Here is a 461,373-nt window from a genome sequence, read left to right as displayed (position 1 = left end):
GCACACTACTGGATTCGCTTTCTAGCCTCTCTGTTGCACTGCTTTCGAGCATTTGCCCTACACACAAGTTCATCAGAGGTGCCCTTCTAAGGCGCAGACGGTACTCCCATCCGCGGGGCGTTTCAAGCTCACGCCGATGGTCGCCTGACGTCTTTACATCGCAAATCACCGGGAGTTATAAGAACAGGCAAAACAGCAACACAATGGAAGGATCGAGCCCATGAGCCAAACCGATCGTGACTACAGTGAAAAGCGCGATTACATCCGCATGCGGGTTGATGCGGATGTCACGTTGATCCACGCCGGCGATTTGATTCCAGCCGTCTGCATCGACCTTTCCAGCAGCGGCATGCAGGTCCGGGCCACCCGCTCCTTCCAGGTCGGCGACCGCCTCAGTGTCCGCATCGACTCCGAGCATGCGGCCCTCAAAGGGCTGGAAGCCGAGACAGAAGTGGTCTGGATCAATCAGCAAAACGGTGGCGAGCAGAAACTTGGGCTTACAATCCTGAAGATGAATTGAGGATAAACAGAAACCAAGAAGGCGGCCCACGGGCCGCCTTCTTGTTATGCCGGTAACGATTTAAAAATCGTCTTCGACCTTGCCATCCTTGACCTTGAACTCGCGGTTTTGCAGGTAAGCATTGCGAATGAAGGTGTATTTGTCGCCGGTGATCAGCTTCTCGCTCGACAACAGGCTGGCACGGGTGTCGATCACGTCCATGCCGATGGCCATGTTGCGTGCCGGAATGTCGTTCATGTAACGGTAGGGTTCAGCATAGCTGTCGACGTACTTGGACGGCGCATCACGCACTGTGCTCGGGCCGAAGAACGGCAACATCACGTAAGGACCACTCGGCATGCCCCAATACCCCAGGGTCTGGCCAAAGTCTTCGTCGTTGCGTTGCAGGCCCATTTTGGTGCCCACATCAAAGAAACCCGCCACGCCGAGGGTGGTGTTCATCAGCAGGCGCGCAGTGTCTACGCCAGCCGCACGAGGCTTGGCCTGCAGAATGTCGTTGGCCAGGTTGCCGACATCACCGATGTTGCGGAACATGTTGTGGATGCCGTCTGAAAGAAACGTCGGCGTGATGAACTGATAGCCCTGCGCAAGGGGTTTCAAGGCGTAGGTGTCCAGCACGTCGTTGAACTTGTAGATTGGGCGATTGACGCTCTCCCAAGGGTCTTCTTCCGAAGCCGCCTGAGCCGCAAACGGAACCAGCAGTACGCTGGCACACATACATAGTCGAGCTAGACGATTGCTCCAGCGCATTGCACAAACTCCTTGGGTTGTACTGGCACGGGCTTCGGGGCCCGAGTGATTAGACCGCTAGTATAAGACGGATAAGCAATTTTAGGCAGCATCCCCGGAAACGCCCTACAACAAATCAGCCGCGCACGCAGTGGTTCACTCAACTGTCATCAGCAAGCCCTAGTCTGCTTGACTATTTCAGGGACGTTGAAATGCCCCAGGCCCAAGCGCTACGCGACACCCTGCCCGCACCGACCGCCGTACTCTTCGGCCTGAGTGGCTGCCTGGTGGATTTCGGCGCCCGCACCCGCCACAACAGTCACGAACCCGCTGAACACGCCCACCTGACACCGGGTGCTCTTGAGGCTCTCCATCAGCTACGGCATCAGGACATTCCCTGTGCCTGGCTGGACGAGCTACCTCACGCGCAAAGCCTGGCACTGGCGGCGTCACTGCCGGGCTGGATCACCGCCGCGCCCAACTCACTCGGCACCGAGCACTGGCCCTCGCCCCACGCTTGCTGGCAGGCGTTGATAGCGCTGAAGGTCAATCGCCTGGACGGTTGTGTACTGGTCAGCGGCGAACCACGACTGCTGCAATCGGGCCTTAACGCCGGGCTCTGGACCATTGGCCTGGCGTCTTGCGGCTCGCTGTGCGGACTGCCCCCCGCCGAGTGGCTGGCCCTGAGCCAACAGGAACGAGAGCACAAACGTGGCAAGGCAACCGTGCAACTGTTCAGCCTTGGCGTGCATTCTGTGATCGATCACCTGGGCGAATTGACGACGTGCCTGGCCGATATCGACCTGCGACGGCGCAAGGGCGAAAAGCCCTGATCGAGATCATGCACAGTGCCCGAGAGTGGATTAATCTAAAGGCCAGTCGTAGACCTTTGGTGCACCGCTGCGGTCTATGCCAGTGCCTCTTGATAAAAGGAAGAACGCCATGCCTGCCCGCGAACTGCAAGAACAGCTCAACACCCTGCGCGAGCAACTGGAGCAGAACCCACCGCTCTCGCAGGAAGAACGTGACCACCTGCAAGAACTGATGCAAAAGATTGACGCGCAAATCAAACTGGAAACCGCGACCCAGAACACCAGCCTCGCCGACGGTGTGAACCTGGCCGTGGAGCGCTTTGAAGTAGAACACCCTGCCCTGGCCGGAACATTGCGCAATATTGTGCAGACCCTGGGCAACATCGGGATCTGACCCCAAAATGCAAAAAGCCCTGCTAGCGGGGCTTTTTCGTTTTTTCAGCCTGAAATACGATTCCTTGTGGGAGCGGGCTTGCTCGCGAAGGCGGACTGACATTCAGTATCAATGTTGAATGTGATGGCCCCTTCGCGAGCAAGCCCGCTCCCACATTAGAGGTTTACTGGCGCACCAACCGATGGTTCGGCAACTGCACCGCTTCGGTGCTGCGATACGGGTTGATGTCCAGCCCGCCACGGCGCACGTAACGTGCATACACCGTCAGTTTTTCCGGCTTCAGCAAGCGTTGCAGGTCGAGGAAGATCCGCTCTACGCACTGCTCATGAAAATCGGAGTGCTGACGGAAGCTCACCAGATACGCCAGCAGGCTGGCGTGATCCAGCGCCGCGCCACGGTACTCGACTGCGACACTGCCCCAATCCGGCTGGCTGGTGACCGGGCAGTTGGATTTGAGCAAATGACTGTGCACGCTCTCTTCAACGATTCGCGAGTCGTCGCAACGCAGCAGTTCCGGGCGCGGATGCTCGTAGTTGCTGACGCTGATGTCCAGGTCATCAATACACACGCCGGGCAACGCCACCACACCTTCGGCCTGAACCTCGCTCAAACTGCGAATACGCACGCCCACCGGTTTGCCCGCAGCGGCCGACAGGTCTTTCACCAGTGTGGCTTCCAGGGTTTGGGTGTCGGCAAACGGCGTCTGGTTCAGCGAGTTCAGGTACAGCTTGAACGACTTCGATTCGATGATGTTCGGCGAATCTGCCGGAATGCTGAACTCACCGATGGCCACCACCGGCTTGCCCGACGGCAGCAACCAGGACAGTTCGAAGCAGTTCCAGAAGTCCACGCCCGTGTACGGCAGGGTGTCGGCCGTCAGGCCTAACTCGGCCCATTTTGCGGTGCGCGGAATCGGGAACAGCAAGGAGGGTGTGTACGTGGCGATGTATTCGCTGGATTTGCCCAGCGGCGAATGTTCGGCTGCGGGATGCATGGCGGAAACCTGACTGAAGAATCAGCGGATTCTATCAGCCTTTGCTCCCGCCTTTGAGTGCTTACTGACTGACTGTCAGTTTGCCGACCATCCCTGCCTGATAGTGGCCCGGGATGTTGCAGGCAAACTCCAGGTTGCTGGCCTTTTTGAAGGTCCAGGTCAGTTCGGCAGTTTTACCCGGCTCCACCAACACGCTGTTCGGATCATCGTGCTTCATGCTTGCGCCGTGATCCATGCCCGCCATCGGGCCGTGCCCCATGGCTGCATGATCCATAGGCGCTGCGCCGGTTTTCATGGCGGTCGGCGTCAACATGCCGCTCTCTTGCATCTTGAGCATTTCCTGCTGGTGCTCGGCGTGCATTTTCGCGTCACCCAGGTTGAACTCATGCAGCAACTGGCCTTTATTGATCAGGATAAAACGCACGGTCTCGCCCGCCTTGATCTCCAGTGCCTTGGGCGTGAACGACATATCGCCCATCACAATCTCGACCGTGCGCGTCGCCTTGGCCGCCGGCGCGGGTTGACCGAAAGCGTAGGTCTGCGCAGGGGACGCCCACACGGGAAAGCTCAACGCCAATAAACAGCCAGCAAGCGCCAGTCGATTACGCAAAAACATGATCACACTCCAACAAGATGAGGTTCAGCCTGTGGGAAACTCTAGTGCTGCGCCGCTGCCAGCGAGCTGACGGCCAGATTACAACTTTGTAAGGTTGAGCTGCATCACCGCCAGCCACGGTATAACGCATCTGTTCCACTAACCTCGAGTTGACCATGAAACTGCTGATCGTCGAAGACCAACCGAAAACCGGCCACTATCTGCGCCAGGGCCTGACCGAGGCTGGCTTCAATGCCGAGTTGGTGGCCGACGGCAGCACCGGCCAGCATCTGGCGCTGACGGGCGATTATGCGTTGCTGATTCTCGACGTGATGCTCCCCGGTCGCGACGGCTGGCAAATCCTGCAAGCCGTGCGTGGCGCCGGCCTGGATATCCCGGTGCTGTTTCTCACGGCCCGCGATGCCGTTGAAGACAGGGTCCACGGCCTGGAACTGGGCGCCGACGATTATCTGGTCAAACCTTTCGCCTTCTCCGAACTCCTCGCCCGCGTGCGCAGCCTGTTGCGACGCGGCAGCGCGACACCGCAGGAGACCAGCCTGCAACTGGCTGACTTGCGCCTGGACCTGATCCGCCGCCGGGTCGAGCGCAGCGGCCAGCGCATCGACCTGACCGCCAAGGAATTCGCCCTGCTGGAAATGCTCCTGCGCCGCCAGGGTGAAGTGTTGCCTAAATCGCTGATCGCGTCGCAAGTCTGGGACATGAATTTCGACAGTGACACCAATGTCATTGAAGTGGCGATCCGCCGTTTGCGGCTGAAGATTGACGATGACTTTCCCAACAAACTGATTCACACCGTGCGCGGCATGGGTTACGTGCTCGAAGAGCGTGCCGCCTGATGCGCCGAATATCCCTGAGCAGCCGCCTGGCTTTGCTGTTCGCCGCTTGCACCGCGGTAGTTTCATTGTTCGCCGGGGTGCTGTTCAGTCGAGCCAGCGAAGCGCATTTCATCGAACTCGACCAACAATTGCTCGACAGCAAACTGATCGCCTTGCGCAGTGCGTTGGCCGGGGCCGACAACCCGCAGTTGTTCGCGGAACGCAAAGCGCGGTTGCAGGATGAAATGAGTCATCAACCGGATTTGGCATTGCGGGTACGCGGCGCCGACGCTCGCGTCTGGTTCGACAGTGCAGCGAACCTGCCCCCCGACTTGCCCACCCTGCCCGGTCTCTATAGCGTGCAAAACGAGGGCATCGCGTATCGGGTCTACAGCGCCAGGCTTGAGCCCGCCAAAATAGACTCCGCGCAATTGGTGCTGATGCTCGACATCACTCACCATCAGCACTTCTTACAGCGCATGCAGCATTTGATCTGGTTGACGGTCGGCTTATCGGCGCTGGCCACCGCACTACTTGGGGCGTGGGCGGCACGCAGCGGTTTGCGGCCGCTACGGCGCATGAGCGAGGTCGCCGCCGGGGTGTCAGCCAACTCCCTGACGCAACGCTTGCCCGAAGATCAAATGCCCGCCGAACTCACCGAACTGGCCCACACCTTCAACGCCATGCTCGGACGCCTGGACGACTCGTTTCAACGGCTTTCAGCGTTTTCCGCCGACATCGCCCACGAGTTGCGCACCCCGCTGTCCAACCTGCTGACGCACACTCAGGTCACCCTCACCCGCCCACGCGACCTGGAGGATTACCGCGAGGCATTGCACAGCAACCTGGAGGAACTGCAATGGATGGCGCAGTTGGTGAACGACATGCTCTACCTGGCCAAGGCCGACCACGGATTGCTGGTCCCGAAGCGCGAGCCTTTGAAACTGTCGGATGAGGCGGATCTGCTGCTGGAGTTTTTCGCGCCACTGGCCGAAGACGCTCAGGTCAAACTGAGCCGGGAAGGCAGCGCCAACCTCTGCGGCGACCGCAGCATGTTGCGCCGCGCCCTTTCCAATCTGCTGGACAACGCCCTTCGATTTACCCCGCCCGATGGCGAAGTTTGCGTGCAGATTGTCGATCAGGCCAGCCGTGTGATCCTGGCGATAGAAAACACCGGCGAAGGGATCGATCAGGCGCTATTGCCACGCTTGTTCGACCGCTTCTACCGGGCCGATCCGGCACGCCGCGAAGGCAGCAGCGAACATGCCGGGCTGGGCCTGGCCATTACCCAATCGATCATCCGCGCCCATGGCGGGCAGATTCGCTGCGAGTCAGGCCCGACGCGGACACGCTTTGTGATCGAACTACCGGTGACAACGTAAACACCTTACGTGTTGAGAGAACAGAAAACATAACACCTGTGCACATAAGAACAGACTGCCTCCGACATGGATAAACATCGCGACTTACGCCTAGCCTATCAACTAACTTAAATACACCATTACAACTTCCCCGACTGAAATAAGACCACCCTTTCCCGATCCCTGATAATTTTGCGAACTCCTTCTCACACTAAATTGGTAATTATCATGGATGATAATACTCGGCAGGCCCCTATCGCATTCTCCCTGGATGAGGATGTATTCAACGCCAATCTTGGCGCACGTGGCACATTCGCCGATGACCGACCGCGCCTCTTTTTGAACGCAGGCAAAGAGCTGTTGCTGACCGCCACTCAAAACAATACGCAGGCACCCCACTCCCAGCAGTTCTACTTCAACCTTATCCCCAACATCGAAAGCGGCACACACCAGATCCCCGGCCCCACGATCAAAGGCGTCATCTATCAAGAGCGCCACAGAGGGGCCGCACAGGGAAAAGAGTGGGTGGTGTTCTCCGTGAGCGGCCAACTCACACTGGCCTGGGATCGTAAAAGAAAGCGCTTTAAAGCCACCTGCGCATTCATTGCCCACAACACCGAGAACGTGTCATTCCGCGGAACGGCCGCCATCGATGTTTTTTACAGCCACTGACCCACGATCAAACTTCCCTTGTGACTTTCTGACGCGCAAAAAAAGGACTTGTTTTCAACAAGTCCTTTTTTATATCGCCCAGTAACAAGCGTCTGTCAGGAGTAACGCAACGCGTGTGCCGGTTCGATCTTCGCGGCACGCCAGGCCGGGTAAACGGTGGCCAGGAAGCTCAGGACAAACCCTGCCGAGCAGATCAACAGCACGTCACCGCTTTGCAGCTCGGACGGCAAGTTGCTGACGAAGTAGACATCGGAGCTGAAGATGTGTTGCCCGCTGATGCGCTCCAGCCATCCCACCAGCTCACTCACGTTGAGCGCCGCGATCACGCCGAGGACACCACCGATCAGCGTGCCGACGATGCCGATCACCGTCCCCTGAACCATGAAGATCGCCATGATCTGTCGAGGCGAGGCACCGATGGTGCGCAGGATCGCGATGTCCGCGCCCTTGTCGTTCACCACCATGATCAGGGTCGCGATGATGTTGAACGCCGCTACTGCCACGATCATCAGCAGCAAAAGGCCGATCATGGTTTTTTCCATCTTCATCGCGCTGAACAGACTGCCCTGGGTATGGGTCCAGTCATCCGCCTTGAAGTCGGCACCGAGGCCGGTGGCGATGTCGTTCGACACCTTTGGCGCGGCGTAAAGATCCTTCACTGCCAGACGCACGCTTTGCACCTGGTTCGGTTCCCAGTGCTGCATGGCCGCCGCGTCGCCGACGTGAATCAGCGCCATGGAGCCGTCGAGTTCGGCGCCAACCTTAAACACACCGACCACGTTCAAGCGCTGCATCCGTGGCGTGATACCGCCCGGCGCGGTGCTGACTTCCGGCACGATGAGGGTGAGTTTGTCACCCACATTCAAGCGGAAGCGTCGCGCCGTGATCTCGCCGATCACCACGCCGAACTCACCCGGTTTCAGGTCATCCAGACGCCCCTGCACGATGTGCTGGGCGACGATGGAGACTTTGCCTTCCTGCGCCGGATCAACGCCGCTGATCTGGATCGGTTGCATCAGCCCCTTGTAGGAGAGCATGCCTTCCATTTCGGTGAACGGCACGGCCGCCGTCACTTCAGGATTTTTCATGGCCGCTGCCGCCACGGGCTGCCAATCGTCAATCGGCTTGACGCCAACGATGGTCGCGTGGGGCACCATGCCAAGGATGCGCGAGCTCATTTCGCGCTGAAAGCCGTTCATCACCGACAACACTACAATCATCGCCAGCACGCCCAGGGCGAGGCCGATCATCGAGGTCATCGAGATAAAGGAAACAAAGCGATTGCGGCGTTTGGCGCGGGTATAGCGCGTGCCGATAAAGATCGATAACGGTCTGAACATTCGCTGGGGCACCGTATAAAAATAAAAGACCCGGCAACCTCTTCAGGCACCGGGTTTCAACCCATCAGATGGGCGTCAGGTAACCTTCCTGCAAGTGCAGGACGCGGTCCATCTGCCGGGCCAGGTTCATGTCGTGGGTCACCACCAGGAACGCGGTGCGCATCGAGGTGCTGAGTTCCAGCATCAGGTCTTGAATGCCTTGGGCGGTGTGGGAGTCGAGATTGCCGGTCGGCTCATCGAGCATCACCAGGCCTGGCTTGTTGACCAGAGCACGGGCGATGGCCACACGCTGACGCTCACCGCCGGACAACTCGGCAGGCTTGTGTTCCAGGCGATGCCCCAGACCCACTCGCTCCAGCAATGCCGTGGCGCGCTGACGGGCTTCCGGGATCGCGGTGCGGCCAATCAGCAGTGGCATGCAGACGTTTTCCAGCGCAGTGAACTCAGGCAGCAAATGGTGGAACTGGTACACAAAACCCAGCGAACGATTGCGCAACTGGCCACGGGCCTTTTCGTTGAGCGCCGACAATTGCTCACCTGCCAGCCAGACGCTGCCCTTGGTCGGCGTGTCGAGACCGCCCAGCAGGTTGAGCAAGGTACTTTTGCCCGAACCCGAAGTGCCGACAATCGCCACCCGCTCACCCGGGTGCAACTCGAGTTGCAGACCGGCCAATACTTCCACCGACTCCGGGCCTTCCTCGTAGGATTTGCCCAGGTCACGGCAACTCAGGATTGCTTTATCACTCATGCCCAACTCACTCATAACGTAGCGCCTCCGCAGGCTGGGTGCGCGCGGCACGCCAGGCTGGATACAGGGTGGCGAGGAAACTCAGGACCAACGCGGCGCCGCAGACCATCAACACATCCCGGGCCTGCAACTGCGAGGGCAGGTAGTCGATGAAGTACACGTCGGCGTTAAGAAATTTGTGCCCGATCAGGCCTTCGAGGGCGGAAATCGCGGCACTGACATTCAGCGCGGCGAACATCCCGACCACCGCGCCAATCGCCGTGCCCACGACACCGATCACCGTACCCTGGACCATGAAGGTCGCCATGATGGTCCCCGGCGTGGCGCCAAGGGTGCGCAGGATCGCGATGTCGCCCTTCTTGTCGTTCACCACCATCACCAGCGTGGAAATGATGTTGAACGCGGCCACCGCAACAATCAGCAGCAACAACAGACCAATCATGGCTTTTTCCATGCGGATCGCCTGATACAGGTTGCCGTGGGTGCGGGTCCAGTCGCGAGCGTAGTAATGGTCTTCGCCAAGTTGCTGGGCGATGTTCCACGCGGTGCGCGGTGCCTGGAACAGGTCATCGAACTTGAGCCGCAGGCCTTGAACCTGATCCGGTTTCCAGCGATGCAGTTTCGCCAGATCCTGCAAGTTGGTCACGCCCAGGTAGCCGTCCAGTTCACCCGCGCCGACATGGAAAATCCCGACCACGGTAAAGCGCTTCATGCGCGGGAACATGCCGGCCGGCGTCACGGTGACTTCCGGGGCCACGAAGGTCAGCTTGTCGCCAACCCCCACGCCGAGCTTGGTGGCGGCCTTGTCACCGATCACGATGCCGAAGCTGCCGGGCGACAAGTCGTCCAGTTTGCCCTGCGTCATGAAGTTGTCGATGATCGAGACCTGCCGCTCCTGGGCCGGGTCGATGGCGTTGAGCAGGACTTTCTGCACCTGACCGTTATTGGTCAACAACCCCTGCATCTGGGTAAATGGCGCAACGGCCACCACCTGCGGGTTCTGCTTGACCTTGGCGGCGAGGCTTTGCCAGTCGCTGATGGCTTCACCGGACTCGATGGTCGCGTGGGGCACCATGCCCAGCACGCGGGTGCGCATCTCATGATCGAAGCCGTTCATGACCGACAGCACCACGATCATCACGACCACGCCAAGGGCGAGCCCGATCATCGAGGTCAGGGAAATGAATGACACAAAATGATTGCGACGCTTTGCACGGGTATAACGCGTGCCGATAAATACGAAGAGAGGTCTGAACATGTCGGGGCTTGTTCGGAGGGAAAAGGAACGTCCTTGTGGCGGGGGTCGATAACCAGCTTTACACTCAGACCACCGCCGCTACCATGGGTTCGCCATGTCGACATTAGATGAAGAAGATCGCCGCGAATACTACCGTATCGAGGACACGATCGCACTGGAAATTAGGCCCCTGTCTGCCCCCGAAGCCGCAGGCCAGGATGTGTTACAGGATGCTTCGCCGCTGTTCAATCTGCTCAGCGAACTGCACCTGAGCGAATTCGAGTCGCAGCACTTGCTGCGTCAGATCAGTGAGCGCGACCGAAACACGGCCGCCTACCTGAAAGTACTCAACAAACGCATCGACCTGCTCAGCCAGGTCGTCGCCCTGACCGTGCTCGGCCAGATCGGCGAGCCACAACCGGTGATTCTGTCCGAGGGCGGGATCGACTTCCAGCATCCGGCCCCCATCGCAGCCGGCGCTCACCTGTCGGTCAAACTCGTGCTGATGCCACAGGCGCTTGGCCTGTTGTTGCGGGCTCGCGTGACCCATTGCGACCGCAAGGGGGACGGCTACGACGTCGGCACCGAGTTCGAACACCTGGCCGATGCCCAACGGCAATTGCTGGCCCGCTACATCTTGCAGAAACAGGCACAAGAACGACGCCTGGCCCGCGAGCAAAACGAATCAGGCAATTAACTAAGGAAGAACCGTGACCCTCATCTACGGCCATCGCGGCGCCAAAGGCGAAGCACCGGAAAACACCCTGGCCAGTTTCCAGCAATGCCTCAAGCATGGGGTGCGCCGCTGTGAACTGGACCTGCACCTGTCCATGGACGGCGAGTTGATGGTCATCCATGACCCGACGCTCAAGCGCACCACCGAGCGTCGCGGCAAAGTGGTCGAACACTCGGCAGCGGACCTCGTCACCTATGATGCCCGCAAGGGCGGCCCGGGCTGGATCACGCCCTGCCCAATTCCACGCCTGGAAGAATTGTTCGAGAAGTGCGATTTCGATCACTGGCAGCTTGAGGTCAAGAGCGCCTCACGGGTGCGGGCAGCGACAACCGTGCTGGCGATCAGGGAAATGGCCCAACGCTTTGGCATGCTGGACAAGGTCACCATCACCTCAAGCTCAAGGGAAGTCCTGAAAGCCGCCCTGGACCTGGTGCCCGACGTGTCCCGCGGGCTGGTAGCCGAATACGCCTGGCTCGACCCGCTAAAGGTCGCGCAAAGTTATGGCTGTGGGATGCTCGCGCTGAACTGGACCCTGTGTACGCCGGAACGCCTGCAGAAGGCGCAGCGTCAAGGGCTGCATGTGTCGGTGTGGACAGTCAACGAACCTGCGCTGATGCGCAGGCTCGCTGATTTCGGCGTTGACAGCCTGATTACAGACTTTCCCGGTTTGGCCACTGCCACCCTCGAGAATTGCTGAAATCGGTCTCCCCGGCCGGCTCAGGCCACCGGCCGGAGCCGCTCAAAAAAGCCGGTTGAGACCGTCGTAGGCCGCGACCCGATAGGCTTCGGCCATGGTCGGGTAGTTGAACGTGGTGTTGACGAAGTACTTCAACGTGTTCAGCTCACCCGGCTGGTTCATGATGGCCTGGCCAATGTGAACGATCTCCGACGCCTGATAGCCGAAGCAATGCACGCCCAGGACTGCCAGCGTTTCGCGGTGGAACAGGATCTTCAGCATGCCTTGCGGCTCACCGGCAATCTGCGCTCGCGCCATGCTCTTGAAAAACGCCTTGCCGACTTCATACGGCACTTTGGCCTGGGTCAGCTCTTGCTCGTTCTTGCCGATCGAACTGATCTCCGGAATGGTGTAGATCCCGGTCGGTACGTCGTTGACGAAGCGCCAGCTGCCATTATCGACAATGCTGCCAGCGGCCGAACGGCCCTGGTCATGGGCGGCACTGGCCAGGCTCGGCCAACCAATCACGTCACCGGCACCGTAGATGTTCGGTACGCAAGTGCGGTAGTTCTCGTCGACTTCGATCTGGCCACGGCTGTTGACCTTCACGCCGATGTTTTCCAGACCCAGCGCGTCGGTATTACCGGTACGGCCGTTGCACCAGAGCAAGGCATCGGCCTTGATCTTCTTGCCGGACTTGAGGTGCAGGATCACGCCGTTGTCCACGCCTTCAACCCGATCGTAATCTTCGTTGTGGCGCACAGTGATGTTGTTGTTGCTGAAGTGATAGCTCAGCGCCTGGGAGATTTCCGAATCGAGGAAGCTCAGCAACTGACCGCGGTTGTCCACCAGCTCCACCAGCACACCCAGACCACTGAAGATCGAGGCGTACTCGCAACCGATCACGCCAGCGCCGTAAACAATCAGTTTGCGCGGGGTGTGGCCGAGGCTGAGGATGGTGTCGCTATCGTAGATACGCGGGTGGTGGAAATCGATATCAGCCGGACGATACGGACGCGAGCCGGTGGCGATGATGATGTGCTTGGCTACCAGTTTTTCGACTACGCCGTTGGCGCAGACCACTTCGACGGTTTGCTCGTCTGCAAAGCTGCCGGTGCCGAAGAACACGTCAACGCGGTTGCGGGCATAGTAGCCAGTGCGCGACGCAACTTGTTTGGAAATGACTTTTTCTGCGCTTTTCAGCACGTCCGGGAACGAGAACCAGCGCGGTTCACCAATGGCCCGGAACATCGGGTTGGTGTTGAACTGCATGATCTGCCGGACCGAGTGACGCAAGGCCTTGGACGGGATAGTGCCCAGGTGGGTGCAGTTGCCGCCGACCTGACGACGACTATCGACCATCGCCACCTTGCGCCCTGCTTTGGCGGCATTCATTGCCGCGCCCTCTCCCGCCGGGCCTGAACCCAATACCACCACGTCGTAGTTGTAGACAGCCATGCGTACTCCTCAGAACAGGCCACGGCACCCCGTTGGCACCTGCGGCTAAATCATGCCGGCCTTGCGGCATGAAGGAACAATTTTGGGGTCAGTCGAAAACCCAGGAACAGTCTATAGAAGCGTCAACGCCGCGCACATTAACCCTTGGTCGCGTCGTAGGCTAGTTTTGCCTGCACTACAGCGCCAGCAATCTGTGCCAACAACCCCGTACTCACTCGGTTTTTCCGGCGCTCAAACGCTCAAAAACCGGGGTGGTCCGTGTGACGAAACCTGTGTCGGTGCGAATCACGAAAAACGCACCGACACCGTGTTTCTCTGCATAGTCCCAGCCGCGCTCCGGGCCAAGAATCAGCAACAGCGTCGATAAGCCATCGGCCATCAGCGTCGAAGGATGAATCACCGTCACCGACGCCAGGTTATGAGTGATTGGTGCACCAGCCCCGGCATCGAAGGTGTGGGAGTAACGCCGCCCGTCCTGCTCGAAATAGTTGCGATAATCCCCCGAGGTCGAAACGCCGTAGCCATCCACCGCGATCACCCGCTCGATGACCTGCTGATCGTCGCGCGGTTCCTCCAGCGCAATCTTCCAGGGCGAGCCGTCGAGTTTTTTGCCGACGGCCTTGAGTTCGCCCGTGGCCTCGGCCAGGAAGCTGTCGATGCCCATCGCCTGTAACTTCGCGGCAATCTGGTCAACCGTATACCCGGCGGCGATGCTGTCGAAGTCGACCTCGACCGGCGCATCCTTGCACAGTTGATCGCCTTCGATCCGCAAATGAGCATGGCCCACTCGCTGCCGAACCTGAGCCAATGCCTCGGCGCTCGGGACTTTTTCAGCACGACCTTGCGGCCCGAAGCCCCAGAGATTCATCAGCGGCTCCACGGTCAGATCGTAGGAGCCGTCGCTTTGTACTGAGAGTTGCTCGCCAACCCGGATCAATTCGAGGACCGGCGCGGGCATTGCCTGACACCGGTTGGCGGGTAAATTGTTGAAGCGCTCAATGTCCGAGTCACTGCGATAAGTGGACATCTGCCGGTCGACATCCGCGAGGATCTTTTCGACCTGGACGCGGACATCGGCGGGCGCGGGAAGACCGGCATGACGCACGTATTTGATCGAATAGCTGCTGCCCATCGTCGGGCCACCGAAGCTTTCCATAGAGTCGCCGTTGCCGCAGCCGCAGAGGCTGCCTATCAATACAACAAGACTCCACAGCTGCCACTTCAACAAATCCCGCACCCTCTGAACAATCCCCTGACACAACGCCAAGGCCAGCCATTATGCGATAGAACGGTGGGCGCGGCGTTGCCCACACGCTTTTAGTGCTCTCTAGCCAAAATTGCTGCCGCGTAATAGAAAAAACGTTTAAGAAGCATCCTATCAAGTTGTTGCCTATCGATCTTCATACACATATTGTTACAACCACGTTTGCCGAGGGAGCCTGCCCTCATGGGCGGCGAGGACGCGTCTAAATCATGGATTTCCAACAAGACAGCCAAAGTGAGTACGTTCAAATGTCCTCAAGCACGGGCAAAGGCAAGGCGATCTTTCGCGTTGTCAGCGGTAACTTTCTGGAGATGTTCGACTTCATGGTCTACGGCTTCTACGCCACGGCCATCGCCAAAACCTTCTTTCCTGCCGACAGTGCATTCGCTTCCCTGATGCTAGCGCTGGCCACCTTCGGTGCCGGCTTCCTGATGCGCCCGCTGGGCGCAATCTTCCTCGGCGCCTACATCGACCGCCACGGTCGCCGTAAAGGCCTGATTATCACCCTCGCCCTGATGGCGGCCGGCACCGTGCTGATTGCCTGCGTGCCGGGCTATGCAACCCTGGGCGTTGCGGCGCCGCTGATCGTGCTGTTCGGCCGCTTGCTGCAAGGCTTCTCTGCTGGCGTGGAACTGGGCGGCGTTTCGGTTTACCTGGCCGAAATCGCAACACCGGGCCGCAAGGGTTTCTTCGTCAGTTGGCAGTCTGCAAGCCAGCAAGCCGCCGTGGTGTTTGCCGGTTTGCTCGGCGTGGGTCTCAACCATTGGCTCAGCCCTGAACAAATGGGCGAATGGGGCTGGCGCGTACCGTTCCTGATCGGCTGCATGATCGTGCCGGTGATTTTCGTGATTCGGCGTTCACTGGAAGAAACCCCTGAATTCCAGGCCCGCAAACATCGCCCAAGCTTGCGGGACATTGTCCGTTCGATCACTCAGAACTTCGGTATCGTCCTGGCCGGCATGGCGCTGGTGGTGATGACCACCGTGTCGTTCTACCTGATCACGGCCTACACCCCGACCTTTGGCAAAGCCGAACTGCACCTGTCGGACTTCGACGCGCTGTTGGTGACGGTATGCATTGGCCTGTCGAACTTCTTCTGGCTGCCGGTGATGGGGTCGCTGTCCGACAAAATCGGCCGTAAACCGCTGCTGCTGACAGCGACTGTCCTGGCGATCCTGACGGCTTATCCGGCGCTGTCGTGGCTGGTGGCCAACCCGAGTTTCAGCCATCTGCTGATCGTCGAGTTGTGGCTGTCGTTCCTCTACGGCTCGTACAACGGCGCGATGGTCGTGGCCCTGACCGAAATCATGCCGATTGAAGTGCGCACCACCGGTTTCTCCCTCGCCTACAGCCTGGCGACTGCGACCTTCGGCGGCTTTACGCCAGCAGCGTGCACGTACCTGATCCATGTGCTGGACAACAAGGCTGCTCCGGGGATCTGGCTCAGCGGTGCGGCGGTGCTGGGGCTGATTGCGACGCTGGTGCTGTTCCGTGGCAACAAGCATGAGCTGCGCACTGCGCAGGCAGCTGTAGTCGGCGGCGCCTGATAGATCGCCTTCGCGAGCAAGCCCGCTCCCACATTGGATTTGTGAACGCCACAGATCAAATGTGGGAGCGGGCTTGCTCGCGAAGAGGAAGGCGCAAACAACACATCTGGAAACTGACAAATCGCACAAACAAAAACGCCCCGATCATTGATCGGGGCGTTTTCATTTACCGCTAAGGCTTAGCGCGGGAATGCTGGCGGGTTTACACCGGCCATGTCTTCCATCACGCGAACAACCTGGCAGCTGTAACCGAATTCGTTGTCGTACCAGACGTACAGAACAACGCGGTTGTCTTGGCAGATGGTCGCTTCAGCATCCACGACGCCTGCGTGACGCGAGCCAACGAAGTCGGTGGACACCACTTCCTGCGAGTTGACGAAGTCGATTTGCTTATGCAGATCGGAGTGCAGCGCCATGTAGCGCAGGTACTCGTTCATCTCTTCACGGGTAGCGGCTTTCTCAAGGTTCAGATTGAGAATGGCCATCGACACGTTAGGCGTCGGAACGCGGATCGCGTTACCGGTCAGCTTGCCGGCCAGCTCAGGCAGGGCCTTGGCAGCAGCGGTGGCAGCACCGGTCTCGGTGATAACCATGTTCAGTGCGGCGCTACGGCCACGGCGATCGCCCTTGTGGAAGTTGTCGATCAGGTTCTGGTCGTTGGTGTACGAGTGAACCGTTTCAACGTGACCGTTGACGATACCGAACTTGTCATTGACAGCCTTGAGCACCGGCACGATGGCGTTGGTGGTGCAAGAGGCCGCGGACACGATCTTGTCGTCAGCCGTGATTTCGCCGTGGTTGATGCCGTGAACGATGTTCTTCAGCTTGCCTTTGCCAGGCGCGGTCAGAACAACGCGGTCGATACCCGGGCAGGCCAGGTGCTGGCCCAGGCCGTCGGCGTCACGCCATACACCGGTGTTGTCCACCAGCAGTGCGTTTTTGATGCCGTACTGGGTGTAGTCCACCTCTGTCGGGTTCTTCGCGTAGATCACCTGGATCAGGTTACCGTTGGCGGTGATGGTGTTGTTTTCTTCGTCGATGGTGATGGTGCCGTTGAACGAACCATGCACCGAATCGCGACGCAGCAGGCTGGCGCGTTTGGTCAGGTCGTTGTCGGCGCCTTTGCGCACCACGATGGCACGCAGACGCAGGCCGTCGCCACCACCGGTTTTTTCGATCAGGATGCGCGCCAGCAGACGGCCGATGCGACCGAAGCCGTACAGCACAACGTCGGTGCCTTTACGCGCTGAAGCGTTTTGCTGGCCAACCACGTCAGCCATTTCTTCACGGACGAACTGCTCTGCAGTGCGGCCATTGCTTTCGACGCGGAATTTGAACGCCAACTTGCCCAAGTCTACCGAAGCCGCGCCGAGCTTGAGCTCGCTCATGGCTTTAAGCAGAGGGAATGTTTCGTGGACGGAGAGTTCGCTATCGTCGCAAGAACGATGGCGAGCAAAGCGGTGCGCTTTGAGAATCGCGATGACAGACTGGTTGATCAGGCTGCGGCCATAGATCGAGCTCACCACGTTGTTATTGCGGTAGAGCTGACCGATAAGCGGAATCATCGCTTCTGCGAGTGCTTCACGGTCGATCCATTCACCAAGACACTGGTCGGGCTTCTGAGTCACGGGAACCTTCCACATGTAGGGGCAGAAAAAAGGGGCTACATTATGCCGCCGAGTGCCTCCCGTAGCAATGCGCGCCTGTCGTACGGACCGTAACAAAATTCTGTTTAAAAAAAACACGCCGCTCTAAAGCCCAATAAAACCGGGGCCTCCAGCGCAGTCGATTTTTCGGACCTGACACCGACTTGTCCGTAACCATCCGTAACACCCACCCATTCTGGCACTACATATTCAGCAAAAAACCCCAAAAAACCACCTGTTTTTGTCTTTACCACTACATTTCGCCAAACCCGTGTATTAGACACAGTCTGCAACTGACAGCCGGCACCCGGGGCCGTTACAATCACCGACTTTGTCGCAACGCTTGGAGCTCAACCTTCCGTGCCCGTTCTGCGTCTACCGCTTCTCCCTGCCGCGGCAGGTAAACAGCACTGGGGCAACCTGCCCGGTGCCGCCCTGAGCCTGGCCATTGCCGAGGCCGCCAGCGCTGCCAAGCGCTTTACCCTACTGCTGACCGCCGACAGCCAAAGCGCCGAACGGCTGGAACAGGAGCTGAGTTTCTTCGCCCCGGATTTGCCCGTGCTGCATTTCCCGGACTGGGAAACCCTGCCCTACGACCTGTTTTCGCCGCACCAGGACATCATTTCCCAGCGCATCGCCAGCCTCTACCGGCTGCCAGAGCTGAGCCATGGCGTTTTGGTCGTGCCGATCACCACCGCCCTGCATCGCCTGGCGCCGACCAGGTTCCTGCTCGGCAGCAGCCTGGTGCTGGACATCGGCCAGAAGCTCGATGTCGAGCAAATGCGCACGCGGCTGGAGGCCAGCGGCTATCGTTGCGTCGACACGGTTTATGAGCACGGCGAATTTGCGGTGCGCGGTGCGCTGATCGACCTGTTCCCGATGGGCAGCAAACTGCCCTACCGCATCGACCTGTTCGATGACGAAATCGAGACCCTGCGCACCTTCGACCCGGAAAACCAGCGCTCGATCGACAAAGTCGAGTCGGTTCGACTGTTGCCCGCCAAAGAATTCCCGCTGCAAAAAGAAGCCGTCACCCGCTTCAAGGCGCGTTTTCGCGAGCGCTTCGATGTCGATTTCCGACGCTGCCCGATCTTCCAGGACCTGAGCAGCGGCATTACCCCGGCCGGTATCGAGTACTACCTGCCGCTGTTTTTCGAAGAAACCTCCACGCTGTTCGACTACCTGCCCCAGGACACCCAAGTGTTCTCTTTGCCGGGCATCGAGCAAGCGGCGGAAAACTTCTGGAACGATGTGCGCAACCGTTATGAAGAGCGGCGCATCGACCCGTCGCGGCCGTTGCTGCCACCGGCAGAACTGTTCCTCCCGGTAGAAGACTGCTTTGCGCGCCTCAAGAGCTGGCCGCGTGTGGTTGCCAGCCAACAGGACGTCGAAACCGGCGTCGGCCGTGAACGCTTTCCGGCCAAGCCTCTGCCAAACCTGGCCATCGAAGCCAAGGCCACCGCGCCACTGGCCGCCTTGTCGGGCTTCCTTGACGAATTCCCCGGCCGCGTACTGTTCACCGCCGAATCGGCCGGTCGCCGCGAGGTGCTGCTGGAACTGCTGGAACGCCTGAAGCTGCGGCCGAAAACCGTCGACAGCTGGCCAGACTTCGTCGCCAGCAAAGAACGCCTGGCAATCACCATTGCACCGCTGGACGAAGGCCTGGTACTCGACGATCCCGCGCTGGCGCTGATCGCCGAAAGCCCGCTGTTCGGTCAGCGCGTGATGCAGCGTCGTCGCCGCGAGAAACGCGCCGATGCCAACAACGACGCCGTCATCAAGAACCTCACCGAACTGCGCGAAGGCGCGCCGGTGGTGCACATCGATCATGGTGTCGGCCGTTATCTGGGCCTCGCCACGCTGGAAATCGACAACCAGGCCGCCGAGTTCCTGACCCTCGAATACGCCGAGGGTGCCAAGCTTTATGTGCCCGTGGCCAACCTGCACTTGATCGCCCGCTATACCGGCAGCGACGATGCGCTCGCGCCGCTGCACCGCCTCGGCTCCGAGACCTGGCAGAAAGCCAAGCGCAAAGCCGCCGAGCAGGTACGGGACGTCGCCGCCGAACTGCTCGACATCTATGCCCGCCGCGCCGCCCGCGAAGGTTACGCCTTCGCCGACCCGAAGGCCGATTACGCCACCTTCAGCGCCGGCTTCCCGTTCGAAGAAACCCCGGACCAGCAAACCACCATCGAAGCGGTGCGCGAGGACATGCTCGCCCCCAAACCGATGGACCGATTGGTGTGCGGCGACGTGGGTTTCGGCAAGACCGAAGTGGCGATGCGCGCGGCATTCATTGCCGTGCACGGCGGACGTCAGGTAGCGATCCTGGTGCCGACCACCCTGCTCGCCCAACAGCACTACAACAGCTTCCGCGACCGCTTCGCCGACTGGCCGGTGACCGTGGAAGTGATGAGCCGCTTCAAGTCGACCAAGGAAGTGAATGCCGCCGTGGCGGACCTGGCCGAAGGCAAGATCGACATCGTCATCGGCACCCACAAACTGCTGCAAGACGACGTAAAAATCAAAAACCTGGGGCTGGTGATCATCGACGAAGAACACCGCTTTGGTGTCCGTCAGAAAGAACAGCTCAAGGCGTTGCGCAGTGAAGTCGACATCCTGACCCTGACCGCTACGCCGATTCCGCGCACGCTGAACATGGCCGTGTCGGGCATGCGCGACCTGTCGATCATTGCCACGCCGCCGGCGCGTCGCTTGTCGGTGCGCACCTTCGTCATGGAGCAGAACAAAAGCACCGTCAAGGAAGCCCTGCTGCGTGAGCTGCTGCGCGGGGGCCAGGTCTACTACCTGCACAACGACGTAAAAACCATCGAGAAATGCGCCGCCGACCTCGCCGAACTGGTCCCGGAAGCACGGATCGGCATCGGCCACGGGCAGATGCGCGAACGTGAACTCGAACAGGTGATGAGCGACTTCTACCACAAGCGCTTCAACGTGCTGATCGCCTCGACCATCATCGAGACCGGCATCGACGTGCCGAGCGCCAACACCATCATCATCGAGCGTGCCGACAAGTTCGGCCTCGCGCAGTTGCACCAGTTACGCGGCCGCGTGGGTCGCAGCCACCACCAGGCGTACGCTTACCTGCTGACACCACCGCGCCAGCAAATCACCCCGGACGCAGAAAAGCGCCTGGAAGCCATCGCCAACACCCAGGACCTGGGCGCCGGTTTCGTGCTGGCCACCAACGATCTGGAAATCCGTGGCGCCGGCGAATTGCTGGGCGACGGTCAGAGCGGGCAGATTCAGGCCGTCGGCTTCACGCTGTACATGGAAATGCTCGAACGCGCGGTGAAGTCGATCCGCAAGGGCGAACAACCAAACCTCGACCAACCGCTGGGCGGTGGCCCGGAAATCGACCTGCGCTTGCCCGCGTTGATTCCGGAAGACTACTTGCCGGACGTCCATGCGCGGTTGATCCTCTACAAACGCATCGCCTCGGCCACCGACGAGGACGGCCTCAAAGACCTGCAAGTGGAGATGATCGACCGCTTCGGCCTGTTGCCGGAACCGACCAAGAACCTGGTGCGCATGACCCTGCTGAAATTGCAGGCCGAGCAACTGGGCATCAAGAAGGTCGACGGGGGCCCACAAGGCGGTCGCGTAGAGTTCGGCGCGCAAACACCGGTCGACCCACTGGTGCTGATCAAACTGATTCAGGGCCAGCCCAACCGCTACAAATTCGAAGGTGCCACGGTGTTCAAGTTCATGGTGCCGATGGAGCGCCCGGAAGAACGCTTTAATACTGTTGAGGCGCTGTTTGAACGCCTCACCCCAAAAACTGCTTGAAGGACGCCGAATGCGCCTGTTTCGCTCACTGACCTTGCTCCTGACCCTGGTCGCCCCAACGGCATTTGCCGACAGCCTGTATCAGGTTGAAATGATTCTGGTCCGGCAAAATGCCGTGCCCGCCATCATCAGCCGCGCCGCGCCGGAAGACTGGGCCGCAGGTGCACGCCCGGTCACCGCCGACAGCCTGCGCACGCCAAGCCTCAACGCCGAAGCGGAGAAACTGCGCGCCAACCCCGATTACACGGTATTGCTGCACAAGGCCTGGCAGCAGAACCTGGGGGAAGACGCCAGCAAAGTGTCGATCAGTGACGGCCAGGAGCAATTCGGCCAGTTCCCGATCGAGGGTACGCTGAACCTGAAACTGGGTCGCTTCACCGACGTCGACGCCGACTTCTGGGTCAATCAGATCAACAGCAACGGCTTGGTCACGGCCAGCGAACGCCTGAAACAGGAAAGCCACACCAAGAACGGTCAGTTGAACTTCCTCGACAACGGCCACCTGGGCCTGCTGATCAAGATCACATCATTGACTGCCCCCGCGCCGCGCCAAGCTCCTGATGTCATACCGGACTGAATGAAGTCCCTATGCCCTCTCGTTTAAGCAAACCCCTGGCACCTTCCTGGGTCAGCCGATTCAAGGAACAGAGCCTGGAGCGTGGCCGTCGCTACGCACTGGAAAACCGCGTCAGGATCGCCGAAGCCGGCGACAACACCATAACCGCCAGTTGCGAAGGCTCTGGCGGGAATGTTTACCGTCAGACCCTTCACTTGCGCGAGTCCGCCAAAGGCACCCTGCTGCTGGTCGACGCCACGTGCAGTTGCCCGGTGCGCAGCAATTGCAAACACTGCGCCGCCGTGTTGCTGCGCATTCAGGAAACCCTCGAGTTCCCGGCTGCCGCGAAAGACGCCGAACTCCTGGAAAAACTGCAAGCCGTGCTGGAAAGCCGTCGCCCTGCCCCATTGCCGCAATTGCTGGTAGACAACGTGCAACCTGTGCCACGCCTGTGGCTGGCCAGCATTGAGTTCAGCGCCTTCGAACCGCGCAACGGCAAGATGCAACGCTACATTCAGCACCGCGCCGCACTGTCCTTCAGCTACATGGACGAGTACGTCAGTGGACAGAAAAACGCCGACATCCTGATTCGCCAGGAAACACAGACCCTGCGGATCAAACGACAGCTGGAAGTCGAAAAGTCCTACCGCGAGCAGTTGCGAATTCTCGGTTTCAAGATTGCCACCCGCCAGAGCAAGGCCCTGCCGGAAAGCGCTGGCGAGCTGTTTGAGATGGTCAACGACAGCGCCTGGCTGACCTTCACCCTCAATGAGCTGCCCACGCTGCGCACCCAGGGCTGGGAACTGCAAATCGACGAGGACTTCGGCTTCGACCTATCGACCGTCGATGACTGGTACGCCACGGTCGAAGAAGCACCCGAGCGCGACTGGTTCGACCTGGAACTGGGGATTATCGTCAACGGCGAGCGCCTCAGCCTGCTGCCGATCCTGCTGAACCTGATGCGTTCGCACACAGAACTCCTCAACCCGGAACGCCTGGCCAAACGTCGCGACGACGAGCTGATCCTGGTGAATATCCCGAACCGCCCGAACTCCGAACACGGCCCGTTGCAAGTCGCGCTGCCATTCGGCCGCCTGAAACCCGTACTGGCAACCCTGGGAGAGTTCTACCTGCAAGAGCCCGGTGAAACCACGCTGCGCTTGAGCAAGGCCGATGCCACACGCCTGAATCCGCTGGAAGGCTTCCCGTTGCTGTGGGAGGGCGGCGAGCAGATCCGCACCTTCGCCCAGCGCCTGCGCGACATCAAGGACTACACCGCCAAGCCCCCCGAAGGCCTGAATGCAACGCTGCGCCCCTATCAACTTGAAGGCCTGAGCTGGATGCAATCGCTGCGGCAACTGGAAGTCGGCGGCATTCTCGCGGACGACATGGGACTGGGTAAAACCCTACAGACCCTGGCCCATGTGCTGACCGAGAAAAATGCCGGACGCCTCGACCGCCCGAGCATGGTGGTGATGCCCACCAGCCTGATTCCTAATTGGCTCGACGAGGCCGCGCACTTTGCCCCACAGCTCAAAGTGCTGGCGCTGTATGGCGCCGGGCGCAAGAAACACTTCGAGCACCTGGCCGACTACGACCTGATTCTGACCACCTACGCATTGCTGCCCAAGGATGTCGAACGCTTAGCAGCGCAGCCATTGCACGTACTGGTCCTCGACGAAGCGCAATACATCAAGAACCCCACCAGCAAGGCTGCCCAGGCAGCGCGCGAGCTTAACGCCCGCCAGCGCCTGTGCCTGAGCGGCACGCCGCTGGAAAATCACTTGGGTGAGCTGTGGTCGCTGTTTCACTTCCTGCTGCCCGGCTGGCTCGGCGATGTAAAAAGCTTCAACCGCGACTACCGCGTGCCCATCGAAAAACGCGCCAGCGAAGTCCGATTGCAACACCTGAACGGTCGGATAAAACCCTTCCTGTTGCGCCGAACCAAGGAACAGGTCGCCACTGAGCTGCCGCCCAAGACCGAAATCATCCACTGGGTCGACCTTAACGAGGCCCAGCGCGACGTGTATGAAACCATGCGCCTGGCGATGGACAAGAAAGTCCGCGACGAGATCACCCGCAAAGGCGTGGCGCGCAGCCAGATCATCATTCTGGAGGCACTGCTCAAGCTGCGTCAGGTGTGCTGCGATTTGCGGCTGGTCAACGAAGCAACCCTGCCCACGCGCGGCAGTACGTCCGGCAAGCTCGACAGCCTGATGGAAATGCTTGAGGAATTGTTTGAGGAAGGCCGGAAAATCCTGCTGTTTTCACAATTCACCTCGATGCTGGCGCTGATCGAAGACGAACTGAACAAACGCGGTGTCGCCTACTCACTGCTAACCGGGCAAACCCGGGATCGGCGGACGCCGGTGAAAGACTTCCAGAGCGGCAAACGGCAGATATTTCTGATCAGCCTGAAGGCTGGTGGCGTAGGCCTGAACCTGACAGAGGCCGATACCGTGATTCACTACGACCCCTGGTGGAACCCGGCAACCGAAAACCAGGCCACTGACCGCGCTTATCGGATCGGCCAGGACAAACCGGTGTTCGTCTACAAGATGATCGCCCGCGGAACAGTTGAAGAGAAAATCCAGCATTTGCAGAAGGAAAAATCCGACCTGGCGGCGGGCGTGCTGGATGGGCGCAAGGCTGGAGACTGGAAGCTGCAGAGCGACGACATTGAAGCGCTGTTTGCGCCCCTGCCGGATAAATCGAAGATTTAGCGGCGCCTGACAGGTCGCCATCGCCGGATCGCCGCCCGGAGCAAGCTCCCACACTGGATCTATGGTTGCCCGCCATGATGGGACAACATAAAACTACTGTGCGAGCCTGCTCGCGATGGGGTCAACCCGGTGTATAGAGCCTGGTTCAGCCTTCAAGCACCCGCGCCAAGGTCGACTTCACCTTGCCCATCCCGTCATGCAGCGCCTGCTCGATCTCGGCCATGGTAATCACCGTCGTTGACTTGCCCGCCGCCGGGTTCACCACCAGCGCCAGGCAGGCGTAATCGAGCTCCAACTCTCGGGCCAGCGCGGCTTCCGGCATACCGGTCATACCAACAATGTCGCAGCCGTCACGCTCCAGACGGGCGATTTCCGCCACGGTTTCCAGACGCGGCCCCTGCGTGCAGGCATATACCCCGTGGCTGCTGTAAGCACAGCCCTCGGCAGCCAGCGCGGCAATCAACTGTTCGCGCAACGGCTCGCTGTACGGATAGCTGAAGTCGATGTGGGTGACGTGCTCCAGATCATCGGCAAAATAGGTGTGCTGGCGACCGCTGGTGTAATCAATCAATTGATGAGGCACACAAAAATGCCCAGTGCCCATGGCGGCATGGATCCCGCCGACCGCATTGACCGCCAGAATTGCTTCGGCGCCCGCCTGCTTCAAGGCCCACAGGTTGGCCCGATAGTTCACCTGATGCGGTGGAAAACGGTGCGGATGACCGTGACGCGCCAGGAACAGCACTTCACGCCCCGCGTACTCGCCGACCTGAATCTCGGCCGACGGCGCGCCGTACGGCGTGTCCAGCGTCAACGACTGGCGAATGCTCAAGCCTTCGAGCTGGGTCAGGCCGGTGCCACCGATAATCGCGTAAACCGTCATTGCAAAAAGTCCTTAATCAATCAGTTGGGCATCTTTGAGCGCGCCGAGGGCGGTGAGCCAGCGCGGGTCCTGGCGGTACTCGGTGCTGGCAAATGCCTGGCCACGCATCCGCGCAATACGCGACGACGGCTTGACCTTCAAGCGCTGGGCCGCACTCAGGGCCAGTTCGGCCGCCGCCCGGTCGTTGCACACCAGGCCCATGTCACAACCGGCTGACAGCGCCGCCTCGATTCGACTGGCCGCATCGCCGACCACATGAGCCCCGGCCATCGACAAGTCATCGCTGAAGATCACGCCATCGAACTGCAACTCGCCACGCAAAATGTCTTGCAACCAGCGACGCGAAAAACCGGCCGGTTGGGAATCGACCTGAGGATAAATCACGTGGGCCGGCATGACGGCCGCCAACTGCTTGCTCAAACGGGCGAACGGCACCAGATCCTTGGCGCGGATCTCGTCGAGGCTACGCTCGTCATTGGGTATCGCGACGTGGGAGTCTGCCTCCGCCCAGCCGTGGCCAGGAAAATGCTTGCCTGTGGCCGCCATGCCGGCGCTGTTCATGCCACGGATAAAGGCCCCCGCCAGCAGCGCGGCGCGCTCGGGGTCACCTTCAAAGGCACGACTGCCCACCACAGCACTGCGCTGATAGTCGAGGTCCAGTACCGGGGCGAAGCTCAGGTCCAGGCCAACCGCCAGCACTTCGGTCGCCATGATCCAGCCACACTGCTCGGCCAGGTACTCGGCGTTCGGGTTATCGGCGATTGCACGCATTGCCGGCAAACGCACGAAGCCCTGACGCAGGCGCTGAACGCGACCGCCCTCCTGGTCTACCGCCAGTAGCAGATTCGGGCGAACAGCACGGATCGACGCACTCAATTCCCGTACCTGACGCGGATGCTCAATGTTGCGGGCAAAGATGATCAAGCCGCCCACTTCGGGCTGGCGCAACAATTGGCGATCTTCGGCCGTCAGCCAGGTACCGGCGACGTCCACCATCAACGAGCCTTGCAGGCCAGCAGTCATAGAGATTCCTTGATAACGAAAAGCGCGCGCGGCGCATCTTTGAATAACCCGGCCCGACGCAGACGCACGACTTCGCCACCAAGGGCAAGGCCTGGCGGAACGTGGTCTGCAAAAGGAAAATGGAGCGGATCTGAAACGAGAGTCGGCATGGGCGGCTAGCTTAGCGGATGTAAGCTGCCGCGCCCACCCGTGTGCGGCTAAACCTTGGCGGCCACCGGTGCCGACTTGCTGCGAGGGCGCAACTGGGCGGCGGCCATGGCGTCATCAGTGACGCCGGTTTCGGCGCGCATGCCAGCCGCCAGAAACGGCACCATCAGGCGCATCACCTGCTCAATGGAAGTGTTGACACCAAAATCAGTCTCGGCAATAGCACGCAAGGCCTTGATCCCCGACATGCTGAACGCAGCCGCGCCGAGCATGAAATGCACGCGCCAGAACAGTTCGATAGGCGGAATACGCGGTGCGGCGTCGTTGACCAGCAGCATGTAACGACGGAAAACCTTGCCGTACATGTCTTCCAGATAACGGCGCAAATGGCCTTGGCTCTGACTGAACGCCAGCCCCAGCAAACGCATGAATATGGAAAGATCGTTGCCGCTGCGGGGCTGCACGACCAGCGCTTGCTCCACGAGGATTTCCAGCAGGTCTTCCAGAGAAGGCTTGTTGTCAGGCTTGGCCTGACGACGCTCCAGTTCACGATCGAGGCTGATACAGAACGGCCCGAGAAAGCGCGAAAACACCGCTTGGATCAGCGCTTTTTTCGAGCCGAAGTGATAGTTCACTGCCGCCAGGTTGACACCCGCCTTGCTGGTGATCAGCCGCAATGAAGTTTCAGCAAACCCTTTTTCCGCGAACAACTGCTCGGCAGCATCAAGAATGCGTTCTACGGTTTCCGACTGGGCCATGGCTACTCCGCCTGACAAACACTTGTTTGAAACATACGTTTCAGCTTGTGTCTTGTCAAGGCTGGCAGTTCGTTTTGCGAATGGTCGGTCAGCTATTTAACCATACCTGCCGAAAGCTGTAGCCAGTCCTACAGACGTTGGGCCGATGATCTGCGGGACGACCGTCCAGCGGACGGTAAAAAATCGAGGATTGCCAAGAATGCTTCACTGTATATAATCCCAGTCACTGTATAAAAAGACAGAGCGATCGACATGCTAAAACTGACGCCCCGCCAAGCTGAGATTCTGGCTTTTATCAAACGCTGCCTCGAAGACAACGGCTATCCGCCCACCCGCGCGGAAATCGCCTTGGAACTGGGTTTCAAATCGCCCAACGCGGCGGAAGAACACCTAAAGGCACTGGCCCGCAAGGGCGCTATCGAAATGACACCCGGTGCTTCACGCGGCATTCGCATTCCAGGCTTTGAAGCCAAGGCCGACGAGTCCACCCTGCCGATCATTGGCCGGGTTGCTGCAGGTGCGCCGATTCTGGCCCAGCAACACATCGAAGAATCCTGCAACATCAATCCTGCCTTCTTCCATCCTCGCGCCGACTATTTGTTGCGTGTACACGGCATGAGCATGAAGGACGTCGGCATCTTTGATGGCGACTTGCTGGCAGTCCATACCACCCGTGAAGCCCGCAATGGCCAGATCGTTGTGGCACGGATCGGCGATGAAGTGACGGTAAAACGCTTCAAGCGCGACGGCAGCAAAGTTTGGCTGATTGCCGAAAACCCTGAATTCGCGCCTATCGAGGTGAATCTGAAAGATCAGGATCTGGTGATCGAAGGCTTGAGCGTCGGCGTCATACGCCGCTAAAGGAGGCTTTATGCAGTTCCCACATCTACCACAGCAGGCACAACTGACCTTGTTCGAAGCCTTCATGGTTCAGCCATTGGCGCCAACCCTGAAAGAGACAGTGCAGTCGCCCTGGATCGCCGAACCCGAAGTGTTCAGCGAACTGTCTTTGCGTGGCGCCGCCGGGAACTGCCTGAGCCTGCTTGCACCCATCCTGAGAGAACTGAGCCAGGAGCAGGACGCTCGCTGGCTGACACTGATTGCGCCACCGGCGAGCCTGACTCAAACCTGGCTTCGTGACGCCGGCCTGAACCGCGAGCGCATTCTGCTTTTACAACCGCGCGGCACACAAAGTGCCCTGCAACTGACCTGCGAAGCGTTACGCCTGGGGCGCAGCCACACCGTCGTCAGCTGGTTGAACCCACTGAATAGCGCCTCCCGGCAACAGTTGAGCAGCGCCGCCCGCATTGGAGAGGCACAAAGCCTGAATATTCGACTCGGTTAAGTGTCACGCAATGTGCACTTGAAGACGCAGGGCTTCTCCAGGACAGAGAAGCCGATCAGTAAAAATCGAGCAGCGATAATTTCTTACCAAAAACCGACAAACGGAATCAGTGAAGAACCCGCGACCCTTCTTCTTTGTCGAACTCACCTTCAACCAGGCGTCCCGCCATCTGCACACCGACGCTCAACATCGCCTTGGCGACTTCAACGTGCTGGCCCTGCAAGAAAGCCTTGGCATCCTCGGAGAAATCCAAAGTAACCAGAGAACCCTCGTCCTCGGCCCTGCGCAGCTCAATACGGCCGTCTGGTAACTCGACAATTTCTAGAAAGGACGTTGGCATAAAGGTCTGTTCTCCACGAAAGGCCGGGATTATATAGGCATCGGCCAGGCTTCGCTCGGGATCTTGAGGAACGGTCATCAGCCAACCATTCCGAAAAACTTCTTGCGGTCGGCCATTCCCCCTGATCGCCCCTCCCCTAATGCCCCCTCCTTCAAAAATTCGGCTTGTACTCAAAAGCCGCTGAAGCCTGGGAATCAGAAAATGGCACGATCACCGACTTTTTGTTAAGAAAGCCATTAACAAGGGAGCCGGGGAACATCTGGATCGAATTGTTGAAAACCTCTACCGCGCTGTTGAAGAGGGTAATCGCCGCACCGATATTTTCTTGCTGTTCGGTGATTTCCCGCATGAAGCTGTTAAACAATTCATTGGCCTTGAGTTCTGGATAAGCCTCAAATGCCACGTTCAATCCTGCCAACAATTCCCGCGTTCCCTGTTGCACGGGCAGTAGAGCCCCACCATTGGCCTCCTGGGGCAACCTGCCGATAGCCGAGCGCAACCCCGTGATCTTTTCCAACAGCGCACCTTCGTACTCCTTGAAACTCACAACCTGCTGTTCAAGCAAATCAAGCACCCTGGTTTTCTGCCGCTCATACACCAGGACATCCGCCCAGGCGCGCTGCGCACGGTTATGCCGGCCAATGATTCGGTTGGAACAGGTCCAGAAGGTAATCCCGACCACGACCGCAATAATCAATAACAAACCCATCGTCTAATACTCCATGTTTTTTACGGTTTTCGCGGAAGGCGCAAAATTGTCGTCGTGTAACTCGGCCAATCGATGAACCCACAACAGCAGCAAGTCCAGACGAGGGAATCGGATGCCCGTCTCGATAAGCCGATTAAAGCCCTGCAAATTCTTCAGACCCTGTGATGCCTCTGCCTCAAGCACACCCGTATCGCTGAAACTCAGACACAGCCGACCCTGCCCCGAAAACTCCAGGTTGACGTCGCTCAACTGCTCAATGAGCTGCATCATGTGCAATACCGTGGCTGGCTTGGCAAAGAGGGCACAGGCCATCTGCGTTTCGCCTGTCAGGTGAAACGCACGGTTGAATTCACTGGACGTTGTATCCAGTGTTTCTTCAAGGTCCAGCGCCCCGAACCGATCACCGCGCACACGTACGCTCGCGATCCATGGAAAGCTCAGTACCAGGCTATGCCGTGCATACTTGCTATCTATCGTCTTGGTTTCAACCTTGGTCCCGCCCGCACCATCTGGCACCTTGGTTTCGCGAGTTTCGCGATCTACATACTGAAAGTGCTGGTAAGTGAAGGGCAGTTCATGAAGCGCGCCGAGGTAAGTACCCTGAACCGTTTTCATTAATTGGCGACTGTAGGAGCCTCGATGAAACTCCTTGAACTCTGCGCGCAGACTCTCGAGAACGCTTACATCGGGATTGAACTCTTCATTCAACCCATGGGTAAACATCGCCGATTTTTGAGCGATTTTTTTGGAAAGCGCATCCACCAAGCCTGACCTGTTATCCATCACCAGCCAACTGCCAAGCAAGAATCCAAGCCCGAACAGTAGCAACGGTATGAAAAACACAGTGGCCGCGATCAGTGCGAAACCAATGTTGCGAAACAACTTGGGCGTGGCGTTATCAAACTCTAATGGCCCACCAAACGCCTCGATCCGCCTGGTTACATCAAGCAAATCCGAGGGACTGGTGGCAGCTTCGACGTCCGCATTCGATTGTTCGAAGAGCTGACGCAGTTTTTTGTTATGCAATACGCGAGACATGCTTCATCCCTGAAGGGACCAACGGCACACGGTGCCCGGCCCGGTTATGTGCCTAGCACTCGTTCAGACCTTCGCGAAAGCGGATCGCCAACCCTTTCAGGTTCTGACGCCAGCTCTCAAGCTCCTCGCGACTCAACTCCGGCGCCTGCTCCTCGTCAAGATTGACCGCCACAATCAATGGCTGCGTCACATCGCCCTTGGGTTTGTGGGGCGCACGCGGCGGTTGGAACATCGCTGCGTGGGCCGCGAGCAGTTTCGCCAGCCAGGTTTCGGGGTTGTGTGCCAACTCAACCATCTCAGCCATCTCGGGGATGGCAATGGTTTCGAGGATCTCATGCGTCAGCAGCATCTCTGCCCGTGGAGCATTGGCCTGCGGCAAACGGTAGAAACCGGCGATTTCATGGCACAGCCCCAGCAACGCACCGTACAGGTGAAACAGCGTAGATTCGCGACCCGCCTGAATCAGTGCCAGGGAATTCATCTCCCGCCCTTCTTCAGCCCGGGCCAGCGCCTCAAGCGATAGACCGGCAAAGTAAATTTTCTGATTGGTACGGGTATAGAGCTCAAAAGCCATGACGGCAGTCTCCACAACGAGATTAGATGCGTGATGCAGATCAGACAGTGTCGTGGATCATCCGATCTGACCGCAAGCCCAAAACAAAAGGCCGCATGAAAACCCGAGGATTTTCATGCGGCCTTTTGTGTGCAGCGTCTTTTACGCTTTCGCGGCTGGACGCTTGTCTTCAACTGTCCACTTGCCGCCGTCGTAGTACGCTTTCCAGCCAGTCGGCTTACCCTCGACTTCAGTTTGCACGTACTGCTCTTTGGTCTTGCGGCTGTAACGGATCACTGAAGGCAGGCCATCCGGATCCTTCTTCGGCGCGTCGCAGAGGAAGTGGTACTTCGGATCGATCTCATCCTTGTGCGGCACGATCTCGATCACCAGCGGAGCACGGGTCTCGCGGTTTTTCGGGAACTGACTGGCCGCCAGGAACAGGCCGGAAGCACCGTCACGCAGAATGTAGGTGTCGTTGACCTTCTCACACTTGAGTTCAGGCATCTTCACCGGGTCCATCTTCGGCGGCGCCGCGTCACCGCTTTTCAGCAGTTTTCGGGTGTTTTTGCAGGTTGCATTGGTGCACCCGAAGAACTTGCCGAAACGGCCCGTCTTGAGCTGCATCTCGCTGCCGCACTTGTCGCACTCCAGGCTCGGACCTTCGTAGCCCTTGATGCGATAGCTGCCCTCTTCAATCTCGTAGCCCGAGCAATCCGGGTTGTTACCGCAGATGTGCAGCTTGCGCTTCTCATCCAACAGGTAAGCATCCATTGCAGTGCTGCAGATCGGGCAGCGGTGCTTGCCACGCAGCACCAGCGACTCCGACTCACCCTCATCGTCCGCCGCGATTTCGTCGCCCGGCACGAGGTTGACGGTGGCCTTGCAGCGTTCTTTCGGTGGCAGGCTGTAGCCTGAGCAACCGAGGAACACGCCGGTCGATGCGGTACGAATCTGCATCGGACGACCGCAGGTCACACACGGAATATCAGTCATGACCGGCTGATTGGCGCGCATGCCGTTTTCCGGGCTCTCGGCGACTTCAAGTTTTTTCTTGAAGTCACCGTAGAACTCGTCGAGCACGCTTTTCCAGTCACGTTCGCCCTGGGCGACGTCATCGAGGTTCTCTTCCATGCCGGCGGTGAAGCCGTAGTCCATCAGGTTGGAGAAGCTCTCGGACAAGCGCTCGGTAACGATGTCACCCATCTTCTCCGAGTAGAAACGACGGTTATGCAGCGCAACGTAACCGCGGTCCTGAATGGTCGAAATGATCGCAGCGTAGGTTGAAGGACGACCGATACCACGCTTTTCCATCTCTTTAACCAGGCTCGCTTCCGAAAAACGCGCCGGCGGCTTGGTGAAGTGCTGGGTCGGATCAAGCTTGATCAGCTTCATCGCATCGCCCTGGGCCATGTCTGGCAGCACATCATCGTCGCCCGGCTTGGCGATTTGCGGCATAACGCGGGTGTAACCGTCGAACTTCAGGATGCGGCCCTTGGCGCGCAACTCGAAGTCACCGGCACCCACGGTGACGGTGGTCGACAGGTATTGGGCCGGCAGCATCTGGCAAGCCAGGAACTGGCGCCAGATCAGCTCGTAGAGCCGCTCTGCATCACGCTCCATGCCCGACAACTTGCTTGGCTCGGTGTTGGCGTCAGATGGACGAATCGCTTCGTGAGCCTCTTGTGCGCCTTCCTTGCTGCTGTAGACGTTCGGGTTTTCCGGCAGGTACTTCTTGCCGAACTCGCTTTCAATATAAGTACGCGCCATCGCCACGGCATCAGCCGAGAGGTTGGTGGAGTCGGTACGCATATACGTGATGTAGCCGGCTTCGTACAAGCGCTGGGCCATCATCATGGTTTTCTTCACACCGAAGCCCAGACGGTTGCTCGCGGCCTGCTGCAGGGTCGATGTGATGAACGGTGCCGATGGCTTGCTGCTGGTCGGCTTGTCTTCGCGCTTGACGATGCTGTAGCTGGAGGCCTTGAGCTTCTCCAGCGCAGCCATGGCCTGAGCTTCATTCAGCGGCTTGAAGGCCTCGCCTTTCTCGCGGGCCACGTCAAAGCGCACAGTGGCACCCTTGGCGGTACCGAGGTCGGCGTGTACTTCCCAGTATTCTTCCGGGTTGAACGCGCGAATTTCACGCTCACGCTCCACCACCAGCTTCACGGCAACCGATTGCACACGGCCTGCGGACAGGCCACGCGCGATCTTCGCCCACAGCAGTGGCGAAACCATGTAACCCACCACGCGATCGAGGAACCGGCGCGCCTGTTGAGCGTTAACCCGATCAATGTCCAGCTCGCCCGGCTGGGAGAAGGCTTCCTGAATCGCCTTCTTGGTGATTTCGTTGAACACCACGCGCTTGTAGCGGCTGTCGTCGCCACCGATGGCTTCGCGCAGGTGCCAGGCAATGGCTTCCCCCTCGCGATCCAAGTCCGTTGCGAGATAGATGGTGTCAGCATCCTTGGCGAGCCGGCGCAGCTCTTCGATGACTTTTTCCTTGCCCGGGAGGATCTCGTACTTGGCTTTCCAGCCATGGTCCGGATCGACACCCATGCGCGAGACCAGCTGCTTGCGCGCCTTCTCTTTCGGCGACAGCGCCGGCGCTTCACCTGCAGCGGCCTTGCCGCGCTTGGCGGCAGGCTCTTTGCTGGCGCTAGCCGAACCGCTGGTGGGCAGGTCTCGGATATGGCCGATACTCGACTTCACCACGTATTGGTTACCCAGATACTTGTTGATGGTCTTGGCCTTAGCCGGGGATTCCACAATGACCAGCGATTTGCCCATGGATCAGAAAATTCCTGAATTCTAGAAGTGAAAGGCGGTTGGCGCCTGACGCGGCACCGCTATATATAGTGGCAACAAGGTGAGGTCAAGCGCAGGGTTCTGCGCGCTCTCAGCTTATGGCCTTGAAAAAAGGCTCGGTTCAGCCTGCACCAAAGCAAAGCGCGGGACCTGTTCGCCGTCAACTTCGACTGACTCCAGGAACATGCTCAAGGGGCGCACCCAAAAGCCGTAATCACCATACAGTGCTTGGTAAAACACCACTTCTTCTTCGGTCTCGGAATGCCGCGCAACGCTGAAAACGCGGTACTGCGGCCCCTTGTAATGCTGATAGAGCCCGGGTTCGACTTTCATGCTTTGGCCCTCTCACAACGCTCATAAAAATAAAGACAAAAAATCTTCGGAAAAACAAAAACCGGGGCACTTGGCCCCGGCTTCCCTCAACGAGACGCTTAAACGCGTTCGAAGACGGTGGCAATGCCCTGGCCGAGGCCAATGCACATGGTCGACACACCGAAAGTGCCGCCATTTTGCTTCATCACATTGAGCAAGGTGCCGGAGATACGCGCACCGGAACAACCGAATGGGTGGCCCAGGGCGATCGCGCCGCCGTGCAGGTTAACCTTCTCGTTCATCTTGTCGAGTACTTTCAAATCTTTCAGCACTGGCAGGGCCTGTGCAGCGAAAGCTTCGTTGAGCTCGAAGAAGTCGATATCGGTGATGCTCAGACCCGCGCGCTTCAGTGCTTTTTGTGTAGCCGGTACTGGACCATAGCCCATGATCGCCGGATCCACACCCGCCACTGCCATCGAACGGATCACCGCCATCGGCGCAATGCCCAGGTCCTGGGCGCGCTGCGCCGACATCACGATCATGCACGAGGCACCATCGGTGATCTGCGACGATGTACCCGCCGTCACGGTGCCGCCCTTTGGATTGAAGGCCGGCTTCAACGCCGCCAGGCTTTCCAGGGTGGTTTCCGGACGAATGGTTTCGTCGTAGTCGAACAGTTTCAGGAAACCGTTCTCGTCATAGCCCTGCATCGGGATGATTTCGTCTTTGAACTTGCCTTCCAGGGTCGCTTTATGGGCGAGCTGGTGGGAGCGCACGCCGAAGGCATCCTGCTGCTCACGGGTGATGCCGTGCATTTTGCCGAGCATTTCTGCGGTCAAACCCATCATGCCCGAGGCTTTTGCCGCGTACAGCGACATGTGTGGGTTCGGATCGACACCGTGCATCATGCTCACATGACCCATATGCTCGACGCCGCCCACCACGAAAACGTCACCGTTACCTGTCATGATCGCTTGCGCAGCCGTGTGCAGGGCACTCATGGACGAGCCGCACAGGCGGCTGACGGTCTGACCGGCAGCCGTGTGCGGGATCTGAGTCATCAGGGACGCCATGCGGGCGATGTTCCAGCCCTGCTCCAGGGTCTGGTTCACGCAGCCCCAGATCACGTCTTCGACTTCACTCGGATCGACCTTGACGTTACGTTCCAGCAGTTTGCTGATCAGGTGCGCCGACATGTCTTCGGCGCGGGTGTTGCGGTGCATGCCGCCCTTGGAGCGGCCCATCGGAGTACGACCGAAGTCGACAATCACGACGTCTCTTGGATTCAAGCTCATAAATATTCTCGCTCTAGTCGATTGGGCGCTTAACCGAAGAAGCTCTGGCCGTTTTGGGCCATCTCGCGCAGCTTCGCAGTCGGGTGGTACAGCGCGCCCAAATCAGCGTACTGGTCAGCCAGGGCAACGAACGCTGCCACACCGATCGAATCGATGTAGCGCAGTGCGCCACCACGGAATGGAGGGAAACCAATACCGTAGACCAGGCCCATGTCGGCTTCGGCGGCGGTTTCGACAATGCCATCTTCCAGGCAACGCACGGTTTCCATGCACAGCGGGATCATCATCCAGTTGATGATGTCTTCGTCAGACACTTCACGCTGTTCAAAGACGATTGGCTTGAGCACTTCGAGTACCGACGGGTCGGCGACTTTCTTCTGCTTGCCCTTCTTGTCGGTCTCGTAGGCGTAGAAGCCCTTGCCATTCTTCTGACCCAGGCGCTTGGCTTCGTAGAGCACGTCGATGGCCGAACGACGGTCGTCCTTCATGCGATCCGGGAAGCCTTCAGCCATCACGTCACGACCGTGGTGGCCGGTGTCGATGCCGACCACGTCCATCAGGTATGCCGGGCCCATTGGCCAGCCGAATTTCTCCATGATCTTGTCGATACGGACGAAGTCCACACCGGCGCTGACCAGCTTGGCGAAACCGCCGAAGTACGGGAACAGCACGCGGTTGACCAGGAAGCCCGGGCAATCGTTGACGACGATCGGGTTCTTGCCCATTTTCTTGGCGTAGGCAACGGTGGTGGCAACAGCCAGCTCGCTGGACTTCTCGCCACGGATAACCTCAACCAGCGGCATCATGTGCACCGGGTTGAAGAAGTGCATGCCGACGAAGTTTTCCGGACGCTTGAGGGCCTTGGCCAGCAAGGTGATGGAAATGGTCGAGGTGTTGGACGCTAGGATGGTGTCCTCTTTGACCTTGTCTTCGACTTCGGCCAGAACGGCTTGCTTGACCTTAGGGTTCTCAACGACCGCTTCAACCACCAGATCCACGTGACCGAAGTCGCCGTAGGACAGGGTCGGACGAATGCCGTTCAGTACTTCAGCCATTTTCGCCGGGGTCATGCGACCTTTATCAACGCGGCCGACCAGCAGCTTGGCGGCTTCAGCCAGACCCTGCTCGATACCGTGCTCATTGATGTCCTTCATCAGGATCGGCGTGCCTTTGGAGGCCGACTGATAAGCGATACCGCCACCCATGATGCCAGCGCCGAGTACGGCAGCCTGCTTCACGTCTTTGGCGATTTCGTCGTAGGCCTTGGCTTTTTTCTTCAGCTCCTGATCGTTCAGGAACAGACCGATCAAGCTCTGCGCAGCAGAGGTCTTGGCCAGTTTGACGAAACCTGTGGCTTCAACTTCCAGCGCTTTGTCGCGACCGAAGTTCGCGGCTTTCTGAATGGTCTTGATCGCTTCAACCGGCGCCGGGTAGTTCGGGCCCGCTTGGCCGGCCACGAAACCTTTGGCGGTTTCGAAAGCCATCATTTGCTCAATGGCGTTCAGCTTGAGCTTTTCCAGCTTCGGCTGACGCTTGGCCTTGAAGTCGAACTCGCCTGCGATGGCACGTTTGATCAGTTCCAGAGCCGCTTCCTGCAGTTTCTCTGGAGCAACCACAGCGTCGACTGCACCGACTTTCAGCGCGTCTTCAGGGCGGTTTTCCTTACCGGCGGCAATCCACTCGATGGCGTTGTCGGCACCGATAATGCGCGGCAGGCGAACAGTGCCGCCGAAGCCTGGGTAGATGCCCAGCTTGACTTCCGGCAGACCGATCTTGGCCTTGGTGGACATGACGCGGTAGTCCGCCGCCAGGCACATTTCCAGACCGCCGCCCAAAGCGATGCCGTTGATCGCGGCTACGGTCGGGACATTGAGGTCTTCGAAATCGCTGAAAATCCTGTTGGCTTCGAGGTTGCCTGCAACAAGCTCTGCATCAGGCAGCTTGAAGTTCTCGACAAATTCGGTGATGTCGGCGCCGACGATGAACACGTCCTTGCCACTGCTGACGATCACACCCTTGATCGAAGCATCTGCCTTGATGGTGTCTACGGCCTGACGCAGTTCGTTCAGGGTTAGACGGTTGAACTTGTTGACGGACTCACCCTTGAGGTCGAATTTCAATTCGACGATGCCACTTTCAAGAGCCTTAACCGTGATGGCTTTACCTTCGTAAATCATCAACTGATCTCCACGATATGGAAGCTGAACAGTACACGTCGGACGCTGACGTTCTGGCTCGGCATGGACGTTACCGTCGATGCTAACGCCATTCCACCAGGCACACCCGCCAACGCGATAGTCGGGATTCTGTAGGAGCTATCTGTAATACAAACGCTCAATTCATACGCCCGTTTGATTTGGGTACGCCACCTTCACGGAATTTCCGACAATTGTCAATCGCCCAAAATGCGGGTTTAAACACGACTTTACGGTCACTTCCGTACCACGAAGATCTGCAACATGCGGGTGCATGTGCAGCCATTCATAGAATCAATTGTTAGAAACGTCGCCCTAATTCTCGGCAGAGCCGATTTTCACCGGCTAGGCTTGAGGCATCTTGAAAGAAAAAACAGGAGCGCCATCAGCGAACGCTTGACGCAAATGCAACACCACGCCTCGGCGGACGCGATGGTTTGAACAGCTTACCGGCCTGCCTGGCCAATCTCAGCCCGATGATGATGTCGGGTTTTTTATGCCCGACCCAAAAACCACTGTCACTCCAGTGCGCAAGCGCTCAAGCGAGGGCTTTGAGCACACTGGCAATGTCCTGCAAAACACTCGCCTCGCCCCTCTCCCCCCAATACAGGGCAATCATTTGCTTGTCTGCTTCAATCTTGTAGACATTAGCCGGCAATTTCCCGAAATGAATCAGCAAGGACTCATCCTGACAAACTTCTCGCCATTGATTGACCCACACACCCGGCGCCGTCTGCCAGTAGCTCCAGCAATCGGGCTGGGTGCCACGACGCGGCCGATGGTATTGCGCGCACGGGTTCGGCGCCTCCTGGTCGAACCAGTGCGGCCACTCCTGCGGCGCCAACTGCATGGCCAGGCCGATGCGACGGGCCTCCATGCGCAGGTTCATGCGCCCGCTCTGGCCACGGGACGGGCGCAGCCACGCCAAAGGGCTGAGGACCACCGCCAGGATTGACACCACTATCCAGACCGTCATATCTGTACTCCCGATTCTTGATGGGCGCATTGATCCACGTCGGAACCAATCCGCTTGAAACCAGCCATACTTACCGTTATCGCAATCCTCAGGAGGAGCACCTCATGCCCTACCACCACATTCTGGTCGCCGTAGATCTAACCGAAGAGTGCGATCCTGTGATTCACCGCGCCCGCGAATTATCGGTCAGCAACGGCGCCAAACTGTCCCTGGTTCACATTGTCGAACCGATGGCCATGGCCTTTGGTGGTGACGTGCCGATGGACCTGTCGCAATTGCAGCAGCAACAGTTCGATCAGGCCAAGGAGCGACTTCATCGATTGATCCTCAAGTACCCTGAACTGTCCCAGGAATACAGCCACCTGACCTACGGTCAGCCCCGACAGGAAATCCATCACCTGGCCAAGGAGCAGGCGTGCGACCTGATCGTCGTCGGCAGTCACGGCCGCCACGGTTTGGCGCTGCTGCTGGGCTCCACCGCCAATGACGTGCTGCACGGTGCCCCCTGCGATGTGCTGGCCGTTCGCCTGATCAAAAGCTGACAACACCTCCCACATCAGGGCTCGCGTCGCCTCTCACTCGCATTCCATATGAAAAGCCCGGCGTTCATTACTGAGCGCCGGGCTTTTTTATTGCGGGGTCAGTCAGGCATCCAACTCGGCCCAACGCTCCACCAATACATCCAGCTCAGCCTGCAATTGCTCGACCTGAGCGATCACTTTGGCAGTCTCCGCGGCCGGGCGCTGATAGAAGCCGGCATCGGCCATTTCGGCTTGCACCGCAGCAATCTGCTGTTCCTTGGCGTCGATATCACCCGGCAATGCTTCCAGCTCGCGCTGCAGCTTGTAGCTGAGCTTCTTCTTGGCCACCGGCGCGTCTACTGCCGCTACGGGCGCAGGTGCGGCAGCGACCACTGCAGAGTTCAGCTCGGCCTTGCCGGATTTGTTCTCGGTCACGCCCAGCAGGCGCGGCGAGCCACCCTGACGCAGCCAGTCCTGGTAACCACCGACGTACTCGCGAACCTTGCCTTCACCTTCGAAGACCAGGGTGCTGGTAACCACGTTATCGAGGAATGCCCGGTCGTGGCTGACCATCAGCACAGTGCCGTTGAAGGTCAGCAAGACCTCTTCCAGCAGCTCGAGGGTTTCCACATCAAGGTCGTTGGTCGGTTCGTCGAGGACCAGCAAGTTAGCCGGCTTGCTGAACAGCTTGGCCAGCAACAGACGGGCACGCTCGCCACCCGACAGCGCCTTGACCGGCGTGCGGGCACGCTGCGGACTGAACAGGAAATCACCGAGGTAGCTCAACACGTGGCGGCTCTGACCGTCGATGTCGATGAAGTCACGACCTTCAGCGACGTTGTCGATCACAGTCTTTTCCAGGTCCAACTGATGGCGCAACTGGTCGAAATAGGCCACGTCGATCCGGGTGCCCTCTTCAACCGTGCCGCTGGTTGGCTGCAAACCGCTGAGCATCAGCTTCAGCAACGTGGTTTTGCCAGTACCGTTGGCGCCCAGCAGACCGATACGGTCGCCGCGCTGCAAGACCATGGAGAAATCCTTGATCAGGAACGGGCCACCCGGGTGAGCGAAACTCACGTTCTCGAGGACCATTACCTGCTTGCCGGACTTGTCAGCGGTATCCAGCTGAATGTTGGCCTTGCCGGTGCGCTCACGACGCTCGCTACGCTCGACGCGCAACGCCTTGAGGGCGCGAACGCGACCTTCGTTACGGGTGCGACGAGCCTTGATGCCCTGGCGGATCCAGACTTCTTCCTGGGCCAGTTTCTTGTCGAACAACGCGTTGGCGGTCTCTTCAGCCGCCAGCGTGGCTTCCTTGTGAACGAGGAAGCTGGCGTAGTCGTCGTTCCAGTCGATCAGGCCGCCGCGATCCAGTTCCAGGATGCGGGTGGCAAGGTTTTGCAGGAACGAACGGTCGTGCGTGATGAACAGCACGGCGCCCTGAAAATCTTTCAACGCCTCTTCCAGCCAGGCAATGGCACCGATGTCCAGGTGGTTGGTCGGTTCGTCGAGCAGCAACAGGTCCGGTTCGGAAACCAGGGCCTGGGCCAGCAGGACGCGACGACGCCAGCCGCCGGACAATTCGGCGAGGGTCTTGTCGGCCGGCAATTGCAGACGGCTCAACGTGCTGTCGACCAATTGCTGCAAACGCCAGCCGTCACGGGCTTCGAGGTCATGCTGGACGTGCATCAGCTTGTCCAGGTCGGCGTCGGTGACGATGTTCTGGCTCAGGTGGTGATACTGCGCGAGCAGCTCGCCCACACCGTCCAGACCTTCGGCCACCACGTCAAACACGGTCCGCTCGTCGGCCACCGGCAGTTCTTGCGGCAATTCGCCGATCTTGAGGCCTGGTGCGCGCCAAACAGAGCCGTCATCAGGCTTCTGATCGCCTTTGACGAGCTTCATCATGCTGGATTTGCCAGTGCCGTTGCGGCCGATGATGCACACCCGCTCACCACGGGCGATCTGCCAGGACACCTTGTCCAACAACGGCATAGCGCCGAAAGCAAGGGACACATCGCTGAATTTGAGCAGGGTCATGAGCTTCTCCAAAAACCGGGCGCGCATTCTACCTGACTTGGGGCTTCAGAAGGCCGGCATTTTCATCTTCGAAGCACTCTGCACCACAATTGTTGCGAACTTGTGCCGACAGGCCGGCAAAGCTTTCGCCGGTTGCTGGCAAAAGGCTAAGCTACAGGCAATCAGTGCTGGCACCTGCTGGCACTTGTCATGATTTCTCTGCCCGGATGTCTCATGCGCAGTCGCCTTTTCAGCTTTTTATCTTGTCTGCTTCTCTCGGCCACTGCCGTTCAGTCTGCCCAGGCCGTAGACCTGTCCACCCAGCGCCAGTATTACGATGAGGCCAAGCGTGCCTTGGCCAAGGGTGATACCGGCCCGTATTTTCGCTATAGCCAGGCCCTCAGCGATTACCCGCTGGAGCCGTACCTGGCCTATGACGAACTGACCGCGCGCCTGAAGACCGCGAACAACGCCGAAATCGAGAAATTCCTCGCCGAGCATGGCGACCTGCCCCAGGCCAACTGGATGAAACTTCGCTGGTTGCGCTGGCTGGCAGATCGCGGTGAATGGGCGACCTTCGTCAAGTATTACGACCCCAAGCTCAACTTTACCGAGCTGGATTGCCTCAATGCCCAGTACCAGATCAGCCACAATCTCAAGTCCGAAGGCTACGCCAACACCGAAAAACTCTGGCTGACCGGCAAGTCCCAGCCAGCCGCGTGTGATGCGCTATTCGTGCAATGGGCCGCCGAAGGCCAACTGACCGAGAAAAAACGCTGGGAACGGGTCAAGCTGGCGGCTCAGGCACGCAACTATGCACTGGCCAGCAGCCTGACCAATGGCCTGAGCACCCTCGCACCACGCGGCCGCCTGCTGATCGATGTCGCGCAGAAACCCGAACTGCTCAGCCAACCTTCGCGCTTCACCCCGGCCGACGAGGCGATGTCTGATGTGGTCAGCCTTGGTCTGCGGCGCCTGGCGCGCCAGGACCCGGACAGGGCGATGGACCTGCTCGACAGCTATGCCAGCAGCATGCACTTCTCGCGCGACGAAAAAGTCGCCATCGCTCGGGAAATCGGCCTTACCCTGGCGCGACGTTTCGACAGTCGCGCCCTCGACGTGATGACCAAGTACGACCCGGAGCTGCGCGACAACACTGTGTCCGAATGGCGCCTGCGCCTGCTGCTGCGCCTGGCGCGCTGGGACGATGCGTACCAACTGACCCGTCGCTTGCCGCAAGACCTCGCCACCACCAACCGCTGGCGCTACTGGCAGGCCCGCAGCCTCGAACTGGCCCAGCCGCAAAACCCGGAAGCGCAAACTCTGTACAAAAACCTCGCTCGCGAGCGTGATTTCTACGGGTTCCTGGCCGCTGACCGCTCCAAATCGGCCTACTCGCTGACCAACAAACCGCTGGTGCTGAGCCAGACGCTGATCAACAAGGTCCGCAATACGCCGGGCGTGCGCCGCGCGCTGGAGTTCCACGCTCGCGGGCAGATCGTCGATGGCCGTCGCGAGTGGTATCACGTCAGCCGCCACTTCAGCCGTGACGAAATGGTCGCCCAGGCCAAATTGGCCTACGACCTGAAATGGTACTTCCCGGCCATCCGCACCATCAGCCAGGCACAGTACTGGGACGATCTGGACATCCGCTTCCCGATGGCCCACCGCGACACACTGGTGCGCGAAGCCAAGGTCCGCGGCCTGCATTCGAGCTGGGTGTTCGCCATCACCCGTCAGGAAAGCGCCTTCATGGACGACGCCCGCTCCGGCGTCGGTGCCAGCGGCCTGATGCAACTGATGCCTGGCACCGCCAAGGAAACCGCGCGCAAGTTCAGCATTCCCCTGGCCTCGCCGCAGCAAGTGCTGGACCCGGACAAAAACATCCAGCTCGGCGCCGCTTACCTGAGCCAGGTTCACAGCCAGTTCAATGGCAACCGCGTGCTCGCTTCCGCGGCCTACAACGCCGGCCCCGGCCGCGTGCGCCAATGGTTGCGTGGCGCCGACCACTTGAGCTTCGACGTCTGGGTGGAAAGCATCCCGTTCGACGAAACCCGCCAGTACGTGCAGAACGTGCTGTCCTACTCGGTGATCTACGGCCAGAAGCTCAACTCGCCACAGCCGCTGGTGGACTGGCATGAACGGTACTTTGATGATCAGTAACAGCGGCAAGCTTTAAGCTGCAAGCGGTTCTTCCGAGACCGCAAAAAAATGCCCGCATCGTTCGATGCGGGCATTTTTCATAGCGATCGCGCCTGGCGCCTACAAGTCCGATATTTTCCAGGACCTACCGGGGCGGCTTCCTAATGGGTGAGCGGGTCGGTCGAGACGTCTCGCCCGTCGCTGAACTGCAACGCTGCCAGCCGTGCATACAGGGCATTGCTGGCGATCAGCTCCTGATGGGTGCCCACCGCGACCAGCTTGCCTTGGTCCATCACTGCGATCCGGTCGGCATTCTTTACCGTGGCCAGGCGATGAGCGATGACCAGCGTGGTGCGGTTTTTCATCAGGCTCGGCAAGGCTTGCTGGATCAAATGCTCGCTCTGGGCATCAAGGGCGCTGGTGGCTTCGTCCAGCAGCAGAATCGGCGCATCCACCAGCAAGGCGCGAGCAATGGCCAGGCGCTGCCGCTGACCACCCGAAAGACCGAGGCCACCATCGCCGAGGTGAGTCTGGTAACCGTTGGGCATTTTCTCGATGAAGTCGTGGGCGTAGGCAATCTTCGCTGCATCCTTGACCTGCTCCAGCGTCGCGGTCGGGTTGCCGTAGCGGATGTTCTCTTCGACACTGCCAAAAAATAACGCGGGGCTTTGCGAAACCAAGGCAAAACAACGGCGCAGGTCCAGCGGATCGAGCTGGGTCAACGGCACGCCATCAAGCAGGATTTTGCCCTCGACCGGATCATAGAAGCGCAGCAACAGGTCATAGACCGTCGACTTGCCCGCCCCCGAAGGCCCGACCAGTGCCAGGGTTTCACCGGCGTTAATGTTCAGGCTCAAACCGTCGACGGCATAGCTTTCAGGACGCGAGGGATAGGAAAACCGCACAGCCTGCAACTGCAACTCACCGCGCACCCGCTCAGGCAAGGTCACAAGACCGGTTGCTGGCGGCTGAATGATGTTTTCCGAACGCAGCAGTTCGGCAATCCGTTCGGCCGCGCCGGCCGCTCGCTGCAACTCACCGATCACTTCGCTCAGGGTTCCGAAGGCACCGCCAACGATCAGGCTGTAGAAGACGAACGCCGCCAGTTCACCACCGGAGATGCGCCCGGCGATCACGTCCATGCCGCCAACCCAGAGCATCACCCCGACCGCACCGAGGACCAGCATGATCACCAGCGTAATCAGCCACGCACGCTGGACGATGCGCTTGCGTGCAGTGTTGAACGCCTCCTCTACCGTGACGGCGAAGCGCTGTTCATCCTGCACCTGATGGTTGTAGGCCTGCACTGTCTTGATCTGGCCAAGGGTTTCAGAGACGTAGCTGCCAACATCGGCAATCCGGTCCTGACTCAAGCGCGACAAGCCGCGCACCCGTCGGCCGAAAATCAGAATCGGCGCCAGCACCAACGGCAACGCCACCACCACAATGCTGGTGAGTTTGGGGTTGGTGATGAACAGCAGGACAATCCCGCCGATCACCATCAGGGCGTTGCGCAAGAACAGCGACAGCGAGGAGCCGATGACCGATTGCAGCAACGTGGTGTCGGCGGTCAGGCGCGACTGGATCTCGGAGCTGCGGTTGTTCTCGTAAAACCCCGGATGCAGGTAAATCAGATGATTGAACACTTGGCGACGGATGTCCGCCACGCAACGCTCACCGATCCAGGACACCAGATAGAACCGTGCAAATGTGCCGACGGCCAGGCCCAGCACCAGCAGCATGAACAGGCCAATAGACTGGTTCAGCAGGTGCGGTGACCGGGTCATGAAACCCTGGTCTACCAGCAGGCGAATGCCCTGCCCCATGGACAAGGTGATACCGGCCGTGACGACCAGGGCCAGCAAGGCACCCAGCGCCTGCCAACGGTAGGGCGCAATGAAATGGCTGGCCAGGCGTATGGCGCGGCGGTGACGAGCAGAAAGCATCGGGATCATCCGGTTGAACACTCTAAAAGAATAAAACGTGATCAAGCCTGCATCGCTCAACCCGCGGTGAATCACAATGAGTCAGGTTAAATATGACCACTGACACTAGAGCCTAGATGTTAATGGTCTAAAGTCCGACTGGCAGGACACCAGGATTTCTGGTGGACTGAAGAAGACGTCATGGAGCAGGCCCGCAACTGTCACAGCCCGTTCATGTGGCGCATTTAAAGTAACAGCACCCCCTGATGAGGAGACAGGCCATGTCCTTGCAACACCGCAGCGATGACAAGATTCAAGTGATCCGCACACAGCCACACCAGTCTCTGGGGTGCGCCATTATCGACGCTCAAGGGCGCGAAGTACCGATCACTGAAGACATGATCCAGAGCGCGTGCCGCGAACTGGAACAGCGATTGGTCAAGCCTGCCAAACAAAAGTGATATAGCCACCGTCTTCTTGACCCGGCCCTGGTTGGCCGGGTTTTTTATGGGTGTTGATCCAGAAACTGCGGTGTGACCATCGCCGGATCGCTCCCACAGTAAATCTCCAGTCGATACAGCCTCTATATACGACTGAGTTCAAATGTGGGAGCGAGCCTGCTCGCAAATGGCCCAACTCGTTCTCTAGACAGCCGTTGCACCCAAAGCCGCCACGATCTGCCGCAACTCAGGTGAATGCCCCTCGATTCGCACCTTCAGCCCGTCAAGCTCGCGGCGCTCAGGGTAGTGTTTGCGCAACAGGTCGAAGGCCTTGCGCTGCTCGGCACCGCTCACCACCAGGCTACGGCGGAAGTCTGCATCGTCGCGGCGCGGGTCGTACACCGCACGGCACATCATGGCCAGCGCCCAGGCCGGGTCGCTGCTGGCGTTCAAATGAACCTGAGCCAGCCAGGGCGCCGGCAACAAAGCATCAAGGCTGACTTGAGGTGCCTGACCGAGGAACTGGCAAAACGCCTGATAGATCTGCGCCGTACCGCGCTGCTTGCCATCGAGGCTGTACCCGGCGATGTGCGGCGTGGCGATCACACAGAGTTCAGCCAGGCCGATATCGACACTCGGCTCACCTTCCCAGACGTCCAGCACCGCTTGCAGGTCTTCGCGTTCCAGCAGCACTTCACGCAGGGCGGTATTGTCCACCACCGGACCGCGACTGGCGTTGATCAGCCACGCACCCGGCTTGAGCTGGTTCAAACGCGCCTTGTCGAACAGGTGCCAGGTTGGCGAGTCGCCGGTTTTGCTCAACGGCGTGTGCAGGCTGATGACGTCGCACTGCTCGATGATCTGTTGCAGGCTGACGTAGCCGTCGTTTTCCGCACACTGACGTGGCGGATCGCAGACCAGCACATTCCAGCCCAGGCCTCGCAAGACCTTGACCAGCCGCCCACCGACTTCACCGGCGCCGATCACGCCGTAGGTGCGCTGGGGCAATTCGACACCTTCGATTTCCGCCAGCGTCAGCAGGCTGCCCAGAACGTAGTCGACCACGCCTCGCGCATTGCAACCCGGTGCGCTGGACCAGGTGATGCCAGCCTGCTGGAAGTAATCCAGGTCCAGGTGATCGGTACCGATGGTGCAGGTGCCGACAAAACGCACCTTGCTGCCTTCAAGCAACGTGCAGTCGACGTTCGTCACCGAACGCACCAGCAGTACGTCGGCCTGCTCGACCGTCGCACGGTCAATGGAACGCCCCGGCACGCGGCGGATTTCGCCGAAACCTTCGAAGAAGGCATCGAGCAACGGAATATTTTCGTCGGCAACAATCAGCATGGCAGGCTCCTTTCGCGGAGCCGCAGTGTAGGCGTTGTGCAACGTAATGGGCCAGCGATGCGTCATTGCGTCGCTTACAAATCCCCAACACGGGAATTCTCCTGACCACTGCGTCGACGCGTAGAATGCGCCGCCCCGCGCATCACCTTTCCCTGGACGCTCTGCTTGTGAATTCTGTAACTCAATGCCCCGCCGACCTCCCCCTCACCCGCCCGGACAGGATTCGCCTGGAGCTCAAGGGCCTGCTCAACCTGGCCTTTCCCATCATGATTGCGCAACTGGCCACTACGGCCATGGGCTTCGTCGATGCGGTGATGGCCGGTCGGGTCAGCCCGAGGGACCTGGCCGCCGTGGCGCTGGGTAATTCGATTTGGATTCCGATCTACCTGCTGATGTCCGGCATCCTGCTGGGGACCACCCCCAAGATCGCCCAACGCTTTGGCGGTGACAAACACACAGAAATCGGGCCGCTAGTACGCCAGGCATTGTGGCTGGCGCTCTGTGTCGGATTGATCGCCAGCGGCCTGCTGCTCAGCGCCGAGCCCATCCTGCACTGGATGAAAGTCGATCCGCAGTTGATCGAACCCAGCATGGGCTATCTGCAAGGTATCGCCTTGGGCTTCCCGGGCATTGCCTTCTACTACGTGTTTCGTTGCTACAGCGATGGCATGGGCCGCACGCGTCCGAGCATGGTCATTGGCCTGTGCGGCCTGCTGCTCAATATCCCGCTGAACTATGCGCTGATCTATGGCCATTTCGGCCTGCCGGCACTCGGCGGCGTCGGTTGCGGCTGGGCCAGCGGCATCGTCATGTGGTTCATGGCACTGAGCATGGCCGGCTGGACCCGTTGGGCGCCCTTCTATGCCCGCACCCGCGTGCTGGTGCGTTTCGATCGCCCGCAGTGGGCCGTGATCAAACGCCTGGTCAGCATTGGCCTGCCAATCGGCATCGCGGTGTTCGCCGAGTCCAGCATCTTCGCCGTCATTGCCCTGCTGATCGGCAGCCTTGGGTCGACCATCGTGGCCGGGCATCAGATCGCCCTGAACATCAGCTCGCTGCTGTTCATGATTCCGTATTCCCTGGGGATGGCGGTTACCGTACGGGTCGGCCAGGCGCTGGGGGCCGGCAACCCTTATCAGGCGCGCTTTGCGGCGAAGGTCGGGCTGGGCGCGGCGCTGGTGTTTGCCGCGTTCTCGGCAAGCCTGATTCTGCTTCTGCGTGAACCGATCGCCTCGATCTACACCGCCGACAAGACGGTGATCCAGATCGCCTCGATGTTGATTGTGTATGCCGCGCTGTACCAGTTCTCCGATGCTATCCAGGTGATCTGCGCCGGCGCCTTGCGCGGCTATCAGGACACGCGGGTGACGATGATCCTGACGCTATTCGCTTACTGGGGGATTGGTTTGCCGGTGGGTTACGTGCTGGGGCTGACCGACTGGTTCGGCCCGGCCAGCGGCCCGAGCGGGCTGTGGGAAGGTTTGATTGCGGGCTTGAGCTGCGCGGCGCTGATGCTGTCGATTCGACTGACACGCAGTGCGCGCAAGCGCATCCGCCTCAGTCAGCGGACGCGTTAATCGACCGTAAAAAAGGCCTGCATATGCAGGCCTTCTTTTTGAGGTCCATTAATTGGACTTCTTGCGAATCCAGTACAGGTAGATGCCGGACTCTTCAAGTTGCTCGACCAGTTCATGGTCCAGGAACACGCAAAACTTGGGGATGTCGCGACGGGTCGAAGGGTCCGTGGCAATCACCTTGAGCAGACCGCCGGGCGGCAGGTCGCGGATGTGCTGGTGCAGCATCATCACCGGCTCCGGGCAATGGAGCCCGGTGGCGTCGAGGGTGCCGTCAACCGGCGCGTCGATCAGTTCACTCATGATTCACTCCTGAAACTAGCCGGCATTGTCGCGCAAAGCCGGCTCTCTTAACAGATCGTACAGCCCGCAACTGTGGCGAGGGAGCTTGTTCCCGCTCGGCGGCGAAGCCGTCGCAAAACCTGTGCACGCAGTGTGCGTGCCTGCTGATACTGAGTCGCTGGTATAAGGGTTGCTTCGCAGCCCAGCGGGAGCAAGCTCCCTCGCCACAAAGGCCAACGCCTACACCATGGTTCAGCGCTTTTTAGGCTTACTCACATCATGCCGACGCAAGTGGCAGGTCACTTCTTCGCGGTCGTGGTACAGCTGCTTGCAGCCGATGTCGACCTTGATGCCGCGCTCCTTGAAACCGTCGGCGATGCGTTCCAGCAGGCGCTTCACTTCAGCGTAGCGCTGCTTCATCGGCAACTTCAGGTTGACCACCGCCTCGCGGCAATGACCTTCACCGATCCACTCTTCCAGCATCGCCGCGTTGCGCGCTGGCTTCTCGACGATGTCGCAGACCATCCAGTCCACCGGCTGCCTGGGCTTGAAGGTAAAGCCGTCAGCCATCAAGTGCTGCACCAACCCTGTGTCCATCAGGCTCTCGGCCATCGGGCCGTTGTCGATGGCGGTCACCAACATACCTCGGTTGACCAGTTGCCAGGTCCAGCCACCGGGGGCTGCGCCCAGGTCAACGCCGGTCATGTCGCTGTGCAGGCGCTCGTCCCACTGCTCGCGTGGGATGAAGTGGTGCCACGCCTCCTCCAGCTTGAGGGTCGAACGGCTAGGCGCTTCGCGGGGGAACTTCAGACGTGGAATGCCCATCGGCCACATCGCCGAGTTGTTGGCCTCGGCCAGGCCCATGAACACCTCGCGGCCGCTTTTGAAGGTCAGCAGCAAACGCGGCTTGCTGGCGTCTTCCACCAGTTTGCCGGCCGCCATCAGCGCCTTGCGCAGGTGAACTTCGAACTTTTTGCAGAAGTTCGACAGCTCTTTGCCATCGTTGGTATCGACCATTTCCAGCCACAGGCTGCCGCAGGTCGGGAAGTCTGCCATGTGAGCCAGGATCACGCTGATGCGATCGGTTTCCGGCAGGTCGATGAACATGCCCCGCGCCCATTGTCGCGGGAAGATCAGTTCGGCAAAGCGCTGGCCGCGCATCAGGCGTTCGGCGCCGTCTTCTTCGGTGCAGACAAACTCAGCGCAGGCGCTGCTGGTCTTGGCCTTGGCATAACCGGCCACATTCAACCGCGCGGCGTGCTCGGAAATTTCCGAGCAGACTTCGCCTTCGAAGCCGGGCCGGCAATGCATAAATAGGATGTTCATTCTTACTCCTGGGCAGATGGCGAGACATTCAGCCACTGCGCGATGCCCAGGCTTGCGTTGAAGCAAAGCCTGTCACGAAAACCGGCGCATGATAGCCGAGTTCGCAACCTTGAACGTGTCTATAGAGTCCAGTTATTAGCCAGCTACTTAAAACAGGGCTAGGTTTAAAGCTCTGCCCGCCCCGTCAGTCCGTAGCCGTGCGGACTTAAAGGAGTCATTTCAATGCCGTCCCTCGATAGCCTGAAAACCCTTAAAACCTTACAAGTCGACGACAAGACCTACCACTATTTCAGCCTGCCGGAAGCCGCCAAAAGCCTGGGCGATCTGGACACGCTGCCGATGTCGCTCAAAGTCCTGCTGGAAAACCTGCTGCGCTGGGAAGACGAGAAAACCGTCACCGGCGCCGACCTCAAGGCCCTCGCCGCCTGGCTCAAGGAGCGCCGCAGCGACCGCGAGATCCAATACCGCCCGGCGCGGGTACTGATGCAGGATTTCACCGGCGTACCCGCCGTGGTCGACCTCGCGGCCATGCGCGCCGCCATGGCCAAGGCCGGTGGCGATCCGCAGCGTATCAATCCGTTGTCCCCGGTGGACCTGGTGATCGACCACTCGGTGATGGTCGACAAATTCGCCAGCAGCACCGCTTTCACCCAGAACGTCGACATCGAAATGCAGCGCAACGGCGAACGCTACGCCTTCCTGCGCTGGGGCCAGAGCGCCTTCGACAACTTCAGCGTCGTGCCACCGGGCACCGGCATCTGTCATCAGGTCAACCTGGAATACCTGGGCCGCACGGTCTGGACCAAGGATGAAGACGGCCGCACCTATGCCTTCCCGGACACCCTGGTGGGCACCGATTCCCACACCACCATGATCAACGGCCTCGGCGTGCTCGGCTGGGGCGTGGGCGGCATCGAGGCGGAAGCGGCGATGCTTGGCCAACCAGTGTCGATGCTGATCCCGGAAGTGATCGGCTTCAAACTCACCGGCAAGCTCAAGGAAGGCATCACCGCCACCGACCTGGTCCTGACCGTCACCCAGATGTTGCGCAAGAAAGGCGTGGTCGGCAAATTCGTCGAATTCTACGGTGACGGCCTCGCCGAACTGCCGCTGGCGGACCGCGCGACCATCGCCAACATGGCCCCGGAATATGGCGCCACCTGCGGCTTCTTTCCGGTGGACGACGTCACGCTGGAGTACCTGCGCTTGTCCGGCCGCCCCGCCGCGACCGTGAAACTGGTCGAGGCCTACAGCAAGGTCCAGGGCCTGTGGCGCCTGCCGGGCAAAGAACCGGTGTTCACCGACAGTCTGGCGCTGGACATGGGCAGCGTCGAAGCCAGCCTTGCCGGACCGAAGCGCCCACAGGACCGGGTGTCGCTGCCGAATGTCGCTCAGGCGTTCACTGACTTCCTCGGCCTGCAAGTCAAGCCCACCCGCCCCACCAGCAAGGAAGAAGGCCGTCTTGAAAGCGAAGGAGGTGGCGGGGTTGCCGTTGGCAATGCCGACCTCATCGGCGAAACGGACTATGAGTATGAAGGCCAGACCTATCGCCTGAAAAACGGCGCCGTGGTGATTGCTGCCATCACCTCTTGCACCAACACCTCCAACCCGAGCGTGATGATGGCGGCCGGGCTGGTGGCGAAAAAAGCCGTGGAGAAAGGCCTCAAACGCAAACCTTGGGTGAAGAGTTCTCTGGCGCCTGGCTCCAAAGTGGTCACCGACTACTACAAGGCCGCCGGCCTGACCCAGTATCTGGACCAACTGGGGTTTTCCTTGGTCGGCTATGGCTGCACCACCTGCATCGGTAACTCCGGGCCGTTGCTGGAACCCATTGAGAAGGCCATTCAAAGCTGCGACCTGGCCGTCGCCTCGGTGTTGTCCGGCAACCGCAACTTCGAAGGCCGCGTGCATCCACTGGTGAAAACCAATTGGCTCGCGTCCCCGCCGCTGGTCGTTGCCTATGCGCTGGCCGGCAGCGTGCGACTGGACATCAGCAGCGAACCCCTCGGCACCGGCAAGGACGGCAACCCCGTCTATTTGCGCGATATCTGGCCCAGCAGCAAGGAGATCGCCGACGCGGTGGCGCAAGTCGACACCGCCATGTTCCACAAGGAATACGCTGAAGTGTTTGCCGGTGACGCACAGTGGCAAGCGATTGAAGTGCCGCAAGCGGCGACATACGTGTGGCAGAAGGACTCCACCTACATCCAGCATCCGCCGTTTTTCGACGACATCGCTGGCCCGCCACCGGTGATCAAGGACGTGAGCGGTGCGCGGATACTGGCCCTGCTGGGCGACTCGGTGACCACCGACCACATCTCCCCTGCCGGCAACATCAAGGCTGACAGCCCGGCCGGGCGTTACCTGCGCGAACAGGGTGTGGAGCCGCGCGACTTCAACTCCTACGGCTCACGCCGTGGCAACCACGAAGTGATGATGCGCGGTACCTTTGCCAACATCCGTATTCGTAACGAAATGCTCGGTGGCGAAGAAGGTGGCAACACGGTCTACATTCCGACCGGCGAGAAGCTGCCGATCTACGACGCAGCCATGCGTTATCAGGCATCGGGCACGCCGCTGGTGGTGATCGCCGGCCAGGAATATGGCACCGGCTCCAGCCGCGACTGGGCCGCCAAGGGCACCAACCTGCTGGGCGTCAAAGCGGTGATCGCCGAGAGCTTCGAACGGATTCACCGCTCCAACCTGGTGGGCATGGGCGTGTTGCCGTTGCAGTTCAAACTCGACCAAAACCGCAAAAGCCTGAACCTGACCGGCAAGGAAACCCTGAGCATTCAGGGCCTGACCGGCGTCGAGTTGACGCCGCGCATGAACCTGCCGCTGGTGATCACCCGAGAGGACGGTAGCAGCGAGAAAATCGAGGTGCTGTGCCGGATCGATACGCTAAACGAAGTCGAATACTTCAAGGCCGGAGGGATCCTGCATTACGTACTGCGACAGTTGATTGCATCCTGACGTTGCACAGGCAAAAGCACTGCCTTCGGGCGTAATGCCAGTCAGTCAAGGTACGTAACCGGTGGGAGCGGGCTTGCTCGCGAAGAGGGCATTGCATTCAGCATCAATGTTGACTGTGACGCCGCTTTCGCGAGCAAGCCCGCTCCCACAGGTTGTACGCCTTAACTGACAGGTATTACTTCAGGCAGTGTTTTCTTGTTGGGCTGTCCTACAAGACACATGCCGTTATAATCACGCCCCGCGAATCGCCTCGACGGCGATGCTTTCCCTGCTTTCACGCAAAACCCCGCACCACAAGGATTCTCGAATGCCCGCACTGCCATGGACCTATCTGGCACTCCTCTGCACCGGCTACGGCTGGGCGCTCATCTACGGGCAACTGGGCTGGCTGGCGGCGATACCCGTCGCACTGCTGGTGGGTTCCGGCATTGCCGTACGCCAGCAGCAACACCGTTACGCCCGCTATTTCGGTCACGCGCTGTTCGTGGTCCTGGCGCTTGCACTGGCCATGCACTGGCTGCCCGGTTTCTACAACGGTCGCGCCATTGCCCCACAACGCTTCACCGACGATGCCGTGCCGTTCTCCCTGTACCTGAATCAGGACAAACCCCTGATTGGCTTTTGGCTGTTGCTGGCCTGCCCATGGATTGTCGGCCGCCGCTCCCTGCGCCTGTCATTGTCTGCCACCGCCGTGGCGCTGCCCCTGAGCGTCATTGCCGCCCTGGGTGGCGCGATGCTGCTGGGCATGATCGGCTGGGCGCCCAAATGGCCCGACCAGGCCTGGCTCTGGGTACTCAATAACATGTTGCTGGTAACGCTGGTCGAGGAAGCGCTGTTTCGCGGTTACATCCAGGGCGGCCTGAGCCGCCAGTGGAAACACCTGCGCCATGGCGAACACATGGCCCTGCTGTGCGCCGCCCTGCTATTCGGCCTCGTTCACGCGGGCGCTGGCTGGCAATGGGTGCTCTTGGCAAGCATTGCCGGGGTCGGCTATGGTCTGGCGTACCGCTTTGGCGGCCTGAGTGCAGCCATCGCCACCCACTTCGGCTTGAACCTGCTGCACTTCGGTCTGTTTACCTACCCGATGCTGGCCCGATAATTTTTCAATACCCTGGCGCTGAAGGCCTCACGGTCGAGATCAGCGCCGTCACCGTTCAGGATGAACACCGTGCCCCTCTCAAGCCAGACTTACCCTTCGCCATCTACGTCAAACACTGCCCGACGCCAAGCGCGCCAGTGAGACACCGTACTCAAATATTGAAATTTTATTTCAATATATTCATGTCGCCGCCGACAACCTTTCAAAGCCTTGCGGATTGAAAAAGCCATGCGTAATAACCAGCCCATAACACAACGCGAACGGACCTTCCCGGCTCAGCAACGGTTGATCTCGACAACCGACGCAAAAGGCGTGATCACCTACTGCAACGACGCTTTCGTCGAAATCAGCGGGTTTTCTCGTGAGGACCTGATCCGTGCGCCGCACAACCTGGTTCGTCACCCCGACGTCCCGGCTGCGGTCTTCGCGCACATGTGGGGCACACTGAAACAAGGCTTGCCATGGATGGGCATTGTCAAGAATCGCTGCAAGACCGGTGACCACTACTGGGTTAACGCCTACGTGACACCGGTGTTCGACGGCAATCAGGTGATCGGTTACGAGTCGGTGCGGGTCAAGCCTACCGCCGAGCAGATCCGCCGCGCCGAAGCACTCTACCAACGCATCAACCAGGGCAAGTCCGCTATTCCAAAAACCGATAAATGGCTGCCCGTGCTGCAGGACTGGCTGCCGTTTATTCTGGTCAGCCAACTGAGCTTCATGATCGGCGCATCCCTGAATTCTCATTGGGGCTTTGTCCTGGCTGCCGGCCTCTCCGTTCCACTGGGCCTGATGGGCCTGAGCTGGCAACAACGCGGCCTCAAGCGCCTGCTGCGCCTGGCCGAGCAGACCACCTCCGACCCGCTGATTGCGCAGATGTACACCGACAGCCGTGGCGCGCAGGCGCGCCTGGAAATGTCCATCCTCAGCCAGGAGGCACGCCTGAAAACCTGCCTGACCCGCCTGCAGGACACGGCCGAACACCTGACCGAGCAAGCGAAACAGTCCGACACCCTGGCGCACAACAGCTCCAGCGGCCTGGAACGCCAGCGCGTCGAGACCGAGCAAGTGGCCACCGCCGTCAACCAGATGGCCGCCACCACCCAGGAAGTCGCCAGCCACGTGCAGCGCACCGCTGACGCCACCCAGGAAGCCAATCGCCTGACCGGTCGCGGCCGCGACATTGCCGGTGAAACCCGCGAAGCCATTCAGCGCCTCTCGGAAGTAGTCGGCGAAACCGGCCTGACCGTGACCCAACTGGCCAAGGACAGCGACGAAATCGGCGGCGTGGTCGATGTGATCAAAGGCATTGCCGACCAGACCAACCTGCTGGCCCTAAACGCCGCTATCGAAGCGGCCCGCGCCGGTGAAATGGGCCGGGGGTTTGCAGTGGTGGCCGACGAGGTTCGTCAACTGGCGCAACGTACCAGCGAATCCACCGGGCAGATTCACACCCTGATCGCCAAGCTCCAGCAAACCGCCAGTTCCGCGGTGCAAACCATGGAAGCCGGCCATCGTCAGGCCGAAGAAGGCGTGGCGCGCGTGCTTGAAGCGGACCAGGCGCTGGTGGGAATCAGCGAAGCGGTGGCCAACATCACCGACATGACCACCCAGATCGCCGCCGCGACCGAAGAGCAAAGCTCGGTAGCCGAGGAGATCAGCCGCAACATCAGCACCATCGCCGCCCTCGCCGACCAGACCTCGGAACAAGCCCAACACTCGGCAAAACTGAGTGAAGAGCTGACCCGCACGGCTCACACGCAGTACTCGTTGGTGGAGCGCTTTAACCGCTAACCCTTATTGATCGAGCAAGAGGCGGGGTTGCCCCGCCGCCCCCTCACCACCGTACGTACGGTTCCGTAGAGGATTTTTACCTCCAAGTCAGTAGCGTGACCACCACAGCCAAACTGGTTGCGCTTACGCGCCATACCTGGCACACCCATAACAAAAAACCCGAAAGGTTAAACTTTCGGGTTTTTCATTTCTGGCCTATCGCAAATCAGTGCCGCCCCACCCTCTAATAATCACCAGCAAGTCAACCAGCATACTTATCGCCCGGTGAATAGCTGTCAGAGTTGACAGTAGACCGTCAACTTTCACAGGAGTATCTATTAGCCGAATGGCCAACACACCCGTTGGTCACTGGTGCACGGTTTAAACTTCAGGGAGCGTCTTAAAAATGCAAGTACATGAACACTTCATTCCGAAAGATGGCGAAAGCCAACCGCCTGACAACGATTTCCGTTGGACCCAAGGCCAAGGCGAAGATCAAATTATTGGTGAGTTTGCAAGATTCGCGAAAATTACACTCTACGGCCACCCAGAGTGGCCGGCCGATATAGGAATGGGCAAAAAATACTGGCGAATTAACGGAGCCAATTACAATTATTTGGTTGATCAGCCGAATTATCTCGGTTTTATATTTCTAGTGCCTTACCTCGACGAAGAACTGATGGTGGAGACCTACGAGTATGAGGGCACGTTCGGGAAAGGCCTAGACGCTGCAATTGTATACACAATCGACAATGGACCAATACTCGTTAATTCCGCCCCTGATGTTGCCGAACTCACCATTAAGCTCGACCCACGGACGGGTAAGCTTCAAGGAGAGTTCCGAGTCCGATACCTCGACCTTCATAAGCATTTAGACGCAGCAGGCACATTCAACATGACACTGTAGTGGGTGAACCCTCCGCCGCTCATCCCAGAGCGCAAGTAATACTGACTGTCAGGCCTCGTTCGCGATCTTTCTCGCGAATGCGACCTTGACGGCCACTACAACGGTCACAGCAGAAATTCGACCACCTTCCCCGCCGCAGCTGTCAAATGCTGCTCATGGGTAAACCCCGAGGCCTTCAGTGGCTTCAAATCATGGTCTCCCGCCGCCAGCCAGAACACCTCGATGCTCGGTGACAATACGTAACCTTCTACTGCCTGGCGGTTACCCAGCGCATCACGCTCACCCTGCACAATCAACGTCGGCGTTTTCAACCCGGCCAGATGCTCGACCCGAGGTTTCTCCGGCTTGCCCACCGCATAAAATGGATAACCCAAACACACCAGCCTGTCGGCGCCCAGCTCATCCACCAGCAAACTGGCCATGCGCCCGCCCATGGACTTGCCGCCGATGGCCAGGCGCCCAGTGACATGGCGTCGCACCTGGGCGTACACCTCACGCCAGCACTCGAGCAGTTTCGGGGCCGGATTGGGTGGGCGCTTGCTGCCATCCAGACGCCGTTGCGCCATGTACGGAAACTCGAAACGCAGCACGTTGACGCCTTGTGTGGCAAGGCGTGCAGCGATGTCGGCCATGAAGCTGCTGTCCATCGGCGCGCCCGCGCCATGGGCAAGGATCAAGGTCACCGGTGCGCCCGACACCGCCGATGAGGCGCTATCCCACAGCCAACCGTGATCCTGCACGCACTGCGCCCATTGATCCCCGTCAATACTGGCATTGTGCTCTTTGTCCATGCTTGCCTCGCTTTTTAGTCTGCCTATAACTCCAGGCGAAGGAAGCGTCTTGCCTCGCGCAAGCGCGCATTGATTTCGCCTGAACCGTGGATGGGGAACCATGAACACTTCTGTAAGTACCGCCTATAACTACAAGGTGGTCCGCCAATTCGCCATTATGACGGTGGTGTGGGGCATCGTCGGCATGGGGCTCGGGGTTTTTCTCGCAGCTCAATTGGTCTGGCCCGAACTCAACTTCAACCTGCCGTGGACCAGCTTCGGTCGCCTGCGCCCGCTGCACACCAACGCGGTGATCTTCGCCTTCGGTGGTTGCGCACTGTTCGCCTGCTCCTTCTACTCGGTGCAACGCACCTGCCAGGCCCAACTGTTCGCGCCGAAAATCGCCGCGTTCACGTTCTGGGGCTGGCAACTGGTGATCCTGCTGGCGGCCATCAGCCTGCCACTGGGCTACACCAGCACCAAGGAGTACGCCGAGCTGGAATGGCCGATCGACATCCTGATCACCATCGTCTGGGTCGCTTACGCCATCGTGTTCTTCGGCACGCTGATGAAGCGCAAGACCAAGCACATCTACGTGGGCAACTGGTTCTTCGGCGCGTTCATCATCACCGTGGCGATTCTGCACATCGTCAACAACCTGGAACTGCCGGTCAGCCTGACCAAGTCCTACTCGGTGTACGCCGGTGCAACCGACGCCATGGTTCAGTGGTGGTACGGCCATAACGCCGTAGGCTTCTTCCTCACTGCCGGTTTCCTGGGGATGATGTACTACTTCGTGCCGAAACAGGCCGAGCGTCCGGTGTACTCCTATCGCTTGTCGATCGTGCACTTCTGGGCACTGATCACCCTCTACATCTGGGCCGGCCCGCACCACCTGCACTACACCGCGCTGCCGGACTGGGCTCAGTCGCTGGGCATGGTGATGTCGCTGGTACTGCTGGCACCGAGCTGGGGCGGCATGATCAACGGCATGATGACGCTCTCGGGCGCTTGGCATAAGTTGCGCAGCGACCCGATCCTGCGCTTCCTGGTCGTGTCCCTGGCGTTCTACGGCATGTCGACCTTCGAAGGCCCGATGATGGCCATCAAGACCGTCAACGCCCTGTCCCACTATACCGACTGGACCATCGGCCACGTACACGCTGGCGCCTTGGGCTGGGTTGCGATGATTTCGATCGGTGCGCTGTACCACATGATCCCGAAAATCTTCGGTCGCCCGCAGATGCACAGCATCGGCCTGATCAACGCGCACTTCTGGCTCGCGACCATCGGCACCGTGCTCTACATCGCGTCGATGTGGGTCAACGGCATCGCCCAAGGCCTGATGTGGCGCGCAGTCAACGAAGACGGCACCCTGACCTACTCCTTCGTCGAAACCCTGGTGGCCAGCCACCCAGGCTTCGTCGTGCGGCTGATGGGCGGTGCGATCTTCCTCACCGGCATGTTGCTGATGGCCTACAACGTCTGGCGCACCGTGCGGTCCGCCGAGCCCGCTGAAGTCGCCGCCGCTGCGCAGATGGCCTGAGGAGTCCCGCCATGAGACACGAAACAATTGAAAAAAACGTCGGCCTGCTGATGCTGCTGATGGTCTTCGCCGTCAGCATCGGCGGTTTGACCCAGATCGTTCCACTGTTCTTCCAGGACGTCACCAACAAGCCGGTCGAGGGCATGAAGCCCTACACCGCCTTGCAACTGGAAGGCCGTGACATCTACATCCGCGAAGGTTGCGTGGGTTGCCATACCCAGATGATCCGCCCGTTCCGCGCCGAAACCGAACGCTACGGCCACTACTCGGTCGCCGGCGAAAGCGTCTGGGACCACCCGCACCTGTGGGGTTCCAAGCGTACCGGTCCAGACCTGGCCCGCGTAGGCGCGCGCTACTCGGACGACTGGCACCGCGCTCACCTGTTCAACCCGCGCAACGTTGTGCCCGAGTCGAAAATGCCCGCCTACCCATGGCTGGTCACCCGACCACTGGACAGCAGCCTGACCGAAACCAAGATCCGGGCCATGCGCACCCTGGGCGTGCCGTACACCGACGCCGATATCGAGGGCGCCACGGCCTCGCTCAAGGGCAAGACCGAAATGGACGCACTGGTCGCCTACCTGCAAGTGCTCGGCACCGTTATCAAGAGCAAGAGGTGAGCCATGGGTTTTGAACTCAGTACTGGAATGATCCGTGGCCTGGGCACGCTGGTGGTGATGATCGCCTTCATCGGCCTGTCGATATGGGTCTTCAATGCCAAACGCAACCCGGAGTTCGCCCAGGCACGGCTGCTGCCGTTCGCCGACGAACCGTTGCCCGGCGCCGCCGGGACTCAACCTGATGACTCGCAACCCCAAGAGCCTGCAACAAGGAGCATTCGGCCATGACCACCTTCTGGAGTACGTGGATCTGCGTACTGACCATTGGCAGCCTGATCGGTCTGACCTGGCTGCTGGTCGGCACCCGCAAGGGCGAGACCAAGGGCAGCGTCGACCAGACCATGGGCCACAGCTTCGACGGCATCGAGGAGTACGACAACCCATTGCCACAATGGTGGTTCATGCTGTTCGCCGGCACGCTGGTGTTTTCCGTCGGTTACCTGATCCTTTATCCGGGCCTGGGTAACTGGAAAGGCATCCTGCCCGGCTATGAAAACGGCTGGACCGGCGTGCATGAATGGGAAAAGGAAATGGCCAAGGCCGACGCCAAGTTTGGGCCGATCTTCGCCAAATTCTCAGCCATGTCCGTAGAAGAAGTCGCTAAAGACCCGCAAGCGTTGAAAATGGGCGGCCGCCTGTTTGCATCCAACTGCTCGGTCTGCCACGGCTCGGATGCCAAGGGCGCGTTCGGCTTCCCGAACCTGGCCGACAGCAGCTGGCGCTGGGGCGGCAGTGCCGACACCATCAAGGCCACCATCATGGGCGGGCGCGTTGCGGCGATGCCGGCCTGGGGTGATGCGCTGGGTGAGGCAGGCGTGAAAAACGTCGCGGCCTATGTTCGTCACGGCCTGGCCGGCCTGCCGCTGCCAGCCGACAACGACGCAGACCTGCAAGCCGGGCAACAGACGTTCAGCACCACCTGCGCGGCCTGTCACGGCCCAACTGGCCAGGGCCTGGAAATCATGGGCGCACCCAACCTGACCAAACCGGCAGCTTTCATCTACGGCACCAGCCTGGCGCAGCTACAACAGACCATCCGCCATGGTCGCCAGGGCCACATGCCGGCGCAGGCCGAACTGCTCGGCGCTGACAAAGTGCAACTGTTGGCCGCTTACGTGTACAGCCTGTCGCAAGGCGCTTCCGCCGAATCTGCACAGGCTCAAGCCAAAAGCGAGTAAATCCTCACTGCTTCACTGCCGCATCCGCTCGGATGCGGCAGTTCCCTGCCTCTGCGCGACCAAGTGTCGCACCCTCCGATGGTCCGCCTTTCAACTCTCAAGTTTCGGGTCTAAGCTTGCCCGGAAGCGGACTGGCAACAGCCGGTCACAGGCCACGCGTATCCGAAGCGTTCGACGATTGTGCAGGGTGACAGGCCGCAAAGGCTGGTAGATACCGGCTGTCGCGCAAATTGCCATCCGTCACCTGCCCTCCTCGTTTGAACACACCCAGTTACAACTGACCCGACCCCCTCGCCTTTTTCGTCCGCCGGGACATTTTGCCACAGGGCAATTTTGTCCCTACGCGGCGCATGGAAAGGCCGCAGAATCAGCTTTTGAAAGCATTGACCCAGGTCATGGCGCGTTGCAATGACCCCCCGCTTTCTCCATACTTGCGGCCGATTTTTATCCCTAATAAAACACCCAAACCGTGGAACCTTAGAATGAGCACAGCAATCAGTCCGACTGCTTATAACTATAAGGTAGTCCGCCAGTTCGCCATCATGACGGTGGTCTGGGGGATCCTTGGCATGGGGCTCGGTGTCTTCATCGCCTCGCAACTGGTCTGGCCGGAATTGAATTTCGGCCTGCCATGGACGAGCTTTGGACGCCTGCGCCCACTGCACACCAACCTGGTGATTTTCGCCTTCGGTGGTTGTGCATTGTTTGCCACTTCTTACTACGTCGTGCAGCGAACCTGCCAAACGCGACTGATTTCCGACAGCCTCGCGGCCTTCACCTTCTGGGGATGGCAAGCGGTGATCGTCGGCGCGATCATTACCTTGCCGTTGGGTTACACCACCACCAAGGAATACGCGGAACTGGAATGGCCCTTGGCTATCCTGCTGGCTATCGTCTGGGTCACCTACGGTCTGGTGTTCTTCGGCACCATCACCAAGCGCAAGACCAAGCACATTTACGTGGGCAACTGGTTCTACGGTGCCTTCATCGTCGTGACGGCGATGCTGCACATCGTCAACCACGCCTCGCTGCCGGTCACGTTCTTCAAGTCCTACTCGGCCTACGCCGGTGCGACGGATGCCATGATCCAGTGGTGGTACGGCCATAACGCGGTAGGTTTCTTCCTGACCACCGGCTTCCTGGGGATGATGTACTACTTCGTTCCGAAACAGGCCGAACGTCCGATCTACTCGTATCGCCTGTCGATCGTGCACTTCTGGGCACTGATCACCCTGTACATCTGGGCCGGCCCGCACCACCTGCACTACACCGCGCTGCCGGACTGGGCTCAGTCGCTGGGCATGGCGATGTCGATCATCCTGCTGGCACCGAGCTGGGGCGGCATGATCAACGGCATGATGACCCTGTCGGGCGCCTGGCATAAGCTGCGTACCGACCCGATCCTGCGTTTCCTGGTCGTGTCCCTGGCGTTCTACGGCATGTCGACCTTCGAAGGCCCGATGATGGCCATCAAGACCGTCAACTCGCTGTCGCACTACACCGACTGGACCATCGGCCACGTACACGCCGGTGCCTTGGGCTGGGTTGCGATGATTTCGATCGGCGCGCTGTACCACATGATCCCGAAAATCTTCGGTCGCCCGCAGATGCACAGCATCGGCCTGATCAACACCCACTTCTGGCTCGCGACCATCGGTACCGTGCTCTACATCGCGTCGATGTGGGTCAACGGCATCACCCAGGGCCTGATGTGGCGTGCAATCAACGACGATGGCACCCTGACCTACTCGTTCGTTGAAGCGCTGCAAGCCAGCCACCCTGGTTTCATCGTTCGCGCCCTGGGCGGTGCGTTCTTCGCCAGCGGCATGCTGTTCATGGCCTACAACGTGTTCCGTACCGTTCGCGCCTCGAACCCGGCTGAAGCCGAAGCCGCCGCCAAGATTGCTGTAGTTGGAGCTCACTGATGAAGCATGAAGCAGTCGAGAAGAATATTGGCCTGCTGGCCTTCTTCATGGTCATCGCCGTCAGCGTCGGCGGCCTGACCCAGATCGTTCCGCTGTTTTTCCAGGACGTCACCAACAAGCCGGTCGAAGGCATGAAGCCTCGCACCGCCCTTGAACTGGAAGGCCGCGACATTTACATCGCCAATGGTTGTGTCGGCTGCCACTCGCAGATGATCCGTCCGTTCCGCGCTGAAACCGAACGTTACGGCCACTACTCGGTCGCCGGTGAAAGCGTCTGGGACCACCCGTTCCTGTGGGGTTCCAAGCGTACCGGTCCGGACCTGGCCCGTGTTGGCGGTCGTTACTCCGATGACTGGCAGCGTGCGCACTTGTACAACCCGCGCAACGTCGTGCCTGAGTCGAAAATGCCGGCGTACCCGTTCCTCGTGGAAAACAAGCTCGACGGCAAGGACACCGCGAAGAAAATGGAAGTCTTGCGCACGCTCGGCGTTCCCTACACCGACGAAGATATCGCCGGTGCCAAGGATGCCGTGAAGGGCAAAACCGAAATGGACGCGCTGGTGGCCTATCTGCAAGGCCTGGGCACCATCATCAAAAGCAAACGGTGATTTAGATGGATATCGGGATGATTCGTGGCCTGGGCACCGTCGTCGTGATGGTGGCCTTTATCGGTCTGGCGTTGTGGGTATTCAGCCCCAAGCGCAAGTCGGAGTTTGAAGACGCGACCTTGCTGCCTTTCGCGGATGATCCCGAAGCCATCAAGCACGTCGAGCAAGCTTCTAGGAGTAACAAAGAATGACTACGTTCTGGAGTCTGTACGTCACAGTCCTCAGTCTGGGTACCATCTTCGCCCTGACCTGGCTGCTGCTGTCGACCCGCAAGGGCCAGCGCGCCGAACAGACGGACGAGACGGTTGGCCACTCCTTCGACGGGATCGAGGAGTACGACAACCCACTGCCGAAATGGTGGTTCATGCTGTTCGTCGGCACCATCGTGTTCGCCCTCGGCTACCTGGTGCTCTACCCGGGCCTGGGCAACTGGAAAGGCCTGCTGCCGGGTTATGCCTACCTGGATAACGACAAGAAGGTCGAGTTTGCCAACAAGGAATCCGGCTGGACAGGCGTTCACGAGTGGGAAAAGGAAATGGCCAAGTCGGACGCCAAGTTCGGCCCGATCTTCGCCAAATTCGCTTCCATGCCGATTGAAGAAGTCGCCAAGGACCCGCAAGCCCTGAAGATGGGTGGCCGCCTGTTCGCCTCCAACTGCTCGGTTTGCCACGGCTCCGACGCCAAGGGCGCTTATGGCTTCCCTAACCTGACCGACGCCGACTGGCGCTGGGGCGGCGAACCGGAAACCATCAAGGCCACCATCCTGGGCGGTCGTCACGCCATCATGCCGGCATGGCTCGACATCCTGAAGGAACAAGGCGTCAGCGACGTAGCCGCTTACGTACTGAGCAACCTTGATGGCCGTAAACTGCCAGAAGGCGCGAAAGCCGACCCGGTCAATGGCCAGAAGCTGTTCGCCGCCAACTGCGCGGTCTGCCACGGCCCGGAAGGCAAAGGCACCCCAGCGATGGGCGCACCTAACCTGACGCACCCGGCAGCGTTCATCTACGGTTCGAGCTTCGCTCAACTGCAGCAGACCATCCGTTACGGCCGTCAGGGCCAGATGCCTGCGCAAGAACAGATGCAAGGCAACGACAAGGTTCACCTGCTGGCCGCTTACGTCTACAGCCTCTCCCACGGTGAGAAAGCTGCCGACGCCGAGTAAGGCAGACGCCTGACGCAACACCCGAACGGCCCCGCCAGTGATACTGGCGGGGCCGTTTTTATTGGGGCTTGTCAGCGGGTCACTTCACTGCAATAACATCGACTTCTCGAGGATTACGCCAGTCATTGCCATCAACAACACTGATCGCCAGTGTCTTTCGGTCATCAGAGAAACTGGCAAACAACCAGGTCTGCTGGGAAGCCGCGCCACTCAAAAATACCGGCACATCGCCGTAAATCTCTTCCCTGCCCCACCACCCGCGCCGCCCGGCGTGCTGATGCTCATGCCCTGCGAACACCGCAGTCACCCCATAGTCTTCGATCATTGTCCTGAACCTTGAAATCTGCTCGCTGCTGCCTTGCCATCTGGCGGGCTTATGCAGATTCAAGAGAATAATCTTTCCCTGAGCACGTGCCCGCTTCAGATCACGCTCCAGCCAATCGAGAGCCGGAGTGATTTCATAGACTGTAGAGCCAAGAAATACCCCGGAGGAAAATGTCACCTCGTAGGTAGGTTCGTTATGTAACTGAACAAGATGCACATCGCCGAAATTCTTTGAGTAGGCAAGGCTGCCGTAATAGATGGTGCTCGGCCAGGAAGACCTCGCGGCCAGATCCATATTCTCGACTTCCCCCCAATAACGGCTCTTCAGGTCGTCAATACTTCCTGCCGCACAATTATTCAGATAACAATCATTAACATTGTTCTGATAGTCATGATTGCCCAATCCATAATCATACAGTCCGTGAAGTTTCGCATCCAGAATCGACTTGATATACGTACGCTCGCCACCATGGCCGAAAGCCGTCAAGTCACCATTGATCATCACCGGCACCGCAGAGGCTCCACCCGCATTACGCCTGAACTCTGCAATGCTTTCATATTGTGTTTCAATCAGCCATTGAGAACGCTTCTGCGCTTGCGAACTGGACTCCGGCTCTCTGGCATCGGTCTTATCCGTCCAGGGGTATTGCGGATCAGACGCAAAGACCATGTGCCTAGGTAACGACTCGGCGACCGCCGAACTTACGACCGAAACCATCGCCAACAAGAGTGGCCAAACACTCATACTGCACTTATTCAACAAACTCATAGACGTCCATTTCCTCTAGCATTTAATGCTCACCGCACAACAGCGGCAGCCTGTCATGCAAACTAGCCACAGACACAATAAAACAACACTAAAAAACCAATAAAACATATGTCACTTCACCACTGGAAACATACTTTATCAACACAGGAGAATACTAATTAGCATAAACAAAGACACTCACATACAGTCGCCAGCACCAACTGGCTCCACACCAAACAAACACACTTCACAAAACGGAAATGGACTTCCATGAACCTTTCAAACCGCTGCAAACTCCTGACACTCCTGATCGCGGCTTACTTACCGGCCACGCACTCAATGGCCGCTGATCTTCAGCCACAGCACTTGGTATTCGCTTCGGACCCGAAATTTCCCTCAAGCGAGAAGTCCGACAGCAGAGAGCCCGAACCCATCGCAGACAAAGAAGCCCGATCGCGGTGGCTGATTGACGCCCAGTACAGCAGCATCGCCGACTTCAGAAGCCAGTCCGGCGGGGCCGCCGCCGTCCCGGTGATGATCAACGGCAACCTGACCGCCTCCGGAAGCAACAGCGAACGCTCTTACATCCACTCGGTGCTGCAGAACAAACTCAACAACTTCTATGACTACGGCCTGGGCAATCACGACTACGACTTCAATGTCGCGGGTTGCCCCGATTGCGCCGCGGGAAGCGTCAATGACCTCAAGGATCGTTACTGGGGGAAAGTCGAGAATATGGACCTCGCCGCCCGCGCTTCAGGCTTGACGAAAACCTGGTATGGGAGCCTGGCTTACTCTAAAGACGTGGGTGATGTTCATCTTGTTCAACTGCATAACGAGCCTACCTACGCAGTGAACTTTTCCACCGGGTCCATTTTCAGTACAACGGCCTATGAGATCACCTCATCCCTCGACTGGCTGGAGCGCGATCTGCAGCGGGCAAAGGCCCAAGGGAAAATCATCCTGCTGAACGTGCATCAGCCATTTAACTGGCCGGTCAAGGAAACCGAAATCATGCGGTTTACCAAGATGATTGAAGACTATGGCGTGACGGCCGTGTTCTCCGCCAACGCGCACACGCAAAGCGGAAAGTACCCGTCCAGCAATTACATCTACGGCGACATTCCCTTGTTTATGAGTGGCTCTGCGACCCGGCAAACCTGGCTGTATGCCAGCGTCTCCCCCGACAGAAAGCAACTGACGGTCAACACCATCGCCGGCAACGACTGGCGCAATCCCGTCGCCACATACACCACCCCGGTCAAGTAGAGAGCAGGACGACGCCAGCGGGCGATCCCGCTGGCATCGATGGCCAACAGCCAGGCAGCTATACTCAACAAGTCAATTGACCTGCATCATGATTTGTTACATTTGCTACACCATCCACGATTTTTCCCCAACGCGACCAAAGGTCGCACCCTTGCCCTAGAGCGACAGGCGTATCATTGCGCCACTGCAACACCCCTTTTTGACCGCGGTCGGCACGTACTGACCGAGGCATTTTTCCACTGCCGTGGGATGCAATAGATGAACAACCAGATTCCGGTACACGACGTCACCCCCCCCTCCAAGAACGCGAACAACAGCGTCGACCTTTACGCCTCTCGGGAAAAAATCTACACCCGCGCCTTCACCGGCCTGTTTCGCAACCTGCGGATGATGGGCGGCGCCGGGCTGTTCCTGCTGTATTTCGGTACGGTCTGGCTTAACTGGGGTGGCCATCAGGCCGTCTGGTGGAACCTGCCGGAGCGCAAATTCTTCATTTTCGGCGCCACCTTCTGGCCACAGGATTTCATCCTGCTCTCGGGCCTGCTGATCATCAGCGCTTTCGGCCTGTTCTTCATTACGGTGTATGCCGGACGCGTCTGGTGCGGCTATACCTGCCCGCAGAGTGTCTGGACCTGGATTTTCATGTGGTGCGAAAAGGTCACCGAAGGCGACCGCAACCAGCGCATCAAGCTCGACAAGGCGCCCATGAGCGCCAACAAATTCCTGCGCAAGTTCAGCAAACACAGCTTGTGGCTGCTGATCGGTTTCGTCACCGGCATGACCTTTGTCGGCTACTTCTCGCCAATTCGCGAACTGGTGATCGACTTCTTCACCGGGCAAGCCGATGGCTGGTCGTACTTCTGGGTCGGCTTCTTCACTTTCGCCACCTACGGCAACGCCGGTTGGCTGCGTGAACAAGTCTGCATCTACATGTGCCCTTATGCGCGCTTCCAGAGCGTGATGTTCGACAAAGACACCCTGATCGTCTCCTACGACCCGCGTCGCGGCGAAAGCCGTGGCCCGCGCAAGAAAGGCGCCGACTACAAGGCCCAGGGCCTGGGCGACTGCATCGACTGCACCATGTGCGTCCAGGTGTGCCCGACCGGCATCGACATCCGCGACGGCCTGCAAATCGAGTGCATCGGCTGCGCCGCGTGCATCGACGCCTGCGACAGCATCATGGACAAAATGGAATACCCGCGCGGGCTCATCAGCTACACCACCGAACACAACCTGTCCGGGCAGAAAACCCATAAGCTGCGCCCGCGCCTGGTGGGCTACGCCCTGGTGCTGCTGGCGATGATCAGCTTGTTGATTACCGCGTTCTTCATGCGCTCGCTGGTCGGTTTCGACGTCAGCAAGGACCGCGTGCTGTACCGCGAGAACGCCGAAGGCCGGATCGAAAACGTCTACAGCCTCAAAGTCATGAACAAAGACCAGCACGACCACACTTACTTGCTCGAAGCCTCCGGCCTGCCGGACCTCAAGCTGCAAGGCAAGCGAGAAATCAAAGTCGCCGCCGGGGAGATTTTCAGCATGCCGGTCGAGTTGTCGAGCGCGCCGGAACAACTGCCGTCGAGTACCAACGAGGTGAAGTTCATCCTCAAGGATGCCGATGACGACAGCGTCCACGTTGAAGCCAAGAGCCGATTCATCGGCCCACAAATCCGTTGAGAGAGATCATCATGCCCGCAGCAACTGCCACCAGCCCTTGGTACAAGCACCTTTGGCCCTGGATCATCATCGGGATCCTGGCCTGCTCGGTGACCCTGACCTTGTCCATGGTGACGATCGCCGTGAACAACCCGGACAACCTGGTCAACGACAACTACTACGAAGCCGGCAAAGGCATCAACCGCTCGCTGGACCGTGAACTGCTGGCCCAGACCCTGCAATTGCGTGCCAAGGTCCACCTGGACGAACTCACCGGCGAAGTCGAACTGCACCTGACCGGCAACAGCATGCCTGCGACCCTGGAGCTGAACCTGATCTCGCCAACCCAGCCGGAGAAGGATCGCAAGATCATCCTGACCCTCAGCGGCACCGAACAGGGCCGCTACGTGGGCCAACTGGGCGACAAGGTCGAAGGCCGTCGTTTCGTCGAGCTGCTGGGCAGCCAGGACGAGCACGTGTGGCGCATGTTCGAAGAGGAGCAGGTCAGCCACGACAAGAACCTGCTGCTCGGTGACGAACCGCTGCAGGGTGCGGAAGACCTGAAAAAGTAATCACCTTCAGAAGCCCCCTCACCCTAACCCTCTCCCCCAGGAGAGGGGACTGATCTCGAGCGCTTGCATGCTTTGTGTATGGCAGTGACGATATCGGCGACTGAACCTGTTTTTCCGGCTCACATCAATCAGCTCCCTCTCCCTCCGGGAGAGGGCTGGGGTGAGGGCAAGCGGACAACCCAAATGCAAGGGCTCACCCCCTCAACGATGCCATGACCACGCCAACGCCCTGCTACCACTGCGCCCTGCCCGTCCCTGCCGGCAGCCGGTTCACCGCCGTCGTGCTCGGCGAAACCCGCGAGCTCTGCTGCCCGGGCTGCCAGGCCGTGGCCGAAGCCATTGTCGCGGGCGGGCTTGAGCACTATTACAGCCACCGCAGCGAAGCCTCGGCCAACCCCGAAGCCTTGCCGGTGCAACTGATGGACGAGTTGGCGCTGTACGACCGCGCCGATGTCCAGCAACCCTTTGTCCGCCACGACGGCGACCTCGCCGAAGCCACGCTGCTGATGGAAGGCATCAGTTGCGCCGCCTGCGGCTGGCTGATCGAGAAACACCTGCGCAGCCTGCCGGCCGTGGCCGAGGCGCGATTGAACCTGTCCAACCATCGCCTGCATGTGCGCTGGGCCGACAGCCAGTTGCAACTGAGCCAGGTGCTCAACGAACTGCGCCACATCGGCTACGCCGCCCACCCTTATCAAGCCGACCGCGCCAGTGAACAACTGGCCAGCGAAAACCGCCTGGCCCTGCGCCAACTCGGCCTTGCCGGGTTGCTGTGGTTTCAGGCGATGATGGCGACCATGGCCACCTGGCCTGAATTCAACATCGACCTCAGCCCCGAGCTGCACACCATCCTGCGCTGGGTCGCGCTGTTCCTCACCACCCCCATCGTGTTCTACAGCTGCGCGCCGTTTTTCAAAGGCGCCATGCGCGACCTGCGCACCCGCCACCTGACCATGGACGTGTCGGTCTCACTGGCGATTGGCGGCGCTTATCTCGCCGGTATCTGGACGTCGATCACCGGAGTCGGCGAGCTGTATTTCGACGCCGTGGGCATGTTCGCCCTGTTCCTGCTGGCCGGTCGGTATCTGGAACGCCGTGCCCGCGAGCGCACCGCTGCCGCCACCGCGCAGCTTGTAAATCTATTGCCCGCGTCATGCCTGCGCCTGAGCGCGGACGGCCAGAGCGAGCGGATCCTGCTCAGCGAATTGCGCCTGGGTGACCACGTGCTGGTCCATCCCGGCGCCATCCTCCCGGCCGACGGCAAGATTCTCGATGGACAATCGAGCATCGACGAATCCCTGCTGACCGGCGAATACCTGCCACAACCTCGGGCCGTGGGCGATGCGGTCACCGCCGGCACCCTGAACGTCGAAGGCGCGCTGACCGTCGAAGTGCTGGCGCTGGGTCAGGACACTCGTCTGTCAGCCATCGTCCGGCTGCTGGACCGCGCCCAAGCCGAGAAGCCGCGCCTGGCCGAAATCGCCGACCGCGCCGCGCAATGGTTTTTACTGCTGTCGCTCATAGCCGCAGCGGCCATTGGTTTGCTGTGGTGGGAGCTGGACTCGTCCCGAGCGTTCTGGATTGTCCTCGCGATGCTGGTTGCGACCTGCCCTTGCGCCCTGTCGCTGGCGACACCGACCGCGCTGACCGCCGCTACCGGCACCCTGCACAAACTCGGCTTGCTGCTGACCCGCGGCCACGTACTCGAAGGCTTGAACCAGATCGACACGGTGATTTTCGACAAGACCGGCACCCTCACCGAAGGTCGCCTGGCCCTGCGCTTGATCCGCCCGTTAGGCGCGCTCGACAGCGATCAGTGCCTGGGGCTGGCCGCCGCACTCGAAAACCGCTCCGAACACCCGATTGCCCGCGCCTTTGGCCGGGCGCCCGTGGCGGCCGAAGAAGTGCTCAGCACACCGGGACTGGGCCTCGAAGGCCTGGTCAGCGACCAGCGCCTGCGCATTGGTCAGCCATCGTTTGTCTGCGCACTCAGTGGCTGTGCCGTGCCGCCGATGCCGGATGAGGCCGGTCAATGGCTGCTGTTGGGCGACAGCAGCGGCGCACTGGCGTGGTTCGTGCTCGATGACCGCCTGCGTGCCGACGCCCCCGCCCTGCTGGCGGCGTGCAAGGCACGCGGTTGGCGCACGCTGTTGTTGTCCGGCGACAGCTCGCCGATGGTGGCCAGCGTTGCCCTTGAGCTGGGCATCGATGAGGCCCGTGGCGGCTTGCGACCGGACGACAAGTTGCAGGTCTTGCAGCAGCTGCACAAGGAAGGTCGCAAGGTGTTGATGCTCGGCGACGGAGTCAACGACGTGCCGGTCCTGGCCGCCGCCGACATCAGCGTCGCCATGGGCTCGGCCACCGACCTTGCGAAAACCAGCGCCGACGCCGTCCTGCTGTCCAATCGCCTCGACGCCCTGGTGCAAGCCTTCAGCCTGGCACGGCGTACACGCCGAGTCATCATCGAGAACCTGCTCTGGGCGGGGCTGTACAATGGCCTCATGTTGCCGTTCGCCGCCCTCGGCTGGATCACTCCGGTGTGGGCCGCAATCGGTATGTCCATCAGTTCGTTGACCGTGGTGCTGAATGCCCTGCGCCTGACTCGCCAGATCACGTGAAAACTACTGCGCTCGGAAATACTGCGTTAAAAACAGGCTCGGAATGCTCATTTACAACCCGTAAACTCCGCTTCCTCGCCTGTTTTTGCCTTGCCTTTCCTTCGCTCGCTACGTTTTCACGCGACCTGGAAACAGACGATTGATAGGAAAGCAAAATCAACGTCCGCTACCGGTTTGATCCGGTCGGGCATGGAGTCCAGATGCCAGCTCTTTACGTGATGATCCCGGCCGCACTGCTGATCGTGGCCATCGCCATTTACATCTTCTTCTGGGCGGTCGACAGCGGTCAGTACGACGACCTCGACGGCCCGGCCCATAGCATTTTGTTCGACGATCAGGATCCTCAGCACCAGGCTGCCGTCGACGAAGCAACCGGCAAACCGCCAACCGATCCGACCCCGCCCACCGACAAGGCCCCACCCCATGTTTGAACTGGCGCCACTGCTGGTCTCCGCTGTCATCCTCGGCCTGCTGGGCGGTGGCCATTGCCTGGGCATGTGTGGCGGCTTGATGGGCGCGCTGACCCTGGCGATCCCCAAGGAGCAGCGCAGTCGGCGGTTCCGGCTGCTGCTGGCGTACAACCTGGGACGGATTCTCAGCTACGCCACGGCGGGCCTGCTGATCGGTCTCGCCGGTTGGGCGGTAGCCAACAGTCCGATGGCATTGTTCATGCGGATTCTGGCCGGGCTGCTGCTGATCTCCATGGGCTTGTACCTGGCCGGTTGGTGGAGCGGGCTGACCCGCATCGAAAGCCTGGGCCGCGGCCTGTGGCGGCACGTGCAGCCGGTTGCCACCCGTTTGCTGCCGGTCTCCAGCCTGCCGCGCGCGTTGCTGCTGGGCGCGCTCTGGGGCTGGCTGCCATGCGGCCTGGTTTACAGTACGCTGCTGTGGTCGGCGAGCCAGGGCAACGCCGTCGATAGCGCGCTGCTGATGCTCGCTTTCGGCCTCGGTACCTGGCCAGTGCTGCTCGCCACCGGCCTGGCCGCCGAACGGGTCACCGCCCTGCTGCGCAAACGCAGCGTGCGCATGACCGGCGGGATTCTGGTGATGCTGTTCGGCATCTGGACCCTGCCGGGGCCGCATCAGCATTGGCTGATGGGGCACTAACCCTGTGGCGAGGGAGTTTGCCCCCTCGCCACAAAAGCCAAACACAGCCATCAACCACCGTTGATGCAAATCAAGATGCCCTAACGCCGCACCCCCTAGACTCGCTCACACTGCAAGCCTATCCGGGGGAATGCCCGCATGCTCGACGCCATTCGTTGGGACACAGATCTGATCCGCCGCTATGACTTGGCGGGACCTCGCTACACCTCCTACCCGACCGCGGTGCAATTCAACAGCCAGGTCGGCACCTTCGATTTGCTGCACGCCCTGCGCGACAGCCGCAAGGCCCTCAGGCCGTTGTCGCTGTACGTGCATGTGCCGTTCTGCGCGAACATTTGCTACTACTGCGCCTGCAACAAGGTCATCACCAAGGACCGTGGTCGCGCCCTGCCCTATTTGCAGCGCCTGGAGCAGGAAATCCAGCTGATCGCCTGCCACCTCGACCCGAACCAGAAAGTCGAGCAACTGCACTTTGGCGGCGGCACCCCGACCTTTCTCAGCCACGATGAACTGCGCCAGTTGATGGCCCAGTTGCGCAAGCACTTCAACTTGCTGGACGACGATTCGGGTGACTACGGCATCGAGATCGACCCGCGTGAAGCCGACTGGTCGACCATGGGCCTGTTGCGCGAGCTGGGCTTCAATCGGGTGAGCATCGGCCTGCAAGACCTCGACCCGGCCGTACAGCGCGCGGTCAACCGCCTGCAAAGCCTGGAAGAAACCCGCGCGGTGATTGAAGCCGCCCGTACCTTGCAGTTTCGTTCGATCAACATCGACCTGATCTATGGCCTGCCCAAGCAGACGCCGGAAAACTTCGCCCGCACCGTGGACGAAGTCATCAGCCTGCAACCGGACCGGCTCTCGGTGTTCAACTACGCGCACTTGCCGGAACGCTTCATGCCGCAACGGCGCATCAACGGCAACGAACTGCCAGCGCCTGCCGACAAACTGAAGATGCTCCAGAACACCATCGAGCAACTGACCGCGGCCGGGTATCGCTACATCGGCATGGACCACTTCGCCCTGCCCGACGACGAACTCGCCATCGCCCAGGAAGAGTCGACGTTGCAGCGCAATTTCCAGGGGTACACCACCCATGGCCATTGCGACCTGATCGGGCTGGGCGTGTCGGCCATCAGCCAGATTGGCGACCTGTACTGCCAGAACAGCAGCGACCTCAACCAGTACCAGAACGCCCTGGCCAGCGCGCAATTGGGCACCAGCCGGGGCCTGGTGTGCAATCAGGACGACCGCCTGCGCCGGGAGGTGATTCAACAGCTGATTTGCAACTTCAGCCTTGAGTTCGCCGTGATCGAGAAAGCGTTCAACATCGATTTTCGCGGTTACTTCGGCGAGCTTTGGCCGCAGTTGCAGGCCATGGCGGATGACGGCCTGATCGAACTCGACAGCGAGAAAATCACTGTGCTGCCCGCTGGCCGGTTGCTGGTGCGCTCGGTGTGCATGGTGTTCGATGCGTACCTGGAACAGCAGAACCGCCAGCGTTTCTCTCGGGTAATTTAAGGCTTCATCAACAAAGAGGCTGCCTTCATCACCTGATCAGCGCTCAAACCCGCCTGCTTCATGGCTTTGGCCAATGAAGCATTGGCGGTAATCAAGCCGCTGCTGATCCCGGCGATGGCCGATTGCAAGGCGCTCACCTTGGCACGCATCTGCTCCGGCGTCAGGCTCTTGTCCGTCATCACCGCTTGCAGCTCGGTCATTTTCTCGGTGAATTGGCGCTGCAACTTACGAATCATTTTCAGGATTTGCTGAATGTTGTCCGGCAACCCGCTTTCTTCAATATCGCTGTCGGCGCCCTTGGCACCGGACGATTTGTTCAAACCGGTACCAGACAACGAAACTTTAATTCCCTCGGCCAAGGCCGGCGCTTCAAACAGCGGCGGTGGGGCGACTTCATCGTCAGCACCGTTTTTCAGCAGTTCGGTCAACGGCTGCAAGCCGCTGTTGCCGCTGGTGGGGCCACCAATGGAGGACATGAGCACGGTTCCTTGTGGGTATCGAATAACAGGCTATCGGCCGGTGCGACGGGAGCTTTATGGCTCTGTGCCATTACGGCACAGGCTGGCCTCAAGGTCCTTGGGTGGGTTACCCTTACGGCTTATGTGTGATTTCCCACAAGGATTTAAGAAATGTCCGAGCCAGTAAAACTGCGCGCTCATAACCAGGCCCATTGCAAGGATTGCAGCCTGGCCCCTCTCTGCCTGCCACTTTCGCTGAATCTGGAAGACATGGAAGCGCTGGACGAAATCGTCAAACGTGGTCGCCCGCTGAAAAAGGGCGAGTTTCTGTTTCGCCAGGGTGACCAGTTCGATTCCGTCTTTGCAGTACGCTCCGGCGCCTTGAAAACCTTCAGCCTGAGCGACAGCGGCGAAGAGCAGATCACCGGTTTCCACCTGCCGAGCGAACTCGTCGGGTTGTCGGGCATGGACACCGAAAGCCATCCGGTGTCGGCCCAGGCGCTGGAAACCACCTCGGTCTGTGAAATCCCTTTCGAGCGCCTTGACGAACTGGCCCTGCAATTGCCGCAGTTGCGTCGTCAGTTGATGCGGGTAATGAGCCGCGAGATTCGCGACGATCAGCAAATGATGCTGCTGCTTTCCAAGAAAACCGCCGATGAGCGCATCGCAACCTTCCTGGTCAACCTCTCTGCCCGTTTCCGCGCTCGCGGTTTCTCGGCCAATCAGTTCCGCCTGAGCATGTCGCGCAACGAAATCGGCAATTACCTGGGGCTGGCGGTGGAAACCGTGTCCCGAGTCTTTACGCGCTTCCAGCAAAACGAGCTGATCGCCGCCGAAGGCAAGGAAGTGCACATTCTGGACCCGATCCAGCTCTGCGCGCTGGCTGGCGGCTCGGTCGAAGGCTGACCGTACGAAGGCGGCTGAGCGAACCTGCCCAGCCGCCGTTATACTGCGGCGTTTGCAGCCCGCCAGGACACTTCGACGATGCTCATCGACGCCTTCGACATCAAATCCCTGATCCGCCCCGTGATCGATTTCCCCAAGCCGGGCGTGATCTTTCGCGACATCACGCCGCTGTTTCAGTCGCCCAAGGCCCTGCGCCTGGTGATGGACAGCTTTGCCCACCGCTATGTCGAGGCTGACTTCACCCACATCGGCGCGATGGATGCCCGTGGCTTTCTGATTGGCTCCGTTCTCGCCTATCAACTCAACAAGCCGCTGGTGCTGTTCCGCAAGCAAGGCAAACTGCCGGCCGACGTGCTGGCCGAGGGTTACCAGACCGAATACGGCGAAGCCTTTCTGGAAGTCCATGCCGACAGTCTGTGCGAAGGCGACTCGGTGCTGATGTTCGATGACCTGATCGCCACGGGCGGGACGCTGATTGCTGCGGCCAACCTGGCTCGACGTATGGGTGCACGGATTTTCGAAGCCGCGGCGATTATCGACCTGCCGGAACTGGGCGGCTCCCAACGCCTGGAAGACATGGGCATCCCGACGTTCTGCCTGACGCAGTTTGCGCTGACCGACAAATAACCCGGCACCTGGGCTAACGCCATCGCGAGCAGACTCACTCCCACACCGAACCGTATCTACCTTGCGGACGCAGTCAACTGTGGGAGCGGGCTTGCTCGCGAAGGCGTCAGTCGCAACGCCACACATATCTACCCCTGCTAAAGCCCCATCTGCTTGGCGATGATTTCATTCATCACCTCACGCGTACCGCCGCCAATCGACAAAATCCGGTTGTCGCGGTACAGCCGCTCCACCAGGCTTTCACGCATATAGCCCAGGCCGCCCAAAATCTGCACCGCGTCGCTGGTGATGCGATCGGCGGTATCGGTGGCAAAATTCTTGGCCATGGATATCTCCTTGATCACACTCTGCCCGGCAGCCATTTTCGCGGCCTGCCGATAAGTGAACTCCCTGGAGACTTCCAGCGCCGTGGCCATTTCCGCCAACCGATGCTTGAGTACCTGGAACTTGCCTATCGGCTTGCCGAACGCTTCACGCTGCCGCGCCCATTTCAGGCTTTCTTCCAGCGCCAGTTGCGCCGTCATGTTGGCCATGAGCGCCAGCGCCAGGCGTTCGCCCTGGAAGTTGCCCATGATGCAGGCGAACCCCATGTTTTCGGCACCAATCAGACTGCTGGCCGGCACACGGCAATCGTCAAAGAACAACTCGGCCGTGTCTGACGCCCACCAGCCCATTTTCTTCAACTGACGTCCTACCGTGAAACCCGGCGTGCCTTTCTCGATCATCAACAAGCTGATACCACCAAAACCCGGCGCACCGGTACGCACCGCGACGGTGTAGAAATCCGCACGTACGCCGCTGGTGATATAAGTTTTGCTGCCACTGACGCGATAACAGCCGCCGTCTCGCACGGCACGGGTTTGCAGGTTGGCCACGTCCGAACCACCGCTGGGCTCGGTGATCGCCAGGGCGCTGATTTTTTCGCCACGGAGCACCTGAGGCACCACCCGCTCACGAACCTCGGGCGAGGCCCACTTGAGGATCGGTGGCAGGCCGATGTCCAGCGAACCCAACCCCGCGACCAGCCCACCAGACCCACAGCGCATCAGCTCTTCGCTGGCGGCAATCTTGGCGAACAGGTCGCCTTCGTGGCTGCCGCCCAGCGCCTCGGGGTAGCCGATGCCCAGAATGCCCGCAGCACCGGCCTTGAGGTACAGCTCACGGGGAAAGCTCTCGGCTTCTTCCCACCGGTCAATGTCCGGCAAGATCTCGCGCTCGACGAAACGCCTGACGCTGTCGCGGACCATTTGATGGCTGGGGTCGAAGTATTCCTGACAAGCGGGCATCGGCGATCTCCACTGAAGGTTCAGTGAAGCTACCGAGCGCTTGCTTGGTTTTCAACAGGAATCTGTGAATCAGATAGACCGGGCTGCCTGCATCGCGAGCAGGCTCCCACAGGGATTTAGTGAACGCCGAAAGCCCAATGCCGGAGCGAGCCTGCTCGCGATGGCGTGAGTGCAGGCACTACAAGGCAATCGGCTTACGCCCGGCAAACGAATGCGCCAGCGTGCCGCCATCCACCAGTTCCAACTCCCCCCCCAACGGCACGCCGTGGGCAATGCGCGAGGTGATCAGGCCTTTGTTGCTGAGCAACTGCGCGATGTAATGGGCCGTGGCTTCGCCTTCAACCGTCGGGTTGGTGGCCAGAATGATCTCGGTGAAACTACCCTGCGCTTCGATCCGTGCCAGCAACTGCGGGATGCCGATGGCTTCAGGCCCCAAGCCATCGAGCGGCGACAAATGGCCTTTGAGCACGAAGTAGCGGCCACGGAAACCGGTCTGCTCCACGGCGTAAACATCCATCGGGCCTTCCACCACGCAGAGCAACGTGTCATCGCGGCGGGTGTCCGAACATTGCGGGCACAAATCATCTTCAGTCAGCGTACGGCACAGCCGGCAATGCCCCACCCCTTCCATGGCCTGGCTCAACGCCTGGGCCAGTCGCAAACCACCGCTGCGATCACGCTCAAGCAGTTGCAGCGCCATGCGCTGGGCGGTTTTCTGACCCACGCCGGGCAAAGTGCGCAGGGCGTCGATCAGTTGGCGAATCAGGGGGCTGAAGCTCATGGGGAAAGGTCCGACAAATCAACGAGACGCGGTTTATACCCGCGCCTCTCACTAGCGTCAAATGCTCAGGGAAGGTGGCCTGACAGACAACACCTTTGCAGCGGACAAAAAAATGCCAGGCGCAATGCCTGGCATTTTTAGTCCCTCCAACCCGCTTCAGCGAATCAGAATGGCAGCTTCATGCCCGGCGGCAGTTGCATGCCCGCGGTCATGCCGGACATTTTGTCCTGGCTGTTGGCTTCGATCTTGCGCACGGCGTCGTTGACGGCAGCGGCGAACAAGGCTTCCAGCATTTCCTTGTCGTCTTCGCTCAGGCCTTCAACCAGGCTTGGGTCAACGGTCACGCGCTTGACGTCATGACGACCGGTCATCACCACAGTGACCATATCGCCACCCGCCTTGCCGGTGACTTCGGCGTTGGCCAGTTCTTCCTGCATCTTGGCCATTTTTTCCTGCATCTGCTGCGCCTGCTTCATCAGGCCGGCCATGCCACCTTTCATCATGGGAATCACCTCAAAGTACTTGGATAAAAACAGCGCCCGGCCACACAGGCCAAGCGCCTTCAGTTATTAGCCCTGGCTGACCAGAGCCTCGACAGGTTCAATAGTATCGTTACGGATCACCGCGCCGAACTGTTGGATCATTTGCTGGATGAGCGGATCGCCGTGGATCGAGTCTTCCGCTTCACGCTGGCGGTCGGCACGACGGCGCGACGCTGCCTGGGCCGGGGTTTCCTGCTCGGGCTTGATCAGCTCGATGCTCACCGTCAGGGTGTGCTGGTGATACTGGTTCAGGGCATCGTTCAGGCGACGCTGCTGGGTCGCGTTGAACAACGCACTGTGGGCCGGGTCCAGGTGCAGCGACCAGTGGTCGCCCTCGACCGAAATCAGCGTGCAGTTGGCGGCGATGCTGCCGGTCATGCCGGAAATCGACAGCTTCGGGAACAGTTCCAGCCATTGCAGCGCCAGGCCGGTGGCCGGCATCGCGGCCGGCTCAGGCTCGGGTTCCGGCGCAGGCTCAGCGGTATGTTCGCTGGCCAGATCGTCCAGGTAACTGTAGGCCGAATCCATGTCCGGTTCGATGTAGTCTTCGTCCAGAGGCGGTTCGTCGTCCAGGTCCATGCCCGGCGTCGCCGCATCAACATCGGCCACTGACGGCTCGGGAATCGGCGCAGCGGCCCATTCCGGAGCCTCGGGCACCACGCTGTCCGGCACAGGCGCGGGCATCGGCGTCAGGTCAGGCTGCTCGGCAACCGTCTCCAGCACCGGCTCGACGGCTGGTTGCTGAACAGCCTCGGGTTCAACCGGATCGTTCCAGGGCAGGTCGATGACTTCTTCAACGACCGCCACCGGCTCAATCACTGGCTCGGGCACGACCATCGGCGCAACCGGCTCAGGGGTCGGCACAGGCGCAGGTGCGACCACCTCGGCCACCGGTTGCACCGGCGCCGCCACTGGCTCGGTAACAACGGCTGCGGGAGCGACTACCGGCGCAGTACGAGGCGCGGCAGCCACGGCGTTTGCGGAATCAACTGTGGCCTGGCTGATCCCCACTGGCTTTAGCGGCTGCCTCGGCGCGTCTGTGGTGTCCGCCGGTCGGAACGCGAGCATGCGCAGCAACACCATTTCGAAACCGCCACGCGGGTCGGGCGCCAGTGGCAAATCGCGGCGGCCAATCAGGCCCATCTGGTAATAGAACTGCACGTCTTCGGCAGGCAGGGCCTGGGCGAGTGCCAACACCCGGTCGCGGTCGCCGTGGCCATTGTCGACGCCTTCCGGCAGGGCCTGGGCGATGGCGACACGGTGCAGCACGTTGAGAATTTCAGACAGCACGCCATTCCAGTCCGGGCCTTGCTCAGCCAGGTGCCGCACTGCTTCGAGCAACGCTTTGGCGTCACCCTCGATCAAGGAGTGCAGCACGTCGTAGACCTGGCCATGGTCGAGCGTGCCGAGCATGGCACGCACATCGGCCGCCATGACTTTGCCTTCACCGAAAGCAATGGCCTGGTCAGTGAGGCTCATGGCGTCACGCATGGAGCCGTCGGCAGCACGGCCCAACAGCCACAGCGCGTCGTCTTCGAACGGTACGTTCTCGACTCCCAGCACGTGGGTCAAATGCTCGACCACACGCTCCGGCGTCATGTTTTTCAGCGAGAACTGCAGGCACCGCGACAGAATCGTTGCAGGAAGTTTCTGCGGGTCGGTGGTCGCCAGGATGAACTTGACGTAGGGCGGCGGCTCTTCAAGGGTTTTCAACAGCGCATTGAAGGAATGGCTGGAAAGCATGTGCACTTCGTCGATCAGGTAGACCTTGAAGCGCCCACGGCTTGGCGCGTACTGCACGTTGTCGAGCAGCTCGCGGGTGTCCTCGACCTTGGTCCGGCTCGCGGCGTCGATCTCGATCAGGTCGACAAAGCGCCCCTCATCGATTTCGCGGCACACCGAGCACTCGCCACACGGCGTCGAAGTGATACCTGTTTCACAGTTCAGGCATTTGGCAATGATCCGCGCAATGGTGGTCTTGCCCACCCCGCGCGTGCCGGTAAATAAATAGGCATGGTGCAGCCGCTGGCTGTCCAAGGCATTGATCAGAGCCTTGAGCACATGGGTCTGGCCGACCATTTCGCGGAACGAGCGCGGACGCCATTTACGTGCAAGAACCTGATAACTCATCGAAAACCGTCGCGACTGGGAAGCGGAAGCCGGTAATGCTAGCGGAGCAAGGACGAAATTGCATCCGGTGTCCTCCTCTAATCTGGCTAAGCTGCCTCATGCAGACCGTGTGAAAACTACTGCGCTCGACAATCCTGCGTTAAAAATAGGCTCGGAATGCTTATTTACAACACGCAAACTCCTCTTCCTCGCCTGTTTTTGCCGTGTCTTGCCTTCGCTCGTTACATTTGCACACGGCCTGCATGGGCGGCTTTTTCTCGACCTTGCAGTGTTCTCACCGGAGCGTCTATGCGTTCAACCCTGGGGGCTTTGCTGTTGATCTGCGCCAATGGCGTTGCCAGCGAGGCGCCCTTGCGTTTCTCGGTGGCCGACAGCTGGGCCATGCCCATGGTGCAAATTGATCGCGGTCGTCCGGTCCAGGGCATCTTGCACGACGTGATGCTCAGCCTGGCCACCCAGGTGGGTCGCCCCGCCGAGTTCCATGTGCTGGCCCGCGCGCGGGTGCAAAGCGCGATGGAACACGGTGAAATTGATATTCGCTGTTACACCGCACAATCCTGGCTGCCAAATCAGCCCGGCGACTACCTCTGGAGCGTCCCGCTGTGGTTTCAGCGTGACCTGCTGATCAGCAGCGATCCCGCGCCGGTGACCCTCGCCAACCTGACCACGCAACCGGTCGGCACCGTGCTCAGCTACAGCTACCCGACCCTGCAACCGTTGTTCGACAACGGCCGATTGCAACGCGACGATGCACGCAGCCAGGATCAGGTGCTGCAAAAGCTCCTGGCCGGCCGCTATCGTTATGCCGTCAGCAATCAATGGACACTGGACTGGCTCAACCATCAACTGCTGCCCGAACGGCAACTGCATGGCGTTGCGGTGTTGCAGGAACAAAGCGTCGGCTGCTACGTACGCAATGACCCCACACTGCCCGTGCAACTGATTTTGCAGACCCTGCTGAAGATGAAAATGTCAGGCGAGATCGACGACATCATCAAACTCTATACCGGCACCGACGAAGCCTCGCTCACCGCACCAACGCCCTGAACAGCCTGCGCCAGCCACTGGGCAGGCGCCACAAACGCTGCGACCCAGCCAGGTACCTCGCTGGCCGGCATCGGCCGGGCAATGAAGTAACCCTGCGCCACCTCACAGCCCAGGCGCAGCAGCAGTTGGCCGTGCTCAAGACTTTCCAGGCCCTCGGCAATCACTTCCCGGCCAAACGCCCGGGCTAGTCCGATCACTGCCGTGGTCAGGGCCAGGTCGTCACGGTCATGCAGAATGTCGCGCACAAATGATTTGTCGATCTTGATGGTTTGCGTGCGCAGCCGTTTCAAGTAGCTGAGCGAGGAATACCCCGTACCGAAGTCCCCCAGTGAAAATTTCACCCCCAGCGCCTGACACGCCTGCAAACAGGTGCTGACGTGCTGGATGTTCTCCACCGCCACCGACTCGACAATCTCCAGGTCAAGCAACTGCGGCGCAACATGCGGGTGACGTTCAAGCACCCCCTTGAGACGCTCGACAAAATCGGTTCGCTGAAAATGCCGAGCCGCGATGTTCACACTGACCGGCCAGCTCTGCCCCGCCGCCTGCCAGCGCTCAAGCAACACCATGACCTGCTCCATCACCCACTCGCCGATATCGACAATCAGGTCCGTCTCTTCCACCAGCGGCAGAAATTCCTTGGGGGGCACCACGCCATTGTGCGGGTGTTCCCAGCGCAGCAACGCCTCGAACCCCACCACCTCGCCGCAGCGCATATTGACCTTGGGCTGAAAGTGCAGGCACAGCTCGCCACCGGCCAGCGCCTGCCGCACGCGCTCGACGGTTTGATGAGTCGCCTTGACCTCGCGGTCGCGCAGCACATCGAACAAATGAAAACGGTTGCGCCCGCCCTGCTTCGCCACATACATGGCCTGGTCCGCATGACGCAGCAAGGTCTGCGCGTCTTCGTTATCCAGCGGAAACAAGGTGACGCCAATGCTGGCAAACACATTGATGTCCTTGCCCAGGATCGAGTACGGCGTGGAAATCACCCCCAGCACCCGATGCAGTGCCGCGCGCAGTTCGGGGAGGTCACGCACATAGCGCAGGATCAGCACGAACTCGTCACCGGCCAACCGCGCCACCACGTCTTCGCCCCGCACGATGCCGCGCAAGCGCTTGGCCACTTCCACCAGCAACATATCGCCGCTGGCGTGGCCATAACCGTCATTCACAGCCTTGAAACCGTCGAGGTCGAGCATGCACACGGCCAGCGGGATATTCTCCTTGCGGGAGAACTCCAGGGCCTGGTCGAGCAACTCGGAGAGAAACGCCCGATTGGGCAGGCCGGTCAGCACGTCATGGCCGACCCGCCATTGAAGAGACTGCAGCACACGGCGCTTTTCGCTGATGTCAAAGCGAATCGACAGGTAGCGTGTCACCCGCCCGGTCATCTCATCAAGGATCGGCACCATGGTGCTGTCGACCCAATACAGGCTTCCATCCTTGGCGCGGTTGCAGATTTCACCCTTCCAGACCTTGCCCAGGGCGATGGTGCGCCACATGGTTGCGAAGAAGTCCGCGGCATGCAGGCCGGAATTGAGGATTCGGTGATTGGCGCCCAACAACTCTTCACGGCTGTAGCCCGAGACCGTGCAAAACAGGTCGTTGGCGTAGGTGATCCGGCCGGCCAGGTCGGTTTCGGAAAAGATGGCGGCGGCATCCACGGCCCTACGGTACTTCTCATCCATGAGTCAGGCTCACTGTGGCTAGCGGGTACACCGCTCGACCAGGGCATGACGCCCGGAAGAGATGTACGGAACGGCTTCGCAACGACAAAGATCAACTAGGATCAAATAAGGCATCAGGTCACACTGAAAGACGCAGCGTTGGCGTCGATAAATGCATCGATGGCACCACGGCCAATCTTCGGCCTGTATCAGTGTGCAAAACGCAATGAATTCCTGTTTCGCAGACCCCGGCTTCTGAAACCAGGTCACCAAATGCCCGTCCGAAGCGCCGATTCTACGAAATACATCACATTTTGCAAAGCAAGGTGATGGATCATGCAGTTGTCTAATGCAAAAATCTATCGTTAAGTTCTTGATTCTAAATGGGAATTGAGCGATGCAAATTTCAAGTTTGGGTGCAGCCATCAGACGCTATCGCAAGGTAGCGGGGCTTACTCAGGCTGAACTCGGTGAAAAAACCGGTTTTGACCCCAAAACCATCAGCCGCTTCGAAACCGGCACCTATACCCCCAGCGTTGAAGCCCTGTTCCTGTTTGCCGATGCACTGGGGGTAAAGCTGAAAGCCTTCTTCGCGGATCTGGGCGACGAAGATGAACAGCGGGCTTATTTGTTCGGTGTCATACACAAAGCGACCCCGAAGGATCTGGGAAAGCTGATCGCAGCGGTAGACCAGGCCTTGTCCAAGCCTTAGAGCCCAGTAATACATAAAGAGAAGGCAGGCTTATCGATATCGATAACCTGCCTTCTCTTTTGCAAACGACTCCTGACAGGAACTGACAGTCGCACGGCCTATGCTTGCGCCCACTGCACAGACATCCCACAAGGGCAACGGAGTCGCCATGATTACAAACACCTACATCCTGCTCTACGTCGACAGCCCCGCCACCAGCGCCAACTTCTACAGCCGCCTGCTGGACAAACCACCGGTCGAGCTCTCGCCGACATTTGCGCTGTTCATTCTTGATTCCGGGTTGAAACTGGGGCTCTGGTCCCGGCACACGGTTGAGCCGGCAGCTCAAATGACCGGCGGCGGGGGCGAAGTCGGGTTTGCCGTGGAGAGCCCGCACGCCGTCGACACCCTGCACGAGCGCTGGCGCGAATCAGGCCTGACCATCGCCCAGGCACCGGTCAGCCTGGACTTTGGCTACACCTTCGTTGCGCTGGACCCGGATGGGCATCGCCTCAGAGTCTTCGCCCTGACCGTCGAGTAAGCCCACCGCTGAAGGGCCGCGCCCTAGCCTTTGGGCGCGACCAGTCCAGCGTACTGGTCCTTGTTGATCCAGCCCGTAAACGTACGCCCCTGGTCATTAATGAACTCGACCTGCGCCCAGCCATCCTTGAAGCTCAACACACCCACAACGTCATGTTTGACAATGTAGGCACGGTGGGCGGCTTTCACATCCGGGGTTTTCTGCAGGTTGGCCTTGCCAGTGGTCACGGTCACCAAGGCAATCCATTTTTTGCTGCTGATCCGCTCCAGCTCCAGCCCGGTAGCAATCTCCGGCATCATCACGCTGACACACCCGGAATGCTCACGGCCATGCTCAATGGTCAGGGTCACGCCCCCAGCGGTGACATCGAGGGTTCCGGGGAAGCTCTCGTCGGACCAGGTGGTCAATGGCACTTTCTTCGAACCACCCAGCCTGCCTTGCAGATAGAACGCACAGGTTCGGGTGACGCCCTCGCCCATTTGCTCGGAATAGTAGCCCTCGACCTGATGATCGGGGGTGACGGCAAGCATCAGCGCTTCGTATTTCCCCGAGACGAGGGAAGCGTCGCCAGCGAATGCAGGCACGCTCATGCACAGCGAGCAAACGGAGGCAGCCAGGGCCAGAGAAAGGGAGGGTCTGATCGGCACGTTACTTTTCCTTAAGTGCTTGTTGGCGGTTCCAATGCCCATACAACAATCGCCCCCGGTCATTGCTGACTGACATCAGAGGTGCGCGGAAGCTAGCAAGGGGCTTTCAGGTTGTCTAGCGGGCGATTTTCGAAGCGTGAAGTGGTGTTTAACACCGAGCAATCAACGGTTTCTACAGACGAACAGGCAGTGTTCTGAGCGGCAAAAGCAGCCGTAGAAAAAATGAGGAGAATTGAATGGTACGAGGAGAAATAACGCAGGACGCGTTATGGAGGCAACCCCACCAGCCACACCCCGGCACACAATGTTCCCGCTGTGGCTGCTGCCTTCCGGCTCTGACCAGGTTCACGGGTAATCGTTGCGGGGGGACCGATGGGGTCACCATAACGACGCTCACCTGTCGGTGAGCCGCGCCATTGTACCTATCTGAGAAGAACTTACAACCGTTGGTTCAGGATTAAAAAAATGAAGGGGGTCAAGCACTTGCTACTGTGCATGGACAACCTCGTCCGCCCACCCCTTCAAGTCTGAACATACAAGCCTGGCTTGTCCGAGATCGACTGCGCAGCAGTCGCAAAACGCCTGCCTACACCGCTATGCCATGCCCAACCAGAAACGCCACGAACGCTTCTTCGTCCAACACCTTCAACCCCAGCTCATTAGCCTTGGCCAACTTGGAGCCTGCACCGGGACCGGCCACCACACAGTGGGTTTTCGCCGAAACAGAACCGGCAACCTTGGCACCCAGGCTTTCGAGCTTGTCCTTGGCCACGTCGCGACTCATCAATTCCAGCGAGCCCGTCAGGACCCACGTCTGACCGGCCAGCGGCAGACCTTCAACGACCTTCTTCTCGCTGTGCCAATGCATACCGAAGTCACGCAATTGCTGCTCGGCCGCCAGCGCCAGCTGACGGTTCTGCTCGACGGCGAAGAACTCCCGAACCGCATTGGCCTGCTTTTCTGGCAGCGCCTGACGCATGTCCAGCCAATCGGCATCGATGACCGCCTGCAGCGAGCCGAACTTGTCCGCGAGCTTCTGTGCCCCGCCCGGCCCGACCGACGGAATGTGCAGTTTGTCGATCATCCCGCCCAGCGTGGTGCTGGCCGCAAACTCGGCGCCCAGCTCGCCCTGATCCTGAATCGCCAGGCCATGCGTGAGCAGCTCTTCAATCACCTGTTGGTTATGCGCATCCGTAAAGAAGCTGTGAATCTCGTAGGCGACTTCCAGCCCGACATCCGGCAAGTACGTCAACACTTCGGGCAACGCCTGCTGAACCCGCCCCAGCGACGCCAACGAGCGCGCCAGGACCTTGGCCGTCTCCTCGCCGACATCCGGAATGCCCAGGGCGTAGATGAACCGTGCCAGGCTCGGCTTTTTACTGTCGGCAATGGCACTGAGCAGGTTCTTGCTCGACAGCTCGGCAAAACCTTCCAGGTCGACGATTTGCTCGAAGGTCAAGGCGTACAGGTCAGCCGGTGAGTTCACCAGGCCTTCATCGACCAGTTGCTCGACGATCTTCTCCCCCAGGCCTTCAATGTCCAATGCCCGACGCGAAACGAAATGAATGATCGCCTGCTTGAGCTGCGCGCCACAGGCCAGACGCCCGACGCAGCGATACACCGCGCCCTCGCTGACGGTTTCGCGACCCTTGCTGCGCTTGACCAGTTGCGTGCGCTCGACATGGGAACCACAGACCGGGCAGCTCTCGGGAATCTGCACCGCGCGGGCATTTTCCGGGCGGCGCTCGGTGACCACCTGCACCACTTGCGGAATCACGTCACCGGCGCGACGGATGATCACCGTGTCGCCAATCATCAAGCCCAGACGCGCCACTTCGTCCATATTGTGCAAGGTGGCATTGGACACGGTGACACCCGCGACCTTGACCGGTTTCAACCGCGCAACCGGCGTTACCGCCCCCGTGCGGCCGACCTGGAATTCCACATCGAGCAGCTCGGTGAGTTCCTCCATCGCCGGGAATTTATGGGCAATCGCCCAGCGCGGCTCACGTGCGCGAAAGCCCAGCTCACGCTGCGAAGCAATGCTGTTGACCTTGAACACCACGCCGTCGATTTCATAGGCGAGCCCATTGCGGCGCTCGCCGATGTCACGGTAGTAGTCCAGGCATTCGTCGATGCCGTGGGCCAGTTTCAGCTCACGGCTGACCGGCATCCCCCACATCTTGAGTTGCTGCAAATTACCGATGTGAGTGTCGGCAATGTCTGCCGAGACCTGACCAATGCCGTAGCAGCAGAACTCCAGCGGACGACTGGCGGTAATCTTCGAATCCAGTTGACGCAGACTGCCCGCTGCCGCGTTGCGCGGATTGGCAAAGGTCTTGCCGCCGACTTCCAGTTGCGTCGCATTGAGCCGCTCGAAACCGGCCTTGGACATGAACACTTCGCCACGCACTTCCAGCGTCGCCGGCCAGCCACTGCCTTGCAGCTTGAGCGGAATGTTGCGCACCGTGCGCACATTGACGCTGATGTCTTCACCGGTGGTGCCGTCGCCGCGCGTGGCACCGCGCACCAGCACGCCGTCCTGATACAACAGGCTGACCGCCAGGCCATCGAGCTTGGGCTCACAGCTGTACTCGACCGCCGCACCAGCGCCAAACAAATCGCCCGCCGGCAGGTCCAGCCCTTCGGTAACCCGACGATCGAACTCGCGCATGTCGGTTTCTTCGAACGCGTTGCCAAGGCTGAGCATCGGCACTTCGTGCCTGACCTGAGTGAACGCCGACAGCGCCGCGCTACCCACCCGCTGGGTCGGCGAATCAGAGGTGACCAGTTCGGGATGGGCCGCTTCCAGCGCCTTGAGCTCGTGGAACAACCGGTCGTACTCGGCGTCCGGGATGCTCGGCTCATCAAGAACATGGTAGCGGTAGTTGTGCTGATCCAGCTCAGCACGCAGCTCTAGGATGCGGTTTTCGGCGGCGGTCATGGGTGTTCTCTCATAAAGCAAAAGAGCAGCCGAGGCTGCTCAATTTTTTAAATACAGTCGCTTAAAGCTATGGACACTGTGGCGAGGGAGCTTGCTCGCGCTCGGCTGCGAAGCAGTCGTAAATCCTGTAATCGTGTTTTATCTGACACAACGGGTTGGCTGGCTTAGGGGCCGCTCGCAGCCCGGCGGGAGCAAGCTCCCTCGCCACAAGGGCCCGCTCAAGCTTTTGAATCAGCGCTTCTGGGTCAGGGCGCGACGTTCGAATTCGACGATACGCTGACGGTAGTGTTCGATGGTCTGGGCGGTCAGCACGCTGCGCTGATCATCCTTGAGTTCACCATTGAGCTCCTGGGACAGTTTGCGCGCAGCAGCGACCATCACGTCGAATGCCTGCTTCGGATGACGCGGGCCCGGCAAGCCCAGGAAGAAGCTCACGGCCGGGGTGCTGAAGTGATCGATGTCGTCCAGATCAAAAATACCCGGCTTGACCGCATTGGCCATGGAGAACAGTACTTCGCCATTACCCGCCATGCTTTCGTGACGATGGAAAATATCCATCTCGCCAAACCGCAGACCGCTTTCCAGAATGTTCTGCAACAGCGCCGGGCCTTTGAAACCGGCAGCGTCACGACAAATCACACTGATGACCAACACTTCTTCAGCTTGCGGCTGGTCTTTGTCCAGTGTCGGGCTCGACGCTTTGCCCTCGTCCGGGAAATCATCATCGCGGCTGCTGAAGCTCGGGCCACCGTCCAGGTCCAGGTTCAGGTTCAAATCGCCCTGAGCCGGCTCGCCGCCGCGCTTGCCACGCTTGGAACCCGACTCACGCGGCTCTCTGGCCGGCATGCTGACTGACGGTAAATCGTGCTCGTCGAGCAACGGCTCTTTATGGGTGTCCAGCACACGGGGCGGGCCCAGAAGCTCGGCGCCGGCGTCTTCGTCCGGCAGGTTCGACAGGCTTCGGTCCAGACGGAACTTGAGCTTGCCCTTGCCGCCGCGCATGCGCCGCCAGCCATCAAAAAGAATACCGGCAATAACAATAATGCCGATGACGATCAGCCACTCGCGCAGACCGATTTCCATGTAATCCCGTGCCTCTATAAAAAATGCTGATAAATAAGGGGTTTAGCAACGTGCAAACCGCTTTAAAACGTGGCGCCAACTCTATGTTCTGACTGGCGTTTTGCCACGCACACGAAAAATTGACATTAAACTAGCACGACCAAAGATAACTTTACACCGTCCGTCACAATAGCTTGGGCCAATATGTCGATTGGCCAGCATTCTTCACAGGTAAAAAGCCTTACTTCCTGCCAATACATGCCTTGTTCGCCATGAACTCAGGCGTCCACCATCGCCATCGCCTCCTCGACATCCACCGCCACCAGACGCGAACAACCCGGCTCGTGCATCGTGACACCCATCAACTGGTCAGCCATTTCCATGGCGATCTTGTTGTGAGTGATATAGATGAACTGCACCGTCTGCGACATCTCTTTAACCAACCTTGCATAACGTCCAACGTTAGCGTCATCCAGCGGCGCGTCAACTTCGTCGAGCATGCAGAATGGCGCCGGATTCAATTTGAAAATGGCAAATACCAGCGCCAACGCCGTCAGGGCTTTCTCGCCACCGGACAACAAATGGATGGTGCTGTTCTTCTTCCCGGGCGGACGCGCCATGATCGTCACCCCTGTATCGAGTAAATCTTCGCCCGTCAGTTCCAAATAAGCGCTGCCGCCACCGAAAACTTTTGGAAACAATGCCTGCAAGCCACCGTTGATCTGATCAAAGGTGTCCTTGAAGCGATTGCGGGTTTCCTTGTCGATCTTGCGGATAACGTTTTCCAGCGTATCGAGAGCCTCCACCAGGTCAGCGTCCTGCGCATCCAGATACCGCTTGCGCTCGGACTGCTGCTGATACTCGTCGATGGCCGCGAGGTTGATCGCGCCCAATCGCTGAATGCGTGCCGCAATGCGTTCGAGTTCTTCTTCGGCTTCTTTTTCATTAGCCTCGGCCACCAGCGTCGCAAGCACACCGTGCAGGTCGTAACCATCTTCGAGCAACTGGTCCTGCAAGGTTTTGCGACGCACGGTCAGGGCTTGCCACTCCATACGCTGTTGTTCGAGCTGGCCACGAATCAACTGCGACTGCTGCTCGGCCTGACTGCGACGCTTCTCGGCATCACGCAGTTCACGGTCGGCATCTTCCAGGGCTATCTGCGCGGTTCTCAGTTCCTCATCAACGCTCATGCGTTTATCGAGCAACTCTTCAAGCTTGAGCCGTAACTCTTCGAGCGGCGCTTCGCCCTCTTCCAGGTTGAGGCTCAGTTGTTCGCGTTTTTCGGTCAGCCGCTCGGACTGCAATTCCAGCCGTTCCAGTGCCTGGCGGGTGGAATCGTGTTGCGCCTTGAGCGAGCCCAACCGCACGGCCAATTGGTGTGCGTGGTCCTTGTGCTGACGAGCCTCCTGACGTACGCGGTCAAGACGCTCGCGCAAGCTGTCGCGCTGGGCCAGCAGCAACTCGCGCTGCTCGGTGTCGAGCGCCATGCTGTCGAGGGCTTCCTGCAATTGCAGGCGCGACTCGCCAACCTGTTCGTGTTCCAGCGCACGCTGCTCGCTCAACTCACCCAATTCTTCGTCGAGACGGGTGCGACGCAACGTGAGTTGTTCGGCCTTGGCTTTGCCGGCAGACAACTGGGCTTTCAATTCACCCTGCTGACGCGCTTCGTCTTGCAGCAAACGGCGCAAGTGTTCACGGCCGTTCTCTTGCTGACGTTGCTGGGCACGCAGGTTCTGCAACGTGGTTTCCAGGGTTTCGACGGTTGCCTCGCGCTCTTCGCGCTCAAGCCCCAGACGCTGGATTTCCTGCCCGCGCGCCAGCACACCGCTCTCGGCTTCACTGGCTCGGCGCACGCGTAAAAAGTGCCGGCCCACCCAATAACCGTCACGGCTGATCAGGCTTTCGCCGAACGCCAACTGACCGCGCAAGGCCAACGCCTGCTCAAGACTGTCCACCGGTTTGACCTGCCCCAGCCACGGCGACAGATCGATCTGCGCCTCGACCTTGTCGAGCAAGCTACCGGGAATCCGCACGCCGTCACTGGCCGGGCTGAGCAATCGCAGATCGCCCTGGGCAAACCCGGACAGATCGAAACCACCGAAATCATCCACCAGCACCGCTTGCAGGTCGGCGCCAAGCACGGTTTCCACCGCCAGCTCCCAACCCGCTTCAACCTTCAAGCCTTCAGCCAGACGCGGACGCTCGGCCAGGTTCTGCTCGCGCAACCACTCGGCGGTGCCGGTGCCCGGATCGAGCGCCGCTTGTTGCAAGGCTTCCAGCGAAGCCAGGCGGCCATTGAGTCGCTGCAAGTCGCCCTGGGCCTGCTGCTGGTTCTGCAAGGCCAGTTGCAGCTCTTGGCGCAATTGCTCAAGCCGTTCGACCTGGGCCTCTTCACTGGCCTGCAAGTCTTCCAGGGTTGCTTCACTGGCGGCGAGTTGTTCGCTGAGGTCCAGGATTGCCGCGTCTTCCGGGGCCGCCGAAAGCAAGTCGCGTTCCTCGGTCAAGCGACGCTGACGCTCAGCCAGACGCTCCATGCTGGTTTCCAGCTGCTGGATGCGCGACTGCTGCACCTCTGCCTGGCGACGTGGCTCGGCGGCGGTCAGGTTGAACGTGTCCCACTGCTCCTGCCAGCCGTGCATGGTGGTTTCGGATTCTTCCAGCGCGGCTGCGGCCTCTTCGGCGGCGGCACTGGTGACTTCCTGCTCGGGCGTGAGCATGTCCAGCTCTTCGCCCAAGGTCAGCAGCAAGGTGCGGTCATGGCCCAGATGGGATTCGGTTTCCAGCCGCGCCCGCTCGGCTTCTTTCAGGTCGTCCTGCAATTGGCGCAACCGCTGCTGGCCGTGCTGGATGCTCTGCTCGACCCGAGCGATGTCGCCGCCGACCGAATAGAAACGCCCTTGCACCAGGTTGAAGCGCTCGGACAAGTCGTGATGCCCGTCACGCAGCCGTTCGATGCTCGCGTCTGCGTTGCGCTGTTCAGCCACCAGCGCTTCGAAGCTGATTTCCTGGTTGCCAATGATCGCTTCGCGCTGGCCGACCTGCTCGTTCAACGCCTGCCAGCGCAATGCCGACAACTGAGCCTTGAGCTGGCGCTCTTCGGCCTTGTATTCCTGATACTTCTCGGCGGCCTGGGCCTGGCGGTGCAGACGTTCGAGCTGACGCTCCAGCTCTTCACGCAGGTCGGTCAGGCGCGCCAGGTTTTCGTGGGTGCGGCGGATGCGGTTTTCAGTCTCGCGCCGACGCTCCTTGTACTTGGAGATCCCCGCCGCTTCTTCAATGAAGTTGCGCAAGTCTTCGGGCTTGGCTTCGATCAGCTTGGAGATCATCCCCTGCTCGATGATCGAGTAGCTGCGCGGCCCCAGGCCGGTACCCAGGAAGATGTCGGTAATGTCCCGACGACGGCATTTGGTGCCGTTGAGGAAGTAGGTGTTCTGGCTGTCACGGGTAACTTTGCGACGAATGGAGATTTCCGCGTAGGCCGCGTACTCGCCGATCAGCGTGCCGTCAGAGTTATCGAACACCAGCTCGATACTCGCCTGGCTCACCGGTTTACGACTGGTGGAGCCGTTGAAGATGACGTCGGTCATCGACTCGCCGCGCAGGTTTTTTGCCGAACTCTCGCCCATCACCCAGCGTACGGCGTCGATGATGTTCGACTTGCCGCAACCATTGGGCCCGACCACCGCCGCCATGTTACTGGGGAAGTTCACCGTAGTCGGGTCGACGAAGGATTTGAACCCCGCCAGTTTGATGCACTTGAGCCGCACGCTTAGGCAGCCGGCAACGCAGACAGCACCAGATCGCAGCTGCGCTGGGCATACGCCGAGAGCACCGCACGAATCTGCGGCAGATCACGGGCAATCACGGCGGCGAGCAGTTGTTCAAACAGTTCGAGGAACTCGCTCATCTCGGCCTTGCGCTGCTCCAGGGCGAGAAAATACGCACGGCTCATGGCCGGCTGCAAGTTCTCGACGGTTTCCTGCAAGTACGGGTTGTTGGCGAACGGGTACGCGGCGCGCATCACGTTGAAGCTGTCTTCGACAAACGCGCGGATGTCCTGACGCTCATAACTGGCGCCCAGCCGCTGCTGGATGTGCAGGAACGGCGCCATGTCGGCCTGAAGCGCCCAGCCACTGGCCACCGCATTACCGAGCAGGATGTACAACTCGCTCATCAGCGTGCACAGGCTGCGCACCTTGTGCGCGGTGAGTTCGGTCACATGGGCGCCACGGCGCGGCAGGATCGCGATCAGGTGCCGACGCTCGAGGATCAGCAAGGCTTCGCGGACCGAGCCGCGGCTGACATTGAGGGCCAGCGTAACCTTCTGTTCCTGGATGCGCTCTCCCGGCTTGAGGTCGCCGCGAATGATGCGTTCGGCGAGGTGGTGAGCAATTTGCTCGGCGAGGCTGTCCGGCGCCTTGAACGTCATGGTTTTTCTTCAAACTCTTCGATCTGCACAAGCGGCGCAGTGTAGCGCACTTGCCGGGTTATGGCCGAGTGCCCACGGGGTGGTTTTTGGCACGATTCAAGCAAAAAGCGAGGTATCCCGAGAGGGTCAATAATGAAAGGAACGGTTGTTGATCGACAAAACCGATTTTCCTGACCTTTAAGTCAGAAAATCATTGACCGAAAAGTCAGACCTGATAAATTCGGCCCACGTCGCTTAACAACAATAATGAGTCTGCGAGGCCTTCCGTGATCCAGTTTTTACTTAACCAGGAACTCCGTAGCGAGCACGCCCTGGACCCGAACCTGACCGTGCTGAACTACCTGCGCGAACACGTGGGCAAGCCCGGCACCAAAGAAGGCTGCGCCAGCGGTGACTGTGGCGCCTGCACCGTGGTGGTGGGCGAATTGCAGAGCGATGAAAACGGCGGCGAACACATTCGCTATCGCAGCCTCAACTCGTGCCTGACGTTCGTTTCGTCGTTGCACGGCAAACAGCTGATCAGCGTCGAAGACCTCAAGCACCAGGGCCAACTGCACAGCGTGCAAAGAGCCATGGTCGAGTGCCATGGCTCGCAGTGCGGCTTCTGCACTCCGGGCTTCGTCATGTCGCTGTTCGCCTTGCAGAAAAACAGCGATCACCCTGACGCCCACAAAGCCCACGAAGCCCTCGCCGGCAACCTCTGCCGCTGCACCGGCTACCGGCCGATCCTCGCCGCCGCCGAACAGGCGTGCTACGGCAAACAACCCGACCAGTTCGATGCGCGGGTCGCCGACACCATCGCGCAGCTAAAAGCCATCGCCCCGACCGAAACCGGCGAGCTGAACAGTGGCGACAAGCGCTGCCTGGTGCCGCTGACCGTCGCCGACCTCGCCGACCTCTATGACGCCTATCCGCAAGCACGACTGTTGGCGGGCGGCACGGACCTGGCGCTGGAAGTCACCCAGTTCCATCGCACGCTGCCGGTGATGATCTACGTCGGCAACGTTGCCGAAATGAAGCGCATCGAGCGCTTCGACGATCGCCTGGAAATCGGCGCCGCCACTGCCCTCTCCGACTGCTATGACGCGCTCAAGGCCGAGTACCCGGACTTCGGTGAATTGCTGCAACGCTTCGCCTCCCTGCAGATCCGCAACCAGGGCACCCTGGGCGGCAACATCGGCAACGCCTCGCCGATTGGTGACTCGCCACCGCTGCTGATCGCACTCGGCGCACAGATCGTGCTGTGCAAGGGCCAAACCCGTCGCACGATGGCGCTGGAAGACTATTTCATCGACTACCGGGTCACTGCCCGCCAGGAAAGCGAGTTCATCGAAAAGATCATCGTGCCGCGTGCCAGCGCTGAACAACTGTTCCGCGCCTACAAGATTTCCAAGCGTCTGGACGATGACATCTCCGCGGTCTGCGCGGCATTCAACCTGCGCATCGAAAACGGCGTGGTTGCCGATGCCCGCGTCGCGTTCGGTGGCATGGCCGCGACACCCAAACGTGCGAAAAACTGCGAAGCCGCGCTAGTTGGCGCACCGTTCAACAACGCCACCATTGAACGCGCCTGCGCCGCCCTGGCCGAAGATTTCACGCCGCTCTCGGACTTCCGGGCAAGCAAGGAGTACCGCCTGCTGAGCGCGCAAAACCTGCTACGCAAATATTTCATCGAACTGCAAACACCGCACATCGAGACTCGGGTGACCGCTTATGTCTAACCATCACAAAGTCGAGAAGACCCAAGCCGAACTGGCCGAACTGTTTGCCAGGGACCTGACCACCGGCGTGGGCCGCAGCGTCAAGCACGACAGCGCCGACAAACACGTGTGCGGTGAAGCGCAGTACATCGATGATCGACTGGAATTCCCGAACCAACTGCACGTTTACGCCCGGCTCTCGGACCGCGCCCACGCGAAAATCATCAGCATCGACACCCAGCCCTGCTACGCCTTTGAAGGTGTGCGTATCGCCATTACCCACCAAGACATACCGGGCCTGAAAGACATCGGCCCGCTGCTGCCGGGCGATCCGCTGCTGGCCATCGACGACGTGCAGTTCGTCGGCCAACCGGTGCTCGCGGTGGCCGCAAAAGACCTGGAAACCGCACGCAAAGCGGCGATGGCGGCGATCATCGAGTACGAAGACCTGGAGCCGGTACTCGACGTGGTCGAAGCCTTGCGCAAGCGCCACTTCGTGCTCGACAGCCACACCCACAAGCGTGGTGACTCCCAGACTGCGCTGGCCACTGCCGAACACCGGATTCAGGGCACGCTGCACATCGGCGGCCAGGAACACTTCTACCTGGAAACCCAGATATCCTCGGTGATGCCGACCGAAGATGGCGGGATGATCGTCTACTGCTCGACCCAGAACCCCACCGAAGTGCAAAAACTGGTGGCCGAGGTACTAGACGTGTCGATGAACAAAATCGTCGTCGACATGCGCCGCATGGGCGGCGGTTTTGGCGGCAAGGAAACCCAGGCTGCGAGCCCGGCGTGCCTGTGTGCGGTGATCGCGCACCTGACCGGCCAGCCGACCAAAATGCGTCTGCCTCGGGTCGAAGACATGCTGATGACCGGCAAGCGTCACCCCTTCTACATTGAGTACGACGTGGGCTTCGACGACACCGGACGCCTGCACGGTATCCAGCTGGAACTGGCGGGCAACTGTGGTTGTTCACCGGACCTGTCGGCATCGATCGTCGACCGGGCGATGTTCCACTCGGACAACTCGTACTACCTGGGCGATGCGACCATCAACGGTCATCGCTGCAAGACCAACACCGCCTCGAACACCGCTTACCGTGGTTTCGGTGGCCCGCAAGGGATGGTCGCCATCGAAGAGGTGATGGACGCCATCGCCCGCCATTTAGGCCAAGACCCGCTGGCCGTGCGCAAGGCCAACTACTACGGCAAGACCGAGCGCAACGTCACCCACTACTACCAGACCGTCGAGCACAACATGCTCGAGGAAATAACCGCTGAGCTTGAAGAAAGCAGCCAGTACGCCGAGCGCCGCGAAGCGATCCGGCGCTACAACGCCAACAGCCCGATCCTGAAAAAAGGCCTGGCGCTGACCCCGGTAAAATTCGGCATTTCCTTCACTGCCAGCTTCCTCAACCAGGCAGGTGCGCTGATTCACGTCTACACCGATGGCAGCATCCACCTGAACCATGGTGGCACCGAAATGGGCCAGGGCCTGAACACCAAAGTCGCGCAAGTCGTGGCCGAAGTATTCCAGGTGGAAATGGACCGCGTGCAAATCACCGCGACCAACACCGACAAAGTGCCGAACACCTCGCCGACCGCCGCCTCCAGCGGTGCCGACCTGAACGGCAAAGCCGCGCAGAACGCGGCTGAAATCATCAAGCAACGGCTGGTGGAATTTGCTGCGCGCAAGTATGAGGTCAGCGAGGAAGACGTGGAGTTCCACAACGGCCACGTGCGCGTACGCGACCACATCCTGACCTTCGAGGCCCTGATCCAGCAGGCCTATTTCGCGCAGGTGTCGCTGTCCAGCACCGGATTCTACAAGACCCCGAAAATCTACTATGACCGCAGCCAGGCACGTGGCCGGCCGTTCTACTACTTCGCCTTTGGCGCAGCCTGCTGCGAGGTGATCGTCGATACCCTGACCGGCGAGTACAAAATGCTGCGTACCGACATCCTGCATGACGTCGGCGCCTCGCTGAACCCGGCCATCGACATGGGTCAGGTCGAAGGTGGTTTCATCCAGGGCATGGGCTGGCTGACCATGGAGGAACTGGTGTGGAACGCCAAGGGCAAACTGATGACCAACGGCCCGGCCAGCTACAAGATTCCGGCCGTCGCCGATATGCCGCTGGACCTGCGCGTGAAGCTGGTGGAAAACCGCAAGAACCCGGAAGACACGGTGTTCCATTCCAAAGCCGTGGGTGAGCCGCCGTTCATGCTCGGGATTGCCGTGTGGTGTGCAATCAAGGACGCGGTGGCGAGCTTGGGCGATTACAGGCATCAACCAAAAATCGACGCGCCAGCCACACCGGAGCGGGTGTTGTGGGGCTGTGAGCAGATGCGCCAGTTGAAGGCGGTGAAAGCTGCCGAGTCTGAGCCGGAGTTGGCTTCGCTCTAGACCGAGGCGCGGCCTTCGCGAGCAAGCCCGCTCCCACAAGGGAATGCGGTCAAATGTGGGAGTGAGCCTGCTCGCGATGAGGCCCGAACAGACAACACAGATGTGAGGTGAACATGTACAACTGGATCAGCGCCCTCGCCGACCTGCAAACCCAGGGTGAACCCTGCGTGTTGGTGACCATCATTGAAGAGCTCGGCTCGACACCGCGCAATGCCGGCTCGAAAATGGTCGTCAGCGCCGCGCAAAGTTTTGACACGATTGGTGGCGGGCATCTGGAATACAAGGCAATGCAGGTCGCCCGGGAGATGCTTGCCAGCGGCAAGCAGGACACCCACCTGGAGCGCTTCACCCTCGGTGCCAGCCTGGGCCAGTGCTGCGGCGGCGTGACCGTGTTGCTGTTCGAACCCATGGGCCAGGTCCAGGCACACATTGCCGTGTTCGGTGCCGGCCACGTCGGCCGTGCGCTGGTGCCGCTGCTGGCCAGCCTGCCCTGCCGGGTGCGCTGGATCGACTCGCGAGAAGCCGAGTTCCCCGAGCACATCCCCGACGGCGTGCGTAAAATCATCGCCGAAGAGCCGGTCGACGAAATCGATGACCTGCCCGCCGGCAGCTACTGCATCGTCATGACCCACAATCACCAGCTCGACCTCGAACTTACTGCTGCGATCCTCAAGCGTAACGACTTTGCCTACTTCGGCCTGATCGGCTCGAAGACCAAACGGGTCAAGTTCGAACATCGCCTGCGTGATCGCGGTTTCGACAGCGCCGTGCTGCAACGCATGCGCTGTCCGATGGGCCTTGGCGAAGTCAAAGGCAAATTGCCTGTGGAAATCGCCATCTCCATCGCTGGCGAAATCATCGCCACCTATAACGCGAATTTCGGCCAGCACACCGCAAAAGCCGAACCCATTGCCAAACTGCTGCCCGCGTCACGCCGCAGCCACGCTTCGAACTAAAAAGCCACACACTGAGAACACCTCATGCCTTTGACACGCAAAGCCTACCGCGCCGCCATCCTGCACAGCATCGCCGACCCGGCCGAGGTCGGGATCGAAGCCTCCTACGAGTATTTCGAGGATGGTTTGCTGGTGATCGAAAACGGCCAGATCAGCGCCCTTGGCCCAGCCTGCGAACTGCTCGCCAGCCTGCCTGCCGACATCCAGGTCACCCATTATCAGGACGCACTGATCACCCCTGGCCTGATCGACACCCACATCCACCTGCCGCAAACCGGCATGGTCGGGGCTTACGGCGAGCAACTGCTGGACTGGCTCAACACCTACACGTTCCCGTGCGAAAGCCAGTTTGCCGACAAGGCCCACGCCGAAGAAGTCGCGGATATCTTCATCAAAGAACTGCTGCGCAACGGCACCACCACCGCACTGGTGTTCGGCAGCGTGCACCCGCAGTCGGTGGACTCGTTCTTCGAAGCCGCGCAGAAGCTCGACCTGCGCATGATCGCCGGCAAGGTAATGATGGACCGCAACGCCCCGGACTACCTGACCGACACCGCCGAATCCGGCTACCTCGAAAGCAAGGCACTGATCGAGCGCTGGCACGGCAAGGGTCGCCTGCACTACGCGGTGACGCCACGTTTTGCACCGACCAGCACCCCGGAGCAACTGACCCTCGCCGGCCAGTTGCTCACCGAGTACCCCGACCTGTACATGCAGACCCACATCAGTGAAAACCTGCAGGAAATCGAATGGGTCAAGGCGTTGTTCCCGGAGCGCAAGGGCTACCTGGACGTCTACGACCACTACCAACTGCTGGGCGAGCGCTCAGTGTTCGCTCATGGCGTGCACTTGTGTGATGAGGAATGCGCGCGCCTGGCCGAAACCGGTTCGGCCATCGCGTTCTGCCCAACCTCGAACTTCTTCCTTGGCAGTGGCCTGTTCAACCTGCCAATGGCCGAGAAGCACAAAGTGAACGTCGGCCTGGGCACGGACGTCGGCGGCGGTACCAGCTTCTCGCTGCTGCAGACCTTGAACGAAGCCTACAAAGTGATGCAACTGCAAGGCGCACGCCTGAGCCCGTTCAAGTCGCTGTACCTGGCCACCCTGGGCGGCGCTCGCGCACTGCGCCTGGAAGACAGGATCGGCACCCTGCAACCGGGCACCGACGCCGACTTCCTGGTGCTGGACTACAACGCTACCCCACTGCTCAGCTATCGCCTGAAACAAGCCAACAACATTGCCGAGACGCTGTTTGTGCTGATGACACTGGGTGATGACCGCACGGTGTTGCAGACCTATGCGGCGGGGAACCTGGTGCATCAGCGCTAAGGTATTCCGGGCATAAAACAAAACACCCTGCGAAAGCGTAGCCTTCGCAGGGTGTGGGGGTGACCATCTCATTAATCCCCCGCAGCCTTGAGAAACAAGCACGGGGGATTTTTTGTGTCTTTAAGACCGCTTTCGCGAGCAAGCCCGCTCCCACATTCGATTGATGCCAAACCACAGACAGTGGATTCAGCACATAACAACTGTGGGAGCGGGCTTGCTCGCGAAAGGCGCGACTCGGTGGCGCTGACTCAACTCAGAGTTTCGCGGTTGGCCGCCCAGGCTTCCTGGTTTGCAACAGGTGCGAGAACACGGCGTGCAAATCGTCCGAGGCGCTTTCTTCGTCGAGGTTGAGCTTGCTGTCGATGTGATCCATGTGATGCATCATCAGGCTCACCGCCAGCGTCACGTCACGGGCCTCGATGGCATCGATCAGTTGGGTGTGCTCATCGTAGGAACAGTGCGAGCGGTTGCCACTTTCGTACTGGGCGATGATCAAGGATGTCTGCGACACCAGGCTGCGCTGGAAGCTGATCAGCGGCGTGTTTTTCGCCGCTTCGGCCAGTTTCAGATGGAATTCGCCCGAGAGACGGATACCAGCACCACGGTCGCCACGGGAGAAACTGTCACGCTCCTCGTTGACCATCTGCCGCAGTTCGGCCAACTGCTCAGGCGTCGCATGCTCGACGGCCAGCTCAGTGATCGCCCGCTCCACCAGACGCCGCGCCATGAACACCTGACGCGCTTCATCGACACTCGGGCTGGCAACCACGGCGCCACGGTTAGGCCGCAACAACACAACACCTTCATGGGCCAAACGCGACAACGCACGGCGAATGATCGTGCGGCTGACTCCGAAAATCTCCCCCAGCGCCTCTTCGCTCAGCTTTGTACCGGGCGCCAGGCGCTGTTCGAGGATGGCCTCGAAGATATGCGCATAAACGATATCGTCCTGGGTTCCGCTGCGGCCGGCTTTACCTGCTCGCGGTTGTTTCTTGAGGGGCTGCAACTGTTCGTTCATGGGCACTCGAGTCGGGAGAACTGCGGCGAATTGACCGTGGCTGTCAGACAGCACAGTGGGTCGCTGGCAAGTATCGCGTAAAAAACAGGGCACATTGTACACAACCGGTGGTGGCAACACGACTGTACGGCTGTTTGTCGCCTCGGCTGTATTGCAATGGTCCGTCAGGTTTGAGTTTAGGCTTGAACGCATGAATCTGTGATCATTACCGCTTTTGTGGCGAGGGAGCTTGCTCCCGTCCGGCGGCAAAGCCGTCGTAAAGGCTACGAACGCATTTTAACTGAATCACTGCTTTGCCTAAGTGGGCGGGGCCGCTTCGCAGCCCAGCGGGGCAAGCTTCCTCGCCACAAAAGCGCCTCGTCACATTTGCTCCCATAAACAAGGAACACTGTTGTCATGAACGACGCCACGCACGTCCAGTTGCGCCCCTTGGCCGACACCTCGCCCTCGGCCATCGTTGCCGGCTTCATTGCGATGATGACCGGCTACACCAGTTCACTGGTACTGATGTTCCAGGCCGGCCAGGCTGCGGGCCTGACCAGCGGGCAGATTTCGTCATGGATCTGGGCGATCTCGATCGGCATGGCCGTGTGCTCGATCGGCTTGTCGCTGCGCTATCGCACCCCCATTACCATCGCCTGGTCCACCCCCGGCGCGGCGCTGCTGATCACCAGCCTGTCGGGCGTGACCTACGGCGAAGCCATCGGCGCCTACATCACCTGCGCGGTCCTGGTAACGATTTGCGGCATGACCGGCAGCTTCGAGCGCCTGGTCAAACGCATCCCGGCGTCGCTGGCTGCTGCGTTGCTGGCGGGCATCCTGTTCAAGATCGGCAGTGAAATCTTTGTCGCCGCCCAGCACCGCACGGGCCTGGTGCTGGGGATGTTCTTTACTTACCTGATCGTCAAACGTCTTTCACCCCGCTATGCGGTGCTCTGCGCACTGCTGATCGGTACGGCGCTCTCCGGGTTCATGGGCTTGCTGGACTTCAGCGGCTTCCACCTGGAAGTCGCAACGCCTGTCTGGACCACACCGCACTTCTCGCTGGCGGCGACCATCAGTATCGGCATTCCGCTGTTCGTGGTGGCCATGACCTCGCAGAACATGCCCGGCATCGCCGTGCTGCGCGCCGACGGCTACAACGTCCCGGCCTCGCCGCTGATCACCACCACCGGGATTGCCTCGTTGCTGCTCGCGCCGTTCGGCTCCCACGGAATCAACCTGGCAGCCATTAGCGCCGCCATCTGCACCGGGCCGCACGCCCACGAAGACCGCAACAAGCGCTATACGGCCGCCGTCTGGTGCGGGGTTTTCTACGGAATCGCCGGGGTTTTCGGCGCAACGCTGGCGGCACTGTTTGCGGCACTGCCTAAAGAACTGGTGCTGTCGATTGCTGCGCTGGCGCTGTTCGGTTCGATCATCAATGGCTTGAGCATTGCCATGGCGCAAGTGCAGGAGCGTGAAGCGGCGCTGATTACCTTTATGGTCACGGCATCGGGGCTGACGCTGTTTTCCATCGGGTCGGCGTTCTGGGGGATTGTGGCGGGGGTTGTGACTTTGCTGATTCTGAACTGGCGCAAGGCCTGAGGCTCCGCAGGAGCGAGCATAAAAAAACGGCGACCCTTGGGTCGCCGTTTTTTATGACATCAGGCTACCGGATTGATTGGCTTTTCCGGGTACCAAACGTCCAGCAACGGGCTGACTTCAACGCTGGTCAGCTCGGTGCGGCCTTTCAGCCAGGCTTCTACTGCGGCGCGCTGTTCTGCGCTGACCGAGCCACGCTTTTGCAGGCAAACCAGACCGAAGTCGTCGCCGCCAACATAGCCCAGGCCGTTTGCTTCCATGGCTTCTTTCAGGAACGCATCGAGGAAAGCGTCAATGGCTTCGTCAGCCAAATCTTCTTTGAAATCCAGGTTCAGTTCGAAACCCAGCTCTTGAAATTCATCGACGCACAGTTTTTTGCGCAGACGCTGGGAACGGTTAGTCGCCATTGGAACAATCCTCATAAGTAATAACGGGCGGCACTTTAGCAGTTTAAGCCGCTGTTTGCCCGACTCTCTGGCCGCTCGCGCCTACCGCTGGTAAAAAAATAACGGATTAGCCACTGCGCCTGAAGCACAAGGCGCTATACCTTGGGCATAATGCCGACACTTTCATGACCACTGAGGGAACTTTTCAACATGCCCTCCTCTTTTTCCCCTCGGCTGTAGGGTTTTATTTCAGATGATCAAATCTTTGCGTCCATTGTTTCTGGCCAGCCTTCTTCTGCCCCTGGCCCTGCCTCTTTCTGCCGCCCCTATCAACACCGCGCTATCACCCAAGGTTCAACAAGCCCTCAAGGCCAGCAAACTGCAGGACAATGCCCTGTCGCTGGTGATGATCCCGCTCAACGGCCCCGGCACCCCGACCATTTTCAACGCGGACGTGTCGGTCAACCCAGCCTCCACGATGAAACTGGTCACCACCTACGCCGCCCTGGAAATGCTCGGCCCCAATCACCAGTGGAAAACCGAGTTCTACACCGACGGCACCCTCAGCGGCGGCATCCTGAACGGTAACCTGTACCTCAAGGGCGGCGGCGACCCCAAGCTGAACATGGAAAAACTCTGGCTGCTGATGCGTGACCTGCGGGCCAATGGCGTGCGCCAGGTCACCGGCGACCTGGTGCTGGACCGCAACTTCTTCGTGCAACCGCAACTGCCCGAGTTCAACGACGACGGCAATGACGAAAACAAACCTTTCCTGGTCAAACCCGACTCGCTGATGGTCAATCTCAAGGCCCTGCGCTTTGTGGCGCGTAACGATTCGGGTCGAGTGCTGGTGTCGGTCGAACCGCCGATCGCCAGCATCCGCATCGACAACCAGGTCAAGGCCATCAATTCCAAGCAGTGCGCCGGTGATGTTCGCTACAACCCGGTGACCCAGGCCGATGGCGGCGTGACCGTGACGGTCAACGGTCAGTTGGGAGATGGCTGCAGCTCCCAGACCTACCTGTCGCTGCTCGATCACGCCACCTACACCGCTGGCGCCGTCCGTGCGATCTGGCAGGAACTGGGAGGCAGCATCCAAGGCAAAGACCGACTGGCCAGCGTACCGAAAGACGCCAAGGTCCTGGCCCGCGCCTTTTCGCCAGACCTGGCGGAAGTCATCCGCGACATCAACAAGTACAGCAACAACACCATGGCCCAGCAGCTGTTCCTGAGCCTGGGCGCGCAGTACCGCAATGACGCCGACGGTGACGACGCCAAAGCTGCACAACGCGTGGTGCGCCAGTGGCTGGCGAAAAAAGGCATCACCTCGCCGCATCTGGTGATGGAGAACGGCTCCGGCCTGTCGCGTGCAGAACGCGTCAGCGCCCGTGAAATGGCCAGTCTGCTACAAGCTGCCTGGAGAAGCCCGTACTCGGCCGAGTTCGTCAGCTCGATGCCGATTGCCGGCATGGACGGCACCATGCGCAAGCGCCTCAAGCGCACCGCCATGGCCGGTGAAGCCCATATCAAGACCGGCACCCTGAACACCGTGCGCGCCATCGCAGGCTACAGTCGCGACAGCAACGGCAACACCTGGGCGGTAGTGGCGATCCTCAACGATCCAAAACCGTTTGGCGCGTCCTCGGTACTCGATCAGGTGCTGCTGGATCTGTACCGCCAGCCGAAGCTGACGGCTGCCGCTTCGGCGCTGTAACCCGAACCTCCACGCACCAAAGATCCAATGTGGGAGCAGGCCGCCCGGCGTGCTCCCACAAGGATCAGCGTGCAGCCCTAGCTCAGTTGCGCCTCAACCCGATCCCGGCCCGCCTGTTTCGCTGCGTACACCCCGGAATCCGCCCGTAACAACAACCCGTCCGCGCCTTCCCCGGCACGCCAGCCGGCGATCCCGAAACTGGCCGTCACGATCCCGACCTCGTCAATCGGCGCGCTGCGCAACCCCTGCCATAACTCTATCGCGAGGGTATGCGCCTGCTGTGCGTCGCTGTCCGGGCACAGCACCATAAACTCCTCCCCGCCCAGACGACAGAACACATCGGTACGCCGCAGACGATGGCCAATGCGCTCGCAAACAGCCTTGAGCACCCGGTCGCCCACCGCGTGGCCATGCTGGTCGTTGATGCGCTTGAAGTGATCGATGTCGAGCATGATCACCGCCAGTTCGCCACCTGCGCGCTCGACCCGGGCCATTTCGGAGGTCAGGCGTTCCTGGAAATAACGCCGGTTATGAATGCCGGTCAGGGCGTCGGTCACCGACAGGGCGCGCAGCTCTTCCTCGACCCGCTTCAAATCGGAAATATCGGAAATATAGCCATGCCACAACACGCCACCGCCCGGCAGTTCCTCCGGCGTTGCCTCACCCCGCACCCAGCGCAAACCGCGCTGCGGCAATTGCACGCGGTACTCCTCGCGCCAAGGGCTGAGCCTGTTCGCCGAGGTGCGAATCGAGGCGCGCACGCGGGACACATCCTGCGGGTGAATGCGGGCGAAGATCGCTTCGGCGTTCATCAGCAACACATCCGGCTCAAGTTCGTAGATTTCACGGATACCGTCGCTGGCATAAATCACGCTGAAACGACCGTCGAACTCCATCTTGCATTGATAGATCCCGCCGGGCACGTGGGCGCTGAGTTTCTTGAGTAACAGGTCGCGCGCCGCCAGCGCCTCGTGCACCCGCTTGCGCTCGGTGATGTCGATACAGATCGCCAGGTGCCCGACCCACAAGCCGTGCTCATCCAGCACCGGCGTGGTCAGCATATTCACCGCCAGATGACTGCCATCGCACCGCACCAGCGTCCATTCGCGCGCCTCATGCCCGTCCTGCTCACCTTCTTCTACCTGCATGGCCTGAGCGCTCGAAATCGGCTTGCCATAGCGTTCGCTCAACTCTCTGGCCCGCGCCTCAAGCTCTCTGGGCAGGTGCAGGTTTTCCAACCTCATGCGCCCCAGCACTTCGCCACTGCGGTAGCCCAGCATTTGCTCGGCGCCGGCGTTGAAGGTGCTGATCACGCCGCGCAGGTCCGTTGCGATGATTGCCACCTGGGTCGCTGCATCCAGCACGCTGCGTAGTTGTCCGTGGGTACCGCGCAACTCTTGTTCACGGGCGCGCAATTCCCGAGTGCGCTGCTCCACCAGCGTCAATGCTCGCTGTCGCTGATTGACCAGCACATAGAGCAACGCGCTGAGCAACAGGCTCAAGAGCGCGCCGAGCACCACCAGGCTGGCCACCGAGGAGTGGTTGGTCTGCATGAATGCGGCGCTTGGGCGGATATCCACTTGATAGTCGTGATCGCCCAAACGCAACAAACGCGTTGTCAGCAAACGGCTGGAGGCTGGCGGATTGAGCGACTCGTACAGCACTTCGTGCTGTTCCCCGGCGGACAGGTCCAGGATACGCACCGAGAGATTGTCATGACTCTGCTCAGGCAAGCCGTCGGCCACCAATTGCCGCAGGCTGATGACCGCGATGACGTAGCCATACGGCTCGGTTGTCGCCGCCTCACGCGCGGTGACCGGCGCCACCAGCAGCACGCCACGGGCGTAGGCCTGGTCGACACCGACCAGGTGCATGGGCTGCGAGACCGCGAGACCGCCGTGGGAACGCGCCCGTTCGAGCGTCGAACGGCGCAGGGGTTGGGCGAGCAGGTCGTAACCCAAAGGCGAACCGAGGTGGCTTTGCGTCTGGCTGTAGAGCACAGGGACGTACTCATCGCGCTCACCGGCCACTTGCAACTCATCGGCGACGTTCAGGTCACGAATACTGAAGCCTGCCAAACCCTGTTCCCGCACCCTCGCCTCGAATGCCGACCGCTCGGCGCGACTGACCCGAGGCGCCCAGGCATAGGCCTGAGTACGGTGCAGCAGCGGCTTGGCGTAGCCATCGAAATCCTGACGTGTGACTACACTTGAATTGACAAAGAATCGCCGCAGGCTGTCCAGGCGTTGCTCCTGGTCCTGAAAGCGTTCTTCGATGCGGCTGTAGCGTTCGCTGGCAAGCAGTTGAAAGCGTTGTCGCAACTGATGCTGGAACAGATTGAGGGTCGCCCAGGCGAGTAACCCCGTGAGAATTCCCCCGGCCAGCAATACCAACAAAGCGACCCGCCAGGCCGAAACATCTTCGCTGATAAAGCCCAGGATCTTGGGGCGGACGGCTTGCAACGACATAGGCGCAACTCATAAACGCCAGCGAGTGTAGGCCACACTCAGGCTGTGCCTGAGTTATAGCTATTAGCCATTAATTTGACCAGCGTTATGAATCCACAGAGCCTTTGAAAATCAAGGCTCTGTGGGTAATGCCGATCAGTTAGAGCACGAAACAGGTGGGAGCGAGCTTGCTCCCACAAGGATTTCACTTAACTGACTGGCATCAAGCTCTGTGGATCCATTGAGCGCTTAGCGCAGGGTGATTTTCCAGGCGCGGTGGATTTTGCCGTTGCGCACGAAGTCCGGGTCGATGGTTTGCGCGGTGATTTCTTCCACGGCATATCGCTCGGCGAGGTTTTCCTCGAGCTGGAACTTGCGGAAGTTGTTGGAGAAATACAGCACGCCGCCCGGTGCAAGGCGCGCCATCGCCAGGTCGAGCAACTGCACGTGGTCACGCTGGACGTCGAAAATCCCTTCCATGCGCTTGGAGTTGGAGAAGGTCGGCGGGTCGATGAAGATCATGTCGAACTCGTCACGACTGGCTTCCAGCCACGCCATCACATCGCCCTGCTCCAGACGGTTCTTGTCCGAGAAGCCATTGAGCGACAGGTTGCGTCGTGCCCAGTCCAGGTAGGTTTTCGACAGATCGACGCTGGTGGTGCTGCGCGCACCGCCCTTGGCCGCGTGCACGCTGGCGGTCGCGGTGTAGCAATACAGGTTGAGGAAGCGCTTGCCGGCCGCCTCTTTCTGAATCCGCAGGCGCATTGGACGGTGGTCCAGGAACAGCCCGGTGTCGAGGTAGTCGGTGAGGTTGACCAGCAACTTCACGCCGCCTTCGTTCACTTCGGTGAACTTGCCCTGGGCGCTCTGGCGCTCGTACTGCTTGGTGCCGCTCTGACGCTCGCGACGCTTGACCACCACACGGCTCTTGTCGATGTTCAAGGCCTGCGGAATGGCCGCCAGGGCATCGAACATCCGCGCCGAGGCTTTTTCCGGATCGATGGATTTTGGCGCGGCGTATTCCTGGACGTGGACCCAGTCGTGGTACAGGTCGATGGCCATGGAGTATTCCGGCATGTCGGCATCGTAGACGCGGTAGCAGTCGATGCCTTCACGCTTGACCCACTTGCCCAGCGCCTTGAGGTTTTTTTGCAGGCGGTTGGCAAACATCTGCCCGCCTTCGCTCAGACGCGCCTGCTCAACCACGGGCACCGGGGCCGGCGCTGGCTTGATCGGGTTGCCGTTCTTGTTGTACTGACGCTCTTGCGGCTCGACCGGCGCCTGATCGTAGGCCGCCTGTTCGCGTTCAGCCTGACGCTGTTCCGGGGTACGACGCTCGCCGGTGACGAACTGGTCCGGCAGGACTTTGATCAGCAGCAGCTTGCACGGCAAGGCACCGTTCCAGAACGAATACTGTTTGTGGCTGCGGATGCCCATGCGCTTGCCCAGGTCCGGTGCGCCGGTGAACACCGCCGCTTCCCAGTTCAGGCAGGCCTGACGCAGACGCTCGCCGAGGTTCTGGTAGAGGTAGAGCAAGCTCGCCTCGTCGCCCAGACGCTCGCCGTACGGAGGGTTGCAGATCACCAGGCCTTTCTGGTTCTGATCCGGACGCGGCTCGAACGTCGCGACTTCGCCCTGGTAGATCTTGATCCACTCGCTCAGACCGGCGCGCTCGACGTTGTTGCGACCTGGTTGAATCAGGCGTGGGTCAGCTTCGTAGCCACGAATCCACAGCGGTGGCTTGGCCAGGCCGGCAGCAGCGCGAGCGGTGGCCTCTTCGTGAAGTTTTTTCCACAGGGCAGGTACGTGACCCAGCCAGGCAGTGAAGCCCCACTGCTCGCGACGCAGGTTCGGCGCCATGTCGGCGGCGATCATCGCGGCCTCGACCAGGAACGTACCGACACCGCACATCGGGTCGGCCAGAGCGCCGCCTTCGGCAGCAATACGTGGCCAGCCGGAACGAATCAGAATCGCTGCCGCGAGGTTTTCCTTCAGCGGCGCCGCGCCTTGCTGCAAGCGATAGCCGCGCTGGTGCAGGCTGTGACCGGACAGGTCAAGCGACAGGATCGCTTCGCCACGGTCCAGACGCAGGTGAATGCGCAGGTCCGGGTTGAGCTTGTCGATGGATGGACGCTCGCCCGAGGGGGTACGCAGTTTGTCGACAATGGCGTCCTTCACTTTCAGGGCGCCGAAGTGCGTGTTGTCGATGCCCGAGCCGTGACCACTGAACTCGACGGCCAGGGTACCGTCGTTGAGCATGTGATCCTGCCACTCGACATCCAGCACGCCGTGGTACAGGTCTTCGGCGTCCTTCATCGGGAAGCGTTTCATGACCAGCAGCACCCGGTTCGCCAGACGCGACCACAGGCACAGGCGATAGGCCGTTTCCATGTCGGCCATGCCGCGCACGGCCGAGGTGTGCTCACGCGCTTCCTCAAGGCCAAGCCCGACGGCTTCCTCGATGAGCAGGCCTTCGAGACCTTTAGGGCAAGTGAGGAAGAGTTCGTAACGTTCCGACATGGGAATTCCAGGACCTTTAGCAATAAGTGAACGGGCAACGCATCGACCGTCCGGTTTTCAATCAAGCGCTTTTCTTGAAGAGCGCTCGCGTGGCACGAAGGTGTGCCGTTCCACCCCTGCGACTCAACACCCGAAGGTTGAAAAGAGCTTAGATGCAGGGGCAGATAAAAAATTCGTTGCAACAAAATGTCATAACTCGACCCTTCGTCGAATAGTACCCGAGTGCAACGGGTGGGCATTCTCACTAAAGCATTAACCCCATCATTTACTGGGAGCCCGATCATACCGGGCTTTGCTTATCAAACCGGTTACAAACGAGATGTTTCTTATGGCCATAGCACCTAGATGGTTACGTGCTTATGACAAAACGATCATTCCCTCGATGTGACGCTTTGGTTAGAACTCACTACAGGTTGACGTCGCAACGGCGTCAACACCTTGGCTCGCGACGCCGGCAGCGAGCCGCCAACGGCAGAGAATTTTCTGCCAGACCTCAATAGAGGTCGACGCGAAAAATACAGTCAACAAGTGAGGGAAACACCCTATGAGAAGACTTAAGCGTGATCCGTTGGAAAGAGCATTTTTGCGCGGATATCAATATGGCGTTGGTGGTAAATCCCGTGAGCTTTGCCCATTTACTCTACCGTCGGTACGCCAAGCCTGGATCAACGGCTGGCGAGAAGGACGCGGCGACAACTGGGACGGTATGACCGGCACTGCGGGAATCCATAGACTCAACGAACTTCACGCCGTCGGCTAAACGGGGCACACATTCCGACACGACAATCTGAATACGCAACACCTTAACCACGCACGTCCCATCCGGACGGCGGGCTTCGGCCCAGGGGCTCCTTCGAGGAGCCCTTTTTTATGCCTGTAAAAAATTACGGTGGGGCTTCTGTGGCGAGGGGGCTTGCTCCCGCTGGGTTGCAAAGCGGCCCAAAAACCAATCAACTCGGTGTATCAGGTAAAGCGCGATTGTATGATTTACGACTGCTTCGCAGCCGAACGGGAGCAAGCCCCCTCGCCACAAAAGCCCTTACCCATACCCAGGGTTTAGCGCAAGGCCGCTATGGCGTCGACCGATCCACGAATCAGCGCCGGACCTTTGTAGATGAAGCCTGAATACAGCTGCACCAGGCTCGCACCCGCGGCGATTTTCTCAGCCGCGTGCTTGCCTTCGGTAATCCCGCCCACCGCAATAATCGGTAAACGCCCAGCCAACTCGGCTGCCAGCACCTTCACGGTGTGGGTGCTCTTGTCACGCACGGGTGCACCCGACAAACCGCCCATCTCGTCACCGTGCTCCAGGCCTTCAACGCCGACGCGGCTCAGGGTGGTGTTGGTCGCGATGACCGCGTCCATGCCGGTTTCAACCAGCGCTTGTGCAACCTGAGCGGTTTCTTCGTCAGTCATGTCCGGGGCAATCTTGATCGCCAGTGGCACATGTTTGCCGTGGCGCAGCGCCAGCTCGGCCCGGCGTGTGGCCAGGTCCGCCAGCAGTTGCTTGAGCGAATCACCAAATTGCAGGCTGCGCAGGCCAGGGGTGTTCGGCGAACTGACGTTGACCGTCACGTAGCTAGCGTGGGTGTACACCTTGTCCAGGCAGATCAGGTAGTCGTCGACGGCACGTTCGACCGGCGTGTCGAAGTTCTTGCCGATGTTGATCCCCAGCACGCCCTTGTACTTGGCAGCGGCCACACGGGCCAGCAGATGATCGACGCCCTGGTTGTTGAAACCCATGCGATTGATGATCGCCTCGGCCTGCGGCAAGCGGAAAATCCGTGGCTTGGGGTTACCTGGCTGTGGACGTGGGGTAATGGTGCCGATTTCAACGAAGCCAAAACCCAATTGGGCAAACCCGTCGATGGCCGCACCGTTCTTGTCCAGCCCCGCCGCCAGCCCCACCGGATTGGGAAACTCCAGCCCCATGACGTTCACCGGCAACTGCGCCGGCGACTTGCACAGCAAGCCATTGAGGCCCAAACGCCCGCCTGCACCGATCAAGTCCAGGGACAGGTCGTGGGAGGTTTCCGGGGAGAGTTTGAACAGCAGTTGGCGGGCCAGGGTATACATGGGCGGGTTTGACTCGGTTGGCGGCGAAGTAAGGCGGCGATTATAGCCGGGCATGGGGCTCGCACGCGAGGCGCACGATGAAATCAGCAGCCAGTGGCATATGCCTTGCACTTGTTAGCGCATCAGCACTCATGCCAACGACGGGATGAGCCCCACAGGGCTGATGGAAAGGACAACGGCGTCGTCATCCGGCCTGATTTTCACGGCGGTCCGGGTACGGCGCTTTTTCATGCAAGGTGCTTATACGATGACTGAACCTCAAGCAGGCCCTCTGGCCTGGGTCAACGGCAGCGATGCCCCGGAAAAAACCGAGATCAACCTGGGTTTCATGGCCCTGAGCGACTGCGCCTCGGTGGTCGTTGCCGCGACCCAGGGCTTCGCTCAGCCCTATGGCCTGACGCTGAACCTCAAGCGCCAGTCGTCCTGGGCCAACCTGCGGGACAAACTGGTCAGCGGCGAACTGGATGCCGCCCATAGCCTGTACGGCTTGATCTACGCCGTACACCTGGGGATCGGCGGCGTGGCGACAACGGACATGGCGGTGCTCATGGGCCTGAACCAGAACGGCCAGAGCATCAACCTTTCCCACGGCCTGCAAGCCTTGGGCGTGACCTGTCCTGAAGCGCTGGACCTGCATGTGCACCAACGTCGCCCAAAACTCACCTTTGCCCAGACCTTCCCCACCGGCACTCACGCCATGTGGTTGTATTACTGGCTGGCGAGCCAGGGCATTCATCCATTGCGCGATGTCGACAGCGTCGTGGTCCCACCACCGCAAATGGTCGCGCACCTGCAGGCCGGGCGTATCGACGGTTTCTGCGTCGGCGAACCCTGGAGCGCCAGCGCGGTACGGCAGAACCTCGGTTTCACGTTGGCGACGAGCCAGACTATCTGGCCCGATCACCCGGAAAAAGTCCTCGGCTGCACCCGTGCCTTCGTCGAGCATTACCCGAACACCGCCCGAGCCCTGGTCATGGCGATTCTGGAAGCCAGCCGTTTCATCGAACAAAGCAGCGAAAACCGCCGCAGCACCGCACAGCTGTTGAGCGCCCCCGCCTACCTCGACGCGCCGCTGGACTGTATTGAACCGCGTCTGTCGGGCGACTACGCAGACGGCCTCGGCCATCGCTGGCAGGACCCGCACGCGCTGCGCTTTCATGCCGATGGCGAGGTGAACATTCCGTACCTGAGCGATGGCATGTGGTTCATGACCCAGTTCCGGCGCTGGGGTTTGCTGCGCGAAGACCCGGACTATCTGGGCGTGGCGCGCCAGGTCCAGCAACTGGGCGTCTACCACGACGCCGCCAGGGCGCTGGGCGTCGCAGCTTTGGGCCAGGAGATGCGCAGCAGTCAGTTGATCGACGGTAAAACCTGGGATGGCTCGGACCCGGCGGCGTACGCCCGAAGCTTCAAGCTGCACGCCATGGCCGACACTCCCGCCCTTCTCGCCCGCCGCTGACAGGAGGCCATGACCATGTTGCGTATCCTGCTGATCAACGACACCGCAAAAAAAGTCGGGCGACTCAAAGCCGCGCTGACAGAGGCAGGCTTTGAGGTGATCGACGAGTCCGGCCTGACCATCGACCTGCCCGCACGCGTCGAAACGGTGCGCCCGGATGTAATCCTGATCGATACCGAGTCACCGAGCCGCGACGTGCTGGAGCAAGTGGTGCTGGTCAGTCGCGACCAGCCACGGCCGATTGTGATGTTCACCGACGAGCACGACCCGGGAGTGATGCGCCAGGCGATCAAGTCCGGCGTCAGTGCCTACATCGTCGAAGGCATTCATGCCGCGCGCCTGCAACCGATCCTCGACGTGGCGATGGCGCGTTTCGAAAGCGATCAGGCGCTGCGCGCCCAACTCCAGGCTCGTGACCAGCAACTGGCCGAGCGCAAGCGCATCGAACTGGCCAAGGGTTTGCTGATGAACATGAAGGACTGCAATGAGGAGCAGGCCTACACCCTCATGCGCCGCCAGGCCATGAGCCGCCAGCAGAAGCTGATCCAGGTGGCGGAGCAGATCATTGCCATGAGCGAGTTGTTGGGTTGAGCCGATCGTTGTGGCGAGGGAGCTTGCTCCCGCTGGGGTGCGAAGCTCCCCAAAACCTGCCAGCGCATCGTGTCAGATAAAGCCCATCAGCCAGATCACGACTGCTTCGCAGCCGAACGGGAGCAAGCTCCCTCGCCACAAAAGCAGGCGGTTGGCACAGATCTCGCTATGTAATCGGCACAGGTAACCAACGGCGGTTGCCCCACCTACGACAAAGACGTCGCTCACCCGTTCGCCCCTCACGGCGAATCAGGTGGCGGCGTTTTTTCGTTTTGGCCCCACAGCCCGGGGCCGGTGGTGCGGCCGTTGCGGCGCCCCACCGCAACGCTCACGACTCCTATCGAGACTCTAAACCGCTGAGGTGCGCGATGAATTCAAGCTTCTGGAAATCCGGCCACACCCCGACCCTGTTCGCAGCGTTCCTGTATTTCGACCTGAGCTTCATGGTCTGGTACTTGCTCGGCCCCTTGGCGGTGCAAATCGCCGCCGACCTGCACCTGACCACCCAGCAACGCGGACTGGTGGTGGCCACGCCGATTCTGGCCGGGGCCATCCTGCGCTTCGTGATGGGCTTGCTGGCGGATCGTCTGTCACCCAAAACCGCCGGGCTGATTGGCCAGGTGATCGTGATCTGCGCGCTGTTCGGCGCCTGGAAACTCGGCATCCACAGCTACGAGCAAGCCCTGCTGCTTGGCGTATTCCTCGGCATGGCCGGCGCCTCGTTCGCCGTCGCCCTGCCCTTGGCCTCGCAGTGGTATCCGCCGCAGCATCAGGGCAAGGCCATGGGCATCGCGGGCGCGGGCAATTCGGGTACGGTGCTCGCGGCGCTGATCGCCCCGGTGCTCGCAGCAGCGTTTGGCTGGAGCAACGTCTTCGGCTTTGCCTTGATCCCGCTGATCCTGACCTTGATTGTGTTTGCCTGGCTGGCGAAAAACGCCCCTCAACGACCGAAAGCCAAAGCCATGAGCGACTATTTCAAGGCCTTGGGTGACCGCGACAGTTGGTGGTTCATGTTCTTCTACAGCGTAACCTTCGGCGGTTTCATCGGCCTGGCCAGCGCCCTGCCCGGCTACTTCAACGATCAATACGGCTTGAGCCCGGTCACCGCTGGCTACTACACCGCCGCGTGCGTATGTGGCGGCAGTTTGATGCGGCCACTCGGGGGCGCGCTGGCGGACCGTTTCGGCGGTATTCGCACCCTGTTGGCGATGTACACCTTCGCCGCTCTCTGCATCGCCGCCGTGGGCTTCAACCTTCCCAGCGCCTACGCGGCACTGGCGCTGTTCGTCTGCACCATGCTCGGTTTAGGAGCCGGCAACGGTGCGGTTTTCCAACTGGTACCGCAACGTTTTCGCCTTGAGATCGGCGTCATGACCGGACTGATCGGTATGGCCGGTGGCATCGGTGGTTTTGCCCTGGCGGCGGGCATGGGTGCGATCAAACAAAGCACCGGCAGTTACCAATTGGCGCTGTGGTTGTTCGCCAGCCTTGGCGTACTGGCGTGGTTTGGCCTGCACGGAGTCAAGCGTCGCTGGAGAACCACCTGGGGCTCGGCGGCAGTGACGGCGGCGCGGGTCTGAAGGGACGATGAGCCTGCAACTGAGCTTCGCCGAGGCCAGCGCCATCGGCCCACGGGACGAGAACCAGGACGCCCTGCGCCTGGTCACGCCGGCCGCCGAACTGGCGGCCAGCAAGGGGTTTCTGTTCGCCATCGCCGACGGCGTCAGCCAGTGCGCCGATGGCGGTCTCGCCGCCCGGACAACCCTGCAGGCATTGGCCCTGGACTATTACACCACGCCGCAAACCTGGGGCGTGGCCCAAGCGCTGGATCGCTTGCTGCTGGCACAAAATCGCTGGTTACAGGCCAACGGTGGCGGCTTGCCGTTGCTCACCACCGTCAGCGCCCTGGTGCTGCGAGGTCGACGCTTCACCCTGGCGCATGTCGGCGACTGCCGAGTGTACCGCTGGCATGCCGATCAGCTCCTGCGCATCAGCGAGGATCACGTCTGGGAGCAACCGGGCATGCAGCATGTGCTCAAGCGTGCATTGGGGCTGGACCAGCACCTGATGCTGGACTTTCTCGACGGTGAATTGCGCGCAGGCGAGAGTTTCGTCCTGCTCAGCGATGGGGTGTGGGCGACGCTGGGCGACACCACCATCGCGGCCATACTGCGCGACCAGCCCGACCTGCAAAGCGCCGCGCAAACCCTCGTCCACGCCGCACACCTGGCGGGTAGCCAGGACAACGCCAGCGCGCTGCTGGTGCGAGTCGACGCCCTTGGCGAAGCGAGCATCGGTGATGCACTGATTCATTTGCAGCAATGGCCGCTGCCGCCAGCGCTCAAACCCGGTCAGGTCTTCGAGGGCTGGCAGGTCGAGAGGCTGCTTGGGCACAGCCAGCAGTCGCTGATCTATCGCATACGCGATGGACAGCAACAGCCGTGGCTGCTGAAAACCCTGCCCTTGCCGTTGAGCAACGACACAGCGGCCGCACAGGCTCTGCTCTCCGAGGAGTGGTTTCTGAAGCGTGTTGCCGGTCGCAGCTTTCCGGAAATTCACCCGGCAGCTCAACGTCAACACCTGTATTACGTGATGCGCGAGTATCCGGGGCTGACCCTGGCCGAACTGTTCGCGCAAAACGGTCCGTTGCCGCTGCCCCAATGGCAACAACTGGCCGAGCGTCTGCTGCGGGCCGTGGGCATGCTGCATCGGCGGCAGATCTTCCATCGCGACATCAAGCCGGAAAATCTGTTGCTGGCTGACGACGGTGAGTTACGGCTGCTGGATTTCGGCCTGGCGTACTGCACCGGTTTATCCGAAGACCAATCGAATGCGCTGCCGGGCACCCCGAGCTACATTGCCCCGGAAGCGTTCAACGGGATTTCACCGACACCGCAACAGGATCTGTACTCGGTCGGCGTGACGCTCTATTACCTGGCCACCGGGCATTACCCCTACGGGGAAATCGAAGCCTTTCAGCGACCGCGCTTTGGCCTGCCCATCAACGCCAACCGTTATCGGCCGGATTTACCCGACTGGCTGGGACAAAGCCTGGAACGTGCGGTGTGCGCCGACCCGGCACAACGTTATGAGACGGCGGAGGAATGGTTGCTGGTGCTGGAGCAAGGTGAACGGCGCAGTTTGAGTGTGCGACCAAGACCGTTGCTGGAACGTGAACCGTTGAAGGTCTGGCGGACCCTGGCGCTGGTGTCGTTGCTGATCAATCTGGTGGTGTTGTATCTGGCATTTCATGGCTGAGATCCAGTCGCGCCTTTCGCGAACAAGCCCGCTCCCACAGGAGATCTTCAGCGAACACAACATCTGCATACGACGTTGATCAAATGTGGGAGCGGGCTTGCTCGCGAAAGCGGACTGATAGCCCCCTCAAATCTATCGCCCATACGCTCCATTAACGGGCGATGCGCCTTGATTCGGTGCAAAAAGCTCAAGTCAGGCACTGAATAACGAAGCAACCCCAACAAAACCAAGCCCTCCCCCGATTTGGCACAACCACTGCATTACCTGTTTCACCATACATAAAGCCCAGCCTTCAACGACGAAGGCTGAGCTTCCCTCAGAGCAGGGACCAGGACAAAGGCGTCCTCGCTAGGCAACTAGCGGGACGCCTTTTTTTGTTTGCGCAAAATATCTCGAGCCAGCCTGACCGCCCTGATGAGGCACGCCTGAGCTCCCCCGGAGAACCTGATGAAAAAACTAAAACTGGTGATGATCGGCAATGGCATGGCCGGGGTCCGGACCCTGGAAGAGCTGCTCAAACTGAGCGGCGAGCTGTACGACATCACGGTCTTCGGCGCCGAACCTCACACCAACTACAACCGCATCCTGCTGTCGCCGGTGCTGGCGGGTGAGCAGGCCTTCGAAGACATCGTACTCAACGACCTGAGCTGGTATCAGGATAACCACATCAAACTGCTGCTCAACCGCAAAGTGGTGGAGATCGACCGGGTCAAACGCCGGGTTATCGCCGAAGACGGCAGCGAAGCCGAATACGACCGCTTGCTGATCGCCACCGGCTCGACGCCATTCATCCTGCCGATCCCTGGCAACACCTTGCAAGGCGTGATCGGTTACCGCGACATCGCCGACACCCAGGCCATGATCGATACCGCCAAAACCCACAAACATGCCGTGGTGATCGGCGGCGGCCTGCTGGGCCTCGAAGCCGCCAACGGCCTGATGCTGCGCGGTATGCACGTGACCGTGGTGCACATCGGCGAGTGGCTGCTGGAACGGCAACTGGACAAAACCAGCGGCGAACTGCTGCAAGCTGCCCTGGAAGGTCGCGGCTTGCACTTTCGCCTATGCGAACAGACCCAGGCCCTGCACGACGCCGGCAATGGCCGGGTCGGCTCGGTGCAGTTCAAGAACGGCGACATCATCCCCGCCGATCTGGTGGTGATGGCGGCAGGCATTCGCCCCAACACCGAACTCGCAGAAAAGTCCGGCATCGCGTGCAACCGCGGGATTCTGGTCAACGACACCCTGCAAACCTATGACCCGCGCATCTACGCCATCGGCGAATGCGCCAGCCACCGAGGCATCGCCTACGGCTTGGTGGCGCCGCTGTTCGAACAGGCCAAGGTCTGCGCCAATCACCTCGCTCAACTGGGGTTCGCCCGTTATCAAGGCTCGGTGACCTCGACCAAGTTGAAGGTCACCGGCATTGACTTGTTCTCCGCCGGTAACTTCATGGGCGGCGAAGACACCGAGACCATTACCCTTTCCGACCCCATCGGCGGGGTCTACAAAAAACTGGTGATCAAGGATGACGTGCTGGTCGGCGCCTGTCTGTACGGCGACACCGCGGATGGCGGCTGGTATTTCCGGCAGATTCGAGAGAACCATGCCATCGGCGAGATCCGCGATCACCTGATGTTCGGCGAGCAGGCTCTGGGTGATGTAGGCCACCAGGGCCAGGACAAAGCCATGAGCATGGCTGACAACGCCGAAGTCTGCGGCTGCAATGGCGTCTGCAAGGGCACCATCGTCAAGGCGATTCAGGAACACGGGCTGTTCAGCGTCGACGAGGTCAAGAAACACACCAAAGCGGCAAGCTCCTGCGGCTCATGTGCAGGACTGGTGGAGCAGATCCTGATCAACACCGTCGGCGGCGCAGCAGACGTCAAACCGAAAAGCGAAAAAGCCATCTGCGGTTGCAGCGACCTCAACCACGGGCACATTCGCCAGGCCATCCGCGAACAGCACCTGCTGACCATCGCCGACACCATGAGCTACCTGAACTGGCGCACCCCGAATGGCTGTGCCACCTGCCGCCCGGCCCTCAACTACTACCTGATTTCCACATGGCCGGGCGAGGCCAGGGACGATCCGCAATCGCGGCTGATCAACGAACGCGCCCACGCCAACATCCAGAAAGATGGCACTTACTCGGTAGTCCCACGGATGTGGGGCGGTGTGACCAACCCTTCAGAGCTGCGGCGCATTGCCGACGTCGCCGACAAGTACAACGTGCCGATGGTCAAGGTCACCGGCGGCCAGCGTATCGACTTGCTGGGGATCAAGAAACAGGACCTGCCCGGCGTCTGGAAAGATCTGGACATGCCGTCCGGCCATGCCTACGGCAAATCGATCCGCACAGTCAAAACCTGCGTCGGCAGCGAGTTCTGCCGTTTCGGCACGCAGAACTCCACGCAACTGGGCATCGAGCTGGAACATGACCTGTTCAACATGTGGTCGCCGCACAAAGTGAAACTGGCGGTCTCCGGGTGCCCACGCAACTGCTCGGAAGCGGGCATCAAGGACGTCGGAATTATCGGCGTGGATTCGGGCTGGGAGATGTACATCGGCGGCAATGGCGGGATCAAAACCGAGGTCGCGGAGTTCTTCGTCAAACTGAAAACCGCCGAGGAAGTACGCGAATACAACGGCGCCTTCCTGCAGTTGTACCGCGAAGAGGCCTTTTACCTCGAACGCACCGTGCACTACCTGCAACGGGTCGGCATGGAGCACATCAAGAAAGCCGTGCTGCAAGACCCGGCGCGTCGCAAGGCACTCAATGATCGGCTGCAATTCTCCCTGTCATTCGAGCAGGACCCGTGGAAAGAGCGCCTCGAGCAGCCGCTGTTGAAGAAAGAATTCGATGTCATCCCCGTGAAAAACCTGGAGGTGCCAGCATGAACTGGCTGGATATCTGCGCACTGGAAGAGATCAACGCCTTGGGTTCGCGCATTGTCAGCGGACCAAAAGGTGACATTGCGATATTTCGTACCAGTGACAACGAGGTTTTCGCCCTCGATGACCGCTGCCCGCACAAGGGCGGACCGCTGTCCCAAGGCCTGATCTACGGCAAACGGGTTGCCTGCCCGTTGCACAACTGGCAAATCGACCTCGCGTCCGGCGAGGCCCAGGCGCCAGACATCGGCTGCGCCCATCACCATCCGGCGCGGGTGGAGAACGGTCGGGTCATGCTCGCCCTGCGGGAAGCAGGCTGATGAGCCGCCAGACGACCGCCTCGACCTGCTGTTATTGCGGGGTGGGCTGTGGCGTACTGATCGAGCATGACGGTGAGCAAATCCTCGGTGTCAGCGGCGACCCGACGCACCCGGCCAACTTCGGCAAACTGTGCAGCAAAGGCTCGACGCTGCACCTCACCGGCGACCTTGCGGCCCGGGCGCTTTACCCCGAACTGCGGCTGAGCAAGGATTTGGCGCGCGGGCGGACCGATTGGGATACGGCCCTCGACCACGCCGCCCATGTGTTTGCCAACACCATTGCCGATCACGGCCCGGACAGCGTGGCGTTCTATATCTCGGGCCAATTGCTGACCGAGGATTACTACGCCTTTAACAAACTGGCGCGGGCGCTGGTGGGCACCAACAACATCGACAGCAATTCGCGGCTGTGCATGTCGTCAGCCGTGGTCGGCTACAAACGCAGCCTGGGCGCCGATGCCCCGCCGTGCAGCTATGAAGACCTTGAGCTGAGCGATTGCGTGATGATCGTCGGCAGTAACATGGCCTACGCCCATCCGGTGCTGTTTCGTCGACTGGAAGAAGCCAAGTCCCGCCGACCACAGATGAAAGTCATCGTCATCGACCCGCGCCGGACTGACACCTGCGATTTGGCCGACCTGCACCTGGCGATTTTGCCGGGCACCGATGTCGCGCTGTTCCATGGGATCTTGCACCTGTTGCTGTGGGAAGACTGGGTCGACCGTGAATTCATCAAGGCTCACACCGAAGGCCTGGCCGAGCTGAAAACCCTGGTGCGCGATTACACCCCGCACATGGTTTCACAGCTCTGCGGAATCAGTGTTGAACAGTTGCAGCAATGCGCCGAATGGGTCGGTACCTCGGCTAGCTTTCTGTCGCTGTGGTGCATGGGGTTGAATCAGTCCACGGCCGGCAGCGCGAAAAACAGCGCACTGATCAACCTGCACCTGGCGACCGGACAAATCGGCAGGCCGGGCGCAGGTCCGTTCTCCCTCACGGGTCAGCCGAATGCCATGGGGGGGCGCGAAACCGGCAGTTTGTCGAACTTGCTGCCCGGACATCGTGAAGTGGCCAATGCCGGGCATCGCGCCGAAGTGGCGGCGTACTGGGGTGTCGAAAAGCTGCCCGACACCACCGGGCTGACCGCCATCGAACTGTTCGAACAGGTCCGAAGCGGCAAGATCAAGGCACTGTGGATCGCCTGCACTAACCCGGCACAATCGCTACCGGATCAACAGTCCGTACGCGCGGCGTTACAGGCCTGCCCCTTCGTGGTACTGCAAGAGGCCTTCCGCACCACAGAAACCGCGCCCTTCGCCGATCTGCTGCTGCCTGCCGCCAGTTGGGGCGAGAAGGAAGGAACGGTAACCAACTCTGAGCGGCGAATTTCCCACGTTCGTCGTGCCATTAACGCACCGGGTGAAGCGCGCCCGGACTGGGCAATCACCGTGGATTTCGCACAACGCCTGGAGCAACGTCTGCGTCCGGGACTGCCCAGCCTGTTTACCTTCGAACAACCGGCGCAAATCTTTGACGAATTCAAACACCTGACACGCGGGCGGGACCTGGACCTGTCCGGCATCAGCCACACCCTGCTCGACCGGCTCGGCCCGCAGCAATGGCCCTTTGCGGAGGGTGCCTTGAACGGCACGCCACGGCTCTACGTGGACGGGATATTCCCCACCGAAAGCGGTCGCGCGCAGTTTGTCGCCGACCCTTATCGCGCCGCCAAGGAGCAACGCGATGCACGCTTTCCACTGACCCTGATCACCGGACGCTTGCGCGACCAGTGGCACGGCATGAGCCGCACTGGCACCGCCGCGCAACTGTTCGGCCATGTCAGCGAGGCGATATTGGGCCTGCATCCTGATGAACTGCGACGGCATCGATTGCAAAGCGGTGACCTGGTCAATCTGAAAAGCCGTCGGGGCAGTTTGATCGTCTCCGTCGGCAGCGACGACAGCGTGCGCCCAGGTCAGGCGTTTCTGCCGATGCACTGGGGGGATCGCTTTCTCAAGGGCGGTGTGAATGCCATCACGCAACCAGCGTTCGACCCCCTGTCAAAACAACCCGAACTCAAACACAGCGGCGTGCGTATCGAACCGGTCACGCTGCCATGGCAGTTGTTCGCATTGGTTGAGGGCAATGTCCAACAGCATTTCGAGACCTTACGACCGCTTTGCGAGGACTTTGCCTACGTCAGCCTCAGCCTCACCGGACGGGAACGCCCTGCATTGCTGATTCGCGCAGCCAGCAGCCAGGCACCTGCCCCACAGCGACTGCATGACATTGATCAACAACTGGGGCTTAACGATGGCCCAGTCTTGGCCTACGACGACCCACGCCGAGCGATTGGTAAACGGGTGCGCATCGAAAACGGACGAATCATCGCCATTCGTCTGGCCGGCGAAACCCTTGCACAACATTGGCTGCAAAACCTGTGGCTGGAAGGTCGGGCCGACGATCAGCTACGGCGCTGGCTATTGGCTCCGCTGAGCACGCCACCCGGCAGCGCAGGCTTATCCGTCAATGCCAACAAAACCCTGTGCAACTGCAAGAACGTCAGTGAAGGCGCGGTGTGTGCCGGTATTCGCAGCGGGCTGGACTTGCAGGGCCTGAAGCAACAACTGGGATGCGGCACGCAATGCGGCTCCTGTGTCCCGCAAATCAAGCGTCTGTTGGCAGCCAGCGTGCAGCCAATCGCAATCACCTCGTGAGGAAGAAAACATGAGCGCAAAAGTCTGGTTGGTGGGTGCAGGTCCCGGCGACCCTGAATTGCTGACCCTCAAAGCCGTACGGGCGCTGAACGAAGCCGATGTGGTGCTGATCGATGACCTGGTTAACGAAGCGGTGCTGGTTCATTGCCCGAGGGCACACATCATTGCGGTGGGCAAACGCGGCGGCTGTCGCTCTACTCCGCAAGCGTTCATTCATCGCTTGATGCTGCGTTATGCCCGCCAGGGCAAGTGCGTGGTCCGGCTCAAGGGCGGTGATCCGTGCATTTTCGGTCGTGGTGGTGAAGAAGCACAGTGGTTGCGCGGACATGGAGTCGATGTCGAGCTGGTCAATGGCATTACGGCGGGCCTGGCAGGAGCCACCCAATGCGATATTTCGCTGACCCTGCGCGGTGTTGCCCGGGGAGTGACGCTGGTCACCGCCCACACTCAGGACGACAGCGAACTCAACTGGTCCGCCCTGGCGCAAAGCGGTACCACGCTGGTGATCTACATGGGCGTGGCGAAACTGGGCGACATTCGTCGACAGCTTCTTGCGGGTGGCCTCGCGGCGGATACGCCCGTGGCGATGATTGAAAATGCGTCATTGCCCCAGCAACGTGAATGTCGGAGTGACCTGACAGCCATGCAGGAAGACGCCCACGCGTTTCAACTGAAAAGCCCGGCTATCCTGGTGATCGGTGCGGTGGCAGCATGTGCAATGGATGAGACACAGACAAATGCTCTTTGGAAACGGGGCCTGAGCGCACAGGATGTCGAGCAATCTGCCTAAGGTGGGTACAAGAGAATCTTCGATCAGTTCCTTAAATCGCAGGCAAAGAAAAGCCCGGCCTAAGCCGGGCTTTTCTGAACTGCGAAGCTAATTACTTAGCTTGAGCTTCAACCTGCGCTTCTACGCGACGGTTAACAGCGCGGCCAGCTTCAGTTGCGTTGTCAGCAACTGGGCGGGATTCGCCGTAACCAACCGAGCGAACGCGGTTAGCGTCGATACCGTCTTTGACCAGAACTTGTTTCACAGCGTCAGCACGACGCTGGGACAGCTTCTGGTTGTAAGCGTCAGGACCGACGGAGTCAGTGTGACCTTCAACAACGGTGGTGGTCTGTGGGTACTGCTTCATGAAGTCAGCCAGGTTCTTCACGTCGCCGTAGCTGTTTGGCTTAACAACAGCTTTGTCGAAGTCAAACTTGACGTCCAGCTCAACACGTACCACTTCAGCAACTGGAGCTTCTGGCTCTGGCTCTGGAGCCGGCGCTGGAGCTACTGGAGCTGGAGCAGGCTTGTTGCCGCCGCCGAAGTTAACACCCAGACCGATGGTCGGAGCGTAGTCCCACTTGCCGTTGTCAAGCTTGTAGTCAGCTTCAACGCCAGCACGGGCGAAGAAGTTTTCGGCGAAGTAGTACTTAACGCCAGCGCCCGCAGTCAGGAAAGTCGACTGGTCGCGACCGGTGTGGCCAGTGGCCGCAACGTTGGTCATGCTCTTGTGAGCAACGCCACCGGAAACGTATGGACGCAGAGCATCGCCAGCGTTGTTGAAGTGGTACTGAGCGTTCAGGCCGAAGTTATCGCCCTTGATTTTCTGGTTGCCAGTGCCGTCATTCGAACGAGTGTGGTTCGTCTTGTCGTAAGTAGCGTTCAACGACAGGTCGTCGGTCAAGAAGTAACCGATGGAGGCGCCAGGGTTGAAGCCGTCTTCGACGTGGTTAACGCTGTCGTTGTACTGCTTCTTGTAGAACAGCTCGCCTTCAACTGCGCCTTGGCCTTGTGCCAGTGCGCCGAACGAAGTAGCGGCAATAAGAGAACCAATGGCCAAGCCCAAGGTGTTTTTCAGTTTCATCCGTTAAATCCCCATCTGGTGATTGTGAAGCAGTCCCGCAAACCGGGGGACAACTCGGCGGCAAGTCTATCAGAACTTGCCTACACGTAAGAGATATTTGCGCCGAACTAAGTTTCAGCAATGCCTGCAAATTTCTCACGCAATTTATCTAGAGCGCGCTTGTAGCGCATTTTTGTCGCACTCAATCCCATGTGCATTATGTCTGCGATCTCCTGAAATTCCAGTTCTGCGACAAAGCGTAGCACCAGAATCTCCCGGTCAATCGGGTTCACATACACCAACCAGCGATCAAGTCCACCCTTTTCCTCAGGTTTTGGCATCTTCTCTTCAGACGCTTCCTCGAGGGGGTCCAGACTCAATGCGTCCATCAAGCGACGCTTTCGCCGTTCCTTCCGATACTGTGTGATGCATTCGTTGTACGTGATGCTATATAGCCATGTCTTGAACTTCGATTTCCCCTCGAAGTTCTTCAGACCATAGAGCACCTTCAACATCACTTCCTGACAGACATCATCTGCGTCACGATCGTTCCCCAAATAACGTGCACACACGTTAAATAAGGTTCTCTGGTAACGCCGCATCAATTCTTCATAGGCGCGCGTGACGTGAAACAGCTCCGTGTGCGAGCGCGCGACCAACTCCTCATCAGAGAGCTCGCGGGGGTCGTAGCGCATGGATAGCGATTGGGCTTTATTCAAAACAAGTCGGGCCGACAGTCAGGTCAATGTCCGCCGCAGCCCGTGTTCTCGGACATTTTGCGGCGGCATACATTAGCAGGGTTTGCCGGGTTAGCGGCTACTTACATGCTGTTCCAGGAGGATCCGATTGGAGAGTGAGACTAGCTCACCCTCGTCGGTCAGCAATGTAGTTTTAACCGTGCCGATCTCTTCGATCTGGCCTTCGACCTCACCAACACGCACTTGTTGCCCAACCTGATACAACTCACGCACATAGATTCCAGCAAGAATCTGACCGGCAATTTCCCGGCTTCCCAACCCCATGGCCAAGGCAACAGCCAGACCAACGGTAATCAAAACGATGACAATCACATGGTTCAGCAGGTCGGTTTTGACTTCCAACTGACTGATGGCCACAGAAATACTGATGATGATCACCAGGCCCTGAGCAATACGGCCCAGACCAGCAGCGTAGTCAAGCCCTACACCTTCAGCAGCGCCACGCACCAGCCCATTGGCCAGTTGCGCCAGCAAAACCCCGACCAGCAACACCAGCGCGGCACCGAAGACCTTCGGTAAATACAGCGCTAGCATATCGAGCGTAGCCGAAACTCGCTCCAAGCCAAGGGATTCAGCAGCAGAAACCAGAAAAATCAGCAGAACGAACCAATAGACGATCTTGCCGATCAGGGTCGAGATCGGCACCTGCAAGCCTGCACGCGAGAGCAATTTGGTCAGACCGGTACCGCCCATCAGGCGATCCAGCCCCAGTTTGGCCAGCAGTTTGGAGAGCAAGGTGTCGAGCAGCTTGGCCACGACAAAACCCAACAGCAGCACCACCAGGGCGCCAAACAGGTTCGGAATGAAGTTCGCTACCTTGGTCCACAACGCGGTCATCGCAGTGACGAGGCTCTGAGTCCAGAGATCAAGTTCCATATTCAATCAGCCTTATCAGCAGTGCGAGCAGTAGGTTTAAGACGGGAAACCGGCGAGACGTGGGCCGAACCGTTATTCAAGGCGATCATCAGCGCCGGCAGCCAGCGCCCCAGCAAGCTGAACAGATCACCGGCACCGACCTGGCGGTTGGCGGTTTTCAACACGCGACCCAGGCAGGCATCGTCGTCCCGGGTGGACGGCGAGGCTTTCAGCATGTCACGCAAAGACTGTTCAAACGGATCGTGCATACGCACCTCTCGTGATGTCTGTGAAAGACGCGATCAAAATTCTCCGGGTCACATGGCTCACCACTAGACCCAGCGCAAACGTCGGTACAACCACCACTGCCCCAGCGCCACCGCCACAATCATCAGGCAGGCAATCAGGAAGCCGTAGGGGTTGGCGGAAAACGGAATTCCACCGACATTAATGCCCAACAAACCGGTGAGAAAACTCATCGGCAAAAAGATTCCGGTGATGATCCCGAAGCGGTACATGGTGCGGTTCATTCGTACGCTCAAACGCCGATCTTCGGCCTCAAGCACCAGCCCCACGCGCTCTCGGGTCAGTTCGAGCTCTTCCAGATAGCGCGTCAGGCTGTTGTTCAATTCGTTCCAGTAATCACCGTCGCCCTCGACGAACCACGGCAGTTTGATCCGTGTCAGTTGACCAAAAATATCCCGCTGCGGGGCAAGGAACCGCTTGAGCCCGGCGGCCCTGCGACGTATCTGCAAAATGGCGCCATGCTCCGGGGTATACCGTTCGTCGGTATCCAGCTTTTCTTCTTCATCATCGACCACTTCAGAGAGGTCGCTGACCAGGTCCTGCACTTTATTGGTGAGGTACTGAGCCATATAAAGGACGAGTTCGGAGGTGGTTTTCGGTCCCTTCCCCTCGGCCAGTTGCACCAGTAACTCATCTGTTGCCCGCAGAGGGCGCAACCGCAGGGAAATGACCCGCTGGGCAGACCCGAAGATGCGCACCGACACCATGTCTTCGGGTTCGGCGCCAGGGTTGAGATTGACTCCGCGCAAAAACAGCAACAGTTCGCAGTCCGGCAGCGCGAGAAGGCGCGGCCGGGTATTCTCTTCGAGCAGAAGATCACAGTTGAACTCACTCAAACCGCTGGATTTACGCAGCCAGGTCTGGGTTTGCGGATGACTTCGATCCCAATGCAGCCAAAGACTTTCATGGGCTTGCAGTTGCAAGTCATCGAGTTCAGTCCGGGCAATCGAACGCGCACCGCCTTCACCATCCAGCACCAGGGCATGTACCAGCCCCCACTGCGCGTTTTCTTCCTCGAACATCCTCACCCCTTGGTTGACTCGACTGTTTATTCAGGCATTTTCAGCGGGCTTGGCGAAATGATCACGCCATTGTTGTCGGCATAGATGTATTCACCCGGGCGCAAAGTCACGCCAGCGAAGGTCACCGCGATATTCAGCTCACCGATACCTCGCCGGGTGGACTTCTTGGGATGGCTGGCCAAGGCCTGCACCCCCAGATCGGTCTGGGCAATGATATCGACGTCGCGGATGCAGCCGTAGACCACCAGCCCTTCCCACCCGTTTTTCGCAGCTTTCTCGGCCAGCATGTCGCCCAGCAGCGCACAACGCAGCGAGCCGCCGCCATCGACCACCAGCACCTTGCCATTCCCTTTGAGTTCTACCTGCTCCTTGACCAGCGAATTGTCTTCGAAACACTTGATCGTGACGATTTCACCACCAAAGGAATCACGGCCACCGAAGTTGCTGAACATGGGCTCCAGCACTTGCACCAGTTCCGGGTAGGCGTCGCACAGATCGGGGGTAAGGTAATGGTTCATCGAGAAACTCCTGTAAGGGAAAGCACACGATTGAGAAAGGTGACCGTCGTCAAAGCCACTTTAATGAAACGAGCCCAGCGCACTGCGGTTTAACCACCGGCCCTAGATGTCGACACCAATGCGGTCACCCTCATAGGTCGGCTTCAGCAGGTTCAAGCCCGGGCAGGACGGTTGCAAGGACTGGCCACCCGGTAGCTGAAACTCGATACCGTGACGCTGACAACGCAAAACACCGTTAGTCAGCGTGCCTCTGGATAAGGGCGCCCCCTGATGCGGGCAGCGGTCCTCGATCAGCAACGGCTGATTATCCAGCACCAACAACAGCACGCTACGCCCACCGACCTGAAAAGTCTGTCGGTAACCTTCCTCCAGATTGATCAAGCGCTCTAACGGCACGAACATAATACTGACTCAGCAACCCAAAGTGACCAGAGCGACGTAATTCGTCATATCTTATCCGTAAGCCGCTGAGAGCGAAATATTCTTGTCGGCGCGCACGCTTCAACCAGCCGCTGCCATCTGCGGTTTCTCGCCCAGCAACGGTGTTTGCTGATCCTTCAACCAACGCGCCACCATCGGCCAGACTTCAGCCTGGGCGGTTTTGCTGATCAGCATTTCCACATGACCGAAGTGGTCGCTGAAACCCTGCTCGCGCCCGAGACAAACGAACTGCTTGTGCTCGGAGCCGATGTGATCAAACAGTTTCTGACAGGCCCAGGTGGGGTCCTGGTGATCACCGCTGGCACTGACCGCCAACACCGGCACGTGTACGTCGGCCAGGCCGGCCCACCAGTCTTTGTCGGCATCACCGAAGCGCCCGAACAGCCCGTACCAGCGCATGCTTTCCAGAGCCAGGCCAATCGGCTCGTCCTCCGGACCACGCTTGAGGCGCGAACCTGACAGTTGAGCGAACCGCTTGAGAATGAAGCGCCCGCTCCATTCCACCGGTGGAATCTTCAACGGCCAGTAAGTACGGCTGACCTGAGTACCGAAGAACGCCGCCGACGCGACGGCAGGCTCGCCCAGGTATTGCCCGCCCAATGCAGCCGCCAGGGTGATGCCGCCCAGGGAATGGCCCAGCCAATGCGGCACCTGGTCGCTTTGCTCGCGCACAAACGCGGCGATGGCCGGAAGGTCATAGCGGGCATAGTCGGCGACGCGGTTTTTGCGGTAGTTCTGGTTGCGCCGGGACAGGCCGTGACCGCGCATTTCCGGGATCCACACGTCATAGCCGGCACGCGCCAGATAAGCCCCAAGGCCCAGGCCTTTGGGCGAAAACCAGAAACGTCGATTGGAAAAACTGCCATGAAGCAGGATCACCGGGACGCCACGGGACTCTGGCGCATCGGCCATGCCCAAACGCGTCACCGCCAGTTCGACGCTGCTGTCAGGGCTGTTGCCCGGTTTCAAGCGATAGACATCCTCGCTCAGATCGCCGCGACGCTCGGCGCTGATCAAGGCCACAGGAAATAGATTGCTGCTGCTTTGCATAATGCTCTTGCACAAAAAAAGGGCGGCTTCCAGAGGAGCTCGCCCAGTGTGTGCCCCATGCTGGCAATGACCGTCCAGATGACGACGTCTTTACCGGCCTGGAACACGGAATCTTAAAGCCCCGGCCAGCAGTGTAGCCGACCGGAGCTTGCTTCACCGATCAGACCGCAGCCTGACCCTCTGCCAGGAAGAACCAGGTTTCCAACACGGAGTCCGGGTTCAGGGAGACGCTTTCGATGCCCTGCTCCATCAGCCACTTGGCCAGGTCCGGGTGATCCGAAGGGCCCTGACCGCAAATACCGATGTATTTGCCGGCCTTGTTACACGCCTGAATCGCGTTGGCCAACAGCTTCTTGACCGCCGGATTACGCTCATCGAACAGGTGCGCGATGATCCCGGAATCGCGGTCCAGGCCCAGAGTCAGCTGGGTCAGGTCGTTGGAGCCGATGGAGAAACCGTCGAAGAACTCCAGGAACTCTTCGGCCAGGATCGCGTTGGAAGGCAGTTCGCACATCATGATCACGCGCAGACCGTTCTCGCCGCGCTTCAAGCCGTTCTCGGCCAACAGATCCACCACTTGGCTGGCTTCGCCCAACGTACGGACGAACGGCACCATGATTTCAACGTTGGTCAGGCCCATCTCGTTGCGCACGCGTTTGAGCGCACGGCATTCGAGTTCGAAGCAATCGCGGAACGACTCGCTGATGTAACGCGACGCACCACGGAAGCCCAGCATCGGGTTTTCTTCTTCCGGCTCGTAGAGCTTGCCGCCGATCAGGTTGGCGTATTCGTTGGACTTGAAGTCCGACAGGCGCACGATGACCTTTTTCGGCCAGAACGCGGCGGCCAGGGTGCTGATGCCCTCGACCAGTTTTTCGACGTAGAAGCCGACCGGATCGTTGTAACCGGCAATGCGTTTGTCGACGCTGTCCTTGATTTCCGAGGGCAGGCCGTCGTAGTTCAGCAACGCTTTAGGGTGCACGCCGATCATGCGGTTGATAATGAACTCCAGGCGGGCCAGGCCCACACCGGCGTTCGGCAACTGCGCGAAGTCGAAGGCGCGATCCGGGTTGCCGACGTTCATCATGATTTTGAACGGCAGTTCCGGCATGGCGTCGACGGAGTTTTTCTTCACGTCGAAACCCAATTCGCCTTCGAAGATGAAACCGGTGTCGCCTTCAGCACAGGAAACGGTCACGCCCTGGCCGTCTTTCAGCAGTTGGGTAGCGTTACCGCAACCAACGACCGCCGGAATCCCCAGTTCGCGGGCAATGATCGCCGCGTGGCAGGTGCGCCCACCACGGTTAGTGACGATAGCGCTGGCGCGTTTCATGACCGGCTCCCAGTCCGGGTCGGTCATGTCGGACACCAGCACGTCGCCCGGCTGGACCTTGTCCATCTCGGAAACGTCTTTGATGATGCGCACTTTACCAGCGCCGATGCGCTGGCCAATGGCGCGGCCTTCCACCAGCACGGTGCCGGTTTCTTTCAACAGGTAACGCTCCATGACGTTGGCCTGGGTGCGGCTCTTCACTGTTTCAGGACGGGCCTGCACGATGTACAGCTTGCCGTCGTCGCCATCCTTGGCCCATTCGATGTCCATCGGGCACTTGTAGTGCTGCTCGATGATCATTGCTTGCTTGGCCAGTTCGCTGACTTCTGCGTCGGACAGGCAGAAACGTGCGCGCTCGGCCTTGTCGACGTCGACCGTCTTCACCGAACGACCGGCCTTGGCTTCGTCGCCGTAGATCATCTTGATGGCTTTGCTGCCCAGGTTGCGGCGCAGGATCGCCGGACGACCCGCTGCCAGCGTACCTTTGTGGACGTAGAACTCATCCGGGTTCACCGCGCCCTGTACGACGGTTTCGCCCAGGCCGTAGGCGCCGGTAATGAACACCACGTCACGGAAACCCGACTCGGTGTCCAGGGTGAACATCACACCGGCGGTGCCGGTTTCCGAACGCACCATGCGCTGCACGCCGGCAGACAGGGCGACCAGTTTGTGGTCGAAGCCCTGGTGCACGCGGTAGGAAATGGCACGGTCGTTGAACAGGGAAGCGAAGACTTCCTTGGCCGCGCGGATGACGTTTTCGACGCCACGGATGTTCAGGAAGGTTTCCTGCTGGCCGGCGAAAGAGGCGTCCGGCAGGTCTTCGGCGGTGGCCGAGGAACGCACGGCCACGGCCATGTCAGGGTTGCCGGCCGACAGCGCGGCGAACGCGGTGCGGATTTCGGCGTTGAGCTTCTCCGGGAACTCGGCTTCCATGATCCACTGACGAATTTGCGCGCCGGTTTTCGCCAGGGCGTTCACGTCATCGACGTCCAGTGCATCGAGCGCCGCGTGGATCTGGTCGTTCAGACCGCTTAATTCGAGAAAATCACGATAAGCCTGAGCCGTCGTGGCGAAGCCACCCGGGACCGATACACCGGCGCCCGCAAGGTTACTGATCATCTCGCCCAGGGATGCGTTCTTGCCCCCCACATGCTCTACATCATGAACGCCGAGCTTATCGAGGGAAACTACGTACTCTACCAAGGTGATCTCTCCACTAACTGTGTTGGAAAAGCTCAGGGCACCGGCGGCTCAGGGGAGCAATTTGCCGGCGTTATGGCCTGGACCTGGAAAATAAGTGAGAATGCGGGCCGTTCCAGGCCGGCAAATCGCGCCTATCATATCCAAGAATCGTTAAAAGTGTCCTGTGTCGCAAGTGCGTGCCTTTTTGGCGAGTGACTGTTGTTGCCTGACAAGGCGCCGCGACAAGTCATAGCTGGCTATGGCGAGGAGCGGCAACGTAGTATGGCGACAACAGACGCCGCCAAAAAAGTACGCGTTTGTGGCACAGGACACTCACTTAAGGCCCAAGGTGCAAATGAAACGATCTGCTTTTTTTATCTCCGACGGCACCGGCATTACCGCCGAAACCCTCGGTCAAAGCCTGCTGGCGCAGTTCGAAAACATTACCTTCAGCAAAGTCATACGGCCCTATATCGACAGCGTTGATAAAGCGCGGGCCATGGTACAACAAATCAACAAAGCCGCTGAAACCGACGGCTTTCGCCCGATCATCTTCGACACCATCGTCAACCAGGACATTCGTGAGATCCTCGCGACCTCCAATGGTTTCATGATCGACATCTTCTCCACCTTCCTCGCGCCCCTGGAACAAGAGCTGAGCGAACACTCCTCGTATTCGGTCGGCAAGTCCCACTCCATTGGCCACAACTCCAATTACATGGAGCGTATCGAGGCGGTGAACTTCGCCCTCGACAACGACGACGGTGCCCGCACGCACTATTACGACAAGGCCGACCTGATTCTGGTGGGTGTGTCACGCTGCGGCAAAACCCCGACCTGCCTGTACATGGCCATGCAATTCGGGATTCGCGCGGCCAACTACCCGCTGACCGAAGACGACATGGAGCGCCTGCAACTGCCGGCCGCCCTGCGCGCCCACCAGCACAAGCTGTTCGGCCTGACCATCGACCCGGACCGCCTCACCGCGATCCGCAATGAACGCAAGCCCAACAGCCGTTATTCGAGCTACGCCCAGTGCGAGTTCGAAGTGCGTGAAGTCGAGAACCTGTTCCGCCGCGAGAACATTGCGCACATCAATTCCACGCATTTCTCCGTGGAAGAGATTTCGGCGAAGATTCTGGTGGAGAAAGGCGTGGAGCGGCGCTTCAAGTAAGTTTTCAGCGCCTGGCATACCGCCTTCGCGAGCAAGCCCGCTCCCACACTGGACCGTATCTACCTTGAGGTCGCGGTCAACTGTGGGGGCGAGCCTGCTCGCGATGAACGATTACGCGATTTCTGCGCCCTGCTCCAATGCCTTCGCTACTGCCGCAAATCCTTCACTCAGCAACCTGTCATCCCCAGACGTATTACACACACTCACCCGAATAAACTGCGGTACCGCGGCGTGCCCGACAGCGAATGCTTCGGCAGTTGCAATCAGATAACCGTTCTGCTTGAGCTCAGCCTCGACCTGCGACGCACGCCAGGGTTCAGGCACTTCGATCCAGAAATGCGGGCTGTGGCGGTGGGTGGTGTACTCAAGGCCTTCAAGCAGACCGGCGACCAAGGCTTTGCGTCGGCTGATCTCCGTGACCTGCTGCCCCAACAGTTGCCGGGCGATACCGGTTTCGATCCATGAAGTGGCCAGTTCCATGACCAATGGCGTTGCCATCCAGCAACTCGTCCGCACGGCCGCTGATAACCGGCCGATCAACGCCAGTGGCGCATGCAGGTAACCGACCCGCAATCCGGCGGAAACAGCCTTGCTCAGGCTGCCGATCAGCACCGTACGCTCCGGTGCAAAACAGCTCAGCGGTAACGGCCGGTCCTGTGCCAACACTGCGTGAGCTTCGTCCTCGATAATCAGCAGATTGTGCTCACGACAGACCTGCGCCAATGCCGCGCGCCGCGTAGCCGACATCACTGCCGCCGTAGGATTCTGGATCGTCGGCGTGCAATACAACGCCGTTACGCGGTGGTGACGGCAGGTTTCGTCCAGCGCCGAGGGTAAAAGCCCTTCGGCGTCCATCCCCAGCCCGATGAGTTTTATGCCCAGCGTACGGGCGACGCTGATCAGCCCCGGATAGGTCAGTTGCTCAGTCACCAGCGTATCGCCAGCCTTGAGCAGCGCCATCAACGTACACAGCAACCCATGCTGACCGCCATTGACACAAATGACCTGTTCAGCCTGCGTAACAAAATCCCCGTGGCTCAGCCAAAGGGCACCCGCCGCCCGATAACGCAGTAATCCAGCCTCGGCGGTGTAACCGCTGATGCACTGCAAGGCCATTGGGTCAACGGCCAGCGCTTGCAAAGCCTGGCTCAACAGCAGCGCTTCCTGCCCGGGAATCGGCTGATTTCGGCTCATGTCAAAGCCTGGCTGTGGCTCTTCGCTGACATTGCGAAAGCCACCATCACGCGGGCGCTCCATCCCGCGCTGACGCACATAAGTGCCGTCTCCTACACGGGCGACCACCCGCCCGACGCGCTCCAGTTCGGCGTAGGCGCGGCTGATGGTGCCGACGGTGACGCCCAGGCTATCGGCCAGCAATCGATGGGGCGGCAACTTGCAACCCGGCTCGATCAAACCGTCCTGAATGCCCTGCTCGACCGCATCGGCAAGCCGCTTGTACTTCATTCCCGCACCGTCCGTGAGCGCGACGCGCAGGATTGACACCATGGCAATACTTACTTTGACAGCCATTACCTTCCCTAATAGCGTGCTGAAAACGGGTTCAATCAGGGATAGACCTTTTCACCAAAGAGGTCAATTCCGCTCACGAAAGGAGTTCGGTCATGTCTGCATCCATTGCCCTCGATGCCGCGCAAAAGACTCACAAAACCTGGCTGGCGGGCCTGATCACCAGCGCACTGTTTCTCATCGTTTGCCTGAGTTGGGGCACCACGTGGCTCGGGATCAAGATTGCAGTCGAAAGCGTGCCGCCCCTGACCGCTGCGGGCCTGCGCTTTCTGATTGCCTTCCCACTGTTCCTGACGTTCGCGAAGCTACGCCGGGAACCGCTGTTGTTTCCCAGGGAAAGCCGCTGGTTCTTCGTTTTCGTCACACTGTCGTACTTCAGCCTGCCGTACTACCTGTTGAACTACGGCGAGATGCACGTTTCGTCCGGCCTGACCGCGTTGCTGTTCAGTTGTATGCCGGTGTTCATCCTGATTTTCTCGGCGGTGTTTCTACGGGAAAAAATCTACGCCTCACAGGTGCTCGGTATCGCAATCGGCTTTGGCAGTCTGTTCATGATCATTCGTAGCCAGGGGTTGCACCTGGACCACGCAGAATTGCTCGGCGTGCTGGCGATTCTCGCCGCCGCGATCATGCATGCGCTGTGTTACGTGGTGACCAAAAAACACGGCAGCGCCATCAGTGTCATTACCTACAACACTCTGCCCATCGGTATCGCCGGGCTGATGCTGGCGGGTTCAGGGCTGGCGGTCGAAGCACCGACGTTCGACACCATCAGCCTGCGGTCCTGGGGCGCGCTGTTCTACTTGGGGCTGGTCGCGTCGGTCGGCGGGTTCATTGTGTATTTCATGCTGCTCAAACGGTTGAGCCCGATCATCCTGTCCTTTGTGTTCATCATCTTCCCGGTGTTCGCGGTGATCATCGGCGCCTGGTACGAAGGGCAAACGATATCGTCCGAGTTGATGGCCTACTCGGCGGTGCTGTTGACGGGGTTTGCCATCACCAAATTGCCGGTGGAGAAGTGGCTCAAAGGCTGACAGCCGAACCGGAAGACGTTCCGTTTGCTGGCGATGGCGACCGTGAGATCGCCATCGGGAGCAAGGCTGGCGCCGCGACGAAGAACGCTGACGCGGTCCGACTAGATCACGAAGAGGTCGACGAATCGGTTGACCGGCGTGGCTTCAAGCTTCGCCTGATCCTTGCACAAGGCGAAGATCTGCGCCGACCGTTGCGCGGTGAACCGGGTAGCCAGGTTGGCCTTGAATTTATCTTCCAGCAACGGGATACCGGCGGTGCGACGGCGACGATGGCCGATCGGGTACTCGACCACCACCTGCTCGGTGCTCGTCCCGTCCTTGAAAAACACCTGCACCGCGTTGGCAATCGAGCGCTTGTCGGCCTCCAGGTATTCGCGGGTGAAGCGCGGGTCTTCGACGATAACCATTTTCTCGCGCAGCACATCAATGACCGGGTGCGCCGCGTGAAACTCGTCTTCGTACTGTTCGGCCACCAGATTGCCGAACGCCAGCGGTACGGCGGTCATGTACTGGAGGCAGTGGTCGCGATCGGCAGCGTTGGCCAGTCGCCCGACCTTGGAGATGATACGGATCGCCGACTCATGGGTGGTGATGACGATTTTGTCGATTTCATGCAGGCGATTGCGCACCTGCGGGTGCAGCGTTACAGCGGCTTCGCAGGCAGTTTGCGCGTGGAACTCAGCCGGGAAGCTGATCTTGAACAGCACGTTCTCCATCACGTAAGTGCCGTAGGGCTGCGCAAGGCTGAAAGCACGCCTGTCGTCAGGCTTGAGGGCCAGGTCCTTGTTGGTGTGGCTGAACAGCACGTCGTAGAAACCCCACTGTGTGGCCGTCAGCACGCCGGGAATGCCCATTTCCCCGCGCATGGCGATATCCGCCAGGCGCACACCACGGCTGGACGCATCCCCCGCCGCCCAGGATTTACGCGAACCGGCGTTCGGCGCATGCCGATAGGTACGCAGTGCCTGGCCATCGACAAACCCGTGGGACAGCGCCGACAACAACTGCTCGCGGTTGGCGCCCATCAGTTTTGCGGCGACGGCGGTCGAGGCAATCTTGACCAGCAGCACATGATCCAGGCCAACCCGGTTGAAGGAGTTTTCCAGGGCAATCACGCCCTGAATCTCGTGAGCCATGATCATCGCATCCAACACCTCCCGCACGGTCAGCGGCGCCTCGCCATTGGCCACGCGTTTTTGCGACAGGTGATCGGCCACGGCGAGAATCGCGCCCAGGTTGTCAGATGGATGCCCCCACTCGGCGGCGAGCCAGGTGTCGTTGTAGTCGAGCCAGCGAACGATGCAGCCGATGTCCCATGCTGCCTTGACTGGATCGAGGCGAAAACTTGTGCCAGGAACCCGGGCTCCAAAGGGTACGACCGTGCCTTCGACAATGGGCCCAAGGTGCTTGGTGCACTCGGGGAAACGCAGGGCCAGCAGGCCGCAGCCGAGGGTGTCCATCAGGCAATGGCGGGCCGTGTCGAGGGCCTCGGGGGATTCGATCTTGAAGTTCAGGACGTAGTCGGCAATGTCTTGCAGGACGCGGTCGTAGTCAGGGCGGTTGTTCAGGTCAACGTTGGCACTCATGTTCGATTCACTCTGGCAGTGGTTCGTAAATGGGACCTCGGTTCAGGATCAATCTCAGTCGGTTACTGCTTTCTTATTGTAGGAACGGGATCAAATGTGGGAGCGGGCTTGCTCGCGAAGGCTGACTGACATCCAACATTGATGTTGACTGCCCCACCGCTTTCGCGAGCAAGCCCGCTCCCACATTAGCTTTGTGTCGGGATCAGAACACATCACCCGGCACACGCACCCAGCCTTCCATCAACACCCGCGCACTGCGGCTCATGATGGCCTTGGTCACGGTCCAGTCACCGTCGACCTGATGGGCCTCGGCACCGACGCGCAAGGTGCCCGACGGGTGCCCGAAGCGCACCGCGCTACGTGGATGGCCGCCCGCCGCCAGGTTTACCAGCGTGCCGTTAATGGCCGCCGCCGTGCCGATGGCCACGGCCGCCGTGCCCATCATCGCGTGGTGCAACTTGCCCATGGACATGGCGCGCACCAACAGGTCGATATCGTTTGCCGCCACCGGTTTACCGCTGGAGGAAACGTAATCGGCCGGCCGCGCAACGAATGCCACCTTCGGTGTGTGCTGACGCTTGGCCGCTTCATCGAGACTGGCAATCAGGCCCATGCGCAATGCACCGTGCGCCCGGATGCTTTCAAACATCGCCAGCGCTTTCGGGTCGCTGTTGATATCGCCCTGCAACTCGGTGCCGGTGTAGCCGATCGCCTGCGCGTTGACGAAAATCGTCGGGATGCCGGCGTTGATCATGGTCACCTTGAGGGCTCCAAGACCGGGCACTTCCAGGTCATCGACCAGGTTGCCGGTGGGGAACATCGAACCGCCCGCGCCCTCCTCTTCCGCCGCTGGATTGATGAATTCGAGCTGCACTTCGGCCGCCGGAAAGGTCACGCCATCGAGTTCGAAATCACCGGTTTCCTGCACCGCGCCGTCGGTGACCGGCACGTGGGCGATGATGGTCTTGCCGATGTTGGCCTGCCAGATACGCACCACGGCCACGCCGTTGTGCGGAATGCGACCGGCATCAACCAGACCGCTGCTGATGGCAAACGAGCCAACCGCCGCCGAGAGGTTGCCGCAGTTGCCGCTCCAGTCGACAAAAGGCTTGTCGATGGAGACCTGGCCGAACAGGTAATCCACATCGTGATCCGCCTTGAGGCTCTTGGACAGGATCACCGTTTTGCTGGTGCTGGACGTCGCCGCGCCCATGCCGTCGATTTGCTTTTCATACGGGTCGGGGCTGCCGATCACCCGCAACAGCAGCGCATCGCGGGCCGAGCCTGGAACCTGCGCCGTTTCAGGCAAATCCTGCAGGCTGAAAAACACGCCTTTGCTGGTGCCGCCACGCATGTAGGTGGCAGGAATCTTGATCTGGGGTATGTGGGCCATGGAGTGTCCTCATTGGCCAGCGCGGGGCTTGAAGCCCCGCGCGGCGCGTCGTGTTAAACGGCAACTGCCGATTCAAGGAAGTCCTGGGCGAAACGTTGCAACACACCGCCCGCCTCGTAAATCAAGACTTCTTCGGCGGTGTCCAGGCGGCAAGTGACCGGCACCGACAGTTGTTCGCCATTTTTGCGGGTGATAACCAGGGTCAGCGTGGTACGCGGCGTACGCTCGCCCACCACGTCAAAGGTTTCAGTGCCGTCGATGCCCAGGGTCTTGCGGTCAGTGCCCGGCTTGAACTCCAGCGGCAACACGCCCATGCCCACCAGGTTGGTGCGGTGGATACGCTCAAACCCTTCGGCAGCGATGGCCTCGACACCGGCCAGGCGTACGCCCTTGGCCGCCCAGTCACGGGACGACCCCTGACCGTAATCGGCACCGGCAATAATGATCAGCGGCTGCTTGCGCTCCATATAGGTTTCGATGGCTTCCCACATGCGTTTGACCTGGCCTTCCGGCTCCACGCGAGCGAGCGAACCCTGCTTGACCTTGCCGTTTTCCAGGACCATTTCGTTGAACAGTTTCGGGTTGGCGAAAGTCGCACGCTGCGCAGTGAGATGATCGCCCCTATGAGTCGCGTAAGAGTTGAAGTCCTCTTCCGGCAGGCCCATTTTCGCCAGGTACTCGCCTGCGGCGCTGTCGAGCATGATCGCGTTGGACGGCGACAGGTGATCGGTGGTGATGTTGTCCGGCAGCACCGCCAGCGGGCGCATGCCCTTGAGCGGACGCGCTCCGGCCAGCGCACCTTCCCAGTACGGCGGACGGCGAATGTAGGTGCTCATTTCACGCCAGTCGTACAGCGGCTCGACTTTCGGGCCGGTGTCTTCGTGGATGGCGAACATCGGGATGTAGACCTGGCGGAACTGCTCCGGCTTGACCGACGCCTTGACCACCGCGTCGATTTCCTCATCGCTTGGCCAGATGTCCTTGAGGCGGATTTCCTGGCCGTCAGCCGTCAGGCCCAGCACGTCCTTTTCGATGTCGAAACGGATGGTCCCGGCAATCGCATAAGCCACCACCAGCGGCGGCGACGCGAGGAACGCCTGCTTGGCGTACGGGTGGATACGGCCGTCGAAGTTGCGGTTACCCGACAGTACGGCCGTGGCGTACAGATCGCGGTCGATGATTTCCTGCTGGATCGCCGGGTCGAGTGCGCCAGACATGCCGTTGCACGTGGTGCACGCGAACGCCACCACGCCAAAACCCAGTTGTTCCAGCTCTTGGGTCAGGCCAGCTTCATCGAGGTACAGCGCAACGGTTTTCGAACCCGGTGCCAGCGAGGACTTGACCCACGGCTTGCGGGTCAGCCCCAGTTTGTTGGCGTTGCGCGCCATCAGGCCCGCGGCGATGACGTTGCGCGGGTTGCTGGTGTTGGTGCAACTGGTGATGGCGGCAATGATCACCGCGCCATCGGGCATTTGCCCCGGCACATCGTCCCACTGACCGGCAATGCCCTTGGCCGCGAGGTCGGTGGTCGCCACCCGTGCATGAGGGTTGCTCGGGCCTGCCATGTTGCGCACCACCGAGGACAGATCGAAGCTCAGCCCACGCTCGTATTCGGCGTTTTTCAGGCTGTCGGCCCACAGGCCGGACTGCTTGGCGTACAGCTCTACCAATTGCACTTGCTGGTCTTCACGGCCCGTGAGTTTCAGGTAGTCGATGGTCTGCCGGTCGATGTAGAACATCGCAGCGGTGGCGCCGTATTCCGGGGCCATGTTGGAAATGGTCGCGCGGTCGCCCAGCGTCAGTTTTGATGCCCCTTCACCGAAAAATTCCAGCCAGGCACCGACGACTTTCTGCTGGCGCAGGAACTCGGTCAGCGCCAGCACCATGTCGGTGGCGGTGATGCCCGGTTGCAGCTTGCCGGTCAGTTCGACGCCGACGCTTTCCGGCAGGCGCATCCAGGAGGCGCGGCCGAGCATCACGCTTTCAGCTTCGAGGCCGCCGACACCAATGGCGATCACGCCCAAGGCATCCACGTGCGGGGTGTGGCTGTCAGTGCCGACGCACGTGTCGGGGAACGCCACGCCATCGCGCACCTGAATCACCGGTGACATTTTCTCCAGGTTGATCTGGTGCATGATCCCGTTGCCCGGCGGAATCACGTCGACGTTCTTGAAGGCCTTCTTGGTCCACTCGATGAAGTGGAAACGGTCTTCGTTGCGTCGATCTTCGATGGCGCGGTTCTTGGTGAACGCATCAGGATCGAAACCGCCGCACTCCACGGCCAGGGAGTGATCGACAATCAGTTGGGTCGGCACCACCGGGTTGACTTGCGCCGGGTCGCCGCCTTGCAGGGCAATGGCGTCACGCAGGCCGGCGAGGTCCACCAGCGCGGTCTGGCCCAGAATGTCGTGGCAGACCACGCGGGCCGGGAACCACGGAAAGTCGAGATCGCGCTTGCGCTCGATCAGTTGTTTCAGGGAATCGGTCAGGGTCGCCGGATCGCAGCGACGCACCAGGTTTTCCGCCAGCACGCGCGAGGTGTACGGCAGCGTGTCGTAGGCGCCAGCCTGGATAGCATCGACCGCCTCACGGACGTCGTAATAATCCAGATGGGTACCGGGCAGCGGTTTGCGAAATTCTGTGTTCATCGTCAGGACTCGGTCACGGTAGTTTCAAAAGGTGGGGCCTGGCACTGGTCTGTGGCTGGAATGCCTTTAAATGTGGGAGCAGGCTTGCTCGCGAAAGCGGTGTGTCAGTCGACATCCATGTTGAATGTCAGTCCGTCTTCGCGAGCAAGCCCGCTCCCACAGGGTCCGATTACCACATAAAAAATCAGCGCCTTTCAGGCCCCACCATTCAGCGTTGTTCGATTGGCACGAACTTGCGCTGTTCGACGCCGATGTACTCGGCGCTCGGGCGGATGATGCGGTTGTTGGCACGCTGTTCGAACACATGCGCCGCCCAGCCGGTCAGGCGCGAGCAGACGAAAATCGGCGTGAACAGCTTGGTCGGGATGCCCATGAAGTGGTACGCCGAGGCATGGTAGAAGTCGGCGTTGGGGAACAGTTTTTTCTGTTCCCACATGGTTTTGTCGATGGCTTCCGAGACCGGGAACAACACCTTGTCGCCCACTTCGTCAGCCAGTTTTTTCGACCAGCCCTTGATCACTTCATTGCGCGGGTCGTTGTCTTTGTAGATCGCGTGACCGAAGCCCATGATCTTGTCTTTGCGCGCCAGCATGCCGAGGGTGCCCTCGATGGCGTCCTCCGGCGAGGCGAAGCGCTCGATCATTTCCATCGCCGCTTCGTTGGCGCCGCCGTGCAGCGGACCGCGCAGGGAGCCAATCGCGGCGGTCACGCAGGAAAACAGGTCGGACAAGGTCGACGCACACACGCGGGCGGTAAAGGTCGACGCATTGAACTCGTGTTCCGCGTAGAGGATCAGCGAAACGTTCATGACCTTGATGTGCAACTCGCTCGGCTTCTTGTCATGCAGCAAGTGCAGGAAATGCCCGCCGATGGACGGTTCGTCGGTCACGCAGTGGATGCGCTTGCCCTCATGGCTGAAGCGATACCAGTAGCACATGATCGCCGGGAACGCAGCCAGCAGCCGGTCGGTGGCATCGTGCTGCTCGGCGAAGCTTTTCTCCGGTTCCAGGTTGCCCAGGAACGAGCAACCGGTGCGCATCACGTCCATCGGGTGGGCGTCGGCAGGAATGCGCTCCAGCACTTCTTTCAGCGCTTGCGGCAAGTCCCGCAGTTGACCCAGTTTGTCCATGTAGTTGGCCAGTTGCGACTGATTCGGCAGCGTGCCGTACAGCAACAGGTACGCCACTTCTTCGAAACGTGCTTCGGCGGCCAGTTCGCGAACGTCATAGCCACGATACGTCAGGCCTGCGCCTTCCTGCCCCACGGTGGACAAGGCGGTTTGCCCGGCGACCTGGCCACGCAGCCCGGCGCCACTCAATACTTTTGCTTCGGCCATTGCTCTCTCCAATCTTGAATTTGTTAGGGAATCGGCAACTTCTAAACGACTGATCCGGGGTTGCCGATCAGCTCTTTTTCTGAGCAAACAACGCATCGAGCTTCTGCTCGAAGGTGTGGTAATCGATGCGGTCGTACAGCTCCATGCGAGTCTGCATGGTGTCGATGACGTTCTGTTGCGTGCCGTCGCGGCGGATCGCGGTGTAAACGTTTTCTGCGGCTTTGTTCATCGCCCGGAAGGCCGACAACGGGTACAGCACCAGCGAAACATCGGCGGCTTTCAATTGCTCGACGGTGTACAGCGGTGTCGCGCCGAACTCGGTGATGTTGGCCAGGATCGGCGCTTTGACGCGGCTGGCGAACAACTTGTACATCTCCAGCTCGGTAATGGCTTCCGGGAACACCATATCGGCGCCGGCCTCGATGCAGGCTGCGGCGCGATCCAGGGCAGACTCCAGGCCTTCCACTGCCAGGGCATCGGTACGGGCCATGATCACGAAGCTGTCATCAGTGCGCGCATCGACAGCGGCCTTGATGCGATCGACCATTTCCTGCTGGGACACGATTTCTTTGTTCGGACGGTGACCGCAGCGCTTGGCGCCAACCTGGTCTTCAATGTGAATCGCCGCCGCGCCGAACTTGATCATCGACTTGACGGTGCGCGCCACGTTGAACGCCGAGGAGCCGAAACCGGTGTCCACGTCCACCAGCAGCGGCAGGTCGCAGACGTCAGTGATGCGGCGCACGTCGGTCAACACGTCATCCAGACCGGTAATGCCCAGGTCCGGGACGCCAAGAGAACCGGCAGCGACCCCGCCACCGGACAGATAGATAGCCTTGAAACCGGCGCGCTTGGCCAGCAGCGCGTGGTTGGCGTTGATCGCGCCGACCACCTGCAAAGGTTGCTCGCTGGCAACCGCATCGCGGAAACGCTGACCTGGTGTGCTCTTGTTGGAACTCATGACTCACCTCGTGGAGTGGCTGTCTGATGGGCGCCGTCCTGATAGTGACGGGCGATATTGCGTTTTGAAGCGCCGATGTGACGACGCATCAACAACTCGGCCAATTCACCGTCACGGTCGGCGATGGCATCGAGAATCCGGTGGTGCTCGGCAAACGCCTGGCGCGGCCGATTGGGCGTGGCGGAAAACTGGATGCGGTACATGCGCACCAGTTGATAGAGCTCGCCGCAGAGCATTTGCGTCAGCGTGCGGTTGCCGCTGCCCTGGATGATCCGGTAGTGAAAGTCGAAATCGCCTTCCTGCTGGTAGTAACCGACGCCTGCCTGAAACGCGGCGTCGCGCTCATGGGTTTCGAGGACCCGGCGCAGTTCGTCGATTTCTTCGGTGGTCATGCGTTCGGCCGCCAAACGGCAGGCCATGCCTTCCAGGGATTCGCGGATTTCGTAGAGTTCCAGCAGTTCTGCGTGGCTCAGCGACACCACACGGGCACCGACATGAGGAACGCGAACCAGCAAGCGCTGGCCTTCCAGGCGATGGATCGCCTCACGCAGCGGCCCGCGACTGATACCGTAGGTGCGTGCCAGTTCCGGCTCGGAAATCTTGCTGCCCGGGGCGATCTCGCCCTTGACTATGGCCGCCTGGATGCGCCGAAAGACGTGCTCGGAGAGGGTCTCCGTGTCGTCCTGAGCCAGGACCGGGGGATCGAGTTGATCCAGCATATTGTCGACACCTTGAAAGCTAATGCCGCAAAAATTAGCCAATAGCACGCCATCAGTCAAAGGAAATATAGCTATTGTCGACAATCGTCTAATAACCGTCACAGGTAAACCCTGAGTAAAGGGCACCCCCGGCGCTGGCGCCATAAAACCACCGTGCTAGAATGCCGCCCGCATTTGCCTGAGACCTTTTATAAGGCAGGCCTACGAGGGAGCTTGCGCAGCGATGCCAGTGCCTTGAACTGAAGAACGGACGGCAACGCGCCAGGATTTATGAGACTCAAGCCCTTCCCCCTACTGCTGTGGCTACTTTGCCTCCCGGCCCTTGCGATGGCGGGCGAAAAGACCGTGTACGGCCTCAATGAGTACGCGCAACTGGCCGGCATTGACCTGGAAGTTGCCGCCAAGCTCGACACCGGGGCCAAAACCGCGTCCCTCAGCGCCCGCGACATCAAGCGTTTCAAACGCAACGGCGAATCCTGGGTGCGCTTCTATCTGGCCATCGACACCGCCCACTCGCACCCGATCGAACGCCCTTTGGCGCGAGTCAGCAAGATCAAGCGCCGCGCCGGCGACTTCGATCCCGAGGAAGGTAAAAAGTACACGGCCCGCCCGGTGATCGAACTGGAGATTTGCATGGGCACGGCGATGCGCAGCATTGAAGTGAACCTGACTGACCGAAGTGCATTCCAATACCCGTTATTGATCGGCTCCGAAGCCCTGAAACGCTTCGATGCGCTGGTCGACCCCAGTCTTAAATACGCTGCTGGCAAACCCGCCTGCGCCACCGACGCTCATACCGCAGAGTAATACCCATGCGCTCTCTTACCCTTCATCTGAAAATCCTGATCGCCATCCTGGTGGTGCTGGGTATTTCAGTCACGGCCTATCAGATTTTCGTGCTCGGCATCCCGGTCACCGAAGACGCCACCGACGACCTGTGGAACATCGACGCCAAGGTCGAGTTCGTCGCCAGTGCCAAAGACCCGGTCAAGATCCAGATGTTCGTGCCGCCGCTGAGCCGTGACTATGTCAGCCTCAACGAGAGCTTCATCTCCAACAATTACGGCGTGGCCGTAAACCGTGTCGACGGCAACCGCAAGGTCACCTGGTCGGCACGCCGGGCCAAAGGCAATCAGACGCTGTATTACCGCCTGGTGCTGACCAAGCGCTACACCGGTGAGAAATCCAAGATCAAAGGCCCGACCTTCCGCGACAGCATCGCGGTCGAAGGCCCGGAAAAAGTCGCCGCCGAAGCCCTGCTCGCGCCGATTCGCCAGCACTCGGCAGACGTTGAAACCTTCATCAGCGAAGCCATCAAGCGGGTCAACAACACCAACGACGACAACGCCAAAATGCTCCTGGCGGGCGATCCGTCGCCAGCGCACAAGGCGAAAATCGTCGAGTTGCTGCTGTCCATTGCCCATGTGCCGATGGAAAAGGTCCACACCATTCGCCTGGTGGCCGACCAGCCCCAAACCCCTGAGCTGTGGCTACGCAGCTTCAACGGCACTGACTGGCTGTACTTCAACCCGGAAACCGGCGAACAAGGCCTGCCGACCGACCGTCTGCTGTGGTGGACCGGCGATGACAACCTGATCACCGTCGATGGCGGCAAGAAAGCCAACGTCACGTTCAGCCTCAACAACAGCGAAATGAACGCCATTCGCCTGGCCAAGCTGACCGACGAAAACACCGACGCCAACTTCCTCGAATACTCGCTGTACGGCTTGCCGCTGGAAACCCAGCAAACCTTCATGATCATGGTGATGATCCCGATTGGCGTGCTGGTGATCCTGATCCTGCGCAACCTGATCGGGCTGCAGACGCTGGGTACCTTTACACCGGTGCTGATCGCCCTGGCCTTCCGCGAAACCCAACTGGGCTTCGGCATCGCGCTGTTTACGGTGATCACTGCGCTGGGGCTGTCATTACGCTCCTACCTTGAACACCTGAAATTGCAAATGCTGCCCCGCCTGTCGGTGGTGCTGACCTTCGTGGTGGTGCTGATTGCAGCCATCAGCCTGTTCAGCCACAAACTGGGCCTGGAGCGCGGCTTGTCGGTGGCGCTGTTCCCGATGGTGATTCTGACCATGACCATCGAACGCCTGTCGATCACCTGGGAAGAACGTGGCTCGGGCCACGCGCTGAAGGTCGCCATCGGCACGCTGTTCGCCGCCTCCCTGGCCCACCTGATCATGAGCGTGCCGGAACTGATCTACTTCGTGTTCACCTTCCCGGCGGTGCTGCTGATTCTGGTGGGCTTCATGCTGGCCATGGGTCGCTATCGCGGCTACCGCCTGACCGAGCTGATGCGTTTCAAAGCCTTCGTGAAGGCTGACTCGTAATGTTCGGTTTATGGAAGACATGGAAGGCCCTGGAGGCCAAGGGTGTCATGGGCATCAACCGGCGTAACGCCGACTATGTGCTCAAGTACAACAAACGCAGCCTGTACCCGATTGTCGATGACAAGATCATCACCAAGGAACGGGCGATCAAGGCCGGCATCCACGTACCGGAAATGTATGGGGTGATCTCCACCGAGAAGGAAATCGACAAACTCGACCAGATCATTGGCGGGCGCAACGACTTCGTGATCAAACCGGCCCAAGGCGCGGGCGGTGACGGCATTGTGGTGATTGCCGACCGTTTCGAAGGCCGCTATCGCACGGTGTCGGGCAAAATCCTCAGCCATGAGGAACTCGAACATCAGATTTCCAGCATCCTCACCGGCCTGTACTCGCTGGGCGGCCACCGCGACCGTGCACTGATCGAATACCGCGTGACCCCGGACCAGATCTTCAAAAGCATCAGTTACGAAGGCGTGCCGGACATCCGCATCATCGTACTGATGGGCTACCCGGTCATGGCCATGTTGCGCTTGCCGACCCGTCAGTCGAGCGGCAAGGCCAACCTGCACCAGGGTGCCATCGGCGTGGGAGTCGATCTCGCGACCGGCCTGACCCTGCGCGGCACCTGGCTGAACAACTTCATCAGCAAGCACCCCGACACCACCAACGCGGTGGACGGTGTGCAACTGCCCTATTGGGACGGTTTCATGAAGCTCGCGGCCGGCTGCTATGAACTGTGCGGCCTGGGCTACATCGGCGTGGACATGGTGCTGGACCAGGACAAGGGCCCGCTGATTCTGGAACTCAACGCCCGACCGGGGTTGAACATTCAGATCGCCAACGATTGCGGCCTGACCTTGCGCACCCACGCCGTCGAAGCCCGGCTGGCAGAGCTCAAGGCCAGAGGCATCAAGGAAACCCCGCAAGAACGCGTCGAGTTTGCCCAAGCGTTGTTCGGGCACATTCCAGCGGTCGAGGGCTGACTCAGGACGAGTCGCTACCCTCATGAACACACCTCGCCCCCACGTGATGCTTCGGCCACGCCCTCCCGGTGACGGGGTGAGGTTCGCCCGCGATGGCGCCATTTCCAGCAGTAATGCCACCAGCCTTGCCGCTAAACCGCCATTCGCCGCCGTGCCCTCTAGGAGCAAATCCTGCGGGGAACTACAATCGCCACCCCGTCTCAAGGATGATACTCACCGCTCATGTTGACTTGCTCTGTACACCCGCTGCCTTACCACGCCAATCCCGCCGAATACTTCGCGGCGATCCGTCACGCCCCGGGCGCAGTGCTGCTCGACAGCGGCCGGCCCACTGCCGACCGGGGGCGTTACGACCTGCTCAGCGCCTGGCCGCTGGCCACGCTGGCGGTGGCGCCAGAGGAAAATGGCACAGCGTTCCTGCAACGCCTGCGGGACAACCTCGCTCGACTGGGTACGGCAAGGCTGCCAGCTCCCTACGAATTACCTTTTGTCGGCGGCTTGATCGGCTACCTCAGTTACGACTTTGGCCGCCATCTGGAGGCCCTGCCCACCCAGGCCCGCGATGATCTGCACCTGCCCGACGCCCGATTTGGACTGTATGACTGGGCACTGGTCAGCGATCACCAGAATGGCACCAGCCAACTGGTGTTCCATCCGAGCGTGGCCGAGAGCGAGCGCGGGCGCCTCATCGAGGTGTTCAGCCATCCGGTATCGGTCGCGCCTGAAGCCTTCACGCTCAACGGCCCCATGCGTGCCGACCTCAGCGCCAGCGACTATCAGCGCGCGCTGGAGCGCATTCAGCAGTACATCCAGGCCGGCGACTGCTACCAGGTCAACTTCGCGCAGCGCTTTCGTGCCGAATGCGAAGGCGATCCATGGACAGCCTATTGCGCGTTGCGGGCCGCATGCCCGACACCTTTCTCCGGTTTCCAGAACCTGCCCGACGGCGGCGCAGTACTGAGCCTGTCGCCAGAGCGCTTCGTCAAGATCAGCGACGGCCACGTCGAAACCCGTCCGATCAAAGGCACCCGCCCTCGCGGCCGTGATGCGGCCGAAGACGCCGCCAACGCCGCAGAACTGTTGGCCAGCCCCAAGGATCGGGCGGAAAACCTGATGATCGTCGACTTGCTGCGCAATGACATGGGCCGCACGTGCCGGATCGGCTCAGTGAAAGTGCCCGAACTGTTCAGCCTGGAAAGCTACCCGAACGTGCACCATCTGGTGAGCAGCGTGACCGGCGAGCTGGCTGACGATAAGGATGCCCTGGACCTGATCGCCGGCAGCTTCCCCGGTGGGTCGATCACCGGCGCGCCGAAAATCCGCGCCATGCAGATCATCGACGAGCTGGAGCCGACACGTCGTGGCTTGTACTGCGGTTCGTTGCTGTACCTGGACGTGCGCGGGGAAATGGACAGCTCGATCGCCATCCGTAGCCTGCTGGTCAAGGACGGACAGGTCTGCTGCTGGGGCGGTGGCGGGATCGTCGCAGATTCTGAATGGCAGTCTGAGTATCAAGAGTCCATCACCAAGGTGAAGGTACTGCTCGAAACCCTGCAGAACCTCTAGCTTTTTGTGGCGAGGGTGCTTGCTCCCGCTGGGGTGCGAAGCGCCCCCAAAGTCTTTACGACTGCTTCGCAACCGGGCGGGAGCTTGCGCCCTCGCCACAGGATTGGGTTTACAAGCTCAAATTCCGGTTCGAAGCCTTGAGGAACTCCTGTTTCAGTTCGGCAAAGCTGTGCACAGCCGGGAACTGCGGGAACTCACGGATCACGTTGTCCGGCGCGTGGAACAGAATCCCGACATCCGCCTCGCCCAGCATGCTGGTGTCGTTGTACGAATCACCGGCCGCGATCACCCGATAGTAGAGACTCTTGAACGCCAGCACCGACTGGCGCTTGGGATCTTTCTGACGCAGTTGATAACCCGTCACCCGCCCCGCCTCGTCCGTCACCAGCCGATGGCACAACAAGGTCGGGAACCCCAACTGACGCATCAGCGGCTGGGAGAACTCATAAAACGTGTCCGATAGAATCACCACCTGAAACCGTTCACGCAGCCAGTTGACGAACTCGATGGCGCCGTCCAGCGGTTTGAGCGTGGCGATCACTTCCTGGATGTCGGCAAGCTTGAGACCCTGCTCGTCGAGAATGCGCAGGCGCTGTTTCATCAGCACGTCGTAATCGGGAATCTCGCGGGTGGTAACCCTGAGGGATTCAATCCCGGTTTTATCAGCAAAGGCGATCCAGATTTCCGGGACCAGTACCCCTTCCAGATCAAGGCAGGCAATCTCCACACGACGCTCCTATTGATATTGTTCGAATAAAGGACTGCCGAACTCTAGCGAGTCATACCGGGTAGCGCAACGCAGAGGAGCGCGCCAGCCGCCACAGGATTTTGTTACCATCTGCCATATATAGAGCGCCCAGCGCCACCGACCTGTAGGAAACCGCCCTGATGAGCCCATCGTTCGACGTCGCTGAACTCGCCGCGACCTATGCCAACAAATCCGCCCAGGACATTCTCAAACTGGCCTTTGCCGAGTTCGGCGATGACCTGTGGATTTCCTTCAGCGGCGCTGAAGACGTGGTGCTGGTGGACATGGCCTGGAAGCTCAACAAGAACGTCAAGGTCTTCAGCCTCGACACCGGCCGCCTGCACCCGGAAACCTATCGTTTCATCGAACAGGTGCGCGAGCACTACAAGATCCAGATCGAACTGGTCTCGCCGGACCAAAGCAAGCTCGAACCGTTCGTCAAGGAAAAGGGTCTGTTCAGCTTCTACAAGGATGGCCACGGCGAATGCTGTGGAATCCGCAAGATCGAACCGCTGCGCCGCAAACTCTCCACCGTCCGCGCCTGGGCGACCGGCCAGCGCCGCGACCAGAGCCCGGGCACCCGTAGCCAGGTCGCGGTACTGGAAATCGACGGTGCGTTCTCGACACCCGAGCGCCCGCTGTACAAGTTCAACCCGCTGGCACAAATGACCAGTGAAGAGATCTGGGGCTACATCCGCATGCTGGAGTTACCGTACAACAGCTTGCACGAACGCGGCTTCATCAGCATCGGTTGCGAACCCTGCACCCGCCCTGTACTGCCGAACCAGCACGAACGCGAAGGCCGCTGGTGGTGGGAAGAAGCCACGCAAAAAGAATGTGGGCTGCATGCCGGGAACATCATCAGCAAAGGCTGATGCCCCCGCTCATATCGCGCTGAAACGCCGCGCCCACTGCTGCTCGGCAAACTGCTCGATGATGAAGTCGACGAAAGCCCGGGTCTTGCCGGGCAGCAGCTTGTGCTCGGCGTAATAAATCGAAATATTGCCATCGTCGACGTACCAGTCCGCCAACACACGCTGCAACGTGCCAGCCTTCAGGTAGCTGACGGCGAACGGCATGCTCACCAGCGCGATGCCCAAGCCTTGCGCCGCCGTAGCGCAAGCGGCGTCAGAATCACTCAGGGTCATCCGCGCTTTGAGGCTCAAAGGGCTGTGCTCCTGACGTCGGCTCGTCAACTGCCAGGAACGCACGCGGCCGGTTTGCGGTGAGCGGATCAGGATGCCATCGCAGTGACGCAGGTCATCCGGCGTCAGAATCGCCTCACGCTGTGCCAGGTACTCAGCCGATGCAACGAGCACGCGATGGGCCGGCGTCAATTTGCGCGCTACCACCCCTTGGGGCAACTCGAAACCACCGCCAATCGCCGCATCGAATCCTTGGCCTATCAGGTCAACCTGACGGTTATCAAAATGCCAATCCGGGTTGATGGCCGGAAAACGCCGCAAAAACTCCCCCAGCAACGGCACCACGTACAACCGCCCGAACACCGTGCCCATGCTGACTTTCAGGGTGCCAGCAGGTTGCCCTTCGGCACTGGCCAGGTTGGCCACCGCGTTCTGGATCGTGTGCAGGCTTGCGCTGACTTCGCTCAGAAACAACTGACCGGCCTCCGTCAGGGTCAGGCTACGCGTGCTGCGCTGGAACAGTCGCACACCCAGGCGCGCTTCCAGTTTGGCGACACTTTTGCCTACCGCTGCGGGAGTCAGGCTCAAGCGGCGCGCCGCCTCGGCAAAACTGCCGACCTCGGCGCTGCGCACAAAACATTCGATACTGCTGAAGGTTTCCATCGTCGCCACTATCAACTTCTGGTTTACACAGACTATAGCAATCACCCTCTACTCAGCCGGCAACCCGAGGTCGATACTCGACTCCACCCCCAAGGCGGCCTGCCTTGCACACCTGGAGAACAGCATGACCACACAAAACCTCAGCGGCAAAGTAGCGCTCGTTCAGGGCGGCTCACGCGGTATCGGCGCCGCCATCGTCAAACGCCTGGCAGCCCAGGGCGCGGCGGTTGCCTTCACCTATGTCAGTTCCACCATCAAGGCCGAAGCACTCCAATACAGCATCACTGCCAGCGGCGGCAAGGCCCTGGCGATCAAGGCCGACAGCGCCGACGCCGTGGCCATCCGCAGCGCTGTCGCAAGCACCGTCGAAGCCTTTGGCCGGCTCGATATCCTCGTCAACAACGCCGGCGTGCTGGCCGTCGCCCCCTTGGAAGACTTCACACTGGAAGACTTCGACCAAACGCTGGCAATCAACGTTCGCAGTGTGTTCATCGCCACTCAGGAAGCGGCCAGACACATGACCGAGGGCGGTCGAATCATCAACATCGGCAGCACCAACGCCGACCGCATGCCCTTCGCCGGTGGCGGTCCATACGCCATGAGCAAAGCCGCGCTGGTGGGCCTGACCAAAGGCCTGGCCCGCGACCTCGGCCCGCGAGGCATCACCATCAACAACGTGCAACCCGGCCCGGTGGACACCGACATGAACCCCGCCGACAGCGACTTTGCCGAAACCCTGATGGGCTACATGGCGGTCGGCCGTTATGGCAAGGTCGAAGAAATCGCCAGTTTCGTGGCCTACCTCGCCGGGCCGGAAGCCGGTTACATCACCGGCGCCAGCCTGACCATCGACGGTGGCTTTGGCGCCTGATTCCCGGCCATACAAAAACGCCGGGCAACCTTTGATCAGGTTGCCCGGCGTTTTTGTGTGGGCTGGACGGGTGGCGGGTTACGCCAGCGCCAGCACCGGCAGACCGCACGCACCTGGCTGGAACGCCTTCAACGAGCGAAGTATCCGATCGGCATGTGCATATTTTTCATCCGCCATCGCCGCATCAGGCACCGCAATCGCGGTCATCCCCGCCGCTTTCGCCGCCGTGACGCCGAACGGTGAGTCCTCGAACACCAGGCAGTCCGCAGGCGCCACGCCCAGGCGTTGCGCCGCCACCAGGAAAATGTCCGGCGCCGGTTTGGCAGCACCTACTTGCGGGTCGTCGGCCGTGACGATGGTGTCGAACAGCGCAAACCACTCGCCATGCAGGGTGGTTTTCTGACCGAACGACTCGCGTGACGAACTGGTGCCCACAGCAATCGGAATGTTGTTGGCCTTGAGGTGGCGCACCAACGCCTCGGCGCCCGGCATCGCCAGCGCACGGGGAAAGCGCTCGCGCATCAAGGGCTCGCGAACCACCAGGAACTCCTCGGCGGTGATCGGCAGGTCCAGCGCTTCGACAATGTAGCGCGCCAGGTCCGCCGCGCCACGGCCGATGATGTTCTGCTTGACGCTCCAGTCGAAGGTTCGGCCATAGCGCTGGGCAATGATCGACGTGACCTCGGTGTATATGCCCTCGGTGTCGAGCAACAAACCATCCATATCGAAAATCACGGCCTTGATCGGGCCGAAGTCGAGCTGTGCATTCATCGCATCTGATCCGTTATCAACACTACATTCCGGGAAGCGGCTCAGGTACGGCCAGTGCCTTGTTCGATCACCCAGGATCAAAGAAAGGGTTCAGCAGAATAACGAGAGCGGTTCACATCCAGCAACTGTTTGCGAGCACAGCGGCTGGGTTGCAGACCTAGGGTTTGTGAGGAAGGCGCAGGGAAAGCGCCAACGAAAACTTATGATTACATAAGTTTTTATTTGCAAACCTTATGGAAGACTTATTAACATCCATGAATGAAATCTACTGGACCCGCAAAGCGGTCAAGCAATTACTCAGAGTACACGCCCTGCACCGGACTCAGATCCGCGATGCCGTGACCTGCCTGGAACGCATGCCCGACGTGATCAACGTCAAGGCATTGAGCCTCCACGATTACGGATATCGCCTACGGGTCGGTCACTACCGAGTCCTGTTCGATTGGGACGGTTCGATCCAGGTCATCAGCACTCAAGAGGTCAAAAAACGTGACGACCGTACCTACTGACGTACAAATCATCAATGGGCCGGACGGTAAACCGGCGTTCGTGGTGATTCCCTATGAGCAATATCTCGCTGAACGCGGTGACCGAGACCTGATCCCTCACGCGGTGGTCAGTCGCATGGTCGACGGTGCCACGCCGATCCGCGCCTGGCGTGAGCATTTGAACCTGACTCAGGAAGACGTGGCGAAGCGCATGGGGATTTCGCAACCGGCCTTCGCTCAGCAAGAAGCGGTCAACAAACCGCGCCGCGCGACTCGGGAGAAGATTGCACAGGCCTTCGGGATCAGGCCCGATCAGTTGGAGTTGTGATTTGCGTGTCATTGGACACACTGGATTCAGGTTCCAGCGCCGCAAGGGGTTAGAGTTTGAGTCTCTCCGTCAGCCCGCCACTCAACTAGCGCACTAGCATGGGGTGCTAGGGGTCTGTACGAAAAGTCGCCGAGTGGCGATCAGGCAAGGCAAAAACAGGCGAGGAAGCGGAGTTTACGGGTTGTAAATGAGCATTCCGAGCCTGTTTTTAACGCAGCATGATCGACACGCAGGCAGTTTTCGTACAGAGCCTGGGGTTGGGTGATCTGGAATGCAAAAGCCCGGCAGTGAGCCGGGCTTTTGTGTCATTCCGTCAGGATCAGTGACCCTTGTGCTTCTTGCCCATGCTGCTGCCTACCGCGCCGCCCGCTGCGCCGCCCAGGCCTGCGCCGATGGTGGCGCCGTTCTTGCCACCCAGCGAGTTACCAATCACAGAGCCGCCAGCCGCGCCGACGCCGCCACCGATGGCCGCTTTAGTCCGGCTGCCCTTGCGCGCCGCAACCGCACTGCCCGCCGCACCCGCAACGCCAGCACCAATCGCCGCGCCGGTGCTGCCGCCCATTTTCTGACCGACCACATTACCCAGCGCACCACCCAGGCCACCGCCCAATGCTGCGGTGCCATCACCGGCAGCCATTGCACCTTGAGCGACCAAAAGCCCCAGAACCAGAGCAGGCAGAGTTAAACGCATGACATGAACCTCAAAAAGAGTACTGAACAGTAAGAAATCGGATGCTTGAACGCGGCAAGGATAAACCAATACGTGCACCCACACCGCTGATCGCGACTGTTGGACAGCAATTACGCAAAGAGTTTAATCGCGAGCAAAAAAAAGCCCGCTGGGGAGACGGGCCAATGGAATTGCTTTCTAACGGATGAGCCGAGACTACGTCTGCACTTGTGAAAGAAGCGTGAAAAAATGCACTCCTACCGTTCAAAGGCCCGTACACCGCGCAACAAGACTCCCAGACTTTCAGCCAAACGACACGCACAAAAAACCCCGCGTTCAATGGCGGGGTTTACTCGACCTTAGGGTTACTTCCTGACAGGAGCGGCGACCTTGGGCATGAACGGCTTGGCCGTTTTTTTTGCCACCACGGGCAACCTGGCCTGGCCCGGCTTGGTCGGTGTCTCACCAAACCCTGCAACATAATCCGTCTGACCACACTGCACACAGTTGTTGACCGGATACTCCGCACCGTCATCTTCAATGTATCGGTTGTTCATCTCTTGGCCCCTTCCAGCAGGGCGGCATCGGCAAACAATGGATTACCTGGAAAATACCGCCCCTCAAGGCTTTTGAGACTAGTCGGTCATTCTCAGACCGATCATTCAAAATCAAAAGGCCCGACGAATGGCCCTACAGAATGTACGCTGCGCTCGCATCTTTCTGACAGACGCTAACCCGCTAGTCTTACTTGAGCTTCACTGCCGTTCCGGTCACAAACACCACGACCATTCCGCCTTTGCCAGAAGGCATACTGATCTCGAAATCCAGGCCCACCACAGCATCTGCCTGAAGGCCACGTGCCCGTTCCTTGATCTCATCGGTGGCCTGGGTCCGCGCCTCCTTCAATGCCCGCTCCAGGGTCTGGGAACGACCGCCAAAAAAGTCCCGCATCCCGGCGAACACATCTCGAACAACGTTGATGCCCTGCACGGATTCGGCGCTGACGATGTCCAGGTAGGCCGCGATCTGACGACCCTCGATGGCGTGGGTGGTGGTGACGATCATGAAAACATTCCTTCAGTTGCTGGGTATCGGCAGCCATGAATCCTTGGGAGTTGGCCGACGAAAAAACGCGATATTACCAGCACAACGATGGCCATGCGGCGCAGGTTGCACCGCCCGTTGACGTAATGAACGCCGCTCGGCTGGCCGAAGCTGAAGGGACGCCCATACTTAGTCATATTCCGATCCGGGTTAAGCCAGCCGCCATGGCCATGAGCGTATCCCGACAGGAGGTTTCATGACCGTCTTCTTGCTGCTTTATCTATGCACCGACGCTTCCCGTACCGACTGCCAGGTAATCCTCATCGAGCACTGGAAGGCACCTGACGCGTATGAGCAGTGCTCCTCAGCTGCGAAACAGCTGACAGTGGACCTCACCGCCAAGAACCGGCAACGCGATCACTTCGTGTGTGAAATCCAGGCCAGCAGCCAGCGCAGTCCAAATCCATCGGCAACCCCCGATCTCTCCCCCCCAATCATCACAGCGTTGACCGAAAACTGCCCCCTCTAAAAATGCCCACCTACCGCCCTGTCTCTACTGCCGCCAAAACACGCTCCAGGCCCCGAAAAGCAACTATGCTCATTCCCAATTATTCGAGTCCAGGACCGGTACTCAATGCTGACCAAAGGATCGTCGCTATTTGCTACGGAGTGGGCAGACGCCAAGCTCAAAGTAGGCCACGTCGTTCTATTCATCGCCGCCGTGTGCCTCTCGCTGATCGTTGTCAGCATCTGGGGGATTTTCACCTCCCTGGAATATCACCTGCATGACAAAGAAACCGAGATGTCAAACCTGGCCCGGACCTTGTCTTCCAACATAGAAGGCACACTGACCCAGGCCGACACGGTGCTCGTCAGCATCAAAGATCGTCTGGAAACCGAAGGTGCAGCTCCAGCCAGCCTGAAAAAACTTGAGGAACTGCTCAAAGTTCAACAAAAGCGACTGCCGCAAATACATGGTTTTTTCATCTATGACGAACAGGGACGCTGGCTTCTGAACTCCAACGGGATAATCCCCCCCGGCGCCAACAACTCGGACCGTGATTACTTTATTTATCACCGCGACCATCCCGATGCGGGACCTTACCTGGGCCCCTCAATACGCAGCCGCTCAACCAATGATTGGGTGATGACCATTTCGCGCCGAATCAATCATCCCGATGGCAGCTTTGCCGGGGTGACGATCGCGACCATTTACCTGAACTATTTCCTGGGCCTGTACAACGGCGTTGACATGGGTAGCAATGGCATCATCAACCTGATCAATACCAATGGGACAATCCTGGTACGTCGCCCCTTCCGTGACACGGATATCGGCACGAACATCGCAAAAGGCGAAGTATTTGCCCTGTTGACTCCCGACGTCGAATTCGGGACTGCGACCATCAGATCATTTATTGACGGTGTAAAACGGGTAATCGGCTTTCGTCGAATCCAGGGCTACCCACTGGTTGTGATCGCTGCTTTTGACAGAAACGAAATATTGACCGACTGGCGAAGGGAGTCGTTTGCAAGTTTTGTCATATCCGCCACGTTGCTCCTGATTCTCAGTTTTCTCGGCTATCGCCTGATCAAAGCCATGAGCCTGCAAATCCAGGTGCAACGAGAGCTACAGACCTCTCAGAAGAGCTACATCGAAGCCAATAAAAACCTTGAACTGCTGGCCTTGCAGGATGGCCTGACGGGCCTGTCCAACCGACGCCAGTTCGACTTGTTCCTGGAGGCAGAAATCGGTCGGGCAAAACGCAAGCTCGATGGCGTGGCCCTGATCATGATCGACATCGACCTGTTCAAGAGCTACAACGACCACTATGGCCATGTGAAAGGTGATAGCTGCCTCAAGGCCGTCGGTGCAATCATCCGAGAGTGCGTCAACCGATCCGGCGACCTGGCCGCTCGATACGGCGGAGAAGAGTTTGCCGTCGTGTTGACCAACACGGACTATGTCGGGGCCTTTCTGTTGGCCGAGAAAATTCGCCGCACGCTCGAAGACGCCGAGCTGGAACATAGCCTGTCGCCCCTCGGCAAGGTCACCGCAAGCTTCGGCGTGAGCGCTTCGCCGGGAGCGGATATTGATACCCCCGACAGCCTGGTCATTGCCGCTGACAAGGCGCTGTATATCGCCAAGACCAGCGGACGAAACAGAACGGTCATTTCAAACTGAGCCCTCCCGAAGATCCGTGCATTCAAGGCGCCGGGCTCAGGCACCCCATTCCCGTCAACGCCACTTCAACCGCCTCGTCCAGAGGCGTGTGCGGCTCCTGCCCCAGCACGTCGATGAGCTTCCCGTTACCCATGATCACGGGGGTGCGCCACAGGTACCGCATTTCCAGCATTTCGCGGAATGTGACAACCCACGGCGAAGCCATGCGCAACAGCCACCACGGGAACGCTGTAACACGCGGCGTCTTGCCCGTGCGCTGGAAAACCACTCGCTGGATCGCACGGCTCATCTGAGTACCGTCCGCGTCAAGATGACCGGCCATATGAAATCGGGCAAAGGCATCAAGCGTGTCGCGGCGCTCCAGCAACGCGACCAGGGTTCGCGCAACATCAGGCAAGTAGGCCCATTGATGGCCGACGCCCCGCTCACCCGGATAACTCACCGTGCCGACAGGTTTGCCTGGACGAACCAGGCCTTGGGAGAACCAGCTGTTGCCGGCCCTGGGGCCAAAAAAATCACCGGCGCGCACGATCAACGCACGAGCGCCCTTGTCAGTGGCCTCAAGCAAACGCTGCTCCATCCGGGCCCGAATAGCACCTTTGCGCGTTTGCGGGTGCTGTGGTGACTCCTCATGCAGACTCACAAAGGCATCAGGCCCGAAGTTGTAGACCGTGCCTGGCAGCACGATGGTTGCACCTTCAACCATGGCCGCCGCAATGGTGTTGTCGAGCATTGGCAGCACCTGTTCGGACCAGCGTCGATAGCCCGGCGGATTAACCGCATGAACAATCACCGAGCAGCCCTTTGCCGCCTCGACAACGTCCCGCCGATTCAACGCATCGCCACTGAGCCAGGTCACACCCATGCTTTGATCCGTGCGACGCGTCAGCGCACACACCTCCCAGCCAGCGCCCTTGAGCTGACGCGCCACCTCCCCGCCAATCCCTCCGCTCGCTCCCAGCACCAAGACCTTGTTACGGTTCATACCCTACTCCCCAGCGCTATCGATGGATCAATGCTGGGCCAACAGGCTCTATAGATAAATTGCAGAAGATCAACGTGCCGCTATACATTTATGCATGGCATCGACTATTGGCTGGGAGCTTTATCGGTCCTTCCTCGGCGTACTCCAGGAAGGCTCGCTGTCGGGCGCGGCGCGCATGCTCGACATTACACAGCCAACGGTTGGCCGGCACATCGCCGCGCTCGAAAAAGGCTTGGGCGTTGCCTTGTTCACGCGATCAAGATCGGGGCTAATCCCCACTGAGGTAGCACTGACCCTGCGCGCCCATGCCCAAACCATGGACAACACCGCCTCTGCCATGGAGCGGGCAGCTTCTAGCCAAGGCACAAGCGCACGCGGGGTAGTACGGATTTCAGCGAGCGACATCATCGGCGTCGAGGTCCTGCCGCCAATCATCGCGCAACTTCGCCAGCAACACCCGGCGCTGAAAGTAGAACTGGTGCTGAGCAGCCGTGTGCTGGACCTTCTGCAACTCGAAGCCGACATCGCAGTGCGCATGATTCGCCCACATCAGGAACAACTCGTGGCACGCCGAATCGGGCGAATCGAATTGGGGCTGCACGCTCACACCGAGTATTTGAACCAACACGGGACGCCCCATGACCTCGATGAACTGGCGACTCACTCGATCATTGGTTACGACAAGCCGAACGCCTTCATCCGCAGCCTTGGCCTGACCTTGAAAAGACTTGATCGCGCGCATTTCTCGCTCAGCAGTGACAGCGATCTTGCGCAGTTGGCGCTGATTCGCGCCGGGGCGGGTATTGGCGTCTGCCAAGTCCCGTTAGCCAACCGTAACCCAGCACTGCAACGCGTACTGGCGCAGTCGTTTTCATTGGGGCTGGAGACCTGGGTCACGATGCATGAGGACTTGCGCAACAGCCCACGGTGCCGCACGACCTTCGATGCATTGGTTGAGGGCTTGCAGCATTATGTCGATCCGGACTTGGACGATCAGTGAACTGCCCAGCCGTTGGCCGCCGGTCTAAGCACAGTGGGCAAACCCTGCTTGCGCAGGATCTGCCAACTCTGTCGTTACGTCCAGGTTCAAGCTTTGGTGTTGATGAGTTCCCCGGTAATTTGCCCGCTGCCATTCACCACGCCAGAAGCCGGTGCGCTGGACGGTGTCGCAGTGCTTGCCGCTTGATGGTGGTGTTTGTGCATCAACCGCAGGGCTTGGTGATCACCATGTCCAGCCTCTTGCGCGGTTTGCGCTGCGGTCTCGTTTGCTTCTTTCACTGCGGCCGCAACGTTACTCGCGACCGGAGTAGAAGCAACGGCTGCTGCTGCCTGATCCCCTGGTGCCTTGGGCTGACTTTGGGCTGAACTCTGCCCGTTGATCATCACCGGGGTTGAAACCGATACGGCTCCGATGGACATAGGTAACTCCTGAATGAGTGGATTACACGCGCGTTTATCGTTATCGGGATTTGCGTCAACGTTACCCTTTGGATCCTGCTTTTGCCTGAGCCACGAGGTGCTCAACCAAGGGCGCCGCAGAGCTTGGACCCGGAGTTGTAGGGCTCTCGTCGGAGAATGGTGAAAACTTCATGTTTTCCAGCAACTAAACCTCGACGGTGGCTCATTGAGGGAGCGCCTTCAGCGACCTCTGCAGTTACAATTTGATACTTGATTCCCCAAAGACCTACGTCCATGCCAGACGACTTCGAAGTGCCCAGCCCCCACGAGCAACACGTTGAACACGCCACCGAGCACGCCCACGCCCGAGGGGACAGTTTCGCCAGCAAGATAGCGGTGATGACGGCAATCATGGCCACCATCGGCGCCATGCTCAGCTACCAGGCGGGTTCCACGGAAAGTGAAGCGGCAATGAACAAAAACAACGCCGCCATCATGAAAACCGAAGCCGCCAACGAGTGGAATTACTACCAGGCCAAATCCAGCCGGCAGAACCTCTCCGAGCTGGCCATTCACATACCCGGTCTCGATGCCGCGCACTACACCGCCGAAGCGCTGCGCTACAAAACCGAGAAAGAAGAGGTGCGTAAAAAAGCCGAGGCACTGGAAGCGCAATCCCGGGAGTGGGATGAGAAGTCAGAACAGGTACTGCACCAGCATCACCGCTGGGCGCAAGCGATGACAGCCATTCAGATCGCTATTTCTTTGGCGGCAATCACCTTGTTGACGCGCAAGGAATGGCTGAAGCGGGTCGCCTACAGCGCCGCGGGTGTCAGCGTTGTGTTGGGCGCGCTGGCCTGGTTGCACATTTAAGTAAGCCAACCCGAGGTTTACAAGATGATCCGCAGCGAGTGGAGGGGCTTCTGCCCGACCTGCGGATCAAACCTTGCGGCACTCTGCTGATGCCTCATGCATGAGCTACAAACAGTCGTTCACTGACTTCTTCAGAGCACCTGTCTTGGCCCATGGCGGCCCCTGATAAAGCGAAATCCGACTGCCGTTTTTCGACTTCACGATGTCCAGAATCTCATCGGCGGTGACAATGCTCGGCGCCGTGATCCGGTACCCGTTTGTAATCGTGGTTTGAGTCGTCTTGGGAATTTCGCGCTGCCAGGCAGGCAGCACACACAAGGCATACTCCTTGGGTGCCTTGGCAGTGAGCTTGCTGACATTGGGTTCACCCGGCACCAGCGATGCCGGCAAAGAACATCCCGCCAGCATGAAAACAGCAAGCGTCCCAATCAAAATCCGCATATTTGTTCCTTGCCCTGAAAACACGAAATGTAACGCGACCTTTGGCAGACATCCAGTATCAGCGCAACGCCAAATCAGCCTAAAGCGGCCTGAATGATCAGAGGCCGTCCCCGCGAAATAGAAAGCGGACGCTCAACGGCCTGCCCTTCCCTCTCCGTTCGTCAGCCGCGCATCCAGCCCAGGCGTTTCGTCGCCTCGTCGTTGCTTGCGCCGAGGCCGCGGAGCACACTCTAAACCGCTGACGGAACCAGCGCCCCAAACAAACAGCCCACTCAACGTGGGCTTTTTGTTGCCCGCCTTTCCCGGACACACCGACACCTCTCACAGCGGTTCATAGATTAGTCGGCGCGTGCCGCCGAACTCGACTTTAATTCTATTGATGCACCCAAGAGTCTCTTCGCGACACTCACTCACGGGAGCCCGATCATGAGCACCGCTCTATTTACACTGATCGCCATGTTGTGCGCACTAACTGGATGCAGCTCAAACTCGCAGGTCTATCGGGACCAACCGCTGGTCGCAAAAGTCCAAATGGGCATGAGCCAGGACCAGGTCCAGCAAATCGGCGGCAAACCGCTAGCAATCAGTGATCGCACGGTCGAACTCGGCACCTGCTTTGACTACGTGCTCACGCAGGCAGGGCAAAAACAGACCTTTAATGTCAGCTTCGATGGCAACGGCAAAGTGGATCACAAGAGTTTTATGACCTGCGCGGAATGGAGTCGCATGCAGCAAAAGGCCAGGGAGCCTTCCAGCGGAGGGGGTGGTGGAGGGTATTAAGGTGGGAATGGGGAAGATTTTTTGGAACCAGGTCATTGGCACCCGACAACAAATCAATCCGTCCCCGCTCCCTACACAGTGATCATCAGCCTTGGTGGTCTGGACATCTCACAACCTGTCAATCAACAACCTCGGGCTGCCTCGACGTCATGACCATTGAGTCAGCCCTGTTCTTCTGCGTAATGAGAAAAGCGGCCACATCCCCGGCAACGTCATCGAATGTCTTATAGATTTTTCCATGCACCGTAATCGGCGGTGTCGCTGTTTTCAACACCGAAAACCCAAACTTACTCAATTTGCTCCAATTGTCCATCAACTGCAGGTCGGCATCGGTGAGGGGAGCCTTGGTACCCATACCCACTATATTGGCACTTATTCTAGTGCCTATAGACGGTTTAAAACGTGCCCCTTCCATAAACATCGGAACCATTGTGATCAGTGCTTTTTTGGATACCGCTTCATCACCTGGTTTCTTGACAAGTGGAACCAGCACACTCTGAAGCTCAACCCAACTGTATTTTATGGTTTTCCTCTTACTACCATCGCTATCCCCTAAAGATTGATAATCCCCTTTAAACGGCAACCGCACCAACAGTTGCGGATTATTGAACTCACTTGGAACAGGGTCACCCTGAAGCGCATAGTATCTACCCGCGACCACATAGCCAACGACGTAAAAATTTTCCGGCTTAATATAGAATTCAACAACATCATTGCCCATTTTAAATTTAAGACGGGCATAACTCGCCATACCGGACAGTGGTGAAGGGATGGTTTGCGATACACGCCCCCGCACTACAGGGTCCGCGATAATCGCCGCCCAGCTCGTGCGAATCTGATTAAGAATACTGGTGTAGGTTCCAGCCGTCGGCGCGTCATCTTTAGCCGGCACCGTCAACTCGATCGGGTTAAACGTGTGCACGACAGCGGATACTTCATTATCCTTCGCACTGACATACGTTATGTTGATAGCAGACAGCAGAGCGCCAACAGCTAATAGCGTCCTGAAGAACATGCCTGCCCTGCTGACTGCACATGATCTTACTTTGTGGGATCTCGGCATCACACTCATCACAAAGCCTCCTTGGCTTAATTGACTCAAACAGCACAACTGCTTTAGACAATCGCAGGCATCCGAACAACCCTGGCTGCTTGAGGCTTCAGGCTAGCCCAGAAAAAAGCATCACTAAGAACGCTAGCGAATAAAAAATGTGCAGCTAATCAGGTACCGTTCTAAGTAACCTCAGGTAAGTAGTCATGCTCTTTATCCGCATTCACCCGCCAGAGACGCGTTCGAGATTCGTGGTTCATATACTCGGCTTTGGCGACGTTACAACTGACGGCCTGACAACGTGTGAGGCTTGGAGTTGATCTCTGTTCATTGTCCTGATCCTTAACTGTTATCTCGATAACAATTAAACTAAAAAGTACCACGCTGGTACGTCAGATAGCTCGGGACTGGTCACCGCAGTGCAAAAAAGCCCACCAAGGTGGGCTTTGGGTAACCGCAGGCCAAGCGTGAGGCAGTCGCCAGGATGGTCAAGTAGTCTTCTGCTTACAGGGCTTGCTGTATTGCTTTACCTTGGAAACTGCAGAGTCTAGTGTTGTTGTTCTGTATTTATAGTAGCGGATTGTAACTGCCTGATCTGGTCCAACCTTACCGAAATAGTCTTCCCAAGCGTTTCTCTGAGTTAGCAAGTCAGAGAGCATGGTGCTTAAGTCGTTTTCCGTCCATTCTTTCTTGTAGCCTTTACTCCCGCTAGGGGCTGGATTGGTATGCTTGACATAGCTATCCACTATGTATTTTTTTTCGTAGGCCATAAATACCGTATACACTTTCGGATATATTGCTGTCCCCTGAGACGGCTTGTACCAAGGGATAACGACAAAGTGATGAACCGCTGGTCTCGCAGGAGGAACCGCTGATCCCGCAATATCAAAGTGCCAAACAGCTGTCTGCGAGCGATCATGATTAAATAAAATTGCCTGATCGATTTGGCGCTTCATGTTCGCATCATTTGTAATGACATCATTTCCAACGTCATCTTGCACCGCCCCGTAAACAGCGCAGCTCATTTGGGCTGGCACAGCAGGACAATTATCCAACTTCATGAGTTCTTTGTTGCTTTCTATAGCCCTAATCAGATCTTCCCCTGTCATATCTCTTGGCTCCTGCCCAGATATTTAACACGTATATGGAAATAATTAAGATCACTGCCCTTGGTGAGGATAGCTTCGATCCGCCATTTATCAAACTCATCCAGTGGGTGAAGAAAGATGTCAATGGTGATCGGTGCCATGCCATTTTTCTAAAACTAAACGCTCTTAAGAACCACAATAAAAATTTCGCACCTTTTCTGGCGTCAACACGGTACCAGCGCGCTGGGCTTGGGCGCACCCGACCGGCGTTGACCGCCCAATCTCGACTGCTCGGGGTACGACCTCGGAATCTCGATGTATTCCTTCAGGTCATCGGCGGCGCTGCGCACCCAGAACGGATCACACAGCATTCGAAGGTCCGTCCAGATCGAGTGGCACCCACACACGTCTTTGAGGACACAGATCTCCTCACACTTGTTACGCAACAATAACCTCGCTAACAGACGGTTGCCTCGTGTTCAGAGGCGAATTTTGTTGCGCCTTCGAAATAGGACTTCAGCAACAAAATACCTTTTCATACGTTAGCAACACTTCCTGCACACGGCATCAATCTAACCCCAGTCAACCTGGAATCCCCTGACGCAACATCTTCCGAAGCTGCCTTCTTTGTTTCCAACCTAGGATGTACAGCGGCCATGCGGGGATCACGGACGCGCATAACTTCTTCAACTTCCTCAAGTGACATCATTACTGCTCCTTGCGTAAATGATGGCCAATTGAAAGCAACCCGGTCAGCTGGATGGGGCTGACTTCTTAACCAGATGTTATCCACTCACTGCCGGCGGAAAACGCCCTCCAGTCCCATATCGCCCTTTTTCAGACGCCAGAAACCACAAAACCCCTGACTTCTTTCGAAATCAGGGGTTTTGTGTTCATCGAATTTGGCGGTGAAGGAGAGATTCGAACTCTCGATACAGTTTCCTGTATACACACTTTCCAGGCGTGCTCCTTAAGCCACTCGGACACTTCACCGTATCTCTTCAAACAAGTTCTGTCTGTCGAGGCGCGCTAATGTAGTCGAAAGCTTTTCTGATGGCAAACTTTTTTTTCAGAATTTTCATGCGCTTAAGCGATTCGCAGATTCTGGTACGGAGGGAGGCAGGGCAAACCGGCCAATCTTCGGCCGGGTGAATGCCTCTATATAGAGGGCAATGCGTGGTGCGTATGGCCGGCGACGCCTGGCAGGGACGAATTGGCTGACTGGCCGGTCAGTCACGGCGCTTTACCTGGCCTACGGCGGTGGGTAACGTCTGCCCCACTTCAATACAAGGAATAGCGTCATGAGTGAGTTGATTTCGTACCACCTCGAAGACGGTATCGCGACCCTGACCTTGAGCAACGGTAAGGTCAATGCCATCTCTCCGGACGTGATTGCCGCGTTTAATGCTGCACTGGATCGCGCAGTGACGGATCGTGCGGTGGTGATCATCACCGGTCAGCCGGGTATTTTGTCCGGCGGTTATGACTTGAAGGTGATGACGGCCGGCCCTAAAGAAGCGGTGAGCCTGGTGACCGCCGGCTCGACCCTCGCCCGTCGCCTGTTATCGCACCCTTTCCCGGTGATTGTGGCGTGCCCTGGGCATGCGGTGGCCAAGGGCGCGTTTATTCTGTTGTCGGCCGACTACCGGATTGGTGTCGACGGCCCGTTCAGCATTGGCCTGAACGAAGTACAGATCGGCATGACCATGCACCACGCCGGTATCGAACTGGCCCGTGATCGTCTGCGCAAGTCGGCGTTCCACCGTTCGGTCATCAACGGCGAGATGTTCGACCCGCAAAGCGCAGTGGATGCCGGTTTCCTCGACAAGGTCGTTTCTGCAGAAGAACTGCAAGGTGCCGCGCTGGCCGCAGCGCGTCAGTTGAAGAAGATCAACATGACTGCGCACAAGAACACCAAGCTCAAGGTACGCAAGGCCCTGCTGGAAACACTGGACAACGCGATCATCCAGGATCAGGAACACCTGGGTTAAGCCCAAAAACGCCGCAACGAAGAGCCCGACCCGCGAGTCGGGCTTTTTCTTACCTGATCGGTTTACAGCCCTTCAGCCGCTCTAGATCGCTTCTGACGCTATACGTCGGAAACATGCGCTTAAACATCGCCTATCTCCTACTTCTATAGCGGCAATTGCCGAAAACAGTGCACATCCGTACACTGCGCCACCTTTTGTCCCGGTGGGCCTGTAAATGCTGTATCTGTTTCGCATGTTATTGATGGGTCTGCATTTTGCGATAGCGGGCGTACTTGGTGTCCTGCTGGGCCTGTGCCGGCCATTCAATCCGGATAACAGCCGTTTGTGCGCGCGCCTTTATGCGTGGCCAGCGATGTGCATTTTGCGTTTGCGGGTGAAGAGCGATGTCGAGGCGCTGACAAACAAGACGCAAAGCTGTGTGGTGATCGCCAACCACCAGTCCAACTACGATTTGTTCGTACTCGGCAACGTCGTGCCACGACGCACCGTGTGCATCGGCAAGAAAAGCCTGAAGTGGGTGCCGTTGTTCGGGCAATTGTTCTGGCTGGCGGGCAATGTGCTGATCGACCGGGGCAACGCCCACAAGGCGCGGCAGTCGATGCTCACTACCACCAAAACCTTGCAGCACAAGGACACCTCGATCTGGGTGTTCCCGGAAGGCACGCGTAATCTGGGTGAGGAATTGCTGCCGTTCAAGAAAGGCGCGTTCCAGATGGCGATCGCTGCCGGTGTGCCAATTGTGCCGGTGTGCGTCAGCAGCTACATCAACCACATGCGCCTGAACCGCTGGCGCAGTGGCAAGATCCTGATACGCTCGCTACCGGCCATCCCCACTGCCGGCTTGACCCTGGACGACATGCCGATGCTGATCGCCCAGTGCCGCGAACAGATGCGCGAGTGCATCGAGTCGCTGGACCGGCAGTTGCAAACAGCCTGAATGAAGCCCGCCCCGTGCGGGCTTCTTTTTGTCGGCGAACTTCGTCGATTCTGCTGACTCTCAAGCCTCAGGGCAGGCTAAGCTGCACGTTGCTTGTCACTGCCATTTGCCAAGAAGAAGTGAATAAGAATTATGGGTAGAGTCGTTGCGGCTGCGGTCTACAGCGCCGGTAAGAGAATCACCAATATCACCCTTGATGAAGGCGCCGCATGGGCGGCCAAACCTGGCCACTTCGTCTGGATCGGCCTCGAAGAGCCAAGCGCCCTGGAACTGGCCAACCTCCAACGCCAGTTCAACCTGCACGAACTGGCCATTGAAGACGCCCTAGAAAAGCACAGCCGACCGAAGCTGGAAACCTTCGGCGATGCGTTGTTTATCGTCACTTACTCGCCGGTACGGCACGAAGGCAAGCTGGAGTTCATCGAAACCCACATCTTTGCCGGCAAGGGCTACATCATCACGTGCCGCAATGGCCACTCGGCGTCCTACGCCCATGTGCGCCAGCGCTGTGAGGCGCGTCCGCTATTGCTGGAGCACGGCGAAGATTTCGTACTCTACGCCCTGCTCGACTTCGTGATTGAAAACTATCAGCCAATGGGCGAAGCAATTCATGCCGAGATCGATGAGCTGGAACGTAACGTGCTGTGCAGCGCACTGAACGAACGGGACATCCAGAACCTGCACGGCTTGCGTCGCGACGTGTTGCGCCTGCGCCGTTACGCAGCGCCGATGGTGGAAATCAGCGAAGAATTGCAGAAGCTGAGCTTTCCGTTTATCGACAAGAACATGCGGCCGTACTTTCGGGATGTGCAGATCCACGTCACGCGGCAGATGGAAGACCTCTCGACCCTGCGCGATATCGCCAGCCAGACCATCGAGATCGGCGTGCTGCTGGAGGCCTCGCGGCAAAGTGTGGTGCAACGCAAATTCGCGGCCTGGGCGGCGATTCTGGCGTTCCCGACGGCAGTTGCCGGAATTTACGGGATGAACTTCCAAAACATGCCCGAGTTGAGCTGGCACTACGGCTACTTCTCGGTACTGGGGTTCATTACCGTGGGGTGTGTCGGGTTATGGGCAAGCTTCAAGCGGTCGGGATGGCTTTGAAAAGCTGTTGTGGCGAGGGGGCTTGCCCCCTCGCCAGGCTCCTCGTCGGCATGACACCTTAAGCCGATTTAGCCTGCGGCTTATGGGCGACGAAGCGCATCATCCACTCGGCCACGGTGGCACCGTGGTGTTGGTGCTCAAGGCTCGCCACACCTTTTTGGTAGACCTGCTCGCCCAAGTGCTGCTGACGGATTTCCAGCAACGCTCGCGAGTAATCGTGAATGAATTCCGGGTGGCCCTGGAAGCACAGCACCTGGTCGTTGATGTGGTACGCGGCGTAAGGGCAGAAATCGCTGGAAGCGATGACCGTGGCGTTTTCCGGCAATTCAGTGACCTGGTCCTGGTGGCTGATCAACAACGTCAGCTCTTCCATTACAGGGCTCATCCACGGCGCCTTGGCGTCCAGTTTGTAATGGTGGGTGCCGACGCCCCAACCTTGGCTGGCGCGCTCACTTTTGCCGCCCAGCAGCAGCGCCAGCAATTGATGACCGAAACATACACCGAGCAATTTGTCGCCCCGCTCATAGCGAGCCAACAGGTAAGTCTTGAGGGTTTGAATCCACGGGTCGGTGCCGAATGAGTCCGCCTTGCTGCCAGTGACGAGATACGCATCGAAGGTCAGCTCATCGCCGGGGTAGTCGCCTTGCATCACGTTGTAGACCGTGAACTCGGCAGCGATGGGTTGCTGCGAGAACAGACGCTGAAACATCTGCCCATAGCCCTGATATTGATCGACCAGTTCTGGACGCAGGATGTCGGTTTCCAGAATGCAAATGCGTAGCGACATAAAAAATACCTGACACTGTGACGGGAATAATGAACACCCCAGAGCCTGCCTTGAAACACCGGCACAAGGCAAGCCCCGGAATGCATCACCCGGCCTTTAAAACAGTTCAGCCTTCGCCGCTTTCTCCAACAACAGCGCAGGCGGCGAAAACCGTTCGCCATACTGCTCGGCCAGGTACTGGGCGCGGGCAACAAAGTCCTTCACGCCATACTGATTGATGAACTGCAACGCCCCGCCGGTCCAGGCAGCGAAACCGATGCCGAAGACCGACCCGACATTTGCATCGGCGGTCGAGGTCAACACGCCCTCCTCCACGCACCGCACGGTTTCGATCGCCTGCACGAACAGCAGGCGATCACGCACATCCTTCGGTGAAATCTGCCCGTCAGCCTGCTCGAAGCGGGTTTTCAGCCCTGGCCACAGGTGTTTCTGGCCTCCGGCCGGATAGTCATAGAAACCGCCTCCTGCGGTTTTACCGGGACGCTTGTATTCGTTGAGCAACACGTCAATCACGGCAAATGCAGGGTGCTCAATCAGCGGTTTCCCTTCGGCCTGCAAGTCTTTGGCGGTTTGCTGGCGGATGTGGCTCATAAGGCTGAGGGAAACTTCGTCAGAAATCGCCAACGGCCCAATCGGCATCCCGGCCTTGCGGGCCTCGGTTTCAATCATCGGCGCCGAAATGCCCTCGCCGAGCATGGCAATACCTTCGTTGGTGAAGGTGCCGAACACTCGGGAAGTGAAAAAGCCACGACTGTCGTTGACCACAATCGGGGTTTTCTTGATTTGCAGGACGAAATCGAAACCACGGGCCAGGGTCTCATCACTGGTCATGGCGCCCTTGATGATTTCCACCAGCGGCATTTTTTCCACCGGGCTGAAGAAGTGCAGGCCGATGAATTTCGATTGGTCCGGCACCGCCGTGGCGAGGCCACTGATGGGCAAGGTCGAGGTATTGGATGCGATCACTGCCTGCGCGCCGACGATTTGTTGTGCCGCACTAGAGACCTTGGCCTTGAGCTCGCGGTCTTCAAACACCGCCTCAATGATCAGGTCGCAGCCGGCCAGGTCGGCATCCGATTCGGTGGTCTTGATCCGCGCCAGGGTCGCCTCGCGCTGCTCGGTGCTCAACTGGCCGCGGGCGACTTTCTTGTCCAGCAACGCCGCCGAATGCGCCTTGCCCTTCTCGGCCGCCGCCTGGCTGATGTCCTTGAGCACCACATCGATACCGGCCACCGCGCTGACGTAGGCTATACCCGCGCCCATCATTCCGGCACCGAGCACCCCGACTTTGTTCGTCACCTGAGGCGCAAAGCCTGAAGGTCGCGAGCCACCGGCATTGATCTCGTTGAGCTGGAACCAGAAGGTACCAATCATGTTCTTCGCCACCTGGCCGGTGGTCAGCTCGGTGAAATAACGGGTTTCAATCAACTGCGCAGTGTCGAAATCGACCTGGGCGCCTTCCACCGCCGCGCACAGGATTTTCTCCGGTGCCGGCATGCAGCCCTGGGTTTTACTGCGCAGGATCGACGGCGCGATGGCCAACATCTGCGCAACCTTGGGGTTGGACGGCGTGCCTCCGGGAATCTGGTAACCGCTCACATCCCAGCGCTGCTTGACCGCCGGGTTGGCCACAATCCACGCGCGCGCCTTGGCCAACAGCTCATCGCGATCGGCCGCCAGCTCATCAATCAGCCCGGCTTGCAGCGCCTGCTGCGGCCGAACCCTCTTCCCCTCAAGCAAATACGGCAGCGCTTTCTCCAGCCCCAGCATGCGCACCATGCGCACCACCCCGCCGCCGCCCGGCAACAGGCCCAGAGTGACTTCCGGCAACCCGATTTGCACGGACGAATCGTCCAGCGCAACACGGTGATGGCAGGCCAGGCAGATTTCCCAACCGCCGCCCAGCGCCGCCCCATTGATGGCTGCAACCACCGGTTTTCCCAGTGTCTCCAATGTTCGAAGCTGGCCTTTGAGCAACAGCACCATGTCATAGAACAGCTTGGCTTGAGGCTTGCCAACACTGATCAACTCATTGAGGTCACCGCCGGCGAAGAAGCTTTTCTTCGCGGACGTGATGATCACCCCGGCAATCATGTCCTTGTCGGCCACCAACCGCGCAACGCAGTCAGCCATGGCGTCGCGATACACCGCGTTCATGGTGTTGGCGTTCTGGCCCGGCATGTCGACGGTCAGGACGACGATCTGGTCCGCCCCTTTTTCGTAACGAATGGCATCAGTCATGGCAGTTTTCCTTGAAGTCGGGGCTCAGAGGCGTTCGATGATGGTGGCGATACCCATGCCCCCGCCGACGCACAGCGTCGCCAGGCCATAACGCAATTGCCGTGCTTCCAGCTCATCGAGCAACGTGCCGAGGATCGCGCAACCGGTGGCGCCGAGCGGATGGCCCATGGCGATGGAGCCGCCGTTGACGTTGACCCTGGTCGGGTCGACGGCCATGTCCTTGATGAACTTGAGTACCACCGAGGCGAAGGCTTCGTTGACCTCGAACAGGTCGATGTCCTCGACCCGCAGCCCGGCCTTGGCCAACGCCTTGCGAGTCGCCGGCGCAGGGCCGGTGAGCATGATGGTAGGGTCGGTGCTGGTGACGGCAGTGGCGACAATCCGTGCTCGCGGCTGCAACCCCAGCGCCCGCCCCTTGGATTCGGAGCCGATCAGCATCAACGCCGCACCGTCGACAATCCCCGAGCTGTTGCCCGGCGTGTGAACGTGGTTGATGCGCTCGATGTGGCTGTAAACCCGCAGTGCGGTGGCGTCGAAGCCCATTTGCCCGATCATCTCGAAGCTCGGCTTGAGCTTGCCCAGGCCTTCAAGCGTTGAGTCCGCGCGAATGAACTCATCATGGTCGAGCAGCACGATGCCGTTCTGGTCCTGCACCGGTACCAGCGATTTGTTGAACGAACCATCGGCCCGCGCCCGCGCGGCTTTTTGCTGGGAGTGCAGTGCATAGGCATCGACATCCTGACGGCTGAAGCCTTCAATCGTGGCGATCAGGTCGGCCCCCACCCCTTGCGGCGTGAAATGACTGTGCAGGTTGGTCTGCGGGTCGAGCGCCCAGGCGCCGCCGTCGCTGCCCATTGGCACCCGCGACATGGACTCGACACCGCCCACCACCACCAGGTCTTCAAAACCGGAGCGCACCTTCATTGCGCCCAGGTTCACCGCCTCAAGCCCCGAGGCGCAAAAACGATTGACTTGCACACCCGCCACGCTGACGTCCCAGTCCGCGACTAGCGCAGCGGTTTTAGCGATATCGGCACCCTGATCACCAATCGGCGTTACACAACCGAGCACGATGTCGTCGACCTCACGGGTATCGAGCTGCGTGCGCTGTTGCAGGGCCATGAGCAGCCCGGCTATCAGGTTCACCGGTTTGACGCTGTGCAGGGCGCCATCCGTTTTGCCACGGCCACGGGGCGTACGCAGCGCATCGAAAATCAAAGCTTGGGTCATGACGTCCTCGAACCGTTGGGCGGGTGAGTAAAAACAGGAGTTCTCACCTTAAGCGCCGCAGCGCCGGATTCAATGACCGATGCGCTCAGTGACCTTGACGGTCACGCTCAGACGAACGGTAGTGAGCTATCGGGTTAACCGTTTCAGGTCACCAAACTGTCTAGCAAAAGGGCGGCAAAGCAGCTGGCAATAAGCCTCATGCCTTTTTAATCGCTGATAACTACCAATCGAGATTAAATGGATCTAAGCCAAGCGTTACGCGGCCCCTAAGGTGAACTTACGGAAGGGTCGTCGGGTTTTGCCGAGGCCTCCGTCATACAGGAAGTACAGCGCTTTGCCGTCATGGAGATGCAGGCAAGCATTCGACGCTCAGGAAATAACAAAAAAGGCAGTCAGCCATGTTCAAACATTCGAAAGTACGCCAAGCCGGGCTCATTTTGTTCGCCACCACGTTGCTACTGATCTTGCCGAATCTCACGAAAGTGATCGGTTAATCCGGCGTGACGGGTGATAGCGCCGTCTCAAAAATCTGACTCGTTCACTACCCGGGTCAGCGCGGGTGTGCCAACCTTTGCGGCACACCCACCTATGACGGCGATCACGTGAAAGCTTTAATCCTGTTGGGGGCTTTGCTACTCGGCACGCCCTTGTATGCCGCGCAATTGGTGCTCGATCTGGGCAGCAGCCACCGAACCTTGCAGACCGAGGCGTTGCTCAAGCATCCTCAGGCCCGGACCATCATCATTCCTGACGACGTTTCCTACAAACGGGAAATGCGTTATCGCGCCGTGCCGCTGGCGGCGTTGTTGGCGGGTGTGAATGCCGGGGATCACTTGCAAGCCGTGGCGCTGGATGGTTTTGCGGCCGAACTGGCAGCGGCACCTTTGCTCAATACATCAGGCTCACAGGCGTGGCTGGCCATCGAAGACCCGGCCCAGCCCTGGCCTGCGCTGGCGAAGGGCAAACCGAGCGCCGGACCGTTTTATCTGGTGTGGACCCACCCCCAGGCCGGCCACATCAGCCCCGAGCAATGGCCCTTTCAAGTCGCCAGCATCAAGCGTCTGGCGGCTGTTGCCGAGCGCTTCCCTGCCCTGCGGCCAGACCCGGCACTGGCAGCCGACGACCCGGTGAATAAGGGGTTTGCGCTATTCCAGAAAAACTGCCTGGCGTGTCACCGCCTCAACGGCGCGGGGGATGCGCAGTTTGGTCCGGACCTGAACATTCCCTTCAGCCCCACCGAGTATTTCGGCGCAGACTTCCTCAAGCGCTACATCCGCGACCCACAAAGCCTGCGCCAGTGGCCGCAGGCAAAAATGCCCGGGTTCTCGACGACGGTGTTACCGGATGAAGAGCTGACGATGCTGGTGGGGTATCTGAAGCACATGGCGGGACGTAAACAGCAGCCCTGACAGTTTGAGAGGGGCGGTAAGGGTGACGACCTCTTCGCGAGCAAGCCCGCTCCCACACTGGACTTTCTGAGTGTCACCAATCGTGTGTCCTCAGGAGATTTAATGTGGGAGCGGGCTTGCTCGCGAAACGGTGTCACCGATCTTACTGTTGTTGCACCGAAATCACTGGCGCCGGCATCGGAGAGACGAACACTTTGGCGTGCATCTGCTCGCACCCTCCGCCACGGCGCATGCCACGTACCGGGCAGGCATCCAGATAGTCGAGCCCCACTGCCAGTTTCAGATGACGCTCAGGCCTGGCCAGTTCATTGGTCACGTCGAAGCTGTACCACGCGTCATCCAGCCACGCTTCGGCCCAGGCGTGGCTAGCCAGATGTTCGCTGTTCTCGCTGTAGAGATAGCCCGAGACATAACGCGACGCAATGCCCAGGCTACGCGCGCAGGCGAGAAACGCGTGGGTGTGATCCTGGCAGACCCCTGCCCGCCCGGCGAAAGCTTGAGCGGCGCTGGTTTGGACTTCAGTAGAGCCCGGTGTATACGTCATATGCTGGTTGAGACCGTGCATCAAATCAATCAGCGCCGTGCGATCACGGCGTTGCCGGCACTGCTTGTCGGCAAATGTCCGCAAGGCTTCATCCGCTTCGGTCAGCCGGGTAAAACGCAAGAAGGGTAGCGCAGACTGGCTCTCATGCTCGGCCTCACGCAATTCGTCGATGTCCACCTGCCCCCGGGCACCAATGATGATCGCCGCGTGAGGCTCGTCCAGGGTCAGCACGTGCAGGATGTTGCCGAACGGATCGAGTTGCGCCCGCACCGGCCGGGGCAGGTCCAGTTGCCAGCTGAGCACGTGCTGACGCTCGCTGTCGTGGGGCGTCAGACGCAAATACTGGATGCTCGCCCGCACCTGATCTTCGTAGTGATAGGTGGTCTCGTGGCTGATGGAAAGTCTCATGCGGCCTCCAGGTAGGAACGGTGAATGGCGTTGCCCAACTGGCGCACCAGCGGGATGAATTCGGTCAGCCAGGCGTGCAGGCCTTCGTCGAGGATTTCGTTGATGGCGGTGTAACGCAGGCGTGCGTCCATTCCCGCCGCCAGGCGTTGCGCAGGCCGGCCATTGGCTCCCGGCAGGCTGGCGAGGATCTGGTCGATTTCTTCCGTGCAGGCGCGCAACGAACGCGGCACGTCGGCACGCAGCAGCAAAAGTTCGGCGACATGCCGGGCGCCGGGGGCGTCGCGATAGATCTCGGTGTACGCCTCGAACGACGACAAGGCCCGCAGCAATGCACTCCACTGGTAATAGGCGTGAGCAGTGCCATCACTGACTGCTTCGGCTTGATCGCCGGCCATTTCGTATCGGGCGTCGAGCAGGCGCAACGTGTTGTCAGCCCTTTCGATGAACGTCCCCAGACGAATGAAACGGAACGCATCGTTACGCATGATGGTGCCGTAGGACGCGCCCCGAAACAGGTGGGAACGCTCCTTGATCCACTCGCAAAAACGGCTCATGCCGTAGCGACTCAAGCCCTGTTCGGCAATCCCGCGAATCTCCAGCCAGGTCGCGTTGATGTTTTCCCACATGTCTGCGGTGATCCGCCCACGCACTGCGTGGGCACTGGCCCGCGCGGCACCGAGGCAGCTGTAGATGCTGGCCGGGTTGGCCGCATCCAGAGCGAAAAAGTGCAGCAAGCGTTCGGCGTGCAACTCACCGTGGCGCGTCAGGTAATCGTCGAGGGTGCCGGTGATCAGCAACGGCATCGCCAGTTCATGCAGGCCATCTCCGCGACCGTCCTGGGGCATCAACGACAGCGAATAACTGACGTCCAGCATCCGTGCGAGGTTTTCCGCCCGCTCCAGGTAACGCGACATCCAATACAGATCCGAGGCAGTTCTACTTAACATGGCAAGCTTCCTTCAATCCTCGACCACCCAGGTGTCCTTGGTTCCGCCCCCCTGGGACGAGTTCACCACCAGGGAGCCTTCGCGCAGGGCCACACGGGTGAGGCCACCGGGTACGACACGGGTTTCGCGGCCGGACAAGACAAACGGGCGCAAGTCGATGTGGCGCGGGGCAATGCCGTTTTCGACAAACGTCGGGCAGGTCGACAGCGACAGGGTCGGTTGTGCGATATAGGCGTGGGGCTTGGCCTTGATCCTCGCCCGGAAGGCCTCGATCTCCGCCGTACTGGCCGCTGGCCCCACCAGCATTCCGTAACCACCGGAGCCCTGGGTTTCCTTGACCACCAGCTCCGGCAGGTTCGCCAGGACGTGGGAAAGCTCTGAGGGATTTCTACACTGCCAGGTCGGCACGTTTTTCAGGATCGGCTCTTCGTCCAGATAGAAGCGGATCATGTCGGTGACAAACGGGTAAACCGACTTGTCATCCGCCACGCCGGTGCCAATGGCATTGGCCAGCACCACATTGCCCGAGCAATAGGACGACAACAGGCCGGGCACACCGAGCATCGAATCCGGGTTGAACGCCAACGGATCGAGGAAGGCGTCGTCGAGGCGACGGTAAATCACGTCGACGGCTTTCGGCCCGTCGGTGGTGCGCATGAACACCCGGTCGTCACGCACGAACAGGTCTGCACCCTCCACCAGTTCCACGCCCATTTCCCTGGCCAGAAACGCGTGCTCGAAGAACGCGCTGTTGAAACGGCCAGGGGTCAGCACCACCACGCTGGGATCATCCAGCGCACTGGAGCTTTTCAGGGTGTCGAGCAACAGGTTCGGGTAGTGATCGATGGGCGCGATGCGCTGGGCGGCGAACAACTCCGGGAACAAGCGCATCATCATCTTGCGGTCTTCCAGCATGTAGCTCACGCCGCTGGGCGTACGAAGATTGTCTTCAAGCACGTAGTACGTTCCATCGCCATCGCGCACCAGATCGACGCCGGAGATGTGCGAATAGATATCGCGGTGCAGATCCAGCCCTTGCATCGCCAACTGGTACTGCTCGTTCGCCAGCACCTGCTCGGCCGGGATAATGCCGGCCTTGATGATGCGCTGTTCGTGGTAGAGGTCGGCGAGAAACATGTTCAGTGCCTTGACCCGCTGAATGCAGCCACGTTCGACGATCCGCCATTCACTGGCGGGGATGCTACGGGGGATGGTGTCGAAGGGAATCAGACGCTCTGTCCCCTGCTCATCACCATAGAGCGTGAAAGTAATCCCGGCGCGATGAAACAACAGATCGGCCTCGCGTCGCCGTTGTGCCAAAAGCTCGTCAGGCGTTTCGGATAGCCAACGGGCGAACTCCCGATAATGCGGGCGGACCTGGCCGCCGGCATCGTACATCTCATCAAAATAGGTGCGGATCATGCCGTACTCCTTGTCACCCGGACACTGGAGCTTCGCAAGGCCCGTGCCATCGGCATAAGCGCTTTAATATCAACCGGTTGGATATTCACCCCGCGCGCACCGCACCAATCCTGTGCGACAAACGCTCCCATCTGATCACGCCCGCTTCATTGCAAAGCAACGCTATTGGCTATCGCCAACATAGACAGAGTTGATTTCACTGCCCGTCTGCGCCTGCGGATAATCCGTCCCATCGCGCAAAACGCTTCGCCCGACAGGCTCGGGTCAAGCCCATGCTTCAGGTTCATGGTGCCCACGGCGGCCCGGTCCGGTGTGTTTCGACCGGTTTCCTCTCCTTACCGGTCTTCCCTTTTGGCCACCCTCACGGGTGGCTTTTTTTGCGCTGAATTCTTGTTTCAGGGTTTTCCGTTCGCGACGTCCCCACCACCAATGAAAACGGCCAACCCGAAGGTCAGCCGTCGCTGAGTGTTGTTGCTGTTCATAGTGTTATGCGAGTGGCCCTCGTACCTCCTGCTTGACGCCCCAGCCTTCGATAATTCCACCCAGCGGCTCGACCACCGCTTCGAAATCCTGCTCGAAGTCACCAATGCCGCCGTAAGTGGCGTACATCACCTTGCTCAACTCCAGATGCCAGACACCGTCATCGCGCGCACTGACCTGAGCATTCAAACTCTCTCCACGAAATTGCCCCGCCGCTCGGCGTGCCCGCTCCTCGTCCGGAAAAATGGCGTAGAACTCGATGGGATGGAACCGGGAAAAATCAAAACCGCCTTCTTTCATGCGGCGCAGCACGCTGCTGCTGATGTCTTCTTGATAGGCTGTGCTCATGAAACGTCCTCCTCAAACCGATGGATAGACTTTCCGTACTCCCTTCGCCCGCAACCGAATGGTGAAAGCGATACGGCAATCAGATTGCCGCTGGGAAACAAGCATGTAGCTGACAAGACCAGACCTTAGCGATTCATTCGCTGATCTCGATTGCAGAGTAGCCGCAACAGGGATCCCCTGCCAAGATCTGGTTTCGGATCATCGCTGTGCTTATCAAACTGGAGTAATGCTGAGGATCTGGATGCTGTTTTGATCCTTCAGGCTTTTAACCGTCGGATCGTCGGTACGCCCTTCCAGATCATTGAGATCCAGTTCGGCCGGGACAGGGAGGAGTTTTGAACGAATCAGTTGCGCCGCGCGCTCCATCGTGGGTTCCTGCTCGCAATCGAATTGCTCCACCGTCTGGACGCCGTGATCGTCAACGAAGGTGACTGCCCACTTTTGCATCGGTGCCTCCTCGATAAACCCATGGATGGGCCTACATCCATCTCGACCTCGTACGCCCGGCAATCGTTCCCTCACCGCTTAATCACACACCACGAAAAAGGCCGCCCGATGGGCGACCTTGTTGCAACACCGCTGCGGGCTTACTTCTCGGCACGCTCTTTGAGTGCTTTCAGCGTATTGAACGGTGCGTCAACCACAAACTTGTTGGCCAACCACGACGGCACACTGCCGCCTGGCTCAGTGTGGACCTGGTAAGTCACCTCGACCTGGTCAGCGCCTTTGGGCACCAGTTTCCAGAACCCCTGGACTTGCGCTACACGCACAAAGCCTTTTTCTTCCGGAAGGTACGTCGGTACGCCTTCGAGTTTGCGGGTCAGGCTGCCATCGGCGCCCTCGACCGTAGTGACGTGCAGCACCGAATCACGCGCTGTAACCGGCCAAGGTGTATTGAATTGGGTGTAAGTCCAGGTCTGATCGCCTTCATGCTTGAGCAACTTCTGCGATTTGCATTCATGAATCCAGGCGCAAGCGCCCACTACGTCTTCCTGCAAACCGCGCAACTTGGCCATGGACGTCTTCATGACGGTCACACCCCGGTAAGCCTTGTACTGGGAGCCTGCGACCTCACTCAAGGACACCTTGATACCGTCTTCGTCCTTGGCCGTTTTCCAGTCTTCAGCCTGGGCCGTGGCGGCCAGCAGAACCGTCAACCCACACAACACAGCAACACGATGCAGCGAACCCATAGTCTTATTCCTTATTGTTGAAGTTCCGTTTGTTGAACACACTACGCCGCTGTCATTTGCTCCCACCAACCGAGCAACTTGATGGCCTCTTCACGGCTACCGCCACACACCTCGACATCCGCATGAAACGCCGAGCAAACAGGTGGCCGCTCTGGCCTGCCGAAAATGCTGCACAGATTATCGACAGACAGTTGCACACAACGTTCTCCCGCGGCCTTGCCGTTGGGCATGCCGGGAATCGGTGTCGTGATGGAAGGGGCAATGCAACAGGCGCCACAACCTTCTCGGCAGTTCATGACGTCAGCTCCTCGCGGCAAGCAGTTTGTTGAATAACGGAGCGTAGAGTAACCGCTAAAACAGCCGTTTGAAATTGGCCGTTCGGCGGTTTGTCCCTACAAATACAGGTGACTGACCAGTCTGCGACAAAGCGTCTGGCCCGGCGGGCACGAAAGATTTACTGCTTGAATTCGAAATCGAGCGCCGCACCTTCAACTTCACGGCGTTCCTCGTTGCGCAGTTGCAACCTCATTTCATTGCTCAGCAACCGGCCGTTGAGCTGAAACGGGCTATCCGCCTTGGGCCTCTCACCAAACATCGGCGGCAACAACGGTGCTCGCGTGGTTGGGGGGACACTGCCAATGGGCTGCAACTGCCTCACCATCTCAGGTGGAAGGCTCAAGTCCAGGTTAGTGGGGGTCAAACGGGTGTTCTTGACGGCTTCGCTGGCCTTTTTTGACTTCGAAGCCTTTGACGAAAGCTTCTTCGGCGGGGGTGTTTTTGTGGCCGATACGGTCTTCTTGGCCCGCGACACTGTGTTCGGTGAAGCCCCCGTGTGCGCCTGTCCAGTTACTGCACTGGACACCGGTTTGTCTGGCGCAGCCGCCGCCACGCCGCCTGAAACGAACACACTCAACAGGCAGATCGATAAACCAGCATAAAAAGTCGCTTTCATAAACACTACAACGCTAACGGCAGAGGGCCATATGCTCGCTTGTTGGACGATCCCTGACAAGCTCGCAGATCGATTCAGCCCTCTATCTGGCGCTAAAAGCCACTTGCCGTCTCGTGGCACAGCTGAGTCGCCAGCATGCCCAACGTCATCAGTGCGCGTTCGGCCTCACGGTTCCAGGGAGTGCCGCAGTTCAGGCGAATGCAGTGATTGAACTGTTCGGTATTACTGAAGATCAGCCCCGGCGCAATGCTGATGCCCTGCTGCAACGCCCGCACATGCAGCTCTTGCGTGTTGACCCGCCCCGGCAAACTGACCCAGAGGATGAAGCCGCCGGTCGGCCGGGTCATCTGCGTGCCTTCGGGGAAATACTGCTGCACCGCCAACTGGAAAGCACTGAGGTTCTTGCGGTATTCCTGCCGGATGTAGCGCAGGTGACGGTCATAACCGCCGTTCTCCAGATACGCAGCAATACCCATTTGAGTGACACTGCACGCCGAGTGCGTACTGAAGGTCTGCAAGCGCTGGATTTCCTGCTGATACTTGCCGGCGATCATCCAGCCGATGCGAACCCCGGGCGATAACGTCTTGGAAAAGCTCGAGCAGTAAATCACCCGGTCCAGCCTGTCGTAGGCCTTGAGGGACTTGGTCCGTCCTTGCTCAAACATCAACTCGCCGTAAATATCATCTTCAACCACCTGGATGTCGAAGTCCGAGGCCAGCCGCAGGAGTTGCTTCTGGCGCTCTTCGGGCATGGTCCCACCCAGTGGATTACTCAGGCGGGTGGTCAGCACCAATGCCTTGATCGACCACTGGTTGGCGGCCAGTTGCAGCGCCTCAAGGCTCATGCCGGTCGCGGGATCGCTGGGGATCTCGATGACTTTCAGGCCCAGCAGGTCTGCCAGTTGCAGCAGGCCATAGTAGGTCGGTGATTCGGCGGCAATCAGGTCGCCCGGCCGGGTCAGGACACGCAACGACATTTGCAGCGCATCGACGCAGCCGTGGGTAATGACCACCTCGGACGGATCGACCACCACACCTGCGTCGCGCATGCGAATCGCCACTTGGCGACGCAACGGCTCGAATCCGGGACTGAACATGTAACTGAACGCCCGCGGACTGTGAAACCGCGTGACCTTGGCCAATTGCTGATGCAGCGCGCGCACCGGAAGATAATCGACACTGGGCACCGCTGCGCCCAGCGGAAACACCCCTTCGCGACGCGATTCGACCAACACTTGCTGGATGATGCTGCTGCGCGTCACCAGGCCCGGCCGCTCGACCCGAGCAATATCAGGCGTGGGGGCCGTCAGGGCGGGCGTCTGGTGTACGTAATATCCGGACTGCGGACGTGCCCGGATCAGCCCCTGGTCTTCGAGGTTGGCATACGCCTGAAGCACCGTCGCGTGGCTGACGTTGAGCTGCGAACTCATCTTGCGCACCGAAGGCACACGCTCGCCGGGCTGATAAACACCCCGACGGATATCTTCAGCCAGTTGCTGAGCAATACGTTGATAGAGCAAGAGATTGGTCATGACGCAGCACTCGATTTCACGGGCATTTTATTCTTGTGTGAAACAATACCGGAACAGTTTAGAAGTGTACTGGGACAGTTGTCACAATAGTCGACCGTACAGTGCAGTGACAGCAAAAACTGTACTGTTTGCGAGCTATTTCGCAGGCATAAAAAAACCCGGCACCTCTGGGGGAGCCGGGTTTTCCAGTAACGCGCCCCTTAGCGGGACGCGCCGAGCTGGCCTTTTTCGTCGGAGAACACAATTTCCACCCGACGGTTTTGCGCACGCCCACGCTCGGAAGCGTTGACCTCGACCGGGTACTCGTCGCCATAGCCTTCGACTTGAATACGTTTATCGTCGATGCCCAGATCGATCAGCATGTCGGCAACGGCCTGCGCTCGATCGCGGGACAGCTTGAGGTTGTCCTGCTTGCCGCCAGTGCTGTCGGTGTAACCTTCGATACGCACCACTCGCTTGGGGTTGAGCTGCAGGAACTGGACGATTTTCAACACGGTGCGGTTGGCCGAGTTTTTCAGCTCCGCTTCACCGGTGTCGAACAACACGTCACCCAGGGTCATCACCAGGCCGCGGTCGGTCTGGGTCGTTGCAAGGCTGATGATCTGCTCTTCGAGCCACTTGCCTTGTTGCTGAACGCTGACCAGTTTGGCCTCACGCAAGGCCAGTTGCAGACGTTGGCGCTCCAGCTCGAGTTTCGCTGCGCGTTCCTCGTTCAAGACTTGATTGCTGTGCTCGCGAGCGATTTCGCTGTAACGCTGGCTCAAATACGCGTAGTGACGCACATCCTCACCGCTGCCCCAGTAGCTGGACAACCGGTCGGCACGCGCCAGCGACTCGCCGGCACGAATCACATCCTTGGGCGCGATACGCAGCACATTCGAATCTTCCTTGACCTTCTGGAAGTCGGTGCTGGCCTGCTGCAAAGCGGCTTCACTGCCCTGACCGGCGCAGCCGTACAGGCCGGCACACGCGGTGAGCAAAAGCGCACTCAAAACGGGAGTCTTCAGGCTCATTGGGCATCTCCCAGTTGCTTGCGCAGGCGAGCGATGCGGGTGTTGAGCACGTTCAGTTGCTCCTGGCTTTTGTGCGTCAGGACCTTGGCCACGGCCAGGCGCGCATCCAGTTCGGCTTGTTCGGCCTGCATGCGCGCATCCTTGAACGATTGGTCAGCCATGTCGGCCTTGGCCTGGGTGAGCTTGCCTTCGGCGAGTTTCAGCTCCGGCACGTCATCGGTCGTGGCACCTACGGCCTTGGCCTGCTCCAGCGCCTGCTCGGTCAGACGCAATTGTTCATTCGGCGCCGGATCGGCTGCACACCCCGCCAGAGCCATGACGGCCAGGGCAGCGAAAAGAGGTCGAATACTCACTAAAAATCCCTACTGTTTTGTGCCGACAGGTTGCTGTAATTGTGCTTTCCAACGCTCTAGATTGCGCTGCAACACGGCTTCCGTCAGACCGGACGCGGGCAATTCTGTCATCTTTTTAGCCAACTGTCCGCGTAACCATGGGTCGTTGCAGGCAGAGTTGTGGGAAACCGCGAGAAACAGCCCAGGTTTATCGATGGGCCGGGCACGGGCTACCAGATCATTGGCCATGCCCAGCGTCTGCGCCATGGCCATGCCGGTGTAACGCCCTGCCAGAACGAACTCGACTTCACCCATCAACAACTTCTGGAATGCCTGGGTCAAATTAGGTGTACGTACCAGGGTCAGTTGCTGCTCGGCAAAGGTGCCAAAGGCCACCGTCAAACGCGCTTTTTCCGACACGGCGCCTGGATGACCGTGCAGGTCTTGCGCCTCGTTGTAGATCAGTGCCGAGTCCTTGCGGGTCCAGACCAGGTAGTCGTTTTCCACCAGTGGCGGGTGGATGTAGTCCAGCGACTCCAGCTCGGTAACCGTCAGAGGCGCGTCGGCCAGCATGTCCATGCGACCGCTACGCACTTCGTCCAGGGCTTGCGAGCGTTTGCCGGCGTAAAGCAGCTCGACCTTGATACCCAACTGCCCCGCCACTTGCTGCAACAGGTCGGCGCTGGCCCCGATCAGGTGTTTCGGGTCTTGCGGGTCTTGCCACAGATACGGTGGCGCATCCGGGCTGCCCGTGACGACCAGGCGTTCGCACTTGCCTGCGGCCAACGAAAGCATGGGCAGTACCGACAGGCCCAGCAGCAATGACACGCGACGCAGATCCATGGCGCATTCCCCCAGACTCAAATCAAGAACAATAAAAAACCCGGCCAAAAGACCGGGCTCTTTATAAGTGAAGCGACTGGATTAGACCAGCTTCTCCAACTCGGGGATAGCTTCGAACAAGTCCGCAACCAGACCGTAATCGGCTACCTGGAAGATCGGTGCTTCTTCATCCTTGTTGATCGCAACGATCACCTTGGAGTCTTTCATGCCGGCCAGGTGCTGGATCGCGCCGGAGATACCGACGGCGATATACAGCTGTGGCGCAACGATTTTACCGGTCTGACCAACCTGCATGTCGTTCGGTACGAAACCTGCGTCGACTGCTGCGCGGGAAGCGCCAACGGCAGCGCCCAGCTTGTCGGCCAGTGCGTACAGGTGCTTGAAGTTGTCACCGTTCTGCATGCCACGGCCGCCGGAAACGACGATCTTGGCAGCGGTCAGTTCAGGACGATCGGACTTGGCCAGCTCTTCACCGACAAAGCTGGAAGTGCCCGCGTCGTGAGCAACTGCAACCGCTTCAACGGCAGCCGAACCACCTTCGCCAGCAACCGGGTCGAAACCGGTGGCGCGCACGGTGATGACTTTTACCGAAGCCGACGACTGCACGGTAGCAATGGCGTTACCGGCGTAGATCGGACGCTTGAAGGTGTCAGCGCTTTCAACCGAGATGATCTCGGAGATCTGGTCAACGTCCAGCTGAGCGGCAACGCGCGGCAGGATGTTTTTGCCGTTGGAAGTAGCGGCAGCCAGGATGTGGCTGTAGCTCTTGCCCAGTTCGGCGACCAGCGGAGCAACGTTTTCCGGCAACTGATGCGCGTAAGCGGCATTGTCAGCGTTCAGGACTTTGCTCACACCAGCGATTTTCGCAGCGGCTTCAGCCACGGCGCCAGCGCCTTGGCCTGCGACCAGAACGTGGATGTCGCCGCCGATTTTGGCAGCAGCAGCCACGGTGTTCAGTGTGGCCGGGGCCAGCACTTTATTGTCGTGTTCAGCGATTACCAAGATAGTCATGATCAGATTACCTTCGCTTCGTTTTTCAGTTTCTCGACCAGTTCAGCCACCGACTTGACCTTGATACCCGCGCTGCGTGCAGCCGGCGCTTCGACTTTCAGGGTCTTGTTGGTGGAGGCGGTGGAAACGCCCAAAGCGTCAGGAGTCAGCACTTCAAGCGGCTTCTTCTTGGCTTTCATGATGTTTGGCAGGGACGCATAACGCGGCTCGTTCAAACGCAGGTCGGTGGTCACGATGGCCGGCAGTTTCAGGGAAACCGTCTGCGCGCCGCCGTCGATTTCGCGAGTCACGGCAACGCTGTCGCCGCTGACTTCGACTTTCGAAGCGAAGGTGCCCTGACCGTAACCGCTCAATGCAGCCAGCATCTGGCCAGTCTGGTTGTTGTCGCTGTCGATGGCTTGTTTGCCAAGGATCACCAACGAAGGCTGTTCCTTGTCGACAACAGCTTTCAACAGTTTGGCAACGGCCAGGGAGGTCAGGTCTTCGGCGGATTCGACGAGGATGGCGCGGTCGGCACCCAGAGCCAGCGCGGTGCGCAGTTGCTCTTGAGCGGTGGACGGGCCGATGGAGACGACGACGATTTCAGTCGCAACACCTTTCTCTTTCAGGCGTACGGCTTCTTCCACTGCGATTTCGCAGAAAGGGTTCATCGACATCTTGACGTTAGCGAGATCGACGCCGGAGTTGTCCGCTTTGACGCGAACCTTGACGTTATAGTCGACCACTCGTTTGACAGCTACAAGAACCTTCATGGATTCCTCGTTACTCTCCGGTGAAAAGAAAGTCGCCTAGGCGAACCTGGCGGTTGATGCTCATCGGGTACAAGGGCACCTCTAAAAACGCCGGCGCGGACTCTTTTAACAGCAAACAGGTGTCTTGCTCACGGGAGTGATGACCGTTCGTCAGTGGTGACTAGCGAGTCATTCTTTATCGCGGCGTGTAAACTTCGCGCCTGACCCACACTGCGCGTCACCTTGTACTGCCTTCGCCCTGTCTTTAGAGGTGCTCTTGAAACCAACAGTCAGCCTACGGCGAGCGCAAAACCGCCCGTATCTTGACCGGAACGCCTATTCTGGTCAATACGCCAAAACGCCCCTGTTATCAGCCGTGCTTCTTTGATTTCTCTGGCTTCCAGCAAATTCAAACAAACGTTTGTATTGGACGCTGAGAGTGGTGTAGATATAATGCGCCCCCTAGAGAGAAAGGTGGGTCATCCATTGTCCCCTTCGGCCCTTTTGTGAAGGAAATAATGGATGCAACGCCAAACCTCCAATTAGAAAAAAAACTGTTGAGCCTTGAGTAGGAGATAGCCTGTGGAACGCGAATACATGGAATTCGACGTGGTCATCGTCGGTGCCGGCCCCGCTGGCCTGTCCGCCGCCTGCCGATTGAAGCAGAAGGCCGCCGAAGCCGGTAAGGAAATCAGCGTCTGCGTGGTCGAAAAAGGCTCCGAAGTCGGCGCTCACATTCTGTCCGGTGCCGTGTTCGAACCACGCGCCCTGAACGAACTGTTTCCTGACTGGAAAGAACTCGGCGCACCGCTGAACACGCCAGTCAAGCGCGACGACATCTTCGTCCTCAAGAACGCCGACAACGCAATCAAGATTCCTGACCTCTTTGTGCCCAAGACCATGCACAACGAAGGCAACTACATCATCTCCCTGGGCAACCTGTGTCGCTGGCTGGCTCAGCAGGCCGAGAACCTGGGCGTGGAAATCTACCCAGGCTTCGCCGCTCAGGAAGCGCTGTTCGACGAGAACGGCGTGGTTCGCGGGATCATCACCGGCGACCTGGGCGTCGACCGCGAAGGCAACCCGAAAGAAGGCCTGTACACCCCAGGCATGGAACTGCGTGGCAAATACACGCTGTTCGCCGAGGGCTGCCGTGGCCACATCGGCAAGCAACTGATCAAACGCTTCAACCTGGACAGCGACGCCGACGCCCAGCACTACGGCATCGGCCTGAAAGAAATCTGGGAAGTCGACCCGGCCAAGCATCAGCCAGGCCTGGTGGTACACACCGCCGGTTGGCCGCTGGACATCATGGGCACCGAGAACACCGGCGGCTCGTTCCTTTATCACTTGGAAAACAACCAGGTGGTCGTCGGCCTGATCGTGGACCTGTCCTACAGCAACACTTACCTGTCGCCGTTCGACGAGTTCCAGCGCCTCAAGCATCACCCGGTGCTCAAGCAGTACCTGGAAGGCGGCAAGCGCATCAGCTACGGCGCCCGCGCGATCTGCAAAGGTGGCCTGAACTCCCTGCCGAAGATGGTCTTCAAGGGCGGCGCGCTGATCGGTTGCGACCTCGGCACCCTGAACTTCGCGAAGATCAAAGGCAGCCACACCGCCATGAAGTCCGGCATGCTTGCCGCGGAAGCCGTGGCGGATGCGCTGTTTGCCGGCTCCGAAGGCGCGGACGAACTGAACAGCTACGTTGATTCGTTCAAAAAGAGCTGGCTCTACGACGAACTGTTCGCCAGCCGTAACTTCGGCCCGGCGATCCACAAGTTCGGCGCCATTGTTGGCGGCGGCTTCAACTGGGTCGACCAGAACATCTTCGGCGGCAAACTGCCGTTCACCCTGCGTGACACCAAGCCAGACTACGCCTGCCTGAAACTGGCAGCCGACTGCAAGAAGATCGACTACCCGAAACCGGACGGCAAACTCAGCTTCGACAAACTCAGCTCGGTGTTCATCTCGGGCACCAACCACGAAGAAGAACAGCCGTGCCATCTGAAACTGGCCGATGCCAGCATCCCGATCAGCAAAAACCTGCCACTGTACGATGAGCCCGCTCAGCGCTACTGCCCGGCCGGCGTGTACGAAGTCATCACCCAGGAAGACGGCGAGAAGCGCTTCCAGATCAACGCCCAGAACTGCGTACACTGCAAGACCTGCGACATCAAGGACCCTGCGCAGAACATCACGTGGGTGACACCGGAAGGCTCCGGCGGCCCGACTTACCCGAACATGTAAGTCGACCCGCTAAACATCAAGGCTCCCGAACGGGGGCCTTTTTGTTGCCCGCCATTTGCCTGCCAACCCACAGTCAATGTGGGAGCGGCAGTGGATCAAGCAACGCGTTCATCTCCAGGATTGCGCTCAAAGTAGCGTTTGTACTCACGACTGAACTGCGATGTGCTCTGATAACCCACCCGATGCGCCACCTGCGCCACGCCCAACCCTTCGGACAGCAACAACTGCTGAGCCTTGAGCAAGCGCAGGCGTTTCAAATACTGCACCGGCGACAACAACGTGCTGCGCTTGAAATGCTCGTGAAAGGTCGACGCACTCATGTTCGCGCAACTGGCCAGGGTCTCGACATTCAACGGCTCGGTGTAGTGCGCATGCAAGTGGCTCAAGGATGCGGCAACCCGGGCGAACTGCCCCTGCTGCTCCACCAGCGCCCTCAATACATCCGCCTGAGGCCCCCGCAACGCCACGAACAACAATTCACGCAGTCGCGCCTGCCCCATGACCTGGCACTCCAGCGGATCGTGCAGACAGTGCAACAAGCGCTCAACGCAACCGCGCATGGTGTCATCGAGCACCGCCGAGGTCATGGACTCTGGCGTCTGCGCCGGCGTATTACGCCCGGGCGCCAGCCCCATGGCCAACACCAGCTCACCCAGCAGTGCCCGGTCAATGCCGATGGAAACACCCAACAGAGGCGCATTCGGCATGGCGAAGGTCTCACATTCAAACGGCACTGGCAGCGCCTGAATCAGATAGTGCCCGGCGCCATACTCCAGGGTTCGCGGCCCTAGGTACGCCAACTTGCTGCCCTGAACGATGATCATCAGGCTCGGTTCATAGATCTGTGGCCCACGGGCCACATCGCAACTGGCACGCAGCACCTGAACACCCGGCAGCCGCGTCGGGATAAAACCGTCACGGGTCGCAAGCGGTTCAATCAACGCAACCAGCGCGGCATTGGCGGCGAGATGACGAGTCAACAACATGGCAAAAACTTCACGAAATTGGGGATGAAAGCATCATCGCAGGTCTGAGCACCAATGCGACCGATCCGCCCCCGATGCCGGAGAAATAGGCATGACACGCGGAGGAATCGCCATGGCCGCCCCCGAGGGCGACGCGGAAAATGGCCCACCTCACCCGTCACTGCTTTTGCGAGGTTCATCATGTACACCGCCATCGGTTACGCCGCCCAGTCGGCCGCCACTCCCCTCGCCCCCATGACTTTCGAGCGTCGCAGCCCACGCGCCGACGACGTAGCGATCGAGATCCTGTACTGCGGCGTATGCCACTCCGACATCCACCAGGCACGCAATGAGTGGGGTATCGCCGTCTACCCGCTGATGCCGGGCCATGAGATTGTCGGCAAGGTCACCGCCGTCGGCGCGAGCGTCACTGCCCACAAAGTCGGCGACCTGGTTGGCGTCGGCTGCATGGTCGACTCGTGCCGTCACTGCGAAGCCTGCCAGGCCGATCTGGAACAATATTGCCTCGAGGGTCCAACCATGACCTACGCGACCCCGGACCGGGTCGATGGCAGCAACACTATGGGCGGCTACTCCGACAGCATCGTCGTCAGCGAACACTTCGTCGTGCGCATCCCGGCAAAGCTCGACCTGGCCAGTGCCGCGCCGATTCTCTGCGCCGGCATCACCACCTACTCGCCACTCAAGCACTACGGCGTGAAGGCTGGCGACAAGGTCGGCATTCTCGGCATGGGCGGTCTCGGCCACATGGGTATCAAGTTCGCCAAGGCCATGGGTGCCGAAGTGACGCTATTCACCCGTTCGGCGAGCAAGGCTGAAGAAGGTCGTCGCCAAGGCGCGGACCATGTAATCGTGTCCACCGATGCCGAGCAGATGAAGGCCGCAGCCGGGCAATTCGATTTCCTGCTCGACACCATTCCGGTGCAGCACGACCTCAACCCCTACCTCGATACCCTGCGCTTCGACGGCGTGCATATCCTGGTCGGCCTGATCGAGCCGATCGATCCGCCCGTCCACGCCGCCAAACTGGTGCTGGGGCGTCGGGTACTGGCCGGCTCGTTGATTGGCGGCATTGCCGAAACCCAGGAAGTGCTGGATTTCTGCGCCGAACACGCCATCACTTGCGACATCGAAATGCTCGACATCCGCCAGATCAATGAAGCCTACAGCCGCATGATCGCGGGCGACGTGAAATACCGTTTCGTCATCGACATGGCGACGCTCAAAGCCTGAGTCCAGCCCTGTCGCTTAACGGCGTAAACCACCGGGCCGTGAGCTCTTCGACCCAAGAGCCCCGCCCGGTTTTTTCATGCGAGCCGGCCAAGCCACCCGGGGTCAGTATCCTTCGCTAGGCGTATAGATCTGTACTGTTTCAGGCCCATACGACCCCACTTGGTGGGTGTAACCCAAGCTGTCGCTCACCCCCTCCTCCTGACGCCCATCCTCGCGCACAATAATGTAGAGAACGCCCGGTATCGGAAAGCCGGTTTCATTGTCAACCAAGCGGTACTTGTCGTTATAGGGCGCAAACGAACTCAACAGCCCACTGAACGGCAAACTGCTGCATACACCGCCGTGGACGATGACTACACCTCCATGCCAAGTCCACTCGTTGATACACACGGGCTCGAACAGCAACCAGGAAAACGGACGATCCTCTGGTGGCAGAATCACAAAGGCGTGTGAAAGTATCTCTTTATCCACCTCGGCAATGATGCGTGACGTCGGGATATACATGATCTTTGAATAATACGGGGTGAAAAACCACGCGACATTCACGGTTTTACAGGGAATATATTCCTGGGATTTCAATAATGAGAGCAGCTTTTCTTTCCTGATCTCACGCTGAGAGGTGTGACGGTCGCTATCCTCGGCAAACCTGATCGAGGTCCGGAACTCGTAACGACGGTCGCCCTCGACAAGATGAGCATCATCTAGAAAACCATGCATCGACAAACGGATAGTATGGTCGTTCGAAAAGTTCCTATCACCGTCCAGTGAACACGTAATCCACGCATTGCCACCTGCGTTGATACCGTTGGACTTGTAGATATTTCCCAGGTCCCGATCGGACCTGAAACGTAACTCATACCGACCCACGCCTTCGTAATTGATCGAGGTAAACTCAACACGCGCGTCAGGCACGTGCAACTGCATACACGACGAACATAAAACAACCATCAACACCAACAGCAGCCGTACCATTTTCATTCCCAAGATAACGTTCCATCCCCAAAAACCGCTCAACCCACCGCGCTGCTGATTTGCTCTGTCAATGCTCGCTCTTCTGTACCTCGATCATGATCTTGCGGGCAGGGATCGTCAGCGCCTGCGAGTGGTAAGGCCAGTACCCTAACGCTACAGGGTTTGCTTTCTGCAGAGGCACCGCCAACGGACAGACGTTGCGTCAGCGGCGCACTTATCCTCAGCCGACAAACAATTTGATCGTTTCAGCCAAATGCGAACTGACGGTATGGGTGAAGCCTGCCGCATCCGTAACACCAGGCTCCTGTGAGCCGTCGCCACGCAGGATCACATAAGGGTGATTGGGAATCGGCTCACCGCTTTCCTCGTTAACCATCAGCATCTTGTCCGTGAAGTGCACCGGCATCGGCAACAACCCACTGAACGGAGCCCCGCCGCCACTTTGACCGATGATCACCGTCCCCGAGCCACCTACCACGACATTGCCGTGGCCACCAGTGCTGTCGAGCGTGGCGGCGTTGAGGCCGTTGATGAACACCGTGCCGGAGACGCCGCCAGTGATCGGGCTGCCACAAGCGCTAGGGTCGGATTTACGGGCAGCGGCCAGGCCGTCAAAGAACACGTCGGGCGAGCCGGAGGCAATCGGGTTGTTGCCATGGCCCGGCAACGGGCACGCGGTAGGATCGGTTACGCGCGCAGCGGGTTTTCCACTCAAGTTAAAGCTCCTTGCTTCTGAATCCTGGGGTCATGACGCAAATACATGACGACACTCATCGCGCCGAACAACGCGCGAGGGGCAACATGAAAGCAGCGATGATGGGGCAGATGTCCGGACGCCAAACGCAACGCGTGAAGCCAGACGTTCCAAGCGGTCCACGGACGTGGAAAGTAAGTGCCGAAGGCATTGCAAGTGTCGTCCGTGAGCGCGCAAAGGGCCAACAGGATGCCGGACTGAAGCGGTGCCGACAACTGATAAACACGGCATTACGCCATCGCCGCCATCAGAGCACCGCGTGCGCTCATTTGCCTTCGGCAAACTCACGCAGAACCTCGCCGTCCATGCGATAGCGCACCCACTCCTCCTGTGGCTGTGCACCCAGGGATTTGTAGAACTCGATAGCCGCCGTGTTCCAGTCCAGCACGCTCCATTCAAACCGGCCGCAGTCATTGGCGCAGGCGATTTTCGCCAAGTGACGCAGCAACTGTTTGCCGGCACCGCCGCCCCGCTGCTCGGGGGTGATGTAAAGGTCTTCGAGGTACAGGCAGTTGCTGCCCAGCCACGTCGAATAACTGAAAAAGAACACCGCAAAACCGATTGCCACGCCATCACGCAGACAGATCAGGCCGTGGGCCGTGGCGCCTTCGCTGAACAGGCTGCGCTGAATATCAGCAACGCTGGCGATGACCTCATGCCGCGCCCGCTCGTAGTCAGCGAGTTCGGTGATGAAGCCGAGAATCTGCGGCGCGTCGCTGGGTTGTGCGGGGCGAATTTCGAGGGACACAGGCTCGGCTCCTGAAGGCGTTAAGGACGCCATACTAAGTCGACTTCGCGTACCGCTGCACGGCAATTTTCATCACCAAACAATCAACGCTACCCTGCCCGTCACGTCGCCACCTCTTCCAGGGAATCCCATGCACCTCACTGCCTTCGCCCCACTGCAAACCCTCGCTGCCACACTGCTGCCCCACGCACTTGAACCCAGTGAAGACGGCGCCCACGACCTGTCACATTTGCAGCGGGTGTGGCACAACGTCCGGCAAATCCAGCACGAAGAAGGTGGCGACCTCGACGTATTGCTGGCGGCAGTGCTGTTACACGATTGCGTAGCGGTGGAAAAGAACTCGCCGCTGCGCTCGCAGGCCTCGCGACTGGCCGCAGACAAAGCTTCGACGCTGCTGGCCGGGCTGGGTTGGGCGACACGACGAATCGCCGATGTGGCCCACGCTATCGAAGCCCACAGTTTTTCGGCGAACATCGCTCCTGTTCACCTGGAAGCAAAAATCCTCCAGGATGCCGACCGCCTCGATTCCCTCGGCGTACTCGGCGTGGCCCGCACTTTCTACATTGCCGGACGCATGGGCAGCGCGCTCTATGACCCGCAGGACCCCACCGCCATCACGCGGGACTACGACGACAAGCGTTTTTGCCTCGACCACTTCCAAACCAAGCTTTTGCGCCTGAGCAACGGATTCCAGACACCGACCGGCAAGCGTCTGGCGCTGCTACGCCATGACCGCCTGAAACGTTTCATGGAGGACTTCATCGATGAGATCGGTTTACCACCTGACGTCGCCTGAGTTCATCACTCCGTTTTCTGCGGACGTTGAACATACTCCACGGCTGTGCTGACGCAGGGCGAAGCGATTTGTATCAACCCGCTTTGTAAACTACGGTTAGCCGCAACAGATCGAGCAGTCAATAGCATCTGTTCCACTTCAATCCGCTATGGACAGGTATAAGCATGAACATGGATGCGTCTACGCAATACCCGATTGTCTTGGTTCACGGCCTTTTCGGCTTCGATAAAATTGCTGGTTATCCGTACTTCTTCGAAATCAAGCAAGCCTTGGAACGTGCTGGCGCCCGGGTGTTTGCCGTCAACATTCCAGCCGTCAACGGTAATGAGGAGCGCGGTGAAAAACTGCTCGAACACGTCAACCGCATATTGCGCGAAACGGGAGCCGCCAAGGTCAATCTGATCGGCCATAGCCAAGGCCCCCTGGCAGCACGCTACGTAGCCGCTCTGCATCCGGAAAAGGTTGCGTCGGTCACCTCGGTCAGTTGCCCCAATCACGGCTCCGAGATCGCCGACCAATTGCATAAGGCACTCACGCCAGGAGAGTTGCCCGAAGCGTTCGTACTGGCCTTGGTAAGCGCAGTCGGCACGTTCATTTCGTTGATCAGCGGCCATCCGGAAAACCCGGTGGACCCTCAAGCGGCTTTCGAATCACTGACCAGCGCAGGCCTGGCGGCATTCAACCGCAAGTACCCGCAAGGGGTGCCCAAACACTGGGGCGGTGAAGGCAACGAAGTTGAAAACGGCGTGTATTACTACTCCTGGAGTGGGATCGTGCAGAACTTTCAGAGCCTGCAACCCCTTGATCCGAGCCACATGAATTGCATCGTGCTGTCGAAGTTGTTTTACAAAGAGAAAGACGCCAACGACGGACTGGTCGGCCAATACAGCTCGCACCTGGGGAAGGTGATTCGCTCAGACTATCCCATGGACCACTTCGACGCAGTCAACCAAATGGCCGGGATCACCAGTTGGAACGTGAACCCGGTCGGGCTCTATCTTGAACATGCCGCCCGACTCAAGAGCAAGGGCTTATAAGCTCACCGCCTCGAGGGTTGAGGCGGCGTGCAAACCGGACGCTCAAGGCGCTCGCCATCGCCACCTGCAAGCCGTAGCCGCAGGTGGCGATCTTTCAACCTGCAGGTTCAGCAGGTCGGGATATTGAAGCGGTTAACCATGTTGGAATAGTTCTGGTTGTAACTATTGGTCGCCTCCATGAGATGGGTGCGATGCTGGTAGCCGGGTATTGGACTGCGTTGAGCTGCCTCGCGCTTATAGACGCCGTCCTTGACTTCCTTGACGATCGAGCGCGACTTGCCGATGAATCGATTGATTTCCATCATCCCGCCGCTACAGCTTTTCCCGCTTTCAGCCGATTGCTCGGCTACTTTTTTGCCCCAGCCTGTAGCTACATCGGCCGCCAGTGCCAGAGACTTCTCAAATGCTTCCAGTGCCTTCGGATCATTCGGTGCCGCGAACAATACGTTGGCATCGGCGTGGTTGATCTTGCCGTAGTAGATCAGCCCAGCACGGTAGTACGCGGCCGTGTCTTTGGGCGCTTCATCAAACGCTTTCTTGACCAGCGCCTGATCACGCGCACCGAGACCGTCGAAGAACGCACTTTCGGCCTGTGCCACAGCGGCCAACGCAGTGAGGTAATTGCTACTCAACTGACGCGCCTTGTCGCCGTTGTCCGCCAGATAACCTTTGGAGGCCGCGTAGTTGTTCAGTTCGTGGCTCAGGGGCGAGAGCTTTTTGAGTGCAGCGGAAAAGTCCTTGGCCGCTGCATCGATTTCAGCGATGGGCGCATTGATGGCAAATGCCTTATCGAGCTTCGCCGTCGACTGATCGATCATAATATCGTTCTCGATGTTCAGACTGGTCAGCGGCGCCTTGCCATTGAGCAATGGCACCTGATTGTTCAGGTACCTCTCATGGACTTGCTGGAATGGCGTGGTGAGCTTGTTGGCCACATCGACGTAGAGGTTGTACTTCTGGATTTCCTGCTGCTCGCCAGCGCTTTGCACAGATTGCGCCTTGGCGGCATCCGGTTTGTCGCCACACCCGGCCAGCAAGGCAGAGCTTCCCAGCAGGGCAGCAGCCAAAATAATCCGATAGTTCATGGGTTTTCTTCCTTAAAAAAATTCCGTGATTGAAGAGTCCTGTTCAACACCCGAACCTTGGCGCAACGTGTGACAGGTATTACGTCAGAGCCTAAGGCTCAAGCCCGATGGGAAAGAACTCGCCACCGCTCCACACGCCCAACCAGCGCTGGCCGTCGATTTCGCGGCTGACGGCCAGCTCCACCAGTTGATAGAACACGTTGCGATGGATCAACGCTTCAAGATTGGTTCGTACATGCACATAAGGCGCAGGCTCCTGCGTCACAGGGTCGATCATCACGCGTAACGGATGCTCGGCACCGGCCTCGGTCTGCTCATCGACGTTGGTGGTGAAGCGCAGTAACTGAGCTTCGCCCTCGCCTTCAACCTCAAGTGCCACCGCCACGAACGGCGCGTCGTCGACCCGAATGCGGACCTTCTCGACCGGTGTGATCAGGAAATACTCATCGCCGTCGCGACGGATGATGGTGGAGAACAGCTTGACCATCGGTTTACGACCGATCGGCGTCCCCAGGTAGTACCAGGTACCATCACGGGCGATTCGCATGTCGATATCGCCGCAAAAATCAGGGTTCCAGAGGTGGACCGGCGGCAAGCCTTTGGACGCGGGGATCTGTCCTAACAGATCGTTGGCTTTGCCTGGACCACTCATGCTGTTCTCCTTGTGAATTACTGGTCGCTGAGGCCCAGCAGGCTGCGCGCGTATTCTTCAAGCGGCGGGCCTAGCAGGTCTTCTGGCTTGTTGTCGTGGAACGTCAGTAAACCGCCACGGCTTTTGATCCGCGCAGTATCAATCAAATACTGGGTGCTGGTCTCGATCAGCATGATCTGAATCACACCGCTGTCTATCCCCAGGCGATCCACGGCTTCCTGATCGAGCCACTCGTCCGAGTTGCCGATACGGTCGTCAGCCTTGGCGAAACGGGCGTAAAGCAGGTAATGCGCGCCCGCGGCACGCGCCTCGCCCATCGCCTCGTCCAGGCCTACCGGCGTGCGTGCACGGCGGACCATCGGGAAGTATTCGATAAAGCCTTTGAAGGCTTCTTCGGCCACCACGTTCGGCCGTGGATAGGCACTGCCCGGCGGCGCAAACGCACCCTGGGCGATGTAGATGAACGAGTCTGGCTGAATGCGCAGGTTGTTTACGCGACGGCTGTCGCTGTGATCGAGCAGACCCGCGTCACTCATGTGATAACGAACGCCCTCGCCCATATCGCTGACATTCATGCAGCCACCAATCGCCAAAAAGGCCAGCAGCAAAACCAGGCTACGCATCCTATCCTCCAGATAGCCGGTGACGGAAAACCGGCGAATGTCCGCAGGATGCAGCTTCCGCGCCAGCTCAATGGATTGAGGCAGGCCAGGTGCTTTTTTAGTGGAACCAAGATGGCAATCGCGGGCAGCCTCACCCCTACAGATGATTACTACACCGCAGGAGTAGTGGGAGCCGGTCAGCCGCCGATGATTTTCATCACGGTCGCGCCGCCGGAGAACGCCACTTCCTGCTTGTCGCCCAAGGCTTTCACCAGCAGACGCTGAAGGGCCGGCAAGGCCTGATGGCGGGGCTTGTCCAGCAAGTCGCCAACATAGTGACGATTGCTCGACGAAAGACAGCCGTGCAGCCATCCGGTCGACGACAAACGCAGGCGCGAGCAGGTTCGGCAGAACGGCACGCTTTCATTGGCGATCACGCCGAAATGGCCTTGCCCCGGGATTTCGTAACGCACCGCCGTGGCGTCCACCGGCGCATCAGCCTGCAAGTATTCGTAACGCTCGCCAATCAGGCCCAGCAGTTGCTGAAGGCTGACGAACTGCTGCAAGAATGCATTCGAATCGCTGGCCAGGTGGCCCATGCGCATCAGCTCGATGAATCGCAATTCATAGCCACGTTCCAGGCAGTAATCGAGCAGCGGCATCACCTGATCAAGGTTTTGCCCGCGCAACGGCACCATGTTGACCTTGATCTTCATGCCCGCCGCGCTGGCCTGCGCCATGCCATCGAGCACGGTCGCCAGGTCACCGCCACGCGCAATACCACGAAAGGCGCTGGCGTCCAGGGTGTCGAGGGAAACGTTGATTCGGCGAATACCGGCATCCACCAGCAACGGCAGCTTGCGCGCCAACAACTGGCCATTAGTGGTCAGACTGATGTCGGCAAGGCCCATCTGGCCCACCGCGCTCATGAACGCTTCGAGCTTGGGACTGACCAATGGCTCGCCACCGGTAATGCGCAAACGCTCGATGCCGGCGGCCTCGATCAAATAGGCAACGCCACGGGCCATCGCCTCGGCCGACAATTCATCCTGCGCAGCCACCAGCCGCTTGCCGTTGGGCACGCAGTAAGTACAGGCGTAGTTGCAGGCAGAAGTCAGGCTGACACGCAAATTGCGAAAACGTCTGCCTTGTCGGTCAACGATCATGGATCACTCCGGCGAAAGGATTGTAGAACGCGCCAAAACTTGACTCACAAATCAAGTTTTGGCAAGCCCTATGCCTGAGTATATTCCTGGGAGACTGCGCCATGCAGGGAAATCATGGCGCAATAAGGCAACTGAATGAATCAGCTGCTCGGGGTGTCGGTGTCGCGCTTGCGCTTGTTGCCCATGCGCACGCCGATGTCCATCAGGAACTGGAAGAAGCCTTCCTGATCTTCCAGCACATTGCTCCAGAACGGCGAGTGATACAGCGCCACCGCGCCGTGCACCAGCGCCCAGGACGCGCAGTAGTGGAAGTACGGCGGCACGTCTTCAAGCTTGCCTTCGCTGATGCGGCCCTTGATCAACAAGGTCAGGCGCTCGAAGTTGGAGGCGCGAATCTTGTGCAACTCCTCGACCATCTCCGGCACCTGATTGCCCTTGACCACCTTCTCTTCCAGGCGATCGAACAAACGGTAGCGCTGCGGGTCGCGCATGCGGAATTCGAAGTAGGCCCGGGACAGGGCTTCCTTGTCCTTATCGACATCGGCAGAGTGCAGCAACTCGTTCAAGTCCCGCTCATAATCGAGCATCAGGCGCAGGTAAATCTCCGCCTTGGACTTGAAGTGCTTGTAGATCGTGCCTTTGCCGATACCCACGGCATCAGCGATCATCTCGACGGTGACGCTGTCTTCACCTTGGTCGAGGAACAGCTTGAGCGCGGTATCGAGAATTTCTTGCTCGCGGCGACGAAACTCACGGACCTTACGAGGTTCTTTGTGCATAAGAAAAGGTCTGTAGGGGTCAAAATTCGAAGCCGCGTATTATGCCTAACTTGCGCCAAATTGCACGGATCATCCGACCATGACTACGTTTCTTGATGAATTTGTACAGGCTCCGGGCCTGCGTTATTTGAACCATGCGGCCGTCGCACCCTGGCCAAATCGCGCCGCCACGGCAGTAACGCGCTTCGCCCAGGAGAACGTTTTGCTGGGCGCGCGGGACTATTCGGACTGGATGGCGCTTGAGCAACGCCTGCGTGAACGGCTGATGCGCCTGCTCAATGCGCCGTCAACGGATGACGTGGCACTGGTCAAAAATACTTCTGAAGCCCTGTCATTTGTCGCCTTCGGACTGTCCTGGGAAAGCGGCGACCAGATCATTATCAGCGATGAAGAATTCCCGTCCAACCGAATCGTCTGGGAAGCGCTCGCCCCTCAAGGCGTTGAAGTGGTGCAGGTCAGCCTCAAGGGTGATGACCCGGAAGGCGCCCTGCTGGCCGCCTGCGGGCCGCGCACCCGATTGATGTCGGTGAGCGCGGTGCAATTTGCCAGCGGCCTGCGCCTGGACCTGCAACGCCTTGGCGCCGGGTGCAAGCAAACCAACGTGCTGTTCTGCATCGACGCCATCCAGCAACTTGGCGCCCTGCCCTTCGACGTCCAGACCTATCAGTGCGACTTTGCCATGGCCGACGGCCACAAATGGCTGCTCGGGCCAGAAGGCCTGGGGGTGTTCTATGTGCGCAGCGAATTGCGTGAACAGCTCAAACTTCACGAATTCGGCTGGCACATGCTCGAACACATGGGCGACTACAACCGCACCGGATGGGAACCCGCCAAAAGCGCCCGACGGTTTGAATGCGGCAGCCCGAACATGCTCGGCGCAATGGCGCTGGAGGCCAGCCTGTCATTACTGGAAGAAGTGGGGATGGAGCGCGTCGCCACGCTGATTGCCGAGCGCGTGCAATGGCTGCAAGACGGTTTGAACGCCATTCCCGGCGTGCGCCTGCACAGTCCGTTGAACCCGGCGCGACGTGGCGGGATTTTCTCGTTCAGTATCGACAATATCGATAACCAGACCGTTTACGAAGCACTCAAGGCGCAAAACGTGGTGTGTATTCCACGCGGTCCAGGCGTACGTTTTTCTCCGCACTTCTACACTGAAAAACGCGTAATCGACGAAACTCTGGCCATTGTTGCAGTGATTGCAAGAGGATGAGAACTCATCCGAAGCGCGCGTATTCCAAATACGTTTAAGAAATGGCCGGGGCAAACTGGACTCGGCGCCAGAGTGATCAATACTTGAACTGTCAGCGCGGCATCTCCCCCAAGTGGCGCGCTGATAAAGGTACCAACGGACCGCGTGCCTTTTGTTTTACTCCTAATGGTCTTAACCCGGATTCACCCCCCAGAACCCGGGTTTTTTTTGCGTAAAATTCAGCGTTTGACGTGTGCCAGCGGAAACAGCCGCTGGAAATTCTCCGTAGTCTGCTCGGCAAAACGCTCGTAGGACTCACCACGCAACATCGCCAGAAATTCCGCCACTTCCCGCACGTACTGTGGCAGGTTCGGCTTGCCGCGATAAGGAATCGGCGCCAGGTACGGCGAGTCGGTTTCCACCAGCAGCCGATCGGCCGGCACCTGGCGGGCCACGTCACGCAAGGCGTCGGCATTGCGGAAGGTCACAATCCCTGACAGCGAAATGTAGAAACCCAGGTCCAGCGCAGCCTTGGCCATGTCCCAGTCTTCGGTGAAGCAATGCAGCACACCGGCCTGCGGCAGCGCGGCTTCGCGCAACAGGCTCAGGGTATCGGCACGGGCGCCACGGGTGTGGACGATCACCGGTTTGCCGGTTTGCTGGGCGGCTTGCAGATGCAGGCGGAAAGACTCCTGCTGTAACTCGGCAGCTTGCGGCTCGTAGTGATAATCCAGACCGGTTTCGCCAATCGCGACCACCCGCGGATGGTTGAGCTCTTGCAGCAACCAGTCCAGCGCCGGTGCGGCACCCGGCTGAACATCGAGCGGGTGGACGCCGACCGAGCAATCGACATCGGCGTAACGCTCGGCCAGGGCCTTGACGTCGGCCGCGTTGTCGACGCTGACACCAATACACAAAAAGTGCCCTACACCGCGTTGGCGGGCCGCTTCCAGCGCGGCATCAAGGGAACCGTCGTGTGCGGCGAGGTCGAGGCGATCAAGGTGACAATGGGAATCTACGAGCATAAAGGGCTGCAACTACATCGTATGAGTGGGACGGTCGGACCTGAGGGCTCCGGCCAAATGGGTTTCGATTCGACTGCGTGCGCAGTTGTCGCCGTCGTCGAACTGCACGCCGACGCCCGCTGCCCGGTTGCCTTGCGCACCTTTAGGGGTGATCCAGGCGACCTTGCCGGCGACCGGAATTTTTTCCGGCTCATCCATCAGGCTCAGCAGCATGAACACCTCGTCGCCCAACTTGTAGCTTTTGTTGGTCGGGATGAACAGGCCACCGTTCTTGATGAAGGGCATGTAGGCCGCGTAAAGCACAGACTTGTCCTTGATACTCAAAGACAAAATGCCGTTGCGCGGCCCTGGATTGACAGGTTCGTTCATGCTGACCTCCGCGGTTGAGAGCTTGAGTCTAGGCGCAGCCAATTATCTCTGCGCGGGCAAACCCGCCCATTGCACCAGCAAAGCCTCGAGCAACAGCACGCGGTTGAGGTTGGCTTTGCACAGCACTTTCTGGCGCTGGGCGAGAATCCAGTCCTGAATATCCAGGACCTTGCCCTGAGATGTTTTCTGCGCCAGGTACTGCACGACTTTTTGCATGTCGCCCAGGCCAAGCCCCGCCTCATCCTGAGTCAACTGATAACGCAGGATCAGGCTCGACCAATCACAGAACCAGTCGAACAACAGCAGCAATGGAATCGCATTCCAGCCCTCGGCGAGTTGCGTCGGCGACTGCTGTTGCTTGAGCAGTTTCTTCACCCCGTCAACCACCAGCGCACGCTGCTCGCGCACGCCCTGAGCTTGCAGGGTGACTGCCGCCAGCGGCGAACCGGCGGCCAGGGTCAGCAGTTCGACACGCTCCTCTTCTGCGCAATCGGGCAAGGCCTTGGCCAACCACGCCAGGCTCATGGCCTCGCTCGGCAGCGGACAGGCCTGCTGCACGCAACGGCTCTTGATGGTCGGCAGCAAGCGGCTGGTCTGGTGACTGACCAGCAACAACACCGTATCGCCGGACGGTTCCTCAAGGCTTTTGAGCAAGGCGTTGGCGGCGTTGATGTTCATTGACTCGACCGGCTCGATCAACACCACTTTGCGCCCACCCAACTGGGCGGTCTGAACCACGAAGCTGACCAACTCACGGACCTGGTCGACCTTGATCGCCTTATCCGCCTCTTCCGGCTCCAGCACATAGTTATCCGGATGGCTGCCGGCCTTGAGCAACAGGCACGACTTGCACTGCCCACAAGCATCCAGGCCTTGCGGGCGCTGGCACAGCAAGCGCGCCATCAGGCGCTCGGCCAGGGCCCGCTTGCCAATGCCTGCCGGACCATGGAGCAAATAGGCATGGGCGTGCTGCGTACGGCCCGCCAGTTGCTGCCAGAGGCTGTCCTGCCACGGATAGGCCTCAGCCACGGGACACCTCCAGCCATCGCGCAACCGCATCAAGTGGTTGCGCTCGCACAAGTGCGGCTTCCAGGATCATCAGGCCAGTCACAAGCAGTCCTTAATCAGTGTCATTGCGGCTCGGTAGCGGCAGGCTCGGTCGCCTGCGGCTGCTCGGGCGCGGTTTCAGGCGAGGCCGGGGCATTTGCATCAGGCGTAACAGGCGCCGGACTTGAACGGTAGTCCGCACGCCGCTTGAGCTGAAACTCGCGCACCGCACTGTTATGAGCATCCAGGTCGTCGGAGAACACATGGCTACCGTCACCCCGGGCGACAAAATACAGGCTGTTTCCAGACACCGGGTTAAGCGCTGCGTGGATGGCTTCGCGACCGACCATGGCAATCGGCGTGGGCGGCAAACCAGCGATCACATAAGTGTTGTAAGGCGTGGCTTCCTTGAGGTGCGCCCGGGTCAGTTTTCCGGTGTAGCGCTCGCCCAGGCCATAGATCACCGTAGGGTCGGTTTGCAGCAACATGCCGATCTGCATGCGTCGCACAAACACCCCGGCAATCTGTCCGCGCTCCTGGGGCACTCCGGTTTCCTTCTCCACCAGCGAAGCCATGATCAGCGCTTGATACGGCTCGGTGTACGGTACATCGGCGGCGCGCTTGCTCCACTCTTTGGCCAGCACGTCATCGAGACGGTCATACGCCTTCGCCAGCAACTCGGCGTCGCTCATGCCTCGCACGAAACGGTAGGTGTCGGGGAAGAACCGCCCCTCCGGAAAGACCCCGGCGTGACCGAGCTTGTCCATGACCTGGCTATCGCTCAAACCTGTCAGGGTTTGCTCCAGCTTTTCATTTTTTGCCAGCGCCGCACGGACCTGGCGGAAATTCCAGCCCTCGACCAGCGTCAGGCTGTATTGCACCACTTCACCTTTCTGCCAAAGGCCGATCAAACCTTGCACATTCATGCCCGGCAGCATTCGATACTCACCGCTGTGCAGCGGCTGACCAGCGAGATTGAAACGCCAGTAGACACGCAACCAGAAAGCGTCCTGCAGGACACCGTCAGCTTCGAGGCGGTTGAAGGTACCGGATGGCGTCGAGCCGGCCGGCACATCGAGCAACTCTTCCTGAGTAATGTTGAGCGGCTGCTCCAGCGCCGAATTGATTTTCCAGGCCGAAGCGCCCAACAGCAGCCCTGCCAGAACCAGTCCGGTCTCCAGCAGCAGCAAGAATTTACGTCTCACGAATCAAGCATCCAATAGCGCGCGGGCAATGCCTTGCAGTTTACGGGTGAGCGGCCCAACCGGCCAGCTCAGCGCTGCATAGGCGCGTACCGGCCAGACGCCGTATACGCTGTTGCAGACGAAGATTTCATCAGCCTGTTGCAGTTGTTCAAGGCTGATGTCGGCGATGTGCGTGGCGATCCCCAGCTGTCGGGCCTGGAACAGCAGCTCGGCACGCATCACCCCGGCCACACCACAACGACTCAAGTCCGCAGTCAGCAGCTCGCCGTCGCGGACCAGGAACAGGTTACTGAACACGCCCTCAATCACGCGCCCCTGAAGGTCCAGCATCAGACCTTCGGCGTGCTCGGCATCCTGCCACTCGGAACGGGCCAAAACCTGCTCAAGGCGATTCAGATGCTTGAGGCCGGCCAATAGGGGTTGTTCGGACAGTCGTGTGAGGCAAGGAAACAGCCGAATGCCCTGCTGACCATGAATAGCCGGATAAGCAGCGGGAGGATTACCTTGCAAAATTCGGTGTGGTTGCGCCGCAGGATCGGGCGCATAGCCACGCAAGCTGTCGCCACGGGTGAGGATCAGCTTGAGCACCCCCTCGCCCAGAGCGGCGGCATAGGCCAGCACTTCACGGTGAATCAACGAATGATCCGCAGTGATCGCCAGCCGAGAACAGCCATCGGCCAGACGGCACAAGTGCCGTTCCAGCAACACAGGCTGCCCACCTCTGACGGCAATGGTCTCGAACAGACCATCACCGTAGGCCAGGCCGCGGTCTTTTAGTGACAGAGCGTCAGCCGGTTGACCATCGACCCAGCTCTCCATCAGTCAGCGAACCGACGGAACACCAGCGAGCCATTGGTGCCACCAAAACCGAAGGAGTTGGACAGCACCACGTCGATTTCCATGTTGCGCGCAGTGTGCGGCACAAAATCGAGGTCGCAGCCTTCATCCGGCTCATCAAGGTTGATGGTCGGCGGCGCAACCTGACTGTTGATCGCCAGCACGCTGAAAATCGCCTCGATGGCGCCCGCCGCCCCCAGCAAGTGACCGGTCATCGACTTGGTCGAGCTGACGGCCATCTTGTAGGCGTGATCGCCGAAGACGGTCTTGATGGCTTCAGCTTCCGCCAGGTCGCCGGCCGAGGTCGACGTACCGTGGGCGTTGATGTACTGCACTTGGTCGACATTCAGCCTGGCGTCACGCAGCGCGTTGGCGATGCAACGTGCGGCACCCGCGCCATCGGCCGGTGGCGAGGTCATGTGGTACGCATCGCCACTCATGCCGAAGCCAATCAGCTCGGCGTAAATGGTCGCGCCACGCGCCTTCGCGTGCTCCAGCTCTTCGAGGACCAGTGCACCGGCCCCGTCGGAGAGCACAAAGCCATCACGGCCCTTGTCCCACGGACGGCTGGCACGGGTGGGTTCGTCATTGCGGGTCGACAACGCGCGGGCAGCACCAAAGCCACCCATGCCCAGACCGCAGGCCGCCATTTCGGCGCCACCGGCAATCATCACGTCGGCTTCGCCATAGGCAATGTTGCGTGCAGCCATCCCGATGCAGTGCGTACCGGTGGTACAGGCCGTCGAGATGGCGTAGTTAGGCCCCTGCACACCCAGGTGGATGGACAGAAAACCGGAAATCATGTTGATGATCGAGCCAGGCACGAAGAACGGAGAAATCCGTCGTGGGCCGGAATCATGCAGTGTGCGGCTGGTTTCTTCGATATTGGTCAGACCGCCAATACCTGAACCCATGGCCACGCCGATGCGCTCACGGTTGGCGTCGGTGACTTCCAGGCCGCAATTGCGCATGGCCTGAAAACCGGCCGCCAGGCCGTACTGAATGAACAGATCGAGTTTGCGAGCCTCTTTGACCGACAGGTATTCCTCGACATTGAAGCCCTTTACCGAGCCGCCAAAACGGGTGGAATAGGCAGAAAGGTCGGTGTGTTCGATCAGACCAATGCCACTACGGCCAGCCAGAATGCCCTGCCAACTGCTCGGCACATCCGTGCCCAGTGGCGACAACATACCCATACCGGTGACTACGACGCGTCTACGCGACACAGCACTCTCCTTTTTTCAAATGACGACTTTGCATCAGGCCTAAAGAAAAAACCGCACGCCATGATGGCAGTGCGGTTTTTCCATGACAGCAAGCAACGATTACAAACTATTACGCCTGGTGGCTAGTAACGTAGTCGATTGCAGCTTGTACAGTAGTGATCTTCTCAGCTTCTTCGTCAGGGATTTCGGTCTCGAATTCCTCTTCCAGAGCCATCACCAGCTCAACGGTGTCAAGGGAGTCGGCACCCAGGTCTTCAACGAAGGAAGCAGTGTTCACAACTTCTTCTTCTTTAACGCCCAGTTGCTCAGCAACGATTTTCTTGACGCGCTCTTCGATGGTGCTCATACCTTGTTTTCACTCCTAATGGACAAATTCAGGCAGCTGGCCAGTGGGTAAGTGTATAGAAAGGCTTTTCAGCTTTTCAACTGAAAGCTTCACTCCTCAAACCCTTTGGCCCGCCGCCTATAAATAGATTGCAGCTTTATAACGGATTTTAGACAGCTCGTATGACATTTTTTTGAAGCAATCCGTCACATTTAACTCATGTACATCCCGCCGTTCACCGGGATTGTAGCCCCAGTAACGTAAGCCGCACCGTCCGACGCAAGAAAAGCGACCACAGACGCGATCTCTTGAGCTTGCCCCAGACGGCCCAGCGGAATTTGCACCTGCAAGGCTTCACGTTGCGCCTCTGGCAGTTCGCGGGTCATATCGGTATCGATGAACCCAGGGGCCACCGCATTGACTGTAATCGACCGCGAACCGACTTCACGCGCCAGAGCACGACTGAAACCTTCCAGGCCTGCCTTGGCGGCCGCGTAGTTTACTTGGCCTGCGTTACCCATGGCACCCACAACCGAACCAATACTGATAATTCGGCCCCAACGCGCCTTGGTCATGCCGCGCAAAACACCCTTGGTCAGGCGAAACAGACTGTTCAGGTTGGTATCGACGACATCATGCCATTCGTCATCTTTCATGCGCATCATCAGGCTATCGCGGGTGATGCCGGCGTTATTTACCAGAATCGCCGGAGCACCGAACTGCTCCTGAATGCTCGCCAGAACGGCCGCTACGGACTCGTCGCTGGTGACATTGAGTTCCAGGCCAGTGCCCTGGATACCCTGCTCCTTGAAAGTTGCAGCAATACGCTCAGCACCCGACGCAGTCGTCGCCGTGCCGATAACGGTAGCACCTTGACGCCCTAATTCCAGCGCGATGGCCTGGCCAATACCACGGCTCGCACCGGTCACCAATGCAACTTTACCTTGCAGACTCATGCAGGCTTCTCCTAATTCAGACCAACACTGCGCGGGCGGCAGCGAAGGTATCTGGTGTATTCAGGTTAGAGGTCGACACGCCATCGGCGCAGCGTTTGTTCAGACCGGCCAGGACTTTGCCAGGACCGCACTCAACCAGTTGAGTGGCGCCCTTGGCAGCCAGCACCTGGACCGACTCGACCCAGCGAACCGGCTTGTACAGCTGCTCCAGCAGATCGCGCTTGAGGGTCTCCAGATCGGCAGCCACATTAGCGCTGACGTTCTGCACAACAGGAATCTGCGGCACCTGCCAGTCGATCGCAGCGATCGATTCAGCGAAACGCTCGGCAGCCGGGCGCATCAACTCGCAGTGCGACGGCACGCTGACCGGCAGCGGCATGGCGCGCTTGGCACCACGCGCCTTGCAGCCTTCAATGGCGCGCTCGACAGCAGCCTTGGCACCCGCGATAACCACTTGGCCCGGGGAATTGAAGTTCACCGCGCTGACCACTTCACCTTGCGCGGCTTCGGCACAGGCGGCCAGCACATCAGCATCTTCCAGACCCAGGATGGCAGCCATGCCGCCCTGCCCGGCCGGAACCGCTTCCTGCATCAACTGGCCACGACGCTCGACCAGTTTGACCGCATCGCCCAGGCTCAGGCTGCCAGCCGCGACCAGCGCGCTGTACTCACCCAGACTGTGACCGGCAACGTAAGCCGGACGCGCGCCGCCCTCAGCCAGCCACAGACGCCACAGGGCGATCGAGGCGGTGAGAATGGCCGGCTGGGTTTTGTCGGTTTGATTGAGTTGCTCTTCCGGCCCCTGCTGGGTCAGTGCCCACAGGTCGTAACCCAGAGCATCGGAAGCTTCTTTGAAGGTATCGAGGATCAGTGGATGTTGCGCGCCCAACTCGGCCAGCATGCCGAGGGACTGCGAACCCTGTCCTGGAAAGACGAATGCGAGGGAAGCAGACATGTAACAAGCCCCTAATGATCTTGTCGTCGGATAATTGACGCCCCCATGCGAGGGACGCCAGAAACTGACAGTTGGATGGCCAATTGAACCGAGCGGTCACATTTAAGCATTGTCAGACGAAAATGCCTAAAGCAACAAATCCTCCAGCCGCCCGTGCAAGCGCTGCGGCAGATTCTCTTGAATCTCGATCAACGCCCGCTGTATAGCGCTTTGAAACCCCTGAACACCGGCCGATCCATGACTTTTAACGACGATACCCTGCAAGCCAAGAAAGCTTGCGCCATTGTGTCGCGCAGGCGCCAGATCCGCCTGCAAACGCTTCATCAAGGGCAACGCCAGCGCCCCCACCATCCTTGAAGCCAGGTTTTTCTTGAACAAGGCCTCGATCCGTCCGGCGATCATCGTCGCCAGACCTTCACTGGACTTGAGCAGGATGTTGCCGACAAAACCATCACATACCACCACATCAGCCTCGCCGCGATACACACCATCGCCCTCGACAAAACCGATGTAGTTCAGGCCTCGCGCATTTTGCAATAACGTCGCCGCCAGCTTGACCTGTTGATTACCCTTGATGTCTTCAGTCCCGATATTCAGCAGCGCAACCCGTGGGCGCGTGATGCCCAGGGCTTCCGCCGCAACCGACCCCATGACCGCGAACTGAAACAGGTGCTCGGCACTGCAATCGACATTGGCCCCCAGGTCAAGCAACTGGCAATAGCCACGCTGAGTCGGGATCGCCGCCACCATCGCAGGCCGGTCGATACCCGGCAACGTCTTGAGCACATAACGCGAAAGCGCCATGAGCGCCCCTGTATTACCGGCACTGACACACGCCTGGACCTTGCCATCACGCAACAACTCAAGTGCCACTCGCATCGACGAGTCAGGTTTGCCGCGCAGGGCTTGCGAAGGTTTTTCGTCCATGCCGATGACGTCGGCGGCCGGTGCAATCGTCAGGCGTGCGCGATCCACAACCGAATGGCTGGCAATCAAATCTTCTAATAAGGAGGGTTGACCGACGAGGGTCAGGTGCAGCGAGGGCGTAGCAGATAGGCAAGCAAGGCTGGCCTGAACAATGCTGCGGGGACCGAAGTCCCCGCCCATTGCGTCAATCGCGATGACTTGAGCGGACAAGTGATTACTCGTCAGCGCCCTTGTCGATCACTTTACGGCCACGGTATACGCCTTCTGGCGATACGTGGTGACGCAGGTGAACTTCACCAGTGGTTTTTTCTACAGACAGGGTGCTAGCCGAGAGAGCGTCGTGCGAACGACGCATGTCACGGGCAGAGCGGGATTTTTTGTTCTGCTGAACAGCCATAATTGATTAACTCCTAAACGTTTGGGTCACGCTTTAACTGCGCCAATACACTGAACGGGTTGGACCGCGTTACCTCGTCCTCGCTCGGTTCGGGCTCATCGAGACCCGCCGGCTGCTGGCATTCTTCCGGATGATGAGCAGGCACAATGGGCAAGGCGAGCAAAAGCTCCTCCTCGATCAGTGACTGCAGATCCAAAGGATCTTCGCCCAGTTCCAGCACGTCATAACCTTTCGGCAACGACTGGGTATTCGCACCCTCCTTCACCACAGCATAACTGCATTCGCTGTGAATCGGCAGGGTGACCAGCTCAAGACAACGCTGGCAAACCATTTTGACCTCGGTGTCGATAAAGCTGTGAATTACCACAGATTTACGTTCATCTCGTTCAAAAACGAATTTAGCCTGCACCGTACCGACAGTGTCGGAAAGCGGGTCGCAGAGTCTCTCCAAATCGGCCAGCAGCATTTCACCTTGAAGGGTGGTGCCACGATCAGCCAATTTGCGCGGGTCAACGTGAGGTGGAATCGGGTCATTCAACATAGGCGCAGCATTATAGGGATGCACCCAGCCATGTCAAAGGAAATTCAGCCCTGTGCGTCACTTGCAAGCCTCGCTAGAATTTACAACTGACTTTTGGAGAGCCGCATGCTGCCTTTATTACTCGCTTCAAGCTCGGTTTATCGCCGGCAATTGCTGGCCCGCCTGCAATTACCATTCATCTGCAGCAGCCCGGATATCGACGAACGCCATCAGCACGGCGAATCAGCAGCCGACCTGGTAAAACGCCTTGCCATGGAAAAAGCCCAGGCCCTGTCAGACAGCCACCCTGCACACCTGATCATCGGCTCGGACCAGGTCGCCGTCCTCAACGACCAAATCATCGGCAAGCCCCACACTTTCGAGAAAGCCCGCGAGCAACTCCTGGCGGCCAGCGGCACCCGGGTGACCTTCCTGACCGGCCTGGCGCTGCTCAACAGCCAGACGGGCCACTGCCAGGTCGACTGCATCCCCTTCACCGTACACATGCGCACACTGGATCAAGCAACCATCGAACGCTACCTGCATGCCGAACAGCCCTATGACTGCGCTGGCAGCTTCAAGGCCGAAGGGTTGGGCGTGAGCCTGTTTCAAAGCACCGAAGGGCCAGACGCCACCAGCCTGGTCGGCCTGCCACTGATTCGCCTGGTAGACATGCTGCTGGCCGAAGGCATACAAACCCCCTAGACCATCCGCAAACCTTCGAAACTACGCAACCCACAAAAAACCGGCCACGAGGGCCGGTTCTTTTGTACCGCGAAACACTCAACGCAACGCAGGCCCCTGAAAGCCCATCCACATGGCTAACTGTGCAGCCACGCTGGCACCGAGCTTCTTGGAGAAACGATCGAACGGCGACTCCTGAATCGTGAAGTCGACCAGTTCTTTTTCACCAATCACGTCACGCGCCACCGAACTGGCACTGCCCAGACCATCGATCAAGCCCAACGGCAACGCCTGCTCGCCCGACCAGACCAGCCCGGAGAACAGCTCTGGATGCTCCTTATCCTTCAGGCGATCACCACGCCCCTTCTTGACGCTGGCAATGAACTGCTGATGTGTCGTATCCAGCACACCCTGCCAGAACTGTGTTTCTTCAGGCTTTTGCGGCTGGAACGGATCAAGGAACGACTTGTGCTCGCCCGACGTGTAGGTCCGACGTTCGACGCCAAGCTTCTCCATGGCGCCGACAAAGCCATAACCGGCCGCTGTCACACCAATGGAGCCCACCAGGCTCGCCTTGTCGGCGTAGATCTGATCCGCCGCACTGGCGATGTAATAAGCACCCGAGGCACCTAGATCGGAAATTACCGCATAAACCTTGATATTCGGATGCAGGGCACGCAGCCGGCCGATCTCGTCATACACATAGCCCGACTGCACCGGGCTGCCACCAGGGCTGTTGATGCGCAGCACTATACCCTTGACCTTCGGATCCTCGAACGCCGTGCGCAGACTGCCGACGATATTGTCGGCACTGGCCGGTTCCTTGTCGGCAATCATGCCCGTGATCTCGATCAAGGCTGTGTAGCCCGGCCCGCGAGTCGCGCTTTTTTCAATGTCCATCAGCGGCGTGAAGAGGATCAGCGCGACGAACAGATAAACAAACGTCAGCAGCTTGAAAAAGATCCCCCAGCGTCGCGAGCGCCGCTGCTCCTGAACACCCGCCAGCAGCGTCTTCTCCAGCAGCTTCCAGCTCTTGTTGTCACCACTCTCGGCACCGGCCTTCACAGGCTCCTTCCATTCGTCGGTCATGCCATCTTCCCCAGCAAAAATCGTTTAGGCGCGCTGGCTCAGCCAAGCGTGCAATTGCGAAAAATGATCAATGGCCAGCCGCGGCTCGAACGCACGCAAGGCTTCCATCGATTGAGCACCATAGCTGACCGCCACCGAATCCATCCCGGCATTGCGCGCCATCTGCAAATCGAAGGACGAGTCCCCCACCATCAACGCCTGCTGCGCACTAACACCACAATGCGCGAGAATTTCTTCCAGCATCAGCGGGTGCGGCTTGCTCGCGGTTTCGTCGGCGGCACGGGTGATATCGAAAAAATCTTCCCAGCCATGAGACTTCAACACCCGATCCAGACCGCGACGCGCCTTGCCGGTGGCCACAGCGAGCTGATAACCCTCGGCGCGAAAGGCTTCCAGCGACTCCAGCACCCCCTCGAACAGCGGCGAAGGCACAGCCTCGGATGCGATGTAGTGATCCGCGTAATGCTGACGGAACGCCACCAGCTCGGCATCGCCAATCTGCGGATAAAGCGTACGGATCGCTTCTGGCAAGCCCAGGCCGATAATGCCTTTGACCGCCAGGTCATCGCGCAATGCAAAACCCGAGCGCTCAGAGGCGACATGCATCGCCTCGACAATCCGACCAATGGAGTCGGCCAGCGTGCCGTCCCAATCGAAAACCAGCAGCTTGTAATCAGATGGGTGCACTCAGGCGCTCCACGGTCTTGGCCCACATTTCATCCACGGGCGCCTGCAACTTCAGCTCGCCACCCTCCGGCAGCGGCACGGTCAGCATGTAGGCATGCAGGAACAGGCGCTTTCCGCCCAGATCGCGGATTTCCTTGCTGAAATCGTCATCGCCGTACTTGGTGTCGCCCGCAATGCAATGGCCGGCGTGCAGGGTGTGGACGCGAATCTGGTGAGTCCGACCGGTAATCGGCCTGGCTTCGATCATGGTGGCAAAGTCACCGAAGCGACGCAGGACCTTGAACACGGTCACAGACTCCTTGCCCTCCTCCTCGTCGACCTCGACCATGCGCTCGCCGGAGCGCAGATTGCTCTTGCCCAGCGGCGCACGGACTTGCTTGATCGATGCCGCCCAGTTACCGCGGACCAGCGCCATGTAGCGCTTGTCGACGCCGTCACCGCGCAATGCCGTATGCAAGTGACGCAGCATGCTGCGCTTTTTGGCGATCATCAGCAGGCCGGAGGTGTCACGATCGAGACGGTGAACCAGCTCAAGCTCCTTGCAATCCGGACGCAACTGACGAAAGGCTTCGATCACGCCGTAATTCAAGCCACTGCCGCCATGAACAGCAATGCCACAAGGCTTGTTGATCACGATCAGCGCCTTGTCTTCGAACACAATCGAAGCTTCGAGGCGCTGGAGCAGGCCTTGTGCCAGTGGCACCGGCTCGTCGCGCTCAGGCACACGCACCGGCGGCACGCGCACGATATCGCCCGCCTGCAGCTTGTATTCGGGCTTGATCCGACCTTTGTTCACTCGCACTTCGCCTTTACGCAAAATGCGGTAAATCAAGGTCTTGGGCACGCCTTTGAGCCGAGCGAGAAGGAAGTTATCAATACGTTGGCCGGCATATTCCGGCGAGACCTCAAGCAGTTGGACGCCTGGGGTCGAGGGGGCAGTAGTCGTCATGCCGCGAATGATAACAATTTTTTATGGAATTGAAGCACTTAATCATTGCTGCTATAGTCGCGAACGCCGCCAAAAGCGGCCCGGACAGAGGATCAACGGCAAACAGCCGGCCCTGACCAACGCAATTCATCAGGACGCGAGGCCGTCCTACGGGGCTTTCGCTACCAATGGAAGGTTCGTGATTGTAACGAGCGCAGGTGACATGAGGCCTGAAGCGAGTGCAGCAAACTGAGTTACCGCTCGTCTGTTGCGCCGATATTTACGGCCAGTTCACAAAGTGCAGTCAGTCTCGAATCAAGCCTTGAGCGAATGCTTCGGAAACAACGCCTGTTACAAGCCGGGTGATGTGCAACACCCCTCACCCGGTCTTGATTAGCCATGAGCGTGAACTCCCCTTTGGAGAACACGGTAAATGCCAACCCGCTGCGGATTCTGCGCGCGGCAGCACCCGAATTATCAGGGATACGTGTAGGGTGGAGATGCACAACCGTCGGACTGTGTAGCACTAGGCTTGTATTTAGACGCTTCATCTCGTCCACAGTCGCCGGTTGATTCCTCCTCCTGACTGAGTGCTTAAGTAGCCACAGCAAGCAGGACGCGTACGTCGCGAGTTCGCCCCCATTGGTCGAGCCTCGCTAGACACTGGAGTGGCCAACCACTTCTGACGCACCTGACACCGACCGTGAGAAGTCGTGTGTGCCGAACGCCGTTTCCGGCAGCCCGGAAACCGACGGTACTACATGAAAAGAATGCTGATTAACGCAACTCAACCCGAAGAGTTGCGTGTTGCACTGGTAGATGGCCAGCGCCTCTACGACCTGGACATCGAATCCGGTGCACGCGAGCAGAAGAAGGCCAACATCTATAAAGGCCGGATTACTCGTATCGAACCAAGCCTTGAGGCTGCCTTTGTCGATTTCGGCTCTGAGCGCCACGGCTTCCTGCCACTCAAAGAAATCTCCCGCGAATACTTCAAGAAAGCCCCTGAAGGCCGCGTCAACATCAAGGACGTCCTGAGCGAAGGCCAGGAAGTCATCGTTCAGGTCGAAAAAGAAGAACGTGGCAACAAGGGCGCCGCCCTGACCACGTTCATCAGCCTGGCCGGTCGTTACCTGGTGCTGATGCCGAACAACCCGCGTGCAGGCGGTATCTCCCGTCGTATCGAAGGTGAAGAGCGCAACGAACTGCGTGAAGCCCTGAACGGTCTGGTTGCCCCAGCCGACATGGGCCTGATCGTGCGCACTGCCGGCCTGGGCCGCAGCAGCGAAGAAATGCAGTGGGACCTCGACTACCTGCTGCAACTCTGGACCGCCATCAAAGAAGCTTCGCTGGATCGCTCTGCCCCCTTCCTGATCTACCAGGAAAGCAACGTGATCATCCGCGCGATCCGCGATTACCTGCGCCAGGACATCGGCGAAGTGCTGATCGACAGCGTTGAAGCCCAGGACGAAGCCCTGACCTTCATCCGCCAGGTGATGCCGCAGTACGCCAGCAAGATCAAGCTGTACGAAGACAGCGTGCCGCTGTTCAACCGCTTCCAGATCGAAAGCCAGATCGAGACCGCTTTCCAGCGCGTCGTTGAACTGCCTTCCGGCGGTTCCATCGTTATCGATCCGACCGAAGCCCTGGTGTCCATCGACATCAACTCGGCGCGCGCCACCAAAGGCAGCGACATCGAAGAAACCGCCCTGCAAACCAACCTTGAAGCGGCCGAAGAAATCGCCCGTCAGTTGCGCCTGCGCGACATCGGCGGCCTGATCGTCATCGACTTCATCGACATGACCCCTGCCAAGAACCAGCGCGCCGTGGAAGAGAAAGTCCGCGAATGCCTGGAAGCCGACCGCGCTCGCGTGCAGGTCGGTCGCATCTCGCGCTTCGGCCTGCTGGAAATGTCCCGTCAGCGCCTGCGTCCATCCCTGGGCGAAAGCAGCGGCATCGTCTGCCCGCGTTGCAACGGCACCGGCATCATCCGTGATGTTGAATCGCTGTCGCTGGCGATCCTGCGCCTGATCGAAGAAGAAGCCCTGAAAGACCGCACCGCCGAAGTCCGCGCCCAAGTGCCGATCCCGGTTGCCGCGTTCCTGCTCAACGAAAAACGCAACTCGATCACCAAGATCGAACTGCGCACCCGCGCCCGCATCGTCATTCTGCCGAACGATCACCTCGAAACGCCGCACTTCGAAGTTCAGCGTCTGCGCGATGACAGCCCGGAAGCCCACATCAACCAGTCCAGCTACGAAATCGCTGCTGCCGCTGCTGAAGTGGAAGAAGTCCAACCGGCCGCCGCCACTCGCACCCTGGTTCGCCAGGAAGCTGCTGTGAAAACCGCGCCCGCCCGCGCCAACGCTCCGGTCCCAACCGAAGCCGCTGCTGCTCCGGTTGCCGCGCCAGCCGTCGTGCCAGAGCCAAGCCTGTTCAAAGGCCTGGTGAAATCGCTGGTCAGCCTGTTCGCCACCAAGGAAGAGCCTGCAGCCCCGGTTGTGGTTGAAAAGCCAGCCTCCGAGCGTCCGGCACGCAATGAAGAGCGTCGCAACGGTCGCCAGCAAAGCCGCAACCGTAATGGTCGCCGCGATGAAGAGCGCAAGCCACGCGAAGAACGTGCACCTCGTGAAGAACGCGTACCACGCGAGCCTCGCGAAGAGCGTCAACCACGCGAAGCCCGTGAAGAAACCCCGGCAGTAGCTCGCGAAGAACGCGCGCCACGCCCACCACGTGAAGAACGTGCTCCACGCGCCCCTCGCGAAGATCGCAAGCCACGTGGCGAGCGTGAAGAGCGTCCGGTGCGCGAACTGCGCGAACCGCTGGATGCTGCTCCGGCCGCTGCCGCTGCTGAAGAGCGTCCGGCTCGCCAGCCACGCGAAGAACGTGCCCCACGCCCACCGCGTGAAGAGCGTCAACCACGTGCAGAGCAAGCTGTAGCGGCTGTTGCCGAAGAAGAACTGCCGAACGAAGAGCAACTGTCCGAAGACGCTCAGGACAACGCCGAAGGCGATCGTCCACGCCGCCGCTCCCGCGGTCAGCGTCGTCGCAGCAACCGTCGCGAGCGTCAACGCGATGCCAACGGCAACGTGATCGAAGGCTCGGAAGAGTCCGAAACCAGCGAAGAGCCAACGGGCGCTGAACTGGCTGCCGGCCTGGCGGTTACCGCTGCTGTTGCCAGCACCGTGATCAGTGCTCCAGCCGAAGCTCAGGCTCACCAGCAAGCCGAACGTGCCACTGCCGTGGTTCAGGACGCTGCTGCGCAAGTCGCTCAGGTTGAAGCGCCCGTCGTGGAAGCGACAACTCCGGTCGAAGCACCAGTCGCCCCTGCCGTTGAAGTGGCCCAGGTTCGCGAAGTACAGCCTGAAGCTCAAGCGGTCGTTGAGCCGGTTGTTGTCGCTCAAGAGCCGGTTGTCGTTGCAGAACCTGTGATTGAAGCGCCAGTTGCTGAAACAGCGCCTGAAGCTCGCGAAGAGCAAACTGCGTTCAACTGGGTTGCAGAGCCTGTAGCGGTTGAGGCTCCGGCACCGGTGGCTGAAGTGGTTGTTGCACCGGTGGTTGTGGCTGCCGAGCCGGCTCCAGTAGAAGCGCCTGTGGTTGCCGAAGTGGTTGCACCGGTGGTTGAAGCTGCACCTGTCAGCGCGCTGACCGAAAATGGCCGCGCGCCGAACGACCCACGTGAAGTGCGTCGCCGCAAGCGTGAAGCCGAGCGCCTGCAGAAGGAAGCCGAACTGGCTGCCGCTGCTGCCCCGGTTGCTGCCGAGCCTGCTCCGGTTGTCGCTGAAGTGATCGAGGCAGCTGCTGCCCCGGTGACTGAAGTTGCCGCCGAGCCTGCTGCCCCGACCATCGACGAGAACCTGCGTTCCGTTGACGAAGTGGCAGAGCAACACCCTGAGGCCCTGGAAAAAGAACACGAGCCTAAACCCCTCGCCTGATTCCATCAGCCACTAAAAACCCCGCCTGGTTACCCAGGCGGGGTTTTTTTATGCCTTTGAACATCACATCGATCCCCTGTGGGAGCGGGCTTGCTCCGGGTAGCGCTCCGACGAAAGCGGTTCAACATTCAACATTAATGCAAGCTGACTCACCGTCTTCGCGAGCAAGCTCACTCCCACAGGGGAACTGCGCCCGGACTACCTGAATACCAGCGCCGCTGGCACGTCCACATCCCACAACACACCTGGGTCATCCACCACCCACTCAACAACCTTCGCCGACGCAAACAACGGCTTCGCCCCGCGATCACCGGACAACGCAATCAGCTGCGCACCAAACGAACGCCCAAACCCCACCGGATGCCCAAACTCGCCGCCCAGCACGGGCACACTGATGGTATCGACGGCTATTCCCTCAACAATCCGTTCAATACTTGATGGCAAGACAAACGGCATATCCCCCAACACCACCAGCCAGCCATCAAGCTGCGAACACGCCGCAACCCCAGCCGCAATGCTGTCCCCCATGCCTGTCGATTCAATCAACACCGTCTCGCAACCATAAGCCTTCGCCATACGAATCACCTGAGGGCGATCCTCAGTGGTGACCAGCACGCGCCGTTCAAGGCTGGCCGGCAGATTCACCAGCACCTGCTCGATCACCGAACGCATGACACCGTCACGCCCCACACAGTCCGCCAACAGTTTGTCCTTCTCGACACCCGTTACCTTGCGGAACCGACTGCCCTGCCCCGCTGCCAGCACGATGACGCCGACGGGCTCGCTCACCCGCCTGCCTGCGACGGTTTTTTCTGCTGCAACTCGACGCCATTCTTGATCGCCACAATCTCGGCCATTAACGACAAGGCGATTTCCGCCGGGGTATGGCTGCCGATGTACACGCCGACAGGGCCGTGCAGCCGCTCGATGGCCTGAGCGGACAAGCCCAGCGCCGCGAGGTTTTCACGACGTTTTTGGCTGTTGGTCCGCGAACCCAGCGCCCCCACGTAAAACGCCCTGGAATCCAGCGCAGTCAGCAGTGCCATATCGTCCAGCCGTGGATCGTGGGTCAGCGCGACAATCGCCGTGCGCTCATCGGTCTGGATACTCAGCACGGCCTCATCGGGCATGCCCGGTACGAAACGCCCATGTTGCGCTTCCCAGCCATGCACAAACTCTTTGCGCGGGTCGCAGATCAGCACTTCGAAATCCAGCAACCGCGCCATCTCGGCGACATACCGCGACAACTGCCCCGCGCCGATCAATAGCAGCCGCCAGCGCGGACCGTAAATCGCACGCAAGGTACGCCCATCAAAGGTCAGGGCCTCGTTTTTGCTGGCCGCCTGCAACACCACGGCTCCAGTGTCGAGGTTCAGTTCGCGAGCGACAATCTCATGGGCCTCACAACGTGCCAGCAGTTCTGCAACCCAGGCCGGATCACCCACCCGCTCTTCGGTCAGGCGCAGAGTGCCGCCGCACGGCAAACCGAACCGAGCCGCTTCTTCGCGGGTGACGCCATACGTCATCAACTGCACCACCGGCCCTTGCGGCGCGATACGGCCGTCATGCATCCGGGCAATCAGATCGTCCTCGATGCAACCACCGGACACCGAGCCGATCACCACCCCGTCCTCACGCAACGCCAGCATCGCGCCCGCAGGCCTGGGCGCACTGCCCCAGGTCTGGACCACGCTGTAGAGCATCACGCGATGCCCGGCGCGGCGCCACTCCAGCACGCTGCGCAGAACGTTCAGGTCGACGCTGTCCATCAGGCTTTGGCCTGCTGCCAGCCTTGCAACTGATAACGCACCGGAAGGTTGCGGATACGCCTGCCGGTGGCGGCAAAAATCGCGTTGCACAGCGCTGGCGCAATAGGTGGCACACCCGGCTCACCGACGCCACCCAACGGCACATCGCCCGACGGGGTCACCAGATGCACTGCGATCTCCTTCGGTGCCAAAGACATGCGCGCCACTTCGTACATGTGGAAGTTGTCCTGCTGGACCTTGCCGTCCTTGAAACTGATTTCCCCCAGCACCGCGTTGCCCAGGCCCATCACACAGGCCCCCTCGAACTGCGAGCGGATGCGCTCCGGGTTGATCTGCGGGCCGCAATCCACGGCAATGTCCGCCTTGTGCACGACGAGCGTACCATCGCCCTTGACTTCAACTTCGATCACCGCCGCCACATAAGTCACAAAGCTGTAATGCACCGCCAACCCCAAGCCACGCCCCTTGGGCAACTCACGCCCCCAACCGGCGGCTTTGGCGGCGGTTTCCAGCACGCCTCGCAGGCGCGCGGTATCAATCGGATAACGCTGCGGCGATTCACCGTAGTTCCACTCTTCACTCAAGGTCCTCGGATCAATCTGACGATCTGGCCCGAGCAGTTTGATCTGGTACTTGAGCGGGTCCTGACCGGCCTTGTGCGCCAACTCATCGACGAAGCTCTGGATCGCAAAGCCGTGAGGAATGTTCGACACGGCGCGATACCACCCCACCCGTGTATGCGCCGCCGCTTCAGGGTTTTCCAGGCGCACATTGGGAATCGCATAAGCCATGTTGGTAAAGCCCATGCCCAGTTCGGCCGCACCCTGATTGACCACTGCGGGTGCAAACAATGCAGTCATGCTAGGCGCCACGGTACGATGCAGCCAGCTCGTCGGGAGCCCGTTACTGCCCAGGCTGGCCTTGAGGTACTGCATCGACACAGTATGAAAATAGGAGTGATGGGTATCATCTTCACGAGTCCATTGCACACGAACCGCTTTTCCCGGCATGGCCCTGGCCAGAATCGCCGCCTCAAGGACATAGTCCGGCTTGGCCTTTCGACCGAATCCACCTCCCAGCAAAGTGACATTGACCGTCACTTTCTCGGAATCTATACCCAAACGCTCTGCCACTGCGTCCCTGGCCCTTTGCGGTGACTGGCTCGGCGCCCAGACCTCACAACGCCCATTGTCAAAGCGTGCGGTAGCGACGACTGGCTCCATCGATGACTGAGCCAGATGCGGTAAATAGTAGAGGGCTTCCAACTGAACGCCAGCCTCGCTTATCGCCTTATCGACATCCCCGCTATTGCGCACGACTTTGCCTGGCCGCAAAGCAGACGCCTCCAGCTGCTGACGGTATGCAATAGAGTCATAACTGGAGTTGATGCCATCCACCCATTCGACCTTAAGCGCTTCGCGCCCCTTGATCGCTGCCCAGGTGTTCGTTGCAATCACGGCTATTCCGCCTAAAGGCTGAAAGGCAGAAGGTAACGGACGACTGTCGATCTGCATGACCTTGATCACCCCCGGGACCCTCATCGCGGCACTGGCGTCGAAGGATTTGACGGTACCTCCGTATACGCCAGGTCGCGCGACAGTGGCAAAGAGCATGCCGTCAAAATGCACATCGGCGCCGTACTCAGCAGTGCCATTGACGATATCCACACCGTCGACGGCCCAGTTCGCTTGCTTGCCGATGTAACGGAACCGGGAAGGCTCCTTCAGGCGCACGCTATCACGGGCAGGCACCCTTAACGCACCGGCAGTCGCTGCCAAGGCACCGTACCCCAACGTTCGGCCACTAGGCAGATGAACCACAGTGTGCAATTGCGCACGGCACTCGATAACCGGCACATTCCATTGCTCGGCCGCGGCGCGTTCAAGCATTGCCCGGGCCGCCGCGCCGCAACGGCGCATCGGCTCATACCAATGACGCATGCTGCGCGAGCCGTCAGTATTCTGATTACCATAGCGCACCTCATCCCCTGGGGCTTGCTCGACACTGACTTGGGCCCAGTCAGCCTCCAGCTCATCGGCAACCACCATTCCCAAGCTGGTGCGTATGCCCTGGCCCATTTCAGAACGGTTACAGATCACTGTCACATGACCGTCAGCAGCAATACTGATGTAAACCTTAGGGTCGTCGACCCATCCGTTGGGCATCCCGTCGGCACCGAACTTTCTTTCTTTTTCTTCAGCGAATGCACCCTGCCACCCCCAACTGGCTGCCAATACCAACGCCCCAGTGACGCCGACCCCTTTGAGAAATCCGCGCCGACTGAGGTTGCTCAGGGCGAAATCATTGGGCATCTGGCTCATGCCGTGGCCTCCTGCAACTGCGTGGCTGCCTGACGAATCGCTGTTTTGATACGGTTGTAGGTGCCGCAGCGGCAAATGTTGCCGACCATCGCCTCTTCGATCTGTTCGTCGCTGGGCCTGGGATTGATTTTGAGGAGCGCAGTGGCCGACATGATCTGCCCACCCTGGCAAAAACCGCACTGGGCGACAGCTGTATCCAGCCAGGCTTGCTGGACCACCTGCCCGACCGGGTCGCGATGCAGGTTTTCAATAGTGACGACGTCCTGCCCTTTCACCGAACCGACTGGTGTGATGCAACTGCGCGCCGGTGCGCCATCGACATGCAGGGTGCAGGCACCGCACAGGCCCAGCCCGCAGCCGAACTTGGTGCCGCTGTAACCGGCCACGTCGCGGATAGCCCAGAGCAGCGGCATGTCCTCGCTGACGTCGAGTTGATGGTCTTGACCATTGAGCTTCAGGGTAATCATGGGCGCGCCCGCCTTGTTATAAGAGTTATGGGGACGAGCAATCTGTCGTTTGACAGTGGCTGGAGGTACACAGATCTGCTCGGTTGATCGGCTCTTTCATAAAAGCCTTCAGACCTTACTAGGCTCAATGAACCATCTTCAGAAAAAAAGTTAACCGGGTATTAACAAAAAAGCCCTGAAACCAAAGCAGGTTCGCAGGGCTTTTAGGGCTCTAAATCAAGGCTTAAAGCGTAGATCAGTACTGATTCGGCTCCATTTCCAGCTCGACATTGAAACGTTCGGCAATGTCTTTCTGGATGCGTTGCGCCAGGTTCAACAACTGCAGCCCTGTCGCCGTGCCGTAGTTGACCAGCACCAGCGACTGCAAGCGATGCACACCTGCGTCACCGTCACGGAAACCCTTCCAGCCGGCCTGCTCGATCAACCAGCCTGCCGCCAGCTTGACCCTGCCGTCCGGCTGCGGATAGCCGATCAACCCTGGGTGGGCGAGCCTGATCTCAGCCGCCAGCACCGCCGACACCAACGGGTTCTTGAAGAAACTGCCGGCATTGCCGAGCACGGCAGGGTCCGGGAGTTTTTCGCTGCGGATGCTGCATATAGCCTGACTGACATCCGTCGCGGTCGGATGATCGATGCCTTGCTCGGTCAGGCGTTGACGCACCGGGCCATATTCCAGGTGCAAATGCTCGACGCGGTCGAGGGCAAAGCGTACCCGCAGAATCAACCAGCGCCCTACCTGCTGCTTGAACACGCTGTCGCGGTAGGCGAAGTTGCAGTCGGCCAACGTGAAGTCCCGCAGTTCGCCGGTCTGGCGGTCCAGCGCGGTCAACCCGGCAAACACATCCTTGATTTCGACCCCATAGGCGCCGATGTTCTGCATCGGTGCCGCCCCCACAGTGCCGGGAATCAGGCTGAGGTTCTCAAGGCCCGACAGGCCCTGCGCCAACGTCCACTGGACGAATGGATGCCAGGTTTCCCCGGCCTCGGCCTCGATCACCACCTGGCGGCCATCGTCACTGACTACACGAATGCCCCGCGTGGCCATGCGCAGTACCAGCGCCGCAATATCCGCGGTCAGCAGCAGGTTGCTGCCGCCGCCGATCACCAGCAACGGCACAGTGTGCGCGGCAGAGTATGCCAGCGCTTCGCGCACATCGGCATCGCTGTGGGCCTCGGCGAACAGCTGCGCACGGACATCCACACCAAAGCTGTTGAACGGCTTGAGTGAAACCTGCGAGTGCAGGTACAAAGTCATAAGCGTCCCTTCAATTCAATCACCAGCAGATCGCTGGCACGCTCGATCAGGTCCAGCACCTGCTCAAAGCCTTGATCGCCGTCGTAGTACGGGTCCGGCACTTCATCCACGACCGACTCATAACGGCGCAGGAACAAGTCCAGTTCTGCCCTGCCCTTGGCCGGCTGCAATGCCTTGAGGTTGCGCAGGTTGCTCTGGTCCATCGCCAGGATCAGGTCGTAGCTTGCGAAATCGGCGCGACTCACTTGCCGGGCACGCTGGGCCGACAGGTCGTAGCCCCGGCGCAGCGCGGCCGCCTGGCTGCGCTTGTCCGGCGCCTTGCCGACATGCCAGTCGCCAGTGCCTGCGGAAGCGACTTCGACCTGATCGGCCAGCCCCGCTTCACGCAATTTATGACGCAGCACGCCTTCGGCCGTGGGCGAACGGCAAATGTTGCCCAGGCAGACGAACAGAACCCGCATCAGGCCTCCAGCAGGCGACGGACGCGCTCAAGGTCTTCAAAGGTATCAACACCGGCGGGCGGCGCGATCACTGCGTCGGCAACGTGAATCCGCACGCCGTGCCACAGCGCACGCAGTTGCTCCAGGCACTCGGTGTTTTCCAGCCAGCATGGCCCCCAACTGACGAAGTCATGCAGGAAACCGGCACGGTAGGCGTAGATCCCGATGTGGCGGCGATACGGCACGCCGGCCGGCAATAGCTCTCGGCTCTTGGCAAAATCGTCCCGCGCCCACGGCAAGGTGGCGCGGCTGAAGGTCAGCGCCAACCCGTTCAGGTCGCTGACGACCTTGACCACATTGGGGTTGAACAGGGTTTCAACGTCTTCGATCGGCTCAGCCAAGGTGGCCATGCGCGCTTCGGCATGGGCGGCCAGGTTCGCGGCCACCTGATCGATCACCACCGGTGGAATCAACGGCTCGTCGCCTTGCACGTTGACCACGATGGCGTCCGGCGCCAGGCCCAACTGCGCGGCAACTTCGGCCAGGCGGTCAGTCCCGGAATTGTGATCAACCCGGGTCATTACCACTTGCGCACCAAACGCCTGGCAAGCCTCGACGATGCGCACATCATCGGTGGCCACGACCACACGCTCGGCGCTGCTTTTGCAGGCCTGTTCCCAGACATGCTGGATCATCGGCTTGCCGGCGATCATCTGCAGCGGTTTGCCCGGCAGGCGCGTGGAGGCAAAACGCGAGGGAATAACGACGGTGAAGGCTGTGGTCATTTATCCAGACGCTCGTCAGTGGTCAGGGTACGGGCTTCACTTTCGAGCATGACCGGGATGCCATCGCGAATCGGAAATGCCAGGCCAGCGCCTTTACTGATCAGCTCGGTTTTGTCGGCGCTGAGCTTGAGCGGGCCTTTGCAGATCGGGCAGGCGAGGATGTCGAGCAATTTGGTGTCCATGAGAATTCCCTGGATAAAAAGCGTTGTTAAGGCAAAAGCCGTGCAGGCAACAGGCGCATCAACTGCGTATCGAACCAGGCCACGAAGGCCGGCGATGGGCTCGCGTCGACCGCCAGATACCACCAGTGCGCCCTCGCGAAGGCACGGCACTTCACCGCGTCTTTCTCGGTCATCACCAATGGCAATGCCGGCGTAAAATTCAAGGCCGCCGCGCTGTACTCCGCGTGGTCGGCAAAAGCATGGGGAACAGGTCGCCAGTGTAGCGTTTCAAGGGTCGTGAAGAAACGTTGCGGGTTGCCGATCCCGGCCACTGCATGCAAGGCCTGACCGACGGGGAAGTGGTCCAGCGGACGGCGCTCGCCGGTCAGCAGATTGACCAGTGCGGTGGGTTGCAACTGAAAGGCAAACCCGTCGTCGCGATCCGCCGTGGCGCCGTTGTACAGCACCGCGTCAACGCTTTGCAGGCGCTCGACCGGCTCACGCAAGGGCCCTGCCGGCAAACAGCGCCGATTGCCCAGACCGCGCGCGGCGTCGATCAGCACCAGTTCGAGGTCCCGCGCCAAGCGGTAGTGCTGCATGCCGTCGTCGGAGAGGATCAGGTCCAGCGGCTCTGCCTCAAGCAAGGCCTGCACCGCACGGCTGCGATCCGGGTCGATCATCAATGGCACACCCGTGCGCTGGACGATCAGCAGCGGTTCGTCACCCGCCGTGTCGGCGATTTGATCCGCCTCGACTCGCCACGGCAATTGCGGCGGTTTGGCACCGTAACCCCGACTGACCACCCCGACCCGCAGGCCGCTGCGCTGGCAATGTTCGATCATCCACAGGATCAGCGGCGTCTTGCCGGTGCCGCCCACGGTGATGTTACCGACCACGATCAACGGCACCGCTGGCTGGTAAATCTCACCTTCGCCCGCCAGGAAACGCTCACGCTTGCGCGTGACCACACGCCGGTATAGCCACTCCAGCGGCTGCAACAGCTTCAATGCCGGATGACCGGCGTACCAGGCGGCGAGTAATCGATCGGACATGGCCATCAGTGTGCTGGCGCCGCCTCGACCGTGGTCATGCGCAAGTGGGTAAACCCCAGCTTGCCCGCGGCGTCCATCGCTGTGATGACCGCCTGGTGCTGGGTCTTGCCGTCGGCGCTGATGGACAATGGCAGGCTAGTGTCGCCGCTGGATTCTTTCTGCAACGCGTCGATCAGGCTGGCCAGGTCACTCTTGGGCAACAACTGGTTATTCACCGAAAACACACCTTCGGCGCTGATGGCGATGTCCAGCTGTTTGACCTGCTGGTCTTCGGCGGGCGAACCGCTGACCGCCTCCGGCAGGTCGACACGCAGTTGGGTTTCACGGGTGAAGGTGGTCGTCACGACGAAAAACAGCAGCAGGATAAACACCACGTCGATCAACGACGCGAGGTTGATATCCACGTTCTCCCGTTGCTTGCGGCGGAATTTCACGCTTTGCCCTCGGCCAGATCAACGTCACGGTCGCCCTGCACCACTTCGACCAGCTTGATCGCTTCCTGCTCCATGCCCACAACGAGTTCATCGATCCGCCGTTGCAGGAACCGATGGAAGAACACCGACGGGATACCCACCATCAGGCCCGCCGCCGTGGTGATCAGGGCTTTGGAAATACCACCGGCCAGTACGGCAGCGTTGGTGCTCATGCCCGTGCCCATGAACGCACTGAAGATATCGATCATGCCCAGTACCGTGCCCAGCAAGCCAAGCAACGGCGCCATGGCCGCAATGGTGCCCAACGCGTTGATGTAGCGCTCGAGTTCGTGGATCACCCGGGCCGCTGCCTCTTCGATGCACTCTTTCATGATCTCGCGACCATGTTTGGAGTTCGCAAGGCCCGCCGCGAGGATCTCGCCCAACGGTGAGTTGGCACGCAGTTCCTTGAGTTTGTCTTTATTGAGTTGCTTGTCCTTGATCCACACCCAGACCTGCCCGAGCAGGTGTTCCGGGGTCACGCGGCTGGCTCGCAGGGTCCAGAGACGCTCGGCGACAATCGCCATGGCCGCGATGGAACTCAGAATGATCGGCAGCATCATCCAGCCGCCGGATTTGACCAATTCCCACACAGTGACAGCCCCCTCGAAAAAGTGCGCCACTCTAACATAGGGGGTCGGCGCACCGAAGACCGTGATGTCGCATGTCGTCCGGCTTTAATAACCCTCGGTTATGGATCCACGCCGGGGCGCTCACGCCAGAACCGTGCCTGCTCACGCAGGGCTTCGGGCGTCGATGAGTAGTCGCCTAGTTGCAGGCGCAGGGCACCGTGTTCGGTGCTGTCATAAATCGCCATCCCCAAACGCCGATAACGCGCCACGACCTGCGGATGGGGATGGCCGAACGAGTTGCCGTGCCCACGAGAAATCAGCACAGCCCTGGGCGCGAGCGCCACTAGCATGGGCATCGATGACGAACTGCGACTGCCGTGATGCGGTGCCTGCAACCAGTGCGTGGTCACCGCCAATGGACTGTCGAGCAATGCCCGCTCAGCGAAAGCATCAATGTCACCGGTCAGCAGCAAGCGCTCCCCATTGGCCTCGACCTGCAAGACACAGGAACGCTGATTGCTCTCCCGGGCGTCGGGCCACTGCCACACTGCAAAACGCACCCCGTCCCACTCCCAGCGCTTGCCGCTTTCACAGCCTTGAGCGAGCAGTTCGGCAGGCAGCGCGGCCGGGTCGCCACTGAGTACCTGGCCCACCGGCAATCCGCGCATGACCGCACCGGCTCCTCCGGCGTGGTCGGCATCGGCATGGCTGAGCAGCATGAGGTCGAGCTTCTTGACCCCCAACTTGCGCAGCGACGGCAGCACCACCCGCTCACCCAGGTCGAACGTTCCGAAGCGCGGTCCCGCGTCGTAGAGCATTGTGTGATGACGCGTGCGGACGATAATCGCCAGCCCCTGACCGACATCCAGTTGCCAGATTTCCGCGCGCCCCTCCGGTACACGACTGGGCGGGGCAAACACGATTAACAGCAGCATCGGCCAACCCAGCACGCGCAACGGCACACCCTTGGGCAGCAATAATAGAAAGGCTCCCAACGCACTGATCCCCAGGACCCACAGCGGCAACACGGGTGGAATCCAGGCCGGAACATGGCCGGCCATGTACCCCAAGGCGCTGAACAACAGATCGAGCAAACCGCCAGCCACCCAGAGCAATCCCTCGCCGACATAGGGCAACGGCAGCAGTAACGTCCCCAACAACGCCAATGGCAACACCATCAGGCTGATCCAGGGCACGGCAAGCAAATTGGCGATTGGCCCGCCAGGGCTGATAGGCAACCCAAGCGCCAACAGCAACGGACACAAGCCAATCGCGATCAGCCACTGGGCGCGGGTCCAGGTCTGCCACCAGCGCCACGCGCCCAAACGACCGCTGAAGGTGAAGATCAACACCGCCACCGCCGCAAATGACAACCAGAAACCGGGTTGCAAACTGGCCAGCGGCTCCAGCAACAACACCGCATCGAGGGCCAATAACAACGGCCACCAGGCGCCCAGATGGCGAAAGCGCAAACGCCATAACAACACCAACCCGATCATCACGCAGGCCCTGCGCACCGGCACCTCGAACCCTGCCAGCAAGCCGTAACCAAGCGCCGCCGCAAAGGCCAACCCACACGCCCACGGCAGCCAGGGCCAGCGCGTCGGCCACACCCCATAACGGGCCAAACCGGCAATCAACAGATACACCAACCCGGCCAGCATGCCGACGTGCTGCCCGGAAATCACCAGCAAATGCACAGTCCCGGTGTCCTGCAGAATGCGCCAGTCTTCGGTACTCAGGCCCCCGCCATCCCCCAGCACCAATGCCGTCAGAGCGCCCGTCCGGCCCTGTGCATCGACGCCCGACAAACGCTGCCGGACGCCATCGCGCCATGCACCTTGAGCCGGGTGCAACAACTGCCCGTCCTTGACCGTCCCGGTGGCCCCGATGCGTCGCGCCAGCAGCCAGGCGTCGTAGTCAAACGCCTGAGGATTGAGCAACCCCGCGGGACGATTCAACTTCACTGCCAACCGCCAGCGTTCACCGCTATTGATGGGTGGCCCGTCACGCCAGGACAAACGCATCAGACTCGGTAACCGTGCACGCCGCGACTGTGCATCGGCCAGTTCAAAACGCACCCGCCCCTCCTCCATGTCCGGCAGCCCCACGACCCGTCCTTCGACCCAACGGGTTTGCCCGTCCAGGCCAGGCGCCAGACGATCATCCAGCGCCCACTGCGCGCTGATGCAGGCCCAACTCAAGCCCAGCAGATAAAACGCCAAGGGATAACTGCGAAACGGCAACAGCATCAAGGCCAGTACTGGCAACAGCAGTAACAGGCCGGCCGGCGGCAGCACCGGTAAAAAACGCAGGGTCAACAGACCCAATGCGAGCGCCAACATCCCTGTGCGCATAAGCCCGTCCTTGAGAGTCCCCTCTCTTGGATTAGCCGACTGAAACCTGTGCGCATTTATTAATTGTCACAAAGTCTGAATTGGCCATCGCTAGAATCCGGGCATACTTGCCGCCTGAATCGACCGAGAAGCCCTATGCCACGGCGCTTATTCAAACGTTACATGCCAGATCCAACGAGCATCCGGGAACACAAATCCTTACGCTTTCTCGGCACCCTGCTGCATGACCCGAACCTCTGGCACCTCAACCGGCACTCCGTCGCCCGCGCCATGGCAGTGGGGTTGTTTGCCGCATTCCTGCCGATTCCGCTGCAAATGCTGGTGGCCGCGATCCTCGCCATATCCGTGCGCGGCAACATTCCGATTGCGGTGAGCCTGGTCTGGCTGACCAACCCGATCACCATGCCGGTGGTGTTCTTCTGCACGTACCAGACCGGCGCCTGGCTGATGGATGTGCCCGCCCGCACCCTGCCGGACGAACTGACCTGGGAATGGATCAGCGGCGAGTTGTCGACACTGTGGAAACCGTTCTTGCTGGGTTCGGTAGTGGCAGGCCTGGTGTTTGGCGCCCTCGCCTATTGCATGACGATGACCTACTGGCGCTGGTGGGTCAGCCGGCAATGGAAGCGGCGCAAGAAAAACCGGATGTAGAAACGCAAAACGGCCTCCAAAAATTGGAGGCCGCTTTTTATGTGGCATCTGGGATGACGCCATCGCGAGCATCGGAACGCCGCCCGGTTCGCGCCCACAAGAATCGGGTTTGCCGTAGGTTATGTACGCATCCCGCGCCCGCTGACCAGCAGCCGTGCACACCCGATGTACAGCACCACGGTCGCTACCAGCATGAAGGTAATGGCGATGCTGATCTTGATGTCCGAGACGCCCAGGATGCCGTAACGGAACGCGTTGACCATGTGCAGCACCGGGTTGGCCAGCGACACGGTCTGCCAGAACGGCGGCAGCAGGCTGATGGAGTAGAACACCCCGCCCAGGTACGTCAGCGGTGTCAGCACGAAGGTCGGGATAATCGAGATATCGTCGAAGTTGCGTGCAAAAACGGCGTTGATGAACCCCAGCAGCGAGAAAATCGTTGCCGTCAGCAGCACCACCAGCAGGGTAATCCCCAAATGGTGCACTTGCAGGTCAGTGAAGAACAGCGAGAGCAGCGTCACGATCACGCCCACCGCCAGCCCACGCAGCACCCCGCCCACGGTGTAGCCGATCAGAATGGTGTGTGGCGAAACCGGTGAAACCATCAACTCCTCGATGGAGCGCTGGAATTTGCTGCCAAAGAAGCTCGATACCACGTTGCCGTAGGCGTTGGTGATCACCGACATCATGATCAACCCTGGCACGATGTACTCCATGTAGGTGAAGCCACCCATGTCGCCGATCTGCCGACCGATCAGGTTGCCGAAGATCACGAAGTACAGAACCATCGTGATCGCGGGCGGCAGCAGGGTTTGTGGCCAGATCCGGGTAAAACGCCGAACCTCGCGGTAAACGATGGTATTGAGCGCAACCAGGTTGGGCTTCAGTTCGGAACTCATACGGCCACCTTCGCCAGATTTTTCTCCACCAGAGACACGAACAGCTCCTCGAGGCGATTGGTTTTGTTGCGCAGGCTCAGCACTTCAATGTTCTGCGTCGCCAACTGAGCGAACAACGCCGTGATGCCTACTGCCTTGTCGACCTGGACTTCCAGGGTGTGCCGGTCCACCAGGCGGCTCGGATAGCCTATCAGTTGCGGCGCCACGCTCATGTCGTGTTTCAGATCCAGCAGGAACGTCTCGACATGCAACTGACCGAGCAGGTTACGCATGCTGGTATTTTCGACGATGGTGCCGTGGTCGATGATGCCGATGTTGCGGCACAGTTGCTCAGCCTCTTCCAGGTAATGCGTGGTGAGGATGATGGTGATGCCTTTCTCGTTCAGTTCGGTGAGAAAGGTCCACATCGAGCGCCGCAGTTCGATGTCCACGCCTGCCGTCGGCTCGTCGAGGATCAGCAAGCGCGGCTCATGAACCAGTGCGCGCGCAATCATCAACCGACGCTTCATGCCGCCCGACAGGGAGCGCGACGGCACATCGCGCTTGTCCCACAGCCCGAGCTGCGTCAGGTACTGCTCGGCGCGCTCCTTGGCGATTTTCGGCGGGATGCCGTAGTAACCCGCCTGGGTCACGACGATGTCGAAGGTCTTCTCGAACTGGTTGAAATTGAATTCCTGGGGCACCACGCCAATGCAACGCTTGAGCGCTGCCGGGTTACGGTCCAGGTCGTGGCCAAAGATACTCACGGTGCCGCTGGTCTTGTTCACCAGGGTCGAGAGAATGCCGATGGTGGTGGATTTGCCGGCACCGTTGGGGCCCAGCAAGGCGAAAAAATCACCTTCGGCGACGTCCAGATCGATACCACTCAGGGCCTGGAAACCGTTGCCGTAGGTTTTGGTTAGCTGCCGGATGGACAGAGCGGAACTCATATCGGATTTACGCACCAAGAAGGGAGGAAAAGAATAAATAGGGGTGGGCGGCGCCCAATGCAACCACGGCGCAGGAACGCAATGGTGCTTGGCGACGCCGCACAAGTACAGTCAAGTGTGTTGATAGTCAGTATTAAGTCAACGCAGTCATGACCGCTTTTTGATACGCCGGGCGCTGTTTCAGGCGTGCGTACCAGGCTTCCAGGTGCTCCATGCGCGGACGCTCGATGGGCATTTCGAACCAGGCATAAATAAAGCTGCCCAAGGGGATATCGCCGACGCCGATCTGCTCGCCGGACAGGTAGGGCTGCACGGACAACGCCTGGTCGACCATTTTCAGCAACTCGGTGCAGGCACTCAGCGCCGAATTGATTTTTACCCAGTCCTGCTGATCCGCCGGGGTGCGCAACACACCCCAGAATACCTGGCGAAACGGTTCGGCGAAGGTCGAGGTGGTCCAGTCCATCCACTTCTCGGCCGCCGCACGTGCCTGTACATCGGCGGCGTACCAGTGACTGTTCGCAGCGTGACGAGCCGCCAGATAACGCACGATAGTGTTGGATTCCCACAACACAAAACCTTCATCCTCGATCACCGGGATACGGCCATTGGGGTTCATCGCCCGGTACTCGGGAGTATCGACCACGCCGAAGGCACCACCCGCGTCCAGCGCTTGATAGGTCAGGCCCAGTTCCTCGGCGCACCAGAGTGCCTTCCTGACATTCGATGAATTTTTCCGACCCCAGATCTTCAGCATGACCGCTCCTCAATGGATGAATGCCGGGGCAGTCTACGCCGGATCAGGCGCGACTCAAATCGCTCTGCATGTCACCCAGGCGGGTGGGCATCGGACCGCCGAACAAGTGCGGATAGCACTTTTCCAGGTGCGCAAAAAAGAACGCCTCAGGCACATCGGGGAACTGGCCGTGGTCCACCAGGTACTCCATCGATTGCTGCCCCTGGCGGTTGAACGGGTGGAAAATACTGTCGTTCATCCCGTCGAAGTCCAATGGTGGTACATCGAACAGTTCGCAAAGTTTCTGGTTGAACGCCGGCGTGGCCTTGACCCATCGACCGTTCAGATACAGCTCGGTGTAGCCGTGCATGGCAAACACATCACTCTTGAGCAACTCGATCAGACGTGGCGTCGAGAGATGATTGCGTACATCCGCCAGCCCGATGCGCGCCGGAATCGAACAATGGCGCGCGCACCCGGCCAGCAACGTGGCCTTGGGCACGCAATAACTTTCGCCGGTCGCCAGCGCGTAACTGCCGCGCAGCGTCTGCGGGTCAAGGCTGAAGGTGTAGGGGTTGTACCGCACCGCCTCACGCACGGCGTAATAGAGGCTCACGGCCTGCTCGATCAGGTCACGACTGTGACCACGGTGCTTTTCAGCGAACTCCACCACCGCAGGGTGGTCACTATCAATGAAGCGTCCGGGACTCAAGTACTCGTGCATGAGGAAGGTCTCCTGGGGAAGTCACGAGTCTAACGACAGCCCCGGCCCAGCGATAACGACGTTTCGGCCAAATATCAGAGCTTGCCGCTCTGTCCACGGAGGAATTCAACAACCTGGAAGGGACACCCCGCACTGCATTCACCAAGATTTCCTACAGATTCAAACACATCGCTCTGACCACCCTGTTTTGCGGATGCCGTCTAAGCTCTGAAGGTGGTTTTGCCCCTGGTTTCACGGAGGATTGAATATGCTGCTGTTGTGGATACTGGTTCTGGTGGTCGGTATTGCCTACCTGGCTCATCGCCGTACCGCACCGTTGCCTGCGTTGGGCGTGGTGGCGGTCTATCTGCTGGCGATGGGCACCTTCAGTCATGCACCAGGCTGGCTGCTGCTGGTTTTCTGGATCGTACTCGCCGCCGTCGCTGCACCACTGCTGCTGCCGGACCTGCGTCGCCAATACTTCACTGCGCCCCTGTTCAACTGGTTCCAGAAAACCTTGCCACCGATGTCGCAAACCGAACGCGACGCCATCAATGCCGGCACGGTCTGGTGGGATGGCGAACTGTTCAGCGGCCGTCCGGACTGGAACAAACTGCTGGCCTACCCGAAGGCACAACTGAGCGAAGAGGAACAAGCGTTCATCGATGGCCCCACTGAAGCGCTCTGCGCCATGGTCAGCGACTGGCAGATCGGCCAGGCAATGGACCTGCCGCCCGAAGCCTGGGCCCACATCAAGGAAAACGGCTTTTTCGCCTTGATCATCCCCAAGGAATACGGTGGCAAGGGTTTCAGCGCCTACGCTCACTCCCAGGTGGCAATGAAACTGGCCACCCGCAGCGGTGACCTCGCGTCTACGGTAATGGTCCCCAACTCTCTGGGCCCTGCCGAACTGCTGCTGCACTACGGCACCGACGAACAACGTAATCACTATCTTCCGCGCCTGGCTCGCGGCGACGACATCCCCTGCTTTGCCTTGACCGGACCACTGGCCGGCTCCGACGCCGGCGCCATGCCGGACACCGGCGTCATCTGCAAAGGTGAATGGGAAGGCAAGGAAACCTTAGGTCTGCGGTTGAACTGGGAAAAACGCTACATCACCCTCGGGCCGGTCGCGACCCTGCTGGGCCTGGCGTTCAAGGCCTATGACCCGGACCACTTGCTGGGCGATGAAGAAGACCTGGGCATCAGCCTGGCGTTGATTCCCACCGACACCCCCGGCGTGGACATCGGCCGTCGCCACCTGCCCCTCGGCGCCGCGTTCATGAACGGCCCGAACTCAGGCAAGGATGTCTTTGTCCCGCTGGAGTTTCTGATCGGCGGCCAGGACATGCTCGGCAAAGGCTGGATGATGCTGATGAATTGCCTGTCGGTCGGGCGCTCGATTTCGCTGCCCGCCGTGGGTACGGGCGCAGCCAAATTCACCAGCCTGGTAACGGGCCAATACGCGCAAGTGCGCGAGCAATTCAACGTACCGCTCTCGGCATTCGAAGGGATTCAGGAAGCCATGGCACGTATCGGCGGCAATGCCTGGATGATGGACGCCGCGCGCATGCTGACCGCCAACGCGGTGGACCTCGGCGAAAAACCTTCGGTGCTCTCGGCAATCCTCAAGTATCACCTGACCGAACGTGGCCGCGAATGCATCAGCCACGCGATGGATGTGCACGGCGGCAAGGGCATCATCATGGGCCCGAACAACTACCTGGGCCGCAGTTGGCAAGGAGCGCCGATCTTCATCACCGTGGAGGGGGCAAATATTCTCTCGCGCAACCTGATGATTTTCGGCCAGGGCGCGATTCGCTGCCATCCGTTCGTGCTCAAGGAAATGGCCCTCGCGGAGCGTGAAGACAAGGACAAGGCACTGATCGAGTTCGACGGCCTGCTGCTCAAGCACTTAGGCTTTGCCGTCGGCAATGCCGCCAGCACGTTGGTGCTGAACCTCGGCTTCGGGCATTTCGAACACACACCGGGCGACAAGCTCAGCCAGGGTTACTTTCGCGCCCTCAATCGTCAGGCGGCGGCCTTCGCCATGCTCGCGGACCTGAGCATGATGCTACTGGGCGGCGAACTGAAGCGTCGCGAACGCTTGTCCGCACGCCTCGGTGACGTGCTCAGCAACCTGTATCTCGCCTCGGCCGCCCTCAAGCGTTATCACGACCTCGATTCGCCGCAACACCTGCATCCGCTGTTCAACTGGGCCATGGAAGAAAGCCTCGGCCAATCGGAGCGGGCACTGGATGAACTGTTGAGCAACTTCCCGAACCGGGTACTGGGCTGCCTGTTGCGGGTCGTGGTGTTCCCTTTCGGTCGTCGTCACAAGGGACCATCGGACGCACTCGATGCCGAAGTTGCGGCGGTTATCGGCCGCGCCAAGGGTGATCCGACCCTGGAAGAGTTGCTCGCCGGTTGCTATCGCCCACAATCAACCGACGATCCGGTCGGCGCCTTGCAACATGCCTGCAACCTGCTGAGCGAAGCCCAGCCCTTACAGAAAAAACTCCACGTGGCACTCAAAAGTGGTCAGGTCAAACCGGTTGCCGGGGAACATGCCATCGATGCCGCACTGGAGGCCGGTGTGCTGCAACCGGGCGAAGCGCAAACACTGCGCGAGGCTGAGGCGGCACGCCGTAAAGTCATCGATGTCGACGACTTCACCAAGGAGCAACTGTCGCTCGCAGAGGGCAAGACCCGCTAAGGCCGTTGCTCGTCCAGCGGCTCAAGGGTGAAAAACGGGCGTCGGAGCTATATACTCCGGCGCCCGTTTTGCTTTAGTTCCAGAGGAATCCCGTTATGCTCGACCACACTCTCGCCCTGCTCTCGCACCTGCGCAGCATCCTGGTCGCCCTCGGTGAAGCCGAACAAGTACCGGAAGAAAGCCATGAGCTGTTCCTCGAGCGCTTCGATGAACTGATGCTGCAACTGCCGGTTGATCCGATCGAAAGCCAGTACCTGGGCCAGGACATCCTTTGCCAGGTCATTTCGCGCTACCCGCAAATTGCCCACCTCGTCCCGCGCGACTTGCTGTGGTACTTCGCCGGTGACTGCCTGCATTTCATGCCAGACGATGAAATCGATCTGTATCAGGCACTGGAAGATCGTCGCTACGAAGCCGAACAGAACGACGAACCGTTCGACTGGAACCAGGAAAAACAACTGCTGGCCTTGTCGAACAAGGACAGCAAACACTGATTTCCGATCAGCATATGTAAAAGGCCCGCATGGTTGAACATGCGGGCCTTTTTTGTTCCGGAATGATCCATTGTTTGGACAACCGCTATCGCGAGCCTGCTCGCGATGGCGTCTGTCAAAGCAACCCATCACTTTCCGGCAGCTCGTACTCCAGCGCCTCATGCTCCACAGCACTGGCCCTGCCGGGCTTGCTGAGGGTCGGCTCTTTTTCCAGGCACTCCACCAGGTAATCGATGAGCACCCGCAACTTGGGTGGCAAGTAACGCGTCGGTGAATGCAGCAACCAGGCACCACCGTGATAGGACGCAAGGAAACTCCAGTCCGGCAGCACTTGCACAATCAACCCTTGCTCAAGCGCATAACGTGCGGTGAAGTACGGCAAGCTGCCAATCCCGATGTGCTGCAACACCGCCCCCAACCGCACCCCGGTGTGATTGGCTGCGTACCGGCCACGCACACCTACCGTCACCGCTTTGGTGCCCTTCTTGAACTTCCAGCGTGCGTCGCTCGGCGTCTCACCCAGATAAATGCAACTGTGGTTGAGCAAATCATGAGGATGGGCCGGGGTCCCATGTTCGGCCAGGTACTGCGGCGTGGCACACAGCAAATGGTCGATGGTCAGCAATTGGCGTCCCACAAGCCCTGCCGGGGGGCGGTCGGTGATGCGAATCGCCAGGTCGACATGGTCGTCGATCAGATCAACCTGGCGGTCTTCGAGCAGCAACTCCACATCCACTTTCGGGTAGCGGCGCAAAAATTCCGGCATGTGGGGGTGAATCACGAACCGCCCCACAGCCTTGGGGACGCTGACCCGCACCAGGCCTTCGGCTTCATGGGTGAACTGGCCGCTGATCTCCATCACGGACTTCGCAGCGCTGACCATTTCCTGACAACGCTTGAACACCTCTTCCCCGCCGTCGCTCAGACGCAACTTACGCGTGGTGCGTTGCAGCAGTCGGGTAGCCAGCGCCTTTTCCAGCCTGGAAATACTCCGGCTGACCGCCGAAGGGGAGGAACCAAGTTGGCGAGCCGCCTCCGAGAAGCTGCCGGTCTCGACAACCTTGACGAAAATCGCCATTTCGCCCAACAAGGGAAGTGGAAGATTTATGCTCACAGCGCAACAGTCCTTTGATGTTTGAGCGGATTATCACGCAATTCCAGCGTCCATATAATAAAAATAGAAATTTTAATAAGGGCATGGAATATGACGCTTCGCCTCTTTTTCCATAGTGATGACCTCAAAGCCAATGTGGAAGTCCTGGATTGCACGCCCCACGAGAACGAATTTGCCGTTGTGCTGCGTGCGACACTGTTCCACCCCCAGGGCGGTGGACAGCCCTGTGATACTGGCTGGATCGGCGAAAGCCAGGTCCTGCGAGTGATCCAAGAGCCGGACCGAATCATTCATTACGTCGACCACCCGGTAAAACTCGGCATGATCCAGATCCGGGTCGACGAACAACGCCGCCAGTTCAACACCCGCATGCATTCGGCCGGCCATCTCATCGGTCACTTTGCCGAAACCCGCGGCTGGGTACCCATCAAGGCCCACCATTGGCCCAGCGAAGGCCGGGTGACCTTCAAGCCGGGAGAAGCACCTCAGGACCTCGACGCCCAGACCATCCAGAGCGCTGTCACACAATGGATTGCCGATGATCTGCCGCGCCTGATTTCCCTACGCGAAGGTTCGCGTGAGATCGGCTTCGGTGAACTGCCCGCCTACGGCTGTGGCGGCACTCATGTAAGGCGCCTGCAGGAACTGGGCACAGTCAAGATCGCATCCCTCTCGCAGAAGAAGGGCACACTTTCAGTTCACTACGACCTGGACTGAGCAATGGGGCGATGCCTGCACGCCATCGCCTGAAAGGGAAGAGCCTGCGCTCGCAGGCTCGATGACTACCTGATAGACGGACCTAAACCATGATGCTAGATGTCGAGCGTCTCGATGAGACGTGCATAAAAAAACTGGCCAACGAAGAAGTCCTCGCCATCCGCGTCAAACGCTTTCTGCCCCCGCCGCTGGCAGTCGATATTGGTGACAAGATCCTCGCCCCGGGCTTTGAAGGTTATATCAATGCGCCGAGTATCGGTCGCATCGGCATGGCGTTTTATGAAGCCGAGAACCAGCCGCTGTTGATCGAGGACTATTTCGAACGCGCCACCAGCAACATCGCCGAACTGCGCAATCGTTGCGCCCCCTATTCCTCGCCGGTAGACACCCTGCGCTGCATGCTGGATGAGTCATGGCCTGCGGGGGCGCATCTGGAAAACCTCTACGGCCGCAAGATGTATGTCGGGCTGTCCCGCGTCGTGAAACCCGGCGTGTGCTTCCTGGCCCACCACGACATCTTCGCCAAAGACGCCCCGGACAGTTTTCAGGCGCGAAGCCTGGAGGCGCAGTTCGCCTGCAATGTTTACCTGAACATGCCCACCGAAGGCGGCGCGCTGCAAATATGGGACGACGACATTTCCCCCGACCGGTTCGACGAAATGCGCGGCGACAGTTACGGCATCGACCCCGTGCTACTCGGCCCTGCGACTCTGGAAATCCGCCCTGAACCGGGTGATTTCATCATGTTCAATTCGCGACGCATGCACTCGGTAACGCCGGGCGTGAGCGACCCGCGCCTGAGCCTTTCTTTTTTTGTCGGCTATCGCGGCAATGCCTCACCCCTGACCTTCTGGAGTTGAAATGTTTTCCAATTACCTAGGCGAGTTCCTTGCGCTGGCGACCATCCACTTTCTGGCGGTAGTCGCCCCCGGGCCCGACTTTGCCGTGACCATTCGTCAGAGTGTGCGTTTTGGTCGTTTGATCGGGATCTGTACAGCCCTGGGAATCGGCGCCGGTATTTCGGTGCACGTGCTGTACACCTTGCTCGGCGTGGGCGCGCTGATGCACACCACTCCCTGGCTTCTGACCGTCGCCAAAGTAGTGGGCGGTGCCTACATTCTTTACCTCGGGGTGAACCTGCTGCGCAGCAAGCCCAAGACCGGGCTGGAAGGCGACAAGCCCAGCGACGAACCACTGGTCGAGCAAACGCTGCTGAAGGCGTTCACCACCGGGTTTCTGACCAACGCCACCAACCCCAAGGCCACGCTGTTTTTCCTGGCGATTTTCACCACCCTCATCAGCGCCTCGACACCGCTGAAGATTCAGGCGCTGTACGGGGTCTGGATGTGTTTTGTGAACGCGTTGTGGTTCGTCATTGTGGCGCTGTTCTTTTCCAGCGCCAGGGTACGGCTGCTGTTCATGCGCATGGGGCATTGGTTCGAACGAACCATGGGGGTCATTCTGATTCTGTTTGCAGGACGCCTGATCCTGTCCATGTAAGCAGCCTGCCCAAAGACCGCCTCGCAGTGTTGAACAACCACTCAACACCACGAGGCGACGGCGATGCTTACTTCAGATTGCCACTCAAAAACTGCCGCAGGCGGTCGCTCTTCGGGTTGCCGAGCACCTCCTCCGGCGCCCCCTCTTCCTCGACTCGCCCCTGGTGCAAAAACAGCACCTGGTTCGACACCTTGCGAGCGAAGCTCATTTCGTGCGTCACCATAATCATCGTCCGGCCCTCTTCAGCAAGGCCTTGAATCACCTTCAACACTTCACCCACCAACTCTGGGTCCAGGGCCGAAGTCGGCTCATCGAACAGCATCACTTCCGGCTCCATGGCCAGGGCACGGGCGATGGCCACGCGCTGCTGCTGCCCGCCCGAAAGGAAAGCCGGATATTGATCCGCCACGCGCGCCGGCAAACCGACCTTATCCAGATAACGTCGGGCACGTTCCTCGGCGTCTTTCTTGCTGACCCCCAACACCCGGCGCGGGGCCATGGTGATGTTTTCCAGCACCGTCATGTGGCCCCACAGATTGAAGTGCTGAAACACCATCGCCAGGCGGGTGCGCAGACGCTGCAACTCGGCATCATCGGCCACGCGCATGCCATGGCGATCGTTGATCATGCGAATCGGCTTGCCGTCCAGGCTCATGGCGCCGCCATTGGGTGTTTCTAGAAAGTTGATGCAGCGCAAAAAGGTGCTTTTTCCCGAGCCGCTGGCGCCGATCAAGCTGATCACATCACCGGTATTGGCCTTCAGGGAAACGCCTTTGAGCACTTCGTGGCTACCGTAACTTTTATGCAGTTCTTCAACAGTCAATTTGTACATGTGCGCAGCATCCTCAAAGGGAAAATGGATCGCCGCTGCGTAAATGTCGCAACCGGCGAAAAACCCGCGGCCTGATGAGCGGCCGCATGGCGCTCTCAGTCCTAGTGAGCCGGGCCGAGAAAGGCCAGCCAGCGGCGTTCAGCGAGGCGGAACAGACCGACCAGCGCAAAGGTGACCATCAGGTAGATCAGCGCACTGATGCCAAACGACTGAAAAGTCAGGAAGGTCGCCGAGTTGGCGTCCCGTGCAATTTTCAGGATGTCCGGAATGGTTGCGGTAAAGGCCACGGTGGTCGAGTGCAGCATCAGGATCACTTCGTTGCTGTAGTACGGCAGCGAGCGGCGCAGGGCCGAAGGCATGATCACGTAGGCATAAAGCTTCCAGCCCGTGAGGCCGTAGGCCTTGGCGGCTTCGACTTCGCCGTGTGCCATGCTGCGGATTGCCCCGGCGAAAATCTCCGTGGTGTAGGCGCAGGTGTTCAGGGCAAAGGCCAGGATGGTGCAGTTCATCGCATCGCGAAAGAACGCATCGAGTACCGGTTGCGCGCGAACGGCCGCCAGGCTGTAGATCCCGGTGTAGCAGATCAGTAGCTGGATATACAGCGGCGTGCCGCGAAACAGGTAGGTGTAAAACTGCACCGGCCAACGCACATAAAGCTTGGGCGAAACCCGGGCAATCGACAGCGGGATCGACACCAGAAAACCGATGAAGATCGACGCCGCGAGTAACCACAAGGTCATCGCCAGGCCGGTGATGTGATAGCCGTCGCTATAAAGGAAGGGCTTCCAGTATTCCTGCATGAGCTCAATCATCGTACGGCCTCCCGGGAACCTGCTGCGTAATGCCGTTCAAGCCAGCGCAGCACAACGTTTGAAGCGCTGGTGATCACCAGATAGATCAGCGCTGCCAACACCAGAAAATAGAACAGTTGATAGGTACTTTTACCGGCGTCCTGAGCGGCTTTGACCAGGTCGGCCAGGCCGATGATCGACACCAGCGCAGTGGCCTTGAGAATCACCATCCAGTTGTTACCGATGCCCGGCAGGGCAAAGCGCATCATCTGCGGGAACACCACAAAACGAAAACGCTGGGCGCGACTCAAGCCGTAGGCGGTGGCCGCTTCCATCTGCCCACGGGGCACCGCGAGGATCGCGCCACGAAAGGTCTCGGTGAAATAGGCACCGTAGATAAAGCCCAGGGTGATGATCCCGGCAGCAAATGGGTTGATCTCAATGTATTCCCAGTCCAGCGCCACAGTGAGCCCCGTCAGCCAGGTTTGCAGGCTGTAGAAAATCAGCAGCATCAGCACCAGGTCCGGCACACCGCGAATTAATGTGGTGTAAAGCTGGGCGGGAATCCGGAACAATTTAATGCTGGAGAGTTTGGCGCTGGCGCCGATCAGACCAAGCAGAACGCTCAACAACAGCGACAGTATCGATAGCTTGACGGTCATCCAGGTGCCTTCCAGCAGCAGAGGGCCAAACCCCTGCAAGCTGAACGCGGAAAACCCAAGCGTCTGTAACAGTGCTTCGAACATAATTCAGGGACCTATAGCGATAAAAAAGTGCCCGGCGCGAGGACGGGCACGGGGCATTACTTGCCGCTGTAGAGATTCAGATCACCGAAGTGCTTTTTCTGGATCGCATCGTAGGTGCCGTTATCGTGAAGCGCCTTGATGCCTTTATCGATAAAGGCCTTGAGCTCGGTGTTGCCCTTGGCGATACCTACCGCCGTTTTGGCCGGCAGCAAAGAATCATCGACCGGTTTGCTGACTTCGAAATCAGCCCCTTGCGGCGACTTCAAAAAACCCAGTTCGGCTTGCAGCATGTCCTGGATCGAAGCGTCGAGACGACCGGAGATCAAGTCCGCATAGACCTGGTCCTGGTTGGCGTAAGCCTTGGTTTCTACCCCGGCCTTATCCAGTACCAACTTGGCATAGGCTTCCTGAATGGAGCCCTGCTCATAACCGACTTTCTTGCCTTTAAGGGCAGCCGGATCGATGCCGACAGCGGCGCCTTTTTTGTAAACCATCGCGGTCGGGCCAGAGAACAACTCGGTGGAGAAGTCGATCACCTTCTCACGGGCCGGTGTCACGGTCATGGAAGAGATCACGCCGTCGAACTTGTTGGCCTTCAAGCCCGGAATCGTGCCGTCGAAGTCACTTTCGACCCATTTGCACGTGACCTTCAACTCAGCGCAGATCGCATTACCCAGATCAATGTCGAACCCTGTGAGGCTGCCGTCGGCCGCTTTGGACTCGAACGGCGCATAAGAAGCATCGACGCCAAACCGCAGCACTTTGTATTCCTTGGCCGTGGCAACACCTGCGGCCATGCATAACGTCAACGCAGAAAGGGTCAGCAATGTTTTTTTCATTATTGTTCAATTCCTAAAACCACTATGGGCGCTTGTGGCGCATGGGGAGTGTTGCCGGCATGCCTGTGACGCTGTGAAGCCTGGGCAAAACCTCAAGCAGGTGCTTTGACGCCATCCTGTGTGTCAACGCCTCCTGGCGACTCTTACGCACATACACTTACTTGTACGTACAAGCATATGCAATCAACCAGCCAACTCTTCTGACCACGACCGAAGAAACCTGTTAAAGCCGCAAGAACGCCTCTGGCACGGGAGTTGACTTCAGCCCGTGACAGTCTCGAAGGCCACCAGGCTGTACTCAGGGTTGTTACCTGAACCGCTTTTTACTGAGCGCGGGTGCGATCGGTAACATTTTGTGAGAAAGGAAACGTGTGGGGGTGCCCCGCTACGAAACAACCTCTGCGTTCAGGCGGCTGAAATGCAAAAAGGCCCGCTCAGTCTGACTGGCGGGCCTTTTTCAATACCTGGATGCTAAACAACGCACACACAAAAACGCCGCTCATTGAGCGGCGTTTTCGTTAAATATGGAGCGGGAAACGAGACTCGAACTCGCGACCCCGACCTTGGCAAGGTCGTGCTCTACCAACTGAGCTATTCCCGCAAATGGCGTCCCCTAGGGGACTCGAACCCCTGTTACCGCCGTGAAAGGGCGGTGTCCTAGGCCACTAGACGAAGGGGACACGCTACCCGGAACACATGGTGTGTGTTCCAGTGTCCAGACCCGCATCCGAAGACTTGGTTCTGGTTTCACTCAACACTGCCCGAAAGCAATGCTGTTTAAAAATGGAGCGGGAAACGAGACTCGAACTCGCGACCCCGACCTTGGCAAGGTCGTGCTCTACCAACTGAGCTATTCCCGCATTGGCGTCCCCTAGGGGACTCGAACCCCTGTTACCGCCGTGAAAGGGCGGTGTCCTAGGCCACTAGACGAAGGGGACACACTACAACTTCACTCCCTACCGCGTTTCGCTGTTTGCTTTCCGCTGTAAGTGGCGCGCATTCTATGGATGGATTGAGGGGTCGTCAACCCCCTGAGATAAATTTATTTAAATCAATGACTTCGCCGTCCTTAAGGGGTGGTTTGCGACCTATCTCGCGTCCGGTGTTTGGCGCCTATATTCTGGCACCGGACAAGGCGCTATAGTCCACTCCCGGCAGATGGTAGCAATGTGCAATCGCCGCGCTACTCTCTATCTACTGTCTATATAGGTACGGCCACCGCTTCCATCAACTCGTCGTCCGGCCCTATGCGCCCCTATGCTTAGCCACTACACTCGCACGCGAACCCTATAAAGAGGTCTTAACGGTGACACCACTCATGATCGGCCTGCTCGTTGTAGCTGGGCTCGCCCTATTGATCGCCATTGGCTACATGAACCATGTGGTGGATAACAATAAACTGGAAAAGGCCCGCACCAAGGTCGAACTCAATGATCGCCTGCGTCGCTGCGGCGAACTCACCGAGACGTTCCCTGGCCAGTACATGACGCCAGCCCTCAAGCTGCTGTTGACCCGCCTGGAACTCAACGTCTGCCAGCGCCTGCTCCATCTTGAAAAGACAAATACAGCCGTAAAGGCGCGAATCAGTGAATTGAATGCGCTGGTGGCCCAAGGCGAATCGATCCCGGTGAACAACCCTCCGGCACCGATCCTGACCGAAGCCAAGGCCAAGGATGTGCGTTTCCTGCTTGAAGCCATGCATGGCCAAGTGACGCGCGCGGCTCAGGACGGCTTCCTGCCGACCAACGAAGCCAAGCGCTGGATCAAGGAAATTCGCCATATCCTGGTGCTGCTGCACATCGAGTTCTTCAACAACCTCGGCCAACATGCCCTGCAACAGAACCAGCCAGGGCAAGCCCGCCTGGCCTTCGAGCGTGGCGTGCAGTACCTGCGTAAACAACAGGACCCGGCGCTGTACAGCGAACAGCTTGAGTATCTGGAAAAACTCCTGGAGCGTGCCAATGCCCAGGTATTGGCCAGCACTCAACCCGTCGACGGCGAGGTCAACCAATTGACCGAAGGCCTCAAAGACGTCGAGGCCGATGCCGACTGGAAGAAGAAAGTCATTTACGACTGATCAACGACAAGCCGCACGAACCCTTCGTGCGGCTTGATTGTTATTGCCAGAACACCGGCCATCAGGCCACCCGGCACCTCACAGCCGGAAATGCCCCACCATCCCCTTCAACTCAGCCCCCAACTGCGCCAGCTCGATGCTCGACGCCGCGTTGCCCTGCATCGCCAGCGAAGATTGGTCGGCACTAGCTCGAATGCTGGTCACGCTGCGATTGATTTCTTCCGCCACCGAACTCTGCTGCTCGGCCGCCGCCGCAATTTGCTGATTCATTTGCTGAATCAACGACACTGCCGCCGCAATGCTGCCCAGGGCGCTCTCCGTTTGTAGCACATCGCTGACCGCCAGTTTTACCAACTCACCGCTGCTTTGAATCTGCTGCACCGAAGAATGCGCCGCCGAACGCAAGGCACTCACCAAACGCTCGATTTCTTCGGTCGACTGCTGCGTACGCTTGGCCAAGGCCCGTACTTCGTCGGCCACCACGGCAAAGCCCCTGCCCTGCTCGCCCGCGCGGGCCGCTTCGATGGCGGCGTTGAGGGCCAACAGGTTGGTTTGCTCGGCAACACTCTTGATGACACCGAGCACGGTGCCGATATTCTGGATTTCTGCGCTAAGGCTTTCGATGCAGTTGCTCGCCGATGTCGCCGAGTCAGCCAACTGCTCAATCCGCTGCATACTCTGACGCACCACCTGCTGGCCGCTTTCAACTTTGCCATCAGCCGTTTGGGCGGCATGCGCGGCCTCTTCGGCATTACGCGCCACATCATGCACGGTGGCGGTCATCTGGTTCATGGCGGTGGCGACTTGCTCGGTTTCCTCTTTCTGGCTGCTGACCTCAAGGTTGGTCTGTTCGGTGACTGCCGACAACGACTGGGCAGAGCTCGCCAACTGCTCTATCCCCGCCTGCAAGCCGCTGACGATAGCGCTCAGGCCGGCACCCATTTGCTGCATGGCCTCCATCAACTGGCCGATTTCATCGCGACGGGTAACCTGCACGGTGGCACTCAGGTCGCCGGCGGCAATCTGCCGGGCTACTTGAATCACACTGCGCAGCGGCGCAACGATCAAACGGGTGATCACCCACGCAGCAATCAAACCGACCAGCAGCGCCAGGGCTGACGAGCCAATGATCAACAGGGAGTTCTTGTGCAACTCAGCCTGCATCGACTGATCTTCAGCGCCATAAGCCTGGTTGACGCGTTCAACCACCTGAGCGGCGCGCTCATGCAGTTGTTGATAGACCTTCTGTTCCTGTGCCAGCAACCCGGTGTACTCGGTAAGTTTCTCGCTGAAACTGGCGATATGCCCCGCCACCTCGGTGAGCACCGTCTGATAGCCGGCGTCCTTGACGGTATTTCTCAGTGTTTCAGCCTGACTCAACGCCTGATCGGCCTGCTCGATCTTGCCTTGCCCGGCATTCTCCTCGTCCCCCTTGCGGCTCTGGTCCAGCCGCACGCGGGCCTCGTTCATGGCCTGCAACATCAAGCGCGACACCTGGCTCACCTGATTGGCCTGCTCGATGAACTGCGCGCCGTCGCTACCCTGTGACTCCTTGAGGGTATAAGCACCATCGTCGGCGAGCCCGGCCTGTAACACATCAAGGTTATTGGCCACGCTGGACACCGACCAACTGGCCATTTCCAGCGCAAGGTCCTTGGCCTGGGTCAGCTCGACAAACTCATCGAAGGCTTTGCGATAAGCCCCCAGTGACTGCTCGACATCGTTCATGACCGGGACACTGGCCGGTGACCGGCCCTTGAGCTGCGCCGCCCGCTCTACCAGCCCGTCCACCCCCTGATGCAGGGCATCCGCGGTTTTCGGGTCGCCGTGCAAGGCGTACTCCTGCTCCAGCAGGCGAACCTTGAGCAGGCCACTGTTGAGCGCGGACATCTGCTTGAGCCCCTCGAAACGCTGACTGATGGTTTGCAGCGACCAGACTCCGATCGCGGCCACCAGCGCCGTCAGCAACAAGACCAGAACAAACCCGACACCCAGTTTTTTCGCCATACCGAGGTTGGCAAAACGTCCTTGCACGGCCGAAATCATTGCGCGTAGTCCCCTTCCAATGCCCAATGGCAGCAAGGCCATTTTCAGTTAATGCAGAGTCGCAACGAGGCTACGGACACACAAGTCTCTGGCGCCTGAATAATGGCCAAAAGCTACGTCAACGTCGTTTTCAGGACGGTTGAAGCCGATCCGGCAAAGCCGTTGCCTGGAAAAACCTCAAGGCTCGCGGATCGCTGGCATAGGCAACGTTGATACGCAGCCAGTCACTGGCCTCGCCACCAGGGCTGAATGCAGTCCGGGACGACAACAGCACACCACATTGCTGCGCCAACGTACGCACCCGAGGGTAATCACACAGTTGCGATCGCCCCCAGATAAACATGCCGCCACTGGGCTTGCCGAACACCTGCCATTCGGCGTCCTCCAGGACCTGCAATGCACTGGCCATGTCACAGTTCAACCGCTGGCGCTGGCGCTGCACCAGTTTGCGATAGGCCCCATTGGCCAGCAGGCCGCACAGAACCGACTCGCAAAAGCGTGACGTCCCCATGCCACTGACCATTTTCACTTCCGCCAGGCGCGAAATGATCTCGGCGCTGGCCACCACATAACCGACCCGCAGCGAACTGCTGAGGGTTTTCGAGAAACTTGCGACGTAAATCACTGACTGATCGGCGTCCAGGGCCGCCAGGCGAGTACCGGCACTGCTTTGCAAATCCGCGTAGACATCGTCTTCGACAATCAACAGACCATGAGCCCTGGCCAGCTCCAGAATGCGTTGTGCGATGGTCGGTGCCAGGCTGCTGCCCGTAGGGTTGTGATACAGGCTGTTGATGAACAAGGCACGGGGCTGATGGCGACTCAAAAGCCTTTCAAGCGCCTCGACGTCCGGCCCTCGCGGGGTTCGCGGCACCTCAAGCAAGGTGATGCCGTGCAGGCGCAGCAAATCGAAAAGATTCGAGTAACCGGGCGTTTCAACCACCACGCAATCGCCCGGTTTGAACAGCGTGCGCACGATCAGGTCCAGCGCGTGGCTCGCACCGTAGGTGGTCATGATTCGCCCTTCATCAACGTCGATGTTGATCTGCTTCAGGCGTTTGTGAAGCTGTTGGCGCAAGGCTGGCAGCCCCAGGGGTGTGCTGTAGTTGAACAACCCGGCCATGTCAGTGCGCGCCACTTCGCGAATGGCATAGCTGAGGTCATCACTCTCACGCCAGCTCTCCGGCAACCCGCCACACCCCAGTTTCAACTCCCCTAGCGGGCTGTCGGTGAACCGCTCCCAATTGGCCTCGGCACCTTCGTACCAAGGCTTGTCGGCCGAATGGGCGACCACGATGGGTGGCTCGGCAACAACAAAGCCTGAGCCCTGGCGGGCGGCGAGAACGCCTTGGGCAATCATCCGCTCATAGGCTTCGAAGACGCTCGACTGACTGAGCAGGTTGTCCTTGGCCAGTTGGCGAACGGAAGGCAGACGTGTTCCAGGCTGTACCGCGCCCTGGCGAATCCAGCCAGCCAGCGCGTCGACGATTTGCTGCACGACGGGCACCATGGCCTGTCGATCGATTCTCAATTCCATGAGTAACCATCTCCCTAACCGGTTGTTTTTTCTGCTCGCAGTTAAGCACAGGCACCCGCGGAACGATGTGCGACAACGCCGTCAAAAAGCGCTGAGCTAACGCTTTGAAACACATCGCTCCAGGCTCGTCGTCAGGCATGCTTGAGACAAAGAAAAACCCCGCGTGATAGCGCGGGGTTTTCCTACGTGACAGGCTTTCGTTTCACCACAGAACCAGAGCTGTTTGCGCTCGATCAGATCGCCGTCACACCACCATCGACTGCCAGTGAATGGCCTGTGGTGAACGCCGCACCGTCGCTGCACAGATAGAGCACCGCGCTGGCGATTTCCTCAACCTTGCCAATACGCCCGACCGGGTGCATCGCACTGGCAAAGTCGCCCTTTTTCGGATCTGCCTCATACGCCCGGCGGAACATGTCGGTGTCGATCACCGCCGGGCATACCGCGTTGACCCGGATTTTCTTCTTCGCATACTCGATCGCCGCCGATTTGGTAAGGCCGATCACGGCATGCTTGGACGCCGCGTAGATGCTCATTTTCGGCGCAGCGCCCAGCCCTGCCACGGACGCGGTATTGACGATGGCCCCGCCGCCCTGAGCGAGCATCAAGGGCAACTGGTACTTCATGCACAGCCAGACACCTTTGACGTTGACGTCCATGATCGCGTCGAACTCCTCCACCGTGCCCTCTGCAAGTTTGCCTTTTTCGATCTCGATCCCGGCGTTATTGAAGGCGTAGTCGACACGGCCATACACATTCACGGCCTGCGCCATCAAGTTCTGGACATCGGCTTCCAGGGTGACATTGCAGCGCACGAACACGGCTTCGCCGCCAGCGGCCCGAATCAGTTGGACCGTGCCCTCGCCACCCGTCACATCGAGGTCGCAAACCACGACTTTCAAGCCTTCGGCGGCGAATGCCAGGGCCGTTGCGCGGCCGATACCGGCGGCTGCGCCTGTCACCAAAGCTACCTGGCCGGAAAACGTCATGCTCATTGATCTGTCCTCGAATCGTGCGGGGGTGGGTCGTGTTCCCGCAGTCTAGCCACAGCCGCTGACCACGCGGCAGCACTATCAAACACCCGGTGGGTCCACCATCGACGACAGTGATAAGTGCACCGGCACTATCATCACAAGACTGGATCAGGCTGCATTCGCCGGGCCTGCAAACCTTGCGACATCTGCCGCGAGGGTCTATCAATCAGACTCCATTGAATGATGAGTACTCACCATGACTGCCCAGATCAACCGTCAGTTCCTCCTCGCCAAACGCCCGGTGGGTGCGGCGACTCGCGAAACCTTCACCTATCAGCAGGTTCCGGTCGGCGAACCGGCGGCGGGCCAGATCCTGGTCAAGAACGAGTACCTGTCACTGGACCCGGCCATGCGTGGCTGGATGAACGAAGGCAAGTCGTACATCCCCCCCGTGGGCATTGGTGAAGTCATGCGGGCGCTGGGCGTGGGCCAGGTCATTGCATCGAACAACCCGGGGTTTGCGGTGGGCGACTACGTCAACGGCGCACTGGGTGTGCAGGATTACTTCCTGGGCGAGCCAAGAGGTTTCTACAAGGTCGATCCGAAACTGGCTCCGTTGCCGCGCTACCTGTCAGCGCTGGGCATGACCGGCATGACCGCCTATTTCGCCCTGCTCGATGTCGGCGCGCCGAAGGCCGGTGAAACCGTGGTGCTGTCTGGCGCCGCCGGTGCGGTAGGCAGCATCGCCGGGCAGATCGCCAAGATCAAAGGCTGCCGCGTGGTCGGCATTGCGGGCGGCGCGGACAAGTGCAGGTTTTTGATGGATGAGTTGGGCTTCGACGGTGTCATCGACTACAAGAATGAAGACGTCATTGCCGGCCTCAAACGCGAATGCCCGAAAGGGGTCGATGTGTATTTCGACAACGTCGGCGGCGATATTCTCGACGCCGTGCTCAGCCGCCTGAACATGAAGGCACGCGTGGTGATCTGCGGCGCAATCAGCCAGTACAACAACAAAGAGGCAGTCAAGGGACCGGCCAATTACCTGTCGCTACTGGTCAACCGCGCGCGAATGGAGGGTTTCGTGGTGATGGATTATGCCGCGCAGTTCGCCGCTGCCGGCCAGGAGATGGCCGGGTGGATGGCCAAGGGGCAACTCAAGAGCAAGGAAGACATCGTTGAAGGGCTTGAGACGTTCCCGGAAACGCTGATGAAACTGTTCAGCGGCGAGAACTTCGGCAAGCTGGTGTTGAAGGTTTAACCCGATTTTTCAATACACCACAAACCAATGTGGGAGCGAGCCTGCTCCCACATTTGGATCTTCAGTGTTGGGTTAAGCGATTTCGGCCACAACATCCGCCAAGGCTTTGGCCGGGTCAGCCGCCTGGCTGATCGGACGACCGATTACCAGGTAGTCGGAACCGGCATCCAGGGCCTGGCGTGGCGTCAGGATTCGGCGCTGGTCGTCCTGGGCGCTGCCCGCCGGACGAATCCCCGGGGTCACCAGTTGGAGCGACGGGTGCGCGGCTTTCAGCGCCTGGGCTTCCAGGGCCGAGCACACCAGGCCATCCATCCCGGCCTTCTGCGCCAATGCCGCGAGGCGCAGCACCTGCTCCTGCGGTTCGATGTCCAGGCCGATGCCCGCCAGATCCTCACGCTCCATGCTGGTCAGCACGGTCACGCCGATCAGCAGCGGCTTGGAGCCCGTACGCTGGTCGAGCACTTCACGGCACGCGGCCATCATGCGCAGACCACCGGAGCAGTGCACGTTGACCATCCACACGCCCATTTCCGCCGCAGCCTTGACCGCCATGGCGGTGGTGTTCGGGATGTCGTGGAACTTGAGGTCCAGGAACACCTCGAAACCCTTGTCGCGCAGGGTTCCGACGATTTCAGAAGCGCAACTGGTGAACAGTTCTTTACCGACTTTGACCCGGCACAGTTTCGGGTCCAACTGGTCGGCCAGCTTCAGTGCGGCGTCACGGGTAGGGAAATCCAGGGCGACGATGATAGGAGTCTGGCAGGCGGACATGAGTGGGCTCTCAGGCAAGTCGAAATCGGCGCGCATTGTAGCGGAACGCGAGCCCGTACGGGACCCGAAGATCGGTAATTCATCCTCAACGGCACCCACAACCCGCGCAACACACTCAATTGTGTCGACTTCGATACACATAAGACACCTCCACTACATTCGCCGGGGCTACCCTGATGCGCCACACCACGTCCTTGCAGCGCTTCCCGCCTTGCGGCCGGACGCCTATGCTGAAGTCACAACCTCGCAGCCTATCTTTTGTGGTTGGCAGCCTCCATGGCAGATGAATCCTCCATGCACAACAGTCCAGCTCCGATGAATGATGACCTGAAAACGTCCGCCCCGGCCGACGACAAACGCTGGAACACCCGCGCGCTGATCGTCGACGATGACGTGCCGATCCGCGAGCTGCTGATCGACTACCTGGCCCGCTTCAACATCCTCGCCAGTGGCGTGACCGATGGCAACGCCATGCGCCAGGCGTTGTTGGCCGAGCACTTCGACGTGGTGGTCCTCGACCTGATGCTGCCTGGCGAAGACGGTTTATCGCTGTGCCGCTGGCTGCGTAGCGAGTCGGACATTCCGATCCTGATGCTCACCGCCCGTTGTGAGCCCACCGACCGGATCATCGGCCTGGAGCTGGGTGCCGACGATTACATGGCCAAGCCGTTCGAACCACGGGAGCTGGTGGCGCGGATCCAGACCATCTTGCGCCGGGTGCGCGACGACCGCACCGAGCAGCGCGCCAATATTCGTTTCGACAACTGGCGGCTCAACAGTGTGTTGCGTCAGTTGATCGCAGACGATGGCCTGGTGGTGCCGCTGTCGAACGCCGAATTCCGCCTGCTCTGGGTGTTCATCGAACGCCCGCGCCGGGTGCTTAGCCGCGAACAGTTGCTCGACGCGGCCCGGGGTCGTTCGATCGAAGCGTTTGATCGCAGCATCGACCTGCTGGTCTCGCGCTTGCGGCAAAAACTTGGCGACGACCCCAAGGCCCCACAGCTGATCAAGACTGTACGTGGCGAGGGTTACCTGTTCGATGCCCGAGACATCGGCTGATGCGCATGCGCTTCGATACGCTGTTCGGCCGCCTGTTCGGGGTGCTGCTGGTGGCGATCGTGCTGGCGCACTTGCTGGCGTTCTTCTGGTTTCACCATTACGGCCCTCCCCCTGCGCCGCAGCGGTTTTCCGCCGAGTTTGACGGGACGCGCCCGCCCCACCCCCGCTTCGAACCGCGACCGCCACGGCCGTGGTTTGGCGGGCCGTTGGTGCCGCTGACCTTCCAGTTCATTTCCCTGATCATTGCCGCCTGGTACGGCGCCAAGTTGCTGAGCCGGCCGATCCAGCGCTTGAGCGCCGCCGCCGAACGCCTTAGCGAAAACCTCGACAGCCCGCCGCTCGATGAGTCCGGCCCGCGCGAGGCCCGGCAAGCCGCGCACACCTTCAACCTGATGCAGCAACGCATTCGTCAGCAAGTGCAGCAGCGCGGGCGCATGCTCGGCGCTGTGTCCCATGACCTGCGCACGCCGCTGTCACGCCTCAAGCTACGGCTTGAGCAGATTGACGACAACAAGTTGCAGGGGCAGATGCGCCAGGACCTCGACGACATGATCGGCATGCTCGACGCTACCCTCAGCTACCTGCACGAACAACGCACCAGCGAGGCCTGGCAGTTGATGGATGTGCAGGCACTGGTCGAATCCCTCAGCGAAAATGCTCAGGATCAGGGCGCCGACGTTCAGGCCCAAGGCCACTGCGCGCCGTTGCACGTACAGCCGATGGCCTTGCGCTCCTGCCTCAACAACCTGTTGGACAACGCCTTGCGCTACGCCGGGCACGCCTTGATCAGCCTTGAAGATAACCGCGAGCAGTTGCTGATTCGTGTCATTGATCACGGCCCGGGGATCGCGGCAGACAAACGTGAAGCGGTGTTCGAGCCGTTCTTTCGCCTGGAAGGTTCGCGCAATCGCAACTCCGGTGGCGTTGGTCTGGGCATGACCATCGCCCGGGAGGCCGCGCAACGCATGGGCGGGCAGTTGAGCCTGGAAGAAACCCCGGGAGGCGGCCTGACGGCGGTCGTTCGCCTGCCACGCACGCCTGTTTCCCTGTAGGCAGCACAACGGGTACGCCGCTGATCGGGCCCGCGTCTGAATGTCGCGATCCTACCGTGGTGGCAAGGGAACCTGCGCCCTCGCCTCCGTCAGTCAGTCAGTCAGTCAGTCAGCGTTTATCTTCAACCCGCACCTGGCTCGCGCTCCAGTCGATCAGCAGGCTGTACGCCACCGCCAGCAAGGTCGGACCGATAAACAGGCCGATGAAACCGAAGGCAATCAACCCGCCAAACACCCCCAGCAACACAATCACCAGCGGCAGGTTACCGCCACGGCTGATGAGGTAGGGTTTGAGTACGTTGTCGACACCACTGATGATGAACGTGCCCCAGATACCGAGGAACACCGCCATCCCGTACTCACCTTTCCAGGCCAGCCACGCCGTGGCGGGAATCCACACCAGCGGTGGGCCCATGGGAATCAGGCTGAGCAGGAAAGTCACGATGCCCAGCACCAGCGCACCGGGGACACCGGCGATCAGGAAACCGATCACCGCCAGGACGGCCTGAGCGGCAGCAGTGCCGATCACCCCGTTGACCACCCGCTGCACCGTACCGGCCACCAGTTCGATGTAGTAGCCGGCGCGATCACCGATCAGCCGCTCCAGCAAACGATGGACGAACATCGCCAGGCGCGGGCCGTCACGGTAGAAAAAGAACACGAATACGATACTTAAGGTCAGTTCCAGGATACCGCCGCCGATCTGCGCACTGCGCGCCAGCAACCAGTTGCCGACCTGTCCCAGATAGGGTTTGACCGCCAGCATCAGCGCCGCCCCCTGTTGATCGATGCTGTTCCAGAGTCCCACCAGCCGTTCCCCGACCAAAGGAACCGTTGCCAGCCAGACCGGCGCTTCCGGCAGGCCATCAACCTGAACATCCTTGATGAACGTCGTGGCATCGCGCACATGATCAGCCAGGTTCAACCCCAGCCAGACCATCGGCGCCGCCACCAGCACCATCCAGCCCAGGGTCAGCAACGCGGCCGCAAGCGACTCGCGCCCGTTAAGCAAACGGGTCAGCAGGCGCATCAGCGGCCAACTGGCGAACGCCAGCACCGCCCCCCAGAACAGCGCCGACCAGAACGGCGCCATCACCCAGAAACTGGCGCCAAACAACACCAGCAACAGAATCTGCACCAACAGTCGATCGTTATTGAGCATGAACAGTCTCGTGAAAGGTCAATCGACAAAGAGTAGGCGAACGGCGGGCCGCACGTTCGCCCCAGAGCGGTTTATCGCAGCAATTCGATATGCAGGCCCGGCGTGTCGACCGTGCCGGTCTCCATCCTAGCCGCCCGAACGCCCTGCCCCACCAGCGCCTGGCGCCAGGCTTCAGCCGTGGCACCGGATAAACTGACCCGCAACGTGGTGTCCAGGTTCAACCCGCGTGAAAGCAAGGTCAACCATGCGGCTTGTGGCTCGCCGCCGAGCTTGGCGAAGTCCAGGGTGCCGGTATCCTTGAGTTGACGCAGCAAGGTCGCCGAGGTCGGCAGCAGCTCACCCAGCGGCGCATTGGCGTCGAACTGCTCGACATGCAGGTAAGCCCGGCGATTGCCACGGGTGATGCTGTAGAGCGCCACCAGTGAATTGTCCTGCGGGGCCGCGAGACGCAATAGCAGGTAGGCCTGTTCGTTGTCGGAGCCATACAGCTTGGCGTTGCCGAAGACTTCGTTGGCCCAAAGGCTGCTTTCGCCGCAATCTCGGGCCTGGCACCAGAACAGCAGCTCCGCGCCCTGCTTTTGCAAGGCTTCGCGGGCGGCGGTGAAGGCCTCGGTAGACGAATGTTCCGGCGGCAACTCATACGTTACCGAAGTGGCTTGCCCCCGGGCACTGACTTGACCGTCGAAGCGCAACTGACCGCTGATCTTGCGGATCGACCCCATGGGATAGATTCGCTCAAGCGGCGCGGCGGGCCGATAGTCGACGATCTGGGCATCGGCCATACGCGGCACCAGCGGTAAATCGTGACTTGCGGGGACATCGGCGGCAAACACCAGCGAACTGAAACACCCCAACCCCAACAGACTGATTAAACGCATGCTTTTCAACCTTGAAGGCACTCTCATCGGATCAGCATGGCCTGGGCACCCTTGACGACGCTGGCGTCGTCGATGCGTTGCGGCACCAACAAACCACGCTGGACCGCCGGGCGCGCGGCCATGGCCGCCATCCAGCGCTGCAAGGCCGGCAAGCCATCCACCGACACCCCGGACCATTCATGACCACGCACCCACGGGTAGGTGGCGATGTCGGCAATACTGTACTTGTCGGCGAGAAACTCGACGACTTCCAGGCGCGTGTTCAGCACTTCATACAAGCGCCGAGTTTCATGCTGGTAGCGGTCGATGGCGCCCTGGAGTTTTTCCGGAAAGTAACGGAAAAACACGTTGGCCTGGCCCTGCATCGGGCCGATGCCGCCCATCTGAAACATCAGCCACTGGATCGCCACTGAGCGTCCTTTCGGGTCCGTGGGCAGCAGTTGCCCGCTCAGTTCGGCGAGGTAGATGAGAATCGCGCCGGATTCGAACACGGCAAAGTCGCCGTTGGCGCGGTCGACAATCGCCGGAATCCGGCCATTGGGGTTGATCTTGAGAAAGGCAGGTGCCTTTTGTTCCTTCTGGTCGAAACTCAAGGCATGCACCGTGTAGGGCAGGCCGAGCTCCTCGAGCACGATAGAGACCTTGTGGCCATTCGGGGTCGCAGCGGTGTAGAGATCTATCATGGTTGTCTCCCATTTCAACCCGCCCAGCCTCGACAGTTGCCCGCTGCAAGTCAAGGAACGGCGAAGAACCGATTGAAACAGTCTGCAACAAGGGCGGCGCCAGGCTCGTCATTGAGGTGCAAATGATGGCCGCCGGGCAGCTGTTCACGGCTAAAGGGTAGACGTTCAAGCAACTCCGAATGCTTGGCGAGCATGCCGTCAGCCGCAACCACCAATTGCGCAGGACAACTGACCCGCTGCACGAAGGACATGGCCTGTTCTTCTGACAGACGCAACGGGGACGCCAGGGTCAGGCGACTGTCGGTGCGCCAGGTGTAACCGCCCGCCACGGGCATCAAACCGCGCTGAGCCAATAACCCGGCGGCTTCCCGACTGACCGCCACCACGCCCTTCATCCGGGCCTCGATGGCCCGGTCCAGCGTGGTGTAGACCGGTTTGCGCTTTTCTTGCAGGTCCAGTTGCGCTTGCAAGGCCATGCCCATGCGCTCGGCCGCGTTATCGTGGGTCGCGGTCGGTGGAATCACCCCGTCGATCAGCGCCAGGTGGGTCACCCGTTCCGGCAAGGCACCGGCCAGCACCACCGAAACAATCGCGCCCATGGAATGGCCCAGCAGCGCAAAACGCTTCCAGCCTAACTGCTCGGCGACGCACAGCACATCGTGAGCGTAATCCCACAACGCATAACCGGCGCCCACCGGTCGATGCCCGGAATGACCGTGACCGGCCATGTCCAGCGCGACGATACGCAGCCCTTTGAGCCGGGGTGCCAGGCGAGCAAAGCTGTTGGCGTTATCCAGCCAGCCGTGCAAGGCAATTACCGGCAGCCCGTCTTCCGGGCCGAACAGGTGCGCCGCCAGCTCGATGTGCGGCAGGCTCAGGCGAACCTCTTCGACGGCCGGGCTCATGCGCAACTGCGCTCGTGGCGCCCTTGCCAACGGCTGAAAAGTTCCTTGAGCAGCGTCGCGGTGTCTTGCGGGCGCTCCAGCGGAAACATGTGGCCGCCGGGCATGGTCAGGGATTCACCGTGGGGCATGCGCCCGACCGAGCTGGCGTGATGACGCATGACCACCCGGCTCTGGCGGCCGCGCACCACCGCCAATGGCACTTTCAACTGCCGGGTACGACCGGGGCTGACATGAGGCACACCGCGATAAATGCTGATTTCCGTCGCGGGATCAAAGCGCAACCGCAACCGGTCACCGACCTGATGCAGACCGTGTTGCAGGTAGGCGTCGAAGCATTCCGGGTCAAAGCCACGGAACAGGGTTTTACCCGCGAAATAGCGGCGGGCCGTTTCCAGGTCAGTGAACTCTTCGCGACGCCCCAGCGTGCGCCCGGCCGGGGTCAGACGGTCGATGAAGCCAAAACGCTTGGCTGCGCGGATCACCCACTGGTCGGTCCGGGTCAGCACTGGCGAATCGAGCATCACCACCCCGCGATACAGCTGCGGGCAACGCAGCGCGGCATGCAGGTGCAACACACCGCCAAACGAATGGCCGACGCCCCACACCGGCTCGGGTTGTTGTTCCAGATGATGAATCAGCTCGTCCACCAGGTTGTGCCAGTTATCGTCCGCCGGGAACCGTGGGTCATGAGCGTGCTGCTGCAAGTGTGCAACCTGATACTCCGGCGCCAACGCCGCGAACAACTTGCCGTAAGTGCCCGAAGGAAAGCCGTTGGCGTGGGTAAAAAAAATCTGCTGCGACATAGCGGCGTGTCCGAAAAAACCAAAACAGGTGTTGATTGTCCGTAAGACACCGCCTGACAGCAATGACCGTAACTGCCAGGAATGATGACAGTCAGGCCGTGTGAGGGGTAACCGGGTCCTTTCGCCATACAACACGCCTCACTGTGCGCCGTTACCGCATCGGCGGCGTTTCACCCAACGGCACCACCGCCATGGTCAGGCGCGACACGCAACTGGCCTTGCCTTCGTCGCTGCTCAGGCGGATGTCCCAGACATGGGTGGTGCGGCCGATGTGGATGGCTTTTGCCACGGCACTCACCCGCCCGCTGCGCAGGCCACGCAAGTGGTTGGCGTTGATTTCCAGGCCCACGCAATAGAACTTGCTGGCGTCGATACACAGGAAACTGGCCATGGAGCCGACCGTTTCAGCCAGCACCACCGAAGCGCCGCCATGCAGCAAACCGTAAGGTTGGTGGGTGCGGTGGTCGATGACCATGCTCGCAGTCAGTGATTCGTCATCGAACGCCTCGAAACGAATATCCAGCACCTCGCCAATGGTGTTTTTCTGAATCGCGTTCAGTTGGTCGATGTTGGGAACAGTGCGCCACAGGCTCATGACTAGGTCCTTTTGTTGGTTTTATTCGCGATCAATCCTGCCACAACACGGCTTCGGAACGTGCGCTCCATTCCTCGAAACGAGCGCCATATGCGGCCTCGATGACGTTGCGCTTGATCTTCAGGGTAGGCGTCAGGAAGCCGTTTTCCACCGCCCAGTTGTCCTTGACCACCACCAACCGCCGTAGCCGCTCATGCTTGTCGAGGCCGCCGTTGACCTCATCGAGCAAGGTTTCCAGGCTCGACTGCAACCCGTTGCGCGCACTGCTGGCGGCGTCCTGCAAGCCCACCGCCGACAGCACGCACAGCCCCAGCGGCGCACTCAATCCATCACCGACCACGCACACCTGTTCGATGCGCGAATGCACCGCCAGGCGATTTTCAATCGGCGCCGGGGCAACGTATTTGCCTTTGCTGGTCTTGAAGATTTCCTTGAGCCGCCCGGTCAGGCGCAGGTTGCCTTCGGCGTCCTGCTCACCCTTGTCGCCGGTGCGCAAAAAACCGTCCTGCGTAATGGTCTCGGCGGTTTTCTGCGGCTCCTTGTAGTAGCCGAGCATCGTCGCCCCGCTCCGCACCTGGACCTCGCCGGACGCATCGATACGCACCTCGACCTCCGGGCACGGTTTGCCAATCCAGCCAGGGCGGTTCTGGCCCGGCAGGCAGATGTGGGAATAACCGCAGCTCTCGGTCATGCCGTAGACCTCCAGCACGTCCAGCCCGAGCCGTTGATACCAGCGCAGCAAAGTCTGCGGCACAGGCGCGGCCCCCGACAGCGCCACGCGCAAGGCGTCCAGCCCAAGCCCGGCCAGCACTTTGCGCCCCACCCGCTTGCCGATGATGGGCAGCCCCAACAGGAAATCCAGGCGTTTGGCCGGGACCTTGCTGTACACGCCCATCTGGAATTTGGTCCAGATACGCGGTACGCCAAACAGTGCGGTCGGCCGGGCGCGTTGCAAATCGGTGATGAAGGTTTCCAGGCTTTCGGCAAAAAACACGGTCTGCCCGGTGTAGATCGACGCCAGCTCCACAAACATCCGTTCAGCCACATGGCACAGCGGCAGGTAGGACAGAAGCCGATCCGACTCATTGAGCCCGAACAGCCCGGTGCCATGGGTGGTGGCAAAACCGAGGGTGCCAAAACTGTGCATCACGCCTTTGGGCAGGCCCGTGGTGCCGGAGGTGTAGATGATCGTCGCCAACTGCCCCGCACCGGGCGACGGTTGGTCCTGAATCGGTGAACTCGCTTGCAGGTCATCCCAGGTGAAATCGAACGCCCCTGGCGGGCACAGCGGCAGGCTGATGGTCGGCAAGTCGGGGCTGAGCCCCGGCGCCATGCCCGGCCAGTCATCGAGTTTGCCGATGAACGCCAGCGCCGCTTCGGAGTGCTCCAGTACTTGCGCCACCGAGTCGGCGGTCAGGTTTGGATAAAGGGGAACGCTGACGTGGCCCGCCATCCAGATCGCCAGGTCGGCAATGATCCAGTGCGCGCAGTTTTTCGAGATCAGGGCAATGTGGCTGCCCTGGGGCAATTCCCGGGCTCGCAGCCAATGGGCGGCGCAGCGGGCCTGGTGACCAACGTCGGCCCAGGTCAGGGTTTGCACCTGCCCACCGCCCAATGGCTGGACCAGATAACGTTGATGGGGGTGACGGGCTTCGCGCTCAAAGAACACTTGCAGCGGCAAACGAAAAGCGGCGGACATGGCAGGCGCTCCTTTTTGTTCGATGTGGCGGCAAGCGTAGTCAACCAAGCAACTGCTTGGTTGGCTATTTCACACAAAAACCAAACAACGGACGCGATCAAACTGTGGCGAGGGAGCTTGCTCCCGCTGGGCTGCGAAGCGGCCCCACTTTCTACAACTGCGTTGCGCCAGACAAACCACATCGACAATATTTGCGCCTGCTGCGCAGCCGAGCGGGAGCAAGCTCCCTCGCCACAGAAAGCTCCTTGGCTCGACCTTACGGATGTTTGACGCTATTGAGCGTCATGCCCCCCGCCAGCGGCAAATCAGCTTCAAGCTCGGCCAGGCTGGCGGTGTTCATCGGCTGCGGCGCCCGCAGGTGGCCGTGCTGCAAGAACCCGATCAGGTTGCCCACCAGCGGCTGATGGCTGACCAGCAGCAGGTTGTCTGTCGTGTCGAGCTGATCCACAGCGGCCAGCGGATTGCTGTCTGGCGTCAGCCACGGCACCGTGCGGATCTCGGGCTCGAAACCCAACGCCTCGCGCACCAGTTGTGCGGTCTGTTGCGCCCGCACGTAGGGGCTGGCGAGGATCGCCTGGATCGGCTGGCCGATCAGTTGCGCCGCGCTGCGCAAGACTTCTTCGCGGCCGTGGGCAGTCAGTTCCCGTTCGGCGTCGCTACGGGCGTGAGACTCGGCTTCACCGTGACGCAACACCCAGAGCTTCATAGCTTTGGCTCCTCATCGCGAGCCGAATGCGGCGCCGGTGGCACCGTGTGCGGGGCTTCGCCTTCGGGCTTGCGCGGGGTCGGCCAGTCGGCGAACGGCCACGGTTTCTGGTCACTGTGAAAACTGCCGAAACGGCCGATCTGCGCCAGGAACTGGCTCAGGCTGTCGCCGAAGTTCATCAGGCTCGCACTCGGCGCACCGTAGATCAGCCGATAGATGAGCTGCACCAGCACCACCGCGCCGAGGATGAACTGCGCCACTTGCCAGACCAGCACATAAATCAGCATCCACAGTACGCGCAGCAGAATGGATTCGTACTTGGCTTCTACTTTTGGATCGTTCATGTCTCGCTCCCTGCCCCTGTAAACGGGGTGCTCAGTTGAAACCGCTGGTGGAGATAAAGTCGACATCGGTTTTCGGCTCGCCACGCATCAGCAACTCGATGACCTGATTGAGCGTGCGCCCTTCAAACAGAATCGCATGTAAACCGGCGACCAGCGGCATGTAGACGCCCACTTCCTGGGCCTTGGCCTTGAGCACTTTGAGGGTGTTGACGCCCTCGGCGACTTCGCCCAGGCGTGTCACCGCATCCTCCAGGCTCAAGCCCTGACCCAGGGCGAAACCGACCTGGTAGTTACGGCTTTTGTCGGACGAGCAGGTGACGATCAGGTCACCGACCCCGGCCAGCCCCAGGAAGGTCATCGGGTTGGCACCCTGATTCACCGCAAAACGGGTCATTTCCGCCAGTGCCCGGGTAATCAGCATGCTTTTGGTGTTTTCACCCATGCCCAGCGCCACGGCCATGCCGGCGATGATCGCGTAGACGTTTTTCAGTGCACCACCCAGCTCCACGCCAAAACGGTCGGCGCTGGCGTATACCCGGAAGGTCCGGCCGTGCAAGGCCTCCTGGACCCGCTGGCAAAGCGCTTCGTCTTCGCTGGCAACCACGGTGGCGGTCAACGCGTGCTCGGCGACTTCACGGGCCAGGTTAGGCCCGGACAACACGCCGATGCGCGCCTTGGGGGCGATCTCTTCGAGGATCTGGCTCATCAGTTTGAATGTATGGGCTTCGATGCCTTTAGTCAGGCTCACCAGCAGCTTGCCGTCAAGGCAATCGGCATGGGGCGCCAGCACCGCGCGCAAGGCGCTGGACGGCAGCGCGACGAAGCACAGGTCGCAAGCGGTGAGGGTCGCCAGCAAGTCGGTGACCGGCTCCACTCCCGGATGGATCTTGATGCCCTTGAGGTAGCGTGGATTCTCGCGATTGACCCGAATGGCCTCGGCCTGTTCCGGGTCTCGCATCCACTGCCGCACCGGATGACCGTTCTCGGCCAGCAGATTGGCCACGGCGGTCCCGAAACTTCCGCCTCCCAGGACCGCAATTGGGCGCTGTTCAGTCATATGCAATCCGTTAATCCATACCAGTGGCGATGTCGGCATTATACGGAGCGGCCCACGGCGGGCCAGCCCTCATCACAATTACCTGCACTTGTAGGAAGTCGACCATCAAAACCGAGGAAAATGCCGGCATCGTGACTGGAAAACTCGACCAGCTCGGTTACCATGCGCGCCAATTATTCGCTTACCAAGGCTGTGCCGTGTCTTTTGGCCCTCCCCTCCCTCGTTCGTCATTCGTCCTGGCGCTGCTTTTCAGTGCACCCGTGCTGGGCGATGACCTGTTCCTGGACGATCAACCGCTCCCCCAGGTCCTGACCGCCACGCGCCTCAAACAATCGCCGGCGGCGGTGCCGGGCAGCATGACGGTGATCGACAGTGAACTGATCAAGGCCAGCGGTGCCCGGGACATCAGCGAATTATTGCGCCTGGTACCGGGGATGATGGTCGGCAACATCAATGGCAATCAGGCGGCGGTGAACTACCACGGCACCAGCGCCAGCGAAGCGCGGCGGATGCAGGTGCTGATCGACGGACGCTCGGTGTACCGCGCCGGCCTGGCGACAGTGGACTGGAGCGACATCCCCGTGGCCATGGAAGACATCGAGCGCATCGAAGTCTTTCGCGGTCCCAACACCGTCAGCTACGGCGCCAATGCGCTGATGGCGGTGGTCAACGTCATCACCCGCGCACCGGCCAACAGCCATGGCACGCGCATGAAGATCACCCGAGGCCAGCGCGGCATCAGCGACTGGTACGCCAGCCAGGGCACCGGTTGGGACGGTGGCGACCTGCGTTTGTCGCTGTCCGGCCAGGAAGACGACGGTTTTGACACCGACCGCACGGGCGCCGATTACCGCGACAGCCGCCGCTTGAACCGCTTCAGCCTCGCCGTCAGCCAGACGCTGAACGAGCAGCAGAGCCTGGACTGGCAACTGAACGCCAAGGACGGCAGCAATCAGCGGCCGTATACCTACCGTCCGGTGTTCTCCGGGATTACCTCAGCCGGTAACAACTCCGACGTGATTGCCAAGGACTACGCCGGCTCCGTGCGCTGGAACCTGGACATCAATGCGGATCACAGCCTCTATGTGCAGGGTTCAGCCCAGCACTGGGACCGCCAGCAGACCTGGCGCGCCTGCGACGCCGAAGTTTCGTTCAGCCCGGAACTGACCCGGCTCTGGCAGCTCAACCCCAACTACACCGAGCGCCTGGCGCGCCACATGGAACGCTTCACCGGCACCGGCGCCCCCGCCGGCACTCCGGCCGAACAGGCACTGGGCAATCAAGTGCTGGAGCAATGGCGAAACGGCGCCCGACAGACGATCTGCGGTGACATCGACCAAAGCTCCCGGGAATCGCGCTACGACCTCGAAGTGCAGGACACCTTGAGCCTGTCCGACAGCCTGCGGCTGGTCAGCGGCGTCAACTATCGTTACGACCGGGCCGACTCCGAGACGTACTTCAATGGCACCCTCGACGACACCACCTGGCGCGTGTTCGGCCAACTTGAGTGGCGGGCCAGCGAACACTGGCTGCTGCAAGGTGGCGCCATGTTCGAAAATACCCAGTTGATCGGCAGCTCGCTGACCCCGCGGGTGGCGGTCAATTACCTGATCAACCCGCGCCATGGCCTGCGGGCGGTGTATTCGGAGGCCATACGTTCGCCCGACATGTTCGAGAACAACGTCAACTGGAGCTACCGGGTAACCAACCTCAGCCCCGGCGCCTACGGGCAATCCAGCGCCCGCTACTTCGTCAAGACCCGTGGCCCCGGCGATCTCGACCAGGAACACATGCGCTCGCGGGAGCTGGGCTATAACGGCTTTTTCGTCGACCTGGGGCTGAACGTCGACGTCAAACTGTTCTACGACGAAATCACCGGAATGATCAGCGAGCCGCTGCGCAACAATCAGTTCATTGCCAGCAACAGCAACGCTGCACGCTTCAGTGGCGCAGAAACCCAGCTCGACTGGCATCTCGGCAGCAATGATCGTTTGCGCCTGACCTACGCCTACGTCGACGCCGACGCGAGCAACCCACGCGACGAACAACAGAGCGCACGCAACAGTGGCTCCGCGGGTTGGCTGCGGGACTGGGGCAACGGCTGGAACAGCGCGCTCTTCTACTATGGGGACGACGCGCTCAACGGCTACCGCTTCGAGCGGGTCGACACACGCGTGGCCAAACGCATCGCCCTGGGGCGGGCCAACCTGGAACTGGCCGCCATCCTCCAGCAGCGCCTGGACAACCAGCCGACGACCTTCGTCGACAACCGCTACGATTCGCGCCACGTGCTGTATGTCAGCGCGGAGTTAGAGTTCTGACATGCCGACGTCCACCCTTTGGCGCATAGTCTGCGTCGGGATGTTGTTGCTGAGCTGGCCAGGATTCAGTGCCCCCGCGCGGGCGGCCGATGTTTTGCTGACCGGTGCCCACGACAGCCCGGCCGTCCAGGCCTTTACCCAGGCACTGGCCAGGCAGCGGCCCAACGACAACGTGCGCTTCGCCCCGTTTGCCAGCCTGCCGGTGCCGGCCAGGCTACCGGCCAGCACCCGACTGATCCTGCTCGACCTGCCGAGCCTGGACTGGCGCCTGCAAGACACTCAGGGACCAGCGACCCTCGTGCTGCGCATCAGCCGTCTGCAAGCCAATCAGCGCTTGGGCAGCAACGTGCCGGCACGCCTGACGCTTTTGTGGAGTGATCCACCGCTGATCCGCCAACTGCGCCTGACGAAAAAACTACTGCCCCAAGCGCAGCGGGTCGGCGTGCTGTACGGCAAAGGCAGCGAGTTTTTACTCAAGGAACTGCAACAGGCTGCCCGCCCCCTGGGCCTGAAGATCATCGCCGAGCGCTGGGACAACACGCAGGACAGCCGCCCGTTGCAAACCTTGCTGCGCAACAGCGACGTGCTGTTGGGGCTGGACGACCCCGGGCTCTACAACCCGAAAACCGCCAAGAACCTGTTGCTCAGCAGCTACGGTCGACAACTCGCGCTGATCGGTCCCAATGCCGGCTTCGTCAAGGCCGGCAGCCTGGCCAGTACCTACAGCGATCAAAATGACTGGTTGCAGATGCTCGATCATCTGCTGGACCGTCCACCGGCCAGTTGGCCACGCGCGTTGTACCCGCAACCCTTCAAAGTATTGAGCAACCCGCAAGTCGCCCGCTCCCTGGGCATCGAACAGATCGACCCCGGGACCGTGGCCGCCCAGTTGGCCGAAGGAGAAAACCGTCCATGAGCTTGCGTCGCCGTTGGGACATCAGCACCCGCACCCAAATCATCAGCCTCGGCCCGGCCTTGCTGCTGACCTTGCTGCTGATCAGCTTCTTCACGTTCGTGCGGCTGCAGGATTTGCGTCAGGAGCTCAACCACACCGGTCAGTTGATCGCCAACCAACTGGCGCCCGCCACCGAGTACGGAGTGATCTCCGGCAACAACGAGGTGCTCGAAAGCCTGATGAAGGCGTCGTTGGCCACGCCCCATGTGCGCTTTCTCGAAGTCCAGGACAGCACCAACCACATCTTGGTGTACGTCGAGCAGCCGTCGGAAATCCACAACCGCTCGCAGAAGGTCGAAGTGTTCCAGGCCCCGGTTCGCTTGCAGCGGATTGCACTCAGTAACGATTTTCTTCAGAGCCCGCAGGCACCGGCCCATGCCACCGCCGAGGATTATCTGGGGCGAGTGATTGTCGGCATGTCCAACGATGCCTTCAGCCAGCGCCAGCAGGAAATCCTCCTCAAGGCTGGCGTCCTCGCCTTGTTCGCCCTGCTCTTTACCTTTCTCGTCGCCCGGCGCCTGGCGGCCGGCCTGTCGAAGCCGCTGCGCGACATCGGCAACGCGGTCAAGGCGATACAACAGGGCGATTACAAAACCCCGCTGCCGATCGTCGACGACACCGAACTCGGTGCACTGTCGCGGCACATCAATAACCTGGCCAACGGCCTGGAAGTCGCCAGCCGCGAGCAGCACCAGGCCATGGCGCAACTGATCCAGACCCGCGAAGAAGCAGAGAAAGCCAACAACGCCAAATCCGACTTCCTGGCGATGATGAGCCACGAACTGCGCACGCCGATGAATGGTGTGCTGGGCATGCTGCAACTGCTCGAAACCACCGACATGACCGAGGAACAGAGCGAGTATGCCGCGCTGGCGTCCGAATCCACCGAGCACTTGCTCAAGGTCATCAACGACATTCTCGATTTCTCGCGCATCGAGCGTTCGGCCCTGGAACTGGAACATATCCCGTTCAACCTCGCCGAGCTGATCGGCAACTCGGCCCAGTCTTTCCAGCACAGCGCCACGCAGCGCGGGCTGAGCCTGGACCTGCTGATCCCCGACGACATGCAGGCCCTGCAGGTGCTGGGCGACCCGACACGGATCCGGCAGATCCTGGTCAACCTGATCGGCAACGCCTTGAAATTCACCGAACAGGGGCGGATCTCGATCGAGGCGCAGTGGCAAGCGCTGGACCACGAAGTGTTGTGGTTCACCTGCACCGTGCGCGACAGCGGAATCGGCATTTCGGCGCAAAGCCTGGAGTCGATGTTCAATGCCTTCCAGCAGGCCGACAGCTCGATCTCCCGGCGTTACGGCGGCACCGGGCTGGGCCTGCCGATTGCCCGGACCCTCGCCGAGCGGATGGGCGGCACCCTGCGGGCCCAGAGCGAAGAAGGCCTGGGCTCGGTGTTCACCCTGGAAATTCCGCTGGCACTGTCCAGGCTCACACTGCCGGTGCTGGCGCCACGTACGCCAGCCGGCAACGGTCATGGCGAAGGCCGCAATGTGTTGCTGGTCGAAGATAATCCGGTCAATCAGACGGTCATCCAGGCAATGTTGCGCAGCCTGGGCTTCACTGTCAGTGTGGCCACCGATGGTGCGCAGGCGGTGAAGAGTGCCGAGAGCCTGATGTTCGAGGCGATCCTGATGGATTGCCGGTTGCCAGTCATCGACGGTTACGAAGCCACCCGACAGATCCGTGAACTGCCAGGCTGCGCCGATGTGCCGATCATCGCGCTGACCGCCAATGCCTTGCAGGGGGACCGCGAGGCCTGCCTGTCAGCGGGCATGAACGACTATCTGGCCAAGCCTTTCAAACGCACTGATCTGCAGCAAATTCTTCAGCGTTGGGTGCAGTAGCACAGAGCTATCGACCATCTGCGACTGGCGTGAAAGGCGAAAGTGCGGCAGTCTTAGCCTCCGAAACTGGCCTGAAATTGGGCTTGAATAATAATTTCAGTGCACAAGTGTACATTCATGTCCCTTGTGCTGTGACTTTCACCACAACGCAATAGTCTATGAGTAGGCTGCCGGTTCGAGGCATGAATGTTTCGATCGGCCGGGAAGATTCTGCCCCACCTGCCGCATGACTATTGAGGAGCTCGCATGACCAAACAAAACGCCTTTACTCGGGAAGACCTGCTGCGCTGCAGTCGCGGTGAGCTGTTCGGCCCGGGTAACGCGCAACTGCCCGCCCCTAACATGCTGATGGTGGATCGCATCACCCATATCAGCGCCGAGGGCGGCAAGTACGGCAAAGGTGAATTGGTCGCCGAGCTGGATATCACCCCGGACCTGTGGTTCTTCGCCTGCCACTTCGAAGGCGACCCTGTAATGCCGGGCTGCCTGGGCCTTGACGCCATGTGGCAACTGGTCGGTTTCTTCCTCGGCTGGCAAGACCTGCCAGGTCGTGGCCGCGCTCTGGGTTCGGGCGAAGTAAAATTCTTTGGCCAAGTGCTTCCCACCGCCAAGAAAGTGACCTACAACATTCAGATCAAACGCGTCATGCGCGGCAAACTGAACCTGGCCATCGCCGATGGTTCGGTCAGTGTCGACGGTCGCGAGATCTACACTGCCGACGCCCTTCGGGTCGGCGTATTCACCTCCACTGACAACTTCTAAGGGTTATCCGCATGCGCCGCGTCGTTATCACTGGTCTGGGCATCGTATCGTGCCTGGGCAATGACAAAGAGACCGTCTCCGCTAACCTGCGTGCAAGTCGCCCTGGCATCCGCTTCAACCCGGAATATGCCGAAATGGGTCTGCGTAGCCAGGTTTCCGGCTCCATCGACCTGCCTCTCGAAGAGTTGATCGATCGCAAGATCTATCGCTTCGTCGGCCACGCGGCGGCTTATGCCTACCTGGCCATGAAAGACGCCATCACTGACTCCGGCCTGACCGAAGAGCAAGTGTCCAACCCGCGCACCGGCCTGATCGCCGGTTCCGGTGGCGCGTCGACCCTGAACCAGATGGAAGCGCTGGACATCCTGCGCGAAAAAGGCGTCAAGCGCGTCGGCCCATACCGCGTGACGCGGACCATGAGCAGCACCGTTTCCGCTTGCCTGGCCACGCCTTTCAAGATCAAGGGCCTGAACTATTCCATCGCGTCTGCCTGCGCCACCAGTGCTCACTGCATCGGTACGGCCATGGAACAGATCCAGATGGGCAAGCAGGACATCGTGTTCGCCGGCGGCGGTGAAGAAGAACACTGGAGCCAGTCGTTCCTGTTCGACGCCATGGGCGCACTGTCCAGCCAGTACAACGAAACACCGGACAAGGCTTCCCGTGCCTACGACGCCAAGCGTGACGGTTTCGTCATCGCCGGCGGTGGCGGCATGGTCGTGGTTGAAGAGCTGGAACACGCCCTGGCCCGCGGCGCGAAGATCTACGCCGAAATCGTTGGCTACGGCGCTACATCCGACGGCTACGACATGGTCGCGCCAAGCGGTGAAGGCGCCATCCGCTGCATGCAGATGGCCATGTCCACCGTTGATACTCCGATCGACTACCTGAACACCCACGGCACTTCGACTCCGGTCGGCGACGTCGCGGAAATGAAAGGTGTGCGTGAAGTGTTCGGCACCAACGCTCCAGCCATCAGCTCCACCAAGAGCCTGTCGGGTCACTCCCTGGGCGCCGCCGGCGTTCACGAAGCGATCTACTGCATGCTGATGATGGAAGGCAACTTCATGGCGGGTTCCGCCAACATCGACGAACTGGACCCGGAAGTGGCTGACATGCCGATCCTGACCAAGACGCGCGAAGACGCCACCATCAACACCGTGATGAGCAACAGCTTCGGCTTCGGTGGCACCAACGCCACCCTGGTGCTGAAGCGCTGGCAGGGCAAGTAAGCCCCGCCGCTTCGCTGCACATGAAAACGCCCCGACTGGTTCGGGGCGTTTTTTATTGGGCACCAGCAACCCCCATCGCGAGCAGGCTCGCGATGGGGGCCGACCGGGCCTTGAACCTTACACCGAAAACCGCGCCACCATGGTGTTCAGGTCAATCGCCAGCCGCGACAGCTCCTGACTCGCCGCACTGGTCTGGTTGGCCCCCGCCGAGGTCTGCAACGCCAGGTCGCGGATGTTCATCAGGTTTCTGTCCACCTCCCGCGCCACCGCCGCCTGCTCTTCCGAAGCGCTGGCAATCACGATGTTGCGCTCGTTGATCAGTGTAAAGGCCGAAGCAATCTCCTCCAGCGCCGTCCCTGCGGCTTTCGCCACTTCGAGGGTCGAGCGTGCGCGGGTGTTGCTCTGCTGCATCGAACTGACCGCCTGATCGGTGCCCTGTTGAATGCCACTGATCATCTGCTCGATTTCCTGGGTCGACTGCTGGGTCCGATGGGCCAGCGCCCGCACCTCGTCGGCGACCACCGCAAAGCCGCGCCCCGCATCACCGGCCCGGGCGGCTTCAATGGCCGCGTTGAGCGCCAGCAGGTTAGTCTGCTCGGCAATCGAACGGATCACATCCAGCACCTTGCTGATGCTGTAAACCTTCTGCGCCAGGTCTTCGACCTGTTCGGCATTGGACGTCACATCATCGGCCAAGGATTCGATGGACAGCACCGTCTGATGCACCTGTTCACGACCATGCTGGGCGATCCGGTCAGACTCGCGAGACGCTTCGGAGGTGGCCACCGCGTTGCTCGCCACCTCCTCCACCGCGACAGTCATCTGATTCACCGCCGTCGCGGCCTGCTCGATCTCCAGGCTTTGCTGATGCAAACCCCGGGTGGCGTCTTCGGTGACGCAACTGAGCTCTTCCGAAGCGGAGGCCAGTTGGCTGGATGAGTAGGAAATTCGGCGGATCGTCTCGCGCAAGTTCTGCTGCATGCTCTTGAGCGCGTGCAACAGCCGCGCGGGCTCGTCCTTGCCGCTGATATTGATGTCAGCGGTCAAATCACCGCCCGCCACCACCTCGGCCACTTTCAGCGACTGGGACAACGGCAGGACGATACTGCGGGTCAGCAACAGCGCCAGGCCAATGGTGATCAACGCCGTCACGCCAATCATGACGCCCACCCACACCCGCGAACTGCTGAACACCGCCCGCGCCAGCTCCGTTGCCAGATTGGCATTCAAACGATTCAATTCGACCAGTTCATGCAGCGTGACCGACAACTCATCGGCCAGATGACTCATCTCGCCGTTCACCAGCGCAGTCGCATCATCGACCCGACCCTGGGCCGAGAGCGCCATCACCTGCTCCTGAAAATCCAGGTACTTTTTCTCGTTGAGCTTGAAGCGGTCGAACAGCACCCGCTCCTCGGGCAGCACGATCAGTTTGTCGTAGCGATCCTGAGCCACCGTCAGGCCTTTCTTGATGTCATTGATCTTGCTGACATTCTGCGCCAGCGCCTGGGGATCGCGGTTGATCAGCAAGCGCATGGTCAGCGCCCGCACACGCAGCAAGTCCTGATTCATTTCGCCGACCGACATCACACTGGGCAGCCAGTTATTGTCGACCTCATCAGACTGCTCGCGCATGTTGGACATCTGCATCAAGGCAAACCCGCCCAAGCAAAACACCATCAGGGCCAGCACGCCAAAACCCAGTCCTGCGCGGGGCGCAATATTGAGATTACGGAGACTCATGCTTTGGTTCCTTCCAAAAGCGCTGCATCCACCATGCAGCGGGTTGCTCTAGAAGGTATCGGCCCTGTGAAATTTTGCGTAAGACGAAAACGTGATATCAAAGCGCCCAAGAAGTCCAACGCCTGGGCTCAAACGTTTCAGTTGACGGTAAAACGCTGCTCCGTGAGCAAACGGTCACCCTGGAACACCATGAAACGCCACTCACCGGGGACGACCTCATAGCGTTCGGTGAACTCGTAGGCCATCACGTCCTGCGGGGCGCCAGGCACCAGTTTCTGGGTTACTTCCAGCTTGTCGTGACGCACGCCATCGGGGGAACGGATGCCCGGCGTGAAATACAGCAGTGTCAGCGGTTGGCCATCAGCTACCTTGCCGGTCAATTGATAGCGCAGGCCAAACTTGGTTCCCAGCTTGCCGGGGATCACTTCTGTGGTCTGAATCTGCTCGTTGCTGCGGCGCAACACCCGCTCACCCGATTCCAGCGGCGCCTTCGCCCCTCCAAACACACCGTATTCCACCGGGCCTTCAACATGAACTTCGGCACTGGCCAGGCCACTGATCATCATCAGCGCAGCCAACGCGCTTAAACGGGTGAGGTGCATAGTGCGCTCCTTGGTTGAGATGACCGCGAGGGTATGACGCAGGCGTGACAGGCTGATGACAAACCCAGGTACGGGGCAATGGCAAAAAAGTGGAACGCCTGAATCGCCGGATGCTCTATAACAGCAAGGTCTTTTTCCGACGTACGCCCTTTCCTACTGCTTAAGAGGTTTGTCATGACCATTACCGTCAACACCGAATCCAGCGAAGGTTTTCGTCACAGCATCCAGATCGACGACCATCAACTCTTCGCCGACGTCCCCAAAGCCTTTGGCGGCGAAGGCTCCGCGCCAGAACCCCACGATTACTTTGACGCAGCGCTGGGGGCCTGCAAGGCACTGACCCTCAAGCTCTACGCGCAAAAGAAAGAGATTCCGCTGACCGGCGTCACGGTCGAGGTCAAGCATGACAACAGTCAGGAACAAAAAGGCAAATACGCCTTGCACGTCAAACTGACCCTCAAAGGTGTGCTCACCGACGCCCAGCGCGAAGAACTGCACCGCGTGGCCGACCGTTGCCCGATTCACAAGCTGATGACCACCAGCGAAGTGACCATCGAGACTCACCTGTCTGAAGGCGCCTTCAGCCAATAGCGGCAAGCACAGGCTGTGCGAGTTATGCTCAGCGGCATCATTCGTACAGCCTGGAATGCACCATGAACAGTCCGCTCGTGATCCGCCCACGCACCGAAGATGTCGAAGGCCAACCGATCCTGCGCCCGCTGCCGTCGGCCCAGTGCCGCAGCGTAGGACCTTTCGTGTTTTTCGATCACATGCTCGAAACCCGCTATCCGGCAGGCCGTGGCATGAACATCCGCCAGCACCCGCACATCGGCCTGTCCACCCTCACCTACCTGTTTGAAGGCGAACTCCAGCACAAGGACAGCCTGGGTTCCGATCAGATCGTAAAACCGGGTGATGTCAGCTGGATGACCGCAGGCAGCGCGATTGCCCACGTCGAGCGCACACCGAAAGCACTGTGGGACACCGACTTCAAGATGCACGGCCTGCAAATCTGGCTGGCCTCGCCCAAGGAACATGAACAAGGCCCGAGCCATTACAGCCATCACCCGGCCGCCAGCCTGCCGGTCAGCGACAACCTGGGGGTGAAGATCAGGATGATTGCCGGCAAAGGCTTTTGCCTGGAGTCACCGGTGCCGGTGCTTTCCCCTACGTTGTACGCAGAGCTTGAGCTGAAAACGGCGACGACCTTGCTGATCCTCACCGAACATGAAGAACGTGCGCTTTACGTGCTGGACGGTGAAGCGCAACTCAATGGCGAGCCGATTGAACCGCACTCGCTGGTAGTGCTGCCTGCCGGGGAAGAAATGGACCTGTTCGCCGAAAGCGATTGCCACGCCATGCTGTTTGGCGGCGCGCCCATGGATGGGCCACGGCGAATCAACTGGAACTTCGTCGCCAGTGATCCGGCGGTGATCGATCAAGCCCGCCAGCGCTGGGCGGCCGGGGACTGGCCGACGGTGCCGGGGGAAAGTGAACGGATCGAACTGCCAGGTCTTCGGAGTGAGCCCCGACAATAGTGGGTGTTGGTGCCGCCCTCTTCGCGAGCAAGCCTGCTCCCACATTGGAACTCGGTCTAATGTGGGAGCGGGCTTGCTCGCGAAAGCGGTGTAACTCAAACCCGCTATCAGGCTTTAAAGGCCTCATCCAGCAAGTTGTACATCGACACAAAGGCCCGCTGGGCGGTTTTGGCGTCGTACATCATCTTGCCCGGCACGTTGGCGTGCGGATCGGTGAAGGAATGTACCGCGCCGCCGTAGCTCAGCAGTTGCCAGTCCACGCCCGCCGCATTCATCTCGGCTTCGAAGGTCGGCAGCTGCGCTTTGGGCACCAGTGGATCGGATGCACCGTGGAGTACCAGCACCGAGCCCTTGATGTTTTTTGCATCGTTCACGTCAGGCGTGTCCAGCGTGCCATGGAACGACACGGCCGCTTTCAAGGACGCCCCCGTGCGGGCCAGCTCCAGCGCGCAACAACCACCGAAGCAAAAACCGAATGTCGCCAGTTTCGAGGTATCGACCTTGGCTTCAGTCTGTTTTTGCAACTGCTCGAATGCTGCCTGCATACGTTTGCGCAGCAAGGCACGGTCATTCTTCAGCGGCATCATCGCCGCGCCCGCCTCGTCGCCGTTCTGCGGGCGAACCGGCTGCCCATAGAGGTCAGCGATCAGCACCACATAGCCTTTGGCGGCAACGTCCCGGGCAATCTTTTCAGCCCCGGCGCTGACGCCCATCCAGTTCGGCGCCATCAGCAACCCCGGACGCGGGCCTGTGTGGCTGGCATCGAACGCCAGACGACTTTCATAAGACTGGCCATCGACCTGATAGACCACGGAACGCACGGTGACTTGGCTCATTTCAGACTCCCAAGACTCAAGAATGAAAAAACCCGCCGAAGCGGGTTTTTTTACTACGCTGTTAAACCGACAGTTCAACCAGCAGCTTGTTCAGTCGGCGCACATAAGCAGCCGGGTCTTTCAAGCTGTCGCCGGCCGCCAGGGCCGCCTGATCGAAGAGGATGTGCGACAAGTCGCCAAACCGCTCTTCGCTCTGTTCGTTGTCGAGCTTCTCGATCAGCGGGTGGCCCGGGTTGAATTCGAAGATCGGCTTGGACTCCGGAACCTTCTGACCGCTGGCCTCCAGGATCTGACGCATTTGCATGCCCAGGTCCTGCTCGCCGATGGCCAGAATCGCCGGGGAGTCGGTCAGACGGTGAGAAACCCGCACTTCGCTGACGGTTTCGCCCAAGGCTGTCTTGATCCGCTCAACCAGACCTTCTTTGGTCTTGGCAACTTCCTCAGCGGCCTTCTTGTCTTCTTCCGAGTCCAGGTTGCCCAGGTCCAGGTCACCGCGCGCCACATCGACAAAGCTCTTGCCGTCGAAGTCGCTGAGGTAGCTCATCAGCCACTCGTCGATACGGTCGGTCAGCAGCAACACTTCGATGCCTTTCTTGCGGAAGACTTCCAAGTGCGGGCTGTCTTTCACCGATTCGTACTTCTCACCGGTCAGGTAATAGATCTTGTCCTGACCTTCCTTGGCACGTGCCAGGTATTCGGCCAGGCCTACAACCTGCTCGCCTTCGACGCTGCTGGTCGATGCAAAACGCAGCAGGCCTGCAATTTTCTCTTTGTTGGCGAAATCTTCTGCCGGGCCTTCTTTCATGACCTGACCGAAGTTTTTCCAGAAGCCTTTGTATTGCTCAGGCTCGTTCTTCGCCAGTTTTTCCAGCATGTCCAGTACACGCTTGGTCAGCGCGGACTTCATCGAGTCAATGATCGGGTCTTTTTGCAGGATCTCGCGCGACACGTTCAGCGACAGGTCGTTGGAGTCGACCACGCCTTTGATGAAGCGCAGGTACAGCGGAAGGAACGACTCAGCCTGGTCCATCACGAACACGCGCTGCACGTAGAGTTTCAGACCGCGCGGTGCTTCACGCTGGTACAGGTCGAACGGAGCACGGGCAGGCACGTATAGCAGCGAGCTGTACTCGAGCTTGCCTTCGACCTTGTTGTGGCTCCAGCTCAGCGGATTTTCGTAATCGTGAGCGACGTGCTTGTAGAACTCCTGGTACTCCTCGTCTTTGACTTCAGTGCGAGGACGGGTCCACAGCGCGCTGGCGCGGTTGACGGTTTCCCACTCAAGCGCCGGGGCTGCTTCGCCTTCGGCAGGGGTAACCTCTTTCGGCAGCTCGATCGGCAGCGCAATGTGGTCGGAGTACTTCTTGATAATGTTGCGCAAGCGCCAGCCATCGGCGAACTCGTCTTCAGCGGATTTCAAGTGCAGGACAATGCGCGTGCCGCGATCAGCCTTCTCGACGGTGGCGACTTCAAACTCGCCTTCGCCCTTGGACGACCAGTGCACGCCTTCGCTCGCGGCGAGGCCGGCACGACGGCTGAACACATCAACTTTATCGGCCACGATGAACGCGGAGTAGAAACCGACGCCAAACTGACCGATCAGGTGCGAGTCCTTTTTCTGGTCGCCCGACAGGTTTTTCATGAAGTCGGCAGTGCCGGATTTGGCGATGGTGCCCAGGTGGGTGATCACATCGTCGCGGCTCATGCCGATACCGTTGTCTTCGAGGGTGACGGTTTTCGCGTCCTTGTCGAAGCTCACACGGATTTTCAGCTCGGCGCCACCTTCCAGCAACTCAGGCTTGGACAGGGCTTCGAAGCGCAATTTGTCGACAGCGTCAGAGGCGTTCGAGATCAGTTCGCGAAGGAAAATTTCCTTGTTGGAGTACAGCGAATGGATCATGAGATGAAGCAGTTGCTTCACCTCGGTCTGGAAGCCCAGGGTTTCCTTTTGAGTTTCCACGCTCATGGTCATCAAACTCCGATTGGATGGCAGTGGCCGCGCCCTGAAGGGGTGGCGGCGGGATGTCATCAAAGTTGGGGGCTATGACGGGGATTTCAAGGGCTGGGGGTTTCTTCAATCTTGAAATGCGCACGGGCGGTGGCAATCGGCTCGGCCTGAGTGCTCTGCCACGCGGTAATCGCCACGTTGGCCACTCGCCTGCCCTGGCGACACACCTGGCATTTGGCGTAGGTGTCGCGAAACTGGCCGGCACGCAGATAGTCGAGGGAAAAGTCGATGATTTTCGGCACGCCGGGAGAGCCGGTGAAGATCAGTAAATGCAGGGCTGCGGCCAGCTCCATGAAGCCTGCAATCACGCCGCCATGAATGGCCGGCAGTAACGGATTACCGATGTTGTCTTTGTTCGCGGGCAGGCGAAACAGCAATTCATCGCCCAGACGCGAGCATTCAATCCCGATCAGTTTCGCGTAGGGAATCAAGTGCAGCAGCGAGGCGTAGTCACCTTGCTCATGGGCCTGCTGCAATTGCTCCTTGAAATTGTCAGTCATTTCACACCGCCACTGATGACTCCGCCGAAGCCCTTGGTACCTTTGACGCCCTTGCCCATGCGCATGAACGTCCCGACCACGTGGGCAATCGGTTGCTCGGGATCGTCCTGATAGGCAAAACCACGGGTGAAGATCACGTCGGTGGTCACCCGGTAGCACTGCGCAAAGCCGTGTACCTCTTTATGCGGCTCGGCCGGGTGCATGTAGTCAACGCGCAAATCCAGAGTCGGGCACACCTCGAACTGCGGCAGCACACACAACGTCGCCATGCCGCACGCGGTGTCCATCAGCGACGTGATGGCGCCCCCGTGAATTACGCCAGTTTGCGGATTACCCACGATTTGCGGGCTGTAGGGCAAGGTAATTGTCAGCCCTTCACTGCCGGCACTGTGCACGCGCAACCCCAATACCTGGCAGTGCCTGAGCGCGGATAAAAACCGTGTGGCACGCTCAAAAACCGGATTTTCGCTCATGTGATAAAGGCTCTCATTAAGGTGGAGACATAGAACTGTGAGTCCCCGTAAAAAGTTCCGCTCAGAACAAACTTATATATCTGTGGGAAACATGGAACTTAACATGTGGGACTGTGTTCGAAAGGCCAAGTAGATATTTTCCATAAGGAGAAACACCCCATGCGTAAGACTTTAGCTATTGCCTTGATGTTGACCGCTTCCCTCGGTCTCGCTGCCTGCGATAAAAAATCCGAGGACAAAGCTCAAGATGCCAACCAACATGCTGAACAAGCCCAGCAAAAAATGACCGAAGCTCAGGATAAAGTGAACGAGGCCGCGAAAGAAAACGCCGAAGCCGCCAAAGATCAGGCTGAATCGAACAAAGCAGCCGCTGAAGAAGCCGCTCCTAAAACCAACTAATCCGGTTTTAGTGCTGCAAAAAGAAAACCCGCTCTAAGGCGGGTTTTCTTTTGTCTGGTGTTTTCTGTTACAGCAACTTCATCCGACGCTATAGCAATACCGTTCTAAACGTCGGGCTGATCATCAGCAGTAACGAGCAGACCAGCCCGACAAACCACACAAGACTGCGCTGCCAAGCCAGATCAGCCCAATAGCACAGCAAGTAGACGACCCGCGCGATCACAAAGATGATTGCCAGCGCATCAATCAGCCAGCCCGCCGTCTGGGTGGTGTGCGCCATCAATACCCCGACCGCGAACAGCATAAAGGCTTCGAAGCTGTTCTGATGCGCCGCCAGGGCTCGCGCACCAAACCCTGTCAGTTGCGCCTGCTGCTGGCGCGGCAAGTGGTTGTTGTAACCGCCCTGCTCTTTCATGGCCTTGGCTACCGGCATGCGCGCGACAAAAATCAGCAACGCGCTGATAAACACACACCAGAACGGAACACTCATCAACTCACCTCTTTGCTGGCCTCAGGCAATGGTGCCTCTGTAGGGGTATAGACCATCACGTCCAGCACGTCGGAATGAAACTCCCGGCGATATAACACAAACACCACGCCAGCACTCATCAACATGAACAGCCACGGGCTGACGAACCAGGCCAGCATGGTCATGCCGAAATAATAGGAACGCAGGCCGAAGTTGAACTGGTTGGCGGCCATGGAAATAACCCGCGCCGCACGCGAGGCGAAGGCTTTGCGCTCCTGCTCGCAGACATGACGCTCACCGATCATCGGCGCCGACCCCACCAGAATCGCTGCAAAGTTGTACTGACGCATGCACCAGCTGAACGTGAAGAAGGCATAGACAAACACCAGCGCCAGGCACAGCAACTTGATCTCCGACATGCCCTGGGAAGCCTGCTGCACCATCGGAATGTCGGCCAGCAGCGACACCGCCCGCTCGGAAGCCCCGAGCACTGTGAGAATACCCGCCAGGATGATCAGCGTGCTTGAGGCAAAGAACGACGCGTTACGCTCCAGGTTACCGATCACGCTGGCATCGGCGATGCGGTTGTCGCGCAGCAGCATGCGGCGCATCCAGTCTTCGCGGTACAGATGCAACACACTGGCCAGGCACGCGGTGTCGCGGGCCTTCCAACTGGCGTAACGGGTATAGCCGCCCCAGCAAACGACAAACCAGAGCGCGGCAAGAATGTGGATCAGATTGGCGTGAACGAACGACATGCAGGTCCTTGTGACGTAGGGGCGAAATACCGAAATCCTGTGGGAGCGGGCTTGCTCGCGAAAACGGAGTGTCAGTCGACATCCATGTTGAATAATAATCCGCTTTCGCGAGCAAGCCCGCTCCCACAAAGTGCTTCGACGTTAGCGCAAGGAAAAAGACACTGCATCACGCTCATAAAAAATGCCCCGTATCGATTGATACGGGGCATTTCTGTTTAGTCTGCCGCCCACGTGTGACGGGGCGCGAAACTCTTAAGCCAGGGCTTCGGCGCGCTTGCCTTGCACGCGGTCGAAAACAAAAGCCGCCGCCAGGGTGATCACCGAAGGCACCAGCCATGCCAGGCCTTGCTCGCTCAACGGCAGATCCGCCAATTGCACAGGCATCCAGCCCGCCAGACCAGCGCCCTTGAGGGCATCGATCAGGCCGAAAATGAACGAGACCAGCATGACCGGGCCCACGATGCGCCCTTGTTCATGCCAGAAGTCCTTGCAGAAGCTCAGGGCTACCAGAACGATGCACGGTGGGTAGATAGCAGTCAGGACCGGGATCGAGAACGCAATCAGCTTGGTAAGGCCCAGGTTGGACACCAGCAAGGAGAACGCCGCCAGGATGATCACCAGTGTCTTGTAGGACAGTGGCAACACACGGCTGAAGTATTCCGCGCATGCGCACGTCAGGCCGACTGCCGTTACCAGGCAGGCCAGGGAGATCAGCACCGCCAGGAAACCACTGCCCAACGAACCGAAGGTGTGTTGCACATAAGCGTGCAGCACTGCCGCGCCGTTGGTTGCACCGACAGCCACTTCATGGCTGCCCGAGCCTAGGCGGAACAGGCTGACGTAGACCAGCGCCAGGCCCACGCCGGCAATCAACCCGGCGATAATGGCGTAACGGGTGATCAAGGCTGGTGATTCAACCCCACGGGAACGAATGGCGTTGACGATAACGATGCCGAAGACCAGCGCGCCGAGGGTGTCCATGGTCAGATAACCATTGATGAAGCCCTGGGAGAACGGCGCTGCAACGTACTCAGGTGTAGCAGTGCCAATGTCACCGGCCGGCAAGGCGAATGCGGCGATGCCGAGTACGGCCAGGGCGATGATTTTCAGCGGGGCAAGGAAACGCCCGACGGTGTCCAGCAGGCGCCCAGGATAGAGCGAAATGAAGAACACCAGCAGGAAGTACACACTGCTGTAGAGGAACAGCGCCAGCGGGCTTTCGCCAGTCAGCGGCGCCAGGCCCACTTCAAACGACACGGTCGCGGTACGCGGGGTGGCGAACAACGGACCGACCGCCAGGTAGCAAACCGCCGCCAACAGACCACCGGCGATTTTGCCGATTGGACTGCTCAGGGCATCCATCGCGCCGCCAACTTTGGCCAGGGCAACCACGGTGATGACCGGCAGACCGACTGCGGTGATCAGAAAGCCCAGCGCCGCCATCCAGACGTGTGGCCCGGACTGCAAACCGACGATAGGCGGGAAGATGATGTTGCCGGCCCCGACGAACAGGGCAAACGTCATAAAACCTAATGCCAGGATGTCCTGGCCTTTCAACACTTTCATTAAGGAAATACCACACTACTGAATCGGAATTTAGAGAGGGATTTCCCTTATGGGTGAGGGAAATGCTGTCGGTCCGTATAGGACTGACCCGTTTAGCGCGCAGCGTCCTTGTGGGCAGCAAACGCAAAATGGCGGCTAGCGTAACTAATTTGTCCGACAAACGCACTGTTAAGGGGCGAACTATCCGATATGCGACGTTTCCAATGTCGCGTTTACATATCTATTTTTCACAACCAGAACTCTGTGGCGAGGGAGCTTGCTCCCACTCGTCTACGCAGCAGACGCAAAACCATTGTTCGTGTCATGCCTGAAAAATGCAGTCGCCTGAATTGGGGCCGCTTCGCAGCCCAGCGGGAGCAAGCTCCCTCACCACAAATAGCACTGCGAGTATCTCAAACCCCGGAAACGACAAAGGCCACCCGAAGGTGGCCTTTGTTGATGGAGCGTCAGCTAAGCGCGAAGCTTACTTGACAGCCCAACCAGTCAGCTCGGCCAGGGCCTTGCCGATGTCTGCCAGCGAACGCACGGTTTTAACGCCTGCGTCTTGCAGTGCAGCGAATTTCTCGTCTGCAGTGCCTTTGCCGCCAGAGATGATTGCGCCAGCATGGCCCATGCGCTTGCCCGCAGGGGCAGTCACACCAGCGATGTAGGAAACAACCGGCTTGGTCACGTGTGCCTTGATGTAGGCAGCCGCTTCTTCTTCAGCCGAACCGCCGATCTCGCCGATCATGACGATCGCTTCGGTCTTCGGGTCTTCCTGGAACAGCTTCAGGATGTCGATGAAGTTCGAACCCGGGATCGGGTCACCACCGATGCCGACGCAAGTCGACTGACCGAAACCGGCGTCAGTAGTCTGCTTCACAGCTTCGTAGGTCAGGGTGCCGGAACGCGAAACGATACCGACCTTGCCTGGCAAGTGAATGTGACCTGGCATGATGCCGATCTTGCATTCGCCTGGAGTGATCACGCCTGGGCAGTTAGGGCCGATCAGGATCACGCCCAGCTCGTCGCACTTGACCTTGGCATCCAGCATGTCCAGGGTAGGAATGCCTTCAGTGATGCACACGATCAGCTTGATGCCACCGAAAGCAGCTTCCAGGATCGAGTCTTTGCAGAAAGGAGCCGGAACGTAGATCACGCTGGCGGTAGCGCCAGTGGCCGCTACAGCGTCTTTCACGGTGTTGAACACTGGCAGACCCAGGTGCTCGGTGCCGCCTTTGCCTGGAGTTACGCCGCCAACCATCTGGGTGCCGTACTCGATGGCTTGCTGGGTGTGGAAACTACCTTGCGAACCGGTAATACCCTGGCAGATAACTTTGGTGTCTTTATTGATCAGGACGCTCATTATTTGCCCTCCGCAGCTTTAACGACTTGTTGAGCAGCGTCGGTCAGGCTGGTAGCAGCGATGATGTTCAAACCGCTTTCTGCCAGTACTTTAGCGCCCAGCTCAGCGTTGTTGCCTTCAAGGCGAACAACAACCGGGATTTTCACGCCGACTTCTTTCACTGCACCGATGATGCCTTCGGCAATCATGTCGCAACGAACGATGCCGCCGAAGATGTTGACCAGTACTGCAGCGACGTTAGTGTCGGACAGGATGATCTTGAACGCTTCGGTCACGCGTTCTTTGGTAGCACCGCCGCCCACGTCGAGGAAGTTGGCAGGTTTGCCGCCATGCAGGTTGACGATGTCCATGGTACCCATGGCCAGGCCAGCACCGTTGACCATGCAACCGATGTTGCCTTCCAGTGCTACGTAGTTCAGTTCGAACTTGGCAGCGTGCGCTTCGCGCGGATCGTCTTGCGACGGATCGTGGAAAGTCTTCAGCTTAGGCTGACGGTACATGGCGTTGGCGTCGATGTTGATCTTCGCGTCCAGGCAATGCAGATCGCCATCAGCCTTGATCACCAGCGGGTTCACTTCCAGCAGAGCCAGGTCGTGATCCTTGAACAGCTTGGCCAGACCTACGAAGATCTTGGCGAACTGAGCAACTTGTTTGCCTTCCAGGCCCAGCTGGAATGCCAGCTCGCGACCCTGGAATGGCTGAGCGCCAACCAGTGGATCGATAGTGGCCTTGAGGATTTTTTCAGGGGTGTCGTGAGCGATTTTCTCGATGTCCACGCCACCTTCGGTGGAAGCCATGAACACGATGCGACGGCTCGAACGGTCAACGACAGCGCCCAGGTACAGCTCTTTAGCGATATCAGTGCACGATTCAACCAGGATCTTGGTGACTGGCTGACCATTGGCATCAGTCTGGTAAGTCACCAGACGCTTGCCCAACCACTGTTGAGCGAATGCTTTAGCGTCTTCTTTGCTGCGAACCAGCTTGACGCCGCCCGCTTTACCGCGACCACCGGCGTGAACCTGGGCTTTGACAACCCACTCGGTGCCGCCGATTTTGTCGCAAGCTTCTGCTGCTGCTTCCGGGGTGTCTACCGCGTAACCGGTGGATACTGGCAGGCCGTACTCAGCGAACAGCTGCTTACCCTGATACTCGTGAAGATTCATGCTTATTACCGTCTTCGTTAGGTACTGCGCATTCGGTGCTGCACTTATTGAAGTGCCGCACCACCTGTGACTGCTGCTTGCACAGTCTCGACAAGCGCCAACCCCGAACCGCATTGCTGCAGGACAGGGCAGGTATTGCTGAAACTACGCAAGACTGCGTCCGGCTCAAGTTCCGCGGAGAGTCTTGCGTACAAGGCTCACGACGGGCATTGCGCCGTGGTTTCTTATTGTCTTAACGCTTCTTGCGGTTGGCGATGTGAATGGCGCCGCCATTCACTGCCAGAGCTGCTTCGTGCAAAGCTTCGGACAGGGTCGGATGGGAGAAAACCATCATGCCCAGGTCTTCGGCGCTGGTGCCGAATTCCATGCCGATTGCGCCTTGCTGTACCAGTTCTGCAGCGCTCGGGCCAATCACGTGGACGCCCAATACGCGGTCAGTCTTGGCATCGGCGATCACTTTGACGAAACCGCCGGTATCGTTCGCGGCCATGGCACGGCCAGACGCTGCGAACGGGAAGGTGCCGACGTTAACTTCAACGCCTTCAGCTTTCAAGGCTTGCTCGGTTTTACCGACCCATGCAATTTCCGGGTGAGTATAAATAACCGAAGGGATCAAGTCATAGTTCATCTGGGCTTTATGGCCCTTGATGCGCTCGACAACCATGATGCCCTCTTCCGAGGCCTTGTGTGCCAGCATCATGCCGCGAACCACGTCGCCGATGGCGTAAACGCCCGGTACGGTGGTGGCGCAGTGATCGTCAACGTGCACGAAACCGCGCTCGTCGAGGGTCACGCCGCAATCGGCGGACAGCAGATCAGTGGTCACCGGACGGCGACCAACGGCTACGATCAGCTTGTCGAAAGTGATGTTCTGTTCGCCATTGGCATCGGTGTAGTTCACAACGACTTCGTCGCCGTTCACTTTGGAACCGGTGACGCGAGCGCCCAGCTTGATGTCCAGACCTTGTTTGGTCAGGGTTTTCAGCGCTTCCTTGGAAACAGCGGTGTCAGCCGCCATCAGGAAGGTGTCCAGCGCTTCCAGAACAGTGACTTCTGCGCCCAGACGGGACCAGACCGAACCCAGTTCCAGACCGATCACGCCAGCACCGATCACGCCCAGACGCTTAGGTACGGCCTGGAATTCCAGAGCGCCGGTCGAATCGACGATCACGTTCTGGTCAACCGGAGCCGGTGGAATGTCGATCGGACGCGAGCCTGGAGCCAGAATCACGTTCTCGGCTTCGATGATTTCTACCGAACCGTCAGGCTTGGTGACTTCAACTTTCTTGCCGGCCAGCAGCTTGCCGTGACCCTGGATGGAGGTCACACCGTTGGCTTTGAACAGGGTCGCAACGCCGGAGGTCAGGCCTTTAACGATGTTGGCCTTGCGGCCGACCATCGCTGGCACGTCCATGGTCACGCCAGCGTGGTTGATACCGTGGATCGCGAAGCCGTCTTGGGCTTCGTGGAATTTCCAGGAGCTGTCCAGCAGCGCCTTGGAAGGAATGCAGCCGACGTTCAGGCAAGTACCGCCGAGGGCCAGTTTGCCCTCCTTGTCGGTGTATTTCTCGATGCAGGCAGTGGTGAGACCAAGCTGTGCAGCTTTGATGGCAGCCACGTAGCCGCCAGGGCCCGCGCCAATCACTACCACGTCAAATTTCTGAGTCATGTGTCATTCCTTCTCGAATCAAACCGGACAACCTCTTTTGGAGGTCATCGTGGGACGAAGCTGTGTGTTTCGGCAAAAGGCCGATCATCGCTGATCGGCCAGTGCAACGAAATCAGATATCCAGCAGCAGACGAGCCGGGTCTTCCAGCAGGTTCTTGATGGTAACCAGGAAAGTCACAGCTTCTTTGCCGTCGATCAAACGGTGATCGTAAGACAGCGCCAGGTACATCATCGGGCGGATAACCACCTGACCATTGATCGCCATCGGACGCTGCAGAATGTTGTGCATGCCCAGGATTGCTGCTTGTGGCGGGTTAACGATCGGGGTCGACATCATCGAGCCGAATGTACCACCGTTGGTGATAGTGAACGTACCACCGGTCATTTCGTCCATCGACAGCTTGCCGTCGCGGGCTTTCTTGCCAAAGGTGGCGATGCCGCCTTCGATTTCAGCCAGGCTCATCAGCTCGGCGTTACGCAGAACCGGAACCACCAGGCCACGGTCGCTGGAAACAGCAACACCGACGTCGGCGTAACCGTGGTAAACGATGTCGCCACCGTCGATCGACGCGTTGACAGCCGGGAAGCGCTTCAGCGCTTCGGTGGCCGCTTTCACGAAGAACGACATGAAGCCCAGGCGTACGCCGTTGTGGGACTTCTCAAACAGGTCCTTGTACTTCGAACGCAGGGCCATGACTTCAGTCATGTCGACTTCGTTGAAGGTGGTCAGCATCGCCATGTTCGATTGAGCTTCAACCAGACGCTTGGCAACGGTGGCCCGTACGCGGGTCATCGGTACGCGCTTCTCGATGCGATCGCCAGCAGCAAACACCGGAGCGGCGGCGGCAGGAGCAGCAGCCTTGGCAGGCGCGGCAGCAGGAGCGGCTTTCTTGGCAGCAACAGCCGCGACCACGTCTTCCTTGGTCACACGACCGCCTTTGCCGGTACCGGCAACGGAGGCAATGTTGATGCCGTTTTCTTCAGCCAGCTTGCGCGCAGCAGGAGCAGCAACAGGATCGTCTTCGCCAGCAGCGGCCGGAGCAGCAGCTTGTGCAGGTGCGGCGGCAGCCGGAGCAGCGGCAGCAACACCGCCTTCCACGATGGAGCCCAGGACTTCGTCGGACAGAACGGTGTCGCCTTCGTTCTTGACGATAGCGCCCAGCACGCCGTCAGCGGTAGCCAACACTTCCAGTACGACTTTATCGGTTTCGATGTCGACGATCAGCTCGTCGCGCTTGACCGCGTCGCCCGGTTGTTTGTGCCAGGTGGCAACGGTGCCATCGGCAACCGATTCCGGGAAAGTGGGGGCTTTGATCTCGATAGCCATTGTCTGTGGTTCCTTAAATTCGGTTTCAGGTGCGCGAAGGCGTTAAACAGTAAAGGCGTCTTGCAGCAGTTTTTCTTGCTGCTCAGCGTGCATCGATGCATAACCACAAGCAGGTGCAGCAGACGCTTCACGGCCCGCGTACTCGAGTACGAGAGACTTGTTGTGACCGCTGATGATGCGACGCATGTGATGTTGGCTGCAGTACCAGGCACCCTGGTTCATCGGCTCTTCCTGACACCAAACGATGTGTTTGAGGTTGGAATAAGGAGCCAGGACTTCAATCAAGTCGTCCTCAGGGAATGGGTACAGCTGCTCAATACGCACAATGGCGATGTCATCACGACCTTCGGCACGGCGTTTTTCCAGCAGGTCGTAGTAGACCTTGCCGCTGCACAGAACAACGCGACCGACCTTTTTCGGGTCCTGGGCGTCGATTTCCGGGATAACGGTCTGGAACGAACCTTCGGCCAGATCTTCCAGCGTCGAGATGGCCAGCTTGTGGCGCAGCAGCGACTTTGGCGTCAGTACGACCAGAGGCTTGCGCAGCGGGCGAATCACCTGACGGCGCAGCAAGTGGTAGATCTGGGCAGGCGTCGTCGGCATGCACACCTGAATGTTGTGCTCGGCGCACAACTGCAGGTAACGCTCCAGGCGAGCCGAAGAGTGCTCCGGACCCTGACCTTCATAACCGTGTGGCAGCAACATGGTCAGACCGCAGAGACGGCCCCACTTGTGCTCACCGCTGGTGATGAACTGGTCGATCACCACCTGGGCACCGTTGGCGAAGTCGCCGAACTGGGCTTCCCAGATAACCAGGGCATTCGGCGTGGTGGTCGAGTAACCGTACTCGAACGCCAATACCGCTTCTTCGGACAGGAACGAGTCGTACAAGTCGAAACGCGGCTGACCTTCGTACAGGTGCTGCAGCGGAATGTAGCTGCCGGCATCTTTCTGGTTGTGCAAGACAGCGTGACGGTGCGAGAACGTACCGCGGCCGATGTCCTGACCGGTCATGCGAATCGGGTGACCTTCAAACGCCAGGGTCGCGTACGCCATGGTTTCGGCGTAACCCCAGTTGATCGGCAGGCCGCCGGCTTGCATCTTCTGGCGGTCTTCGTAGATCTTGGCAACCTGACGCTGAACCACGAAGCCTTCCGGAATTTCCAGCAGCTTGGCGGACAGTTCTTGCAGGGTTTTCAGATCGAACGTGGTGTCGTGACGCGCAGTCCAGGCGTGGCCCAGGTACGGACGCCAGTCCACAAACAACTCTTTGTTCGGCTCTTTGACCAGGCTTTTTACAACATGCAAGCCGTTGTCCAGCGCGTTACGGTATTCATCGATTTTCGCTTGAACACGCGCAGCGTCCAGAACACCGCCCTGGGTCAGACGATCGGCATACAGCTCACGGGTGGTGCGCTGTTTGGCGATCTGCTGGTACATCAGAGGCTGGGTGCCGCTAGGCTCATCAGCTTCGTTGTGGCCGCGACGACGGTAGCAGACCAGGTCGATCACCACGTCGCGCTTGTACTGCATGCGGTAGTCGATGGCCAGTTGGGTCACGAACAATACAGCTTCCGGATCATCACCATTCACATGGAGGATCGGCGCCTGGATCATTTTCGCAACGTCGGTCGCATACTCGGTAGAGCGCGAATCCAGCGGGTTGCTGATGGTGAAGCCAACCTGGTTGTTGATCACCAGGTGGATCGTGCCGCCCGTCTTGAAGCCGCGGGTCTGCGACATCTGGAAGGTTTCCATGACCACGCCCTGACCTGCGAATGCAGCATCACCGTGGATGGAAATAGGCAGAACCTTGTCACCGGTTGGGTCGTTACGACGATCCTGACGGGCACGTACCGAACCCTCGACCACTGGCGAAACGATTTCCAGGTGGGAAGGGTTGAAGGCCATGGCCAGGTGAACTTCACCGCCGGTGGTCATGACGTTGGACGAGAAGCCCTGGTGGTATTTAACGTCACCGGAACCCAGCTCGACCTTTTTCTTGCCTTCGAACTCGTCGAACAGCTCACGCGGGTTCTTGCCGAAGGTGTTGACCAATACGTTCAGACGACCACGGTGGGCCATGCCGATAACGATTTCCTTGGTGCCGTAGGACCCCGAACGCTGAATCAGTTCATCCAGCAACGGGATCAGGCTTTCACCACCTTCCAGACCGAAACGCTTGGTGCCCGGGTATTTGGTGCCCAGGTATTTTTCCAGGCCTTCAGCGGCTGTCACGCGCTCGAGCAAGTGGCTCTTGATGTCCGCGGAGTACGTCGGACGGCCACGCACGCTTTCCAGACGCTGCTGGAACCACTGGCGCTGCTCGGAATCGACGATGTGCGTAAATTCAGCGCCGATGGTGCGGCAATATGTCTGCTGCAACGCTTCGTGAATTTCGCGTAGGCTCGCTTCCTCTTTGCCGATGAACAGGTCGCCGGCACGGAAGGTCGTATCAAGATCGGCATTGGTCAAGCCGTAATGATTGATCGACAGGTCTGCAGGTGCAGGACGCTGCCACAGCCCCAGCGGGTCAAGCTGGGCTGCCTGGTGGCCACGCATACGGTAGGCCTGGATCAATCGCAGCACTTCAACTTGCTTCTTCTCGTGCTCACTGCTCACGCTGCCGGCGGAAACCGGTTGGGCGCGGCGCTGGTTCTTTGCCAGCAGCACGAAATGATCGCGAATTGTCGAGTGCGAAACATCGATGGCAGAGTTGCCGTCTGTCGGCAACTTCTGAAAGTAGGTGCGCCACTCTTCTGGCACAGCGTTAGGGTCGTGCAGGTAGAGCTCGTAGAGCTCTTCCACATAGGCAGCGTTACTACCGGATAGGTAGGCGCTGTTCCACATGCGCTGCATCACGCTTTCTTGCATGCTTGGTCACCCTCGGTTAGGGGAACACCACCGGCGAAGACACCGAGCAAACTTGCAGAAGTCCGAATGCAGCGACCAAAACAAGCCACTTAGGATCACGCTGATAGTCCGGGTACCAGCCCGGATGCCCCTGCTTGTCTCATTTCTTCAAAATAAGAGCCGCAGCGTTATCGGCTGCTGCTCTGGTTATAGCCAAGACGCGGGTTGAAGCCCGCGCCTTAGCCTCTACGGGTACAGCGGGTACTACAGCTGAATCACACGCCGCTTTGCAGAAGCATGTTACGAATGTGACCGATGGCCTTAGTCGGGTTCAGGCCTTTCGGGCATACGTTGACGCAGTTCATGATCCCGCGGCAGCGGAATACGCTGAACGGGTCATCCAGCGAAGCCAGACGCTCGGACGTCTTGGTGTCGCGGCTGTCTGCCAGGAAGCGGTACGCTTGCAGCAGAGCAGCCGGGCCCAGGAACTTGTCCGGGTTCCACCAGAAGGACGGGCAAGAGGTCGAGCAGCAAGCACACAGGATGCACTCGTACAGACCGTCAAGCTTTTCACGCTCTTCAGGGGACTGCAGACGCTCGATGGCCGGGGCCGGCGTGTCGTTCTGCAGGTAAGGCTTCACCTTCTCGTATTGCTTGTAGAAGATGCTCATATCGACAACCAGGTCACGGATAACCGGCAAACCTGGCAGTGGACGAACAACCAACTTGTTACCTTTTACAACAGCAGACAGCGGCGTGACGCAGGCCAGGCCGTTCTTGCCGTTGATGTTCATGCCGTCGGAACCGCAAACACCTTCACGGCAAGAGCGACGATAGGAGAAACCTTCGTCCTGCTCTTTGATCAGGGCCAGCACGTCCAGCACCATCAGGTCTTTACCACCGGTATCAACCTGGAACTCCTGCATGAACGGCGCGGCGTCCTGATCAGGGTTGTAACGATAAACACTGACTTTCAACATGGCGGCCACCCTTAATAAGTCCGAATCTTAGGTTCAAAAGTCGGAACAGTCTTCGGCGAGAAGTTCACAGCACGCTTGGTCACGCGCTTTTCACCCGGGAAGTACAAGGTGTGGCACAGCCAGTTTTCGTCGTCACGGTCTTCGAAGTCTTCACGGGCATGAGCGCCGCGGGACTCTTTACGTACTTCGGCAGCGATGGCGGTGGCTTCAGCCACTTCCAGCAGGTTCTGCAGTTCCAGTGCTTCGATACGCGCAGTGTTGAACGCCTGCGACTTGTCGTTGATCTTGACGTTGGCGATACGTACACGCAGGTCAGCCAACTGGGCGATACCTTTCTGCATGTATTCACCGGTACGGAACACACCGAAGTAGTTCTGCATGCAGTTTTGCAGCTCGCGACGCAGGGTTGCCACGTCTTCACCTTCGGTACGCGCGTTCAGAGCGGAGAGACGCGACAGTGCAGCTTCGATGTCGGCGTCGGTAGCGTCGTCGTATTCGATGCCGTCGGTCAGCGCCTTTTCCAGGTGCAGGCCGGCAGCGCGGCCGAATACCACCAGGTCGAGCAGTGAGTTGCCGCCCAGACGGTTGGCACCGTGAACCGATACGCAAGCCACTTCGCCCACAGCGAACAGACCATGAATGATCTCGTCCACGCCTTCAGCGTTCTGAGTGATCGCCTGGCCGTGAATGTTGGTCGGAACACCGCCCATCATATAGTGGCAAGTCGGAACAACCGGAACCGGAGCAACCACCGGATCAACGTGAGCGAACGTCTTCGACAGTTCGCAGATGCCTGGCAGACGGCTGTGCAGCACTTCCTCGCCCAGATGGTCGAGTTTGAGCATTACGTGGTCGCCGTTCGGGCCGCAACCGTTACCAGCGATGATTTCCTTAACCATCGAGCGGGCAACAACGTCACGACCGGCAAGGTCTTTGGCGTTCGGAGCATAACGCTCCATGAAACGCTCGCCGTGCTTATTGATCAGGTAACCGCCTTCACCACGGCAACCTTCAGTCACCAGAACACCGGCGCCGGCGATGCCGGTCGGGTGGAACTGCCACATTTCGATGTCTTGTACCGGCACGCCAGCACGCAGCGCCATGCCGACGCCGTCACCGGTGTTGATCAGGGCGTTGGTGGTGGACGCGTAGATACGACCTGCACCACCGGTCGCCAGAACAGTAGCCTTGGCGCGGATGTAGGTGGTTTCACCGGTTTCGATGCAGATCGCGATCACACCGACGAACGCGCCTTCCTGGTTCTTCACCAGATCGACAGCGTAGTACTCGTTCAGGAACGTGGTACCGGCTTTCAGGTTGCCCTGATAAAGAGTGTGCAGCAGCGCGTGACCAGTACGGTCGGAAGCGGCGCACGTACGGGCAGCCTGCCCGCCTTTACCGTAATCCTTCGACTGACCGCCGAACGGACGCTGGTAGATGCGGCCCTGCTCGGTACGCGAGAACGGCATGCCCATGTGGTCCAGCTCGTAAACGGCAGCCGGACCTTCCTGACACATGTATTCGATAGCGTCCTGGTCACCGATGTAGTCGGAACCCTTGACGGTATCGTACATGTGCCAGCGCCAGTCATCGTTCGGGTCGGCAGACGCGATGGCGCAGGTGATGCCACCCTGGGCCGATACAGTGTGCGAACGGGTCGGGAAAACCTTGGTGATCACGGCAGTCTTGTGACCGCCCTGTGCCAGTTGCAGCGCTGCGCGCATGCCGGCACCGCCGCCGCCAATGATGATGGCGTCGAAAGAAATCGTTGGAATGTTAGCCATGAATCAGATACCCCAGAGAATCTGCACACCCCAGACGAAGTAAGCGAACATCGCAACGCCGCATACTGCCTGGAAGAGGAAACGTACGGCGGTCGCCGACTTGCCCAGCGCCATTGGCGTCAGGTAGTCAGTCGCAATGGTCCACATGCCGACCCAGGCGTGAGCGCCCAGGGCCACCAGGGCCAGCAGACTGAAAATACGCATCCAGTTGCTTGCGAACAGTTCGTGCCATTGGGCGTAGCCAATGCCAGGGTTCGCAACGAGGTATCCGATCAGGAAGATGAAATAAGCCGCGAGAACGACCGCAGACACACGCTGTGCCATCCAGTCATAGAGGCCCGAACGCGATAGGTTCGTAACGCTGGTTACCATATCCAAACTCCCGCCAGAACGATCAGCACCGCAGACACGGCGATAATGATTTTCGAGCCCAGTCGTCCGCCTTCCAGCGTCTCACCGATGCCCATGTCCATGATCAGATGGCGTACACCGGCCACCAAGTGATACAGCAAGGCGGACAGCAGGCCCCACGCCACGAATTTGGCCAGCGGACTGGTCAAGCATGCCTTCACCTCGGCGAAACCTTCCTCGGAACCCAGGGATTTGCTCAATGCATAAAGCATGATGCCAAGGCCCAGGAAGAGGATGATGCCGGAAACACGGTGAAGAAATGACGTTACGCCGGTGATGGGGAGTTTGATGGTCCTTAGGTCTAGGTTTACAGGTCGTTGGCTATTCACGGCTTTTTTTCACACTGAAGAGCCCCTAACAATCAGGGCAAAGTTGTTGGGGAGTGCACTGGTCAGGTAACCACCACCCAGGGAGTGCGACCCCCATCAAAACGGGCCCAAAAGCCCCTGGCGGTCGGAGGCCGAGTATAGACAGTTAGGCTACTAATGACAACGCAAACACCTTCCCCTAATAGCTCATTGCGTTAGCGGAATAAAAGGCGTAAATGGCAGGTAATTTCGAGGAAAAAGTCCGGTTAAAGCCTTCTGGAGCAAGACTTTAGGCAAATTGACATTCGAATTTATCTCACTATAGTGGTGCGGGCCCTGCGTGGGGGGTCTGTCTGATGATTTCAAGCATAAATAGGAGGCCACATGGCTGACAAAAAAGCGCAGTTGATCATCGAGGGCGCAGCCCCCGTCGAGCTGCCCATTTTAACCGGCACCGTTGGTCCCGATGTAATCGACGTACGGGGCCTGACGGCCACGGGCCGTTTCACCTTTGACCCGGGTTTCATGTCGACCGCCTCTTGCGAGTCGAAGATTACCTACATCGATGGCGACAATGGCATCCTGCTGCACCGCGGCTACCCGATCGAGCAACTCGCCGAGAAGTCGGACTACCTGGAAACCTGCTACCTGCTGCTCAACGGCGAACTGCCGACCGCAGAACAGAAGGCCCAGTTCGTCAGCACCGTGAAGAACCACACCATGGTCCACGAGCAGCTGAAGACCTTCTTCAACGGCTTCCGTCGCGACGCCCACCCAATGGCCGTCATGTGCGGTGTAGTCGGTGCCCTTTCGGCCTTCTACCACGACTCCCTGGACATCAATAACCCGCAGCATCGCGAAATCTCCGCGATCCGCCTGGTTGCCAAGATGCCGACCCTGGCAGCAATGGTTTACAAGTACTCCATGGGGCAACCCATGATGTACCCGCGCAACGACCTGTCGTACGCGGAGAACTTCCTGCACATGATGTTCAACACCCCGTGCGAGATCAAACCGATCAGCCCGGTACTCGCCAAGGCCATGGACCGGATCTTCATCCTCCACGCCGACCACGAGCAGAACGCATCGACCTCCACCGTACGCCTGGCAGGCTCTTCGGGTGCCAACCCGTTTGCCTGTATCGCTGCCGGCATCGCGGCACTCTGGGGCCCGGCTCACGGCGGCGCCAACGAAGCCGTATTGACCATGCTCGACGAAATTGGCGATGTCTCGAACATCGACAAGTACATCGCCAAGGCCAAGGACAAAAACGATCCATTCAAACTGATGGGCTTCGGTCACCGGGTTTACAAAAACCGTGATCCACGCGCCACCGTCATGAAGAAGACCTGCGACGAAGTCCTGAAGGAACTGGGGATCAACAACGATCCGCAACTCGAACTGGCCATGCGCCTGGAAGAGATCGCCCTGACCGACCCGTACTTCATCGAACGCTCGCTGTACCCGAACGTCGACTTCTACTCGGGGATCATCCTCAAGGCGATCGGCATTCCAACCAGCATGTTCACCGTGATCTTCGCCCTGGCGCGGACCGTCGGCTGGATCTCCCACTGGAAAGAAATGCTCTCCAGCCCTTACAAGATTGGCCGTCCGCGCCAGCTGTACACCGGCTACGAGTCGCGTGACATCACCAAGCTGGAAGACCGCAAATAAGACCTGTCTTGCGATAATGTCTTAAGTAACACCGCAAACGGCCTCTATTAATATAGAGGCCGTTTTTATTTGTGCCGCATTTCAAGTATTGCAGTGACTGAGCCACCGCCTTCACGGGCAAGCCCGCTCCCACAGGATGTGCGGTCGCACACAAAATGTCTGGGTTGCCTCGAGCCTTGTGGGAGCGGGCTTGCCCGCGAAGGCGTCAGTACCGAGAACACAAAAGCCTGCACAAACAAAAATGCCCCGATCTCTCGACCGGGGCATTTCGTTTCAGCTCAGCTTGCAGCTTCTAGCCACTCTTAGTGCGACACCGCCCCACTCGCTCCCAAGCCTGTCTGTGAACGAACGAACTGCGGGAAGAACAGCGCCCGCTCGTTATCCGCCGCGGTCGACTTGTCGGTGATCGAGAAGAACCAGATCCCGACAAATGCAATGATCATCGAGAACAGCGCAGGGTATTCATACGGGAAAATCGCCTTCTCGTGATGCAGGATCTGCACCCAGATGGTAGGCCCCAACACCATCAAGCCCACCGCACTGACCAGACCCAGCCAGCCGCCAATCATGGCGCCACGGGTGGTCAGCTTTTTCCAGTACATGGAAAGCAGCAACACCGGGAAGTTGCAACTGGCCGCAATGGAGAACGCCAGGCCAACCATGAACGCGATGTTCTGGCTTTCGAACAGGATGCCCAGACCAATCGCCAATACGCCCAGAGCGACGGTGGTGATCTTCGAAACGCGGATTTCGTCCTTGTCGTTGGCCTTGCCCTTCTTGATCACACTGGCATACAGGTCGTGAGACACCGCCGAAGCACCGGCCAGGGTCAGACCGGCAACCACCGCCAGAATGGTCGCGAACGCTACTGCCGAGATGAAGCCCAGGAAGATACTGCCGCCCACCGCGTCAGCCAGGTGCACCGCCGCCATGTTGTTGCCACCCAACAGCGCGCCAGCCGCATCTTTGAACGCCGGATTGGTGCTGACCAGCAGGATCGCGCCAAAGCCGATGATGAAGGTCAGGATGTAGAAGTAGCCGATGAAACCCGTGGCGTACAGCACGCTCTTGCGCGCTTCTTTAGCGTCACTCACGGTAAAGAAACGCATCAGGATGTGCGGCAGGCCCGCGGTACCAAACATCAGCGCCAGCCCCAGCGAGAACGCCGAAATCGGATCTTTCACCAGGCCGCCCGGGCTCATGATCGCCTCACCTTTGGGGTGAACCTTGATCGCCTCGGAGAACAGCATGTTGAAGTCGAAGTTGACGTGTTTCATCACCATCAGCGCCATGAACGATGCGCCGGACAGCAGCAGCACAGCCTTGATGATTTGCACCCAGGTGGTCGCCAGCATGCCGCCGAACAGCACGTACAGGCACATCAGGATGCCGACCAGGATCACCGCTACGTGGTAATCGAGGCCGAACAGCAGTTGAATCAGCTTGCCGGCACCGACCATTTGCGCGATCAGGTAGAACGCCACCACCACCAGCGAACCGCAGGCCGACAGTGTGCGAATCTGGGTTTGCCCAAGGCGGTAGGACGCCACGTCGGCAAAGGTGTACTTGCCCAGGTTACGCAGGCGCTCGGCGATCAGGAACAGGATGATCGGCCAGCCTACCAGGAAGCCGATCGAGTAGATCAGGCCATCGTAGCCGGAGGTGAATACCAGCGCGGAAATCCCCAGGAAGGACGCTGCCGACATGTAGTCACCGGCAATCGCCAGACCGTTCTGGAAACCGGTGATCTTGCCGCCCGCCGCGTAGTAGTCGGCCGCCGACTTGTTGCGCTTGGACGCCCAGTAGGTGATGCACAGCGTTGCGCCGACGAAGACCACGAACATCAGGATCGCCGAAACGTTGAGCGGTTGTTTGTGCACTTCGCCGGTCAGTGCCTCGGCCGCCCAAACGGCCGGTGCGAAGGCGGCAATGCCCAGAGCTGCCAATAGACGCCGGATCATTGCTGAGCCTCCTTGAGAATCGCATTGTTCAGGTCGTCGAATTCGCCGTTGGCGCGTCGCACGTAGATAGCGGTCAGGATGAAGGCCGACACAATCAGCCCCACACCGATCGGGATACCCCAGGTAATCGATGACTCGGGGCTGATCTTGGCCCCCAGCACATGCGGCCCGTAGGCAATCAACAGGATGAAGCCCGAGTAAAGTCCGAGCATGATCGCCGAGAGTATCCAGGCGAACCGCTCTCTCTTGCTGACCAGCTCCTTGAAACGCGGGCTGTTTTGAATCGAGAGGTAAATGCTGTCGTTCATTGTTTTTATCCTCGCAGCACAGATTATTGTTGGAACGTATCCACTTTCATGCGGCTGAAGGAGAGGTTCCAGACGACCTTAGTAGTAGAACGACATGACAGAATCGCCATTTTCCAGCAGACACTGAAACCAATGTGGGAGCGGGCTTGCTCGCGAAGAGGGAGTATCAGTTGGCATCAAGTTGCCTGACACACCGCTTTCGCGAGCAAGCCCGCTCCCACAAGGGAAAGCAAAAGGCCGCTTGGCGGTTATGCCAAGCGGCCTTCAGAGGTGCTGACCAGACACGTCAGCTCAAATCATTTGATCCACTCGGCCACGCGCTCCGGGTGTTTGGCCACCCAATCCTTGGCAGCAACTTCAGGCTTGGCGCCGTCCTGGATCGCCAGCATGACTTCGCCGATTTCGTCTTTCGACGCCCACTGGAAGTTGTGCAGGAACTTCGCCACTTCCGGTGCTTTTTTCTCCAGGCCTTTGCTGCCGATGCTGTTTACGGTCTCTGCCGCGCCGTAAACGCCTTTTGGATCGTCAAGGAAACGCAGTTTCCACTTGGCGAACATCCAGTGCGGCACCCAACCGGTGACGGCGATGGATTCGTTTTTCTCTTCCGCCCGAGTCAGTTCGGCAATCATCGCCGCGCCGGAACTGGCCTGCAGTTTGTAATCGAGGCCGTAATCCTTGATCGCCTGATCGGTCTTGAGCATCACGCCTGAACCGGCGTCGATGCCGACAATTTTGCTCTTGAAGCTGGTGTCGTCCTTCAGGTCGGCAATGGACTTGGCCTTGACGTACTCCGGCACGATCAAGCCGATCTTGGCGTCCTTGAAGTTCGGGCCGTAGTCGACCACCTTGTCCTTGTTCTTGGCCCAGTATTCACCGTGTGTCACCGGCAGCCAGGCTGACAGCATGGCGTCGAGTTTGCCGGTGGCCACGCCCTGCCACATGATCCCGGTGGCAACCGCTTGCAGCTTCACGTCATAACCGAGTTTCTGCTTGATGACTTCGGCCGCCACATGAGTGGTCGCCACGCTGTCGGACCAACCGTCGACATAGCCGATGCTCAGGGTTTTACTGTCGGCGTTGGCGAATGTGGAGCCCATCGCAAGCACCAGAGCGGCACCTGCGCCTAAGAGTCGTCGCATCTTCATCGTTACTTCCCCGAAAGTGCTGCGCCCGACGGGTGCCGAGCGGCGTCAACGTATTGTTATATGGCGGCCCGCGTGGCCACCGGCGCCCCCATCACGCCTCACCGCAAACTCGCTCGAACATCAGCGGAGTACTGATGCTTGGATAATCAACCTGACGACCGCCGTGACCTGCTCTGCCAGCGACCTCGATGCACCGAGAAACGACATCAGAACGCCAGCAACCGCGACCTTGAAAAATACCCTGACAATTCCCGCCCGAACTTTGCATGTCAAAATCATGCAGCCCACCAAGCACATGGCAAATGCAGGTAAGATGCGCGGCTTTGCTCCCAGACGGCCTGACCATGCCCGCCAACACCCGCTTCCCTTTTTTTGCTTATCTGTTCGCCTGCCTGCTGGGCGTGTTCGCCCTCGGTGGTTTCTGGTACGGCCTCGGCCAACCAGTGCTGCTGCCGGACGTGGCCAGCGCTTCGCATAAGTTGCAGTGCGCCTCCTACACCCCGTTCGACAAGGACCAATCGCCGTTCGACCAGCCGTTCACGTTGCGCCCCGAACGCATGGACGCGGACCTCGCGTTGCTGTCGACCCGTTTCGAGTGCATCCGCACTTACTCCATGACCGGCCTGGAAGCCCTGCCGGACCTGGCGCGCAAGCACGGCTTGAAGCTGATGATCGGCGCCTGGGTCAACAACAACCCGGTGGACACCGCCAAGGAAGTCGAACTGCTGATCGCCTCGGCCAATGCCAACGCGGACGTGGTCACTTCGGTGATCGTCGGCAACGAAACCCTGCTGCGCAAGGAAGTCACCGGCCCGCAACTGGCCAAACTGATCCACCACGTCAAAAGCCACGTCAAACAACCGGTGACCTACGCCGATGTATGGGAGTTCTGGCTCAAGCACCCGGAAATCGCCCCGGCGGTGGATTTCCTGACCATTCACTTGCTGCCGTATTGGGAAGATGACCCCTCGAACATCGACGCCGCGCTGCACCACGTCGCCGAAGTGCGCCAGGTGTTTGGCAACCGCTTCGCCCCCAAAGACGTGATGATTGGTGAAACAGGCTGGCCGAGCGAAGGTCGCCAACGCGAAACCGCCCTGCCTAGCCGGGTCAACGAGGCCAAGTTCATTCGCGGCTTTGTCGCCATGGCCGAACAACAAGGCTGGCACTACAACCTGATCGAAGCGTTCGACCAACCGTGGAAACGCGCCAGTGAAGGTGCGGTCGGTGGGTACTGGGGGCTGTTCGATGCAGACCGCCAGGACAAAGGCATACTCGCCGGCCCTGTATCGAACCTGCCGCTCTGGCCACAATGGCTGGGCATTGGCGCGCTGATCATGCTGGGTACGCTGATCCTCGGCGGCCGCGTACGCACCACCCGTGCGGCGCTGGTGTTGCCACTGCTCGGCGCAGTGGCGGCGTGCTCTATCGGTGCCTGGGGCGAACTGGTGCGCGTTACCACGCGTTTTACCGGCGAATGGCTCTGGGCCGGCTTGTTGGTCGCACTAAACCTGTTGGTGCTGGCCCACGCCGCGCTGACCCTGAGCAGCAAAACCGGTTGGCGCGAACGCGCCTTCAATGCCCTGGAGCGTCGGGCTGGCTGGCTGCTGGCAGCCGCAGGTTTCGCGGCGGCAGTGATGATGCTTGAGTTGGTGTTCGACCCACGCTATCGCAGCTTCCCGAGCGCGGCCCTGCTGCTGCCGGCACTGGTTTACCTGTGCCGCCCGGTCAACGTGCCGCGTCGTGAAATTGCGATGCTGACGTTCATTGTCGGCGCCGGCATTGCCCCGCAGCTATACCGCGAAGGCTTGCTGAATCAACAAGCCTGGGGTTGGGCGCTGGTAAGTGTCTTGATGGTTGCCGCGATGTGGCGCAGCTTGCGGGTTCGCAAGGGCTGATCTTCAGCGCCACTGGCCTCTTCGTCGGATCGCCGCCCGGAGCAGGCTCACTCCCACACTGGATCATCTGTGTACACAAATTATGTGAACGACCGAGATCAAGTGTGGGAACGGGCTTGCTCGCGAAGGCTATTTATCAGGCGCTACGAGAAGCCCTGACCAGACGCAACGCCGCAATCACCAGCGCAAACACCGCAAACGTGGTGTTGTACAACGCCAGCGCCGGGATACCGAACACCAGCCCCAACACCGCCAACCCCCAGCCTGCACGACCCGGCAGCACAAAGCCGACCATCGCCGTCGCCAGCGCCGCCCAGCCCAACACTTTGAAGTGAATCATGAGGCCCAGGTTCGAGCGCACCTGACATTCCCAACGGCTTGCCTCATCGACGCATATGCCGACCCATTGAGCATCCTCCATAAAGCCATAACGCACGCCATAACTGGCGGCCAGCCACAGTGGCAGGAGAACGAGCAGCAACATCACAGGCAAACGGCGGGACATGGGGCACTCCGATAGACGAAAACGGCGCCCAGCTTAATCGCCCGACAGCGGTAAGCAAGCGAGTTCGGCAGATAAGTGGTCATCAAACGGCTGCAAAGTGTATCGTCCGTCTACTATTACCCTCGATTCACGCCTGTTTGGTGCCGCCGCATGGCACTTTGGCGTACGTGCGATGGTCATAGCCTGCGAACCTCACTCGGCACCTTCCTCTAAGGGATTTAGTCATGCTCCGTTCCTTGCGCTTTGCTGCCTTGATAGGCGGCCTTATCTTGAGTGCGTCCGCACTGGCGGCGGATATCGACGCCGCCAGTTATGGCTATCCCCTGACCAACCCGTTCGAGGCGACCATCGCCACCACACCGCCGGACCTGCGGCCAGACTTGCCGACCAATGACCAGATCAGTCAGTCGGACTACAGCCTGAATGTGCGCCCGGAGCGTGAATTCATTCTCCCGGACAATTTCTGGGCGGTGAAAAAACTCACCTACCGCATGGCCCGACAGGATCACGCCGCACCGCTGATTTTCCTGATTGCCGGCACTGGCGCCCGCTATGACAGCAGCCACAACGAATACCTGAAAAAGCTCTACTACAAGGCTGGCTATCATGTAGTGCAACTGTCGTCGCCCACCAGCTTCGACTTCATCAGTGCCGCGTCGCGCTTCGCCACGCCAGGCGTGACCAAGGAAGACGCCGAGGACATGTATCGGGTGATGCAGGCCGTGCGGGCGCAGCACCCGAAACTGCCAGTGACCGATTACTACCTGACGGGCTACAGCCTCGGCGCGCTGGATGCGGCATTTGTCGCCCATCTGGACGAAACCCGACGCAGCTTCAACTTCAAGAAAGTCCTGCTGCTCAACCCGCCGGTCAACCTCTACACGTCCATCACCAACCTGGACAAGCTGGTACAAACGGAAGTCAAAGGCATCAACAACAGCACCACGTTCTACGAACTGGTACTGAACAAGCTGACCCGCTACTTCCAGCAAAAAGGCTACATCGACCTCAACGATGCCCTGCTCTACGACTTCCAGCAGTCCAAACAGCACCTGACCAACGAACAGATGGCCATGCTGATCGGCACCTCGTTCCGCTTTTCAGCAGCGGACATTGCCTTTACCTCGGACCTGATCAACCGTCGCGGCCTGATCATCCCGCCCAAGTACCCGATCACCGAAGGCACCAGCATGACGCCGTTTCTCAAGCGGGCGCTGCAATGCGATTTCGACTGCTACCTGACCGAACAAGTGATCCCGATGTGGCGCGCACGCACCGACGGCGGCAGCATCTTGCAACTGATCGACCAGGCCAGCCTCTACGCACTGAAGGACTACCTGCACGGCAGCCCGAAAATCGCGGTCATGCACAACGCCGACGACGTGATCCTCGGCCCTGGCGACCTGGGTTTCCTGCGCAAGACTTTTGGTGACCGCCTGACGGTCTACCCGCACGGTGGCCATTGCGGCAACCTCAACTATCGCGTCAACAGCGACGCCATGCTGGAGTTCTTCCGTGGCTAAACATTTACTGCTGATCGCCGCGCTGCTCTGCGCAGGTTACGCCAACGCCGACAACAGCAAGGCCAACGCCCCCACAGTGACTGACCCGGACGGCTTCACCGAGCCCTTGAGCAAACTCAAGTTCAACCCTGGGCTGGACCAGCGCGAGTTCGAACGCTCGACCCTGAATGCGTTGAACGTGTATGACCCGCTGGAATCGTGGAACCGCCGGGTCTATCACTTCAACTATCGCTTCGATCAATGGGTGTTCCTGCCAGTGGTCGACGGTTATCGCTACGTTACCCCAAGCTTCCTGCGCACCGGGGTCAGCAACTTCTTCAACAACCTGGGCGACGTGCCAAACCTGGTCAACAGCCTGCTTCAGTTCAAAGGCCAGCGCTCACTGGACATCACCGCCCGCCTGCTGCTCAACACCACCCTTGGCGTTGCCGGCCTGTGGGACCCGGCGACCGCCATGGGCGTGCCCCGCCAAAGCGAAGACTTCGGCCAGACCCTGGGCTTTTACGGTGTACCGGGCGGCGCCTATCTGGTGTTGCCGATTCTCGGCCCGTCCAACCTGCGCGACACAGGCGGCCTGGTGTTCGACTACAGCGCAGAGTCAGCCATCAACTTCCTCAACGTTGCCGAAGTCAGCAGCAACCACCCGGAAATCTGGGCCCTGCGCAGTATCGACAAGCGCTACCAGATGACCTTCCGCTACGGCCAGACGAACTCACCCTTCGAGTACGAAAAGGTGCGCTACGTGTACACCGAAGCACGCAAGTTGCAGATCGCCGAGTAAGGCATTCAGCGGGCAACAAAAAAGGCCATTCGATTCGCCTCGAATGGCCTTTTTCATACACACCGCCAATCAAATGTGGGCTTGCTCCGGGCGGCGATCCGACGAAGGCGGCTTCACATTCACCGCCCCCACAGGGTTTTAACCTTTCACTGACTTCCAGACCTTGCTCGCCAGCATGACGCCGGCCAATACCACGGCACCTGCAACAATCCCCGCGACCGCGTTCAGCAGGCTCGGCACGATCCAGGAGAAACCGGCAGCGCTCTGGCTCACGCCTTCGATCCAGTGATGAACCACCGGTACGCCATGGGTGAGAATCCCGCCGCCCACCAGGAACATGGCCGCAGTACCAATCACCGAGAGGCTTTTCATCATGTAAGGCGCGGCATGCAGGATTGCGCTGCCGACCTTTTTCGCCAGTTGCCCAGGCTTCCGGGTCAACCACAGGCCCAGGTCATCGAGCTTGACGATGCCGGCCACCAATCCATAAACCCCGACGGTCATGACGATCGCGATGCCCGACAACACAATGACTTGCTGGGTCAGCGAAGCACCCGCCACGGTGCCCAGGGTGATGGCGATGATCTCAGCCGAAAGGATGAAGTCGGTACGCACCGCGCCCTTGATCTTGTCTTTTTCAAAGGCCACCAGATCGGTTGCAGGGTCAGCCACCGCCTCGACCAATTGAGCGTGTTCGGCCTGATCCTCAGCTTTACTGTGGAGGAACTTGTGCGCCAGTTTTTCGAAGCCTTCGAAACACAGATACGCGCCGCCGACCATCAACAGCGGCGTCACCAGCCACGGCACGAATGCGCTGATGGCCAACGCCGACGGCACCAGGATCAGTTTGTTGCGGAACGAGCCCTTGGCCACCGCCCAAACCACCGGAATTTCCCGCTCGGCACGCACGCCCGACACCTGCTGGGCATTAAGCGCCAGGTCGTCGCCGAGTACGCCAGCGGTCTTTTTCGCCGCCATTTTGGTCATCAGGGCCACATCGTCGAGAACGGCGGCGATATCGTCGATCAGCACCAGCAAACTGCTACCAGCCATGGATCATGGTTTCCTTCGGGTTTGAATGGTGCGCAGCATACCGCGACAGGCCGTGGCGTGGGCATTCTTGAGCCCCGCGCAAGGCCGGTGCTACCATGCGCAACCGCCAGAACAGGCAAGGAATCACCTGGTTTATGAGCACTATCCGCGAGCGCAATAAAGAACTGATCCTGCGTGCCGCCAGTGAGGAATTTGCCGACAAGGGCTTCGCTGCGACCAAAACCAGTGACATCGCGGCCAAGGCGGGGCTGCCCAAGCCCAACGTCTACTACTACTTCAAATCCAAGGAAAACCTCTACCGAGAGGTGCTGGAAAGCATCATCGAGCCGATTCTTGCGGCCTCGACGCCGTTCAACGCCGAGGGCGTGCCCAGCGAAGTCCTGAGCGCCTACATCCGCTCGAAAATCTGCATCTCGCGTGATTTGCCGTTCGCCTCCAAGGTGTTCGCCAGCGAGATCATGCACGGCGCGCCACACTTGAGCGCCGATCAGGTCGAGCAGCTCAATGCCCAGGCCAAGCACAACATCGACTGCATCCAGACCTGGATCGACCGCGGCCAGATCGCCCCCATCGACCCTAACCACCTGATGTTCAGCATCTGGGCCGCAACCCAGACCTACGCCGACTTCGACTGGCAGATCTCCGTCGTCACCGGCAAGACCAAACTGGATGAAAGCGACTACGAAGCCGCGGCGCAGACCATCATTCGCCTGGTGCTCAAGGGCTGTGAGCCGGACTGATAGACCGAGCCGCCCTCCTTCGCGAGCAAGCCCGCTCCCACATTGGATCTCCTGTGTTCACAAATCCCTTGTGGGAGCGGGCTTGCTCGCGAACGGGGCAACTCAGTGCCGGATCAAACCCAAATCGCATCCCACAACGGATAATCGCCCAGCCGCTCGACCAACCCTGCCCGCAATGGGTTAGCCACAACGTACCGGGCCACACTGAGCAAACTGTCTTCCTGGCGCAGCGCATGATCGTGAAAACTCTGCTGCCAGAGACTGCCCGCTCTGCCGGTCGCTGAGTTGATTGATCGGGTACTTAAGGATTTCGTCTGGCACATCAATTGACCCAACGATCCTTTTGGCAGTTGGACAAGCCAATGAAAATGATCAGGCATTACAACCCAGGCCAATGAGTCGATAAACCCTTCGTTCTGCGCCTGCCTGAATTGCTGTACGACCATCCTTCCAAGGGAGTAATCCCTGAACACAGGTTCCCGCTTAAGCGTGTTGACGGTCAGTAGGTAGATTCGGTTTCGCTGTGCAAAACGGCCGATACGCAGGCGATGTGAAGCTGATAGCTCGGGCATTCCTTCGCCCCTCCTCATGATTCAGTCATGAAGAAGGCTAGACCTGTGAATGCCGACTGGAGATTCAGACTTTAGCTGGATGTGTCTGAAAGATTGCCTTCGCGAGCAAGCCCGCTCCCACACTTGATCTGTGGTGTTCAGACATTTTGTGTCCACCACCGAACCATTGTGGGAGCGGGCTTGATCGCGAAGGCGGTAGATCAGGCGCTGAAGATCAGGCAGTAACACCCGCATCCGCCCGCAACCCCTGCGCTTCAATCGCGCTGATTGCGCATTGCTCGTCAATGTCCGAGGTATCGCCGCTGATGCCGATGGCCCCCAGCACCACCCCGTCCTGATCCCGAATCAACACCCCGCCCGGCGCGGGCACCACGCTGCCCTGCCCCAGGCTGTTCAACGCCGCGATAAACGCCGGACGCTGTTGCGCGTCGAGTGCCAGCAACCGCGAGCCCTTGCCCAGCGCAACCGCGCCCCAGGCCTTGCCGATGGCGATCTGAGGGCGCAACAGGCTGGCGCCGTCTTCGCGTTGCAGGCTCAACAAATGCCCGCCCGCATCCAATACCGCAACCGTCAGCGGTGCCGCAGCGATCTTGCGCCCCGCAACAATGGCCCGACCGGTCAGGCTGACTGCGACTTTCAAGGTTAAAGCGCTCATGGGTGCCGTCCTTATTGTGTGATGGGAAAGCCTTTTGGGTTTTTTCGTTGAGAAGGCCCACACGCCAAATAGAACACAATGAACTATTGTTTTGTATACAATATTTACAACAAAGCGCCTCGCGCGACGAAAAGCCACAGTGTTTCAGGCTTCCGACGAATGAAACAGCGACGCAATAAAATGGATTGACCTGCGCCATTGCGCATGAATACACTCCGCACAACAGCCACTTGTATACAATTACAAAACGTAAGAGGCACAAAATAATGAGCAAAATGAGAGCAATCGAGGCCGCCGTTCTGGTGATGCGCCGCGAAGGGGTTGATACCGCTTTTGGCATCCCTGGTGCCGCGATCAACCCGCTGTACTGCGCCCTGCAAAAGGTCGGCGGCATCGATCACGTCCTCGCTCGCCACGTTGAAGGCGCCTCGCACATGGCCGAGGGCTACACCCGCACCAAGGCCGGCAACATCGGCGTGTGCATCGGCACCTCCGGCCCGGCCGGCACCGACATGGTCACCGGGCTCTACAGCGCTTCGGCCGACTCGATCCCGATTCTCTGCATCACCGGGCAAGCACCACGGGCCCGCCTGCACAAGGAAGACTTCCAGGCTGTCGATATCACCAGCATCGTCAAACCCGTGACCAAATGGGCGACCACTGTTCTGGAGCCAGGCCAGGTGCCTTATGCGTTCCAGAAAGCCTTTTATGAAATGCGCTCGGGCCGCCCAGGCCCGGTGCTGATCGACCTGCCATTCGACGTGCAAATGGCCGAGATCGAATTTGACATCGACGCTTACGAACCGCTGCCACTGGCCAAACCTGCAGCCACCCGCAAGCAAGTTGAAAAAGCCCTGGCCCTGCTCGATCAGGCCCAGCGCCCATTGCTGGTGGCCGGTGGCGGCATCATCAATGCCAATGCCAGCGACCTGCTGGTGGAGTTTGCCGAACTGACCGGCATCCCGGTGATCCCGACCCTGATGGGCTGGGGCACGATCCCGGACGATCACCCGCTGATGGTCGGCATGGTCGGCTTGCAGACGTCGCACCGCTACGGCAACGCAACGATGCTCAAATCCGACGTAGTGTTGGGCGTCGGCAACCGTTGGGCCAACCGTCACACCGGCTCGGTCGAGGTGTACACCGAAGGCCGCAAGTTCATTCACGTCGACATCGAACCGACCCAGATCGGCCGCGTGTTCACCCCGGACCAGGGCATCGTGTCCGACGCAGGCGCGGCACTGGAAATGTTCATCGAAGTCGCCCGCGAATGGAAAGCTGCCGGCAAGCTGAAAGACCGCAGCGCCTGGCTCAAAGACTGCCAGCAGCGCAAGGCCAACCTGCACCGCAAGACTCACTTCGACAACGTGCCGGTCAAACCGCAGCGCGTGTACGAAGAGATGAACAAGGTGTTCGGCAAAGACACCTGCTACGTCAGCACCATCGGCCTGTCGCAGATTGCCGGCGCGCAGTTCCTGCACGTCTACAAACCGCGCCACTGGATCAACTGCGGTCAGGCAGGCCCTTTGGGCTGGACCATTCCGGCCGCGCTGGGCGTGGTCAAGGCTGACCCGAACCGCAAGGTCGTGGCACTCTCGGGCGACTACGACTTCCAGTTCATGATCGAAGAACTCGCGGTGGGCGCGCAGTTCAAACTGCCGTACATCCACGTCGTGGTGAACAATTCGTACCTGGGGCTGATCCGCCAGGCGCAGCGCGGTTTCGAGATGGATTACTGCGTGCAGTTGTCCTTCGACAACCTCAACGCACCAGAGCTCAACGGTTACGGGGTTGACCACGTGGCGGTTGCCGAAGGCCTGGGCTGCAAGGCCCTGCGCGTGTTCGAACCGGCTGACATCGCCCCCGCCCTGCGCAAGGCCGAAGCGCTGATTCAGGAGTTCAAGGTGCCGGTGATCGTCGAGATTATCCTGGAGCGCGTGACCAACATTTCCATGGGCACCGAGATCAACGCCGTCAACGAATTCGAAGACCTGGCGCTGGTCGGCAATGATGCGCCGACGGCAATTTCGTTGCTCGATTGATTTGGTTTTTAGCCCCCTCTCCCTCTGGGAGAGGGCTGGGGTGAGGGAGCGGTTTTGTGCCGTTCGGGGAGTTCGGGGCCAACCCTGATTCCCCCCTCACCCTAACCCTCTCCCCCAGGAGAGGGGACTGATCGCGTTGTATCAGCCAATTTGTTTTAGGAGACCACCATGCCGCGTTTCGCAGCCAACCTGTCCATGCTGTTCACCGAACAGGATTTTCTTGCCCGCTTCGAGGCGGCCGCCAAGGCCGGCTTCAGTGGTGTCGAATACCTGTTCCCCTACGATTTCAGTTCCGCCGACATCAAGGCCAAACTCGATGCCAACGGCCTGACCCAAGTGCTGTTCAACCTGCCAGCCGGTGACTGGGCCAAGGGTGAACGCGGGATCGCCTGCCACCCGGACCGGGTGGAAGAGTTCCGCGCCGGCGTGAACCTGGCCATCGCTTATGCGCATGTGCTGGGCAACACCCAGGTCAACTGCCTGGCCGGTATTCGCCCCCAAGGGGTGGACGACGCCACGCTAGAAAAAACCTTTGTCGCCAACCTCAAGTACGCCGCCGACACGCTGCAAGCGGCAGGCATCAAACTGGTGATGGAAGCCATCAACACCCGCGACATCCCGGGCTTCTACCTGAACAACACCGCTCAGGCCCTGTCGATTCGCGAGCAGGTGGGCAGCGCCAACCTGTTCCTGCAATACGACATCTACCACATGCAAATCATGGAGGGCGACCTGGCCCGGACCATGGCGACGTACCTGGGCGACATCAACCACATCCAGCTCGCCGACAACCCGGGCCGCAATGAGCCGGGCACTGGCGAAATCAACTACCGCTTCCTGTTCGAACACCTGGACCGTATCGGGTATCAGGGTTGGGTCGGCTGCGAGTACAAACCGCTGACCACCACCGAAGCAGGCCTGGGCTGGTTGAAAACCCATAACGCGATCTGACGCAGTCCCTGTGGGAGCGGGCTTGCTCGCGAAAGCGGTCCGACATTCAGAACTGATGTCGACTGATACACCGCCTTCGCGAGCAAGCCCGCTCCCACCAAAAGCCGCCCCCCCATTTGCTTGAAGCAGCAATAAAAACAAGAGGACTTTCTCATGGCTAAAATCGGATTTATCGGCACCGGCATCATGGGCCACCCAATGGCGTTGAACCTGCAGAAAGCCGGTCACAGCCTGTTCCTGTCGGCGCATCACGATGCCGCCCCGGCAGACCTGATCGCCGCGGGCGCGGTCGCGCTGACGAACCCGAAAGAAGTCGCCCAGGAAGCCGAGTTCATCATCATCATGGTGCCGGACACCCCGCAGGTCGACGATGTGCTGTTCCGCGCCGACGGCATTGCAGCCGGTGTCGGCCCGGGCAAAGTGGTGATCGACATGAGTTCGATCTCGCCCACCGCGACCAAAGCTTTTGCAGCGAAGATCAACGCCAAAGGCGCGCACTACCTCGACGCCCCGGTGTCTGGTGGTGAAGTCGGCGCCAAGGCGGCGACCCTGAGCATCATGGTCGGCGGCGACAACTCGGCCTTCGAACGCGCCCTGCCACTGTTCCAGAGCATGGGCAAGAACATCACCCTGGTTGGCGGAAACGGCGACGGTCAAACCGCGAAAGTGGCGAACCAGATCATCGTTGCCCTGAACATCCAGGCCGTGGCCGAAGCGCTGCTGTTCGCCTCGAAAAACGGTGCCGATCCGGCCAAGGTCCGTGAGGCGCTGATGGGCGGCTTCGCTTCGTCGAAGATCCTTGAGGTCCATGGCGAACGCATGATCAAAGGCACGTTCGATCCAGGCTTTCGCATCAGCCTGCACCAGAAGGACCTCAACCTGGCACTGGCCGGCGCACGCGAGCTGGGCATCAACCTGCCCAACACCGCCGGCACCCAGCAAGTGTTCAGCACCTGCGCGGCCATCGGCGGCAGCCACTGGGACCACTCGGCGCTGATCAAGGGCTTGGAACACATGGCGAATTTCTCGATTCGCGATAAATAAAACCAGCACAAAACCTGTGGGAGCGGGCTTGCTCGCGAAAGCGGTGGAACAGTCAACATAGATGTTGAATGTCAGGGCCTCTTCGCGAGCAAGCCCGCTCCCACAGGACCGAGTTGCCCTTCAAATAACAAGAATTCCGGGAGCCTGCCATGTCGGTCGATCCGCAACAATTCCTGCGCGAGCTGTTTGCTACAGCCATCGACGCCGCCCACCCGCAACACGTGCTCGAAGCCCATTTACCCAAAGACCGCAGCGGTCGTGTGATCGTCATCGGCGCCGGCAAGGCCGCTGCCGCCATGGCCCAAGTGGTCGAGCGCTGCTGGCAGGGCGAAGTGTCCGGGCTGGTCGTCACCCGCTACGGCCACGGCGCTCCCTGCGAGAAAATCGAAGTGGTCGAAGCCGCCCACCCGGTGCCTGACGCGGCAGGCCTGGCCGTGGCCAAACGGGTGCTGGAGCGGGTCAGCAACCTGACCGAAGACGACCGCGTGATCTTCCTGCTCTCGGGCGGCGGTTCAGCCCTGCTGGCATTGCCCGCCGCAGGCATTACCCTGGCCGACAAGCAGGCGATCAACAAAGCCTTGCTGCGCAGCGGCGCGACCATCGGCGAAATGAACTGTGTGCGCAAACACCTTTCAGCCATCAAGGGTGGCCGCCTCGGCAAAGCCTGCTGGCCCGCGACGGTTTACACCTATGCGATTTCCGATGTGCCGGGCGACCTCGCCACCGTGATCGCCTCCGGCCCGACCGTGGCAGACCCCAGCACGTCGGCCGAAGCCCTGGCGATCCTCAAGCGCTACGCCATCGAGACTCCCGCATCGGTGCGCGCCTGGTTGCAAAACCCCGAATCGGAAACCGTGAAACCCGGCGACCCGAGCCTGGCCCGCAATCATTTCCAACTGATTGCCCGCCCTCAGCAGTCCCTTGAAGCCGCGGCGGTGAAAGCCCGTCAGGCCGGTTTCAGCCCGCTGATCCTCGGCGACCTGGAAGGCGAGTCCCGGGAAGTGGCGAAAGTCCACGCCGGCATCGCCCGTCAGGTCGTGCTGCACGGCCAGCCACTGGCGGCGCCCTGCGTGATTCTCTCCGGCGGTGAAACCACCGTCACCTTGCGCGGCGATGGCCGTGGCGGGCGCAACGCCGAGTTCCTGCTGAGCCTGACCGACAACCTCAAGGGCCTGCCGGGCGTGTACGCCATGGCCGGTGATACCGACGGCATCGACGGCTCCGAAGACAACGCCGGCGCAATCATGACCCCAAGCAGCTACGCCCGCGCCGCCGCCCTCGGGTTGAGCGCCAGCGATGAGCTGGACAACAACAATGGCTATGGCTACTTCGCGGCGCTCGACGACTTGATCATCACCGAGCCGACGCGCACCAACGTCAACGACTTCCGTGCCATCCTGATTCTCGAGAGCCCTGACAATGACGCCTGATAAAAAGGTCAAAATCCTCGCCACCCTGGGCCCCGCCACCGACGGGATCGACGACATCCGTGAACTGGTGGAAGCCGGGGTGAACATCTTTCGCCTGAACTTCAGCCACGGCAATCACGCCGACCACGCGCAGCGCTACCAGTGGATTCGCGACGTCGAGCGTCAACTCAACTACCCGCTGGGCATTCTGATGGACCTGCAAGGCCCGAAACTACGCGTCGGCACCTTTGCCGAAGGCAAGGTACAACTGGTGCGCGGCCAGGCGTTTCGCCTGGACCTGGACAGCACGCCGGGCGATCAACACCGGGCCAACCTGCCCCACCCGCAAATCATTGCCGCGCTGACACCCGGCATGGACCTGCTGCTGGACGACGGCAAATTGCGCCTGCGGGTCATCACCAAACACAGCGATGCCATCGACACCACCGTGCTCAATGGCGGTGAGTTGTCCGACCGCAAAGGCGTGAATGTGCCGCAAGCGGTGCTCGACCTCAGCCCGCTGACGGCCAAGGATCGTCGCGACCTGAGCTTCGGTCTTGAGCTGGGTGTGGATTGGGTCGCGCTGTCGTTTGTGCAGCGCCCCGAGGACATTCACGAGGCCCGCGCACTGATCGGCGACAAGGCCTTTTTGATGGCGAAAATCGAAAAACCGTCCGCCGTCGAGCAACTGCGCGAAATCGCCGAGTTGAGTGACGCGATCATGGTCGCCCGTGGCGATCTGGGCGTGGAAGTGCCGGCCGAGAGCGTGCCGCACATCCAGAAAGACATCATCAGTACTTGCCGCCAGCTCGGCAAACCGGTGGTGGTCGCGACCCAGATGCTGGAGTCGATGCGGTTCTCCCCGACACCGACCCGCGCCGAGGTCACCGATGTCGCCAACGCCGTGGCCGAAGGCGCCGACGCGGTGATGCTGTCGGCAGAAACCGCGTCCGGCGAGTACCCGCTCGAAGCCGTGCAGATGATGAGCAAGATCATCCGCCAAGTCGAAAACGGTCCGGATTACCAGGCGCAACTGGATGTGAGCCGGCCGAAAGCCGAAGCCACTACCTCGGACGCCATCAGTTGTGCGATCCGGCGGATCAGCAACATCCTGCCGGTGGCGGTGCTGGTGAACTACAGCGAGTCCGGCAGTTCGAGCCTGCGGGCGGCACGTGAACGGCCCGCGGTGCCGATTCTCAACTTGACGCCGAACCTTTCAACCGCACGACGCCTGAGCGTGACGTGGGGCGTGCACTCGGTGGTCAATGATCGTTTGCGCCAGGTCGATGAGGTCTGCTCCACCGCCCTGGAAATAGCCCAGGCACAAGGCATGGCCAAACGCGGCGATACGCTGCTGATCACCGCGGGTGTGCCGTTCGGTCAGCCGGGGTCGACTAACTCGCTGCGAATAGAAACCTTGATCTAACGAACGCCCTCCTGTGGCGAGGGAGCTTGCTCCCGCTCGGCTGCGAAGCAGTCGTCTTTCGGCATGACGGGTTCCACAGAGAAACCGCATTCACCGGATTCGGGGCCGCTTCACGGCCCAGCGGGAGCAAGCTCCCTCGCCACAGAGTTTGTGCAAGCGCTTTGATTTCCCTCTGCCTCCAGACCCCATCATGCCGGCCAACCATTTCAACACCCACTGCCCCGACTGGGCCACGGCCCTGCTCAACGGTTTCAGTCAGATTTACCTCCAGCGTCATCCGCTGTGCGGTCTTCTGTGCCTGTTAGCCATCTTGTTTACAGCGCCAGCGTTGCTCGGCGGTGCGTTGCTGGGCGGCGTCGCCGGGTTGCTCACCGCGCAACGTCGCGGTTATGCCAAGGCAGATCGTCAGGCCGGCCTCTACAGTTACAACGGGGTCTTGCTCGGGCTGTTGATCAGCCTGCAATTCCCCTGGTCGGCCATGCTGCCACCACTGATCATCGCGTGCGCTGGCCTGAGCACGATCCTCACCGAACAATGGCTCAAGCGCGCTCGGGGCTTTCAATGCCTGCCCGCCTACACCGCGCCTTTCGTCGGGTTGGGTTGGCTCCTCTTGAGCGTCGCGACGCCCAGGCACTCATCACCTGCGCCGCTGGCCGAGCTCGATGGGCTAAACCTGCTCGCCGCTGCATTCAAAGGCCTTGGCCAGGTCGTGTTTCTCGACCATCCCCTGGCCGGCCTCCTGATCACCCTCGGCTTGTTGCTCGCCAATCGTCGCGCCGCCCTCTGGGCGCTGCTGGGTTCCGGCATCGGCCTGACCTGCGCCGTGTGGATGAACGACCTGTCTGGCGCCCTGCTTGGCCTGCACAGCTACAACCCGGCACTCGTCGCCCTCGCGCTCAGCCAGCAACGCCGACAACCGTGGCTGCCGCTGCTGGGCATCATGCTGGCCATTGTCCTCACTCCCGGCTTCGCCACCCTCGGACTCGCAACCCTGACGGCGCCGTTTATCCTCGCGTGCTGGCTGGTTCAAGCGGATACACGGGTGTTGCGTCAGGCTGCTATCAACCGTGCGCCTTGCGCTATCAAGGAGAATCCCCCTAGGCTGCGCTGATTTATGGCCAAGGCAATCTCAATGGACAGCAACAACACGTGGCGCCACCGCCTGTACGTGATGATTTTCCAGACCGACACCGTCGCCGGGCGGCGCTTCGACAGCATCCTGCTACTGATCATTCTGGCCAGTCTGGTGGTGGTGATTCTCGACAGCATCGATGACGTTCATCAGAACTACGCCAGCCTGTTGGCGTACATCGAATGGGGCTTCACGGTCATCTTTCTGGCCGAATACATCCTGCGCCTGTACTGCTCGCCCAAACCCCTGCGCTACGCCTTCAGCTTCTATGGATTGGTGGATCTGCTGGCCATCGTGCCGGGTGTCCTCGCGCTGTATTACAGCGATGCGCAGTACCTGCTGATCATTCGGATCATCCGGATGCTGCGGATCTTCCGCGTGCTCAAGCTCAGCCCCTACCTGAAGCAGGCCCATTACCTGCTCGATGCCCTGCGCGGCAGCAAACAGAAAATCCTCGTGTTCCTGCTCAGCGTCTGCACGCTGGTCATTGTGTTCGGCACCCTGATGTACGTGGTCGAAGGCCCGGAGCATGGCTTCACCAGCATTCCCAAGGGCATCTATTGGGCTATCGTCACCCTGACCACCGTCGGTTATGGCGACATCGTGCCCAAGACTGCGCTGGGGCAAGTCATCTCCTCAATGGTAATGATCACCGGTTACTCGATCATCGCGGTGCCCACCGGGATTTTCACGGCCGAGCTGGCCAGTGCCATGCGCGGCGAGCAGCTGCAACATGATTGCCCGGTGTGCAGCAAGAACAGCCATGAACACAGCGCGGCGTTTTGCTCGCGCTGCGGCAATGCGCTGTTCAAGAAAATAGAATAAGCAAAGAGCTTTTTAATCTTTAAAGAGATATGCAGCCCCGGCTATAGTCGACGGCAAATTGCCTTCACTCTCTCGAACAAAAGGAATGTGCAGTGAAAAAGATCTTTGGCGCCTCACTTCTGGCCGCTGGCCTGGCCCTGGCGAGCGTGGCTCAGGCCGCACCGACCCTGCTCAACGTGTCCTACGACGTGATGCGCGATTTCTACAAGGACTACAACACTGCCTTCCAGAAACACTGGCAAGCGCAACACAACGAAAACATCACCCTGCAAATGTCCTTCGGCGGCTCCAGCAAACAGGCGCGTTCGGTGATTGATGGCCTGCCGGCTGACGTCATTACCATGAACATGGCCACCGACATCAACGCCCTGGCCGACAACGGCAAACTGGTTCCGGACAACTGGGTGACTCGTCTGCCGAACAACAGCGCGCCCTTCACCTCCGCAACCGTGTTCATCGTGCGCAAGGGCAACCCGAAAGCCCTGAAAGACTGGCCAGACCTGCTCAAGGACGGCGTGCAAGTGATCGTGCCGAACCCGAAAACCTCGGGCAATGGCCGCTACACTTACCTCTCAGCCTGGGGCTACGTGCTGAAAAACGGCGGTGACGAGAACAAAGCCAAGGACTTCGTCGGCAAACTGTTCAAACAAGCCCCAGTACTCGACACCGGTGGCCGTGCCGCCACCACTACCTTCATGACCAACCAGATCGGCGACGTGTTGGTGACCTTCGAAAACGAAGCCGAAATGATCGCCCGCGAGTTCGGCCGCGACCAGTTCGAAGTGATCTACCCAAGCGTCTCTGCCGAAGCCGAGCCGCCGGTGAGCGTGGTCGATAAAGTCGTCGACAAGAAAGGTACCCGTGCGGCTGCCGAGGAATACCTGAAGTACCTGTGGTCGCCTGAAGGCCAGGAAATCGCCGCCGCCAACTACCTGCGTCCGCGTGACCCAGCGGTACTGGCCAAGTACACCGACCGCTTCCCGAAAGTCGATTTCCTGTCGGTGGAAAAAACCTTCGGTGACTGGCGCACCGTGCAGAAGACCCACTTCAACGATGGCGGGGTTTTCGACCAGATCTACAGCGGCCAGTAAGTACTGAGCCCATCATGAAAAAAGCGACCTTCGCAGGTCGCTTTTTTATCGCTTTGACAGTGGAGGATTAAGGCAGCACGGCCTCCACCTCGATTTCGATCAACCATTGCGGCAGTGACAGGCCGCTGACGATGATCCACGAAGAGGCCGGTGGATTGCTCGGGAAACGCTCCAGCAACACTTGAGTGATCTGCTCCTGTTGATCACGGGCCGACTCGGCAATGTAGATCCGCATCATGACCACATGGGACAGCTCCCCACCCGCCTCGGCCAGTACCTTTTCGATGTTGTCGAAGGCCTTATCCGTTTGCTCACGCAACCCCGGCGCAACGGTGTGCTCATGCTCATCGACCCCCACCTGCCCGGAGAGCAATAAACGACGCCCACCGCTCACTTCAACGGCCTGGCTGAAACCGTACTGAAGCGCGTTGAACACGCTGGGTGGATTTAAAACTGACTTCTGCATAGGAACTTCCGATTTTCCAGAACGGCCGGAAAACCTAAACCAACGCGGATCGAAGTTCCACCCAAACACCTCAACGGTAACACCGGGAAATATAACGGCCAGCCGCCCGCCCATTCGCCCAGGGTGCTCAGTGATTCAGCCTACATCGGCGGCGTCACACCATCCTTGCCAGCCGAAACCGACTGCGCTGTCAGCGTGCCATCAGCGCCCTGTGTGGCGAACAACACCACCTTGACGCCCGGTTTGAGCAGGCTGCGGTCGCCCGGTGTGAGGTTGACGATCGGCACGTCTTCGGGCACCAGAATCTTCTGCTGGCCGCCCTTGTAGTTGACGGTCAGCATCCGGCCGTTACTGACCACCAGATCCCCGACACTGCCGTTGGTCATGCTGCTGCCCTTGACCAGGTCGAAGGGGCGATGACCGTCGCCAGTGCCGGCCATTTGAGGGGGGAATACGTGAACCTCCAGCGCCTTCAGGGAACCATCCGTCTGGGGAATCGCCGCCGAGCCAATATAGCTGCCGGGCTTGATGTCTTCGATATTGGCCAGGGTTACGGCGCGGACCTGAGTGTCCGCCGTCAGATTAACGGTGACGGTTTCACCGCTATTGGCATGCACTGTCAGTGAATCGACAGAAACAGCAATGATTTCGCCACGCACGCCAACGCGCATGCCAGGAGCATCCTGCGCCAGGGCGGACACAGCCACCATCAGGCCGCCCAGTGTGACGGCGCACAAGCCACGTAACAGACGACTGACACTCACATTCATGGGATCGACTTCCGGTAAGAAACGGTTCACAGGTGCCGAGCGCGCACCACGCAACAGTGTGCACAAAGCATAGGCGCGCTATTGGATTGCGTGTACGTGAATCCGGCATCAAACACGATGAGCGGTCCCTGCACCACCCGCCTCCTTGCACCAGCGCTATTAATAGCAACCCTGGAGTTATCTTCACTCAAGTACAGAAGGTCGATGCGTGACGTATGGTTGTTTTACAGCGTGTGAAATCGATCAAGGACAAACGCCCGGCAGTGTCGATCAACGCCCATAAAAAACGGCGACCCTTGGGTCGCCGTTCGCGTTATTGACCGTACTGGCGGCCCAACCCCGATGGCACACCGTGGATGTCGGTTTCTTCCCACGGCCCATTCGGGCTGATAGAGCGGCTCCAGCCGTTGTTCCACCGGTAGTAGGTACGCTGGCGGTAGAACGTGTTGGTCTGGTTGTCGAGGACGTAGACCCCAAGCCTGGCATCCCAATGGCTGTTGCCACCCGGTGGCGGAGCGAAGCTCGCGGAGGTGCGCGGCTGTGGCTTGGCGGGTTTGTTCGGGGTCACCGGTTTACCGGGGGCGGTGGACGGCCCCGGCTTGACGCTCGGCCCGGAGGGCGGAATCGGTGGTAACTGCGGGTGATGATGGGTTGGGGGCTGGACCGCGCAGGCGCTTAACCCCAGGACAAGACTGAGCAGGGTGATGCGAGCGATGGCGGTCATAGCGGTTTTCCTGGTTATTTGTCCGGACTGTCGATGGTCAATTGTTGCGGCGCGGTGGTGCTGCTGGCCAAAGGCTCGCTGCGACCGACCCACTCGCCGGCAGTCGGTTGGCCGGCACGGGAGATGCGCGCAACCAGTTGGACTTCAGGGAAGTTCGACAGTTTCAACTGCGGCATCATCGCGTCGGCATCTCCCAGCTCAACGGTCGCTGGCAAGTCGGCAACGGTCAGGCGTTTGGCGGCCAATGGCGCCGGTGGGCCAGAAGCGGCGCGGGCAAAGATGAACACGCTGTCACCTGGCTGAACCTTGGCTTTTACTTCGGCGGCCAGGTCGACCGTCACTTTGATCAACGCCGCGGATTTTGCCGCAGTAACCGGTGCCTGGGCTACTTTAGCGCCGCCCTCTTCCAGTTTTTCGCTGGCCCGGGCAATGCCGCCCTGCAATGCGCCACGGGAGTTGTCGTCTGCCGGCAGTTGCGCCAACAGGCGGGTCCAGTAGTCGATGGCGTCCTGATAACGCTCGCTTTCAAACGCGGCGATGCCCAGCAGGCCAAGGCTGGTGACTTCCTTCGGATCGGCCTTGAGCGCCTCGTCGGTCAGGGCCTGAACCTTGTCCGACCACTTCTTGTTGTCGGCGAAGTACTGCGCCTGCGCCCATTGACCGAGCAGCTCGGGCTGACGACCGGCCAGCGCAACCGTGCGCTCGAAGATCTTCGCGGCATCTGCCGGACGATCCTGAGCCATGTAGGTGCGCCCGAGGAAGTACAGGCCTTCGGCGGAATCCGGTTGAGCGGCGACGGCACGCTCCAGACGCTGGGTCATCTCTTCCATCGACTGCGGTGCCTGGGCGAACTCACGGGTCAGTTCGACCTTGTCGCTGGCACCGAAATGCAAATACAGGCCCAGGCCCAACACCGGCACCAGGATGGCCGCCAGCAATGGCAATGGCTTGCCCAAACGCGCCACCCGGCCCGTGTCGGCGCCTTCGGTGTCGGCCAGCAATTCGCGCGCGGCTTCATCGCGGCCGGCGTTCATTTGCGTCGCATCGAGTACACCTTCGGCCTGCTGCGATTGCAACTCAGCCACGCGCTCTTGATAAAGCGCCACGTTCAGCGCGGTACGATCCTCTTCACGCTGGGCGCGACGGCCACGCAAAACCGGGATCAGCAGAAAACTCAGGGCAACCAGTAGAAGCAGACCTGCAGCAAGCCAGAAATCAATCATTCTTGGTGTTATCCAACAGGTGGTCGAGGCGCTGACGCTCCTCGGCAGAAAGCGAGTCGGTGCCGGCAATGCGCTCGGCGCGACGGCGACGAACGATCACGACAATCACGGTGAGCCCGCCCAGCAGCAACCCCGCAGGGCCAAACCACAGCAGCGCGGTCTTGCCGGTCAGGGCCGGTTTGTAGCGCACGAAATCACCGTAGCGGTCGACCATGAAGTCGATGATCTGCTGATTGTCCTTGCCCTCGCCGAGCATGCGGAAAATCTCTTTGCGCAGGTCGGCGGCAATCGGTGCGTTGGAGTCGGCGATGTCCTGATTCTGGCACTTGGGGCAACGCAGCTCTTTGGTCAGCTCGTGAAAACGCTCGCGATCGCCTTCTTTGGCAAACTCATAGGTGTCGATGGCCGCGTGGGCCACGCCCGCCATGCTCAAGCCCAATACAGCGGCGGCTATCCAGCGCTTCATGGCTTGGCCTCATCGACCAGCGCCTGATACTTGGCCGCCAGTTGTTCGCGCCAGACCTGTTCATCGATCACGCCAACGAATTTGTCGCGAATAATGCCCTTGGCATCGATGAAGAAGGTTTCCGGGGCACCATAAACGCCGAGGTTCAGGCCCAGCGAGCCCTCCTCGTCACGCATATCCAGCAGATACGGGTTGTGGAACTCGGCCAGCCACTTCACGGCGTCGGCATTGACGTCCTTATAGTTGACGCCATAAATCACCACACCCTGCTGGGCCAGTTTGTTCAGCACCGGGTGCTCGACCCGACAGGAAATACACCAGGTGCCCCACACGTTGACCAGTGCCGGTTTACCCAGCAAATCAGCCTTGGTCAGGGTCTTGTCACCTTGCACGGCCGGCAGGGAAAACTCCGGGAACGGCTTGCCGATCATCGCCGAAGGCAACTCGGCCGGGTCCAGGTACAGGCCCCGGTAAAGAAACACGGCTACCACCAGAAACAGCGCCAGTGGCAACACCATCAACCAACGTCTCATGCCGTGGCTCCCGTCATGCCCAGTGCTTCACGCACGCGGCTTTTCACCTTGACCCGATAACGCCGATCCATCGCCGCCAGCAACCCACCAAAACCTGTGAGTAAGCCGCCGAACCAGATCCAGCGCACGAACGGTTTGACGTGAACCCGCACCGCCCAGGCACCATCGCCCAGGGACTCACCCAGCGCCACATAAATGTCACGGGTGAAACCGGCGTCGATCCCGGCCTCGGTCATGACCGAGTTCTGCACGGTGTACAGGCGTTTTTCCGGGTGCAGCACCGAGACTTCCTTGCCATTGCGGATCACCCGGATCGTGCCTTTGTCGGAAGTGAAGTTCGGGCCTTCGAAGTGCTTGGCGCCTTCGAAGATGAAGTGATAACCGGCCAGGTCCATAGATTCGCCCGGTGCCAGGCGCAAGTCGCGCTCGGCGCTGTTCTGACTGGAAAGCACCACGCCCAAGGCGCACACGGCGATGCCAAAGTGCGCGATCTGCATGCCCCAATAGCTGCGGGTCAGGCTCGGCAGGCCTTTGATCAGGCCTTTGTGGCGGATTTTGTCGAGGATGTCACGCACACCGGCCAGCAACACCCAGGCGGCGAGCATGAACGTCGCCAACACCGCCCAGTTGAAGTCGCCATAAGCGATGCCAGCCACCACGGCCAATGCGGCGCTGCCCAGCAACACCGGGGTCAGCATGCCCACCAGCCATTTCACCGGGGTGTCTTTCCAGCGCACCAGCACGCCGACCGCCATCACCACCATCAACAACGCCATCAAGGGGATGAACAACGCGTTGAAGTACGGCGGGCCGACCGACAACTTGGCGCCGGTCAGGGCATCGAGCACCAGCGGATACAAGGTGCCGAGCAGAATCATCGACGCGGCCACCACCAACACAAGGTTGTTGCCCAGCAACAGGGTTTCACGCGACCAGAGGTTGAAGCCCACCTGGCTCTTGACCACCGGCGCGCGCAAGGCGAACAACGTCAGCGAACCGCCGACGACGAACAGCAGGAACATCAGGATGAACACGCCACGCTCGGGGTCCGAGGCAAACGCGTGCACCGAGGTCAGCACGCCGGAACGCACCAGGAACGTCCCCAGCAGGCTCAACGAGAAGGCTGCGATAGCCAGCAACACGGTCCAGCTTTTGAACACGCCGCGCTTTTCGGTGACCGCCAACGAGTGAATCAGCGCAGTGCCCACCAGCCAAGGCATAAACGAGGCGTTTTCCACAGGGTCCCAGAACCACCAGCCGCCCCAGCCGAGTTCGTAATAGGCCCACCAGGAGCCGAGGGTGATGCCAATACCGAGGAACGCCCAGGCAACGATGGTCCATGGTCGCGACCAGCGTGCCCATGCCGCATCCAGACGACCGCCGAGCAACGCCGCAATGGCGAAGGCAAAAGCAACCGAGAAACCGACGTAACCCATGTAGAGCATCGGCGGGTGCACGATCAGGCCGATGTCTTGCAGCAACGGGTTGAGGTCACGGCCATCCGCTGGAATCTGCGGCAGGATACGGGCGAACGGGTTCGAGGTGACGATCAGGAACAGCAGGAAACCGGTGCTGATCATGCCCATCACGGCCAGCACGCGGGCCAGCATTACCTGCGGCAACTGCCGGGAGAATACCGACACGGCAAAGGTCCAGCCGCCCAGAATCAGCGCCCATAGCAGCAAGGAACCTTCGTGGGCGCCCCACACGGCACTGAACTTGTAGTACCACGGCAACGCGCTGTTGGAGTTACCGGCCACATAGGCGACGGAGAAATCGTCAGTCATGAAGGCGTAAGTCAAGCAACCGAAGGCGAATGCCAGGAAGGCAAACTGCCCCCAGGCCGCTGGCTGGGCCAGGCCCATCCACATGCGGTCACCACGCCAGGCACCAAGCAACGGCACGATGGCCTGCACGATAGAGAAACACAGGGCGAGGATCATCGCCAGGTGGCCTAATTCGGGTATGAAGATACCTGCGGTCATGAATCAACCCTCCTTCGCGGGTGTCGGCGCGGACTGACCGCTGTCCTTGAGCGCCTTGGTGACTTCCGGCGGCATGTACTTCTCGTCGTGCTTGGCCAGCACTTCGTCGGCCACCACCACGCCCTGGGCATTGAGCTTGCCCAGCGCCACGATGCCCTGCCCTTCACGGAACAGGTCCGGGAGAATGCCGCGGTAGGTGATGGTCACGGATTTGTTGAAGTCAGTGACGACGAACTTCACGTCCAGCGAGTCGCCGGAACGCTGCAACGAACCGGCCTCGACCATGCCGCCCGCGCGAATACGCGTGTCTTGCGGGGCTTCGCCGTTGGCTATCTGGGTCGGGGTGTAAAACAGATTGATGTTCTGCTGCAAGGCACTCAGGGCCAGGCCGACGGCGGCGGCAACCCCGATCAGAATCGCGAGAATGATGATCAGACGTTTTTTACGCAGGGGATTCACTTGCTGTTCTCCCGGCGCAGACGACGCGCCTCTTGTTGCAGATAACGCTTGCGGGCCAGGATCGGCACGGCCACGTTGTAGGCCAGTACCGCCAGGCAGATGCCATAAGACGTCCAGACATAAAGGCCATGATGGCCCATGGCAAGGAAATCGCCGAACGAAGCGAAACTCATCGGGCGACCCCCAGGCTGTTTTGAACTTCGGCTTTCACCCAACTGGCGCGGGCTTCACGCTTGAGCACTTCGAGGCGCATGCGCAGCAACAGCACGGCGCCGAAGAAGCAATAGAAGCCCAGCACCGTCACTAACAACGGCAGCCACATTTCTGCGGGCATGGCCGGTTTTTCGGTGAGGGTAAAGGTCGCGCCCTGGTGCAGGGTGTTCCACCACTCCACCGAGTACTTGATGATCGGGATGTTGATCACGCCGACAATCGCCAACACCGCGCAGGCCTTGGCCGCGCTGTCGCGATTGCTGATGGCGTTACCCAGGGCAATCAGGCCGAAATACAGAAACAGCAGAATCAGCATTGAGGTCAGGCGCGCGTCCCAGACCCACCACGAGCCCCAGGTCGGCTTGCCCCAGATCGCCCCGGTGACCAGCGCCACGGCGGTCATCCAGGCACCGATAGGCGCCGCGCATTGCAGCGCGACGTCAGCCAGCTTCATTTTCCACACCAGCCCGACAATGCCGCACACAGCAAGCATCACGTAGCAGGACTGCGCCAGCATGGCGGCGGGCACATGGATGTAGATGATGCGAAAGCTGTTGCCTTGCTGGTAGTCCGGCGGCGCGAAAGCCAGGCCCCAGACTACGCCGACACTGATCAGCAGCAACGCCGCGACGCTCAGCCAGGGCAGGAGTTTACCGCTGATGCCGTAAAACCATTTAGGCGAGCCGAGCTTATGAAACCAAGTCCAGTTCATTACTGTTTCCATCACGGTTGCTTTTCGTTATCACGAAAAGCCAGGGTCTTTACTGATCAGATTTTGACCAGACCTCATTATTCGCCGACGCTAATCTTCAGGCCAGCGGCTATTGCAAAAGGTGTCAGGGTTATCGCCAGGGCGGTCAGGCTCCCAAGCCATAGCAGATAACCGGTCGCCGGCATGCCCTGCAATGCCGCCTGCAACGCGCCACTGCCGAGAATCAACACCGGGATGTACAGCGGAAGGATCAACAGCGCCAGCAGCAGACCGCCGCGCTTCAACCCCACCGTCAGCGCCGCGCCCACTGCCCCGAGCAAACTCAATACCGGTGTACCCAGCAGCAACGACAACAGCAGAACCGGCAGACACGCGGCAGGCAAACCGAGCATCAATGCCAGTAACGGCGCCAGCAACACCAGCGCCAGGCCGGAAAACGCCCAGTGTGCCAGTACCTTGGCCAAAACCAGAAGTGCCAGGGGGTGCGACGAAAGGACCCACTGTTCGAGTGAACCGTCCTCGAAATCACTGCGAAAAAGCCCGTCCAGCGAGAGCAGGACGGACAAAAGCGCCGCTACCCAGACCAGCCCCGGAGACAAGGTTTGCAACAATTGAGTCTCGGGTCCGACCGCCAAAGGGAAGAGCGCAACGACAATTGCGAAGAACACCAGCGGGTTCGCCAGCTCCGCCGGTCGGCGAAACAGCAAACGCGCCTCTCGGGCGACCAATAGTCCAAAAACACTCATACGGCCCAGCGCCCCAAATCGATGTCGCGATAACCGGCCGGCATCCGGGTCAAGGTGTGGTGCGTGGTCAACACCACCATGCCGCCGCGCTCGCAATGCCCGGCCAGGTGTTCTTCAAGCTGTGCGACGCCCTGCTTGTCGAGGGCCGTGAACGGTTCGTCGAGAATCCACAACGGCGGGCTGTCCAGGTACAAGCGGGCCAGCGCCACACGCCGTTGCTGACCGGCGGACAGGGTGTGGCAGGGAACATCTTCAAAACCGCGCAGTCCGACCGACGTCAGCGCTTGCCAGATGGCCTCGTGCGTGGCGGGCCGGTGCAAGGCACACAGCCAGCTGAGGTTCTCTTCTGGCGTTAGCAGGTCCTTGATCCCGGCGGCATGGCCGATCCACAGCAGGTTATGCGCCAGCTCCGTACGTTGCCCGGTCAAGGGCAGGCCGTTGAGCAGGACTTGCCCGGCGGTCGGCTGCATCAGCCCGGCGAGCAAGCGCAGGAGGCTGGTCTTGCCGCTGCCGTTGGGGCCGCTGATCTGCAACATCTCGCCGCCGGACAGACGCAAATCGAGGTGTTCGAAGAGCATCCGCCAGTCTCGCTCACAGGCAAGCGCTACGGCTTCTAGAAGAGGGCTGGTCAAGGGATTCACGGGCCTATACGGTTCAAGTCGGCAGTGGAGCGGCCGTTAAAGAGATGCAGAATAAATGCATTGACGACCTGTTCTAGAGAGCTGCGTCAAACATTTGCAATGTTTTCGCCACTCCCCGAAAGACGGGCGGCATTATACATGTGATGCCCTACTCTCAAGAGGGCTAATTTCCTCAGGTTGTGACCCCAGATGACAGGCGAAATGAACATCCTCCCGCTGCCCCAACCCACAACGGCCCCCTCGCGGCCAGCGGTGGTCAGCGGTGAGCTGCTCAAATTGCTGTCCCCCATGGAAGGCCTGATCAGCCCCGGCCAGACTGCCAAGGCCGAAGTGCTGTCACTCAAGCAGACCGACCAGACCTTTCAATTGCTGTTGAAAGTCACCCTCGACAGCGGCCGCCAGACTACCGTGCAAGCCACCAGCACTCAGCCTCTGCCTCAGGGCGCGCAACTGGCGATCACCCAACCGTCGGCCGGCAACCTGGCGATCACCGTGCAGCAGGCCCTCGCCGCCAATGTCGCCACCCTCACCCGCCTCGACACCTCGCAACTGCCGGTGGGTACGCTATTGCAAGGCAAAGTGCTGACCCACCAGTTGTTGCCGCAGACGCCTGGACAACCGGCGGTCTATCGCTCGCTGGTGAGCCTGCTCAATACCGCGCTGAGTGGCAGCACGCTGAGCATCGACAGCCCGCAGCCCTTGCGCATCGGCAGCCTGCTCAGTGCATTGGTGCAGGGTTCGCAAACCCTGAGCTTTGTACCGCTGGCCAGCCGTCAGGAACAACTGGCGGTGAGCCAACAACTGCTTGCCCAACAGAGCCGTCAGGGTTCATTGGACGGTTTGATCAAAGCCCTGCAAAACCTGCCGCCGTCCGACACCAACACCGCCGACCTGCGTGCCGCCGTCGACAAATTGCTGGCGGGCATGCCGGACGTGCAACAACTGAGTACCCCCAAGGGCCTGGCACAGGCCCTGGCCAACAGCGGGATGTTTCTGGAAAACAAACTGCTGGCCGGACAAAATCCAACCCTCACGCCCGACATGAAAGGCAATTTGCTGCGTTTGATCGCGCAACTGGCACCCGGCCTTCCGGCCAACAGCAGTTTCAACGCCACCATTGCCGCCAACACCCTGGCCCAGGCATTGCCGAGTTTTGTGCGCAGCGCCCTGGGCACACTCGGGCAGGTCAGCGCCAAACCGCAGCCGAGCAACTTCCCCCTGCCCTCCCGGTTGCTACAGAGCCTGGAGGGTGAAGGGGATCTGGAGCATTTGCTGCGTTTGGCTGCCGCTGCCGTTTCGCGCCTGCAAAGCCATCAGCTGTCGAGCCTGGAGCAAACCGGCATGACCGAAGACGGTCGCCTGCAAACCACCTGGCAGTTGGAAATCCCCATGCGCAACCTGCAAGACGTGGTGCCGTTGCAGGTCAAGTTCCAGCGCGAAGACGCCCCCGAGAAGCAAAAAGACGAAAAACCTGCCGAGCGCGAACCCAAAGAGCGGCTGTGGCGGGTAGAGCTGGCGTTCGATATGGAGCCGCTGGGCCCGCTGCAAGTTCAGGCTCAACTGGCTCAGGGCAAACTCAGCGGCCAACTCTGGGCCGAGCGCCCGTACACCGCCAGCCTGATCGACAGTCACTTGAACGAATTACGCGAGCAGTTGCGCACATCGGGCCTGAACGTCGGCGACCTGGACTGCCACCTCGGCACACCGCCACAAGGCCCAAAAACCCGCCTCGAACAACGCTGGGTCGACGAAACCGCATGAACAACGCCAACCCGCCACGCCAGGCCATCGCTCTCAAGTACGACGGCCAACACGCGCCGACCCTCACCGCCAAAGGCGATGACGAACTGGCCGAAGCCATCCTGAAAATCGCTCGCGAATGTGAAGTGCCGATCTATGAGAACGCCGAACTGGTGAAACTGCTGGCGCGCATGGAACTGGGGGACAGTATTCCCGAGGAGTTGTACCGCACGATTGCCGAGATCATTGCGTTTGCGTGGAAACTCAAGGGTAAGTTTCCTGAGGGGCACGATTCAGCGGCAGTGATGGTGGAGAAGGATGTGACAGAACGCGGGGATGATTACTGATCAAGCAGGTGCTGCAAACTCAATGTGGCGAGGGAGCTTGCTCCCGCTCTGCGCAGCAGTTGCAAAAATGACGGATCTATCTGGAAGAATGTAATTGTAGGTTTCAGGGCCGCTTCGCAGCCCAGCGGGAGCAAGCTCCCTCACCACAATTGTTCAACTGTCGCCAGGCTCGCGCAGTTGCTTTTAGCTCTTGTGCAGCTTGCTCATCAACTCGGCCTCGGCCTGGGTCAACCCGCAGGACTGAGTGAGTTCGTCAACACTTGCGCCCATCCCCACCAGGCGAGCCGCCTGAGCGAATGACAGGCTGGACGGGTCGCGCTGCTCCAGTTGGGCAAGCTTGTCCGGCAAGGGTCCGACGACGGCGCGCAACTCGTGCAGGTCTTCACCCATGCGCACCGTGCCGTTCTGGTAATCGTCGACGCGCTTGCCCAGGTCCTTGATGCGCTGGTCGCGCAGCACATCACCCTGAGCCTGTTGCGCAGCAATCTGCCGCTGGGCACGGATGTACGCCACGAACATCGCCAGCGTGCCCGCCCAAAAGAGGAACAGGACAATGACAGCTACCTCAAGCATCAATCAGATACTCTCCAGTTCCGACCATTCTTCTTCGCTCATCATCTTGTCCAGCTCGACCAGGATCAGCAACTCGTTGTTCTTGTTGCACACGCCCTGGATGAACTTGGCGGACTCTTCGTTACCGACGTTTGGCGCGGTTTCGATTTCCGACTGACGCAGATAAACCACTTCCGCCACGCTGTCGACCATGATCCCGACCACTTGCTTGTCGGCTTCAATGATGACGATACGGGTGTTGTCGCTGACTTCGACCGTACCCAGGCCAAAACGCTGGCGGGTGTCAATCACGGTCACCACGTTGCCGCGCAGGTTGATGATGCCCAGCACATAGCTTGGCGCACCCGGAACCGGAGCGATTTCGGTGTAACGCAGGACTTCCTGAACGCGCATCACGTTGATGCCGTAGGTTTCATTGTCCAGCTTGAAGGTTACCCATTGCAGGATCGGATCTTCGGAACCCTTTGCAGACGACGCCTTATCATTCATACCCTGACCCCTCGAAAAACCGCAGTTGGCGGTGTGTGTTCTGTTTGGCCGCACCCACGTGCGGCCCTGTATTTATGTGTTACGCAGGCTTGTGTGGCGGCTTGTTCGCACTCATGTGCCTCGCGCCACCACTGGCAATCAGTTCCGCCAGCGCGGAGACGTCGAGCAACGCACACATGTGCTCGATCACCGTACCGGCCAGCCATGGACGCTGCCCACGATGGGTGCGCCATTTGATTTCATTCGGGTCCAGGCGCAATGAACGGCTGACCTGATGCACCGCCAGCCCCCACTCATAGCCCTGAACCGAGATCACGTATTGCAAGCCCTGACGGAAATCGTCGCGGTAACGATCCGGCATGACCCAGCGTGCGGTATCCAGCACTTTCAGGTTGCCGGCCTGGCTCGGCAAAATCCCGAGGAACCATTCCGGCTGACCGAACAACGGCGTCAGCTCGTGGCCGGCCAGCGAGTAAATCGAACCCAGGCACACCAGCGGCACCGCCAGGGTCAACCCGGCCACGTCGAACAGCAGGCATTCGAACGGCTCGGCAGCCCACGACGGACGCCCGTCACTCTCCACGGGAGGCGGTGTGTTGCTCGGCGGCAAATGAACTTCAACCACCGGCGGCACGAGTGCCTGCAACAACGGCGCAACCAGCGAAGGCGCCATGACCGGTGCAGGCACCTCAAGCACGGGCACGACCACCGGTGCAGGTGCAGGCACAACCGGGGCAACAACGGCTGCCAGCTTTTGTGCGTCGCGTGCCTGCTCTTCAAGGACCGCCGCCTGGAACTCATCCAGGGTGCTTTCAGGCTCGACCACCTCGGGCAGTGCTTCAAGCGTGACCGGCAGTTCCTCGGTCGCCTCTTGCAGCAGCGAATCCAGATAGGATTGCAGCGCCAGTTGCGGCCGGGTCTTGATCTCGACAGGACGGTTCATAGGGATGCCCATGAATAAACCTCAACCCAATGGCCTACAGAGGTTATCGGCAGCATCGACGGCTGGCTTGAGTAGAGGTTCACCTCAAGCCACCTGCGGAGCAAGTTGCTGGGCCAGCAAGTGTTTGAGCAAGGCCCGATATGCCAGCACGCCGCGGCTTTTGCCGTCGAACTGTGAAGGCGTCAGACCGGCGCGGCTGGCGTCGCGCAGACGGGTATCGACCGGAATGTAGCCCTGCCAGATATCGTCGGGGAATTTGTCGCGCAGCACCCGTAACGTCCCGAGGGACGCCTGGGTCCGGCGGTCGAACAGCGTCGGCACGATGCTGAACGGCAGCGCCTGTTTGCGCGAACGGTTGATCATCGCCAGGGTGTTGACCATGCGCTCCAGGCCTTTGACGGCCAGGTGTTCGGTCTGCACCGGGATCACCAACTGCTGGCTCGCCGCCAGGGCGTTGACCATCAACACGCCGAGCAACGGCGGGCTATCGATCACGGCGTAATCGAAGTCCTGCCACAACTGCGCCAGGCTCTTGGCGATCACCAGCCCCAACCCACTCTGGCCAGGCGACTGACGCTCAAGGGTGGCCAACGCGGTGCTCGATGGCAGAAGGGAAATACGTTCGTCGCTGGTGGGCATCAACAGCTGGCCGGGCAGGCCTTGCGGCACTGTGCCCTTGTGCAGGAACAGGTCATAGCAGCTGTGTTCCAGGCTGTCAGGGTCATAGCCGAAGTAACTGGTCATGGAGCCGTGGGGGTCGAGGTCGACCACAACCACGCGCTTGCCCGCCTCGGCCAGCAACCCGGCTAAAGCGATGGAGGAAGTGGTTTTACCAACACCACCCTTTTGATTGGCAACTGCCCAGACTCTCATTCAAATTGTTCCTCTCGGTCGGGCAGGCCCGACCGAGGAATAGCTGAGTTACAAAGCGGGTGACGGAGAATTGACGGCACTCTCGCGTCCCGGCGACTTGACAGGCGTCGGTGCAGTTTGTGTGCCAGCACGCTTCAATGCCGCATCAGGCGTCGCATGGGCGGTGCCAGTGCCAGTCAGGCTGCGACGTACATCGAGGTTACGTGACACCACCAACACCACACGGCGATTGCGCGCCCGACCTTCGGCGGTGGCGTTATTGGCCACCGGCTGGAACTCGCCATACCCCACCGAGGCCAGCCGCCCAGGGTTCACACCCTGCATGGCCAGCATGCGCACGATGCTCGCCGAACGCGCCGAAGACAGCTCCCAGTTGGTCGGGTACTGCGCGGTGCGGATCGGCTGGTCGTCCGTGAAGCCTTCAACGTGGATCGGGTTATCGAACGGCTTCAGAATCGCCGCGACCTTGTCGATGATGTTGAACGCGATGTCGCTCGGCATGGCGTCGCCGCTGCCGAACAGCAGGCTGGAGTTCAATTCGATCTCGACCCACAGTTCATTGCCGCGAATGGTCATCTGGTTGGAACTGATCAGATCACCAAACGCTGCGCTGATGTCATCGGCGATGCTTTTGAGCGGGTCCTTGCTGGCCTGACTGATGCCGGCGTCGACCTGGTCGCTGTCCTTGATCAGAGGCTGCGCCGGGGTGACGGTCTTCGGTCGCTCGTCACCGATCGGAATCGGCTTGAGGGCACGGTCCGAATCGGTGAATACGCCGATCAGCGCCTCGGAAATCACCTTGTACTTGCCCTCGTTGATCGAGGAGATCGAGTACATCACCACGAAGAAGGCAAACAGCAGTGTGATGAAGTCCGCGTAGGACACCAGCCAGCGTTCGTGGTTTACGTGTTCTTCAGGTTGGCGACGACGTGCCATGAGGTTATTCCCTTAATCCATGAAGCCCTGAAGCTTCAACTCAATGGAGCGAGGGTTTTCACCTTCGGCGATCGACAAAATGCCTTCCAACAACATTTCGCGATAACGCGACTGCCGCAATGCGATTGACTTGAGCTTGGCGGCAATCGGCAACAACACCAGGTTGGCGCTGGCCACGCCGTAGATGGTCGCAACGAACGCCACGGCAATGCCGCTGCCCAGTTGCGACGGATCGGCGAGGTTGCCCATGACGTGAATCAGGCCCATCACCGCACCGATGATGCCGATGGTCGGCGCGTAGCCGCCCATGCTTTCAAAGACTTTCGCGGCTTCGATGTCACGACTCTCCTGGGTGTAGAAGTCCACCTCCAGGATGCTGCGAATCGCTTCCGGTTCGGCACCGTCCACCAACAGTTGCAGGCCTTTGCGCGAGTAGCTGTCAGGTTCGGCGTCAGCCACCCCTTCCAGCCCCAGCAAACCTTCCTTGCGGGCGGTCAGGCTCCAGTTCACCACGCGATCGATGCCACCGGCCAGATCGACGTGAGGTGGAAACAGAATCCAGCCAAGGATCTGCATGGCACGCTTGAAGGCGCTCATCGGCGACTGCAACAACGCAGCACCGATGGTCCCGCCCAGCACGATCAACGCTGCCGGGCCGTTGGCCAAGGCACCGAGATGACCACCTTCCAGGTAGTTGCCACCAATGATGGCGACGAACGCCATGATGATCCCGATAAGGCTTAACACATCCATCAGATACAAGCCTCGGCCAGGTGCTTGCCGATCTCGTCAAGGCTGTAAATCGCGTCTGCCAGATCGGCTTTGACGATCGCCATCGGCATGCCGTAGATCACGCAGCTGGCTTCATCCTGGGCCCAGACCGCACTGCCGCCCTGCTTGAGCAGGCGAGCGCCTTCACGACCGTCGGCGCCCATGCCGGTCAACACGACCGCCAGAACTTTGTCGCCGTAGGACTTGGCCGCCGAACCGAAGGTGATGTCCACGCACGGCTTGTAGTTCAGACGCTCGTCGCCCGGCAGGATTTTCACCGCGCCACGGCCATCGACCATCATTTGCTTGCCGCCAGGCGCCAATAGGGCCAGGCCCGGACGCAGGATGTCGCCATCCTCGGCTTCCTTGACGCTGATCTTGCACAGCTTGTCCAGACGCTCGGCGAAGGCCTTGGTGAAAGCTGCCGGCATGTGCTGGATCAGTACGATCGGTGCCGGGAAGTTCGCAGGCAACTGGGTCAACACCCGTTGCAGTGCAACCGGACCGCCCGTGGACGTACCGATGGCCACCAGCTTGTAGGATTTGCGCTTGGGTGCCGGCGACGAAGGGCTGGCCGCTGCCGCCCGGGTCGGCGCGGGTGCCGGTGCCGGACGCGCCGGGGCGCTGCCGCCAAACGTAACCGGCGCAGGGGCGGCGGCCGGAGCTGGAGCTGGAGCGCTGTAAGCACTGAAACGACGATTACTGCGCGAGATGCTGTGAACCTTCTCGCACAGCAGTTGCTTGACCTTCTCGGGATTGCGCGAGATGTCTTCGAAATTCTTCGGCAGGAAGTCCACCGCACCGGCATCCAGCGCGTCGAGGGTTACCCGGGCACCTTCATGCGTCAGCGAGGAGAACATCAACACCGGCGTCGGGCAGCGCTGCATGATGTGCCGCACTGCCGTGATGCCATCCATCATCGGCATCTCGTAGTCCATGGTGATCACGTCTGGCTTGAGGGCCAGGGCCTGATCAATCGCCTCTTTACCGTTGGTCGCCGTACCGACAACCTGGATGCTCGGATCCGCTGAAAGAATTTCCGAGACGCGGCGGCGGAAAAACCCCGAATCGTCCACCACCAGGACTTTGACTGCCATAAACACTCCGTTAGGCGCAGCGGGACCTCTGCGGCCCCGCCCCACCAGAATCAAATACGCCGTGCGGCGTAACGCTTGAGCATGCTCGGAACATCGAGAATCAGCGCAATGCGGCCGTCACCGGTAATGGTGGCGCCGGACATGCCCGGGGTTCCCTGGAGCATTTTGCCCAATGGCTTAATGACCACTTCTTCCTGGCCGACCAGTTGATCGACGACAAAGCCGATCCGCTGGGTGCCAACCGAAAGGATCACCACGTGGCCTTCACGCTGCTCTTCGTGAGCGGCAGAGCTGACGAGCCAACGCTTGAGGTAGAACAGTGGCAGCGCCTTGTCGCGCACGATCACCACTTCCTGGCCATCGACCACGTTGGTACGCGACAGGTCGAGGTGGAAGATCTCGTTGACGTTCACCAGTGGGAACGCGAACGCCTGGTTGCCCAGCATGACCATCAGGGTCGGCATGATCGCCAGGGTCAACGGGACCTTGATGACGATCTTCGAGCCCTGGCCCTTGGTCGAGTAGATGTTGATCGAACCGTTGAGCTGGGAAATCTTGGTTTTCACCACGTCCATGCCCACGCCACGACCGGACACGTCGGAGATCTCGGTCTTGGTCGAGAACCCTGGGGCGAAAATCAGGTTGTAGCACTCGGTGTCGCTCAGGCGGTCGGCAGCATCCTTGTCCATCACGCCGCGTTTTACCGCGATGGCGCGCAGGACGTTCGGGTCCATGCCTTTACCGTCATCGGAAATCGACAGCAGGATGTGATCACCCTCCTGCTCGGCCGCCAGGATGACCTTGCCGCCACGGGACTTGCCCGAAGCTTCGCGCTCTTCCGGCGACTCGATACCGTGGTCGACCGCGTTGCGCACCAAGTGGACCAACGGGTCGGCCAGGGCCTCGACGAGGTTCTTGTCGAGGTCGGTTTCTTCGCCGACCAGCTCCAGGTTGATCTCTTTCTTGAGCTGGCGCGCCAGGTCACGAACCAGGCGCGGGAAGCGCCCGAAGACCTTCTTGATCGGCTGCATCCGGGTCTTCATGACCGCGGTTTGCAAGTCGGCGGTGACCACGTCGAGGTTCGACACAGCCTTGGACATGGCTTCGTCACCGCTGTTGAGGCCCAGACGGACCAAGCGGTTACGCACCAGTACCAACTCGCCGACCATGTTCATGATTTCATCGAGCCGTGCGGTATCGACGCGCACGGTGGTCTCGGCTTCACTGGTCGGTTTTTCCGGTGGCGGCGTCGCAGCAGCACGAGCCGGAGCCGGCGCTGGGGCCGGAGCAGCGGCTTTCGCTGTTTCAGCCTTGGCTGGCGCAGCTTTGGCTTCTGGCGCCTTGGCCACCGGCTTTGGCGCGGCCTTGGCAACAGGTGCAGCCACTGCCGCCGTAGCCGAACCGGCCACTTCGGTGAACTTGCCTTTGCCGTGTAACTCGTCGAGCAGCGATTCGAACTCGTGATCGGAGATCAGGTCGCTGCCGGCTGCAGCCGCGGTCGGTGCCGCTTGTGCCGGAACCGAAGCAATGGCCGAGTCCAGCGCATCAACGGCAAAGGTGCCTTTGCCGTGCAACTGGTCGAGCAACGCTTCAAATTCGTCGTCGGTAATATCGGTATTGGCTGGCGTCGATGCAGGTGCCGCCGGCACTGCCGGTGCTACCACGGCATCCACCGCGAACTGACCTTTGCCATGCAGTTGGTCGAGCAAGGACTCGAACTCGGCATCGGTAATTTCATCACTGCCTGGCGCAGCAGCTTCTGCCGCAGCCGCTGGGGCTTCGGCCTGCTCCTTGACTGCATTCAGCGAGTCGAGCAGTTGTTCGAATTCGTTGTCGGTGATGTCGCCCGATTCGCTTTCAGCGACCGGTGCCTCAACCACTTCTTCGACCACGGGCGCAACCTCGGCCGAGGCCGGTTCGGCCAGGCGAGCCAATGCCGCCAGCAGCTCCGGCGTCGCTGCCGTGATCGGTGCACGCTCGCGGACTTCGCTGAACATGCTGTTCACCGCGTCGAGCGCTTCGAGAACCACGTCCATCAATTCCGAGTCGACGCGACGTTCACCCTTGCGCAGGATGTCGAACACGTTTTCGGCGATGTGACAGCACTCCACCAGCTCGTTGAGCTGGAGGAAGCCGGCGCCCCCTTTTACAGTGTGAAAACCGCGAAAAATTGCATTGAGCAAGTCCGCATCATCCGGTCGGCTTTCAAGCTCGACCAGCTGTTCGGACAGTTGCTCTAGAATTTCGCCGGCCTCAACCAGGAAATCCTGAAGGATCTCTTCATCGGCGCCGAAGCTCATTAATGGGGTGCTCCTACAGGTCTAAACCTAAAATCCAAGGCTGGAAAGCAAATCGTCCACATCGTCCTGACCGGACACAACGTCTTCACGTTTATCGGCATGAATCTGCGGACCTTCACCCTGCGTGAGATGTTTTTGTGGATCTTTTTCGGCCAACATCGCTTCGCGGTCATGTTCGATGCCTGCAAAGCGGTCGACTTGACTGGCCATCAGCACGAGTTTGAGCAGATTGCTTTCGACTTCGGTGACCAATTGGGTCACACGCTTGATGACTTGCCCGGTGAGGTCCTGGTAGTCCTGAGCCAGCAGAATGTCATTGAGGTTGTTCGACACGGTCTGAGTGTTCTCGACGCTGCGCGTCAGGAAACCGTCAACGCGCCTTGCCAGCTCACGAAATTCCTCGGCACCGACTTCACGCCGCATGAACCGGCCCCAGTCCGCACTCAAGGCCTGGGCATCAGTGCTCAGGCCATTGACCAGCGGGGTGCTGTTCTCGACCAGGTCCATGGTGCGATTGGCTGCGGCCTCGGTCAGCTTGACCACATAGGACAGGCGTTCGGTGGCATCCGTGATCTGCGACACTTCCTCGGCTTGAGGCATGTGCGGGTCAATCTGAAAATTGACGATCGCGCTGTGCAGCTCGCGAGTGAGCTTGCCAACTTCCTGGTACAGGCCGCGATCACGGGTCTGATTGAGCTCATGGATCAGTTGCACCGCGTCACCGAACTTGCCTTTTTCAAGGCTGTCGACCAGTTCGCGGGCATGTTTTTTCAGGGTCGATTCAAAATCGCCCTGTGAAGATTCGTTGTGCTCCATAGCTCCCCCGTGGCGGATGCATCAACCGATGCGTTCGAAGATTTTTTCGATCTTGTCTTTCAACGCCTGGGCCGTGAAGGGTTTGACCACATAGCCGTTAACGCCGGCCTGAGCCGCTTCGATGATCTGCTCGCGCTTGGCTTCAGCGGTCACCATCAGTACAGGCAGGTGCTTGAGCTTTTCATCGGCACGCACGTGACGCAGCAGATCGATACCGGTCATGCCAGGCATGTTCCAGTCTGTTACCAGAAAGTCGATGCTTCCGCTGTTGAGCACAGGGATGGCGGTAATGCCGTCGTCTGCCTCGACCGTGTTGGTGAACCCAAGGTCACGCAACAGGTTTTTTATGATCCGCCGCATCGTTGAGAAGTCATCAACGATGAGGATTTTCATGTTCTTGTCCAATTCGACCTCCAAGCAGTCTTAAACGCGCTCAGCACCTGAACGCGCCATTTCAATCAATCCGGCGTAACACTCAACGACTGTCTGGAGTACAACGGGCCGAGACCGGTTCAGCCTAAGCCGTACCAGCCTCGTTCGCAGCGCCCCACACGGCCTGTCAACGCGCTCGCCACTCCCCCAAACGCCCCCGCAAACGGGCCGCGCACTGGCTGTGTAACTGGCTGACCCGCGATTCGCTGACCCCCAGGACCTCACCGATTTCCTTGAGGTTCAGCTCTTCGTCGTAGTACAGCGCCAACACCAGTCGCTCACGCTCCGGCAAATTGGCAATCGCGTCCGCCAGCGCAGCCTGGAAACGTTCGTCTTCCAGGTCACGCGACGGCTCGAGATGAGCACTCGCGCCATCCTCATGCAGCCCTTCATGCTCGCCGTCCTGCAACAGATCGTCGAAGCTGAACAGCCGGCTGCCCAAGGTGTCGTTCAAAATCCCGTAATAATCATCGAGACTCAATTGGAGTTCGGCCGCAACCTCGTGATCTTTAGCGTCACGGCCGGTTTTAGCTTCAATCGAGCGAATTGCGTCGCTGACCATGCGGGTATTGCGGTGGACCGAACGCGGCGCCCAGTCCCCCTTGCGTACTTCATCGAGCATCGCCCCACGTATGCGGATACCCGCATACGTCTCGAAGCTTGCGCCTTTGCTTGCGTCGTACTTGGTCGACACTTCGAGCAAGCCGATCATCCCGGCCTGGATCAAATCCTCGACCTGGACACTGGCCGGCAGGCGAGCCAGCAGGTGATAGGCAATACGCTTGACCAGTGGCGCATAGCGCTCGATCAATTCGTACTGGGCGTCACGTGCCGACTTTTTGTAAAGGTTGTAACCGCTGGCTGTCATAGCACAGGTCCTGCCGTTTGTTGCACGAGACGCTCGACGAAAAACTCCAGGTGCCCGCGCGGGTTGGCAGGCAACGGCCAGGTATCGACCTTCTGTGCAATGGCCTTGAACGCCAGCGCGCACTTGGAACGCGGAAAGGCTTCATAGACCGCACGTTGCTTCTGCACTGCCTTGCGCACGCTCTCGTCGTAGGGAACGGCACCGACGTATTGTAAGGCGACGTCCAGGAAGCGGTCCGTGACCTTGGTCAACTTGGCGAACAGATTGCGGCCTTCTTGCGGGCTTTGCGCCATGTTGGCCAGCACGCGGAAGCGATTCATGCCGTAATCGCGGTTAAGCAGCTTGATCAGGGCATAGGCATCGGTGATCGAGGTCGGTTCATCGCAGACCACCAGCAAAACCTCTTGCGCGGCGCGGACAAAACTGACTACCGAGTCACCAATACCGGCAGCGGTGTCTATGACAAGCACGTCGAGGTTGTCGCCGATATCGCTGAAGGCCTGAATCAGGCCGGCATGCTGGGCAGGGCTCAGGTGAACCATGCTCTGGGTGCCGGAAGCTGCCGGAACGATACGAATACCGCCAGGCCCCTGCAATAACACGTCGCGCAGCTCACAACGGCCTTCGATGACGTCGGCCAAGGTATGTTTGGGTGTCAGCCCCAACAGGACGTCGACGTTCGCCAGACCCAGATCGGCATCCAGCAGCATGACGCGCCTGCCAAGCTCGGCGAGAGCCAGGGACAAGTTAACTGACACGTTAGTCTTCCCGACGCCACCTTTGCCGCCGGTCACCGCGATCACCTGTACGGGATGCATGCTGCCCATGTTCTTTCTTTACCTTGTCTTGCTTAGACGCGGGCTACATAACTGGCTGCGCGTTCACACTGGAACAATGCATGGCAGTCCGTCGATGTAGGTACAAATCTATTCATTAATACCTCAGCCAACCCGCTTGGTCGGGCTGTGGTAGAGATCAGCGAACATGTCAGCCATGGCTTCTTCGCTGGGTTCTTCCTGCATTTGCACACTGACGGCGCGGCTGACCAGTTGGTGGCGGCGCGGCAGGTGCAGGTCATCCGGGATACGCGGCCCATCCGTGAGATAGGCAACGGGCAATTCATGACTGATGGCCAGGCTCAACACTTCGCCCAGGCTTGCCGTTTCATCCAGTTTAGTCAGGATGCACCCGGCCAGCCCGCAGCGCTTGTAACTGTGATAAGCGGCGGTCAGTACCTGCTTCTGGCTGGTGGTAGCCAGAACCAGATAATTCTTCGACTTGATGCCACGCCCGTTCAGGCTTTCCAACTGCATGCGCAATGCCGGATCGCTGGCTTGCAGGCCGGCGGTATCGATCAACACCACACGCTTGCGCAGCAGCGGATCGAGGGCTTGCGCCAGGGACTGGCCCGGATCGACATGGGTCACGGAAACGTTGAGGATCCGGCCCAGGGTCTTGAGCTGTTCCTGCGCACCAATACGGTAGCTGTCCATGCTCACCAGCGCGATATTTTGCGCGCCGTACTTGAGCACATAACGGGCAGCCAGCTTGGCCAGGGTCGTGGTCTTGCCCATGCCGGCAGGGCCGACCATGGCAATCACGCCACCTTCTTCAAGCGGTTCGATTTCAGGCGTGCTGATCATCCGCGCCAGATGCGCCAGCAGCATGCGCCAGGCTTGGCGAGGCTCTTCGATTTCGGTAGTCAGCTCCAGCAAATCGCGGGACAACGGGCCGGAGAGACCAATACGTTGCAGGCGACGCCAGAGGTTGGCCTGGGCCGGACGGCTGCCTTGCAGTTGATTCCAGGCCAGGGAGCCGAGCTGGACTTCCAGCAACTCACGCAGGCCGTTTAGCTCGAAACGCATCGAGTCGAACGCGCGCGGATCAACGCCGGTGCTCGCCGCAGGGGCAGGCGCCGGACGCTTGGGTTCAGCGTAGGTCGGCTCAATCAGCGGCTCGGCCGCGGTCAGCGGCAAACCGGCGAACAACTGCCGATTGGTACTCGCGTCGCTGTCGCCACGCAGGCTCAGCTCGGCTTGAGCCGTGACAATGCGTGACTGGGTCTTGCGCAACTCGTCTTCGAGCTCGATGTTCGGCACACGCGGCGCCAGAGCCGACAGCTTGTAATCCAGGGCAGCCGTCAACTCGACACCACCGGCGATCCGGCGATTACCAATAATGGCGGCATCAGCGCCCAGCTCATCACGAACCAGTTTCATGGCCTGACGCATATCGGCGGCGAAAAAACGCTTAACTTGCATAAACCACTACCTCAGCCGTTGGGCCCTACTGTCGCAACGATGGTCACTTGCTTGTTGTCCGGGATTTCCTGGTACGCCAACACGTGCAAACCAGGAACCGCCAGACGTCCGAATCGCGAGAGCATGGCGCGAACCGGACCGGCTACCAGCAGAATCACTGGATGACCTTGCATCTCTTGTCGCTGCGCGGCTTCGATCAACGAACGCTGCAGCTTCTCTGCCATGCTTGGCTCCAGCAGAACGCCCTCTTCCGAGCCTTGTCCTGCCTTCTGCAGACTATTGAGCAATATTTGTTCCAACCTTGGCTCCAAGGTGATCACAGGCAGCTCAGACTCAGTGCCTACAATGCTTTGGACGATGGCGCGCGACACGCCGACGCGGACGGCGGCCACCAGCGCGGCGGTATCTTGACTCTTGGACGCGTTGTTCGCGATGGCTTCGGCGATGCTGCGAATGTCCCGCACCGGAACCTGTTCAGCCAACAACGCCTGCAAGACCTTGAGCAACTGCGACAGCGAGACAACTCCCGGCACCAGCTCTTCGGCGAGTTTGGGCGAGCTTTTGGCCAGCAACTGCATGAGTTGCTGGACTTCTTCGTGGCCGATCAGCTCACTGGAGTGCTTGTACAGAATCTGGTTGAGGTGGGTGGCCACCACGGTACTGGCGTCAACCACGGTATAACCGAGGGACTGGGCCTGGGCGCGTTGACTGATCTCGATCCACACCGCCTCCAGACCAAAGGCCGGATCCTTGGCGGTAATGCCGTTGAGCGTGCCGTAGACCTGGCCCGGGTTGATCGCCAGTTCGCGGTCCGGGTAAATCTCGGCCTCTGCCAGGATCACCCCCATCAAGGTCAGGCGATAAGCGCTTGGCGCAAGGTCAAGGTTGTCGCGGATGTGCACGGTCGGCATCAGGAAGCCCAGATCCTGGGAGAGCTTCTTGCGCACACCCTTGATCCGCGCCAGCAACTGGCCGCCCTGGTTACGGTCCACCAGGGGAATCAACCGGTAGCCGACCTCCAGGCCAATCATGTCGATCGGCGTGACGTCATCCCAGCCCAGCTCCTTGGTTTCCATGGCGCGGGCCGGCGAAGGCAGCAGTTCCTGCTGACGCTGAACCTCGGCCAATGCCTGAACCTTGACGGTGTTTTGTTTTTTCCAGAACAGGTACGCGGCCCCGCCAGCTACCGCCGCCATGCTCAGGAAGGAAAAGTGCGGCATGCCGGGCACCAGCCCCATGACCGCCATCAGACCGGCCGCCACCGCCAGCGCCTTGGGCGAAGCGAACATCTGCCGATTGATCTGCTTGCCCATGTCTTCCGAACCAGAAGCACGGGTCACCATGATCGCCGCAGCGGTCGACAGCAACAGTGATGGCAATTGCGCCACCAAACCGTCACCGATGGTCAGCAAGGCGTAAACCTTGCCCGCATCGCCGAAAGTCATGTTGTGCTGGAAAATACCGACCGCCATGCCGCCGATCAGGTTGATGAACAGGATCAGCAGGCCCGCGATGGCGTCACCGCGAACGAACTTGCTGGCACCGTCCATCGAACCGTAGAACTCAGCCTCCTGGGCCACTTCCATACGGCGCAGCTTGGCCTGGTTCTGATCGATCAGGCCGGCGTTCAAATCGGCGTCAATCGCCATTTGTTTGCCGGGCATCGCATCAAGGGTAAACCGCGCGCTCACTTCGGAAATTCGTCCGGCGCCCTTGGTCACCACCACGAAGTTGATGATCATCAGGATCGCGAAGACTACGATACCGACCACGTAGTTACCGCCGATCACCACCTCACCGAAGGCCTGGATCACCTTACCGGCGGCGGCGTGGCCATCCTGACCGTGGAGCATCACCACGCGGGTCGAGGCCACGTTCAGCGCCAGTCGCAACAGCGTGGCGACCAGCAGGATGGTCGGGAACACCGCGAAATCCAGCGGCCGCAAGGCATAGACGCAGACCAGCAACACAACAATCGACAGCGCGATGTTGAACGTGAAGAACACGTCGAGCAGGAACGGCGGGACCGGCAACATCATCATGGCCAGCATGACCAACAGCAACAGCGGCACACCCAGATTGCCTCGACTGAGGTCTGCCAGGTTGCTGCGGGCATTGTTGATTAACTGAGAGCGATCCACCGGCTTTCCTCGTTCCTTAAAGCAAACTTTTGACGCCCGAAGCAGGCGCAGGGCGGCTACTGCAAGAAGCCTTCCAACTTTTGCCAAGAGCGGAAATAGAGGTGCGCCTGAGAGAGTTTGATCGCCCGAACCGGAGCATCACGGGCCAACCTATCAGTTCTGCTAGTACCCATCCCTCACGATTTTCTCAATACTCAACGCCTGCACTCAGAACCGTCGAGGCGCTCATTCCATGCCAACCCAACGCGACACACTGCTCTGCCGTTATCGCTATGACCCACTGGACCGCCTGACCGGGCAGGCGCCACCCGATACCCCCGAGCGCCAGCGCTTCTATTGCAAAAGCCGGTTGGCCACTGAGATACAGGGCGCAATGGGGTATTCCATCGTCCAGCATGGCGACCAGATGCTTGCGCAGCAGCAGAGTGAGGGCGATGCACTCGACACCACGCTGCTGGCCACCGATCAGCAGCGCTCGGTGCTGCACACGCTCAAGGCCAATCACCCACGGCAACCCATCGCCTATTCGCCCTACGGCCACCGCCCCGCCGAAAACGGGTTGCTCAGCCTGCTCGGCTTCAACGGTGAACGACCGGACCCGGTGACCGGGCATTATTTGTTGGGGAATGGGTATCGGGCGTTTAATCCGGTGTTGATGCGGTTTAATAGTCCGGATAGTTTGAGTCCGTTTGGGAAGGGCGGGTTGAATTCATACACATACTGCTTAGGAGACCCAATGAATCGAAAGGATGACACCGGGCACTTTTCAACGGCCATGCTCCACAAATCTTGGGCTTGGGCAAGTCGAGTAAAGGATCTCATCAGCTCTTTATTCGTGCAAGCTCTGAACCCTTCAAATAGTTTGGAACTTCGCGCGGACCTACAGAATTTAGCAACCCCCTTAGCCAATAGAAACCTATTGAGCAATGAACAGACACTCGCCGGACACCCGCCGCGACAACCTCTCTCACTGACAGAAGCGACCCTAAAAAAAGTCCATCACAAAGACTTTAGACCTGCTTTAACAGAAGTGGAGAGGCCAATTGCCCGGAGGATAGATCAGATGAACAACTTGAAAGGTCAAGAAATTGCAGCCCGGCTGTCCGAGGGCGAGCCAAATAACAAACTATTTAAATTAGCCGCGAACCGCCAACTTGAGGGCGGGGCTGAGTGGGCTGCAAACCTGCCCGCCCAGAGTACAATCCACGATGATTTCATGAAGAACTTCAAGCTTTTTACCTTTCCCGATGCTCCTCACCGCGACACCTTTTTATCATTTAGAGTTTATAAGTACGATTTACGACGCGAACAAATTTATCGATAGCGTCATCTGAACCTTAGGGGACGCTAAAAAGTAGAGAAAGCGCCAATAACAAACGGGGGAATAAACCACAATCAACCGTTATTCATAGATGAACAGTCGATCAAGTATCCCGCCGCAAATCCGGTGGGACTGGCAAATCGTCCTTAAGCGGCTCCGGCCGCTTTTCTTTACCCGCCCGATACTGCCGAATCTGATAGACATAAGCCAACACCTGCGCCACCGTCAGATAGAGCCCCGCCGGGATTTCCTGTTCAAGTTCGGTGGAGCAATAGATCGAACGCGCCAGCGCGGACGACTCGAGCAGCACGTTGCTGGCTACGGCGATTTCACGGATTTTCAACGCCAGGCAATCAGCCCCCTTGGCCAGCAACACAGGCGCCCCCCTTCTCCGGGTCGTACTTGAGCGTCATCGCGTAGTGGGTCGGGTTGGTAATGACCACATCGGTCTCAGGAATGGCTGCCATCATCTGCCGCCGGGACATCTCGCGCAGAAGCGGGCGAATACGCTGTTTGCCCCCGCAAAACTAGCAGTTCTGCTAGTACCCATCCCTCACGACTTCCTCAATACTCAACGCCTGCACTCAGAACCGTCGAGGCGCTCATCCCATGCCAACCCAACGCGACACACTGCTCTGCCATTATCGCTATGACCCACTGGACCGCCTGACCGGACAGGCGCCACCCGATACCCCCGAGCGCCAGCGCTTCTATTGCAAAAGCCGGTTGGCCACTGAGATACAGGGCGCAATGGGGTATTCCATCGTCCAGCATGGCGACCAATTGCTGGCGCAACAGCAGAGTGAGGGCAATGCACTCGACACCACGCTGCTGGCCACCGATCAGCAGCGTTCGGTGGTGCACACGCTCAAGGCCAATCACCCACGGCAACCCATCGCCTATTCGCCCTACGGCCACCGGCCTGCCGAAAACGGGTTGCTCAGTCTGCTCGGCTTCAACGGCGAACGGCCGGACCCGGTGACCGGGCATTATTTATTGGGGAATGGGTATCGGGCGTTTAATCCGGTGTTGATGAGGTTTAATAGTCCGGATAGCTTGAGTCCGTTTGGAGAGGGAGGGGAAAACCCGTATGCATATTGTTCGGGGGACCCAATGAATTTTACGGACTCAAGCGGCCAGTTTCGCTTAAAACTTCCAAAGTGGATTAGTCGCACTTTCGCGAAAACAAATAAAAATGCCAACACCTCAAAGCACGCTAACAAATTCGCCACCCCTCTTTCTGGGCAGTACATCCATATTGGCCACCATGCATCGACAAGTAATTATCGCAAGAGCCTAGAAAACGGATTAGATCCAAAATTTATAGGGTTAAGCCGAGGCGCAGGCCATGGACCTGGATTTTATGTAACCAAGAACTTAGACATGGCCGAATCACTGGCGATAGATATGGCACAAAAAGGAAAAGATATCTCACCAATGATTTTTGATGTATTTGTGAAAGCCCCAAATCAAGCTATAGAGCCGCTTAACGGCATACTGCACAACACCAATGCTTTATTAAATGGAATAAAAGAAGCTGGCTCTGCGGAGCACCTCGTCATCAGCACCTCTCGCTATAAAGATGTTGTTTTAAAAGGTAGAGATATTAGAGTTGGCCAGCGCACCCCATAACCGCCCCCCCAGCCGGACTACTGACCAAGCAGATTCACTGGAACTTTCACACCTCACAAGAACTAAATCAGTCGCACCACTGAAAACCCATGAACTTACTAAAGAAGTAAATCAAATTCGAAACAAGGCATTCAACTAATCATCAATTTAGATGACCCCATAACATATGATCAACACATACTAATCCCGCCTTAAATCCGGTGGAATCGGCAGGTCGGCCAGTGGCTCCGGCCGCTTACCCTTGCCCGCGCGGTGCTGGCGGATCTGGTAGACGTAGGCCAGTACCTGAGCAACCGCCAGATAGAGCCCGCCCGGGATTTCTTCTTCCAGCTCGGTGGAGTAATAGATCGAACGCGCCAGCGCGGGCGACTCGAGCAGCAGCACGTTGTTGGCTACGGCGATTTCACGGATTTTCAACGCCAGGAAATCAGTACCCTTGGCCAGCAACACAGGCGCACTGCCCTTCTCCGAGTCGTACTTGAGCGCCACGGCGTAGTGAGTCGGGTTAGTGATAATCACATCAGCTTCGGGAATGGCCGCCATCATGCGGCGCTGAGACATTTCGCGCTGCAACTGACGAATCCGCTGCTTGACCTCCGGCTTACCCTCCTGATCCTTATGCTCGTCGCGCACTTCCTGCTTGGTCATCAGCAACTTTTTATGGCTCTGATACAACTGGACAGGCACGTCGACCGCTGCAATCAAAATCAAACCGCACGCCATCCACAACGTACTCCAGCCCACCAACTGCACGCTGTGAATGATCGCCTGCTCCAACGGCTCGTGAGCAATACGCAGCAAATCATCAATGTCTGAACGCAGCACCGTCAGCGCCACGAACAGGATCAACAAAAACTTCGCCAACGCCTTCAGCAGCTCGATAATCGCCGTCGAGGAGAACATTCGCTTGAGACCGTTGGCCGGGTTCATTCGACTGAATTTGGGGGCCAGGCTCTTGCCCGCAAACAGCCAGCCGCCCAGCGAAATCGGCCCAAGAAACGCCGCAAGCAACAGCATCAGCAGCACCGGCTGGACAGCGATGATCGCAATCTTGCCCGAGTGCAGCAAATACAGCCCCATGGCACCCGGACTGAGCAACACCTCGCGCGGCAGGGAGAAGTTCAGGCGCATGATTTCCAGCAAGTCCTGCGCCAGACCACCGCCATAGATCAGCAGCGCGCCCGCTCCCGCCAGCATGATCGCCAGGGTGTTGAGCTCTTTGGAACGGGCAATCTCGCCCTTGTCACGGGAATCCTTTTTGCGTTTCTCCGTGGGGTCTTCTGTCTTGTCCTGACCACTCTCGCTCTCGGCCATGGCTCAGCGCGCCTGTGCCATGTCGCGTAACAACTGCAAAGCCTCGGAGGCCAGCGGCTGATACTGATTGAGAATGTCGCCCAGCGTGACCCAGAAGATCACCATGCCCAGCACCAGGGTCAGCGGAAAACCAATGGAGAAGATGTTCAACTGCGGCGCGGCGCGGGTCATCACCCCGAAGGCGATGTTGACCACCAACAGGGCAGTAATCGCCGGCAACACCAGCAACATGGCCGCCCCCAGCACCCAGCCCATCTTGCCGGCCATCTCCCAGAAGTGATTGACCAGCATGGCGCTGCCGACCGGCAACGTGGTGAAGCTTTCAGTAAGGATTTCGAACACTACCAGGTGCCCGTTCATCGACAGAAACAACAGTGTCACCAGCATCGTCAGGAACTGCCCGATCACCGCTGCAGATACGCCATTGGTAGGGTCGACCATCGAGGCGAAACCCATACCCATCTGGATCGAAATGATTTGCCCGGCGACCACAAAAGCCTGGAAAAACAGCTGCAACGCGAACCCCATCAACGCACCGATGATCACCTGTTCGGCAATCAGCAACAGACCACCGAGGTCCAGCGCATTGACCTGCGGCATCGGCGGCAAGCCCGGCACGATGACCACCGTGATCGCGAGCGCAAAATACAAACGCACACGCTTGGGCACCAAGGTTGTGCCGAAAATCGGCATGGTCATCAACACCGCACCCACGCGAAACAGCGGCAGCATGAAGCTGCCCACCCAGGTACTGATTTGCGCGTCGGTCAGCGCCAGCAATGACATGGCTTAGCCGATCAACTGCGGAATACTGCCGTACAACTGCTGGATGTATTCCATGAAGGTCTGCACCAACCATGGGCCGGCGACAATCAGCGTCACCAGCATCACCAGCAATCGCGGCAAGAAGCTGAGGGTTTGTTCGTTGATTTGGGTAGCCGCCTGAAACATCGCCACCAGCAACCCCACCAGCAAGCTGGGGATTACCAGCACGGCAACCATCATGGTGGTCAGCCAGAGCGCCTCACGAAACAGGTCTACCGCGACTTCAGGAGTCATTACGCACTACCCGCAAACAAGGTTTAAACGCCACCGAAACTGCCCGCCAGCGTACCGATGATCAGCGCCCAGCCATCCACGAGCACAAACAGCATGATCTTGAACGGTAGCGAAATGATCAGGGGCGACAGCATCATCATACCCATGGCCATCAGCACACTGGCGACCACCAGGTCGATGATCAGGAACGGGATAAAGATCATGAAACCGATCTGGAATGCGGTTTTCAGCTCCGATGTCACGAAGGCCGGAACCAGAATGGTCAGCGGCGCCTGGTCCGGGCTTGCAATATCGGTGCGCTTGGACAGGCGCATGAACAGCTCAAGATCGCTGCTGCGAGTCTGGGCCAGCATGAAGTCCTTGATCGGCACCTGCGCCTTGGCGACAGCGTCCTGGGCGGTGAGTTTCTCCGCCAGATACGGCTGCAGGGCATCCTGGTTCACCCGATCGAACACCGGCGCCATGATGAACATGGTGAGGAACAGCGCCATGCCGGTGAGAATCTGGTTCGACGGCGTCTGCTGCAGGCCCAGGGCCTGACGCAGAATCGAGAAGACGATGATGATCCGGGTGAAACTGGTCATCAGCATGACAAACGCCGGAATGAAGCTCAGCGCCGTCATGATCAGCAGAATCTGCAGGCTGACCGAGTATTCCTGCTGCCCGTCGGCACCTGTTCCCAGGGTGATCGCCGGAATCGACAACGGATCGGCGGCAAACGCCAGCGGCGCGGCCAGCATCAGGGCCAGCGTCAACACGATGCGCAACGCACCCATTACTTCTTATCCTTCTGATCCTTGCCCAACAGTTCCATCAGGCGCTGAGCAAACTCGGGGGTCGCCTGCTCGGTGCTCGGTACTTGCACCGGCTCCTTGAGGACATGCAACGGGGTGATGGAACCGGGCGTCAGGCCGAGCAGGATCTGCTCGTTACCCACCTGCACCAGCACCAGGCGATCACGCGGCCCGAGGGCCCGCGAGCCAATCAGCTCGATCACCTGCCCTTTGCCGGCAGGACCGGCCTGCTGGACCCGACGCAATAGCCAGGCCAACAGGAAGATCAGCCCCAGCACCAGCAGCAAACCCAATACCAGTTGGGTCAACTGGCCGGCGATGCCGCTTTTGGCGACCGGCGCCACGACCTGAGCCACCGGCTCGGATGCCAAAACGCTTGCGGGCAACGCCAGCACCATGCCGAGAAACTTTTTCACTCAGCGCAACTTCTTGATGCGTTCGCTAGGACTGATCACGTCGGTCAGGCGGATGCCGAACTTCTCGTTGACCACTACCACTTCGCCGTGAGCGATCAGCGTGCCGTTGACCAGCACGTCAAGCGGCTCGCCCGCCAGACGATCGAGTTCGATCACCGAGCCCTGGTTCAGCTGCAACAGGTTGCGGATGTTGATATCGGTGCTGCCAACCTCCATGGAGATCGACACCGGGATGTCCAGGATCACGTCCAGGTTCGGACCATCAAGGCTGACCGGGTCGTTGTTCTTCGGCATGCTGCCGAATTCTTCCATTGGCAGGCGGTTGGAAACAGGCTCGTCAGCCGCCAGCAAGGCATCGATGTCATCTTGCCCGGCATCACCGGTTTCTTCCAGTGCAGCAGCCCACTCATCGGCCAGAGCCTGGTCGTCCTGGGAGTTCATATCGTGTTCGTCAGCCATCAGGGTTCCTCGACGGGCAAAAATCAGTTAACAACGCGAATGTGTACTAACGCCCTTAACGGCGCTCGATCGGCTCGATCACTTGCAACGCGAGGTTGCCTTTGTGGGAGCCCATCTTGACCTTGAAGGCCGGCACGCCGTTGGCGCGCATGATCATTTCTTCCGGCATTTCGACCGGGATCACATCCCCCGGCTGCATGTGCAGGATGTCGCGCAGACGCAGCTGGCGACGAGCAACCGTGGCACCGATAGGTACGTCGACATCCAGCACGTCCTGGCGCAAGGCGTTGACCCAGCGTTCGTCCTGATCGTCGAGGTCCGACTGGAAACCGGCGTCGAGCATTTCGCGCACCGGCTCGATCATCGAGTACGGCATGGTCACGTGCAGGTCACCGCCACCGCCATCGAGTTCGATGTGGAACGTGGAGACCACAACCGCTTCGCTCGGGCCGACGATGTTGGCCATGGCCGGGTTCACTTCGGAGTTGATGTACTCGAAGTTCACTTCCATGATCGCCTGCCAGGCTTCCTTCAAGTCGACGAAGGCCTGCTCGAGCACCATGCGCACCACCCGCAACTCGGTCGGGGTGAACTCTCGGCCTTCGATCTTGGCGTGACGACCGTCACCGCCGAAGAAGTTGTCCACCAGCTTGAACACCAGCTTGGCGTCGAGAATGAACAGTGCTGTACCGCGCAGCGGCTTGATCTTGACCAGGTTGAGACTGGTCGGAACGTAAAGCGAGTGCACGTATTCGCCGAACTTCATCACCTGCACGCCACCAACGGCAACGTCAGCCGAACGGCGCAGCATGTTGAACATGCTGATGCGGGTGTAGCGGGCAAAACGTTCGTTGATCATTTCCAGGGTCGGCATGCGCCCACGGACGATCCGGTCCTGACTGGTCAGGTCGTAACTTTTGACACTGCCGGGATCGGCAGCGTTATCGGTCTGTACCAGACCATCGTCGACACCATGCAACAGCGCATCGATCTCATCCTGGGACAGCAGGTCCTGCACGGCCATGTCGTGTTCCTACTGCAGTACGAAATTAGTGAAGAGCAATTGGTCGATCACCACTTTGCCGACCTCTTTCTGCGCCACTTCCTGCACGCTGGCAGTAGCTTTTTGACGCAACATTTCCTGACCGACCGGGGTCGCCAGGGTGTCGAAATTCTGTCCGGAGAACAGCATGACCAGGTTATTGCGAATAACCGGCATGTGGACTTTGAGCGCGTCCAGGTCCGCCTGATTGCGGGCCAGCAGGGTAATGCTCACCTGCATGTAGCGCTGACGACCGTTCTGGGTGTAGTTGGCCACAAACGCTGGCGCCATCGGCTCGTAGATCGCGGCCGGTTTGACATTGCTGTCTGCCTGCGCTGCGGCCTCGGGCTTGCTCTGGGCGCTGTGCATGAAATACCAAGTCGCCCCCACGGACGTACCGATCGCCAGCAGCAATGCCAGCACGATCACTACGATCAGCTTGAGTTTGCCTCTGTCTGCGGGGTCTTTCGCTGCTGCTTCGGTCTTCGCCATGCCAATAATCCGTCACTATTCGGGTTTTCACAGATGCACGGCAAGGCAAGAGCAAGTGTTATGCCAGAAGTGTCGGGGGAGGGGGATGGCCCTGATTGACGCGCGGCGAACACCCCCTGCGAAACGCCATGAATCCAATCTGGGAGCGGCTTGCTCCGGGCGGCGATCCGGCGAAGCAGGCACCGCGGTTTTTCTGTTAAACCGCGTTATCGTTCTTCGCGAGCAAGCCCGCTCCCACAGGGTCATGCGTGCGATCAGGCGTAGTAATCGACGGCGCTGGAACCAATGACGCTCGTTGTATTGGCGGCCACGTCGGCGACACTCGGCGCAAGCTCTTCATCCATCGAGTCGAGGCGACCACCACTGGCATTGGCACGACCACCCTGCCCTTGCCGAGCCTGATCCTGCCCTTGCCCCTGCCAGCCGCGAGACTGATCAGAGACATTGACGTCGACCTGCCCCATGCCTTGCTGGTTGAACATGTCGCGCAAGCGATGCATCTGCCCCTCCAGCGCTTCACGCACACCCGAATGGGCACTCATGAACGTCACCTGGGTCTGCTGATCCGGAATCATGTTCACGCGAATGTCCAGCCGCCCGAGCTCAGCCGGCTGAAGCTGAATGTCGGCGGCCTTGAGGTTGGCACTCGACAGGTACATGACGCGGTTGACCACCTCCTCCGTCCAACCGCTCTGATGCATGGCGATTGGCTGGTTCACCGGCAACGCATTGGCGGTTTTCGGTGTCGCGGCTTGAGTCAGCGCCGCCAGACGATTGGCGAAGTCATCGACACGGGTATCGCTGCTCGCCGATTTCAGGTCCTTGAGACCGTCATCGATCAGACCGCTGAAGGCTTTTTCGCCCCCTTGGCTGGTGCTGTCCTTGTCGGACTGAACCTGGAGCATGCTGGCCATACCGTTGGCGAAGGTTTGCGCCGACGTCAGCTCACCTTCCGCCTGGGGCGGTGCCGCTTTCGGCTGAGCCTGACTGGACGCCGACACATGGCCACCCTGCTCCATGGCCAGGCGCACGGCCGGCAGGGAGTCCAATGGGTCGGCTTCAGGATTGAAATCCGGGTCGACCACAGGCGCAGCCGCCGGGACCGGCAGCGCACTGGCCACGGCCGCGGGCGGCACTTCAACCTGGGGAGTCGGCGCAACCACGGGCGGCGCCTGCACCTCGGCAACAGGCAGTGTCGGCTGCACCACCGGCAACAAGGCAGGGTCGACGGTCGGATCAACCGGCGCACTGTCTGCTACAGACGCATCAGTTTTCACGGTGTCGTCTTTGGCTGTGCTGTCATCACTGGTCGCCGGCTTATCGGCGGGCAAGGATTTGCCGTTATCGGCAACAGCCGGCTGCGCGGCGGCAGACTTGTCGGCAGGAACGTCCGTTTTACCGGCACTGCCCGAGGTTTTGTCTGGCACCGGCTTGGTAGGCCCATCGCTTGTCACGGCGGGTTTTGCAGTGGTTTCCTGGGCAAAGACCTGGGCGAAGCTGGTGGTATTCGCCCCAGTGTCGGCGGCCGTTGGCGGCGGATTGGCAGTGGCAGCCTGAGTCTTGGCCTGCGCGGCGGCCTGAATCAGCATGTTGGGGGTAAGGGGCATAAACGGTCTCCGCTGCACTGGGATCGTAGGTACAGTTGGAAGACTTACCTGCAAGGGTCGAGCCAGATCCGCCCACCCTTGAAAAATCAGCAATGAAAGCGTTGGCGCTCTTCGCTGTAAAGACGCCGGACGATGGTGAATTCACCCTCGATTTCTTCCACCAGTTGCTCGATCCCCATGGGCGGCGAAGCCTTGGCACGCTGCTCAAGCTCGTTGCACAGCTCAGCCAGCCGCCTGGCTCCCATGTTGCTGCTACTGCCCTTGAAGCTGTGAGCCGTGCTGACGAGTTGCTGCGGGTCATCGGTCGTGTGCAGGCAACTCAAGCGCTCTTCGCAGTCATGCAGGAAAGTGTCCAACAGGGTGGGGTACTCATCCTCCATCACCTCCTGCAGCGCACTCAGTACTTCAGGGTCCAGATGAATGTCAGTCACTTGCTCGCTCCTTGATCAAGAATTCGGGAATTATGCCAGAGCCTCCCAGAAAAACTCCACGCGAGCACTGCGACCATCGTCAGACCAGCTCGCACTGCGACTCAACTGGCGGATCAGACTGACACCACGCCCCGACAGTCGGTCGCCATCGACAGGCCGAGCCATGACCCGCTGCACATCGAAACCCGCCCCACTGTCTTCAACCTGGATCTCCAGACGCCCGCCCGCCCCTTGCGGCGTCACTCGTAATTGAACCCTGACGTAGCCGTCCTCAAGCGCCTCCAGACGCTCACTGCGTTGCTGATAGTAACGGGCGAAGCCTGACGCATCGCGCTTGATGCTCGACTCCAGCCCGAGTACGCCATGCTCCAGCGCATTGGAGTAGAGCTCTGCCAGCACCCCATAAAGGGCACCGCTTTGCGTGCGCAGACCATGCACCTCCAGCAACAACTGCAACAGATAGGGCAATGGATTGAAACGCTTGAGCGTCGCGGCGCGAAACTCGAAATTGACCGACCAGTCCAGCGGGCAGGACTGCCCACTGTCGGAATACACCATCGCCGGAGGACTGAGCTGCGCGGCCTGCAACAGACTGACTTCGACCATGCTGACATCGTCACGAGCCTCACCGCGAAAGTCTCGCAGTGCCTGCTCGATTTCTTCGAACAGCAGATCAGGTTGACGATTGGTGGCAAACACCCGCTCTAGCCGCTCGATCCCAAACAGCTGCTCGCTGGCATCGCAGGTATCAATCACCCCATCGGAAAGCAGGAATACCCGGTCACCCACGGCCATTGGATAAACTTCCGTGCGGTCATCGAAAGTTTCGGGGCTCAATACCCCCAACGGCAGGTGCCGTGCCGGCAATGGCAGGCGCTCGCCACTGGCCAGGTCGTGCAGGTAGCCATCAGGCATCCCGCCATTCCAGACTTCCACCGAACGGCGCTGAAAGCTCAGCGACAACAGGGTCGCGCAACAGAACATGTCCACCGGCAGAATGCGTTTTAGCTTGGCGTTCATCTCCCGCAGGATTTCCGCCAGACCGAAGCCCTTGGCGGTCATCCCATAGAAAACCTCCGCCAGCGGCATGGCACCGACCGCAGCAGGCAGACCATGACCGGTAAAGTCGCCGAGCAGCACATGCATGTCGCCGGCCGGCGTGAAGGCAGCCAGCAAGAGATCGCCATTAAATAGCGCATAAGGCGATTGCAGGTAACGGATATTCGGTGCACTGAGGCAGCCGGAGTGCGCCACCTTGTCGAACACTGCCTTGGCCACGCGCTGCTCGTTGAGCAGGTAATCGTGGTGCCGGGCGATCTGGTCGCGCTGCTCAAGCACGGTTGCCTGCAAGCGACGCAAACGATCCATCGCCTTGATCTTGGCGGAAAGGATCACCTGGTTATAGGGTTTCGCCAGAAAGTCGTCACCGCCCGCCTCCAGGCAACGCGCCAACGCTTCACTTTCAGTCAGCGAGGTGAGAAAGATGATCGGCACCAGGGTTTCCCCGGCCAACTGTTTGATTTGCCGAACCGCCTCGAAGCCGTCCATGACCGGCATCATCGCGTCCATCAAGACCAGTTGCGGTCGCTGCTGCCGATACACCTCGACCGCCTCGGCACCATTGGCCGCCGTCAGCACCTGATGCCCCTGCCGACGGACAATACTGGAGAGCAGCAGCCGATCCGCGGCACTGTCCTCGGCAATCAACACCGTCAGTGGCTCCATAAGCGGCGCCATGGCGATCAACTGATGTCGAAAAGCTTGTCGAAATTGGAGATGGCGAGGATTTTTTTCACGTCCGAGCTGCTGTTGACCACTCGAATGTCGGAATTGTCTCCGCCAGCATGGTCACGTAGCAGCAGCAACATGCCCAGCGCCGAGCTGTCGAGATAAGTAGCGTCTTTAAGGTCAACCACCACCGAGTTTGGCATCTGGCCATCGCTGCGCTCGTAGGATTCGCGAAATTCCTGATGCTTGGCGAAATCGAACCGGCCCTTGACCGAGATCGTCAGCTTTTGCCCGTCCGGCGAGACTTCAGTAACGACTGACATGTTAGGGCTTCCTTGTCATTGGCAACGTCTACAAGGTTTAGCACCCCGCATGAACATGGGCAACCCGCACCAGACAAACGCTCTACTTAAAAAGGATTCTGGCGGGGAAGACGCTGGGAAAGCTCATCGAGCAACTTCTGCTCACGCTTGTCTTCGAGCTGGCGCGCCTCGTCAATGTAGCGCTGAACCAGCTTGCGCAAGCCTTCAACCCTGGCGAACGCCTGCTGCCAGGCCTCCCGCGCCTGATCGAGGTTGTTCTGGTGCCAGGCCAGGCTTTGACGCTGCTGATCAACGGCCGTACCCAGTTGAGCGAGAAACCCCTGATACCCCAGCAACCATTCTCCCGAGACGCCATTGCGACCTCGCTCGACCCATCGCTCCAGGTATTCAAGCCGAAACCCCTCAAGGTCCCCGAGCTTGCTTTCCGCCAGGCGGACCTGCCCCTGAAAGTACCCGAGACGCTGCACGGCGGTTTTCTCGGCCTTTTCGGCCATGTCCACCACCGGAGCCAGACGCGTAGCACGTGACTGGGCCATATCCGCTTAGCCGCCTGCCACAGGAGCGAAGACCGACTCGAGATGAGCCTGGCTTTCCCCCAGGCTGATGTTGTCATTCAGGCCCTGGCGCAGATAAACCAGCATCGATGGCTGCAGGGAAATGGCCGTGTCGGTCTCCCGATCACCGCCCGCGACATAGGCCCCCACGCTGATGAGGTCGCGACTTTGCTGATAACGCGACCAGAGCTGCTTGAAGAACTGCGCACGCTTCATGTGCTCCGGCGTCACTACCGACGGCATGACCCGGCTGATCGAGGCTTCAATATCGATTGCCGGATAGTGCCCTTCTTCAGCCAGACGCCGCGAAAGCACAATGTGCCCGTCGAGCACGCCTCGCGCCGCGTCCGCGATCGGGTCCTGCTGGTCGTCGCCTTCGGACAGCACGGTATAAAACGCAGTAATCGAACCACCGCCCGCCTCTGCATTACCGGCACGCTCCACCAGTTTCGGCAGTTTGGCGAACACCGAGGGCGGATAACCCTTGGTCGCCGGCGGCTCACCAATGGCCAGTGCGATTTCCCGCTGGGCCTGGGCGAAACGGGTCAGCGAATCCATCAGTAGCAGGACGTTCTTGCCCTTGTCGCGGAAATACTCGGCGATCCGCGTGCAGTACATCGCGGCCCGCAACCGCATCAGCGGCGCATCGTCCGCCGGGGATGCGACCACCACCGAACGCTTGAGCCCTTCTTCACCGAGAATATGCTCGATGAATTCCTTAACCTCACGGCCCCGCTCACCGATCAACCCGACCACGATAATGTCGGCCTCGGTAAACCGGGTCATCATGCCCAGCAGCACACTTTTACCGACGCCCGTACCGGCGAACAGCCCGAGCCGCTGACCGCGACCGACCGTCAACAAACCGTTGATGCTGCGAATGCCCACGTCCAACGGCTGGCTGATCGGGTCACGCTTGAGCGGGTTGATGGTGGGACCGTCCATCGGCACCCAGTCTTCGGCCTTCATCCCGCCTTTGCCGTCCAGTGCGCGACCGGCGCCATCGAGCACCCGTCCCAACATGCTCATGCCCATTGGCAAGCGGCCGGTATCGGCCAACGGCACCACGCGCGCGCCCGGCGCAATACCGGCGACGCTGCCAACCGGCATCAGGAAGACCTTGCTGCCGGCAAACCCCATGACCTCAGCTTCAACCTGTACCGGGTGGTAACTGTCGTCGTTGATGACCATGCAGCGGCTGCCCATGGCAGCGCGCAGCCCTTCAGCTTCAAGCGTGAGGCCGACCATGCGCAACAGCCGGCCTTCAAGAATCGGCTGACCGGGCAATTCAGTAGCCTCGGCGTAAGTGCTCAGGCGCTTGCCGAAACTTGTGCGTTCAAGGCGCATCGGCGATGTCCACTGGCGCTTGAGCCATCGGCGGCGCTTCAGCATCCGGCAGATCAAGGCTCAAATCAGCCGGTGCCGGGTGCAATGCCTGATCGTGCAACTGATCGAATAGCTTGGCCATGATCTGGCTGATGCGCGTCTCGATGGTTGCATCGATACGGCTATGATCGGTTTCAACCCGGCAGCCGCCCGGTAACAGCGCCTCGTCTTCAACGATGCGCCAGGTTTCTTCATGGCGCTCGCGCAGGGCTTTGACCTGCTCGAAATCCTGCGGATTGATGTACAGACGCACATTCCCGACACCCAGCGGCAACAGCTTGAGCGCCTCACGCATGACGTGTTCGATCTGGCTCGAGTCGATGGCCAGTTCGCGCTGAATCACTTGTTTGGCTATGTGCCGGACCAGCCCGACCAGCGACTTTTCGATCTGCGTGTCCTGCTCGGCAATCGGCTCGAAAAGATGCCCCATCAGTTGTTCAAGGTTGGCGATTTTCGCGGCCAGAGCCACTTCGGCTTCCTGGCGAACCTTGAGCGTGGTGCTGTGAAAGCCTTCTTTTTCGCCGGTGGCAAAGCCTTCGTTATACGCTTCCTGGCGAATGCTCTCGAGCTCTTCGAGGGTCAGTGGCTGGACTTCTTCCAGCGGCACTTCCTCCATCTCTGGTGGCTCGGGTTCCGGCTCAGGTTCCGGCTCGGGTACATGCGGGTCGAAACTGGGCAACGACCAGATGTCAAAACCACCGACGTCCTTGGCACGGATCAGGTCGGTAGGCAGCTCATCATTCTTGGACGACATAGAGGTCATGCTCATAGGTGACGCGAGTTGGAGTTTGGGGTCGCGCTTGATACGGCGCGGGATGCAGGGAATGAGTGCTTCCCTGCCAAGTCCTGCAATGCAAACGGGTACACCCGCTGCCCCCGACCCAACGGGTCGAAGGCAGGTGCGTCATTCACCGTGAGCATGACCTCAAATCATCTCTTCGCCGCCCTTCCCGCCGAGAACGATTTCTCCGGCTTCGGCCATACGGCGGGCAATGGTGAGGATTTCTTTCTGCGCGGTTTCCACGTCGCTGACGCGCACCGGGCCCTTGGCCTCGAGGTCGTCGCGCAACAGTTCGGCCGCTCGTTTGGACATGTTCTTGAAGATCTTTTCTTTGACGCCTTCGTCGGACCCCTTGAGGGCCAGAACCAGAACGTCCGAAGACACTTCGCGCAACAGCGCCTGAATCCCGCGATCATCGACATCGGACAGGTTGTTGAAGACGAACATGAGGTCTTCGATCTGACCGGACAGGTCTTCGTCGACTTCGCGAATCGAATCCATCAACTGACCTTCGATCGAGCTGTCGAGGAAGTTCATGATATCGGCAGCGCGCTTGATACCACCCAAGGTAGTGCGCGAGGCATTCGAGTTGCCGGAGAACTGCTTCTCGAGAATCTGGTTGAGTTCTTTCAGGGCCGCAGGCTGAACGGTGTTCAGCGAGGAAACCCGCAAGATGATGTCCAGGCGCACTTTGTGGTCGAAGTTGCCGAGCACTTCGCCGGCCTGATCCGGGTCCAGGTACGCCACGACAATCGCTTGAATCTGCGGGTGCTCGTAACGGATCACGTCCGCGACAGCGCGCGGCTCCATCCATTTCAGGCTGTCCAGCCCACTGGTGTTACCACCCAGCAGGATGCGGTCGATCAGGCCGTTGGCCTTGTCTTCGCCCAATGCCTGGGTCAGCATTTTACGGACATAGTCATCGGAACCGACGCCCAGGCTGGTCTGATCGCCGACGATATCGACGAACTCGCTCATCACCTGCTCGACCTGCTCGCGGTGCACATTGCCCATTTGAGCCATGGCCACGCCCACACGCTGAACCTCTTTGGGGCCCATGTGGCGCAGCACCTGCGCGGCGTCGGTAGACCCCAGGGACAGCAGCAGAATCGCGGCCTTGTCGACCCGGGTGAGTTTCGCAACAACGGCTCGGTTATCAGTCATCTGCGTTAATCCACTCTTTCACGACCTGAGCCACTCGGCCCGGGTCTTCTGCTACCAGACTCTTGATGGCGTTCAATTGTGCGTCATAGCCTTCGCTCGGGCTAGGCAGCAGAATGCTTTGCGGACCACCGAGGCTGACACGGTCATTCGACAAGTCGCCATCCAGGCTGCCCATGCCGCCAAGCTCCATGTCGTTGCCCAGACCCGCCAACTGCTTGTCCTTGCCGCCACCGGTGATGTTGTTGAGCACCGGACGCAGCACACCGAACACCAGCACCAGAATGAACAACACACCCAGCACTTGCTTCACTACATCCCAGAACCATGGCTGAGAGTAGAACGGGATGTCGGCAATCACTTCACCGCGATCCGCCGAGAACGGCACGTTGATCACACTGACGCTGTCACCACGGCTGGCGTCGAAGCCGACCGCATCCTGCACCAGACGCGTGAAGCGCGCCAATTCGTCGGCGCTCCACGGTGCACGGGTGGTTTCACCGTTGGCGGCGTTGACCTTGACCTGATCATCGACCACAACCGCAACCGACAGGCGATTCAAACGCCCCTGCTGCTGTTTGGTATGACTGATGGAGCGATCAAGCTCGAAGTTCTTGGTGGATTGTTGACGCTTGTCTGCCGGGTACGGTGCAAGCATAGGCTGGCCGGTGGCCGGGTCCATGATTTGCTGACCATTGGCATCAAGCAACGGCTGACCCGGCTGCACCATGCCGGCCGACGCTGTCGCGCCACCCGTGGTTTGCGGTGCGGAGGCAGGCGATGGCGGCTGGTTGCTCAGGGCACCCGGCACGCCTTGCGGGCCATTACTGGCGGTACGCTGTTCATTGACCGACTGCTCGCTGCGCAACGCCGGCTGATCCGGGTTGAACTGCTCGGAAGTGGATTCGACGGCACTGAAATCGACGTCGGCCGACACTTCGGCCTTGTAGCGATCATTACCCAGTACCGGTTGCAGGATATTGTGCACACGCTGGGTGAGCATGCTTTCCATGCGGCGGCTGTAATCGAATTGCTTGCCGGCCATGGTCAGTTCAGAGTGTTCCGCCTGATCGGAGAGCAGGTTGCCCTTCTGGTCGACCACGGTGATTTGCGACTTGCTCAGTTCCGGAACGCTGGTGGCCACCAGATTGACGATGGCGACGACCTGGCCCGGCTCCAGAGAACGACCGGAGTACAACTCGACCAGAACCGAAGCACTGGGTTTGCGTTCATCACGAACGAACACCGAACTTTTCGGAATCGCCAGGTGCACACGCGCACCCTTGACGTTGTTCAGGCTGGAAATGGTCCGCGCCAGTTCACCTTCAAGGCCACGACGGTAACGGGTCGCCTCCATGAACTGACTGGTGCCCAGGCCCTGGTCCTTGTCGAGAATCTCAAAACCGATGTTGCCGTCGCTGGGAGTGACACCGGCAGCGGCAAGCTTGAGCCGCGCACGCGACAGATCATCGGCCTTGACCAGCAAGGCGCCAGAATTGGGTTCTACGGTATAGGGAATGTCGGCGCCAGCCAGGGTATCCATGACCTGCTTGGCGTCCATGCCGGCAAGGCTGCCGTACAGTGGCCGATAATCGGGTTGCTGCGACCACAACACGACGGCAAATCCAATCGCCACGCTCGCAGCCAGGCCGACCAAAAGGCCTACCTGACGCAGCACGGTCATTTCGGAGAGGTTTTCCAGGAAGGACAGACCAAATAGCGGCGGTTTGCCGTCTACGGGGGTGACCTTGGCCGGAACGTTATCGGCGACTGCTTCTGCCATGACTCAATCTCGTCCTTAAACCGGCATCTGCATGATGTCTTGGTATGCCTGAACCAATTTGTTGCGTACTTGGGTCAACGCCTGAAAAGACACGCTGGCCTTCTGTGAGGAAATCATCACGTCCGTCAGGTCGACGCCGCTTTTGCCGATCTCGAAGGCACTGGCCAACTGAGTGGATGCCTGCTGGGTGTCGTTCACTTTATTGACGGCCTGACCGAGCATGTCGGAAAAGCTGCTGCCGCCCATCTCCGGGACCGCGACAGCCGATTTAGGCTGGGCCATGGCGTCCATTTGCATGGAGCGCATGTCCAACATCAATCGATTAAATTCAATACCTTGGCTCATGGTCTATTCTCTCTGACGACCCGCAATTTTTTGACACTCACTCGGCGGATAGTGAGGTGTAGCAACAAGGGTGCCAGCTCCATGGCCACGCCTAACAAAAGCCCGCCCCGGGCTTTTTCAATGAACGATTCAGGTGGCGAACAAATACGCTTCGACATCCATTCCCGCATCGCGCATCTGCGCCAACTTGTAGCGCAAGGTCCGCGGACTGATGCCCAACCGCTCGGCCGCTTCCTTGCGCCGACCGCGCTCGGCGCGCAGCGTGTCAATAATCATCTGGAACTCGCGACGACGCAGGTCATCACCCAGCGCACCGGCCGACTCGCCCTCAACCTCGACGGCGCGCACCGGCATAGATGACAGCGCCGGCAAAGGCGCACAGGCCACCGGCCCCGCCAGGCAAAAATCTTCCGGCTGAATCAAGCCACCCTGCTGCAGAATCAATGCTCGCTGAATGGCATTGTCCAACTCACGCACATTGCCCGGCCACGGATAAGCGATCAAACACGCCTGTGCCTGGGCCGACAATTTGGCGGCCGCATGCTTCATTTTATTGACGTGTTTTGCCAGTAGACGCTCGGCCAGCGGCAGGATGTCGGCGGTACGCTCGCGCAATGGCCGCCAGGCCAGCGGAAAAACCGACAGGCGATAATAGAGATCTTCGCGAAAACGCCCCGCTGCCACTTCACCCGCAAGGTCGCGGTTAGTCGTGGCCACCACGCGAATATCCAGCGTGATCGGCTTGCGCGCGCCGACGCGCTCCACCTCACGCTCCTGCAGCACTCGTAGCAGCTTGGCCTGCAAGCCCAAGGGCATCTCGGAAATTTCGTCGAGCAAAATGGTCCCGCCATCCGCCTGTTCGAATTTGCCGGCCTGAGCAGCGATGGCGCCCGTGAACGAGCCTTTCTCATGACCAAACAGAGTGGCTTCAAGCATGTTGTCGGGAATCGCCGCACAGTTGATCGCAATGAACGGCTGACTGGCGCGATGAGAATGCTGATGGATGTAGCGCGCCAACACCTCTTTACCCGTGCCGGATTCACCAGAGATCAACACAGTCGAATCACTGCGCGCCACTCTCGCTGCCAGCTCCAGCAACTGTGCGCTGGCTGGCTCAAACGCCACCGGACCGTCACCTTCCGCAACCCCCAGACAACCCAGCGCATGGCGCGCCACCAGATCAAGCAAGGCCTTGGGTTCGAACGGCTTGACCAGATAATCCGCCGCCCCCTGACGCATGGCGTCGACCGCACGTTCGACCGCACCGTGCGCGGTCATCAGCAACACCGGCAACTGCGGCTGGCGCACACGCAACAAACCCAGCAACTGATGGCCATCCATGCCCGGCATGTTCACGTCGCTGACCACCAGATTGAACGCCTCGTCGGCAACAGCATCCAGCGCCTCTTCAGCCGACCCGACAGCCTTGTAGTCATGCCCGGCCAACACCAGCGTGTCGGCCAGCGCTTCGCGTAACGCGCGGTCATCCTCGACCAGTAAAACCTTGATTGCCATGCCCTTCACTCCACTCCTTGTGCGCTGGAAAACAACGGCAGGACCACCATCGCACAGGTGCCGCGACCCGGCCGCGAGCGCAGGCGCAATTCTCCTTGATGTGCACGGGCCACCGCCTTGACCACGGTCAGCCCAAGGCCGGTGCCCGTAGTCTTGGTGGTAAAGAAGGGTTCGCCCAAGCGTGCGAGCACAGGCTCGTCGATCCCGACACCCCTGTCGCTGACGCACACACGCAGCGTATTTTCGCGGGCGTAGACATGTACCTTGAGACGAACATCACCGCCGCTGGCCTGAATCGCGTTTTCAACCAGGTTCAGCACAGCCCCCACCAGCGTGTCGCGATTGCACAGCAACTCACCGTCATGGCTGTCGCACTGCCAGCGCACCGACAAACCTTGAACATGAGTCAACGCCGCCGACTGCAGCGACTGCATCAAGGCCTTGGGCGTCACGCGATCAGTCAAGGGCAACTCGCCGCGAGCAAAGACCAGCATGTCGCGGACCTGATGCTCCAACTCATGCAAACGCTCTTTCAAGCGTCCGGCAAAACGCTGCTGAGTCGCAACCGGCAGCTCCTGCTCAGTCAAATGACTGGCGTACAGCAAGGCAGCGGACAATGGCGTGCGAATCTGATGAGCCAGCGACGCAACCATGCGCCCCAGGGAAGACAAGCGCTCGTGACGCGCGAGCTGATCTTGCAAGTGACGGGTTTCAGTCAGGTCATTGAGCAACACCAACTGCCCCGGCTCGGCATCGAGCGAGCGCGTGGCGATAGACACGCGCCGGCCATCCTTGAGGGAGATTTCATGACCGTCATCTTCACGGGGAGCAAAGCTGCGAGCGATCACCTGACGCCACAGCTCACCCTCAAGGGGCAAGCCGAGCATGTCGCAGGCGGCCGGATTGGCTTCACGCACAATGCCAAGCGCATCGATGACGATCACGCCGCCGGGCAACAGATCCAGGAGGTTTTGCAGCCGATTGGCCAGCCGCTCTTTTTCCGCCAACTCCTGCATACGCTGGGCACTGACCACTGCCAGCTCACCCTTGAGCTCAGTGACGCGCGCTTCAAGCAGGCTATAGGAGTCGGTCAGTTGGCTCGACATCTGGTTAAACAGGGAAAAAGCCTGCTCAAGACCTTGCCGACTGGCCTGCTCTACGGACGAGGCTTGCCCCGAGGCGTCTGGGACAGGAGACATCTGGGCGGCTTGGGGCATCGTGCTCTCTCGCGTGGCTGACCGTCAGTTAAACGGACCGTAGCAAGAGATGTAGCAATACCCGTGCCTAAAAAAAAACCGCCTATTTATCAGCGGCTTGAAAAACAGGCGTCAATCATCCGCCTGTTCGTCACCATCACGCCGGCTCATACCGTACTTGCGCATCTTCTCCACCAGCGTGGTACGGCGAATACGCAGACGCTCGGCAGCCCGCGCCACGATGCCATTGGCATCATCCAGCGCCTGCTGAATCAGGCCTTGTTCCAGCCCCCCGAGGTAGTCCTTGAGGTCCAGACCTTCAGGCGGCAGCATCGCATTGGCAGTGAAGTCCGGCGTATGGCCGTTGATCGCCACACGCTCTTCAAGATCACTGCGCAGGCTGTCGACCAATTGCTCGTCTTCATCGTCGACGTAGCGGAATTTCTTCGGCAATTCGACCACGCCGATCACCCCGTACGGGTGCATGATCGCCATGCGCTCCACCAGGTTGGCCAGCTCGCGGACGTTGCCCGGCCAGCCGTGGCGGCACAGCGACATGATCGCTGCCGAGTTGAAACGAATGGAGCCGCGCTTCTCATGCTCCATGCGCGAGATCAGCTCGTTCATCAGCAGCGGAATATCTTCGACGCGTTCGCGCAGGGGCGCCATTTCGATCGGAAATACGTTCAGGCGGTAGTACAGATCTTCGCGGAAGCTGCCGACCTCGATCATGCTCTCGAGGTTTTTGTGGGTCGCGGCAATGATTCGCACATCGACGCTCTGGGTCTTGTTACTCCCCACGCGTTCGAAGGTCCGCTCTTGCAATACCCGCAGCAACTTGACCTGCATCGGCAGCGGCATGTCGCCGATTTCATCGAGGAACAGCGTGCCGCCATTGGCCAGCTCAAAGCGCCCGGCGCGACTGGTGATTGCCCCGGTAAATGCGCCCTTCTCATGCCCAAACAGCTCGCTTTCGAGCAACTCGGCCGGAATGGCGCCGCAGTTGACCGGCACGAACGGCGCATCACGGCGCTTGGAGTGATAGTGCAGATTGCGCGCAACCACTTCCTTGCCCGTACCCGACTCGCCGAGGATCAACACACTGGCGTCCGTGTCGGCGACTTGCTGCATCATTTGCCGGACGTGCTGAATCGCCCGACTGGTGCCGACAAGACTACGGAAAAGATTGGGTTCGCGATGACGGCCGCGCTCGCGAGCCTGATCATACATCTCGCGATAGACCTGGGCGCGGTGCAGCGAGTCCAGCAATTTGCTGTAGCTGGGCGGCATTTCCAGGGTCGAAAGCACCCGGCGGCGCTGGTCATCCGGCAGGTCAACGGAAGAATTATCGCCCATTAACAAAACCGGAAGGAACTCATCCCAGGTCGAGAGTGTCTTTAACAGGCCCGGAAGTGCGCCAGGCGCATTTACGGTCCCGATAAGGACGCAGATGACCTCGCGACTTGATGACAAAGAGCCGACAGCTTGCTGCCAGTCGTGGCTACCGCAAGGTAAATTTTCTTCGCCAAGAAAATTTAAAATCACCGCCAAATCACGGCGGCGGACGCTATCGTCATCAATCAGCAGAATTTTGGTTTCACGCCACATGCAATAGCAACTTCCCTAGTCAACTCAATGCCCGAAATAAGGGGGCAAGCTAGACGCTTGCAGACACCTTGTGCCTGATAGACGCCTGAAATCTTGAAACAGCCACTAGTTAAGTCAAAAAACCGTGCACAGTCAAATTTATGGCGCACTACGTTTGGATTAACTGAGGATTAACCAAACAGATGGTAAACCTTTGCCGCGCTCTGTGCTTGATGGATCTGCGACATCTCGTCGACTATTGCCTGACGCTCACCTGTCGCAGCCTCCAATAGCTGCCGATAAACCGCCAGCAACTCCTCAAGATTGTCACGCAGGGCCACTTCGTCCACCGCCGCTTCACTCAAGACGTCTTCCATGCAGGAACGGCAAGCCAGGTCCAGTTGACCGATAGCTTCCCAGTTGCGCTCGGCCAAAGCACCGACCAAGGCCTCACGGGTGTGTTCGATACGCTGCAATACAAGACTCATGGTGCTCTCCTTAAAACTGCGGACCCGGCGCGGCGATAGCATCCCAGCCATCTTTGACCGTGCGAAGCAAACCGGCGACTTCGTCGAGAATCTTTGGATCTGCCTTCAGGTTAGCTTCGGTCAAACGCTTCATCATGTAGGTGTAGAGGCTATCCAGCTCACCGACCGATTCAACCGAGTTTTCCAGATCCAGGCCTTCACGCAATCCACCGATAATGCCGATGGCCTTGCCGATCAGGATGCCTCTGCCGGGAATATCCTTGCGCTCCATCGCACCCCGGGCCTGGGCAATGCGATCCAGACCACCTTCCATCAACATCTGCACAAGACGATGGGGGCTGGCTTCGGAAGTCTGGGCCTGAGCGCCAATCTTCTGGTACTGCCGAAGGGCTAACATCGGATTCATGTTGTACCTCATCAAAACTCAAGTGTTCGTATAGCCAGTGTATCGACACGGCGTCAAAAAACTTTAGATCAAAAGCAAAAAGCCCGGAACGTCATAAAACGCTGCCGGGCTTTTGGCGCTATCGGGGTGTCAGCCTTTCTTCTGCGCGTTCATCGCATCGAACATCGAGGTGATGTTGCTCGCAGTGGCTTTCAACTTGCCGACCAGGGTATCCATGTCGTTGTACTTCTTGGTCAGCATCGCCGTCAATGTCTCGACACGACGATCCAGAGCCAACTGCTGATTGCCCAGCTCGTTCTTGACCTTGGCCAGGTTGTTGGAGCGCGAATCAAGGATGCCCTCCTTACCCGTCACTGTGTAAGGGACAATCACCGCATCCATGCGCGACAGCAGCCCTTTGGCCGCTTCGCCGGTCGCAGTAGGGTCGCCCAGGAACAGCTTCTGCACCTCACCGCCCAACGCCTGGGCATTCGTCGCCTTGCCAAACTTGACGCTGTCAAAGTCCAGAGCACCGGTTTTCTGGTTGGTGGTAATCCCCAACTGGGAAAGCACGGTCAGCTTGTCACCGGCACCCGGGGTCACCAAAGGCTCACGGATTGCCGCCAGAATGCTTCGCGCTATCGGATCACCCGTCAGCGCCGCTGGAATGGTCGGCTTGCCGTCGTCGTCCATCGAAGGCTTGGTCAGGCTGGTGACGTTGGTCACAACCTGGTTATAAGCATCAACGAAGGCCTGAAGGGATTTTTTCAAACCCTCGGTGTTCGGCGAGACGACAACCGACACAGCTGCACCACCAGGAGGAGTCGCAGCCTGCAGGTTGAGCGTCAGCCCGGAAATAGCCTTGTCCACAGTATTGGTTTTGCTGGTCAGCTTCATTCCGTCAACCGTGAACTCCGCATCCTGCGCAAAGGCACCAATAGCCCCCGCCGAGGTGGCTGTTGGGGTACCCCCTAACTGCTGACCCGCCGTAATTTCAAGACCAGCGATACCGCTGAGCGTGATATCAGAGCCTGCACCCGTAGTGTTCGAACCCACCACCAAACGGGAGCCAAAGGAGTCAGTCACGATGTTGGCAGTCACGCCCTTGCCCAACATCTGGGTATTGATCGCATCGCGTACGGACTGCAGGGTCGCACCATCCGGGATGGTGACCGGGCTATCGACGCCCCCCTGAGTGATGGTCAACGTGCCCGCTGCAATCGGACTTGACGCTCCGCCCGAGAACGCAGCCGTGGCCACTTTTGAGGAGGTGGCCAACTTCTGAACCGTGACCATGTAGTTGCCGTTGACTGCATCGCCGCTGGCCGTCGCCGTGACCTGCTTGGCATCACTGGAGCTGGCGGCAAAACCGAGAAACTGCGGGTTTTGCAGATCACCGAGACCCTTCATCGTCGTCTGAAAACCCGCCAGAGCACTTTTCAGGCTGCCCATTGCGGAGATTTTCGCGGTATTGGCCGTGGTCTGACGATCGATCTGACCTTGCTTGGCCGCTTTGTCAGCGTTGACCAGGGCTTTTACGATAGCACCGGTATCAAGGCCAGAGCCTAAACCCGTGCCCGGTAGAATCGGACTTGCCATGTGGATCTCCCTTTCAGTCTGTCGCCGGTCTTTTGACCACTACAAAGCCCAAAAGAACATAGCAACAATATTCGTGCCAGCTGTCAGACTTTCGCGCTGAACAACAGGCTGCTTGCATCATTCAAACTGTTTGCCAGTTTCAGGACTTCTTCATTGGGGATTTGGCGAACCACCTCACCCGAGTCACTGGCAATCACTTTGACCACTACTTGACCAGAGGGCTCATCGATCGAGAACTCCAGGTTACGCTTGACCGACTGAACAAATTTTTCAATTTCCTGGACCGCCATTTTCAGCTTGTCCTGTTCAGTCTGTTGGCTTTTACGATCATCCTTGACAGTCGCTGCCACGGTCAGCGCAGCGTCCGCTCGAGGCTTTTCCACTGGCTTATCAGCAACAGGCGTTGCCGGCTTGGCAGCTGGATAAGACAAGTTCAGCTTCACGCTCATATCCATGTCCATCACCTCTTAATGAAAAAAAACGGAAGAGTGCGACAGGCGCACTCTTCCGCTACAGCTTAGTCAGCTATTACTGAAGCAGTTTCAGTACAGCGGACGGCAGTTGGTTGGCCTGGGCCAGAACTGCGGTGGAAGCTTGTTGCAGAGTTTGTTGCTTGGTCAGCTGTGCAGTTTCAGCAGCGAAGTCGGTATCTTGTACGCGGCTACGTGCAGCTTCAGCGTTCTGGTTGATGTTTTCCAGGTTGGAGATGGTGCTGGAGAAACGGTTTTGAGCAGCACCCAGGTCAGCGCGAGTGGCGTTGATGTTTGCCAGTGCAACGTCGATAGCCGAGACAGCGGCATCAACGTTAGTGTGGGCAGCGGCGTTACTAGTACCGGAAATGCTGGTGCCGGTCATGCCCAGGGCGCTGGCGTCGAAGCTGGTCGACAGGGTCAGAGTGATCTGGTTGTCGGCAGAGGTGTTCGAACCTACCTGGAACTGCATCGCACCAGCAGTACCGTCGATCAGAGCCTTACCGTTCAGGTTGGTCGACTGAGCGATACGAGTCAGTTCAGCGGTCGACTGAATGAACTCTTTATCCAGAGCGGTACGGTCAGCAGTACCGTTCGAATCGTTTCGCGATTGCAGTGCGATTTCACGCATACGCTGCAGGATGTTGGTCGATTCTTGCAGAGCGCCTTCAGCGGTCTGAGCGATCGAAACACCGTCGTTGGCGTTTTTGATAGCCATGGTCTGACCACGGATTTGCGAAGTCATACGAGTAGCGATCTGCAGGCCGGCAGCGTCGTCTTTAGCGCTGTTGATTTTCAGACCGGAAGACAGACGAGTCATCGAAGTCGACAGAGCGTCGGATGCGCGGTTCAGGTTCTTCTGAACACCCAGCGATGTAACGTTAGTGTTTACTGTTAAAGCCATGACGAATTCCTCGTTGGTTGGGTACTGCGGCTTCCGGCCCTGGCAACCGCCGGGTATGGCCTAGAGAACCTTCGTAATAGTTATCGTCGGCAATGCAACTTGCTTTAGGGGATTTTGAAATTTTTTTGCCATCACACTGCCACCCCCAATGAATCAAGGGCCTAACCGGTGTAAGGATTAAAAAATGATGTCATGGAAATGCCGGTAACGGGGTAGGAAGGCACGTTTGTACCGGCATTGAAAAGAAAGCCTCAGGCGTTGCGCCCGGCCTCCAGCAACTCGACCAACTCATATTCAAGATAATCGGCCAGGCCCAGCCAGTTCTGCCGCTCCTGGCAGTCGAGCATCGCCACCAGCATCGACGTCCACTGCTCGCGGCACGCTTGAGCCCCCGCACCCAACTGCAAGTCAAGCTCGCCAAACAACTCGACCATCACCAACCCGGCCTCGACATCGCGCCCGAGCCGGAACAGGCCCGCGCATTCACGCGAGCGAATGACAAACGCTTGAACATGATTCATGGCGTGAGCCCCGGATGAAAGGTCGCACCAGCAATCATGGCGCCCGCGCGACTGGTATTAAAGAAACGCACCTGCGGGTGCCCGGCGATGTAGCGCTCCAGCTCACACAGGTAACTGCGAAAGTTCAGCTGTGTCTTGACGCGCTGACCATAACCATCCAGCACCCAGTGCCTGGCCACACCCAACTGCGGCCCCAGGTCGCCATCCTGCCAACCGGCATGGGTCTTGTTCATGGGGAAGGCGAAGTCCGCACCAAACAGGGTGACCCGGTCCGCGCCCATTTTCACCGCCAGGTCGACTGCCGGGTGAATGACGCTACCGCCGACATACAACGACGACTTGGGCAGTTGTTCGCGCATGCGCACATAGATCGGGCTGGCGGAGTAGCCGACATACCGGGTGCCCTGCCAGGCCGCCAGCAATTGCGGGTCAACCAGCGGCATGTACACCAACCGAATACCTTCACTGCCTTGCGCAGGCAAATGCCGCTCACTGATGCGCTGGTCGATACTGACCACCAGATCCGGCTTGATGCCATGGTCACGCAGGGGGCGATAAGCGGTATCGACACAAATGAACAGTGGACGCGGTACCTGCCCGGCAATGACTCGCAAATTATCGAAGTGTTTTTCCAGGCTCGGCCCCGTTGCGATGACGAACACCTCCTGTCCGATCTGCGTTGCGAACAGTTGCGCCACATCGGCATCGTTGCGCACCAACTCGGTACTGGCGGCGAGACGCTCGGCAATCTCCGGCTCGTCGGGGTTGAACTCGCGATTATTGAAAGCCAGATGGGTTTCGCTGATCAACCGATCCCGAATCCTGGCATTGAAATCATCGGCCAACACCAACTCCGACGGCAGGGCAAAAAAAGGCAACTGGATTTCTGGTAGATCGGCGGCGTACAACAACTCCACCCGTGGATCGTCCAGCCAGGCAGTCTGATCAAGCAGTTGCAGCACCAGCGCGAAAACCGCGCCATTGAGAATATGGACGTAAACCCGCTCAAGCCCCGGACGCTCCAGCACAGCAACCTGCAAATCGCCCAGCCCGGCCCCATAGAGATGCACAACCGCCTCACCTGAAGGCAGACTGGCCGCCTGAAGCCGAGCCTCGCGTGTACGGTCATGGCGACTGGTGAGCTGAATGCCGTCGATGCTGAGCGTCGAACCCAAGCCCTCGACCAGTTCGGCGCGCAACGCGCTGCTGTCTTCTGCCATCAACCGCGTATACAGGGCAGGCCAGCGGCGCTGTATCACCTTCGCATTGTGTTCAATGCTGTCGCTCATGCTGCCTCGCTCATCGTTCAGGCAAAAAAATAGCGTTCAAGGTTACACCTTGAACGCTTTTTTGTGCCGCACGTAAAGGTTATGGACGATAGATAATCGCCGACCCCCACGACAGACCCACACCAAAACCGCTGAGCGCTACGCGCTTCCAACTGGTGTCGAGTACGTGTTTTTCCAGCAGCAACGGAATACTGGAAGACACCGTGTTACCGGTCTCGACCATGTCCTTGATGAACTTGTCCGGGTCACCTTCAAAACGCCGTGCCACCGCATCGACAATCGCGGCACTGCCCTGGTGAATGCAGAAGGCATCAATGTCGCTGGCTTGCAGGCCAGAGTCGCCGAGCAGCTCGTGCAAATGCGCCGGCACTTTCAACAGGGCAAAGTTGAACACCTGACGACCGTTCATGAAGAACACGCCATCGCTGACTTTCAGGTGCGGTGCACCGGAACCGTCAGTGCCGAACTTGGCCTTGCCCAACTGCCATGGTGCGTCTTCACCCATCCAGGTGGCCGTCGCCGCATCGCCGAAAAGCATGGTGGTGTTGCGGTCTTCCGGGTCAACGATCTTCGAGTACGGGTCGGCAGTGACCAGCAGGCCGTTCTTCAAACCGGCAGCTTCCATGAAACCCTTGATCGCATAGATGCCGTAAACGTAGCCGGAGCAGCCCAGGGAAATATCAAAGGCTGCCACGGTGGTTGGCAAACCGAGTTTGTCCTGAACGATTGCAGCCGTGTGCGGCAAACCTTCTTCGTCGCCGTTCTGAGTCACGACGATCAGTACGTCGATGGCTTCACGCTTGAGCTCAGGATTTTTGGCGAACAGCGCATTGGCCGCTTCGACACACAGGTCCGAGGTTTCCTGAGTGGCGTCTTTGCGCGGCAGGAAAGCGGAACCGATCTTGCCCAGGATGAACTCTTCATCCTTTTCGAATTTTGCACCTTGTGCGTAATTGTCCACGCCGGCTACAGGAACGTAGCTCGCAATGCTTTTTATGCCAATCATTACGGCTTCCCAATAATAAACAGCTGAATACCCCGCTTACACGCGTCGAGGGGCGCCGACAAACAGAGTAGTTATTCGCCCGAGAAGGGCAAAGTACGAGAAGAATAAAAGGCCATCACTGGGTCAATTAGAAGCCAGGCGCCATCTTCCCGATTTATACAATACAGTGAAGATGCGCGTTATGACTCGCAGGTCACTCTAATTTACCGAATCAGCCACACAAGCCGCTATTGGACCAGGGACCAATCCAGCGGCGTGCCGCGTTTGAGGGCCTGGCGCGCATGACGACCGAGAATCGCCTCGGCGTGTTTCGGAGCCAACCCAAGGCCAGGCCGAATGGCCCGCAGATTATCCACGGTGAAGGCATCACCGGCCGCCATGTCCTGGGTGACGTAGAGCGAACGCCGGTACATCAGGGATTTTTGTTCAGCCTGAGTGGCGCCGTAACTCACCTGCCCCATGGCCTGCCAGGCTCGTTCGGTTTCCACCACCAGGCTGGCCAGTTCCGCAGGTTCGAGGGAGAAACTGGCATCCACACCACCGGCCGCACGGTCCAAGGTGAAGTGTTTCTCCACCACCGTCGCCCCCAATGCCACCGCTGCCACGGATACCCCTACCCCCATGGAGTGATCGGACAACCCCACCTCGCAGCCGAACAATTCACGCAAATGAGGGATGGTCCGCACATTGCTGTTGGCGGGTGTTGCCGGATAAGTGCTGGTGCACTTGAGCAACACCAGGTCCTTGCAGCCAGCCTCGCGGGCGGCGCGAACGGTTTCATCCAGCTCGGCGATGCTGGCCATGCCGGTGGAAATAATCAGCGGTTTACCGGTGGCGGCCACGCGGCGGATCAGCGGTAAATCGGTGTTTTCAAAACTGGCGATCTTATAGGCCGGCACGCTCAGGCTTTCGAGGAAGTCCACCGCCGTCTCATCGAACGGCGTCGAAAAAGCCAGCATGCCCAGCTCGGCGGCCCGGGCAAAAATAGGCGCATGCCATTCCCAGGGCGTATGAGCCTTTTCATACAGCGCGTACAGCGAGGAGCCTGCCCAGAGGCTGTTCGGGTCCTTGATGAAGAAGGCACCCTCATCGAGGTCCAGGGTCATGGTGTCGGCGGTATAGGTCTGCAACTTCAAGGCGTGAGCACCAGCCTTGGCGGCGGCTTCGACGATCTGCAGCGCCACGGCCAGCGACTGGTTATGGTTGCCGCTCATTTCGGCAATGATGAACGGCGGCGCATCGGCACCGATCCGACGTGAGCCAATCATGAAGCTAGTCATTGCACGAACCCTTCAATACAGGTGTGAACTCGCAGGCGTTTTGCTGATTGCCGGCGCACTGAAAAAATAATGCCTCGGCCACCCGTTCGGCGCCGCGACCATCGACCAGTTCGCGAGAGCGGCGGGCCAGACTCTGGCGCAAGTCTTCATTGGCGATCATGAGACCCATCGCCTGACGCAGCTGTTCGATGTCCACGTCTTCATGGGCACCCAGGTAAATCTGCGCGCCCATGGCGGCCAGCAACTCGGCATTGGCCCGCTGGTTGGCGGCCACGCTAATACACAGGGTTGGCAAACCCAGCGCCGCACGCTCCCAACTGGTACCGCCACCCGCGCCGATGAATACATCAGCCTCCACCATAAGCCGGGCAAAATCGCTGACATAACGGTGCAGCCGCCAGTGCGGACGATGGGCAACCAGTGCCTGCATCTGCGCCCAGGCGGGATTATCGAGCCCCGCGACAAAGTCGACTTCCAGCCCATCGAAATCATCCAGCGCCAGCATGGCCTTGTGGATTTGCCCGGCGGCATCAAAACCGCCGAAATTCACCAACACCCTGTGAACCTTCGACCTGATTTCCAGCGGCTCGCGGTGGAACTCGTCACGCAACAACGCAAAGTGCGGACCGAGCAGGCGCTCGCACCGCTCATCGGTCAGCGCTTCATACGCCTGCTGCGTGCCCGTGAGGTTCTGGTCCAGCAGCAATTCCACGGCGTGCCGGCGGTTGGCCAGGTCATCGATGGCGGCAATCCGCCGAGCCCAGCAGCGAGCAGCGGTTTGCCATTGATGATCGAGGCCGTAATGGTCAACGATGATCCAGTCAAAATCAGCCCTGCCCTTCAGCAACCCATCCAGCGCGGCGATATCGGCCTGCCACGGCAACAGCGCCTCGATGCCCAGTTCCGATTGCTCACCTGGATAGGCTTGAGGCAGTGCGAACACCTCAAAGCCCTCAGCCTGCAAAGACTCCAGACGATTGCCAGGCAGTTGGCGGCAGGCAAATGCGACACAGGCACCCTGGCCACGCAACTGATGGGCCAGCGTCAGGCAGCGTGCGACATGCCCACTGCCGATAGTCGCGCTGGCATCGGCACGAATCAGCACTCTCACGACTCAAGTTCCCCGCCAGCCTTCAAGGCCGCGTACAGGTACTCGGCGCGGGTCCAGTCTTCTTCGCTGTCGATGTCCTGCACCAGGTGTCGCGGCAGAATCACCGGCAGGCTGCACGGCGAATACATCGCTTCGCCGCGCTGCCAGGCGGCGGTCCGCCCCCAATAAAACTGCCCGGCATCCTGATACGCCTCCGGCAGGTCCTGGGAACGGGTTTCGCGAAACTCCGGATACAGCGCACTCAGTGCGCCCTCCCCGTCAAGGGTCAAGGCGCGCTGCACCGGAAAACCAAACCCGCACACCGAAAAGGCAAACGACTTGTTCGGGTGTCGCTCCAGCAACTCCAAGCCCTGATGCAGATACCGCGTTTGCAGCAACGGCGCCGTCGCGTAAATACAGCAGGCAAAATCAAAGTGTTGACCCCGCGCCTGCAAGGCGTCCAGGGCGTGGACGATCACCGCCGCCGTCCCGGTAAAGTCATCGGCCAGGGCCGCGGGACGCATGAAGGGCACCTGAGCGCCACAGGCACGGGCCAGTTCGGCAATTTGCGGATCATCCGTGCTGACCAATACCTGATCGAACAACCCCGAGCGCAGCGCAGTGCGAATCGAACGGGCAATCATCGGCTCGCCGTCGAACAGCTTGAGGTTCTTGCGGGGGATACGCTTGCTGCCCCCGCGCGCCGGGATAATCGCCACACAGCTCATCGCGTCAACACCAGGGCACACGCGGCACTCAAGGGGCTTCGGGCACAGCTCCCGGCCAGGCAACGCTGTTGATCGTTCAACCCAGTATCCGCCTCAGGATGTCCACCACTTCGTCTTGCTGATCGTCGGTCAAGTCAGGGTACAGCGGCAAACTCAAGGCGTGAGAGAAGTAACGCTCCGCCTCTGGAAAGTCACCTTCCTTGAAGCCCAGCGCCTGGTAATAGGGCTGCAGGTGCACAGGAATGTAATGCAGGTTCACGCCCAGCCCGGCGTCCCTCAACGCGTCGAACACATCGCGTTGACTGAGCGTGATGTGCTCAAGCTGCAAGCGCACCACATACAGATGCCAAGCAGATTCGGCCCCTGGCTGGACGCTTGGCAGCGTGACGGCAAGCCCCGCCAGCAAGCGGTCATAACGGGCCGCCAGTTGCCGCCGCCGGGCGACGAAGGCCTCCAGCCTGGCCATTTGCGACAACCCCAACGCCGCGTGCAGATCAGTCATGCGGTAATTGAAACCCAGCTCCAGTTGCTGGTAGTACCACAGGCCATGGTCCGGTACGTTCATCTGCGCCGGATCACCAGTGATGCCGTGGCTGCGCAACCGTCTGAGCCGTTCGGCCAGCTCCGCCCGGTTAGTCAGCACCATGCCACCCTCGGCGGTGGTAATGATCTTGACCGGGTGAAAGCTGAAAATCGTCATGGCCGCGTACTGACCACAACCCACCGGCCGCCCCAGGTACGACGCCCCCACGGCATGGGAGGCGTCCTCGATCAGGGTGAAGTCATACTGCTCAGCCAGTTGCGCCATCATGCGCATGTCGCAACTCTGCCCCGAGAACGCCACTGCGACCACGACCTTGGGCAGTTTTCCGGTGCGCCGGGCCACTTCGAGTTTTTGTGCCAACAAACGCGCGTCAAGGTTCAGGGTGTGCGGGTCGATGTCGACGAAATCGACCTCGGCCCCGCAATACCGACCGCAATTGGCAGACGCAACAAACGTGTTGGGCGTCGTCCACAGTCGATCGCCCGCGCCCAAGCCCGCCGCGACGCAAGCAATGTGCAACGCCGCAGTGGCGTTACACACCGCCACCGCGTGTTCGGCTTCACAGTGATCGGCCAGGGCCTTTTCGAAACGCTCGATGGTCGGGCCTTGCGTCAGCCACGGCGACGTGAGCACTTGCATGACCGCATCGATGTCGGTCTGGTCAATGTTCTGTCGGCCGTAGGGAATCCGGTACGGCGTCATGACCCTGACTCGACGTGATACCCATCCACCCTGCACGCCAATGCACCCTTGAACATCAATGTGTGTTTGCACATGTCGTGAGTCCTTTTACCTGTCCGCCAGGTTTATGCAAGCAACTGCGCCCAGTTCACACCGGATGCGTCACTGAGGGTAAAGCCCTTGCCGGTCAGGGCCAGGTTCTGGTTGTAAGCGACGTCGTGTTCCATGCGTGCATGCCACTTGTCGCGCAGTGCCGCAGCGGCTTGCGGGTTGTTCGGCACAGTGCCCGGATGCGCTATCTGTGCTTGCGGCGTCCACACGGTCAGCAAACCGGCTTCGGCAACTTTCAGGCACAGGTCGACATCGGCAAAGGCCTCAGCGAAATGCTCTTCGTCCAGACCTTCCAGGGCGTCGAAAACTTCCTTGCGGATCATCAGGCAAGCGCCGGATACCGCCGAATAGTTCTGCTCGACCTTCAGGCGCTGCATGTAACCGGCGGCGTCTTTTTTCTCGCCCACGAAGGGCGAACCGACTTCACCGTTGAGCCCCAGAATCAGGCCTGCGCCGCTCACGCTGCCATCGCGCGCCAGCAGTTTGGCGCCGACCACACCGACTTCCGGACGCTGCGCCTGATTGAGCAAGACCTCGACCCAGTTGGCGTTGACCACTTCAGCGTCGGCCGCCAGGAACACCAGGTATTCGCCTTGCGCCTGGCGGCTCGCCAGGTTAAGCAATGCCGAGGTACTCAAACGCTGCTCGACCCTGATCACGCGAACGCGGTTGCGCCCGCCCTGCTCAAGGCTCTCAAGCCAGGTGAGCAATTCAGCCGACTGACTGTGATTGTCGGCAATCAGGATTTCGTTGTTCTGATAACGGGTGCGCTGCAAGACGCTGACCACGCAACGCTGCAACTCGGGCAGGTTGTCCTGGCTTGCAACGATGATCGAGACCTTCGGACGATTGGCATGGCGATAGTCGATCCGGTAGCGACCCGGCTCTTCGCAACTGACCAAGGCCTGATAACCACGGGTCGCCAGGTGACGCACCAGGGTTTGGCGCTCGTGTTCGTTGTCGACCAGCGCCGGCTCGCGGGTGATCAGCAACGGTTCGGCCAGGTGAGCCAGGCCGGCCAGGCCACCGGTTTCGATCAGGCGCAGCAACAGGTCGAATTCCAGTGCGGTGTTGAACTCGCGGGAATAGCCCCCGGCCTCCACCAGCACTTCACGGCGTACCAGCCAGTGCCGCGCAGTGAGCGCCGGCAAACTTTGCAGCAGGTCAAGGTTGAAGGCCGGGCGGAACACATCGACCAGCGAGCCGCCGTCCCGGCGCTGAATCTCATCCACCGCCACCGCACGACACCCTTCGGCGCCCTGCAACTCCAGGCTGGCGCGCAAGAAGCCTGCGGCGGTGAACTCGTCGCCCGCCTCGGCCAGCATCAGCCAGTCCGACGTCGATTGACGGACAATCTGGTTAAGCTTATCGACGTAATTGCTTTCGCTGACCTTGACGAAATGCAGGGTGTTTTGTTCTGTGGTGACCGACGGCAGGTCGCCCGTGGTGAAGACCACCACTTTGAATGCCCGGAACGCGCTGCTGAGCAGGCTATCGAACGTCACCTGCAACTTGTCCATGCTGGCGTTCAGGTCCAACAGCAAGATACCGAACTGCGGCCCACCGTCGTTGGCGGCCAGGTGTTGATTGATCTTGCGTACCGCCGTCTCGTTTGGCTGGCGGGCTTGCAGCCAATTGTACAAACGCCCCGTCGGCATGCCATCGAACAACTGGCGACGGTCATACAGAGGCACGCTGTCCAGACGCTCGACCCACGCCGTGATCACCTCGGCCTGGGTTTTTTCGCCCATTTGCGTCAGGTGCAGCGCCAGTTTCTGCAACACACGACGATCAAAGGCCCCGGCCTCTACCCCTGCCTGCAACCGGTCGTGAATGGTCTCGTCGGAATCGTTGGGATAAGTGCGCAGCAACTCTTGCTGCTTGAACAATGCGCCTTCCATTTCCTCAAGCTGCAAGCGCCCGGCGGGCATGGCATGCAGCAAGAATTCAATCTCGGTCAATTGATCAAAGAAAGTGCTGTTGTAAAACGGCATTTCGACGTACTGCCGAGGGCCGAATACACGTTGTGGTCCGGCCGCAGGGTCGGTCCAGTACGACTCGAAAATCGGCTCGATGGTCAGCGACTTCCTGCCCATCAGGCAGTCTTTCATGGCGATGAAACTTTGCAGGGCCAACTGCTGCGTCTGCTCGGCATCCAGGTCGTCGATACCGGTGGGCAGCGACGCCAGGAATCCGGCGAAATGCTCACGGTCGGCCACCGAGCGAGCATCCTGCAGGCCCAGGACGCTGAGGACTTCGGAATTGTGATCCGAGTGACCGTAGTTGACCTCTCGCACCACGTAAGGCGCAGGCAGAATCCGCGCTTTGGCACGCGCCAGCAGGTAATAGGTCTGGCCGATTTCCTGCCATTCGAAACGGGTGCCTGGCGGCAGCACTGCATACCAGTCTTTAACCAGGTTCGTGCGGGTCACGGCATAGAACGGCGGGATGTACTGGCCCATGAAGTCCAGCACACGGTCCTGGGCACGCTCGCTGGCGTAATCCTCGCAGACCTTCTTGTCGCGACGGTAATACTGCACGTAGGTGGCGTGAGCCAGGTACATCAGGCAGTAACCATGACACAGGCCATAATCGGCGTTGGCCTCAAGGAAGCCTACCGACCCGGACAGTGCACTGTGCAGCAGGAAGTCATCGTCGGAGGCGAACACCATGTAAGGCGTGGTCACTTGTTCGGCACCGAACCCCAGCTTCGCCTGGAAACCGTGATAGGAGTACTGCGGGACGTGACGATAATCAACGAGCGCCTGCCCTTCGGTAAACTCGCCCAACGGCGCGGCGGAAGAGTCCAGCACCAGAATCCTGTAAGGGTGAGCGCTGTAATACTGCAACGCCCTGCGCAAAAAGGCCGGTCGATTGTGGGAAATCAACACTATCGTGAGGCGCTCACTCAGTGGTAACGCGTGTTCAGAACCGAAATTGCCTTGCATGACTTTCCCCACAACCGACGAATTGCCCAATTGATCCAACGATGAAAATGTTGCTTAGCGAACGCGACGCAGGTAGCCATCCGGCGCGACGGTAATCAGCAGTTTGTTTTGCATCTGGTAGTCGATCTCAAAGTCGCGATTCTCTTCCAGGTATGCCCAGACCGCAGTTTTCGGATTGTCGCCAGGGCCCCATGGGCGATCCGGGAAAAACTCCGAGGGCATGTCTTCCACCACGGTGTCCATCACCACGCAGTAGCTGTCGACGGACACCAGCGGGCCGTACAGACGCAGCTCTTCGAGGACGTGGTCGTGGGTGTGGTTGGAATCCAGCACCAGGATGACTTTCTTGCCGGCCGCCGCGGCCCGGACTTGCTCGACCACCGCAGGGTCCAGGCTCGACCCTTCGATCATGCTGACGCGCTTGAACATCGGGTGGCTTTCAATGGCCTCGCGGTTGTGCGGGCGAATGTCGCGGTCGATGCCCAGCACTTCGCCGTGGCCTTGCAGCTCAAGCAAGGATGCGTAGTAAAGAATCGAACCGCCGTGGGCGATACCGCATTCGATCACCAGGTCAGGTTTGACCTGCCAGATGATTTCCTGCATGGCCATCATGTCCTGAGGCAGCTGAATGATCGGCCGGCCCATCCAGGAGAAGTGATAGGTGTACTTGTGCTTGGCCGATTCATTGAAGAAATCGCGGGCCAGGCCCTTGAGTTTTTCGTCCTGGCCCTGGGCAACGATTTCAGCCTGGCACTCGGTGTCGAAGGCTTGCATTACAGTGTTGGTCATTTTTTGTGGTCTCACTAAAAGTCAGTAGAACTCAGCGCTGTCGACGGCGTGATAGACGTAACGCCCATCGGTCATGCGCTTGATTTCTTCAAGGTAATTGGAATTCATCACAAACAGGTTGGCACCGTCAGGCAGCGCGTCCCGCGCCTCTTGCGGCGACGATACCCGGGCGCCGCTCAGGGGGAGATAACGCCCCTGCTTGGCCGGGTTGATGTCCACCACCTGATCAACCGTCACACCCGCACGTTGCAGGAACAACGAATAGATCACGCCTTTGGAAGACGCACCCCAGATGGCCGATCCCTGCTGCGGTGCGGCCTGGATGATCTGCACGGCCCGCTCGATGCTGCCCATGAAATTGGCAGGCATCTCCAGTGGCGGGACCGGCTCTGCAGGCGTCAGGCGCAAGGTCGCCAGGTCGGCAACGATGTACAGGTATTGGCCACCGAACAGGTGCCCGGCCTCATGGACCGTGCCGAACAGGCGTCGCAAGTCATCCAGGCGGAAGTAATTGACGTGTTCATAGAACACGTCGAACCAGGCGCGGTGATCGACGATCCAGTCGAAGCACGGTACTTCGATGTAAATGTTGCCGCCCTGATTGGCGTCAGCGATTTCGCGCAAAAACGCCACCGGGTCGCCAATGTGCTCCAGCACATGACGCAGCACGATGGCGTCGGCGGCCAGGCCCAATCCACGGGTGAACGGCGCCTTGATCACGTCGGTGCGCTCGCCCTCATACGCCGGGTCAATGCCGGTGATCGTATAGCCCAGACCACTGAGCATTTCGAGGAAGTAGCCCTTGCCGCAGCCGACTTCAATCAGGTTCTGCCCCTTGAAGTGCCGAGAGATGATGCCTTCGACATCACTCAAGTGCTGCTTGAACTGCACCGAATGCGCCTGCTCATTCTGGTAGTCGCTGTCGTAGCTCAATTTGTCGGCATCAAAGGCCTGATTGAAGACCAGCCCGCTGACCTCATCCTGCACCAGCACGATGTCGGCACTGGCCGACGCCTGCGCGCTGGCCGCATCGGCAAACGTGCGGTTCTGCAACACCGGCAAGTGGTTGGCTCGGTATAACTCACGCCCCATGTTCAGCTCCCAGTAGCTGTTGCAACCGTTCGGCCACGCCCCAGAACGCCATGGGTTCATGGACCGAGTAACCATAATGGCCAAGGTTGAGTTCGATCGACGCCGAGCGCTCACGCAGGCGATTTTCCACCAGCGCCCTGACGGATATCGGCTGGCCGCTGCAACAATTGATCACCGCGTTGAAGTCGCGATGCTCGATGATTCTGGCCAGGTATCCGGCGGCCGTTTCGATGGGCAGGTAATCACGCAGTTGATCGCCTGCCGACATGTTGAACGTCCGGTCACCGGCATTGATGGCCCGCTCAAGGCTGGCCAGCAGACTGTTGGGGTTCTGCCCTTCGCCATGCAGGTAAAACAGCCGGGACCATTGCAGAACGAACGGGCGCTCGCGCTGCAACGCCTCCAGGAACAGGCGCAACGTTTGCTTGGCCAAACCGTAAGGGTTGGTCGGACACGCCGGAGTCTGTTCGCTCAGCGGGCCACTTTGCAGGCCGTACTCAAAGCACGTACCGGTCACCAGCACCTGGCCGACACCGGCCTCGACCGCGTGCTTGATAAACGTGTAATCGGCAAACAGGTTGTGCTCGAAGTGAAACAACCCCTGATAGTTCGGCAGGCCGGGCCAGGCCAGATGAGCAAGCACATCCACCCCTTCGGTCAGGGCATTCACATCCAGATCGGCCGAGTGGATATCGGTCGCGACAAACTCCACGGCATCGATCCACGGCATGCGCTGCGCCGTCTCGGCACTGCGCGCTACAGCGCGCACGCGATGACCACGCGCCAGTAATGCACTGACCAGATGACGACCGACAAACCCGGTCGCCCCCGTCACCAGGACCGTCAGGCTGCTCATATGATTGTCAGCTCAGGCACCGCGATCACAAAGCGCGCGCCCCACTCGCGGACCTGGGCCAATTGCTCGCTGACTTCGTGCAACAGGTTCCACGGCAGCACCAGCACGTAATCCGGCTTCTCGACCGCCAATTGCTGCGGGGCAACCACCGGAATGCGACTGCCCGGCAGGAACTTGCCCTGCTTGTGCGGGTTGGCGTCGGCGACCCAGGCCAGCAAGTCCGGTTTGACCCCGGCGTAGTTGAGCAAGGTATTGCCCTTGGCGGCAGCGCCATAACCGACCACGCGCTTGCCGTCAGCCTTGGCCTGCAACAGAAAACGCAGCAATTCGTGCTTCACGCGCTCGGCGGCCGGAGCCAGGGTTGCGTAGTACTCGGGGGTTTTCACCCCGGCGTCCAGTTCGGCCTGCAACTGTAGCTGCACGGCGGCGGTCGTGGCCCGACGCTGCCCATCGGCACGCTGGACGAACACCCGCAGCGAACCGCCGTGGGTCGACAGTTGGCTGACGTCGAACACTTCCAGCCCGTTGCGTTCGCATAGCCGCTGCACAGCGGTCAACGACAGGTAGGAATAATGCTCGTGATACAGCGTATCGAACTGTTGCCCGGCCATCAGCGTCAACAGTTGCGGAAACTCGAAGGTTGCCACGCCTGTGGGCTTGAGCAGTGTGGCAAACCCGCAGAGGAAATCGTTGATGTCCGGCACATGCGCCAGCACGTTGTTGGCCGCCATCAGGTCAGCGGCCCAGCCATCGCCGCACAACTGCAAAGCGGTTTCACGGCCGAAGAACAGCTCGCGGATCTCCAGGCCTTTTTCCCGGGCCGCCTGCGCGGTGCTACGGGTCGGCTCGACGCCCAGGCACGGAATGCCGCGCTTGGCCACGTACTGCAACAGGTAACCGTCGTTGGCCGCGATTTCTACCACGCGGCTGTTCGTGCTCAGCTCAAAGCGGTCGGCCATGTCCGCCACATACCGCTCGGCATGGCTCAGCCAGGTGCTGGAGAACGAACTGAAATAGGCGTAATCGGCGTCGAACAGGCTGTCGGCGCGTGTGTAGTCTTCGGTCTGTACCAACCAGCACTCCTGACACACGGCCACCTTGAGCGGCACCCATTGCTCCGCTTGTTCAAGCTGATCAGCACGCAGGTAGGCGTTGGACGGCGGTGAGGTGCCCAGGTCGATCAGCGGCAAGACCAGAGGCGTTGCGCAACCACGGCAGTTCATAGACGCACTCCGGCGAAATGTTCATCGAGCAAGGGATGACTGGCATCCCGAGCCGACAGATTATTGACAGGCAACGGCCAACGGATCGCCAGCCGTGGATCATTCACCGACACACCGCCCTCATGCTCAGGCATGTAGTCGGCGCTGTGCAGGTAGAGCAACTCGGCGTCGTCGGTCAGCGTCTGGAAGCCATGGGCAAACCCGGCCGGAATCAGCAGGCCGCGACCATCGCCCGCGCGCAGGTGTTCGGCGTGCCAATGCAGGAAGGTCGCGGAATCAGGCCGAAGGTCCACTGCCACGTCCCAGACCTCACCGCGCAGGCAGGTGATCAACTTGGCTTCCGGCTGCGCCGCATTCTGATAATGCAGGCCGCGCACACTGCCGCGCTCGCGGGTGCAGGAATGGTTGATCTGACGAATGTGAAACGGCTGGCCAAAGGCACTCAGGCTGCCTTCGCAGAACAGCCGGGCGAAGTGCCCGCGCTGATCTTCAAAGCGCTTGTGCTGCACACTGAACAGACCGTCCAGGGGCAACGCTTTCAACAGGAACTCGCTCACAGCGCGCCTCGGTACAGGTTCAACTGGCCCAACGTGACGGCCCGCATGTCGTCGCCGTTTTGCCAGGCCAGGTGCCAATCGAGGGTCTGGGTCAGGCACTGCTGCAACGTCCAGCGTGGTTGCCAGGCCAACAGTTGGCGGGCACGACTGCTGTCCAGGCGCAACAGGCCTGCTTCATGCAGATCACTTGGTTCGATGCGCAATCCACGCGCTTGCGGCCAGCGACTGGCGAGCAACTCGACCACCTCGCCGACGCTGCACATGTCGGCTTCGCTCGGGCCGAAGTTCCACGCACCGGCAAACTCGGGGCCGTGCTCGTACAGGCCAGCCGCCAGTTGCAGATAACCGGCCAGCGGCTCCAGCGCGTGCTGCCACGGGCGAACCGCTTGCGGGTAGCGCAGGGTCACCGGCTCATCGGCGGACCAGGCCTTGAGCACGTCCGGGATCAAGCGATCAGGAGCAAAATCACCGCCGCCCAGCACGTTGCCGGCCCGCGCAGTGGCCATTGCCAGGCCATGCTCGGCGTAGCGCTCTGCCGGGAAAAACGATGCGGCGTATGACTGAGCCAGCAACTCGCAGCAGGCCTTGCTGCTGCTGTAAGGGTCGTGACCGCCCAGGGCCTCATTCTCGCGGTAGGGCCACAGCCATTCCTGATTGGCGTAGACCTTGTCGGTGGTGACCAACACGCACGCACGCACGCCACCCACCTGCCGAATCGCTTCAAGCAGGTTCAGGGTACCCATGACGTTGCTTGAATAGGTGCCGAGCGGGTCACGGTAGCCTTCACGCACCAAGGGTTGCGCGGCCAGGTGCAGGACAATCTCTGGCTGGGTATCGGCGATCAGTTCCAGCAACGCGCCCAGGTCTCGCAAATCACCACGCTGGTCGTTGATACCTTCGCCGACGCGCGCCAGCTCAAACAGGCTCGGCTCGGTCGAGGGGTCCAGGGAAAAACCGCTGACCTTGGCGCCCAGGCTTTGCAGCCACAGCGTCAGCCAACTGCCCTTGAAACCGGTATGACCGGTGAGCAGGACCCGTTTGCCGCGCCAGAACTCGGTGCTCAGTCCCATTGCTTCCATGGGGCCTCCCCGCTTTGCCACAGGGCTTCGAGGTGGTTTTTGTCGCGCAGGGTGTCCATCGGATGCCAGAAGCCGTCGTGCTGGAACGCCATCAATTGTTCTTCGCTGGACAATTGAGCAAGGGGCTCGGATTCCCAGGAGATTTCGTCATTGTCGATGTAGGGCAGAACCTTGGGCGACAAGACGAAAAAACCGCCATTGATCCAGCCACCGTCACCGCGTGGTTTTTCAACGAAGCCGCGCACCCGATCGCCGTCACGCTCCAGCGCGCCATACCGGCCGGGCGGCTGTACGGCGGTCACCGTGGCGAGTTTGCCGTGGGACAGGTGGAAGTCGACCAGGGCACCGATATTGAGGTCGGACACGCCATCGCCATAGGTAAAGCAGAACGCTTGTTCACCTTCGAGATAGCGGCTGGCACGGCGAAGTCGGCCACCGGTCATGGTTTCTTCACCGGTGTCGATCAGGGTCACGCGCCACGGCTCGCTGTAGTTCTGGTGAACGTCCATGCGGTTGTTGCACATGTCGAAGGTGACGTCGGAGGTGTGCAGGAAGTAGTTGGCGAAGAAGTCCTTGATCGCGTAGCCCTTGTACCCCAGGCAGATCACGAAATCGTGAATGCCGTGGGCGGAATACTGCTTCATGATGTGCCAGAGAATTGGCTTGCCGCCGATCTCGATCATCGGCTTGGGCTTGAGGTGCGACTCCTCGCTGATCCGCGTCCCCAGGCCACCCGCCAAAATAACTGCCTTCATCGTCTCCCCTCTTGTTCGTCACAGTGCCCGGCAAGCTGTATCAAGCGATTGCGCAGCTTCTGGGTAAAACCTTCAATGCCGCGCATGGCACCTGCGAAACAATCGCAAGTGCTCGTTTTATGGCGATATCGGGGGGACTTGCAGGAAACGCGCCAGCTCGGATTGCCCGAGCTGGCCAGGTTGACGCCTGGCGACGAATCAGTCAGGCAGCCAGCCGTTGATCCAATTATTCAAGTTGTCGCCACGCAGCATGTAGTCGCGCAGCACTTCCTCACGCAACGCATCGCCCATGCGATAACTGGCCTCAGGATCGGCCAGGTGCATGCGAATAGCGGCCAGCCATTCCTCGGCGCTGTTGCTGACGACCTTGGTACACGGCAGGTAGCCGCGGTACGCCTCGGTGTCGGTGCAAATCACCGGGTAGCCGCACGCGCCGTACTCCAGCAAGCGCAGGTTGCTCTTGCAGTCGTTGAAGATGTGGAACTCCAGGGGCGCCAATGCCAGGTCGAGGTTCAGGCTCGCCAGTTTGGCCGGGTAGGCTTGCAAGCCGATCGCGGGGTAGAACTCGCGAACGTAGCCGCGCAGCGACGGCGGGCACATGCCGAAGAACACCCAATCCACTTCATCGGCCAGGATGCGCACCACATCGGCAATGATCGCCAGGTCGCCATCATGGCTGGTCCCGCCACCCCAACCGACTCGCGGCTTGCGCGAGGTGCGGCGCTGGCTGGTCAGCCCGGTCCATAGGTGGGGCGCCAGCATGTTCGGCACCACACGAATGTCGTGATGCATGCCCTTGAGCGTGTCCGCCAACGGCTGGGTCGACACCACGACGCGATCGCACAAGCCAATGCCGCGACGCACGATGCCCTCGACTCCGACCACTGCCTTGCGCAGGTGAGCGTTTTTCTTCGGGACCTTGATCACGTAGTCGTCGAGCTCGAAGATCCGAAAGGCCCGGGAGCTGTTTTTTACCCGCTCCACTTCGTCCACCGCGCTCTGACTATAGCGCCCTTGCAAGATGATCACGTCAGGCGCCTGACGCTCCAATTCGATGTCCGATGGCGTGTGGAACGACAGATTCCCGAGCACCCGCCCGGCGGCTTCCAGCTCAAGGAACGGCTGGATAACACGGTAATGGCCAACAGCGGTTTCGTTGATCGGAATCGCCAAAACCCGAGGCAACATGTGCCGGGTAAACGGATTCCAGCCTGCAAGCGAACCCGGCTCCAGGTTGAAGTTGTTGGTGCCCAGGCTCAGGTTAGTGTTGTACGCCGGATCTCGGGCAATGATCGGCAACCAGCGCTGATAGAAACTCTTCCGTTCTGCCAGCAGCGATTGCGCCACCGGGCCATCGATAGCCTCGGCCGCCACCTGGACCGATTCGGCATACGGCGTCCAGACCACCAGGTAACCACTACGCCGCACCCGCAAGCACAGGTCCGGGCCATTGAGTGCCTGGGCGAACGCCTGCTCATCGAAACCCTGCAGGTCATCGAACACCTTTTTACGGATCAGCAGGCACTGCGCATCGACCGCACTGAGGTTCTGTACGGTCTGCTGGCGCTGCATGTAACCGGAGGTATTCAACGGCTCGCCACGCCACGGCACGCCCACCGGCCCGCGCATCCCCAGGATCAGCGCCGAGCCTTCAATGCGCCCCTGCGGGCTGACCAGGCGCCCGCCCACCACGCCAACCTCCGGGCGCATCCCGTGATTGAGCAGCTCATGCAGCCAGTCGCCACTGACAACCTGGCAGTGGGTGCTCAACAACACCAAATACTCACCACGCGCCTGGCCTGCTGCAAAATTCTGCGCGGCTGCCGGGTTTTCAGGGTAATCGCAACGCAGAATCCGCAGCTTGTCGCTGCCCATCTGCTCCATGGCCGCGAACCAGTCGCGGGCCTCGGCGGTGATGCTGCCATTGTCGACAATCAGCAACTCGTAGTGAGCATACGCAGTGTGTTCCAGCACCCGCTCGACACAACGCTGAAGCGCGCCGATCCGGTCCTTGGCAACAAGGATGATCGAGACCAGCGGCTGATGCTCGTGTTGATAGTCAACCCGATTGATCAGCGGCAGGTCGCCAACGCGCACTTGGTGACGAACACCGATTCGGTCCAGGTGCGCCGCCAGGACACGCGGGTTCTGCTCGATAACCTGCGGCAGGGAAAGCCATTGCGAGAGGCTGAAGGTGGACTCCACCAACACCTGGGCAATGTGCTCGATGACATGGGCGCCGCCCCCCTCGACCAAGCGCCAGATCACGTCATGGGGACTCAGCTCGGCATAGGCCGGGTCGAAACCACCAATGGCCAAAAAGCGCTGGCGCTGAATGGCCAGTGTGCGACCGATATAGGGATAGCTGCGCAGCAGGTCGAGGTTGAAGTCGGCCTTGAAAACCGGATCCACCGACAGTTCGTCACGCAAGCCACCCTCATCGGTGTAGATGCACAAGACATTGGCACTTTCGACGATGCGCTCGGCCAGCAACAGCAGAGCCAGATCATTGAGGCGATCACCGGCGCGAACGAGGTAGAACCAGTCCGCCCCCTCTAGATCCGCCAGCACGCCGTTGAGCTGGGCAAAGCCGTCTCCCTCAAGAGCAATGCTGATCACCTTGCCATCAACCGAACTCGACAGGGTGTCACTGGACAGGACCACCACCGCTTCGGCGGCGTACACCTGACGCTCGATGCTTTCCAGCGTCATGCGCAGCGCGGCACCGTCAGCCTGCGCGTCGATCACCACCGGGACGATTCTCGGCTGCAACGCCCACGAGGCCAGACGCGTGGGCAGCAAACGCTGTTGAGCCGGGTTCAGGGTCCGGCACGACAGCCACTGCCGATACACCTCGCCAAAGCTGTCACAGCCCTCGCCCACCCGCGAGCGGATCAGCGTCTGGGTAAACCCCAGAGAACGGGTCAAGGCGAGTTCTTCCCAGGCATAAGGCTCGCCCTTCGCAGCCGTAGTCAGATCGATGTAGCGCACATAGCCCGGCGCTGGTGCGGGTTCACCACTGCGCACGGCGAGCATCTGGCTCAGCCAGCCAAGCTCAGTCAACACCGCCTGCTGAACCTCTGGCTGATTACTCAGGCGTGCCTTGTGCAATCGCTCGAAGCTGAGCACCTGACTGACCACGGCAAGATTGCCCCGGCGCAGCAGGCAAATGAACAATGCCAGGTCGAGCCGAGCCACGAAGCCCGCGTCCATTTGAGTCAGTACCGGCAAATACTCCAACACCTGACGCGTACGCAACAACGCCCCGCTCAAACCGCTGAGGAAGTTCACCGCACTGCTTTCCAGGACGCCAAGCAGGTCTTCGCCCTTGAACAACGTATCGCCCGAGGCAAAACAGGCGTTATCAAAACGCTCGGGCAACAGAACGTAGTCACCGTCACAGAACTGGCGCTGCGCAATCACCAGGCTCACGTCGTCATGCCCGATGAAGCCCTGAACCTGACGTTCGATGCACTCTGGTACCAACTGGTCGTCATCACAAAGAAGCTTCAGGTACTCGCCCGTCGCCTCTTCAGCGCACGCAATCAGATTGCCCTGAAAGCCCAGGCGCTGCTTATTGCGCACGTAACGCAGCACAATGCTCTGCGGCACGGTACAAGCCTGGACGATGGCATGAATTTCATCACCCATGCTGTCGTCGCAGACAATCACTTCGAGGGGGGTATAACTCTGACTTAATGCGCTTTGCAGCGCTGCCTTGAAAAACTGCGGACTGAAAGCTGGGATGGCGATACTGATAAGCGGAGCTGGATTCACGGCGGGAACTCTCGAGCGGCGCGAGCCCACTCACTGTGAGTGGGCTGCGCGAACCGCTGAAAAAAGACGGTTTGCACTCGACGGTTGAAGCAGATGCAGCAGTTGGATCAATGCCAGACAAGCATGGGCTCAGACTTTGTTGAACAGACCCAGTTGCGAGATCTTGCTGAACGCCAGTTGCGAGGCTTGCAACATGGTCGTCTGCAAGGTCAGGCGTGTCATCACCTCGGCCGGATCGGAATCACGAATCGCCGATTGGGTCTGGGTGTTGGCCAGGCCCAGGCTTTCGTTGGTTTCGCTCTGGATAGCCAGCGCCGACCCGCGACCACCAATCGAACTGACACCTTCGCTCAACGTGTCCATGCCGCTGGCAAGGTTGCCGACACCCGAGGTGATGGCCGCGTTGAGTTTTTGCACCGCAACCGGGTTGCCATTGGTCGGTGTCGACAACGCGGTACGCAACTGGCTGACCGTATCCAGAATGTTCTGGGTCTGATGGTTGTTGACCGCAACAACGAACTGATCGCCGGCTGCCGGCACACCCGCCAGGGAAAAGTCAACACCCGCTGCGGTCGCCGTGGTACCTGCACCTGTCACCGTGCCGCTCGATACCGGCTTGCTATCAGCCGTCAACGGCGAGGCATACAGGTCGTAGGCCGTGGCGCTGGTGAACTTCAGAACCGCACCACCGTTCGGGAAAGCGGCAGTGTATGCAGCCTGATTGCTGACGCTGGCACCCGTAACCACAGCGGTCGACGGGTTGCCCGGCATACGCGAGTTAGTGAATGTGTCAGGCTTGGAAGCCAAGGTGAAATCATGACCGGCAATGACGGCATCCGGGTTGGTATCCGTCGCCTTGAGGTTCATGTTCAGGGTCAGGTCGACACCACGGAAACTCACGGTTTGCGAATTTGCCCCGACGTTGTTACTGATGACACCGTTCTTGCTCGCCTCTGCCGTGACGTCATTGCCGCCCGCATCAGTGATTTTCAGCTGAGTGCTGCTGACAAAACTGACAACGTAAGGCTCGCCACTCCGGAAATTGGCGTTGTAATTGACGCTGGAGTTGACCTGTCCGTTGGACAGCACCACACGACCGTCATCCACCGCGGGCGCGGTCATGGTGGTCTGGCTGCGGTTGGTGTTGATCGCCTGCTGGAACACATCCCAACCCGTGCTGTTGGTGGCCATGGTCATGGTGTCGCCAATCGGCAGGCTCAGCGAGGTCTGGTCACCGTTGTAGCTGTAGGTGCCATCGGAATTACGGGCAAACGGTTCGGTATCGCCCTTGGACCCCGAAAAAATGTACTTGCCGTTCTGATCCTTGGCGTTCATCAGGCTCAGCAATTGCTCTTCGATCTGGCCCAGCTCCGAGGCGTTGGCCTTGCGGTCGGCGTCGGTGTAACCGGCGTTGCCGGCCCCCAATGCCAGCTCCTTGGCGCGCTGCAGCACGTTGGTAATGCTGGTCATGACCGATTCGGCCTGGCCGAGGGTCCCCTTCAACGTCGTGGTGTTAGCCGCGTACTGGTCGAGCATCGCGCTTTGCTGGCCCAACTGCAGCAGGCGAGCAGCACCGACCGGATCGTCGGCGGCGGTGTTCACGCGAATCAGGCTGCTGGCCTCTTCGTTGCTCTTGACCACGTTGGAGAAGTTTTTCTGATAGTTCGCAGCCGAGGCTTCGTAAAACTGGGCGGTAGAAATGCGCATGGGCTACGACTCCTTAAAGACTGTTAATCAGGGTGCTGAACATTTCCTGCGCAGCCTTGATGATCTGCGAAGATGCGGTGTAATACTGCTGATACTTGACCAGGTTGCCGGTCTCTTCATCGAGGTCGACGCCGGACAGCGAGTCACGCGCGCCCTTGGCGTTGGCCAGGATCGCATTGTTCGCCGCACTGTCGAGCTTGCCCTGACTGGCCTTGGCACCGACGCCTTCCACCAGCTTGCCGTAGGCATCAACCAGGGTGATGCCCTTGCTCACGGAACCGGTATCGACGGTCTGCTTGGTCTGCAGGTTCGACAGGGCCGTGCCGTTGCGGTTGTCCTTGGAGTCGGCGCCGTTGAACTTGATGTTCAGGCCATCACCGTCTTTAGGCGAACCCGCCACCGACATTTCGACGGTAAAGGTCTTCTGCACGGGCGGTACTGCGCCATCGGTGATCGGCGCACCCGTGGCGTCGACCATCTTGATTTGCAGGCTCAGGGTATTGTTTTGCCCTGGCACGATGCTGCCGGACCCCATCAGGGTACCCTTGGCATCGTAGTACTTGAAGGACTGGCTCGGGCCTTCAGGACCGAACACCAGCTTGACCGGCACCGAGTTCTTGACCGCGGTCTGCATCTCGGCGTTGGCCGCCGGGTTGTAGATGTCCAAGGGCACCTTGACCGTCGGCTGACCGGCGATGCTCAGAGTGCCATTGGCGCCCGGCAGCAGGCTGGCGCTCAATGGCGCAGCAATGGCCAGACGCTTGGCGTCGGTCATCTCGGTCTTGATGTTAGACGCGGCATTACGGGTCGGGGTGATCTTGAAGCTGTCACCTGCGCTCAAGGCGCCACCGCCATTGAGGCTCAGACTGAAACCATCGATGACCGGTGCTGGCGTCGTCCCGGTGTTGAAAGGCCCCAGCAACGAGCCATCGGCGCGTTTGACCGAATAGTCGGTGGCGGTGCTGAACGTCACGGTGTAGTCACCCGTGCTCAGCTTGCCCGTGTCCTTGATGGTCACGTTGAGGTTGCCGGAACCTACACTGTTATTGCTGCTGGCGATGCTGCGCTGACTGATCAGGGCGGCACTGTTGATGTTGTTGAACAACGCTGCACCGAACTCGCCGTTCTTGTCCAGGCCCTGGCCAAGCTGGCTGTTCATTTGATCGGCAACGACCAGCGCCACACGACCCAGCTCGTTCATGGCCGGGTCCAGCGTTGTTTCGCGGTAACGCAGCAGGCCGCCGATTTCACCACCGGTCACAGCGCCGGTGATGTCGATGGTGCTGGAGCCACGGTTAAGCTGGATCGAGGAACGCGTCGGGTCGATCTTGCCAGCCACGACTTCCAGCGTGTTGACCGAATTGCCCATAACCAGTGGCTGACCACCCGGCAGGTAAAGATCGACATTGGAACCGCGCTCGCTCACCTGCACGCCCACGAAGGTCGACAGCTGGCGAACGGTCTCGTTGCGCATATCCAGCAGGTCGTTGGGCATACCGCCGCCGCTCGACACTTCGGAAATACGCTGATTGAGCTGAGCCACGGTGGTCGCCAGCTTGTTGACCTGATCGGCCATGGTGCCCAGGCTGCCGTTGATGTTGGCGTTCTGCTCGTTCAACTGACTGGAAACGGTGTTGAAACGATTGCTCAGCGCTTGCGCATCGCTGAGCAACAGCTGGCGCGACGCATCATCGGTCGGGTTGGCGTTCACGTTCTGCATGGACGAGAAAAACTTGGTCAGCGCGCCGGTCAGGCCAGTGCCGTTGTCCGACAGCAGCTTGTCGATCGGGGTGACCTGACCCAGGTAGGCAGCCGCATCGCTGTTGAGCGAAGTCTTGAGCTGCAATTGCTGATCGAGGTAACTGTTATAGACCCGACGTACGTCGGCCAGCGTGGTGCCGGTGCCGATGTAGAGGTTGCCGAACTGAGTCGAGTCCTTGGTACCTTGCACGGTTTGCTGGCGTGAATAACCGGCGGTGTCGGCGTTGGCAATGTTATTGCCGGTTGTCATCAATGATGACTGGCCAGCGGCCAGCCCCGACATCCCGATATTGAGCAAACTCATGATTCAGACCTTATAAATTCGTGGAAGCGCCTGCCGCAGCGTAGTTCTGGTAGCTCTTCATCTGCTTGGCAATCTGCGAAATCTTGCTTGCGTAATCCGGGTCGGTTGCATACCCGGCTTTTTGCAACTCGCGTACAAACTGTTCTGGTTTATCGGCCGACTTCAGCACTTCTTGATAGCGATTGTTGCTTTGCAACAGCGTGACCAGATCGTGGAAGCTGTCCTGATAAGAGGCATAGGAACGGAACTCGGCCGTCTCCTTGACCATCGCGCCGTTTCTGAATTCGCTGGTAATCGCTCGCGCCGAATCCCCCTGCCAACTGCGACCAGCCTTGATGCCGAACAGGTTGTGACTACTGCTGCCATCCTGCTGACGCATGACCGATTTACCCCAGCCGGTTTCCAGCGCGGCCTGGGCCACCAGGTAACGCGGGTCGATGCCAATACGCTCGGCTGCCTGCTGCGCCATCGGTAGCATGGTGGCGACAAATTCGTCGGCGGAACTGAAAGCTTTTTTCGCCGGAGCCAGCGGTGGCTGAGCCACGGCACGACCGTAGACCTGCATGCGCCCACTCGGCACTGCGTAACTTTTCGCCGCCTGCCAATCACCCTTGACCAGCGCATCGGCAGCCGCCGTGGAGCGCTGAGGCAGCGCCGATGTGTTGATTGCGGTCGTCGATGCCGAAGGCACCAGGCCGGCCAACAGGCGATCGGCGAGCTTGGGCGGCAATGCCAAACGACGCTGATTGAGCAACGCCACGTCATTGCGATGAGAGGCCTCGGCCTGCGGTGGATTGATCGCACGCGAAGCCCACAACGGACGCTGGCCATTGACCCGGGAAAGCGGACCATTGGTACCGACCGTACCAGCAGCAACCGGTGTTTCTACCGCCGCTTTCGCGGCCTGCTGATGGGCCGCCGACAGCGCAGCCGCTTCGCCCGGCGCCAGCGGTTTGTTCTTCGACATCTGGCGCATCAATACATCCGCCAGACCGATGCCGCCACCCTCGCGAGACATGGAAACAGCCAACTGCTGGTCGTACATTTCCTGGTACTGCTTGGCCGCCGGCGTATTCATCGGGTTGTCCTTGCCCAGCGCTTCGGTCGCCGAACGCATGGACTTGAGCATCTCACCGAGAAACAACGACTCGAACTCCTGCGCCACCTTGCGCATGTTCGCGTCGCTGTTCTTGTCACCCACCTTGAGCTGATTAAGCCGGTTGAGGTCCGAATAGGACCCCGAGTCGCCACTGCTGACCAGACCGCTCTTGCGAATATCCATACCCCTACCTCAAATCACGATCAGGTCGGCTTGCAACGCGCCGGCCTGCTTCAGGGCTTCGAGGATGGCCATCAAGTCACCCGGCGCAGCGCCGACCTGATTCACCGCACGGACGATCTCATCCAGCGTGGTGCCCGGGCCGAATTTGAACATCGGCTTGGCCTCTTGCTGAGCATTGACCCGCGAGCGCGGCACGACCGCCGTCTGGCCGTTGGACAGAGGGCCAGGCTGACTGACAATCGGGTCTTCGGTAATGGTCACCGTCAGGCTGCCGTGAGTCACAGCGGCCGGCGAAACCTTGACGTTCTGGCCGATCACGATGGTGCCGGTGCGCGAGTTGATGATGACTTTCGCCACCGCCTGACCCGGATCGACCTCAAGGTTTTCAAGGATCGACAGATAATCCACGCGCTGACTCGGATCGAGCGGTGCCGTGACGCGAATCGAACCACCGTCGACGGCCTGGGCAACGCCAGGGCCAAGCATGTCGTTGATCTTGTCAACGATGCGCTTGGCCGTGGTGAAGTCCGAACGATTGAGGTTCAGGGTCAGGCTGTTGCCCTGATTGAAGCCACTCGGCACCGCACGCTCAACCGATGCACCACCCGGGATGCGACCGGCCGACGGAACGTTGACGGTAATTTTCGAACCGTCGCGACCCTCGGCATCAAAACCGCCAACCACCAGGTTGCCCTGAGCCACCGCGTAGACGTTACCGTCGATACCCTTGAGCGGCGTCAGCAGCAAGGTGCCGCCACGCAGGCTCTTGGAGTTGCCGATGGACGAGACGGTAATATCGACCTGCTGACCCGGCTTCGCGAACGCCGGCAATTCTGCACTGATCGAAACTGCCGCGACGTTCTTCAACTGCACGTTGCCGGAACCGGCCGGCACCTTGATGCCGAACTGCGACAACATGTTGTTGAAGGTCTGCAGGGTGAACGGCGTTTGCGTGGTCTGGTCGCCCGTGCCGTTAAGCCCGACAACCAGGCCGTAGCCGATCAGTTGGTTGGAGCGCACGCCCGAAATACTGGCGATGTCCTTCAACCGCTCGGCCTGAACGCCAAGGGAAGTGGACAGCAACAACATGGCCGCCATCAGGTGCTTGAAGTTAAGCATGGAAATATTCATCACCTAGAAAGGGAACAGCGGGCTTAGGAAGAAACGGTCGAACCAGCCTGGCTGACTCGCATCGGCAAAGGAACCGGTGCCCGAATAAGTGATGCGCGCATCCGCGACACGGGTCGATGACACGGTGTTGTCGGTGGCGATATCGTCCGCCCGCACCAGGCCGGCAATCCGCACCAGCTCGTCACCCGTGTTGAGGGTCATCCACTTCTCGCCGCGCACGGCAATGATGCCGTTGGGCAAGACGTCGGCGACGGTCACGGTGATCGAGCCGGTCAGGCTGTTGCCCTGCCCGGCCTTGCTGTCACCCTTGGTTGCTCGGTCGCCGCTGTAGCCAGCACTGAGACTCAGGTCGCCATCGCCGAACGGGTTATTGGTGTTGGGCACCGCGCCGAACAGCGAGGTCAGGCCGACGCCCGTCTTGCTGTTCTTGGCCACTTGCGAGTTGGCGTTTTTGCTCGCCTGGGTCTTCTCGTTCAGGGTGATCGTGATGATGTCACCCACCCGGAATGCCTTACGGTCGCTGTACAGGTTCTGCTCGAAACCGGCCTGATAGATCGAGCCGTTATTCGCCGCCGCCGGCAACGGGGTACGGGGCAACACCGGCGCATAGTAAGGGTCATTGGGCTTCGGCGTCGGGGCGACGCAGCCCGCGAGCACGGCGATCCCACTCAATGCGAGAACTGATACAAAGCGTTTCATGACCCTACCTCACGGTGTTGCAGGCGGCCTCATGCCGCCCCATAGACTTGATTACAGATTCTGCGTTACGAACGAGAGCATCTGGTCGGCAGTGGAGATCACCTTGGAGTTCATCTCGTAGGCACGCTGAGTGGTGATCATGTTGACCATCTCTTCAACGGTGCTGACGTTGGACGTTTCCAGGGTGCTCTGCAGCGTGGTGCCGAAACCGTTCAGGCCCGGGGTGCCGACTTGCGGCGCGCCACTGGCAGCGGTTTCCAGGAACAGGTTGTTACCCACTGCTTGCAGACCGGCCGGGTTGATGAAGTCGGCGGTTTGCAGATTGCCGATCACCTGGGAAGCCGGGTTGCCGGCGATAGTGATCGAAACGGTGCCGTCGCGACCAACCGTGAAGGTCTGCGCGTCGTTCGGGATGACAATGGCCGGCTCCAGGGCAAAACCGCTGGCGTTCACGACCTGGCCGTTGGAGTCGAGGTGGAAAGTACCGTCACGGGTGTAGGAGGTAGTGCCATCCGGTTGCAGGATCTGGAAGAAACCACGACCGTCGACCGCCAGGTCCAACGGATTTTCGGTGGTTTGCAGGCTGCCGGCGGTGAAGTTCTTCTGGGTACCGACGATGCGCACACCCGTACCCACTTGCAGGCCCGACGGCAGTTCGCTGTCCTGGGTCGACTGAGCACCCGGCTGGCGTTTGATCTGGTACAGCAAGTCCTGGAACTCGGCACGGTCACGCTTGAAACCCGTGGTCGATACGTTCGCCAGGTTGTTGGAAATGGTAGTCAGGTTAGTGTCCTGGGCGGACAGACCTGTTTTGGCAACCCATAGAGCCGGAAGCATTCGATTCTCCTCGTGCGCCTGTTTTACGGCGCGACGTTCTGATAATTAGCTGATCTGCAAGACCCGAGCCATGGCCTGGTCGTCATCTTTGGCGGTGTTCATCATCTTGATGTGCAATTCGAACTGCTTGGCCAAAGCCAGCACCGAGGTCATTTCCTCGACGGCGTTGACGTTGCTCGACTCCAGGAAGCCCGACACCAGTTGAACGTTGGCGTCTGCCACCGCTGGCTGGCCGTCCTTGGTGTGGATCGAACCGTCCAGACCCTTGGTCATGCTCTTCAGATCGGGGTTGACCAGTTTGATGCGGTCGACCTCAGCCATCACACGCGGGCCTTCGCCCATCGCACGGATGCTGATGGTGCCGTCCTGACCGACTTCGATTTTCTGCTCGGGCGGCACGGCGATAGGACCGCCATTGCCCATCACCGGCATGCCGTTGCCGGCACGCAGCACACCCAGAGCGTCAACATTCAGGCTGCCGGTGCGCACGTAGCTTTCACCGCCACCCGGGTTTTGCACAGCGATCCAGCCATTGCCGCTGACCGCCACATCGAGGTCACGGCCGGTTTCCACCAGGGAGCCTGGCGTGAAATCGGTGGCTGGACGCTCGGACATGGCAAATGCACGCGCCGGAAAGCTGTCACCAAATACCGGCATCGAACGAGCCTGTTCCAGGTCTTTCTGGAAACCGTTGGTGGAAATGTTCGCCAGGTTGTTGGCATGGGCCTTTTGCGCCAGTGCGTTCTGGCTGGCGCCGGTCATTGCCACATAAAGGTACTTGTCCACAGTCTTTCCTCTGCATGCCGGACGTTTGCCGCCCACTGCTGTACTGCTGAGTCATAAGCAATTTGCAGACCAACTTTTCGTTGATGGCACGAAGCCCTCTAAACAAAGGACTTGAGAGGTATCAGAGGGATTTTGTTGATTGTGTCAAAGACGAAAAACCGGCGCGGATATGCCGCTTGACGGCAAGTGCCAGCCTTTGCAGCCAACACAAAACAATGCGGGATTGACGTTCTACTCCTTGCCTACTTCGTACTCACGTAGCTTGTTGGCAATGGTGGTGTGGGAAACCCCCAATCGCTTGCCCAACTGCCGACTGCTCGGATGTTCCGAGTAAAGTCGTTCCAGCACCGCCTTCTCGAAGCGCCCGACAATCTCGTCCAGCCCGCCCTCCAGGGAGAATTCGCCAAGCGGCTGGCGCACGCCGTAATCGGGCAACCGGATATGCTCGGCCTTGACCATCCCGCCATCGCACAACGAAACCGCCTGGAACAGTACGTTCTCCAACTGCCGCACGTTACCCGGCCAATGGTAATGACTGAGTCGATCCATGGCCGCCGGTGCCAACTTGGGTAATGGGCAACCGATCTGCCGACTGGCCTGATCGAGAAAATGCTCCACCAGTGGCGCCAACCCGTCGAGGCATTCACGCAGCGGCGGGATGTGCAGGGAAAGCACATTCAAGCGATGGTAAAGGTCCTGGCGAAACTCGCCGCGAGCGCACAACTCGGACAGATCAACCTGCGTCGCACAGATCACCCGCACATCCAGATAGACCTCCTCGTCACTGCCCACCCGACGGAAGCATCCATCCTGCAAGAACCTGAGCAGTTTCACCTGCAAGCGCGGACTCATTTCCCCAACCCCATCGAGAAACAACGTACCGCCCGCCGTCAGCTCCAGCAGCCCGAGCTTGCCTTCGGCCCGTGCGCCTTCGAACGCACCGGGACCGTAGCCAAACAGCTCGGTCTCAGCCATCGACTCCGGCAACCCGGCGCAGTTGAGCGCCATCAGCGGCGACTGCCCGCGAGGACTGGCCAGGTGACAGGCGCGCGCCAGCAACTCTTTGCCGGTGCCGGTTTCGCCTTCTATCAATAGCGGCGCATCCAGCGGTGCCATGCGCCGGGCTTCGCGCACCACCGCCGCCATGACCCTGGAACTCTGGAAAATACTGTCGAAGCCGCGAAGCTCCTGCTTGCGCACGTTATAGATGCGTTCACCCACCCGATCCGCCCGGTGCAGCGTCAGCACAGCGCCGGCCATGGCCTCACTGTCATCGTGCTCCGATTGCAACGGCGCGATATCGGCAAGAAACACATCGCCCTTGACCTTGACCCGCAATCCATTGATTCGCGACTTGTTGGCGCGCACCAACTCCGGCAGGTCGAAATCCTCGGCATAGCGCGACAGCGGAATGCCCGGCACCTCATCGACACGCACCCCCAGCAACTGAGCGGCAGCACGGTTCGCCGCCACGATGGAGCCCCCCATATCAATGGACAACACCGGAAACTCCAGCGCCCCGAGCAATGCATTCAACTCCATGTGCCGACGCTCACTGGGCATCAGCCCTACGCGCTTGACACCGAACACGCCAGCAATCGCCTCGAACTTCGGACGCAACGCCTGGAACTGGATGTTGATCAGGTTCGGACAGTGCAGGTAAATCGCATTGCCGTGCTCACCCCCCACTTCACCGCGAGCAACGTTGATCCCGTACTCCACCAGCAGATTGAGAATGTCGCGCAGGATACCGATGCGGTTCTGGCAATGGACTTTGATACGCATATAAAGGCCTAAAAAAGCGGTGGATGCCTGGAATGCAAAACCTGTGGGAGCGAGCCTGCTCGCGAATGCGCTATGGCAGTAAAATCGATATCGACTGACATGGCCTCTTCGCGAACAGGCTCGCTCCCACACAGGTAATTGCAGCGTCTCGGATGGATTTTTCTGCCGAGGCGCTCAGATAGTCGTCAAGATTATGTGACAGATAGAGCGCTTTTCAAACCCGGAAAACTCAATAGCTGTGCACCAGAGCGCATTGCGTAACGAATACTTTACAAAAAATGAAGATTCCTCCTGCAAACAACGCTGCCACCCTGCTGCAAGGTCGTGCACTTCGGCGTATTTCTAGGTCTATACAGGCAAGACATAACAAGAACGTATCCCTTTGCAGGAGAGCAGCATGAAGCAGACGCAGTACGTGGCCCGCGAGCCCGACGCGCAAGGTTTTATCGACTACCCCGCCGAAGAACACGCGGTGTGGAATACGCTGATCACTCGCCAACTGAAAGTGATCGAGAATCGCGCGTGCCAGGAATACCTGGACGGCATCGAAAAACTCGGCCTGCCCCACGACCGTATCCCGCAACTGGGTGAAATCAACAAGGTCCTCGGCGAGACCACTGGCTGGCAAGTGGCCCGAGTGCCAGCACTGATCCCCTTCCAGACCTTTTTCGAATTGCTGGCCAGCAAACAGTTTCCGGTGGCGACGTTTATTCGTACCCGTGAAGAGCTGGATTACCTGCAAGAACCGGACATTTTCCACGAGATTTTTGGCCACTGCCCGCTCCTGACCAACCCTTGGTTCGCAGAATTCACCCACACCTACGGCAAACTCGGCCTACAAGCCTCCAAAGAAGAGCGCGTGTACCTGGCGCGCCTGTACTGGATGACCATCGAGTTCGGCCTGGTCGACACCCCGCAAGGCCAGCGCATCTACGGCGGCGGCATCCTCTCCTCGCCAAAAGAGACGGTCTACAGCTTGTCCAGCGAGCCGGAGCATCAAGCCTTCGACCCACTGGAAGCCATGCGCACGCCGTATCGCATCGACATCTTGCAACCCCTGTATTTTGTCCTGCCGAACCTCAAGCGTCTGTTCGACCTGGCCCACGAAGACATCATGGGCATGGTCAAGCAAGGCATGCAGCTGGGGCTTCACGCACCGAAGTTTGCGCCCAAGCCTAAAGCGGCCTGAGAACGCCCGCAGTCGCGGTGCGCTCGAAAAAATAGTAAGTTCTAACAAGAATCGATTTCAGGAATACACCATGAACGCTCTGAACCAAGCCCATTGCGAAGCCTGCCGTGCCGATGCCCCACAGGTCAGCGACGAAGAACTGCCGGTACTGATCAAGCAGATCCCTGACTGGAACATCGAAGTTCGCGACGGCGTAATGCAGCTGGAAAAAGTTTTCCTGTTCAAGAATTTCAAGTTCGCCCTGGCCTTCACCAACGCCATGGGTGAAATCTCCGAAGCCGAAGGTCACCACCCAGGCCTGCTCACCGAGTGGGGCAAAGTCACTGTGACCTGGTGGAGCCACTCGATCAAAGGTTTGCACCGCAACGACTTCATCATGGCTGCGCGCACCGACGAAGTAGCCAAAGACGCCGAGGGCCGCAAGTAATGCATTTCGACGCCATCGGCCGAGTACCCGGCGACCCGATCCTCGGCCTGATGGAGGCCTATGCGCAGGACAGTAACCCGCGCAAATTCGACCTCGGCGTGGGTGTCTACAAAGACGCCCAAGGCCTGACGCCGATCCCTCAGTCCGTGAAACTGGCCGAACAGCGGCTGGTCGATCGCCAAACCACCAAGACCTACATTGGCGGCCACGGCGACGCCGCATTCGGCAAGGTCATCAACGAACTGGTGCTGGGCGTCGACTCGACGCTGATCACCGAGAAGCGCGCCGGGGCCACTCAGACGCCTGGCGGCACCGGTGCCCTGCGCCTGAGTGCCGACTTCATCGCCCAGTGCCTGCCGGGCCGTGGCGTGTGGCTGAGTAACCCGACCTGGCCGATCCACGAAACCATCTACGCGACCGCCGGCCTCAAGGTCAGTCATTACCCGTACGTGGGCAGCGACAACCGCCTGGACATCGAAGCGATGCTGGCGACGCTGGACCTGATCCCCAAGGGCGACGTGGTCCTGCTACACGCCTGCTGCCACAACCCAACCGGTTTCGACCTGTCCCACGAAGACTGGCGTCGCGTGCTGGAAGTGGTTCGCCGTCGCGAACTGCTGCCGCTGATCGACTTCGCCTACCAGGGTTTTGGCGACGGCCTGGAGCAGGATGCCTGGGCAGTACGGTTGTTTGCCGCCGAACTGCCTGAGCTGCTGATCACCAGTTCCTGCTCGAAAAACTTCGGCCTGTATTGCGACCGCACAGGCGCACTGATTGTCTGCGCCAAGGATGCCGAGAAACTGACGGACATCCGCAGTCAATTGGCCAACATTGCCCGCAACCTGTGGTCCACGCCACCGGATCACGGCGCGGCCGTTGTAGCGACCATCCTGGGCGACCCGGAACTCAAAGGCCTGTGGATCGACGAAGTCGAAGCCATGCGCCTGCGTATCGCGCAGTTGCGTTCAGGGCTGCTGCAATCACTTGAGCCTCATGGTTTGCGCGAGCGTTTTGCACACATCGGCGTGCAACGCGGGATGTTCTCCTACACCGGTTTGACGCCGGCACAGGTGAAGAACCTGCGGGACAATCACAGCGTGTACATGGTCAACTCTGGCCGTGCCAACGTGGCGGGGATTGATGCCACGCGCCTGGATCTGCTGGCCGCGGCGATTGCCGAAGTCTGCAAGTAACCTCCTGTAAAGCAAGCTCCTGTGGCGAGGGAGCTTGCTCGCGCTCGAGCACGCAGTGGTCGCAACGCCTGTATTCGAGTTTTAGCTCAACGAACTCATTGCCTGGCTTTTGGGGCTGCTCCGCAACCCAGCGGGAGCAAGCTCCCTTGCCACAACGGTTTCATTGCTCCGACACCCGCTGCGGCCATCTGTCGCAGAAATCCAAGATAAAAGCCTATTTGTCATTTTTCCTGCTGTATCCTGCCAAGGCTTTTTAAAAGCGCGGATCTACACAGCGATTTAAAAACAGACTTTGCGAGGAGCAACCAACATGCATGAGATTCCGAATCTCCCCTTCCCAAGCCTGCACGAAACTGAGCAGACAACCCCGCAACAAGCCGGCGCCCAACAGCCCGAGCCGAAAGAAGCCACTGGCAGCCGCAAGGCCGACAGCGAAGACTGAAAACGCTTGAACCAGACCGTGTGGAAAGCGCTTTCTCATGCGCTTTCCACACCGCCTGAACAACGGACCCCGCACCATGACCGACAACTCGCACACCGATCCCTTCAGCGAAAACCAGGCCAACGTGTTGATTGGCACCGCTGAAAAAATGATCGACATCTGGAACCGCCTCACACCCGAAAAACAAGCCCTGCTGCTGGCCCGCTTCGGCAACCAGGAAAACGCCCTCGCAGCCTTGGTCACCACGCAACTGGTAGCCCCCGCCAAACCCTGATTCCCCCGATAGAAACAAAGCAGCGTACGGGTCCCAGCATCGGTATCATAAGCAGCCTATCTATCCTGCTGCGCCAGTGGACCCTCTCCCATGCCCGATACCCAGCCACCCATGGCGGTCACGCTGCAAGTCGTCTCCATCGTCCTCTTCACCTTCATCGGCTACCTGAACATCGGCATCCCTTTGGCCGTACTGCCCGGCTACGTGCACAGCGACCTGGGCTTTGGCGCAGTGATCGCGGGCCTGGTGATCAGCGTGCAATACCTCGCCACCCTGCTCAGCCGACCTTACGCCGGGCGGATCATCGACAACCTGGGCAGTAAGCGCGCGGTGATGTATGGCCTCGCCGGCTGTGGGTTGAGTGGTGTTTTCATGCTGCTGTCGGCCTGGACACAACACCTGCCGGCCTTGAGCCTGATCAGCCTGCTGATCGGCAGACTGGTGCTCGGCAGCGCAGAAAGCCTGGTAGGTTCTGGATCGATCGGCTGGGGCATCGGCCGGGTGGGCGCACAGAACACCGCCAAGGTGATCTCCTGGAACGGCATCGCCAGCTACGGCGCGCTGGCGGTCGGCGCACCGCTGGGGGTGCTGCTGGTTCATCACTTCGGGCTGTGGAGCATGGGCGTGAGCATTCTGTTGCTGGCGGCGTTGGGGCTGTTACTCGCCTGGCCAAAAACTGCCGCGCCGATTGTTGCCGGCGAGCGCCTGCCGTTCATGCATGTGCTGGGGCGCGTATTTCCCCATGGCTGCGGCCTGGCACTGGGCTCCATCGGCTTTGGCACCATCGCCACCTTCATCACCCTGTATTACGCGACCCACCACTGGGACAACGCTGTCGTCTGCCTGAGCCTGTTTGGCGCCGCCTTCATTGGCGCGCGCCTGATGTTCGGCAACCTGATCAACCGCCTCGGCGGGTTTCGGGTGGCGATTGCCTGCCTGTCGGTGGAAAGCCTCGGCTTGTTGCTGCTATGGATCGCCCCGGATGCCAACTGGGCGTTGGCCGGTGCGGCATTGAGCGGATTCGGTTTCTCACTGGTGTTCCCGGCGCTGGGCGTAGAGGCGGTCAACCTGGTGCCAGCCTCCAGCCGTGGCGCGGCCGTCGGCGCTTACTCGCTGTTCATCGACTTGTCGCTGGGCATCACCGGGCCATTGGCGGGGGCCATTGCCGCAGGGTTTGGCTTTGCCTCAATCTTCCTGTTTGCCGCACTGGCGGCACTGGCCGGCTTGCTGATCAGCGCCTACCTGTACCGGCAGACACCAAAATACCGGGAAGAACGCCAGAGCCGCTAGAAGTCCACCTTGCCACGCCCGGCCTTGATCGAGCCCCGCTTGGTCTTGGACTCCAGCCGACGCTTTTTCGAGCCCAATGTCGGCTTGGTCGGGCGACGCTTCTTCTCGACCTTGGTGGCACTCAGAATCAGCTCGACCAGGCGCTCAAGCGCATCGGCGCGATTGGCTTCCTGGGTCCGGTATTGCTGAGCCTTGATGACAATCACCCCCTCGCTGGTGATCCGACTGTCACGCAACGCCAGCAACCGTTCCTTGTAGAACTCGGGCAAGGATGAGGCCGGAATGTCGAAGCGCAAATGCATCGCACTGGAGACTTTGTTGACGTTCTGCCCACCCGCCCCCTGAGCACGAATGGCCGTCATCTCGACTTCGGCGTCAGGCAGATGCACGTTGTTGGAAACCCTCAGCATTGCATTCTCATAGTGATTCCTAAAATCTCTTAGCATCCATAAAGCCCTTGATTATTAGGGCTTTAGGCGTTCTTCTATTGTCTCAGTGTTTCACTAAACAACGTGACTTTTCAGGCGAAACGGGAAACAAACGGGAAATATGGCCAAGCGCATTCGACTGACAGAAATGGAAGCCTACAACGTCAAGGGCAAGAAATCCGAACCAATAGGCTCCCGTGGCAAAGGCACTCTGACACTTGAACGCAAGACGGCGGGTTTCATTAACGGCTACTACCGCGAGCGCACCAACGCCGGGGACAAACGCATCGCCCTGGGCACCCTGAGCAAGAATCCACGCCCTGACACCAACGAAATGGATCTGGACGCCATGCGTCTGGCAGCGCTGCGCATCGCCACCGCGTCAATCGCTGCCGGTGGGCTGGAAGAGTACCTGCAACAACAGTTAGCACTGAAGGCCGCCGCAGCGGCAGAGCTGGAGCGAGTGGCCGCACAAGCCGCCCTGGAGGCGAGACGTGGCACTTTCGGTGACCTACTGGACAGCTACGTAGTTCACCTAGAGAAGTCAGGAAAGGTGAGTCATAGGGCCGTGGCGAACCAGTTCAAGGCACATATCAAGGACTACCACCCCGAACTCATCCTACGCCCCGCCGCACTGATTGAGCCCGAAGATATCCAGTTCATTTTGTCCGGCGTACTCGGGCGTAAACCCAAGGGCCGAGGGGTCGGTAACCATGCCGCAGGCGGCGCATCAAATGACATGCGTTCGATCTGCAACAACTTACGCCTGTCACTGCAAGCGGCCTTTAGCCACGCGGTCAAAGCGCACCTATCCCCTGAGCGAATGGCGCACAGCGGTAAAGTGTTTGCCATCCGAGCTAACCCCGTCCGAGATGTCCCTGCCGTCCAAGGTGCTAAGCGCGCCAACACTGAATCTTTAACACCCGCTGAACTTGGAGAACTGTTGCGCTACCTGGATAAGCTGCCACAGCCAAAAAGTGCGATAGCAAACGCCCTGATCTACTTTGGTGGGCAGCGAATGACGCAGCTTTGCGCAATCCCCTGGACTGCTGTCACCGACGACACCATTTGCTTACTCGATGCCAAGGGACGCAAAGAACAGGCATGGGAGCACCTCCTGCCCATTACAGAGCGAATCCGCGAGATTCTGGCCCCTCTGGTAGAGCACCATATAGGAGCAGGTCCTTTCGCCTTCTCGGAGGATTCAACCGCGAGCACGTCCACGATTATCAAAGCATTTAGCGAGGCTGGCCGCGAACTCGCAGCGTCTGGTAAGACTCGCATCTTCACCTACCGCAACGTTCGCGTCACCGCAGAAACCTTAATGGCCCATCAGGGCATTGGCACCGAGATTCGCGCTTGGTTACTGTCACATGGACGCAGTGGCGTACAGGCCAAGCATTACGACCGCTACGCCTACCTGCCGGAGAAACGTGCAGCTCTGGAGCAGTGGGGACGCTATTTGGATGTCTTAGCGAAGGGAGAGACATCTAGCAGTAATGTTGTTTTATTAACTCGCAGATAAAAATCCGACGAACGGTAGTTATGTGCGCCATTTCGGAATATATACGCATATGTTTCCCGAATATTTCCGCGAGGCCGCTTTTCACTGCTTCCAAACAGCCCAAACTACCCCTTCGTCAATTCCCTCGAGTTGAATGCGACTGAAACGCCCCGCTACCATGTGGGCACTGGCGAGTTATGCCGTGACGCCCTAAACACCATAGAACACTGGGCAAAACAGCAAAACTGGTAAACAGCAGACAAGAAAAAACCCCGGTATTTGCCGTACCGGGGCCTATTCGGAAAGGGACGTTGGAGCGTCCCCTGCATACCGCGAAAAGCCAGTACGCCATCCGAGAGACGAAGCTTTTTGAGGGGCTTCTTCGTGGGCTTTTGGCCCACCACGAAACTGTATTGCCAGAAGGAGGACTATGCAATGTCCTCCCATCGACGCGAACATTTCACGCTCTCGGTTTTTCTGTACGTCGTTAGAGAAACCGAACAATGACACCATTCACCGGCAACACCCAACTTCCAAACCTGCCGCGTGCAGGCATTCGAGCTACCACAGAACAACTCTGCACCCTTTATCAGATCAGTCGCACCACCTGGTGGCGCTGGTCTAAAGCCGACAACTTCCCCACTCCCCTTCGCGCTGGCCGCATCCTGCGTTGGGATGCTGAGGCCGTGGACGCTTTCCTCACCAGCCAGAAGGGTTGAGCCATGTCAGCTTGCCTAACAGCTCGACCAAGGGTTGCAAACTCGTTCGTGCGCGGCTATCGTTCATCTGTCGCTGCCAATTCAGCGGCCGGGCTTGGTAACCCGTTGAACGTTAGGCGCAACAGCGCCCCCATTATGATTGCAGGCGCTTTTTTTGTGCCCGCAGATCCGTTTTATGGCAGCTGTGCGTGGGAGACCCTCGGGTCTGCCGGGTTCCTAACGTCCCGGTTTACCAACCTGCGTACAGCTGCCACCCATTCGCTTGGTAACGAACGTGGCAGCTCCAACATTACGTTAGGAGCTCCATCCATGATCGCCCTCATTCCGCCCGCAATCCGCGCACTTGCTCACCGTCGCATGGCCCTGAGCGCCCTCCGCGCAAACTCATCCCTATCCGTTCGACTCAAACGCTACAACGCCCATATGACATTTGTCCGAAGCTGTGAAGCCATTGCTTCCAACTCACCTGAAACAACGCGGCATCAAGTAGTTGGCTACCCATTAGCCGGCCACGACTGAGCATAAACAACCTCAGAGTTCTATCGCCTTTCTGGCCGCTAATAACGGTCGCGTAACCCAACTTACTCGACGGGTTTAACACAATGATCATTTTTCAAATGCGCAGTAATGCGCTGATGGGATCGGCTTGCCCAAAAAAAGCCTTTGATATCCAGCTCCAGGTCAAACAAATAAATCATGACGGATACGCAGCTCCCGTCCGTACCTATTACCAAGTCGGTGACCCGCAGAGTGTCCAGGCTGGGGACCGCGGAAAGGCAGTTGCCGGGGCAAGTGGGATGGCCAGCGCCGGGATTAAGGGCGTCGTTTCCGCAAGCGAGAAAGGCGAAATCCGGCTCAGGTACAGAGATAGCCAGGCCGAACGGTCTCGAACCGCTATTGGCTACATCGGTGAGAACGGCCTTGTACCAAACACCGCCTACTCGCTTGACGACAACAACGCTTCTGTACCGGCCACCCGTGCTTTGGGAGATGCGCAATGACCACGACTCCCCCTACGTCTACATGGGCAACGGCCCAGCAATTATGTGCTCGCTACCAAATCAGTCGCACCACTTGGTGGCGTTGGTCAACAACATCAGGCTTCCCCTTGCCTATTCGTTTTGGCCGCACAGTGCGCTGGGACGTCAATGTGATAGAGACCTACCTGACACGGCAGGAATCACATCACGAGGGTGCGAAATGACCCCCATAGACAATGTTCTGAACCGCCTGGACAAGGTAAAGATCAATGGTAAAGGTCGCTGGAAAGCCTGCTGCCCTGCTCACAACGACAAGTCGCCTAGCCTCGGGATTACAGAAACCCCAGACTGCACCGTCCTGCTCAAGTGTTGGATCGGGTGCAGTGCCCTGGAAGTTACCCGGGCCATTGGCCTAGAACTGCGCGACCTGTTTCCTGGCAAGAAGCGTGAGCGCAGCGGCCCCAGTCCTGCCGCCATGCGGCACGAACGTACGATCTACCTGATCGGCAAAAACTTGATTGAACAAGGGACTGATATGAGTGCCACTGACCTGGAGCGCTTCAACCTCGCCAAACAGCGCCTGGGGGTCGAATGACTACTCAAGATCGTTACGCAGACCAGTGGACCTCGACTGACAAAGTGGGTGACGCGGTTAAGAAACTCAGGAGCGATGCCGGTGCGCTGTATGAACCAGCCATCCTGTCCCTGCTGCAAAAGATGCGTGGAAAAGAGCCTTCAACCTTTGCCCGCCTTCGCGCCAAAGTGAAGGACACCAAGCAGGTGAGCATGGCCGAATTCGATCGCCTGACGGCTCCATCGGAGGATGAAGAAGACGCGGCCCATAATGATATTTTCGGTGAGATAGAACCGTGGCCCGAGAAGATCAGTGGAGAAGCCCTACTCGATGACATTGCAAACACCCTGAAAAGGTATGTCGCGGCAGACAAGGAAACTATCCTTGCGGCTGCACTTTGGGTGACCTTCACTTGGTTGATCGACGTGGTGCAAGTAGCTCCGATTGCCAACATTACCGCGCCGGAGAAACGCTGTGGCAAGTCCATTCTGTTAACAGTCCTGGGCAAGCTCGCTTACCGCCCATTGCAAGTCGCGAACATTGCTCCAGCGGCGTTGTATCGGGCTATTGAATTGTGGGCACCAACTTTACTGATCGACGAGGTAGACGCCTTCCTGGCGGCGCACGATGACGCCAGAGGCATCCTCAACGCCGGGTTCACCCGCGACAGCGCATCAGTCATTCGGTGCGTAGGCGACGACCACATGCCAACCCGTTTCAACGTTTGGGGTGCTAAAGCGCTGTGCGGTATCGGCAGGATTGCTGACACCCTGGCCGACCGTAGCATTCCCTTGCGCCTGCGTCGGCGGGTTGTGGGGGAGAAGGTTGAGCGTTTGCGTCATTCAGACCCGACCATCTGGATGCGGCTACAAGCGAAGCTGGCCCGGTTCGCTGCCGACAACGCCTCCATTATCGGTGATGCTCGTCCTGAGCCAATCCAAGGGCTTAACGACCGTGCGAACGACTCTTGGGAACCATTGCTCGCTATTGCCGATGTTGCCGCTGGACATTGGCCTAAGTCCGCACGGCAAGCGGCGATTGTGCTGCATGGCCTGGAGGGGGATACACCGAGCATTGGTGTCGAATTGCTCCAGGACGTGAAAGCTATGTTCATTGACAAGCGGGCAATCAAAATTTTCAGCGCGGACCTACTGGAAACTCTGATTGCTGATGACGAAGCACCCTGGGCTACCTGGAACCGTGGCAAACCGATGTCACCTCGCCAGCTATCGGGAAAACTGGCGGATTTTGGGATCAAGTCGAAACAGGTTCGTATCAATTTCGACAGCAAGAAGGGCTACCACATCGAGGACTTCAAGGACTCCTTTACCCGTTACCTTTCCGCCAATCCCCCCTCTCTATCCGAAACATCGAAACAAGCCAGTAACGACGAGGCCTCCAGCGTTTCGCAAGGCAATTATCCACCCTCTACAAAAAACCCTTACGAAACGCTACAACCTAGTAACCACGCGGGTTGTATCGATGTTTCGGCAGAACACCCCCTCCAGCGGGAAAGAGAGGAAACAAGGGGTTGAAAGAAGCCGTTTCGCATGAGGAGAGTCTGTAATGAGCTAGCACCTGATCAAACAATTGTCACCACCACAAAACAGGGGTGGCAAGAGCGCAGTACGTTGGTACTGCCAGTATAGGTAAACAGAGCAGACGAAATGCGCCTGCATGCGCCAGTTCAATTAACTCCACTGAAAAAATGCCCTAAAAAAGCCCCGCTTGGTATCTCTCCGGCGGGGCTTAGTTGTTCTCCAGGGTGCTGGCAGTAGAGCCGAGCGAATGATGGGGACACGTCATCACGCGATGAAATCTGCGTTTTCGTTCACGTGATTTGATCTTTGTCTGAGCAATCAAGCTGCTATGTTGCAGACCGTAGGGCTCGTTGCCCGTTTCGACGATTTCTTGCCCCCGATTTGAGATTTAGCCGGGAAGCGACCTTTTGCCTATGTGCGCAACTTCTTGCGCACTTGCTTCCAGAAACCCGCCCATAAATCCCCTACAGCCCACGGCCCACCTGGGCTGTAGCCGAGTGCGCAACTTCTTGCGCAGTACTGCGCAACTTCTTGCGCACTTTAGCGAAGCTTCCTACACGCCAGAAGGCAAAACCCCACACAAGCCACACATAACTAGTTGATTTAATTAGTAATTTTCATACATGGCACAAACCTTGATACATAAAGATCACCCACCGGGCGATTTCGCCCCCGGGCTATCTCATTTATGTAAGCAAGGAGAGCATCCATGGCAACACCAGCGTATATGTCCGTCACCGGCGAAAAACAAGGCCTGATCACCGCCGGCGCCTTCACCGCTGACTCCGTTGGCAACACCTACCAGGAAGGTCACGAAGACCAGGTCATGGTTCAGGGTTTCAGCCACGAAGTGATCATCCCGCGTGACCCGCAGTCCGGCCAACCAACCGGCCAGCGCGTTCACAAACCCGTGGTTATCACCAAAGTCTTCGACAAGGCTTCCCCACTGCTGCTGGCTGCCCTGACCTCGGGCGAGCGCATGACCACTATCGAAATCAAGTGGTACCGCACCTCCGCTGCCGGCACCCAAGAGCACTACTACACCACCAAACTTGAAGACGCGATCATCGTGGACATCAAGGACTACATGCACAACTGCCAGGACCCATCGAACTCGCACTTCACCCACCTGGAAGACGTGCATTTCACCTACCGCAAAATCACCTGGACCCACGAAGTATCCGGTACTTCGGGTTCCGATGACTGGCGTTCCCCGGTCGCTGGCTAAGTCTGGCCGACCGTTACACCACATCGGCCAGCGCTGCTGGTCGATGCTGTTTGCGTCACTCAAAAATTCTTGCGTTCTTTGATACCCGACAGGGATGTCGATGGACGCCGCTGCACTGCACGAGGAACAAGGGATGTTCTCACCGGCCAACCAACCCCATTTCACATTGACCCTTGAGGGCGCGGACTTTCAGGTCCTGGCTTTCAAGGGCCGTGAAGCCCTGAACACACCGTTCGAATTTGAGCTGGAGTTGGTCAGCGAACGTTCCTCGCTGAACCTCGAAAGCCTGCTGCACAAACTGGCCTTCTTGCAGCTCTCGCAAAACGGCACCGGCATTCACGGGCTGGTCTACAGCATCGCCCAGGGCGAGGCCGGCAAGCGCCTGACCCGCTATCGGATTTCCCTGCGTCCACAACTGGCCTACCTGGCCCATCGCGTGAATCAGCGCATCTTCCAGCAGATGACCGCGCCACAGATCATGGCCCAGGTGCTGGAAGAGCACGGCATCCTCGCCAGCGACTACAAATTCCAGCTCAGCGCGGTGTACCCCGAGCGCATTTACTGCGTGCAGTACGACGAATCCGACCTGCATTTCATCCAGCGCCTGTGCGAAGAAGAAGGTATTCACTACCACTTCCAGCACAGCGCCAGCGGCCATCTGCTGGTGTTCGGTGACGATCAGACGGTGTTCCCGAAACTCGCGCCGGTGGCCTATCAGCAGGACACCGGGCTGGTCGCCGATGACCCGGTGATCAAGCGCTTCGGGTTGCGTTTGGCCACCCGCACCAGCCGCACCACGCGCCGCGATTACGACTTCACCAAGCCGCGCATCGAGCTGGAAAGCGACGCCAAGAGCAGCGCCAAACCGGACCTTGAGGACTACGACTACCCAGGGCGTTTTGTCGACCGCGAGCGCGGTAAACACCTGGCCAATCGGGCGCTGGAACGCCACCGCAGCGACTACCGCCTCGCCGAAGGCAACAGTGATCAGCCGTTGTTGGTCACCGGGCATTTCCTGGCCCTGACCGAGCACGCCAACCCGGCGTGGAACGACCTGTGGCTGCTGACCGAAATTCTCCACGAAGGCAAACAGCCGCAGGTGCTGGAAGAGGTGATCAGCAGCGACGTCACCGACCTCAAGGACGATTTCCATCAGGGCTATCGCAACAGCTTCAGCGCAATCCCGTGGGACGTGCCGTATCGCCCTCCCCTCGATCACCCGAAACCCAAAGTGCTCGGCACCCAGAGTGCAATCGTCACCGGCCCTGCTGGCGAAGAGATTTTCTGCGACCAATATGGCCGGGTGAAGGTGCAGTTCTTCTGGGACCGCGAAGGCGAGTTCGACGACAAGACCAGTTGCTGGATGCGCGTGGCGTCGAACTGGGCCAGCCAGAATTTCGGCTCGATCAACCTGCCGCGCATCGGCATGGAAGTATTGATCAGCTTCCTCGAAGGCGACCCGGATCAGCCATTGATCACCGGTTGCCTGTACCACGGGGTGAACCTGCCGCCGTACAAGTTGCCGGACTTCAAGACCCTGGCCACGGTCAAGAGCAAGGAATACAAGGGCAGCCGCGCCAACGAATTGCGCATCGACGACACCACCAGCGAGATCAGCATCGCGCTGCGCAGTGATCACGGTGCCAGCGCGATCAACCTCGGCTACCTGACCCACCCGCGCCCGTCCGGTGGGCAGCCGCGTGGCGAAGGCTTTGAGCTGCGCACTGACCGCCACGGCGCGGTGCGTGCGGCAGCCGGTTTGCTGATCACCACCGAACCCCGTCACCACGAAAGCAAACACCACAAGGACCTGCCGGAAACCGCCGAACGCCTGGCCACCGCCAGCGAACAGCAAGACGGCTTCGCGATTCAGGCCCGCGAGGTGCAGGCCCAGGAACCCGGCGATCAGGACGACGTGGCCAAGGCGATGCATGCCCAGCATTTGGGCATTCTCGGCACCGGGCCGGGTGACCTGAGCACCAACGAATTCCCCGAGTTCGTCGAGCCGCACTTGGTGCTCGCCAGCCCGGCCGGCATCGCCCTGACCACCCCACGCTCGACCCATATCGCCACCGGCGAACACCTGGCGTTGAGCAGCACCGGCCACACCAGCCTGGCCATCGGCAAGCGCCTGCTGGCCAGCGCCAGCCAGGGCATGCGCCTGTTTGTGCAGAACCTGGGCTGGCGTTTGGTGGCGGCCTCCGGCGACATCGATCTTCGGGCGCTGAAAGACAGCATCAACCTGCTGGCCAAGCTCAACATCACCGCCAACGCCGACCGCATCACCCTCACGGCGAAAACCGAGCTGGTGATCCAGGGCGGCGGCAGCGCCACCACCTACAACGCCGGTGGCATCACCCACGCCACCACTGGGCCGTACACCGCCCACGCAGCGAACTTCGCCTACACCGGGGCGAAAAGCCTGGCCGGTGTGTTCCCCGAGCCGCCGAAACCGGGCAAAGGTGCCCTCGAACTGTTCAACCAGTACGCCAACCGCCAAGGCCTCAAGGACGGCGATTTCGAAGTGATCGATGCCCTCGGCAAGAGCCTCAAAGGCACCCTCGATGCCAAGGGTTTCGCCACGGTGGCCGGTGCCGCACCGGGACCGGCACGGGTGATATTCGGTCAGGACCCGGCAGATACCTGGAGTGTTGGCAGCTATATCGGCAAGCCTGAATGGCCACGTGAACAGCCCGGCGCGGAGAGCATTCCGGCGCAGGTGCAGGCCATGGTGGCGAGCCTTCTGCCTAGCGGTAGCAGCGCCATGCTGGAAAACGGCAAGGGCCTGATGCAAGGCGCACAAGGCGCGATGCAAACCGCCCAGCAGGTCAAGGGGCTTGTGCAAGGCGGACTTGCCGGCATGCCACAACGGGCCAGTGCAGCATTGCCGAGCGCCTCGTCGGTGTTGGGGGCTGCGAGCAAGATCGGTCAATTGCCAGGTTTACCCAGCGTGCCGAGCCTACCGCCTACGAGCCTTCCCAGGATTCCTCTTCAGACCCCGAGCCTGATGGCCGCTGAGATGCTTTCATGACCACTAGCAAAGCTGTTAAAAAACTACGTGAACCCCAAGTCGCGCCTACTCCCCTGAGCGAGGTCGACATTGAGGACGTGGCCGCGGGCGCCGAAAATTTCGATGCCTGGCTGCGAGAGATCAGCGACGACTGGGTCAACCTGGAGCGGATCAAAAACGTCGCGGGCGCCCTGCCTGCGGTGGGCAACGTCATTGCGCTGATGGATGCCCTGGGGGACATCGTCACGCTGGCCACCAGCGAGGAGCCTGACCCATTCGTCTGGGTCAGCCTGGGGATCAACCTGATCGGGGTTATCCCGCTTCCACCCACCATGGCCGCAGCGCGCATGAGCTTGCGGCCGATGCTGTTTCTGGTGCGTCAGGAGGGCAAGAAAGCCCTGGGTGATGCCTTGATCAATATCCTGATCGGGCACTTGAACGCCGATATCGTCGGCGCCCTCGATGACTTTGTCGGGGCTAAGGCCAAGGCACAACTCAAGGACCTGCTGGACGCCGTCGGCAAGTACGGCGAAGCGATGGTGATCGACCTCGCCAAGGGGCTGGAGGCACTCGCGACCGGGACGATTGATACCCAGACCGACCTCGATTCCTTCGGGCGACATGCGGATGCGTTGCTGCATAACCCCGGTGAGATCATCGACAATTCCTATGGTGCCGCCTCAAGCATCTTAAAACTCACTTACAAGAGCCTGGCCAACGTAGCAGCAGACGCCCTGATGCCGTCAAAGGCCAAGGCGCAGGTGCTGCGTAACACGCCCAAGTTGCGAGCCCTGGCACCGCAGCTACGTCGCGAGCTGAACAAGCTGGCTGATCCCCAGAACCCGGACTCCCTTGAGCGCCTGCGCCAGACCCTGGCGGACAGCGTGAAAGAATGGACGCTGCGCAACGAAAACGGTCAGGGTGCCAGTGTCAAACCCGATGCCATCAGCCAGGCCAAGCAGCTGGCGAGTGCCAATGCGCTGGAGGTGATCCGACGCCAAAAGCGCGGAAAAAAACGCCCCAAAGAACAGAAGAACGGCGTTTGCCCCGGGACCTGTAAAAGCATCAGTTTTGCCATGGGTTCGGAATCCATGGAGCACACCGACTTCAGCCTGCCGGGACCGTTCCCGGTGGCGTGGACCCGCACCTACTGCTCCGCCCTGAGCGCCTACGACCAGGGTGTCATGGGGGCTCGCTGGATCAGCGAATTCACCACCCGCTTCGACTGCGTTGACGACGGCCTGGTGTTTCAGGATGCCGACGGCCGCAGCCATGACTATCCATTGCCCAAGGTGGGCTTGTTCCACTACGACCCGATCGAAAACTTCACCCTGGTGCGCGCCGGCGAACAGCAACTGGTGCTGTGCCGTGGTTTCGAACGCAAGGAAACCTACGTCCGCCACGGCCAGCGCTACCTGCTGAGCGGTATCGTGCTGCGCAATGGCGCGGGGATCATGTTGCACCACGAGCATCGGCATGACGACCAGCCGGTGCTGTCGGACCTGATCACCTATCAGGATGATGTGACCAAGGTGCACCTGCACCTGGGCACCCTGCTCGACGAGCACGGTCGCTTGACTGGCCTGTGGGAAATCCGTGACGGCGCCCCCCAGCGGCAACTGTGTGCTTACCAGTACGACGCTGTCGGTGATCTGGTTCAGGCTCAGGATGAAAACGGCGCGGCCTGGAATTATCAGTACCAGCATCACCTGATCACCCGCTACACCGACCGCACCGGGCGCGGGATGAATCTGCAATGGGAAGGCCTTGGCGCCGACGCCAAAGCGGTGCGCGAATGGGCCGACGATGGCAGCTTCGACACCCGCCTGGAGTGGGACGAAAACATCCGCCTGACCTACGTCACCGATGCCCATGGCTACGAAACCTGGCACTACTACGACCTCCTTGGCTACACCTATCGCATCCGGCATGCCGACGGTAGTTCTGAGTGGCTGTTCCGTGATCAGGCCAAAAACGTGGTGCGCCACGTTCACGCCGACGGCAGCACCGACCGCTTCAGCTACGATGACCGTGGCAATGTCCTGGAGCACATTCGCGCCGACCACACGGTGGTGCATTACGCCTACGACGACCAGAGCCAACTGATCAAAATCAGCGATGCCGAGGGCGGTCAGTGGCAACGCGCTTATGACGACCACGGCAATCTGGTGGAAGCCCTCGACCCGTTGGGCAACAAGACCGAGTACGCCTACGACGCGGCGGGTCTGCCAACGGCAATCAAGGACGCCAACGGCAACGAAAAAGCCCTTGAATACAACGACGCCGGCCAGTTGGTGAAGTACGCCGACTGCTCGGGCAAGACCAGCGCCTGGGAGTACGACGATCGCGGGCAGATGATCTGCTTCACCGACGCGACGGGACAGAGCACCGAGTACCAGTACAAGGCCGGTCAACTGGTGCTGATCAAGCACCCGGACAAAACCGAGGACCGCTTCGAGCGTGATGCCGAGGGGCGTTTGTTGGTGCATGTCGATGCGCTGGATCGCTGCACCACCTGGAGCTATACCGTCGCAGGCCAGATCGCCGAGCGGGTCGATGCCGCCGAACAAACCCTGCGCTACCGCTGGGACCGCCTCGGCCGCTTGCAGACCCTGGAAAACAAAAACGAGCGGCGCGCGCACTTCCACTACGACCCGATGGGCCGACTGCTGGAAGAAACCGGTTTCGATGGCCACACCACACGCTACCAGTACGACCAGTACACCGGTCGCTTGCACAGCACCGTCAATGGCGAGCGCAGCATCGCGGTCAAGTTTGACCCGCTGGGCCGCCTGATCGAACGCCAGGCCAGCCTGGGTCAGCAGACGCAACGAGAAACGTTCGCCTACGACGGCAATGGCAACCTGGTCATGGCCTGCAACGATCAGAGTCGCTTGCAGTGGTTTCACGACCCGGCGGGCAATCTGGTGCGTGAACACCAACACTACCTGGGCCTGGAAAAACCCCAGGTCGCGGTCTGGCAGCATGAATACGACGTGCTCAACCAGCGTATCGCCACCGTGCGCCCGGACGGCCATCGCGTCAGTTGGCTGACCTATGGCAGCGGGCACTTGCTGGGCATGCGCCTGGATGAGCATGAACTGATTGGCTTTGAACGCGATGACCTGCACCGGGAAGTCGTCCGTCATCAAGGCAACCGCCTGCTGCAAACGCAAAAGTGGGACCCGGCCGGACGTCTGCAAGAACAGTTGCTGGCCCGTGGTGACGACAAGTCCACCCTGCTCAAACGCAACTACACCTACGATGCCGCTGGCCAACTGACCGACATCAATGACAGCCGCCGCGGCCCCCTCGCCTACCGCTACGACCCGGTCGGCCGACTGCTCAGCGCCACCACTCGCCAGGGCGTGGAAACCTTCGCCTTCGACCCGGCCGGCAACCTGCTGGACGAGAAAGTCCTGCAAATCCGTCGACCACTGGATCAAGACCAGCCGCGCAGCAAACTGCTGGATAACCTCCTGCGTGAATACGCCGGCACCCATTACGAATACGATGAGCGCGGCAACCGGATTCAGCGCTTGCACAACGGCACCCGCAGCCAAATGCAATGGGACCTGTTCGACCGACTGGTGCGTTTTGAAGACACTCGCCTGGCCGTTGACTATGCCTACGATGCCCTCGGCCGACGCCTGTACAAAAACTCCAACGTCCATTACAAACAGCGCCCCGAGGCCGGCTCCCAATGGAACCGCAACGAGCATGCGCGCAAACAGCGCGAACTGGGTTGCGGCTTCACCTTGTATGGCTGGGACGGTGACCAACTGGCGTGGGAAAGCAGCCCGGCGCAGCACGAAAGCGGCACTGGCCGCACGGTGCACTACATCTTTGAACCGGGCAGCTTCGTGCCGGTGGCGCAGGCGCTGCGGCATCAACCGATTCACCTGACAGGCCAACCGGATTACAGCGGCAGCTACAATCTGGATGACGACCCGTTGTGGAATCATAAACCGACGGTACTCCCCTTTGAGGCGCTGGCCTGGTATCAGTGCGATCACCTTGGTACGCCGCAGGAACTGACCGACCAACACGGCCACACCGCCTGGAGCGCGCAGTACAAAGCGTGGGGCGAAGTACGTGAACAGCGCTCGGAATGGGCGCAACAGCAAGGGCTGACGAACCCGATCCGGTTCCAAGGGCAGTACCACGACCATGAGACGGGGCTGCATTACAACCGGCATCGGTACTATGATCCGGGGGTTGGGCGGTTTATCAGTAAGGATCCAATCAGTTATGCGGGTGGGTTGAATTTATATGCTTATGCGCCGAATCCGACGGGCTGGGTTGACCCATTGGGACTGTCGGGTTGTCCATGTGACAGTTCCGGAAAAGGTGCAGCTAAAGCTCCAAAAGCTGTGGAAGCAATAACCAACCCTGCTCAGGCGCCCGTAATTCCTCCAGGCTGGGTTAGCCGTCCGGGGCGAAATGGAGGTGAAATATACTTCCCTCCAGGTACTGACCCCGCAAAAGGGGAACATATTAGAGTGATGCCAGAGGGATCTTCGCCGGTTCCTGGGTATGAAAACGGATATTGGCGCTGGCAAAACTCCGGAAAACAGCCTATGAATCCGGCGACAGGTAAACCAGGCCAAGGTCAGGGAGATACACACGTGCCACTTCCAGCGGATTCATTACCACCACTTCGCCGTTTATAATTACGAATTAGAAGAGAGATAAATATGTACCCGCTACCAGATAATTTTGACAACATGTTACTTTCCGAGTGCTACTTGGAAATGGTATGTTTCGGTATTCATATAACAAGGTTGGATTTTTCCCGAGCCCAAATGTCGCCAGGCGTCGCTCCATATAAAGTCTCAATTTGTGTTGAGGCAGGACTGAAGTATCAAGTGAATGATATTTGGGGCGAACGATTTTTTTCAAAGTCTACATCTAGCGCCCCGCTGTTAGACTTATTGTTGAAGGACGTTGTTTCTGTTGAAAAAATTGGGACTTCATCGTTGCGCATTTTATTCGAGTCAGGTGAGATTATCCTTTTAGAATCCGACAACCATAGCGATTATGAATCCTATTCTATTTATTTGGATTCCGGTGATATCATTATTGTTTAGTGGCTAGATCATTCGCACGAGTACTATTTATGACTGGAAGTTTTATTTTTTGCAATTAGATTATTACATCCTCCGAAACCGACAATGAGACTTGTATAGGTAACTGCAAGAACTACTACTGTTTCGTTGCTCAAGCGCATGCCGGCCACCGAGCCAATATCAATGACAGCCGACGAGGGCCGTTGTCATAGCTAAGTTGTTTACGAAAATCTATGGTCACCCCCGCGCCCTTTGAGGACTACGCTTTCGCAGGGTGTTTGTTTTCTGAGGCCATCATCATGGCGCGGGGCATGCCTCATACAGACGCCGGATAGATTTAAGCAAGCCAACCACTTCACCCGCTAATCAGCATTGCAAAAATGGGGGTGACCATAGATTTCATTAGACCACTACATTCTGCTCAAGCACGTGGTGTCAAAAATCAATCTTGAAGGATTGCAACGATGAAAGACATGATTCGACTAGGCGACTCCACCAGCCATGGCGGCGTCGTTCTTGAGGCCTTCTCCCAAACGGATCTAAACGGCAAACCCATTGCCGGCGTCGGCCACAAGGTCAGTTGCCCGCTATGCAAAGGCATTTTTCCCATTGCCGAGGGCAGCAGCACCTACACAGTGGGCGGAATTGCTGTCGCACTGGACGGTATGAAAACCGCCTGTGGTGCCAGCTTGATCGCCAGTGGTCCAAAGGGAGCAGTGATCAGTTGAGCCATCCCTCAATGGCAACCTAAAAGTGGGCCAGTCCCACTACAAGCACTCATCCAAAAACCTCACGACCGTCCCTATACAGCCGACCCGCTCCTCGACATGAGGCATATGGCTTGAGTACTCGAACAATGCCCAACGAGCATTCGGGATTTGCTCCACATAGGGTTTGACCACCGTCGGTGTTGCTTCATCGTAGCGACCTGAGATCACCAGCGTCGGCACGTTGATGTGCTGCAAGCGGTCGACAATGGTCCAGTTTTCCAGGCTGCCTATCACATGAAACTCCGTGGGCCCGCTCATAGCATGGTAAACGGTGGGGTCGGCATCGACCTGGGCAAAAGTACGCGCAACCTCCTCAGGCCAGGGACTGATACGACACACATGGTTATCGTAAAAGACCCTCGTTGCTTCCTGATAGGCGGCCGCTTGAAAGGCCCCTACCTGCTCGTGTTCAAGCAGTGTTTCATGCACACCCACAGGCAGCAATTTACGTAACCGGTTGGCCTCCTGAACCCAAACACGCATATCCGAAGGGGCATTGGCGACGATCAAGGCCCGTAGCCCCGCAGGTTGCCGTACCGCGTGTTCACTCGCGAGCATACCGCCCCAGGATTGTCCCAGGAGCGCGTAATTGTCACCAATGCCCAGATGATCCAGCAGGTTTTCCAGCTCATCAAGAAACAGCGCTACGTTCCAGAACGAGGGGTCTTTTTCCGGTAAGTGGGTTGAGTGACCATTACCCAGTTGGTCGTAATGAACCACCGGATACCCACTCATGGCTATGTCCTTGAAAGCGTCAACGTAATCATGCGTACATCCCGGGCCGCCATGCAGAATCACCAGGGGAATGTGTCCACTGTCGAAGTGGCCCGTGATGCGATACCAGGTCCGATAGGGACCAAAAGGTGCGAAGCCTTCGCGTATTCCGATAGATTCCATTTCTGCGTGCCACTCCCTGAAAACCATAGGGCGCACGATAGCGGGATCAGGTCCTCGAAATAACTAGAGAAACAGATAGGTTTCTGCTCTGTTTCAGCTATCGAGCAATCGATAGTAGGTAGCCCGGACCACTGCCTGGACGCGATTCTTGGCGCCGAGCTTATGCATGGCCGAGGTCAGATGGAGGGTGATGGTGGCTAATGAGCGATTCAGTTGCCTGGCAATTTCTGCTGCGGTCAGGCCCTCTGCCGCCCATTTAAGGCACTCGCATTCACGCTTGGTCAGGTGAATGGAGGGCGTGTGAGCCTCCTTGCCAAGCAACGGATAGGCTGCTTCCTGCAAGGCATGGGAAATCAGGCTGAAATCCGCCATGGTCTGCCTGGCATCGCGCAGGACATTGCTGCTGTTGCCGGTACGCAGGCCAGTCAAGGAGGCAAAACCACCTTTGGGCAGATGAATCGGAACCGACACCCCGCAGGTCATCTGCGAGTCTTCCAGATAATTCAACACGGGTTCATGGCGCTGACTGAGGACAGTCTCCAGCAGCGTCTCAGTCCCGGATTTATAGGACCAGACAAAGGGTGAAACACAATTGAGTGCCACCTGCTGAACAGGGTCGATCTGGTAGTAACCCTCTGCACACCAACGCGTATGCCAATCGGCTGGAGTGTTGCGCAGCTTGAGCACCGAAGGCGTGATCAACCGGCCTTCATGATCCAGCGGCACTGGGCTGTAGTCGTACACCAAAGCATCAAATCCCAACCCCTTGGCCATTAGCAAGGCGTTGTCCATCTGCTCATCCAGGCTCTTACCCGACAACAGGCGGGTATTGAGGTCAGACAACGTGGTCCGCATCCATTGCGCTCCTAAGTAATTTCAATCCTGAAATTCAGCACGTAGAATGCCACGCCTCGGCGAAGGACTGCCAGACCAAACCTATAACAAATACTAGCTATTGGGTGCATGACTTACTCAGTAAGGTTGAGTCATTTAACCAGCATCCGTACCGGCCAACATCATAAAGGGAGAATTGCGATGTGGCGTGAAATCGAACCGGACCAGCAGCATGACGTTGAAGTCGACGGCCATAATCTGGTGGTTTACAGCTTTGGCGAGGGCGATGAGGTCCTGCTGTGTCTCAATGGCGGCCCCGGGCTTTCCTGCGATTATCTGCGTGACGCCCATGGCTGGCTCAAGGACAAGGGGTTGCGAGTTGTCGCCTTCGACCAGCTCGGCACCGGCGCGTCTGACAGACCCGAAGATCCGTCCCTATGGGATATCACCCGTTATGTCGCTGAAGTGGAAACCGTCCGCCAGACCCTCGACCTGGGCCGAGTACACTTAATGGGGCACTCCTGGGGCGGCTGGCTGGGGATCGAATATGCCATTCACCACCCTCACGCACTCAAAACCCTGATTTTGGAAAATACCGTAGGCGATATCCCGCACCTGTCTCTGGAATTGGAGCGTCTACGTGGCGCACTGGGCAGCGAAACCGTTGCCATGATGCAGCGCCATGAAGCCATGGGCACCCTTGATCACCCGCAATACCAAGCTGCAATCACGCTTCTCAACTACCGCCACGTCTGCCGCCTGGACGAATGGCCGGCACCGCTCGTGCGCTCTCTGGACGACTGGAACATGGGCCCCTACACAACCATGCAGGGGCCAAACGAATATCTCTACATCGGTAACCTGAAAAACTGGAACCGTATCCAGGAAATGGCCGACTTCACGATGCCGGTGCTGATCACCACCGGCCAGCACGACGGACTCACGCCGGCCTGTGCGATGCGCATGAAAATGGCGCTCACGGATGCCGAACTGCATGTTTTCCCCAACAGCAGCCATATGCCGTTCTACGAAGAACCCCATGCCTACTTCCCGGTGTTGCTGGATTTCCTTCAGCGGCACCGAGGTTAGTCGATGAATCTGTCGCGTTACCGATTCATCCTGTCACGCCCGCTGCAACTGCTTCCGGTGCTGTTTGGTATCAGCCTTATCACGTTTGTGCTGGTGCGCTCGATTCCTGGCGATCCGGCGCGTGCCCTGCTCGGTTCGCGCAGTACACCCGAGGGGCTGATCAGGATTCGCGCCCAATTCGGCCTCGATCAGCCGTTGTGGATGCAGTATTTCTACTTCCTGAAAAACCTCTTCAAGGGTGACCTCGGCCAGTCGTTGCTCTACAAAGTCGACGCCTTGAAGCTGATCAGCACACGAATCGAACCCACGCTATTTCTGGTTTTTGGCAGCGTGCTGCTGTCGTTGTTGATCGCCGTGCCCCTGGCCACCCTTGCCGTTCGCAACAAGGGGGGCTGGGGCGACAATCTGATCCGCCTGTTCACCACCGCCGGCCTCGGCATGCCAGCGTTCTGGCTGGGAATCATGTTGATCCTGCTCTTCAGTGTGCAGTTGGGTTGGTTCCCGGTTTCAGGTTACGGGCGTACCTGGCTGGACAAGCTGCACCACATGGTCCTGCCCTGCCTGACCATGGCCTTGGCATTGTCTGCGGTGTTGGTGCGCAATCTGCGGGCGAGCATGCTGATGGAGTTGCAAGCCGATCACGTCACAGCGGCAAGGGCTCGTGGCTTGTCTGAAGATGCGGTATTTCGTCGTCACGTGCTGCCTAATTCGCTGGTGCCCGCGGTCAACTTGCTCGCGGTGAACATCGGCTGGCTGATCAGCGGCACAGTGGTCGTCGAGAGCCTGTTCGCCATTCCCGGAATCGGCCAGTTGCTGGTCCGCGGCATCTTCACCCGAGACTACATGGTCGTTCAGGGCGTAGCGATGGTGCTGGCCTGCGCCACCGTCGCGGTGAATTTTCTTGCCGATGTGATTACGGTGGCGATCGACCCACGGGTAAAAATCCAATGAGCAATCAGGCAACGATTGCACCTCGCCTGAACCTGGGTTTCGGCTTGCGTAACCGTCGTTTGGCAATGCGGTTGGGGTTGGCAATTCTGCTCAGCTGGCTGTTACTGGCGATCTTCGCTCCCTGGATCGCACCCTTCGATCCAATCGCCCAGAACACTGATATCCGCCTGCTGGGGCCCTCCCTGGCTCACCCGTTTGGCACCGATAATTTTGGCCGTGATGTCTTGTCTCGAGTGATCTGGGCGGCCCGCGTCGACTTGCAGCTTGCAGTGATCGGGGTGATTTTTCCGTTTCTGATCGGCACCTGTGTCGGGGCCTTGTCCGGCTACATTGGCGGGCGTTTCGACACCGCCTGCATGCGCCTGATCGATATTGTCCTGGCCTTCCCGTTCCTGGTGTTGATGCTGGCGATCATGGCGATCCTCGGCCCCGGCCTGATGAGTTTCTATATCGCCATGGCACTGGTGGGCTGGGTGTCCTACGCACGGTTGATCCGCTCGCAGATCCTGATACTCAAGGAAAGCGATTTTGCCCTGGCCGCCAAAAGCCTCGGCTTCGGCCATGGGCGCATTCTGTTTCGTCACCTGCTGCCTAACGCGATGTTCGGCTCAATCGTGTTTTCCATGTCCGATGCGGTGCTGGTGCTGCTCAACGGCGCAGCAGTCAGCTACCTCGGCCTCGGGGTTCAACCGCCGACCGCCGAGTGGGGCACGATGGTCGCCGAAGGACAGAGTTTCATCACCTCTGCCTGGTGGATCTGCACCTTCCCGGGATTGGCGATCGTCACTCTGGCGATGGGCTTCAGCCTGCTGGCCGACGCTGTCGCCGAATACTTGGGTGAGCGCTCATGAGTACGCCCGTGCTGAAGGTTGAGGAACTGAGCATCATTGCCCGTAACGGTGAGCGCGAGGTGACGCTGGTGGATCGCCTGTCGTTCGACCTGACCGAGGGTGAAGTCCTCGGCCTGGTGGGTGAAAGCGGCTCCGGCAAGACCATGGCCTGCCGCGGCCTGATGAGATTACTGCCATCGCCAAATCTGCGAGTAGAAGGCGCAACCGTGCAGCTCGCCGGGGAAAACCTGCTGCATCTGGACGAAGCCGGTATGCGTCGCATGCGTGGGCGTCAACTGGGGATGATTTTTCAGAATCCCAGTAGCCATCTCGATCCGTTGATGCGCATCGGTGAGCAAATTGGCGAAGGTATTCGTCTGCATCAGGGCGCCAGCAAGCGTGAAGCCCGTGCCCAGGCCATCGACGTTCTTCGGCAAGTGGGTATTCCCGATCCGCAACGTCGGGTCGACAGTTACCCTCACGAATTTTCGGGCGGCATGCGCCAGCGAGCGATGATCGCCGTGGCCCTGGGTTGCAACCCGAAAGTCCTGATCGCCGACGAACCGACCACCGCCCTCGACGTCACAGTACAAGCGCAGATCCTGCGACTGCTGCTTGATCTGCGCGACCAACGTGGCCTGTCGATCATCATGATCACCCATGACTTGGGCGTCGTTGCCCAGACCTGCGACTCGATTGCAGTGATGTACGCCGGACGCTTGTGCGAACACGGCAGCAAATATGAAGTGCTGGCCCATCCACGCCACCCTTACACCGCTGGATTGATCGACTGCCAGCCGGCCACCAGTCACGGTCACGCATTGCTCAAAACCATTGCCGGGCAACCGCCCCTGCTCGACGCCCTGCCCCATGGGTGTCGCTTTAATCCGCGCTGCCGGCAAACCGGCAACCCATGCACAACACTGATGCCGACATTGCAGCCAGTCACCCATGGACACCGCATCGCTTGCCATTACCCCTTGGCCGGTGGAGGCCGCTCATGACCCTGCTCAACGTCAAGGATCTGCACGTGCGCTTCGCCGCACCCGGCACTGGCCTGCTGGGCATGAACCGGCAATGGCTGAAGGCAGTCAACGGTGTTTCGTTGAGTCTGGCGGCAGGTGAAACGCTCGGGCTGGTTGGCGAGTCGGGCAGTGGCAAGAGCAGCCTGGGCCGGGCGATCCTGCACCTCAACGAGATTTTCTCCGGACAGGTACTGTTCGATGGTGTCGACATGGCCCACGCCGGGAAGATCGATATCGAGCGACTGCGCCATGAGGCTGCGATGGTTTTTCAGGACCCCTACGCCGCCCTCAACCCGCGCCTGAGCATCGGCCAGACCCTGGCAGAAGTGCTTCGGGTACAACGCAAAGTGCCCGAACAGTTGATTGCCGCCCGAGTCGATGAACTGCTGACGCTGGTCGGTCTTCGCCCCGAGTTGGCCACCCGCAAACCGCACGCCTTGAGCGGCGGGCAATGCCAGCGTGTCGGGATCGCCCGTGCGCTGGCCGTGGAGCCGCGCTTGATCGTCGCCGATGAATGTGTGGCCGCGCTGGATGTGTCCATCCAGGGGCAAATCATCAACCTGCTGCTGGAGCTGCGCCAGCGCATGAACCTAGCGATTGTGTTCATCGCCCACGATCTGGCGGTCGTTCGCCGGCTCTGTGATCGAGTGGCGGTGATGTACCTGGGCAAGATCGTCGAAGAGGGCCCCGTGGAGGAGGTTTTCCTCTCCCCGCGACATCCTTATACCGCCGCACTGATCCAGTCGATTCCGGAAATCGACCCGGCCCGGGCGCTACCCAGCAACCCTCTGCCCGGTGAACCGCCCAGCCCTTTGCAACTGCCATCCGGATGCGGCTTTCACCCGCGCTGTCGCTACGCTCGCCCCACCTGTAGCCAGGCGGCGCCCCCTACACGTCAACTCGAAGCACGCCGTTACGACTGCGTGCTTGAGGAGCCGCTGCTTTAAAGACAACACACTCATCAAGAAGGAGTTTGATCATGAGATCCAGGCATTTGAAATTGCTCGCCGCCGCCACCTTGACCGCTTGCACCCTTGCCAGCGGTATTGCTCAGGCGGCAGGTGTACTCACCATCGGTTGCCGTGAAGAAAGCACCACGTTCGACCCGATCAAGAGCGCGCAAAACCGTGATACCTGGGTGTTTTCCAATGTCTACGACACACTGATCCGGGTAAACAAGGCCGGCAGCAAGATGGAACCCGGCCTGGCTGAAAGCTGGACAGTCTCAGGCGATGGTCTGACCTACACGTTCAAACTGCGCTCGGCGAAGTTCTCCGACGGCTCGCCGATTACGGCCGATGATGCGGCGTTCAGCCTGCTGCGTATTCGCGATAACAAGGCCTCGCTGTGGAGCGATGCCTACAAGCTGATCGACACGGCGAAAGCAACCGATCCGCACACGCTGGTGGTCACCCTGACAACCCCATCGGTACCGTTCCTCTCGCAACTGGCCTCGCCGACCGTTTCGATTCTCTCGCAAAAGGCCATGACCCGCATGGGCGAGGATGCCTATGCTCAAGAACCTGTGGTGTCAGGGGCATTTTTTGTTAAAGAGTGGCTGCGCGGCGATCGCGTGAAACTGGAGAAGAACCCGAATTTTTGGCAGGCCGATAAGGTCAGCCTTGATGGCGTGGAGTGGATTTCCATTCCGGACGACAATACCCGGATGCTCAAGGTGCAGGCAGGCGAGCTGGACTCAGCGATTTTCGTACCCTTTTCGCGAGTCGATGCACTGCGCAAGGATTCCAACCTGACCATCCACTCCGACCCTTCCACTCGGGAAGATCATCTGTTGATCAACCATGAGCACGGATTGCTGGCCAAGCCGGAGGTACGTCAGGCACTGGACATGGCAATCAACAAGAAGTCGGTAGTCGATACCGTCACCTTCGGCCATGGCCAGGAGGCTTACTCCTACATCCCCAAAGGCGCGCTTTACCATTACGCCGACAACCTGAAGCGTCCGTTCGACCCGGCCAAAGCCAGGCAGATGCTGACCGATGCCGGCGCTGCGGGCATGAAGCTGAACTACGTAGTTAACGCCGGCAACGAAGCTGATGAGCAAATTGCTGTACTGGTTCAGCAGCAACTGGCGGCAGTCGGTGTGACCACGACCCTACAAAAAGTCGACCCGACCCAGAGCTGGCAGATGCTGGTCGACGGTGATTACGATTTGTCCGCGATGTACTGGACCAACGACATCCTCGACCCGGACCAGAAGACCACGTTCGTTCTGGGCCACGACACCAACATGAACTACATGACCCGCTACAAGAACGACAAGGCCAAGAATCTGGTGTCGGATGCCAGGGTTGAATCGGACCCGGTCAAGCGTGAGCAGATGTACGTCGACTTGCAGAAGATCGCCAAACATGATGTCAACTGGATCGACCTGTACTACAGCCCGTACATCAACATTTCTCGAAAGAACATAGAAAACTTCCAGCAAAGTCCACTGGGGCGTTTCTCTCTTGAAGAGACAGTGAAGAACTAAGGAGCCGCTGCGCTGAAGCAAGCAGCTTCAGCGCAACCCGCGATTACCCATTTGAGTGCAATTGGCCTGATCCCCAGCGCCCCCTATATTGGATCTCCATGTTTGACTTGAGCCTGTTGATCACTGGCGCCTCCACAAGCCAGCTCTAATGAGAGTTGAAACCCAGTACCCGGAGTTACGCCCCACCTGTCGCACTCCGGGAAGCGGTGTATCCAGGATGGTTCCGATTGTCCCGTCCTGAATAAGGTTTACACCTGTTTCAGGACTAGACAGAGTGTTTTTGAGCAACGCACCCAGTGATAACAGCGCGATAAGTAATGAAACAGCCTAAGTCCTGTGAGAAGGTCTACAAGCCACACCGTGTATGGCCTACAGGTTTTTCGGTAACAGCCAGACATTCGTCAATACGCACGCAAAATGCGAGCGATGCATTTTGAAAAAATCCGGCCTACCCCCTATGTGCGCTGGCTTAGGCGGTTTCGAACGTAGCCAGAGATGCCCCGTTGCTTGTGCAGCGGCTTGTCATTTCTCTTCAATGCTTTGCACAAAATGAAATGGCCGGTCCCCTGCGAAGCCCCATATCCCGCCTGGGCTGCAAGATCGTTTGCACTACATCTGGATTTGCACAAAAAACGGACGCAAAGCCCGTCGGCGGGAGGGGGATAAGTGCTTTTTCATGCTGTTTTTTTTCATGGCTGGATTTTTTGCAGCGGATGCGAAATTGCACTCCACTTGACCACCCGCTTGCATTCGACCCAACCCGCAATTCACATTGCGACTAGACAACGATTGCATCGGAATTGACTACCACGCTTCGTGGTCATGACCGGCAGAAACCGGCCACAAGCAGCCCATCGCGATCAGAAACGTTTGACGACAACGCGTCGCTCTCGCACTCTGTTTTACCCCTATTTCTTCACTAGGCTTCCCTATGTCATTCGCAACCGTGGTGCTGCTCGACTCCTGGCCACAGCCAAGTACGTCGCCCGAACCCGTCGTGTTTGCCACGGACACGCAGCTATGTTTACGGTATTGCACCGCCGGGGAAGAAATAGCTGTAATCCATTTCCCCCTAGTTAAAAAAATTCAGTTCGGCTCACCAAACGACGAGGCTTTGGGCGGCCATCCGCTTATTGGGCTTGGCCTCAAGCATTACCAAATTCATCGAATAGATAATTCGCCTTGGCTAGCAGAGCTTGAGCAGAGAAACGCCATTCATCCGCGACACGATAAACAGCGGTTTCTAAAAGATGCCATCCATTATGTCTTTACGTTTCAGGACTCTACCCTGGAATGCATCGTAATTGAGGGGCAGTTCTGGCATCCAAAAGTACAAGTCTTTACCTCGGTGCAGAAGGCAAGGGATGTCTGGCGCGAACTGATAAATGACGTGGGCGCATGATCCCAATAGTCACGAGTGGATGATCGCTTTGGGTCGGGAGCTGCCCCTTTTGTGCATTATGAGCAAATTCCTGTTGTACTCTAGTTCGTGAATCACTAACGAAACTTGCATAAGGAAAAATAATGATTTGCATTGCATGTGGTACTGAAAAGGATGCCCTTGCTAGGAGCCATGTGATACCTAATTTCATCAGAAAAAGGCTCACCGGCGAGGTGCGGGCAGATGGAAGTAAAAAATATTCCTTCAAATGGGTTGATCGAAAGTACTTACCAAAACAGGATCTTCCTAAGCCGAATCTTATGTGCGAAAAATGCGATAACGACCTTGGGGCAAGGGTGGAAAATGGAATTGCAACGTTGCTCATGCCCAATTGCGTCGATGTGCACGAAGAGTGGAAAAAACTACCCATATTTCCGCATGAAATAAACAATGTCTTCGCCGAGCCATTAACCTTGGGAGTTTATGATTACCCTCTTAACGAGCTATGGAAGCTCGAAAAGTTTGCACTTTCCGTAGCATGGCGCGCCCTGCACGACCTATCAAAAAATGGCGAGGCATTCTCAAGCGCGTTCTTGGGCTCCGCACGAGGGTCGAATATCAACAAAACGGTCGTCCGCCATCTATTCCACAATGACGATTTACCAAACCCATATTACACGCTGCAAACAACCTATGACGCGTCTATCTATTATTGGTCTCCGAGCACGGTAGCGTCGATTACAAACAAAGTTGATGAAATGCCCTTTGCATGGACGGAACTGACGGAGGATGATGAGTTTCTTGGTGTGGCAGTCATGTTTGCTTACTGGATAATTGTTTGGCCATTGTTCGAACATGACAGTTCACAGTATTCCGCGAAGCTCAAACGACTTAACAAGCTTTGCTTTTGGGATTGGTGGGGTCATGTGCACAAGCAGTTGAACAGCTAGTAAAACCGAGGCCAGAACACCAATTTTCACAAAAATGGGGTCGGTCTTAGTGAATTCTGAACCGGGACGTAGGTCTGCTTTTGGCCCAGAGTGTGTAAAAACGCTTTCTTGAACCCTTGCTATGATTTCTGGGGATTTCATCGCAAGGATCGCCCATGAAGCGCTTTATCCAAGGTGAACATCGAGACCAAGGCACCTTACTTCCCGAAAGCCTCGACGACTACGTCAGCGATACCAATCCGGTGCGCATAGTCGACGTCTTCGTTGACGAACTCGACCTGGTCAGTCTGGGTTTTGACGGTGCTATTCCTGCTGACACAGGCCGGCCTGCTTACCACCCCGCGATCCTGCTGAAGATCTATATCTACGGTTATCTCAACCGCATCCAGTCGAGCCGACGTTTGGAGCGAGAAGCCCAACGCAACGTCGAGCTGATGTGGCTGACCGGGCGTTTGATGCCGGATTTCAAGACCATCGCCAACTTCCGAAAAGACAACAGCAAGGCCATCCGAGGCGTCTGTCGCCAGTTCGTTGTGCTGTGTCAGCAGTTGGGACTGTTCGGAGAAAATCTGGTCGCCATCGATGGCAGTAAATTCAAAGCAGTCAACAACCGCGACCGCAATTTCACCAGCGCCAAACTGAAGCGGCGAATGGAAGAAATTGAATCGAGCATCAACCGTTACCTGACTGCACTCGATGCTGCCGATCGGCAAGAACCCATAGCTTCCGAGCCTAGCGCCGTGCGGCTGGAAGAGAAAATCGCCAAGCTCAAAACTCAAATGAAGGAGCTTCAAGCGATCGAAATCCAGCTCAATGAATCGCCGGATAAACAGGTCTCACTGACCGATCCAGACGCCCGCTCCATGAAGACGCGCGGCACGGGAATCGTCGGCTACAACGTGCAGACAGCGGTCGATACTCAGCACCATTTGATCGTTGCACATGAGGTGACCAACGTCGGTTCCGACCGCGATCAACTCAGCTCGATGGCCAAGCAGGCCCGCGAGGCGATGGCGTCAGATACGTTCTCGGTAGTGGCTGACCGAGGTTACTTCAAAAGCGAACAAATCCTGGCTTGTCACGATGCCTGCATCACCGCCTATGTGCCCAAGCCGATGACCTCTGGAGCCAAGGCTGACGGGCGTTTCAATAACGATGCCTTCATCTATGACGCGGCAAAAAACGAATACATTTGCCCGGCTGGAGAGGCGCTGATCTGGCGCTATACCAACGTTGAAAAAGGCCTGACGTTGCACCGTTACTGGAGTTCGAAATGCCAGGGCTGCGCGTTGAAGTCGCAATGCACTCCGAGCACGGAACGACGGGTTCGACGCTGGGAGCATGAAGCCGTATTGGAGGAGATGCAGCTTCGACTGAGCAAAGCGCCGGAGATGATGCGAGTCCGAAAACGGACGGTTGAGCATCCCTTCGGGACGCTCAAACAATGGATGGGTGCGACGCACTTCCTGACGCGAAAGCTGGCCGGGGTGAGCGCGGAGATGAGCTTGAATGTGCTCGCCTACAACTTGAAACGGGTTATGAAAATCATCGGTGCCAACGGTTTGATGAAAGCGCTGACGGCCTGAAAAAGGCTGATTTTGGCCCATCCCAGAGGCTGTAAAAACAGCGTTGGCGTGTTCCAAGCTGCGACTGATGCGGCCCGCGGCATGACCGTGCGATCGCTCAGCCAACGAACGAACGTCACTGCTCCACGACGATGAGCTCCATGAGCGTTTTTACACACTCTGGGCCGATTGCTGCCTTTCACCACAGTCCGCTATGGGTCGGTAACGGCCCTTCGCGACAGGCAGAAAACGACCCAAAGTAGCCTTTGAAGTAACTGTCGGGTTAGGGTGGCATTTTGGTATTGCCTCAGCTATACACATAAGCACTCAGCAAACGGGCTTAATTTACGTTCCGGAGCTTCCAATATGGATGTGCTTGCAATATCGGCAGAGAAGGAAACTGGTCTCCGTGAACGGATCGAAAGTTATCGCGTGGCGCTTTCTAATGACGATAACGAGGCGCAAACTAGATTTCACGTAATCGATGAGTTCTTAACGGCCGAATTAGATTGGTCGAAAGAAACTCTGCGTGTCGAGCCATATTTACCAGCAACTGGGTATGCGGACTATGCTTTGTTCAATGGCCCTCGCTGTAGAGTAGTGCTAGAAGCAAAACGTGATGAAGTCAGCCTCTGCTCCTCAGAACAGGGAGAGATTGCAGTAATCCCGCTAAATAGTAGTTCCATAGCAAGTGCACGCGGAGGGATTGAACAAGCAATTCGTTATGCGTCAAAATTTGGTGCGCCAATAGGAATTGTTACGAATGGTCGACAATGGATTGGTTTTTTAGCATCAAGAGCAGATGGTTTGGCTCCCACTGACGGTTTTTGCGTAGTGTTTCCGTCGGTAGACGCAGTTGTTAAAAGCTGGTCACGATTTTACGAGTTCTTTTCTGATGTAGGGCTGCAAGAGTCACGATTCATAAATTACCTAAGAGAAAAAGAATTAGGCTTCACGCCTGTGTCAGCAAACTACTATCGAGCATTCGATAGGAGCTTTAAGCAAATACCGATCATGAGCGATCTTAGTTATGCGATAGAAGAGCTTTTTACGACTTCCTTTATCAGGATGAGCGGTCAATCTCTTGATATTTTGATGGACTGTTTTGTTGAAACCAAAGCAAGTCACGAAGCAGATGTTGCTTTTGAGAAAATTGTAGAAGAATTATTGGGGCGAGTTAAACGACTGCAGCAAATCGATAGCACTCAGCCGGAGGCATTACAAAACCTTTTAGAGTACTCTGTTGAACTCAAGACAGGGGAGTTTGTATTGCTTGTCGGCAATAAAGGGGCAGGTAAAACAACATTTCTACAAAGATTTTTTCAAAAGACAATTCCAAAATCAACAAGGGAACAGGTTTTATTTTTGAGCGTCAACTTGCTTAAAAGCGAAGGTTCGGAGGACAGACTAGCGGATTGGATGTCCAATAGTTTAATTGACCAGGCTGAAAGAGGTCTGTACGGGTCATCGACTCCCACATACGACGAGTTACGTGGAACGTTCTGGGCTAAGTATCAGCGGCTGAGCCGTGGGGAATTAGCTCCTTTGTACAAAAATGACAGGGATGCTTTTCGGCAGAAATTTGGGGAAGAATTACGTCAACTCAGGTTGAGCCAGCCACGTGAATATCTACTAGCTTTATTGAAGAACTCTCTTGCAAGTCGTCGATTGTTGCCGGTGTTGGTGATAGACAATGTTGACCACCTATCTCGCGGCATTCAAGATTCTGTTTTTCAATACGCAATAGGAATTTCAAGTAACGTAGCCTCATTTCTTGTTTGTCCAGTAACAGATACTACTGTTTGGTCGCTGAGCAAGGCAGGCCCTTTGCAAAGCTTTCACTCTAGAGCGTTTTTCTTGCCTGTACCTAGTCTGAAGGAGGTATTTGCTAAACGCTTAGATGTATTGAGGACAAATCAAGTAATGGAAGGGCATGCTCGTAAACGCCTGAGCGGACTAGTTGGACCGGGTTGGAAACTGGAGATCCCTCACTTAGAATATTTCTGCGCAACCGTCGAATCAATTTTTGTAGCAACGTCTGATGTCACCTCTATTATAGGAAAGCTTTGTAATTACGACGTAAGGCGCAGTTTAGAATTGGCTGGATCAATCCTATCCTCACCCTGGATAGGTTTGGATCAGTTACTACGACTGTATGTTGCACGTGGGGAGCTGACACCTAGAAGAACGGACTTATTAAATGCGTTGATTCTACAAAAGGCGTCGCTTTTTGATGAGGATAAGCACAGTTTTATTACAAATTTATTTGCACGACCTGCTGGGTCATTATCATCTCCACTGATGGCACTCTATATTTTACGGTTTCTCATGAATACTGATGAGCGTGCGGCTAGCACAAGAGATAGATTTATCAGGATGTCGGAGTTGTGGACAATTTTTTCTGCACTTAACACAGCTCGTGAAACCTTCAGATATTTTATCGATCGTCTTTTTGGTCGAGGCCTACTGGAAATTTATGATCCTTCTGAAAAATCGCTAACCGATGATACGCTGATCCGAGTTAGCGCTGCAGGGATAGCACACTATCGGCTAGTATTTAGTGACAATGTATACCTTTCACAGATGGCGCTGGTAACACTGCTAGAAACTGAGGCTGTGGCGATAGAAATTAGAGAAGAAGCCAAACGACCCCATCCAGGCTGGATGAAAATCTGCAGGATTATTTTAACTGAGCTTAAAGCTAGCGACTCTAAGCTTATTACAGTTAACCCGACGGGGCTATTTGAATGGGTCGCAGCAGTACGGTCGGATTTAAATGCAGCTTTAGCTAGGGTATCAGCGCGCACTGTGGTGAGAAAAGACAGCAACTCAAACTCTAAATTATACAGACCGACAAAACCCTAGTGCCGATGAATTTTCAGGACTAATCCCGGGAAACAGGGGGGGGGGGGGCAGATCATACTTGTGCGGTTTCCTGATGAATCGTGATCTGTAGCTCCAATTACTGCTGGCGATGGCAACCTCGGATCGAGAGTTACCTTAGAAAAGTAAACGTCCGAGATTGAAATCTTTCTGTTTTCAACAGAGTCGGCCGTTTTCTGCCCGTCGCGAGAGGCAGAAAACGACCCACAGAGGACAGTCACCACCGATGAACTGGTGGTTGGGTGCGCCGAATACGAATCTGCTGGAAAAGGATATAGGTTTACTTTTCGTCGGGTTGCGAGTCCAAGCGTCCATTGCTGTGGTAATTCATCAAGTCCCACATAGCTGGTGAAAGCTTCTCTTGTGAAGCAATCTGCCAGAACTTTCTTTCCCCCAGAGTCGGCTGCAACCACTTGATGAGTTCTTGCGCCGTATTGTGATGGCCAGTTCGCAGCCAGTACCTGAAGAGGTACTCGTTTTCCTGCTTCGGCAGCTGTGCCGCTTGGAGCAGTTTGAGTGAGTAGCGGTAGTTCAGTGGCCACAGTCGCTTTAGAAAGTCGAGTCTCTCAGCGATTGGAAGGCCTGCTAGCCATTGCCTCACATGCCTATCCGTCTGAGCAATACCAGATCGTGATGCCACCTGCTCCGGTGTGAAACGAGAGTCGTCCATGGTATGCAGGGCCGAAAATATCGAGGGGAAGATCTCATTCTGTCCTAAGCACAGGAATAACAAGCAGCATTATTTTTACGTCAAACTCTACTTTTGGCCGTTCTCTGCCGACCCCCACCAGGGCACGTACTGTTCAGGTCGAGTGCAAACGGGTAGTCATCACTGTCACCAACTACCCCACCGACATAAACAACAGAAATCGTCACGGCATGAAATCTGGATAGCCACCAAGGTCAAACCGCTACGCTTTTCAACATCATACGGCCTAACGTAAGTGGCGACGTTTATTGTGTTGCCTGTTAACAGGAGTACAGAACAGATACGGGATAGAAACGGGAAAAAACCAACATAAAACCTGGAAGACCGAACATAAAAAACACCTAAAACCCGCTATCTAAAAGGACTTAACAGTCATTTCACAAAATCAGAATAAGTGATTGGAAATCACCAGCATGGAAAACGATCCGCAATCAGGGCGCTCAGGATACCGCGAATGAAATATTCGGTATGCCAAAGATCAATTGGGAGCGGGCTTGCTCGCGAAAGCGGTGTGCCAGGCAATGTTGATGCGGTTGACACTCCCTCTTCGCGAGCAAGCCCGCTCCCACAGGGTTTTGTATGAACCCCACAAACAACAAACCCGGCACATGGCCGGGTTTGTTGTCTTTACGTTCTGCGTTACTTCACTGCAGAAGCGGCAGCATTCAACGCGTGCTGAGCACTGCGCTTGTTCTTGATGTAGTAGCAGCCCCACATGAAGAGGACCCAGACCGGAATCGCGTACACCGAGACCTTGATGCCGGGGATCATCAGCATGATACCCAGGATGAACACCACGAATGCCAGGCAGACGAAGTTGCCGTACGGATACCACAACGCCTTGAACAGCGGCGTTTGTTTGGTGCGGTTCATGTACTGACGGAACTTGAAGTGCGAGAAACTGATCATCGCCCAGTTGATCACCAGCGTCGCCACAACCAGCGACATCAGCAATTCCAGCGCGTGTTGCGGGATCAGGTAGTTCATCAGCACAGCCACGAACGTCACCGCCGCCGACGCAAGGATCGAACGCACCGGCACGCCGCGCTTGTCGATCTTCGACAAGGACTTGGGTGCATCGCCCTGCTCGGCCATGCCCAGCAACATGCGGCTGTTGCAGTAAGTGCCGCTGTTGTACACCGACAGTGCCGCCGTCAGGACCACAAAGTTAAGGATGTGCGCCGCCGTGTTGCTGCCCAGCATCGAGAATACCTGGACGAACGGGCTGCCGCTGTACGCATCGCCATTGGCATTCAAACTCACCAGCAGGCTGTCCCATGGGGTCAGCGACAACAGAACTACCAGTGCACCGATGTAGAAAATCAGGATCCGGTAGATCACCTGGTTGATGGCTTTCGGAATCACGGTTTTCGGCTTGTCGGCTTCTGCTGCGGTGAAACCGAGCATTTCCAGACCGCCGAAGGAGAACATGATGATCGCCATGGCCATCACCAGACCACTGACGCCGTTAGGGAAGAAACCACCGTGCTCCCACAGGTTGGTCACCGAAGCTTGCGGGCCGCCGCTGCCGCTGACCAGCAGGTAGCTGCCCAGGGCGATCATGCCGACGATGGCCACGACCTTGATGATCGCGAACCAGAACTCCGCCTCGCCAAAGACTTTGACATTGGCCAGGTTGATCGCATTGATCATCACGAAGAACACCAGCGCCGAGGCCCAGGTTGGAACCTCCGGCCACCAGTAGTGCACGTACTTGCCGACAGCCGTCAGCTCCGACATGCCCACCAGGATGTACAGGATCCAGCAGTTCCAGCCCGACAGGAAACCGGCAAAGCCGCCCCAGTATTTGTGGGCGAAGTGACTGAACGAGCCGGCCACCGGCTCCTCGACAATCATTTCGCCGAGCTGGCGCATGATCATGAAGGCGATGAAGCCACAGATCGCGTAGCCAAGGATCATCGAAGGGCCGGCCGACTTCAGCACGCCGGCAGAGCCCAGGAACAACCCGGTACCAATCGCGCCACCGAGGGCGATCAGTTGAATATGGCGATTTTTCAGGCCGCGTTTAAGCTCGCCTGAATGCGAGTTTTGTCCACTCATTAAAAGGGTCTCACGCAAGGTTTGATGATGTTCGTTAAGACGTTGCTGCTCGGGTCAGGATTAAGCAGCGCGGATCAAACCCCAGCGCAGGCACCAGGAGTTCAGCGTTTTGCTACCGGTCATACGTCACCTGTTTGTTTTTATCTGTGACGAAATCGAACCCACCACGCTTGTGACGCGGCGGAGTGAACAAGGTGGATAACCTTGAGTTTATTGGCCTTGTCGACGTTTCAGAAGGGTTGCAGCACACGCTTACAGCCGATCAAAACAGCCCACAGAGGCGCAAAATGCGCGGATACGCAATCGGGTCACAGTTAAAACGCCGCGCATTGTACACCCGTAACCCCCTGCTGCCAGACACCGCTTGATCAGCGTGTCGGTTGCCGGGATTGCACGGGGCCGTTTCGAAGGTCTCGAACGGCGGCAATTAAAGGGGCAAACCCGTTCGGGTCGCCAACGGGGACGATTGAAAAATCGTCCCTCGGAGAGAGTCGGATGAGTTGGATAATGGCGTTCATTGCGCCTCCTTCTTGTTATGCACCTGCACGACAGGCATAGGCGCATCACACCGCTGAAAGGCTTTCGAAACAAGCGGGCCAGAGCCTTGCGCCACGTTTTTTGGCCGGCGAAGCGGCAGCATTTCCTTACACCCCCCGAAAATCCGAGAATCACGGGGTCAGAACGGGGTATTTCGTAATGTTTTATTTACAGCCTGTAACGTATTTCTTCCAGGACAGATCCATTTGCAGGATGCCTGCAAATTGACGGCAGTCCATCTCCTGCAGGCAAGGTCGAGTTAGCATTTTGTTTTTAATTGAAAAAATCGGCCTGTCAAAAATAGAATAAAAAGTCTAATAAAATATATTCAAATATTTTTTTGCATTCCAAAAAACACTCGACTAGGTTTCCAGCCACTTGCCGACTCATGAGGAGCGGTAAGTCGGCGGCCGCCCTATCCGTGACATTGATTTATTCATGCACTGAAAACAGCGCCGCCATTCAATCGAAAAGTCATCTAGGAGAGTCACCATGCAAGTACTGGAAAAAGACCTGGAAACCGAACTGCAACTCGACGATTGGTTTGAAGCCCCGACCCACGACGACGCCGTGGAAATGATGCAAGCCGACGCGGTGGTTCCATTCGGCACAGCGATGTGGCCTCTGTAAGACATCCAGGCAGGCATGATCCGGTCGGTCGTGCCTGCCACCTTTTGCTGACAGTCAAGGAGGACACATGGACAAACACCGCGCCATCTCGCATTTCCTTTACTACCTCGATCATCACCCAGCCCTGGCGGGCGCGCGCCCGGCCAAGGTCCTGCTTGGGCATACAGCGCCTTACGAAGCGTTGACCGGCGCCATCATCGAGCAGGCCGGCCATTCGCCGTTCCAGTTCAGCGCCATGCGCCTGGACCTTGAACCAACCCCTGCGCTGGCACAGGCCATTACCGACTGCGACCTGTACATTTTCTTCTACGATTCTTCCACCCTGCCCAACCCGCGCCCGGACGGCCCCGACTTTGTTCGCGCCCTGCAAGGCGTGATGGCCGAGCACTGGAAGAAATCGCTGCTATTCAAGGATTACGGCGACTACTTCTACGACACGTTCAGCATCTCACCGCAACGCATCGCGGGGCTGAACAGTCACTTGATCCAGCGCATGTCCCAGGCCACGACCCTGAGTTTCAACGACCAGTACGGTTCTTGTTTCGAGACACCGCTGAGCAGCATCAAGAAGTGGACCGACATCAATGGCGTCGGCAACTTCGACCTGGCCCCCGGCGAAATCGCCAGCCACAGTGACGCCATCAATGGCCAGGTGAAATTCGTCGGCACGTTCCTCAGCACCATTCCCTTTGCCCGCAAGTACGGCGTACTGCAAGCACCGCTGGAGCTGTGGATCGAAGACTCGACCATCCGAAAAATCGCCACCGAGGTGCCGGGGCTGGAGCATGACTTCAACAAGTACCTGGACGCCAACCCTTCCAACCGACGCATCGAAGAGCTGGGCATCGGCACCAATGAAGGCGTGAAGGCACTGTATGCGCGCAACGCCGGTTTCGAGGAGCGCCATTGTGGCCTGCACCTGGGATTGGGCGGTGGCGCCAAGGGCAGCCATCATCTGGATTTGATCTTCGAAAGCGGTGTGTTGGCGCTGGATGACAAGCCAGTGTTTGATGGGCGTTTTGTCTTCTGAGCAACACCGGCCCCAGTGGCGAGGGCGCTTGCTCCCGCTCGGCTGCCCAGCAGCCGCAAAACCTGCCGACGCGGTTTGCCTGACATAACGAGGTGAATGGTATTGGAGCCGCTTCGCGACCCAGCGGGAGCAAGCTCCCTGACCACAACTCCACCTACATATTGAAAACCGGTTCTGCCAAACACAAAAAAAACGCCAACCCCAGGGGTTGGCGTTTTTTTCACTTGCAGCTTATCGCTTGAAGCTTACAACTGCTTCACTCCGGCTTGCGACGACCAAAGCCCGGACGCTGGCCCGAACCAGCGGGCGCACCACGGCGCTTGCCCGATGGCGCATCACGATCGACCAGGACAATACCCGGACGCTTCTTCGGCGCTGGCTTGGCCGGGCGCTTGGTGTCGGACGGACGATCCGCCACTGGCGTACCGCGACCTGCCGGAGCACCACGATCACTGCGACCGCCCGCTGGAGCGCCGCGACCTTCGCCACGCTCAGTGCGACCGTTGGCCGGACGTGGCGTGCGTGGACCGCGCTCGCCGTCCTGACGTGGCGCCGGCTTGCGGGCTGGACGCTCGCCTTCGATCTGCGGCTCACGTGCCGGACGTGGACCGGCTGCTGCCGGAGCACCCGCCGCTGGACGCAGGGTCCGCACGCGCTCGCTCTTGCCGACCGGACGGGACGACTTGCGCTGCATACGCTCAAGCTTGTCTTTGCTCTTGGCGTTCATTTGCGGCATGGCCACCGGAGTCAAGCCAACTTCGGCGCTCAGTACGTCGACTTCGTACTGACTCATTTCGCGCCAGCGGCCCATCGGCAAGTCGGAGTTAAGGAACACCGGGCCGAAACGCACGCGCTTCAGACGGCTGACCACCAAACCCTGGGATTCCCACAGACGACGCACTTCACGGTTACGGCCTTCCATCACCACGCAGTGGTACCAGTGGTTGAAACCTTCACCACCAGGCGCCTGCTTGATGTCGGTGAACTTGGCCGGGCCGTCTTCGAGGACCACGCCCGCCTTCAGGCGCTCGATCATCTCGTCATCGACTTCGCCACGCACACGCACCGCATACTCGCGGTCCATTTCGTAGGACGGGTGCATCAGGCGGTTGGCCAGCTCACCGTCGGTGGTGAACATCAGCAAACCGGTGGTGTTGATGTCCAGACGACCGATGTTGATCCAGCGACCTTCTTTCGGTTTCGGCATCTTGTCGAACACGGTCGGACGGCCTTCCGGGTCGTCACGGGTGCAGATCTCACCGTCAGGCTTGTTGTACATGATCACGCGGCGGACCGATTCGGCCGCTTCTTCGCGCTTGATCACCTTGCCATCGATGGTGATGGCGTCATGCAGGTCGACGCGCAAGCCAAGGGTGGCGTCTTTGCCGTTGACCTTGATGCGGCCGTGACTGATCCAGGCTTCTACGTCGCGGCGCGAGCCGACGCCGATACGGGCGAGGACTTTTTGCAGTTTCTCGCCTGCTGGGCCGATTTCCTGGTCGTCTTTCTGGTCGTTGATACTCATCTGGGCACCTCCCGGTGTGGTCTGTTCAGGCTATGGCCTGAAGATGTGAAATCTGGTCGTTTGGCGAAGGGATCGCCAAAGGGTCGCGAATCATACGCGCATGGCGCCGCTCGCGCATCAGAGACTAGCGGATAAACGGTCGGTTATCTGCATTTCCGCCGACCGGTGACACCGAGCTCATCGCAACTACCGGCAGACACCAATCAATGTGGGAGCGGGCTTGCTCGCGAAAGCGGTCTGACAGTCGATATCGATGTGGAATGTCACGCTCCCTTCGCGAGCAAGCCCGCTCCCACATTGGGTTTGCGTCAATCTTCGAACTGGCGGCGTTCGTTCTCGATCGCTTCGGCCAGCGCCAGGGCTTCGGCTTCTTCGTCGCTCAGCTCGGGTTTGGGCTGCTCCAGTGCGGCGACGGCAGCCAGCAGTTTCTCCCGCGCTTGGGCGACACCGAGGATATCCTCCTCAAGCTCTTCCTCAACTTCCTCAGTTTCAGCCTCGGCCTCAACATGAAGTTCAGTCTCTACCGCAACCTCGACAGGCACGTCGCCTGGCGTCTGTGGCTCGCTCTCACTCACCGCGCCATCACGCAACAAGTCATCGAAGTCGGTCTTGATCCCCTCCTCCATCGAGTCCAACTCCAGCAGCAAGGTGTGGAAACTGGTTTCGTCCTTGGGCTCTTCCGGTTCGGCGCTGGCGTCAGCCAGTTCTTGCAGGCTTTGCGGCACAGGCGCGTCGTCGAATTCAAGCATTGGCTCGGGCTCCAGCTCCCGCAACTCGGCCAACGGAGGCAAGTCGTCAAGGTTCTTCAGGTTGAAGTGGTCGAGGAACGCCTTGGTGGTGGCGAACATCGCCGGTTTACCCGGCACGTCGCGGTAACCGACGATGCGGATCCACTCACGCTCCATCAGGGTTTTGACGATGTGGCTGTTGACCGCCACACCGCGCACATCCTCGATCTCGCCACGGGTAATCGGCTGGCGATAGGCAATCAGTGCCATGGTTTCGAGCATCGCACGGGAATAACGTTGCGGGCGTTCTTCCCACAAGCGCCCGACCCAGGGCGCAAACTTCTCGCGAATTTGCAGACGGTAGCCCGAGGCAACTTCCTTCAGCTCAAAAGCCCGGCCATCGCAGGACTTGGCCAAAATCGCCAGGGCTTTCTTGAAAACCGGCGGCTCCGGGCGCTCGCCTTCTTCGAAGAGTTCGAACAGGCGCTCCATCGATTGCGGTTTTCCCGAGGCCAACAAAAAGGCCTCAAGCAGCGGCGCCAGCTCGCGGGGTTCACTCAAATTCATTGATTTTGCTCGTTATTCGGCTCGCGCCCGGACATGGATCGCCGCAAACGGCTCATTCTGCACCAGCTCGACCAAGGATTCCTTGACCAGTTCGAGGATCGCCATGAAGGTCACCACCACACCCAGGCGCCCTTCCTCAGCGGTGAACAGCTCGACAAACGGCACGAAACCGCCGCCCTTGAGCCGCTCCAGCACATCGCTCATGCGCTCGCGGGTAGACAGTGCCTCGCGGCTGACCTGATGGCTTTCGAACATGTCGCCACGGCGCAGCACCTCGGCCATGGACATCAGCAACTCTTCCAGGCTTACATCCGGCACCAGCTTGCGCGCTCGCGCCTCAGGGGCGTCCAGCCTGGGCACCACCACATCGCGGCCCACCCGGCTCAAGCCATCAATGCCTTCAGCGGCTGCCTTGAAGCGTTCATACTCCTGCAAGCGACGGATCAGTTCGGCACGCGGGTCGTCTTCTTCCGCTTCGATCTCGGCCGAGCGCGGCAGCAGCATCCGCGACTTGATCTCGGCCAGCATCGCCGCCATCACCAGGTACTCGGCGGCCAGTTCCAGGCGCACCGACTGCATCAACTCGACATAGCCCATGTACTGGCGGGTGATTTCCGCCACCGGGATGTCGAGGATGTTGATGTTCTGCTTGCGAATCAGGTACAGCAGCAAGTCCAGCGGGCCTTCAAAGGCTTCAAGGAAGACTTCCAGCGCGTCCGGCGGAATGTACAGGTCCAGCGGCATTTCCATGACCGCCTGACCGTAGACCATGGCAAACGGCAGTTCTTGCTGGGCGCCGGCCTGGCTATCGACGGTTTCTGCAACGGACATTCAGGCTTCGACCGTAAAGGGTGCAGGGTCGCCGCAACCCACGCGAATCACTTCAGGTTCACCGTCGGCCAGATTGATGACCGTGGAGGCCTTGATCCCGCCAAAACCGCCGTCGATGATCAAGTCGACCTGATGCTCAAGCAACTGACGCATTTCGTACGGGTCACTCAGCGGATCGGTGTCGCCCGGCATGATCAGGGTCACGCTCATCAACGGCTCGCCCAATTCGGCCAGCAGCGCCAGGGCAATAGGATGGCTCGGTACCCGCAAGCCGATGGTGCGTTTTTTCGGGTGCAGCAACAGGCGCGGCACTTCGCGGGTGGCGTTGAGAATAAAGGTGTACGGCCCCGGCAAGTGCGCCTTCAAGAGGCGGAAGGTGCCGGTGTCGATCTTGGCAAACAACCCCAATTGCGACAGGTCGCTGCAAATCAACGCAAAGTTATGCTTATCGTCCAGTTGCCGCAGGCGCCGCACGCGTTCGACGGCGTTCTTGTCGCCGATCTGGCAGCCAATGGCGTACGAGGAGTCTGTGGGATAGACCACCACCCCACCGGCCCGAATGATTTCTACCGCTTGTTTTATCAGGCGCGCTTGCGGGTTTTCCGGATGAATCTGGAAAAATTGACTCACATTTTCTACCTGTTCAGACGGCAATAACGGCTGGGTCATGTTTGAATCGACACCAAAGCGGCGGCAGATCCTCCGGGAGCGGGCGGTATTCGCCGATCTCGGACCAGCCTCCGGGTCCATGGAAATCACTGCCGGCACTGACCAGCAGACCAAACTCACGAGCAAGAATAGCCAAGCTGCCCACTTGTTCGGCAGGCTGATGGCCGTTGACCACTTCGATTGCGTGGCCACCCGCTTGAATATAGTCGGCAATCAGGCGTCGACGTTTGCTGCGGGTGAAATCATAGTGCCAAGGGTGTGCCAGGCTGACCCAGGCCTTCGCGGCGCGCAGGGTTTCGACGGTTTCTTCCAGGGTCGGCCAGTGTTGCTTGACGTCTCCCAGCTTGCCGGCGCCCAGCCATTTGCGGAACGCCTCGGCGCGATCCTTTACAAAACCTTCACGCACCATCCAGTCGGCAAAGTGCGGACGGGCCGGCGCGTTGCCACTGTCGCCCAGCTCCTGCTGAAGGGTACGGGCACCTTCCAGTGCGCCGGGCATGCCTTTGAGGGCCAGTTTGCGGCCGATCTCCTCGGAGCGTAGCCAGCGGCCGTCGTGCAATTTGGCAATGGCCTCGACCAACGGCGGTGCATCCACATCAAAACCGTAACCCAGCACATGGATGGTCGCGCCGCCCCAGGTGCAGGACAATTCGACGCCGTTGACCAGTTGCATCCCCAGCGCAACCGCAGCGCTGCGGGCCTCATCGAGGCCTTCAAGGGTATCGTGATCGGTCAAGGCCAGGACTCGCACGCCTCTCTCGAACGCACGCGCAACCAGAACCGCAGGCGCCAGGGCGCCATCGGAGGCCGTGCTATGGCAGTGCAAATCAACATTCACAGGACTGTGTAACCTCAAATCAGCTGGCGCTTTCGCGACCCAATATGTTTGTTATTATGCCGCCACATCCTGCTTCTGGCTGCCACTGTGAAACAATTCATCGACTTCATCCCGCTTCTGCTGTTTTTCATCGTCTACAAAATCGATCCACGGGTCGTCGACATCGCCGGTCAACAACTGACGGTCGGCGGTATCTACAGCGCCACCGCCATGCTGATCATCAGCTCCCTGGTGGTTTACGGTGCCCTGTTCATCTCCCAGCGCAAACTGGAAAAAAGCCAGTGGCTGACACTCGTCGCCTGCCTGGTTTTCGGCAGCCTGACCCTGGCCTTCCACAGTGAAACCTTCCTCAAGTGGAAAGCTCCGGTGGTCAACTGGCTGTTTGCCCTGGCCTTTATCGGCAGCCATTTCGTCGGTGACCGCCTGCTGATCAAACGCATCATGGGCCACGCGCTGACCTTGCCGGACCCGGTCTGGCTGCGCCTGAACATCGCCTGGATCGGTTTTTTCCTGTTCTGTGGCGCCGCCAACCTGTTCGTCGCGTTCACGTTCCAGAGCATCTGGGTCGACTTCAAAGTCTTCGGCAGCCTGGGCATGACGCTGTTGTTCCTGGTCGGCCAGGGGATCTACCTGTCCCGCCACCTGCATGACGCCGATCCCACCACGCCAAAAACCGAGGACTGACATGCTTTACGCAATCATTGCCACAGACGTCGCCAACTCCCTGGAAAAACGCCTGGCTGCACGCCCTGCGCACATCGAGCGGCTACAAGCGCTGCAAGCCGAGGGCCGCATGGTGCTGGCCGGTCCACACCCGGCCATCGACAGCAATGATCCGGGCGCTGCCGGTTTCAGCGGCAGCCTGATCGTCGCCGAGTTCGCCTCCCTTGAAGCCGCCCAGACCTGGGCCGATGCCGACCCGTACATCGGCGCAGGCGTCTACGCCAATGTTCTGGTCAAACCCTTCAAGCAAGTCCTGCCTTAATCTATTGCTGCGCAATGAACCTTGTCGGTTCATTGCGCACTCAATCGCTCATTATTCTCGTTTAACTGCCGACAACTTGCCCAACACTCGATTGGAATCAGGAGTTCCGATGCGCCAAGGTCCGTTGTGTCTGCTGTTGGTCATGTTATCGATCGGGGCCCCTGCCCATGCCGAGGAAAGCTCTGAGTCAGGCCATTCGACGCCTTTGTCACTGAGTGCCGGCAGTCAGATCACCGAGTTGCAGCAACGCTTGAAAGAAAGCGAACGGCAACGAGAAGAGTTGAGCAAAAACCTGCAAAGTGCCGATACCGAACGTGAAAGCGCCCAACTGGGTCGCCTGCGTCAGGAGAACCAGCGCCTGAAGTTGCAACTCAAGGAAGCTCAGGCCAACCCGCAACCACGCCTGCTGACCGATCAGCAGCAATGGTTCGTCACGGGTGCCGGGGTAGCGCTATTGGCCCTGCTCTGCGGTATCTTCGCCAGTGGTGGACGTAGACAACGTCGGCAATGGCTAAATTGAGTGAGTCATGAGCGAGCTGTTACTAATTGATGATGATCAGGAGCTGTGTGAGCTCCTGAGCAGTTGGCTGAGCCAGGAAGGCTTCAAGGTTCATGCCTGTCACGATGGCCGAAGCGCACGCCGCGCCCTGGCCGAAACCGCCCCGGCAGCGGTGGTACTGGACGTCATGCTGCCCGACGGCAGCGGGCTGGAGTTGCTCAAGCAACTGCGCAGCGATCACCCGGACCTGCCCGTGTTGATGCTCTCGGCCCGTGGCGAACCGCTGGACCGCATCCTCGGCCTGGAGCTGGGTGCCGACGATTACCTGGCCAAACCCTGCGATCCACGGGAACTGACCGCCCGCCTGCGCGCCGTGCTGCGCCGCAGTCACCCGGCGGCGGTGTCCAGCCAGATCGAGCTGGGCGACCTGTGTTTCAGCCCCGTCCGCGGCGTCGTCAGCATCGACCAGCAAGAGTTCACCCTGACCGTGTCAGAAAGCCGTTTGCTCGAAGCCCTGCTCAAGCAGCCCGGCGAACCGCTGGACAAACAGGAACTGGCGCAGATCGCCCTGGGCCGCAAACTGACCCTGTATGACCGCAGCCTGGACATGCACGTCAGCAACCTGCGCAAAAAAATCGGCCCACACCCCGACGGTCGACCGCGCATTGTTGCCCTGCGCAGCCGTGGCTACTACTACAGCCTGTAGTTTTGTCAGCACGCCGCAAAAACGTCTTTACCCAAGCTTTACGCTCCGCTGACCGCCGCTGACCTTGATCTCCGTAATCTGTACCCATCCGGAACACACCGGGAACGAGACAAGGAGACACACCATGCGCAAGACCCTGATCGCTTTGATGTTCGCTGCCGCACTACCGACCATTGCCATGGCCGCGCCAGAAGGCCAAGGCCCGATGGGCCCAATGGATGGCCACGGTTACAGCGGACACATGCATGGCGGCAAAGGCATGTACAGAGAGCTGGATCTGAGCCGCGAACAACGCGAGCAGATCCGCAAACTGATTGGTGAGCAGATGCACGCGCGCAAAGAGTTGGTAGAGCAGTACCTGCAAAAACTCTCGCCAGCCGATCAGCAGGCTATGAAAGACCAAATGGCGGCCGGCCGCCAGAAAACCGAGAAGGACATTCGTGCCCTTCTCAAGCCGGACCAACAGCAGAAGTTCGATGTGATCCAAAAGAAGCAGGCCGAGCGCAAAGCCGAATGGGCTCAGTTCCAGGCCTGGAAAGCCCAACAACCGCAAAAAGCGCAATAATGCTCTAGCGCTGCTCCCCAGCCCGGCGGTTTTCCGTCGGGCTTTCTTTGTTTGAGGACTTCCCGTGCGTTCATTGTTCTGGCGCATCCTTGCCAGTTTCTGGCTGGCCATCGCTCTGGTTGCAGGGCTTTCGATTCTGCTTGGGCACATGCTCAATCAGGACGCCTGGATTCTCAGTCGTCACCCGGGCCTCAACACCCTGGCGCAACAGTGGACGCAACTCTACGAAGAACAGGGCGAGGACGCCGCGCAAGCGCTGCTCGAAAAACGCAAGCGGCGCTATCACATTGATGTTCAGGTGCTGAACGAAAGCGGCGACCCGGTGGTTCGCGGGACGTTCCCGCGGCGGGCCGCTGCGTTTGAAGCGCGGCAGAGCGACAACAAGGACAGCCACTTGCCGTGGCGTCGCTTGACGGTCGAGTACACCAGCCCAAAAAGCGGTGAAACCTTCCTGCTGATCTACCGCATCCCGCACCCGGAACTTGATGCCTGGCACCGCACCAGCCTGCTTTGGCCCCTCAGTGCCCTGGCGATTGCCTTGGTGGTGCTGACGCTGTTCAGCCTGCTGGTGACGCTGTCCATCACCCGCCCACTCAGCCGTTTACGCGGGGCGGTGCATGACCTGGGCCAGACCACCTATCAGCAAAACAGCCTGGCGCGACTGGCTAACCGGCGCGACGAGTTCGGCGTACTGGCCAACGACTTCAACCGCATGGGGGCACGCCTGCAAAGCCTGATCGGCAGCCAGCGACAACTGCTGCGCGACGTGTCTCACGAGTTGCGCTCTCCCCTCGCCCGGCTACGCATTGCCCTGGCGCTCGCCGAACGCGCCAGCCCTGCTGAACGGGAAAAGCTCTGGCCACGCCTGACCCGCGAATGTGATCGCCTGGAAGCGTTGATCAGTGAAATCCTGGTGTTGGCACGGGTCGATGCCGACAACGCCAGCGCCGAAGACGTCGACCTCAATGCCCTGCTCAATACCGTACAAAAAGACGCCCAACTCAGTTCGCCGGAGCAAAGCGTGCGGGTTGAAGCCGAGCAACATCTGAGCCTCAAGGGTTGGCCGACCATGATTGAACGGGCGGTAGACAACCTGCTGCGCAATGCCCAACGCTTCAACCCGGCCGGACAGCCGATTGAAGTGCTGGCCCTGCGTCAGGGCGAACGCATTGTGGTAAGCGTGCGCGACCACGGGCCGGGGGTGGAGGCCGAACATTTGAGCCAACTGGGAGAACCGTTCTACCGGGCCCCCGGCCAAACCTCGGCAGGTCATGGGCTGGGCCTGGCCATCGCCCGGCGCGCAGCGGAGCGCCATGGCGGCAGCCTGATCCTGGCCAATCACCCGGAGGGCGGGTTCATTGCCAGCCTGGATCTGCCGTTAGTGCCGGGAGCAGTGGTTCAACCCTGAGGGCCTTTCAAGATCCACCCCTCACCCTAACCCTCTCCCCAAGGGGCGAGGGGACTGACCGAGGTGCTTGCTCAAAGTACTGCGACCTGAAAATCCGAGCCGAACTCAGGTTTGAATAGCATAGCGATATGCTCCCGTTCCCCACTGGGATGAGGGGTGGTTCTCAAGGAGCCAAGCCCTCAACAAACAAATTCAGGCCTTGGCCGACCAGGCGCTGACGAATTCAGCGGTATCCACTTTGCCCGCCACACGCGGTTCGTTCTGCGGTGTGCCGAGGTACAGGAATGCAATCACCTCTTCGCCTTCCGCCAGGCCCAACCCTTTGGCCACATGGGAGGAGTAAGCCAGCTCGCCGGTACGCCATACCGCGCCGATGCCCTGAGCGTAAGCCGCCAGCAAAATACCATGGGCCGCACACCCCGCCGCCAGCAGTTGCTCGGACTTCGGCACCTTGATGTGGTCTTGCAGACGCGCCACCACAACCACCACCAGCGGCGCACGCAGCGGGCCATTGCGCGCCTTGTCCACCATGGCCTGCGGCACATTGGCATCTTGCAGGCGTGCGGCTTGCGCCAGCAACTCGCCCAACTGCTCACGCGCCGCACCCTCGACCGTCAGAAAACGCCACGGCTGCAAATGCCCGTGATCCGGCGCACGCAGGGCGGCAGAAAACAGCACTTCGCGTTGCTCGGCAGTCGGGGCCGGGTCAAGCAAACGGGGTACGGAAACACGGTTGAGCAAAGCGTCGAGAGCCTGCATCGGCCACCTCCTGAAAAATTGATTGGCTATTCTAGCGGTAACCACCACCGGCATGCCGGTTTACATGACCTGCCCCGCAGGTAGAATGGCGCCCTTCCCTTATCAGCCCGAGCGGACTTCATGGCGTTGCCGACCTTACGGATCATCGGTTTCATTATCGGCATCTTCCTGATCACCCTCGCCATCAGCATGGTCGTGCCCATGGCGACCCTGGTGATTTACGACCGCACCAGCGACTTGCCGTCGTTTCTGTGGGCCAGCATGATCACCTTTGTCGCCGGCCTCGCGCTGGTGATTCCCGGCCGCCCGGAGCATGTGCACCTGCGCCCGCGAGACATGTACCTGCTGACCGTCAGCAGTTGGCTGGTGGTATGCGTGTTCGCCGCGCTGCCGTTTCTGCTGACCCAGCACATCAGTTACACCGATTCGTTTTTTGAAAGCATGTCAGGCATTACCGCCACCGGCTCCACGGTGCTCAGCGGCCTGGACACCATGTCGCCGGGGATCCTGATGTGGCGCTCGCTGCTGCACTGGCTCGGCGGTATCGGCTTTATCGGCATGGCGGTAGCGATTCTGCCACTGTTGCGGGTTGGCGGCATGCGGCTGTTTCAGACCGAATCGTCGGACCGTTCCGAAAAAGTCATGCCGCGTTCCCACATGGTCGCCCGGCTGATTGTTGCCGCTTATGTCGGTATTACCGTGCTCGGCAGCCTGGCGTTCTGGTGGGCGGGAATGACCCCTTTCGACGCGATCAACCATGCCATGTCGGCCATTTCCACGGGCGGGTTCTCGACCTCCGACCAGTCCCTGGCCAAGTGGAGCCAACCCGCCGTGCACTGGGTTGCGGTGGTGGTGATGATCCTCGGCAGCCTGCCCTTCACCCTCTACGTTGCCACGTTGCGCGGTAATCGCCGGGCGCTGTTCAAGGATCAGCAGGTACAAGGCTTGCTCGGCATGTTGCTGGTGACCTGGCTGGTGCTCGGCACCTGGTACTGGTGGACCACCAACCTGCACTGGCTCGACGCCTTGCGGCATGTGGCGCTGAACGTGACCTCGGTGGTCACCACCACCGGTTTCGCACTGGGGGACTACAGCCTGTGGGGCAACTTCTCACTGATGCTGTTCTTTTATCTGGGCTTCGTCGGCGGTTGCTCGGGCTCCACGGCGGGAGGGATCAAAATCTTCCGCTTCCAGGTCGCCTACATTCTGCTCAAGGCCAACCTTAACCAGTTGATTCACCCTCGGGCGGTGATCAAGCAGAAGTACAACGGCCACCGTCTCGACGAAGAGATTGTGCGTTCGATCCTGACTTTTTCGTTCTTCTTCGCCATCACGATCTGTGTGATCGCCCTGCTGCTGTCACTGCTCGGCGTGGACTGGATGACCGCCCTGACCGGTGCCGCCAGCACCGTCTCCGGCGTCGGCCCGGGCCTGGGCGAAACCATCGGCCCGGCAGGCAATTTCGCCACGCTGCCCGATGCCGCCAAGTGGATCCTGTCGTTCGGCATGCTGCTGGGCAGGCTGGAGATCATTACCGTGTTTGTGCTGTGTATTCCGGCGTTCTGGCGGCACTGACCTGTCGGGACGCGTCGACTAATCGCACCCGGTACTCACCGGGTGTGACATCGAACCAGCGGCGAAACGCCCGAAAGAAATTGCTCGGGTCGGCAAACCCCAGCAGGTAGGCAATTTCCAGCAGCGTCATGCTCGGCTGCGCCAGGTACTGCTCGGCCAGCTCGCGGCGGGTGTCGTCGAGCAGCGTCTGAAAACTGGTGCCCTCCTCCTGCAAGCGTCGCTGCAAGGTGCGCTGCGACAAGTGCAGCGTCTGCGCCACCGTATCGCGCTTGGGCTCGCCTTGTGGCAGCAAACGGCACAGCACTTGCCTCGCCTTGTGGGTCACCCGACTTTCCGAAAACCGCGCCAGGTACTCACCGGCAAACCGGTCATGCAGTAACGCCATGGCTTCATTGGCGGTGGGCAGCGGTGCTTCCATGTCGGCCCGTTCGAAAATCAGCGCGTCATACGGCGCATCGAACACCAGCGGCGCATGAAACGCTTGTTTATAGGGTTCAAGGTCCATGGGCTGAGCACCCTGGACCAAAACCTTGCGCGGCTGCAGGGTGCGTCCGGTCAGCCAGCCGCACAGGCTCAACGCACTGGCCAGCGACGCTTCGGCGCTTTGCCGGGTCGGGGGAAGATGATCACCGTGAACGGTCAGAATCAGCGCGTAACCTTCATCCAGCAGTCGGAAACTCAGGTCAGCACTTTCAGCGATAATCCGCTGATACCGCACCAACCGTTGAAAGCCTTCGGCCAGGGTTCGGCTGGACATCAATGCGTACCCGGCCACATGAAAAGAGGCAGGGCGCACGACCTTGCCCATGTTCAGGCCGATTGCCGGGTTACCCGACAGTTCGACAGCGCGCTGCCAGAGCCGCGTCATGGAGTCCTGGGGAAAACGCGCATCCGGGTCATCCAGTGCGGCGTAGTCGAGCCCGAGTTGCTTGAACAAGACCCGGCAATCCAGACCGTCCATTTCCAGTGCTTTGACAATCCCCATCGCCCAGCTTGCAGAAGTCGTTCGTTCGCTCATGGCATTTACTTACATGAGGGGCCCTGATCCATGGCCCGATTTGCGAAGGATACTAAAGTGGCGCCCATTGTCACTGGCTGTAACCAGTGATGACTCTAGACTCAAATAAGCTCCCCGCAGAGCATCCGTTGAACCGAACACCTGCCGTCGAGATCGACTCCGTGGAAAACATCAAGCATTTCAATAGCTTCGCCGAGTTCTATCCGTATTACCTCGGCGAACATGAAAACAGCACCTGCCGACGCCTGCACTTCATCGGCACCACGCTGGTGATTTTTATTCTGGCCTTCACCATTGGCAAAGGCGCCTGGTGGCTGTTGCTGGCCTTGCCTGTGGCCGGTTACAGCTTTGCCTGGGTCGGCCACTTCTTCTATGAGAAGAACCGCCCCGCGACGTTCCAGCATCCGCTTTACAGCCTGCTTGGTGATTTCGCCATGTACCGCGACATGATTCTGGGCAAAGTGCCGTTCTAGGCACGGCAAGCCATCAAGCGTCCCGAACAGCCATGCAGCGGCGATGGACGAGTACGCGCTGGCCTCGAATCCAGGGAACCGCTACGCGGTCCATCGCGAGCAGGCTCGCTCCCACAGAAATTTGAGGTGAGTGCAGAATATGTGACCACCCCAGATCAAAGGTGGGAGCGGGTCGGGCGGCGCTTAGTCTGCTCGCGATGAGGCCCTTTCAGACACCCGCCCCTTCGGGGTTTATGCAGGCTCCGCCACTTTCACTGCCTTCAGCTCCGCTTCCCGCGCTTGCGCATCGGCCAACCGATACAACTCGATCGTGCCATCCCAGTGTTCGATCAACGCCGTACACGACTCCACCCAATCGCCGCAATTGAGGTAGTCCACCTCGCCGACCTTACGGATTTCGGCATGGTGAATGTGGCCGCACACCACCCCGTGCAACTCACGTTTGACGCACTCGTGGGCAATGGCCTCCTCAAAATCGCTGATGAAACTGACCGCCGTTTTCACCTTGTGCTTGAGGTACGCCGACAGCGACCAATAGCCATAGCCATAACGCGCCCGCCAGTGATTGAGCCAGCGGTTCAGCGTCAGGGTGAACTCGTAGGCCGAGTCGCCAAGAAACGCCAGCCAGCGGTGATACCGGGTGATGACATCGAACTGATCACCATGGATCACCAGCAAATGACGGCCATCGGCGGTGACATGCACAGCCTCGTCCACCAACTGGATATTGCCCAGGATCAGTTTCGAATAGCGTCGCAGAAACTCATCGTGGTTACCGGTGACGTAGATCACCTCGGTGCCGCGTTTGCTCATGGTCAGCAGACGGCGAATGACGTTGGTATGTGCCTGCGGCCAATACATGCCGCCACGTAGCTTCCAGCCATCGATAATGTCGCCCACCAGGTAGATCCGGTCGGCGTGATAGCCCTTGAGAAACTGCGACAAATGCTCGGCCTGACAATCGCGGGTGCCGAGGTGTACATCGGAAATCCACAAGGTGCGCACGCGTTGCTTACGGCTGGGCTTGGCGAATTCGGCACGTGTCATGGGCAACCTCAGCGGGATTTTTTGCGAGCTTGCACCAGGGCGATTAATAGCCCATGACACAAATGCGGCAGTCCGATGACAGCGCGGCCGCGAGTGCGCCCGGTGTAGACTGGCCACCTGCCAAGGAGACCGCGATGAGACCGATCCTCACGCTACGCCAGTACACCCACGACCTGATCGTCCACAGCCACGACCACGCCCAACTGGTGTTCGGCCTGTCGGGCGCGCTCGACTTCGAGGTCGACGGCCATGGCAGCCAGGTGCAGCAGCAGAGTTTTGTCGTGGTCCCCTCCGGCGCCCATCACACTTGCGGCAGCCCCAACGGCAGCCGTTGCCTGGTGCTGGACGTGCCGAGCGATCAATGGGTCGGGCAATCCCTGGGCGACCATGCGCACGCCAGCCGACGCTTGCTCGACACGCCCGGTCGCCTGCCACTGGATGCCGGGCAAAGTCAGTTGGTGAGCTGGCTGGCGAGCAGCCCCGTGAGCGATCCGCTGATCGCCCAGCAAGGCGCCGTGTTGTTGCTCGCCAGCCTCAACCGCGACATCGCAAGCCCTGTGACCGGACGACGACTGCCCTACGCGGCGCTCAACGCGCACATCGATCAGTACGCGGCCTATCCGTTGCAGGTCGCCGATCTGGCGCGCATTGCCGGGTTATCCAGCCCTCGCCTGCACGCGCGGTTCGTTGCCGAATGCGGGCAAACGCCCATGGATTACATCCGCAGCCGGCGCTTGCACCTGGCCGTAAACATGTTGCGCGAGACGGTGCTGCCCATCGGCGAAATCGCCAGTCGGGTCGGCTACAGTTCCCAGAGTGCCTTCACCGCCGCCGTGCAACGCGAGTTCGGCGCCGCACCCGGCAAGCTGCGCCGCACTGCAGGCGAGCGCTAGTTTCGCGCTAAAAAACGCGAGGTTGCCGACAGACACTCCCCAAGGCAAGGCTCTAGACTGCGCCTCTGACTGTCATATTTTGTAAGGATCAAGATGACTCCGCGTACTGCCCTTGGCGCCCTGCATATCGGCGCACTGATGTTTGGCCTGACGGGTGTGTTCGGCAAACTGGCCGCCGCCTCACCTGCCATCATCGTCTTTGGCCGTGCCGCGTTCGCCGTCATTGCCCTGGCGTGTTTTGCGCAGTTTGCCCGCAACACGCCGTGGCAAACCCTGCGGGCCGTCGACTGGCGGCGCCTGTTGCTCAGCGGCCTGCTGCTGGCCGGACATTGGGTGAGCTTTTTCATTGCGGTGAAGATCGCCGGGGTCGCCATTGCCACCCTCGGCTTCGCCAGTTTCCCGGCGTTCACGGTAATCCTCGAAGGGCTGATCTTTCGTGAGCGGATTCGCGCCAACGAAATCCTGCTGGTGGTGTTGGTCAGCATTGGGCTGGTGCTGGTGACGCCTGATTTCGACCTCGCCAGCGACGCCACCGCCGGCCTGCTCTGGGCCGTGGGCTCGGGGTTGTTGTTCGCCCTGCTGTCACTGACCAACCGCGCCAGCTCGGGGCGGGTCCCGGCGGTGCAAGCGGCGCTGTGCCAGAACGTCGTGGTCGCCCTGTGCCTGCTGCCGTTCGCCGCACCTGGCCTGGGCGAAGTGCGCACACTTGATTGGTTATGGATCGGCCTGCTCGGGGTGTTTTGCACCGGCGTCGCCCACAGCCTGTTCGTCGCCAGCCTGGCGGTGATCAAGGCGCGCACCGCAGCGGTCGTGTTCGCCCTGGAGCCAGTGTACGGGATCACCGTGGCGTGGCTGCTGTTCGGTGAAAACCCGACCCCGCGCATGCTGATCGGTGGCGCACTGATCATCGTGGCAATTGTGGTGTCGAGTCGTCTGGGCAGCAGCGGTCCCGGCCCAAAAACCGCCGAAACCGCCCCCGCCCAATGATTGGCCCCTCAATGGCGGGCTACCTATACTTAATACATCCGCAGCAGTTGCTCGTTAGCGGATAAAGGCTCCTCGTTGCCAGCGACACCTGCCCTTCTGAAGTAGCTGATACGAGTGGTCATTCACACAGCGCTATTGAGAGGGTTCATCCATGGACATTGTCAGCCTCGTCGTTCAGATCGTCAGCGGTGTGGTCGGTGGTAATGCCGCAGGCATGAGCAAGCAGAGTCTGGGCCCGATGCTCAACTCGGTCGTCGGGGGTGTCGGCGGGTTGATTCTCGGTCAGATACTGGCTGCCGTGACGGGCGAGCCCAGCATGATCACCGCCGGTGCCCTGAGTATTCCCGCTCTGCTGAGCAGTATTGTGGGTGGCGGTGTCGGCGGTGCGGCCCTGACGTTTGTGGCCGGCTTCATCAAATCGAAAATGGCCACCAAATAGCACCTCACGTTGCAACGAAGGCAGGTCATTGACCTGCCTTCGTCTTTTGTCTGCACCTTTTTACTGCGTCCGGTCGTTGTGACCCAGGTCGCGCTCCGGGTCAATCTGGTCACGTACGCGCTGCTTGAGCACCTTGGCCTCCGGGAAACCGCCATCGACCTTGCGCTCCCAGATTTGCACACCATCACAGGTGATGTGGAAGACTCCACCGGTGCCAGGCACCAGGGAGACTTTACCCAGGTCGTCGCCGAAGGTGCTGAGCAACTCCTGGGCCAGCCAGGCGGCACGCAACAGCCATTGGCATTGGGTGCAATAAGTGATGGCAATTTCCGGTTTCAATGCGGGCATGGCAGGTAAAACTCCTGAACGAAGGGCATCGCTATAATAGCCACCTTTATCGCTCGCCCGAGATCCCCGATGCGTCGTCTGCTGTCCTGCCTGCTGCTGTGCTTCATTCCATTGATCGTGCATGCCGCCGATACCCCGCGACCGAAGATCGGCCTGGTGCTGTCCGGTGGCGCGGCCCGGGGGTTGGCGCACATTGGCGTGCTCAAGGCACTTGAAGAGCAAGGCATCAGGATCGATGCGATTGCCGGCACCAGCATGGGCGCGGTGATCGGCGGTCTCTACGCTTCGGGCTACAAGATCGAGGAGCTTGAAAAACTGGCGCTGGACATCGACTGGAAGCAGGCCCTTTCGGACGCCCCGCCACGTGCGGACGTACCGTTCCGGCGCAAGCAGGACGACCGGGATTTTCTGGTGAAGCAAAAACTGAGCTTTCGCGACGACGGCAGCCTCGGCTTGCCGTTGGGGGTGATTCAGGGCCAGAACCTCGCGCTGCTGCTGGAAAGCAAACTGGCCCACGCCAGCGACACCCGGGATTTCGACAAACTGCCCATCCCCTTCCGCGCCGTGGCCACCGACATTGCCAGCGGCGAAAAAGTGGTATTCCGCAAGGGCCACCTGCCTCAGGTGATTCGCGCCAGCATGTCGATCCCGGCGGTGTTCGCACCGGTCGAACTCGACGGCCGCCTGTTGGTGGACGGCGGCATGACCGACAACATCCCCCTCGATGTGGCCCGCGAAATGGGCGTCGACATTGCCATCGTGGTCGACATCGGTACGCCGCTGCGCAGCCGCAAGCAACTGAATACGGTGGTCGATGTGCTGACACAGTCGATCACCCTGATGACCCGGCGCAACTCCGAGGAACAACTCGCCGCGCTGCACAAGGATGATGTGTTGATCCAGCCATCGCTGGCCAGCTTCGGCTCTACCGATTTCGGCCATTCCCGGGAAATCATCGACGCCGGATACCGCGCCACGCGCATCCTCGACGCACGCCTGGCACGGCTGCGACCTGCCGACACCCTGGATACCGAGCTGACGGCGGCCCGAGCGCCAAGCCAGCGCACGCCGATCATCACCGCGATCAAAGTGGAAAACGATTCGAAAGTCGGTGATGAGGTGATCCGCTACTACATCCGCCAGCGCATCGGCGAGCCCCTGGACCTGGGTCGTTTGCAAACCGACATGGGCACCCTCTATGGCCTGGATTACTTCGAACAGGTGCAATACCGCGTGGTGCACAAGGGGCATGACCAGACCCTGGTCATCAGCGCGAGGGGCAAACGCGCCGGCACCGATTACTTGCGGCTGGGCCTGAACCTCTCGGACGACATGCGCGGCGACAGCGCCTTCAACATTGGCGCCAGTTACCGGGTCAATGGCATCAACCGGCTCGGTGCGGAGTGGCTGACCCGCGTTCAGATCGGCAACCAGCAAGAACTCTACAGCGAGTTCTTTCAACCGCTGGATGTCGGCTCACGCTACTTCATTGCACCTTACGCAGCGTTCGAAGCGCAAAACGTCGAGGCCACGCTGGACAACGACCCGGTGGCCCAATACCGCCTCGAACGTTATGGCTTCGGTCTGAACGTTGGCCGGCAAATCGGCACCAGCGGCGAAATCCGCTTCGGCGTCGGCGAGGCCTGGGGCAAGGCCGATGTGCGCATTGGTGACCAGCACCTGCCCAGCGAAAGCTTCAACGAAGGTTTTTATGAACTCAAGTACTCGTTCGACTCCCTGGACAATGTGTACTTCGCCCACGAGGGCGAAGACATCGGCCTGTCGTTGCGCCAGTTCACGCCGAGCCTGGGGTCCGACAAACCGTACCGGCAATGGGAGTTCAAACTGGACAAGGCCTTGAGCCGCGGACCCGACACCTTCGTGCTCGGTGGGCGCTATGGCCGCACGCTGGACCAGACCGAGGTGGTGAGTTCAAGCTTCCTGCTGGGCGGTGCGCGACAGCTGTCAGGGTTCCGTCAGGACGCGATTTCCGGGCAGAACGTCAGCCTGATGCGCGCCGTTTACTTCCGGCGCCTGACGCCCCGCTCCTACTTGCCGCTGGAGTTCCCGCTGTACCTCGGTGCGTCCCTGGAGCGTGGCCGCGCCTGGAACAATGACAATGAATTCGACAGCGGCTACATCAATGCCGCCAGTATTTTCCTGGGGTTCGACACACCACTGGGGCCGCTGAACTTCAGTTATGGCTTCAACGATGACGACCAGCAGGCGATTTACCTGAACCTGGGGCAAACCTTCTGACGGCGCGCTAACGAATACTCGCCAGCAAGCTACGAGCCGTCTGCTTCAACGGCTCGTCGCCGTCCTTGAGCAACTCGTTGAGCAGTCGGCTGGCACTGTCCAGATCGCCGTCGTCGATGCAGGTCTGGGCTTGTTCCAGTTTGCCGGCGAAAGGTTTTTCGAGCGTCGGTGAGTCAACGTCCATCGGCAACGGCTCAAGCGCCAAGGTGTCACCCAAGTCCTTGAATTCATCAAGAAAGTCATCGCCCTCCAACGCCGATGGCGGTGCATCGGACCACTCGATGTCAGGCGCTGCGAACGGTTCCATTGATTGTTTATGGGTGACCTCTGGATCATTGGGCCAGTCATTTGCACTCGATGCGAGATCAGATAAATCCGAGGCCGATGTCGGTTTTTCGAAAGGGCTGACCAGATCCCAATTGGCATCCACCGACATGTCATCCAGGTTCAACTGAAACTCATCCGGCGCCGCGGCGGTGGGTACTGGCGCAGGATCAGGCACGACCGGTGTCGCCGATACCGGTGCGACAGCGGGGGCCGCGTCGCAGAGTTTGGGGTGCCGTGCACGCATGTCTGCCAGCGCCTGCGCGCTGAAACCCGACGCCAGCAGGTTCTGTTCCTGGGCGGCGTAGGCATCGGCATCCCCCTGCTTGCCCAGCACGTCCAGCAACTGCAGATTCAGGTCAGACCGCTGAGGCTCTTTGTGCAGCGCCTCACGCAGCAGGGCCACTGCCTCCGCAAAGCGCCCGTACGTCAGGTAGACACCGACAGCTTCCAGCACATCCGCGCCGTGGGTCGCTTCGCGATATTCCGGCGCCGGTTGTGGCCGTGGCTGAACCTGCGCAGTCACCGGGCTGACGGCTGGGGTTGGCCGCACGGGCAACGGTTCTTGCATCCCCTGACGCTGTTGACGCCGATGCACAAACAAACCCGCCAGCAACAGAAGCACCAACGCGGACAACCCGACCGTCAGCAACAGGTGTGAGCCACCCGACTCTTCGTTCGCCGCTACCGCTGCCGGCGCCACTACGACGGGTGGTGCGATCGGCGGTGTGCGGGCTTCTGCCAATCGGGTTTGCAGTTCGATGAGCTGTTTTTTCTGGCTGGCGATCTGTTCTTCCTGGGCATGGGCCCTGGCTTGCAATTCATCGAAGTTCTTTTGCAGTTGCTGACTGTGCAGCGTGCTGGCCGCCAACGCTTCGGCGTGTGTATCCGTGACAGCAGCTGGAGTACTGAGCGGTGCTGCAGTAACGGGAGGCGTGGTCGTCGGCATGGCTGCCACTTCGGGGAGCAAGACAGTGTGGCCCGCCACCAAGGGCTCAATGTCCGGGTTCATGGTTCGAATGACTTGCTGCAACTCACTGATCGACGCCGGGTTACCGCCGTCATGCACACGCTTGGCAAGGCGCCACAGGGTGTCACCCTTGGCCACCGTATAACGCTTGCCCTGCACCGCAGGCGATGATGACTCAACAGGAATAGCGTCAGGAAAGGCCGAGGCAGCCTGCGAGCGGAGTGCGGCCAGTTCGGCCGCCGTATCGGTTGACGGCACGATACCGGGAGCGCCCGGCGGATCGATCAACACCGTGTATTCGCGCAGCAATTGACCGTTGGGCTGATTGGCCTGTATCAGAAAACTCAGGAACGGTTCATTGACCGGTTTATTGGACACCACCCGAATCACGCTGCGATTGCCGCGCACGATGGGAGTGAAATGCAGGTCATTGAGAAAAAACACACGCTCGATACCGGCGCGGTTGAATTCCTCGGGTGTCGCCAGGCGTACCGACAACTCGCCCTCGGCAAGGTCTGCGACATCCAGCAAGGCGATATCGGCACTGAACGGCTGGTTCAACGCCGAGTGTACGGTGATGTCCCCCAGCCCCAGCGCGGGGGCCATTGCCGAGTACCACAGGGCACCACAGGCAAAAAGCGCCCTGGCAGAACACCGTAACGCTGACTGTCGACTCTCGAGCATGAGCATCCCTTAGATAACCAGAACCACCTGACGTGTTAACGCTTCCCTTACGAACACGTTATTGCCTGGTAGTTCTTATAGTCTGCCCAACGCTGAATCTCAAAAGTCTGACAGCAGGTAATGCCTCAAGATTTTTCCAGATTGGCCAAAATATGCCCGTGAACCCGCATGCACACCCGCAAATCCTCTTCGTCGACCCCGACGAACAGCTCGTGGCGCAATTGCGTGGCAATGGTTTCAATTTGTTCGATCAAGGGACGCGCCGAAGCACACAGCACGATTTT

Annotated in this window: 421 protein-coding genes, 5 tRNA genes, 1 other RNA gene and 4 pseudogenes (1 of these 431 cut by a window edge); 159 read left to right on the top strand and 272 right to left on the bottom strand. The window is 59.4% G+C overall.

What is annotated here, in order from left to right:
* Positions 1–220 precede the first annotated feature (220 nt).
* A complete protein-coding gene (locus AC1Z1G_RS09580) occupies positions 221–520 on the top strand; it encodes a PilZ domain-containing protein (protein WP_483626670.1) in 300 nt (99 codons plus the stop codon).
* A 60-nt stretch (positions 521–580) separates the two neighbouring features.
* Here the strand turns inward: AC1Z1G_RS09580 and AC1Z1G_RS09575 are convergent, their stop codons facing one another.
* The gene (locus AC1Z1G_RS09575) at positions 581–1,270 is read right to left on the bottom strand and encodes an MlaA family lipoprotein (protein ID WP_483626668.1); all 690 of its coding nucleotides are present in this window, start codon (positions 1,268–1,270) and stop codon (positions 581–583) included.
* Positions 1,271–1,461: 191 nt separating this feature from the next.
* On the opposite strand from AC1Z1G_RS09575, the gene pcrP reads away from it, so the two are divergent.
* Both pcrP and AC1Z1G_RS09565 read left to right on the top strand, forming a co-directional pair.
* Entirely contained in the window at positions 1,462–2,082 is a 621-nt protein-coding gene (gene pcrP, locus AC1Z1G_RS09570) for an HAD superfamily inactivated hydrolase PcrP (protein ID WP_483626666.1), read from the top strand.
* Positions 2,083–2,191: 109 nt separating this feature from the next.
* A complete protein-coding gene (locus AC1Z1G_RS09565; protein ID WP_347905138.1) occupies positions 2,192–2,455 on the top strand; it encodes a DUF4404 family protein in 264 nt (87 codons plus the stop codon).
* 163 nt (positions 2,456–2,618) lie between these two features.
* Here AC1Z1G_RS09565 and queF read toward each other — a convergent pair whose 3' ends face one another.
* Both queF and copI read right to left on the bottom strand, forming a co-directional pair.
* Positions 2,619–3,449: an NADPH-dependent 7-cyano-7-deazaguanine reductase QueF gene (gene queF, locus AC1Z1G_RS09560; RefSeq protein ID WP_483626663.1), complete on the bottom strand. Its 831-nt coding sequence runs from the start codon at positions 3,447–3,449 to the stop codon at positions 2,619–2,621.
* A 61-nt stretch (positions 3,450–3,510) separates the two neighbouring features.
* Positions 3,511–4,065, bottom strand: coding sequence for a copper-resistant cuproprotein CopI (gene copI, locus AC1Z1G_RS09555; RefSeq protein ID WP_483626661.1), 555 nt, complete (start codon positions 4,063–4,065; stop codon positions 3,511–3,513).
* Positions 4,066–4,220: 155 nt separating this feature from the next.
* Between copI and AC1Z1G_RS09550 the strand changes: the two genes are divergently transcribed.
* The 3 genes from AC1Z1G_RS09550 (at position 4,221) to AC1Z1G_RS09540 (ending at position 6,913) form a co-directional block, all read left to right on the top strand.
* Positions 4,221–4,901 carry a heavy metal response regulator transcription factor gene (locus AC1Z1G_RS09550; RefSeq protein WP_483626659.1) on the top strand — a complete coding sequence of 227 codons (681 nt, stop codon included), beginning with the start codon at positions 4,221–4,223 and terminating at the stop codon, positions 4,899–4,901.
* Positions 4,901–6,262, top strand: coding sequence for a heavy metal sensor histidine kinase (locus AC1Z1G_RS09545; RefSeq protein WP_483626657.1), 1,362 nt, complete (start codon positions 4,901–4,903; stop codon positions 6,260–6,262). The genes AC1Z1G_RS09550 and AC1Z1G_RS09545 overlap by 1 nt, the downstream gene beginning before the upstream one ends.
* Before the next feature lie 207 nt (positions 6,263–6,469).
* Positions 6,470–6,913 (top strand): hypothetical protein, encoded by a 444-nt coding sequence (locus AC1Z1G_RS09540; protein ID WP_483626655.1) that lies wholly within the window; start codon positions 6,470–6,472, stop codon positions 6,911–6,913.
* A gap of 95 nt (positions 6,914–7,008) precedes the next feature.
* Here AC1Z1G_RS09540 and AC1Z1G_RS09535 read toward each other — a convergent pair whose 3' ends face one another.
* From AC1Z1G_RS09535 to AC1Z1G_RS09525, 3 genes are all read right to left on the bottom strand, one after another.
* The gene (locus AC1Z1G_RS09535) at positions 7,009–8,253 is read right to left on the bottom strand and encodes a lipoprotein-releasing ABC transporter permease subunit (RefSeq protein WP_483626653.1); all 1,245 of its coding nucleotides are present in this window, start codon (positions 8,251–8,253) and stop codon (positions 7,009–7,011) included.
* A 64-nt stretch (positions 8,254–8,317) separates the two neighbouring features.
* Positions 8,318–9,001 carry a lipoprotein-releasing ABC transporter ATP-binding protein LolD gene (gene lolD, locus AC1Z1G_RS09530; RefSeq protein WP_483626651.1) on the bottom strand — a complete coding sequence of 228 codons (684 nt, stop codon included), beginning with the start codon at positions 8,999–9,001 and terminating at the stop codon, positions 8,318–8,320.
* A 7-nt stretch (positions 9,002–9,008) separates the two neighbouring features.
* Complete coding sequence (locus tag AC1Z1G_RS09525) at positions 9,009–10,259, bottom strand: lipoprotein-releasing ABC transporter permease subunit (RefSeq protein WP_483626649.1); 1,251 nt, start codon at positions 10,257–10,259, stop codon at positions 9,009–9,011.
* A 94-nt stretch (positions 10,260–10,353) separates the two neighbouring features.
* On the opposite strand from AC1Z1G_RS09525, the gene AC1Z1G_RS09520 reads away from it, so the two are divergent.
* On the top strand, positions 10,354–10,935 hold the full coding sequence (locus tag AC1Z1G_RS09520; RefSeq protein WP_483626647.1) for a PilZ domain-containing protein: 582 nt from the start codon (positions 10,354–10,356) through the stop codon (positions 10,933–10,935).
* A gap of 13 nt (positions 10,936–10,948) precedes the next feature.
* Positions 10,949–11,671 carry a glycerophosphodiester phosphodiesterase gene (locus AC1Z1G_RS09515; RefSeq protein ID WP_483626645.1) on the top strand — a complete coding sequence of 241 codons (723 nt, stop codon included), beginning with the start codon at positions 10,949–10,951 and terminating at the stop codon, positions 11,669–11,671.
* Positions 11,672–11,713: 42 nt separating this feature from the next.
* On the opposite strand, the gene sthA is transcribed toward AC1Z1G_RS09515, so the two are convergent.
* Entirely contained in the window at positions 11,714–13,108 is a 1,395-nt protein-coding gene (gene sthA / locus AC1Z1G_RS09510) for a Si-specific NAD(P)(+) transhydrogenase (RefSeq protein WP_347905127.1), read from the bottom strand.
* A 211-nt stretch (positions 13,109–13,319) separates the two neighbouring features.
* Complete coding sequence (locus AC1Z1G_RS09505) at positions 13,320–14,264, bottom strand: FAD:protein FMN transferase (protein ID WP_483626643.1); 945 nt, start codon at positions 14,262–14,264, stop codon at positions 13,320–13,322.
* A 356-nt stretch (positions 14,265–14,620) separates the two neighbouring features.
* On the opposite strand from AC1Z1G_RS09505, the gene tcuC reads away from it, so the two are divergent.
* Entirely contained in the window at positions 14,621–15,919 is a 1,299-nt protein-coding gene (tcuC, locus tag AC1Z1G_RS09500; protein ID WP_483627792.1) for a tricarballylate/proton symporter TcuC, read from the top strand.
* 179 nt (positions 15,920–16,098) lie between these two features.
* On the opposite strand, the gene AC1Z1G_RS09495 is transcribed toward tcuC, so the two are convergent.
* Entirely contained in the window at positions 16,099–17,562 is a 1,464-nt protein-coding gene (locus tag AC1Z1G_RS09495; protein WP_483626641.1) for a glyceraldehyde-3-phosphate dehydrogenase, read from the bottom strand.
* A 363-nt stretch (positions 17,563–17,925) separates the two neighbouring features.
* Between AC1Z1G_RS09495 and mfd the strand changes: the two genes are divergently transcribed.
* Genes mfd through AC1Z1G_RS09480 form a run of 3 tightly spaced genes read left to right on the top strand, consistent with a single transcriptional unit; the run spans position 17,926 to position 24,654 of the window.
* The gene (gene mfd, locus AC1Z1G_RS09490) at positions 17,926–21,375 is read left to right on the top strand and encodes a transcription-repair coupling factor (protein ID WP_483626639.1); all 3,450 of its coding nucleotides are present in this window, start codon (positions 17,926–17,928) and stop codon (positions 21,373–21,375) included.
* 10 nt (positions 21,376–21,385) lie between these two features.
* Complete coding sequence (locus AC1Z1G_RS09485) at positions 21,386–21,952, top strand: CsiV family protein (RefSeq protein ID WP_483626637.1); 567 nt, start codon at positions 21,386–21,388, stop codon at positions 21,950–21,952.
* Positions 21,953–21,963: 11 nt separating this feature from the next.
* Positions 21,964–24,654 (top strand): DEAD/DEAH box helicase, encoded by a 2,691-nt coding sequence (locus tag AC1Z1G_RS09480; protein ID WP_483626635.1) that lies wholly within the window; start codon positions 21,964–21,966, stop codon positions 24,652–24,654.
* Positions 24,655–24,799: 145 nt separating this feature from the next.
* Here the strand turns inward: AC1Z1G_RS09480 and AC1Z1G_RS09475 are convergent, their stop codons facing one another.
* The 3 genes from AC1Z1G_RS09475 to AC1Z1G_RS09465 form a co-directional block, all read right to left on the bottom strand.
* Complete coding sequence (locus tag AC1Z1G_RS09475; RefSeq protein WP_483626633.1) at positions 24,800–25,537, bottom strand: S-methyl-5'-thioinosine phosphorylase; 738 nt, start codon at positions 25,535–25,537, stop codon at positions 24,800–24,802.
* Between the two features lie 12 nt (positions 25,538–25,549).
* On the bottom strand, positions 25,550–26,548 hold the full coding sequence (nagZ, locus tag AC1Z1G_RS09470; RefSeq protein WP_483627791.1) for a beta-N-acetylhexosaminidase: 999 nt from the start codon (positions 26,546–26,548) through the stop codon (positions 25,550–25,552).
* A 209-nt stretch (positions 26,549–26,757) separates the two neighbouring features.
* The gene (locus AC1Z1G_RS09465) at positions 26,758–27,465 is read right to left on the bottom strand and encodes a TetR/AcrR family transcriptional regulator (protein ID WP_347905119.1); all 708 of its coding nucleotides are present in this window, start codon (positions 27,463–27,465) and stop codon (positions 26,758–26,760) included.
* A 252-nt stretch (positions 27,466–27,717) separates the two neighbouring features.
* Here AC1Z1G_RS09465 and lexA point away from each other — a divergent pair, with 252 nt between their 5' ends.
* Together lexA and sulA are read left to right on the top strand one after the other, a co-directional pair.
* Positions 27,718–28,326: a transcriptional repressor LexA gene (lexA, locus tag AC1Z1G_RS09460; protein WP_339544700.1), complete on the top strand. Its 609-nt coding sequence runs from the start codon at positions 27,718–27,720 to the stop codon at positions 28,324–28,326.
* A 10-nt stretch (positions 28,327–28,336) separates the two neighbouring features.
* Positions 28,337–28,810, top strand: coding sequence for an SOS-induced cell division inhibitor SulA (sulA, locus tag AC1Z1G_RS09455; RefSeq protein WP_483626630.1), 474 nt, complete (start codon positions 28,337–28,339; stop codon positions 28,808–28,810).
* 106 nt (positions 28,811–28,916) lie between these two features.
* Here the strand turns inward: sulA and AC1Z1G_RS09450 are convergent, their stop codons facing one another.
* The 9 genes from AC1Z1G_RS09450 to AC1Z1G_RS09410 all read right to left on the bottom strand — a co-directional run bounded on the left by AC1Z1G_RS09450 (position 28,917) and on the right by AC1Z1G_RS09410 (position 39,036).
* Positions 28,917–29,150 (bottom strand): hypothetical protein, encoded by a 234-nt coding sequence (locus AC1Z1G_RS09450; protein ID WP_046041430.1) that lies wholly within the window; start codon positions 29,148–29,150, stop codon positions 28,917–28,919.
* A 151-nt stretch (positions 29,151–29,301) separates the two neighbouring features.
* On the bottom strand, positions 29,302–29,859 hold the full coding sequence (locus AC1Z1G_RS09445; RefSeq protein WP_483626628.1) for a LemA family protein: 558 nt from the start codon (positions 29,857–29,859) through the stop codon (positions 29,302–29,304).
* A gap of 3 nt (positions 29,860–29,862) precedes the next feature.
* Positions 29,863–30,897, bottom strand: a complete 1,035-nt coding sequence (locus AC1Z1G_RS09440) for a hypothetical protein (protein ID WP_483626626.1) — start codon at positions 30,895–30,897, stop codon at positions 29,863–29,865.
* A gap of 52 nt (positions 30,898–30,949) precedes the next feature.
* Positions 30,950–31,471, bottom strand: coding sequence for a DUF6586 family protein (locus AC1Z1G_RS09435; RefSeq protein WP_483626624.1), 522 nt, complete (start codon positions 31,469–31,471; stop codon positions 30,950–30,952).
* Between the two features lie 141 nt (positions 31,472–31,612).
* Positions 31,613–34,240, bottom strand: a complete 2,628-nt coding sequence (gene topA / locus AC1Z1G_RS09430; protein ID WP_483626622.1) for a type I DNA topoisomerase — start codon at positions 34,238–34,240, stop codon at positions 31,613–31,615.
* A 114-nt stretch (positions 34,241–34,354) separates the two neighbouring features.
* Positions 34,355–34,591 (bottom strand): DUF1653 domain-containing protein, encoded by a 237-nt coding sequence (locus AC1Z1G_RS09425; RefSeq protein ID WP_347905115.1) that lies wholly within the window; start codon positions 34,589–34,591, stop codon positions 34,355–34,357.
* 98 nt (positions 34,592–34,689) lie between these two features.
* A complete protein-coding gene (gene fadA, locus AC1Z1G_RS09420) occupies positions 34,690–35,865 on the bottom strand; it encodes an acetyl-CoA C-acyltransferase FadA (protein ID WP_483626620.1) in 1,176 nt (391 codons plus the stop codon).
* 29 nt (positions 35,866–35,894) lie between these two features.
* Positions 35,895–38,042 carry a fatty acid oxidation complex subunit alpha FadB gene (gene fadB, locus AC1Z1G_RS09415; protein ID WP_483626618.1) on the bottom strand — a complete coding sequence of 716 codons (2,148 nt, stop codon included), beginning with the start codon at positions 38,040–38,042 and terminating at the stop codon, positions 35,895–35,897.
* A gap of 556 nt (positions 38,043–38,598) precedes the next feature.
* Positions 38,599–39,036, bottom strand: a complete 438-nt coding sequence (locus AC1Z1G_RS09410; RefSeq protein ID WP_483626616.1) for a hypothetical protein — start codon at positions 39,034–39,036, stop codon at positions 38,599–38,601.
* A gap of 104 nt (positions 39,037–39,140) precedes the next feature.
* Here AC1Z1G_RS09410 and AC1Z1G_RS09405 point away from each other — a divergent pair, with 104 nt between their 5' ends.
* A complete protein-coding gene (locus AC1Z1G_RS09405) occupies positions 39,141–39,578 on the top strand; it encodes a universal stress protein (RefSeq protein WP_483626614.1) in 438 nt (145 codons plus the stop codon).
* 102 nt (positions 39,579–39,680) lie between these two features.
* On the opposite strand, the gene AC1Z1G_RS09400 is transcribed toward AC1Z1G_RS09405, so the two are convergent.
* A complete protein-coding gene (locus AC1Z1G_RS09400) occupies positions 39,681–41,597 on the bottom strand; it encodes an ATP-binding cassette domain-containing protein (protein WP_483626612.1) in 1,917 nt (638 codons plus the stop codon).
* Positions 41,598–41,810: 213 nt separating this feature from the next.
* Between AC1Z1G_RS09400 and AC1Z1G_RS09395 the strand changes: the two genes are divergently transcribed.
* Positions 41,811–43,739, top strand: a complete 1,929-nt coding sequence (locus AC1Z1G_RS09395) for a transglycosylase SLT domain-containing protein (RefSeq protein ID WP_483626610.1) — start codon at positions 41,811–41,813, stop codon at positions 43,737–43,739.
* A 140-nt stretch (positions 43,740–43,879) separates the two neighbouring features.
* Here AC1Z1G_RS09395 and AC1Z1G_RS09390 read toward each other — a convergent pair whose 3' ends face one another.
* Positions 43,880–45,673 (bottom strand): ABC transporter transmembrane domain-containing protein, encoded by a 1,794-nt coding sequence (locus tag AC1Z1G_RS09390; RefSeq protein WP_483626608.1) that lies wholly within the window; start codon positions 45,671–45,673, stop codon positions 43,880–43,882.
* 251 nt (positions 45,674–45,924) lie between these two features.
* Between AC1Z1G_RS09390 and AC1Z1G_RS09385 the strand changes: the two genes are divergently transcribed.
* The gene (locus AC1Z1G_RS09385; RefSeq protein ID WP_483626606.1) at positions 45,925–46,104 is read left to right on the top strand and encodes a PA1571 family protein; all 180 of its coding nucleotides are present in this window, start codon (positions 45,925–45,927) and stop codon (positions 46,102–46,104) included.
* A 183-nt stretch (positions 46,105–46,287) separates the two neighbouring features.
* Here AC1Z1G_RS09385 and pdxB read toward each other — a convergent pair whose 3' ends face one another.
* Positions 46,288–47,430 carry a 4-phosphoerythronate dehydrogenase PdxB gene (gene pdxB / locus AC1Z1G_RS09380; RefSeq protein WP_483626604.1) on the bottom strand — a complete coding sequence of 381 codons (1,143 nt, stop codon included), beginning with the start codon at positions 47,428–47,430 and terminating at the stop codon, positions 46,288–46,290.
* A 167-nt stretch (positions 47,431–47,597) separates the two neighbouring features.
* Between pdxB and AC1Z1G_RS09375 the strand changes: the two genes are divergently transcribed.
* Positions 47,598–49,007 (top strand): MATE family efflux transporter, encoded by a 1,410-nt coding sequence (locus tag AC1Z1G_RS09375; protein ID WP_483626602.1) that lies wholly within the window; start codon positions 47,598–47,600, stop codon positions 49,005–49,007.
* Between the two features lie 48 nt (positions 49,008–49,055).
* Here AC1Z1G_RS09375 and tusA read toward each other — a convergent pair whose 3' ends face one another.
* Complete coding sequence (tusA, locus tag AC1Z1G_RS09370) at positions 49,056–49,307, bottom strand: sulfurtransferase TusA (RefSeq protein WP_483626600.1); 252 nt, start codon at positions 49,305–49,307, stop codon at positions 49,056–49,058.
* Between the two features lie 231 nt (positions 49,308–49,538).
* Positions 49,539–50,612, bottom strand: a complete 1,074-nt coding sequence (gene rlmM, locus AC1Z1G_RS09365) for a 23S rRNA (cytidine(2498)-2'-O)-methyltransferase RlmM (protein WP_483626598.1) — start codon at positions 50,610–50,612, stop codon at positions 49,539–49,541.
* A 222-nt stretch (positions 50,613–50,834) separates the two neighbouring features.
* Here rlmM and acnA point away from each other — a divergent pair, with 222 nt between their 5' ends.
* The 4 genes from acnA (at position 50,835) to AC1Z1G_RS09345 (ending at position 57,364) form a co-directional block, all read left to right on the top strand.
* A complete protein-coding gene (gene acnA / locus AC1Z1G_RS09360; protein WP_483626596.1) occupies positions 50,835–53,585 on the top strand; it encodes an aconitate hydratase AcnA in 2,751 nt (916 codons plus the stop codon).
* Positions 53,586–53,892: 307 nt separating this feature from the next.
* On the top strand, positions 53,893–54,684 hold the full coding sequence (locus AC1Z1G_RS09355; protein WP_483626594.1) for a lysostaphin resistance A-like protein: 792 nt from the start codon (positions 53,893–53,895) through the stop codon (positions 54,682–54,684).
* Between the two features lie 228 nt (positions 54,685–54,912).
* Positions 54,913–56,478: a methyl-accepting chemotaxis protein gene (locus AC1Z1G_RS09350; RefSeq protein ID WP_483626592.1), complete on the top strand. Its 1,566-nt coding sequence runs from the start codon at positions 54,913–54,915 to the stop codon at positions 56,476–56,478.
* 385 nt (positions 56,479–56,863) lie between these two features.
* The gene (locus AC1Z1G_RS09345) at positions 56,864–57,364 is read left to right on the top strand and encodes a hypothetical protein (RefSeq protein WP_483626590.1); all 501 of its coding nucleotides are present in this window, start codon (positions 56,864–56,866) and stop codon (positions 57,362–57,364) included.
* Positions 57,365–57,468: 104 nt separating this feature from the next.
* Here the strand turns inward: AC1Z1G_RS09345 and AC1Z1G_RS09340 are convergent, their stop codons facing one another.
* On the bottom strand, positions 57,469–58,155 hold the full coding sequence (locus AC1Z1G_RS09340; RefSeq protein ID WP_483626588.1) for an alpha/beta family hydrolase: 687 nt from the start codon (positions 58,153–58,155) through the stop codon (positions 57,469–57,471).
* A gap of 100 nt (positions 58,156–58,255) precedes the next feature.
* Here AC1Z1G_RS09340 and ccoN (AC1Z1G_RS09335) point away from each other — a divergent pair, with 100 nt between their 5' ends.
* From ccoN (AC1Z1G_RS09335) to ccoP (AC1Z1G_RS09300), 8 genes are all read left to right on the top strand, one after another.
* Entirely contained in the window at positions 58,256–59,680 is a 1,425-nt protein-coding gene (gene ccoN, locus AC1Z1G_RS09335) for a cytochrome-c oxidase, cbb3-type subunit I (RefSeq protein WP_483626586.1), read from the top strand.
* Positions 59,681–59,691: 11 nt separating this feature from the next.
* Positions 59,692–60,300 carry a cytochrome-c oxidase, cbb3-type subunit II gene (gene ccoO, locus AC1Z1G_RS09330; protein WP_347905099.1) on the top strand — a complete coding sequence of 203 codons (609 nt, stop codon included), beginning with the start codon at positions 59,692–59,694 and terminating at the stop codon, positions 60,298–60,300.
* 3 nt (positions 60,301–60,303) lie between these two features.
* Positions 60,304–60,528, top strand: coding sequence for a cbb3-type cytochrome oxidase subunit 3 (locus tag AC1Z1G_RS09325; RefSeq protein ID WP_483626584.1), 225 nt, complete (start codon positions 60,304–60,306; stop codon positions 60,526–60,528).
* Positions 60,525–61,478: a cytochrome-c oxidase, cbb3-type subunit III gene (ccoP, locus tag AC1Z1G_RS09320; RefSeq protein WP_483626582.1), complete on the top strand. Its 954-nt coding sequence runs from the start codon at positions 60,525–60,527 to the stop codon at positions 61,476–61,478. Before AC1Z1G_RS09325 ends, ccoP (AC1Z1G_RS09320) begins: the two co-directional genes overlap by 4 nt.
* A 482-nt stretch (positions 61,479–61,960) precedes the next feature.
* Positions 61,961–63,403: a cytochrome-c oxidase, cbb3-type subunit I gene (ccoN, locus tag AC1Z1G_RS09315; protein ID WP_483626580.1), complete on the top strand. Its 1,443-nt coding sequence runs from the start codon at positions 61,961–61,963 to the stop codon at positions 63,401–63,403.
* On the top strand, positions 63,403–64,011 hold the full coding sequence (gene ccoO / locus AC1Z1G_RS09310) for a cytochrome-c oxidase, cbb3-type subunit II (protein ID WP_010456412.1): 609 nt from the start codon (positions 63,403–63,405) through the stop codon (positions 64,009–64,011). Before ccoN (AC1Z1G_RS09315) ends, ccoO (AC1Z1G_RS09310) begins: the two co-directional genes overlap by 1 nt.
* A 5-nt stretch (positions 64,012–64,016) precedes the next feature.
* On the top strand, positions 64,017–64,202 hold the full coding sequence (locus AC1Z1G_RS09305) for a CcoQ/FixQ family Cbb3-type cytochrome c oxidase assembly chaperone (RefSeq protein ID WP_003175465.1): 186 nt from the start codon (positions 64,017–64,019) through the stop codon (positions 64,200–64,202).
* Positions 64,199–65,176, top strand: coding sequence for a cytochrome-c oxidase, cbb3-type subunit III (ccoP, locus tag AC1Z1G_RS09300; protein WP_483626578.1), 978 nt, complete (start codon positions 64,199–64,201; stop codon positions 65,174–65,176). The genes AC1Z1G_RS09305 and ccoP (AC1Z1G_RS09300) overlap by 4 nt, the downstream gene beginning before the upstream one ends.
* Before the next feature lie 79 nt (positions 65,177–65,255).
* On the opposite strand, the gene AC1Z1G_RS09295 is transcribed toward ccoP (AC1Z1G_RS09300), so the two are convergent.
* Positions 65,256–66,269, bottom strand: coding sequence for a metallophosphoesterase family protein (locus AC1Z1G_RS09295; RefSeq protein WP_483626576.1), 1,014 nt, complete (start codon positions 66,267–66,269; stop codon positions 65,256–65,258).
* A gap of 249 nt (positions 66,270–66,518) precedes the next feature.
* Here AC1Z1G_RS09295 and AC1Z1G_RS09290 point away from each other — a divergent pair, with 249 nt between their 5' ends.
* From AC1Z1G_RS09290 to hemN, 7 genes are all read left to right on the top strand, one after another.
* Entirely contained in the window at positions 66,519–67,517 is a 999-nt protein-coding gene (locus AC1Z1G_RS09290; RefSeq protein WP_483626574.1) for a metallophosphoesterase family protein, read from the top strand.
* 258 nt (positions 67,518–67,775) lie between these two features.
* Positions 67,776–69,191, top strand: coding sequence for a cytochrome c oxidase accessory protein CcoG (gene ccoG / locus AC1Z1G_RS09285; RefSeq protein WP_483626572.1), 1,416 nt, complete (start codon positions 67,776–67,778; stop codon positions 69,189–69,191).
* A gap of 11 nt (positions 69,192–69,202) precedes the next feature.
* Complete coding sequence (locus AC1Z1G_RS09280) at positions 69,203–69,742, top strand: FixH family protein (RefSeq protein WP_483626570.1); 540 nt, start codon at positions 69,203–69,205, stop codon at positions 69,740–69,742.
* Positions 69,743–69,954: 212 nt separating this feature from the next.
* Positions 69,955–72,360, top strand: a complete 2,406-nt coding sequence (locus tag AC1Z1G_RS09275; protein ID WP_483626568.1) for a heavy metal translocating P-type ATPase — start codon at positions 69,955–69,957, stop codon at positions 72,358–72,360.
* A 200-nt stretch (positions 72,361–72,560) separates the two neighbouring features.
* Positions 72,561–72,791 (top strand): cbb3-type cytochrome oxidase assembly protein CcoS, encoded by a 231-nt coding sequence (gene ccoS / locus AC1Z1G_RS09270; protein ID WP_483626566.1) that lies wholly within the window; start codon positions 72,561–72,563, stop codon positions 72,789–72,791.
* Positions 72,784–73,467: a sulfite exporter TauE/SafE family protein gene (locus tag AC1Z1G_RS09265; RefSeq protein WP_483626564.1), complete on the top strand. Its 684-nt coding sequence runs from the start codon at positions 72,784–72,786 to the stop codon at positions 73,465–73,467. Before ccoS ends, AC1Z1G_RS09265 begins: the two co-directional genes overlap by 8 nt.
* Before the next feature lie 138 nt (positions 73,468–73,605).
* Positions 73,606–74,988 (top strand): oxygen-independent coproporphyrinogen III oxidase, encoded by a 1,383-nt coding sequence (hemN, locus tag AC1Z1G_RS09260; RefSeq protein WP_483626562.1) that lies wholly within the window; start codon positions 73,606–73,608, stop codon positions 74,986–74,988.
* On the opposite strand, the gene AC1Z1G_RS09255 is transcribed toward hemN, so the two are convergent.
* A complete protein-coding gene (locus AC1Z1G_RS09255) occupies positions 74,985–75,464 on the bottom strand; it encodes a hypothetical protein (protein WP_483626560.1) in 480 nt (159 codons plus the stop codon). The genes hemN and AC1Z1G_RS09255 overlap by 4 nt on opposite strands.
* A 153-nt stretch (positions 75,465–75,617) precedes the next feature.
* Between AC1Z1G_RS09255 and fnr the strand changes: the two genes are divergently transcribed.
* Together fnr and AC1Z1G_RS09245 are read left to right on the top strand one after the other, a co-directional pair.
* Complete coding sequence (gene fnr, locus AC1Z1G_RS09250; RefSeq protein ID WP_347905079.1) at positions 75,618–76,352, top strand: fumarate/nitrate reduction transcriptional regulator Fnr; 735 nt, start codon at positions 75,618–75,620, stop codon at positions 76,350–76,352.
* 78 nt (positions 76,353–76,430) lie between these two features.
* The gene (locus AC1Z1G_RS09245) at positions 76,431–76,979 is read left to right on the top strand and encodes an adenine phosphoribosyltransferase (protein ID WP_347905077.1); all 549 of its coding nucleotides are present in this window, start codon (positions 76,431–76,433) and stop codon (positions 76,977–76,979) included.
* 137 nt (positions 76,980–77,116) lie between these two features.
* On the opposite strand, the gene AC1Z1G_RS09240 is transcribed toward AC1Z1G_RS09245, so the two are convergent.
* The 4 genes from AC1Z1G_RS09240 to dnaX form a co-directional block, all read right to left on the bottom strand.
* Positions 77,117–78,265, bottom strand: coding sequence for an acyl-CoA dehydrogenase family protein (locus AC1Z1G_RS09240; RefSeq protein ID WP_483626558.1), 1,149 nt, complete (start codon positions 78,263–78,265; stop codon positions 77,117–77,119).
* 178 nt (positions 78,266–78,443) lie between these two features.
* Positions 78,444–79,046: a recombination mediator RecR gene (recR, locus tag AC1Z1G_RS09235; protein ID WP_483626557.1), complete on the bottom strand. Its 603-nt coding sequence runs from the start codon at positions 79,044–79,046 to the stop codon at positions 78,444–78,446.
* 164 nt (positions 79,047–79,210) lie between these two features.
* Positions 79,211–79,549: a YbaB/EbfC family nucleoid-associated protein gene (locus AC1Z1G_RS09230; protein ID WP_347905073.1), complete on the bottom strand. Its 339-nt coding sequence runs from the start codon at positions 79,547–79,549 to the stop codon at positions 79,211–79,213.
* 66 nt (positions 79,550–79,615) lie between these two features.
* Positions 79,616–81,718, bottom strand: a complete 2,103-nt coding sequence (gene dnaX / locus AC1Z1G_RS09225) for a DNA polymerase III subunit gamma/tau (protein ID WP_483626556.1) — start codon at positions 81,716–81,718, stop codon at positions 79,616–79,618.
* A 288-nt stretch (positions 81,719–82,006) separates the two neighbouring features.
* Here dnaX and AC1Z1G_RS09220 point away from each other — a divergent pair, with 288 nt between their 5' ends.
* Positions 82,007–82,765, top strand: a complete 759-nt coding sequence (locus AC1Z1G_RS09220; RefSeq protein ID WP_483626555.1) for a substrate-binding periplasmic protein — start codon at positions 82,007–82,009, stop codon at positions 82,763–82,765.
* On the opposite strand, the gene AC1Z1G_RS09215 is transcribed toward AC1Z1G_RS09220, so the two are convergent.
* Entirely contained in the window at positions 82,720–84,456 is a 1,737-nt protein-coding gene (locus AC1Z1G_RS09215) for a putative bifunctional diguanylate cyclase/phosphodiesterase (RefSeq protein ID WP_483626554.1), read from the bottom strand. The genes AC1Z1G_RS09220 and AC1Z1G_RS09215 overlap by 46 nt on opposite strands.
* Before the next feature lie 376 nt (positions 84,457–84,832).
* Between AC1Z1G_RS09215 and AC1Z1G_RS09210 the strand changes: the two genes are divergently transcribed.
* Positions 84,833–85,147 (top strand): helix-turn-helix domain-containing protein, encoded by a 315-nt coding sequence (locus tag AC1Z1G_RS09210; RefSeq protein ID WP_347905065.1) that lies wholly within the window; start codon positions 84,833–84,835, stop codon positions 85,145–85,147.
* A gap of 148 nt (positions 85,148–85,295) precedes the next feature.
* The gene (locus tag AC1Z1G_RS09205) at positions 85,296–85,667 is read left to right on the top strand and encodes a VOC family protein (protein ID WP_483626553.1); all 372 of its coding nucleotides are present in this window, start codon (positions 85,296–85,298) and stop codon (positions 85,665–85,667) included.
* Positions 85,668–85,690: 23 nt separating this feature from the next.
* On the opposite strand, the gene AC1Z1G_RS09200 is transcribed toward AC1Z1G_RS09205, so the two are convergent.
* From AC1Z1G_RS09200 to AC1Z1G_RS09175, 6 genes are all read right to left on the bottom strand, one after another.
* Complete coding sequence (locus AC1Z1G_RS09200) at positions 85,691–86,257, bottom strand: hypothetical protein (RefSeq protein WP_483627789.1); 567 nt, start codon at positions 86,255–86,257, stop codon at positions 85,691–85,693.
* Positions 86,258–86,592: 335 nt separating this feature from the next.
* An RNA gene (ffs, locus tag AC1Z1G_RS09195) (signal recognition particle sRNA small type) lies at positions 86,593–86,689 on the bottom strand.
* A 211-nt stretch (positions 86,690–86,900) separates the two neighbouring features.
* A complete protein-coding gene (gene ligA, locus AC1Z1G_RS09190) occupies positions 86,901–89,258 on the bottom strand; it encodes an NAD-dependent DNA ligase LigA (RefSeq protein ID WP_483626552.1) in 2,358 nt (785 codons plus the stop codon).
* A gap of 231 nt (positions 89,259–89,489) precedes the next feature.
* Positions 89,490–90,341 carry a cell division protein ZipA gene (gene zipA, locus AC1Z1G_RS09185; protein ID WP_483626551.1) on the bottom strand — a complete coding sequence of 284 codons (852 nt, stop codon included), beginning with the start codon at positions 90,339–90,341 and terminating at the stop codon, positions 89,490–89,492.
* A gap of 257 nt (positions 90,342–90,598) precedes the next feature.
* On the bottom strand, positions 90,599–94,087 hold the full coding sequence (gene smc, locus AC1Z1G_RS09180) for a chromosome segregation protein SMC (RefSeq protein WP_483626550.1): 3,489 nt from the start codon (positions 94,085–94,087) through the stop codon (positions 90,599–90,601).
* Between the two features lie 2 nt (positions 94,088–94,089).
* Entirely contained in the window at positions 94,090–94,749 is a 660-nt protein-coding gene (locus AC1Z1G_RS09175) for a GntR family transcriptional regulator (RefSeq protein WP_483626549.1), read from the bottom strand.
* 266 nt (positions 94,750–95,015) lie between these two features.
* On the opposite strand from AC1Z1G_RS09175, the gene xdhA reads away from it, so the two are divergent.
* From xdhA to guaD, 4 genes are all read left to right on the top strand, one after another.
* Positions 95,016–96,470, top strand: a complete 1,455-nt coding sequence (xdhA, locus tag AC1Z1G_RS09170; protein WP_483626548.1) for a xanthine dehydrogenase small subunit — start codon at positions 95,016–95,018, stop codon at positions 96,468–96,470.
* Positions 96,463–98,862, top strand: coding sequence for a xanthine dehydrogenase molybdopterin binding subunit (gene xdhB / locus AC1Z1G_RS09165; RefSeq protein WP_483626547.1), 2,400 nt, complete (start codon positions 96,463–96,465; stop codon positions 98,860–98,862). Before xdhA ends, xdhB begins: the two co-directional genes overlap by 8 nt.
* Before the next feature lie 113 nt (positions 98,863–98,975).
* Complete coding sequence (gene xdhC / locus AC1Z1G_RS09160) at positions 98,976–99,818, top strand: xanthine dehydrogenase accessory protein XdhC (protein ID WP_483626546.1); 843 nt, start codon at positions 98,976–98,978, stop codon at positions 99,816–99,818.
* Between the two features lie 24 nt (positions 99,819–99,842).
* Positions 99,843–101,147 carry a guanine deaminase gene (guaD, locus tag AC1Z1G_RS09155; protein WP_483626545.1) on the top strand — a complete coding sequence of 435 codons (1,305 nt, stop codon included), beginning with the start codon at positions 99,843–99,845 and terminating at the stop codon, positions 101,145–101,147.
* 253 nt (positions 101,148–101,400) lie between these two features.
* On the opposite strand, the gene AC1Z1G_RS09150 is transcribed toward guaD, so the two are convergent.
* Positions 101,401–102,165 carry a GntR family transcriptional regulator gene (locus tag AC1Z1G_RS09150; protein ID WP_483626544.1) on the bottom strand — a complete coding sequence of 255 codons (765 nt, stop codon included), beginning with the start codon at positions 102,163–102,165 and terminating at the stop codon, positions 101,401–101,403.
* Positions 102,166–102,561: 396 nt separating this feature from the next.
* Between AC1Z1G_RS09150 and AC1Z1G_RS09145 the strand changes: the two genes are divergently transcribed.
* On the top strand, positions 102,562–103,752 hold the full coding sequence (locus AC1Z1G_RS09145) for a benzoate/H(+) symporter BenE family transporter (RefSeq protein ID WP_483626543.1): 1,191 nt from the start codon (positions 102,562–102,564) through the stop codon (positions 103,750–103,752).
* Between the two features lie 59 nt (positions 103,753–103,811).
* Here AC1Z1G_RS09145 and AC1Z1G_RS09140 read toward each other — a convergent pair whose 3' ends face one another.
* Positions 103,812–104,156 carry a YggL family protein gene (locus tag AC1Z1G_RS09140; protein ID WP_095082694.1) on the bottom strand — a complete coding sequence of 115 codons (345 nt, stop codon included), beginning with the start codon at positions 104,154–104,156 and terminating at the stop codon, positions 103,812–103,814.
* A gap of 232 nt (positions 104,157–104,388) precedes the next feature.
* On the opposite strand from AC1Z1G_RS09140, the gene dacB reads away from it, so the two are divergent.
* Entirely contained in the window at positions 104,389–105,849 is a 1,461-nt protein-coding gene (gene dacB / locus AC1Z1G_RS09135; protein ID WP_483626542.1) for a D-alanyl-D-alanine carboxypeptidase/D-alanyl-D-alanine endopeptidase, read from the top strand.
* Positions 105,850–105,926: 77 nt separating this feature from the next.
* Here dacB and AC1Z1G_RS09130 read toward each other — a convergent pair whose 3' ends face one another.
* Both AC1Z1G_RS09130 and rlmKL read right to left on the bottom strand, forming a co-directional pair.
* Complete coding sequence (locus AC1Z1G_RS09130) at positions 105,927–108,317, bottom strand: sensor domain-containing diguanylate cyclase (protein WP_483626541.1); 2,391 nt, start codon at positions 108,315–108,317, stop codon at positions 105,927–105,929.
* Positions 108,318–108,545: 228 nt separating this feature from the next.
* Positions 108,546–110,816 (bottom strand): bifunctional 23S rRNA (guanine(2069)-N(7))-methyltransferase RlmK/23S rRNA (guanine(2445)-N(2))-methyltransferase RlmL, encoded by a 2,271-nt coding sequence (rlmKL, locus tag AC1Z1G_RS09125; protein ID WP_483626540.1) that lies wholly within the window; start codon positions 110,814–110,816, stop codon positions 108,546–108,548.
* Between the two features lie 544 nt (positions 110,817–111,360).
* Here rlmKL and rmf point away from each other — a divergent pair.
* A complete protein-coding gene (gene rmf / locus AC1Z1G_RS09120; RefSeq protein ID WP_003223300.1) occupies positions 111,361–111,576 on the top strand; it encodes a ribosome modulation factor in 216 nt (71 codons plus the stop codon).
* 296 nt (positions 111,577–111,872) lie between these two features.
* Here rmf and AC1Z1G_RS09115 read toward each other — a convergent pair whose 3' ends face one another.
* Positions 111,873–112,892 carry a quinone-dependent dihydroorotate dehydrogenase gene (locus AC1Z1G_RS09115; RefSeq protein ID WP_483626539.1) on the bottom strand — a complete coding sequence of 340 codons (1,020 nt, stop codon included), beginning with the start codon at positions 112,890–112,892 and terminating at the stop codon, positions 111,873–111,875.
* A gap of 247 nt (positions 112,893–113,139) precedes the next feature.
* Here AC1Z1G_RS09115 and AC1Z1G_RS09110 point away from each other — a divergent pair, with 247 nt between their 5' ends.
* The 8 genes from AC1Z1G_RS09110 (at position 113,140) to cobA (ending at position 124,922) form a co-directional block, all read left to right on the top strand.
* Positions 113,140–114,351 carry a CmpA/NrtA family ABC transporter substrate-binding protein gene (locus tag AC1Z1G_RS09110; protein ID WP_483626538.1) on the top strand — a complete coding sequence of 404 codons (1,212 nt, stop codon included), beginning with the start codon at positions 113,140–113,142 and terminating at the stop codon, positions 114,349–114,351.
* A gap of 15 nt (positions 114,352–114,366) precedes the next feature.
* The gene (locus AC1Z1G_RS09105) at positions 114,367–114,942 is read left to right on the top strand and encodes an ANTAR domain-containing response regulator (RefSeq protein WP_347905028.1); all 576 of its coding nucleotides are present in this window, start codon (positions 114,367–114,369) and stop codon (positions 114,940–114,942) included.
* A 368-nt stretch (positions 114,943–115,310) separates the two neighbouring features.
* On the top strand, positions 115,311–116,522 hold the full coding sequence (locus AC1Z1G_RS09100) for a nitrate/nitrite transporter (protein WP_483626537.1): 1,212 nt from the start codon (positions 115,311–115,313) through the stop codon (positions 116,520–116,522).
* A gap of 7 nt (positions 116,523–116,529) precedes the next feature.
* Positions 116,530–118,200, top strand: coding sequence for a bifunctional protein-serine/threonine kinase/phosphatase (locus AC1Z1G_RS09095; RefSeq protein ID WP_483626536.1), 1,671 nt, complete (start codon positions 116,530–116,532; stop codon positions 118,198–118,200).
* 447 nt (positions 118,201–118,647) lie between these two features.
* Complete coding sequence (nirB, locus tag AC1Z1G_RS09090; RefSeq protein WP_483626535.1) at positions 118,648–121,101, top strand: nitrite reductase large subunit NirB; 2,454 nt, start codon at positions 118,648–118,650, stop codon at positions 121,099–121,101.
* On the top strand, positions 121,098–121,415 hold the full coding sequence (gene nirD / locus AC1Z1G_RS09085; RefSeq protein WP_483626534.1) for a nitrite reductase small subunit NirD: 318 nt from the start codon (positions 121,098–121,100) through the stop codon (positions 121,413–121,415). Before nirB ends, nirD begins: the two co-directional genes overlap by 4 nt.
* Positions 121,415–124,132: a nitrate reductase gene (locus AC1Z1G_RS09080; RefSeq protein WP_483626533.1), complete on the top strand. Its 2,718-nt coding sequence runs from the start codon at positions 121,415–121,417 to the stop codon at positions 124,130–124,132. The genes nirD and AC1Z1G_RS09080 overlap by 1 nt, the downstream gene beginning before the upstream one ends.
* Before the next feature lie 10 nt (positions 124,133–124,142).
* A complete protein-coding gene (gene cobA / locus AC1Z1G_RS09075; RefSeq protein WP_483626532.1) occupies positions 124,143–124,922 on the top strand; it encodes a uroporphyrinogen-III C-methyltransferase in 780 nt (259 codons plus the stop codon).
* A 91-nt stretch (positions 124,923–125,013) separates the two neighbouring features.
* Here cobA and AC1Z1G_RS09070 read toward each other — a convergent pair whose 3' ends face one another.
* From AC1Z1G_RS09070 to ppsA, 9 genes are all read right to left on the bottom strand, one after another.
* A complete protein-coding gene (locus tag AC1Z1G_RS09070) occupies positions 125,014–125,985 on the bottom strand; it encodes an OmpA family protein (protein WP_483626531.1) in 972 nt (323 codons plus the stop codon).
* Between the two features lie 107 nt (positions 125,986–126,092).
* Positions 126,093–126,683, bottom strand: a complete 591-nt coding sequence (gene sigX, locus AC1Z1G_RS09065; RefSeq protein ID WP_483626530.1) for an RNA polymerase sigma factor SigX — start codon at positions 126,681–126,683, stop codon at positions 126,093–126,095.
* Between the two features lie 90 nt (positions 126,684–126,773).
* Entirely contained in the window at positions 126,774–127,598 is an 825-nt protein-coding gene (locus AC1Z1G_RS09060; protein WP_008027407.1) for a mechanosensitive ion channel family protein, read from the bottom strand.
* 2 nt (positions 127,599–127,600) lie between these two features.
* The gene (locus AC1Z1G_RS09055; protein ID WP_347905013.1) at positions 127,601–127,846 is read right to left on the bottom strand and encodes a CrfX protein; all 246 of its coding nucleotides are present in this window, start codon (positions 127,844–127,846) and stop codon (positions 127,601–127,603) included.
* A 63-nt stretch (positions 127,847–127,909) separates the two neighbouring features.
* Complete coding sequence (locus AC1Z1G_RS09050; RefSeq protein ID WP_483626529.1) at positions 127,910–128,905, bottom strand: zinc transporter ZntB; 996 nt, start codon at positions 128,903–128,905, stop codon at positions 127,910–127,912.
* Positions 128,906–128,931: 26 nt separating this feature from the next.
* On the bottom strand, positions 128,932–129,423 hold the full coding sequence (gene rraA, locus AC1Z1G_RS09045; protein WP_483626528.1) for a ribonuclease E activity regulator RraA: 492 nt from the start codon (positions 129,421–129,423) through the stop codon (positions 128,932–128,934).
* Between the two features lie 102 nt (positions 129,424–129,525).
* The gene (locus tag AC1Z1G_RS09040; protein ID WP_483626527.1) at positions 129,526–129,825 is read right to left on the bottom strand and encodes a Rieske (2Fe-2S) protein; all 300 of its coding nucleotides are present in this window, start codon (positions 129,823–129,825) and stop codon (positions 129,526–129,528) included.
* Between the two features lie 99 nt (positions 129,826–129,924).
* A complete protein-coding gene (locus tag AC1Z1G_RS09035; protein WP_483626526.1) occupies positions 129,925–130,914 on the bottom strand; it encodes an alpha/beta fold hydrolase in 990 nt (329 codons plus the stop codon).
* A gap of 160 nt (positions 130,915–131,074) precedes the next feature.
* Positions 131,075–133,450 (bottom strand): phosphoenolpyruvate synthase, encoded by a 2,376-nt coding sequence (gene ppsA, locus AC1Z1G_RS09030; RefSeq protein ID WP_483626525.1) that lies wholly within the window; start codon positions 133,448–133,450, stop codon positions 131,075–131,077.
* Positions 133,451–133,784: 334 nt separating this feature from the next.
* Between ppsA and ppsR the strand changes: the two genes are divergently transcribed.
* Positions 133,785–134,603 carry a posphoenolpyruvate synthetase regulatory kinase/phosphorylase PpsR gene (gene ppsR / locus AC1Z1G_RS09025; protein ID WP_483626524.1) on the top strand — a complete coding sequence of 273 codons (819 nt, stop codon included), beginning with the start codon at positions 133,785–133,787 and terminating at the stop codon, positions 134,601–134,603.
* A 111-nt stretch (positions 134,604–134,714) separates the two neighbouring features.
* Here the strand turns inward: ppsR and AC1Z1G_RS09020 are convergent, their stop codons facing one another.
* Positions 134,715–136,133: an aminotransferase-like domain-containing protein gene (locus tag AC1Z1G_RS09020; RefSeq protein ID WP_483626523.1), complete on the bottom strand. Its 1,419-nt coding sequence runs from the start codon at positions 136,131–136,133 to the stop codon at positions 134,715–134,717.
* 143 nt (positions 136,134–136,276) lie between these two features.
* Here AC1Z1G_RS09020 and AC1Z1G_RS09015 point away from each other — a divergent pair, with 143 nt between their 5' ends.
* The gene (locus AC1Z1G_RS09015) at positions 136,277–137,164 is read left to right on the top strand and encodes a DMT family transporter (RefSeq protein ID WP_483627787.1); all 888 of its coding nucleotides are present in this window, start codon (positions 136,277–136,279) and stop codon (positions 137,162–137,164) included.
* Positions 137,165–137,265: 101 nt separating this feature from the next.
* On the opposite strand, the gene prpD is transcribed toward AC1Z1G_RS09015, so the two are convergent.
* From prpD to AC1Z1G_RS08985, 6 genes are all read right to left on the bottom strand, one after another.
* Positions 137,266–138,750 (bottom strand): 2-methylcitrate dehydratase, encoded by a 1,485-nt coding sequence (gene prpD, locus AC1Z1G_RS09010; RefSeq protein ID WP_483626522.1) that lies wholly within the window; start codon positions 138,748–138,750, stop codon positions 137,266–137,268.
* Positions 138,751–138,952: 202 nt separating this feature from the next.
* On the bottom strand, positions 138,953–140,143 hold the full coding sequence (gene prpF, locus AC1Z1G_RS09005) for a 2-methylaconitate cis-trans isomerase PrpF (protein ID WP_483626521.1): 1,191 nt from the start codon (positions 140,141–140,143) through the stop codon (positions 138,953–138,955).
* Positions 140,144–140,196: 53 nt separating this feature from the next.
* Positions 140,197–142,791 carry a Fe/S-dependent 2-methylisocitrate dehydratase AcnD gene (gene acnD / locus AC1Z1G_RS09000; RefSeq protein WP_483626520.1) on the bottom strand — a complete coding sequence of 865 codons (2,595 nt, stop codon included), beginning with the start codon at positions 142,789–142,791 and terminating at the stop codon, positions 140,197–140,199.
* Positions 142,792–142,999: 208 nt separating this feature from the next.
* Positions 143,000–144,127 (bottom strand): bifunctional 2-methylcitrate synthase/citrate synthase, encoded by a 1,128-nt coding sequence (gene prpC / locus AC1Z1G_RS08995; RefSeq protein ID WP_483626519.1) that lies wholly within the window; start codon positions 144,125–144,127, stop codon positions 143,000–143,002.
* Between the two features lie 67 nt (positions 144,128–144,194).
* On the bottom strand, positions 144,195–145,088 hold the full coding sequence (prpB, locus tag AC1Z1G_RS08990) for a methylisocitrate lyase (protein ID WP_483626518.1): 894 nt from the start codon (positions 145,086–145,088) through the stop codon (positions 144,195–144,197).
* A complete protein-coding gene (locus AC1Z1G_RS08985; protein WP_483626517.1) occupies positions 145,085–145,807 on the bottom strand; it encodes a GntR family transcriptional regulator in 723 nt (240 codons plus the stop codon). The genes prpB and AC1Z1G_RS08985 overlap by 4 nt, the downstream gene beginning before the upstream one ends.
* Positions 145,808–146,077: 270 nt before the next feature.
* On the opposite strand from AC1Z1G_RS08985, the gene rloA reads away from it, so the two are divergent.
* From rloA to pabB, 4 genes are all read left to right on the top strand, one after another.
* Complete coding sequence (rloA, locus tag AC1Z1G_RS08980) at positions 146,078–146,614, top strand: retropepsin-like aspartic peptidase RloA (protein WP_483626516.1); 537 nt, start codon at positions 146,078–146,080, stop codon at positions 146,612–146,614.
* Between the two features lie 5 nt (positions 146,615–146,619).
* Positions 146,620–148,152 carry an osmotic stress tolerance membrane protein RloB gene (gene rloB / locus AC1Z1G_RS08975; RefSeq protein ID WP_483626514.1) on the top strand — a complete coding sequence of 511 codons (1,533 nt, stop codon included), beginning with the start codon at positions 146,620–146,622 and terminating at the stop codon, positions 148,150–148,152.
* On the top strand, positions 148,152–149,138 hold the full coding sequence (locus tag AC1Z1G_RS08970) for an alpha-L-glutamate ligase-like protein (protein ID WP_483626512.1): 987 nt from the start codon (positions 148,152–148,154) through the stop codon (positions 149,136–149,138). The genes rloB and AC1Z1G_RS08970 overlap by 1 nt, the downstream gene beginning before the upstream one ends.
* 222 nt (positions 149,139–149,360) lie before the next feature.
* Positions 149,361–150,704, top strand: a complete 1,344-nt coding sequence (gene pabB, locus AC1Z1G_RS08965) for an aminodeoxychorismate synthase component I (protein WP_483626510.1) — start codon at positions 149,361–149,363, stop codon at positions 150,702–150,704.
* Positions 150,705–150,813: 109 nt separating this feature from the next.
* Here pabB and thrH read toward each other — a convergent pair whose 3' ends face one another.
* Entirely contained in the window at positions 150,814–151,431 is a 618-nt protein-coding gene (thrH, locus tag AC1Z1G_RS08960; protein WP_483626508.1) for a bifunctional phosphoserine phosphatase/homoserine phosphotransferase ThrH, read from the bottom strand.
* 161 nt (positions 151,432–151,592) lie between these two features.
* Here thrH and AC1Z1G_RS08955 point away from each other — a divergent pair, with 161 nt between their 5' ends.
* Complete coding sequence (locus tag AC1Z1G_RS08955; protein ID WP_483626507.1) at positions 151,593–152,327, top strand: phosphoadenylyl-sulfate reductase; 735 nt, start codon at positions 151,593–151,595, stop codon at positions 152,325–152,327.
* A gap of 9 nt (positions 152,328–152,336) precedes the next feature.
* Here AC1Z1G_RS08955 and AC1Z1G_RS08950 read toward each other — a convergent pair whose 3' ends face one another.
* Positions 152,337–153,260, bottom strand: coding sequence for a LysR family transcriptional regulator (locus AC1Z1G_RS08950; protein WP_483626505.1), 924 nt, complete (start codon positions 153,258–153,260; stop codon positions 152,337–152,339).
* A 124-nt stretch (positions 153,261–153,384) separates the two neighbouring features.
* Here AC1Z1G_RS08950 and AC1Z1G_RS08945 point away from each other — a divergent pair, with 124 nt between their 5' ends.
* Positions 153,385–154,131: a 3-oxoacyl-ACP reductase family protein gene (locus AC1Z1G_RS08945; protein WP_483626504.1), complete on the top strand. Its 747-nt coding sequence runs from the start codon at positions 153,385–153,387 to the stop codon at positions 154,129–154,131.
* Between the two features lie 78 nt (positions 154,132–154,209).
* Here AC1Z1G_RS08945 and AC1Z1G_RS08940 read toward each other — a convergent pair whose 3' ends face one another.
* Entirely contained in the window at positions 154,210–154,902 is a 693-nt protein-coding gene (locus AC1Z1G_RS08940) for an HAD-IA family hydrolase (RefSeq protein WP_483626502.1), read from the bottom strand.
* A gap of 254 nt (positions 154,903–155,156) precedes the next feature.
* Here AC1Z1G_RS08940 and AC1Z1G_RS08935 point away from each other — a divergent pair, with 254 nt between their 5' ends.
* A complete protein-coding gene (locus AC1Z1G_RS08935) occupies positions 155,157–155,411 on the top strand; it encodes a type II toxin-antitoxin system RelE family toxin (protein ID WP_483626500.1) in 255 nt (84 codons plus the stop codon).
* The gene (locus tag AC1Z1G_RS08930; RefSeq protein ID WP_483626498.1) at positions 155,392–155,718 is read left to right on the top strand and encodes a helix-turn-helix domain-containing protein; all 327 of its coding nucleotides are present in this window, start codon (positions 155,392–155,394) and stop codon (positions 155,716–155,718) included. Before AC1Z1G_RS08935 ends, AC1Z1G_RS08930 begins: the two co-directional genes overlap by 20 nt.
* A 319-nt stretch (positions 155,719–156,037) precedes the next feature.
* On the opposite strand, the gene AC1Z1G_RS08925 is transcribed toward AC1Z1G_RS08930, so the two are convergent.
* Positions 156,038–156,409 carry a glycine zipper domain-containing protein gene (locus AC1Z1G_RS08925; RefSeq protein ID WP_483626496.1) on the bottom strand — a complete coding sequence of 124 codons (372 nt, stop codon included), beginning with the start codon at positions 156,407–156,409 and terminating at the stop codon, positions 156,038–156,040.
* A 41-nt stretch (positions 156,410–156,450) separates the two neighbouring features.
* Here AC1Z1G_RS08925 and AC1Z1G_RS08920 point away from each other — a divergent pair, with 41 nt between their 5' ends.
* Positions 156,451–156,597 (top strand): hypothetical protein, encoded by a 147-nt coding sequence (locus AC1Z1G_RS08920; protein ID WP_483626494.1) that lies wholly within the window; start codon positions 156,451–156,453, stop codon positions 156,595–156,597.
* 156 nt (positions 156,598–156,753) lie between these two features.
* On the opposite strand, the gene AC1Z1G_RS08915 is transcribed toward AC1Z1G_RS08920, so the two are convergent.
* Positions 156,754–156,945, bottom strand: a complete 192-nt coding sequence (locus AC1Z1G_RS08915) for a hypothetical protein (RefSeq protein ID WP_483626492.1) — start codon at positions 156,943–156,945, stop codon at positions 156,754–156,756.
* A 187-nt stretch (positions 156,946–157,132) separates the two neighbouring features.
* Positions 157,133–157,453: a YbjQ family protein gene (locus AC1Z1G_RS08910; protein WP_483626490.1), complete on the bottom strand. Its 321-nt coding sequence runs from the start codon at positions 157,451–157,453 to the stop codon at positions 157,133–157,135.
* 235 nt (positions 157,454–157,688) lie between these two features.
* Here AC1Z1G_RS08910 and AC1Z1G_RS08905 point away from each other — a divergent pair, with 235 nt between their 5' ends.
* On the top strand, positions 157,689–157,961 hold the full coding sequence (locus AC1Z1G_RS08905) for a hypothetical protein (RefSeq protein ID WP_483626488.1): 273 nt from the start codon (positions 157,689–157,691) through the stop codon (positions 157,959–157,961).
* 105 nt (positions 157,962–158,066) lie between these two features.
* Positions 158,067–159,614, top strand: a complete 1,548-nt coding sequence (locus AC1Z1G_RS08900; RefSeq protein ID WP_483626486.1) for a sensor domain-containing diguanylate cyclase — start codon at positions 158,067–158,069, stop codon at positions 159,612–159,614.
* A gap of 22 nt (positions 159,615–159,636) precedes the next feature.
* On the opposite strand, the gene AC1Z1G_RS08895 is transcribed toward AC1Z1G_RS08900, so the two are convergent.
* Positions 159,637–160,599: an NAD-dependent epimerase/dehydratase family protein gene (locus AC1Z1G_RS08895; RefSeq protein WP_483626484.1), complete on the bottom strand. Its 963-nt coding sequence runs from the start codon at positions 160,597–160,599 to the stop codon at positions 159,637–159,639.
* A gap of 94 nt (positions 160,600–160,693) precedes the next feature.
* On the opposite strand from AC1Z1G_RS08895, the gene AC1Z1G_RS08890 reads away from it, so the two are divergent.
* The gene (locus AC1Z1G_RS08890; protein WP_483626482.1) at positions 160,694–161,599 is read left to right on the top strand and encodes a LysR family transcriptional regulator; all 906 of its coding nucleotides are present in this window, start codon (positions 160,694–160,696) and stop codon (positions 161,597–161,599) included.
* Between the two features lie 86 nt (positions 161,600–161,685).
* On the opposite strand, the gene AC1Z1G_RS08885 is transcribed toward AC1Z1G_RS08890, so the two are convergent.
* Complete coding sequence (locus AC1Z1G_RS08885) at positions 161,686–162,018, bottom strand: hypothetical protein (protein ID WP_483626480.1); 333 nt, start codon at positions 162,016–162,018, stop codon at positions 161,686–161,688.
* 273 nt (positions 162,019–162,291) lie between these two features.
* On the opposite strand from AC1Z1G_RS08885, the gene AC1Z1G_RS08880 reads away from it, so the two are divergent.
* Entirely contained in the window at positions 162,292–162,870 is a 579-nt protein-coding gene (locus AC1Z1G_RS08880) for a DUF4337 domain-containing protein (protein WP_483626478.1), read from the top strand.
* Positions 162,871–162,975: 105 nt separating this feature from the next.
* Here the strand turns inward: AC1Z1G_RS08880 and AC1Z1G_RS08875 are convergent, their stop codons facing one another.
* Positions 162,976–163,311 (bottom strand): hypothetical protein, encoded by a 336-nt coding sequence (locus AC1Z1G_RS08875; RefSeq protein ID WP_483626476.1) that lies wholly within the window; start codon positions 163,309–163,311, stop codon positions 162,976–162,978.
* A 426-nt stretch (positions 163,312–163,737) separates the two neighbouring features.
* Between AC1Z1G_RS08875 and osmE the strand changes: the two genes are divergently transcribed.
* Positions 163,738–164,091: an osmotically-inducible lipoprotein OsmE gene (gene osmE, locus AC1Z1G_RS08870; protein WP_483626474.1), complete on the top strand. Its 354-nt coding sequence runs from the start codon at positions 163,738–163,740 to the stop codon at positions 164,089–164,091.
* 118 nt (positions 164,092–164,209) lie between these two features.
* Here the strand turns inward: osmE and AC1Z1G_RS08865 are convergent, their stop codons facing one another.
* From AC1Z1G_RS08865 to AC1Z1G_RS08855, 3 genes are all read right to left on the bottom strand, one after another.
* A complete protein-coding gene (locus AC1Z1G_RS08865) occupies positions 164,210–165,106 on the bottom strand; it encodes a ribosome-inactivating family protein (protein ID WP_483626473.1) in 897 nt (298 codons plus the stop codon).
* A gap of 524 nt (positions 165,107–165,630) precedes the next feature.
* Positions 165,631–166,251 carry a hypothetical protein gene (locus tag AC1Z1G_RS08860; RefSeq protein ID WP_483626471.1) on the bottom strand — a complete coding sequence of 207 codons (621 nt, stop codon included), beginning with the start codon at positions 166,249–166,251 and terminating at the stop codon, positions 165,631–165,633.
* An 882-nt stretch (positions 166,252–167,133) separates the two neighbouring features.
* Positions 167,134–167,223, bottom strand: a tRNA-Ser gene (locus AC1Z1G_RS08855).
* Positions 167,224–167,531: 308 nt separating this feature from the next.
* Between AC1Z1G_RS08855 and AC1Z1G_RS08850 the strand changes: the two genes are divergently transcribed.
* The 3 genes from AC1Z1G_RS08850 to AC1Z1G_RS08840 all read left to right on the top strand — a co-directional run bounded on the left by AC1Z1G_RS08850 (position 167,532) and on the right by AC1Z1G_RS08840 (position 170,262).
* Positions 167,532–168,221, top strand: coding sequence for a crotonase/enoyl-CoA hydratase family protein (locus tag AC1Z1G_RS08850; RefSeq protein ID WP_483626469.1), 690 nt, complete (start codon positions 167,532–167,534; stop codon positions 168,219–168,221).
* Positions 168,222–168,435: 214 nt separating this feature from the next.
* The gene (locus AC1Z1G_RS08845; protein WP_483626468.1) at positions 168,436–169,158 is read left to right on the top strand and encodes a lysophospholipid acyltransferase family protein; all 723 of its coding nucleotides are present in this window, start codon (positions 168,436–168,438) and stop codon (positions 169,156–169,158) included.
* 132 nt (positions 169,159–169,290) lie between these two features.
* Positions 169,291–170,262, top strand: coding sequence for a magnesium and cobalt transport protein CorA (locus tag AC1Z1G_RS08840; RefSeq protein WP_483626466.1), 972 nt, complete (start codon positions 169,291–169,293; stop codon positions 170,260–170,262).
* 58 nt (positions 170,263–170,320) lie between these two features.
* Here AC1Z1G_RS08840 and AC1Z1G_RS08835 read toward each other — a convergent pair whose 3' ends face one another.
* The 3 genes from AC1Z1G_RS08835 to AC1Z1G_RS08825 form a co-directional block, all read right to left on the bottom strand.
* Positions 170,321–171,049, bottom strand: coding sequence for an amidotransferase (locus AC1Z1G_RS08835; RefSeq protein WP_483626464.1), 729 nt, complete (start codon positions 171,047–171,049; stop codon positions 170,321–170,323).
* A 96-nt stretch (positions 171,050–171,145) separates the two neighbouring features.
* Positions 171,146–173,290, bottom strand: a complete 2,145-nt coding sequence (locus AC1Z1G_RS08830; RefSeq protein WP_483626462.1) for a 3-hydroxyacyl-CoA dehydrogenase NAD-binding domain-containing protein — start codon at positions 173,288–173,290, stop codon at positions 171,146–171,148.
* 24 nt (positions 173,291–173,314) lie between these two features.
* Positions 173,315–174,520, bottom strand: a complete 1,206-nt coding sequence (locus AC1Z1G_RS08825) for an acetyl-CoA C-acetyltransferase (RefSeq protein ID WP_483626460.1) — start codon at positions 174,518–174,520, stop codon at positions 173,315–173,317.
* Between the two features lie 602 nt (positions 174,521–175,122).
* On the opposite strand from AC1Z1G_RS08825, the gene AC1Z1G_RS08820 reads away from it, so the two are divergent.
* Positions 175,123–175,929, top strand: coding sequence for a c-type cytochrome (locus tag AC1Z1G_RS08820; RefSeq protein ID WP_483626458.1), 807 nt, complete (start codon positions 175,123–175,125; stop codon positions 175,927–175,929).
* Between the two features lie 142 nt (positions 175,930–176,071).
* Here the strand turns inward: AC1Z1G_RS08820 and AC1Z1G_RS08815 are convergent, their stop codons facing one another.
* The 14 genes from AC1Z1G_RS08815 to AC1Z1G_RS08750 all read right to left on the bottom strand — a co-directional run bounded on the left by AC1Z1G_RS08815 (position 176,072) and on the right by AC1Z1G_RS08750 (position 187,706).
* Entirely contained in the window at positions 176,072–176,881 is an 810-nt protein-coding gene (locus AC1Z1G_RS08815; RefSeq protein ID WP_483626457.1) for a transglutaminase family protein, read from the bottom strand.
* Positions 176,878–177,828 (bottom strand): alpha-E domain-containing protein, encoded by a 951-nt coding sequence (locus AC1Z1G_RS08810; RefSeq protein ID WP_483626455.1) that lies wholly within the window; start codon positions 177,826–177,828, stop codon positions 176,878–176,880. The genes AC1Z1G_RS08815 and AC1Z1G_RS08810 overlap by 4 nt, the downstream gene beginning before the upstream one ends.
* 12 nt (positions 177,829–177,840) lie before the next feature.
* Positions 177,841–179,250 carry a circularly permuted type 2 ATP-grasp protein gene (locus AC1Z1G_RS08805; protein ID WP_483626454.1) on the bottom strand — a complete coding sequence of 470 codons (1,410 nt, stop codon included), beginning with the start codon at positions 179,248–179,250 and terminating at the stop codon, positions 177,841–177,843.
* A 486-nt stretch (positions 179,251–179,736) separates the two neighbouring features.
* The gene (locus tag AC1Z1G_RS08800) at positions 179,737–180,078 is read right to left on the bottom strand and encodes a ribonuclease E inhibitor RraB (protein ID WP_483626453.1); all 342 of its coding nucleotides are present in this window, start codon (positions 180,076–180,078) and stop codon (positions 179,737–179,739) included.
* A gap of 213 nt (positions 180,079–180,291) precedes the next feature.
* Positions 180,292–180,525: a hypothetical protein gene (locus AC1Z1G_RS08795; RefSeq protein WP_483626451.1), complete on the bottom strand. Its 234-nt coding sequence runs from the start codon at positions 180,523–180,525 to the stop codon at positions 180,292–180,294.
* A 140-nt stretch (positions 180,526–180,665) separates the two neighbouring features.
* On the bottom strand, positions 180,666–181,271 hold the full coding sequence (locus AC1Z1G_RS08790) for an START domain-containing protein (RefSeq protein ID WP_483626450.1): 606 nt from the start codon (positions 181,269–181,271) through the stop codon (positions 180,666–180,668).
* 41 nt (positions 181,272–181,312) lie between these two features.
* Entirely contained in the window at positions 181,313–181,567 is a 255-nt protein-coding gene (locus AC1Z1G_RS08785; RefSeq protein ID WP_483626448.1) for a YkgJ family cysteine cluster protein, read from the bottom strand.
* Positions 181,568–181,725: 158 nt separating this feature from the next.
* A complete protein-coding gene (locus AC1Z1G_RS08780; RefSeq protein WP_483626446.1) occupies positions 181,726–182,223 on the bottom strand; it encodes a translation initiation factor 2 in 498 nt (165 codons plus the stop codon).
* 92 nt (positions 182,224–182,315) lie between these two features.
* Positions 182,316–183,755, bottom strand: a complete 1,440-nt coding sequence (locus AC1Z1G_RS08775; protein WP_483626445.1) for an aminotransferase-like domain-containing protein — start codon at positions 183,753–183,755, stop codon at positions 182,316–182,318.
* Positions 183,756–183,955: 200 nt separating this feature from the next.
* Complete coding sequence (locus AC1Z1G_RS08770) at positions 183,956–184,768, bottom strand: OmpA family protein (protein ID WP_483626443.1); 813 nt, start codon at positions 184,766–184,768, stop codon at positions 183,956–183,958.
* Positions 184,765–185,121, bottom strand: coding sequence for a DUF4398 domain-containing protein (locus AC1Z1G_RS08765; RefSeq protein ID WP_483626441.1), 357 nt, complete (start codon positions 185,119–185,121; stop codon positions 184,765–184,767). The genes AC1Z1G_RS08770 and AC1Z1G_RS08765 overlap by 4 nt, the downstream gene beginning before the upstream one ends.
* Before the next feature lie 9 nt (positions 185,122–185,130).
* A complete protein-coding gene (locus AC1Z1G_RS08760; RefSeq protein WP_483626440.1) occupies positions 185,131–185,943 on the bottom strand; it encodes a substrate-binding periplasmic protein in 813 nt (270 codons plus the stop codon).
* 81 nt (positions 185,944–186,024) lie between these two features.
* The gene (locus AC1Z1G_RS08755; RefSeq protein ID WP_483626439.1) at positions 186,025–186,954 is read right to left on the bottom strand and encodes an electron transfer flavoprotein subunit alpha/FixB family protein; all 930 of its coding nucleotides are present in this window, start codon (positions 186,952–186,954) and stop codon (positions 186,025–186,027) included.
* A 2-nt stretch (positions 186,955–186,956) separates the two neighbouring features.
* A complete protein-coding gene (locus tag AC1Z1G_RS08750; protein ID WP_262112147.1) occupies positions 186,957–187,706 on the bottom strand; it encodes an electron transfer flavoprotein subunit beta/FixA family protein in 750 nt (249 codons plus the stop codon).
* Positions 187,707–188,267: 561 nt separating this feature from the next.
* Between AC1Z1G_RS08750 and AC1Z1G_RS08745 the strand changes: the two genes are divergently transcribed.
* A complete protein-coding gene (locus AC1Z1G_RS08745) occupies positions 188,268–189,932 on the top strand; it encodes an electron transfer flavoprotein-ubiquinone oxidoreductase (RefSeq protein WP_483626437.1) in 1,665 nt (554 codons plus the stop codon).
* 95 nt (positions 189,933–190,027) lie between these two features.
* Here the strand turns inward: AC1Z1G_RS08745 and AC1Z1G_RS08740 are convergent, their stop codons facing one another.
* Positions 190,028–190,918: an AraC family transcriptional regulator gene (locus AC1Z1G_RS08740; RefSeq protein ID WP_483626436.1), complete on the bottom strand. Its 891-nt coding sequence runs from the start codon at positions 190,916–190,918 to the stop codon at positions 190,028–190,030.
* A gap of 180 nt (positions 190,919–191,098) precedes the next feature.
* On the opposite strand from AC1Z1G_RS08740, the gene AC1Z1G_RS08735 reads away from it, so the two are divergent.
* A complete protein-coding gene (locus tag AC1Z1G_RS08735) occupies positions 191,099–192,151 on the top strand; it encodes an NAD(P)-dependent alcohol dehydrogenase (protein ID WP_483626434.1) in 1,053 nt (350 codons plus the stop codon).
* A 102-nt stretch (positions 192,152–192,253) separates the two neighbouring features.
* Here the strand turns inward: AC1Z1G_RS08735 and AC1Z1G_RS08730 are convergent, their stop codons facing one another.
* The 3 genes from AC1Z1G_RS08730 to AC1Z1G_RS08720 all read right to left on the bottom strand — a co-directional run bounded on the left by AC1Z1G_RS08730 (position 192,254) and on the right by AC1Z1G_RS08720 (position 194,625).
* On the bottom strand, positions 192,254–193,135 hold the full coding sequence (locus AC1Z1G_RS08730; protein ID WP_483626432.1) for a hypothetical protein: 882 nt from the start codon (positions 193,133–193,135) through the stop codon (positions 192,254–192,256).
* Positions 193,136–193,343: 208 nt separating this feature from the next.
* On the bottom strand, positions 193,344–193,838 hold the full coding sequence (locus AC1Z1G_RS08725) for a PAAR domain-containing protein (protein WP_483626430.1): 495 nt from the start codon (positions 193,836–193,838) through the stop codon (positions 193,344–193,346).
* Between the two features lie 304 nt (positions 193,839–194,142).
* Positions 194,143–194,625 carry a GNAT family N-acetyltransferase gene (locus AC1Z1G_RS08720; protein ID WP_347904916.1) on the bottom strand — a complete coding sequence of 161 codons (483 nt, stop codon included), beginning with the start codon at positions 194,623–194,625 and terminating at the stop codon, positions 194,143–194,145.
* A gap of 130 nt (positions 194,626–194,755) precedes the next feature.
* On the opposite strand from AC1Z1G_RS08720, the gene AC1Z1G_RS08715 reads away from it, so the two are divergent.
* Together AC1Z1G_RS08715 and AC1Z1G_RS08710 are read left to right on the top strand one after the other, a co-directional pair.
* Positions 194,756–195,421, top strand: a complete 666-nt coding sequence (locus AC1Z1G_RS08715; RefSeq protein ID WP_483626429.1) for an HD domain-containing protein — start codon at positions 194,756–194,758, stop codon at positions 195,419–195,421.
* Positions 195,422–195,585: 164 nt separating this feature from the next.
* On the top strand, positions 195,586–196,458 hold the full coding sequence (locus AC1Z1G_RS08710; RefSeq protein ID WP_483626427.1) for an esterase/lipase family protein: 873 nt from the start codon (positions 195,586–195,588) through the stop codon (positions 196,456–196,458).
* Between the two features lie 107 nt (positions 196,459–196,565).
* On the opposite strand, the gene AC1Z1G_RS08705 is transcribed toward AC1Z1G_RS08710, so the two are convergent.
* From AC1Z1G_RS08705 to AC1Z1G_RS08685, 5 genes are all read right to left on the bottom strand, one after another.
* Positions 196,566–197,543 carry a DUF3829 domain-containing protein gene (locus AC1Z1G_RS08705; RefSeq protein ID WP_483626425.1) on the bottom strand — a complete coding sequence of 326 codons (978 nt, stop codon included), beginning with the start codon at positions 197,541–197,543 and terminating at the stop codon, positions 196,566–196,568.
* Positions 197,544–197,634: 91 nt separating this feature from the next.
* Complete coding sequence (locus AC1Z1G_RS08700; RefSeq protein ID WP_483626424.1) at positions 197,635–198,195, bottom strand: DUF1285 domain-containing protein; 561 nt, start codon at positions 198,193–198,195, stop codon at positions 197,635–197,637.
* A 17-nt stretch (positions 198,196–198,212) separates the two neighbouring features.
* Positions 198,213–198,818, bottom strand: coding sequence for a DUF4823 domain-containing protein (locus AC1Z1G_RS08695; RefSeq protein ID WP_483626422.1), 606 nt, complete (start codon positions 198,816–198,818; stop codon positions 198,213–198,215).
* Between the two features lie 176 nt (positions 198,819–198,994).
* Positions 198,995–199,963, bottom strand: coding sequence for a GTP 3',8-cyclase MoaA (locus tag AC1Z1G_RS08690; protein ID WP_483626421.1), 969 nt, complete (start codon positions 199,961–199,963; stop codon positions 198,995–198,997).
* A 140-nt stretch (positions 199,964–200,103) separates the two neighbouring features.
* Positions 200,104–200,742, bottom strand: coding sequence for a TetR/AcrR family transcriptional regulator (locus AC1Z1G_RS08685; RefSeq protein ID WP_008152317.1), 639 nt, complete (start codon positions 200,740–200,742; stop codon positions 200,104–200,106).
* Between the two features lie 79 nt (positions 200,743–200,821).
* On the opposite strand from AC1Z1G_RS08685, the gene AC1Z1G_RS08680 reads away from it, so the two are divergent.
* Positions 200,822–201,955 (top strand): aminotransferase class V-fold PLP-dependent enzyme, encoded by a 1,134-nt coding sequence (locus AC1Z1G_RS08680; RefSeq protein ID WP_483626419.1) that lies wholly within the window; start codon positions 200,822–200,824, stop codon positions 201,953–201,955.
* 218 nt (positions 201,956–202,173) lie between these two features.
* On the opposite strand, the gene AC1Z1G_RS08675 is transcribed toward AC1Z1G_RS08680, so the two are convergent.
* The 12 genes from AC1Z1G_RS08675 to AC1Z1G_RS08620 form a co-directional block, all read right to left on the bottom strand.
* Positions 202,174–202,959 carry a TatD family hydrolase gene (locus AC1Z1G_RS08675; RefSeq protein WP_483626417.1) on the bottom strand — a complete coding sequence of 262 codons (786 nt, stop codon included), beginning with the start codon at positions 202,957–202,959 and terminating at the stop codon, positions 202,174–202,176.
* A 12-nt stretch (positions 202,960–202,971) separates the two neighbouring features.
* Positions 202,972–203,328: a PilZ domain-containing protein gene (locus tag AC1Z1G_RS08670; RefSeq protein WP_483626416.1), complete on the bottom strand. Its 357-nt coding sequence runs from the start codon at positions 203,326–203,328 to the stop codon at positions 202,972–202,974.
* A 42-nt stretch (positions 203,329–203,370) separates the two neighbouring features.
* Positions 203,371–204,357, bottom strand: a complete 987-nt coding sequence (locus AC1Z1G_RS08665; protein ID WP_483626415.1) for a DNA polymerase III subunit delta' — start codon at positions 204,355–204,357, stop codon at positions 203,371–203,373.
* Between the two features lie 101 nt (positions 204,358–204,458).
* The gene (gene mltG, locus AC1Z1G_RS08660) at positions 204,459–205,580 is read right to left on the bottom strand and encodes an endolytic transglycosylase MltG (protein ID WP_483626414.1); all 1,122 of its coding nucleotides are present in this window, start codon (positions 205,578–205,580) and stop codon (positions 204,459–204,461) included.
* 3 nt (positions 205,581–205,583) lie between these two features.
* Positions 205,584–206,399, bottom strand: coding sequence for an aminodeoxychorismate lyase (gene pabC, locus AC1Z1G_RS08655; RefSeq protein WP_483626413.1), 816 nt, complete (start codon positions 206,397–206,399; stop codon positions 205,584–205,586).
* On the bottom strand, positions 206,399–207,643 hold the full coding sequence (gene fabF, locus AC1Z1G_RS08650) for a beta-ketoacyl-ACP synthase II (RefSeq protein ID WP_483626412.1): 1,245 nt from the start codon (positions 207,641–207,643) through the stop codon (positions 206,399–206,401). The genes pabC and fabF overlap by 1 nt, the downstream gene beginning before the upstream one ends.
* A 109-nt stretch (positions 207,644–207,752) precedes the next feature.
* On the bottom strand, positions 207,753–207,989 hold the full coding sequence (gene acpP / locus AC1Z1G_RS08645) for an acyl carrier protein (protein WP_003175607.1): 237 nt from the start codon (positions 207,987–207,989) through the stop codon (positions 207,753–207,755).
* Positions 207,990–208,180: 191 nt separating this feature from the next.
* Positions 208,181–208,924: a 3-oxoacyl-ACP reductase FabG gene (fabG, locus tag AC1Z1G_RS08640; RefSeq protein WP_483626410.1), complete on the bottom strand. Its 744-nt coding sequence runs from the start codon at positions 208,922–208,924 to the stop codon at positions 208,181–208,183.
* A 16-nt stretch (positions 208,925–208,940) separates the two neighbouring features.
* Complete coding sequence (gene fabD / locus AC1Z1G_RS08635) at positions 208,941–209,879, bottom strand: ACP S-malonyltransferase (RefSeq protein ID WP_483626408.1); 939 nt, start codon at positions 209,877–209,879, stop codon at positions 208,941–208,943.
* Between the two features lie 126 nt (positions 209,880–210,005).
* Positions 210,006–211,016 carry a phosphate acyltransferase PlsX gene (plsX, locus tag AC1Z1G_RS08630; protein ID WP_483626406.1) on the bottom strand — a complete coding sequence of 337 codons (1,011 nt, stop codon included), beginning with the start codon at positions 211,014–211,016 and terminating at the stop codon, positions 210,006–210,008.
* 4 nt (positions 211,017–211,020) lie between these two features.
* Positions 211,021–211,203, bottom strand: a complete 183-nt coding sequence (gene rpmF / locus AC1Z1G_RS08625; RefSeq protein ID WP_008375086.1) for a 50S ribosomal protein L32 — start codon at positions 211,201–211,203, stop codon at positions 211,021–211,023.
* A 13-nt stretch (positions 211,204–211,216) separates the two neighbouring features.
* Positions 211,217–211,744: a YceD family protein gene (locus AC1Z1G_RS08620; RefSeq protein WP_008152342.1), complete on the bottom strand. Its 528-nt coding sequence runs from the start codon at positions 211,742–211,744 to the stop codon at positions 211,217–211,219.
* 105 nt (positions 211,745–211,849) lie between these two features.
* Between AC1Z1G_RS08620 and AC1Z1G_RS08615 the strand changes: the two genes are divergently transcribed.
* Complete coding sequence (locus tag AC1Z1G_RS08615) at positions 211,850–212,428, top strand: Maf family protein (RefSeq protein WP_483626404.1); 579 nt, start codon at positions 211,850–211,852, stop codon at positions 212,426–212,428.
* Positions 212,429–212,506: 78 nt separating this feature from the next.
* On the opposite strand, the gene sppA is transcribed toward AC1Z1G_RS08615, so the two are convergent.
* The 3 genes from sppA to rluC are packed head-to-tail and all read right to left on the bottom strand — an operon-like array spanning position 212,507 to position 215,132.
* The gene (gene sppA, locus AC1Z1G_RS08610; RefSeq protein WP_483626402.1) at positions 212,507–213,496 is read right to left on the bottom strand and encodes a signal peptide peptidase SppA; all 990 of its coding nucleotides are present in this window, start codon (positions 213,494–213,496) and stop codon (positions 212,507–212,509) included.
* A 24-nt stretch (positions 213,497–213,520) separates the two neighbouring features.
* On the bottom strand, positions 213,521–214,183 hold the full coding sequence (locus AC1Z1G_RS08605; RefSeq protein ID WP_483626401.1) for an HAD-IA family hydrolase: 663 nt from the start codon (positions 214,181–214,183) through the stop codon (positions 213,521–213,523).
* Positions 214,170–215,132 (bottom strand): 23S rRNA pseudouridine(955/2504/2580) synthase RluC, encoded by a 963-nt coding sequence (rluC, locus tag AC1Z1G_RS08600; protein ID WP_483626399.1) that lies wholly within the window; start codon positions 215,130–215,132, stop codon positions 214,170–214,172. The genes AC1Z1G_RS08605 and rluC overlap by 14 nt, the downstream gene beginning before the upstream one ends.
* A gap of 740 nt (positions 215,133–215,872) precedes the next feature.
* Between rluC and rne the strand changes: the two genes are divergently transcribed.
* Entirely contained in the window at positions 215,873–219,046 is a 3,174-nt protein-coding gene (gene rne / locus AC1Z1G_RS08595) for a ribonuclease E (protein ID WP_483626398.1), read from the top strand.
* 198 nt (positions 219,047–219,244) lie between these two features.
* On the opposite strand, the gene AC1Z1G_RS08590 is transcribed toward rne, so the two are convergent.
* The 12 genes from AC1Z1G_RS08590 to AC1Z1G_RS08535 form a co-directional block, all read right to left on the bottom strand.
* A complete protein-coding gene (locus tag AC1Z1G_RS08590; RefSeq protein ID WP_483626397.1) occupies positions 219,245–219,835 on the bottom strand; it encodes a nucleotidyltransferase family protein in 591 nt (196 codons plus the stop codon).
* Positions 219,832–220,815 carry an XdhC family protein gene (locus AC1Z1G_RS08585; RefSeq protein ID WP_483626395.1) on the bottom strand — a complete coding sequence of 328 codons (984 nt, stop codon included), beginning with the start codon at positions 220,813–220,815 and terminating at the stop codon, positions 219,832–219,834. The genes AC1Z1G_RS08590 and AC1Z1G_RS08585 overlap by 4 nt, the downstream gene beginning before the upstream one ends.
* Positions 220,815–223,136 (bottom strand): xanthine dehydrogenase family protein molybdopterin-binding subunit, encoded by a 2,322-nt coding sequence (locus tag AC1Z1G_RS08580; protein ID WP_483626393.1) that lies wholly within the window; start codon positions 223,134–223,136, stop codon positions 220,815–220,817. The genes AC1Z1G_RS08585 and AC1Z1G_RS08580 overlap by 1 nt, the downstream gene beginning before the upstream one ends.
* Positions 223,133–223,603 (bottom strand): (2Fe-2S)-binding protein, encoded by a 471-nt coding sequence (locus AC1Z1G_RS08575; RefSeq protein WP_483626391.1) that lies wholly within the window; start codon positions 223,601–223,603, stop codon positions 223,133–223,135. Before AC1Z1G_RS08575 ends, AC1Z1G_RS08580 begins: the two co-directional genes overlap by 4 nt.
* A 235-nt stretch (positions 223,604–223,838) precedes the next feature.
* Positions 223,839–224,858, bottom strand: a complete 1,020-nt coding sequence (gene murB / locus AC1Z1G_RS08570; RefSeq protein WP_483626389.1) for a UDP-N-acetylmuramate dehydrogenase — start codon at positions 224,856–224,858, stop codon at positions 223,839–223,841.
* Entirely contained in the window at positions 224,855–225,319 is a 465-nt protein-coding gene (locus tag AC1Z1G_RS08565; RefSeq protein WP_483626387.1) for a low molecular weight protein-tyrosine-phosphatase, read from the bottom strand. Before AC1Z1G_RS08565 ends, murB begins: the two co-directional genes overlap by 4 nt.
* Positions 225,319–226,083, bottom strand: coding sequence for a 3-deoxy-manno-octulosonate cytidylyltransferase (gene kdsB / locus AC1Z1G_RS08560; protein ID WP_483626385.1), 765 nt, complete (start codon positions 226,081–226,083; stop codon positions 225,319–225,321). Before kdsB ends, AC1Z1G_RS08565 begins: the two co-directional genes overlap by 1 nt.
* Complete coding sequence (locus tag AC1Z1G_RS08555) at positions 226,080–226,265, bottom strand: Trm112 family protein (protein WP_087265487.1); 186 nt, start codon at positions 226,263–226,265, stop codon at positions 226,080–226,082. The genes kdsB and AC1Z1G_RS08555 overlap by 4 nt, the downstream gene beginning before the upstream one ends.
* Before the next feature lie 26 nt (positions 226,266–226,291).
* On the bottom strand, positions 226,292–227,302 hold the full coding sequence (lpxK, locus tag AC1Z1G_RS08550) for a tetraacyldisaccharide 4'-kinase (protein WP_483626383.1): 1,011 nt from the start codon (positions 227,300–227,302) through the stop codon (positions 226,292–226,294).
* Entirely contained in the window at positions 227,302–227,730 is a 429-nt protein-coding gene (locus AC1Z1G_RS08545) for an ExbD/TolR family protein (RefSeq protein WP_483626381.1), read from the bottom strand. The genes lpxK and AC1Z1G_RS08545 overlap by 1 nt, the downstream gene beginning before the upstream one ends.
* Positions 227,727–228,362, bottom strand: coding sequence for a MotA/TolQ/ExbB proton channel family protein (locus tag AC1Z1G_RS08540; RefSeq protein WP_483626379.1), 636 nt, complete (start codon positions 228,360–228,362; stop codon positions 227,727–227,729). Before AC1Z1G_RS08540 ends, AC1Z1G_RS08545 begins: the two co-directional genes overlap by 4 nt.
* 98 nt (positions 228,363–228,460) lie before the next feature.
* Positions 228,461–230,698: a DNA internalization-related competence protein ComEC/Rec2 gene (locus AC1Z1G_RS08535; RefSeq protein ID WP_483626377.1), complete on the bottom strand. Its 2,238-nt coding sequence runs from the start codon at positions 230,696–230,698 to the stop codon at positions 228,461–228,463.
* Between the two features lie 135 nt (positions 230,699–230,833).
* Between AC1Z1G_RS08535 and AC1Z1G_RS08530 the strand changes: the two genes are divergently transcribed.
* Entirely contained in the window at positions 230,834–231,349 is a 516-nt protein-coding gene (locus AC1Z1G_RS08530) for a DUF2062 domain-containing protein (protein WP_483626375.1), read from the top strand.
* Between the two features lie 119 nt (positions 231,350–231,468).
* Here AC1Z1G_RS08530 and AC1Z1G_RS08525 read toward each other — a convergent pair whose 3' ends face one another.
* The 4 genes from AC1Z1G_RS08525 to AC1Z1G_RS08510 form a co-directional block, all read right to left on the bottom strand.
* Positions 231,469–232,248 carry an ABC transporter permease gene (locus AC1Z1G_RS08525; RefSeq protein ID WP_347904887.1) on the bottom strand — a complete coding sequence of 260 codons (780 nt, stop codon included), beginning with the start codon at positions 232,246–232,248 and terminating at the stop codon, positions 231,469–231,471.
* Positions 232,245–233,177 (bottom strand): ABC transporter ATP-binding protein, encoded by a 933-nt coding sequence (locus AC1Z1G_RS08520; RefSeq protein WP_483626373.1) that lies wholly within the window; start codon positions 233,175–233,177, stop codon positions 232,245–232,247. Before AC1Z1G_RS08520 ends, AC1Z1G_RS08525 begins: the two co-directional genes overlap by 4 nt.
* A gap of 133 nt (positions 233,178–233,310) precedes the next feature.
* Positions 233,311–233,934 carry a glutathione S-transferase gene (locus tag AC1Z1G_RS08515; protein ID WP_483626371.1) on the bottom strand — a complete coding sequence of 208 codons (624 nt, stop codon included), beginning with the start codon at positions 233,932–233,934 and terminating at the stop codon, positions 233,311–233,313.
* 43 nt (positions 233,935–233,977) lie between these two features.
* The gene (locus tag AC1Z1G_RS08510; protein ID WP_483626370.1) at positions 233,978–234,637 is read right to left on the bottom strand and encodes a transglutaminase-like domain-containing protein; all 660 of its coding nucleotides are present in this window, start codon (positions 234,635–234,637) and stop codon (positions 233,978–233,980) included.
* A 247-nt stretch (positions 234,638–234,884) separates the two neighbouring features.
* Between AC1Z1G_RS08510 and AC1Z1G_RS08505 the strand changes: the two genes are divergently transcribed.
* Positions 234,885–237,332: an acyl-CoA dehydrogenase gene (locus AC1Z1G_RS08505; protein WP_483626368.1), complete on the top strand. Its 2,448-nt coding sequence runs from the start codon at positions 234,885–234,887 to the stop codon at positions 237,330–237,332.
* A gap of 95 nt (positions 237,333–237,427) precedes the next feature.
* The gene (locus tag AC1Z1G_RS08500; protein ID WP_483626366.1) at positions 237,428–237,826 is read left to right on the top strand and encodes a PA2817 family protein; all 399 of its coding nucleotides are present in this window, start codon (positions 237,428–237,430) and stop codon (positions 237,824–237,826) included.
* Positions 237,827–237,941: 115 nt separating this feature from the next.
* Here AC1Z1G_RS08500 and AC1Z1G_RS08495 read toward each other — a convergent pair whose 3' ends face one another.
* Complete coding sequence (locus AC1Z1G_RS08495; protein ID WP_483626365.1) at positions 237,942–238,940, bottom strand: LysR family transcriptional regulator; 999 nt, start codon at positions 238,938–238,940, stop codon at positions 237,942–237,944.
* A 90-nt stretch (positions 238,941–239,030) separates the two neighbouring features.
* Here AC1Z1G_RS08495 and AC1Z1G_RS08490 point away from each other — a divergent pair, with 90 nt between their 5' ends.
* The 3 genes from AC1Z1G_RS08490 (at position 239,031) to AC1Z1G_RS08480 (ending at position 241,157) form a co-directional block, all read left to right on the top strand.
* Positions 239,031–239,657: an alanyl-tRNA editing protein gene (locus AC1Z1G_RS08490; RefSeq protein ID WP_483626364.1), complete on the top strand. Its 627-nt coding sequence runs from the start codon at positions 239,031–239,033 to the stop codon at positions 239,655–239,657.
* A gap of 89 nt (positions 239,658–239,746) precedes the next feature.
* Positions 239,747–240,517 carry a 2OG-Fe(II) oxygenase gene (locus AC1Z1G_RS08485; RefSeq protein WP_483626362.1) on the top strand — a complete coding sequence of 257 codons (771 nt, stop codon included), beginning with the start codon at positions 239,747–239,749 and terminating at the stop codon, positions 240,515–240,517.
* Between the two features lies 1 nt (position 240,518).
* The gene (locus tag AC1Z1G_RS08480) at positions 240,519–241,157 is read left to right on the top strand and encodes a LysE family translocator (protein WP_483626361.1); all 639 of its coding nucleotides are present in this window, start codon (positions 240,519–240,521) and stop codon (positions 241,155–241,157) included.
* A gap of 67 nt (positions 241,158–241,224) precedes the next feature.
* Here the strand turns inward: AC1Z1G_RS08480 and AC1Z1G_RS08475 are convergent, their stop codons facing one another.
* From AC1Z1G_RS08475 to AC1Z1G_RS08440, 8 genes are all read right to left on the bottom strand, one after another.
* Positions 241,225–241,989, bottom strand: coding sequence for an ABC transporter ATP-binding protein (locus tag AC1Z1G_RS08475; RefSeq protein WP_483626359.1), 765 nt, complete (start codon positions 241,987–241,989; stop codon positions 241,225–241,227).
* 101 nt (positions 241,990–242,090) lie between these two features.
* Complete coding sequence (locus AC1Z1G_RS08470) at positions 242,091–242,801, bottom strand: ABC transporter permease (RefSeq protein WP_483626358.1); 711 nt, start codon at positions 242,799–242,801, stop codon at positions 242,091–242,093.
* On the bottom strand, positions 242,798–243,526 hold the full coding sequence (locus AC1Z1G_RS08465) for an ABC transporter permease (RefSeq protein WP_483626356.1): 729 nt from the start codon (positions 243,524–243,526) through the stop codon (positions 242,798–242,800). Before AC1Z1G_RS08465 ends, AC1Z1G_RS08470 begins: the two co-directional genes overlap by 4 nt.
* A 56-nt stretch (positions 243,527–243,582) precedes the next feature.
* Positions 243,583–244,365 carry a transporter substrate-binding domain-containing protein gene (locus tag AC1Z1G_RS08460; RefSeq protein WP_483626354.1) on the bottom strand — a complete coding sequence of 261 codons (783 nt, stop codon included), beginning with the start codon at positions 244,363–244,365 and terminating at the stop codon, positions 243,583–243,585.
* 525 nt (positions 244,366–244,890) lie between these two features.
* Positions 244,891–244,966, bottom strand: a tRNA-Gly gene (locus tag AC1Z1G_RS08455).
* A 3-nt stretch (positions 244,967–244,969) separates the two neighbouring features.
* Positions 244,970–245,045, bottom strand: a tRNA-Glu gene (locus AC1Z1G_RS08450).
* A 104-nt stretch (positions 245,046–245,149) separates the two neighbouring features.
* A tRNA-Gly gene (locus AC1Z1G_RS08445) sits at positions 245,150–245,225 on the bottom strand.
* 2 nt (positions 245,226–245,227) lie between these two features.
* Positions 245,228–245,303: transfer RNA gene (locus tag AC1Z1G_RS08440), tRNA-Glu, on the bottom strand.
* Positions 245,304–245,683: 380 nt separating this feature from the next.
* Between AC1Z1G_RS08440 and AC1Z1G_RS08435 the strand changes: the two genes are divergently transcribed.
* The gene (locus AC1Z1G_RS08435; protein WP_483626352.1) at positions 245,684–246,442 is read left to right on the top strand and encodes a hypothetical protein; all 759 of its coding nucleotides are present in this window, start codon (positions 245,684–245,686) and stop codon (positions 246,440–246,442) included.
* 78 nt (positions 246,443–246,520) lie between these two features.
* Here the strand turns inward: AC1Z1G_RS08435 and AC1Z1G_RS08430 are convergent, their stop codons facing one another.
* The 4 genes and pseudogenes from AC1Z1G_RS08430 to AC1Z1G_RS08415 form a co-directional block, all read right to left on the bottom strand.
* Positions 246,521–247,384, bottom strand: a complete 864-nt coding sequence (locus tag AC1Z1G_RS08430) for a methyl-accepting chemotaxis protein (protein WP_483627786.1) — start codon at positions 247,382–247,384, stop codon at positions 246,521–246,523.
* Positions 247,382–248,449, bottom strand: a pseudogene (locus AC1Z1G_RS08425) (HAMP domain-containing protein); the annotation flags it as partial. The pseudogene AC1Z1G_RS08425 and the gene AC1Z1G_RS08430, both read right to left, overlap by 3 nt.
* 169 nt (positions 248,450–248,618) lie before the next feature.
* Positions 248,619–250,025, bottom strand: a complete 1,407-nt coding sequence (locus AC1Z1G_RS08420; RefSeq protein WP_483626351.1) for an aminotransferase-like domain-containing protein — start codon at positions 250,023–250,025, stop codon at positions 248,619–248,621.
* Positions 250,026–250,258: 233 nt separating this feature from the next.
* Positions 250,259–251,020 (bottom strand): SDR family oxidoreductase, encoded by a 762-nt coding sequence (locus AC1Z1G_RS08415; RefSeq protein ID WP_483626349.1) that lies wholly within the window; start codon positions 251,018–251,020, stop codon positions 250,259–250,261.
* Between the two features lie 235 nt (positions 251,021–251,255).
* Here AC1Z1G_RS08415 and AC1Z1G_RS08410 point away from each other — a divergent pair, with 235 nt between their 5' ends.
* A complete protein-coding gene (locus AC1Z1G_RS08410; protein ID WP_483626348.1) occupies positions 251,256–252,260 on the top strand; it encodes an NADP-dependent oxidoreductase in 1,005 nt (334 codons plus the stop codon).
* Positions 252,261–252,332: 72 nt separating this feature from the next.
* Here AC1Z1G_RS08410 and pyrF read toward each other — a convergent pair whose 3' ends face one another.
* Complete coding sequence (gene pyrF / locus AC1Z1G_RS08405) at positions 252,333–253,031, bottom strand: orotidine-5'-phosphate decarboxylase (protein ID WP_483626346.1); 699 nt, start codon at positions 253,029–253,031, stop codon at positions 252,333–252,335.
* 294 nt (positions 253,032–253,325) lie between these two features.
* Here pyrF and AC1Z1G_RS08400 point away from each other — a divergent pair, with 294 nt between their 5' ends.
* Positions 253,326–254,090 (top strand): response regulator, encoded by a 765-nt coding sequence (locus AC1Z1G_RS08400; protein WP_483626344.1) that lies wholly within the window; start codon positions 253,326–253,328, stop codon positions 254,088–254,090.
* On the top strand, positions 254,090–255,142 hold the full coding sequence (locus tag AC1Z1G_RS08395; RefSeq protein WP_483626343.1) for a sensor histidine kinase: 1,053 nt from the start codon (positions 254,090–254,092) through the stop codon (positions 255,140–255,142). The genes AC1Z1G_RS08400 and AC1Z1G_RS08395 overlap by 1 nt, the downstream gene beginning before the upstream one ends.
* A gap of 109 nt (positions 255,143–255,251) precedes the next feature.
* On the opposite strand, the gene AC1Z1G_RS08390 is transcribed toward AC1Z1G_RS08395, so the two are convergent.
* The 10 genes from AC1Z1G_RS08390 to AC1Z1G_RS08345 form a co-directional block, all read right to left on the bottom strand.
* Positions 255,252–256,304 (bottom strand): AI-2E family transporter, encoded by a 1,053-nt coding sequence (locus AC1Z1G_RS08390; protein ID WP_483626342.1) that lies wholly within the window; start codon positions 256,302–256,304, stop codon positions 255,252–255,254.
* Between the two features lie 71 nt (positions 256,305–256,375).
* Positions 256,376–257,182 carry a DUF4892 domain-containing protein gene (locus tag AC1Z1G_RS08385; RefSeq protein WP_483626341.1) on the bottom strand — a complete coding sequence of 269 codons (807 nt, stop codon included), beginning with the start codon at positions 257,180–257,182 and terminating at the stop codon, positions 256,376–256,378.
* Between the two features lie 23 nt (positions 257,183–257,205).
* Positions 257,206–257,865, bottom strand: a complete 660-nt coding sequence (locus AC1Z1G_RS08380; protein ID WP_483626339.1) for a glutathione S-transferase family protein — start codon at positions 257,863–257,865, stop codon at positions 257,206–257,208.
* Positions 257,866–257,915: 50 nt separating this feature from the next.
* Positions 257,916–258,770, bottom strand: coding sequence for an alpha/beta hydrolase (locus AC1Z1G_RS08375; RefSeq protein ID WP_483626337.1), 855 nt, complete (start codon positions 258,768–258,770; stop codon positions 257,916–257,918).
* Positions 258,767–259,573, bottom strand: a complete 807-nt coding sequence (locus AC1Z1G_RS08370) for an alpha/beta fold hydrolase (protein WP_483626336.1) — start codon at positions 259,571–259,573, stop codon at positions 258,767–258,769. Before AC1Z1G_RS08370 ends, AC1Z1G_RS08375 begins: the two co-directional genes overlap by 4 nt.
* Positions 259,574–259,724: 151 nt before the next feature.
* Positions 259,725–260,168, bottom strand: coding sequence for a hotdog fold thioesterase (locus AC1Z1G_RS08365; protein WP_483626334.1), 444 nt, complete (start codon positions 260,166–260,168; stop codon positions 259,725–259,727).
* A 31-nt stretch (positions 260,169–260,199) separates the two neighbouring features.
* On the bottom strand, positions 260,200–261,867 hold the full coding sequence (locus AC1Z1G_RS08360; RefSeq protein ID WP_483626332.1) for an AMP-binding protein: 1,668 nt from the start codon (positions 261,865–261,867) through the stop codon (positions 260,200–260,202).
* Between the two features lie 256 nt (positions 261,868–262,123).
* Positions 262,124–262,573: a phosphohistidine phosphatase SixA gene (gene sixA, locus AC1Z1G_RS08355; RefSeq protein WP_483626330.1), complete on the bottom strand. Its 450-nt coding sequence runs from the start codon at positions 262,571–262,573 to the stop codon at positions 262,124–262,126.
* A complete protein-coding gene (locus AC1Z1G_RS08350; protein WP_483626329.1) occupies positions 262,570–262,917 on the bottom strand; it encodes a DUF4389 domain-containing protein in 348 nt (115 codons plus the stop codon). The genes sixA and AC1Z1G_RS08350 overlap by 4 nt, the downstream gene beginning before the upstream one ends.
* 31 nt (positions 262,918–262,948) lie before the next feature.
* Positions 262,949–263,974, bottom strand: coding sequence for an NAD(P)H-dependent glycerol-3-phosphate dehydrogenase (locus AC1Z1G_RS08345; protein ID WP_483626327.1), 1,026 nt, complete (start codon positions 263,972–263,974; stop codon positions 262,949–262,951).
* A 197-nt stretch (positions 263,975–264,171) separates the two neighbouring features.
* Here AC1Z1G_RS08345 and AC1Z1G_RS08340 point away from each other — a divergent pair, with 197 nt between their 5' ends.
* From AC1Z1G_RS08340 to fabB, 5 genes are all read left to right on the top strand, one after another.
* Positions 264,172–266,295: a TonB-dependent receptor plug domain-containing protein gene (locus tag AC1Z1G_RS08340; protein WP_483626325.1), complete on the top strand. Its 2,124-nt coding sequence runs from the start codon at positions 264,172–264,174 to the stop codon at positions 266,293–266,295.
* Position 266,296: 1 nt separating this feature from the next.
* Positions 266,297–267,211 (top strand): ABC transporter substrate-binding protein, encoded by a 915-nt coding sequence (locus AC1Z1G_RS08335; protein ID WP_483626324.1) that lies wholly within the window; start codon positions 266,297–266,299, stop codon positions 267,209–267,211.
* The gene (locus AC1Z1G_RS08330; protein WP_483626322.1) at positions 267,208–269,109 is read left to right on the top strand and encodes a response regulator; all 1,902 of its coding nucleotides are present in this window, start codon (positions 267,208–267,210) and stop codon (positions 269,107–269,109) included. The genes AC1Z1G_RS08335 and AC1Z1G_RS08330 overlap by 4 nt, the downstream gene beginning before the upstream one ends.
* 246 nt (positions 269,110–269,355) lie before the next feature.
* Positions 269,356–269,871, top strand: a complete 516-nt coding sequence (gene fabA, locus AC1Z1G_RS08325) for a 3-hydroxyacyl-[acyl-carrier-protein] dehydratase FabA (protein WP_347904853.1) — start codon at positions 269,356–269,358, stop codon at positions 269,869–269,871.
* An 11-nt stretch (positions 269,872–269,882) separates the two neighbouring features.
* A complete protein-coding gene (gene fabB / locus AC1Z1G_RS08320; RefSeq protein WP_483626321.1) occupies positions 269,883–271,103 on the top strand; it encodes a beta-ketoacyl-ACP synthase I in 1,221 nt (406 codons plus the stop codon).
* 117 nt (positions 271,104–271,220) lie between these two features.
* On the opposite strand, the gene AC1Z1G_RS08315 is transcribed toward fabB, so the two are convergent.
* The 3 genes and pseudogenes from AC1Z1G_RS08315 to AC1Z1G_RS08305 all read right to left on the bottom strand — a co-directional run bounded on the left by AC1Z1G_RS08315 (position 271,221) and on the right by AC1Z1G_RS08305 (position 273,448).
* Positions 271,221–272,084 carry a methyl-accepting chemotaxis protein gene (locus AC1Z1G_RS08315; RefSeq protein ID WP_483627784.1) on the bottom strand — a complete coding sequence of 288 codons (864 nt, stop codon included), beginning with the start codon at positions 272,082–272,084 and terminating at the stop codon, positions 271,221–271,223.
* Positions 272,076–272,846 (bottom strand): annotated as a pseudogene (locus tag AC1Z1G_RS08310) (MCP four helix bundle domain-containing protein); the annotation flags it as partial. The pseudogene AC1Z1G_RS08310 and the gene AC1Z1G_RS08315, both read right to left, overlap by 9 nt.
* 137 nt (positions 272,847–272,983) lie before the next feature.
* A complete protein-coding gene (locus AC1Z1G_RS08305) occupies positions 272,984–273,448 on the bottom strand; it encodes a DUF3859 domain-containing protein (protein ID WP_483626319.1) in 465 nt (154 codons plus the stop codon).
* 174 nt (positions 273,449–273,622) lie between these two features.
* Between AC1Z1G_RS08305 and AC1Z1G_RS08300 the strand changes: the two genes are divergently transcribed.
* The gene (locus tag AC1Z1G_RS08300; RefSeq protein ID WP_262111085.1) at positions 273,623–274,039 is read left to right on the top strand and encodes an OsmC family protein; all 417 of its coding nucleotides are present in this window, start codon (positions 273,623–273,625) and stop codon (positions 274,037–274,039) included.
* Between the two features lie 62 nt (positions 274,040–274,101).
* A complete protein-coding gene (locus AC1Z1G_RS08295) occupies positions 274,102–274,986 on the top strand; it encodes a pirin family protein (RefSeq protein WP_483626317.1) in 885 nt (294 codons plus the stop codon).
* 107 nt (positions 274,987–275,093) lie between these two features.
* On the opposite strand, the gene AC1Z1G_RS08290 is transcribed toward AC1Z1G_RS08295, so the two are convergent.
* From AC1Z1G_RS08290 to AC1Z1G_RS08275, 4 genes are all read right to left on the bottom strand, one after another.
* Entirely contained in the window at positions 275,094–275,822 is a 729-nt protein-coding gene (locus tag AC1Z1G_RS08290; RefSeq protein ID WP_483626316.1) for a dienelactone hydrolase family protein, read from the bottom strand.
* Between the two features lie 61 nt (positions 275,823–275,883).
* Entirely contained in the window at positions 275,884–277,788 is a 1,905-nt protein-coding gene (htpG, locus tag AC1Z1G_RS08285; protein WP_483626314.1) for a molecular chaperone HtpG, read from the bottom strand.
* Positions 277,789–277,877: 89 nt separating this feature from the next.
* Positions 277,878–278,330 (bottom strand): PaaI family thioesterase, encoded by a 453-nt coding sequence (locus AC1Z1G_RS08280; protein ID WP_483626313.1) that lies wholly within the window; start codon positions 278,328–278,330, stop codon positions 277,878–277,880.
* Complete coding sequence (locus AC1Z1G_RS08275; RefSeq protein WP_483626312.1) at positions 278,327–278,803, bottom strand: PaaI family thioesterase; 477 nt, start codon at positions 278,801–278,803, stop codon at positions 278,327–278,329. Before AC1Z1G_RS08275 ends, AC1Z1G_RS08280 begins: the two co-directional genes overlap by 4 nt.
* Positions 278,804–278,962: 159 nt before the next feature.
* On the opposite strand from AC1Z1G_RS08275, the gene AC1Z1G_RS08270 reads away from it, so the two are divergent.
* Positions 278,963–279,202, top strand: a complete 240-nt coding sequence (locus AC1Z1G_RS08270) for a hypothetical protein (RefSeq protein ID WP_483626310.1) — start codon at positions 278,963–278,965, stop codon at positions 279,200–279,202.
* 88 nt (positions 279,203–279,290) lie between these two features.
* Here the strand turns inward: AC1Z1G_RS08270 and AC1Z1G_RS08265 are convergent, their stop codons facing one another.
* From AC1Z1G_RS08265 to sdhC, 12 genes are all read right to left on the bottom strand, one after another.
* Positions 279,291–279,692, bottom strand: a complete 402-nt coding sequence (locus AC1Z1G_RS08265; protein WP_483626308.1) for an MAPEG family protein — start codon at positions 279,690–279,692, stop codon at positions 279,291–279,293.
* On the bottom strand, positions 279,692–280,429 hold the full coding sequence (locus AC1Z1G_RS08260) for a DUF599 domain-containing protein (protein WP_483626307.1): 738 nt from the start codon (positions 280,427–280,429) through the stop codon (positions 279,692–279,694). The genes AC1Z1G_RS08265 and AC1Z1G_RS08260 overlap by 1 nt, the downstream gene beginning before the upstream one ends.
* Before the next feature lie 252 nt (positions 280,430–280,681).
* Positions 280,682–281,995 (bottom strand): branched-chain amino acid transport system II carrier protein, encoded by a 1,314-nt coding sequence (gene brnQ / locus AC1Z1G_RS08255; RefSeq protein WP_483626306.1) that lies wholly within the window; start codon positions 281,993–281,995, stop codon positions 280,682–280,684.
* Between the two features lie 463 nt (positions 281,996–282,458).
* Positions 282,459–283,340, bottom strand: coding sequence for a succinate--CoA ligase subunit alpha (gene sucD, locus AC1Z1G_RS08250; protein ID WP_483626304.1), 882 nt, complete (start codon positions 283,338–283,340; stop codon positions 282,459–282,461).
* Positions 283,340–284,506, bottom strand: coding sequence for an ADP-forming succinate--CoA ligase subunit beta (sucC, locus tag AC1Z1G_RS08245; RefSeq protein WP_007898980.1), 1,167 nt, complete (start codon positions 284,504–284,506; stop codon positions 283,340–283,342). Before sucC ends, sucD begins: the two co-directional genes overlap by 1 nt.
* 232 nt (positions 284,507–284,738) lie before the next feature.
* The gene (lpdA, locus tag AC1Z1G_RS08240; protein WP_347904838.1) at positions 284,739–286,175 is read right to left on the bottom strand and encodes a dihydrolipoyl dehydrogenase; all 1,437 of its coding nucleotides are present in this window, start codon (positions 286,173–286,175) and stop codon (positions 284,739–284,741) included.
* A gap of 112 nt (positions 286,176–286,287) precedes the next feature.
* Positions 286,288–287,502: a 2-oxoglutarate dehydrogenase complex dihydrolipoyllysine-residue succinyltransferase gene (gene odhB / locus AC1Z1G_RS08235; protein WP_483626302.1), complete on the bottom strand. Its 1,215-nt coding sequence runs from the start codon at positions 287,500–287,502 to the stop codon at positions 286,288–286,290.
* 42 nt (positions 287,503–287,544) lie between these two features.
* Positions 287,545–290,376 (bottom strand): 2-oxoglutarate dehydrogenase E1 component, encoded by a 2,832-nt coding sequence (locus AC1Z1G_RS08230; RefSeq protein ID WP_483626300.1) that lies wholly within the window; start codon positions 290,374–290,376, stop codon positions 287,545–287,547.
* 254 nt (positions 290,377–290,630) lie between these two features.
* Positions 290,631–291,335: a succinate dehydrogenase iron-sulfur subunit gene (locus AC1Z1G_RS08225; protein WP_045057758.1), complete on the bottom strand. Its 705-nt coding sequence runs from the start codon at positions 291,333–291,335 to the stop codon at positions 290,631–290,633.
* A gap of 11 nt (positions 291,336–291,346) precedes the next feature.
* The gene (gene sdhA / locus AC1Z1G_RS08220) at positions 291,347–293,119 is read right to left on the bottom strand and encodes a succinate dehydrogenase flavoprotein subunit (RefSeq protein WP_347904835.1); all 1,773 of its coding nucleotides are present in this window, start codon (positions 293,117–293,119) and stop codon (positions 291,347–291,349) included.
* 3 nt (positions 293,120–293,122) lie between these two features.
* Positions 293,123–293,491: a succinate dehydrogenase, hydrophobic membrane anchor protein gene (gene sdhD, locus AC1Z1G_RS08215; RefSeq protein WP_003446906.1), complete on the bottom strand. Its 369-nt coding sequence runs from the start codon at positions 293,489–293,491 to the stop codon at positions 293,123–293,125.
* Positions 293,485–293,859, bottom strand: a complete 375-nt coding sequence (gene sdhC / locus AC1Z1G_RS08210; RefSeq protein ID WP_347904834.1) for a succinate dehydrogenase, cytochrome b556 subunit — start codon at positions 293,857–293,859, stop codon at positions 293,485–293,487. Before sdhC ends, sdhD begins: the two co-directional genes overlap by 7 nt.
* A 363-nt stretch (positions 293,860–294,222) precedes the next feature.
* Between sdhC and gltA the strand changes: the two genes are divergently transcribed.
* The gene (gene gltA, locus AC1Z1G_RS08205; RefSeq protein ID WP_347904833.1) at positions 294,223–295,512 is read left to right on the top strand and encodes a citrate synthase; all 1,290 of its coding nucleotides are present in this window, start codon (positions 294,223–294,225) and stop codon (positions 295,510–295,512) included.
* A 302-nt stretch (positions 295,513–295,814) separates the two neighbouring features.
* Here gltA and AC1Z1G_RS08200 read toward each other — a convergent pair whose 3' ends face one another.
* The 3 genes from AC1Z1G_RS08200 to AC1Z1G_RS08190 form a co-directional block, all read right to left on the bottom strand.
* Positions 295,815–297,473, bottom strand: coding sequence for a cation acetate symporter (locus AC1Z1G_RS08200; protein ID WP_483626297.1), 1,659 nt, complete (start codon positions 297,471–297,473; stop codon positions 295,815–295,817).
* Positions 297,470–297,781, bottom strand: coding sequence for a DUF485 domain-containing protein (locus AC1Z1G_RS08195; protein WP_347904831.1), 312 nt, complete (start codon positions 297,779–297,781; stop codon positions 297,470–297,472). The genes AC1Z1G_RS08200 and AC1Z1G_RS08195 overlap by 4 nt, the downstream gene beginning before the upstream one ends.
* A gap of 296 nt (positions 297,782–298,077) precedes the next feature.
* Entirely contained in the window at positions 298,078–298,926 is an 849-nt protein-coding gene (locus tag AC1Z1G_RS08190; RefSeq protein ID WP_483626295.1) for a glycine betaine ABC transporter substrate-binding protein, read from the bottom strand.
* Positions 298,927–299,228: 302 nt separating this feature from the next.
* Between AC1Z1G_RS08190 and AC1Z1G_RS08185 the strand changes: the two genes are divergently transcribed.
* Positions 299,229–300,824 carry a glycoside hydrolase family 17 protein gene (locus tag AC1Z1G_RS08185; protein ID WP_483626293.1) on the top strand — a complete coding sequence of 532 codons (1,596 nt, stop codon included), beginning with the start codon at positions 299,229–299,231 and terminating at the stop codon, positions 300,822–300,824.
* Between the two features lie 136 nt (positions 300,825–300,960).
* Here the strand turns inward: AC1Z1G_RS08185 and AC1Z1G_RS08180 are convergent, their stop codons facing one another.
* Positions 300,961–301,329, bottom strand: a complete 369-nt coding sequence (locus AC1Z1G_RS08180; protein WP_483626291.1) for a hypothetical protein — start codon at positions 301,327–301,329, stop codon at positions 300,961–300,963.
* A gap of 224 nt (positions 301,330–301,553) precedes the next feature.
* Here AC1Z1G_RS08180 and AC1Z1G_RS08175 point away from each other — a divergent pair, with 224 nt between their 5' ends.
* Together AC1Z1G_RS08175 and AC1Z1G_RS08170 are read left to right on the top strand one after the other, a co-directional pair.
* Positions 301,554–302,852, top strand: coding sequence for a serine/threonine protein kinase (locus AC1Z1G_RS08175; protein WP_483626289.1), 1,299 nt, complete (start codon positions 301,554–301,556; stop codon positions 302,850–302,852).
* Positions 302,845–303,633: an MlaA family lipoprotein gene (locus AC1Z1G_RS08170; RefSeq protein WP_483626287.1), complete on the top strand. Its 789-nt coding sequence runs from the start codon at positions 302,845–302,847 to the stop codon at positions 303,631–303,633. Before AC1Z1G_RS08175 ends, AC1Z1G_RS08170 begins: the two co-directional genes overlap by 8 nt.
* A 138-nt stretch (positions 303,634–303,771) precedes the next feature.
* Here the strand turns inward: AC1Z1G_RS08170 and AC1Z1G_RS08165 are convergent, their stop codons facing one another.
* Positions 303,772–304,686 (bottom strand): DUF808 domain-containing protein, encoded by a 915-nt coding sequence (locus tag AC1Z1G_RS08165; RefSeq protein ID WP_483626285.1) that lies wholly within the window; start codon positions 304,684–304,686, stop codon positions 303,772–303,774.
* A 134-nt stretch (positions 304,687–304,820) separates the two neighbouring features.
* Here AC1Z1G_RS08165 and AC1Z1G_RS08160 point away from each other — a divergent pair, with 134 nt between their 5' ends.
* Positions 304,821–305,426 carry a TetR/AcrR family transcriptional regulator gene (locus AC1Z1G_RS08160; protein WP_483626283.1) on the top strand — a complete coding sequence of 202 codons (606 nt, stop codon included), beginning with the start codon at positions 304,821–304,823 and terminating at the stop codon, positions 305,424–305,426.
* Between the two features lie 113 nt (positions 305,427–305,539).
* Here AC1Z1G_RS08160 and AC1Z1G_RS08155 read toward each other — a convergent pair whose 3' ends face one another.
* The gene (locus AC1Z1G_RS08155; RefSeq protein WP_483626281.1) at positions 305,540–305,998 is read right to left on the bottom strand and encodes an REP-associated tyrosine transposase; all 459 of its coding nucleotides are present in this window, start codon (positions 305,996–305,998) and stop codon (positions 305,540–305,542) included.
* A 214-nt stretch (positions 305,999–306,212) separates the two neighbouring features.
* Positions 306,213–306,653, bottom strand: a complete 441-nt coding sequence (locus tag AC1Z1G_RS08150; protein WP_483626279.1) for a GlcG/HbpS family heme-binding protein — start codon at positions 306,651–306,653, stop codon at positions 306,213–306,215.
* 266 nt (positions 306,654–306,919) lie between these two features.
* On the opposite strand from AC1Z1G_RS08150, the gene gcl reads away from it, so the two are divergent.
* From gcl to AC1Z1G_RS08110, 8 genes are all read left to right on the top strand, one after another.
* Complete coding sequence (gcl, locus tag AC1Z1G_RS08145; RefSeq protein WP_483626277.1) at positions 306,920–308,695, top strand: glyoxylate carboligase; 1,776 nt, start codon at positions 306,920–306,922, stop codon at positions 308,693–308,695.
* Between the two features lie 168 nt (positions 308,696–308,863).
* A complete protein-coding gene (gene hyi / locus AC1Z1G_RS08140; RefSeq protein WP_483626275.1) occupies positions 308,864–309,646 on the top strand; it encodes a hydroxypyruvate isomerase in 783 nt (260 codons plus the stop codon).
* A gap of 153 nt (positions 309,647–309,799) precedes the next feature.
* Positions 309,800–310,690: a 2-hydroxy-3-oxopropionate reductase gene (locus AC1Z1G_RS08135; RefSeq protein WP_483626274.1), complete on the top strand. Its 891-nt coding sequence runs from the start codon at positions 309,800–309,802 to the stop codon at positions 310,688–310,690.
* Between the two features lie 149 nt (positions 310,691–310,839).
* The gene (locus tag AC1Z1G_RS08130) at positions 310,840–312,120 is read left to right on the top strand and encodes a glycerate kinase type-2 family protein (RefSeq protein WP_483626272.1); all 1,281 of its coding nucleotides are present in this window, start codon (positions 310,840–310,842) and stop codon (positions 312,118–312,120) included.
* Complete coding sequence (gene pyk / locus AC1Z1G_RS08125) at positions 312,110–313,525, top strand: pyruvate kinase (protein WP_483626270.1); 1,416 nt, start codon at positions 312,110–312,112, stop codon at positions 313,523–313,525. The genes AC1Z1G_RS08130 and pyk overlap by 11 nt, the downstream gene beginning before the upstream one ends.
* 190 nt (positions 313,526–313,715) lie before the next feature.
* On the top strand, positions 313,716–314,636 hold the full coding sequence (locus AC1Z1G_RS08120; protein WP_483626269.1) for an urea transporter: 921 nt from the start codon (positions 313,716–313,718) through the stop codon (positions 314,634–314,636).
* Between the two features lie 21 nt (positions 314,637–314,657).
* Positions 314,658–315,482 (top strand): ion transporter, encoded by an 825-nt coding sequence (locus AC1Z1G_RS08115; RefSeq protein WP_483626267.1) that lies wholly within the window; start codon positions 314,658–314,660, stop codon positions 315,480–315,482.
* 92 nt (positions 315,483–315,574) lie between these two features.
* Positions 315,575–316,573 carry a sulfate ABC transporter substrate-binding protein gene (locus tag AC1Z1G_RS08110; protein WP_347904813.1) on the top strand — a complete coding sequence of 333 codons (999 nt, stop codon included), beginning with the start codon at positions 315,575–315,577 and terminating at the stop codon, positions 316,571–316,573.
* Positions 316,574–316,640: 67 nt separating this feature from the next.
* On the opposite strand, the gene AC1Z1G_RS08105 is transcribed toward AC1Z1G_RS08110, so the two are convergent.
* The 12 genes from AC1Z1G_RS08105 to ccmA all read right to left on the bottom strand — a co-directional run bounded on the left by AC1Z1G_RS08105 (position 316,641) and on the right by ccmA (position 325,502).
* Positions 316,641–317,039 carry a RidA family protein gene (locus tag AC1Z1G_RS08105; protein WP_483626265.1) on the bottom strand — a complete coding sequence of 133 codons (399 nt, stop codon included), beginning with the start codon at positions 317,037–317,039 and terminating at the stop codon, positions 316,641–316,643.
* Between the two features lie 140 nt (positions 317,040–317,179).
* Positions 317,180–317,809: a hypothetical protein gene (locus tag AC1Z1G_RS08100; RefSeq protein WP_483626264.1), complete on the bottom strand. Its 630-nt coding sequence runs from the start codon at positions 317,807–317,809 to the stop codon at positions 317,180–317,182.
* A gap of 313 nt (positions 317,810–318,122) precedes the next feature.
* Positions 318,123–318,533, bottom strand: coding sequence for a hypothetical protein (locus tag AC1Z1G_RS08095; RefSeq protein WP_483626263.1), 411 nt, complete (start codon positions 318,531–318,533; stop codon positions 318,123–318,125).
* Positions 318,534–318,547: 14 nt separating this feature from the next.
* A complete protein-coding gene (ccmI, locus tag AC1Z1G_RS08090; RefSeq protein ID WP_483626262.1) occupies positions 318,548–319,756 on the bottom strand; it encodes a c-type cytochrome biogenesis protein CcmI in 1,209 nt (402 codons plus the stop codon).
* A complete protein-coding gene (locus AC1Z1G_RS08085) occupies positions 319,749–320,222 on the bottom strand; it encodes a cytochrome c-type biogenesis protein (RefSeq protein ID WP_483626261.1) in 474 nt (157 codons plus the stop codon). The genes ccmI and AC1Z1G_RS08085 overlap by 8 nt, the downstream gene beginning before the upstream one ends.
* The gene (locus tag AC1Z1G_RS08080) at positions 320,219–320,755 is read right to left on the bottom strand and encodes a DsbE family thiol:disulfide interchange protein (RefSeq protein WP_483626260.1); all 537 of its coding nucleotides are present in this window, start codon (positions 320,753–320,755) and stop codon (positions 320,219–320,221) included. Before AC1Z1G_RS08080 ends, AC1Z1G_RS08085 begins: the two co-directional genes overlap by 4 nt.
* The gene (locus AC1Z1G_RS08075; protein WP_483626259.1) at positions 320,752–322,740 is read right to left on the bottom strand and encodes a heme lyase CcmF/NrfE family subunit; all 1,989 of its coding nucleotides are present in this window, start codon (positions 322,738–322,740) and stop codon (positions 320,752–320,754) included. Before AC1Z1G_RS08075 ends, AC1Z1G_RS08080 begins: the two co-directional genes overlap by 4 nt.
* A 3-nt stretch (positions 322,741–322,743) precedes the next feature.
* Positions 322,744–323,199 carry a cytochrome c maturation protein CcmE gene (gene ccmE, locus AC1Z1G_RS08070; protein ID WP_483626257.1) on the bottom strand — a complete coding sequence of 152 codons (456 nt, stop codon included), beginning with the start codon at positions 323,197–323,199 and terminating at the stop codon, positions 322,744–322,746.
* A complete protein-coding gene (gene ccmD / locus AC1Z1G_RS08065; RefSeq protein WP_483626255.1) occupies positions 323,196–323,372 on the bottom strand; it encodes a heme exporter protein CcmD in 177 nt (58 codons plus the stop codon). The genes ccmE and ccmD overlap by 4 nt, the downstream gene beginning before the upstream one ends.
* Positions 323,369–324,124 (bottom strand): heme ABC transporter permease, encoded by a 756-nt coding sequence (locus tag AC1Z1G_RS08060; protein WP_483626254.1) that lies wholly within the window; start codon positions 324,122–324,124, stop codon positions 323,369–323,371. The genes ccmD and AC1Z1G_RS08060 overlap by 4 nt, the downstream gene beginning before the upstream one ends.
* Positions 324,125–324,201: 77 nt before the next feature.
* On the bottom strand, positions 324,202–324,870 hold the full coding sequence (gene ccmB / locus AC1Z1G_RS08055) for a heme exporter protein CcmB (protein WP_483626253.1): 669 nt from the start codon (positions 324,868–324,870) through the stop codon (positions 324,202–324,204).
* Positions 324,867–325,502, bottom strand: coding sequence for a cytochrome c biogenesis heme-transporting ATPase CcmA (gene ccmA, locus AC1Z1G_RS08050; protein ID WP_483626251.1), 636 nt, complete (start codon positions 325,500–325,502; stop codon positions 324,867–324,869). The genes ccmB and ccmA overlap by 4 nt, the downstream gene beginning before the upstream one ends.
* Positions 325,503–325,700: 198 nt before the next feature.
* On the opposite strand from ccmA, the gene fliK reads away from it, so the two are divergent.
* Both fliK and AC1Z1G_RS08040 read left to right on the top strand, forming a co-directional pair.
* Positions 325,701–327,272 (top strand): flagellar hook-length control protein FliK, encoded by a 1,572-nt coding sequence (fliK, locus tag AC1Z1G_RS08045; RefSeq protein WP_483626249.1) that lies wholly within the window; start codon positions 325,701–325,703, stop codon positions 327,270–327,272.
* Positions 327,269–327,598, top strand: a complete 330-nt coding sequence (locus tag AC1Z1G_RS08040) for an EscU/YscU/HrcU family type III secretion system export apparatus switch protein (RefSeq protein WP_483626248.1) — start codon at positions 327,269–327,271, stop codon at positions 327,596–327,598. The genes fliK and AC1Z1G_RS08040 overlap by 4 nt, the downstream gene beginning before the upstream one ends.
* Before the next feature lie 183 nt (positions 327,599–327,781).
* Here AC1Z1G_RS08040 and AC1Z1G_RS08035 read toward each other — a convergent pair whose 3' ends face one another.
* From AC1Z1G_RS08035 to flhA, 14 genes are all read right to left on the bottom strand, one after another.
* On the bottom strand, positions 327,782–328,174 hold the full coding sequence (locus AC1Z1G_RS08035) for a DUF2802 domain-containing protein (protein WP_347904794.1): 393 nt from the start codon (positions 328,172–328,174) through the stop codon (positions 327,782–327,784).
* The gene (locus tag AC1Z1G_RS08030; protein ID WP_019692361.1) at positions 328,175–328,660 is read right to left on the bottom strand and encodes a chemotaxis protein CheW; all 486 of its coding nucleotides are present in this window, start codon (positions 328,658–328,660) and stop codon (positions 328,175–328,177) included.
* A gap of 79 nt (positions 328,661–328,739) precedes the next feature.
* Positions 328,740–329,603, bottom strand: coding sequence for a CheW domain-containing protein (locus AC1Z1G_RS08025; RefSeq protein ID WP_483626246.1), 864 nt, complete (start codon positions 329,601–329,603; stop codon positions 328,740–328,742).
* 84 nt (positions 329,604–329,687) lie between these two features.
* On the bottom strand, positions 329,688–330,476 hold the full coding sequence (locus AC1Z1G_RS08020; RefSeq protein WP_483626245.1) for a ParA family protein: 789 nt from the start codon (positions 330,474–330,476) through the stop codon (positions 329,688–329,690).
* Positions 330,477–330,524: 48 nt separating this feature from the next.
* Positions 330,525–331,412: a flagellar motor protein MotD gene (motD, locus tag AC1Z1G_RS08015; protein ID WP_483626244.1), complete on the bottom strand. Its 888-nt coding sequence runs from the start codon at positions 331,410–331,412 to the stop codon at positions 330,525–330,527.
* A 12-nt stretch (positions 331,413–331,424) separates the two neighbouring features.
* The gene (locus tag AC1Z1G_RS08010; RefSeq protein ID WP_347904790.1) at positions 331,425–332,165 is read right to left on the bottom strand and encodes a flagellar motor protein; all 741 of its coding nucleotides are present in this window, start codon (positions 332,163–332,165) and stop codon (positions 331,425–331,427) included.
* Positions 332,165–333,280, bottom strand: coding sequence for a protein-glutamate methylesterase/protein-glutamine glutaminase (locus AC1Z1G_RS08005; RefSeq protein WP_483626243.1), 1,116 nt, complete (start codon positions 333,278–333,280; stop codon positions 332,165–332,167). Before AC1Z1G_RS08005 ends, AC1Z1G_RS08010 begins: the two co-directional genes overlap by 1 nt.
* Before the next feature lie 50 nt (positions 333,281–333,330).
* Positions 333,331–335,580: a chemotaxis protein CheA gene (locus AC1Z1G_RS08000; RefSeq protein WP_483626241.1), complete on the bottom strand. Its 2,250-nt coding sequence runs from the start codon at positions 335,578–335,580 to the stop codon at positions 333,331–333,333.
* Positions 335,581–335,607: 27 nt separating this feature from the next.
* Entirely contained in the window at positions 335,608–336,396 is a 789-nt protein-coding gene (locus tag AC1Z1G_RS07995; protein ID WP_483626239.1) for a protein phosphatase CheZ, read from the bottom strand.
* Positions 336,397–336,417: 21 nt separating this feature from the next.
* Positions 336,418–336,789 (bottom strand): chemotaxis response regulator CheY, encoded by a 372-nt coding sequence (locus AC1Z1G_RS07990; RefSeq protein ID WP_008072643.1) that lies wholly within the window; start codon positions 336,787–336,789, stop codon positions 336,418–336,420.
* A gap of 166 nt (positions 336,790–336,955) precedes the next feature.
* Entirely contained in the window at positions 336,956–337,696 is a 741-nt protein-coding gene (fliA, locus tag AC1Z1G_RS07985; RefSeq protein ID WP_007894214.1) for an RNA polymerase sigma factor FliA, read from the bottom strand.
* On the bottom strand, positions 337,693–338,523 hold the full coding sequence (gene fleN, locus AC1Z1G_RS07980; protein ID WP_347904786.1) for a flagellar synthesis regulator FleN: 831 nt from the start codon (positions 338,521–338,523) through the stop codon (positions 337,693–337,695). The genes fliA and fleN overlap by 4 nt, the downstream gene beginning before the upstream one ends.
* A gap of 114 nt (positions 338,524–338,637) precedes the next feature.
* Positions 338,638–339,957, bottom strand: a complete 1,320-nt coding sequence (gene flhF / locus AC1Z1G_RS07975) for a flagellar biosynthesis GTPase FlhF (protein WP_483626236.1) — start codon at positions 339,955–339,957, stop codon at positions 338,638–338,640.
* Between the two features lie 11 nt (positions 339,958–339,968).
* Complete coding sequence (gene flhA, locus AC1Z1G_RS07970; RefSeq protein ID WP_347904784.1) at positions 339,969–342,098, bottom strand: flagellar biosynthesis protein FlhA; 2,130 nt, start codon at positions 342,096–342,098, stop codon at positions 339,969–339,971.
* A gap of 232 nt (positions 342,099–342,330) precedes the next feature.
* Here flhA and AC1Z1G_RS07965 point away from each other — a divergent pair, with 232 nt between their 5' ends.
* Positions 342,331–343,422 carry an RHS repeat-associated core domain-containing protein gene (locus AC1Z1G_RS07965; protein ID WP_483626235.1) on the top strand — a complete coding sequence of 364 codons (1,092 nt, stop codon included), beginning with the start codon at positions 342,331–342,333 and terminating at the stop codon, positions 343,420–343,422.
* A gap of 100 nt (positions 343,423–343,522) precedes the next feature.
* Here the strand turns inward: AC1Z1G_RS07965 and AC1Z1G_RS07960 are convergent.
* Positions 343,523–343,934: pseudogene (locus AC1Z1G_RS07960) on the bottom strand (EscU/YscU/HrcU family type III secretion system export apparatus switch protein); the annotation flags it as partial.
* Positions 343,935–344,028: 94 nt separating this feature from the next.
* Between AC1Z1G_RS07960 and AC1Z1G_RS07955 the strand changes: the two are divergent.
* Positions 344,029–345,051, top strand: a complete 1,023-nt coding sequence (locus AC1Z1G_RS07955; protein WP_483626234.1) for an RHS repeat-associated core domain-containing protein — start codon at positions 344,029–344,031, stop codon at positions 345,049–345,051.
* A 180-nt stretch (positions 345,052–345,231) separates the two neighbouring features.
* Here the strand turns inward: AC1Z1G_RS07955 and flhB are convergent, their stop codons facing one another.
* The 50 genes and pseudogenes from flhB to AC1Z1G_RS07705 form a co-directional block, all read right to left on the bottom strand.
* Positions 345,232–346,365 (bottom strand): flagellar biosynthesis protein FlhB, encoded by a 1,134-nt coding sequence (gene flhB / locus AC1Z1G_RS07950; RefSeq protein ID WP_483626233.1) that lies wholly within the window; start codon positions 346,363–346,365, stop codon positions 345,232–345,234.
* Between the two features lie 3 nt (positions 346,366–346,368).
* On the bottom strand, positions 346,369–347,151 hold the full coding sequence (gene fliR, locus AC1Z1G_RS07945) for a flagellar biosynthetic protein FliR (protein WP_483626231.1): 783 nt from the start codon (positions 347,149–347,151) through the stop codon (positions 346,369–346,371).
* A 3-nt stretch (positions 347,152–347,154) separates the two neighbouring features.
* Positions 347,155–347,424, bottom strand: a complete 270-nt coding sequence (gene fliQ / locus AC1Z1G_RS07940) for a flagellar biosynthesis protein FliQ (protein WP_347904781.1) — start codon at positions 347,422–347,424, stop codon at positions 347,155–347,157.
* A gap of 23 nt (positions 347,425–347,447) precedes the next feature.
* On the bottom strand, positions 347,448–348,200 hold the full coding sequence (fliP, locus tag AC1Z1G_RS07935) for a flagellar type III secretion system pore protein FliP (RefSeq protein WP_483626230.1): 753 nt from the start codon (positions 348,198–348,200) through the stop codon (positions 347,448–347,450).
* On the bottom strand, positions 348,200–348,634 hold the full coding sequence (gene fliO / locus AC1Z1G_RS07930) for a flagellar biosynthetic protein FliO (protein WP_483626229.1): 435 nt from the start codon (positions 348,632–348,634) through the stop codon (positions 348,200–348,202). The genes fliP and fliO overlap by 1 nt, the downstream gene beginning before the upstream one ends.
* Positions 348,635–349,093 (bottom strand): flagellar motor switch protein FliN, encoded by a 459-nt coding sequence (fliN, locus tag AC1Z1G_RS07925; RefSeq protein ID WP_347904778.1) that lies wholly within the window; start codon positions 349,091–349,093, stop codon positions 348,635–348,637.
* 55 nt (positions 349,094–349,148) lie between these two features.
* Complete coding sequence (fliM, locus tag AC1Z1G_RS07920; protein WP_347904776.1) at positions 349,149–350,117, bottom strand: flagellar motor switch protein FliM; 969 nt, start codon at positions 350,115–350,117, stop codon at positions 349,149–349,151.
* Positions 350,118–350,126: 9 nt separating this feature from the next.
* On the bottom strand, positions 350,127–350,627 hold the full coding sequence (gene fliL, locus AC1Z1G_RS07915; RefSeq protein WP_483626226.1) for a flagellar basal body-associated protein FliL: 501 nt from the start codon (positions 350,625–350,627) through the stop codon (positions 350,127–350,129).
* Positions 350,628–350,881: 254 nt separating this feature from the next.
* On the bottom strand, positions 350,882–352,234 hold the full coding sequence (locus AC1Z1G_RS07910) for a flagellar hook-length control protein FliK (protein WP_483626224.1): 1,353 nt from the start codon (positions 352,232–352,234) through the stop codon (positions 350,882–350,884).
* 86 nt (positions 352,235–352,320) lie between these two features.
* Entirely contained in the window at positions 352,321–352,665 is a 345-nt protein-coding gene (locus AC1Z1G_RS07905) for an Hpt domain-containing protein (RefSeq protein ID WP_483626222.1), read from the bottom strand.
* 30 nt (positions 352,666–352,695) lie between these two features.
* Positions 352,696–354,402, bottom strand: a complete 1,707-nt coding sequence (locus tag AC1Z1G_RS07900) for an ATP-binding SpoIIE family protein phosphatase (protein WP_483626221.1) — start codon at positions 354,400–354,402, stop codon at positions 352,696–352,698.
* A 5-nt stretch (positions 354,403–354,407) separates the two neighbouring features.
* The gene (locus AC1Z1G_RS07895; RefSeq protein WP_483626219.1) at positions 354,408–354,716 is read right to left on the bottom strand and encodes an STAS domain-containing protein; all 309 of its coding nucleotides are present in this window, start codon (positions 354,714–354,716) and stop codon (positions 354,408–354,410) included.
* A gap of 86 nt (positions 354,717–354,802) precedes the next feature.
* Positions 354,803–355,252 (bottom strand): flagellar export protein FliJ, encoded by a 450-nt coding sequence (gene fliJ, locus AC1Z1G_RS07890; RefSeq protein ID WP_483626217.1) that lies wholly within the window; start codon positions 355,250–355,252, stop codon positions 354,803–354,805.
* A gap of 6 nt (positions 355,253–355,258) precedes the next feature.
* A complete protein-coding gene (gene fliI, locus AC1Z1G_RS07885) occupies positions 355,259–356,617 on the bottom strand; it encodes a flagellar protein export ATPase FliI (protein WP_483626215.1) in 1,359 nt (452 codons plus the stop codon).
* Positions 356,607–357,410, bottom strand: coding sequence for a flagellar assembly protein FliH (fliH, locus tag AC1Z1G_RS07880; RefSeq protein ID WP_483626213.1), 804 nt, complete (start codon positions 357,408–357,410; stop codon positions 356,607–356,609). Before fliH ends, fliI begins: the two co-directional genes overlap by 11 nt.
* 171 nt (positions 357,411–357,581) lie before the next feature.
* Positions 357,582–358,601 carry a flagellar motor switch protein FliG gene (gene fliG, locus AC1Z1G_RS07875; RefSeq protein ID WP_347904764.1) on the bottom strand — a complete coding sequence of 340 codons (1,020 nt, stop codon included), beginning with the start codon at positions 358,599–358,601 and terminating at the stop codon, positions 357,582–357,584.
* Positions 358,594–360,381: a flagellar basal-body MS-ring/collar protein FliF gene (gene fliF / locus AC1Z1G_RS07870; protein ID WP_483626212.1), complete on the bottom strand. Its 1,788-nt coding sequence runs from the start codon at positions 360,379–360,381 to the stop codon at positions 358,594–358,596. The genes fliG and fliF overlap by 8 nt, the downstream gene beginning before the upstream one ends.
* Before the next feature lie 15 nt (positions 360,382–360,396).
* The gene (fliE, locus tag AC1Z1G_RS07865) at positions 360,397–360,726 is read right to left on the bottom strand and encodes a flagellar hook-basal body complex protein FliE (RefSeq protein ID WP_347904760.1); all 330 of its coding nucleotides are present in this window, start codon (positions 360,724–360,726) and stop codon (positions 360,397–360,399) included.
* A 129-nt stretch (positions 360,727–360,855) separates the two neighbouring features.
* Positions 360,856–362,241 (bottom strand): sigma-54-dependent transcriptional regulator, encoded by a 1,386-nt coding sequence (locus AC1Z1G_RS07860; protein ID WP_483626210.1) that lies wholly within the window; start codon positions 362,239–362,241, stop codon positions 360,856–360,858.
* A 5-nt stretch (positions 362,242–362,246) separates the two neighbouring features.
* Positions 362,247–363,440 (bottom strand): sensor histidine kinase, encoded by a 1,194-nt coding sequence (locus AC1Z1G_RS07855; RefSeq protein WP_483627782.1) that lies wholly within the window; start codon positions 363,438–363,440, stop codon positions 362,247–362,249.
* Positions 363,441–363,569: 129 nt separating this feature from the next.
* Positions 363,570–365,045 (bottom strand): sigma-54 dependent transcriptional regulator, encoded by a 1,476-nt coding sequence (locus tag AC1Z1G_RS07850; protein WP_347904755.1) that lies wholly within the window; start codon positions 365,043–365,045, stop codon positions 363,570–363,572.
* Positions 365,046–365,215: 170 nt separating this feature from the next.
* A complete protein-coding gene (gene fliT / locus AC1Z1G_RS07845) occupies positions 365,216–365,512 on the bottom strand; it encodes a flagellar protein FliT (RefSeq protein WP_347904754.1) in 297 nt (98 codons plus the stop codon).
* A gap of 10 nt (positions 365,513–365,522) precedes the next feature.
* Positions 365,523–365,918 (bottom strand): flagellar export chaperone FliS, encoded by a 396-nt coding sequence (gene fliS / locus AC1Z1G_RS07840; protein WP_483626208.1) that lies wholly within the window; start codon positions 365,916–365,918, stop codon positions 365,523–365,525.
* 129 nt (positions 365,919–366,047) lie between these two features.
* Positions 366,048–367,496 carry a flagellar filament capping protein FliD gene (fliD, locus tag AC1Z1G_RS07835; protein ID WP_483626206.1) on the bottom strand — a complete coding sequence of 483 codons (1,449 nt, stop codon included), beginning with the start codon at positions 367,494–367,496 and terminating at the stop codon, positions 366,048–366,050.
* Between the two features lie 83 nt (positions 367,497–367,579).
* The gene (locus AC1Z1G_RS07830) at positions 367,580–367,951 is read right to left on the bottom strand and encodes a flagellar protein FlaG (RefSeq protein ID WP_483626205.1); all 372 of its coding nucleotides are present in this window, start codon (positions 367,949–367,951) and stop codon (positions 367,580–367,582) included.
* Between the two features lie 73 nt (positions 367,952–368,024).
* Positions 368,025–368,870, bottom strand: coding sequence for a flagellin domain-containing protein (locus tag AC1Z1G_RS07825; protein ID WP_483626203.1), 846 nt, complete (start codon positions 368,868–368,870; stop codon positions 368,025–368,027).
* 251 nt (positions 368,871–369,121) lie between these two features.
* Positions 369,122–369,391 (bottom strand): hypothetical protein, encoded by a 270-nt coding sequence (locus AC1Z1G_RS07820; RefSeq protein ID WP_483626202.1) that lies wholly within the window; start codon positions 369,389–369,391, stop codon positions 369,122–369,124.
* Positions 369,388–370,680: a motility associated factor glycosyltransferase family protein gene (locus AC1Z1G_RS07815; RefSeq protein WP_483626200.1), complete on the bottom strand. Its 1,293-nt coding sequence runs from the start codon at positions 370,678–370,680 to the stop codon at positions 369,388–369,390. The genes AC1Z1G_RS07820 and AC1Z1G_RS07815 overlap by 4 nt, the downstream gene beginning before the upstream one ends.
* A 79-nt stretch (positions 370,681–370,759) precedes the next feature.
* The gene (locus AC1Z1G_RS07810) at positions 370,760–371,686 is read right to left on the bottom strand and encodes a ketoacyl-ACP synthase III (RefSeq protein WP_483626199.1); all 927 of its coding nucleotides are present in this window, start codon (positions 371,684–371,686) and stop codon (positions 370,760–370,762) included.
* Between the two features lie 227 nt (positions 371,687–371,913).
* Positions 371,914–372,966, bottom strand: coding sequence for a pseudaminic acid synthase (pseI, locus tag AC1Z1G_RS07805; protein WP_483626197.1), 1,053 nt, complete (start codon positions 372,964–372,966; stop codon positions 371,914–371,916).
* A 67-nt stretch (positions 372,967–373,033) separates the two neighbouring features.
* A pseudogene (gene pseG, locus AC1Z1G_RS07800) lies at positions 373,034–374,077 on the bottom strand (UDP-2,4-diacetamido-2,4,6-trideoxy-beta-L-altropyranose hydrolase); the annotation flags it as partial.
* On the bottom strand, positions 374,074–374,784 hold the full coding sequence (gene pseF, locus AC1Z1G_RS07795; RefSeq protein WP_483626196.1) for a pseudaminic acid cytidylyltransferase: 711 nt from the start codon (positions 374,782–374,784) through the stop codon (positions 374,074–374,076). The pseudogene pseG and the gene pseF, both read right to left, overlap by 4 nt.
* A gap of 76 nt (positions 374,785–374,860) precedes the next feature.
* Positions 374,861–376,030: a UDP-4-amino-4,6-dideoxy-N-acetyl-beta-L-altrosamine transaminase gene (pseC, locus tag AC1Z1G_RS07790; protein WP_483626194.1), complete on the bottom strand. Its 1,170-nt coding sequence runs from the start codon at positions 376,028–376,030 to the stop codon at positions 374,861–374,863.
* Positions 376,031–376,134: 104 nt separating this feature from the next.
* Complete coding sequence (locus AC1Z1G_RS07785) at positions 376,135–379,068, bottom strand: TIGR00180 family glycosyltransferase (protein ID WP_483626193.1); 2,934 nt, start codon at positions 379,066–379,068, stop codon at positions 376,135–376,137.
* A 54-nt stretch (positions 379,069–379,122) separates the two neighbouring features.
* Complete coding sequence (locus tag AC1Z1G_RS07780) at positions 379,123–379,857, bottom strand: cephalosporin hydroxylase family protein (protein WP_483626191.1); 735 nt, start codon at positions 379,855–379,857, stop codon at positions 379,123–379,125.
* A gap of 21 nt (positions 379,858–379,878) precedes the next feature.
* Positions 379,879–380,949, bottom strand: coding sequence for a class I SAM-dependent methyltransferase (locus AC1Z1G_RS07775; protein WP_483626190.1), 1,071 nt, complete (start codon positions 380,947–380,949; stop codon positions 379,879–379,881).
* Complete coding sequence (locus tag AC1Z1G_RS07770; RefSeq protein ID WP_483627780.1) at positions 380,939–381,796, bottom strand: NAD-dependent epimerase/dehydratase family protein; 858 nt, start codon at positions 381,794–381,796, stop codon at positions 380,939–380,941. Before AC1Z1G_RS07770 ends, AC1Z1G_RS07775 begins: the two co-directional genes overlap by 11 nt.
* Positions 381,797–381,801: 5 nt before the next feature.
* Entirely contained in the window at positions 381,802–383,028 is a 1,227-nt protein-coding gene (locus AC1Z1G_RS07765) for a methyltransferase domain-containing protein (protein WP_483626189.1), read from the bottom strand.
* Complete coding sequence (locus AC1Z1G_RS07760) at positions 383,025–383,585, bottom strand: dTDP-4-dehydrorhamnose 3,5-epimerase family protein (RefSeq protein WP_483626188.1); 561 nt, start codon at positions 383,583–383,585, stop codon at positions 383,025–383,027. The genes AC1Z1G_RS07765 and AC1Z1G_RS07760 overlap by 4 nt, the downstream gene beginning before the upstream one ends.
* Complete coding sequence (gene rfbG / locus AC1Z1G_RS07755; protein WP_483626187.1) at positions 383,582–384,664, bottom strand: CDP-glucose 4,6-dehydratase; 1,083 nt, start codon at positions 384,662–384,664, stop codon at positions 383,582–383,584. The genes AC1Z1G_RS07760 and rfbG overlap by 4 nt, the downstream gene beginning before the upstream one ends.
* Positions 384,646–385,419: a glucose-1-phosphate cytidylyltransferase gene (gene rfbF, locus AC1Z1G_RS07750; protein ID WP_483626186.1), complete on the bottom strand. Its 774-nt coding sequence runs from the start codon at positions 385,417–385,419 to the stop codon at positions 384,646–384,648. Before rfbF ends, rfbG begins: the two co-directional genes overlap by 19 nt.
* A gap of 198 nt (positions 385,420–385,617) precedes the next feature.
* Positions 385,618–389,196, bottom strand: coding sequence for a glycosyltransferase (locus AC1Z1G_RS07745; protein WP_483626184.1), 3,579 nt, complete (start codon positions 389,194–389,196; stop codon positions 385,618–385,620).
* Between the two features lie 129 nt (positions 389,197–389,325).
* Entirely contained in the window at positions 389,326–390,903 is a 1,578-nt protein-coding gene (locus AC1Z1G_RS07740) for a flagellar hook-associated protein 3 (RefSeq protein ID WP_483626182.1), read from the bottom strand.
* A gap of 13 nt (positions 390,904–390,916) precedes the next feature.
* Entirely contained in the window at positions 390,917–392,968 is a 2,052-nt protein-coding gene (flgK, locus tag AC1Z1G_RS07735; protein ID WP_483626180.1) for a flagellar hook-associated protein FlgK, read from the bottom strand.
* 10 nt (positions 392,969–392,978) lie between these two features.
* Positions 392,979–394,250 (bottom strand): flagellar assembly peptidoglycan hydrolase FlgJ, encoded by a 1,272-nt coding sequence (gene flgJ / locus AC1Z1G_RS07730; protein WP_483626179.1) that lies wholly within the window; start codon positions 394,248–394,250, stop codon positions 392,979–392,981.
* A 9-nt stretch (positions 394,251–394,259) separates the two neighbouring features.
* Entirely contained in the window at positions 394,260–395,369 is a 1,110-nt protein-coding gene (locus AC1Z1G_RS07725; protein WP_483626177.1) for a flagellar basal body P-ring protein FlgI, read from the bottom strand.
* Between the two features lie 15 nt (positions 395,370–395,384).
* A complete protein-coding gene (gene flgH, locus AC1Z1G_RS07720; protein WP_483626175.1) occupies positions 395,385–396,080 on the bottom strand; it encodes a flagellar basal body L-ring protein FlgH in 696 nt (231 codons plus the stop codon).
* 51 nt (positions 396,081–396,131) lie between these two features.
* On the bottom strand, positions 396,132–396,917 hold the full coding sequence (flgG, locus tag AC1Z1G_RS07715) for a flagellar basal-body rod protein FlgG (RefSeq protein WP_483626174.1): 786 nt from the start codon (positions 396,915–396,917) through the stop codon (positions 396,132–396,134).
* Between the two features lie 45 nt (positions 396,918–396,962).
* Positions 396,963–397,703, bottom strand: a complete 741-nt coding sequence (locus AC1Z1G_RS07710) for a flagellar basal body rod protein FlgF (RefSeq protein WP_483626173.1) — start codon at positions 397,701–397,703, stop codon at positions 396,963–396,965.
* Positions 397,704–397,934: 231 nt separating this feature from the next.
* Entirely contained in the window at positions 397,935–399,488 is a 1,554-nt protein-coding gene (locus AC1Z1G_RS07705; RefSeq protein WP_483626172.1) for a sigma-54-dependent transcriptional regulator, read from the bottom strand.
* Positions 399,489–399,885: 397 nt separating this feature from the next.
* Between AC1Z1G_RS07705 and phhA the strand changes: the two genes are divergently transcribed.
* The 6 genes from phhA (at position 399,886) to AC1Z1G_RS07675 (ending at position 404,303) form a co-directional block, all read left to right on the top strand.
* Positions 399,886–400,677, top strand: a complete 792-nt coding sequence (gene phhA / locus AC1Z1G_RS07700) for a phenylalanine 4-monooxygenase (protein WP_483626171.1) — start codon at positions 399,886–399,888, stop codon at positions 400,675–400,677.
* Positions 400,678–400,747: 70 nt separating this feature from the next.
* The gene (locus AC1Z1G_RS07695; protein WP_483626170.1) at positions 400,748–401,104 is read left to right on the top strand and encodes a 4a-hydroxytetrahydrobiopterin dehydratase; all 357 of its coding nucleotides are present in this window, start codon (positions 400,748–400,750) and stop codon (positions 401,102–401,104) included.
* Positions 401,104–402,297, top strand: a complete 1,194-nt coding sequence (locus tag AC1Z1G_RS07690) for an amino acid aminotransferase (RefSeq protein WP_483626168.1) — start codon at positions 401,104–401,106, stop codon at positions 402,295–402,297. Before AC1Z1G_RS07695 ends, AC1Z1G_RS07690 begins: the two co-directional genes overlap by 1 nt.
* Before the next feature lie 310 nt (positions 402,298–402,607).
* The gene (locus AC1Z1G_RS07685) at positions 402,608–402,739 is read left to right on the top strand and encodes a hypothetical protein (RefSeq protein WP_256585517.1); all 132 of its coding nucleotides are present in this window, start codon (positions 402,608–402,610) and stop codon (positions 402,737–402,739) included.
* A 76-nt stretch (positions 402,740–402,815) separates the two neighbouring features.
* Positions 402,816–403,013 carry a hypothetical protein gene (locus AC1Z1G_RS07680; protein WP_483626166.1) on the top strand — a complete coding sequence of 66 codons (198 nt, stop codon included), beginning with the start codon at positions 402,816–402,818 and terminating at the stop codon, positions 403,011–403,013.
* Between the two features lie 90 nt (positions 403,014–403,103).
* Positions 403,104–404,303, top strand: coding sequence for an MFS transporter (locus AC1Z1G_RS07675; protein WP_483626164.1), 1,200 nt, complete (start codon positions 403,104–403,106; stop codon positions 404,301–404,303).
* Here AC1Z1G_RS07675 and arfB read toward each other — a convergent pair.
* Positions 404,300–404,713, bottom strand: a complete 414-nt coding sequence (arfB, locus tag AC1Z1G_RS07670) for an alternative ribosome rescue aminoacyl-tRNA hydrolase ArfB (RefSeq protein WP_483626163.1) — start codon at positions 404,711–404,713, stop codon at positions 404,300–404,302. The two genes, AC1Z1G_RS07675 and arfB, sit on opposite strands and share 4 nt — an antisense overlap.
* 139 nt (positions 404,714–404,852) lie before the next feature.
* On the opposite strand from arfB, the gene AC1Z1G_RS07665 reads away from it, so the two are divergent.
* The 10 genes from AC1Z1G_RS07665 (at position 404,853) to AC1Z1G_RS07620 (ending at position 420,084) form a co-directional block, all read left to right on the top strand.
* Entirely contained in the window at positions 404,853–406,256 is a 1,404-nt protein-coding gene (locus AC1Z1G_RS07665) for a site-specific integrase (protein ID WP_483626161.1), read from the top strand.
* Between the two features lie 482 nt (positions 406,257–406,738).
* Positions 406,739–406,954: a helix-turn-helix transcriptional regulator gene (locus AC1Z1G_RS07660; protein ID WP_483626160.1), complete on the top strand. Its 216-nt coding sequence runs from the start codon at positions 406,739–406,741 to the stop codon at positions 406,952–406,954.
* 602 nt (positions 406,955–407,556) lie between these two features.
* Positions 407,557–407,955, top strand: coding sequence for a hypothetical protein (locus tag AC1Z1G_RS07655; RefSeq protein WP_483626159.1), 399 nt, complete (start codon positions 407,557–407,559; stop codon positions 407,953–407,955).
* 199 nt (positions 407,956–408,154) lie between these two features.
* Positions 408,155–408,529, top strand: coding sequence for a virulence-associated protein E (locus AC1Z1G_RS07650; RefSeq protein ID WP_483626157.1), 375 nt, complete (start codon positions 408,155–408,157; stop codon positions 408,527–408,529).
* Entirely contained in the window at positions 408,526–410,043 is a 1,518-nt protein-coding gene (locus AC1Z1G_RS07645; RefSeq protein ID WP_483626155.1) for a DUF3631 domain-containing protein, read from the top strand. The genes AC1Z1G_RS07650 and AC1Z1G_RS07645 overlap by 4 nt, the downstream gene beginning before the upstream one ends.
* A 715-nt stretch (positions 410,044–410,758) precedes the next feature.
* Complete coding sequence (locus AC1Z1G_RS07640; protein ID WP_347903517.1) at positions 410,759–411,277, top strand: Hcp family type VI secretion system effector; 519 nt, start codon at positions 410,759–410,761, stop codon at positions 411,275–411,277.
* 133 nt (positions 411,278–411,410) lie between these two features.
* Positions 411,411–414,308 (top strand): type VI secretion system Vgr family protein, encoded by a 2,898-nt coding sequence (locus AC1Z1G_RS07635; RefSeq protein ID WP_483627779.1) that lies wholly within the window; start codon positions 411,411–411,413, stop codon positions 414,306–414,308.
* Entirely contained in the window at positions 414,305–418,960 is a 4,656-nt protein-coding gene (locus AC1Z1G_RS07630; RefSeq protein ID WP_483626153.1) for an RHS repeat-associated core domain-containing protein, read from the top strand. Before AC1Z1G_RS07635 ends, AC1Z1G_RS07630 begins: the two co-directional genes overlap by 4 nt.
* Before the next feature lie 24 nt (positions 418,961–418,984).
* Positions 418,985–419,377, top strand: a complete 393-nt coding sequence (locus AC1Z1G_RS07625; protein ID WP_483626151.1) for a hypothetical protein — start codon at positions 418,985–418,987, stop codon at positions 419,375–419,377.
* 443 nt (positions 419,378–419,820) lie between these two features.
* Positions 419,821–420,084: a PAAR domain-containing protein gene (locus AC1Z1G_RS07620; protein WP_483626149.1), complete on the top strand. Its 264-nt coding sequence runs from the start codon at positions 419,821–419,823 to the stop codon at positions 420,082–420,084.
* Between the two features lie 39 nt (positions 420,085–420,123).
* Here AC1Z1G_RS07620 and AC1Z1G_RS07615 read toward each other — a convergent pair whose 3' ends face one another.
* A complete protein-coding gene (locus AC1Z1G_RS07615; protein WP_483626147.1) occupies positions 420,124–421,023 on the bottom strand; it encodes a proline iminopeptidase-family hydrolase in 900 nt (299 codons plus the stop codon).
* Positions 421,024–421,116: 93 nt separating this feature from the next.
* Positions 421,117–421,878, bottom strand: coding sequence for a LuxR family transcriptional regulator (locus AC1Z1G_RS07610; RefSeq protein ID WP_483626145.1), 762 nt, complete (start codon positions 421,876–421,878; stop codon positions 421,117–421,119).
* Positions 421,879–422,058: 180 nt separating this feature from the next.
* Between AC1Z1G_RS07610 and AC1Z1G_RS07605 the strand changes: the two genes are divergently transcribed.
* The 10 genes from AC1Z1G_RS07605 to AC1Z1G_RS07560 all read left to right on the top strand — a co-directional run bounded on the left by AC1Z1G_RS07605 (position 422,059) and on the right by AC1Z1G_RS07560 (position 435,007).
* A complete protein-coding gene (locus AC1Z1G_RS07605) occupies positions 422,059–422,946 on the top strand; it encodes a proline iminopeptidase-family hydrolase (RefSeq protein WP_483626143.1) in 888 nt (295 codons plus the stop codon).
* Between the two features lie 3 nt (positions 422,947–422,949).
* Complete coding sequence (locus AC1Z1G_RS07600) at positions 422,950–423,897, top strand: ABC transporter permease (protein WP_483626142.1); 948 nt, start codon at positions 422,950–422,952, stop codon at positions 423,895–423,897.
* Positions 423,894–424,748 (top strand): ABC transporter permease, encoded by an 855-nt coding sequence (locus tag AC1Z1G_RS07595; protein ID WP_483626140.1) that lies wholly within the window; start codon positions 423,894–423,896, stop codon positions 424,746–424,748. The genes AC1Z1G_RS07600 and AC1Z1G_RS07595 overlap by 4 nt, the downstream gene beginning before the upstream one ends.
* A complete protein-coding gene (locus tag AC1Z1G_RS07590; protein ID WP_483626139.1) occupies positions 424,745–425,731 on the top strand; it encodes an ABC transporter ATP-binding protein in 987 nt (328 codons plus the stop codon). The genes AC1Z1G_RS07595 and AC1Z1G_RS07590 overlap by 4 nt, the downstream gene beginning before the upstream one ends.
* Positions 425,728–426,699: an ABC transporter ATP-binding protein gene (locus AC1Z1G_RS07585; RefSeq protein ID WP_483626137.1), complete on the top strand. Its 972-nt coding sequence runs from the start codon at positions 425,728–425,730 to the stop codon at positions 426,697–426,699. Before AC1Z1G_RS07590 ends, AC1Z1G_RS07585 begins: the two co-directional genes overlap by 4 nt.
* A gap of 32 nt (positions 426,700–426,731) precedes the next feature.
* Positions 426,732–428,246, top strand: coding sequence for an ABC transporter substrate-binding protein (locus tag AC1Z1G_RS07580; RefSeq protein ID WP_483626135.1), 1,515 nt, complete (start codon positions 426,732–426,734; stop codon positions 428,244–428,246).
* 931 nt (positions 428,247–429,177) lie between these two features.
* Positions 429,178–429,648, top strand: a complete 471-nt coding sequence (locus AC1Z1G_RS07575) for a hypothetical protein (protein WP_483626133.1) — start codon at positions 429,178–429,180, stop codon at positions 429,646–429,648.
* A gap of 122 nt (positions 429,649–429,770) precedes the next feature.
* On the top strand, positions 429,771–430,577 hold the full coding sequence (locus AC1Z1G_RS07570) for a hypothetical protein (protein WP_483626132.1): 807 nt from the start codon (positions 429,771–429,773) through the stop codon (positions 430,575–430,577).
* Positions 430,578–430,732: 155 nt separating this feature from the next.
* Positions 430,733–432,163 carry an IS1182 family transposase gene (locus tag AC1Z1G_RS07565; RefSeq protein WP_483626131.1) on the top strand — a complete coding sequence of 477 codons (1,431 nt, stop codon included), beginning with the start codon at positions 430,733–430,735 and terminating at the stop codon, positions 432,161–432,163.
* 345 nt (positions 432,164–432,508) lie between these two features.
* Positions 432,509–435,007, top strand: coding sequence for an AAA family ATPase (locus AC1Z1G_RS07560; RefSeq protein WP_483626129.1), 2,499 nt, complete (start codon positions 432,509–432,511; stop codon positions 435,005–435,007).
* Positions 435,008–436,373: 1,366 nt separating this feature from the next.
* On the opposite strand, the gene AC1Z1G_RS07555 is transcribed toward AC1Z1G_RS07560, so the two are convergent.
* Positions 436,374–437,795: an amino acid permease gene (locus AC1Z1G_RS07555; RefSeq protein WP_483626127.1), complete on the bottom strand. Its 1,422-nt coding sequence runs from the start codon at positions 437,793–437,795 to the stop codon at positions 436,374–436,376.
* Between the two features lie 1,029 nt (positions 437,796–438,824).
* Between AC1Z1G_RS07555 and AC1Z1G_RS07550 the strand changes: the two genes are divergently transcribed.
* Positions 438,825–438,962: a hypothetical protein gene (locus AC1Z1G_RS07550; protein ID WP_483626125.1), complete on the top strand. Its 138-nt coding sequence runs from the start codon at positions 438,825–438,827 to the stop codon at positions 438,960–438,962.
* A 67-nt stretch (positions 438,963–439,029) separates the two neighbouring features.
* Positions 439,030–439,992 carry a CgnE/CgnB domain-containing protein gene (locus AC1Z1G_RS07545; RefSeq protein ID WP_483626123.1) on the top strand — a complete coding sequence of 321 codons (963 nt, stop codon included), beginning with the start codon at positions 439,030–439,032 and terminating at the stop codon, positions 439,990–439,992.
* A gap of 256 nt (positions 439,993–440,248) precedes the next feature.
* On the opposite strand, the gene rluB is transcribed toward AC1Z1G_RS07545, so the two are convergent.
* The 5 genes from rluB to AC1Z1G_RS07520 all read right to left on the bottom strand — a co-directional run bounded on the left by rluB (position 440,249) and on the right by AC1Z1G_RS07520 (position 445,150).
* The gene (rluB, locus tag AC1Z1G_RS07540) at positions 440,249–441,517 is read right to left on the bottom strand and encodes a 23S rRNA pseudouridine(2605) synthase RluB (RefSeq protein ID WP_483626122.1); all 1,269 of its coding nucleotides are present in this window, start codon (positions 441,515–441,517) and stop codon (positions 440,249–440,251) included.
* A 308-nt stretch (positions 441,518–441,825) separates the two neighbouring features.
* Positions 441,826–442,812 carry an SMC-Scp complex subunit ScpB gene (gene scpB, locus AC1Z1G_RS07535; RefSeq protein WP_483626120.1) on the bottom strand — a complete coding sequence of 329 codons (987 nt, stop codon included), beginning with the start codon at positions 442,810–442,812 and terminating at the stop codon, positions 441,826–441,828.
* Positions 442,813–442,824: 12 nt separating this feature from the next.
* Positions 442,825–443,523 carry a segregation and condensation protein A gene (locus AC1Z1G_RS07530; protein WP_483627777.1) on the bottom strand — a complete coding sequence of 233 codons (699 nt, stop codon included), beginning with the start codon at positions 443,521–443,523 and terminating at the stop codon, positions 442,825–442,827.
* Between the two features lie 120 nt (positions 443,524–443,643).
* Positions 443,644–444,273 carry an L-threonylcarbamoyladenylate synthase gene (locus AC1Z1G_RS07525; protein ID WP_347904696.1) on the bottom strand — a complete coding sequence of 210 codons (630 nt, stop codon included), beginning with the start codon at positions 444,271–444,273 and terminating at the stop codon, positions 443,644–443,646.
* 13 nt (positions 444,274–444,286) lie between these two features.
* Complete coding sequence (locus AC1Z1G_RS07520) at positions 444,287–445,150, bottom strand: PHP domain-containing protein (RefSeq protein WP_483626118.1); 864 nt, start codon at positions 445,148–445,150, stop codon at positions 444,287–444,289.
* Positions 445,151–445,237: 87 nt separating this feature from the next.
* Between AC1Z1G_RS07520 and AC1Z1G_RS07515 the strand changes: the two genes are divergently transcribed.
* The 6 genes from AC1Z1G_RS07515 to AC1Z1G_RS07490 all read left to right on the top strand — a co-directional run bounded on the left by AC1Z1G_RS07515 (position 445,238) and on the right by AC1Z1G_RS07490 (position 449,313).
* Entirely contained in the window at positions 445,238–445,834 is a 597-nt protein-coding gene (locus tag AC1Z1G_RS07515) for a septation protein A (RefSeq protein ID WP_347904695.1), read from the top strand.
* Position 445,835: 1 nt separating this feature from the next.
* Positions 445,836–446,135, top strand: coding sequence for a YciI family protein (locus tag AC1Z1G_RS07510; protein ID WP_483626116.1), 300 nt, complete (start codon positions 445,836–445,838; stop codon positions 446,133–446,135).
* Positions 446,136–446,244: 109 nt separating this feature from the next.
* A complete protein-coding gene (locus AC1Z1G_RS07505; protein ID WP_483626114.1) occupies positions 446,245–446,655 on the top strand; it encodes an SH3 domain-containing protein in 411 nt (136 codons plus the stop codon).
* Positions 446,656–446,662: 7 nt separating this feature from the next.
* A complete protein-coding gene (locus AC1Z1G_RS07500; RefSeq protein WP_483626112.1) occupies positions 446,663–447,340 on the top strand; it encodes a response regulator transcription factor in 678 nt (225 codons plus the stop codon).
* Positions 447,341–447,464: 124 nt separating this feature from the next.
* The gene (locus tag AC1Z1G_RS07495) at positions 447,465–447,905 is read left to right on the top strand and encodes a Spy/CpxP family protein refolding chaperone (protein WP_483626111.1); all 441 of its coding nucleotides are present in this window, start codon (positions 447,465–447,467) and stop codon (positions 447,903–447,905) included.
* 64 nt (positions 447,906–447,969) lie between these two features.
* The gene (locus AC1Z1G_RS07490; RefSeq protein ID WP_483626110.1) at positions 447,970–449,313 is read left to right on the top strand and encodes a sensor histidine kinase; all 1,344 of its coding nucleotides are present in this window, start codon (positions 447,970–447,972) and stop codon (positions 449,311–449,313) included.
* Between the two features lie 192 nt (positions 449,314–449,505).
* Here the strand turns inward: AC1Z1G_RS07490 and AC1Z1G_RS07485 are convergent, their stop codons facing one another.
* Positions 449,506–450,072: an NAD(P)H nitroreductase gene (locus AC1Z1G_RS07485; protein ID WP_483626108.1), complete on the bottom strand. Its 567-nt coding sequence runs from the start codon at positions 450,070–450,072 to the stop codon at positions 449,506–449,508.
* Between the two features lie 120 nt (positions 450,073–450,192).
* On the opposite strand from AC1Z1G_RS07485, the gene AC1Z1G_RS07480 reads away from it, so the two are divergent.
* Positions 450,193–451,647 (top strand): TrkH family potassium uptake protein, encoded by a 1,455-nt coding sequence (locus AC1Z1G_RS07480; protein ID WP_483626106.1) that lies wholly within the window; start codon positions 450,193–450,195, stop codon positions 451,645–451,647.
* Here AC1Z1G_RS07480 and AC1Z1G_RS07475 read toward each other — a convergent pair.
* Positions 451,604–452,665 carry an AraC family transcriptional regulator gene (locus AC1Z1G_RS07475; RefSeq protein WP_483626104.1) on the bottom strand — a complete coding sequence of 354 codons (1,062 nt, stop codon included), beginning with the start codon at positions 452,663–452,665 and terminating at the stop codon, positions 451,604–451,606. The genes AC1Z1G_RS07480 and AC1Z1G_RS07475 overlap by 44 nt on opposite strands.
* Before the next feature lie 161 nt (positions 452,666–452,826).
* On the opposite strand from AC1Z1G_RS07475, the gene AC1Z1G_RS07470 reads away from it, so the two are divergent.
* Positions 452,827–453,138, top strand: a complete 312-nt coding sequence (locus tag AC1Z1G_RS07470; RefSeq protein WP_483627775.1) for an Mpo1-like protein — start codon at positions 452,827–452,829, stop codon at positions 453,136–453,138.
* A 231-nt stretch (positions 453,139–453,369) separates the two neighbouring features.
* Here the strand turns inward: AC1Z1G_RS07470 and AC1Z1G_RS07465 are convergent, their stop codons facing one another.
* Positions 453,370–454,185: a UDP-2,3-diacylglucosamine diphosphatase gene (locus AC1Z1G_RS07465; RefSeq protein ID WP_483626103.1), complete on the bottom strand. Its 816-nt coding sequence runs from the start codon at positions 454,183–454,185 to the stop codon at positions 453,370–453,372.
* A gap of 134 nt (positions 454,186–454,319) precedes the next feature.
* Between AC1Z1G_RS07465 and AC1Z1G_RS07460 the strand changes: the two genes are divergently transcribed.
* The 3 genes from AC1Z1G_RS07460 (at position 454,320) to AC1Z1G_RS07450 (ending at position 456,504) form a co-directional block, all read left to right on the top strand.
* Entirely contained in the window at positions 454,320–455,078 is a 759-nt protein-coding gene (locus AC1Z1G_RS07460; RefSeq protein WP_483626102.1) for a helix-turn-helix transcriptional regulator, read from the top strand.
* A gap of 93 nt (positions 455,079–455,171) precedes the next feature.
* Positions 455,172–456,065: a DMT family transporter gene (locus tag AC1Z1G_RS07455; protein WP_483626101.1), complete on the top strand. Its 894-nt coding sequence runs from the start codon at positions 455,172–455,174 to the stop codon at positions 456,063–456,065.
* 151 nt (positions 456,066–456,216) lie between these two features.
* Positions 456,217–456,504 (top strand): hypothetical protein, encoded by a 288-nt coding sequence (locus tag AC1Z1G_RS07450; protein ID WP_483626099.1) that lies wholly within the window; start codon positions 456,217–456,219, stop codon positions 456,502–456,504.
* A 60-nt stretch (positions 456,505–456,564) separates the two neighbouring features.
* Here AC1Z1G_RS07450 and AC1Z1G_RS07445 read toward each other — a convergent pair whose 3' ends face one another.
* Positions 456,565–456,852, bottom strand: coding sequence for an Rdx family protein (locus AC1Z1G_RS07445; RefSeq protein WP_483626098.1), 288 nt, complete (start codon positions 456,850–456,852; stop codon positions 456,565–456,567).
* A 69-nt stretch (positions 456,853–456,921) separates the two neighbouring features.
* On the opposite strand from AC1Z1G_RS07445, the gene AC1Z1G_RS07440 reads away from it, so the two are divergent.
* Positions 456,922–459,111, top strand: a complete 2,190-nt coding sequence (locus AC1Z1G_RS07440) for a patatin-like phospholipase family protein (protein ID WP_483626096.1) — start codon at positions 456,922–456,924, stop codon at positions 459,109–459,111.
* Between the two features lie 7 nt (positions 459,112–459,118).
* Here AC1Z1G_RS07440 and AC1Z1G_RS07435 read toward each other — a convergent pair whose 3' ends face one another.
* A complete protein-coding gene (locus tag AC1Z1G_RS07435) occupies positions 459,119–461,089 on the bottom strand; it encodes a motility hub landmark protein FimV (RefSeq protein ID WP_483626095.1) in 1,971 nt (656 codons plus the stop codon).
* A 125-nt stretch (positions 461,090–461,214) separates the two neighbouring features.
* On the bottom strand, positions 461,215–461,373 hold the 3' portion of the coding sequence (locus tag AC1Z1G_RS07430; protein ID WP_347904679.1) for a MarR family transcriptional regulator. Its footprint extends 276 nt past the window's final position; 159 of the gene's 435 nt are visible here — the last part of the coding sequence; its start codon lies off the right edge, out of view; its stop codon occupies positions 461,215–461,217.

The organism is Pseudomonas sp. JL27(2026), from assembly GCF_056933555.1.
This window is presented reverse-complemented; position numbering and strand designations above follow the sequence as displayed.

Coding starts and splice junctions, on each gene's coding strand:
- AC1Z1G_RS09580 (WP_483626670.1), top strand. CDS start 221: ATGAGCCAAACCGATCGTGACTACAGTGAAAAGCGCGATTACATCCGC.
- AC1Z1G_RS09575 (WP_483626668.1), bottom strand. CDS start 1,270: ATGCGCTGGAGCAATCGTCTAGCTCGACTATGTATGTGTGCCAGCGTA.
- pcrP (WP_483626666.1), top strand. CDS start 1,462: ATGCCCCAGGCCCAAGCGCTACGCGACACCCTGCCCGCACCGACCGCC.
- AC1Z1G_RS09565 (WP_347905138.1), top strand. CDS start 2,192: ATGCCTGCCCGCGAACTGCAAGAACAGCTCAACACCCTGCGCGAGCAA.
- queF (WP_483626663.1), bottom strand. CDS start 3,449: ATGCATCCCGCAGCCGAACATTCGCCGCTGGGCAAATCCAGCGAATAC.
- copI (WP_483626661.1), bottom strand. CDS start 4,065: ATGTTTTTGCGTAATCGACTGGCGCTTGCTGGCTGTTTATTGGCGTTG.
- AC1Z1G_RS09550 (WP_483626659.1), top strand. CDS start 4,221: ATGAAACTGCTGATCGTCGAAGACCAACCGAAAACCGGCCACTATCTG.
- AC1Z1G_RS09545 (WP_483626657.1), top strand. CDS start 4,901: ATGCGCCGAATATCCCTGAGCAGCCGCCTGGCTTTGCTGTTCGCCGCT.
- AC1Z1G_RS09540 (WP_483626655.1), top strand. CDS start 6,470: ATGGATGATAATACTCGGCAGGCCCCTATCGCATTCTCCCTGGATGAG.
- AC1Z1G_RS09535 (WP_483626653.1), bottom strand. CDS start 8,253: ATGTTCAGACCGTTATCGATCTTTATCGGCACGCGCTATACCCGCGCC.
- lolD (WP_483626651.1), bottom strand. CDS start 9,001: ATGAGTGATAAAGCAATCCTGAGTTGCCGTGACCTGGGCAAATCCTAC.
- AC1Z1G_RS09525 (WP_483626649.1), bottom strand. CDS start 10,259: ATGTTCAGACCTCTCTTCGTATTTATCGGCACGCGTTATACCCGTGCA.
- AC1Z1G_RS09520 (WP_483626647.1), top strand. CDS start 10,354: ATGTCGACATTAGATGAAGAAGATCGCCGCGAATACTACCGTATCGAG.
- sthA (WP_347905127.1), bottom strand. CDS start 13,108: ATGGCTGTCTACAACTACGACGTGGTGGTATTGGGTTCAGGCCCGGCG.
- AC1Z1G_RS09505 (WP_483626643.1), bottom strand. CDS start 14,264: ATGGAAAGCTTCGGTGGCCCGACGATGGGCAGCAGCTATTCGATCAAA.
- tcuC (WP_483627792.1), top strand. CDS start 14,621: ATGTCCTCAAGCACGGGCAAAGGCAAGGCGATCTTTCGCGTTGTCAGC.
- AC1Z1G_RS09495 (WP_483626641.1), bottom strand. CDS start 17,562: ATGTGGAAGGTTCCCGTGACTCAGAAGCCCGACCAGTGTCTTGGTGAA.
- AC1Z1G_RS09485 (WP_483626637.1), top strand. CDS start 21,386: ATGCGCCTGTTTCGCTCACTGACCTTGCTCCTGACCCTGGTCGCCCCA.
- AC1Z1G_RS09480 (WP_483626635.1), top strand. CDS start 21,964: ATGCCCTCTCGTTTAAGCAAACCCCTGGCACCTTCCTGGGTCAGCCGA.
- AC1Z1G_RS09475 (WP_483626633.1), bottom strand. CDS start 25,537: ATGACGGTTTACGCGATTATCGGTGGCACCGGCCTGACCCAGCTCGAA.
- AC1Z1G_RS09465 (WP_347905119.1), bottom strand. CDS start 27,465: ATGGCCCAGTCGGAAACCGTAGAACGCATTCTTGATGCTGCCGAGCAG.
- lexA (WP_339544700.1), top strand. CDS start 27,718: ATGCTAAAACTGACGCCCCGCCAAGCTGAGATTCTGGCTTTTATCAAA.
- sulA (WP_483626630.1), top strand. CDS start 28,337: ATGCAGTTCCCACATCTACCACAGCAGGCACAACTGACCTTGTTCGAA.
- AC1Z1G_RS09450 (WP_046041430.1), bottom strand. CDS start 29,150: ATGCCAACGTCCTTTCTAGAAATTGTCGAGTTACCAGACGGCCGTATT.
- AC1Z1G_RS09445 (WP_483626628.1), bottom strand. CDS start 29,859: ATGGGTTTGTTATTGATTATTGCGGTCGTGGTCGGGATTACCTTCTGG.
- AC1Z1G_RS09440 (WP_483626626.1), bottom strand. CDS start 30,897: ATGTCTCGCGTATTGCATAACAAAAAACTGCGTCAGCTCTTCGAACAA.
- AC1Z1G_RS09435 (WP_483626624.1), bottom strand. CDS start 31,471: ATGGCTTTTGAGCTCTATACCCGTACCAATCAGAAAATTTACTTTGCC.
- topA (WP_483626622.1), bottom strand. CDS start 34,240: ATGGGCAAATCGCTGGTCATTGTGGAATCCCCGGCTAAGGCCAAGACC.
- AC1Z1G_RS09425 (WP_347905115.1), bottom strand. CDS start 34,591: ATGAAAGTCGAACCCGGGCTCTATCAGCATTACAAGGGGCCGCAGTAC.
- fadA (WP_483626620.1), bottom strand. CDS start 35,865: ATGAGCTTGAATCCAAGAGACGTCGTGATTGTCGACTTCGGTCGTACT.
- fadB (WP_483626618.1), bottom strand. CDS start 38,042: ATGATTTACGAAGGTAAAGCCATCACGGTTAAGGCTCTTGAAAGTGGC.
- AC1Z1G_RS09410 (WP_483626616.1), bottom strand. CDS start 39,036: ATGACGGTCTGGATAGTGGTGTCAATCCTGGCGGTGGTCCTCAGCCCT.
- AC1Z1G_RS09405 (WP_483626614.1), top strand. CDS start 39,141: ATGCCCTACCACCACATTCTGGTCGCCGTAGATCTAACCGAAGAGTGC.
- AC1Z1G_RS09400 (WP_483626612.1), bottom strand. CDS start 41,597: ATGACCCTGCTCAAATTCAGCGATGTGTCCCTTGCTTTCGGCGCTATG.
- AC1Z1G_RS09395 (WP_483626610.1), top strand. CDS start 41,811: ATGCGCAGTCGCCTTTTCAGCTTTTTATCTTGTCTGCTTCTCTCGGCC.
- AC1Z1G_RS09390 (WP_483626608.1), bottom strand. CDS start 45,673: ATGATCCCGATGCTTTCTGCTCGTCACCGCCGCGCCATACGCCTGGCC.
- AC1Z1G_RS09385 (WP_483626606.1), top strand. CDS start 45,925: ATGTCCTTGCAACACCGCAGCGATGACAAGATTCAAGTGATCCGCACA.
- pdxB (WP_483626604.1), bottom strand. CDS start 47,430: ATGCTGATTGTTGCCGACGAAAATATTCCGTTGCTCGATGCCTTCTTC.
- tusA (WP_483626600.1), bottom strand. CDS start 49,307: ATGAGTGAACTGATCGACGCGCCGGTTGACGGCACCCTCGACGCCACC.
- rlmM (WP_483626598.1), bottom strand. CDS start 50,612: ATGAACATCCTATTTATGCATTGCCGGCCCGGCTTCGAAGGCGAAGTC.
- acnA (WP_483626596.1), top strand. CDS start 50,835: ATGCCGTCCCTCGATAGCCTGAAAACCCTTAAAACCTTACAAGTCGAC.
- AC1Z1G_RS09355 (WP_483626594.1), top strand. CDS start 53,893: ATGCCCGCACTGCCATGGACCTATCTGGCACTCCTCTGCACCGGCTAC.
- AC1Z1G_RS09350 (WP_483626592.1), top strand. CDS start 54,913: ATGCGTAATAACCAGCCCATAACACAACGCGAACGGACCTTCCCGGCT.
- AC1Z1G_RS09345 (WP_483626590.1), top strand. CDS start 56,864: ATGCAAGTACATGAACACTTCATTCCGAAAGATGGCGAAAGCCAACCG.
- AC1Z1G_RS09340 (WP_483626588.1), bottom strand. CDS start 58,155: ATGGACAAAGAGCACAATGCCAGTATTGACGGGGATCAATGGGCGCAG.
- ccoN (WP_483626586.1), top strand. CDS start 58,256: ATGAACACTTCTGTAAGTACCGCCTATAACTACAAGGTGGTCCGCCAA.
- ccoO (WP_347905099.1), top strand. CDS start 59,692: ATGAGACACGAAACAATTGAAAAAAACGTCGGCCTGCTGATGCTGCTG.
- AC1Z1G_RS09325 (WP_483626584.1), top strand. CDS start 60,304: ATGGGTTTTGAACTCAGTACTGGAATGATCCGTGGCCTGGGCACGCTG.
- ccoP (WP_483626582.1), top strand. CDS start 60,525: ATGACCACCTTCTGGAGTACGTGGATCTGCGTACTGACCATTGGCAGC.
- ccoN (WP_483626580.1), top strand. CDS start 61,961: ATGAGCACAGCAATCAGTCCGACTGCTTATAACTATAAGGTAGTCCGC.
- ccoO (WP_010456412.1), top strand. CDS start 63,403: ATGAAGCATGAAGCAGTCGAGAAGAATATTGGCCTGCTGGCCTTCTTC.
- AC1Z1G_RS09305 (WP_003175465.1), top strand. CDS start 64,017: ATGGATATCGGGATGATTCGTGGCCTGGGCACCGTCGTCGTGATGGTG.
- ccoP (WP_483626578.1), top strand. CDS start 64,199: ATGACTACGTTCTGGAGTCTGTACGTCACAGTCCTCAGTCTGGGTACC.
- AC1Z1G_RS09295 (WP_483626576.1), bottom strand. CDS start 66,269: ATGAGTTTGTTGAATAAGTGCAGTATGAGTGTTTGGCCACTCTTGTTG.
- AC1Z1G_RS09290 (WP_483626574.1), top strand. CDS start 66,519: ATGAACCTTTCAAACCGCTGCAAACTCCTGACACTCCTGATCGCGGCT.
- ccoG (WP_483626572.1), top strand. CDS start 67,776: ATGAACAACCAGATTCCGGTACACGACGTCACCCCCCCCTCCAAGAAC.
- AC1Z1G_RS09280 (WP_483626570.1), top strand. CDS start 69,203: ATGCCCGCAGCAACTGCCACCAGCCCTTGGTACAAGCACCTTTGGCCC.
- AC1Z1G_RS09275 (WP_483626568.1), top strand. CDS start 69,955: ATGACCACGCCAACGCCCTGCTACCACTGCGCCCTGCCCGTCCCTGCC.
- ccoS (WP_483626566.1), top strand. CDS start 72,561: ATGCCAGCTCTTTACGTGATGATCCCGGCCGCACTGCTGATCGTGGCC.
- AC1Z1G_RS09265 (WP_483626564.1), top strand. CDS start 72,784: ATGTTTGAACTGGCGCCACTGCTGGTCTCCGCTGTCATCCTCGGCCTG.
- hemN (WP_483626562.1), top strand. CDS start 73,606: ATGCTCGACGCCATTCGTTGGGACACAGATCTGATCCGCCGCTATGAC.
- AC1Z1G_RS09255 (WP_483626560.1), bottom strand. CDS start 75,464: ATGTCCTCCATTGGTGGCCCCACCAGCGGCAACAGCGGCTTGCAGCCG.
- fnr (WP_347905079.1), top strand. CDS start 75,618: ATGTCCGAGCCAGTAAAACTGCGCGCTCATAACCAGGCCCATTGCAAG.
- AC1Z1G_RS09245 (WP_347905077.1), top strand. CDS start 76,431: ATGCTCATCGACGCCTTCGACATCAAATCCCTGATCCGCCCCGTGATC.
- AC1Z1G_RS09240 (WP_483626558.1), bottom strand. CDS start 78,265: ATGCCCGCTTGTCAGGAATACTTCGACCCCAGCCATCAAATGGTCCGC.
- recR (WP_483626557.1), bottom strand. CDS start 79,046: ATGAGCTTCAGCCCCCTGATTCGCCAACTGATCGACGCCCTGCGCACT.
- AC1Z1G_RS09230 (WP_347905073.1), bottom strand. CDS start 79,549: ATGATGAAAGGTGGCATGGCCGGCCTGATGAAGCAGGCGCAGCAGATG.
- dnaX (WP_483626556.1), bottom strand. CDS start 81,718: ATGAGTTATCAGGTTCTTGCACGTAAATGGCGTCCGCGCTCGTTCCGC.
- AC1Z1G_RS09220 (WP_483626555.1), top strand. CDS start 82,007: ATGCGTTCAACCCTGGGGGCTTTGCTGTTGATCTGCGCCAATGGCGTT.
- AC1Z1G_RS09215 (WP_483626554.1), bottom strand. CDS start 84,456: ATGGATGAGAAGTACCGTAGGGCCGTGGATGCCGCCGCCATCTTTTCC.
- AC1Z1G_RS09210 (WP_347905065.1), top strand. CDS start 84,833: ATGCAAATTTCAAGTTTGGGTGCAGCCATCAGACGCTATCGCAAGGTA.
- AC1Z1G_RS09205 (WP_483626553.1), top strand. CDS start 85,296: ATGATTACAAACACCTACATCCTGCTCTACGTCGACAGCCCCGCCACC.
- AC1Z1G_RS09200 (WP_483627789.1), bottom strand. CDS start 86,257: ATGAGCGTGCCTGCATTCGCTGGCGACGCTTCCCTCGTCTCGGGGAAA.
- ligA (WP_483626552.1), bottom strand. CDS start 89,258: ATGACCGCCGCCGAAAACCGCATCCTAGAGCTGCGTGCTGAGCTGGAT.
- zipA (WP_483626551.1), bottom strand. CDS start 90,341: ATGGAAATCGGTCTGCGCGAGTGGCTGATCGTCATCGGCATTATTGTT.
- AC1Z1G_RS09175 (WP_483626549.1), bottom strand. CDS start 94,749: ATGACGTTCAAGGCGCCGGACAGCCTCGCCGAGCAAATTGCTCACCAC.
- xdhB (WP_483626547.1), top strand. CDS start 96,463: ATGTCTAACCATCACAAAGTCGAGAAGACCCAAGCCGAACTGGCCGAA.
- xdhC (WP_483626546.1), top strand. CDS start 98,976: ATGTACAACTGGATCAGCGCCCTCGCCGACCTGCAAACCCAGGGTGAA.
- guaD (WP_483626545.1), top strand. CDS start 99,843: ATGCCTTTGACACGCAAAGCCTACCGCGCCGCCATCCTGCACAGCATC.
- AC1Z1G_RS09150 (WP_483626544.1), bottom strand. CDS start 102,165: ATGAACGAACAGTTGCAGCCCCTCAAGAAACAACCGCGAGCAGGTAAA.
- AC1Z1G_RS09145 (WP_483626543.1), top strand. CDS start 102,562: ATGAACGACGCCACGCACGTCCAGTTGCGCCCCTTGGCCGACACCTCG.
- AC1Z1G_RS09140 (WP_095082694.1), bottom strand. CDS start 104,156: ATGGCGACTAACCGTTCCCAGCGTCTGCGCAAAAAACTGTGCGTCGAT.
- dacB (WP_483626542.1), top strand. CDS start 104,389: ATGATCAAATCTTTGCGTCCATTGTTTCTGGCCAGCCTTCTTCTGCCC.
- AC1Z1G_RS09130 (WP_483626541.1), bottom strand. CDS start 108,317: ATGTCGTTGCAAGCCGTCCGCCCCAAGATCCTGGGCTTTATCAGCGAA.
- rlmKL (WP_483626540.1), bottom strand. CDS start 110,816: ATGTCGGAACGTTACGAACTCTTCCTCACTTGCCCTAAAGGTCTCGAA.
- rmf (WP_003223300.1), top strand. CDS start 111,361: ATGAGAAGACTTAAGCGTGATCCGTTGGAAAGAGCATTTTTGCGCGGA.
- AC1Z1G_RS09115 (WP_483626539.1), bottom strand. CDS start 112,892: ATGTATACCCTGGCCCGCCAACTGCTGTTCAAACTCTCCCCGGAAACC.
- AC1Z1G_RS09110 (WP_483626538.1), top strand. CDS start 113,140: ATGACTGAACCTCAAGCAGGCCCTCTGGCCTGGGTCAACGGCAGCGAT.
- AC1Z1G_RS09105 (WP_347905028.1), top strand. CDS start 114,367: ATGTTGCGTATCCTGCTGATCAACGACACCGCAAAAAAAGTCGGGCGA.
- AC1Z1G_RS09100 (WP_483626537.1), top strand. CDS start 115,311: ATGAATTCAAGCTTCTGGAAATCCGGCCACACCCCGACCCTGTTCGCA.
- AC1Z1G_RS09095 (WP_483626536.1), top strand. CDS start 116,530: ATGAGCCTGCAACTGAGCTTCGCCGAGGCCAGCGCCATCGGCCCACGG.
- nirB (WP_483626535.1), top strand. CDS start 118,648: ATGAAAAAACTAAAACTGGTGATGATCGGCAATGGCATGGCCGGGGTC.
- nirD (WP_483626534.1), top strand. CDS start 121,098: ATGAACTGGCTGGATATCTGCGCACTGGAAGAGATCAACGCCTTGGGT.
- AC1Z1G_RS09080 (WP_483626533.1), top strand. CDS start 121,415: ATGAGCCGCCAGACGACCGCCTCGACCTGCTGTTATTGCGGGGTGGGC.
- cobA (WP_483626532.1), top strand. CDS start 124,143: ATGAGCGCAAAAGTCTGGTTGGTGGGTGCAGGTCCCGGCGACCCTGAA.
- AC1Z1G_RS09070 (WP_483626531.1), bottom strand. CDS start 125,985: ATGAAACTGAAAAACACCTTGGGCTTGGCCATTGGTTCTCTTATTGCC.
- AC1Z1G_RS09060 (WP_008027407.1), bottom strand. CDS start 127,598: ATGGAACTTGATCTCTGGACTCAGAGCCTCGTCACTGCGATGACCGCG.
- AC1Z1G_RS09055 (WP_347905013.1), bottom strand. CDS start 127,846: ATGCACGATCCGTTTGAACAGTCTTTGCGTGACATGCTGAAAGCCTCG.
- AC1Z1G_RS09050 (WP_483626529.1), bottom strand. CDS start 128,905: ATGTTCGAGGAAGAAAACGCGCAGTGGGGGCTGGTACATGCCCTGGTG.
- rraA (WP_483626528.1), bottom strand. CDS start 129,423: ATGAACCATTACCTTACCCCCGATCTGTGCGACGCCTACCCGGAACTG.
- AC1Z1G_RS09040 (WP_483626527.1), bottom strand. CDS start 129,825: ATGTTCGTGCCGTTAGAGCGCTTGATCAATCTGGAGGAAGGTTACCGA.
- AC1Z1G_RS09035 (WP_483626526.1), bottom strand. CDS start 130,914: ATGCAAAGCAGCAGCAATCTATTTCCTGTGGCCTTGATCAGCGCCGAG.
- ppsR (WP_483626524.1), top strand. CDS start 133,785: ATGAAACGATCTGCTTTTTTTATCTCCGACGGCACCGGCATTACCGCC.
- AC1Z1G_RS09020 (WP_483626523.1), bottom strand. CDS start 136,133: ATGGCTGTCAAAGTAAGTATTGCCATGGTGTCAATCCTGCGCGTCGCG.
- prpD (WP_483626522.1), bottom strand. CDS start 138,750: ATGAGTGCCAACGTTGACCTGAACAACCGCCCTGACTACGACCGCGTC.
- prpF (WP_483626521.1), bottom strand. CDS start 140,143: ATGGCCCACATACCCCAGATCAAGATTCCTGCCACCTACATGCGTGGC.
- acnD (WP_483626520.1), bottom strand. CDS start 142,791: ATGAACACAGAATTTCGCAAACCGCTGCCCGGTACCCATCTGGATTAT.
- prpC (WP_483626519.1), bottom strand. CDS start 144,127: ATGGCCGAAGCAAAAGTATTGAGTGGCGCCGGGCTGCGTGGCCAGGTC.
- prpB (WP_483626518.1), bottom strand. CDS start 145,088: ATGAGTTCCAACAAGAGCACACCAGGTCAGCGTTTCCGCGATGCGGTT.
- AC1Z1G_RS08985 (WP_483626517.1), bottom strand. CDS start 145,807: ATGCTGGATCAACTCGATCCCCCGGTCCTGGCTCAGGACGACACGGAG.
- rloA (WP_483626516.1), top strand. CDS start 146,078: ATGAGACTCAAGCCCTTCCCCCTACTGCTGTGGCTACTTTGCCTCCCG.
- rloB (WP_483626514.1), top strand. CDS start 146,620: ATGCGCTCTCTTACCCTTCATCTGAAAATCCTGATCGCCATCCTGGTG.
- AC1Z1G_RS08970 (WP_483626512.1), top strand. CDS start 148,152: ATGTTCGGTTTATGGAAGACATGGAAGGCCCTGGAGGCCAAGGGTGTC.
- pabB (WP_483626510.1), top strand. CDS start 149,361: ATGTTGACTTGCTCTGTACACCCGCTGCCTTACCACGCCAATCCCGCC.
- AC1Z1G_RS08955 (WP_483626507.1), top strand. CDS start 151,593: ATGAGCCCATCGTTCGACGTCGCTGAACTCGCCGCGACCTATGCCAAC.
- AC1Z1G_RS08950 (WP_483626505.1), bottom strand. CDS start 153,260: ATGGAAACCTTCAGCAGTATCGAATGTTTTGTGCGCAGCGCCGAGGTC.
- AC1Z1G_RS08945 (WP_483626504.1), top strand. CDS start 153,385: ATGACCACACAAAACCTCAGCGGCAAAGTAGCGCTCGTTCAGGGCGGC.
- AC1Z1G_RS08940 (WP_483626502.1), bottom strand. CDS start 154,902: ATGAATGCACAGCTCGACTTCGGCCCGATCAAGGCCGTGATTTTCGAT.
- AC1Z1G_RS08935 (WP_483626500.1), top strand. CDS start 155,157: ATGAATGAAATCTACTGGACCCGCAAAGCGGTCAAGCAATTACTCAGA.
- AC1Z1G_RS08925 (WP_483626496.1), bottom strand. CDS start 156,409: ATGCGTTTAACTCTGCCTGCTCTGGTTCTGGGGCTTTTGGTCGCTCAA.
- AC1Z1G_RS08920 (WP_483626494.1), top strand. CDS start 156,451: ATGCTTGAACGCGGCAAGGATAAACCAATACGTGCACCCACACCGCTG.
- AC1Z1G_RS08915 (WP_483626492.1), bottom strand. CDS start 156,945: ATGAACAACCGATACATTGAAGATGACGGTGCGGAGTATCCGGTCAAC.
- AC1Z1G_RS08910 (WP_483626490.1), bottom strand. CDS start 157,453: ATGATCGTCACCACCACCCACGCCATCGAGGGTCGTCAGATCGCGGCC.
- AC1Z1G_RS08905 (WP_483626488.1), top strand. CDS start 157,689: ATGACCGTCTTCTTGCTGCTTTATCTATGCACCGACGCTTCCCGTACC.
- AC1Z1G_RS08900 (WP_483626486.1), top strand. CDS start 158,067: ATGCTGACCAAAGGATCGTCGCTATTTGCTACGGAGTGGGCAGACGCC.
- AC1Z1G_RS08895 (WP_483626484.1), bottom strand. CDS start 160,599: ATGAACCGTAACAAGGTCTTGGTGCTGGGAGCGAGCGGAGGGATTGGC.
- AC1Z1G_RS08890 (WP_483626482.1), top strand. CDS start 160,694: ATGGCATCGACTATTGGCTGGGAGCTTTATCGGTCCTTCCTCGGCGTA.
- AC1Z1G_RS08885 (WP_483626480.1), bottom strand. CDS start 162,018: ATGTCCATCGGAGCCGTATCGGTTTCAACCCCGGTGATGATCAACGGG.
- AC1Z1G_RS08880 (WP_483626478.1), top strand. CDS start 162,292: ATGCCAGACGACTTCGAAGTGCCCAGCCCCCACGAGCAACACGTTGAA.
- AC1Z1G_RS08875 (WP_483626476.1), bottom strand. CDS start 163,311: ATGCGGATTTTGATTGGGACGCTTGCTGTTTTCATGCTGGCGGGATGT.
- osmE (WP_483626474.1), top strand. CDS start 163,738: ATGAGCACCGCTCTATTTACACTGATCGCCATGTTGTGCGCACTAACT.
- AC1Z1G_RS08865 (WP_483626473.1), bottom strand. CDS start 165,106: ATGTTCTTCAGGACGCTATTAGCTGTTGGCGCTCTGCTGTCTGCTATC.
- AC1Z1G_RS08860 (WP_483626471.1), bottom strand. CDS start 166,251: ATGACAGGGGAAGATCTGATTAGGGCTATAGAAAGCAACAAAGAACTC.
- AC1Z1G_RS08850 (WP_483626469.1), top strand. CDS start 167,532: ATGAGTGAGTTGATTTCGTACCACCTCGAAGACGGTATCGCGACCCTG.
- AC1Z1G_RS08845 (WP_483626468.1), top strand. CDS start 168,436: ATGCTGTATCTGTTTCGCATGTTATTGATGGGTCTGCATTTTGCGATA.
- AC1Z1G_RS08840 (WP_483626466.1), top strand. CDS start 169,291: ATGGGTAGAGTCGTTGCGGCTGCGGTCTACAGCGCCGGTAAGAGAATC.
- AC1Z1G_RS08835 (WP_483626464.1), bottom strand. CDS start 171,049: ATGTCGCTACGCATTTGCATTCTGGAAACCGACATCCTGCGTCCAGAA.
- AC1Z1G_RS08830 (WP_483626462.1), bottom strand. CDS start 173,290: ATGACTGATGCCATTCGTTACGAAAAAGGGGCGGACCAGATCGTCGTC.
- AC1Z1G_RS08825 (WP_483626460.1), bottom strand. CDS start 174,520: ATGACCCAAGCTTTGATTTTCGATGCGCTGCGTACGCCCCGTGGCCGT.
- AC1Z1G_RS08815 (WP_483626457.1), bottom strand. CDS start 176,881: ATGAGACTTTCCATCAGCCACGAGACCACCTATCACTACGAAGATCAG.
- AC1Z1G_RS08810 (WP_483626455.1), bottom strand. CDS start 177,828: ATGTTAAGTAGAACTGCCTCGGATCTGTATTGGATGTCGCGTTACCTG.
- AC1Z1G_RS08805 (WP_483626454.1), bottom strand. CDS start 179,250: ATGATCCGCACCTATTTTGATGAGATGTACGATGCCGGCGGCCAGGTC.
- AC1Z1G_RS08800 (WP_483626453.1), bottom strand. CDS start 180,078: ATGAGCACAGCCTATCAAGAAGACATCAGCAGCAGCGTGCTGCGCCGC.
- AC1Z1G_RS08795 (WP_483626451.1), bottom strand. CDS start 180,525: ATGCAAAAGTGGGCAGTCACCTTCGTTGACGATCACGGCGTCCAGACG.
- AC1Z1G_RS08790 (WP_483626450.1), bottom strand. CDS start 181,271: ATGGGTTCGCTGCATCGTGTTGCTGTGTTGTGTGGGTTGACGGTTCTG.
- AC1Z1G_RS08785 (WP_483626448.1), bottom strand. CDS start 181,567: ATGAACTGCCGAGAAGGTTGTGGCGCCTGTTGCATTGCCCCTTCCATC.
- AC1Z1G_RS08780 (WP_483626446.1), bottom strand. CDS start 182,223: ATGAAAGCGACTTTTTATGCTGGTTTATCGATCTGCCTGTTGAGTGTG.
- AC1Z1G_RS08775 (WP_483626445.1), bottom strand. CDS start 183,755: ATGACCAATCTCTTGCTCTATCAACGTATTGCTCAGCAACTGGCTGAA.
- AC1Z1G_RS08770 (WP_483626443.1), bottom strand. CDS start 184,768: ATGAGCCTGAAGACTCCCGTTTTGAGTGCGCTTTTGCTCACCGCGTGT.
- AC1Z1G_RS08760 (WP_483626440.1), bottom strand. CDS start 185,943: ATGGATCTGCGTCGCGTGTCATTGCTGCTGGGCCTGTCGGTACTGCCC.
- AC1Z1G_RS08755 (WP_483626439.1), bottom strand. CDS start 186,954: ATGACTATCTTGGTAATCGCTGAACACGACAATAAAGTGCTGGCCCCG.
- AC1Z1G_RS08750 (WP_262112147.1), bottom strand. CDS start 187,706: ATGAAGGTTCTTGTAGCTGTCAAACGAGTGGTCGACTATAACGTCAAG.
- AC1Z1G_RS08740 (WP_483626436.1), bottom strand. CDS start 190,918: ATGTTGTTGACTCGTCATCTCGCCGCCAATGCCGCGCTGGTTGCGTTG.
- AC1Z1G_RS08735 (WP_483626434.1), top strand. CDS start 191,099: ATGTACACCGCCATCGGTTACGCCGCCCAGTCGGCCGCCACTCCCCTC.
- AC1Z1G_RS08715 (WP_483626429.1), top strand. CDS start 194,756: ATGCACCTCACTGCCTTCGCCCCACTGCAAACCCTCGCTGCCACACTG.
- AC1Z1G_RS08710 (WP_483626427.1), top strand. CDS start 195,586: ATGAACATGGATGCGTCTACGCAATACCCGATTGTCTTGGTTCACGGC.
- AC1Z1G_RS08705 (WP_483626425.1), bottom strand. CDS start 197,543: ATGAACTATCGGATTATTTTGGCTGCTGCCCTGCTGGGAAGCTCTGCC.
- AC1Z1G_RS08700 (WP_483626424.1), bottom strand. CDS start 198,195: ATGAGTGGTCCAGGCAAAGCCAACGATCTGTTAGGACAGATCCCCGCG.
- AC1Z1G_RS08695 (WP_483626422.1), bottom strand. CDS start 198,818: ATGCGTAGCCTGGTTTTGCTGCTGGCCTTTTTGGCGATTGGTGGCTGC.
- AC1Z1G_RS08690 (WP_483626421.1), bottom strand. CDS start 199,963: ATGATCGTTGACCGACAAGGCAGACGTTTTCGCAATTTGCGTGTCAGC.
- AC1Z1G_RS08685 (WP_008152317.1), bottom strand. CDS start 200,742: ATGCACAAAGAACCTCGTAAGGTCCGTGAGTTTCGTCGCCGCGAGCAA.
- AC1Z1G_RS08680 (WP_483626419.1), top strand. CDS start 200,822: ATGACTACGTTTCTTGATGAATTTGTACAGGCTCCGGGCCTGCGTTAT.
- AC1Z1G_RS08675 (WP_483626417.1), bottom strand. CDS start 202,959: ATGCTCGTAGATTCCCATTGTCACCTTGATCGCCTCGACCTCGCCGCA.
- AC1Z1G_RS08670 (WP_483626416.1), bottom strand. CDS start 203,328: ATGAACGAACCTGTCAATCCAGGGCCGCGCAACGGCATTTTGTCTTTG.
- pabC (WP_483626413.1), bottom strand. CDS start 206,399: ATGGAGAGCTGGGTCGATGGTCAACCGGCTGACGCTCTGTCACTAAAA.
- acpP (WP_003175607.1), bottom strand. CDS start 207,989: ATGAGCACCATCGAAGAGCGCGTCAAGAAAATCGTTGCTGAGCAACTG.
- fabG (WP_483626410.1), bottom strand. CDS start 208,924: ATGAGTCTGCAAGGTAAAGTTGCATTGGTGACCGGTGCGAGCCGTGGT.
- fabD (WP_483626408.1), bottom strand. CDS start 209,879: ATGTCTGCTTCCCTCGCATTCGTCTTTCCAGGACAGGGTTCGCAGTCC.
- rpmF (WP_008375086.1), bottom strand. CDS start 211,203: ATGGCTGTTCAGCAGAACAAAAAATCCCGCTCTGCCCGTGACATGCGT.
- AC1Z1G_RS08620 (WP_008152342.1), bottom strand. CDS start 211,744: ATGTTGAATGACCCGATTCCACCTCACGTTGACCCGCGCAAATTGGCT.
- AC1Z1G_RS08615 (WP_483626404.1), top strand. CDS start 211,850: ATGCTGCCTTTATTACTCGCTTCAAGCTCGGTTTATCGCCGGCAATTG.
- sppA (WP_483626402.1), bottom strand. CDS start 213,496: ATGACCGACGAATGGAAGGAGCCTGTGAAGGCCGGTGCCGAGAGTGGT.
- rluC (WP_483626399.1), bottom strand. CDS start 215,132: ATGACGACTACTGCCCCCTCGACCCCAGGCGTCCAACTGCTTGAGGTC.
- rne (WP_483626398.1), top strand. CDS start 215,873: ATGAAAAGAATGCTGATTAACGCAACTCAACCCGAAGAGTTGCGTGTT.
- AC1Z1G_RS08585 (WP_483626395.1), bottom strand. CDS start 220,815: ATGGACAGCGTCGACCTGAACGTTCTGCGCAGCGTGCTGGAGTGGCGC.
- AC1Z1G_RS08580 (WP_483626393.1), bottom strand. CDS start 223,136: ATGAGCCAGATGCCCAATGATTTCGCCCTGAGCAACCTCAGTCGGCGC.
- AC1Z1G_RS08575 (WP_483626391.1), bottom strand. CDS start 223,603: ATGATTACCCTGAAGCTCAATGGTCAAGACCATCAACTCGACGTCAGC.
- murB (WP_483626389.1), bottom strand. CDS start 224,858: ATGACTTTGTACCTGCACTCGCAGGTTTCACTCAAGCCGTTCAACAGC.
- AC1Z1G_RS08565 (WP_483626387.1), bottom strand. CDS start 225,319: ATGCGGGTTCTGTTCGTCTGCCTGGGCAACATTTGCCGTTCGCCCACG.
- kdsB (WP_483626385.1), bottom strand. CDS start 226,083: ATGACCACAGCCTTCACCGTCGTTATTCCCTCGCGTTTTGCCTCCACG.
- AC1Z1G_RS08555 (WP_087265487.1), bottom strand. CDS start 226,265: ATGGACACCAAATTGCTCGACATCCTCGCCTGCCCGATCTGCAAAGGC.
- lpxK (WP_483626383.1), bottom strand. CDS start 227,302: ATGGCCATGTCCGATCGATTACTCGCCGCCTGGTACGCCGGTCATCCG.
- AC1Z1G_RS08535 (WP_483626377.1), bottom strand. CDS start 230,698: ATGCGCACAGGGATGTTGGCGCTCGCATTGGGTCTGTTGACCCTGCGT.
- AC1Z1G_RS08530 (WP_483626375.1), top strand. CDS start 230,834: ATGCCACGGCGCTTATTCAAACGTTACATGCCAGATCCAACGAGCATC.
- AC1Z1G_RS08525 (WP_347904887.1), bottom strand. CDS start 232,248: ATGAGTTCCGAACTGAAGCCCAACCTGGTTGCGCTCAATACCATCGTT.
- AC1Z1G_RS08520 (WP_483626373.1), bottom strand. CDS start 233,177: ATGAGTTCCGCTCTGTCCATCCGGCAGCTAACCAAAACCTACGGCAAC.
- AC1Z1G_RS08515 (WP_483626371.1), bottom strand. CDS start 233,934: ATGCTGAAGATCTGGGGTCGGAAAAATTCATCGAATGTCAGGAAGGCA.
- AC1Z1G_RS08510 (WP_483626370.1), bottom strand. CDS start 234,637: ATGCACGAGTACTTGAGTCCCGGACGCTTCATTGATAGTGACCACCCT.
- AC1Z1G_RS08505 (WP_483626368.1), top strand. CDS start 234,885: ATGCTGCTGTTGTGGATACTGGTTCTGGTGGTCGGTATTGCCTACCTG.
- AC1Z1G_RS08500 (WP_483626366.1), top strand. CDS start 237,428: ATGCTCGACCACACTCTCGCCCTGCTCTCGCACCTGCGCAGCATCCTG.
- AC1Z1G_RS08490 (WP_483626364.1), top strand. CDS start 239,031: ATGACGCTTCGCCTCTTTTTCCATAGTGATGACCTCAAAGCCAATGTG.
- AC1Z1G_RS08485 (WP_483626362.1), top strand. CDS start 239,747: ATGATGCTAGATGTCGAGCGTCTCGATGAGACGTGCATAAAAAAACTG.
- AC1Z1G_RS08480 (WP_483626361.1), top strand. CDS start 240,519: ATGTTTTCCAATTACCTAGGCGAGTTCCTTGCGCTGGCGACCATCCAC.
- AC1Z1G_RS08475 (WP_483626359.1), bottom strand. CDS start 241,989: ATGTACAAATTGACTGTTGAAGAACTGCATAAAAGTTACGGTAGCCAC.
- AC1Z1G_RS08470 (WP_483626358.1), bottom strand. CDS start 242,801: ATGATTGAGCTCATGCAGGAATACTGGAAGCCCTTCCTTTATAGCGAC.
- AC1Z1G_RS08465 (WP_483626356.1), bottom strand. CDS start 243,526: ATGTTCGAAGCACTGTTACAGACGCTTGGGTTTTCCGCGTTCAGCTTG.
- AC1Z1G_RS08460 (WP_483626354.1), bottom strand. CDS start 244,365: ATGAAAAAAACATTGCTGACCCTTTCTGCGTTGACGTTATGCATGGCC.
- AC1Z1G_RS08435 (WP_483626352.1), top strand. CDS start 245,684: ATGATCGGCCTGCTCGTTGTAGCTGGGCTCGCCCTATTGATCGCCATT.
- AC1Z1G_RS08430 (WP_483627786.1), bottom strand. CDS start 247,384: ATGGGTGCCGGCCTGAGCGCTATCGTCAGCGGCTTGCAGGCGGGGATA.
- AC1Z1G_RS08420 (WP_483626351.1), bottom strand. CDS start 250,025: ATGGAATTGAGAATCGATCGACAGGCCATGGTGCCCGTCGTGCAGCAA.
- AC1Z1G_RS08415 (WP_483626349.1), bottom strand. CDS start 251,020: ATGAGCATGACGTTTTCCGGCCAGGTAGCTTTGGTGACAGGCGCAGCC.
- AC1Z1G_RS08410 (WP_483626348.1), top strand. CDS start 251,256: ATGACTGCCCAGATCAACCGTCAGTTCCTCCTCGCCAAACGCCCGGTG.
- pyrF (WP_483626346.1), bottom strand. CDS start 253,031: ATGTCCGCCTGCCAGACTCCTATCATCGTCGCCCTGGATTTCCCTACC.
- AC1Z1G_RS08400 (WP_483626344.1), top strand. CDS start 253,326: ATGCACAACAGTCCAGCTCCGATGAATGATGACCTGAAAACGTCCGCC.
- AC1Z1G_RS08395 (WP_483626343.1), top strand. CDS start 254,090: ATGCGCATGCGCTTCGATACGCTGTTCGGCCGCCTGTTCGGGGTGCTG.
- AC1Z1G_RS08390 (WP_483626342.1), bottom strand. CDS start 256,304: ATGCTCAATAACGATCGACTGTTGGTGCAGATTCTGTTGCTGGTGTTG.
- AC1Z1G_RS08385 (WP_483626341.1), bottom strand. CDS start 257,182: ATGCGTTTAATCAGTCTGTTGGGGTTGGGGTGTTTCAGTTCGCTGGTG.
- AC1Z1G_RS08380 (WP_483626339.1), bottom strand. CDS start 257,865: ATGATAGATCTCTACACCGCTGCGACCCCGAATGGCCACAAGGTCTCT.
- AC1Z1G_RS08375 (WP_483626337.1), bottom strand. CDS start 258,770: ATGAGCCCGGCCGTCGAAGAGGTTCGCCTGAGCCTGCCGCACATCGAG.
- AC1Z1G_RS08370 (WP_483626336.1), bottom strand. CDS start 259,573: ATGTCGCAGCAGATTTTTTTTACCCACGCCAACGGCTTTCCTTCGGGC.
- AC1Z1G_RS08365 (WP_483626334.1), bottom strand. CDS start 260,168: ATGAGCCTGTGGCGCACTGTTCCCAACATCGACCAACTGAACGCGATT.
- AC1Z1G_RS08360 (WP_483626332.1), bottom strand. CDS start 261,867: ATGTCCGCCGCTTTTCGTTTGCCGCTGCAAGTGTTCTTTGAGCGCGAA.
- sixA (WP_483626330.1), bottom strand. CDS start 262,573: ATGAAGCTCTGGGTGTTGCGTCACGGTGAAGCCGAGTCTCACGCCCGT.
- AC1Z1G_RS08350 (WP_483626329.1), bottom strand. CDS start 262,917: ATGAACGATCCAAAAGTAGAAGCCAAGTACGAATCCATTCTGCTGCGC.
- AC1Z1G_RS08345 (WP_483626327.1), bottom strand. CDS start 263,974: ATGACTGAACAGCGCCCAATTGCGGTCCTGGGAGGCGGAAGTTTCGGG.
- AC1Z1G_RS08335 (WP_483626324.1), top strand. CDS start 266,297: ATGCCGACGTCCACCCTTTGGCGCATAGTCTGCGTCGGGATGTTGTTG.
- AC1Z1G_RS08330 (WP_483626322.1), top strand. CDS start 267,208: ATGAGCTTGCGTCGCCGTTGGGACATCAGCACCCGCACCCAAATCATC.
- fabA (WP_347904853.1), top strand. CDS start 269,356: ATGACCAAACAAAACGCCTTTACTCGGGAAGACCTGCTGCGCTGCAGT.
- fabB (WP_483626321.1), top strand. CDS start 269,883: ATGCGCCGCGTCGTTATCACTGGTCTGGGCATCGTATCGTGCCTGGGC.
- AC1Z1G_RS08315 (WP_483627784.1), bottom strand. CDS start 272,084: ATGCAGCAGAACTTGCGCGAGACGATCCGCCGAATTTCCTACTCATCC.
- AC1Z1G_RS08305 (WP_483626319.1), bottom strand. CDS start 273,448: ATGCACCTCACCCGTTTAAGCGCGTTGGCTGCGCTGATGATGATCAGT.
- AC1Z1G_RS08300 (WP_262111085.1), top strand. CDS start 273,623: ATGACCATTACCGTCAACACCGAATCCAGCGAAGGTTTTCGTCACAGC.
- AC1Z1G_RS08295 (WP_483626317.1), top strand. CDS start 274,102: ATGAACAGTCCGCTCGTGATCCGCCCACGCACCGAAGATGTCGAAGGC.
- AC1Z1G_RS08290 (WP_483626316.1), bottom strand. CDS start 275,822: ATGAGCCAAGTCACCGTGCGTTCCGTGGTCTATCAGGTCGATGGCCAG.
- htpG (WP_483626314.1), bottom strand. CDS start 277,788: ATGAGCGTGGAAACTCAAAAGGAAACCCTGGGCTTCCAGACCGAGGTG.
- AC1Z1G_RS08280 (WP_483626313.1), bottom strand. CDS start 278,330: ATGACTGACAATTTCAAGGAGCAATTGCAGCAGGCCCATGAGCAAGGT.
- AC1Z1G_RS08275 (WP_483626312.1), bottom strand. CDS start 278,803: ATGAGCGAAAATCCGGTTTTTGAGCGTGCCACACGGTTTTTATCCGCG.
- AC1Z1G_RS08270 (WP_483626310.1), top strand. CDS start 278,963: ATGCGTAAGACTTTAGCTATTGCCTTGATGTTGACCGCTTCCCTCGGT.
- AC1Z1G_RS08265 (WP_483626308.1), bottom strand. CDS start 279,692: ATGAGTGTTCCGTTCTGGTGTGTGTTTATCAGCGCGTTGCTGATTTTT.
- AC1Z1G_RS08260 (WP_483626307.1), bottom strand. CDS start 280,429: ATGTCGTTCGTTCACGCCAATCTGATCCACATTCTTGCCGCGCTCTGG.
- brnQ (WP_483626306.1), bottom strand. CDS start 281,995: ATGAAAGTGTTGAAAGGCCAGGACATCCTGGCATTAGGTTTTATGACG.
- sucD (WP_483626304.1), bottom strand. CDS start 283,340: ATGAGCGTCCTGATCAATAAAGACACCAAAGTTATCTGCCAGGGTATT.
- sucC (WP_007898980.1), bottom strand. CDS start 284,506: ATGAATCTTCACGAGTATCAGGGTAAGCAGCTGTTCGCTGAGTACGGC.
- lpdA (WP_347904838.1), bottom strand. CDS start 286,175: ATGACTCAGAAATTTGACGTGGTAGTGATTGGCGCGGGCCCTGGCGGC.
- odhB (WP_483626302.1), bottom strand. CDS start 287,502: ATGGCTATCGAGATCAAAGCCCCCACTTTCCCGGAATCGGTTGCCGAT.
- AC1Z1G_RS08230 (WP_483626300.1), bottom strand. CDS start 290,376: ATGCAAGAAAGCGTGATGCAGCGCATGTGGAACAGCGCCTACCTATCC.
- AC1Z1G_RS08225 (WP_045057758.1), bottom strand. CDS start 291,335: ATGTTGAAAGTCAGTGTTTATCGTTACAACCCTGATCAGGACGCCGCG.
- sdhA (WP_347904835.1), bottom strand. CDS start 293,119: ATGGCTAACATTCCAACGATTTCTTTCGACGCCATCATCATTGGCGGC.
- sdhD (WP_003446906.1), bottom strand. CDS start 293,491: ATGGTAACCAGCGTTACGAACCTATCGCGTTCGGGCCTCTATGACTGG.
- gltA (WP_347904833.1), top strand. CDS start 294,223: ATGGCTGACAAAAAAGCGCAGTTGATCATCGAGGGCGCAGCCCCCGTC.
- AC1Z1G_RS08200 (WP_483626297.1), bottom strand. CDS start 297,473: ATGATCCGGCGTCTATTGGCAGCTCTGGGCATTGCCGCCTTCGCACCG.
- AC1Z1G_RS08195 (WP_347904831.1), bottom strand. CDS start 297,781: ATGAACGACAGCATTTACCTCTCGATTCAAAACAGCCCGCGTTTCAAG.
- AC1Z1G_RS08190 (WP_483626295.1), bottom strand. CDS start 298,926: ATGAAGATGCGACGACTCTTAGGCGCAGGTGCCGCTCTGGTGCTTGCG.
- AC1Z1G_RS08185 (WP_483626293.1), top strand. CDS start 299,229: ATGCAGGTAAGATGCGCGGCTTTGCTCCCAGACGGCCTGACCATGCCC.
- AC1Z1G_RS08180 (WP_483626291.1), bottom strand. CDS start 301,329: ATGTCCCGCCGTTTGCCTGTGATGTTGCTGCTCGTTCTCCTGCCACTG.
- AC1Z1G_RS08175 (WP_483626289.1), top strand. CDS start 301,554: ATGCTCCGTTCCTTGCGCTTTGCTGCCTTGATAGGCGGCCTTATCTTG.
- AC1Z1G_RS08165 (WP_483626285.1), bottom strand. CDS start 304,686: ATGGCTGGTAGCAGTTTGCTGGTGCTGATCGACGATATCGCCGCCGTT.
- AC1Z1G_RS08160 (WP_483626283.1), top strand. CDS start 304,821: ATGAGCACTATCCGCGAGCGCAATAAAGAACTGATCCTGCGTGCCGCC.
- AC1Z1G_RS08155 (WP_483626281.1), bottom strand. CDS start 305,998: ATGCCCGAGCTATCAGCTTCACATCGCCTGCGTATCGGCCGTTTTGCA.
- AC1Z1G_RS08150 (WP_483626279.1), bottom strand. CDS start 306,653: ATGAGCGCTTTAACCTTGAAAGTCGCAGTCAGCCTGACCGGTCGGGCC.
- gcl (WP_483626277.1), top strand. CDS start 306,920: ATGAGCAAAATGAGAGCAATCGAGGCCGCCGTTCTGGTGATGCGCCGC.
- hyi (WP_483626275.1), top strand. CDS start 308,864: ATGCCGCGTTTCGCAGCCAACCTGTCCATGCTGTTCACCGAACAGGAT.
- AC1Z1G_RS08135 (WP_483626274.1), top strand. CDS start 309,800: ATGGCTAAAATCGGATTTATCGGCACCGGCATCATGGGCCACCCAATG.
- AC1Z1G_RS08130 (WP_483626272.1), top strand. CDS start 310,840: ATGTCGGTCGATCCGCAACAATTCCTGCGCGAGCTGTTTGCTACAGCC.
- pyk (WP_483626270.1), top strand. CDS start 312,110: ATGACGCCTGATAAAAAGGTCAAAATCCTCGCCACCCTGGGCCCCGCC.
- AC1Z1G_RS08120 (WP_483626269.1), top strand. CDS start 313,716: ATGCCGGCCAACCATTTCAACACCCACTGCCCCGACTGGGCCACGGCC.
- AC1Z1G_RS08115 (WP_483626267.1), top strand. CDS start 314,658: ATGGACAGCAACAACACGTGGCGCCACCGCCTGTACGTGATGATTTTC.
- AC1Z1G_RS08105 (WP_483626265.1), bottom strand. CDS start 317,039: ATGCAGAAGTCAGTTTTAAATCCACCCAGCGTGTTCAACGCGCTTCAG.
- AC1Z1G_RS08100 (WP_483626264.1), bottom strand. CDS start 317,809: ATGAATGTGAGTGTCAGTCGTCTGTTACGTGGCTTGTGCGCCGTCACA.
- AC1Z1G_RS08095 (WP_483626263.1), bottom strand. CDS start 318,533: ATGACCGCCATCGCTCGCATCACCCTGCTCAGTCTTGTCCTGGGGTTA.
- ccmI (WP_483626262.1), bottom strand. CDS start 319,756: ATGATTGATTTCTGGCTTGCTGCAGGTCTGCTTCTACTGGTTGCCCTG.
- AC1Z1G_RS08085 (WP_483626261.1), bottom strand. CDS start 320,222: ATGAAGCGCTGGATAGCCGCCGCTGTATTGGGCTTGAGCATGGCGGGC.
- AC1Z1G_RS08080 (WP_483626260.1), bottom strand. CDS start 320,755: ATGAGACGTTGGTTGATGGTGTTGCCACTGGCGCTGTTTCTGGTGGTA.
- AC1Z1G_RS08075 (WP_483626259.1), bottom strand. CDS start 322,740: ATGACCGCAGGTATCTTCATACCCGAATTAGGCCACCTGGCGATGATC.
- ccmD (WP_483626255.1), bottom strand. CDS start 323,372: ATGAGTTTCGCTTCGTTCGGCGATTTCCTTGCCATGGGCCATCATGGC.
- AC1Z1G_RS08060 (WP_483626254.1), bottom strand. CDS start 324,124: ATGAACTGGACTTGGTTTCATAAGCTCGGCTCGCCTAAATGGTTTTAC.
- ccmB (WP_483626253.1), bottom strand. CDS start 324,870: ATGAGTGTTTTTGGACTATTGGTCGCCCGAGAGGCGCGTTTGCTGTTT.
- fliK (WP_483626249.1), top strand. CDS start 325,701: ATGACAGGCGAAATGAACATCCTCCCGCTGCCCCAACCCACAACGGCC.
- AC1Z1G_RS08040 (WP_483626248.1), top strand. CDS start 327,269: ATGAACAACGCCAACCCGCCACGCCAGGCCATCGCTCTCAAGTACGAC.
- AC1Z1G_RS08030 (WP_019692361.1), bottom strand. CDS start 328,660: ATGAATGATAAGGCGTCGTCTGCAAAGGGTTCCGAAGATCCGATCCTG.
- AC1Z1G_RS08025 (WP_483626246.1), bottom strand. CDS start 329,603: ATGAACCGTCCTGTCGAGATCAAGACCCGGCCGCAACTGGCGCTGCAA.
- AC1Z1G_RS08020 (WP_483626245.1), bottom strand. CDS start 330,476: ATGAGAGTCTGGGCAGTTGCCAATCAAAAGGGTGGTGTTGGTAAAACC.
- motD (WP_483626244.1), bottom strand. CDS start 331,412: ATGGCACGTCGTCGCCAACCTGAAGAACACGTAAACCACGAACGCTGG.
- AC1Z1G_RS08010 (WP_347904790.1), bottom strand. CDS start 332,165: ATGGATGTGTTAAGCCTTATCGGGATCATCATGGCGTTCGTCGCCATC.
- AC1Z1G_RS08005 (WP_483626243.1), bottom strand. CDS start 333,280: ATGGCAGTCAAAGTCCTGGTGGTGGACGATTCGGGGTTTTTCCGCCGC.
- AC1Z1G_RS08000 (WP_483626241.1), bottom strand. CDS start 335,580: ATGAGCTTCGGCGCCGATGAAGAGATCCTTCAGGATTTCCTGGTTGAG.
- AC1Z1G_RS07995 (WP_483626239.1), bottom strand. CDS start 336,396: ATGGAGCACAACGAATCTTCACAGGGCGATTTTGAATCGACCCTGAAA.
- AC1Z1G_RS07990 (WP_008072643.1), bottom strand. CDS start 336,789: ATGAAAATCCTCATCGTTGATGACTTCTCAACGATGCGGCGGATCATA.
- fliA (WP_007894214.1), bottom strand. CDS start 337,696: ATGACAGCCAGCGGTTACAACCTTTACAAAAAGTCGGCACGTGACGCC.
- fleN (WP_347904786.1), bottom strand. CDS start 338,523: ATGGGCAGCATGCATCCCGTACAGGTGATCGCGGTGACCGGCGGCAAA.
- flhF (WP_483626236.1), bottom strand. CDS start 339,957: ATGCAAGTTAAGCGTTTTTTCGCCGCCGATATGCGTCAGGCCATGAAA.
- AC1Z1G_RS07965 (WP_483626235.1), top strand. CDS start 342,331: ATGCCAACCCAACGCGACACACTGCTCTGCCGTTATCGCTATGACCCA.
- AC1Z1G_RS07955 (WP_483626234.1), top strand. CDS start 344,029: ATGCCAACCCAACGCGACACACTGCTCTGCCATTATCGCTATGACCCA.
- flhB (WP_483626233.1), bottom strand. CDS start 346,365: ATGGCCGAGAGCGAGAGTGGTCAGGACAAGACAGAAGACCCCACGGAG.
- fliR (WP_483626231.1), bottom strand. CDS start 347,151: ATGTCATTGCTGGCGCTGACCGACGCGCAAATCAGTACCTGGGTGGGC.
- fliQ (WP_347904781.1), bottom strand. CDS start 347,424: ATGACTCCTGAAGTCGCGGTAGACCTGTTTCGTGAGGCGCTCTGGCTG.
- fliP (WP_483626230.1), bottom strand. CDS start 348,200: ATGGGTGCGTTGCGCATCGTGTTGACGCTGGCCCTGATGCTGGCCGCG.
- fliN (WP_347904778.1), bottom strand. CDS start 349,093: ATGGCTGACGAACACGATATGAACTCCCAGGACGACCAGGCTCTGGCC.
- fliM (WP_347904776.1), bottom strand. CDS start 350,117: ATGGCCGTGCAGGACCTGCTGTCCCAGGATGAGATCGATGCGCTGTTG.
- fliL (WP_483626226.1), bottom strand. CDS start 350,627: ATGGCGAAGACCGAAGCAGCAGCGAAAGACCCCGCAGACAGAGGCAAA.
- AC1Z1G_RS07910 (WP_483626224.1), bottom strand. CDS start 352,234: ATGCCCCTTACCCCCAACATGCTGATTCAGGCCGCCGCGCAGGCCAAG.
- AC1Z1G_RS07900 (WP_483626221.1), bottom strand. CDS start 354,402: ATGGCGCCGCTTATGGAGCCACTGACGGTGTTGATTGCCGAGGACAGT.
- AC1Z1G_RS07895 (WP_483626219.1), bottom strand. CDS start 354,716: ATGTCAGTCGTTACTGAAGTCTCGCCGGACGGGCAAAAGCTGACGATC.
- fliJ (WP_483626217.1), bottom strand. CDS start 355,252: ATGGCCCAGTCACGTGCTACGCGTCTGGCTCCGGTGGTGGACATGGCC.
- fliI (WP_483626215.1), bottom strand. CDS start 356,617: ATGCGCCTTGAACGCACAAGTTTCGGCAAGCGCCTGAGCACTTACGCC.
- fliH (WP_483626213.1), bottom strand. CDS start 357,410: ATGTCGTCCAAGAATGATGAGCTGCCTACCGACCTGATCCGTGCCAAG.
- fliG (WP_347904764.1), bottom strand. CDS start 358,601: ATGACTGATAACCGAGCCGTTGTTGCGAAACTCACCCGGGTCGACAAG.
- fliF (WP_483626212.1), bottom strand. CDS start 360,381: ATGGCAGAAGCAGTCGCCGATAACGTTCCGGCCAAGGTCACCCCCGTA.
- fliE (WP_347904760.1), bottom strand. CDS start 360,726: ATGAGCCAAGGTATTGAATTTAATCGATTGATGTTGGACATGCGCTCC.
- AC1Z1G_RS07860 (WP_483626210.1), bottom strand. CDS start 362,241: ATGGCAATCAAGGTTTTACTGGTCGAGGATGACCGCGCGTTACGCGAA.
- AC1Z1G_RS07855 (WP_483627782.1), bottom strand. CDS start 363,440: ATGTCTCCTGTCCCAGACGCCTCGGGGCAAGCCTCGTCCGTAGAGCAG.
- AC1Z1G_RS07850 (WP_347904755.1), bottom strand. CDS start 365,045: ATGTGGCGTGAAACCAAAATTCTGCTGATTGATGACGATAGCGTCCGC.
- fliT (WP_347904754.1), bottom strand. CDS start 365,512: ATGAGTCTTGTATTGCAGCGTATCGAACACACCCGTGAGGCCTTGGTC.
- fliS (WP_483626208.1), bottom strand. CDS start 365,918: ATGAATCCGATGTTAGCCCTTCGGCAGTACCAGAAGATTGGCGCTCAG.
- fliD (WP_483626206.1), bottom strand. CDS start 367,496: ATGGCAAGTCCGATTCTACCGGGCACGGGTTTAGGCTCTGGCCTTGAT.
- AC1Z1G_RS07830 (WP_483626205.1), bottom strand. CDS start 367,951: ATGGATATGAGCGTGAAGCTGAACTTGTCTTATCCAGCTGCCAAGCCG.
- AC1Z1G_RS07825 (WP_483626203.1), bottom strand. CDS start 368,870: ATGGCTTTAACAGTAAACACTAACGTTACATCGCTGGGTGTTCAGAAG.
- AC1Z1G_RS07820 (WP_483626202.1), bottom strand. CDS start 369,391: ATGAATCATGTTCAAGCGTTTGTCATTCGCTCGCGTGAATGCGCGGGC.
- AC1Z1G_RS07815 (WP_483626200.1), bottom strand. CDS start 370,680: ATGAGCGACAGCATTGAACACAATGCGAAGGTGATACAGCGCCGCTGG.
- AC1Z1G_RS07810 (WP_483626199.1), bottom strand. CDS start 371,686: ATGATTGGCATAAAAAGCATTGCGAGCTACGTTCCTGTAGCCGGCGTG.
- pseI (WP_483626197.1), bottom strand. CDS start 372,966: ATGACTAGCTTCATGATTGGCTCACGTCGGATCGGTGCCGATGCGCCG.
- pseF (WP_483626196.1), bottom strand. CDS start 374,784: ATGAGCTGTGTGGCGATTATCCCGGCGCGCGGGGGCAGCAAGCGTATC.
- pseC (WP_483626194.1), bottom strand. CDS start 376,030: ATGACGCCGTACCGGATTCCCTACGGCCGACAGAACATTGACCAGACC.
- AC1Z1G_RS07785 (WP_483626193.1), bottom strand. CDS start 379,068: ATGCAAGGCAATTTCGGTTCTGAACACGCGTTACCACTGAGTGAGCGC.
- AC1Z1G_RS07780 (WP_483626191.1), bottom strand. CDS start 379,857: ATGACCAACACTGTAATGCAAGCCTTCGACACCGAGTGCCAGGCTGAA.
- AC1Z1G_RS07775 (WP_483626190.1), bottom strand. CDS start 380,949: ATGGGGCGTGAGTTATACCGAGCCAACCACTTGCCGGTGTTGCAGAAC.
- AC1Z1G_RS07765 (WP_483626189.1), bottom strand. CDS start 383,028: ATGAACTGCCGTGGTTGCGCAACGCCTCTGGTCTTGCCGCTGATCGAC.
- rfbG (WP_483626187.1), bottom strand. CDS start 384,664: ATGGAAGCAATGGGACTGAGCACCGAGTTCTGGCGCGGCAAACGGGTC.
- rfbF (WP_483626186.1), bottom strand. CDS start 385,419: ATGAAGGCAGTTATTTTGGCGGGTGGCCTGGGGACGCGGATCAGCGAG.
- AC1Z1G_RS07740 (WP_483626182.1), bottom strand. CDS start 390,903: ATGCGCATTTCTACCGCCCAGTTTTACGAAGCCTCGGCTGCGAACTAT.
- flgK (WP_483626180.1), bottom strand. CDS start 392,968: ATGAGTTTGCTCAATATCGGGATGTCGGGGCTGGCCGCTGGCCAGTCA.
- flgJ (WP_483626179.1), bottom strand. CDS start 394,250: ATGGATATTCGCAAGAGCGGTCTGGTCAGCAGTGGCGACTCGGGGTCC.
- AC1Z1G_RS07725 (WP_483626177.1), bottom strand. CDS start 395,369: ATGCTTAACTTCAAGCACCTGATGGCGGCCATGTTGTTGCTGTCCACT.
- flgH (WP_483626175.1), bottom strand. CDS start 396,080: ATGAAACGCTTTGTATCAGTTCTCGCATTGAGTGGGATCGCCGTGCTC.
- flgG (WP_483626174.1), bottom strand. CDS start 396,917: ATGCTTCCGGCTCTATGGGTTGCCAAAACAGGTCTGTCCGCCCAGGAC.
- AC1Z1G_RS07705 (WP_483626172.1), bottom strand. CDS start 399,488: ATGCGTATCAAAGTCCATTGCCAGAACCGCATCGGTATCCTGCGCGAC.
- phhA (WP_483626171.1), top strand. CDS start 399,886: ATGAAGCAGACGCAGTACGTGGCCCGCGAGCCCGACGCGCAAGGTTTT.
- AC1Z1G_RS07695 (WP_483626170.1), top strand. CDS start 400,748: ATGAACGCTCTGAACCAAGCCCATTGCGAAGCCTGCCGTGCCGATGCC.
- AC1Z1G_RS07690 (WP_483626168.1), top strand. CDS start 401,104: ATGCATTTCGACGCCATCGGCCGAGTACCCGGCGACCCGATCCTCGGC.
- AC1Z1G_RS07685 (WP_256585517.1), top strand. CDS start 402,608: ATGCATGAGATTCCGAATCTCCCCTTCCCAAGCCTGCACGAAACTGAG.
- AC1Z1G_RS07680 (WP_483626166.1), top strand. CDS start 402,816: ATGACCGACAACTCGCACACCGATCCCTTCAGCGAAAACCAGGCCAAC.
- AC1Z1G_RS07675 (WP_483626164.1), top strand. CDS start 403,104: ATGCCCGATACCCAGCCACCCATGGCGGTCACGCTGCAAGTCGTCTCC.
- arfB (WP_483626163.1), bottom strand. CDS start 404,713: ATGCTGAGGGTTTCCAACAACGTGCATCTGCCTGACGCCGAAGTCGAG.
- AC1Z1G_RS07665 (WP_483626161.1), top strand. CDS start 404,853: ATGGCCAAGCGCATTCGACTGACAGAAATGGAAGCCTACAACGTCAAG.
- AC1Z1G_RS07660 (WP_483626160.1), top strand. CDS start 406,739: ATGACACCATTCACCGGCAACACCCAACTTCCAAACCTGCCGCGTGCA.
- AC1Z1G_RS07655 (WP_483626159.1), top strand. CDS start 407,557: ATGATCATTTTTCAAATGCGCAGTAATGCGCTGATGGGATCGGCTTGC.
- AC1Z1G_RS07650 (WP_483626157.1), top strand. CDS start 408,155: ATGACCCCCATAGACAATGTTCTGAACCGCCTGGACAAGGTAAAGATC.
- AC1Z1G_RS07645 (WP_483626155.1), top strand. CDS start 408,526: ATGACTACTCAAGATCGTTACGCAGACCAGTGGACCTCGACTGACAAA.
- AC1Z1G_RS07640 (WP_347903517.1), top strand. CDS start 410,759: ATGGCAACACCAGCGTATATGTCCGTCACCGGCGAAAAACAAGGCCTG.
- AC1Z1G_RS07635 (WP_483627779.1), top strand. CDS start 411,411: ATGTTCTCACCGGCCAACCAACCCCATTTCACATTGACCCTTGAGGGC.
- AC1Z1G_RS07630 (WP_483626153.1), top strand. CDS start 414,305: ATGACCACTAGCAAAGCTGTTAAAAAACTACGTGAACCCCAAGTCGCG.
- AC1Z1G_RS07625 (WP_483626151.1), top strand. CDS start 418,985: ATGTACCCGCTACCAGATAATTTTGACAACATGTTACTTTCCGAGTGC.
- AC1Z1G_RS07620 (WP_483626149.1), top strand. CDS start 419,821: ATGAAAGACATGATTCGACTAGGCGACTCCACCAGCCATGGCGGCGTC.
- AC1Z1G_RS07615 (WP_483626147.1), bottom strand. CDS start 421,023: ATGGAATCTATCGGAATACGCGAAGGCTTCGCACCTTTTGGTCCCTAT.
- AC1Z1G_RS07610 (WP_483626145.1), bottom strand. CDS start 421,878: ATGCGGACCACGTTGTCTGACCTCAATACCCGCCTGTTGTCGGGTAAG.
- AC1Z1G_RS07605 (WP_483626143.1), top strand. CDS start 422,059: ATGTGGCGTGAAATCGAACCGGACCAGCAGCATGACGTTGAAGTCGAC.
- AC1Z1G_RS07600 (WP_483626142.1), top strand. CDS start 422,950: ATGAATCTGTCGCGTTACCGATTCATCCTGTCACGCCCGCTGCAACTG.
- AC1Z1G_RS07595 (WP_483626140.1), top strand. CDS start 423,894: ATGAGCAATCAGGCAACGATTGCACCTCGCCTGAACCTGGGTTTCGGC.
- AC1Z1G_RS07590 (WP_483626139.1), top strand. CDS start 424,745: ATGAGTACGCCCGTGCTGAAGGTTGAGGAACTGAGCATCATTGCCCGT.
- AC1Z1G_RS07585 (WP_483626137.1), top strand. CDS start 425,728: ATGACCCTGCTCAACGTCAAGGATCTGCACGTGCGCTTCGCCGCACCC.
- AC1Z1G_RS07580 (WP_483626135.1), top strand. CDS start 426,732: ATGAGATCCAGGCATTTGAAATTGCTCGCCGCCGCCACCTTGACCGCT.
- AC1Z1G_RS07575 (WP_483626133.1), top strand. CDS start 429,178: ATGTCATTCGCAACCGTGGTGCTGCTCGACTCCTGGCCACAGCCAAGT.
- AC1Z1G_RS07570 (WP_483626132.1), top strand. CDS start 429,771: ATGATTTGCATTGCATGTGGTACTGAAAAGGATGCCCTTGCTAGGAGC.
- AC1Z1G_RS07565 (WP_483626131.1), top strand. CDS start 430,733: ATGAAGCGCTTTATCCAAGGTGAACATCGAGACCAAGGCACCTTACTT.
- AC1Z1G_RS07560 (WP_483626129.1), top strand. CDS start 432,509: ATGGATGTGCTTGCAATATCGGCAGAGAAGGAAACTGGTCTCCGTGAA.
- AC1Z1G_RS07555 (WP_483626127.1), bottom strand. CDS start 437,795: ATGAGTGGACAAAACTCGCATTCAGGCGAGCTTAAACGCGGCCTGAAA.
- AC1Z1G_RS07550 (WP_483626125.1), top strand. CDS start 438,825: ATGCAAGTACTGGAAAAAGACCTGGAAACCGAACTGCAACTCGACGAT.
- AC1Z1G_RS07545 (WP_483626123.1), top strand. CDS start 439,030: ATGGACAAACACCGCGCCATCTCGCATTTCCTTTACTACCTCGATCAT.
- rluB (WP_483626122.1), bottom strand. CDS start 441,517: ATGAGTATCAACGACCAGAAAGACGACCAGGAAATCGGCCCAGCAGGC.
- scpB (WP_483626120.1), bottom strand. CDS start 442,812: ATGAATTTGAGTGAACCCCGCGAGCTGGCGCCGCTGCTTGAGGCCTTT.
- AC1Z1G_RS07510 (WP_483626116.1), top strand. CDS start 445,836: ATGCTTTACGCAATCATTGCCACAGACGTCGCCAACTCCCTGGAAAAA.
- AC1Z1G_RS07505 (WP_483626114.1), top strand. CDS start 446,245: ATGCGCCAAGGTCCGTTGTGTCTGCTGTTGGTCATGTTATCGATCGGG.
- AC1Z1G_RS07500 (WP_483626112.1), top strand. CDS start 446,663: ATGAGCGAGCTGTTACTAATTGATGATGATCAGGAGCTGTGTGAGCTC.
- AC1Z1G_RS07495 (WP_483626111.1), top strand. CDS start 447,465: ATGCGCAAGACCCTGATCGCTTTGATGTTCGCTGCCGCACTACCGACC.
- AC1Z1G_RS07485 (WP_483626108.1), bottom strand. CDS start 450,072: ATGCAGGCTCTCGACGCTTTGCTCAACCGTGTTTCCGTACCCCGTTTG.
- AC1Z1G_RS07480 (WP_483626106.1), top strand. CDS start 450,193: ATGGCGTTGCCGACCTTACGGATCATCGGTTTCATTATCGGCATCTTC.
- AC1Z1G_RS07475 (WP_483626104.1), bottom strand. CDS start 452,665: ATGAGCGAACGAACGACTTCTGCAAGCTGGGCGATGGGGATTGTCAAA.
- AC1Z1G_RS07465 (WP_483626103.1), bottom strand. CDS start 454,185: ATGACACGTGCCGAATTCGCCAAGCCCAGCCGTAAGCAACGCGTGCGC.
- AC1Z1G_RS07460 (WP_483626102.1), top strand. CDS start 454,320: ATGAGACCGATCCTCACGCTACGCCAGTACACCCACGACCTGATCGTC.
- AC1Z1G_RS07455 (WP_483626101.1), top strand. CDS start 455,172: ATGACTCCGCGTACTGCCCTTGGCGCCCTGCATATCGGCGCACTGATG.
- AC1Z1G_RS07450 (WP_483626099.1), top strand. CDS start 456,217: ATGGACATTGTCAGCCTCGTCGTTCAGATCGTCAGCGGTGTGGTCGGT.
- AC1Z1G_RS07445 (WP_483626098.1), bottom strand. CDS start 456,852: ATGCCCGCATTGAAACCGGAAATTGCCATCACTTATTGCACCCAATGC.
- AC1Z1G_RS07440 (WP_483626096.1), top strand. CDS start 456,922: ATGCGTCGTCTGCTGTCCTGCCTGCTGCTGTGCTTCATTCCATTGATC.
- AC1Z1G_RS07435 (WP_483626095.1), bottom strand. CDS start 461,089: ATGCTCGAGAGTCGACAGTCAGCGTTACGGTGTTCTGCCAGGGCGCTT.